This window comes from Streptomyces sp. W1SF4 (assembly GCF_003950035.1).
In the GTDB taxonomy this organism is placed as follows: domain Bacteria; phylum Actinomycetota; class Actinomycetes; order Streptomycetales; family Streptomycetaceae; genus Streptomyces; species Streptomyces racemochromogenes.
Map to the genome: position 1 here is coordinate 4542350 of NZ_CP034350.1, position 453901 is coordinate 4996250.

Genomic DNA, 453901 nt, shown 5'->3' on the forward strand with positions numbered 1-453901 from the left:
CATCCGCGGCGGCGCGCGCGGCTACGTCACCAAGACCATCACCGGCACCGACCTGGTGGACTCCGTCTTCCGGGTCCAGGACGGGGACGCGGTGTTCTCGCCCCGCCTGGCCGGCTTCGTGCTGGACGCCTTCGCCTCGACCGACGCCCCGCCGGTCGACGAGGACCTGGACCGGCTCACCCAGCGCGAGCGCGAGGTGCTGCGGCTGATCGCGCGCGGGTACGCGTACAAGGAGATCGCCAAGCAGCTGTTCATCTCGGTGAAGACGGTGGAGTCGCACGTCTCGGCGGTGCTCCGCAAGCTCCAGCTCTCCAACCGGCACGAGCTGACCCGTTGGGCGACGGCCCGGCGACTGGTCTGACCGGTCCGACCGGCCTGACTGGTCCGACCGGCCTGACTGGTCTGACTGGTCTGACCTGCGGATGAACCGGCGATGACGCCCCGGGGCCGGACCCCTGGGTGTGATCCACGCCGCAGCGGGGGAGGGCAACCGGAAGACGGCGCGGCGGGTCTTGGGTGGCGTGATGAGCCTGACCGGGACCCCCCTCTTCGCGACGGCGGCCGCCCTGACCGTGACCGCCGTCGTGCTGCCGCTGGCCGTGTGGAGCAAGGTGCGCGGCCCCGCCGCCGCACGTGTCGCCACCCGCGCCGCGATGCTGCTCTTCGCCCAGGTCACCGCCGTCGCCCTGGTCTTCGTCGCGGTCAACCGGGAGATGAACTTCTACGTCTCCTGGGCCGACCTGATGGGCACCGGGAAGTACGTCCAGGCCGCCCCCGACCTCGGCCCCGACGGAATGGGCGGCAAGAAGGCCGAGCAGGTCAAGGAGGAGCCCAAGGTCCGCCAGGAGTTCACGGCGGTCGAGGGCCTCGGCGGGCGGGTGAGGAAGACCGAGCTCGACGGCAGGATCTCCGGCGTCAAGGGCGACGTCATGGTGTGGCTGCCGCCGCAGTACGACGACCCCGCGTACAAGGACAGGAAGTTCCCGGTCGTCGAGCTGATCCCGGGCATACCCGGCACGGGCAAGTCCTGGTTCCAGGGGCTCAAGGCGCACGAGGTGCTGGAGCCGCTGATGAAGGAGGGCAAGGTCCAGCCCTTCATCCTGGTCTCCCCGCGCGCCATGCTCCTCGGCAACGGCGACACCGGCTGCGCCAACATCCCCGGCAAGGTCAACGCCGACAGCTGGTTCAGCGTCGACGTCCGCAAGATGGTCACCGACAACTTCCGCGCCTCCGACGAGGCCCGCACCTGGGGCGTCGCCGGCTACTCGGCCGGCGCGTACTGCGCCGCCAAGCTGGCGATCCTGCACCCCGACCGCTACAGCGCCGCCGTCTCCCTGTCCGGCTACAACGACCCCGGCCAGGAGCCCAGCTCGCTGGTGGCCAAGGACCCGGAGCTGCGCCGCACCCACAACCTGAAGGAACTCCTCAAGGCACAGCCCGCGCCGCCGGCGGTCGCGCTGTGGATGTCGGGCGCCGAGCACGACGGCTACCTGTCCGGGACCGACCTCAAGGCCCTCGCGCAGAACCCGACCACCGTGCACGCCGAGAAGATCACCGGCGGGCACAACCTGGAGGCGTGGTCGAAGCAGCTGCCGCAGACCTTCGGGTGGCTCAGCCAGCAGGTCAAGGCGCCGTAACGGGGGTCACGCCGGGCGGGAGGCGCCGGCCCAGGGCATCGAGTCGACCGGTGCCAGCCGGACCGTGGAGCCGGGGCGCGGGGCGTGGATCATCTGGCCGTTGCCGACGTACATGCCGACGTGCGTGACCCCGGAGTAGAAGAAGACCAGGTCGCCGGGGGCCAGCTGGTCCCGGGAGACCCGCCGGCCCGCGTTGATCTGCGTGTAGGTGGTGCGGGGCAGGGACACCCCGGCCGCGCGCCACGCGGCCTGCGTCAGGCCGGAGCAGTCGTACGAGCCCGGTCCCGTCGCGCCCCAGACGTACGGCCGGCCGATCGCCCCGTACGCGAAGGCCACCGCACGCGCGGCGCGCGAGCTGCCGGCCGCCGCCGGGGGCGCGGTGTGGGGGGCGCTCACGGGGTCGGCCCCGACGGAGGCGGCGGTGCCCGACTGCGCCTCGTAGGCGGCCCGTTCCTCGGCGGTCAGCCGGGCCAGCAGCTGCCGGGCGGTGGCGAGCCGGTCCTCGACGACGGCCTTCTGCCGGGCGAGCTCGTGCTGGTGGGCGCGCAGGTCCGCCAGCCGGCCGGCGGCCTGGTCGCGCAGCCGCCCGACCTCGTCGAGGCCGCGTTTGACGGCGGCCACCTCGGATGCGGTGCGGTCGCCGGCCCGGGTGAGCATGCCGGCCCGGTCCAGGTAGTCCTGCGGGTCGGCGGCCATGGCCAGCTGGAGGGCGGGGCCCAGGCCGCCGCTGCGGTACTGGGAGGCGGCGAGCGAACCGAGCGCGCTGCGGGCGGCGTTCAGCCGGTCCGCCTTGCGGGCGGTCTCCTCGCGCAGGCCGGTCAGCGCCCGCTCGGCCTCGTCCGACTCGGCCTTCGCCCCGTTGTACTTCTCCGTCGCCGCCTCGGCCTCCCCGTAGAGCCGGTCGACCTCCGCCCTGACCTGGGCGGGGCTGAGCTGCGGCTCGGCGTGCGAGGTGCCTTCGAAGGCGGTGGCGGTGGCAGCGCCCGCGAGGGCGAGGGTGGCGGCGGTCCGTGCCGTGCCGCCGGAGAACGGGCGCTGCCTGGGCTTTCGATGACTGGCCACGGGGGCCTCACGTCCTTCCGCTCGTCCCGCAGGTCTGGGGGAGGTCTCGGGGGAGGACGCTAAACCCGAAGGTCACGGGCAGATGACGAGATGATCGGAAGTGGCTTCCTCCGACCGGGACCGGACCGAGCCGGACCGGTCAGTGCCAGAGGACGGCGATAAAGATGTTGGCCACGGTCAGGCCGCCGACCGCCGCGAAGAGACCCTTCTCCACGTGCTCCTCGTCCCGCTTGACGTACACGAGGGCGAGGATCACGAACAGGATCGCCAGCTTCACGCCGATCTTGACGTGGTTGAGCGGCGCGCCGTCGCCCATCTCGCGGAAGCCCACCAGCAGCACACCGGTGACGAGCATGGTCAGCGCGCCGTGCAGCATCGCGGGCACGAAACGCGCCGTGCCGGCGCCCATCGCCTTCATCTGGGTCAGGAACCCGCCGAGGAGCGAGGCGATGCCGATGATGTGCAGGCCGACGAAGACGTTGGTGAGGACAGTCATGCGCCCGAGCGTACGGGGCGGCTCCGGGGCCCCCGACGGCGGTGTGCGGCCACCCCCTCCGGGGTGGGGGGCCGGGGCCGGCAGGCCGCCGGGTGACCGGCACATTACCCCGGGTAGCGCGCCGGTTTCCGTGATTTCTCCGGGGGCGGGACCGGCTGTCGGTCCGGGCCCCTAAACTCGGAAGGCGATGAGCAGCCTCTTTGACGACAGCTTCCTGGCCGACCTCACCCCCTCCGACGAGGTCCCTCCGCCGCCCGAGGAGCACCCCGAGCCCGAGCACGGCGCGGACGACCTCTTCGGGGGCGCCTTCGACGTGCCCATGAGCGGGGACGCGTACTACCGGGACGGCGCCCCGCGCCCCGTCATCGACCCGGCGACGCTCCTGGACGGGCTGAACGAGCAGCAGGCCGCCGCCGTGGTGCACGCCGGCTCGCCGCTGCTCATCGTGGCCGGCGCCGGCTCCGGCAAGACCCGGGTGCTCACCCACCGCATCGGCCACCTGCTGTCCGCGCGGAACGTCCACCCCGGCCAGATCCTGGCGATCACCTTCACCAACAAGGCCGCCGGCGAGATGAAGGAACGCGTCGAGGGCCTCGTCGGCCCCCGCGCGAACGCCATGTGGGTGTCCACCTTCCACAGCGCCTGCGTGCGCATCCTGCGCCGCGAGTCGAAGCGGCTCGGCTTCACCTCCTCGTTCTCGATCTACGACGCGGCCGACTCCAAGCGCCTGATGGCGCTCGTCTGCCGGGACCTGGACCTGGACCCGAAGAAGTTCCCGCCCAAGTCCTTCAACGCCAAGATCTCGAACCTGAAGAACGAGCTGATCGACGAGGACGCCTTCGCCGCGCAGGCGGCCGACGGCTTCGAGAAGACGCTCGCCCAGGCGTACGCGATGTACCAGGGGCGGCTGCGCGAGGCCAACGCGCTCGACTTCGACGACATCATCATGACCACGGTCCACCTCCTCCAGGCCTTCCCGGACGTCGCCGAGCACTACCGGCGCCGCTTCCGGCACGTGCTGGTCGACGAGTACCAGGACACCAACCACGCCCAGTACACGCTGGTGCGCGAGCTGGTCGGCCCCGGCTACCCGGACCTGCCGCCCGCCGAGCTGTGCGTGGTGGGTGACGCCGACCAGTCGATCTACGCCTTCCGCGGCGCGACGATCCGCAACATCCTCCAGTTCGAGGAGGACTACAAGGACGCGACGACGATCCTGCTGGAACAGAACTACCGCTCCACGCAGACGATCCTCTCCGCGGCCAACGCGGTCATCGAGCGCAACGAGAACCGCCGCGCCAAGAACCTGTGGACCCAGGCCGGCACCGGCGCCGTCATCACCGGCTACGTCGCCGACACCGAGCACGACGAGGCCCAGTTCGTCGCCGACGAGATCGACCGGCTCACCGACGCCGGCGACGCCAAGGCCGGCGACGTCGCGATCTTCTACCGGACCAACGCCCAGTCGCGCGTGTTCGAGGAGATCTTCATCCGCGTCGGGCTCCCGTACAAGGTCGTCGGCGGCGTCCGCTTCTACGAGCGCAAGGAGGTCCGGGACATCCTGGCCTACCTGCGCGTCCTCGCCAACCCCGAGGACAACGTCCCGCTCCGCCGCATCCTGAACGTCCCCAAGCGCGGCATCGGCGAGCGCGCCGAGGCGATGATCGACGCGCTCGCCATGCGCGAGAAGATCACCTTCCCGCAGGCGCTGCGCCGCGTCGACGAGGCCTTCGGCATGGCCGCCCGCTCCACCAACGCCGTCAAGCGGTTCAACTTGCTGATGGAGGAGCTGCGCACGATCGCCGACTCCGGCGCCGGCCCGGCCGTGGTGCTGGAGGCCGTACTGGAGCGCACCGGGTACCTCGCCGAGCTCCAGGCGTCGACCGACCCGCAGGACGAGACCCGGATCGAGAACCTCCAGGAGCTCGCGGCCGTGGCCCTGGAGTTCGAGCAGGCGCGGGACGAGGAGAACCCGGGAACGCTGGCCGAGTTCCTGGAGCAGGTCGCGCTCGTCGCCGACTCCGACCAGATCCCGGACGAGGACACCGAGGGCTCGGGCGTCATCACGCTGATGACCCTGCACACCGCCAAGGGCCTGGAGTTCCCGGTCGTCTTCCTGACCGGCATGGAGGACGGCGTCTTCCCGCACATGCGCGCCCTCGGCCAGACCAAGGAGCTGGAGGAGGAACGCCGCCTCGCCTACGTGGGCATCACCCGGGCCCGCGAGCGGCTGTACCTGACCCGATCCAGCATGCGCAGCGCGTGGGGGACGCCCTCGTACAACCCGCCCTCGCGGTTCCTGGAGGAGATCCCGGCCGAGTACCTCCAGTGGAAGCGCACGGGCGCCGCGCAGAAGCCGGCGGGGCCGGTGCGCGGTTCCGGGTACGGATCGTCCTCCGGGAAGGCCTCCTTCGGGACCTCGCCCGAGTCGTTCCTGTCCTCCTCGCGCACCAAGTCGGGTCCGTCCGGCTTCGCCACGCGCCGGGCCGCCGACAAGCCGGTCATCGCGCTGGCCGTCGGGGACCGGGTCACCCACGACCAGTTCGGTCTGGGCACCGTCATGGAGGTCCGGGGGGCCGGCGCGGACGCGCAGGCCACCATCGACTTCGGGGACGCCAAGCCGAAGCGGCTGCTGCTGCGCTACGCGCCGGTGCAGAAGCTGTAGGAGCCGCGGGGCCGGGGCCTCGGTGCCCCGGCCGTCGGTCGCCGTCGGTTCAGCTCGGGTCCAGGCCGTGGCTGCGCAGCCAGGCCAGGGGGTCGACGGCGGAGCCGCCGCCGGGCCGTACCTCGAAGTGCAGGTGCGGGCCGGTGGAGTTGCCGGAGTTGCCGGAGTACGCGATGACGTCGCCGGCCTTGACCTGCCCGGACCGGATCTTGGTGCTGCTCAGGTGGCAGTACCAGGTCTCGGTGCCGTCGGGGGAGGTCAGGATGGCCATGTTGCCGTAGGCGCTGTTCCACTGGGTGCGCATGGTGCCGTCGGTGGCGGCCATGACGGGGGTGCCGTAGCCGACGGGGAAGTCGATGCCGGTGTGCACGGACATCCACATGCCGCCGGCCTGGCCGAACATGGCGCTCAGGCCGTGCTGGGCGACGGGCACCGCGAACTTGGGGCGGGCCGCCTCCTTGGCCGCCGCCTCCTCGGCCCGCTTCTTCTTCTCTTCTTCCTGGCGCTGCTTGAGGTCGATGCGCTCCTGCGTGCGGCTCGCGCGGTCCGCGAAGTCGCCCGCGTCGGCGCTGAGCGCCGCCAGCTGCGTGTCGAGCTTGTTGTTCGCCTCGACCGGCTTCACCGAGGACGGGTCGGGGGCGGCCATCGTGGTCGTTTCCCCGGCCGGCTTGTCGGAGCCGGTGAGTCCGCCGACGGAGGCGGCGGCGACGCCCGCGACGCCCATCACGCACGCGGAGGGCACGGCCACCGTCAGCAGGGCGGACCGTTTGGCCGGGGTGCGGCGGCGGCTGCCGGCGGTGGCGCTGCCGCCGCCCTTGGCCGCGGCGTTCCGGCCCGAGCCGCTCTTGCCGGTGGCCCGGCGGCCGGCGCGGGGTCCGGCGGCGGCCGGGGTGACGGGCATGGCCTGCGTGGGCATGTCGTGCACGGGGCCGGCGGTGAGTTCCGGCTCCTCGTCGGCCGCGACGGCCACGGGCTCGAAGACGGAGGTCTCCTCGTCGGCGTACGGGTCGGCGTCCGCGTACGGGCCGGCGTCCGCGAAGGCGTCGGACTCGTGGGGGTCCCCGGCCGCGGCGGTCTCTGTGAACACGGGGACGACGGTCGTGGCCTCGTAACCGGGACCCGCGGCCGCGTCGGCCGCGCCGCCGTTCCAGGCGGTGGCGTCGTAGGTGCCGGTGTCCTGGCCGTAGCCGGGGAGGGTCCAGTGCCCGGTCTGCTCCGTGCCGGCGGAGTCGTAGCCGAGGGGGGCAGGCTGGTACTCGGCGGTCGCGGTGTTCCAGGCGCTCGCGTCGTACTGGCCCGTGGTGTCCTCGGGGACGGTCTGGGCCGGGACGCTCGAGAGGTAACTCTCCGGAGCGGACCACCCGGTGGTGTCGTACGAGCCGGTGTCGCCCGCGGCCGGGTACGTCCCGTACGCGTCGTACGTTCCGTAACTGCCGGGAGCGGCGTAGTCCGTGACGAACTGGTACCCCTGGCCCTGCGTTTCATAGGACGCATATGCCTGGTCACCAGCGAAAGTGGTGGTGGAAAGGCCGTCGTACCCGAAATCGGGGTACTGGCCCGACGTCGGGCGGTCGTTCACCAACTTCTCTTTCGCCTCGGCAGTGGGGCCTGGGTGGCCGGGGAACTCAAGGTTCACCGGAGGAGAGCAGTGGCGTGACTGTACCCGGCGGTTACTCGCCTCGACAATCTTCCGAGTGTTTCGTCCTTAGCGGAACCGGGCATTCGGCCGCCTTTCGGCCTTCTGGAGACCGAGCCTTGGCCTTGAGTTCGAAATTCGTTCGACTGATGGTCGACCGGTGTTGCGGGCGCGCGGGGTCGTCAGACGACCAGGCTCCGGCCCCCGGTTCCCGCGGCGCGGGCGGCGGAGTCCGCCGGGCGGGGCGTGCCGTCCGCGGCCCGGAGCGGGCCGTCGAGGGTGCGCCGGACGGCGGTGACGACCGTCGGATGGACCGGGAGGGCCAGATGTCCGATACCGGTGACCTGCACGTTCGTCGCGTCCAGGTCCGGGTGCTCGATGCGGGCCGTCCCGGTGGGCGCCATCAGCGCGTCGAACTCGCTCCAGAACGCCACGAACCGGGTCCGGCAGCCGGGCGCGGGCGCCCCCAGCTCGGCCATCACCTCGGAGCCCGGGCGCATCTGGCGGACCAGGGGGTGCGCGTCCATGAAGGGCGCGATCCGGGTGCCGCCGTGCGGGGTCCCCAGGGTGACCAGCGTCCGCACGCGCGCGTCGCCGCCGAGCCGCTGGACGTAGTACCGCGCGACCAGCCCGCCCAGGCTGTGCCCGACGAGGTCCACCCGCTCCTGGCCGCTGCGCTCGCACAGCTCCTCGACGCGCCGAGCGAGGTGGCGGGCCGTCCGGCGCAGGTCCCGGGTGAAGGGGGAGTGGTTGTACGTCTCCACGCGCCGCCGGCCGCCCGCGCCGAGCGCGCGGCGCAGCAGGACGAAGACCGAGCGGTTGTCGGTGAAGCCGTGCAGGAGCAGCACCGGCGGCGGCTGCCCGGGCGTCCGGGCGGCGGGCAGGTCCGGAGGCCGCTCCTCGCGCATCCCGGTGGGGTACAGGAGGAGGTGTCCGGCGAGGACCGCCGCCTCCAGGACCGCCGCCCGCAGGGCGGCGCCCGTGCGCGGCACGGGCAGCGGTGCGATCGTCAGCCCCATGGACGGCCTCCCCCTGGACCATTCGGGTACGGGGCCGTGGGGCCGGCGCGGCCCCGCCACCGTGCCGGGCGGCTGTCGGCGCGGTGGCGGGGCGACGGGGCGGTGGTGAATCAACGGCGTCCCACGTGTGATTTCCCCCTCCCCGTTGACCGTGAAACGGCGCCGTGCGCAATGCTGTACTTAACGTTCGTTCACTCGGGAGGCAGTGCGATGGGTGTGACCGGTCCGATCCGTGTGGTGGTGGCCAAGCCGGGTCTCGACGGCCACGACCGCGGCGCCAAGGTGATCGCGCGGGCGCTGCGCGACGCCGGCATGGAGGTCATCTACACCGGCCTCCACCAGACCCCCGAGCAGATCGTGGACACCGCCATCCAGGAGGACGCGGACGCCATCGGCCTCTCCATCCTCTCCGGGGCGCACAACACGCTCTTCGTCCGTGTCATCGAGCTCCTCAAGGAGCGCGACGCGGAGGACATCAAGGTCTTCGGCGGCGGGATCATCCCGGAGGACGACATCGCCCCGCTCAAGGAGAAGGGCGTCGCCGAGATCTTCACCCCCGGCGCCACCACCACCGCCATCGTGGACTGGGTCAACGCCCACGTCCGCCAGGGCTGAACCGCCCCTCCGGAGCCCCGGCCCCGCCGCCCGTTCAGGCGGGCGGGGCCAGTTCCGCGAGCATCGCCCCGCGCAGGCGCAGGGTGGCCACCAGGCGCTGGAACGCCTCCGCCCAGTAGGCCGCGGCCCCCGGTGACGCCTCCGGCGGGTCCTGGGCGGCGGCCGTCATGGCCTCCAGGCGGTCCGCCTCCGCGGGATCCAGGCAGCGCTCCGCCAGGCCCATCACCCCGCTGAAGCTCCACGGGTAACTGCCCGCCTCGCGCGCCGCGTCCAGGGCGTCCACCACCGCCCGGCCCAGCTCGCCCGCCCAGGGCACCCGGCAGACGCCGAGCAGCTGGAAGGCCTCCGACAGGCCGTGGGCGCGTACGAACTCCGCGACCCACGCGGCTCGCTCCCGCTCCGTCAGCGTCTCCAGCAGCTTCGCCCGCTCCGCCAGCGACGCCGTGCCCGGGCCCGCCGCGGGCGGTGCGGACGCCGGGCCCAGCAGGGCCTTGGACCAGAGCGGGTCGCGCTGGCGCACCGCCGCCCGGCACCAGGCGGCGTGGATCTCCTCCGCCCAGCCCTCGGCCACCGGAAGCGCCACGATCCGCGCCGGGGACAGGCCGCCGAAGCGGTCCCGCCAGCAGGACAGCGGGGCCGACTCCACCAGTTGGCCGAGCCACCAGGCCCGCTCCCCGCGCCCGGCGGGCGGCCGCTTGACCACCCCGTCGCGCAGCATGCCCGCATCGCATTCCGCGGGCGGCACCACCGCCTCCGGGCCGACGCAGGCCAGCGCCCGCTCCGCCATCCGCCCGGCCAGCGCCGAGGCCGGCAGCGCGGACAGCAGTTCGGCGGCGGTCGCCCGGACGTTGCGGCTGCGGTCGCCCAGCGCCGCCTCCAGGAACGGCTCGTCCCCGTCGGACAGCCCGGACCGCAGGGAGTCGAGGAACATCAGCCGGTCCTCGGCCCGCTCCGTCGCCCAGGTCGTGGCCAGCAGCCGGGGCGCCGCCGCCGGGTCGTGCGCCCGGACGGCGCCGAGCAGGGCGACCCGCTCCGCGAACAGCCCCTCCTCCCAGAGCCGGGCCACCGCCTCCCCGTCGGCCGGGTCGGGCAGTTCCCCGCCGCCCCCGGCCGCGCCGCGCAGCGCGAAGCGCCACTCCGGGTTCAGCCGGGCCAGCCACAGCCCCCGCGCCCCGGCCAGGGCCAGCGCCTGGGGGCGCAGGTCCGTCCGCGCCCGGGCCGCGTCCAGCAGCGCCGGGACCAGGGCCGCCGGCGCCCGGTACCCGTGCCGCGCGGCGGCGGCCAGCCACTGCGGCAACAGCTCCGTCAGATCCGGGGCGGCCCCGCGGCGTCCGCCGCCGCCCGCCGCCGCGGTCCGGCCGGCCAGCAGCTGCGCGAGCCGCCGCCCGGCGGCCGGCGGGGGCTCCGGGCGCGGATCGGGCGCCGCGGGCCGCGGCAACGCGGCCGCCGCGGCGGGCCGCAGCCCGGCGCGGCGGCGCAGCGTCTGCACGGCCGCCGCGTCGAGCAGCGCCCGCGGCGAGCCACCGCGCCGCTCGGTGCCCAGCAGCGCGGCGGTGACCAGCTCCTCCCAATCCCGGTCCCTGTCCCGGTCCGTGCCTGTCCCTCCGTCACCCTGGCCCATCGGAGCCCCTCCCTCTCCAGTCCCCGTCGGTGTCGTGCGCGGTCGGTCGTGCGTCGTGCGTCGTGCGGCCCGGTGCCGCGGCCCCGTCCCCTCTGCGGGGCCGCGGCACCGGAACGGCCGTACGACCGTGTTCAGCTGGCGTGGTTGTCGTTCATGAAAGCCCCCCGGCTCCTCGTGTCCGCGCCGGCGCCCCCGCGCCCGCGCGTCCTCCATGTCGGTCCGCGAGACGGCATGGATCCCCCCAGGCCCCCTGCGTTGTCGATGGTCCGTCCGGCCCGGCCCGCCCCCGGTCAGACCAGTGGTACCGGCTCGGGCGAGCCGGGCTGCCAGGCCGTCAGCGGGGTGAAGCCGCGGTGGCCGCACTCCCCGAAGACCGTGACGGGCCCGCCGCCCGAGAGGGCGGCCAGCCGCCACAGCCCGGACCGCGAACGGCCCTGCGGCGGCGACACCGGCAGTGCGGACGTCCCCTGCGCGTCCGCCAGCTGCCAGGCCGCCTCCGCCCCGTCGCCCGGCACCGGCACCACGGGGCCCAGGACCACCGGCCAGGACTCCAGCCACGGGTCCTCCCGCAGCGCGGCCCCGTAGGCCTCCAGTGCCTCGCCGGTGCCCACCCCGGGCGGAGCGACGGCGGCCGGCGCCGCGGCCGCGGTACGGTCCCCCAGCTCCGCCCGCAGCCCCGCCGACCCGGGCCGGAAGCGGGCCTCCGCCTCCAGCACCAGCCCGACGGGCAGTGCCAGCCCCGGCGGCCGTCCGGGCGGACCGAAGTCCAGGACCAGCGCCGGGCGTCCGCCCTCCAGCCCGCGCAGCCATATCCGGCGGGTGGTGAGCCGGCCGTCCGGGGACACCGAGTCGTACTGGGCCAGTACGAGCCAGCGGTCCCGGACGGTCTCCCCCTCCGCCGCGGACGGCAGCCCCACCCGGCTCCGGACGGTCGCGGCCAGCGGCTCCGGCAGCCCGGACACCCCCAGCCAGGCCCTGCCCAGCAGGTGCAGCAGCGCGAACTCCTCAAGCATCCGGGCGGGCCAGCCGGGGCCGCAACCGGGTATTGCCCCCAACTCCCGTGCCCGCGCGGCCAGTCCGGGCGCCTGGGCGTCGACCATCCGGGCCGCGACCTCCTCCCACGGGGCGTAACCGGCCTGCTGCTGCCCGGCTATCCCGCCGCGCAGCAGGTCCACCAGCCGCTGCTCCAGCTCCGTGACGCCCGCGCCGATCCGCTCGGCCCGCCGCTCCGCCCGCCTGCGGGCCGCCCCGGCGTCCACCGGACCGGCCGCCGGCCGCGCCGCCCTCGCGGCGCGCCCCGCGAGCCATTCCCCCGCCCAGTCCGGCGGCTCGGCCGGATCGCCGAACCCCTGCGCCGCCCAGAGCAGCAACAGCCCCAGGGCGTGCTTGCACGGGAACTTCCGGCTGGGGCAGGAGCACGTGTACGCGGGCCCCGACAGGTCGACGACCGTCCGGTACGGCGTACTGCCGCTGCCCTTGCACGATCCCCACACCGAACCGGAAGCGGAACCTCCGGTCTGTGACCACGGACCCGCCGCGCCCAGCCTGCCCCCCGCCTTGCGCGACGCGTCGTCAGGAGCCAGAGCCAGTACCTGTTCCGCCGTCCAGCGGACCCCCTGCTCAGTCATGTGAACCACCGTAGAGACCCCCACTGACAATCGCTCTGACCAGCAACGACGCCCGGAACGAGGGGGGTTGTCAGTGGCATGGTGCACGGTGGTTCCAGCAGCCGGGAGCGGCTGCCGAGCACTGGAGGGGGACCATGACCACGCCCGGGAACAGCACCGGCACCGAGGCACTGCGACCGCACGCCGAGGACGCCTTCGCGCACGAACTGAAAGCCCTCGCCGCCCAGGACGACCGCCCCCGCCCGGCCCGCTGGAAGCTCTCCCCGTGGGCCGTGGCCACCTACCTCCAGGGCGGCACCCTCGCCGACGGCACCGTCGTCACGCCCAAGTACGTCGGACCGCGCCGGATCGTCGAGGTCGCCGTCACCACCCTCGCCACCGACCGCGCCCTCCTCCTGCTCGGCGTTCCCGGCACCGCCAAGACCTGGGTCTCCGAGCACCTCGCCGCCGCCGTCAGCGGCGACTCCACCCTCCTCGTCCAGGGCACCGCCGGCACCCCCGAGGAGGCCATCCGCTACGGCTGGAACTACGCCCGCCTCCTCGCCCACGGCCCCAGCCGCGAAGCCCTCGTGCCCAGCCCCGTCATGCGGGCCATGGCCGAGGGAACGACCGCCCGCGTCGAGGAACTCACCCGCATCCCGGCCGACGTACAGGACAGCCTCATCACCGTCCTGTCCGAGAAGACCCTGCCCGTACCGGAGCTCGGCGAGGAGGTGCAGGCCGTCCGCGGCTTCAACCTCATCGCCACCGCCAACGACCGCGACCGCGGGGTCAACGAGCTCTCCAGCGCGCTGCGCCGCCGCTTCAACACCGTCGTCCTCCCGCTGCCCGCCACCGCCGACGCCGAGGTCGACATCGTCGCCCGCCGCGTCGACCAGATGGGCCGCGCCCTGGACCTGCCCGCCGCGCCCGAGGGACTGGAGGAGATCCGCCGCGTCGTCACCGTCTTCCGGGAACTCCGCGAAGGCGTCACCGACGACGGACGCACCAAGGTCAAGACGCCCAGCGGCACCCTGTCCACCGCCGAGGCCATATCCGTCGTCACCGGCGGACTGGCCCTCGCCGCCCACTTCGGCGACGGCGTCCTGCGCCCCGGCGACGTGGCCGCCGGGATCCTCGGGGCCGTCGTCCGCGACCCGGCCGCCGACCGCGTCGTCTGGCAGGAGTACCTGGAAGCGGTCGTCCGCGAGCGGGACGGCTGGAAGGACTTCTACCGCGCCTGCCGCGAGGTGACGGCATGAGCCCGCCGGCCGCCGGACCGCTGCTGCTGGGCGTCCGCCACCACGGACCCGGCTCCGCACGCGCGGTCCGGGCCGCCCTGGACCGCGCGCGCCCGAAGGCCGTGCTGATCGAGGGCCCGCCCGAGGGGGACGCCCTGCTGCCCCTGGCCGCCGAGCCCGGGATGCGCCCGCCCGTCGCCCTCCTCGCGCACGCCGCGGACGACCCCGCCCGGGCCGCGTTCTGGCCGCTGGCCGCCTTCTCCCCGGAGTGGGCCGCCCTCCGCTGGGCCCAGGCCCGGGACGTGCCGGTGCGCTTCATCGACCTGCCCGCCGCCCATGCGCTGGCCGCGCGGGAGGAGGAGCCGGGCGCCACCGGGGAGCACGCCGCCGGCCCGGTCGCCGTCGATCCGCTCGCCGTGCTCGCCGAGACCGCCGGGTACGAGGACCCCGAGCACTGGTGGGAGGACGTCGTCGAGCACCGGGGCACCGGGGAGGCGCGGGACCCGCTGGCCGTCTTCGAGGCCCTGGCGGAGGCCATGGGCGCCCTGCGCGAGACCTACGGCGACGGCGGCCGAGGACGCGACCTCGTCCGCGAGGCGCACATGCGGCAGCGGATGCGGGCGGCCCGCAGGGAGTTCGGCGACGACTACGCCGTGGTGTGCGGGGCCTGGCACGTCCCGGCGCTGCGGGCCCGGTCCACGGTGGCGGCGGACCGGGCACTGCTCACCGGACTGCCCAAGGTCAAGGTGGAGACCACGTGGGTGCCGTGGAGCCACCGCAGGCTCGCCAGGGCCGGCGGATACGGCGCGGGCGTCGCCTCGCCCGGCTGGTACGCGCACCTGTTCGCGGCCCCCGACCGGCCCGTCGAGCGCTGGCTGACCAAGGTCGCCGGGCTGCTGCGCGAGGAGGACCGGCAGGTCTCCTCCGCCCACGTGATCGAGGCGGTCCGGCTGGCGGAAACCCTGGCCGCCGTGCGCGGCCGCCCGCTGCCCGGCCTCACGGAGACCCTGGAGGCGGTGCGGGCCGTGATGTGCGACGGCTCCGACGTACCGCTCGCGCTGGTCGAGGACCGGCTCGTCGTCGGCGACGTGCTCGGCGAGGTCCCGGACGCGGCGCCCGTCGTACCGCTCCAGCGGGACCTCACCCGCCGGCAGCGCACGCTGCGGCTCAAGCCCGAGGCGCAGCGGCGCGACCTGGAGCTGGACCTGCGCAAGGAGTCCGACGCGGCCAAGTCCCTGCTGCTGCACCGGCTGCGGCTGCTCGGTATCGACTGGGGGACCCCGACGGCCTCCCGGAGCGGTACGGGCACCTTCCGGGAGACCTGGCGGCTGTGCTGGGAGCCGGAGCTGTCGGTGCGGGTCGCCGAGGCCGGCATCTGGGGCACCACCGTGCCGGGGGCCGCCACCGCCAGGGCGGAGGCCGACGCGGCGGCCGCCCGGGAGCTGGGGGAGGTCACCGCGCTGGCCGAGCGGTGCCTGCTGGCCGGGCTGTCGCAGGCCCTGCCGGCCGTGCTGCGGGCGCTCGCCGACCGGGCGGCGCTGGACACGGACGTGGCCCGGCTGGCCGGGGCACTGCCCGCGCTGGCCCGCGCGCTGCGGTACGGGGACGTACGGGGCACGGACGCGGCCGCGCTCGGCACGGTCGCGGCCGGGCTCGCGGAGCGGATCTGCGTGGCCCTGCCGCCGGCCTGCGCGGCCGGGCTCGACGCCGACGGGGCGGCGGAGCTGCGGGGCCACCTCGACGGGGTGCACGGGGCGGTCGGCCTGCTGGCCGACGCGGACCCGGGGCTGAGGGAGCGCTGGTCGGCCGTGCTGCGGACGCTGGCCGGGCGGGAGACCGTACCCGGCGCGCTCCGCGGGCGGGCCGCGCGGCTGCTGCTGGACGACGGCCGGCTCCCGGCCGGTGAGACGGCCCGGCTGATGGGGCTCGCCCTGTCCCCGGCGGCGTCCCCGGCCGACGCGGCGGGCTGGATCGAGGGGTTCGCCGGGGGTGCCGGCGGCGGGACGCTGCTGGTCCACGACGAACGGCTGCTGGGGCTGATCGACGCCTGGCTGGTGTCGGTGCCCGAGGGCGCCTTCATCGACGTACTGCCGCTGCTGCGGCGCACGTTCGGGGCGTACGAGCCGGGTGTGAGGCGGACCCTGGGCGAGCTGGCCCGCCGCGTCCCGGGCGCCCGCACGGCGTCCACCGCCGCCCCGGCCGGCTTCGCCCCGGACCTGGACCCGGTCCGCGCGGACGCGGTGGCGGACCTGGCCCGGCTGCTCCTGGGGGCGGCCGGGGCACACGCGCAACGAGAGGGGATCGGGAGATGACGGAGATCGGCACCGGAGCCGCCGGAGACGAGCGGCTGCGGCGGTGGCGGCTGGTGCTCGGCGGGGAGGACGACGGGACCGGCCTCGCCCTCGGCGGGCGGGACGCGGCGATGGACGGGGCGCTCGGGGCGCTCTACGGCGGCGGCCGCGCGCAGGGGCAGGGGCAGGGACAGGGGGAGCGGTCCGCCGGGCTCGGGGGCTCCGCCCCGCGCGTCGCGCGCTGGCTCGGGGACATCCGTACGTACTTCCCGAGCCCGGTGGTCCAGGTCATGCAGCGGGACGCCATCGAGCGGCTCGGCCTGTCCACGCTGCTGCTGGAGCCGGAGATGCTGGAGGCCGTCGAGCCGGACGTCCACCTCGTCGGCACCCTGCTGTCGCTGAACAAGGCCATGCCCGACACCACCAGGGAGACGGCGCGGGCCGTGGTCCGCAAGGTGGTCGAGCGGCTGGAGGAGCGGCTCGCGGCGCGCACCCGGGCCACCCTGACGGGCGCGCTGGACCGCTCCGCGCGGGTCAGCCGTCCCCGCCACCACGACATCGACTGGGACCGGACCATCCGGGCGAACCTGAAGAACTACCTGCCGGAGCACCGGACCGTCGTCCCCGAGCGGCTCGTCGGCTACGGCCGGGCCTCGCGGGCGGTCAGGAAGGAGGTGGTCCTCTGCGTCGACCAGTCGGGCTCGATGGCGGCCTCGGTCGTCTACGCCTCCGTCTTCGGGGCCGTCCTCGCCTCCATGCGGTCCATCGCCACCCGCCTGGTCGTCTTCGACACGGCCGTGGTCGACCTGACGGACCAGCTCGACGATCCGGTGGACGTCCTGTTCGGCACCCAGCTGGGCGGCGGCACCGACATCAACCGCGCCCTCGCCTACTGCCAGTCCAAGATCACCCGACCGGCCGACACGGTCGTCGTCCTGATCAGCGATCTCTACGAGGGCGGGATCCGCGACGAGATGCTGGGGCGGGTGGCCGCGATGAAGGCGGCCGGGGTGGAGTTCGTGACCCTGCTGGCCCTGTCCGACGAGGGGGCTCCCGCCTACGACCGCGAGCACGCCGCGGCCCTGGCGGCACTGGGCGCGCCCGCCTTCGCCTGCACCCCCGGCCTGTTCCCGGAGGTGATGGCGGCCGCGCTGGAGAAGCGCCCCCTCCCGGTCACCTGAAGGTCACGCCCTCGGCGGATCGCACGAAGACGCAGTTCAACCGTGAGGCGATCTGTGACAGGTATCACCGCTCAGGTGTGATCCCTGATTTAGGGACCCACGTCCCACGGGGATAACCTGCGAGACGGACATGCCGCGTCCACGGTCACCGTGTGCGCCTTCCTAGTGACAGCGCCGTCACGTTGCCCTCCGCGGCACGCCCACGCAGATAGCAGACAACCGCGAATCACTGCGAATCTTTGAAGACAAGGGACGGACGCGCGTGGACCTGTTCGAGTACCAGGCGAGGGACCTCTTCGCCAAGCACGGTGTACCGGTGCTGGCCGGTGAAGTCATCGACACGCCTGAGGCGGCTCGCGAGGCCACCGAGAAGCTGGGCGGCAAGTCGGTCGTCAAGGCCCAGGTGAAGGTCGGCGGCCGTGGCAAGGCCGGTGGCGTGAAGCTCGCCGCCACCCCCGACGAGGCCGTCGCCCGCGCGACGGACATCCTCGGCATGGACATCAAGGGCCACACGGTCCACAAGGTGATGATCGCCGAGACCGCGCCGGAGATCCTGGAGGAGTACTACGTCTCCTACCTCCTGGACCGCACCAACCGCACCTTCCTGGCCATGGCCTCGGTCGCCGGCGGCATGGACATCGAGCAGGTCGCCGAGGAGACCCCGGAGAAGCTCGCCAAGGTCCCGGTGAACGCCAACGAGGGCGTGACCATCGAGAAGGCCCGCGAGATCGTCGAGCTGGCGAAGTTCCCGGCCGAGGTAGCCGAGAAGGTCGCCGAGGTCCTCGTGACCCTGTGGAAGACCTTCATCGCCGAGGACGCGCTCCTCGTCGAGGTCAACCCGCTCGCGAAGGTCGCCTCCGGTGACGTCATCGCGCTCGACGGCAAGGTCTCGCTCGACGAGAACGCCGAGTTCCGCCAGCCGTCCCACGAGGAGTTCGTGGACCACGCGGCCGCGAACCCGCTCGAGGCCGCCGCCAAGGAGAAGGGCCTCAACTACGTCAAGCTCGACGGCGAGGTCGGCATCATCGGCAACGGCGCGGGTCTCGTCATGAGCACCCTGGACGTCGTCGCGTACGCCGGTGAGAACCACGGTGGCGTCAAGCCCGCCAACTTCCTCGACATCGGCGGTGGCGCCTCCGCCGCCGTCATGGCCAACGGCCTCGAGATCATCCTCGGCGACCCGGACGTCAAGTCCGTGTTCGTCAACGTCTTCGGTGGCATCACCGCTTGTGACGAGGTCGCCAACGGCATCGTCCAGGCGCTGAAGCTGCTCGAGGACCGGGGCGAGGCGGTCACCAAGCCGCTGGTCGTCCGCCTCGACGGCAACAACGCCGAGCTGGGTCGCAAGATCCTCTCGGACGCCAACCACCCGCTGGTGCAGCGCGTGGACACCATGGACGGTGCGGCCGACAAGGCCGCCGAGCTCGCGGCTGCGAAGTAAGGGCAGAGGTCACAGACTCACATGGCTATCTTCCTCAACAAGGACAGCAAGGTCATCGTCCAGGGCATGACCGGTGCCACGGGCATGAAGCACACCAAGCTGATGCTGGCTGACGGCACCAACATCGTCGGTGGCGTGAACCCGCGCAAGGCCGGCACGACCGTCGACTTCGACGGCACCGAGGTCCCGGTCTTCGGCTCCGTCGCCGAGGCGATGGAGAAGACGGGCGCCAACGTCTCCGTCCTCTTCGTCCCGCCGGCCTTCGCCAAGGCCGCCGTCGTCGAGGCCATCGACGCCGAGATCCCGCTGGCCGTCGTCATCACCGAGGGCATCGCGGTGCACGACTCCGCCGCCTTCTGGGCGTACGCGACCGCCAAGGGCAACAAGACCCGCATCATCGGCCCGAACTGCCCGGGTCTGATCACCCCCGGCCAGTCCAACGCCGGCATCATCCCGGGCGACATCACCAAGCCCGGCAAGATCGGTCTCGTGTCCAAGTCCGGCACGCTGACCTACCAGATGATGTACGAGCTGCGCGACATCGGCTTCACCTCCGCCGTCGGCATCGGTGGCGACCCGGTTATCGGCACCACGCACATCGACGCCCTGGAGGCCTTCGAGGCCGACCCGGAGACCGAGCTCATCGTCATGATCGGCGAGATCGGCGGCGACGCCGAGGAGCGTGCGGCGGACTTCATCGCGAAGAACGTCACCAAGCCGGTCGTCGGTTACGTCGCGGGCTTCACCGCCCCCGAGGGCAAGACCATGGGCCACGCGGGCGCCATCGTCTCCGGCTCCTCCGGCACCGCGCAGGCCAAGAAGGAGGCCCTCGAGGCCGCCGGCGTCAAGGTCGGCAAGACGCCGACCGAGACGGCCAAGCTGGCGCGCGAGATCCTCGAAGGCGCCAAGTAGGCGTCGGCAGGACGGTCGTGAGGGCGTGGCCCGCACCCTTCGGGGTGCGGGCCACGCCCTTTTGTCATTCGAGCCGGGGGTGGAGCCGGTGGGGGCCGGCGGCCGGGTCGGCGCGGAGCTTGTCCTGGAGGTACCGGCTCGTCTCGGTGAGCCTCGGGGGGCCGCTCAGCGGCGGGACGCCGGAGACGCTGGCGCCGGGGGCGACGGGCGGCTCGTAGTGGTCCGGGGCGGTAACGGTGGTGTACCCCGTCGAGGCGGCGATGACCGCCGTCAGGACGAGCGCGGCCCGCGACAGCCGCCGGGCCCGGTGCTCGCTGACGGCGCGGACCGTGGCCGCGGGGCGCGGCTCCAGGGACACGGCGGGCCGTACCGCGCCGAGCCGCTCGCGCAGCATGGCCGACCGTCGCTCGGGCGTCGCCCCGGCCGGCAGGGGGATCCGGCGGGCCAGTTCGGCGTGCGCGCGCAGCAGGCGGTGCCCGGTGGCCGGGGTGCTGGCCTCGGTCTCGGCGGCGGTGTCGGGCAGGTCGAGGCCGACGCCGTCGTAGAGCAGCACCGTGCGGCGGTGTACGGGCGGCAGCGCGAGGAGGGCCTCCAGCAGGATCCGGTCGGCGGTGTCGGCCGGGGGCTTGTCGGGGCGGCGGTGGGCCCGGCGGAACCGGTGCCAGGGGGAGAGGGCGTACTCGTGGGCCGCCGAGCGCACCCAGCCGACGGGGTCCCGGTCGGTGGCCACCTCGGGCCAGCGGCCCCAGGCCTGACGGAACGCCACCTCGACGGCGTGCAGGGCGAGGGAGCGGCGGCCGGTGAGCAGGTAGGTCTGGCGGACGAGCGCGGCCGCGGCGTGGTCGTAGAGGGCGTCGAAGGCCTCGACGGCGTCCCGCGGGGGTCTCGGGCGGGGCCCGTACGGCGGGCCCGGCGGGGCGGGGTCCTGCTCCGGGGCGGGACCGATCTGCGGAAACGGTTCCTCAGGGGTGTGGGCCGGTGCGGGGTCCTGGCGGGCGGGCCCGGTGGCGGCGGGGGCGGCCGGGGCGCCAGGGTGCGTGGGCGCGCCGGGGGCCGGGGCCGGCTGGGCGTCGGCCGGGTCCTGGGGGGCGGGCCCGGTGGCGGCGGGGGCGGCCGGGTGCGGGCGGGGCCCGGCCGGGGCGGTGGTGCCGCGGGGGTCCGTGGGCGCGCCGGGGGGCGGGGCCGGCTCCGTCGGGGAGGCGGGCCCGGTGGTGCGGGGCGCGGCCGGGGCGGGTGGGGTCGGGGCGGCGGGGTCCGCGGGGGCGCCGGGTGAGGCCGGGGCGGCGGGCGTGAGCGGGGCCCCGGCGTCCGCGGGGGTGCCGGGAGTGGCCGGGGTGCTGGGGCCCGCGGGGGTGCCGGGGGTGGCTGCTGCCGGGGCTTCGGCGTCGCTGCCGGGGGCCCGGTGGGGGTCGCCGTGGGCGGCGGCGTCCGTGACGGGCCGCCCGGCCATCCGGGCCGCGGCGGCGCCGTCGCCCGCCGGTCCGCCCGGGGCCGGACCGGCGGCGGTCTCGGCGGGGGCGCCCTGCGGGGCCGGGTCGCCCGGGGCGGCCTCGCGCGGGGCCGGGCGGTCGCGGTGCGGCGCCGGCTTCGCGGAGCGCTTGCCGGCGGTCCGGGGCCGGTGGGTGGGCGGGCCCGCGGCCACGGGCCGTACCGGCGCCTTGGACCCGGCGGCCGCGAGCCGGTCCAGGAGCCCCGCGTACGCCTCGCGCGTGCGCCCGCGGGGCTCGGTGCGGCCGCACTCCCAGGAGCGGACGGTGGTCGCGGTCACGCCGACCTCCGCCGCGACCTCCTCGTACGTCAGCCCGCCCGACTCGCGCAGCCACCGGCGCTCCTTGGGGGACGGGAGGCCCAGCTCCGAACCGGAGGACGCTTCGACGTCTTGTGTCATGCCACTCTCCCCGCGACACGGCTGCTCTGGGCAATAAAGTACATAAACGTATCTTGGACGACACAACGGACAATCAGTCGTTACCAGGACATAGCGCGTGTCGAGGGCACCATGGCCACGTGACCCAAGTGACCGAACGCGGGACGCCGTTGCAGGAGGCCCCACGGCACGCGGCCGCGCGGCGCCGTTCACCGGCGGCCGCCGCCTGTGTGCTGGGCGGCGCCGTGGCCGCCGGACTGGGGCTCGGCTTCCTCGCCGTGCTCGTGATCGTGCTGTGGATCAGTTCCCCCTACCCGGACAGCGGACCCGGCGGCGCGCTGCACCTCGCCGCCGGGCTGTGGCTGATGGCCCACGGCACCGAACTCGTCCGCTACGAGACCCTCTCCGGGGTGCCCGCACCAGTCGGCCTGGTCCCGCTGCTGCTCGTGGCGCTGCCCGTGCTGCTCATGCGGCGCGCGGCCCGGCTGGGCAGTGCCTCGGGGGACGCCGCCGGGGCCGAGGGGGACGAGGTGCTGCCGGCCGCCGCCGTGTTCTCCGCCGTGACCTGCGGCTACCTGACGGTCGGTGCGTTCGCCACCGTGTACGCGGCGGGCGGGCCGATGCCGGCGGACCCGCTCAGTGCCGCCTGGCACGTGCCGCTGGTGGCCGTACTCGCCGCCGCCGGCGGGGTGTGGGCGGCCAAGGGCAAGCCGTCGGGGCCGCTGCCGGAGTGGGTGCCGGGGAGCGTACGCCGGGCCGTGGCACGCCCCCGTTACGCGCTGGCGCTGCGCTCCGGCGCGGCCGGGGTGCTCGTCCTGCTGGGCGGCGGGGCCCTGCTCGTCGGGATCTCGCTGGCCTGGCACGGGCCGGAGGTGCAGAACTCGTTCCTGGCGCTGACCGGGGTGTGGTCGGGGCGGTTCGCGGTGCTGCTCGTCGCGGTGGCGCTGATCCCCAACGCGATGGTGTGGGGCGCGGCGTACGGGCTCGGCCCCGGGTTCGCGCTCGGCGCCGGGGTGGTGGCGACCCCGCTCGGGCTGGACCGGGCCGCGGCGCTGCCGAGGTTCCCGCTGCTGGCGGCGCTGCCGGCGCCGGGGCCGGGGAGCCCGCTGACGTGGGCGGCGCTGGGGCTGCCGGTGGCGGCGGGGCTGACGGTGGGGTGGTTCGCGGTGCGGCGGGCGCGGGAGGTCTCGTACGGGGAGACCGCGCTGACGGCGGCGCTGGGCGCGCTGGTGTGCGGGCTGGCGATGGCCGGTCTCGCGGCCGCTTCGGCGGGGCCGCTGGGGTCGCGGATGCTGGCGGGCGTCGGGCCGGTGTGGTGGGCGGTGGGCGGCGCGGCGGCGGTGTGGACGCTGGTGCTGGCGGTGCCGTTGGCGGTGGGGGTGCAGGCGTGGCGGACCCGGCCGGTCCGCTCCGCGGAGGGGGACGCGTGGCACGACCCGGGGGTGCGGGAGCTTCGGTGGGAGGCGTTGCGGAGGGCGGCGGACCCGCTGGTCGCTCCCGCGGCGGTGTCTCCGCCGGTGGCTCCGCCGGTGGTGGTGGCTCCGGTGGAGCCGATCCCGCAGCCGGTGCCGGATCCGGTGCCGGAGCCGATCCCGCAGCGGGTGCCGGATCCGGTGCCGGTGGCGGAGCCCGTGCTGCCCGTGGCGGTGACGGGAGCGCGGGTGCTCGCGCGGCGCCGGCCGGAGTCCTGAAGGAGCCGCTGCGCGGGCCGGATCCCCTACCCGCCCTTCGCCCGTTCCCCGGGGCTCCGCCCCAGCCCCCGCGCCTCAAACGCCGGCGGGGCTGAAAGGACCCGGGGCTCCGCCCCAGCCCCCGCGCCTCAAACGCCGGCGGGGCTGAAAGGACCTGGGGCTCCGCCCCCGGACCCCGCGCCTCAATCGCCGGCGGGGCTGAAAGGACCCGGGGCTCCGCCCCCGGACCCCGCGCCTCAAACGCCGGCGGGGCTGGAAATTCGCTGCGCGAATTCCAGCCCGCGCGGCGTTTGAGCGCACCGGGCGCGCAGCGCCCGGTATCGGGGTCCGGGGCGGAGCCCCGGGGCCTTTGAGCCGCGCCCGGCGGCTGAGGGCGAGAACGGGTGAAGGGCGGGTAGGGGACGGCCCCGCGCAGCGGAGGGGTCTGCGCCCCCGAGGGGTCAGCGTTGGACTCGGAGGATCTTGCCCAGGGTGTTGTCCGGGAGGAGGGTGTTGCACTTCAGTTCCGCCGTGCGGGTCAGCGCGTCGTCGCGGCAGACGTAGAAGTCCTTGTACGCCAGCTGCAGCGCGTACGACCCCGCCGCCAGCAGCAGCGCCAGCGTCGCCGTGACCAGCCCGCTCACCGCCGCCGCGCGCTGCGGCCGGGCCGCCGGGCCGAGGGCGGACAGGCCGCCGGGGTCCGCGTCGGTCGCCGGGCGGCCGCGGAGGGCGCTGATGCCCCAGTACAGGGCCAGCGCGCCCAGCAGCAGCCCGACCGACGGGATGCCGAAGATGCCGAAGAAGAAGCCCCACATGCCCGCCAGGAGCGCGTAGCGGGCGCGCCGCTGGACCGGGTCCATGGGGTCCCACCTGGCCGGACCGCCGCCCTCGCCGGGATCGCCCGGGCCGCCGCCCGAACCGCCGCCGTCCTGCGGCCGCTGCGGCTGCCGGGGCTCCCACGGCTGGTCGGGCCGGCCCTCCGGGGGCGCCGCGAAGGGGTTGTCGTCGGTCGAGGGGTCGGGCTGGCGGCGGTCCGGCATCGAGAGTGTGACTTCCCCTGAGTCGTGCGCGGGCGCGCCCCGCGTACGAGGGCGCGTTCCGCGGCGTTCGCGGCTTGTACGCCAGACGCTACCGCCCGGCCGTCCCCCCGTCCCTCGGGGGCGGTCCGGTGTGCCGGTATCGTTGCAGGCGGTCGGTGGCTTCGTATGGTTCCCCGTATATCGGTACCCCGAAGTTTCGTATGACCGCACAAGACGAATGTCGCAAATCCTGTGAGAAAGGGCCTCACATGGCCGCCTCCCGCCTGGTCGTGCTGGTTTCCGGCTCCGGCACCAACCTCCAGGCCCTGCTCGACGCCATCGAGGCCCACCCCGGCGGAGCCGAGGGTTTCGGGGCCGAAGTCGTCGCCGTCGGCGCCGACCGCGACGGCATCGCCGGTCTGGAGCGGGCCGAGAAGGCGGGGATCCCCACCTTCGTGTGTCCGGTGAAGGCCTACGCCAGCCGCGAGGAGTGGGACGCGGCGCTCACCGAGGCGACCGACGCCCACGCGCCGGACCTGGTCGTCTCCGCCGGCTTCATGAAGATCGTCGGGAAGAGCTTCATCGACCGCTTCGGCGGCCGGTTCGTCAACACCCACCCCGCCCTCCTCCCGGCCTTCCCCGGAGCGCACGGGGTGCGCGACGCCCTCGCGTACGGGGCGAAGGTCACCGGCTGCACGGTCCACTTCGTGGACAGCGGCGTGGACACCGGTCCGATCATCGCCCAGGGTGTCGTGGAGATCCGGGACGGGGAGGACGAAGCCGCGCTCCATGAGCGCATCAAGGAAGTCGAGCGCCAGCTGCTCGTCGACGTCGTGGGGCGCCTGGCCCGGCACGGCTACCGCATTGAGGGACGAAAGGTAACAATCCAGTGACCGCCAACGAAACGACGACGGCTACGACCCAGCGGCCGATCCGCCGCGCGCTCGTGAGTGTCTACGACAAGACGGGACTGGAAGAGCTGGCCCGCGGCCTGCACGAGGCGGGCGTCGCGCTCGTCTCCACGGGCTCCACCGCGTCGAAGATCGCCGCCGCCGGGGTCCCCGTCACCAAGGTCGAGGAGCTCACCGGCTTCCCCGAGTGCCTCGACGGCCGCGTCAAGACCCTCCACCCCCGCGTGCACGCCGGCATCCTCGCCGACCTGCGCCTGGAGGACCACCGCAACCAGCTCGCCGAGCTGGGCGTGGAGCCCTTCGACCTGGTGATCGTGAACCTGTACCCCTTCCGGGAGACCGTCGCCTCGGGCGCCACCCCGGACGAGTGCGTCGAGCAGATCGACATCGGCGGCCCCTCGATGGTCCGCGCCGCCGCCAAGAACCACCCCTCGGTCGCGGTCGTCACCAGCCCCGCCCGCTACGCCGACGTCCTCGCGGCCGCCCAGGGCGGCGGCTTCGACCTGGCCGCCCGCAAGCGGCTCGCGGCCGAGGCCTTCCAGCACACCGCCGCCTACGACGTGGCCGTGGCCTCCTGGTTCGCCGACGACTACGCCGCCGCTGACGACTCCGGCTTCCCCGACTTCCTCGGCGCGACGTACGCGCGGGGCAACGTGCTGCGCTACGGCGAGAACCCGCACCAGGGCGCCGCGCTCTACGTCGACGGCACCGGCGGCCTGGCCGAGGCGGAGCAGCTGCACGGCAAGGAGATGTCGTACAACAACTACACGGACACCGACGCCGCGCGCCGGGCCGCGTACGACCACGCCGACCCCTGCGTCGCGATCATCAAGCACGCCAACCCGTGCGGCATCGCGACCGGTGCGGACGTCGCCGAGGCGCACCGCAAGGCGCACGCCTGCGACCCGCTCTCCGCGTTCGGCGGCGTCATCGCCGTCAACCGCCCGGTGACGGTGGAGCTGGCCGAGCAGGTCGCGGAGATCTTCACCGAGGTCATCGTGGCCCCGGCGTACGAGGACGGCGCCGTCGAGGTGCTGGCCCGCAAGAAGAACATCCGCGTGCTGCGCGCCGAGGGCGCCCCGGCCAACCCGGTCGAGGTCAAGCCGATCGACGGCGGTGCGCTGCTCCAGGTCACCGACCGCCTCCAGGCCGAGGGCGACGACCCGGCGAACTGGACGCTGGCCACCGGCGAGGCGCTGTCCGCCGGGGAGCTGGCCGAGCTCGCCTTCGCGTGGAAGGCCTGCCGGGCCGTCAAGTCCAACGCGATCCTGCTCGCGAAGGACGGCGCCTCGGTCGGCGTCGGCATGGGCCAGGTCAACCGCGTCGACTCGGCGAAGCTCGCCGTCGAGCGGGCGGGCGCCGAGCGCGCGCAGGGCTCGTACGCGGCCTCCGACGCCTTCTTCCCCTTCCCCGACGGTCTGGAGATCCTGACCGCCGCCGGTGTCAAGGCCGTCGTCCAGCCGGGTGGTTCGGTCCGCGACGAGCAGGTCGTCGAGGCCGCGAAGAAGGCCGGCGTGACGATGTACTTCACCGGTACCCGCCACTTCTTCCACTGAGCGGCCCGGTAGCGCAGCAACGGCGAAGGCCGCGTCCCGCACTGCGGGACGCGGCCTTCGCCGTGAGCGGTGTGTACTGCCCGTACTGCCTGCTGCTTACTTCTTGACGACGATCGTGCCGGCGGCACGGTCGTGCCAGCCCTGGAGCTTGCCCGAGTTGTCGAAGAAGGGGGAGAGGTAGACCAGGACCTGGCCGATGCCGCAGAGGACCGAGCCGACCATCGGGATGATCCAGCGGATGAAGCCGCCGCCGATGCCGGGGACCTGGCCCGTGTTCTCCTTGACGACCTTCAGGCCGAGGGCCATCTTGCCGACGGTGGCGCCGACGAAGGCGATCATCAGCCATTCGTAGAGCAGGGTGGCGAGACCGAGGATCAGCAGACCGCCGAAGAAGGCGGCGAAGATGCCGCCCGCGGCCTCGCCGGCCTGCGCCGACGCCTCGTTGAGGCAGGTGCTGTACTCGGGGGACAGCGGGTCGATGCCCGAGCAGTCCTTGATGTCGCTGGCCGCACCGAAGGCGCCGGCGAACACGACGGAGCTCAGGATGAAGTACAGGACACCGATGATCAGGCCGTCGATCAGGCGGGCGCCGAAGCGGCGGCCCATCGTGGCGACCTGGACGGTGCCGAGGCCCGCGACGTTGATGTAGCCGTTGTTGGCCTGGAGGGTACCCGGCGCCTGGGGCGGGACACCGTAGGGCTGCTGGCCCTGCTGCGGGTAGCCGTAGCCGGGCTGGCCCTGCGGCGGGACGCCCTGGGGGGCCTGCTGCGGGTAGCCGTAGCCGGGCTGGCCCTGCGGCGGCTGCTGAGGCTGCTGCCCGTAGGGGTTGTTCGGGTCGCCGAAGCTCATCTGGGTCTTTCCTCCGTGAAGTGCGGGGACGCACGGCACGCTGGAGGACACTTGCTTCTGCGGTACGCCCCCCGGCACTGCCCGCGGCACTCTTTCCGATCGTCTTGCTGCCCGTCATCGTGGTGGGCCCGCACCTGGCTTGTCCAGCCGGTTGCCGGGGCGCGCCAGACTTGTTGTGCAAGTGCAATCAAGAGCGCGATCCGGCCGACGTCCGAGTGGAAGCCGGGCCGCCCCATCCGGGAGGATGCCCCCATGACCGCCCAGATTCTCGATGGCAAGGCCACCGCGGCCGCGATCAAATCCGAACTGAAGGCCCGTGTGGCGCAGCTGAAGGCACGGGGCGTCACCCCCGGCCTCGGCACCCTCCTGGTCGGTGACGACCCGGGCAGCCGCTGGTACGTCAACGGCAAGCACAAGGACTGCGCCGAGGTCGGCATCGCCTCCATCCAGCGCGAACTGCCCGCGACGGCCTCCCAGGAGGACATCGAGGCGGTCGTGCGCGAGCTGAACGACGATCCGGCCTGCACGGGCTACATCGTCCAACTCCCGCTCCCGAAGGGGATCGACACCAACCGCGTGCTGGAGCTGATGGATCCGGCCAAGGACGCCGACGGGCTGCACCCGATGTCGCTGGGCCGGCTGGTCCTGAACGAGCGGGGCCCGCTGCCCTGTACCCCGTACGGGATCGTCGAGCTGCTGCGCCACCACGGGGTCGAGATCAACGGCGCGCACGTCGTGGTACTCGGACGGGGCATCACCGTCGGCCGCTCCATCGGGCTGCTGCTGACCCGCAAGTCCGAGAACGCCACCGTGACGCTGTGCCACACCGGTACGCGCGACCTGGCGGGGCTGCTGCGCCAGGCGGACATCGTCGTCGCGGCGGCGGGCGTTCCGCACCTGGTGAAGCCGGAGGACGTGAAGCCGGGCGCGGCGGTGCTCGACGTCGGCGTCAGCCGCGACGAGAACGGCAAGATCGTCGGGGACGTCCACCCGGGCGTCGCCGAGGTGGCGGGCTGGCTCTCCCCGAACCCGGGCGGTGTCGGCCCTATGACGCGGGCGCAGCTGCTGGTGAACGTCGTCGAGGCGGCGGAGCGGACCACCAGTGCGGGCTGAGCACGACGCGAGCGGTACGGGCGGGGTGCCCGGCGGGGCGCCCCGCCCGAAGAACGGGACGCGGGCGGCCGCAGACCCGGGTCCCGGCAAGGCGCCCGGTCCCGGCAAGGCGCCCGGTCCCGGCAAGGCGCCCGGTCCCGGCGAGGCGTCCGGTCCCGGGCAGTCGGCCGCGCGGTCGCGGCGGTTCCCCACCGTCACCCAGGACACGGCCCGCCCCGAGGGCGGCGGCCGCGCGATCCCGGGAGCGGTGTCCACGCCGGCCCGTCAGTGGCCGATGCTCAGCGTCCTCGCCGCCACCGCGGTGGGGCTGCTGACCACGGCGGTGGGACAGGCACGGGTCGGCTGCCTGGTGATCGGCGTCGCGCTGATCGCGGCGGCGGTGATGCGGCGCGTCCTGCCCTCGGTGGGCATGCTCGCGGTGCGTTCCCGCTTCACGGACATGATCACGTACGGGGTCCTCGGCGTGGCCATCACGCTGCTCGCGCTGGTCATGGAACCCGGGCCGTGGCTGCACCTCCCCTTCCTGGAGAGCGCGGTCCGCTTCACCGTCCGCTGACGACCTCCCTCAGGGCGCCCAGGGCCGCGGCCACCGCCGGGCGGCTCTCCGTGCCGGCCCGGACCAGCGCCTGGAGGGTCCGCCCCCGGCCCGGCAGCTCCACCACCGCCGTGCCGGGCGGCGGCGCGTCGCACAGCAGCTTCGGCAGCACCGACGCGGCCCGCCCGGCGGCGACCAGCCACAGCCCGGCCCGCAGGTCGGAGCACTCGTGCGCGATGCGCGGGGTGAACCCGGCGTTGCGGCAGGTGTGCACGAGCATCTCCCGGCAGCTGCTCGGGGCGGGCGCCGAGACCCAGTCGGCGTCGCGCAGCGCCGCCGGCCCCTCCCGTTCGTAGGCCGGCAGCAGCGCCTCGGGCAGCGCCAGGCACAGCGGGTCGTCGAACAGCGGGACGGCGGTGGTCCCGCTCGCGGGCGCGGCGCCGAGCAGCGGGTACGCGTACGTCACCGCCAGGTCCAGGCGGCGCCCGCGCAGCCGCGGCACGGCCTCCTCGGGGTCGGCCTGGACCACGCGCGGCCGCAGCCCGGGATGGCGCCGGGCCAGCAGGGCGACGAGCGGCGCGGCCACCGTCGCCAGGGCGCTCGGGGCGCAGCCCACGTACAGCTCGCCGGCCGGGCCGGCGTCCAGGGCCCGAACCGCCCCCTCGGCCCGTTCCAGCGCGGCCAGCACCGGTGCGCAGGCGGCCGCCAGGGCCGCGCCGGCCGGGGTGAGCCGCAGGCCGCGCCCCTCCCGTTCGACGAGGACGGCCCCGGCCTCGGCTTCCAGGGCGCGCAGTTGCTGGGAGACCGCGGAGGGGGTCACCCGGTGCAGCTCGGCGACCACGGTGACCTTCCCGTGCTCGGCGAGGTCCCGCAGGATGACCATCCGCTTCACGTCAAGCATGAGTTCAGCTTAACCAAGGGTGTAGACGAAGTAGCTGGACTTCACGATGGGAGGGGGCGGATGCTCGTCGTATGAACGCTCCCCTCAAGGTGCTCCTGGTCGGAGCCAACGGAACCCTCGGCAGCGCGGTCCGCACGGCCCTGCGCGAGCGCGGCCACGACGTGGTCACCGCCTCCCGCAAGGACGCCGACGTGTACGTCGACATCACCGACCCCGAGTCCGTCCGGGCGATGTACGACGCGGTCGGCCCCGTCGACGCGGTGGCGAGCGCCGCCGGCAGCGTCCCGTGGCGCCCCCTGTCCGAGCTGAGCACCGCCGACGTCCGCGAGGGCCTGGAGGGCAAGGCCGTCAGCCAGGTCGAGCTGGTCCGCCAGGGCGCACCCCGGCTCCCCGCGCACGCCTCCTTCACCCTGGTCACCGGGATCCTCGCGCGCGAACCGCTGCTCACCGGCTCGGTCGCCTCCCTCGTCAACGGCGCCGTCGAGGCCTTCGTACGGGCCGCCGCCATCGAACTCCCGGGCCGCCAGCGGATCAACGCCGTCAGCCCGACCGTCTTCACCGAGTCCCTCGACGCGTACGGGGACGCCTTCGCCGGCTTCGACCCGGTACCGGTCGCCCGTGCCGCGAACGCCTACGTCAAGTCCGTCGAAGGACACCGGACCGGCGAGGTCTTCCGCGTGGAGTGACGGCCGGGAACGGGGGCGTACACCCGTCCGGACCTTCGAAACCACCGCACCCGGGCGCCCGTGTGCCGTGGACCACAGGGTCCGGGGGATTGGGGGCCCCGCGGGTCGGATAGCCTGACCGCGGATGTCTCTTCACGTCAAGATTCGTAAGGACAGGGAAGCGGCGTCCTCCCCAGCCATTGGGGTCCAGCACATGGGGCGGGGACGCCCCACCGCCAGCTGTCTAACGGAGAAGGCCATGACCCGCACTCCCGTGAATGTCACTGTCACCGGCGCCGCCGGCCAGATCGGCTACGCGCTGCTCTTCCGCATCGCGTCCGGCCACCTGCTCGGCGCGGACGTGCCGGTCAAGCTCCGCCTCCTGGAGATCCCCCAGGGCATGAAGGCCGCCCAGGGCGCCGCCATGGAGCTCGACGACTGCGCCTTCCCGCTGCTCAAGGGCATCGACATCTTCGACGACCCGAACCAGGGCTTCGACGGCGCCAACGTCGCGCTGCTCGTGGGCGCCCGCCCGCGCACCGCCGGCATGGAGCGCGGTGACCTGCTCTCCGCCAACGGCGGCATCTTCAAGCCGCAGGGCGCCGCGATCAACGCGCACGCCGCGGACGACATCAAGGTCCTCGTCGTGGGCAACCCGGCCAACACCAACGCGCTCATCGCGCAGGCCGCCGCCCCGGACGTACCGGCCGAGCGCTTCACCGCGATGACCCGCCTGGACCACAACCGCGCGATCACGCAGCTGGCCCAGAAGACCGGCTCGGACGTCACCGACATCAAGCGCCTCACCATCTGGGGCAACCACTCGGCGACCCAGTACCCGGACATCTTCCACGCGGAGATCGCCGGCAAGAACGCCGCCGAGGTCGTGAACGACCAGGATTGGCTGGCCGACACCTTCATCCCGACCGTCGCCAAGCGCGGCGCCGCGATCATCGAGGCCCGTGGCGCCTCCTCGGCCGCCTCGGCCGCCAACGCCGCCATCGACCACGTGCACACCTGGGTCAACGGCACCGCCGCGGGCGACTGGACCTCGATGGGCATCCCGTCGGACGGCTCCTACGGCGTCCCGGAGGGCATCATCTCCTCCTTCCCCGTCACCACCAAGGACGGCAAGTACGAGATCGTCCAGGGCCTGGACATCAACGAGTTCTCCCGCAAGCGCATCGACGCGTCCGTGGCGGAGCTCGTCGAGGAGCGCGACGCGGTCCGCGCCCTCGGTCTGATCTGATCCACCCGTCCTGATCAGGCCCTCCGTTCACCCGAAGGCCTGACCGGTACGAATTCCGGAGCGCCCCGTCCAAACCCGGCCGGGGCGCTTTGGCGTGAAAGAAGCTGTCCAAGCATGTAGGTGGAAAATAAGGTCGCCCGGTGACCGACCACCTGATTCCCCCTCAGTCCGGCGGCGGTGACCGTGGAGCGGACCCGCACGGCGGCCGCCCGCCGGTACACCCCTCCGTCAGCGAGGCCGGCCGCCTCCTGTGCGCGGGAACCTACCTTGACGCCGTGTACCGCGATCGGGTGATCGACGAACTGTTCGTCCACGAGGAGCGCATCGCCGCCCCCTCCTACGGCTTCGACGCCGCCCGCGTCCTCGCCCACGCGCTGCGCGCCCGCCGCATCGAGCTCGGCTGGGCCGCCGGGGTCATCGGCGCCTGGTTCGCGGGGTCGCTGCTGACCGGCTGGCAGCTCACCCTGATGCTCGTCCCCTTCCTCCAGCTGAGCCTCGCCGACTGGCTGGGCTCCCGCCGCAACCGCGTCGTGCGCGCCCTGGGCCTGGTCCTGCGCGTCTACGCCTGGGTGTGGCTGCTCTTCATCGTCCTGGCGGTCTGGACGGCCCTGACCGGCAGCTTCACCGCCATCGCCGCGCTCCTCGACGTCTTCTCCTTCTTCTCCGACGACGCCGCCTACGCCGCCGCCGACCTGGCGCGGCCCGGCACCGGCGGCTCCCTGAGCGCGTGGCTGATGCCCCTCGTCTTCGCGGCCCTCGTCACCGTCGTCGGCCTCCAGCGCGGCCACGCCGCCCGGATCGTCCTGCGGGAACTCTCCCCGTCCCGGTACGCCGACCTCGCGGGTGACCCCGCCGAGGCCTCGCAGAGCCCCCGCTTCGCCCGGGTCCGCGCCCGGATCCGGCGCGAACAGCACGCCCCGCTGGTCATGTACGACATCAACGCCCCCTTCACCGGCGCCGGGGAGGCCTTCCGGCCCTGGCAGCTCTCCGTGGAACTGCGCCCCCGCGAAGACCTCGGCCCCGGCCGCAAGCCGCAGCCCGTCACCAACGCGCACATCGTCGGCAGGATCACCCCCCTGCTCCAGGCCCTGCGCGTGCCCTCCCCGCACGGCTCGCGGGAGGCCCAGGAAGCGGTACTGGACCGGCTGCGCGAGCTGGCCGTCGACGAGTGCGTCTTCCTGCCGGCCGTCGGCCTCCCGCACCGCGACGCGGCCCCGCTCTCCCCCGAGCAGTTCGCCGAGCACCGCTTGGGAGCCATGGAGGAGGGCGGCGAGCGGCGCCGGCACTTCCTGCGCGTCCGGGTCGGCGGCTGGGACGAGAACCTCGTGGTCACCGTCTTCGTACGGGTCCACACCCAGGGCGGCATGCTGATGCTGGAAGTGGCCCCGCACGTGCTGCTCCCGGTACGCACCGGGTTCCAGAACGCCGACGCGGCCGCCCAGCGGCTGCTGAACAACAACTGGCTCGGCAAGGCCTCCGACGCGCTCACCGCCACCCCCCGCTCGTTCGCCGCGTCCGTCGCCACCCTGGGCCGCGGATACCTCAGCTGGAGCCGGATCGCCACCGGCGGCCACGGCGGCGCCCGCCCCGAGGGGCCGCGGCTGTCGGTGCGGGAGATCGCCGCGATGGACGACGGCTCCCTCTTCCACCTCATGGACCTCGACCGGTACCTGAAAACGATTCAGGACCGGGTGGTCGGCGGGGTTACCGTCGCCCTGCACGAAGCGGGCTGGCACACCGAGGAGTTCGCGCGGCGGGCGGTCACCGTCGCCGAAGGCGGGGTCTACATCCAGTCGATGAACAACAGCGCGGCCAGCTTCGGCGGCGGCGACAACACCAACACCATCGGTACGAGCGGCAAGGGGAGCAGCGGTGGGAAGTAGCGACGACGCGCACGGGATCCGGATCGGCGACGTCCACGGCAGCGCCTTCAGCATCGGCGGCGGCAACAACACCAACACCGTCCACCACCACGTCGGCGGTGCGCAGGACCGGGCGCCCGGCGCCGAGGAACTGCTGGAGGGCGTACGCGAACTGCGCGCAGCCCTCGTACGGCTGCCCCGCAGCGCCGAGCGCGCCCAGCTCGACGCCGAACTCGACGAGGCGGCCGGTGAGCTGGAGGGGGCCGAGGAGATCCGGCCCGGCCTGCCCGCGCGGCTGCGCGGGGCACTGGAGCGGTGGGCGCCGCTGGTGGAGACGCTGAGCGCGGCCACCGCGCTGGGCGGGCTGCTCGCCTCGCTGGGAGGCTGACCGGTGTCCTCGTCCGACGGCGCCCGCTGGGACCCGCAGTCGCAGCGGTGGGAGTGGGGGCCGGCTCCGGCGCGGGGGGCGGGGCAGCCGGCCCCGCCGCCCGGGGCGCCCCCGGGCTATTCGCAGCCGGCCTCCCCGCAGCAGCCGCCGGGCGGGCCGACCGCGCTGCCCGCGACGCCCCCGCCGACCGCCCCCGGGTACCACGAGGCGTGGCCCCCGGTGCCGACCGCGCCCCTGCCCCCGCCGCCACCCCCGCCGGGCGGCGGGCAGCAGTGGCGCACCCCGGTGCTGGTCGGGCTGGCGGCGGCCGTCGTGGGCGGCGCCGCCGTCGCGGCGTGGATGCTGCTGGGCCCCGAGGACGGCGCGGGCGGGGACGCGCGGCCGCCCGCGTCCCCGTCGGGGCAGTGGACGGCCCCGGAGCCCGGCCCCTCCTCGCCCGGGCCGGCGAGCCCGTCACCGACGACGCCGAGCCCGTCGCCGAGCACCGGCGGCGACCACACCGTGGTGCACAACGACAACGGCTTCTCGGTCGCGGTCCCCAAGGGCTGGGAGCCCAGCACCGACGAGACGGGCAGCGGCTCCTTCTACCGCCGGCCCGGGGACCGCAGCGCCCTGCTCCAGGTCTTCCGGATCACGGAGAGCAGCGCCATGGGCTCGTGCACGCTGCTCCAGATCTCCTCGGACCAGCTGAAGGCCAACCCCGGCTACCGGCAGGTGTCCCTCGAGCCGACCGCGGGGACCGGCTGCGAGCTGGTCTACGAGTACGACAGCTCGGAGTCCAACGGCCGCCGCCGGGGCATGGAGCGGATCGTCACCACCCCGGGCGGCGGGCGCTGGGCGCTGCTGGCGGCCGGACCGGCCGCCGACGCCGCGACGACGCGCGCGAACCTGACGGCGGCCCTGGAGTCCTTCCGCCCGGACTGATCAGGATCAGGCCTTCTTGGCCGCCGGCGGGGTGTAGTGGCCCGGGACCATGCGGGTGGTGACGCCGATCCGGTTCCAGACGTTGATCGTCGCGATGACGGCGATCAGCTGGGCCAGCTCGGCCTCCTCGAAGTGCTTCGCGGCCCGCGCGTACACCTCGTCCGGCACGAAGCCGTCCGTCAGGACGGTGACGGCCTCGGTCAGCTCGATCGCGGCGAGCTCCTTCTCGGTGTAGAAGTGCCGCGACTCCTCCCAGGCGGCGAGCAGCATGACGCGCTCGACGCTCTCGCCGGCGGCGAGCGCGTCCTTGCTGTGCATGTCCAGGCAGAAGGCGCAGTGGTTGATCTGCGAGGCGCGGAGCTTGACGAGCTCGACGAGGCGCGGGTCCAGGCCCTTCTTCGCCGCGATCTCCAGGCCGATGACGGCCTTGTAGACCTCGGGGGCGACCTTCGCGTACTGCATCCGGGGGGCGTGCTCGGCGGCGAACTCGGCGGCGGGGGCGTGGGTGCTGGTCTGGGTGCTCATGTGCCCAACGTAGGGGCGGGGCGGCCCGCGTATATGGTCCATTCCCATGACCGGTTCATGGGCCACTTTCGGAGCCGACCTGCACGTGGACCTCGCCGCGGCGGCCGGCGGCCGGGGCCTGCGGGCCGCGCTGACGGAAGCGCTGCGGGAGGCCGCCCGCAGCGGGCGGCTCGCGCCCGGCACCCGGCTGCCGTCCTCGCGTTCCTTCGCCGCCGACCTGGGGATCGCCCGCAACACCGTCGCGGAGGCGTACGCGGAGCTCGTCGCCGAGGGCTGGCTGACGGCCCGCCAGGGCTCCGGCACCCGGGTCGCGGAGCGGGCCGCGGTGCGCCGGCCCGCCGACGGGCGGCAGGCCGTACGCCGCCCCGCGCGGCGGGGGCCCGCGTACAGCCTGGTCCCCGGCACCCCGGACCTGGGCGCCTTCCCGCGCGCGGCCTGGCTGGCGGCCGCGCGGCGGGCCCTGACCGCCGCCCCGAACGAGGCCTTCGGGTACGCGGCGGACGTGCGCGGCCGGCCGGAGTTGCGGGAGGCGCTCGCCGGGTACCTGGCGCGGGCCCGGGGGGTGTACGCGGACCCGGACCGGATCGTGCTGTGCGCCGGCTTCGCGCACGCGCTGCAACTCCTGGGCCGGGCGCTGCGCGGGCGGCGGGTGCGGGAGGTGGCGGTGGAGGGGTACAGCCTCGACGTGCACCGGGACCTGCTGGCCGACGCCGGGATGACGACCCGCCCGCTGTGGGTGGACGAGGCCGGGGCCCGCACCACGGACCTGGCCGGGCTCGGCCCCCGCACGGGCGCGGTGCTGCTGACCCCGGCGCACCAATTCCCGACGGGCGCGGCCCTCACCCCCGAGCGGCGGGCGGCGGCCGTGGACTGGGCGCGGAGCACCGGCGGGCTGATCCTGGAGGACGACTACGACGGGGAGTTCCGCTACGACCGCCAGCCCGTCGGCGCGCTCCAGGGCCTGGACCCCGACCGGGTGGTCTACCTCGGCACGGCCAGCAAGTCCCTGGCGCCGGGGCTGCGGATGGGCTGGATGGTGCTCCCGCCGGACCTGCTGGAGGAGGTCGCGGCGGCGAAGGGCGAGGCCGACTGGACGTCCAGTGCGCTGGACCAGCTGACCCTGGCGGAGTTCATCACCTCCGGGGCGTACGACCGCCACGTGCGCGGCATGCGCCTGCGGTACCGGCGCCGCCGGGACGAGCTCGTCGCCGCCGTGGCGGGGCGGGTCCCGGTGTCCGGGATCGCGGCGGGCCTGCACGCCGTGCTGGACCTCCCGCCGGGCACGGAGCGGTCCCTCGTCCAGGCCGCCGCCTGGCAGGACCTCGCCCTGGAGGGCCTCGCCCGCTTCCGCCACCCGGACTCGCGCATGCCGCCGCGCGACGCGTTGGTGGTCGGCTACGGCACCCCTGCGACGAGCGCCTGGGCCCCGACCCTGGCGGCCCTCACGGCCGCCCTGCCGTAGCGGCCGGCCGCCGCCGCTTGGCCACCTCGGCCCAGACGGTCTTGCCGACCACCCGGCCGGTGACGCCCCAGGCGTCGGAGAGTTCCTCGACGATCCGCAGCCCGTAGCCGTGGCCGTCCCCGGGGGGCCGGAGGTCGGGCCGCTTCCCGGCGTGCGCGTCGGACACCTCCACCCGCAGCACCCCGTCCAGCTCGCGGAGCCGGAGCTCGAAGTCCCGCCCCGGCACGCAGCCGTGGGTCACGGCGTTGGCCGCCAGCTCGGCGACGACCTGCGCGACCCGCTCGGACTCCTACCCGCCGAGCGGGAAGTCCCACCGGCAGAGTTCGAGCTCCGCCAGATGCCGGGCGAGGCGTGCGCCTCGTCGTGTGCTGCTGAACCGCTGCCGCCATTCGTTCCCTGGGTTGGGCATGCCGCCGCTCCTCTCCGTAGTCGGATCACTACCAAGCGGGTTCAGAGTGGTCGGTTGCCGGGAAGCATTCAACGTGTCAGGGGAGGACGAAAGGTTGGTGGGAGCCCTGTGAACATCAAGGAGTTGAACCCGGACAGCTCGCCGCAGGCCGCGTACGGTGCACGTCTGCGCGCTATGCGGGTGGCGCGTGGCTGGCTGCAGGAGGAACTGGGCGAGCGGATGGGGTATTCGAGCACCCACATCTCGGCCGTGGAAACCGGTCGCAAAGTTCCGACCTTGCGCTTTTCGCGCAGTCTGGACGCGGCTCTCGGGGGCGGAGACACGTTCGAGCGCCTGTCGCTCGAAGTCCGTCACGGCGCGCTGCTGGAGGGCTTCCCGGAGTACGTCGGCTACGAGGGCCGAGCGGTGGAACTCCGCCTCTTCGAGATCGGGATCATCCCCGGGCTGTTGCAGACGCCGGAGTATGCGCGGGTCCTGGCGGACAGTGCCGTGCAACGAGGGGCCATCTCGCCAGAGTTCGCGGCCGAGCGGGTCGCGTTCCTCGCTGAGAGGCAGGAGGCGCTGGAGCGCGTACGACCGCCCATGGTGTTCGTGGTGATGGACGAGAGCTGCATCCGGAGGCCCGTCGGCGGCCCGGAGGTGATGGGTGCACAACTGGAGCGCCTGGTCGAGTTCGCTGCTCGGCCGCACACGATGCTCCAGGTCGCGCCCTACGAGATCGGGGAACGGCGGCCGTTCGACCTCCCGGTCAATCTGCTGACGCTCGCCGACCGGTCGGTGGTCGCCTACGCCGAGTCCCAGTCACAGGGCCACTTGGACCGTGAAACCGTCTCGGTGCTCCCCATGCTGACGGCCTACCATCAACTTCAGGCCGAAGCCCTGTCCCAGGCGGCATCAGTGGCCATGATCAATGAGGTACGAAAGGGCACCCCGTGACGACCAGGTCCGATTCCCCCCGTTGGTTCAAGTCCTCCTACAGCAACAACGGCGGCAACTGCGTCGAGGTAGCCGTCAACCTGCCCGGCATCGTCCCCGTCCGGGACTCCAAGACCCCCGGCGGGCCGGTGCTGAACTTCGGGGCGGAGGCGTTCGCGGCGTTCGTCGCGGGCATCAAGGCCCCATGACGACGACCCCGCGCTGGCGCAAGTCCTCCTACAGCAACAACGGCGGCCAGTGCGTCGAGGTCGCCCTCAACCTCCCCGGCACCGTCCCCGTCCGGGACTCCAAGACCCCCGGCGGCCCGATGCTGACCTTCCGCGCGGCGGCGTTCGCGGCGTTCCTGGCCGGGGTCAGGACTCCGTAGGCTCGCCGAACCGCGACAGCGCCAGGGAGCCGGCCACCGCAACCGCGAAGCCCGTCACGGCCAGCCAGGCCAGGCCCTCGCGGGGGCGGTCGCCGAGCCAGGCCACGCCCACCAGCGCCGGTCCGACCGTCTCGCCGAGGACCAGGCCGGCCGTGGCCGCCGTGACGGAGCCGCGTTCCAGGGCGGAGGTGAGCAGCAGGAACCCCGCCGCCCCGCCCAGCAGCAGCGCGTACAGCGCCGGGTTGCGCAGCTCCCGCAGGGACAGGGTGTCGATGAGGCGGACGGCCACCTCCACCACCCCGAAGCCCGTCCCCGCCGCCAGGCCGAGCACCAGCGCGCGCGAGCGATCCGGCAGCCGGCCCGCCGCCGCGCCGACGAGCAGCACCAGCCCCGCCACCGCGAGCAGGCCCCATGCCAGCGCGAGCGTCCCGGTCCCCGAGCCCTCCTCACCGGAGGCCAGCCCGAGCATCAGCAGCCCCGCGCACACCACCCCCACCGCGCCCCACTCCAGCCGCGACAGCCGCACCCGCAGCAGCCGGGCCGCGACCACCGCCGTCACCGCCAGGCTCGCGGCCAGCGCGGCCCCCACCGCGTAGATCGGGACGTGCCGCAGCGCGATGATCTGGAGCACGAAACCGACCGCGTCCAGCCCGAGCCCCGCCAGGTACCGCCACTGCCGCACGGCCCTCAGGAACAGCGTCCCCGTACCGGTAGCCCCGCCCGCCGCCGCGGCCCGGGCCGCCACGGCCTGGAGCACGGTCGCCGTACCGAAACAGACCGCCGCACCCAGCGCGCAAACCATCCCAATCAGCACGAACAGACTGTAAGTCACCCGTCGTGACAAGGGTGTGACGGCGGCCGGATTCCATCCCCCCGCACCCCCGCTCTAGGGTGCAGGCCATGGATACCGGCAACACGACCAGACGACGCATGCGCTCCGGCGCGGTCGCCCTCGGCGGCATGGGCCTGCTCGCCGCCACCCTCGTGGCGTGCGGGAGCAGCGACGAGCCCGACAAGCGGTGCGCCTCCCGCAAGACGCTGGACCACCTGAACTCCAAGGAGTGCAAGAGCGGCGGCAGCGGCTCGTACTACTACGGCGGCAGGGTCAGCGGCGGCAAGGTGACCGGCGGCAGCTTCGACAAGTCGGCCGTCACCCGCGGCGGCATCGGCGGCCACAGCAGCTCCGGCTCCTCCGGCGGCTGAGCGCACATGAAGCGGCACACCATCGAACCGCGCCCCGACTGGCAGAAGACCGTCGAGGAGCAGGGGCTGATCTACCCCCTCACCCGCTTCCCCGACGACTCCCTGCGCCCCTACTGGGACGAGAGCGCGTACTACTCCTTCTCGCTCCCGGAGGTCGAGGCGCTGGAGGAGGTCGTCGAGGAGCTGCACGCCATGTGCCTGGCCGCGGCCGCGCACATCGTCGACAACGACCGCTTCGCGGACCTCGGCATCACCGACGCGAAGCTGGCCGCCCGGATCGCCGAGTCCTGGCGCCGGCGTGCCGAACAGCCCTCTCTCTACGGCCGGTTCGACCTGCGCTACGACGGGGCCGGCGAGCCCGCCAAGCTGCTGGAGTACAACGCCGACACGCCCACCTCCCTGGTGGAGGCCGCGAGCCCGCAGTGGTTCTGGATGGAGGAGCGCTTCCCCGGCGCCGACCAGTGGAACTCCCTCCACGAGCGGCTCGTCGAGGCCTGGCGCCGCCAGGCCGAGCTGCTGCCGCCCGGCCCCGTGCACTTCGCGCACTCCGAGACCGACGAGCTGGGCGAGGACCTGATGACGGTCGCCTACCTCCAGGAGACCGCCGAGCAGGCCGGGCTGGAGACGCACGCGCTGTCGGTGGAGACGATCGGCTGGGACGGCCTCTCGGGCCGGTTCGTGGACGAGAAGCTCCGCTTCATCCGCAGCTGTTTCAAGCTCTACCCGTGGGAGTGGCTGGCCACCGACGAGTTCGGCCCGCAGGTGCTCGGCACCTACGACCACGGCGGCGGCTCGGGCACCACCGCCTGGATCGAGCCGCTGTGGAAGATGCTGCTCGCCAACAAGGCGCTGCTGGCGATCCTGTGGGAGCTCTTCCCCGAGCACCCCAACCTGCTGCCCGCCTACCTCGACGGCCCCCGCGAGCTGGCCGACACCTGCGGGTACGCCGCCAAGCCGCTGCTGGGCCGGGAGGGCGCCGGGGTCACCCTGCACGAGGCGGGCGAGGGCGGCGAGCCCTTCGTCCCGGCCGAGGGGGAGACGTACGTCTTCCAGGCGCTCGCCCCGCTGCCCGACTTCGACGGCAACCGCGTGGTGCTCGGGGCGTGGGTCGTCGAGGAGGAGGCAGCGGGGCTGGGCATCCGGGAGTCGGCGGGACCGGTCACGGACGAGTACGCGCGCTTCCTGCCGCACGTCATCCTCTGAAGCGCTCTACTGGCCGGCCGGCCCGCCGTCGGAGCCGGTGTCGCACCGCTGGTCGTAGGACGCCTCGGCGCCCGCCTTCCAGCCCTCCCAGTACGACTTGGAGTGGTCCCGGCTCTTGTCGGGCTGGGGCGGGACGGTGCAGTCCGACCGGGACGCGGCCTTCGTGCCCGCCGTGAACCCGTCCGCGTAACCGTGCTTGTACTCCCGCGAGTGCGACGGGGCGGTGGTGGACGGGCTCGTCGGGGACGTGGGCTGCTTGACCTGGCAGTTCACGAAGACGAAGTTCTGGTCCTCGTTCACCGCGAGGACGGTGTAGTCGACGTTCTTCTGGAACCGCTGGACCCGGAAGTTGCCGTTGGCGTCGATGTTCAGCGGCTCGGTGCTCTCGCCGTCGTTGAGGTTGCGCGGGGCGGTGAACCCCTCGCCGGTGATGACCACGAAGTTCCCCGACGGGTCGGGGGTGACCGTGCAGCTGGCGGCGGGGACCGCCGTCGGCGCCGCGGAGGCCGGCGTCGCGAGGGCCGCGGCGCCGCCGAGGGCGACGGCGGACGCCAGTGCGGCGCACAGCAGGGTGTGTCGGTTGCGTCGGTGCATGGGGTGACTCCCATCGGAGGGTCGGCCCGGCGCAAGCCGGGGACGCGCACCCGTACGGGTCCCTCCATCGTCCGACGGGCCGCTCCGCGTGTCCACCGCAGCGGCGGGCACGGCCGGGGAGCGGCCGCACCCGCCGCCGGGACCGCTACGCGGCCAGGACCGACCGCAGCTGGTCGAGCCCCCAGTCCAGGTCCTCCTTGGAGATCACCAGCGGCGGCGCGATCCGGATCGTCGAACCGTGGGTGTCCTTCACCAGCACGCCGAGCCCCATCAGCTTCTCGGAGACCTCGCGGCCCGTCCCGAGCGCCGGGTCGACGTCCACGCCCGCCCACAGCCCGCGTCCGCGTACGGCGGTCACCGCGCTGCCGCCGGCCAGCAGGTTCAGCTCCCGGTGCAGGTGGTCGCCGAGTTCCGCGGCCCGCTGCTGGTACTCGCCGGTACGCAGCATCGCGATCACCTCCAGCGCGACGGCGCAGGCGAGCGGGTTCCCGCCGAAGGTGGAGCCGTGCTCGCCGGGGCGGAACACGCCGAGCACGTCCCGGTCGGCGACCACGGCCGACACGGGCACGACCCCGCCGCCGAGCGCCTTGCCGAGGACGTACACGTCGGGCACCACGCCCTCGTGCTCGCACGCGAAGGTCCGGCCGGTGCGGCCCAGGCCCGACTGGATCTCGTCCGCCATGAAGAGCACGTTCCGCCGGCGCGTCAGTTCCCGTACGCCCGCCAGGTATCCGGCCGGCGGGACGAGCACCCCGGCCTCGCCCTGCACCGGCTCCAGCAGCACGGCCACGGTGTTGGCGGTGACGGCGGCGTCGAGCGCGGTCAGGTCGCCGTACGGGACGATCTCGAAGCCGGGCGTGTAGGGGCCGTAGTGGTCGCGGGCCTCGTGGTCGGTGGAGAAGGACACGATGGTCGTCGTACGGCCGTGGAAGTTGTTCGCCGCGACGACGATCTTGGCCTGGCCGTCGGGGACGCCCTTGACCTCGTAGCCCCACTTGCGGGCCGTCTTGACCGCCGTCTCCACCGCCTCCGCGCCCGTGTTCATGGGCAGCACCATCTCCTTGCCGCAGAGCGCGGCGAGTTCGGCGCAGAAGTCGGCGAAGCGGTCGTGGTGGAAGGCGCGGGAGGTGAGGGTGACCCGCTCCAGCTGGGCGCGGGCGGCGTCGATGAGCCTGCGGTTGCCGTGCCCGAAGTTGAGCGCCGAGTACCCGGCGAGCATGTCGAGGTAGCGGCGGCCCTCCACGTCGGTCATCCACGCCCCCTCCGCCGACGCGACGACGATCGGCAGGGGGTGGTAGTTGTGCGCGCTGTGCTCGTCGGCGGAGCGGATGGCATCAGCAGTTCTCGACACGGGGTCTCCGATCGTCCGTCTGACTGGTGGCGCGGGTGACGTGGGTGACGTCCTTTGTATCGTCGCTCGGATCGTGGAACCGGAAACCTCCCCGGTGCCGCGCCCGCTATGGTGTTCGGTACGCACGGCGACTGGCGCACGGAGAACCGACTCCGGGGGAGTCGTGCGCGCACGACCGCACACAGGGCCGCTCGCCTGGGCCTCGCGGGGACGAGACTCGACATCGACCCCGGAGGAGCCGCGATGACCGCGCACCGCCAGCCCGCCCTGTTCGCCACCGACCCCGAGCTCGCCGCGCTCGTGTCCGCCGAGGAGACCCTCCAGGCGGAGACCCTGCGGCTGATCCCCAGCGAGAACTACGTCTCCGCGGCCGTGCTGGAGGCCTCCGGCACCGTCCTGCAGAACAAGTACAGCGAGGGCTACCCGGGCCGCCGCTACTACGAGGGCCAGCAGAACATCGACCGCGTCGAGGCCCTCGCCATCGAGCGGGCCAAGGGCCTGTTCGGGGTGGACCACGCCAACGTCCAGCCGTACTCCGGCTCCCCGGCCAACCTGGCCGTCTACCTGGCCTTCGCGAAGCCCGGCGACACGGTGATGGGCATGGCCCTGCCGATGGGCGGGCACCTGACGCACGGCTGGGGCGTCTCGGCGACGGGCTCCTGGTTCCGCGGCGTCCAGTACGGCGTGAGCGCCGACACCGGCCTCGTCGACTACGACGCGGTGCGGGCGCTGGCCCTGGCCGAACGCCCGAAGATCATCTTCTGTGGCGGTACGGCGCTGCCCCGCACCATCGACTTCGAGGCCTTCGCCTCCATCGCCGAGGAGGCCGGCTCGGTCCTCGTCGCGGACGTGGCCCACATCGCCGGCCTGATCGCGGGCGGAGCCCACCCCTCCCCGGCGGGCCACGTCGACGTGATCTCCACGACCACCCACAAGACCCTGCGCGGCCCGCGCGGCGCGATGCTGATGTGCAGGGAGGAGCACGCGAAGGCCATCGACAAGGCGGTCTTCCCGGGCCTCCAGGGCGGCCCGCACAACCAGACGACGGCGGGCATCGCGGTGGCCCTGCACGAGGCCGCGCAGCCGTCCTTCGTCTCGTACGCGCACGCGGTCGTGGCCAACGCGAAGGCGCTGGCCGCGGCGCTGCTGGAGCGGGGCTTCGACCTGGTCTCGGGCGGCACGGACAACCACCTGATCCTGATCGACCTCACCGGCAAGGACGTCCCCGGCAAGGTCGCGGCGAAGGCGCTGGACCGGGCGGGGATCGTGGTCAACTACAACACGGTGCCGTTCGACCCGCGCAAGCCGTTCGACCCGTCGGGCATCCGCATCGGCACGCCGTCGCTGACCTCGCGGGGTCTTACCGTCGCCCACATGCCGGTGGTGGCGGACTGGATCTCCCGCGCGGTGGACGCCGCCGCCAAGGCCGACGAGGCGGCCCTCGCCGCGATCCGCTCCGAGGTCGCGGACCTCATGGCCGCCTTCCCGGCCCCGGGGCTCCCGCTCTGATCTTTGACGCGCCGCTCGCACGGCTCGGCCCTGGCGGGCCTCCCCGGCTTCGCGCCGCTGCGCCGGAGTCCGTCCGGCGGGTGCGGGGCGGGGCCACCGGGGCTCCGCGCCCGGTGCGCTCAAACGTCGCGCGGGCTGGAGAATCCAGCCTCGCCGGCGTTTGAGGCGCGGGGGTCTGGGGGCGGAGCCCCCAGGGGGTCCGGGGCGCAGCCCCGGGGAACGGGCGAAGGGCGGGTAGGGGAACCGGCCCCGCGCAGCGGCAACGCACCCGCACCCGGCCCATCGCCCAGGCCCACGGCACCCGGCCCGCCGCACGGAGGCGGCCCGCGCAGGTGGAAGAATGGGGGCATGGCTTCTGACCGTCCTCGCGCGCTCTCCGGCATCCAGCCCACCTCCGGCTCGTTCCACCTCGGGAACTACCTCGGAGCGATCCGCCAGTACGTCGCCCTCCAGGAGACGCACGACGCCTTCTACATGGTCGTCGACCTCCACGCGATCACCATGCCGCAGGATCCGAAGGACCTCCGCGCGAACACCCGCCTGTCCGCCGCGCAGCTCCTCGCGGCCGGCCTGGACCCCGAGCGGTGCACGCTCTTCATCCAGAGCCACGTCCCGGAGCACGCGCAGCTCGGCTGGGTCATGAACTGCATCACCGGCTTCGGCGAGGCCAGCCGGATGACCCAGTTCAAGGACAAGTCCGCCAAGGGCGGGGTCAACAGCGCCAGCGTCGGCCTGTTCACGTACCCGATCCTCCAGGTCGCCGACATCCTCCTCTACCAGGCGAACGCCGTCCCGGTCGGCGAGGACCAGCGCCAGCACATCGAGCTGACCCGCGACCTGGCCGAGCGCTTCAACCAGCGCTTCGGCCGGACCTTCACCCTCCCCGCCGCGCACATCGTCAAGGAGGTCGCGAAGATCTACGACCTCCAGGACCCGGCGATCAAGATGTCGAAGTCCGCGTCGTCCCCCAAGGGTCTGATCAACCTCCTCGACGAGCCCAAGGTCACCGAGAAGAAGATCAAGAGCGCGGTCACCGACACGGACACCGTGATCCGGTTCGACACCGAGAACAAGCCGGGCGTCAGCAACCTGCTCACCATCCTGTCCACCCTCACGGGCGAGTCCGTCCCCGCCCTGGAGGCCTCGTACGAGGGCAAGGGTTACGGTGCGCTCAAGACCGACCTCGCCGGCGTGATGGTCGATTTCGTCACACCCTTCCGGCAGCGCACCCAGGAGTTCCTGGACGACCCGGAGACCCTGGACTCCCTGCTGGCCAAGGGTGCGGAGAAGGCCCGGGCGGTCGCCGCCGAGACCCTCGCGCAGGCCTACGACCACCTCGGTTTCCTGCCCGCCAAGCACTGACGGACTTCGGGCCCCTGGCGGCAAAGGGGGTGCTGCCGCCACACTGAGCGGCAGCACCTCGTACACACACCAAGGAGACACACGTGGGGACCGTAACGCTCGGCGTTTCGATCGCGGTCCCGGAGCCGTACGGCAGCCAGCTCCAGGAGCTGCGCGCCGGCTTCGGGGACGCCGCCGCGCACGGCATCCCCACGCACATCACCCTCGTACCGCCCACCGAGGTGGAGACGGACCGGCTGCCCGCGATCCGCGCCCACCTGACCGAGGTCGCGCGGGCCTTCGAGGCCTTCCCGATGCGGCTGGAGGGGACGGGGACCTTCCGCCCCCTCTCGCCGGTCGTCTTCGTCCGGCTCGCCGAGGGCGCCCCGGGCTGCACCCGCCTCCAGGCGGAGGTCCGCGACCCCCAGGGGCCGCTCGCCCGCGAGCTGGCCTTCCCGTACCACCCGCACGTCACGGTCGCCCACGGGATCTCCGAGGAGGCGATGGACCGGGCCTTCGGCGAGCTCGCCGACTACCGGGCCGGCTGGCGGTGCGAGGGCTTCGCGCTCTACGAGCAGGGCTCGGACGGGGTCTGGCGCAAGCTGCGCGAGTACCCCTTCGGCACCGGGGCCGTCGGCGTTCCCGCGCAGCCCGCTCCACGGGGCGACGCGGCCGTGCCGCGCCCCTGACGCAGGAGCCGCAGGGCGGCCCGGTGCGCGTGGAAGCGGAAACTCCGCAGGAGCAGCGCATGGAACGGGCTGGTCGGGGGACGATCCGTAGGGCGAAAAGTCACAATCGACGACCGTAGCGCCCAAAACCGGCAATCCCTGCTATTTCACTCAGCTCATTTACGGTGGCCCCCATGGACTGGCTGAAGAAACTCCCGGTGGTCGGCCCGGCGGCCTCCGCCGTCATGCGCACCCACGCCTGGCGTTCCTACGAGCGCCTCGACCGCGTGCACTGGACCCGGCTGGCCGCCGCGATCACCTTCATCAGCTTCCTCGCGCTCTTCCCGCTGATCACCGTCGCCGCCGCGGTCGGCGCCGCCCTGCTCAGCCAGGAACAGCTGGACCAGCTCCAGAAGAGCCTCGCCGAACAGGTCCCCGGCATTTCCGACCAGCTCAACCTGGAAGGGCTCGTCGCCAACGCCGGCACCGTCGGCCTCGTCGCCGGCGCCCTCCTCCTCTTCACCGGCATCGGCTGGATCGGATCGATGCGCGACTGCCTGCGCGCCGTCTGGGAGAAGGACGACGAGGACGAGGGCAACCCGGTCCTGCGCAAGGGCAAGGACGGCCTGGTCCTCCTCGGCCTCGGCGGCGCGGCCCTCGCCTCGGCCGCCGCCTCGGTCGTCGGGGCCAGCGCGGTCGGCAAGTCCGCCGAGCTCCTGGGCATCCCGCGCGAGGGCGCGGGCGGGGCGCTGCTGCGCGGCGCGGCCTTCGGCGTCGGCGTGGTGGCGGCCTTCCTGCTGCTGCTCTACCTGCTGACCCTGCTGCCCGGGGTCGAGCCGCCGCGCGGCCGCCTGGTCCAGGCGGCCCTCATCGGCGCGGCGGGCTTCGAACTGCTGAAGCTGCTGCTCAGCGGCTACATGCGGGAGGTCGCGGCCAAGAGCATGTACGGGGCCTTCGGCGTGCCGATCGCCCTGCTGCTGTGGATCAACTTCACGGCGAAGCTGCTGCTCTTCTGCGCGGCCTGGACGGCGACCCGCGACGACGAGGAGCCGCGGGACGAGAAGCAGGAGCAGCCGGCCGCCTAGGCGTCGGTGCCGCCCCCCGGGCCGCGGCGGCCGTGCGGCCAGCGGCGGTTGACCACGAAGGCCCCGCCGGCCAGGAGCACCAGCGCCCCGCCCGTGATGCCGAGGGCGGTGCCGAGCCCGCCGCCGCCGGAGGCTTCGGCGCCCGCCGCGGGGCCGCCCTTCTCGTGCATGGTGGCGGGCGAGCCGAGCGGGGTGGCGTCCGCGCTCTTCGGGGGCACCAGCTCGCCCACCGGCTTGACCTTGCCGGCCGCGGCGAAGCCCCAGTCGAAGAGCGCGGCCGTCTCCTCGTAGACCTCGTTGATCCCGCCGTTGTCCGGGTTCATCACGGTCACCAGCAGCTTCTTGTCGCCCCGCTGGGCGGCGCCGGTGAAGGTGGAGCCGGCCATGGTGGTGTTGCCGTTCTTCACCCCGGCGATGCCCTTGTACGGGGTGATGCCGCCGGCGCCGGTCATCAGCCGGTTGGTGTTCTGGATCTCGAAGTACTCGCGCGGCCTGCCCGCCTCCTGTCGGCCGGGGAACTTCGCCTCCGCCGTGCCGCAGTACTCGCGGAAGTCCTGCTTCTGCAGCCCGGAGCGGGCGATGAGGGTGAGGTCGTACGCGCTCGACACCTGCTCGGGGGCGTCGTAGCCGTCCGGGGACACGACATGGGTGTCCAGGGCCTGGAGCTCCTCGGCGTGGGCCTGCATGTCCTTGACGGTCTTGTCGATGCCGCCGTTCATGGCCGACAGGACGTGCACCGCGTCGTTCCCGGAGCGCAGGAACACGCCGAGCCACAGGTCGTGGACGGAGTAGTCGTGGTCCTCCTTGACCCCCACCAGGCTGCTGCCGGGGCCGACGCCGTCCATGTCCTGGTCGGTGACGTGGTGCACCTGGTCCTTGGGGAGGCCCGGCAGGACCGTGTCGGCGAAGAGCATCTTCATGGTGGAGGCCGGGGGCAGCCGCCAGTGGGCGTTGTGCGCGGCGAGCACCTCGCCGGTCTCGGCGTCCGCGACGATCCAGGACCTTCCGCTGAGGTTGGCGGGCAGGGCGGGCGCGCCGGGCATCGGGTTGACCTGCGTCCCGGGCTGGCCGAGGCGGGCGCCGCCGACGGTGGACATGGAGGGGGGCGGCGCGAGGGCGTCCGGTGCCTTCGGGGGCTGCCCCTTCCCGTCGGCCGCCGGGGGCGGCGTGGGCGCGGCGTGTACGGACGCGCTCCCGGACGCCATGAGCACGGCTGGAGCCAGCAGCGCGGCGGAAAGGACCGTCAGCGCGGTCTTCTTGGCAGACACGCAGGTGAACGTACATCCCGATGGACTGACTGGCGTCCGGGACCGGCCAACGGGGCTCAACCACCCCCGGTACGGCCCACCCCGGCGCGTCCGTCCTGGGGACGAATCCGATACTGGGGACATGAAACTCAGCCGCACCGCGTCCTGGTTCCTCGCAGCGTTCGGAGCTTGGTCCTGGGTGATCTGGTCCACGTTCGTCAAGAACCTCTTCAATGACGCCAGCGGTCTGGCATTCGATGACGGTGAGCCCACGGCCTACTTCTGGGTCCACCTCCTCCTGGCGGTCACGTCCTTCCTCCTGGGGACCGCCGTTGGTGTGATCGGGTTGCGCGGTGTCCTGGCCCTGCGACGGGAATCACGATGACCGTGTTTGTGGTGATTGTGGCGGTGGTCGCGGTCCTGGCGCTCCTTGGGTTGGTCCACCGGTGGCTGTGGGTCCGGCTGGTCCGCGACACGACCCGTGCGGGCGGGGCGGCGCGGAGGGCGGGCACGGTGCTGGCCTTCGCCCTGCCGCTGCTCGCGCTGGCCGCTCTGACGGCGGGCCGGGCGGGCGCGCCGTTCTGGCTGGAGCGGCTGGTGGCGTGGCCGGGGTACATGTGGCTGGCCGTGCTGCTGTACCTCGCGATGGCGATGGCCGTGGCGGAGCCGGTCCGCCGCCTGTGGCTCCGCAGGCTGCCCGCGCCCCCGGCTCCCCGGCCGTCGGAGGGGCTTGAGCTGGAGCCCGCCGCTCCGGGGGCGCAGCCCCGGCCCCTGGTGGAGCCGGGCGGGGCGGAGTCCCTGGTGCGGGAAGGGCCGGGCGGGGGAGCGGTCCCGCAGGAACCCACCGCCACCGAGCCCCCCGCCGGGGTCGGGCGGCGGGTGTTCGTGGCGCGGGTGCTCGGTGGGGCGGCGGTCGCCGCCGCCGCGGGGGTCGTCGGCAACGGGACCTACGGTGTGCTCCGCGGCCCTCGCGTGAAGCGCGTGCAGGTGCCCCTCGCCCGGCTGCCCCGCGCCGCGCACGGGTTCCGGATCGCCGTGGTCAGCGACGTCCACCTCGGCCCGGTGCTCGGCCGCGCCCACACCCGCCGCATCGTCGACACCGTCAACCGCACCCAGCCCGACCTCATCGCCATCGTGGGCGACCTCGTGGACGGCGACGTCGGCGACCTCGGGCCCGCCGCCGAGCCGCTGCGCGAGCTCCGTGCCCGCCTGGGCAGCTTCTTCGTCACCGGCAACCACGAGTACTTCTCCGGCGCCCAGCAGTGGGTGGACCACGTCCGCGAACTCGGCCTCACCCCCCTGGAGAACGCCCGCCGCGAGCTGCCCCACTTCGACCTCGCCGGGGTCAACGACGTCCAGGGGGAGAAGGAGGGCAAGGGGCCCGACTTCCGGGCGGCCCTCGGCGACCGCGACCGCGCCCGGGCCTCCGTGCTCCTCGCCCACCAGCCGATCGTGATCGACGAGGCCGTCCGCCACGGGGTGGACCTCCAGCTCTCCGGGCACACCCACGGCGGCCAGCTGTGGCCCGGCGAGTACCTCGCCGAGCTGGCGAACCCGACCGTCGCGGGTCTGGAGCGCTACGGCGACACCCAGCTGTACGTGTCCCGCGGGGCGGGTGCGTGGGGGCCGCCCGTCCGGGTCGGGGCGCCCTCCGACATCACCGTCGTCGAACTCGCCTCGTACCAGGCCTGACCCGTCGCCGACCGGGCTCCCGACCGCGCTCCGACGGGGCGGGGGCCCGGCGCCCTCGGGATGGGCTCAACCGGCTGCGGGTGGCGCGAGGGTGTCCCCGTGCGCCAGCAGCAGGGCGCCCAGGGAGCCGGCCAGCGCCTCGCAGGTGTCGCGGTCCAGGGGGGCCAGCAGGCTCGCGTAGTGCCGCAGGTGCGCCTCGATGACCGTGTCGATCAGGGTGCGGCCCGCGTCGGTGAGCCGGATGCGCACCGAGCGGCGGTCGGCCCCGTCGCGGACCCGCTCGACCAGGCCCTTGGCCTCCAGCCGGTCGATCCGGTTGGTGATCGCGCCCGAGGTCACCATGGCGGCGGGGATCAGCGCGCCGGCGGTCAGCGCGTACGGCGGCCCCGACCGGCGCAGGGTGGACAGTACGTCGAACTCGCCCACTTCCAGGCCGTGTTCGGCGGTGAAGGCCTTGAGGTACTTGTCGATGAGCCGGTTCATGCGCTGGATCCGGGCCAGCACCTCGACGGGCCACAGCGCCTCCGTGAGGTCGGGGCGCTCCTTCTGCCACTGGCCGACGAGCGCGGCCACCATGTCCTGGTCGTTGCCGTCCTTTTCCATGCCCCAAGAATAGATCAACGTTAAGACACTTGACGTTGAGGCAGTCTCTCTGTTTTTATCTCAACGTTGAGATTGTCAAGGTTGAGATGTGAAGGGGAGTGGGTCACCCATGACGGTCACCGCCACCACCGGCAGGAACCGGGCACCAGCCGCCGCCACCCGGGCGCCCGTCCCGGTCTTCTGGCTCGCCCTGCTGGCCACCCCCATCGCCGCCGGAGCCAACGCGCCGGTACTGATCCTCCCGGACATGGCCCGCGCGCTCGGCGTCGCCGACGCCACCGCCGCCTGGCTGCTCACCGCCTTCGGCTGGGCCATGGCCACCGGCACCCCCCTGATGGCCGGACTCCTGCGCCGCCGGGGCCTGGCCGCGGTGCTCCGCCTGGCCGCCGCCCTCGTGACGGGCGGCACCCTGCTGGTCGCCGCCTCCCCCTGGCTCCCGCTCACCCTCCTCGGCCGCTGCGCCCAGGCCGCCGGCGGCGCCGGGCTCGTGGCCGCGGCGATGAGCCTCGCCGGGACCGCCCGCCGGATGGGCGTCATCAGCGCCGGCTTCGGCATGCTCGGCGCGGCCGGACCCCTGCTCGGCCGGACCCTCGCGGACGGCGCCTCCTGGCGGCTCGCCCTCGCCGTCCAGGCCGCCGCCCTGCTGGCGGTGCCCGCGGTGCTGCGGCACGCCGGGCGCGGGCCGGCCCCGGTCCCCGCGGGCCGCTTCGACGGGCGCGGCGCCGCCCTGCTGACCGCTCTCGCCACCGCCCTGGTGCTGCTGCCGACCCAGCCCCTCGCCGCCGCCGCCGGCGCCCTCGTCGCCGCCGTGCTGCTCGTCCTGCACGTACGCCGCCGCCCCGACGGGTTCGTGCCCGCCGCGCTGCTGCGCCGGCCCGTGTTCGTGGTCTCGGCACTGCTCGCGCTGGTGCTGTCGACCTCCTACTTCACCCTGCTCTTCTCGGCGCCCCGGCTGCTCGCCGACCGGGCCGGCTGGGACGCGGCCTCCGCGGGCACCGGGCAGCTCTTCGCCCTGCTGGCTGGGGCCGCCCTGTCCTGGCTGCTCGCCGCCGCCTCGGCCCGGACGGGCCGCGCGGCCGTCCGTACGGTCCTGGTCACGGCCGGCGCCGCCGCCGCGCTCCTCGGGGTCTTCGCCGACTCCGGCCCGCTGCTGGTCGTCGCCACCGGGGTGGGCGTGTTCACCGCCAGCGCCGCGAACGCGGTCCTGTCGACCCACGCCGTCGCCGCCGCCCCCGACGAGGCCCACCGGCCCAGCGCCATCGGCCTGTTCACCCTCTGCTACCAGCTCGGCGGCGCCTTCGGCCCGGCCGTGGCCACCCTGCTGGTCCTGGGCTGAGCAGCCCCCGGTCCCGGTTCCCGGGCCCTCACCCCTCGCCGGGGTGGGGGTCCGAGGCGCGCTTGCCGCCGCGCGCCGCCGCCGTCTGGGCCATCCCCGGAAGGAAGTCCGCGAACAGCTCGTGCAACTCGCGCACCAGCGGCCGCAGTACCCGGAACCGGGCCAGCACGATGCCCCGCGTGGTCAGCTGCGCACCGCGCTCGGCGAGCCGGCGCGTCTTCTCGCTGCCGGGCGAGCGGTCGAAGACCCAGTACAGGACCAGGCCCATCTGCGAAAGCCACATCAGCTCCGGCAGTACGTCCGCCAGTTCGGCCGGCACCTTCGTCTTCGCCCCGGCCAGCACCTCGCGGTGGATGTCGATGGCCGCCTTGCGGGCCGGCTCCGACTCCGCCGAGAAGGGGCTGAGCGGACTCTCCGGATCCGCCGCGTTCTTGAAGAACTGCGAGGCGAACTCGTGGTAGGGCTCCGCGATGTCCAGCCAGCTCGTCAGCACTCCGGCGAGCCGCTTCTGGAGATCGGTCTCCTGCTCCAGGATCGACCGCACCGCCGCCTGGTGAGCCGCCCCGATCCGGTCGTAGAAGCCCTGGACGAGGTGCTCCTTCGACTCGAAGTAGTAGTACGCGTTGCCGACCGAGACCCCCGCCTCCTTGGCGATGCCCCGCATGGTCGTCTTGTCGAACCCGCGCTCCTGGAAGAGCCGGAGCGCGGTTTCGAGGATCAGCGTGCGGGTCTGCTCGCTCTTGGGCGCCTTCTGATCTGTCACGGTGTCCGACTTTATCGGGGCCCGGAACAGCGGTCGTCACAGGCCGGTTCTCCGGACTCCGCTTCGGAATTGGTCCGGACCGCGGCCCTCCGGGGCCCGCCCCGAACACGCCCGAGGCCCGCACCCCCGGAAGGGGTGCGGGCCTCGGGTCCGGGCTCGGCCGGAAGCGATCAGAAGCGGCGCGTGATCAGCGCGCGCTTGACTTCCTGGATCGCCTTGGTGACCTCGATGCCACGCGGGCACGCGTCGGTGCAGTTGAACGTCGTGCGGCAACGCCACACGCCGTCCTTGTCGTTCAGGATCTCCAGCCGCTGCTCGCCGGCCTCGTCGCGCGAGTCGAAGATGAAGCGGTGGGCGTTGACGATCGCCGCCGGGCCGAAGTACTGGCCGTCGTTCCAGAACACCGGGCACGAGGACGTGCACGCGGCGCACAGGATGCACTTGGTGGTGTCGTCGAAGCGCTCGCGGTCCTCGGCGGACTGCAGGCGCTCACGCGTCGGCTCGTTGCCCTTGGTGACCAGGAACGGCATGACGTCGCGGTACGCCTGGAAGAAGGGCTCCATGTCGACCACGAGGTCCTTCATCACCGTGAGGCCCTTGATGGCCTCGACGGTGATCGGCTTCTCCGGGTTGATGTCCTTGATCAGCGTCTTGCAGGCGAGCCTGTTCTTGCCGTTGATCCGCATCGCGTCGGAGCCGCAGATGCCGTGCGCGCACGAGCGGCGGAAGGTCAGCGTGCCGTCCAGGTCCCACTTGATCTTGTGGAGACCGTCGAGCACGCGCTCCTTCGGGTCGATCTCGATCTGGAAGTCCTGCCACTCCGCCTCGGCCGAGACCTCGGGGTTGAAGCGGCGGATCCGGAACGTGACCGTGATGTACGGCGAGGCGGCGGCCGCCGCCTCCATCTTGTCCAGGGTGGGGGTGGCCATCAGTACTTACGCTCCATCGGCTGGTAGCGGGTGACGACGACGGGCTTGTAGTCCAGACGGACGGAGTCCTGGCCGTCGGCGCCGACCTCGCGGTACGCCATGGTGTGGCGCATGAAGTTGACGTCGTCGCGGTTCGGGTAGTCCTCGCGGTAGTGACCGCCGCGGGACTCCTTGCGCGCCAGCGCGGACACGGCCATGACCTCGGCCAGGTCGAGCAGGTTGCCCAGCTCGATGGCCTCCAGCAGGTCCGTGTTGAAGCGCTTGCCCTTGTCCTGGACGGACACGTTCTTGTAGCGCGCGCGCAGCTCCGCGATCTTCTCGACCGCGGTCTTGATGGTCTGCTCCGTGCGGAACACCATCACGTTCGCGTCCATCGTCTCCTGGAGCTCCAGGCGCAGGTCGGCGACCCGCTCGTTGCCCGTGGAGTTGCGCAGCTGCTCGACCAGCTCGGCGACCTGCTGCGCCGGGTTCTCCGGCAGCTCGACGTAGTCGTTCTCGGCGGCGTACTTGGCCGCGGCGATGCCGGAGCGCTTGCCGAAGACGTTGATGTCGAGCAGCGAGTTGGTGCCCAGGCGGTTGGCGCCGTGCACCGACACGCACGCGACCTCGCCGGCCGCGTACAGGCCGGGGACGACGGTGGTGTTGTCCGCCAGGACCTCACCCTCGACGTTGGTCGGGATGCCGCCCATGGCGTAGTGCGCGGTGGGCTGGATCGGGATCGGGTCCGTGTAGGGCTCGATGCCGAGGTAGGTGCGCGCGAACTCCGTGATGTCCGGGAGCTTCGCGTCGAGCTGCTCCGGCGGGAGGTGGGTCAGGTCCAGGTACACGTGGTCGCCGGCGGGGCCGCAGCCGCGGCCCTCGCGGATCTCCGTGTAGATGGAGCGCGAGACGACGTCACGGGACGCGAGGTCCTTCATGACCGGCGCGTACTTCTCCATGAAGCGCTCGCCGTCCTTGTTGCGGAGGATGCCGCCCTCACCGCGGGCGCCCTCCGTCAGCAGGATGCCCATGCGCCAGATGCCCGTCGGGTGGAACTGGAAGAACTCCATGTCCTCCAGCGGCAGGCCGCGGCGGTAGCAGGCCGCCTGGCCGTCACCCGTGAGGGTGTGCGCGTTGGAGGTCACCTTGAAGAACTTGCCGGTGCCGCCGGAGGCGTAGATGACGGCCTTGGCCTGGAACACGTGGATCTCGCCGGTGGCGAGCTCGTACGCGACCACACCGGCCGACTTCTTGACGCCGTCCTCCTCGACCAGGAGCTGGTCCAGGACGTAGAACTCGTTGAAGAACTCCACGCCCTCCTTGACGCAGTTCTGGTACAGCGTCTGGAGGATCATGTGGCCCGTGCGGTCCGCGGCGTAGCAGGACCGGCGGACCGGCGCCTCGCCGTGGTTGCGGGAGTGGCCGCCGAAGCGGCGCTGGTCGATGGTGCCGTCCGGGGTGCGGTTGAACGGCAGGCCCATCTTCTCCAGGTCGAGGACCGCGTCGATGGCCTCCTTCGCCAGGATCTCGGCGGCGTCCTGGTCGACCAGGTAGTCACCGCCCTTGACCGTGTCGAAGGTGTGCCACTCCCAGTTGTCGTCCTCCACGTTGGCCAGCGCGGCGGCCATGCCGCCCTGCGCGGCGCCCGTGTGGGAGCGGGTGGGGTAGAGCTTCGTCAGCACGGCGGTGCGGCTGCGCTTCGTCGCCTCGATGGCGGCGCGCATGCCGGCGCCACCTGCACCGACGATGACGGTGTCGTACTTGTGGATCTTCATTGGTTTCGCCTCAGCCCCGTTGCCTAGCGGATGTTCGGGTCGAAGGTGAAGATCACCAGCGTGCCCAGAAGGATGGTGAACACCGTGGCGGTGTAGAGCAGGCCCTTCAGCCACAGCCGCGTGTTGGCGCGCTCCGCGTAGTCGTTGATGACGGTACGCAGGCCGTTGGAGCCGTGCAGCATGGCCAGCCACAGCATCAGCAGGTCCCAGACCTGCCAGAACGGGGACGCCCAGCGGCCGGCCACGAAGGCGAAGCCGATCTTGGAGACGCCGCCGTCCAGCACCAGCTGGATGACGAGGTGGCCGATGACGAGGACGACGAGCACGATGCCCGAGAGGCGCATGAAGAGCCACGCGGCCATCTCGAAGTTGCCGCGGGTGGAGCGCGGGGTCTTGCCCGTGCGCTTGCGCGGGGCCTCGATGTAGGGCGCCGGGTTGTCGGTGTCGTAGAGGGAAACGCCCTCCACGTCACCGATCGCCTTGGCGGAAGAAGTGTCAGAAGACATGCGTGTCACTTCCCGAACAGTTCGAGGTAGGCGTGGCCCAGTACGGGGTACAGGGCCCCGATCATCAGGACGACCCAGATACCCACGACCCACCAGAGCATCGACTTCTGGTGGCGCGGGCCCTTGGACCAGAAGTCCACGGCGATGACACGGAGACCGTTGAGCGCGTGGAACAGGATTGCGGCGACGAGGCCGTACTCCAGCAGCGCGACGATCGGAGTCTTGTAGGTAGCCACGACATCGTCGTACGCCTCGGGGGAGACGCGGACGAGAGCGGTGTCGAGGACGTGTACGAACAGGAAGAAGAAAATGAGGACGCCGGTGACTCGATGAGCCACCCAGGACCACATTCCTTCCCGGCCGCGGTACAACGTTCCAGCCGGCACGGAAAACCCTCCGGAAGCGGGGCGGGGGCCAGCCGGCTTCTTTGTCGGTCGGGCCCGGCCGGGTACGGTCCACCGGCCCCGGACATCGTAGCGACGCTTTGTCGGTTCCCTCGCCCGGGGTCCGCCGGTGTGATCAAACAGGCACGGACGGGCTATCCCACAGGGGCGAATAGCCCGAAATCGGCAGCAGACAGACCGTCGTCCGGGTCCCCGGGCCGCGCACCGGCGAGTCGGTCCAGCAGCCGGACGGCCCGGGAGCGGGCCACCAGGCGCAGTTCCTCGGCGGCGATCGAGCGCTCCTCGTCGATCTCGTGAGCCATCCTCCGGCGGATCGCGGCCAGCAGCTGGTCCACCTGCTCCTCCGGCGGGTGCCCGTCCAGGCAGATCACGAAGGCGTGCCCGAAGGTCCGCTCGTACTCCGCGCGGGCCGCGTCGAGCGCGAGGAGCGCGGCGTACGGGGCGCCCTGGCCCAGCTCCGCCGAGGCCTCCCGGGCCAGCGCCTCGGAGAGGTCGCCCTGGGAGAGGTCGTACGAGGCCTCCTCGCAGGCCGCCTGCAGCGCGGCGGTGTCCGGGTAGGGGCGGTGGGCGGCCACCCGGTGGGCCCAGCGCCCGCTGCCGCAGCAGCGCAGCAGGAGGGTGCGGGCGGTCTCGGGCGGCAGGGAGTTGAATCGCGCCAGTCCGGCGCCGGGGGCGGAGGCCGGACCGCGGACCTGCGCCGGAAGGTGGCTGGACAGCGGAGTACTCCTCGGGGCGGGGCGCGGGTGTACCGCCACGCTAGCGATCTCGCGGTGGCCGTGCCCTGCCGGAACGGGGATTTCACCCGGAAGTGAGCCGAAAGGATGAGGCCGGGGAGGTTTGACCCGGCTGGGGAGGGCCGCGGGGGCCCGGAAGGGGGGAGGACGACCGAGGCCGCCACCCCCCACAGGAGAGGCCCCGGTCGCCATCCGTCACGGACTCGTGCGACAAGCCCGTATTCATGTCAGCGTATGGAGTGCGTTTTCTGTCACACCCCGCTCCGCGCAGGCTTGGTTGCTGGTTGTACAACTCGTGGACGAGAGGTACGTGAAAGCCGTAACGTGCGGATTTGCGCCACACGTACAGGACGTTGAACGGGTTGGGGACTTTGCTGGGGGACGACGCGGAGCTGACCGCCGCGGTGCTCGCGGCACAGGACGGCGACGAGAGCGCGTTCCGGACTGTGTACCGCACCGTGCACCCACGCCTGCTCGGATACGTACGCACGCTCGTCGGCGACGGCGACGCCGAGGACGTGACCTCCGAGGCCTGGCTGCAGATCGCCCGCGACCTCGCCTCCTTCACCGGCGACGCCGACCGCTTCCGCGGCTGGGCCGCCCGCATCGCCCGCAACCGGGCCCTCGACCACATCCGCATGCGCGGCCGCCGTCCCGCCGTCGGCGGCGACGAGACCGAGCTGACGGGCCGGGCCGCGGACTCCGACACGTACGGCGAGGCCATGGAGGCCCTGTCCACCGGACGCACCATGAAGCTGATAGCCCAGCTGCCGCAGGACCAGGCCGAGGCCGTCGTCCTGCGCGTGGTCGTCGGCCTCGACGCCAAGAGCGCCGCCGAGACCCTCGGCAAGCGCCCCGGCGCGGTCCGCACGGCCGCGCACCGGGGGCTGAAGAAGCTCGCGGAACTCCTCAGCGCGGAGCTCGGCCCCGCCGGTGCGGCGGGCGGGACGGAAAACGAAGCGGAACCCCGCGCCCGGGTCGGCCATAATGCCGGGGACCAGGCACGGGAGCGCGACCTCGACGCGGTGCCCGCGCAGCGCGCGCGGGCGGGGGACCTGGTGGAGCGAACCGGTGTGACGCATTCACGTTGGCGGACGCAGAAGGACATGTGATGGCCGACGAGCACAACGCGTGGCTGGACAGGGCCACGGCGGACGAGCTGCTGCGCGGAGGAACACCCGGCCCGGCCGGATCCGGCGCCGACCCGCGCGCCCGGGCGGAGGCGGCCCGGATGCGCGCCGCCCTCGACGCCCTGACCCCCCGCACAGCAGGGGGAGAACTGCCCGGTGAGGAAGCCGCCCTGGCCGCGTTCCGCGCGGCCCGCGCCGAGGCTCCCGCGCCGACGGTGGCCTCGGCGGCGGCTGCCGCCCCGGCCGGCCCCGGCGTGCCCGGGGCGGACCGCGAACCCGTGGTCGACCTCGCGCCGATACCCCCCGTACGCATACCCGCGCAGCGGCGTCCCGTCACGGCCGCCCGCTTCGGGCTGGCGGCCGCGCTGGCCTCGGTCGCCGTCGGCGGGATCGCCGCCGTCGCCGGCACCGGCCTGCTGGACCGTGCCGCGCACCTGACGGCCGGCCCCGCCCCGGCGGTCTCGGTCAGCGCCGACTCGGACCCGGCGCCCGCCGGGGACACCGCCGGCGCCACCCTCGTACCGCAGCTGCGGCCGACCCCCTCCCTGGGCGTCGACGGCTTCTCGCGCGGCCCGGACGCCTCGCGGACGCCGGGCACGGAGACGCGTACGCTCCCCGACGTCGCGCCGAGCCTCCCCGTACCGCCCGGCACGGCCGCCTCGGGCGGCGGCGGTGGCGGCGGCGGAGCGGCGGGCACCGACGGCACCCGCGACTCGTTCGCCGGCGGCGGCGCCACCGCCGACAGCGGCAAGAACCAGGGCATCGAGGCGGAGAAGCCGCGCCCCGAGGACCTGTGCCGCGCCAACAAGGCGAAGAAGCTCGCCGACGACCGGCGCGAGTACCTCTCCAAGCTCGCCGGCGGGGCCGAGAAGGTCCAGCGTTTCTGCGCGACCCTGCTGGACGGGGCGACGAAGGGCACGGTCCCGCGCAGTGGCGCCGACCAGGGCAGCGCCCCGCTGCCGCTGCCGTCGATGACCCCGGTGACCAGCGGCGGGCTGGGCTTCCGCACCCGCTGAAACCTTTTTTCAGGTTCGCGTGCGGGGGCTGTAACACTTTTCGAACCGCCGGCGCAGTACGTATCGAGCCGACTGGTCATCGGCCGCGCACGAGCCGGGGTTCCCCCCGTACCCCTGGGCTCGGCGCACCCGGCGCGGGCGGGGCACGTTCCCCCGGCCCTGCCCGCGCCCCCTCTCCCCTTCGGGATCACCAGTAGACGACGACCTTGTCGCCCACCTTCACCTGGTCGAACAGCTCCGACAGCTTCTTCTTGTCCCGGACGTTCACGCAGCCGTGCGAGGCGCCGTCGTAACCGCGGGCCGCGAAGTCGGACGAGTAGTGCACCGCCTGGCCCTGGCTGAAGAACATCGAGTACGGCATCGACGTGTGGTAGAGCGTCGACGTCCACTCCTTCGCCTTCCACTCCACCTGGAACAGTCCCTCGCGGGTCGGCGTGTTCTCCGAGCCGAAGCGCACGTCCATCGTGGAGACGACCTTGCCGTCGATCATCCAGGCCAGGGTGCGGCTCTCCTTGCTGATGCACATCACCCGGCCCTGCATGCAGCGCGGGTCCGGGGCGTCCACCTCGTTGGTGGTCGGCGGGCGCAGCTCGTCATCGGTCGGCTTCTTCGTCAGGCCCTGCACCTTCTGCCAGGTGGCCTCGTCCACCGAACCGGTCGCGGGCAGCCCGTGCTGCGACTGGAAGGTCTTGACCGCGGCGGTCGTCTTCGAGCCGTAGAACGCGGTGGGCGCCGTCGACACCAGCTTGAGCTGGCGCAGCCGCGCCTGGAGTTCGCGGACCTGCTCGCTCTCGTCGCCGTTGGCCATGAGCGCCTTCGCACCGGGAGTGCCCGGCGCCGACGGCGCGGACGAGGACGCCGGCGCGGACGGCGAGGGCGAGGCGGGCTTGTCGTCCTGCTTGGACGGGGAGGCCGAGGGGGAGCCGGCCGGCGCCGAGGGGGCGGCCGGGCCCGCACCGGCACCCTGCGGACCGCACGCGGTCGCGGCGAACGCCACGGCCGCGGCCAGGCCGAGCGTACGGATGAATGCTTTCTTTCGGTGCATGGCGGTTCCCCCGAGTTCAAGGTCGTGTATCTAGGTGATGCCTCACGGGCGTGGACAGTTGCGGACGAACGCGCGATGTTGCCTCCTTGTGACCAGGCCGTCGCGGGTTCGGTGCGGTTCTACCAGCCCCCGGCCCGTCGGCTCCACGGACACGGAGGCTCCACCCATGGCCCGTCCCACGCCGCGCACCGAGAGCGGAATCCCCGTCGCACCGGTCTACGGCCCCGAGGACCTGACGGGATGGGACCCGCGGGCCCGTCTCGGCAGTCCCGGCGAGTACCCCTACACCCGGGGGATCCACCCCACGATGTACACCGGACGGCCCTGGACCATGCGCCAGTACGCCGGCTTCGGCACGGCCGCCGAGTCCAACGCCCGCTACCGGGCCCTCATCGCGGGCGGCGGGACCGGCCTGTCCGTGGCCTTCGACCTGCCCACACAGATGGGACACGACTCCGACGCCCCGCTCGCGCACGGCGAGGTCGGCAAGGTCGGCGTCGCGGTCGACTCGGTCGAGGACATGCGGGCGCTCCTCGCCGGGATCCCCCTCGACCGGGTGTCCACCTCGATGACCATCAACGCCCCGGCCGCCCTGCTGCTCCTGATGTACCAGCTCGTCGCCGAGGAGCAGGGCATCGCGGGCCGGCAGCTGACGGGCACCGTACAGAACGATGTTCTGAAGGAGTACATCGCGCGCGGCACGTACATCTTCCCGCCCGGCCCCTCCCTGCGGCTGACCGCCGACACCTTCCGCTACTGCCGCGAGCAGATCCCCAGGTGGAACACCATCTCCGTCTCCGGCTACCACATGGCCGAAGCCGGGGCCTCGCCCGTGCAGGAGATCGCCTTCACCCTCGCCGACGCGGTCGCGTACGTCCGTACCGCGCTCGCCGCCGGGATGGCCGTCGACGAGTTCGCCCCCCGGCTCTCCTTCTTCTTCGTCGCCCGGACCACCCTGCTGGAGGAGGTGGCCAAGTTCCGGGCCGCCCGGCGCATCTGGGCCCGCGTGATGCGCGAGGAGTTCGGGGCCCGCGACCCCAGGTCGCTGATGCTGCGCTTCCACACCCAGACCGCCGGGGTGCAGCTGACGGCGCAGCAGCCCGAGCTGAACCTCGTACGCGTGGGCGTGCAGGCGCTGGCCGCCGTACTGGGCGGCACCCAGTCGCTGCACACCAACTCCTTCGACGAGGCCATCGCCCTGCCCACCGAGAAGGCGGCCCGCCTCGCGCTGCGCACCCAGCAGGTGCTGGCGTACGAGACGGACGTGCCGCTGACCGTCGACCCCTTCGCCGGGTCGTACGCGGTGGAGCGGATGACGGACGAGGTGGAGGCGGCCGTGCTCGCGCTGATGCGGCGGATCGAGGACATGGGCGGGGCGGTCGCCGCGATCGAGGCCGGGTTCCAGAAGGACGAGATCGAGGCCAGCGCCTACCGGATCGCCCGCGAGCAGGAGAGCGGGGAGCGGATCGTGGTCGGCGTCAACCGGTTCGCGCTGGAGCGGGAGGAACCGTACGAGCCGCTGCGGGTCGACCCGGCGATCGAGGCCCGCCAGTGCGCGGCCCTGGCCCGGCTGCGGGCCGAGCGGGACGCCGGCGCGGTCTCGGCGGCGCTCGCGGCGCTGCGGGCGGCGGCGGCCGGGACGCGGGAGAACGTCCTGCCGCCGATGAAGGAGGCCCTGCGGGCGCGGGCCACGGTGGGGGAGGTGTGCGGGGTGCTGCGGGAGGTGTGGGGCAGTTACGAACCGTCCCGTTCCGCCCACTGAAACGGACTGGCGCGACAGGCGTGTCCTCATGGGACACTCCTGCCCATGCTGGGTGTGACAGATCTTCCTACTTATCTCGCCGCCGTCGTGCTGATCGTGCTGCTGCCGGGGCCCAACTCGCTGTACGTGCTCTCCGTGGCCTCACGGCGCGGGATCAAGGAGGGCTACAAGGCCGCCTGCGGGGTGTTCACCGGGGACACCGTGCTCATGGTGCTCGCGGCGGTCGGCGCGGGCGCGCTGCTCCAGGCCAGTCCGGTGCTGTTCACCGTGGTCAAGGTGCTCGGCGCCGGCTACCTCGGCTGGCTGGCCGTCGGCATGATGCGGGCCGCCTGGGGCATGTGGCGCACCCGCCGGGCCCGGCACGAGGAGCTCGTCACCGGCGAGGAGCCGGCCGGCGCGGCCGAGCGCCCCTACCGGCGGGCGCTGCTGGTCAGCCTGCTCAACCCGAAGGCCATCCTCTTCCTGCTGTCCTTCTTCGTGCAGTTCGTCGACCCCGGGTACGCCTACCCGGCGCTGTCGTTCCTGCTGCTCGGCGTGGTCTCACAGCTGGTCAGCTTCCTGTACCTGTCCACCCTGATATTCGCGGGCACCCGCCTGTCCGCCGCCTTCCGCCGCCGCAAGCGGCTGTCGGCCGGGGCGACCTCGGCGGCCGGGGTGATCTTCCTCGGCTTCGCCGCGAAGCTCGCCGTCAGCTGACCCCGCCCGGCCGTCCGCCCAGACGTCCGCCCAGCCTCCTGCGCAGGCGGTGCACCGTCCGCCGGACGGCCGGGCTCCGCGGCAGGAACGACAACTGCGCGGGGATCCCGCCCGGCAGCCCCAGGGTGGTCAGCCGGCGGCGGCCGAAGTAGCGCCGGGCGTACGGGGTCAGGTGCCGGGCGAGGTGGGCCTCCGCCTCCGCCCGGCGCCCGGCCAGCACCTTCGGCTGCATCGTGAACCCCACCGCCGCGACCAGCCCGGCCAGGTCCGCCGGCGGGTCCTGCGCCGGCCCGTGCAGGTCCGGGACCAGCGCGTCCACCAGCGTCAGCGGGATCCGGTTGCTGTTCTGGTACGGGGCCAGGCGCGCCAGCAGCGCCCCCGTCCCGGTACGCGCCACCGGGATCCCGTACAGCGCCCGGGCCGTCAGCAGCCCGGTCGAGAAGCAGCCCGCCACCAGCGCCGGGCGCAGCCGCTGGTACAGGATCTCGGCCGGCAGCGGCCCGTCCAGCACCGTCAGCCGCGCCCCGAGCCGTTCGGCCTCGGCCCGCGCCCGCCGCCAGTACGCCGCCGGGGCGCTCGGGTGCGGCTTGAACACCAGCTCCCGGTGGCCCCACTCGAAGGCGCCGCGCACCATGTCGGCGTGCAGCTCCTCCTCCTCGTCGGGGGACATCAGCTCCAGCGCCGACAGGTACTGGCCCAGCAGCAGCGCCGGCGGTTCCTCCTCGCGGGGCTCGTAGCCGAGGTCCGACGCCTCGGGCAGGTCCGCGAGCTCCGCCAGGACCTTCAGCAGCGCGGGCGCCGGGACCACCTCGCCCCGCACCCCGAACTCCGTCAGCAGCAGCGGCTCCAGCCCCGGGACCAGGTCCGGGTGCAGCACCCGGCGCACCCGCATGCCGATCTGCGGGTCGAGCCGGAAGCGGGTGGGCCCGTACGACATCAGCCCGTCGGCGTAGACATCGACCGCGGCCCCCGGGAACAGCCGGCACAGGCTCTGCGCGGGCGGCACCTGGAGCGACTCCACGACCAGTTCGACCCGGTCCCCGCCCAGCCCCCACAGCGCGCGCAGCTGCCGCTCCCACATCGGCACGTCCTCCGGGCGCGGGGCCCAGCTGCTCGGGTGCTGCGGGGCGACCACCGCGTTCCAGTCGAGCACCTCGTCGAAGCGGGTGCGCAGCGCGCCGAACCCGGGCGCGGCGTCGAGCCCGGGGGTGACCTCGGGGGAGAGCGAGTGGTTGCTGGTCAGCAGGATCCGCCGGCCGGCCGGCGGGAAGGCGCCCGAGTCGAGGGCGGCGGCCAGGGTGGCCGTCCCGTAGAGGGTGGAGGCGAGGAAGACCTGGGTGACGTTCACGAGGCCGCCCCCGCCGCGTACCCCGCCGCCTGCCCCGCCGCGTGCGCCCCCGCGGCCCGCCGCCGCCGGCGCAGCCCCCGCAGCAGCGCGGAGCGTTCGGCGTCCATCGAGGCGATGACCCGGTCCAATACCGGCGCTGGCATGCGGCCGAGCGCGGCCGCGCTCATGAAACGGAGTTTTTTCGCCACGGCCGGTTCGAACCTCTCGCTGGAACCGAGGTGGTGCGCGATGATCGCGCAATATGTTCGAACGGCCTTGGGGATCAACAGTTCGTATTCCCGGTCGGTCGCCACGTCCGCGAGGACCTGGTCGAATGCGCGAATGAAATCGAGTTGGCGTTCGTCACCGATCTGCGTCAACGAGGTGGGAATTCCCCGCCGGTAGAACACCCCGGGCAGGCCCACCGCGGCGAAGGAGGCGGCCTCCCGGTGCAGCCGCCAGATCCACGGCCGGTCCTCCGCCGTCCGCAGCCCGTCGGTGAAGTGCAGCAGCCCCCGGTCCAGCAGCCGCCGGTGGTACATCCCCGCCCAGGCGTACGGATAGTCCACCGCGGTGGCCCGCGAGGCCGGCAGGATCCCGCACCGCGGATCCCCCACCACCATCTCCGGCCCGTACGGCACCCGCTGCACCACCCGGGACCGGCCCGTCACCTGCACGTGGTCGGTCCGGACGAAATCGCAGCCCAGGGCCTCGATGGCGGCCAGGGTGCGGGCCAGGTGCCCCGGAGCCAGCCAGTCGTCACCGTCCAGGAATGCGACGTACTCCCCGCGCGCCGCGTCCAGCCCCGTGTTGCGGGCCGTGGCCAGCCCGCCGTTGCGGTCCCGTCTGAGGTGCACCGCCCCCGGCACCCCGCCGGCCGCCGCGCGCTCCAGCAGCGCCGGCGTCCCGTCCGTGGAACGGTCGTCGACCAGCAGGAACTCGAAATCCCCGCGGGCGTTCAGTTCGAGACTCTTCAGGGCGTCCGGCGCGTATGCCTGCACGTTGTGGAACGGCACGACAACAGAGAGCTTGAGCACCCGCGAGACAATAGGAGGCACCCCGGCATTCGCCGTGGCCCGGACGCGGATTCCACGTGAACGAAACGGGGCGGGCGCGTTAACCCGCCCGCTTTCGCATTTCGTCGACGGGTTGTTAACCCGCCGTTGCGCGCTCGTTGGGCCGGACACCGGAAATGCGGAATAACTTCTGCCGGGTGCCAGTGCCATTCAGAAGCAGCCCGGCCGGACCACGCGTCGCCGTACTCGCCGACTCCGACACACGCTGGAAATGGGGCGCCCTCACCGCCCGCCGCCTCGCCCCCGGGGACCACCGCGTCACCGGCTACCTGCTGCGCGGCCGGGCCACCCCCACCGCACGCCAGCTCGGCGAGGCCGGCGTCGCGGCGGACGCCGCGCCCGCGGAGGTGACCTGCGCCGAGTTCCTCGCGGAGCTCGCCGGCGGACGCGAACGCCACGACGTGGTCGTGCTGGCCCTCGTCGGCGGCGCCGTCCAGGCCGTACTGCACGGGGCCCGCGCCCTGTGGCCGGAGCCCGCGGCCCGGCCGGTGTTCGTCACCGGCTACGTCGGCGTCGTCTACGAGAAGCTCGCCGACGGACTGCTGCTGCGGCACGGCGCCGACCTGGTCCTCGCCAACTCCCGCCACGACGCCGCCCGCTTCCGCGCCGTGTACGAGGGGGCGGGCGCCGACCCGGACGCCGTCACCGAGACGGCCCTGCCCTTCCTCGACGGGGCGCCGTACGCACCGGCCGGGAACCGCACCCACCGGGTGGTCTTCGCGGTGCAGCCCTCCGTACCGGAGAGCCGCGCCGACCGCGCCTACCTGCTGGGCCGCGCCGCCGGCCACGCACGGCTGCACCCCGACCGGGAGGTGCTGGTCAAACTGCGCAGCCGGCCGGGGGAGCACACCACCCACCTGGAGGAACACCCCTACCAGCGCCTCGCCGAGCGGCTCCCGGGCGGCCTCCCGCCCAACTGCCGGCTGGTCTACGGGCACATGGGCGAGGTGCTGGACACCACCGACCTGCTGGTCACCGTCTCCTCCACGGCCGCCCTGGAGTCGATGCACCGGGGCATCCCGACGGCCGTCCTGACCGACCTCGGCATCCGCGAGGCCCTGGGCAACCAGCACTTCCTCGGCTCGGGCTGCCTCACCTCGTGGGACGAACTGGACGCCGGCCTGCTACCGAAGGCCACCCCCGCCTGGACAACCACCCACGGCGTCCCGGCCCCGCACCACCCCGCCCCGCGGAAACCCGGGGAGCCCGCCGACCGCGAACCCGGGATCCCCGCCCCCGTCGCCCGCGAACCCGGGATCCCCGCCCCCGTCGGCCGCGAACCCGGGATCCCCGCCCCCGGGCCGGACCCCGCCACCGGCCGGCCGGCGGACACCGCCCGGGCGCCGGGCGCGCGCGGAAACCCGGGGGCCCCCGCCCCCGACTCCCAGGCGCCGGACACCGGGAACCCCGCCGACCCGTACGCCGCCGCGCGGCAGCGTCTGGCCGGGCTGCTCGCGGCCGACCGGCTGCCGCCCGTGGACCCCTACTACACGCTCCGCACCGCCCCCGGGTACCTGCCCGGGATCCTGGCCCGCCAGCACCTCGCCCCCGACGGGACCCCGCTCCCCGGCGCCGTCCGGCCCGGCGGGTCGGCCGCCCGCCGCTGGCTGCGGGCGCACCTGCGCGAGGCGGCCCGGGGGGCCTACCGGCACGGGGTCCAGCGCGTGGCCCCGGCCATCCGCAGGCTGGGGGAGCTGTGACCCCCCGGCCCCCCGCCGACCACCCCCCGGCCCCCGGCCCCGCCGGGGGAGCCCGGCGCCGGGTGCTGGCCGTGATTCCGGCCCGGGGCGGGTCCAAGGGGGTGCCCGGCAAGAACACCGCTCCCGTCGGCGGGACCCCGCTCGTCGCCCGCGCCGTGCGGGCCTGCCGGGACGCGCCCACCGTCACCGACGTGGCCGTCTCCACCGACTCCGGCTCCGTGGCCGCCGCCGCCCGCGCCGCCGGGGCCCACGTCATCTCCCGGCCCGCCGCCCTCTCCGGAGACACCGCGAGCAGCGAGGCCGCCGTCCTGCACGCCCTGGACGCCTTCGAGGAGCTGCACTCCCTCACCGTGGACGTGGTCCTCCTGGTCCAGTGCACCAGCCCCTTCGTCACCGCCGAGGACGTCGAGTCCGTCGCCGCCGCCGTGGCCTGCGGCGCCGCCGACTCCGCCCTCACCGCCGCCCCCTTCCACGGCTTCCTCTGGCGCCGAGCCGCCGACGGCCGCGGCAGCGGGGTCAACCACGAGGCCACGTACCGCCCCCGCCGCCAGGACCGCCCCGAGGAACTGCTGGAGACCGGCGCGGCCTACGCCATGACCGCCGTCGGCTTCCGGGCCGCCCGGCACCGCTTCTTCGGACGCACCCTCCCCGTCCCCGCCGACCCGGCGCGGGTCCTGGAGATCGACGACCCGCACGACCTCGCCCGGGCCCGCCTCCTCGCGCCCCTGTTCGACACGCCCCAAACCACCCGGCAACGCACCCCGCACCACACCCCACGCACCGAGCGAAGGACACCACCCGCCATGACGGTCGCCACCACCGAACCCCGCCTGCGCACCTTCGGCCCCCGCGTCGCCGGCCCCGGCCGCCCCGTCTACGTGGTCGGCGAGATCGGCATCAACCACAACGGCGACCTCGGCACCGCCTTCGCCCTGATCGACGCCGCCGTCGAAGCCGGATGCGACGCCGTCAAGTTCCAGAAGCGCACCCCCGAGATCTGCACCCCCCGCGACCAGTGGGACGTCGAACGCGACACCCCCTGGGGCCGTATGACGTACATCGACTACCGCCACCGCGTCGAGTTCGGCGAGGCCGACTACCTCGCCATCGACGAGCACTGCGCCAAGCGCGGCATCGCCTGGTTCGCCTCCCCCTGGGACACCGAGGCCGTCGCTTTCCTGGAGAAGTTCGACCCGCCCGCCCACAAGGTGGCCTCCGCCTGCCTCACCGACGACGAACTGCTGCGCACCCTGCGCGCCACCGGCCGCACCGTCGTCCTCTCCACCGGCATGTCCACCCCCCGGCAGATCCGGCACGCCGTCGAGGTGCTCGGCAGCGACAGCATCCTGCTCTGCCACGCCACCTCGACGTACCCGGCCAAGGCCGAGGAGCTCAACCTCCGCGTCATCAACACCCTCCAGGAGGAGTACCCCAACGTCCCCATCGGCTACTCCGGCCACGAGACCGGCCTGCAGACCACCCTGGCCGCCGTCGCCCTCGGCGCGGCCTTCGTCGAGCGGCACATCACCCTCGACCGCGCCATGTGGGGCTCCGACCAGGCCGCCTCCGTCGAGCCGGGGGGCCTGGCCCGCCTGGTCCGCGACATCCGCACCATCGAGACCGCCCTCGGCGACGGCGTCAAGCGCGTCTACCCCTCCGAACTCGGCCCCATGAAGAAGCTCCGCCGCATCCAGGGCACCCGCCCCGCCCCGGCCGCGATCTGACCCGTCCCGCCCCCACCCCACCCCTCCCCCCGAGCGGAGTACGCGGTGAACCCTCCCGGCCCCACCCTGGCCCTCGTGGAAAGCCCGGTCCAGCTCCTCAACGTGCTGGAGTGGGCGCACACCCGGCGCGGGCGCGAGCCCCTGCTGACCGCCGTCCCGGCCCAGCCCGGCCCGCTCGCCGAGCGCCGCCGCCCCGACCCGCGCACCGTCGCCACCCGGCTGCGGATCGTCGTCCTGCCGCCCACCGACCCCCTGTCCCGAGGCCAGCTGCGCCGCGTCGCCGGCATCGCCCGCGACGAGGGGTACGCCGTCCAGTGGCAGGAGGCCCGGGGCGGCTCCGGCGCCCCCCTGCGGGCCCTGGCCGCACTCGGCCCGGCCGTGCGCCACGCCGAACGGATCGTGGTCGGCGACCCCTTCTCCCGCTTCGTCCAGCTGCTGCTGGCCCCGTCCCGGGCCGCCGAGCTGGTCGTCGTCGACGACGGGACCGCCACCCTGGAGTTCGTCGCCCAGCTCGGCCGCGGCGAGCGCCTGCGCCGCTGGCACCGCACCGGCGACGGCCCCCTGTCCCGCGCGCGGGAACTCGCCTACGCACCCGTCTCCGGCGCGGCCCGGCGCCGCCTGCGGCCGGGGCCGGGGCGCCGCGTCGAACTGTTCACCTCGATGCCCGTCACCCCGCTGCCCGGGACCGAACTGCGCGTCAACGACTTCGCCTGGACCCGCGCCCGCTTCGGCCCGCCCCGCCTCACCAAGGGCACCGACCTCGTCGGCACCTCCCTCGTGGAGACCGGCGTCGTCGACCCGGCCCGCTACCTGGAGGCCGTCCGCGCCCTCGCCCGGGAGCACGGGGTGACCCGGTACTTCGCGCACCGCCGCGAGACGCCGCAGAAGCTGCGGGCGCTGCGCGCGGCGACCGGGCTGGAGATCGTACGGCCGGACCTGCCGCTGGAACTGGTCGCGCGCCGGGGACCGGTGGGACGTACGATCGTCAGTTTTCCGTCCACGGTCGTCCACACGCTGCCGTACGCGCTCACCGGCACTGGCGTGACCGTGGCCGTATGCGGTATCGACCCCGCCTGGCTCGCCCCCGGGGCCTCGCCCAGGGCCGGCGGCTTCCTCGCGGGCGTCACCGACACCGCTCGTGATGTGCGCAGACTCCCCGCACGGAGTACCACTGCTGCCGGATGAGCGCGCGAGTTTACCCCCGGCCGCAACCGGTCATGCGTCCAGAGGTCGCTTTTCTTTCCCCTAAGGGCATGAACTTTTCGTGATCTCCGGACAGTTGACCCATCCGTGGGCCTACCCTTCAACGGGTGAACCAGTTGATGTCCCGCGAGCCCCAGACCGCCCTGCCCGGCAAGCCTGTCCGGCCCGAGCTGCCCGGCAAGCTGCCGGACGGGCTCCGTGCCGAACTGATCGCCTTCCGCCGGGACTTGCACATGCACCCCGAGCTAGGACACCAGGAGTTCCGCACCACCGCGGCGATCAAGGCCCGGCTGGAGAAGGCAGGCCTGCGACCACGCGTCCTGAAGTCCGGCACCGGGCTCATCTGTGACGTCGGCACCTGGGACGGGGGACGGCCGATGCTGGCCCTGCGCGCGGACATCGACGCCCTGCCCATCCCGGACGCCAAGACCCACGTCTCGTACCGCTCCACCTACCCGGACCGGGCCCACGCCTGCGGCCACGACGTCCACACCACCGTCGTCCTCGGCGCCGGCCTGGTCCTCGCCGAGCTCGACCGGCAGGGCCTGCTGCCCCGGCCGGTGCGGCTGCTGTTCCAGCCGGCCGAGGAGGTGCTGCCGGGCGGCGCGACCGAGGCCATCGAGTCCGGGGTGCTGGACGGCGTCGGAAAGATCATCGCCGTGCACTGCGACCCGCGGGTCGACGCGGGCAGGATCGGCCTGCGGCCCGGCCCCATCACCTCGGCCTGCGACCGCCTGGAGGTCACCCTCGACGGCCCCGGCGGCCACACCGCCCGCCCGCACCTCACCACCGACATGGTGACGGCCGCCGCCCGCGTCGCCATCGACGTGCCGGCGCTGCTGGCCCGCCGGATGGACGCCCGCGCGGGCATGTCCGTCACCTGGGGCCGGATCGAGTCCGGGCACGCCTGCAACGTCGTCCCGATGCACGCCGAGCTCTCCGGCACGGTCCGCTGCCTCGACCTGAACGCCTGGTACGAGGCCCCCGACATGATCCACGCGGCGATCGACGAGGTCGCCACGATGCACGGGGCCAAGTTCGAGATCAACCACGTGCGCGGCGTGCCGCCGGTCGTCAACGACCCGGTGGTCACCGAGCTGCTCCGGGAGGCCATGGGCGCCCGGCGCGGCCCCGAGTCGGTGGAGGACACCGAGCAGAGCCTCGGCGGCGAGGACTTCTCCTGGTACCTGGAGCACGTCCCCGGCGCCATGGCCCGGCTCGGCGTCCGCCGCCCGGGCGACACCGCCAAGCGGGACCTGCACCGCGGCGATTTCGACGTCGACGAGACCTCGATCGGCTACGGCGTCGAGTTCTTCACGGCCGCCGCACTCCTCGACGGCCGCCGCAACGGTCCCGTCACATCAAAGATCGGGTAAAGCTCCATACAGCACCGGCGGGTCTCCTGTCGGCGGTGTCCAGCCCTTGGTACGCAAGGGCTGGACGCCCGTCCCGTTACCAATCGGTCACTGTCCGGTTCGCGACGATCCGATAACGACTCATGAACGGGCCTTTAACTGACATCTACGCGCGTTACGATCGCCGCTAAACCAGCGCCGGTCGTGGCGCTTCGGTCAGGTTTTGAAGGAGCCTCCCCTTGCGCCGGATCACCAGGATCGCCACCGTGGGCATCGCGTCCGCGGCGCTGGCCCTCTCGGCCACCGCCTGTGGCGGAAAGAAGTCCTCGGACAGCCCCTCCTCCGACGGCAGCGCGCCCACCTCCTCCGCGGGCGCGGCCATCGCGTACGACATCGGCGGCCGTGGCGACCAGTCGTTCAACGACGCCGCGTTCGCGGGCCTGGAGAAGGCCGAGAAGGACCTCAAGATCAAGACCGCCGAGGCGGAGCCGACCGAGGGCGAGAGCGAGGCCGACAAGGTCCAGCGCCTCACCGAGCTGGCGCGCAAGGGCAACAACCCGGTCATCGGCGTCGGCTTCGCCTACGCGCCGGCCATCAAGAAGGTCGCCGCGAAGTTCCCGAAGACCACCTTCGGCATCATCGACGACACCTCGGTGACCGACAAGAACATCGCCAACCTGGTCTTCAACGAGGAGCAGGGCTCCTACCTGGCCGGCGTCGCCGCCGCCAAGGCGTCGAAGAGCGGCACGGTCGGCTTCATCGGCGGTGTCGAGGTTCCGCTGATCAAGAAGTTCGAGGCGGGCTTCACCCAGGGCGTCAAGGACACCAACCCCAACGCCAAGGTACTGACCAAGTACCTCTCCCAGCCGCCGGACTTCGGTGGCTTCGCCAAGCCCGACCTGGGCAAGGCCGCCGCCAAGGGCCAGATCGACGGTGGCGCCGACGTGGTCTACGCCGCCGCCGGCCTCGCCGGCTCGGGCGCCATCGAGGCCGCCGCGACCTCCGGCAAGTGGGCCATCGGCGTCGACTCCGACCAGTACAACCAGGCCGGTCTGTCGAAGTACAAGGACAAGATCCTGACCTCGGTCACCAAGGACGTGTCCGACGCGGTCTACAACCTGATCAAGTCGGTCAAGGACGGCAAGCCGGAGTCCGGCGAGGTCCGCTACGGCCTGGACAAGGACGGCGTCGGCCTGGCCGACTCCAACCCCGAGTACAAGAACATGGCCGAGCTCATCGCCGCGGTGGAGAAGGCGAAGGCCGACATCATCGCGAAGAAGATCACCGTCAAGACCACGCCGTAACGGCTGTCTGACGACTCGTCGCGGTTTCCGGGGTCCGGATGCGGTCTCTACCGCTCCGGACCCCGGACCGCGTCTTCGCCCCCGGTCCGTGACCACTTGTGGCCAGTTGGCCGCAAGTTTTCACTTCCGACAGTGCTACGCGCGTAGAGGCATCGTGGACGCGATACCGTCCCATTCCCGCCCACCCGCCCGGCCGACCCCTGCCCTGTCCTCCTGCCGAGCCAAACGGCTTTCCAGCTCCTTCCGCGCCAAGGAGAGTGCGTCATCAACGCGTCCAGCCCCCCTCTCGCCGTAGAACTGCACGGCATCACCAAGCGTTTCCCCGGCGTCGTCGCCAACAAGGACATCGCCATCTCCGTCCGCAAGGGCACGGTCCACGCCCTGATCGGCGAGAACGGTGCCGGCAAGTCGACCCTGATGAAGATCCTCTACGGCATGCAGAAGCCGGACGAGGGCACCATCGCCATCGACGGGGAGCAGGTCTCCTTCAACAACCCCGGTGAGGCCATCGCACGCGGCATCGGCATGGTGCACCAGCACTTCATGCTCGCCGACAACCTCACCGTTCTGGAGAACGTCGTCCTCGGCGGCGAGAAGCTCTACGGCATCGGCTCCAAGGCCCGCAAGAAGATCCAGGAGATCTCGGACGCGTACGGCCTCGGCGTGCGCCCCGACGCCCTGATCGAGGACCTCGGTGTCGCCGACCGCCAGCGCGTGGAGATCCTCAAGGTCCTCTACCGCGGCGCCAAGACCCTCATCCTCGACGAGCCGACCGCCGTGCTCGTGCCGCAGGAAGTGGACGCGCTCTTCGACAACCTGCGCGAGCTCAAGGCCGAGGGCCTCACGGTCATCTTCATCTCGCACAAGCTGGGCGAGATCCTGAAGGTCGCCGACGACATCACCGTCATCCGCCGCGGCACCACGGTCGGCACCGCCGACCCGAAGACCGCGACGACCAAGCAGCTCGCCGAGCTGATGGTCGGCAGCGAGCTGCCCTCGCCGGAGACCCGCGAGTCCACGGTCACCACGACCCCCATGCTGCAGGTCGACGGCCTGACCGTCGCCGACGCGGGCACCATCGTCACCCCCGAGACCTCCGTGAACGCCCTCGGCGACTCCGACACCGACCTGCGCGAGCCCGCCGTCGCCGGCCGCCTGCTGCTCGACGGGATCACCTTCACGATCCACAAGGGCGAGGTCCTCGGCATCGCCGGCGTCGAGGGCAACGGCCAGACGGAGCTGATCGAGGCCCTCATGGGCATGATCAGCCCCGACGCGGGCGCCATCACCCTCGACGGCAGCGACATCACCAAGATGCCGGTCCGCAAGCGCCGCGAGGGCGGCATCGGCTACATCCCCGAGGACCGCCACCGCCACGGCCTGCTGCTGGAGTCCCCGCTCTGGGAGAACCGCATCCTCGGCCACGTCACCGAGGCGCCCAACTCCAAGCGCGGCGTCCTCGACCCGAAGGCCGCCCGCAAGGACACCGAGCGGATCGTGCGCGAGTACGACGTCCGCACGCCCGGCATCGACGTCACCGCGGCCTCCCTCTCCGGCGGCAACCAGCAGAAGCTGATCGTCGGCCGCGAGATGAGCCACAACCCCAAGTTCCTCATCGCCGCCCACCCCACGCGCGGCGTGGACGTCGGCGCGCAGGCGCAGATCTGGGACGCGATCCGCGAAGCCCGGCGCGAGGGCCTCGCCGTCCTGCTGATCTCCGCCGACCTGGACGAGCTGATCGGCCTGTCCGACACGCTCCGCGTCATCTACCGCGGCCGCCTGGTCGCGGACGCCGACCCGGCGACGATCACCCCCGAGGAGCTCGGCACCGCCATGACCGGCGCCGCGACCGGGCACCTGGAAGCCACTGACGACCACTCCGCCGAGGTCGACGGCGACACGACGGAGGACGAGGCCCGATGAAGAAATTCGACAAGGACCGGCTGCTTCTCGGCTTCGCCGGACCCGCGCTGGCACTGGTCAGCGCCTTCGTACTGAGCATGATCGTGCTGGCCGCGTCGGGCGTCGACCCGATCGAGCCGCTGCGCATCATGATCGAGCAGTCCGGCTACGAGGACGTGCAGGTCCTCATCGTGAACCAGGCCGGCACGTACTACCTGGCAGCCCTGGCCGTCGCCATCGGCTTCCGGATGAACCTCTTCAACATCGGCGTCGACGGCCAGTACCGCCTCGCCGCGATGGTCAGCGCCCTGGTCGGCGCGGCGGTCACGCTGCCCGGCCCGCTGCACATCCTGGTGATCGTGCTCGTCGCCATGCTCGTCGGCGCCTTCTGGTCCGGCATCGCGGGCATCCTCAAGGCCAAGCGCGGCGTGAGCGAGGTCGTCTCGACGATCATGCTCAACGCCATCGCGACCTCGCTGATCGCCTGGCTGATCCTGCCCAAGAACCTCGGCGTGCAGCCCGTCGGCTCCAACGACCTGACCACCGGTGACATCCCGGAGTCGGGCTGGTTCCCGGGCGTCGAGCTCGGTGACGGCATGGAGATCTACGGCTTCACCTTCATCGCCTTCGCGCTGGGCGTCGTCTACTGGTTCGTGCTCAACCGCACCCGGTTCGGCTTCGACCTGCGCGCCACCGGCGCCAGCGAGTCCGCCGCCCAGGCCTCCGGCGTGGACGCCAAGAAGATGATCATGACCTCGATGCTCATCTCGGGCGCCGTCGCCGGTCTGGTCAGCATGCCGCTCCTGCTGGGCGAGTCCCACACGTACAACCTGTCCTTCCCGGCGGGCATCGGCTTCACCGGCATCACCATCGCGCTGCTCGGCCGCAACAACCCGGTCGGCATCTTCTTCGCGGCGCTGCTGATCGCCTTCATCGACAAGGCGTCCGCCGGCCTCGACACGGCCGGCTACGCCAAGGAAATCGGCACGATCATGAAGGGCCTGATCGTGGTCGCCGTGGTCGTCAGCTACGAGCTCGTCCGCCGCTACGGCATCCGCCGCCAGCAGCAGAAGGTCGGCGAGGAGCTGGCCGCCGGCCACGCCATCAAGACCGAGAAGGAGGTCGCGGCGTGAGCGCCAGCACCGTTCCCACGACGAAAGCCGCGCCCAAGCCGGGCGGCCGCCGCAAGCTCACCCTGCCCTGGATCCTGCTGATCATCGCGGGCGGCCTCGCGCTGGTCTCGCTGGTCCGGGTCATCTCCGGCGCGAACGACCTGACCTCCGTCGGCCAGGTCTCCGGCGCCCTCCAGCTCGCCGTGCCGATCGGCCTCGCGGGCCTCGGCGGCCTCTGGGCCGAGCGGGCCGGCGTGGTCAACATCGGCCTCGAGGGCATGATGATCCTCGGCACCTGGTTCGGTGCCTGGGCCGGTTACCAGTGGGGCCCCTGGACGGGCGTCCTGCTGGGCATCGTCGGCGGCGCCCTCGGCGGCCTGCTGCACGCGATCATCACCGTCACCTTCAACGTCAACCACATCGTCTCCGGTGTGGCGGTCACCATCCTGGCGACGGGCTTCACCCAGTACCTGTCGAACTTCACCTTCGACAAGGCCGAGGGCGGCTCCTCCAAGCAGTCCCCGCGCATCGAGCCCATCACCGAGATCACCATCCCGGGACTCTCCAGCGGACTGGACACCCTCCAGGCCAAGCACTGGTTCCTCGTCTCGGACATCGCCGGCGTCCTCGGCGGCCTGGTCACCCACCTGTCGCTGCTGACCGTCGTCGCCGTGCTGCTGATCCCCGCCACCTGGTGGGTGCTCTGGCGCACCGCCTTCGGCCTGCGCCTGCGCTCCTGCGGTGAGAACCCGGTCGCGGCGGAGTCCCTCGGCGTCAACGTCTACAAGTACAAGTACATCGCCGTGATCGTCTCGGGCGGCCTGGCCGGCCTCGGCGGCGCGTTCCTCGCGATCGTCTCCACCGGCATCTACCAGGAGGGCCAGACCGGCGGCCGCGGCTACATCGGTCTCGCCGCGATGATCTTCGGCAACTGGATGCCGGGCGGCATGGCGCTCGGCGCGGGCCTCTTCGGCTTCACCGACAGCCTCAAGCTGCGCGGCGGCGCCGAGAACGTCCACGCGATGCTGCTGCTGATCGCCATCCTGCTGGTGCTCGCCGTCGGCTGGCAGCTGTACAAGAAGAAGTACCTCCAGGCCGGCATCGCCGCCGTCTGCGCCGCCGGGCTCTTCGCCTGGTACGCGGCCACCGACCAGGTGCCCAGCCAGTTCGTCGACGCCGCCCCGTACGTCACCACGCTGCTGGTGCTCGCCCTGTCGGCGCAGCGCCTGCGGATGCCCAAGGCGGACGGCATGCCGTACCGCAAGGGCCAGGGCAAGTGACCCCGGCCCCGGCGGTGGACTGGGAAGCCCTGCGGACCGCCGCCCGGTCCGCGATGACCCGCGCGTACGCCCCCTACTCGGGCTTCCCGGTCGGGGTCGCGGCGCTGGTCGACGACGGGCGGACCGTCACCGGCTGCAACGTCGAGAACGCGAGCTACGGGCTCGGCCTGTGCGCCGAGTGCGGCCTGGTCTCCTCCCTCCAGGCCACCGGCGGCGGCCGGCTCACGCACTTCACGTGCGTGGACGGCAAGGGCGCCATCCTCGTCCCGTGCGGGCGCTGCCGCCAGCTGCTCTACGAGTTCGGCGGCCCGGAGCTCCTGGTGGAGACGCCGGACGGGATCCTGCCGCTGAGCGCGATGCTGCCGCAGGCCTTCGGCCCCGACCACCTGAGATAGCCGTACGACGGCCCTCCGCCCCGCCGGGCGGAGGGCCGTCGCCGCTCCTCCCTCCCTCATCTCTATGCGCGTAGAAGGAAGTCACCTCATGGACGTCATCTCCGTCATCCGGACCAAGCGGGACCGCGGTGAGCTGAGCCCCGAGCAGATCGACTGGGTCATCGACGCCTACACCCGCGGCGTCGTCGCCGACGAGCAGATGTCGGCGCTCGCCATGGCCATCCTGCTCAACGGTATGAACCGGTCCGAGATCGCCCGCTGGACCGCCGCGATGATCGCCTCCGGCGAGCGGATGAACTTCGACTCCCTCTCCCGCCCCACCGCCGACAAGCACTCCACCGGCGGCGTCGGCGACAAGATCACCCTCCCGCTCGCCCCGCTCGTCGCCGCCTGCGGCGCGGCCGTCCCGCAGCTGTCCGGCCGCGGCCTCGGCCACACCGGCGGCACCCTCGACAAGCTGGAGTCCATCCCCGGCTGGCGGGCCCTGCTCTCCAACGAGGAGATGCTGAACGTCCTCGACACCACCGGCGCCGTCATCTGCGCCGCCGGCGACGGCCTGGCCCCCGCCGACAAGAAGCTCTACGCCCTCCGCGACGTCACCGGAACCGTCGAGGCCATCCCGCTGATCGCCTCCTCGATCATGTCCAAGAAGATCGCCGAGGGCACCGGCTCCCTCGTCCTCGACGTGAAGGTCGGCTCCGGCGCCTTCATGAAGAACATCGAGGACGCCCGCGAGCTGGCCTCCACGATGGTGGCCCTGGGCACCGACAGCGGCGTCAAGACGATCGCCCTGCTCACCGACATGTCCACCCCGCTCGGCCTGACCGCGGGCAACGCCCTCGAGGTCCGCGAGTCCGTCGAGGTCCTCGCCGGCGGCGGCCCCGCCGACGTGGTCGAGCTGACCATCGCCCTCGCGCAGGAGATGCTGACGGCCGCCGGCATCAAGGACGCCGACCCGGCGAAGGCCCTCGCCGACGGCTCCGCGATGGACGTGTGGCGCCGGATGATCTCCGCCCAGGGCGGCGACCCGGACGCGGCCCTCCCGGTCGCCCGCGAGCAGCACGTCGTCACCGCCTCCGCCTCCGGCGTCCTGACCCGCCTCGACGCGTACGCGGTCGGCGTCGGCGCCTGGCGCCTGGGCGCGGGCCGCGCCCGCAAGGAGGACCCGGTCCAGGCGGGCGCGGGCATCGAGCTCCACGCGAAGCCGGGCGACACGGTCACGGCGGGCCAGCCGCTGATGACCCTGCACACGGACACCCCGGAGAAGTTCGAGTACGCCCTGTCCTCCCTGGAGGGCTGCTACGACGTCTCCCCGTCGGGCACGGAGTTCTCGGCGAACCCGATCGTCCTGGACCGCATCGCGTAACCCCTGGCCGGGGAGGGGCGAGGTGCCGCATCGAGTAACCCCTCCCCGCCCTTCACCCGTTCTCGCCTCAGTCGCCGGCGGGGCTGAAAAAGATCCCGGGGCGCTCCGCCCCGGACCCCGATACCGTGCGCTGCGCGCCCGGTGCGCTCAATCGCCGCGCGGGCTGGAATTTCGCTGCGCGAAATCCAGCCCCGCCGGCTCCTCATAGCCCCGCCGGCGTTTGAGGCGCGGGGGTCTGGGGGCGGAGCCTCCAGGGGGTCCGGGCGCAGCCCGGGGAACGGGCGAAGGGCGGGTAGGGGACTTCGCCCCGCGCAGCGGCACCCCCGCCCCACCGCACCGGCCCCGCGCGGCAGCGCCCACGGCACCGGCCCCGCGCGGCAGCGCCCACGGCACCGATCCCGCGCGGCAGCGCAGCGGCACCGATGAGTTCCGCGGCCGCGGACGGTCATCCCCCCGTGGAGATCACCCTGGCCCTGGAAGGGCCCCAGCCGGACGTCCCCGCCCTCTGCGCCCGCCTCGGCAAGCTCTGCCGGGACGGCCCGGTCCGGCCGGTGACCTGCGACGTCCGGGGAGTCGGTACCCCCACCCTCGCCACCGTCGACGCCCTCGCCCGCCTGGCCCTCACGGCCAAGGGCCACGGCACCCCCTTCCGGGTCACCGGAGCGGCCCCCCGGCTAGAGGCCCTGCTCCACCTCGTCGGACTCGGAGAGCTCCTGCGGCAGCCCGAACAGCGGGAACCACCGCGCCGTGTCCAGGAAGGCGTTGAGCCCGACGATCCGCCCCCGTGACACCTCCAGCACCTGGAGCGCCCACGGCACGTGCCCGGGCAGGCCGTCCTCCCGCGGACGGTACTGCCCGAAGGCCGGCAGCCCGTTCGCCGTGGTCGGGACCAGCCGCGAGCCCTTGCAGCCGATGCCCTGCTCCAGGTGCCACGCGGCGATGTCCGCCGGCCCCCGCAGCCACAGGTCGAACGGCGGCATCGACAGCACCGCGTCCTCGTGCAGCAGCTCCGTGAGCCGCGAGATGTCGTACGCCTCGAAGGCCGACAGGTACTGCTCCAGCAGCTTCGACTGCTCCGCGTCCAGCGGGTCCTTCGGCTCGCTCGGCCGCAGCTCCTGCCCCGACAGCGTCGCCCGCGCCCGCTGGAGCGCGCTGTTCACCGACGCCACCGAGGTCTCCAGGAGCCGCGCGACCTCGTCCGCCTTCCAGGCCAGCACCTCCCGCAGGATCAGCACGGCCCGCTGCTTCGCCGGCAGGTGCTGGAGGGCCGCCACGAAGGCCAGCCGCACGGACTCCTTCGCCAGCGCCAGCTCCGCCGGGTCGGCGGTCTGCGGGAGCACCCGCCCGTCCGGGACCGGCTCCAGCCAGGTCACCTCGGGCCGCTCGTTGAGCACGGCGGAGGCCTGGTGCTGCGGTGCGGACAGGTCCATCGGCCGGGCCCGCCTGTTCCCCGCCTTCAGCAGGTCCAGGCACACGTTGGTGGCGATCCGGTACAGCCACGACCGCAGCGACGACCGCCCCTCGAACTTCGCGTGGGCCCGCCAGGCACGGACGTACGTGTCCTGCACCGCGTCCTCGGCGTCGAAGGACGAGCCGAGCATCCGGTAGCAGTAGCCGGTCAGCTCGACGCGGTAGCGGTCCATCGCCGCGTCGAGTTCCGGTGACGAGGTAGCAAGGTCGCTCATGGCCGCCGTCCCCCAGGTGGTTTGCCGTCCCTTCGGAAACTACCCGAGGGGTCTGACAACGGCAGCCGGAGCGGGGGAAACCGTCAGGTCCCGGGCTTGCGCCCGTACACGAAGACGTCCTCGCCGTTGGTCAGCATGCTCCAGTAGGCCTTCGCGTCCGTCGTCGTCATGTTCACGCAGCCGCCCGAACCGGGCGGGTTCCACATGCTCTTGGTGACCGAGTGGAAGGCGATGCCCCCGTCGAAGAACTGCGAGTAGGGCATGGACACGTTGTAGATCGTCGACCAGTGGTCGATGGACCGGTAGTAGATCTTCTTCAGGCCCGTCCGCGTCGGCGTCTCCGCCTTGCCGGTGCGCACCGGCACCGGACCGTACTTCAGCGCCGCCCCGTCCTGGATCCAGCTGAGCTGCCGGGTCAGGTCGACGCACGCGATCCGCCCCAGGTTGACGGGGCATTTCCCCTCGGCGTTCGGATTCTTGCCCGCCGCCCGCTGCGCCAGCATCGTGCTCATCGTCTGCCAGGTCAGCGGCCCGGCGTACCCCATGGTCGGGGTGATCCCGTGGGTGGCCTGGAACGACTGGATCGCCGTGCAGTCGGCCGCCGACTGCACCCCGTCCACCGGCCGCCCGAGGAACTGCTCGACCTGCCGCTGGTAGGGCCCGGTGGTCACGTTGCAGCCGGCGGCCTGGGCCGTCCCTCCCCCCACGACCACCAGGGGCGCCGCAAGCGCCAGAGCCCCGCCGAACACCACCGCAGCCCGCCGCCGCGCGCGCACGCGTATCGCCGCCATCTGGTCCTCCCCTGCCTCGCCCGCACTGTGGGGCGCAATGCCTCCCAAGCTAGAGCGAGTTGCGCACGGCGCACAGACCTTGAACGGAGTTGGCCGCCACGGGTCCGCCACCGGTCCGCACCGGTCCGCCGGCGGACCGGTGCCGGGACGTTTGGCGCGGGGTCAGCGGGCCGCCGCGGCGCGGGGACCGCGAGCGCCCGGGGCGAGCATCCGGCGGCGTTCGGCGCGGGCCGCGTGGGATCCGTACAGGGTGATCGAGACGACGCCCAGCACCGCCAGCAGCGCGATCCCGACCGTGGCCGCCCACCCCGAGGCGTGGTAGGCCAGCGCGCCCAGGGTGCCGCCCGCGCTGGAGCCGAGGTAGTACGCGGACTGGTACAGCGCCGAGGCCTGCGCCCGGCCCGTCTTCGCCGTCCGGCTCACCGCCGCCGACGCCACCGCGTGCCCCGCGAAGAAGCCGGCCGTGATCAGCACCAGCCCCGGCAGGATCAGCCACAGCGAGTCGCCGAGCGACAGCAGCAGCCCCAGGGCGGTCGTGGTCACCGCCAGGTACAGCGCCCCGCGCCGGCCCGCACGGGCCACCAGCTGACCGGCCGCCGCCGAGGAGACCGTACCCACCAGGTACACCAGGAAGACCGACCCGACGACGCCCTGGCCCAGCGAGAACGGCGCCTCCACCAGCCGGTACCCGATGACGGTGTACACGGCCCCGAACACGGTCATGAACAGCGCGCCGATCCCGTACAGCCGCAGCAGCAGCGGATCCCGCAGGTGCCCGGCGACGGTACGTCCCACCGCGCGCGGGTTCAGCGACGCCGGCCGGAAGAACCGCGCCCTGGGCAGCAACACCAGGAAGGCCGCCGCGCAGACCAGCGCCATCACGCCGACGGCCAGCAGCCCGCCGCGCCAGCCCCACAGCTGCGCGCCCCAGCCGGTGACGATGCGGCCGCTCATGCCGCCGATGGAGTTGCCGGCCACGAACAGGCCGATGGCCCCGACCAGCGCCTTCGGCTTGACCTCCTCCGCGAGGTACGCCATCGCGGAGGCGGGGATCCCGGCGATGGCCGCGCCCTGCACCGCGCGCAGCGCCACCAGCCACTCCAGGCTCGGCGCGAACGGCACCAGCAGGCCGATGCCGACGGCGACCACCATCGAGCAGGTCATCATCCGGGTCCGGCCGAACCGCTCGGACAGCGCGCTGAGCGGCAGGACGAACAGGGCGAGGGCGCCGGTGGCCGCGGAGACCGTCCAGCTGGCCTGACCTGCCGTCACGCCGAAACCGGCGGAGACCGCGGGCAGCAGCGCCTGGGTGGAGTAGAGGAGGGCGAAGGTCGCCAGGCCCGCGGCGAAGAGCGCGAGGCTCATCCGGCGGTAGCCGGGGCGGCCGGGGGAGCGGGGCTCGGGGGACGACGGGGTGGAGGCGCCCGTGATGACGGGCGCCCCGGTATGAGCGGGAGGCATGCCTCGAACCTACGCCCACCCTTTTTCATGCGTCCAATGCACAAACCCGGGATAATCAATCCACCAGCGCATCACCGCACTCCAGGGCCTCGGATATCAATGAACCGTTACGAAGAAGACATGGCTGTGACACAAGGGCTGGCCCCGCGCCTGGCCCAGTTCGTCGCGGTCGCCCGGCACGAGCACGTCACCCGCGCCGCCCACGAGCTGGGCGTACCGCAGTCCACCCTGTCCCGGGCGATGGTCCGCCTCGAACAGGACCTGGGCGTCTCGTTGTTCGCCCGCAAGGGCCGCACCGTCGCCCTCACCACGGCGGGCCGCACCTTCCTCGCCTCCGCCGAGCAGGCCCTCGAGGGCATCGCCCGCGCCGCCGGGTCCGTCCAGCAGGACGCCGACCCGTCCTTCGGCAAGGTCGCGTTCGGCTTCCTGCACACCCTGGGCCCCGAGACGGTGCCCGGCCTGATCCGCGCCTTCCGCACCGACCACCCCGGGGTCCGCTTCGCCCTGGTCCAGAACTACGGCGAGGCCATGCTGGAGAAGCTCCGCGCCGGCGAACTCGACCTCTGCCTGACCTCGCCCGTCCCCGACGCCCCCGACCTGGTCGCCCGCCGCCTCGACGAGCAGCGGCTGCGGCTGGTGGTCCCGGACGACCACCGCCTCGCGGGCCGCAAGCGCATCCGCCTCGCGGAGGCCGCCGAGGAAACCTTCGTCACCCTGGAGCCCGGCTACGGCCTGCGCCGCATCACCGACAACCTGTGCGCGGAGGCCGGGTTCACCCCGAAGGTCGCCTTCGAGGGCGAAGAGGCGGAAACCCTGCGCGGCCTGGTGGCGGCGGGCCTGGGCGTGGCCCTCCTCCCCCCGCCGCCCGTGGCCCGCCCGGGGGTGGTCGAGCTGACGGTGACGGCGCCGCGCGCGGCCCGCGAGATCGGCGTGGCCTGGCTGGACGGCCACCCGGACACCCCTCCGGTGGCCGCCTTCAAACGCTTCCTCCTCTCCCGCCGCGGCCGCCTCATCCCCGAACTGGAACCCCCGTCCTAGCCCTCCCCGGGGCCCGAGGGCCGGTTCTCCTTCTTGACGCGCCGCTCGCGCGGCTCGGCCGCGGACGGCCTCCCCGGCTTCGCGCCGCTGCGCCGGACTCCGTCCGTCGGCCTGCCGGTCGGCGGCCCGTCGTCGCCCGGCGCCGGTGGAGGGAATGACGATCGGCGGGGCCTGCCGAGGGCCGGAAGCCGTCGCCCCGGCGAACGTCAGCCCGTACGGAGCAGCGTCCTGCCCCGCTCGTACGTTTCTCGGGCGTGCGCGTTGGCGAGGTGGGGCCGGAGGGAGGAGGCGCACCACGGGGTCGGCCCGCCGGCGGAGGGGTTCTTCGCCTCACCCGCATACGCCTGGAGCCCGGCGAGGGCTACCTGGCCCCGACCGAGTACCTGGTGCACGACGGATCCACCGAAGGCCAGGAGCATCGCTCGGCGGCAGCGTTCTGGCTCGGCCGGTGGGCGCGCGGCGTTCTGCCCTCCCTGGTCTGAGGCTAGGCCGGTGCGCCGGTTCCGGGGTCCCCGTCCGGGCAGTGTGGTCTGTTCGCCGTGGAGAGCAAGTAGCCGGCCTGGAAGCGGGATTTGGCGCCGATGGCGCGCATGATCTCGGCGATGTGGCGTTGGCAGGTGCGTTCGGACATGCCGAGGCGGCGGGCGATGACCTTGTCTTCCAGGCCGTCGGAGAGGAGGCGGACGATGGTCTGGCGGAGTTCGTCGGAGACGGCGCGGGCGGCGTCCGGGCCGACGCTTGTGGGGAAGGGTTCGGCGCCGAGCCAGGAGCGTTCGAAGGTGGCCGTCATGAAGTGGACGACGCTCGGTTCGCGGACGACCAGGGCGGCGCCCTGGCGGTCGGGGACGGCCATGAGGCCGGTGTGGGCGTCGAAGATCAGCATGCGCATGAGGCCGTCGCCGAGGGTGCGGACCTGGGCGCCGAGTGCCGTGATGCGTTCGACGTAGGCGGCGGTGGGGCGGGAGTAGCGGGCGGTGTGCTGGTAGATGGTGCGCATGCGGACGCCGCGGGTCAGCAGGGACTCGTCCCGTCCGACCGCTTCCTCCAGGCTTTCCTGGGGCCGGCCGCCGCCGGGCTGGGAGGTCAGCAGTTCCCGTTCGCAGGCCGCGGCCAGTTCGGTGATCAGTCCGCGGACGGCTCCGAGGTCGGTGACCAGTTCCAGGCGTCCCGACCCGCTCAGGTCCCGGTGCGCGGCCCCCGCCTCGTACGCGGGGACCAGAGCCTCCAGCCGCCCGCGCAGCCGGTCCATCTCGTCGTGGGTCTCCCGTACGCGGAGTGCCAGCGGGGCCAGCGCCCGGGCCGCCGCCGCGCGGGGCGCGACCGCGCACCAGCGCTCGGGTCCGTCGCCGTCGGGGACCCGCTGGAGCAGGTGTGCGGCGGCCAGCTCGGTGACGGCCGCGCCCGCGCGGGCCCCGAGGGCGGTGGTGGCCTCGGCGACGGTGAAGGCGTGCCGGTCGACGGCGTACGCGTACAGGCGCCGGGCCGTGGGGCTCAGGTCTTCGGGGTCTTCGGAACCGGCGTCGGCGCGGTCATCGGCGGGGGCTGGCATATGCACATTCGTCCCTGCCTGTGCCCCTTCGTAAACCCCTCCGGTTCCCGCAAGGCGACAAGCCGACGCCTGAACGACCGCTTCCGGCATATGCCGAACCGGCACAGTGGACCCACGACCCGCGGCCGCGCCGGAACACCGGGGCCGTCCGACCGAGAGGGGACGGAACGGGAGGTCCCGGCGTTCCGGCGCGGCCCGCGGTCAGGCCGGCTGCGCGTAGGTGCCGAAGCCCGTCCAGTCCACCGCCACGCACGGCTCGTCGCCGAGCACCCACGCGTCGTGCCCCGGGGCGACCTGCATGAAGTCCCCCGGGCCGTACTCGGCGCCCTCGCCGTCGTCCATCACGACCTGCATCCGGCCGCTGACCACGTAACCGGTGTGCGCCGACTGGCAGCTGTCCGTGCCCGCCAGCGGCTTGATGTGCTCCGACCACTTCCAGCCCGGCTCGAACACCGCGCGCCCGACCGGCCCGCCGTCCGTCTGGATCAGGTCCAGCCTGCCCTTGCCGTCGGCGAAGGGCCGCGTCTCGTCCGCGTTGTCGAAGTTCCTGCGCACCATCCCGGCCATGGCGGACCGCCTTCCGGAGAGCACCCCGAGCAGACCCCGAGTCCATTTCTCACTCTACGCCCGCACCCGCCCCCGCTCAGCCCCTCAGGGACCGCCCGAAACCCGAGGCCAGCGGCATCCGCAGGCCCAGCGGCGGAGGCGCCGCCAGCGCGTCCACGACCGGCCGCGAGTACCGGCCCGCGAGCATCGCGCCGAGGACGAAGTCCACCGCCAGCGCCACCACTTCCGAGCGGTGCTCCCGCAGCCCGTGGCCGTCCGAGTGCACCTCGAACCGGCAGGTAGAACGATTCGCCTTCTTCGCGCGGGCCGCCAGCCGGAAGGAGGACTCCGGGTCGCTGCGCGCGTCGTTCGTGCCGTGCACGATCAGCACCTGCCGCCCGGCGAGCTGTTTCACCGGTTCAGGGGAGCCCGCGTCCGAGCCCTCCGTTAAGCAAGGGGCCAGCGCCACCACCGAGTTGACGGCCTCGTGCCCCGCCGCCAGCAGCGCCGCCCTGCCGCCCGCGCCGAAGCCGGCCAGGCAGACCGGGACGTCCCCGTACAGCCTGACCACCTCCTGCGCCGCCCACGCGGCGGCCTCCTCCCGGGGTCCGGCCCCGTGCGCCACCGGGTGCGCCACCAGCCCCTGCGCCCCGCCCGCCCGGGCCAGCGCCCGCGCGAGCGGGCGTACCGGACCGGGGGCGAGTCTGGAGGCTCCGGGAAGCAGGAGCACCACACCACTGACCGTCGAGACCGAGCCGTTCGCGCCGGCCGCCCGCCCCAGGCGGGCCCCGCGCGCCGGCGGCGCATGCTGTGCCATGGCGGAACAGTCTCAGACTGACAGGTGTACGCCACCCGTCCGTACGGTCTCTGTTACATATCGACCCCTGCGGCCGACGCGCTGCTCTACGCGCGTAGGAGTAGAGTGCCGGGATGACGAGCGAGACCCCCAACCTGCCCACCCCGGACCAGATCCGCCGCTCCCCGAAGGTGCTGCTGCACGACCACCTCGACGGAGGGCTGCGCCCCGGGACCATCATCGAGCTGGCGGCCGAGGTCGGCTACGACAAGCTCCCCGAGACCGACGCCGACAAGCTGGGCGTCTGGTTCCGCGACGCCGCCGACTCCGGCTCCCTCCCGCGCTACCTGGAGACGTTCGCGCACACCTGCGCCGTCATGCAGACGAAGGAGGCCCTCTTCCGGGTCGCCGCCGAGTGCGCCGAGGACCTGGCCGAGGACGGCGTCGTGTACGCCGAGATCCGCTACGCCCCCGAGCAGCACCTCGAAGCCGGCCTGACCCTCGAAGAGGTCGTCGAGGCCGTCAACGACGGCTTCCGCGAGGGCGAGCGCCGCGCCAAGGCCAACGGCCACCGCATCCGCGTCGGCGCCCTGCTGACCGCCATGCGCCACGCGGCCCGCGCGCTGGAGATCGCCGAGCTGGCCAACCGCTACCGGGACAACGGCGTGGTCGGCTTCGACATCGCCGGCGCCGAGGCCGGGTTCCCCCCCACCCGCCACCTCGACGCCTTCGAGTACCTCAAGCGCGAGAACAACCACTTCACCATCCACGCGGGCGAGGCCTTCGGCCTCCCCTCGATCTGGCAGGCCCTGCAGTGGTGCGGCGCGGACCGCCTCGGCCACGGCGTGAAGATCATCGACGACATCGAGGTCGCCGAGGACGGTTCCGTCAAGCTGGGCCGCCTGGCCTCGTACGTCCGGGACAAGCGCATCCCCCTGGAGATGTGCCCGACCTCGAACCTCCAGACCGCCGCGGCCGCCTCGTACGCCGAACACCCGATCGGCCTGCTGCGCAAGCTGCACTTCCGGCTGACGGTCAACACGGACAACCGCCTGATGAGCGGCACCAGCATGAGCCGCGAGTTCGAGCACCTGGTCGACGCCTTCGGCTACTCGCTCGACGACATGCAGTGGTTCACCGTCAATGCGATGAAGTCCGCGTTCATTCCTTTCGATGAACGACTCGCGATGATCAACGACGTGATCAAGCCGGGCTATGCGGAGCTGAAGTCCGAATGGCTGTTCCGGCAGACCGCTTCCACCAGCGGAACTGTCTCGGCCTAGGCCACGGAATGACCCGCTGAAAGCGTCCGGGAGACTCAACTCCCGGACGCTTTCTCGTATTTAAGGATGTTTGCGGGACCGGGTTTGAAGTGGCTAGTTTGCGGAGCCGCTCAGTTTCCCCGTCGCAAGGACGATTTTTCATGAAGCAGTCTGCTGCCAAGTCCCTCGGTGTCGCTGTGATTGGTGCCGCCCTCGCCGCGGGCGCCGCCGGCACCGCCTCCGCCTCGGCGCTCCCCGCCGCGAGCCTGACGGACACCCTCGGCTCCCTGACCAGCGCCACCAGCTCCCTCACCGACCAGACGCAGCAGCAGGGTGCGCAGGAGAGCGAGGCCTCCGACGCCGCCGCCCCCGTCACCGGCCTGCTCGGCGGCCTCGCCCCGGTGGCCGCCCCGCTCGGCGCCCTCGGCTGACCCCAGCCCCGCGAAATCGCACGCACGCGCACGCGGCGCACGCCCCTTCGAGGAGGTGTGCGCCGCGTCGCGCGGTGTGCCACGATCACCACCAACTGCCCGCCGACGCACGGGGTATGAGGTCCGGTCATGCGCATCACGGCACGTTTCACGGCGCCCGCGACGAGGTTCGCGCTGCTCCCCGCACTGCTCCTCGGAGCGGTCGCCTGCGGCAGCGGTACGGACACCCCCGCGCCCGGGAAGACCCCCGACCCCAAGGGCTCCGCGGCCGCCCGCCCCTCGGGCGCGCCCGGCGCGCCGGCGGCTCCCGCCGCACCCAAGGCCAAGGACGCGAGCCTGGAACGGGCCGCCCTCGTCCAGGGCGACCTCGCCGGCTACCAGATCTCCGCGCAGGGCAAGAACCCGAACGCCCCTGACGGGCAGCCGCAGGCCGACAGGAAGGCCTGCCAGCCGCTGGCCGACATCATGGGGGACAAGCCCGACCCGGCCGCCCACGAGACGGTCAACCGCGGCATCGGCTCCCAGAAGCAGGTGGGCCTCGCGGTCTCCGCCTCCGTCAGCTCCTACGCGGAGGCCGAGGCCAAGCGGGTCGTCGCCCGGCTGCGCGAGGCCGTCGCGGCCTGCGGCACGGGTTTCACCGCCACCGTGGAGAAGCAGACCGGCCGCTACCGGGACGTGAAGGCCGTCCCGTACAGGACGGCGGGCGACGAGACGGTCAGCTGGACCACGACCGCCACCGCCGAGGGAGTCTCGGCGCCGGTCCACCTGGTCGTCGTACGCCGGGGCGACCGGGTCGTGCGGCTGATGGCCCTGAACGTGGCCGCCGCGGACCAGAAGGCGCTGGTCCCGCAGGAGATCGCGGACAAGCAGCTGGAGAAGGTCAAGAAGGCGGGCTGAGCCCGGGACGAGCCCGGACGGACCCGCGCCGGAGACCTGCCGGAGACCCGCCGGAGGACCGCCGGAGACCGGGGACCTACCAGGCGGTCCGCGCCGCGCCCGCGCCGGCCTTCTCGTTCGGGAGCAGCAGCCACAGCGCCAGGTAGATGAGGAACTGCGGTCCGGGCAGCAGGCACGAGGCCACGAAGATGATCCGCATCGTGCGGGCCTTGATACCGAAACGCCGTGCGAGCCCGGCGCAGACGCCGCCGATCATCCGTCCGTCACGGGGGCGGGTAATCGCGCTCATTTTCTTCTCCTTCGTATGGGGATCGCGCTCCGGGACCTTTCCCTTCCGCGATGCCTCAATACTCGCGCGGTACCGCCGAAAGGACCTCGGTCCAGGGTCCGATGCCGACCCTGGTAATTCTCGGGGTGGGCCCCTGAGACGCGTGCGTCCGGCGCAGCCGCCTGCGCAGCACCGGCACGACGGCCAGGTGGACGACGACCACTCCGGCGGTGTTCAGCAGCAGCGCGTCCACGTCCAGCACCCGGCCGGGGACCGCGGTCTGCAGCATCTCGATGCCGAGCGAGATCAGTACGGCCGCGGCCGCCGTCCGGACCAGCGAGGACCAGGCCGCCAGCGGCCCCGCCGCCAGCCGGCCCCCGGCCAGCGGCAGCAGCACCCCCAGCGGGGCCAGCAGCGCCAGCCCCTCGCCGATCCGCCGCGCGGCCTCCAGCGGGCCGAAGGCGAGGTCCGCCCGGATCCCCTCCAGCGGGGTCAGGTTCGCGGCCGCCGCCCAGGGGACGTCCAGGGGGCTCAGCGTCAGCCATCCGACGAGCAGCAGATGCGCGGCCAGCAGGGCCCCGCTCAGGAGCCGGGACCGGACCGGGAGCTTCGTGTCGGTGGCGGCGCTGCCGCTGCCCTCATGACGGTGCACACCTGCGAGGACGCACCCCCCGGCGGCACCGGTTCCGGTACTCGTGTCCGTTACGCAGCGGTTACGGCAGCTCAGCGGATGCCCCGATCATCGGACGGACGCCCCTGCGGCCGCGGGCCCCGTCAGCCCGTCGCCAGCAGCACGGCCAGCAGGACCGCGCCCGCCACCGCCGGCGCGATGATCTCGTACGCCCACCGCACGCGGACCCCGCCCTGCGCGCCCGGCCGCCCGGCCCCGCGCTCGGCGAGCTCGCGCAGCTCGTCGATGGTGCGGTCGGCGGCGGCCCGCGGCGGCGCGGCCGGATCCGCCCCGGCGTCCTCGGCCGCCACGCCCTTGCCGCGCAGCGCCTCCCGGCGGCTGAACTGCCGGCCGGCCTTCTTCCGTTCGCGCAGCGACACCGGCACCGACCACAGCTGGTACTTCGACCCCTGGGCCAGCACCTCCGCCGAGTAGCCGGCACGCACCGCGTCCACCGCGGCCCAGGGCAGCTCGATGCTCCGGAAGGGGTTGCGGATCCGCATCCGGTCGTCGTTGGCGAAGACGGCCGGGCGCAGGGTGAACGCCACGATCAGCGGGACGGCGGCCAGCGCGACCGCGACGCCCGTCCACCGCGCGTCCGCCGAGCCCCGTACGACGGCGTCCCCGCACAGCCAGGCGACGAGCGCGAGCAGCAGCACCCCGGAGACGACGGCCATGGGGGAGCGGTAGACGCGGTCGGCGTAGACCGGCTCGTGGGGGGAGGGCGTAGTCATGCGGCCGATTCTGCCCCATGGCCCGCCGGGAGGTACGGGCGAGCGGGGCCACAAGCTCCGATGACGGATCTCACGCCCATATGTGCACCGAGGGGGGTGACAGGCGCTACGCGCGTAGATATGCTCATCTGGTGACCATGCCCACCACCCTCACCGCATTCGCTGACGTGACGACGTCCGACAGCGCGCTGCGCCGCTTCCTGCACGGGCTGCCCGGCGTAGACGCAGTCGGCCTGGAGGCCCGCGCGGCCTCGCTCGGCACCCGCTCGATCAAGACGACGGCCAAGGCGTACGCCATCGACCTGGCCATCTCGATGATCGACCTGACCACGCTTGAGGGTGCGGACACCCCGGGCAAGGTCCGGGCGCTCTCCGCCAAGGCCGTCAACCCCGACCCGACCGACCGCAGCACGCCCATGACCGCCGCGGTCTGCGTCTACCCCGACATGGTGGCCACCGCCAAGGCCGCGCTGAACGGCGCCGACGTCAAGGTCGCCTCCGTCGCCACCGCCTTCCCCGCCGGGCGCGCCGCCCTGCCGGTCAAGCTGGCCGACACCCGGGACGCCGTGGCCGCCGGCGCCGACGAGATCGACATGGTCATCGACCGTGGCGCCTTCCTCGCCGGCCGCTACCTGGAGACGTACGAGCTGATCAAGGCCGTGAAGGAGGCGTGCGTCCGCCCCGACGGCACCGCCGCCCGCCTCAAGGTCATCTTCGAGACCGGCGAGCTGTCGACGTACGACAACATCCGCCGCGCCTCCTGGATCGGCATGATCGCCGGCGCCGACTTCATCAAGACCTCCACCGGCAAGGTCGGCGTCAACGCCACCCCCGCCAACACCCTGCTCATGCTCGAAGCCGTACGCGACTTCAAGGCGCAGACTGGAATCCAGATCGGCGTGAAGCCGGCCGGCGGCATCCGCACCACCAAGGACGCCCTCAAGTTCCTGGTCCTGGTCAACGAGACCGCGGGCGAGGACTGGCTGACCAACGAGTGGTTCCGCTTCGGCGCCTCCAGCCTGCTGAACGACCTGCTCATGCAGCGCCAGAAGCTGAGCACCGGGCGTTACTCCGGTCCCGACTACGTGACGGTGGACTGATCACCATGGCATCCCTCTTCGAGTACGCACCGGCCCCCGAGTCCCGCTCGGTCGTCGACATCGCCCCCTCCTACGGGCTCTTCATCGACGGCGAGTTCACCGACGCCGCCGACGGCAAGGTCTTCAAGACCGTCAGCCCCTCCAGCGAGGAAGTCCTGGCCGAGGTCGCCCAGGCCGGTGCCGCCGACGTCGACCGCGCCGTCAAGGCCGCCCGCCGCGCCTTCGAGAAGTGGTCCGCGCTGCCCGGCTCCGAGCGCGCCAAGTACCTCTTCCGCATCGCCCGGATCATCCAGGAGCGCAGCCGCGAGCTCGCCGTCCTGGAGACCCTGGACAACGGCAAGCCGATCAAGGAGACCCGCGACGCGGACCTCCCCCTGGTCGCCGCGCACTTCTTCTACTACGCGGGCTGGGCCGACAAGCTCGACCACGCCGGCTTCGGTGCGAACCCGCGCCCGCTCGGCGTGGCCGGCCAGGTCATCCCCTGGAACTTCCCGCTGCTGATGCTCGCGTGGAAGATCGCCCCGGCGCTCGCCACCGGCAACACCGTCGTCCTCAAGCCGGCCGAGACCACCCCCCTGTCGGCGCTGTTCTTCGCGGACATCTGCCGCCAGGCCGGCCTGCCCAAGGGCGTCGTCAACATCATCCCCGGCTACGGGGACGCCGGCGCCGAACTCGTCGCCCACCCCGACGTCAACAAGGTCGCCTTCACCGGCTCCACCGCCGTCGGCAAGGCCATCGCCCGCCAGATCGCCGGCACCGACAAGAAGGTCACCCTGGAGCTCGGCGGCAAGGGCGCCAACATCGTCTTCGACGACGCCCCCATCGACCAGGCCGTCGAGGGCATCGTCAACGGCATCTTCTTCAACCAGGGCCAGGTCTGCTGCGCGGGCTCCCGCCTCCTGGTCCAGGAGTCGATCCACGACGAGCTCCTCGACTCCCTCAAGCGCCGCCTCTCCACGCTGCGCCTGGGCGACCCGCTCGACAAGAACACCGACATCGGCGCGATCAACTCCGCCGAGCAGCTCGCCCGGATCACCGCCCTCGCCGACACCGGCGAGGCCGAGGGCGCCGAGCGCTGGTCCCCGGCCTGCGAGCTGCCGTCCGCCGGCTACTGGTTCGCCCCGACGCTCTTCACGAACGTCACCCAGGCGCACACCGTCGCCCGCGACGAGATCTTCGGCCCGGTCCTGTCCGTGCTGACGTTCCGCACCCCCGACGAGGCCGTCGCCAAGGCCAACAACAGCCAGTACGGCCTGTCCGCCGGCATCTGGACGGAGAAGGGCTCCCGCATCCTCGCGGTCGCGGGCAAGCTCCGCGCGGGTGTGGTGTGGGCCAACACGTTCAACAAGTTCGACCCGGCCTCGCCCTTCGGCGGCTACAAGGAGTCGGGCTTCGGCCGCGAGGGCGGCCGCCACGGCCTGGAGGGCTACCTCGATGTCTGAGTCTTCTGCGACCCGTCTGGGCGTCTTCAAGACCTACAAGCTGTACGTCGGGGGCAAGTTCCCCCGCTCCGAGAGCGGCCGGGTGTACGAGGTGAGCGACTCCAAGGGCAACTGGCTGGCCAACGCCCCGCTGTCCTCCCGCAAGGACGCCCGTGACGCGGTCGTCGCGGCCCGCAAGGCCTTCGGCGGCTGGGCCGGCGCCACCGCCTACAACCGCGGCCAGATCCTCTACCGCATCGCCGAGATGCTCGAGGGCCGCCGCGAGCAGTTCGTCCGCGAGGTCGCCGAGGCCGAGGGCCTGTCCAAGTCGAAGGCGGCCGCCGTCGTCGACGCGGCCATCGACCGCTGGGTCTGGTACGCGGGCTGGACCGACAAGATCGGCCAGGTCGTGGGCGGGGCCAACCCCGTCGCGGGCCCGTTCTTCAACCTCTCCACCCCGGAGCCGACCGGCGTCGTCACCGTCGTCGCCCCGCAGCAGTCGTCGTTCCTGGGCCTCGTCTCGGTGATCGCCCCGGTCATCGCGACGGGCAACACGGCCGTCGTCATCGCCAGCGAGAAGGCCCCGCTCCCCGCCCTCTCCCTGGGCGAGGTACTGGCCACCTCCGACCTGCCCGGCGGCGTCGTCAACATCCTCTCCGGCAAGGCCGCCGAGATGGGCCCCCACCTGGCGGCCCACCAGGACGTCAACGCCATCGACCTGGCGGGCGCCGACGTGGCCCTCGCCAAGGACCTGGAGATCGCCGCGGCGGACAACCTCAAGCGCGTCCTGCGTCCACAGCCTGTGGACGACTGGAGCGCCGACCCGGGCACCCACCGCATGACGGCCTTCCTGGAGACCAAGACCGTCTGGCACCCGACGGGCTCCCTGGGCTCGGGCGGCTCCTCCTACTAGGCCTACGGCAACCGCCCCGTGAGACCGGCCCTGGCAGCCAACCCCCGTGCTGCCAGGGCCTTCACGTGTGCCCCCTACTGCTTCGGCAGGACCGGCCCCAGCAGCGAGGTGACCGCCGCCGTCGGCAGCTCCTTCACCGACGGCCCCTGCGTCAGGATCCCCGTCACCATCGTCGTGCCCACCGCCGGGAAGTCCGCGACCTTCGTCCCCACCCCGTTGTCCAGCGGATCCACCCCGGTGTGGGCCAGCGGGTTCACCTTCAGGTCCCCGAGCGGGTTCGCGATCCCGGCCACCGCCGCGTTCAGATCGGTCTCGGCCGCCTGGAGGTGGGTCTCCGAGGCCTGGGCCCCGCCCGCCGCCATCGCCAGGGCCGCCCCGGCCATGGACAGGCTCAGGCCGGCGGCGCGGAGCCGGTGCGGAGAGGGTTCGGATGCTGCGTGACGTGCCATGGTTCCCGCCTGTGGTCGTAGTCGCGTGCGCACACAGAGTAGTGGAGGGGGCGCCCCCGATTCCAACCCGCCGTGTGAGACCGGTCGCAGGGCATGTCCGCAGTGTGTTGATACGCCGGGTCATGCCTCACACTGGTCTCCCGTGAGCTGTTCATCTCCCCTTCCCACGCGCGTCGTGCTGCTGACCGGTCCCTCGGGTTCCGGCAAGTCCTCGCTCGCGGCCCGGTCGGGCCTCCCCGTACTGCGCCTGGACGACTTCTACAAAGAGGCGACGGACCCCACCCTCCCCCTGGTCGAGGGCAGCTCCGACATCGACTGGGACTCCCCGCTCTCCTGGGACGCCGACACCGCCGTCGCCGCCATCGCGGAACTCTGCGCCGCCGGCCGCACCGAGGTCCCCGTCTACTCCATCGCCTCGTCCTCCCGGACCGGCACCGAGACCCTCGACATCGACCGCACCCCGCTGTTCATCGCCGAGGGCATCTTCGCCGCCGACATCGCGGCCCGCTGCCAGGAACTGGGCCTGCTCGCCGACGCCATCTGCCTGCGCGGCCGCCCCTCCACCACCTTCCGCCGCCGCTTCCTGCGCGACCTGCGCGAAGGCCGCAAGTCCGTGCCCTTCCTGCTGCGCCGCGGCTACCGCCTCATGCGCGCCGAACGCGGCATCGTCGCCCGCCACGTCGCCCTCGGCGCCCACGCCTGCGCCCGCGACGAAGCCCTCGGCCGGCTGGCCGCCGCGGCCGCCGGACGCCACCGCACCCCCACCGCCATCTGACGGACCGGGCCCGCCCCCGGACAGCCCTGGATGGCCCCGGACACAGTGAAAAGGCGGGATCACGCGGACCCCCGGCCGCTTGATCCCGCCTCTTCTCCCCCTGCGGCCCCCGTCCCACCCCCGTAGGACGGGCCCCCCGGCCCCATGGTCTTTCCCGGTTACGCGACGAGCTCCCCGAAGGACTCCGCCTCGTCACGCCCGAAGCTCAGCACCTCGTCCTCCCGCAGCCGGCGCAGCGAGCGCCAGATGCTCGACTTCACGGTGCCCACGCTGATGCCCAGGATCTCCGCGATCTCCGGGTCCGTACGGCCCTCGTAGTACCGCAGCACCAGCATCGTCCGCTGCGGCTCCGGAATCCGGGCCAGCGCCTGCCACAGCACCGCGCGCAGCTCCGTACCCCGCATCGCGTCCGTGTCCGACGCCGTCTCCGGCAGCTCCTCCGTCGGGTACTCGTTCAGCTTCCGCCGACGCCAGGCGCTGATGTGCAGGTTCGTCATCGTGCGGCGCAGGTAACCGCCCACCGCCGCCTTGTCACTGATCCGGTCCCAGGCGCGGTACGTGGAGAACAGCGCGCTCTGCAACAGGTCCTCGGCCTCGTGACGGTCGCCGGTGAGGTGGAAGGCCGTCGCGAACAGCGCCGCCCGCCGCTCCTGCACGTACGCCGTGAACTCCGCCTCCGACGAGGAGGACGGGGCCGGCACCGCCGTGCGCTGCGCGGGAACCGCCTGGTACTGCTTCGCGTCAATGGCTGTGACGTGTGCCGGCCGCTGACGGGCGACCGTCACCGTACGGACACCCGCCCGGCGGTTCACATCGTGCAGCCGCGTGACAACCGCGCTGGTCGTGGTGCTGTGCAGCGTGTTCATCTCGCGCCCCCCGTCGTGGAGTCTGCTTCGGTCCGTCGTGTCGATGGGAAAAGACTGCCCGGCCGGTATAACCAGGGTGTCCGCCGACTGTCACAGGCCTGTCACAGCCACCCGTGCGCCAGACGATGGCGCGAATACGTCCCCCGCGATTGCCACCGCCCCGACGGTCGAACTGCGGACGGCCGATGGGACAGAATGAGCCCGTGCCCTTCCTGTTGCTGATCGAGGACGACGACGCCATCCGCACGGCCCTCGAACTCTCCCTGACCCGCCAGGGCCACCGAGTGGCCACCGCGGCGACGGGCGAGGACGGCCTGAAACTGCTGCGCGAGCAGCGGCCGGACCTGATCGTGCTCGACGTCATGCTGCCCGGGATCGACGGCTTCGAGGTGTGCCGGCGTATCCGCCGCACCGACCAGCTGCCGATCATCCTGCTCACCGCGCGCAGCGACGACATCGATGTCGTCGTCGGCCTGGAGTCCGGAGCGGACGACTACGTCGTCAAGCCCGTCCAGGGACGCGTGCTCGACGCGCGCATCCGTGCCGTACTGCGCCGCGGCGAACGCGAGGCGAGCGACTCCGCCACGTTCGGGACCCTGGTCATCGACCGGGCCGCCATGACCGTGACGAAGAACGGCGAGGACCTCCAGCTCACCCCCACCGAGCTGCGCCTCCTCCTGGAACTCAGCCGCCGCCCCGGCCAGGCCCTCTCCCGCCAGCAGCTCCTGCGACTGGTGTGGGAACACGACTACCTCGGCGACTCGCGGCTCGTCGACGCCTGCGTCCAGCGGCTGCGCGCCAAGGTCGAGGAAGTGCCCTCCTCACCCACGCTGATCCGTACCGTCCGGGGTGTCGGCTACCGGCTGGACTCCCCGCAGTGACCAAGGCCCTGTTCGCGGGCCGGCGCTGGACCAGCCTGCGGCTGCGCCTCCTCGTCGTGTTCGCGCTCGTCGCGCTCGTCGCCGCGGTCTCCGCGTCCGGCATCGCGTACTGGCTCAACCGCGAAGCCGTGCTCACCCGCACCCAGGACGCGGCCCTGGGCGACTTCCGCCAGGAGATGCAGAACCGGGCCGCGGCACTGCCCGCCGACCCGACGCCCGAGGAGATACAGCGCACCGCCGAACTCATGGCGGGCAGCAGCCCCGGGTACAGCGTGCTCCTCGTCCACGAACGCAAGGACGGCCGCAAGGTCATCGGCGCGGCGGGCGCGGTCCCCTTCGGGCTGAACGACGTACCGAAGTCCCTCCAGTACGCCGTCAACGACCGGCAGAAGACCACCGCCGCCAACGACGCCGAGTACCACATGTACTGGCAGCGCACGAAACCCCAGGGCAACCCGTACCTCGTCGGCGGCACCCGCATCGTCGGCGGCGGCCCCACCGGCTACATGTACAAGTCCCTCGCCACCGAACGCGACGACCTCAACGCCCTCGGCTGGTCCCTCACCATCGCCACCGGCCTCGCCCTCCTCGGCTCCGCGCTGCTCGCGCAGGGCGCGGCACGCACCGTCCTCAAGCCCGTGCAGCGCCTCGGGGACGCGGCACGCAGGCTCGGCGAAGGCGAACTCGACCACCGGCTCGACGTGTCGGGGACGGACGAACTGGCCGACCTGTCGCGCACCTTCAACCGCACGGCGGAGGCGCTGGAGAAGAAGGTCGCCGACATGAGCGCCCGCGAGGAGGCCAGCCGGCGCTTCGTGGCCGACATGAGCCACGAGCTGCGCACCCCGCTGACGGCACTGACGGCGGTCGCCGAGGTGCTGGAGGAGGAGGTCGAGTACCTCGACCCGATGATCGCCCCGGCGGTGGGCCTGGTCGTCAGCGAGACCCGGCGGCTGAACGACCTGGTGGAGAACCTGATGGAGGTCACCCGCTTCGACGCGGGAACCGCCCGGCTGGTCCTCGACGACGTCAACGTCGCCGACCAGGTCACCGCCTGCATCGACGCCCGCGCCTGGCTCGACGCCGTCGAACTCGACGCCGGCCGCGGGATCGTGGCACGCCTCGACCCGCGCCGCCTGGACGTCATCCTCGCCAACCTCATCGGCAACGCCCTCAAGCACGGCGGCTCGCCGGTGCGGGTGTCGGTGTGCGTGGAGGGGGAGTGGCTGGTCATCGCGGTCAGGGACAACGGCCCGGGCATCCCCGAGGAGGTGCTGCCGCACGTCTTCGACCGCTTCTACAAGGCGAGCGCGTCCCGGCCCAAGTCGGACGGCAGCGGGCTCGGCCTGTCGATCGCGATGGAGAACGCCCACATCCACGGCGGTGACATCACCGCCGCGAACGGGCCGGAAGGCGGGGCCGTGTTCACGCTGCGGCTCCCGATGGACGTGGGGGCGGTGATCGCCGGTGGCGGCGTGGAAGCGTAGGACTGCGACGCTGGTGACGGGGGTCCTCGCCGGGGTCCTCGCGTTGTCCGGATGCGGGATCCGGGCCACCACCGTCCCGGTCGACGTGGGCGCGGCCCCGTCCCGGGTGTCGTGCGAGACCGCCGGGCAGCCGGCGGGCCAGAGCGGCGTACAGGGCTTCCGGGCCACGCTGGAACTGGTCTGCGGCTCGCAGCTGGTCGGCGTGGAGCGCGTGGTGCCGGTACCCGAGAAGCGCGCTTCGCGGGACGGGGTCGTCATCATCGCGCAGGCGCTGCTGGAGGAACTGGAACGCAGCCCGTCCGCGGAGGAACGCGACGGCGGCTTCACCACCAGCGTCCCCGACCAGCTGTCGGCGTCCCCGGCCCGCCCCGGCGACCCGGCGGGAACGCTGCGGCTCAGCCGCAAACCGGAGGACCTGCCGCCGGTGGCGCTGGCCCAGATCGTCTGCACCCTCTCGGCGAGCGAGGCCGTCTCGGCCGGCCCGGGCCCGGTGGTCCTCGGCGGCCCGAACGCCGACCCGCCCCGCGCATGGGAGTGCACGGACGCGGTCCGCTCCCGCCCGGAGTCGGTCCCCACCCTGGGCGACCTGGCCAGCCCGACCCCGACGCCGCCGGGCTCGCCGTCGCCGTCGCCTTCGGCGACGTAGGGGGCCTGCGGTCCGGGCCCGCTATCTCCCCCTCGAGGGGTGGGGGCGGGGCGGCGGTTGCCCACCCGCCCCCTTGTCTGCCCCCTTGTCTGCGGGCCGGGGGCCGGGTGGGCGGTATCCCCACGGACCGGATCAGAGAGGCGTGGGGGCTTCCCGTCAGTCCCATCGTCCTTCCGGTTCGGGCCGGTCCCTCAAGGGCGCTCCTTCGTCGCGTCGCTACGCGATGGCCTTCGGCCACCCTTGACCGACCGACCCGAACCGGAAAGCCGAAAGACTGCCGGGAAACCCCCAAAGAAACGGGACGGACGATCCTTGGAGGAGCGGGCGTCTCAGCGATGAGACGAGGCGCCGGGGCCGGCCCGCCGGGCATCCGGGCCCCCAAAGAGTCCAGATCCCGGACCAGGGGCGCGGCTACCCGCACGAGAGGTCGACCAAATCGACCTACGGAGCCCCCAGGCGCGACAGATCGCTACGCGCTCCTCATTTCTCGGCGTCCGACGGCCGTCTTGGGCTGGTCCGGGGCGGGTTCGACGTCGGTGGCTCATCGGACGCTGCCTTGAAGGTGCTGAGGAAGCGCTCCCAGCTGGTCGACGCCGCCGCGAACGGGACCGTCACGGCGGACCAGGTGGCGCGGGCGCACCCGGCGGTGAAGGCCGGGGTCCAGCGGGTAGCGTGGTGATCATGGTTGAGCTGCATCTGCTTCGTCGGGACCATGCTCCCGCGCTCCTCGCCTTCGAGCGGGAGAACCGGGCCTACTTCGCGGCGTCCGTCCCTGACCGAGGCGATGAGTACTTCGCCCGGTTCGACGACCGGCAGCGTGACCTGCTTGCCGAGCAGGAGGCCGGGGTCTGTTACTTCCACGTGTTGGTGGGTCCTGCGGGCAAGGTGTTGGGGCGGGTCAACCTGGTCGACGTGGCAGACGGCGGGGCCGAACTCGGCTACCGGATCGCAGAGCGGGCCACGGGCCGGGGGATGGCCACGGAGGCCGTGCGGGAAGTGTGCCGTCTCGCGGCCGAGGACTACGGATTGACCACCCTGCGGGCGGCCACCACGCTCGACAACAGCGCATCCCGCACCGTGCTGGCCCGTACAGGGTTCATCGTCACCGGTGAGACACAGCTCGCCGGCAGCCCCGGCCTGACCTACCTCCACAGCCTCGAATCCCTTCCCCCTCCGCATGCCGACCAGCTGTGACACCGTCCGGCGCCCCGCCTATCGGCCGTCTGCGATGCGCACATCAGCCCCAGGCGGTGGCCGGCCGCCGAGATGAGAGGAGCGCGTAGCGATCTGTCGCGCCTGTCGGATGCCTAGGTGGATCTGTTCGTCCTTTGGTGCGGGTATCAGCCCGGGGCGGTCGTGGGACGCTGAGATTCGAGGAGCGCGTAGCGATCTGTCGCGCTTGGGGGCTTCCCAGGTCGGTCTGATCAACCTCTCGTGCGGGTAGCCGCGCACCCGGCCCGGATTCCCGGCTCTCGAGGGCTCGGACGCCCGGCGGGCCGACGCCCGGCCCCTCGCCTCAGCGCTGAGGGAGGCCTCCCTCCAGGATCATCCGTCCCGTTTCTTTGGGGGTTTCCCGGCAGTCTTTCGGCTTTCCGGTTCGGGTCGGTCGGTCAAGGGTGGCCGAAGGCCATCGCGTAGCGACGCGACGAAGGAGCGCCCTTGAGGGACCGGCCCGAACCGGAAGGACGATGGGACTGACGGGAAGCCCCCGCGCCTCTCTGAGACCCCCCGAGGGGATTCCGCCCACCCCGCCCCCGCGCCGCAGGCCGCGTACCCGGACGCCGACGGCCCCCTCAGCCTGGGCTGAGGGGGCCGTCGGGGCGCGGCGCGGGTGGGTCAGAGGCCCATGGCCGCCGCGAGGTCCTTCTTGATGCCGTCCAGGATCTCCTGGCCCCGGGTGCGGGCGCTTGCCAGGTCGGAGGCCTCCGCCACCGGGACGACCACCTCCAGGTAGCACTTGAGCTTGGGCTCCGTGCCGGAGGGGCGGCAGATGACGCGGGCCTTGTAGTCGCCGTCCAGGTAGTAGCGCAGGCCGTCCGTGGGCGGGAGGGCGGCCGAGCCGAGCGACAGGTCCTCCGCCGAGACCACCCGCAGACCCGCCAGGGAGGCCGGGGGTTCGGCGCGCAGCCGCGCCATGGCGTTGGCGATGACCGACAGGTCCGAGACGCGGACCGACAGCTGGTCGGTGTGGTGCAGGCCGTGGGCCATCGCCAGGTCGTCCAGGAGGTCGGTCAGGGTGCGGCCCTGCTCCTTGAGCGTGGAGGCGAGCTCGGCGACGAGCAGGGCGGCGGTGACGCCGTCCTTGTCGCGGACGCCCTCGGGGTCCACGCAGTAGCCGAGGGCTTCCTCGTAGCCGTAGCGCAGGCCGTCTACGCGGGCGATCCACTTGAAGCCCGTCAGGGTCTCCTCGTAGCCGACGCCCGCCGCCTCCGCGATCCGGCCGAGGAGGGAGGAGGAGACGATCGACTCGGCGAAGACGCCCTGGGCGCCCTTGTGGACCAGGTGGGCGGCGAGCAGCGCGCCGACCTCGTCGCCGCGCAGCATGCGCCAGCCGCCGTTGTCCGGGACGGCGACCGCGCAGCGGTCGGCGTCGGGGTCGTTGGCGATGACGATGTCGGGCTGGACCTCGGCGGCCTTCGCGAAGGCCAGGTCCATGGCGCCCGGCTCCTCCGGGTTGGGGAAGGCGACCGTCGGGAAGGCCGGGTCGGGCTCGGCCTGCTCGGCGACGAGCACCGGCTCGGGGAAGCCGTGGCGGGCGAAGGCGGCGAGGACGACGTCCTTGCCGACGCCGTGCATGGCCGTGTAGACGGTCCGCGCGCCCCGGGGGGATCCGGGGGTCAGGACGGCGTCCGTGCGGGTCAGGTAGGCCTCCAGGACCTCCTCGTCGAGCTGGAGCCAGCCGTCCGCGGGCTGCGGTACGTCGGCCAGCGCGCCGACGGCCGCGATCCGCGCCGCGATCTCGGTGTCCGCGGGGGACACGATCTGCGAGCCGTCGCCGAGGTAGACCTTGTAGCCGTTGTCCCGGGGCGGGTTGTGGCTGGCGGTCACCTCGACGCCGGCGACGGCGCCGAGGTGCCTTATGGCGTACGCGAGGACGGGCGTCGGCAGCGGCCGGGGCAGGACGGCCGCGCGCAGTCCGGCGCCGGTCATCACGGCGGCGGTGTCGCGGGCGAAGTCCGCGGACTTGTAGCGCGCGTCGTAGCCGACGACGACGAGGCCGCCGTCGTGGCCCTGGGCCTTCAGGTAGGCCGCGAGGCCGGCCGCGGCGCGGATGACCACGGAGCGGTTCATCCGCATCGGGCCGGCGCCGATCTCGCCGCGCAGTCCGGCGGTGCCGAACTGGAGCGTGCCGGAGAAGCGGTCCGCGAGCTCGGCCGTGTCGCCGGCGTCGATCAGGGCCGCGAGCTCCGCCGCCGTCTCCGGGTCGGGGTCCTCGGCCAGCCAGGTCCGGGCCCGGGTGAGGAGGTCGTCCTGTTCCTGCACTGCTTCCGCCTTACCTCTCGTACGTCGTGCGTCGTCGATGTCGATGCAGATCGATCGTCGGGTGCCGACCGGGCCGGGTCGGGTGCCGACCGTGTCGAGTCGGGTGCCGACCGTGCCGGGTCGGGTGCCGACCGTGCCGATCAGATGCGGTCGAGGACCTGCGTCAGCAGCGTGCCCATGCGGGCGGCGGAGTCGCGGCCGGCCTGGAGGACCTCTTCGTGGTTCAGCGGCTCGCCGGACAGGCCCGCGGCCAGGTTGGTGACGAGGGAGATGCCGAGGACCTCGGCGCCGGCCTCGCGGGCGGCGATGGCCTCGAGCACGGTGGACATGCCGACCAGGTCGGCGCCCATGACGCGGATCATGTTGATCTCGGCCGGGGTCTCGTAGTGCGGGCCGGGGAACTGGACGTAGACGCCCTCTTCGAGGGTCTCGTCGATCTCCTTGCACATCGCGCGCAGGCGCGGCGAGTACAGGTCGGTGAGGTCCACGAAGTTCGCGCCGACGATCGGCGAGGTGGCCGTCAGGTTGAGGTGGTCGCTGATCAGGACGGGCTGGCCGGGCTTCATGCCCTCGCGGAGGCCGCCGCAGCCGTTGGTGAGGACGACGGTCTTGCAGCCGGCGGCGACGGCGGTGCGCACGCCGTGGGCGACGGCGGCGACGCCGCGGCCCTCGTAGAAGTGGGTCCGGCCGAGGAAGACCAGGGCGCGCTTGTCGCCGATCTTGTACGAGCGGATCTTGCCGCCGTGGCCCTCGACGGCGGCGGGCGGGAAGCCGGGCAGCTCGGTGACGAGGAACTCGGACTCGGGGGCGCCGAGCGCCTCTGCGGCGGGGGCCCAGCCGGAGCCCATGACGAGGGCGACATCGTGGGATTCGACGCCGGTGAGCTCGCGGAGGCGGGCGGCGGCGGCGTCGGCGGCGGCGAAGGGGTCGGTAACAGATGCGTTCACGCAGACGAGCGTAGCCGCTTATCGCCTACGCGCGTAGATGGCGCAGCTCACGGTGTTCGGATCGTTGCCTTGTCGTTTCCGCCGAATCGTCCCCCTGGGCCCCTGCGGGCGGGCCGCGGCGCGGGTCAGCAGGGGCGCTTGCGGAGTTCCATGACGTAGTCGTGCGGTGCGCCGGCGGACTCGGCGGCGTCGGCGATCTCGCCCAGGTAGCGCGCGGAGGGCAGGCCGCCCTCGTAGCCGTTGAGGACGTAGCACCAGGCCGCCTCCTCGCCGTCCAGGGTGTGGACGCGGATCCGCATGCGGCGGTAGATGTCGAGGCCGACACCCTCCCAGCGGTCCATGGAGTCCTCGTCGAGCGGGGCGATGTCGTACAGCGCGACGAAGACCTGCTGGCGGGGGGCCTCCACGACGGTGGCGAGGGCGCCTTCCCAGCCCATCTGCTCGCCGCCGAAGGTAAGCCGCCAGTCGTTGATCCAGCCCGTGCCGCGCAGCGGGGAATGGGGAGCGCGGCGCGTCATCAGCCGCGGGTCGAGGTTGCCGGCGTACGCGGCGTAGAGCGACATGAGGTCGAGGGTACGGGAGGCTCGCCCCGGCACGCGTGTCCGGATGGTGCGAGCACCTTGATGCGTGCGGGACAATGGGGCACGGAATGCATCCCCCGGGGAGAACCCCCGGACCACCGGCCGGGGCGGCAGCCGGCCGGGTAGACGTGAGGCGGACTTTTCGTGACCCGGATCGTGATCATCGGCGGCGGACCCGGCGGGTATGAGGCAGCCCTGGTGGGGGCCCAGCTCGGCGCGGAGGTGACCGTCGTCGACTGCGACGGCCTGGGCGGGGCGTCGGTGCTGACCGACTGCGTGCCCTCGAAGACCCTCATCGCGACCGCAGAGGTCATGACGACCTTCGACTCGTCGTACGAGGAGCTGGGCATCGTCGTCGCGGACGACACCCCGCACATCGAGCAGGCGGCGCGCGTCGTCGGCGTCGACCTCGGCAAGGTGAACCGGCGCGTGAAGCGCCTCGCGCTGGCGCAGTCCCACGACATCACCGCGTCCGTGACCCGGGCCGGCGCCCGCGTCATGCGCGGCCGCGGCAAGCTCGGGGGCCCGCAGGGCATCGACGGCACGCGGGACGTCATCGTCACCGCCGCCGACGGCACCGAGACGATCCTCACCGCCGACGCCGTCCTCATCGCCACGGGCGGCACCCCCCGCGAGATCCCGGACGCGATGCCCGACGGGGAGCGGATCCTGAACTGGACCCAGGTCTACGACCTGGAGGAGCTGCCCGAGGAGCTGATCGTGGTCGGCTCCGGTGTGACCGGTGCCGAGTTCGCCGGCGCGTACCAGGCGCTGGGCTCCCGGGTGACCCTGGTGTCCTCGCGCGACCGCGTGCTGCCCGGCGAGGACCCGGACGCGGCCGCCGTGCTGGAGGACGTCTTCCGCCGCCGCGGCATGAACGTCATCGGCCGTTCGCGCGCCGAGTCCGCCAAGCGGGTCGGCGACCGGGTCGAGGTCACCCTCTCCGACGGCCGCGTGATCACGGGCACCCACTGCCTGATGGCGGTCGGCGCCATCCCGAACACCAAGAACATGAACCTGGAGGAGTCCGGGGTCCGGCTCAAGGAGTCCGGGCACATCTGGACCGACAAGGTCTCGCGCACGTCCTCGCCCGGCGTGTACGCCGCCGGTGACGTGACGGGCGTGTTCGCGCTCGCCTCCGTCGCCGCCATGCAGGGCCGCATCGCGATGTACCACTTCCTCGGCGACGCGGTGGCCCCGCTGAACCTGAAGACGGTCTCCTCGAACGTCTTCACCGACCCCGAGATCGCCACCGTCGGCTACACGCAGGCCGACGTGGACGCCGGCAAGATCGACGCCCGTGTGGTGAAGCTGCCGCTGCTGCGCAACCCGCGCGCCAAGATGCAGGGCATCCGGGACGGCTTCGTGAAGATGTTCTGCCGTCCGGGCACCGGGATCGTGGTGGGCGGCGTCGTCGTCTCGCCGCGCGCGAGCGAGCTGATCCACCCCATCTCGATCGCCGTCGACAACAACCTGACCGTCGAGCAGATCGCAAACGCGTTCACCGTGTACCCCTCGCTGTCCGGTTCGATCGCCGAAGTGGCCCGCCAGTTGCACACCCGCAAGGCGGGCGGCGAGGCGTAGCGGGTCCCGCTCCCAGGCTCAACCGCCCCTTCCCGTACGCGGGTTGGGGCGGAAGTCGTGGTGGGGCGGGAGAGCGTGGTGGTGGCGGCCGGCAGCGGGTCCGCCGCGTATACCACTCACCGGACCGCCGTATGGACAACTTCGGTATTCCGGCGCAAGGAGCTGAAAGCAGACGGTCGTTGGGGTTACTGTCAGTTTCGTGTTCGCTGCTGAACGTCGCCAATTGATCCTCGAAATGGTGCGGGCCAACGGTGCGGTATCGCTCCGGGAGCTCGCCCGCGTCGTCCAGACCTCCGAAGTGACCGTACGGCGGGACGTGCGGGCGCTGGAGGCAGAAGGACTCCTCGACCGCCGGCACGGCGGTGCGGTCTTGCCGGGCGGTTTCACGCGGGAGTCCGGCTTTCCGCAAAAGTCCCATCTCGCGACGGCGGAGAAGACCGCCATCGCCGATGTCGCGGCCGGCCTCGTCGAAGAAGGCGAGGCCGTCGTCGTCGGCGCGGGTACCACGACCCAGGAGCTGGCCCGCCGGCTCGCACGGGTGCCCGGTCTCACCGTCGTCACCAACTCGCTGCTCGTCGCCCAGGCGCTGGCGCACGCCAACCGGGTGGAGGTGGTGATGACCGGCGGCACGCTGCGCGGCTCGAACTACGCCCTCGTGGGCAGCGGCGCCGAACAGTCCCTCCAGGGGCTGCGGGTCTCCCGGGCCTTCCTGTCCGGCAGCGGCCTGACCGCCGAGCGCGGGCTCTCCACCTCCAACATGCTCTCCGCGAGCGTGGACCGGGCGCTGGTGCAGGCGGCGGCGGAGGTCGTCGTCCTGGCCGACCACACGAAGCTCGGCACGGACACGATGTTCCAGACCGTGCCGACCGACGTGATGACGCGGCTGGTGACGGACGAGCCCCCGCAGCACGACGAACGGGCCGCGACGGAGCTCCAGGCGCTGGCCGACCAGGGCGTGCAGATCACCGTGGCCGGGTCGGCGCCGGTGGCCGGGGGCCACGGGGGCGCCGGGGGCGGTGGGGAGGGGATGCCGGGGCGCAGGCCGCGCCGGGAGTCCCCGCTGCCGGTCCAGCGGCGCGGCGGGCCGACCGCGCAGCTGCGCAGCGCGCCGGCGTCGCTGCTGGAGCAGCAGGCGGGGGAGCGGGCGCGGGTCGCCGACATGCGGCGCCGCTAGCCGCTCCGGTGCCCCGGGTCCCTGCGGGGCCGTTCCCCTACCCGCCCTTCGCCCGTTCCCCGGGGCTGCGCCCCGGCCCCCCTGGGGGCTCCGCCCCCAGACCCCCGCGCCTCAAACGCCGGCGGGGCTGCATGTGGGCACCGGGGCGCGGCCGGAAACGTCAAGGCCCCCCGCCCGGGGATACGGGCGGGGGGCCTTGGTACGGCTGGGGGCGTCAGTCCTTGATCTCGCAGATCGTGGCGCCCGAGGTGAGGGAGGCCCCGACCTCGGCCGTGAGGCCGACGATGGTGCCGGAGCGGTGCGCGTTCAGCGGCTGCTCCATCTTCATCGCCTCCAGGACGACGACCAGGTCGCCCTCGTTGACCTGCTGGCCCTCCTCGACCGCGACCTTGACGATCGTGCCCTGCATCGGCGACGCGAGGGTGTCGCCGGAGGCGGCCGGGCCGGACTTCTTGGCGGCGCGGCGCTTCGGCTTGGCGCCGCCCGCGGCGGCCGTGCGGGCGAGGGTCATGCCCAGCGAGGACGGGAGGGAGACCTCCAGGCGCTTGCCGCCGACCTCGACGACGACCGTCTCGCGGCCCGGCTCGTCCTCGGTCTCCTCGGCCGCCGGAGCGGTGAAGGGCTTGATCTCGTTGACGAACTCCGTCTCGATCCAGCGGGTGTGGACCTTGAACGGGGTGCCGTCGGTCGGGGCGAAGGCCGGGTCGGTGACGACCGCGCGGTGGAACGGGATGGCGGTGGCCATGCCCTCCACGTTGAACTCCGCCAGGGCGCGGGCGGCGCGCTGGAGGGCCTGCTCGCGGGTGGCGCCGGTGACGATCAGCTTCGCGAGCAGCGAGTCCCAGGCGGGGCCGATGACCGAGCCGGTCTCCACGCCCGCGTCCAGGCGGACGCCGGGGCCGGTCGGCGGGGCGAAGAGGGTGACGGTGCCGGGCGCGGGCAGGAAGTTGCGGCCCGGGTCCTCGCCGTTGATGCGGAACTCGAAGGAGTGGCCGCGCAGCTCGGGGTCGCCGTAGCCGAGCTCCTCGCCGTCGGCGATGCGGAACATCTCGCGCACCAGGTCGATGCCGGCGACCTCCTCGGTCACCGGGTGCTCGACCTGGAGGCGGGTGTTGACCTCGAGGAAGGAGATGGTGCCGTCGGTGCCGACGAGGAACTCGACGGTGCCCGCGCCGACGTAGCCGGCCTCCTTGAGGATGGCCTTGGACGCGGCGTACAGCTCGGCGTTCTGGGCCTCCGTCAGGAAGGGGGCCGGGGCCTCCTCCACGAGCTTCTGGTGGCGGCGCTGGAGCGAGCAGTCACGGGTGGAGACGACGACCACGTTGCCGTGCGTGTCCGCGAGGCACTGGGTCTCGACGTGGCGCGGCCTGTCGAGGTAGCGCTCGACGAAGCACTCGCCGCGGCCGAAGGCGGCCACGGCCTCGCGCACGGCGGAGTCGTAGAGCTCTGGGACCTCTTCGAGGGTGCGGGCGACCTTGAGGCCGCGGCCGCCACCGCCGAAGGCGGCCTTGATGGCGATGGGCAGGCCGTGCTCCTGGGCGAACGCGACGACCTCGTCGGCGCCGGAGACGGGGTCGGGGGTGCCCGCGACGAGCGGGGCCCCGGCGCGCTGGGCGATGTGGCGGGCGGCCACCTTGTCGCCGAGGTCGCGGATGGCCTGCGGCGGCGGGCCGATCCAGGTCAGTCCGGCGTCGAGCACGGCCTGGGCGAAGTCGGCGTTCTCGGAGAGGAAGCCGTATCCGGGGTGGATGGCGTCCGCACCGGAGTCCGCGGCCGCCTGCAGTACCTTCGCGATGTCGAGGTAGCTGGCTGCCGGGGTGTCACCGCCCAACGCGAAAGCTTCGTCTGCCGCGCGGACGTGCAGGGCGTCCCGGTCCGGATCGGCGTAGACGGCTACGCTCGCGATTCCGGCATCCCGGCAGGCCCGAGCAACGCGGACAGCGATTTCGCCACGGTTGGCGATGAGCACCTTGCGCACGATGGCTCCCTCCTTGAAACAAGCTGAGTTTAGGGACAGTCGACACGGCCTTACGACCCTTCCCCAATGGTGACCTTGCCCACACGGAGTGTTATTCGAGTGCCTCTTGAGTGGGAAAGCCCGTGTGTCGCCCCAGGTCAGGGAGATCCCCGACTGCACAGTAACCCCGTGGGGAGGGGGAGGTCTCTGTTCGGCGGGTCAGCGGCCCCCGCCGATTCTTTGTGGAGTCCCTACGAACAGCCTATGCATTCTTTGAGTGAGGGCCGTCACGGTCGCCCCGCGCGCCCTTTCCCGTAACGAAGCGGGTGCGGACTCTTGTCCGAAGGTTTACTCGTTAGTAGCCTCCCAGGCGTCGAACACGCTTGTGGCGTGGGAGGGATGGGGGCGTCGTGCTGCGCAGACTCGTGGCGGGGCTGGTCGCGGTCGCGCTCGTCGCGGAGGCCGCCGTCCTCGTGCTCGTCCATGTCGTGCTGGGCCGGGCGACCGAGGCCCAGTCGATGTCCGTCGCGGGCATGGATCCGGATGTCATGGTCATGACTACCTATGGGATGGGGGCCGGCATGGGCGCCTTCCTCCTGCTGTGCGCCGTCCTGGCCGCCGTCGCCGCGCTGCGCGACCGCCCGCCGGGCCGGGCCGCCCGCGTCGTGCTCGTCGTCGCCGCCGTCACCCACGGGGTGCTCGGCGCCCTCGCCGTGGGACTCGTCGGCTGGGGCGCCTTCGCTGCGACGACGGCGATCCTCTGCCTGCTCGTGCTGACCCTGATGCTCTACGCCAAACCGGCCGAGCAGCCCGGCGGGGGCCTCAGGCCCACAAGTCCGTGATGGACACGTCCAGTTCGCCCAGCAGCGAGCGCAGCAGCGGCAGCGACAGCCCGATGACGTTGCCCGGGTCCCCGTCGATGCCGTCGATGAACGGCGCCGACAGGCCGTCCAGGGTGAACGCCCCGGCCACGTGCAGCGGCTCGCCGCTGGCCACGTACGCCGCCACCTCCGCGTCCGTCGGCTCGCCGAAGCGGACCGTCGTGGAGGCCGTCGCCGAGACCTGACGGCCGGTCGCCGTGTCGATCACGCAGTGGCCCGTGCGCAGCACCCCGGCCCGGCCGCGCATCGACTTCCAGCGGGCCGTCGCGTCGGCCGCGTCGGCCGGCTTGCCGAGCGCCTCGCCGTCCAGCTCCAGCACGGAGTCACAGCCGATCACCAGGGCGCCCGCGGCCTCCTCCAGGCCCGCCACCACGCCCGCCTTGGCCTCGGCCAGGGCCAGCGCCAGGCCGGCCGGTTCGTCGTGGTCCAGGGTGTCCTCGTCGAAGCCGCTGACGATCACGTGCGGGGCGAGCCCGGCCTGCCGCAGCAGGTTCAGCCGGGCGGGCGAGGCGGAGGCGAGGACGAGCGTGCGTACGGTCATGGGGGCCATCGTAGGGCGGCGGCCGTGGCCGCCCCCGGCCGCCGGCCCCCCGGGGGCCTCAGAACGGGGGCACGCCGAGGACGTACACCGCGATCACCATCGCCAGGACGAGGACCACGAGCATCCGCCGGAGCATCGCCTGGGCGTCGCGCATGTCCTTCGGGGGCTCGTTCTTCGGGTCTGACCAGAGCATGCCCCGATCCTGGCCCCCGGTACGCCGGTGGCGCCTGAGTACGGGTACTCAGGCGCCACCGTCCGTTCGCGCCATCTTCCGGAACGCGGGGCTCAGCCCCGTCCGGGCCAGTACGTACGGCCCCACGCGCGCGGCCCGGGCAGCATCTGGCGCCGCCGCGCCACCCGGCTCGGCGAGGCCCACTCGTCCGGGACCCGGGGCGCGCCCGACGGGGCCGAGGCCAGCGCCGCCGCGCGCGCTTGGACCACCGCCAGTGCGGCGGCCAGCTCCTCGGGGGTCGGGTTGCCCTTGACGACCTTGATCACCACAGAGTCCTCCTGGAGGGCCTAGAGGGGGATGTTGCCGTGCTTCTTCGGGGGCAGCGACTCCCGCTTCGTACGCAGCTGCCGCAGACCCTTCACCACGTGGGCGCGGGTCTCGGACGGCATGACCACCGCGTCGACGTAACCGCGCTCGGCGGCCGTGTACGGGTTGAGGAGCGTGTCCTCGTACTCGGTGATGAGCCGTGCCCGGGTCTCCTCCACCTCCTCCGGAGCGGCCTCCGCGATGGTGCGCCGGTGCAGGATGTTCACCGCGCCCTGCGCGCCCATGACGGCGATCTGGGCGGTCGGCCAGGCCAGGTTCAGGTCCGCGCCGAGGTGCTTGGAGCCCATGACGTCGTAGGCGCCGCCGAAGGCCTTGCGGGTGATGACGGTGATGAGGGGGACGGTGGCCTCGGCGTACGCGTAGATCAGCTTGGCGCCGCGCCGGATGATTCCGTTGTACTCCTGGTCGGTGCCGGGCAGGAAGCCCGGGACGTCGACGAACGTCAGCACCGGGATGTTGAAGGCGTCGCACGTCCGGACGAAGCGCGCGGCCTTCTCGGAGGCGTTGATGTCCAGGCAGCCGGCGAACTGCATCGGCTGGTTGGCGACCACGCCCACCGGGTGTCCCTCGACCCGGCCGAAGCCCGTGAGGATGTTCGGGGCGAACAGGGACTGCGTCTCCAGGAACTCCCCGTCGTCCAGCACGTGCTCAATGACAGTGTGCATGTCGTACGGCTGGTTCGCACTGTCCGGGATCAGGACGTCGAGTTCCAGGTCGGTCCCGGAGACCTCGGTGTCCGCCTCCTCGGGGAAGGCGGGCGGCTCGGAGAGGTTGTTCGACGGCAGGTAGGCGAGCAGCGACTTGACGTACTCGATCGCGTCCTTCTCGTCACCGGCCATGTGGTGGGCGACGCCGGACGTGCTGTTGTGCGTGCGCGCACCGCCCAGCTCCTCGAAGCCGACGTCCTCGCCGGTGACCGTCTTGATGACGTCCGGGCCGGTGATGAACATGTGCGAGGTCTGGTCGACCATGACCGTGAAGTCGGTGATGGCCGGGGAGTAGACGGCGCCGCCCGCGCAGGGCCCCACGACCAGGCTGATCTGCGGGATCACACCCGACGCGTGGACGTTGCGGCGGAAGATCTCGCCGTACATCCCGAGCGCGCTGACGCCCTCCTGGATGCGGGCGCCGCCGGAGTCGTTGATCCCGACGACCGGACAGCCGGTCTTCAGGGCGAAGTCCATCACCTTGATGATCTTCTGGCCGTAGACCTCGCCGAGGGCCCCGCCGAAGACGGTGAAGTCCTGGGAGAACACGGCCACCGGCCGGCCGTCGACCGTGCCGTAGCCGGTGACGACGCCGTCGCCGTAGGGGCGGGTCTTCTCCAGTCCGAAGTTGGTCGACCGGTGCCGGGCGAACTCGTCCAGCTCTACGAAGGACCCCTCGTCCAGCAGCAGCGCCACGCGTTCACGTGCCGTCAGCTTGCCCTTGGCGTGCTGCTTCTCGACGGCGCGCTCGGAACCGGCGTGCGTGGCTTCCTCGACGCGGCGCCGCAGGTCCGCGAGCTTGCCCGCGGTCGTGTGCATGTCGATCGGCTCTGAGGGTTGGGACATCGGGGTCGCGGCTCCCTGTGTGGTGTCAACTGCCTGGTCAATTGATTGACTGCTGCTGGCTACTGGTGCGTAGCGTATCGGCGGGCATGGCGCTCGGCAGTGCGGCGTTTGACACACCTACATTTACTTGCATGACTCCACAAGATGCTTCAGCCGGAGCGGGTCAGGGCCGCTGGTCGAGCCTGGACCGCCCGCCCCTGAACGCCTCCGCGCTCACCAAGGCGCTCGTCACGCCGGACGGCCTGTGGACCTCGCTGGAGGTCGTCGCCGCCACCGGGTCCACCAACACCGATCTCGCGGCCCGTGCCGCGGAACTGCCCGAGGGCGCCGTGCTGGTCGCCGAGGAGCAGACGGCCGGACGCGGGCGGCTGGACCGCAGCTGGGTCGCGCCGGCCCGGTCGGGGCTGTTCTTCTCCGTGCTGCTCAAGCCGGGCGCGGGCGTACCGCAGGAGCGGTGGGGGTGGCTGCCGCTGCTGGCCGGGGTGGCCACCTCGGCCGGACTCTCGCGGGGAGCGGGCGTGGACACCGCGCTCAAGTGGCCGAACGACCTCCTGGTGAACGTGGAGGGGGAGGAGCGCAAGGCCGGCGGCATCCTCGCGGAGCGGGTCGAGGACGGGGTGGTCCTCGGCATCGGCCTCAACGTCACCCTGACGGAGGACGAGCTCCCTGTGCCCGCAGCCGGGTCGCTGCTCCTGGCCAAGGCGGCGCTGACCGACCGGGAGCCGCTGCTGAAGGCCGTGCTGCGGTCGCTGGAGGAGTGGTACGGGCGCTGGCGCGACGCGGCCGGCGACCCGGCCGAAAGCGGCCTCCAGGAGGCGTACGCGGCCGGCTGCGCGACGCTGGGCCGCCACGTCCGCGCGGACCTGCCGGGCGGGCGCGAGCTCACCGGAACGGCCGAAGCGGTGGACGCGGACGGCCGGCTGGTGATCCGTACGGCCGACGACGCCCGCGAGGCGGTGGGCGCGGGGGACGTGGTGCACCTGAGGTCGGTGCGCTGATACCGGCGCGGGGGCGCCCCGCCCCCCTGTCCGGCCGAAGCGCGCACGAGGCTCCTGAGCCGGAGGCGTGCCTGGGGAACGGGTCCGAGCACGGGGAGGAAGCCTGAGGTACGAAGGTTTTCGAGCCCGCACGGACCCGTGAGCCAGGCAGGGGGCGCCCCGGAGGCGAAGGGGCCTCCCGAAAGAGGGGGAGTGAGCTACGGCACACCTGCCGTATGGTTTAGGCGATCCCGGTCCCCCCGGTGATCACCCGGTTCGGCAGCGCGCACGGAATGGACAGGAGGCGGCCCTTGACCGTCGACGATTCTCAGTCCAGCGCGTCCGGTTCCGGCTCCGCGTCCGGTTCGGGGTCCGGTTCCGGTTCCGGCTCCGCGTCCTCTTCCGGCGGGAGTCCGGGCACCCCGATCGGGCGGGACCAGCACACGCCCTTCCACGAGGTCGACCACGCGGCGCAGCCGACGGCCGACCCGCTCGCCATCCGGCTGGAGCAGCTGATCCTGGGCGCCGAACGGCGGTACACGCCGTTCCAGGCGGCCCGGAGCGCGGGCGTGTCGATGGAGCTGGCCTCGCGGTTCTGGCGGGCCATGGGCTTCGCCGACATCGGCCAGGCCAAGGCCCTGACGGAGGCCGACGTACTGGCGCTGCGGCGTCTGGCCGGTCTGGTGGAGGCGGGGCTGCTGAGCGAGCCCATGGCCGTGCAGGTGGCCCGGTCCACCGGCCAGACCACCGCCCGGCTGGCCGAATGGCAGATCGATTCCTTCCTGGAGGGGCTGACGGAGCCCCCCGAGCCGGGCATGACCCGCACGGAGGTCACGTACCCGCTGGTCGAGCTGCTGCTGCCGGAGCTGGAGGAGTTCCTCGTCTACGTGTGGCGGCGCCAGCTGGCGGCCGCGACCGGGCGGGTGGTGCAGGTCGCGGACGACGAGGAGATGGTCGACCGGCGCCTCGCGGTGGGCTTCGCGGACCTGGTGGGCTTCACCCGGCTGACGCGGCGGCTGGAGGAGGAGGAGCTCGGCGAGCTGGTCGAGGCCTTCGAGACGACGGCCGCGGACCTGGTGGCCGCGCACGGCGGCCGGCTGATCAAGACGCTGGGCGACGAGGTGCTGTACTGCGCCGACGACGCGGCGACGGCCGCGGAGATCGCGCTGCGGCTGATCGAGACCATGGAGGCCGACCCGCAGATGCCCGAGCTGCGCGTCGGGATCGCCTTCGGGACGGTGACGACCCGGATGGGCGACGTCTTCGGCACCACGGTGAACCTGGCGAGCCGGCTGACCTCCATAGCCCCCAAGGACGCGGTGCTGGTCGACGGGGCGATGGCCGAGGAGCTGAGCCGGACCGGCGCCGCGCCGAAGTCCGAGAAGGACGCCGAGAGCGAGGAGGGCGGCGGCGCGTACCGCTTCGCGCTCCAGCCGATGTGGCAGCGGCCGGTCCGCGGCCTGGGGGTCGTCGAGCCCTGGTCGCTGACGCGGAGGACACCTAAGATCCCCGGGTAACGATCGTTAACCGGGAGGGTGGCAGCATGTCCGATCAGCGCTTCGGAGAGTTCGTCGCGGTGCGGCGGCACGGCGACGGCGACGTGGTCGCCGAGCTCGTGCTGGACCGGCCGAAGGCGATGAACGCCGTCTCCACGGAGATGGCGCGCTCGGTCTCCGCCGCGTGCGGCGCGCTCGCCGCGGACCCCGGCGTACGGGTCGTCGTACTGACCTCCACCCACGAGCGCGCGTTCTGCGTCGGCGCGGACCTCAAGGAGCGCAACTCCTTCACGGACGCCGAGCTCGTGCGCCAGCGGCCCACCACCCGGGGTGCGTACGGGGGCGTGCTGGAGCTGCCGATGCCGACGGTCGCGGCGGTGCACGGCTTCGCGCTGGGCGGCGGCTTCGAGCTGGCGCTGGCCTGCGACGTGATCGTGGCCGACGAGACGGCCGTCGTCGGACTGCCCGAGGTGTCGGTGGGCGTGATCCCGGGCGGCGGCGGCACGCAGCTCCTGCCGCGCCGCGTCGGCGCGGCCCGGGCGGCCGAGCTCATCTTCACGGCCCGCCGCGTGGAGGCGGCCGAGGCCCTGTCCCTGGGCCTGGTCGACGAGGTCGCCCCGGCGGGCGGCGACCGCGCCCGCGCGCTGGAACTGGCCCTGACGATGGCGGCGAACTCCCCGGTCGGGCTGCGCGCCGCCAAGCGGGCGCTGCGGCTGGGGCACGGGATGGACCTGGCGGCGGGGCTGGAGATCGAGGACGCGGCCTGGCGGACGGTGGCCTTCTCCGGGGACAGGGCGGAGGGCGTGGCGGCCTTCAACGAGAAGCGCAAGCCGAACTGGCCGGGGGAGTAGGGGCGAGTGGCCGGGCCCTCTCGGGGTGACCTTCGGTCACCCCCTATGGGCCCTGCTGTCACTAAATCGGATAAAACTCCCTAATCTGGGGTGATGGGAGTTGACGGGCGGCTGCGGGCCGTCGTGGCACTCGCGCAGGCCATGGCGGCGGCCTGCGCACCACGGGACAGCATCCGGGCGGCGGCGCGGGGCGCCCGCCTGGCGATGGACGGCTCGTTCGCCGCGATCTCGGCCTGGGAGCGCGAGCGGGGGCTGCTGCGGGTCCTGGTGAACGAGGGCGAGCGGCGGGCCGGGGAGGAGGAGTTCCCCGAGGACGAGTCCTACCCCGTGCACGACTTCCCCGAGATCACCGAGTTCCTGCACGAGCGCTGGGCGGGCGGCGCGGGCCCCCACGCCTGGGTCGAGAGCGCCGTCGGCGACCGCCCCGGGCGGCGCGGGGACGCCCTGCGCCGACGCGGACGCGGTACCTGCGTGGTGGCGCCGATCGTGCTCAGCGGGCGGGCGTGGGGCGAGCTGTACGTGGCCCGGGACGAGGGGATGGCGGACTTCGACGAGGACGACGCGGAGTTCGCGGCGGTACTGGCGGCGGTGGTGGCCGCGGGGCTCGCGCAGAACGAGCGCCTGGAGGAGGCCCGCCGCCTCGCCTTCACGGACCCGCTGACCGGCCTGGCCAACCGGCGGGCCGTGGACATGCGGCTCGACGAGGCGCTGGAGGAGCACCGGCGCAGCGGGACGGTGGTGAGCCTGGTGGTCTGCGACCTGAACGGCCTCAAGCGCGTCAACGACACCCTGGGGCACGCGACGGGCGACCGGCTGCTGGAGCGGTTCGGCTCGGTGCTGAGCCTGTGCGGGGCGATGCTGCCGGGGGCGCTGGTCGCACGGCTGGGCGGGGACGAGTTCTGCCTGGTCAGCGCGGGGCCGTCGGCGGACGAGGTGGTCCGGGTGACGGGGGAGGTGTGCGTACGGGCCGCCGAGCTGGAGCTGGGCGAGGGCGTGGCGTGCGGGGTGGCCTCCACGGGCGACCCCATCGGGCCGGTGAAGTCCTCCCGGCGGCTGTTCCGCCTGGCCGACGCGGCGCAGTACAAGGCGAAGGCGGCGCGATCGGCGGAGCCGGTGGTCGCGGGCCGCGACACGGCGGTGGTCCGCCTGGCCGACGCCGCGGCAGCCCGCGAGGGCCGGGGGGAGCGGCGCCGGTTCCGGGGGCGGCAGTGAGGGGCCGGCCGGCCGGCACCGGTCGGGGTCCGCGTGCCGTAAGGGTTCGTCGACGGTCCTGATCGTGACGTACGGGGCTAGTGACATGAAGGGATTCAGTCCGTAGGGTGCTGAATATGGATATGCACACTGTCGTGGTGGGGACGTCCGGGACCACCGCCGAGGACGTCATCGCCGTCGCCCGCGGCAACGCGCGGATCGAGCTGTCCGCCGAGGCGCTGGAAGCGCTCGGCCGTGCTCGTGAGATCGTCGACGCGCTCGCCGCCAAGCCCGAGCCCGTCTACGGGGTCTCCACCGGCTTCGGGGCACTCGCCTCCCGGCACATCAGCCCCGAGCTGCGCGCGCAGCTCCAGCGCAACATCGTCCGTTCGCACGCCGCCGGCATGGGTCCGCGCGTCGAGCGGGAGGTCGTGCGCGCCCTGATGTTCCTGCGTCTGAAGACGGTGGCCTCCGGGCACACCGGCGTGCGGCCCTCGGTCGCGCAGACCATGGCCGACCTGCTCAACGCCGGGATCACCCCCGTCGTGCACGAGTACGGTTCCCTCGGCTGCTCCGGCGACCTCGCGCCGCTCTCCCACTGCGCCCTCGCGCTCATGGGCGAGGGCGACGCCGAGGGCCCCGACGGCACCGTCCGGCCCGCCGGCGAGCTGCTCGCCGAGCACGGCATCGAGCCCGTCGAGCTCCGGGAGAAGGAGGGCCTCGCCCTCCTCAACGGCACCGACGGCATGCTCGGCATGCTGGTGATGGCCCTCGCCGACCTCGACACGCTGTACAAGTCCGCCGACATCACGGCCGCGCTGACGCTGGAGGCGCTGCTCGGCACCGAGAAGGTGCTGGCGCCCGAGCTGCACGCCATCCGCCCGCACCCCGGGCAGGGCGCCTCCGCCGCCAACATGGCCGCCGTGCTCAAGGGGTCCGGGCTCACCGGGCACTTCCAGGAGGAGTCCGCGCCGCGCGTGCAGGACGCGTACTCGGTGCGCTGCGCCCCGCAGGTCGCCGGCGCGGGCCGTGACACCATGGCGCACGCCTCGCTCGTCGCCTCGCGCGAGCTGGCCGCGGCCGTCGACAACCCGGTCGTGCTGCCCGACGGCCGGGTGGAGTCCAACGGCAACTTCCACGGCGCGCCCGTGGCGTACGTGCTGGACTTCCTGGCCATCGCCGCCGCCGACCTCGGCTCCATCGCCGAGCGGCGTACCGACCGCCTGCTGGACAAGAACCGCAGCCACGGCCTGCCGCCGTTCCTCGCGGACGACGCCGGTGTCGACTCCGGTCTGATGATCGCCCAGTACACGCAGGCCGCGCTGGTCAGCGAGATGAAGCGGCTCGCCGTACCGGCCTCGGCCGACTCGATCCCGTCCTCCGCCATGCAGGAGGACCACGTCTCGATGGGCTGGTCGGCGGCGCGCAAGCTGCGTACCGCGGTCGACAACCTGACGCGGATCATCGCCATCGAGCTGTACGCGGCCACCCGGGCCATCGAGCTGCGGCACGGGCTCACCCCGGCGCCGGCCAGCCAGGCCGCGATCGCCGCGACGCGGGCGGCGGGCGTGGAGGGTCCCGGGCCGGACCGCTTCCTCGCGCCGGACCTGGCCGCCGCCGACGCCTTCGTGCGCGCGGGCGGGCTCGTCGCGGCCGTGGAGCCGGTGACCGGTCCCCTCGCCTGATCCGGGGCGCGAACAGGAGAAGGGCCGCACCCCTCGGGGGTGCGGCCCTTCCGCCGTCCTAGAGGCTGCGGGAGCGGCGTACGGAGAAGGCCACGAAGCCCGCGCCGAGGCCGAGGCAGAGGGTGCCGCCCAGCACGTAGGGGGTGGTGTCGATGCTGCCGGTGTCGGCGAGCGACAGGACGGTGATGCCGGCCGGCCGCTCGTCGGTGGCGCCGGCGATGGTCCCCGTACCGGTGCCGGAGGTGTCGTCGCCGTCGCCGTCGTCGGCGTCGTCCGCGGCGGTGTCCGAGACGGTTCCGGTGTTGGCGGCGGCGGGCGCGCCGGAGGTGCCCGACAGGCCGGGGGCGGTGGCGTTCGCCGACGGGACGAACCAGAGGGCGGCGAGGAGGGTGGTCGCCCCGAGGGCGGTGAGCAGAGGTCGACGTGCGGACACGGTGCGATCCCCCTTGCGGAAGCAGCGAATTGGCCGTGTGCGCAGATGCTAGTGAAAGGGGCGGGTCGCGGGAAAGTCGAGGCTGTCGCGGGCTTACTCTCCGTCGTATGAACCCTTCTGATGAATCACGATACGTACGGCTTCGGGTGGATTTGGTGCTGGAGGTGTCGGACTCCGACGCCCTCATCGGCGCCGCGCTCGCGCACATCAAGGCCGACGAGTTCATGCCGGACGAGGAGCGCGCGCACGCGGAGTCGGCGGTGAGGGAGGACGAATCGGAGGCCCTGGCCTACCTCGTCGACCCCACCGACCTGGTCGCGGAGCTGACCGGAGTCGAGCTGGCGCAGGCCTCCTGGAGCAGCGAGCCGGTCGAATACGACCCCGAGTCCCTGGAGTGGGACCTCGACGAGGAAGATGGTGGTTTCGAAGAAGGGGCCGACAACGCCTGACCGTGGGGTTGCACACATTCGAACGGAATGTGGAACCGAACCGCGTCGTTAACGCGTTGTCAGGACGGGCAGGGGGCGCCGCCCCCTGCCCGGCCCGGTCCCGGGATCGCAGCCCGGGGTTTCACGGCAACGATGGAGTGACGTGTGAGGACGTACAGCATGCGGCGGAGAAGGTCCCTGGTGGCCGTGTCCGCCGTGCTCGGTGGGGTACTGATGCTCTCGGCCTGCAATGACGGGGGCGGCGACAAGTCCCAGGGCAGCTCGGACGCGGGCAAGTCCCAGGCGGAGGTCGACGCGGCGGCGGCCAAGGACGCCTCCAAGGCCCGAATAGCCATCACGCCCAAGGACGGCTCCACCAACGTCCCGCTGAACGACGGCACCAACGTCGCGGTCAGCGACGGCACCCTGACCAAGGTCGAGCTGAAGAGCTCGGACGGCACGGCCGTCGCGGGCAAGATCGCCGCCGACGGCAAGAGCTGGAAGCCGGACGCCGCGCTGAAGCGCTCCACCAAGTACGCCCTCGCGGCGACCGCGAAGGACGAGGCCGGCCGCGAGGCCCACGAGAACGCCTCCTTCACCACCCTCTCCCCGGAGAACAGCTTCGTCGGCTCCTTCGTGCCGGAGGAGGGCGAGACGGTCGGCGTGGGCATGCCGGTCTCGATCACCTTCAACAAGCCGATCAAGGACCAGAAGGCCGTCCAGGCGGCCATCAGCGTCACCTCCAGCAGCGGCCAGGAGGTCGTCGGCCACTGGTTCGGCAACCAGCGCCTGGACTTCCGCCCGGAGCAGTACTGGCAGGCGAACTCCACCGTCACCCTGAAGCTCGCCCTCCAGGGCGTCCAGGGCGCGCCCGGCATCGTCGGCGCGCAGAACAAGACCGTCACCTTCAAGATCGGCCGGAGCCAGGTCTCCACCGTCGACGTGAAGGCCAAGACGATGACGGTCACCCGTGACGGACAGGTCCTCAAGACCATCCCGATCTCCGCCGGTTCTCCCGAGAACCCCACGTACAACGGCCAGATGGTGATCTCCGAGAAGTTCAAGGAGACCCGCATGGACGGTTCGACCGTGGGCTTCAAGAACAGCGAGGGCAAGGGCGAGTACGACATCAAGGACGTCCCGCACGCGATGCGGCTGTCCACGTCCGGCACCTTCATCCACGGCAACTACTGGGGTGCCGACTCGATCTTCGGCAAGGTCAACACCAGCCACGGCTGTGTCGGCCTGAACGACGCCCAGGGCGCCAACGACCCGAACCAGCCCGGCGCCTGGTTCTTCGACAACTCGCTCATCGGCGACGTCGTCACCGTGGTGAACTCCCCGGACAAGACCATCAAGCCGGACAACGGCCTCAACGGCTGGAACATGTCGTGGGCCGAGTGGAAGGCCGGCCCGTCGGCCTGACGCCACGCCGGCGGTACGGCAGCGGTACGGACGGAAGGCGGGGCACCCGAAAGGGCGCCCCGCCTTCCGGCGTTGAAGGGGACACCCGCGAACCCACCCCCGCGAACGGCCCGTTCGGCCGACGGGGCCCCTACAGTCCTGCCATGACGAAGATCAACTCTCTGTCCGTGCCCCCGACCGACGCCGAGGCCGACGCCTGGTGGGCCGTCCAGGTCGCCGCCCACGCCGCCGACGCCGCCGCACTGCCCGCCGTACCCGCCCCCTCGCGGACGGAGGCCGTCGGACGGCTGCGCGTCCCGCCCTCGCGCGGCCGGATGCGGCACTGGACGGCCGAGGACGGCACGGGGCAGGCCGCCCTGCTCCTGTTCACCGAGGACGGCAACACCCACACCGCGTTCCTCGACGAGCTGACCGTACGGCCCGACGCGCGCCGGCGCGCGGTGGGCACGGCCCTGTGGCAGCGGGTCCGCCGTGAGCTCCTCGACCAGGGCCGCACCTCCGTCGCCACCGTCACCGACCTCGGCGGCCCCGGCCAGGCCTTCGCGGAGTCCCTCGGCTTCGAGAACGTGCTCCCCATGGGCTGGTACGTACGGGACCTCGGCGCCGACGGCCCGCCGCCCCTCCCCGCCACCCCCGGCTACGCCTTCCACGTCTGGCCCGGCCTGGTGCCCGACGCGTGGGCCCCGGCCGTCGCCGTCGCCCACGGGGCGATGGAGGACGCCCCGAGCGGGGACAGCGAGGAGACCTTCCAGCCCTGGACCGTCGAACGGGTGCACCGCGCGCAGCGACTGGTCCTGGACCGGGGCGGCGAGATCGCGATGGCCGCGGCGGTCACCCCCGCCGGGGAGGTGGCCGCGTACACCGTGCTGGTGCTGCCGGATCCGGCGGGCCCGCGCGCCCTCCAGTACGACACCGTCGTCGTGCCCGCCCACCGGGGCCACGGCCTGGGCCGCGCGGTGAAGCTGCGCATGGAGGCGTACGCCGCCCGGCACCTCCCGGGACTGTGCTGGATCGGCACCACCGTGGCCGACGAGAACGCCCCCATGCTCGCGGTGAACGAGTCCCTCGGCTACCGGCGCGAACGCGGTGCGGGCCTCTTCCAGCTCAAGCTCTGACCCCTCCGCTTCCCTACGCGGGTTCCCCGGCGGCTCGCTGCGGTGACGGCGGGGCCACCGGCGGCGCCGTCCAGGACGACAGCAGGCGCAGGGCGTCCGCCGAGGGCGAGCCCGGCTCGGCGTGGTAGGTCACCAGGCACTGCGCCGGGTCGTCGGGCAGCGTCAGCGTCTCGAAGACCAGCTCCAGCTCACCCACGATCGGGTGCCGCAGCCGCTTCACCCCGTGCGTCTTGTCGGCCACCGTGTGCGCCGCCCACAGCCGCCGGAACTCCTCGTTCTTCACGGACAGCTCCCCGACCAGCGCCGACAGCCGCTCGTCGTCCGGGTGCTGGCCCGCGTACAGGCGCAGGTTGCTGACCACCTCGCAGGCCCGGCACTCCCAGTCCGCGTACAGCTCGGCCGTCGCCGGGTCCAGGAACACCAGCCGCACCAGGTTCCGCTCCGCCGGCGGCAGCGCCCCGAAGTCCCCGAAGACGGCCGCGGCCAGCGGGTTCCAGCCGATCACGTCCTGGCGCCGCCCGACCAGGTAGGCCGGTACGCCCTCCATCGCCGCCAGCAGCGTGCGCAGCGCCGGGCGGACCTGCTGGGGGCGGGCGGTGCGCCCGCCCGAGCGCCGGGTGCGCGGGCTCGCCAGGTGGTTCAGGTGCGCCGACTCGGTGCCGCTCAGGCGCAGGGCCCGCGCGATGGCGTCCAGCACCTCCGCCGACACGTTCTGCCCGTGCCCCTGCTCCAGGCGCGTGTAGTAGGCCACCGAGACCCCGGCCAGCTGGGCCAGCTCCTCGCGGCGCAGGCCCGGGACCCTGCGGCGCCGCCCGTGGTCGGGCAGGCCCACGTCCGCGGGCCGCAGCCGGGCGCGGCAGCTGCGCAGGAAGTCCCCGAGTTCGGCGCGCTGATCAAGCTGGTCCATACCGCAAGTATCCCCGGGACGCGCGCCCGGCGCGGGGCTCAGCCTGACCCCGTCAGGGGTAGGTCCGCCAGTCCTAGGTTCGGCAGGGGGCTGGGTGGGCCGCGCCGGGAGGGGCATCGTGGGGGACGTCGCAGAACGGACGCCTCGGCCCGCCCGCAGCACCCCGCGGTACGGCCCCCCAGGCGTCCTCGTCCGAGGAGAGCACCCCATGTCCGTCACCCAGGCCGCCGCCTACGCCGCCCCCGCCCCCAAGGCCCCGCTGGAGCGCATCACGGTCCCGCGCCGTCCGGTCGGCGAGCACGACGTACTGATCGAGATCAAGTACGCCGGCATCTGCCACTCCGACATCCACCAGGCCCGCGACGGCTGGGGCGAGGGGATCTTCCCGATGGTCCCCGGCCACGAGATCGCCGGTGTCGTCGCCGAGACCGGCCCCGGCGTCACGAGGTTCGCGGTCGGCGACCGGATCGGCGTCGGCTGCATGGTCGACTCCTGCCGCGAGTGCGAGTACTGCCTGGCCGGGCAGGAGCAGCACTGCGTCCAGGGGATGACCGGCACGTACAACGCCCTCGACCGCAACGGCGATCCCACGTACGGCGGTTACTCCACGCACCTCGTCGTCGACGAGAAGTACGCCGTCCGCATCCCCGACGGCCTGTCCCTCGACGTCGCCGCGCCGCTGCTGTGCGCCGGCATCACCCTGTACGCGCCGCTGAAGCACTGGCAGGCGGGCCCGGGCAAGAAGGTCGCGGTCGTCGGCCTCGGCGGGCTGGGCCACGTCGGCGTGAAGATCGCCGCCGCGCTCGGCGCGGAGGTGACCGTCCTGTCGCAGTCGCTGCGCAAGAAGGACGACGGCCTGCGGCTGGGCGCCTCCCACTACTACGCGACGAGCGACGAGGCCACCTTCGAGGAGCTCAAGGGCCGCTTCGACCTGATCGTCTCCACCGTGTCCGCGCCGCTGGGCCTGGACCGGTACCTGTCCCTGCTGCGGGTCGGCGGGGCGCTCGTGAACGTGGGCGCCCCGGAGGAGCCGGTGGAGCTGAACCTGTTCTCCGTCATCGGCGGCAACAAGACCCTCGCCGGGTCGATGATCGGCGGCATCGCCGAGACGCAGGAGATGCTGGACTTCTGCGCGGAGCACGGCCTGGGCGCGGACATCGAGGTGATCCGCGCCGAGGACGTCAACGACGCCTACGAGCGCGTCCTGTCGAGCGACGTCCGCTACCGCTTCGTCATCGACGCCTCGACGATCTGACCCGCCCGCTCCAACGCCTCCCGCAGCCGCTCCCGGGCCGCCGTCTGCGCGGCGATCCGGGCCTCCAGGACGGCCAGCCGCTCCCGGGCCACCGCCAGCCCCCCGGCCGACGGCGGCCCGGCGGCCACGTCCCCGTCCAGGCACGGCGCGAACACCCGTACGTCCTCCAGGGTGAGCCCCGCCTCCAGCAGCACCCGGATGTTGCGGACCCGTACGACGGCCCGCTCCTCGTAGACCCGGTAGCCGTTCGGCGCCCGCTCGGAGGAGATCAGCCCCGCCTGCTCGTAGTGGCGCAGGGCGCGGGCCGTCGTCCCGGTGGCGCAGGCGAGTTCCCCGATCAGCATGCGGCCATGCTCTCAGGCCACCGCCGCGCCGCCGTCCACGGGGACCACGGCCCCGGTCAGGAACGAGGCGGCCGGGTCGGCGAGCCGGCACACCGCCCAGGCGACCTCCTCCGGCCGCCCGACCCGCCCCATCGGGGTGCGCGCCAGCTGCCACGCCCGCACCTGGGCTGCCCGCTCGGGGCTGAGCCCCTGGTGCTCGCCGATCGGTGTGTCCACCGCGCCGGGCGCGACGCCGACGACCCGGACGCCGCGCGGGGCGAGCTCCACGGCCCAGCTGCGGGTGAGGGTGTCGAGGGCGGCCTTGGTGGCGGCGTAGACGGAGACGCCGGGCCAGCCCCGCTGCCCGACGGCGGTGCTGACGTTGACGACGACCCCCGCCCCGGCGGCTTCCAGCGCCGGCAGGGCGGCCTGGGTGAGCAGCACCGGGGCGACGAGGTTGGTCGCCAGCTGCGCGGCGATGCCGTCGCCGCTCACCCCGCCGAGGGCGCCGGCGCGCACGATCCCGGCGTTGTTCACCAGCACGTCGAGCCGGCCGTGCTCGGCGAGGACCCGCTCCACGATCAGCTCGGGCCCGCCGGGGGCGCTCACGTCGGCGACGAGGGGCCGGATGCCGGGGAACCCCTCGGCGGCCGCGTCGAGCACCCCGCCCCGCCGCCCGACGATCACGACCCGCTCCCCGGCGTCCGCGAAGGCCCGGGCCGTGGCCCGCCCGATCCCGGTCCCCCCACCGGTGACGAGGACGACCCGCTGCTGCCTGCTCCCGCTGTTCTTCTCCATGCCCCGAGCCAACAACCCTGCCGCCAGTGACAAGGTCAAGCCGGGGCCGGGCCGGTGCCCCTATTCCGCCGGGGCCACGCCGATGGGGCAGGAGACGCCCGTGCCGCCGATGCCGCAGTAGCCGCCGGGGTTCTTGTCGAGGTACTGCTGGTGGTACGGCTCCGCCGGCCAGAAGGGGCGGTCCGACGCCGGGAGGACGGCGGTGGTGATGGTGCCGTGGCCCGCGGACGTCAGGACGCGCTGGTAGGCGTCGCGAGAGGCCTCGGCGGCCGCCTGGTGGGCGGGGGAGTGGGTGTAGACGGCCGAGCGGTACTGGGTGCCGACGTCGTTGCCCTGGCGGAAGCCCTGGGTGGGGTCGTGGGACTCCCAGAAGAGCTTGAGCAGGGTCTCGTAGGACACCTGCGCGGGGTCGAAGACCACGCGGACGACCTCGGTGTGGCCGGTCTGGCCGGAGCACACCTCCTCGTACAGCGGGTTCTCGGTGAAGCCGCCCTGGTAGCCGGCCAGGGTGGTCCACACTCCGGGGGTCTGCCAGAACTTGCGCTCGGCGCCCCAGAAGCAGCCCAGGCCGAAGTCGGCGACCTCCAGGCCCTCCGGGTAGGGGCCGGACAGGGGGTTGCCGAGGACGGTGTGGCGCTCGGGCAGCGCGAACGGCGCTTCGGCGCGGCCCTTCAGGGCCTCCTCGCGGGTGGGGAGCTCGGGCGTGCGGCGGTACGAGAACATGGATTCCCTCCTTGTGGGAGGGACAACGGCCGGGGGCGGGCGGGGATTCCCTCCCCGCCCGCCCCCCCTCGGCGGCCGCCGCCGGTCACGCGTCCGGCGTGGTCACGTTCACCGCCCAGTCCCGGGCGTACAGGTAGCGCCGCTTCGGCTCCCCGGCGTACGTCCACGGCACGGCGCCGATGTGCCCGTCCACGTGGCGGAACTGCTCGACCGCCTCCGCGTCCCGGTCCTGCCAGAACAGCAGGTAGGCCAGCATGTGCCGCATCCGCGGGGTACCGGGGTGCTCGTTGCCGGCGGCGGCCAGGTCCGCGAGTGCCGCGTCGGCCGCGGCGACGACCTCCGGCTCCTTGTAGTACGTCTCCGGCAGCAGGTCCTCCTCGTGCGTCTCCTGCTCGAAGTACGCCATCAGGGGGAGCAGGGTCAGCAGGTCGCCCGGCTTCCCGGCGGCCGCCGACTCGCGGGCGAAGGCCATGGCCAGCTCGTGCGAGCCGCGCCACTTCGCGCACCAGTACTGCAGGCCCGCGACGTGCGCCCACAGCAGCCGCGGGGCGCGCTCGGTGATCCGCGCCCACAGCTCCCGGTAGCGCTCGTGCGAGTAGCCCAGGCCCATGCCGACGGCCTGCTCGACGACGTACGGGCAGGGGTCGGCGGGGCCGGCGAGCCGCTGCGCCTCGTGCGCGTCGGCCTGGGCCTTGGTCAGCAGCTGGTGGAAGAGGCGGAACTGCTCCTGGGTGGTGCGGCTGCCGGACTGGCTGCCGCGTACGTTCCAGGCGACCATCACGCTGGTGTCGGCGTGGACGAGGGCCGCCGTGGCGTCCTGCGGCCGGGCCGCGCGCCAGGCCAGCAGCCACGCGTCGTCCTCGGCGGCCACCTCGGCCAGCGGGCGCACCCGCTCCAGCCGCTCCTGCCAGTCCTGCCCGGCGGCCTCGACGTACGCGGCGGCCGCCTCCCAGTCGCCGGAGCGGACGGCCTCCAGGACGGCGGTCCGCCCGGCCGGGACCGGCGCCGGGTTCTCGGTGTCGAGGTCGGCCTCGGCGACGAAGCCGAGCGCGACGACGGCGGCGGCCTTGCGGGCTTCCTCGTCGGCCTCGACGGCTTCCGTCGCGGCGTTGAGGGTGCCGATCTCGGCCTCCAGGCGCTTGGCCTTGCGGATGAGGTACACCCCGCGCAGGACCCAGCAGGCGACGGCCAGCAGCAGGACGCCGGCGAAGACGAGTACGAGGGTCACGGCGCGAGCACCAGCTTCCGCAGGAGTTCGGTGTCGGGCAGGTCGGCGACGGCCGCGTCCAGCGCGGGGCCGAGCTCGTCCTCGAATCCGGGAACGGGGTAGGACAGGGCGGCCGACTCCGACCAGGACAGCTCCCAGCGGGCGGCGCCGCGCGCCAGCAGCTCGACGGTGACCAGCTGGGCGAGGGCCCGCCGCACGACCGGCCGGGCGAACTCGCGGGCGGTGCGGCCGGTCGCGGCCGCCGCCTCCTCGGACTTCGGGAAGCGCTCGGCGAGCCGCCAGCGCACCGCCGGGTCGGCGTCGATCGCGTCCAGCGCCTCGGCGAGGCCCGGGCCGGCGCCCTCGGCGGTGAGGGCCTCGCGGACCTCTTCCGCGCCCCGGCCGGCGTAGGTGGTCATCGACCGGTGGACGAGCTCGTCCCAGTCCACGCGGGTCAGCGCGAGCGCCTCCGGGGTGAGGACGACCTGCTCCAGCGCGGCCAGCGCCTCCTGCGGGGAGGCGAGCAGCTCCAGCGCCGGGCGGACCGCCTGGCCGGCCCGGCCGTCGTCGGGCAGGGCCTCGATGCGGGCCACGCGCTCGGCGAGCGCGGGGTGGGAGTCGTACGGGGAGGCGGGCTCGGTGGACAGGTCCTGGCGCAGCTTCTCCAGCTCGCCGGGGCGGGCGTCGAGCAGCCGGCCCAGTCCGCCGAAGACCTGGCCGGGGACCGGCAGCAGGCCGGCGCCGACGCCGAGGGTGGCGTACGAGCTCATGTAGAAGCCGTGCGCCGAGTCGAGGGCGTTCAGCTGGCGCAGCGCGGAGGCGGCGGAGTCGCGGCCGGCGATGCGGACGGAGGCGAGGTCGGCGGCCAGTTCCTGGCGGCGGGAGGAGGAGAGGGTGGCGCGCATGTAGAAGTGGGCGTACCCGGTGTAGACCGCCGCCATCGCGCGGTACGAGAAGCCCGCGCCGTCGGTGTCGATCTCCTTGGCCTTCTTGCCCTTGGCGATCCGCTTCTCGGCGCGCTTCTCCTGCTTGGCGCGCTCCTTGGCCTCGGTGTTGTCCGCGCGGTCGTGGAAGTGCCGGATGGTGCGCACGAGCTGCGCGCGGCCGCGGGCGATGAGCGGGGTGAGGCGGGTGTCGAGGTTGGCGTAGTGGCCCATCTCGTGGGCGAGGACGGCGCGCAGCTGCATCTCGTCCAGGCCCGTCATCAGGGGCAGGCCGAGGTAGAGGCGGCGGGTGCCGGGCAGCAGGCCGAGCAGCCGGGAGTCCTCGGAGACGGCCGCGTTGACCTCGTCGATCAGCACGATCTCGTCGGGGGCGCGGGTGCCGACCTGGTCGGCCGTCTCGCGTACGGCCCGCCACAGGACGGGTTCCCCGGCCTCGGTGACGCGGACGCCGGGTATGGGGTCGGCCTTGGGGGTGCGGAGCATGAACATGCCGCGGACGATCGGGATGGCGAGGACCACCGTGCCGATGACGATCTTGCCGGCGACCGCGCCGTGGAGCCAGGAGAAGGCGGCCCAGTCGGCGAGCCCGAGGAGGGCGAGCAGGACGACGCTGAGCAGGTAGAAGCCTGCGAGCAGGACGAGGGCGCGCAGAGCGCGCAGCGAAGCGCCCATATGGTTGGGGTCCCCCCACGGGATGGTGCGGTTTTTGACGCGCACATGGTGCAATGTTTACGCGCACCTTATGGCCCGGCGCCGACGTGCCGGGAGCGGGGGTACCGGTATCCGCGGCGGAGGGGCGCTCGGGGACGTGCGCCCGCCGCCCCCGCCGCCCCCGCCGTCGAGGTCAGTGCGGCAGCGTCGCCGGGGAGCCGCCGTTGGCCTCGTAGCCGGCCACCGCCATCGCCCTGGCCACCGCGTACGCGGCCGCCGGCTCGTCCGTGGCCGACCAGGGGAGGGCGCCGACGTAGCCGTCGACGTGCCGGACCTGTTCCATGGCCTCCGCCCAGCGGCCCGCGCCCACCAGGAACCACAGCAGCAGGTGCCGTACGTGCGCCAGCATCGGGTCGTCCTGCCGCGCCTGGTGCACCGCGTACAGGGCGCCCTCCAGGGCCCGCGAGACGACCGCGGTCTTCCCGAAGTCGCTCACCAGGACCGTGTCGGGCATGTTCTCGTACACCGAGAACAGCGGCAGCGCCGCGAGCAGCGAGCCCTGCGGGGCGCGGGCCGCGGCCGTCTGCGCGAACGCGTCGGCCTTGTCCCGGGAGCCGTGCCACTTCTCGCACCAGTAGTGCAGCGCGGCCAGGTGCGCGCCCATGTGCGCCGGCGCCACGTCGATCACCCGGGCCCACAGGGCGTCGAACTCCGCCTCCGAGTACCCCAGCCCCCGCGCGACGGCGAGTTCCGTGATGACGGGGACCGGGTCGCCGGGCGCCAGCAGCGAGGCCTTGCGGCAGGCCTCGCGGGCCTCCTCCAGGATGATCCGGTGGTCCTGGGCGCCCACCCCGCCCGAAGACCGCCACGCCTGCTGCACCAGCAGCTCCGCGTGGACCTGCGCGCCGCCCGCGTCCTTCTCCGCCTCCAGCCGCCAGGCCTTCAGCCACTGGGCGCCCTCGCCGGGCCGCCGCGCCAGGTCCAGTGCCGCCGCGCCGCCGAAGGCCTGCACGCGCTGCCAGCGCCGCTCGCCGTCCTTCGGGGTGCCGGCGAGGAGGGCGGAGGCGGCCCGCCAGTGACCGGTGCGCTGGATGTTCTCCAGAGCGTCCATCAGGTCGGGGTCGGGTCCGGGCACCCGGATGTCCAGGTCCTCCTCGCGGGCGAACCCGTAGTCCGCGGGGTCGGCGGCGTCGGGGCTTCCCGGTGCGACCAGGGTCAGGCCGCCGCCCCTGGCCCGTCGGAACGAGAAGAACACGGCGGTGGCCAGGGCCAGCCCCATCAGGACCCAGATAATCTGCATACCGCCAAGCGAACCAGACCGGGCGGCGGAATGGCGAGCGGGTGCAGGTCAGCGCCCGGTCGGAGCCAGGTCAGCGCCCGGCCGGCGCCCGGTCGGCGCCAGGTGAGGCCAGGAGAGGACCGTGGGGCGGACGGGGCATAGCATCGCCTCATGAGCGACGACAGCCACGAGCACCAGAGCTTCGAGACCCGCGCGATCCACGCGGGCAACACGGCGGACCCGCAGACCGGCGCGGTCGTACCGCCCATCTACCAGGTGTCCACGTACAAGCAGGACGGCGTGGGCGGACTGCGCGGCGGCTACGAGTACAGCCGCAGCGCCAACCCGACCCGTACCGCGCTGGAGGAGAACCTCGCGGCGCTGGAGGGCGGCCGGCGCGGCCTCGCCTTCGCGTCCGGCCTCGCCGCCGAGGACTGCCTGCTGCGTACGCTGCTCTCCCCGGGCGACCACGTGGTCATCCCCAACGACGCCTACGGCGGCACGTTCCGCCTCTTCGCGAAGGTCGTCTCCCGCTGGGGCGTGGAGTGGTCGGTGGCCGACACCTCCGACGCGGACTCGGTGCGCGCGGCCATCACCCCGAAGACCAAGGTCATCTGGGTCGAGACCCCCTCGAACCCGCTGCTGGGCATCACCGACATCGCGATGACCGCCCAGATCGCGCGCGAGGCCGGCGCGAAGCTGGTCGTCGACAACACCTTCGCCTCCCCCTACCTCCAGCAGCCGCTGGCGCTCGGCGCCGACGTGGTCGTGCACTCGCTGACCAAGTACATGGGCGGCCACTCCGACGTCGTCGGCGGCGCCCTGGTCACGGCCGACGAGGCCCTCGGCGAGGAGCTGGCCTACCACCAGAACGCGATGGGCGCGGTCGCCGGGCCCTTCGACTCCTGGGTCGTGCTGCGCGGCATCAAGACGCTGGCCGTGCGCATGGACCGGCACGCCGAGAACGCGGCGAAGGTCGTGGAGGCGCTGGTGCGCCACCCGAAGGTCACCAAGGTCCTCTACCCGGGCCTGCCCGAGCACCCGGGCCACGAGATCGCCGCCAAGCAGATGCGCAACTTCGGCGGCATGGTCTCCTTCCAGGTCGCCGGCGGCGAGGAGGAGGCCGTGGCGGTCTGCGGCCGCACGAAGATCTTCACGCTGGCCGAGTCCCTCGGCGGCGTCGAGTCCCTCATCGAGCACCCGGGCCGGATGACCCACGCCTCGGTGGCCGGCTCGGCCCTTGAGGTCCCCGCGGACCTGATCCGCGTCTCCGTCGGCATCGAGAACGCCGACGACCTCGTCGCGGACCTCGTCCGGGCCCTCGGCTGAGACCCCGACCGCCGTCCCCGCGGGGCTACCAGCCCTGCAGGGGCGGCGACACGTCGCTGGGCGGGACCAACCAGGGCCGGGTCAGCGCCGCCCACACCGTGAAGGCCACCGCCGCCGCCCACAGCAGAGCCCACCCGAACCGGCGCAGGGCGCGCCGGCGGCGCAGCAGCCGTCTGCCGTGCGTGCGGGCCGCCGCGGCCAGACCGGCCGGGACCGCCGGGTGCGGACCCTCCAGCAGCTGCCTGACCTGCGTCTCCTTGCGGTCCAGGGGGCTCATGCCGCCTCCGCCGCCGCGTCGCGCAGGATCGCCACCGCCCGGTTGCAGACGGCCTCCACCCGCTCCGGGGGAAGCCCCAGCTGCGCGGCCGTGACCTCCTCGGCGACGCCCTCGTAGATCCGCATCACCAGCACCAGCCGCTCCAGCGGTCCCAGCGGCGCCAGGACCCCCACGCCCGTGGGGAGCCGACGGGCGGTACGGGCGTACACGGCGCACAGCTCGGCGCGGGTGTGGTCGTACGGGTCGTCGTCGCGCAGCCGCGCCCAGTGGGCGTACGTACGGGCCAGCGCGCCGGCGAGGATCCGCCGGGCGGCGGGCGCCGCGTCCGGGGGCTCGGCCGTCAGCAGCGCGGCGACGTGCAGCAGCCGCCCCGCCGCGCCCGCGACGAAGGCCTCGAACTCCGCATCCCGCCCCGAACGCCGGTCCACAGCACACATGGTGGGGCCGGTGCCACCACCCCGGTCAAGGGGTCGGACACGGCCGGATCCGGCGCGTCGGGGGCGGCAGGACCAGGCGCGTCGGGTCCGCCGGGCCGGGGCCCCGCCGGGTCAGGAGGCCGGGCCGCCCTCGGAGGCGGCGGACATCAGCTCCGACAGGGAGCCGTTGAAACGGGTCAGCAGCGCGGTGAACACCTCGCGCTCCTCCTCCGCCCAGCCCTCCGTCACCCGGGCCATCAGCTCCCGCCGCGAGGAGCGGACCTCCTCCAGGCGGGCCAGCCCGCGCGGGGACAGCGCGAGCACCACGGCCCGGCCGTCCTCGGGGTGCGAGGTCCGCTTGACCAGGCCGCTGTCGACGAGCGGGGCGACCTGGCGGGTCACGGTGGACGAGTCGATGCCCATCCCGCCCGCGAGGGCCTTCACCCCCATCGGGCCTTCCAGGTCGAGCCGGTTCAGCAGCAGGTAGGCGGCCCGGTCCATCGAGTTGCGGGCCTGGCCGACGCCGCCCAGGCGGGTCTGCTCGGCCCGGCGGGCGAAGACGGCCACCTGGTGCTGGAGCGCGTCGAGGAGTCCGGCTCCGGCGGGCGCTTCGGCCGCCGTGGGCAGGTCGGAACTGGCCGGGATCGAGGGCATGGCCGTGGGCTCTCTTCGCATGGGGCCGACAGGGATGGGGGACAGAGTACGCGGCCGTGCGGCGGCTCGTACGCCGCGTTTGACAACTGATACGGCCGGAAACGGAGAGCGCCGGGGGAGTGTCCCGCATGGCGAGATTTCGCCGCTTGTGTGCCCCTCGTGCTTCCCTCGCAAGCCCCTTCGCGGCCCCGGGGACACCCGCGCACCGCCGCCGCCCCGGCCCGCGCACGCCGCCCCGGTTTACGCCCGGCGCCCTGCCGGGCCCCCGTCCGTCCCTGAGCCGGGGGCCGCGCGGGCTGCGAGACTGGCCGCATGAACTACCGCGTGCCCGTGCCCGTTCCGCAGGTCATCCTCGACGACGTCCGGGGGGCCCAGAAGATGCTGTCGGGCGTGTCCCGGGTGACGCCGATGGAGGGCAGCCGGCACCTGTCGGCCCTCACGGGCTCCCCCGTCCACTTCAAGTGCGAGAACCTCCAGCGCACCGGCTCCTTCAAGCTGCGCGGGGCGTACGTGCGCATCGCGGGCCTGCGCCCCGAACAGCGCGCCGCCGGGGTCGTGGCCGCCAGCGCCGGCAACCACGCCCAGGGCGTGGCGCTGGCCTCCTCCCTGCTCGGGGTCCGCTCCACCGTGTTCATGCCGGTCGGCGCCCCCCTGCCGAAGGTGGCCGCCACCCAGGAGTACGGCGCCGAGGTGCGCCTGCACGGCCAGGTCGTCGACGAGACCCTCGCCGCCGCCCAGGAACACGCCGACCGCACCGGCGCGGTGTTCATCCACCCCTTCGACCACCGCGACATCATCGCCGGCCAGGGCACCGTGGGCCTGGAGATCCTGGAGCAGTGCCCCGAGGTGCGCACCATCCTCGTCGGGATCGGCGGTGGCGGGCTCGCGGCCGGCGTCGCGATCGCGGTCAAGGCGCTGCGCCCGGACGTGAAGGTGATCGGCGTGCAGGCGGCGGGCGCCGCCGCGTACCCGCCCTCGCTGCGGGTCGGACACCCGGTGTCGATCGACGACCCGAACACGATGGCGGACGGCATCAAGGTCGGCCGTCCCGGCGACGTCCCCTTCGCGATCATCGGGGAGTTGCTGGACGACGTACGGACCGTGTCCGAGGACGCCCTGTCCAGCGCGCTGCTGCTCTGCCTGGAGCGGGCCAAGCTGGTCGTGGAGCCGGCCGGGTGCAGCACGGTGGCGGCCCTGCTGAGCGAGCCGGAGCTGTACGGGAGCGGTCCGGTGGTGGCCGTCCTGTCGGGCGGCAACGTCGACCCGCTGCTGCTCCAGCGGATCCTGCGCCACGGCATGGCGGCGGCGGGCCGCTACCTGTCGCTGCGGCTGCGGGTCGCGGACCGGCCGGGGGCCCTGGCGGGGCTGCTGGCGGTGCTGTCGACGGTGGACGCCAACGTGCTGGACGTCAGCCACGTGCGCACGGACCCGAGGCTGGGGCTGACCGAGGTCGAGGTGGAGCTGCAACTGGAGACGAAGGGGCCCGAGCACTGCGCGGAGGTCGCCCGTTCCCTGCACGCGGCGGGCTACCGGGTCATGGACTGACGCCGCCCCGCACGCCGGTGCGGCGGGACGCGCGCGAGCCCCCGCCGGAACCTCGTCCGGCGGGGGCTCGCGCGCGGGTGTGCGTACGGGGGTGATCAGCCGTTGAAGGGCTTGACGGCCAGGATCCTGACCGTGGCCTTCTTGCCGTTCGGCAGCTCGTACTGGGCGTCCTCGCCGACCTTCTTGCCGTTCACGCCCGCGCCCAGCGGGGACTGCGGCGAGTAGGTCTCGAAGTCGTCGGACGCGTACTCGCGGGAGGCCAGCAGGAACTCCAGGGTGTCGTCCTCGTCGCCGTCGAAGGCGATCGTGACGAGGGTGCCCGGCGCGACCTCGCCGCTCGCGGCGGGAGCCGTGCCGACCTTGGCGTTCTCCAGGAGCTGCGTGAGCTGGCGCACGCGCAGCTCCTGCTTGCCCTGCTCCTCCTTGGCCGCGTGGTACCCGCCGTTCTCGCGCAGGTCGCCCTCCTCGCGGGCAGCCGCGATCTTCATGGCGATCTCCGTGCGGGCGGGACCAGAGAGGTAGTCCAGCTCGGCCTTCAGCTGGTCGTACGCCGCCTGGGTCAGCCAGGTGACGCTCTCGCTCGTCTGGGTCACGGGTGCTCCTCGTCGGTACAGGGGACTACAAAGCCGCCAGCGGCGGGCGAAACCACGAGCCTAACAATTCGGGAAGAAAAGGGGGAGGACACCATGTGTATGAAGTGTGTCATTGGCTCCGGGGGCCGCGCGCGTCCTCCCAGACGGCGCTGGTCCCGAAGTACGTGTCGTACAGCTCCTGGGCCGCGAGCAGGCTCTCCGGGGGCACCTTCCCGTGCCGGATCCGCTCCAGGTGGCGGAAGTACTCGAACCGTTCCACCCCCGGGGTGATGACCACCAGCATCTCGGCGTCCTCCCCGGGCGCGGCGGCGAAGGCGTGCTGCTGTCCCGGAGGGACGATGACGAGGTCGCCGGCCTCGGCGGTGACCACCTGGTCCCCGGCCAGCAGCTGGGCCGTCCCGTCGATCATGTAGAACATCTCGGCCGACCGGCCGTGGTGGTGCGGGCGGGCGCCGTCGGAGCCCGCGCGCAGGCTCACGCGCAGGGTGGACAGGAACCCGCCGCCGGTGGAGCTGTCGGCCAGCAGCCGCAGGGAGGAGTCCGGCCCGTAGTGGATCTCCTCCGCGTCGGCGGCGCGGACGACGACGGAGTCGTCGAAATCCGGGATGAACAGTGACATGACGCTCCTGGGGATATCGGTGCGCGGTGGTGCGCGGTGGGCGGGACACCCCAGTCGATACCCCCCGGGGTGCGCCGTGCACGCCCCGGGCGGCCGTCTGTCAGCTGTGTCAGACCCCGGGGCGCTCGAAGTCGGTCAGGACGCAGCCGTCGACCTGGGCCGGCCGGATCCGGGAACCCGCGGGGGCGCTGAAGGCGGGCTCGCAGTCCAGGCGCAGGAACCCCAGCTTGTAGAGCGCCTTGCGGACGGCCGGGTTGTTGCTCTCCACGGCGACGTTCGTGCCGACCAGCAGCTTGCTCTGGGTGAGGCTGCGCTGGTGCCCCACCTCGGCGAGCTGCGACTCCTTGGACAGGGTCTGGAGGGCCTTCATGTCGGCGACGAGGTCCAGCCAGTTCAGGTTGTGCGCGCGCGTCGCCCCGCCGAGCTTTCCGCAGACCGCCCGCTGCTTGACGCCCGCGCCGGCGACGTCGCGGCCGACGACCGGCTGGTAGTCGATCGAGGCGATGTGCTCGTTGGTGACCAGCATCTCCGTGCAGTCGACCGCCTTCGGGCTGACGAGGTTGCGGAGCTCCTCGATGCTGCCCGCGCTCGCCAGGGCCGGGCCCTTGACGGGGCTGCCCCTGCCGTCCCGGGCGTTGACGAAGTCGGTCAGGACGCAGCCGTCGACCAGGGCCTTCTCCTTCTTGTAGCCCTCCGGCACGGTGAAGTCCGGGTTGCAGACCAGCACGCGCAGGTCGGACTTGACGAGGGCCAGTCCGGTCCCGGTCTTGCGCGCGGTGGCCACGAAGCTCTTGCCGACGAGGTACGGGTCGTAGAGGCCGGCGTCCCAGTAGCCCTCGTCGAGCCGCTTGGTGATGTGGTCCTTGTAGGCCTGCTGGTGGGCCTTCATGTCCGAGACCATCGAGAGGACGATCTCGTCCTGTTCCTTCGTGTCCGAGCAGATGCCGCGCTCGGTGACGGACCAGGCGCCGACGGGCGCGTACCCGGCGAGGTTCACGCGGTCGGCCGGGCCGGTGCTCAGGTCCTCGCAGGAGGTGTACTTCCGTACGTACGCCTGCGCCTCGGCGAGCGTGGCCGGCGCGGCGCCGGCTGCGGTGGGGGAGGCCTGGGCGGGGGCTCCGGCGGTCGGTGCGGTGCTCGCGGCCGGGCTCGCGGAGGGCTTCGCGGCGGGCGGGCCCGCCTTGGCGGGGTCCTCGCAGGCGGTGGAGAGGGTGGTGAGCGCGGCGAGGGTGGCGGTCGCGGCGAATATCCGCTGGAGGCGCATGGATGTCTTCCGTCGGCTGGACAGGGCGGGGAGTGGCATGTCCATGCTAGGCGGGGGCGGACGTCATGATCAAAGACGGCGCGCGGGGGCGGGGCCGGGGTCCGGGGAGTGCCGGTCCGGGGGTACCGGGGTCGATGCGGCCGGTCTCGGGGTGCCGGGGTCGATGCGGCCGAGTCCGGGGTCGCTGCGACCGGTCCGGGGGCCGGGTGCGCCGAGGGCGGGGCGTCAGCCCTTGGCGGCCGCCGGCTGGCAGCCGACCAGTTCCACCATCGTGGCGCGGCCCGTGGTCTTCAGGGTGACCATCTCGTCCACCCGCTTCGCGTCCTGCCCGAACGTGAAGTCCGCACGGCCCACCTCGCCGTGCTGCTCGTCCTGGGAACTGAGGGTGCACACGCCGGTGACCGAGGACTCCTTGCGGACCTCCAGGTGCACCTTGACCTCGCTGTCGGAGACGACCTGGAACTTGATCACCTCGGCGCTGACGCTCTGTCCGCCGACGTAGTCCCAGCCGATCCAGCCGACCACGGCCAGCAGCCCGACCCCGAGGGCCGACCCGACGATCTTCAGCTTCCGGTCCGCGCGCTCGTCCGCCGACCGGCCGTACCGGCCCTCGGGGAGCCCTTCGCGTACCGCGCTCATGATCGATTCCTCTCGTCGGGGAGGGGTGGGACACCCAGGAATTTTCCAACCCCCGATTCGGTCAATATAGAGGCTGACCGTCGCGCCGAATCACAGAGGATCCTGTCTTGACCGAGCAGCTTCGACTGATGGCCGTCCACGCCCACCCCGACGACGAGTCGAGCAAGGGCGCGGCCACGATGGCCAAGTACGTGTCCGAGGGGGTGCCGGTGCTCGTGGTCACCTGCACCGGCGGCGAGCGCGGCTCCGTGCTGAACCCCAAGCTCCAGGGCGACAAGTACATCGAGGAGAACATCCACGAGGTGCGGGCCAAGGAGATGGACGAGGCCCGCGAGATCCTCGGCATCGACCAGGAATGGCTCGGCTACGTCGACTCCGGCCTCCCCGAGGGCGACCCGCTGCCCCCGCTCCCCGAGGGCTGCTTCGCCCTCGCGGACGTGGACGAGGCCGCCGGCGAGCTGGTGAAGAAGATCCGCGCCTTCAAGCCGCAGGTCATCACCACGTACGACGAGAACGGGGGCTACCCGCACCCCGACCACATCATGACCCACAAGATCACGATGGTGGCCTTCGACGGCGCGGCCGACACCGACAAGTTCCCCGAGGCCGAGTACGGGGCCCCGTACCAGCCGCAGAAGCTCTACTACAACCAGGGCTTCAACAAGCCGCGCACCATCGCCCTCCACGAGGCCCTCCTCGCCCGCGGCCTGGAATCCCCCTACGGCGAGTGGCTCGAGCGCTGGAAGGAGTTCGAGCGCAAGGAGCGGACCCTGACGACGCACGTCCCCTGCTCCGAGTTCTTCGAGATCCGCGACAAGGCCCTCATCGCGCACGCCACGCAGATCGACCCGGACGGCGGCTGGTTCCGCGTCCCCATGGAGATCCAGAAGGAGGTCTGGCCCACCGAGGAGTACGAGCTCGCCAAGTCGTTCGTCGACACCTCCCTCCCCGAGTCCGACCTCTTCGCGGGCATCCGGGAGAATGCCTAGCATGAGCGCTACTCAGGCAGCAATCACCCAGTTCCTCCCGCTGGCCGCCGACACCTTCGACAAGAACAAGGTGACCCCGGGCCTCCTCGGGTTCGTCGTGTTCGCCGCACTCGCCCTCGGCGTGTGGGGCCTGATGAAGTCGATGAGCAAGCACATGGGCCGCGTCGACTTCGAGGAAGCCCCCGCGCCGGCGGCCGACGCCCCCAAGGCGTAGGACCCCGCGACACGGCGCGCGACCCGCCGCCCCGCCCGGCACGACCGGGCGCGGCGGCCACTCCCGCACGCCGCCACGCCCCGGCGCGGGCCGCCCCGCCTGCCCGGCCCGGCGCGCCCGGACCCGAAGCCCGGCCAGGGCCCCCGCAGGGGGCGGCTGTCGTCGGTCACTCGCCCGGCCAGGGCCTCGGTACGCCCATCACCTCGCGCGCCCGCAGGTTCGGGACCAGGCCCAGGCGCCACGCCTGCCAGCCCTCCGCCGGGTCCACCCCGCGCGCCAAAACCACCCCGTACGTCTCCAGGCAGTCCTCCAGCCGGCCGTCCCGCAGCGGATGCGGAGCCGCCGCCAGCCGGGACAGCTCCGCCCGCGCCTCCTCCACCGCCGAGTCGCCCGCACCCGCGTACGGCAGCATCGTGCAGCGCAGGAACCGCGCCCAGTCCTCCCCGCGCCGGTCCCCGTACGACACGAACAGCCGCACCGCGTCCTCACACAGCCCGACCGCCTGCGGCACCCGCCCGTTCCCCGCGTCGACGACCGCCAGCTCCACGCAGGTCCACCCCTCCCCGTGCGCCAGCCCGATCCGCCGGAAGTCCGCCCGCGCGTCCACCAGCAGCTGCCGCGCGAAGCCGGAGTTGCGCAGGTTCCCCGTCTGCGCCGCCCGCTGGTCCCGCGTCACCCGCCCCGAGTGGTAACGGGCGTGCGCCAGCCCGTACACGTCCCGCATCCGAGAGAACATCGTCCGGGCCCGCTCCAGCTCCCGCACCGCCCGGTCCCGCTCGCCGTCCTCCTCCAGCGCCTGCCCCAGGTAGTACAGCGTCCACGCCTCACCCCGCGCGTCCTCCGCCAGCCGGTGCCGTGCCAGCGCGTCCCGCAGCCGCTCCAGCGCCGCCTCCGGATCACCGTCCACCACCCGCGCCCGCCCCAGCTGCGTCAGCGCCCACGCCTCGCCCCGGTCGTCCCGCGTCCGCCCGTACAGGCCCAGTGCCAGCCGCAGCTCCTCCTCCGCCCGCGCCACCTCACCCGTCCGCAGGTACACCTGCCCCAGCTGGAAATGCGCCCACGCCTCCCCGTGCACGCTCTCGCTCTCCCGGTGCAGCTCCAGCGACCGCTCCAGCAGCGACACCGCCTCACCCAGCCGCCCCCGGTCCCGCTCCACCGCCCCCAGCGCGTGCAGCGCCCACGCCCGGTCGCCCGCCAGCTCCGGCGGCTCCTGGAGCACCAGCGCCTCCCGGATCCGGGCCGCCGCCTCCGGCAGGTTGCCCTGGTGGTGCAGCGTGATCCCCAGCGACACCAGCGCCATCCCCGCGCCCGCCTCCTGCCGCGCCTCCCGGTACTGGTCCACCAGCGACGTCAACGTCGTACGCGACTTGTCCAGCTCCCCCAGCTGCCGCGCCGCGATACCCGTACGCCACTGCACCGAACGGTTCAACCGCCCCTGGTCCACCGCCCGCGTCAGCTCGTTGATCTCCCCCAGCCGGTACAGGTCCCCGCGCAGCAGGCAGAAGTCGCACAACGCCCCCAGCAGGTCCAGCACCGCCTGCTGGTCCACCCCCTCCGAATGCCGCAACGCCGCCGTGATGAAGCTGGACTCCTCGTCCAGCCAGCGCAGCGCCGCGTCCACCGAAGCGAAACCGTGCCCGCCGAAGTGATTGGCCCGGGTCGACATCTTCCCGTCGACCATCCGGATCACCGAGTCCGCCAGCTGCGCGTAGTCCCGCACCAGCCGCTCGTGCGCGGCCGCCGCCCGCGCCGGCTCCTCGTCCGCCGCCAGCCGCGCCGCCGCGTACGAACGCACCGCGTCGTGCATCCGGTACCGCTCCCCGCGTACGAGGTCCAGCAGGCCCGCCCGCGCCAGCTCGCCCAGCAGCCGCCCGGCCTCCACCCGGTCCGCACCCGCCAGCGCAGCCGCCGCGGCCGCCCCCAGCGAGGCCCGCCCCGCCAGCGTCAGCCGCCGCAGCAGCCGCCGCCGTTCCTCCGGCAGCCGTACGTAGGCCAGCTCCAGAGCGTGCTCCAGCCCACCACCCCCGCCGCCGTCCGAGGCCCGCGCCGACCCCAGCGGAGCCAGCACCCGCAGCGCCAGCGGCAACCCCGCCCCCAGCTCCAGCAGCCCCTCCAGCGCCGCCCCCTCCGGTGCCGCCTCGCCCGCGGCCCGCGCCCCACCGCGCAGCACCTCCGCCGACTCCTCCCGCGCCAGGCGCACCACCGGCAGCTGGTACACCCACGCCCCCAGATCGTCGGGCAGCTCCAGCGGCTCCCGCGCCGTGACCAGGACCAGGCTCTCCGTCCGCTCCGGCACCAGCGCCCGTACCTGCCCCGCGTCCACCGTGTCGTCGAGCACCACCGTCACCGGGAAGCCCTGCAAGTGCTGGTGGTACAGCTCGGTCAGCCGGCGCACCTGGGACTCCGCCGACGCGCCCTCGCGGAACAGCAGCTGCTCACGCGGCGCCCCCAGCCGGTTCAGCAGGTGCAGCAGCGCCTCCCGCGTCGACAGCGGCGCCTCGCCCGCCCCCGTGGCCCCGCCCCGCAGGTCCACCACGCACGCCCCGCGGAACTGGTCCCGCAGCGCGTGCGCCGCCCGCAGCGCCAGCGCCGTACGCCCCACCCCCGGCTCGCCGTGCAGGACCACCACCACCGGCCGGGTCTCCGTACTGGCCCGCGCCGCCGAAACCCACTGCGCGATCCGGGTCAGCTCCACGCGCCGGCCCGTGAACAGCGCGTCCGCGTCCGGGAGCTGCCCGAACGACTGCTCCAGCATGCTGCGCCGCCGCGCCTCCGCACTGCGGTCGCCCCCGCGCAACGGCGGCACACCCCCGCCGCCCGCGCCGGCCGGCACCCCGTTCGCCACGCGCCCGCGCAGCGGACCCCGCACCGCGGCCGCCGCCACCGCCCGCTCCTGCTCCAGGAACGGCCGGATCCCGCGCACCTCCAACGCCGTCAGCCACTGCAGCCGCAACTGCTCCGCACCGCCCGGCCGGCCCGCCGCCCCCGCACGGCGGTTCGCCGCGGGCACGTGCAGGGCCGTCACCTTGGCCACCGTCGCCGCCGCCCCCGCGACGCCCACGACGATCCCCGCGCTGAACGCCGTCCCCGCGTCCACCCCGAACGCCAGGTCCGCCCCGACGGCGGCGGCCGCGGCGACCCCCGTCACGAACAGCGACGCCCCCGTGTTGCCCCGCCGGAAGGCCTCCCCGAGGGACTGCTCCCCGGCGGCCGCCTCGTCCAGCGCCGCCACGTACGCCGCGTACTCCTCGGCGGCCGCCGCCGCGATCCCGTCCAGGGCCTCCCGCCCGCGCGCGAGCAACGCCCCGGCGTCCCCCGCGCCCGCCCGCCGGACCTCCTCCTCGACGGCCCGGGCCAGCACCCGTTCGGCCTCGACACGATGGCTGTCCCGCATCGGCATCCTCCTCGGAGAGCTCCGGAAACGTGCGCCAAGTGTCCTGCGGGACAGTCCGGAGCGCGAGGAATCTGAGCTATTTCAGAGGGAGTTGGGGGCCCCACGAACATCGGCGTGCATATATGTACGCCCCGGCCCTGCCTACCCTGGACCCATGACCCCACGGTGGAAGGTCCCGGCTCTCTGCGCCACCCTCCTCGCGCCGGCGGTCGCGGTCGCGATTTCGGTCACGTCCGTGTCCGTGTCCCTGTCCGACCCCCCGAAGGCGCCACCGGACCGCGGATTCACCCTCCGCTACGAGACCCCCGACCCCGCCGACGAGGAGCACGCCGCCCTCCTCCACGCCCGCAGGCCGGCCGAACGCGCCGTCGAAGCCCTCAACGCCTACCTCGACCTCCCGGAGCGCGTCACCGTCCTCGCCCGCTCCTGCTCCGGCGAGGGCTCCGGCTACGACCCGGTCACCCGCCGCATCGAACTCTGCTACGACGACCTCGCCGACGACCTCGCCCTCCTCGGCGACGAAGCGGCCGCCGCCGACATCACCGCCGAAACCCTCTACCACGAAGCCGGCCACGCCCTCATCGACACCCTCCGCCTGCCCGTCGCCTCCGACCGCGCCGAGGAGGACGCCGCCGACACCTTCGCCGCGTTCATGCTCATCCGCGAAGGCCCCCCGGGCGAACGCACCCTCCTCGCCGCCGCCGAGGCCTACCGCCTCGCACCCCCGCCCGGACCCGGGCCGGACGAACACGCCCCGCCCGCCGACCGCGCCGCCGCCCACCTCTGCCTGCTCCACGGCGCCGCCCCCGAACGCCACCCCGCCCCCACCCAGGGCTGCGCCCCCGCCTGGCCCACCGTCCGCGACACCTGGACCCGCGACCTCACCCCCCTGCTCAGGACCACCCCGCGGCCGGGGGTGCATGGCTCGTAACCACCTCTTGTGTCCGTTCGTTAGATCGATCGTCAGACACACTCTCGAGGGGGGAGCGCGTCATGGATCCCATGCCGCACGTCACCGAAGGCGGCCTCATTCCGGTCGCGTCGTACGCACGTACCTCGCAGGACACCCGGCACGGCGACGCCCGCGGGGTGCGCAACCAGCACCGCATCAACGAACGCACGGCCCTCGACCACGGCTGCGTCGTCGTGGCGACCTATACCGACAACGCGCGCGGCGCGACGAAGGACGACCGGGAGCGGCCGGCGTTCGACCATCTGCTGGCCGACCTGCACCGCGGCCACGCCTTCACGGCGGGGCCGATCGACGGCGTCGTGGCGGTGGCGGACGACCGCCTCTACCGCAGGCCCGACGACTTCATCCGCTTCATGGCGGCGCTGACCGCCCACCCCCGGCGCGTGTACGTCGGCCGGGACGGACTGCGCGACCCGTACACGAAGGCGGGTCTCCTCGAAGGTGCCGCATCCCTTGAGGGGGCGGTCGCCGAGGGGAGGATGCGCAGTCGCCGTGTCCAGGACTGGCACTGGTCGAGGGCCATGGACGGGCTGCCGCACAGCGCACCGAGGCCGTTCGGATGGCTGGAGGACCGGCAGACCCTGCATGCGGTGGAGTCGGAACTCGTCCGCAAGGCGATCGAGCACCGTATCGCCGGCGGGTCGATGGGGGAGGTGGCGCGCGAGTGGGTTGCGTTGGGGGTCAGCGGGACGCGCGGCGGGCGTCCGAATCCGCAAACGGTCACGCAGATCATCACGGCTCCCAGGGTGTGCGGCTTCAGGGCCAACCGGGGGGTGCTGCTGATCGACCCGGAAACGGACCGCCCGCTCGTCGGGGCGTGGCAGGCGATCGTCCCGCCCGAGCAGTGGGTGGCGGTCTGTGCGACCTTCTCGGCCGGGAGCCTGTACATGCACCGGGGGCCGCTCAGTCCTCGACTGACCGGTCGCAAGGCCGGACCGAAGTACGTTGCGAGCGGATTCGTGCGCTGCGGCGCGGAGCTGGCGGAGGGGGGTGTGTGCGGTCAGCTCATGGGCGGCGGTAAAAGCGGCAGCCGGAAGAGTCCCTACAACTACGTCTGCGCCTCGGGCCGGGGCTGCGGACGATGTGCCATCAGCGGCCCCCTCGTGGAGGAGGCCATTGAAAGGCTGCTCTTTCCCGGAGAAGGCCCCGGGCGGGTCCGGTTGCCGGAGCCGATCCGCCAGCGGTGGCAGTCCGGGGAAATGGCCTTCGAGGAGAAGCGGAGGGTCATCTCGTCGGTCTTCGATCATTTCGTGATCAAGCCGGGAAGGAAGGGGAGCACCAGCTGGGACCACTCCCGAGTGGTTCCGGTATGGAAATGGGCTGATCGCATCAAGGCGGCCGAACTGGCGGCCTGATGGCTTCGCTCTGAGCCGCGCATCCGGTTGTGCGGCAGGATGGGAACATGCCGAACCGCCTTGTCAACGAGACCTCGCCGTACCTGCTCCAGCACGTCGACAATCCTGTCGACTGGTGGCCCTGGTCGCCCGAGGCGTTCGCGGAGGCACGTGAACGCGAGGTGCCGGTTCTCCTCAGCGTTGGTTACTCTTCGTGTCATTGGTGCCATGTATTTAGCTCCGAAAGTTTCGAAGATGAACTGACCGCCGCCTACATGAACGAGCACTTCGTCAACGTCAAGGTCGACCGCGAAGAGCGCCCCGACATCGACGCCGTCTACATGGAGGCCGTGCAGGCGGCGACCGGGCAGGGCGGGTGGCCCATGACCGTGTTCCTGACGCCCGACGCCGAGCCCTTCTACTTCGGGACCTACTTCCCGCCCGAGCCCCGGCACGGGATGCCCTCCTTCATGCAGGTGCTCGAAGGCGTGCGGACCGCCTGGGCCGGGCGGCGCGAGGAGGTCGCCGAGGTCGCGCAGCGGATCGTGCGGGACCTGGCCGGGCGGCAGCTGGACTACGGGAAGGCCGGGCTGCCGGGGGCCGAGGAGCTGGGGCGGGCGCTGCTCGGGCTGACGCGGGAGTACGACGCCGCGCGGGGCGGGTTCGGCGGGGCGCCGAAGTTCCCGCCGTCCATGGTGCTGGAGTTCCTGCTGCGCCACCACGCCCGGACCGGGTCCGAGGGGGCCCTGCAGATGGCCGCCGACACCTGTGAGGCGATGGCCCGGGGCGGGATCTACGACCAGATCGGCGGCGGGTTCGCGCGGTACTCCGTGGACCGGGAGTGGGTCGTGCCGCACTTCGAGAAGATGCTGTACGACAACGCGCTGCTGTGCCGCGTGTACGCGCACCTGTGGCGGGCCACCGGTTCGGACCTCGCCCGGCGCGTGGCGCTGGAGACCGCCGACTTCATGGTGCGGGAACTGCGGACGGAGCAGGGCGGGTTCGCCTCCGCGCTCGACGCCGACAGCGAGGATCCGTCGAGCGGCAGGCACGTCGAGGGGGCGTACTACGCCTGGACACCGGCGCAGTTGGCCGAGGTGCTGGGGGAGGAGGACGGGGCGCTGGCCGCCGCGTACTTCGGGGTCACCGAGGAGGGGACCTTCGAGCACGGCACGTCGGTGCTGCAACTGCCGCAGGACGGGCCGGTGGTGGAGGCCGGGAAGGTCGCCTCCATCAGGGAGCGGCTGCTCGCCGCGCGGGGCCGGCGGCCCGCGCCGGGCCGGGACGACAAGGTCGTCGCCGCCTGGAACGGGCTGGCCGTCGCGGCGCTCGCCGAGTGCGGGGCCTTCTTCGAGCGGCCGGACCTGGTCGAGCGGGCGATCGAGGCCGCCGACCTGCTCGTACGGGTGCACATGGACGGCATGGCCCGGCTGGCGCGCACGAGCAAGGACGGGCGGGTCGGGGCCAATGCCGGGGTGCTGGAGGACTACGGGGACGTCGCCGAGGGGTTCCTGGCGCTGGCCGCCGTCACCGGGGAGGGGGTGTGGCTGGAATTCGCCGGGTTCCTCGTCGACCTGGTCATGGCCCGGTTCACCGCCGAGGACGGCTCGCTCTACGACACCGCGCACGACGCCGAGCAGCTGATCCGCCGGCCGCAGGACCCCACCGACACCGCCGCGCCCTCGGGGTGGACGGCGGCTGCCGGCGCGTTGCTCTCGTACGCCGCGCACACCGGTTCGGCGCCGCACCGGGAGGCGGCGGAGCGGGCGCTCGGGGTGGTGCACGCGCTCGGGCCGCGTGCCCCGCGCTTCATCGGGCACGGGCTGGCGGTCGCGGAGGCGCTGGTCGACGGGCCGCGGGAGGTGGCCGTGGTGGGTCATCCGGAGGATCCGGCGACGGCGGCGCTGCACCGGACGGCGTTGCTGGGGACGGCTCCCGGGGCGGTGGTGGCGGTGGGTCTGCCCCGCGAGGCCGATGGCAGCGGTGGGGAGTTCCCACTTCTGGCCGAGCGCACACTCGTGCGCGACCTTCCGACGGCGTATGTGTGCCGTCATTTCGTCTGCGCGCGTCCTACGACGGAACCGGTCTCACTGGCTGAGCAGTTGGGTGTGGTTCATCCGTGATTGTGGCAGAGTAGCGTCAATTCCGGTCCCTCGGGCGCCACTTGGAAACGTGGTTTTTATTCGAGTGGCGCCTGAGTTTCATTTCCGCTGTCTAGTCTCGTGTCTTCTAGCGGTAACGAGACGGCGCGCTGGGGGGTGCGCGCGTACGGGGGACGCGGGGGCGGCAGGCCGGGGGGCCGGGCCGTCGCCGGGGGGTTTTCGATCGCCGCCTGGGGTTGCGGCTCGGCTGTGGGGGACAGTTTGCTCACCTCTGTCTTTGTTGCTGCCATTTCTCTGGCGCTGTTCTGGATGGCCGCGTTCACGCTGTGGTGGCAGATGCACGCCTGGCGGACGCCCGAGACGCTCGCGGCGACCCGTTTCGACAGCCCCGACAGCGGGGGGCGGCTGGCCTTCTCGCTGCTGCTGCCGGCCCGCCACGAGCAGGCCGTGCTGGAGCACACCATCGACCGGCTGCTGGAATCGAGCCACACCGACTACGAGATCATCGTCATCGTCGGTCACGACGACCCCGAGACGGCCGCGGTCGCGGAGCGCGCCGCCGTCCGCGCGCCCGAGCGCGTACGGGTCGTCGTCGACCACCACGAGACCAAGAACAAGCCGAAGGCGCTCAACACCGCCCTGCCGCACTGCCGGGGCGACATCGTCGGGGTCTTCGACGCCGAGGACCAGGTCCATCCCGAGCTGCTCACCCACGTCGACCACGCCTTCCGCTCCACCGGCGCGGACGTGGTCCAGGGCGGGGTGCAGCTGATCAACTTCCACTCCAGCTGGTACAGCCTGCGCAACTGCCTGGAGTACTTCTTCTGGTTCCGCTCCCGCCTGCACCTGCACGCCGAGAAGGGTTTCATCCCGCTGGGCGGCAACACCGTCTTCGTGCGCACGGCGGTGCTGCGCGAGGCGGGCGGCTGGGACCAGAACTGCCTCGCCGAGGACTGCGACCTGGGCGTGCGGCTGTCGTCGGTGGGCAAGAAGGTGGTCGTCGCGTACGACTCCGACATGGTCACCCGTGAGGAGACCCCGGGCTCCCTGATGAGCCTGCTCAAGCAGCGGACCCGCTGGAACCAGGGGTTCCTCCAGGTGTACCGGAAGAAGGACTGGCAGCAGCTGCCGGGCCGGGGGCAGCGCTGGCTGGCCCGCTACACGCTGATGACGCCGTTCATGCAGGCGGCCACCGGGGTGATCATCCCGGTGAACTGCGCGGTGGCGGTCTTCCTCGACGTGCCCGTGGGCATCGCGATCATCACCTTCCTCCCCATGATCACGGCGATGGTGACGTTCGTCTTCGAGATCGTCGGCCTGCACGACTTCGGCCACCAGTACGGGCTGCGGGTGCGGTTCACGCACTACCTCAAGCTCATCGTGGGCGGCCCCTTCTACCAGGTGCTGCTGGCGGGCGCCGCGATCCGCGCGGTCTGGCGCGAGCAGCGCGGCCGCAACGAGTGGGAGCTGACCAGCCACACGGGCGCGCACCTGACCTCCGCCGCGTCCGGCGCCCCCGCGTCCGCTGCCCCCGCCGCCGCTGACGCCTCCTCCGCCTCCGCCACTTCGATCCGAGAGGACAGCCTCCGGTGACCGCCACCCTGCCCACGGCCACTGATCCCCAGCCGGCTGACCCCGCCGGCAGCGCCCAGCTGCTGCCCGTCCGCCGTCCGCCCGGCTCCGGCGGTGCCGGTTCCCCGGGGCCCGGGGGCCGGGGCGGAGGCGGACTCGGGGTGCGTCCGGCGGCGTTCGCGCGCCCGATGGTGCGCTTCCGCTCCTCCAGGCCGGACCTGCTGCTGTGCGGGGCGATCCTGCTGGCGGTCGTCCTCGTACAGGGCTGGAACATCACGAACTTCCCGACCCTGAGCGACGACGAGGGCACGTACCTCGCCCAGGCGTGGGCGGTCCAGCAGGGTGACGGGCTGGCGCACTACACGTACTGGTACGACCATCCGCCGCTGGGCTGGATACAGATCGCGGGCCTGACGTACCTGCCCGCCCTCCTGGTGCCCGACTGGATGACGGTCGCGCCGATGCGCTTCTCGATGCTGGCCGTCTCCGCCGCGAGCTCGGTGCTGATGTACGTGCTGGCGCGCCGGCTGTGGCTGCCGCGCTGGGCGGCGGGGCTGGCGATGGGGCTGTTCGGGCTGTCGCCGCTGTCGGTGGTCCTCCAGCGGGAGATCTTCCTCGACAACCTGGCCGTGATGTGGATGCTGCTGGCGTTCTGCCTCGCCGCGTCCCCGAGCCGGCACCTGTGGCACCACTTCGGGTCGGGTCTGGCGGCCGCCACCGCCGTCCTGACCAAGGAGACGATGCTGGTGGTGCTCCCGGCGCTGCTGGTGACGATGTGGCGTCACAGCCACCGCGACACCCGCAAGTTCGCCGTGACGGGGGCGATAACGGCCTGCGCGCTGATAGGGCTGTCGTACCCGCTGTTCGCCCTGCTCAACAACGAGCTGCTGCCCGGTGCCGGGCACGTCTCCCTGATCGACGGCATCACCTACCAGATGAGCCGTCCCGGCTCCGGCTTCATCCTCCAGTCCGGCACCGGCTCGAACGGGGTCTTCCGCTCCTGGCTCTACTACGACTCCGTCCTGCCGCTCGGCGGGCTGGCCGGTGCCGTGCTGCTGCTGGTGACGCACCGCTGGTCGGTGACCGCCCGCGCGCTCGCCGGGCCGGCCCTGGCCGTGGTGATCCTGGCCGTGGTCGCGATGCGGCCCTCCGGCTACCTCCCGGCGATGTACGTGATCCAGGCGCTGCCGTTCCTGGCGCTGGTCCTCGCCGGGGGCGCGGCCAGCGTCACGCACGCCGTGCTGCGCCGCCGGCGTGCGCCGGGGGAGTGGCGGGGCGTGGTGTACGCGCGGTGGGCGCTGGTCGGCGTACTCGCCGTGGCGGCGGCCGCGTTCGTGCTGCCGCGCTGGTACGAGGGCAACCGGACCGCCCTCACCGTCGACGCCAACGCCCCCTACCGGCAGGCGGCGGCCTGGCTCGGCCGGGAGGTGGCCGACCCGGCGCACACCCGCGTCCTCGTGGACGACGCGCTGTGGCTCGACGCCGTTCACCACGGTTTCGCACCCGGTGACGGGGCGATCTGGTTCTACAAGGCGGACCTCGACCCGGCCGTCACCAAGACCCTGCCGCGCGGGTGGCGGGACATCGACTACGTGGTTTCCTCGCCCACCGTGCGTCGCGACGCGGCGGACCTGCCGAACGTGAAGGCTGCTCTGGAGCATTCGACCGCGGTCGCCGTCTTCGGTACGGGCGAGGACCGTATCGAGATCCGCCGGACCGACCGCGAGAGTGGGAGCTGAACCACGATGAGCGAGAACCTGGGGCCCCCGCATGCCCTGGAAGATCCGGAAGTCGACGCTCCGCCGCCCGGCGTCCAGGGGCGCGGCCGGGAGCTGCCCCGCCTCCTGGCGCGGCCGGCGGCGCTGCTCTCGGCCGGCCCCCTGGTGCGGATGACCGGTTTCGGGCTGGTCGGGGTCTCCGGCTTCGTGCCGAACCTGGCGGCGCTCTGGCTGCTGACGCACGCCGGGACGCAGTACCTGGTCGCGGGGGTCCTCGCCAACCAGGCCGGGGTGCTGTGGAACTTCCTGCTCATCGAGACGCTGCTCTTCCGCGACCGGCGCGGCCACCGCCACTGGGCGGACCGCCTCGGCCGCTTCGCCCTCATCGCCAACGCCGACCTGCTGCTGCGCGTGCCGCTCATCGCGCTGTTCGTGGGCCGCTTCGGCCTGGAGGTGCTGCCCGCGACCGCGCTCGCGCTGGCCATCACCTTCGTCCTGCGATTCGCCGCCACCGAGGCGCTCGTCTACCTGCCGCGCGGGCCACGTGCGGCGCGCACCACCAGGAGTTGAGCCGTACCGAAAGGACCGCGTATGCGTAGGAAGATCCGACGGGGGGCGGGGCGCCGGGCCGCTCTGACCGCCGTCGGCGCGATGACCGCCAGCCTGCTCCTGACCGCACCCCAGCAGGCCACGGCCGGAGCGCCGAACCTGCTGACCAACCCCGGCTTCGAGACCGCCGGTCCGGCCGGCTCCGACATGCCCTCCTGCTGGTCGAAGTCGGGCTGGGGCGACAACGACTTCACCTTCGCCACCGTCGCCGACGCCCACAGCGGCACCAAGGCCGTGAAGGTCACGGTGACCCGCCGGGTCAGCGGCGACCGCAAGGCCCTGGTCACCGAGAACGCCGCCTGCGCCCCGACGGTGGTGCCGGGGAAGCAGTACGACCTGTCCGCCTGGTACAAGTCGAACACCCCCGACGTGTCGGTGACGGTGTTCCGCCACGACACCAGCGCGGGCTGGCAGTACTGGACCGACCTGCAGAATCCGCCGGTCAGCGCCGCGTGGGCGCGCACGGAGGTCCGTACGCCCGCCGTACCGCCGAACACCGACAAGATCGCGTGGGGTCTGTCCGTGTACGGCGTGGGCACCCTCACCACCGACGACTACGCGCTGGAGGAGGTGGGTGCCGTCCCGCCGGGGCCCGCCTGCACGGGCACGGCCGAGGAGTGCGCCAAGGGCAAGTGGGAGGTGATGGGCACCCAGAACCCGGTGCGCTCGATGCACGCCGTGGTCCTGAAGAACGGCAAGGTGCTGCTGATCGCCGGTTCCGGCAACGACATCTCCCAGTTCAACGCGGGCACCTTCACCTCCGCCGTCTACGACCCCGTGGCGGGCACCGCCAAGACGATCCCGACGCCGGTGGACATGTTCTGCTCGGGGCACGTGCAGCTGGCCGACGGCCGGGTGCTGGTGATGAGCGGCAACAAGGGCTATCCGTCCGCCGACGGCACGATCGGCTACCAGGGGCTGAAGGACAGCTACGTCTTCGACCCGGCGACCGAGACGTACACGAAGACGAACGACATGAACGGCGGGCACTGGTACCCGTCCGCCACCGTCCTCGGCAACGGTGACGTGATCTCCTTCGGCGGGCTGAAGGAGGACTCCACGGGCAACGTCACCGCGGAGAAGTTCTCGGCGGCGCAGAACAAGTGGCTGCCGATGAACGAGGTCAACCAGACCTGGTCGTACTGGGGCCTGTACCCGTCGATGATCCTCATGCAGGACGGCCGGCTCTTCTACTCCGGCAGCCACACCTTCGGCAACGGCACGCCCGGCTCCGGCGCCTCGGTCTACGACTACGGCGCCAACACCATCACCGACGTGCCCGGCCTGCGCAAGAAGGACGAGCGGGACGAGTCGGCGAGCGTGCTGCTGCCCCCGGCCCAGGACCAGCGGGTGCTGACCGTCGGCGGCGGCAACAACGAGAGCAACCCGGCGGCCAACCGGCTCACCGACATCATCGACCTGAAGAAGCCGAGCCCCGCCTACACGGCGGGCCCCGACCTCCCGCAGGGCCTCGTCGACACCGGCACGGGCAAGCGCCCGCAGACCGGCGCCGAGGGCAAGATGTACGTCTCCGCCGTGCTGCTGCCCGACGGCAAGGTGCTGGAGACCGGCGGCGGCCTCCACGACCGGGCCGACCCGGTCTTCGAGGCCTCGTTCTTCGACCCGGCGAGCAACACCTACCAGGCGGGCCTGGCCACCGACCCGATCCCGCGGACCTACCACTCGGGGGCGTTCCTGCTGCCCGACGGCCGCGTGATGTCCGTCGGCGACAACCCGGGCAACGGCACGTACAACCACGCGGTGTCCGTCTACACCCCGCCCTACCTGTTCAAGGGGCCGCGCCCGAAGCTCACCTCGGTGATCGACACGGAGTGGGTGTACGGGGACACGCAGCGGATCACGGTCGACCGGCCGATCGCCAAGGCCGAACTGATCCGCCCGGCGGCGGTCACCCACTCCTCGGACCCCAACCAGCGGTTCGTGGACCTGCCGATGACGGTGATCGACAACAAGACGATCGACCTCAACGTCACGAGCAACCCCAACCTGGCCCCGCCCGGCTGGTACATGCTCTTCGGGGTCGACGCGAACGGCGTCCCGTCGGTCGCGACCTGGGTCCACCTGGGCGGGGCCCCCGCCCTGGCGGCGGCGAAGGCCGACGGGAAGCAGCTGCCCGCGCCGCACGAGCACTCCTTCGCCGACAGGCTCGCCCCGCCCAAGGCCAACCCCGGGCAGCGGGACTCGGCCCCGGTCGCGCCCACCGTGGCCGGCTGCGACCGGCACTACGGGACGGCGAGCGTCTGCGTACCGGGCACCTTCCCGGCGGAGGTGAAGAAGACGACCAAGGCGCGCTGCGAGTGGCTGGCCGCGCACCAGTTCCCGAGGCGGATGAAGGTCAACGGCAGCGACCCCCTGCGGCTCGACCAGGACGGGGACGGCTACACCTGCTGAGGGGGCCGCGCCCCAAGTGCACCCGTTTGACGGCCCGTCGCCCCCCGTGGGAGGCGGGCCGTCCTCCTACGCTGAGCGCTGGCCTCTTCCGGTCCGTCACGTTCTGGTCGAAAGGTTCCGCGCCCATGCCCGAGACCGCTCCGCCGGCCCCGACCGCCGTCCGCCGTCGCTGCTTCGCCGTACTGCTGGCTTGTGCCCTGCTCGGTCCGCCGGCGCTCGCGGGGCCGGCCGGGGCCGCGGACGGCGTCGGGAGGATCACGCGGTTCACGCCGCCCACGGCGGGCAGCGCCCCCATCGGGATCGCGGCGGGGCCCGACGGCAACGTGTGGTTCACCGAGAGCGGCACCGGCCGGATCGCGCGGATCACGCCGAAGGGCGTCATCAGGGAATTCCCGCTGCCCGCGGGGTCCTTGCCGGACGACATCACCGCCGGGGCGGACGGCCGGCTGTGGTTCAGCGAGCCCGGACGCAACCGGATCGGCCGGATCGGCACCGGCGGGGAGACCGCGCGGTTCCCGCTCCCGCGGGCGGGCGCCTTCCCCACCGGCATCACCGGGGGGCCCGACGGGAACCTGTGGTTCGCCGAGTTCGACGGTGGGCGGGTCGGGCGGATCACCCCGTCCGGGAAGGTCACCGAGTTCCCGCTGCCCGGCACCGAGAGCGCCCCGTACCGGATCACCCTCGGCCCGGACGGGAACCTGTGGTTCACGGAACCCGGCAGCAGCCGGATCGGGAAGATCACCCCGTCCGGCAAGGTCACCGGGTACCCGCTGCCGAAGGCGGGGAGCACCCCCTTCAACATCACCGCGGGCCCGGACGGGAACCTCTGGTTCACCGACCCGGCCTCCCACGCGATCGGGCGGATCACCCCGCAGGGCAGAGCCCGGCTGTTCCCGCTGCCCGCCGGCGACAGCCGCCCGGTCGGCATCGCGGCGGGCCCCGACGGCAACCTCTGGTTCGGGGAGTCCGGCACCGGCTGGGTCGGGCGGATCACGACGGGCGGCGGGATCACCGAGTTCGCCGTGCCCCCGTCGAAGCCGGACGGCGGGCCCTTCCACCTGGCCGCGGGGCCCGACGGGCACGTCTGGTTCACGGAGCTGAGCGGCAACCGGGTCGGGCGCGTGGAGGTCGGGGGCCGGGTCGCCGATCTGGCCGTCCGGCTCTCGGCCCCGGGCCGGGCCCGCGCGGGCGACGCGTACGCCTACACGGTGACGGTGGCCAACCAGGGCCGCTCCGCCGCGGCCGGCACGGTCGTACGGCTGGCCAAGCCGCGCGGCGCGTACACGGTGTCGGCCAGTCCGAACGCCAAGCGGCCCACGGCCGACGAGCTGACCTGGAACGTGGGCCCGCTCGGCGCCGGGCAGAAGCGGACCTTCCGCGTCACGGTGCGGCCGAAGGGCGGGGGCGCCGTCGAGGCGGCGGCCAGGGTCACCGCCGCCACCTTCGACCCGGTCGCCGGGAACAACGCGGTGACCGCGCGCACCACGGTCTCGGGCCGCTGAGGAGCGGTCTACGCGTGCCGGTACGCGGCCAGCGAGATGCCGACGTAGTGGGCCACGAAGGCCGCGAGGGTCAGGGAGTGGAAGACCTCGTGGAAGCCGAAGACGCGGGGGGAGGGGTTGGGACGCTTCATCCCGTAGATGACCCCGCCCACGCTGTACAGCAGACCGCCGACGATCACCAGGACGAGGACGGCGATGCCGCCGGTCCGCATGAAGTCGGGCAGGAAGAACACCGCCGCCCACCCCATCGCGATGTAGCACGGGGTGTACAGCCAGCGCGGGGCGCCGACCCAGAAGACGCGGAAGGCGATGCCGGCCGCGGCCGCGATCCACACCGCCCACAGCAGGGGCCTGCCGGTGGAGTCGGGCAGCAGCAGGACCGCGAGCGGGGTGTAGGTGCCCGCGATGATCAGGAAGATGTTCGCGTGGTCGAGCCGCCGTAGGACGGCCTCGCCGCGCGGCCCCCACGTGCCGCGGTGGTAGACGGCGCTGACTCCGAAGAGCAGGCAGGCGGTGAGGACGTACACCCCGCAGGCGACGCGGGCCCTCGTCGAGTCGGTGAAGGCCATCAGCACCAGGCCGGCGATCACCACGGCGGGGAACATCCCGGTGTGCAGCCAGCCGCGCATCAGCGGCTTGGCCTCCGGACCTGCCGTGACGAGCGGCGCGAGCGGTGCGACCGGTGCGGCGCTCGGCACGGCGGCGGCGTCAGAAGTCATGGTCCACATGCTACCTACGGGTCCGTAGGTTCCGGATTTCCTCTTTACGGAAGATTGACGGACGTGGCGATGCTCACGTGAGAGGCCCCCTGGACATATGCGCACATCCACCGGATGATCAGATGAGTGCGGTCGGCACCGGATGAGCGGAGCGCGAAGCGTCCGGGTCGCAGCCCCCACGGGGCATACACCAAACAAACCCCTCAACAAGGAGCAATCGTGGCGCGCGACAACGCGGCTCCCACTTCCGTCCCGACGACCCACCGGGAGCTCGTCTCCTGGGTGGAGGAGATCGCAGCCCTGACCCAGCCGGACCGCATCGTCTGGTGCGACGGCTCCGAGGCCGAGTACGAGCGCCTGTGCGAGGAGCTCGTCGCCAAGGGCACGTTCAAGAAGCTCGACGAGACCAAGCGCCCGAACTCCTACTACGCCGCCTCCGACCCCTCCGACGTCGCGCGCGTCGAGGACCGCACCTTCATCTGCTCCGAGAAGGAGGAGGACGCGGGCCCGACCAACCACTGGAAGGCCCCGGCGGAGATGAAGGAGATCTTCGCGGGAGAGCAGGGCATCTTCCGCGGTTCCATGAAGGGCCGGACGATGTACGTCGTCCCGTTCTGCATGGGTCCCCTCGGCTCCGACCTCTCCGCGATCGGCGTCGAGATCACCGACTCCGCCTACGTCGCGGTCGCCATGCGCACCATGACCCGCATGGGCAAGGCCGTCCTCGACGAGCTCGGCTCCGACGGCTTCTTCGTCAAGGCCGTCCACACCCTCGGCGCTCCGCTCGCCGAGGGCCAGGACGACGTGCCGTGGCCCTGCAACACCACCAAGTACATCTCGCACTTCCCCGAGACCCGCGAGATCTGGTCCTTCGGCTCCGGCTACGGCGGCAACGCCCTGCTCGGCAAGAAGTGCTACGCCCTGCGCATCGCCTCCGTCATGGCCCGCGACGAGGGCTGGCTCGCCGAGCACATGCTCATCCTCAAGCTGACCCCGCCGGCCGGCGAGGGCGAGGCCAAGTACGTGGCGGCCGCGTTCCCGTCCGCCTGCGGCAAGACCAACCTGGCCATGCTGGAGCCCACGATCCCCGGCTGGACGGTCGAGACCATCGGCGACGACATCGCCTGGATGCGCTTCGGCGAGGACGGCCGCCTCTACGCGATCAACCCCGAGGCCGGCTTCTTCGGCGTCGCCCCCGGCACCGGCGCGCACACCAACGCCAACGCCATGAAGACGATGTACGCCAACACCGTCTTCACCAACGTCGCGCTCACCCCCGACGGCGGCGACGTGTGGTGGGAGGGCATGACCGAGGAGGCGCCCGCGCACCTCATCGACTGGAAGGGCAACGCCTGGACCCCGGAGTCGGGGACGCCGGCCGCCCACCCCAACGCCCGCTTCGCCGTCCCGGCCGCCCAGTGCCCGACGATCGCCCCCGAGTGGGAGGACCCCAAGGGCGTCCCGGTCTCCGCGATCCTCTTCGGCGGCCGCCGCGCCTCCGCCGTCCCGCTGGTCACCGAGTCCTTCGACTGGAACCACGGCGTCTTCATCGGCTCGAACATCGCGTCCGAGAAGACCGCCGCCGCCGAGGGCAAGGTCGGCGAGCTGCGCCGCGACCCGTTCGCGATGCTGCCGTTCTGCGGCTACAACATGGGTGACTACATGGCCCACTGGGTCAAGGTCGCCGCCGACAAGGACCAGAGCAAGCTCCCGAAGATCTACTACGTGAACTGGTTCCGCAAGAACGACGCGGGCAAGTTCGTGTGGCCGGGCTTCGGTGAGAACAGCCGCGTCCTGAAGTGGATCGTCGGCCGCCTCGACGGCACCGCCGAGGGCGTCGAGACCCCCATCGGCGTCCTGCCGACCAAGGCCTCGCTCGACCTCGACGGCCTCGACATCGCCGACGAGGACCTCGACTTCCTCCTCACGGTCGACAAGGAGGTCTGGCGCGAGGAGGCCGCCCTGGTCCCCGAGCACCTGAACACCTACGGCGACCACACCCCCAAGGAGCTGTGGGAGCAGTACCACGCGCTCGTCGAGCGCCTGGGCTAGCCCCCGGCACCACCCCGAGAACCGAGGCCGGCTGTCCCCCGGCCGAGGGCTGACGCGGGAATCCCCGACCAAGGGCTCCTTGCGGCCTTCCGAACAGGCCGCGTGCGTCTGCTGATGGCGGGCCTCCACCCAGTGGAGGCCCGCCGTCATGTGTTCGGCCCGCCGGCACCCCGGTCCGGGGCGCGCAGCGCCACGGCGGTGATCACCAGCCCGTCCTCGACGAGCCAGCGCCCGTGGAAGACGGAGAGGCGGACGCCGTCGACGACCGGTCCCCGGCCCAGCACCCGGGCCTTGAAGGTGCCCTGCCACGGGTTCACGGCGACCGCGGCCTCGTCGAAGTCCAGGACGACCCCGGTGAGCGGGTACCAGGCCTTGTACACGCTCTCCTTGGCGGCGAAGAGCAGCCGGTCCCAGTGGATGCCCGACTCGCAGGTGCCCAGCCGGGCCAGCTGGCCGCGCTCCTCCGGGATGGTCACCCGCTCCCGCACCATGCTGTGGCGCAGCGGTTCGTTGGGTTCGACGTCGACGCCGATGCCCGCCACGTCGGCCGACCGCGCCACGGCGGCGCACCGGTACCCCTTGCTGTGCGCCATGCTCCCGACGACCCCGGCCGGCCACAGCGGGGCGCCGTGGGCGTCGCGCAGGACCGGGACGGGTGGCACGCCGAGGTCGGCCATGGCTTCCCGGGCGCAGGCCCGGGAGGTGCTGAACTCCCGGCGGCGGCCGGGCGAGGCGCCGGCCATCAGCTCCTCCTCGGCGGCGAACAGCGGCGTGGGCAGGACCGGATCGCTGAACGCCTCGGAGGTGGCGACCACCGGGGGCAGCAGCGAGCCGACGAGCGTGCCCTGCCGGGATCCGTCACCGATGACCGGCCTCGGCACCTCTGCCTTCCGATGCCGTACGCGGACCTTCACAGGTTCGCGCGCCAGGCGGGCAGGCTCCGGCCCGACCAGGACCCGGCCGGTCCGGGGCCCGATCCGTCGCGGGACCAGGGCGCGGGCGCCGTCGTCGCCCCGTGGCCGGCGTCCGCGTCGCCGCGGGCGGCGCCCAGGGCCAGCAGGACCGCGGTCAGCGCCGCCACCTCGTCGGGATCCGGAGCCCCCCGCGTGATCCGGATCTGCGGTTCGGCGGCGCTCACTGGGGCTGGTTCCCGTGCTTGCGGCTGGGCAGGGTGACCTGCTTGCCGCGCAGCATCGCGAGGGCGCCGATCAGCCGGGACCGGGTCTCCGCCGGGTCGATGACGTCGTCGACCAGGCCGCGTTCGGCGGCGTAGTAGGGGTGCATCAGCTCGGTCTTGTACTCCTTGACCAGGCGGACGCGGGCCTCGTCGGGGTCGTCGGCCTCGGCGATCCGGCGCCGGAACACCACGTTGGCCGCGCCCTCGGCGCCCATGACGGCGATCTCGTTGCTCGGCCAGGCCAGGGACACGTCGGTGCCGATGGAACGCGAGTCCATGACGATGTAGGCGCCGCCGTACGCCTTGCGCAGGATCAGCTGGATGCGGGGCACGGTGGCGTTGCAGTACGCGTACAGCAGCTTCGCGCCGTGCCGGATGATGCCGTTGTGCTCCTGGTCCACGCCGGGCAGGAAGCCGGGCACGTCGACCAGCGTCACGAGCGGGATGTTGAAGGCGTCGCAGGTCTGGACGAAGCGGGCCGCCTTCTCGGAGGCGTGGATGTCCAGGACGCCGGCCGTGACGGACGGCTGGTTGGCGACGATGCCGACGACGTGGCCGTCCAGCCGGGCCAGGGCGCAGATGATGTTGGTGCCCCACAGTTCGTGGACCTGGAAGTACTCGCCGTCGTCGACGACTTCGGCGATGACCTCGCGCATGTCGTAGGAGCGGTTGGGGTCGCCCGGCACCAGGTCCAGCAGGGCCTCGGTGCGGCGGTCCGCGGGGTCGTCGGACTCGGCCGCGGGCGGCAGCTCGCGGTTGTTGGAGGGCAGCATGGACAGCAGGAAGCGGACGTCGTCCAGGCAGCTGTGCTCGTCGTCGTAGGCGAAGGCGGCCACGCCGGAGGTGGCGGCGTGCGCGTCCGCGCCGCCGAGCGCGTCCTGGGTGATGACCTCGCCGGTGACCGCCTGGACGACGTCGGGCCCGGTGATGAACATCTGGGAGATGCCGCGGACCATGAACACGAAGTCGGTCAGCGCGGGGGAGTAGGCGGCGCCGCCCGCGCAGGGGCCCAGGATCACGCTGATCTGGGGGATGACGCCGGAGTTGCGGACGTTGCGCTGGAAGATGCCGCCGTAGCCGGCGAGCGCGGTGACGCCCTCCTGGATGCGGGCGCCCGCGCCGTCGCACAGGCCCACCACGGGGGCCCCGGCGGCTTCGGCCAGGTCCATGACCTTGTGGATCTTCTCGGCGTGGGCCTCGCCGAGCGCGCCGCCGAAGATGCGGAAGTCGTGGGCGTAGGCGAAGACCGTGCGGCCGTGCACCAGGCCCCAGCCGATCACCACGCCGTCGGTGTGCGGTCTGCGGTTCTCCAGGCCGAAACCGGTCGCCCGGTGCCGGCGCAGGCCCTCCAGTTCGGTGAAGGTTCCCTCGTCGAAGAGGTATTCGACGCGCTCGCGGGCGGTCAGCTTGCCCTTCGCGTGCTGTGCCTCGGTGGCGGCCTCGCTGGGACCCCGGACCACGCGGGCACGCAGTTCGGAGAGTTCGGCGGTGTACGACCGCAGGTGCGACTGCGTCCACGTCGGATGGTCCTCGGTGATGCTCACGTGGTGCCCTTTCCTCGGATCGGCGGCAAGAGGGGCGTTCCACGCTGCCCGGCGGTGTTCAAGGCGGTATCAAAGCTCTGTTGAAGTACGACCTCATGCGTTCGACAAAGAAGTTTTAAGTCGGTCTCTACGCGTGGTCACGACGATGTGAGGACATCCGAGACCACTCAGGGAGACGACAGTGAGAACGAGTTGGAAGAAGCGGCTGACGCTCGGCGCGGTGGCGGTGGCCATGGCCGCGGCGGTGACGCCGGCGACCGGAGCGGTGGCGGCCGAGCAGGTCGAAGAGACCCCGATGCTCAGGAAGACCGTCTTCAGCGACACCTTCCAGAACGGCTTCGACACCTCGACGGCGGGCAACTGGCAGCTGTTCCAGAACGGCGGGCTCACGGCCGACGACGGCGTCGCGACCACCTCGACCCGCGGCCTGAACGTCGTGCCCTCGGGCACGGACCCGGTCACGGGCCAGCCGGCGTTCTCCTGGACCACGGGGCAGCAGGCGGCCGGCGGGGGCGGCGACAAGGACCACATGAAGTGGCTCGCCTACCCCCGCCACAACGGCACCACCGGATACCCGGGTTACGACGTCCCGCCGAACGGGCAGCTGACCTGCGAGTCCTCGCTGTCCGTCCAGACGCGCAACATGGACAGGCACCCGTTCGGCACCGCGGTCGGCGACCCGCAGGGCGACGTCCGCCTCGGTTCGGCGGGCCTGGTCACGGCGGACCTCCAGACCGGCATGGTCATGGACTTCCACGTCACCAACAACACCGTCTACGCCTTCTACGAGCGCCTGCGCTACCCGGGCACCAGCTACGCGGCGTTCACCTACGCGGTGCCGGTCGCCCGCATCACCCCGGGCACCCAGGTCAACACCCAGGTCGTGCTGGAGAACGGCGGCACCCGGGCCCGCTGGAAGCTCAACGGCTTCACCGTGCTCACCGTGAACAAGCTGGGCACCCTCGAACTCGACCGGAAGTACCTCCAGACGGACCACGGCGGCACCCAGGAGGTCGTCGCGCCGAAGCAGGCGACCTGCGGGCTGGGCGTGTTCTCGATGCTCGACGGCGCCGGCCCGGACGGCCGCGGCCTGGTGCGCCTGGACTCGACGGACGGCTTCTACTACAACACCCGGCTGGGCGCGCCCACCGGCCAGAGCTTCCTCGACGAGACCAGCCGGACCGGCAGCCGGGTCTGGGGGCAGGGCGTCGACCTGCGCGCCGCCAACCTCAAGGTCACCACGGGTGAGCGCCTGTAATGCCTCTAAGGAGGTAGGGCCACTGACCGTTGGAAGTCTGGGCGCGGCCGGACGGCTGCCTTAGGTTCGAAGGGCAGTGCCGATCACGACCAGCCCGCCCGATCCCATCCACGTCGTCGGAGCCCGCATCGGGCGGGTGGTCCGCCGGCCGTGAGGCGCCGGCCCGGCATCCCGGGAACGGTCGACGCAGACCGCGCCGCCCGGCCGGGCCACGAGGTACCGAAGGAACTCCACTGATGAACTCGAACAGCTCCGCCGACCTGGTGATGTTCCCCGGACAGGGGTCTCAGCGGGCCGGCATGGCCACTCACCTGCTGGAGCGGTATTCCGCCGCCCGGCGGGTGTTCGAGGAGGCGGACGCCGTGCTCGGCATGCCGCTCTCCGACATCTGCACCACCGGAACGGCGGAGGAACTCGCCGCCACCGACATCACCCAGCCCGCGATCCTCGCGACGAGCCTGGCCACCTGGCAGGTCCTGCGCGAGGCGGGCTGCGCGCCCGGCGCGGTGGCCGGTCACAGCCTGGGCGAGTACGCGGCCCTGGTCGCGGCCGGGGTCCTGTCGCCGGAGTCGGCGCTCCGTCTCGTCCGGGTACGCGGTCGGCTCATGGCGGAGGTGGGCCGAAAGCAGCCGGGCGCGATGGCAGCGGTTCTGGGACTGTCCGCCGAGCAGGTCGTCCGGATCTGCGAGCAGGCCCGTGCGACGGGGCTGGTCGAGGTGGCCAACTTCAACGAGCCGACGCAGACCGTCCTGTCCGGCGAGGCCGCCGCCGTCGAGGCGGCGGGCCGCGCGGCGCTCCTGGAGGGGGCCGAGAAGGTCGTCGCGCTGAAGGTGGGCGCGCCCTTCCACTGCTCCCTGATGAGCGCCATCGAGGAGGAGTTCGCCGGCGAGCTGGCCGGCCACTCCTTCGCGGACCCGGTACTGCCCGTCATCAGCTCGGTGACGGGTGACCACGTACGCGACGGCGAGCAGGCGCGGGAGCTGCTGCGCCGTCAGCTCAGCGGACCCGTCCGCTGGGTGGACGTGGTCAGGCGGGCCGGCGGGCTCCCCACCGAGACCTACATCGAAGTGGGTCCGGGCCGGGTGCTCAACGGGCTGGTCCGCCGTACGGACCCGGACGCGCGGGTGGCGAGCACCGGTGACGAGCGGCGCCTGGGCGCGCTCGTCGGCACGCTCGCGGCCACCGCGCCGGTCCCGGTCTGACCCACGACCCACACACAACATCCGATCAGGAAACAGGTGATTCACGCATGACGAACAACGCCAGCCTCGACGCCGTCGTCCAGAACTCCATCGCCGAAGCGCTCGGCCTCGACACCGAGGAGGTCGTGCCCGACGCGACCCTCCTCGGCGACCTGGACGCCGAGTCGATCGACCTCCTGGACATCCTCTTCCGCATCGAGCGCGCCTCCGGCGTGAAGGTGAAGATGGCCGACCTCACCGAGGTCATCCAGGGCGGCATCCCGGACGAGGACTTCGCCGACGAGGACGACGTCATCACCGCGGTCGGCCTCGCGCAGCTGAAGAAGGTGCTCCCGCAGATCGACACGGACGCCCTCGCCGGCAAGCTCGTCGCGGACGAGGTGCTCACCCTGTTCACCGTCCAGAACCTTACGGACATGGTCGCGGAACGTGCCGACAGCACCCTGGCCGCGGCCTGACGACGCGGTGGAGCGGTCGTCGGCCGGCCGCCCCGTCCTGCCCCGGATGCGCATCGGCACGGACGTGATCGCGATCGGGCGGATCGACGAACTCCTCGCTTCGGAGACCGGATTCGAGGAGCAGGTCTTCACCGCCCGCGAACGGTCCTACTGCCGCCGAAGACGCCGCCCCGGTGACCACCTGGCCGCCCGTTTCGCCGCCAAGGAAGCCGTGCTCAAAGCACTGGGCACCGGCATGGCGGCCGGCATGGAGTGGACCGACATAGAGGTCGTCAACGACCGCGCCGGCCGTCCGACGGTCAGGTTGTACGGCGAGGTGGCCGCAGAGGCCGAGCGGCTGGGGATGCAGCAGCTCGACATTTCTTTGACTCACAGCGCTGGGCTGGCGATAGCCCAGGCGCTCCTGGTGTGGAACCAATAAGGAGGAAACGACTCATGACGCTCGAAGGCCGCGTCGCTCTGGTCACCGGCAGCTCACGCGGCATCGGGCGGGCCATCGCGCTCCGCCTCGCCGCCGACGGTGCTGCCGTCGCCGTCAACTACCGCTCGCGCAAGGACGAGGCGGAGCGCGTCGTCGAGGAGATCACCTCGGCGGGGGGCCGGGCGATCGCCCTGCAGGCCGACGTGTCGGACCCCGAGGCCGCCCAGCGGCTGGTACGGGAGACGATCGACGGCCTGGGCGGCCTGCACGTCCTGGTGAACAACGCCGGGGTGGCGCAGGACGGCCTCATCTACGACCAGGCTCCCGCGGACTGGTGGGAGGTGCTCAAGGTCAACGTCGGCGGTGTCTACAACTGCACCCACGCCGTGGCCGGGCACTTCATGTCCCAGCGCGAGGGCAACGTCGTCAACATCTCCTCCGTCATGGGGGAGGGCGGATGGGTGGGGCAGTCCAACTACTCCGCCTCCAAGGGCGCCGTGAACTCCTTCACCCGCGCCGCCGCCATCGAGCTGGCGCGCTTCGAGATCCGCGTCAACGCCGTCCTCGCGGGATACACGGCCACCGACCTGATCGGCGGGCTGCTGGAGAAGGACGGCGGCAAGAACATCAAGCGCCAGCTGCCGTTCCGCGAGTTCGCCACGCCCGAGCAGGTGGCCGGTGCCGTCTCCTTCCTCGCCGGCGAGGACTCCTCGTACGTCACCGGCGAACTGCTGCGGGTCGACGGCGGCTGGGCGGGCCAGCTCGGCCTGGGCCGGGCCAAGTAGGGGCCGGGACGTGCGATTCCACCTGATCGACCGCATCGACGCGTGGGAGTCCGGGGTACGTCTGCGGGGGCGCAAGGTCACCTCCGCCGACGAGTCCTACTGGACCCCCACGCCGGACGGGGCCGTGATGCCCGCCGCGCTGGTCCTGGAGGCGCTGGCCCAGGCGGGCACCTGGCTCCTGCTGTTGAGCACCGGCTACAAGAGGCGTGCCGCCCTGGCGAGCGCCGCCGGCGTGCGCTGGCACGCCGAGGTGCTCCCCGGCGACGTACTCGACCTTGATGTCCGAATCGTCTCGTTCGACGAGACGGCCGTGACCCTGGACGGCACCGTCCGCGTCGGCGACCGGACGGTGCTGGAGGTCAGCGGCCTGATGTGTGCCGCCCTCGGCAGCGACCAGCTCGAAGACCCGGAGGACACCGAGCGAATGGGCCGGCATCTGCTGCGCACGGAGGTGCTGCGATGAAGCGTGTAGTGATCACGGGGATCGGGGCGGTGACCCCCCTGGGGAACGACGCCCCGACCACCTGGGAAGGACTGGCCACCGGCCGCAGCGGCGTCGGTGAACTGACCACCATCGACACGGACGGGTTCCCCGTACGGATCGCCGGCCAGGTCAAGGACTTCCGGCTGAAGGACCTGGTCCCGCGCGAGGTCGGCCTGCGCCACCTGTCCAGGCCCGGACAGTTCGGCCTCGCGGCCGCCCGGGAGGCGCTGCGCGACGCGGGAGTGGACCGCGACACCTACGAGAGCGGCGAGATGGGCGTCTGCGTCGGCGCCAGCGTCGGCCGCCCCGGCCTGCAGTGGCTGCTCGACGTCGGCGAGCTGCGGGAGACCACGGGCGAGGAGACGGCGTTCCTGCCGTACACGCCGTCCGAGTCGCTGGAGTTCAGCCAGAACGTGCCCGCCGCGGCCATCGCGCGGCTGTTCGACGCGACGGGCCCGCTCATGGGCGTCAGCACGGCCTGCTCCGGCTCCGGCCACGCCATCGGCGAGGCCTTCCGGGCCATCCAGGAGGGCGACGCCACCCTGATGGTGGCCGGCGGCTTCGACTCGCTGACGTCGTGGATGGACGTGCTCGGCTTCACCCTGCTCGGCGCTCTCACCGACCGGTACAACGACGACCCGCAGTCCGCCAGCCGCCCCTTCGACGGCGAGCGCTCCGGCTTCGTCCTCGGCGAGGGCGGGGTGCTGTTCGTCCTGGAGGAGCTGGAATCCGCGCTGGCGCGCGGCGCCCGCATCCACGCCGAGGTCCTCGGCTACGGCTCCAGCCTCAACGCCTGGCGCATCACCGACTCGCCGCCGGACGGCTCCGGCGCGATCGAGTCGATGGCCAGTGCCATCGCCGACTCCGGAGTCGGCACCGGGGGCATCGACTACGTCGTCGCCCACGGCACCAGCACCCACGGCAACGACCAGTCCGAGACCGTCGCGATCAAGAAGGTGTTCGGCGACGACGCCCACCGCCTCGTGATCAGCTCGCCGAAGTCGATGGCCGGGCACCTGACCTCGGCCGGCGCCGCGCTCAACGTGCTCGCCGCGATCGGGGCCATCAACAACTCGCTGGTGCCGCCGACCATCAACCTCACCTCGCCGGACCGCAAGCTCGACCTGGACTACGTACCGAACACGGCCCGCGAGCAGTCCGTCTCGCACGCCCTGATCAACGCCTTCGCGTTCGGCGGCACCAACATCAGCCTCGTCGTCGGCGGTTACGAGCGATGAGCGTGACGACGGACCACCACGCCACCGGGCACCCCGTGCACGGCGCACTGCTCGACCCGGAGGTCCTCCCGGGCGAACGGGCCCGGGCCGTGCGCAACGTCCCCAACACCCTCGACCTCTTCGCCACCCACTTCCCGCGCTTCCCCATCCTGCCCGGCGTGCTGCTCCTCGCGAGCGCCGCCGACGTGGCCGCCCTGGCCGCGCCGGCGGCCGAGTACGGCTGGCGCCCCGGGGAGGCGGCCCGGGTCCGCTGGCGGCGGCCGGTCCGGCCGGGCGACCAGGTGGACATCGTCGCGGAGCTCACCGGCCGCGACGGCGACGACACCCTCCACTTCAAGATCACCGCGACGGTGGACGGCCGGCCCGTGGCCACCGTCCGGCAGTTGACCCTCGTACGCCGGCTCCCCGCCCCGGCCACAGTCGGCGAATCCCCCAAGGAGCAGCGATGAGCGGCATCGGACGCCAGGTAGTGATCAGCGGCATCGGCCTGCTGACCGCGCTCGGCGAAGGCGGCGAGGCCAACTGGAAGGCCATCGTCGACGGCCGGACCGGCGTCAGGCGGATCCAGGCCTACGACACCTCCCGGCTCCAGACCACGCTGGGCGCGGAGATCGACGGGTTCGACCCCGGCCGCTTCGCCACCCGGCGCCAGCTGAACACCATGAACCGCGGCGACCAGCTCGGTCTCGCGGCGGCCTCCCTGGCCCTGGCGGACGCCGGCATCGACACCGGCACCGAACTGGGCCTGCGCACCGGCCTGTTCCTCGGCGGCAACAAGTCGATGGGCCGGATGGACCAGCTGATCAAGGGGCTGCGGACGGTCCGCCGCCCGGACGGCACGGCCGACATGAAGGCGCTCGGCGAGAAGGCCGACACCATCATGCCGCCGCTCTTCTTCGTCGAGGGGCTCCAGCCGGGCGCGGTCTTCCACATCTCGCAGACCTTCGGCATCCGCGGCGCCAACGCCTTCTTCGCCGGGACCGCCGACGCCGGCGCCACCGCCATCGCGCGGGCCGTGCGGGCCATCCAGCGCGGAGACGCCGACCGGATCATCGCCGGCGGGTACGAGGACGCCACCAGCTGGTGGTCGATGACGCACATGGACCGCATGGGCGTCCTCACCACCCGCAACGACCTCGGCGAGACCGCCTTCAGGCCCTACGACCAGACCCGCAGCGGAGCCGTGCTCGGCGAGGGCGGCGCGCTGCTGGTCCTGGAGGAGAAGGAGGCCGCGCTCGCCCGCGGCGCCCGGATCTACGCCGAGCTGCGGGGCGTGGGCAACGGCCACGACGGGCGCACCCCGCCCGCCACCGACCCCGAGGGCCGCGGTCTCGTCCGGGCCGTGCGCCGGGCCCTGGACGACGCCCGGCTCAACCCGGCCGACCTCGGCTACATCGCCTCCCACGGAGCCGCGACCAAGATCGGCGACCGCAGTGAGACCGCCGCCCTGCGCACCGCGCTCGGCGAGGCCTCCCGGTCGGTCCCGATCAGTAGCGTCAAGCCGCAGACCGGCCACCTCGTCGGCGGCGCCGGCGCGCTCAACGTCGCGGTGTCGGCGCTCGCCCTGCACTACGGCGCGGTGCCGGCCACCGCCAACCTCGAAACCCCCGACGCGGCCTGCGACATGGACCTCGTCCGCGGCGAGGCCCGCGACATCCGGCCCGGCACGGCCCTCGCCCTGGCCCGCGGCCTCGAAGGGCAGGCCGTCGCGCTGGCCCTGGGACGGGCGGCCTAGCCCGTGCCGAGTCCCCACCCCTCCACCACCCCGGAGGGCCGGTACATCCAGTTCGTCCAGTCCGTCCGAGGAGACGGGAAACCCAGGTCAGGAGGAGTCAGACACATGGAGAACATGCCTTCCGGCGTTGCGCGGGTGGTGGTATCCGGCGTGGGCGCGATCACCTCCCAAGGGGGCACCGCCGAAGAGTTCTGGGAAGGCGTCCGCACGGGCCGCGTCGCGATCCGACCGGTACGCGGCCTGCCGATGGACGGCTACCAGACCGCCATCGGAGGCGAGGTCACCGCGACCCGGAAGCCCGCCTACGCGTACACCTCGCACGACGGGGTCCGTGAGCCCTCGGTCGACTTCGCACTGGTCGCGGCCGAGGAGGCACTGGGCGCCTCGGGCCTCACCCCCGGCGTCGAGATCCCCGCCGAGCGCTGGGGCGTCGCCTACGGCACCTGCAACGGCGGCTGGCGCAGTGCCGAACACGCACTGCGCGCCCGCGCCGCCGACGAGGAGCCCGACTGGCAGCGGTACGCCCTCGTACCGCCCCAGGCCGGGGCCGAGGCGCTCGGCGCCGCCTTCGGGATCAAGGGGCCGGTGCTCTCGGTCAACACCGCCTGCGCCTCCGGTGCCCACGCCATGGCCCACGCCCTGGAGGTGATCCGGGCCGGCCGCGCCGACGCCATGCTCGTCGGCGGCAGCGACGCCTTCACGGAGACCGCGTTCGCCGGCTTCAGCGGCCTGGAATCGCTGTCCGCCAAGCCCGCCGCCCCCTACTCCAGGGACCGCTCCGGGCTCTCGCTCGGCGAGGGCAGCGGCATGTTCGTCCTGCTGTCGGCGGACGCCGCGGCCCGCCTCGGCGCCCCCGTGCTCGCCGAAGTCCTCGGCTACGGCCTGTCCGCCGACGGCTACCACCCCACCGCCCCCCACCCCGAGGGCGAGGGCGCGGCCCGTGCGATCCGCGCGGCGCTCGCCTCCGCCGGACTGGCGCCCGAGGACGTGCGCTACGTCAACGGGCACGGCACCGGCACCCCCAAGAACGACTCCGCCGAGAGCGGCGCGGTGCGCCTGGCGCTCGGCGAGGCGGCCGAGAAGACCGCCCTGAGCAGCACGAAGTCCATGGTGGGCCACCTGCTGGGCGCGGCCGGAGCGGTCGAGGGCATAGCGACGGTACTCGCCCTGCGCGACCAGATCGCCCCGCCCACCGCGGGCTTCACCGAGACCGACCCGCAGTGCGGCCTCGACCCGATCCCCGGCACGGGCCGCCCCATGGACCTGGACGTGGCGCTCTCCAACAACTTCGCCTTCGGCGGAGCCAACGCCACGGTCGCCTACGCCCGCCCCGGAGCCCTCTTCGAGGGCCCCGCCGACGAGGACCACGACGACGTGGTCGTCACCGGCTTCAGCGCGCTGACCGCCGCCGGCGACGGGGCCGAAGCCCTGTGGCAGGCCTTCGAGGCCGGCACCCGCCCCGGCGCGGACGAGGACGGACTGCGGGTCGCCCGCGCCGTCTTCGACCCGGAAGCGGCCGGCACCCGCAAGGAACGCCGCCGCATGGACCGCATCTCGCAGCTCGCCATCGCCGCCTGCCGGGCGGCCCTGGAACACGCGGGGGTGACCGGCGACGACCAACGCGCGGCGACCGGCGTGGTCCTCGGCACCGGCATCGGCCCCGTCGAGAGCAACGAGCGGTTCTTCCTCCCGCTGCTCACCGACGGGCCCGCCGCGGGCAACCCGGGGGTCTTCCCCAACACCGTGTACAACGCCGCGGCCGGCCAGGTCGCGATGGCCCTCGGAGTCAAGGGCCCGACCTCCACCCTCACCTCGGGACACGCCGCGGGCGCCGCCGCCATCGGCGTCGCCCACGACCTGCTGCGCAGCGGGCGGGCCGACCGGATCCTGGTCCCGGCGGTCGACGCCTTCTCGCCCGGCGCGCTCGACGGCTACCGCACCCTCCCGCTGTTCGGCGCGCCGTCCGCCGCCGACTACACCCTGACCGAGGGCGGCATCGCCCTCGTGCTGGAACGCGCCGGGGCCGCCCGCGAGCGCGGCGCGACCGTCCACGCCGTGGTCCGCTCCCACGCGACGGCCTCCGACGCGGCCGGCGTGGGCCGCTGGGACCCGGCCGGCGACGGCCTGGAACGGGCCATGCGCGCCGCCCTCGCGGACGCCGGGGTCGCACCGGGCGAGCTGGCCGAGGTGTGGGCCAACGCCGCCGGACTGACCCCGGTGGACCGGCCCGAGGCCGCCGCCCTGGACCGGCTGCTGGACGGTGCCGACGTCCCCGTCCGCACCCCCAAGCGCTCGCTGGGCGAGCCGGTCGGCGCGGGCGCGCAGCTGGCGGCGGTGCTCGCCATCGGCTCCTGGCAGCACGGCCCCTCCCGGGGCGACGCCCTGATCAACAGCTCTTCGCTGGGCGGGACGCACACCTCGATCGTGCTGTCTCCCGCCCCGACCTCCCGAACGGAGTCCGCCCGATGACCGGCACCACCGAGAACCTCAGCGTGAAGATCCTCTCCACCGGCGGGTACGTCCCCGGAGACCCGATCGACAACACCGGGATCGAGAAGATCGTCGGCCCCCTCCCGGACGACGTCCTGGCCGGGATCCAGGTCGAGACCCGCCACTGGATGATCGACACGGTCACCGGCGAGCACCTCACCTCCAACAGCCGCATGGCGGAGGCGGCGGGACGCCAGGCCCTCGAACGGGCGGGCGTCGGCGCGGACGAGATCGACCTGCTGGTCGTGTGCACCGCGAGCCCCGAGTACCTCCTGCCGAACGTCGCCACGACCGTGCAGCACTACCTCGGCCTGGAGCGGTGCGCCGCCATCGAGGTGCGCGGCGCCTGCGCCGGCTGGGTACAGGCCCTGGACATCGCACGCCGCCAGCTCGCCGACGGCACGGCGCGCACCGCGCTCGTCATCGGCAGCGAGGCGATCTCGCCGCTGATGGCCCCGATGTTCATCGGCAAGGACCCCTTCAAGGTCCGCATGCGCGAACGCCTGACCCTGTACACCTTCGGCGACGGCGCCGGCGCGGTCCTGCTGCGGGCCGAGCCCGCCGAAGCCGGCCACCAGGACGACTTCGCCTTCGTCAACGCCTGCATGGGCGGCCTCCGCAAGCCCGGCATGGAGATCATCGGCGGCGGCACGGACGTGTCGCAGGCCGAGCAGCTGCGCCGCAAGCGGCTGATCGACATGAAGGTGGACGTGCCCGGCACCACGACCTTCGGCCCCCGGGTCTTCGTCGAGGCCATCAAGGACATGTCACAGCGCTCCGGCTGGTCGCTGAGCGACCTCGACGCGCTGGTGCTGCCCGAGGGCAACGCCGACTACTTCGCCCGCGAGTACGAGGACGCCGGCCTGTCCGCCGCCGACGACGAGGCCCTGAAGACCGGAAAGATCGTCGAGAACCTCGCCGAAGTGGGCGCCACCGGCTCCGCCGCCGTGCCGCTCGCCCTGGACGCCGCCTGGACGTCGGGCCGGATCCAGCCCGGCCACAAGGTCGTGCTGCTCGGCATCGAGGCCAGCCGCTACGTCTACACCGGCCTGTCGCTCACCTGGCACGCCCCCGCGCCGGTCCCCGCCGCCTGATCCCCGCCCCGCCCGGCGCCCCCCCACCCACGACAAGAGGATGCGAAACAGATGTCAGTGACCACCACCACCCACCCCGCCGTCGAGGACTTCCTCGCCATGGTCAACACGCGGGACGCCGACCGCGTCGACACCCACTGCACGTTCGAGCACATCGACCACAACCCCGTGGTCCCCAACGGCCGCGAGGCCAACCGGCTCTTCTGGAAGAACGTCTTCGCCGCCTTCCCCGACATCACCGCCACCGTCAAGGACCTGCTGGTCTGCGGCGACCGCGTCGCCGGCCGCTTCGAGTACGAGGGCACCCACCAGGGCGAGTTCCTCGGCATCCCGGCCACCTACCGCAAGGTCCAGATCCGCTCCATCGACATCTGGCGCCTGGAGGACGGCCTGTTCGCCGAGCACTGGGACCAGACCAACCTCACCGAGGTCCTCCAGGAGCTCCGGGCCGCCGCCCACGCCTGACCCGGCCGGGACGCGGAAACACCAGGACGAACACAGCGCACGATGGAGGAACACATGGAACACCGCACGCTGGGCCGGGACGGGGTCACGGTCTCCGTCGAGGGCCTCGGCTGCATGGGAATGACCTTCGGGTACGGGGACTCGGACGAGACCGAGGCCATCGCCACGGTCAACCGGGCCCTGGACCTCGGGGTCACCCTGCTCGACACCGCCGACATGTACGGGCCGCACACCAACGAGGCCCTCGTCGGCAGGGCCATCCGCGGCCGCCGCGACGAGCTGGTCCTGGCGTCGAAGGTCGGCAACGAGATCGGCGCCGACGGCAAGCTGACCGGCGCCCTCAACGGCCGCCCCGAGTACATCAGGCAGGCCGTCGAGGGCAGCCTGAGCCGGCTGGGCACCGACCACCTCGACCTCTACTACCTGCACCGCATCGACCCCGACGTGCCGGTCGAGGAGAGCATCGGCGCCATGGCCGAGCTCGTCGCCGCCGGCAAGGTCCGCCACCTCGGAGTGTCCGAGGCCTCGGCGCAGACGATCCGCCAGGCGCACGCCGTGCACCCGCTCGCGGCCGTTCAGACCGAGTACTCCCTCTTCACCCGCGACGTCGAGGTCAACGGCGTACTGGACACCGTGCGCGAACTGGGCATCGGCTTCGTCGCCTACAGCCCGCTCGGCCGCGGCTTCCTCACCGGCGGCATCCGCAGCACCCGGGACATCCCGCAGGGCCTGGACTTCCGCCGCTTCGCCCCGCGCTTCGCCGAGGAGAACCTACGGCGCAACCTGCCGGTCGTGGACGCGCTCGTCGCGCTCGCGGCACGCCTGGAGGTCTCCGCCACCCAGCTCGCCCTGGCCTGGGTGCTCTCCCGCGGCGACGACGTGGTCGCCATCCCGGGCACCAAGCGCCGCACGTACCTGGAAGAGAACCTCGGCGCCGTCGCCGTCTCCCTCTCCGCCGAGACCCTCGCCGAGATCGAGCGCACAGCCCCCCACGGCATCACCGCGGGCGACCGCTACCCCGCCGAGGCCATGGCCCAGCTCAACGGCTGAGCCGACGCCCCCACCAGTCAAGGAGAACACCGTGTCCGCACCGCGCATACGCCGCGTGCTGATCGCCGGCGGCGGCCTCGGCGGCATCGCCACCGCGCTGGCCCTCCAGCAGCAGGGAATCGACTCGATCGTCTTCGAGAGCGCGCCCGAGCTGCGCGACGGAGGCGCAGGCCTGCACATCTGGACCAACGGCATGCTGGCCCTGGAGTACCTGGGCCTCGCCGACGCGGTCCGCGCGACCGCACCCGCGCAGGAGGTCTGCTCCTTCGCCGACTGGCGGGGCAACTCCATCGGCGACTGGCCCGTCGGCCAATTCACCTCCCGCTACGGGCAGCCGACCGTCGCCATCGGCCGGTCGGCGCTCCACGGCATCATGAGCGACGCCCTGACCGTGCCCGTGCGCACCGGCGCCCGGGTGACCGGCTACGCCCAGGACCGCGAGGGCGTCACTGTCCGCTTCGACGACGGCACCGAGGAACGCGGCGACGTGCTGATCGGAGCGGACGGCGTCCGCTCGGCGGTCCGCACCCAGCTCCTCGGCCCCCGGCCGCCGCACTACACCGGCTACATCGCCTGGCGCGGCCACGCGAAGATGAGCCCCGAGGAGATCCCGCCGGGCAGCTTCCTCGGCCTCTTCGGCCGCGGCACCCGCTTCACCTACTACGACATCGCCCCCGGTGTCGTGCACTGGATGAGCGTGGCGAACGGCCCGGCCGGCGGCCGCGACCAGGGCACCCCCCAGGACACCCTGCGGATGCTCCAGGCCCGGCACCGCGGCTGGGTCGACCCGGTCGCCCGGATCCTGGCGGCGACCGACCCCGACAGCATCATCCGCAACGACGTCACCGAGCGGAAGCCGGACCCCGTCTGGGGCAGCGGCCGGGTGACCCTGCTGGGCGACGCCGCGCACGCCGTCAGCTTCAACATCGGGCAGGGCGCCTGCCTGGCCATCGAGGACGCGCTGGTGCTCGCCGAGCACCTGGCCCGCCCCGGTGACATCACCTCCGCGCTGCGCGCCTACGAGGCCGAGCGCCGCACCCGTACCGCCCCCATGCAGCTGCTGGCGGCGCGGATCGGCTGGGCCGGCGCGCTGGAGAACCCGCTGGCCGTCTGGGTCCGCGACCGGCTCATGAGGGCCGCCTGGACCCGCGTCGCCTTCGCCGCCGCCGAGAAGGAGCACGTCGCCTACGGAACCCGCTGGCGCGAACGCGCCCTGCTGAACCACCACTGATCCCAGCCCGCGAGGGCACGAGAGGAAGGGACGGTCATGGCGACCGGCTCCACGGAACACAACAAGGCGGCCATCCGCCGCGTCTTCGACGAGTTCGTCAACCAGGGCGACTTCTCCGTCGTCGACGAGATCTACCGGCCGGACATCATCGACCACGAAGGGCTGCCGGGCGCGCCCGAGGGCGTCGAGGGCGTCAAGTACACCATCGCCGGCCTGCGCACCGCGTTCCCCGACCTCAAGGTCGTCATCGAGGACATGAGCGCCCACGGCGACCACGTGGTCATCCACAACACCTGGCACGGCACCCACCTCGGCGAGCTGCTGGGCATGGAGCCGACCGGCCGCACCATCGAGTCCACCGGGATCGTCGTCTGGCGCTTCGAGGACGGACTGATCGCCGAGCGCTGGGCGATCGGCGTGGCGTCCAACATGTTCGCGCAGCTCGGGATGCGGATGTTCGCCCCGGGCAAGGGCCGGCGCACGGTCCGCAAGACGGACCTGCCCGTGGTCCGCGTCGTCCCCCTGCCGGCGGACAGGTCCGAGGCCTGGCAGCGGCTCAACACGGAGCTGGCGGGCCCCCGCCTGCGCGAGTACGAGGCCTCCCGCCGCCGGCTGGGCATCAGCCACGAGGTCTTCCGCCTCACCCCCGGTGCGGACGGGGACCGGGTCGCCGTCTACTTCGAGGCCAAGGACCCCGCCCGGGTCGCCCGCCTCTGGGACGCCTCCGAGGACCCCTTCGACCTGTGGCTGCGCGAGCGGGTCCGCGACATCCACGGCACCGACCCGTGGCTGGTGGACGACGCGGCGGCCGCCGCGGCCGGCCACACCTGGAACGCCCCGCCGAAGCTCACGCCCGAGGTGGCGGCCTGATGGAGATCCTGCACACGGTCCTGACGGGCGTCGCCCTGCTGGCCAACGCGGTGGTGTACGGCACGGACTTCTTCTCCGCGCTGGTCCAGCGGCCCGCCATGGCCCACGCCAACGACGAGGTGCTCACCAGCGCCATGGGGCTCACCCACCACTACGGCGACAAGCGGATGCCCGTCCCGGGCGTGGCCGGCGTCATCGCCACCGCCCTCACCCTGGCCGCCGCCGTGTTCACGGGCGGCACCCTCGCCATCGTGTCCGGCGCGGTTGCCCTCGTGTCGCTGGTCGTCTGGCTGATCATCTACAACCGCATCAGCGGCCCGGTGAACAAGAAGCTCGGCGCGGCGGCCCTCGCCGGCATCACCCTCCCCGACGCCCGGGAGCTGCAGAAGACCTGGGACAGCGTGATCAACGTACGCGTCGTCCTCCAGGGGCTCACGCTCGCCGCGCTGTTCACGGGCGTGGCCTTCGGCTGACCGCCGTCGGCCGCGCCGCCCCGGCCGCCGACGGCCGGGGCACGCACGTCCTGTTGATTCGAAAGGAAATCCCATGAAGGTATTCGTCACCGGCGGGTCGGGTTACATCGGCCGCGCCCTGCTGCGCCTGCTGGCCGCCCAGGGCGACTCCGTGACCGCGCTGGTGCGTTCGCAGGAGTCGGCGAAGGTGGTCGCCGACCTCGGTGCGACCCCGCTGTTCGGCGAGCTGACCGACGAGGCGCTGCTGCGCGAGGCGGCGGCCGCGGCCGACGGCGTGGTGCACCTGGCCCTGACCGGGGACGAGCGCTCCGGAGAGGTGGACCGGATCGCGGCGAACGCGCTGCTGGAGGGCGTCGGCGGCAACCCGTACGTCCACACCGGCGGCAGCTGGGCCTACGGCGACACCGACGGCGCCGTCGCCGAGGACGCGCCGTTCGCACCGCCCATGGTCGTCGGCTGGCGCGTGCCGCTGGAGCAGCAGCTCCTGGCCACCACCTCGCAGGGCAAGCACCCGGTCGTCGTGCGCCCCGGCCTCGTCTACGGACGCTCCGGCGGCCTGCCCGGCTTCTTCCTCGGCGAGGGCCTCCAGGCCGGCGCCATCGGCTACCTGGGCGACGGAAACTCCTCCTGGTCGCTCGTGCACGTCGACGACATAGCCGAGCTCTACGCCCGCGCGCTCAAGGCCCCGGCCGGCGCCCAGTACCTGGGCGTCACCGGGGTGAACGTGCGCACCCGCGAGGTGGCCGAGGCCCTGAGCCGGGCGGCGGGCATTCCCGGCCAGACCCGCTCGGTGTCGGTCGAGGAGCTCTCCCAGAAGCTCGGCCTCCTGGCCGACGCCCTGTTCCTGGACCAGCGGTTCGCCACCACGCGGGCCCAGGACGAGCTGGGCTGGATTCCGCGGCACCGCGACCCGCTGGACGACCTCGCCAAGGGCGTCTGACCCCCGCAGGGCGAAGGCCGCCGCTTCCCGGAAGCCGGCGGCCTTTCGGCATGCCCGGGGGAGCGGCTCCCCCCGGGGGACCGGCCGAACCACCCCGCGGGGCGTGAACCAACCCCCGAGCGGCCTTGCGGCCCTCCTCATGCGGCATTCAAGGGATCTTCTATCGCGAAAGGGGCACTATGGTTGAGATCGCGAATGCGGCAACGGGGGGAACAGTACAAAATGGCCTCGACGAACGAGAAGGACAGGACGGCCTGGGTCGGAATCGCATGCGACCCGACACCCGACTTCATCGCACGACAGTCCGACATGATCGAGACGTACCGGCAGCGGCTCATCCTGGACCGCAGCCCCTTCGGCACCGATCCCGAACACTGGTGGCACACCAGCAGATACGCACTCGAAGTCTTCGCGGAGTGCCTGTTTTCCCTCCAGCTCGGCAGGCTGCCGGCCATCGGAGGCGCCGGACTCGACCTACGGCGCAACTACAGCACCCCACGGGAGCGCGACCAGGCCGCCCTCCACTGCATCCACGCGGCCCGCACCCTCTTCGGCGTCATCTCCGAGGTCCTGTGCGAGGTCTTCCCGGCCCCCCGCGACAGCCGTCGCCTGGCCCAGGTACTCACCGACCTCCACACCGTCCTCCACCGCAGCCTCGAGAAGCCGGCCATCGAGCTCCTGAGCACCCTGCACAACCAGCGCGAACTGTCCCGTGAGGTCCACGACCGCATCGGCAACCACACGAGCCTCGCACTGCGCCAGCTGGAACTGCTGGAGGTCCTGCTCAGGCGCGGAGCCGGCGAACAGGGACTGGAACACGAGGAGCGCATCGGACACCTCAAGCGCACCCTCGTCGAGACCATGAACAGCACCCGGGACCTCGTCGACGGCCTGCGCAGCGAGTCCGACGCCCCCCACGAGCTCGAGGCCGCGCTGCTCGGCTACCTCGCCGCGGCGGACGTCTCCCACCCGGTCGTGCACGTCCACGTCGACGACGACGTGGACTGCGTCATCGCGGCCATGGACATGGGAGACGCCCTCTTCCTCATGGTGCGCGAATGCCTGCGCAACACCCTGGCCCACGCCGACGCCTCCGTGGCCACGGTCGACGTGGGCATCGAGGGGCGCAACGTGGTCGCAAGGATCCAGGACAACGGAGTCGGGTTCGAACCCCACCTGCGCAGCGGCAACGGACTGGGGTCGCTCTACGAGCGCGCCGGACTGCTCGACGGGAGCGTGAGGCTCATCAGCTCCCCCGGCAGCGGCACCCAGATCACCATCACCGTTCCGTTCCTCGGAGGCAGTCATGGCGAACCCGGCGTCTGAGGCCGACCCCATCCGGATCATCGCCGTCGACGACCACTCCCTCCTGCGCAACGCCCTGTGCGAGCTCCTGGACCTGCAGGGGGACCTGCGCGTCGTCGCCCAGACCGACTCCTCGGCCGAACTCGTCGAGCTGGCCGTCGAACACCGGGCGGAAGTCGTGCTGCTGGACGTGGAAATGCCGAATCACCATGCACCCACCGTGGTGGGGGAGCTGAGCCGTGCCCTGCCCGACCTGCAGGTCCTGATCCTCAGCATGCATGGTGATCCGCAGCTCATCCAGGAGCTGCTGCGCCAGGGAGCCAGGAGCTACCTGCACAAGAGCACGCACCACGAGACCCTCCTCGCGGCCATCCGCAACATCCGCACCGTGGATCCGCACACCATCATCGCGGTGCCCCAGCAGGGCCGTCCCAGTGCCTTCGCCCCGGCGCCCTCGGGCCTCTCGCCCAGGGAGCGCGAGGTCCTGACGCTGGTGGCGCACGCCATGAGCAACCGGCAGATCGCCAGTGAGCTCGGCGTCGCCGAAGGCACCGTCAAACGGCACCTCCGCAACATCTTCGAGAAGCTCGAAGCGGTGTCCAGGGTGGACGCCGTCAACAAGGCCAGCGACGCGCAGCTGATCGTCCGCAGACCCAGCCTGGGCGACGCCGGCTGATCCCGGCCGGCCGGCCGGGATCAGCCGATCCGGGCCAGGCCGCGCGCGCCGCGCCGGCCGGCCCCGCGGGAGACCGCCAGCGGGTCCCAGCCGGCCGCGCGCGGCGGGAGCAGGTCCGGGTCGCCCAGCACCGCGCCCGCGTGGACCTCGGCGAGCAGCCGGCGTCCCGTGATCTGGCCGGCGCACGCCATCCCGCCGACGGCCGCACCGGTGATCCCGCTGCCGTACCGGGTGCTGGCACCCACCACGTACAGCCCCTCGACCGTGGTGGCCGTGTCGGGCCGGCCGCCGACGCCGCCCCAGTGGGCCAGCCCGTAGGGCGTCCCGCCGGTCGCGAGCGTGTACCGCTCGTGCGAGATCGGCGTCGCCGCCTCCAAGTGCACGATGTGCTCCCGGAAGGGGCCGATCGCCTCCTCGGCGGCCCTCAGCATCGCCTCGGTCAGCCGCGCCTTGCGGTCCTGGTAACCCGCGTTGCGCCGGTACCGCTCACCGGCCGCGGGCCCCTCCCCGACACCCCAGAACCCGTACCCGGGCGGGCAGAGGGTCATCACCTGGAAGTTGCTGTGCCCGGGCGGGCAGACGTTGCGGGCGCCCGGATCCTTCAGCGAGGCGAAGGAGAAGAACAGCAGCGGCACCTCGTCCACGCGCTCGTCGGCCAGATCCTGGTAGGCGGCCTCGATGTCGTCGCCGCGGTACCACCACAGGTTCGCGTTCGGACGGGCCGGCAGCTCCCGGTCCAGCGCGATGTAGAGCGTCGCGAAGGGCAGCGCCATCTCCGCCTGCCGGGTCTTGGCCACCAGCCGGCGGCCGAAGTGCTCCTCGCCCACCAGGTCCAGCACGGTCCTGCGGTAGTCCGCGTTCGAGATCACGAGGGGGGCCCTGAGCACCTCGCCGTCCCTCGTCTCCACCCCGGCGGCCCTGCCGTCCTCCACGAGGATCCGGCCGACCCGGCTGCGGGTGCGGAGCTCCCCGCCGTGCGCCTCCAGCGCCTCGACCAGCGAGGCCGCCAGCACCTGGCCACCGCCCTCCGGATAGTAGGCACCCCGCAGGTAGTGGTCGGTGACGGCCGCGTGCATGGACACGACGGCCTGCCGCGCCCCCATCCCGTAGTTGGGCGACTGGGCGGCCAGCACCGTCCGCGCCCGCGGGGACAGGCCGCAGTGGTCGAACAGTTCCGAGACCGTACGCCGTCCCCAGCGGGCCGTCACCGGCGTGCGGGCCATCAGGTCGGACACGGACAGCTCGCCCCGCGACAGCATCAGCGAACGGGTCTCGTCCGCGATGGCGGCGCACACGTCGGTGAACAGCAGGATGCCCGCGGCATCCTCCGGAAGCGCCTGCGACAGCCGCTGCGCGTACCGGTCCCAGCCCGTCGGGACGTCCACGGTCAGGTCCGGCAGCGCGATCCTGTCGAAGCCGTCCCGGTCCATCTCCCGGAAGGAGACCCGCCCGCCCAGCCCGAGGCCGGACAGGACCGCGGGCAGCACCCCGTCCGGACCGCAGTCGCCGAGATAGTGGACGCCCACGTCGAACTCGTAAGCCCGGCGGCGGCGGAAGACGTGGCTGTTGCCGCCCGCCACGTCGTGCTGTTCCAGCACCAGCACCCGCCGGCCGTCGGCCGCGAGGTACGCCGCACACACCAGGCCGCCGATGCCACTGCCGACGACGATGGCGTCCCACTCATCCCGATCCACGGGTAACCGTCCCCTTCTCGCCCTGTGCACTCAGACCCGGCTGCGCACGATCAGCGCACCGGCGTTCCCGTCATGGCCGACCGACGTGACCAGGCCGACACGAGGCCGCTCGGACGGCTTGCCGCGCCAGTGGGCGAGCAGGCCCGCGAGCTGCATGGCGCCGCTGGCGCTGTACGTCTCGCCCAGCACCTCGCCGACGCGCACCTGCTGCGGCAGGTGCCCGAGCGCGAGCCGGACCGCCCGTTCCTCCAGCCGCTCCAGCCCCAGGTGGTGGGTGGCGCCCAGGGACACCACGTCCACGTCCTCGGCACGGACCGCGCTGCGCTCCAGCACCCGGGTGATGGCCGCGGCCAGCCCGTGGGTCAGCCCGCGCCGCCCCTCCTGGCGCTGGTTGAGGCCCGCCCAGCCGTTGTAGCCCACCTCGCAGGCCAGCAGGTCCGCGAGGGCGGTCTCCTGCTCCTCGGCGGTCGGATCGGACGTGACGACGAAGACCGCCGAGCCCTCGCCGACCGGCGCCCGCTCGCTCAGCGTCCCGGCGTGGTGCCACGCCCAGGCCGTCGGAGCACTCAGCTCCTCGGAACCGCCCACCAGCAGCCGGTCGGCGTGCCCGACCGACATGGCCATCCGGGCGTGGCGGAAGGCGTAGAGACTGGCACTGCGCCCGCCGGCCACCGTGGCGTTCAGGCCCTTGAAGCCGTGCCGGATGGCCATCTGGCCGGCGCTGACGTTCATCACGCTGTTGGAGAACTTGCCGGGGTTGATCAGCTGCGGCTTGTCCAGCGTCAGCGTGTCGTACAGCAGGTCGGTGTACCCGGCGATGCTGCCGGTGTTGGTGGCCAGAACCACACCGGTCCGGGCCGGCTCCGCGCCGGCCCCGTCCGGACCGGCCGATTCCAGCGCCTGCTTGCAGGCGACCAGGCTCAGGCCGGTGAGGCGGTCCAGGTACTTGATGCCCTTGCGTCCCAGGTGGTCGGCGAGCTTGAAGCCGGGAACCGGCCGGACCGGACGCGGGGGGTAGTCCCCGGCGCCGGGTCCCGCGTCGGCGCCCGCTGCGGCCTCCCCGTCCAGCAGGGCGGCCAGGGGGGCCAGGCCGTAGCCGGCGCTGGAGACCACCCCGGCGCTGACGACGGTCAACGGCCGCACGGGCGCCGCTGTGGTCACGAGTACCTCCCGAGAATGGTGATGACGTTGTTGCCGCCGAAGGCGAAACCGTGGTTCTGGACGATCTCCACCCGGGCGTCGCGTCCCCGGCCGGGAACGACGTCCACGCCGGGACCCAGCTCCGGGTCGATCTCCACCAGGTTGGCCGTGGGCGGCAGGAACCCCTGCTCCAGGGCCTTGCAGGAGGCGATGGCACCGAAGCCGCTGGCCGCGCCCATGGTGTGGCCGAGCATGGACTTGATCGAGCTGATGGGCGGCAGCCGGTCACCGAACACCTGGCGGACCGCGTTCACCTCGGTCGAGTCGTTGGTGGGCGTACCCGTGCCGTGCGCGCAGATGTAGTCGATCTGCTCCGGGGTGACCCCGGCGTTGCGGTGGGCGGCCCGGATGCACGCGGCGATGCTCGTCGCGTCCGGGTGCACCATGTGCTCGGCGTCGCAGTTCGCGGCGTAGCCGAGGACCTCCGCGTAGATGCGGGCACCACGGGCCAGCGCGTGGTCGAGGGGTTCGAGCAGCAGCGCCGCCCCGCCCTCGCCGGTGACGATGCCGCCCCGGTTGGCGTCGAACGGCCGCGGCAGGTCGGCGGCCATGGCCCCCAGGGCGTAGAACCCGGAGTGGGTCAGCCGGTTCACCACGTCCGCGCCGCCGGCCAGCATGAAGTCGGCCTCGCCGCTGCGCACCATGTCGAAGGCGTAGCCCAGCGCGTAGTTGCTGGCCGAGCAGGCGGTCGGGATGGTCTGGGCGTCGCCGGACAGGCCGAGTTCGGCGTTCACCGCGTTGGCGATCTGGCTGGCCGGCATCTGCCCGACCAGACGGGGCTCCAGGCCCTTGAGGCCCTGGGTGAGCCACTGGCCGCCCAGGCTCTGGCCGACCGCGGACTCGCCGCTGGTGGTGCCCATGATGGAGCCGGACCGGCTGGAGGAGAGGACCTCGGGCTCGATGCCGGAGTCCTCGACGGCCAGGCGGGCGGCCGCGGCCGCGAGGAGCCCGCTGCGTCCCCACCGGTCGGGGTCGAGCCGGCGCAGGATCTCCGCCGGCTCGAAGTCGTTGACCTCGGCGGCGTTCCGGCTGGGGAACGGACTGGCGTCGAAGCTGCGGATCGGCTCGATGCCGACCCGGCCCGCCCGGACGGCACCGGCGAAGACCTCCGCACCGATGCCGACCGGGCTGACCGCTCCGAGCCCCGTGATGACGACTCGTCGCAAGGGCGTGTCAGGCATCAGTTGCCCGCGCATCCTTCGACGGCCACCAGGAGGGAGCGCAGCGTCTCCAGGGACTCCAGCTCCTCCTTGGGGATCACGTAGCCGAGCTCCTTCTCGATGCGGGAGACGACGGTGATGAGGGTGAGGGAGTCGCTCTCGTAGTCGTCGATGAAGTGGCCGTCGTAGGTCAGTTCACCGTCCTCCAGCTCCAGCTCCTCGTTGACGATCTCGCGGACCTGGGCCTCGAGGTCGGTTCTCAGGTCGACAGTCTGGGCGCTCATGACGTTTCCTCTTCCTGGATGGCGATGGTGTGTGGTGGTGGGACGGGACGGGGCGGCGGGAACTACGCGGCCGGGGCGGTCGGCGGCTGGAGGGTGATGGCGCCCATCTGCGCCAGCATCAGCAGGTCCTGGCGGTAGCCCCAGTGCTCGACGACCAGGCCGTTCTCGATGCGGTAGATGTGGGTCTGCTCGACGTCGACGTCGCGCTGGCTGGCCTCGAAGCCGAGGAAGTTGCCGACGTGCTTGCCGGTGAAGCGCAGCCGCAGGATGGCGCGGTCGCCCTCGGAGAAGCTGTCCAGGTGCTCCCACGTGGCGCCGGCGAAGGCGCTGTGGACCCAGCGGGCGGTGCCGAGGTAGCCGAGCGGGCCGCCCGGGGTGCCGGGAGGGGCCTCGTGGTCGATGAACTCGGCGCCGATGTACTTGTGGGCGGCCTCCTCGTTGAGGTCGTTGAAGACCTTGCCCATCTCCATGGCGAGTTCGAGTGCTTCGTTGCTCATGACACTGCTCCTGAATCGGTCGGGATGTTCGGGATGTTCGGGGTGTCGGTGGTCGGTGGGTACGGGGCCGGCTCAGTGGCCGGCGCCGAGGCCGCCGGTGACCGGGATGACGCCCGCGGTCACGTACGAGGCGTCGTCGCCGGCGAGGAAGCGCACGGCGGCGGCGACCTCGGCGGCGGTGCCGGGGCGGGCCAGGGCGGTCCTGGCCAGGGCCTGCTCCCGGCGGGTGTCGGTGATGTCCTGGACCATGTCGGTCTCGATCAGGCCGGGGGACACCACGTTGACCGTGATGTTGCGGCGGCCGACCTCGATGGCGAGCGACCGGGCGAAGCCGATCAGCGCCGCCTTGGAGGAGGCGTAGTTGGTCTGGCCGGGGGCGCCGGCCATGCCGCTCATCGACGACATGTAGATCAGACGGCCCCAGCGGGCCTTGATCATCGCCGGGATGACCTCGCGGGTGACGGTGACGGCGGCCTGGAAGTTGGTCTCCATCACCGCCCGGAAGTCCTCGTCCGGCATGCCGATCAGCAGCTGGTCGCGGGTGATGCCGGCGTTGGAGACCAGCACCTCGACGGGGCCCTGCTGGATGGTCACGTCCTCGACCGCCGCCCTGACGTCGTCGGGGTCGGTCACGTCGCACCGCACGGCGTAGAAGCCGGGGGGCGGCTCCCCGCTGCGGTAGGTGATCGCGACCTTGTTCCCCTCGGCGGCCAAGGCCTCTGCGGTGGCGAGTCCGATGCCCCGGTTTCCGCCGGTGACGAGTACGGAGCGACTCATGTGCACCTCCTCTTGTCGTGTCGCCACGGGCCTTGTGGTGGTGGCGGTGTCGGGGACGGCCGGCTCATGCGACCTCGTCCCACAGGGATTCGAGCCGGGCGGCGGCGCTCTCGGCGTCGGTGAAGAGAACCGTCCGCCATCCGGCCGCCTCGGCGCCGGCGCAGTTGTGCGGCAGGTCGTCCACGAGCACGCAGCGCTCCGGGGCGACGCCCGCCCGCCGCGCGGCGAGTTCGAACATGCCGGGGGACGGCTTGCGGTGACCCGTCTCGAAGGAGAGCAGGACGTCGTCGAAGAGCGCGGAGGGGTCGATCATCCGCCGCCAGTGCCGGTCCCAGGCGGGCACCATGTTCGAGAGCATCCCGACGAAAGCCCCCCGGTCGCGCGCCTTGCGCAGCTGGGACACCCAGGCGTGGTTGGTCTCCCGGCCGTCGAACCAGGCGTCCGCCATCGTGGTGAGGCGGAGGGTGACGCCGTGCTCGGATTCCAGCACGTCACCGATCTCGCGGAGCCACTCCTCCTCCGTCACCAGCGGCGTGTCGATCGGCAGCATGATGTCGGTCGTGCCGTACCGGGCGGTGACGGTGGCCAGGGCCCGTCCGAGGACGGCCTGGTCGACGCCCATGGAGGCGCAGAACTTCTCCATGGTGTGGCCGAGCGGAGGGGTGAGGACGCCTCCGAAGTCCGACCAGATCGCCAGTCGGGGCGCGGTGCTGTCAGGCATGGTGGTTCCTCGGCTGGAGTACGGGATGCGGGATGCGCGATGCGTCGTCGACGGTGACGGTGAGCGCCGCGATCTCCTGCGCGTCCTGGAGGAACCGGACGCGGATCACGTGGCGCCCGGGGCCGGCCGGTACCCGGTCCGCCGACACCGTCAGGGGTACGTCCAGCTCCGCGAAGCGGTGGAACTCCGCCTCGAAGCCGGAGGCGTACACCGGCAGGGGGGCCTCCCCGGGGGCCCGGCCGGCGGTGCCGGCCGAGTAGACCGCCACCTGGCGGGCCGCCTCGACCAGGGTCATCGCCGGCAGGTGGTCGTAGGCGTGGTCGAACAGCGCCGGGTTGTCGAAGCGCGGTACGACCTGGGCCACGACCGAGTCGCCGGTGACCTGCGGTTCGGTGAGGACGACGTTCAGCGGGTTGTCGCGGCCCACCAGTTCGGGGGCGACGCGCCCGGCCGTGCGGGACACGACGTCCTCGGTGAACTGCGAGCTCAGCGGTGCCGGTGTGCCGCGCTGCGCCTGGCGCAGGATCTCGTTCTCGTGCTTCTTCAGGAAGAGCACGTCCATGGAGTGGTCGCCGACGTGCACGTCACCCATGTGGATCCGCTGGACGAGCCGGCCCTTGCGGAACCGGCCGTTGCGGGCCGGGGTACCGAAGAAGTCGGTGTCGATCCGCGGGGTTCCGGTTTCCCGGCCCACTTCCAGAGCGTACAGATTCTTCATCTGGAACTGGAAGGTGTTCACGATGGCGATGGTGTCGATCGGAATTCCCACGTGAACGTGGGAACCCGCGATCGATACCTGTCGCCCCGCCTCCAGGAAAATCAGGGAATCGTGCAGCTTTGGCCGCGACCGGTGGTCACTGTAATAGAGATGGGTCAGCGGAAGGTGAATTCCAGCCGTCACCGCCATGGGCCGCAGCGTTTGAACATCCGTGACGAAGACTTCGGTAATCGCGGAACGGTGCACGAGTGCCCGTTCGATGGTGCGGCCGTAGTCGATGTCCTGGATCACAGAAGAGGTGGCGTCCTCAATCACCTGCGTGGTCATACGTCTTCCCTCCAGACCACTTCTCCGAAGTGAACGGTTGGCTTGCGGGTGGGCAGGGCCGCGGTCAGCCGACCGGGACCGACACCCGCTCCGGCTCGACGGCGCCGGGGCCGTCCTGCGTCGCACGGCGCCTGATGAACAGGGCGCTCACCGCGCCCAGCAGGACCACCGCCGTGCCGATCCACAGGGCCGACTGGAGGCTGTCCGTGAAGGCCGCCCGCGCGTCGCCGGTGCCGGCGCCGGCGAACTGCCGGCTGAAGACCGCCGTCAGGGCGGCGACACCCAGCGCACCGCCGAACTCGCGGCTGGTGTTGTTCGCGCCGGAGGCCTTGTTGTGCTCGCTCTCCCGCACCGCGGAGATCACCGTGGCCGGGTTGCCGGCGAAGACGAGGCCCATGCCGATGCCGGCCAGGGCCAGGGCGGGCACCATGGAGCCGTAGCCGACGTCCGGGGTGACGATCAGGGCGATCCAGCCGAGGCCGAGGCCCTGGAGGGCACAGCCCACCGCCTGCAGGATCCCGCCGCCGACGCGGTCCACGAAGCCCATCGCGACGGGCACCACGATCATCGGGGCGACGGTCCACGGGAGGGTGCGCAGTCCCGCCTCGAAGGGCGAGAAGCCCATCGGGCCCTGGAGGAACTGGCTCAGGAAGAAGATCGATCCGAAGACGCCGAAGTACATCGTGATCGACACCACGTTGCTGAGCACGAAGGCCGGGACGCGGTACATGTGCAGCGGGATCAGCGGGCTCGCGCTCCTGCGTTCGTTCATGATGAACGCGACCGCCAGCACCACCGCGACGCCCAGTCCGACCAGCGTGGTGCTCTGGGTCCAGCCGTGGTCCGCGGCGTGGACGATGCCCCAGACCGCCGCCACGACCGAGCCGGTGACCAGCACCATGCTGCGGACGTTCAGGTTCCGTTCCTCGCCCTTGCTCTCCTTGACCGCCCAGAAGGCGAGGGGCAGGGCGATGACGCCGACCGGCACGTTGATCCAGAAGATCCAGCTCCAGTCGATCTGCTCGGTCACCAGGCCGCCGGCCAGCGGACCGACCGCGATGCCGAGGCCGTTGACGCCGCCCCACACACCGACGGCGGCGTTGCGCTTCTCCCGGGAGACGGCGGCGACGGCCAGGGTGAGCGAGACCGGAAGGATCGCCGCCGCGCCGGCGCCCTGGAGCACGCGGGCGACCACCAGCGTGGCGACCGAGTCGGCCACCGCACAGCCGATGGAGGAGGCCGTGAAGAGCCCGACGCCCCACAGGAAGACCCGGCGGCGGCCGAAGCGGTCACCCAGCGCCGCACCCGCCAGCAGCAGACCGGCGAAGGCCAGCACGTAGCCGTTCATCACCCACTGCAGCTCGGACTGCTTGACGCTGAACTGCTCGGCGATCTCGGGCAGGGCGTTGGTGACGACCAGGTTGTCCAGCGACACCATGAACATCGGCAGGGAAGTGGCCACCAGCGCCCAGACGGCGGCCGGCCCCTTGTTCGTCGCCATCATCGGCCGTACCCCCCGGACTCCGAGCCCGGAATGCGGCGGAGGGTGACCAGGTCCGAGGTCCGGCCGGCCATGAGCTCGCCGACGTCACCGCTGAGGACGTAGTCGCCGTGCGGGGTCACCGCCACCGTCGTCGGGCCCTGGGTGGCCCACGGGTCCACCCGCTTGCTGAAGCCCGCGGTGCGCCAGCCGTCCTTCGACTCCAGGACGGTCACCGCGTCCACCCCGCCGGGCACGCCCACGGCGGCGCCGATCGAGTTGGTGACGACGACCAGGGAGCCGTCGGGACGCAGCCCGAGGCCGTCGGTGCCGACCAGCGGCCGGGGGAGCTTGACCTCGGTCACCCGGCGGTGCGCCGGCGCGTTCGGGTTGATCCTGAACATGAGGCCGGTGTCGTAGCGCACGGCGAGCAGGTAGCCGTCCGGGTGCCAGACGATCCCGTTCAGACCGACGATGTCGGCGGCGAAGCGGGGGTCGGTGACCACCGGGGTGACCTTGCCGTCGAGGCCGATCCGCTGGATCGTGTCCGACACGGAGTCCGTGACGTAGATGTTCCCGCGGCGGTCGAAGGTGAGGTCGTTGGCGAAGGTGCGTCCGCGCCCGCCCGCCACGTCCACCTTGCGCTGCAGCTTGCCGGTGTCCAGGGCGAAGACGGCCACGCCCGAGGTCGGCGGCTGGTCGCCGACGTCCAGGCGCTGGCGGACCCAGAAGTCGCTGTAGGCGACCAGGATGCGGTTGCGGGCCACGTCGACGCGGATGCCGAGGGTCGACACCATGCCGATGCTCGGCGCCAGCTCCTTGATGCCGCCGTCCTGGCCGATCACCGAGAGGTTGCCCTGGGAGGCGGAGCCGACCAGGAACGCACGCCGGGTCGGGTCCCAGGCGATGCCCTCCGGGTAGAGCTCGGCCGCCCGGCCGGTGATGACGTCGGCGCCCTGGTGGAGGCTCACGGACCGGGCGGCCGCGGGGAGCGGCTCCGCCACGGCGACGGCCGGCAGCGCGAGCGGCGCGATGGACGCGAGCACGGCCACGCCGGCCGCGGCTGCCGCTAAGGGCAGTGAACGGAACACTGTTCTTCCTTCTCTCGAACGGTACGGGGCAAGGGGGTGGGGTGGGGGTGGGAGTGCCGGGGGCGGGCCGGCGGCCGGTCAGGAGGCCCGGCTGCCGACCAGCACGCACCGCTGCACGCGCCTCAGGTCGTCCGAGGGCTCCAGGCCGAGTTCGTGCGCCAGGACGGTGCGTACGTCCTGGAAGGCGCGCAGGGCGTCGCCCCGCCGGCCCGACCGGTGCAGGGCGTCGATCAGCCGTGCGTGCAGCCATTCGTTGTACGGGTGGCTGGCGACCAGGTTCCGCAGCTGGGGCAGGACCTCGCGGTAGTAGCCCAGCCGCATGGCCACCTCGATCCACTTCTCCTGGGCGTGGAGCTGGAGCTCCTCGATCTCCCGGGCGTGTGCCGCGAGGACGTGCCCCTGGCGTACGTCGGCCAGGGCGGGCCCCCGCCACGTGGCGAGCGCGTCGCCGAAGCTCTCGTATGCCGCTTCCAGGTGTCCGGCCCGCAGCTCCTGATGGCCCAGGGCGCAGGTCCTGCGGAAGACGGCCAGATCGGTCTGGTGTTCCTCCGCGTTGAGCGAGTACCCGGTCGCCTCCGTGGTGAGCAGGTCCTGCACCGCCTCGTGCCCGAGCCACTGACCGAGCTCCTGGCGCAGGTGGTAGACGTGCGTGCGGACCGTGTTGACCGCCGTGGCCGGCGGGTCGCCTTCCCACAGCTCGTCGATCAGGTGGTCCACCGGCACGGTTTCGTTGGCCCGGACGATGAGGAGGGCCAGCAGTTTGCGCACCTTGGGACCGCGGGGGCGGTAAACAGAAGCGCCGTGGCGCATTTCGAGCGGACCCAGAACACGGAATTCAGGATTTCGCTCAGGGCGGGTGGAGTGGGCGGCCAGCCAATCGTCGAGGAGATCGGGCCGGGACCCGTTGTCGGAGGTGATCGGCTGCGGCATCAACAGCGGCATGACTACGAATCTAGGAGCACCGCACGGATCCGGACAGACGTCCTATGGTGCACCCCCCATGCCTCCTTGGAGGCAATCCGATCACCCGGAACGCGCCGAGGTTGGCCGGAAGAAGACCAAAGCTATGCTGCCGAGAACCAATTGAAACCTCCGACGGTCCTCGATGACGCGGGCGTCCGGGCCCCCGGAAAGGAGAGTGCACGATGCGTCTGAGACTCCTCGGACCCTTCCTCATCGTCACGGCCGACGGCACGTCCCACACCCCGGGACCGCCCAAGGTCGCCCAGGCCCTGGCCCTGCTCGCCACCCAGCCGGGCCAGGTCGTCGGCTCGGACACCCTGGTCCGCGAACTCTGGCGGGAAAGCCCCCCGCGCACCGCCCTCGCGACGGCCCAGACCCACATCCACCACGCCCGCAGGCGGCTCGACGAACTCTCGGCCGGAGAAACGTCCCGGCCCGTCCTGATCACGTGCCCCTCCGGCTACATGCTCCACCTCGAAGACCACCAGGCCACCGACGTGCGGGAACTCGAAGACCTCGTCCTGCGCGCGGAGGCCGAACTGGGCCGGGGCGACGCCGAAACCGCCTCCGCCCACATGAAGAGGGCCCTCGCCATCAGACGAGGGCCCCTGGTCTCCAACATCCCCGTCGGACACGTCCTGGCCGGCCGCCGGGCCCGCCTGGAGGAGCTGTACGTCCAGGCACTGGAACTCCACATCGAGATCACCGTCCGGCTCGGCCGCTACCGCGAGGTGATCCCGCAACTGCGCCTCCTGGTCCACGACCACCCGCACCACGAGTGGTTCCACGGCCACCTCATCGCCGCGCTCCACCGCTGCGGGCGCCGGACCGAGGCCCTCCAGGCCTACCGGGCACTGGAGCGGATCCTGGGCGAAGAACTCGGCCTGAGCCCGCTGCCCGGCACCCGCCGGCTCATGGACCTGGTCCTCGAACCGAACCCCGACGGCTCCCCCGCACAGCCCCCGTGGTCCGTCCTCCCGCGCGCCGGCAGGCCGGCGACCACCCCCCGGTGACCGCCCCGCCGGCGGGCGGCGCCCGATCCGACAGACCCTAGGGCTCCCGGCGGCCTTCCAGATAGGCCGTGTGCGTCTGCTGCCGAAGGGCCTCCCGGTCCTGGAGCTCCGCCGTCAGGCGTTCCGCTTCCTCCGACAGCAGCGACAACTGCCGCTCCAGATGACGCTCCGGGGACTCCCCGCCCGGCGTCAGCCGGGTCCACCAGCGGGTCCGGTTGTACGTGTCCACGCACTCCGGCACGTCCAGCCGGACCGCCCGCGCCAGCGCGTGCACCGCCTCCGCCTCGGCCGCCAGGACCTGCGCCGGCCACCCCGGGTCCAGCAGGGCCGCGTACAGGTCCAGCAGCTCGCTCAGCTTCCCCTCGGCGGCCGGCGGCAGCTCCACCCCCGCCACGTAACCGCGCAGCCGGCCCAGGTCCTCCCGTACGAGGCCCAGCTGCTCCGCGGGGCCGGGGAACGGCGGCGGCGGGGTCCGGTCGGGCGGCGCGACCAGCGCACCCGCCCCGTACAGCCCCGCGACCACCGCCGGCCAGTACGCCCCCGCCACCCCCGCCAGCGTCAGGCCCAGCCCGAGGAGCCCGCAGGCGCTGCCCCACAGGTTCTTCCGCGACTCCAGGTACGAGAGCGCCCTACTGGTAACCACGGATCTCCTCGAAGGCTCCGTCCAGCGAACCGTTCCCGTCCGTCGCGTCGAAGAGCCGGCCACCGGTCAGCTCCGTGATGTGCGTCAGCTCCTTGCGGTCCGAATCCCCGAACAGCACCGCGAACACCGGCGTGCGCTTCTGCGCCTGCGGCAGCCCGGCGTAGAAGGAGTCGAAGTCCTTCACCTTGTCCCCGCTCTGCCCGTCCGTCATCAGCACGATCGAGGTGAACGCGTCCGCGTCGCCCTGCCCAAGGTGCTGGTACGCGGCCTTCAGACTGGCGTAGACGGCCGTACCGCCCTCCGGGCGCAGCGACGTCACGTCACCCCGGATCGCGTCCAGAGCCGGCCCCGGATTGCCCGGCTCGACCACGTGCGTCAGCACCTTCTTCACCTTGTCCCCGAACGGCAGCAGCGTCACCTCCTCGCGGTCCCGGAACCGCTGCCCCGTCCCCGAACTCCCCGTCCCCGTCAGGTCGGTGAGCGCCGAACGCAGCCTCCCGATCCGGTCCGCCTCCTCCATCGAACCCGAGGTGTCCAGCACGTACACCGTCCGCGAGGGCCGGCGCAGCTCGTTCTCGTACGAGGCCAGCAGCCCGTCCGCCACCGACCGGGCCCCCGGGAACGGCAGTTCGCGGCGCACGGCCGGGTCCAGCCCGGCCGCCGGAGCCACCCCGGCCGCCACCGGCCGCCGGAACGTCCTCTGCGTGATCGCCTTCTGCGCCGCGTCACCCCGCAGGTACTCCGTCAGCAGCCGGCCGGACTCCCGCGCCCCCGCCGGAGCCGACGTCAGCAGCGTCAGCGGGTAGTGCGCCGTCACCACCCCGTCCTTCGGGCGGATCACCTTCAGCGGGGACTTCGCCCTGTCGTTCATCGACAGCAGCACCGACTCGTAGTTGACCAGCGCGTCCACGTCGTCCCGCTTCGCGTACGCCGTCGCGAGCCAGCCCGAGGAACCGGAGGTCAGCTTCTGCCCCTTGAAGAACTCCTTCAGCCGCGGCCGGGCCTTCTCCACGTCCGCCCCGGTCAGCGCCGACTGCGCGCCGGACAGCCCCGAGGCGACCGACACGAGCGTGGAGAAACCGGAGTTCGAACGCACCGGATCCGTCATCCCGTACGTCAGCCTCCCGGCCGCCACGGCCTCCTCGACCGCCGACCAGGTCACCTCCTCCGGCTTCCAGCCCAGCCGGGCCAGCGCCTCCGGCTTGACGCCGACGGCGACCGGCGAGGACATCACCGGCGTCTCGTTCGCGAGCTTCGCCGCCGCCTCGGGACGCAGCCGCAGGTAGTCGTTGGAGGACAGCCAGATCGCGTCGTACCTGCCGTCCGCCTTCCCCGAGGCCACCTGCTCGGCCGCGTCCAGCGTCCCCGACCAGGTGAAGTCGACGGAGACCCCGGTGGCGGCCTTGGCGTCCTTCAGGACCTGCGCCATGTCGGACAGCTCGCTGGAGGCCAGCACCCGGAGCCGGCCCTCCTTGTACTCCTGCGGCCCGGCGCCGCCGGACGCGGAGCCGCCCGTGCCGCCCGAGCCGCCCGGCGTCGGTTCGTCCGAGGTGCAGGCCGTCGCGCCCAGCAGGGCCGCGGCCAGGACCACCGCCGCGGCGAGCCGTCCGCGGACGCGTGCCGCGTGCGGCTTCGTCCTCGTGGTGCGCGCGCTCATCGCTCCCCGCCTTCCAGGACGTTTACCGTACGGGTGCGGGCCAGGTGCGCCGAAGCCGCCTGCAGCTCGCCCGTCAGGGACTCCACCGTCGCCGCCATGCTCTGCGTGGCCTGGACCTTGAACGTGTCGATCGCGTCGAGGGTCCGGTAGATCTGGGCGAAGGCCGTACGGAGCGTCTCCGCGCCCACGGCCGGGTCGGCGGCGATCCGCTGGATCTCCCCGCTCTGCGTCGCCAGCATCTGCGCGTTCCCCCGGATCAGCTCCTCGGTGGTGCCGCGCAGCGCGTCGACCTGCTCGGCCACCTTGCGCTGGCTGTCGAGCGCCGACGCCAGCATCACCGCGATCCGCAGTGCCGAGACGGTCGTCGTCGCCGCCCGGTCGACGCCCTTGACGAGCTCCTCGTTGTTGCGCCGGACCACGTCCATCGCCAGGTAGCCCTGCGCGCACACCGCCAGCTGCGTCAGCAGGTCCTGGTGCTTCTGCCGCACCGGGAACAGCACGTCGGCACGGAGCGCGTCCGCCCGCGCGGGGTCGGTGCGCTCGGCCTCCGCGATCCGCTGCTCGACCGCCGCGTCCAGGGCCTCGGTGAGCACCGCGTACTCCTGGAGCCGGCCCATCGTCTCCCACAGCCGGGCCCGCTCCGTGTGCAGGGCGGCGTTGTCGCGGCGCAGCTCGTCCTGACCGCCGCGCAGCGCGCCGACGATCCGGTTCAGGGTGTCCTGGGAGGAGGCGTACCTGGCCACGTGGTCCCGGAACCTGTTGCCGCCCGGCAGCTTCGCCAGCAGCCTGCGGGCCCCCTTGGCGGGCGCGTCCCGCGGGTCCAGGTCCTCGACGGTGCGGCGCAGCTCGACCAGCGACCCCGCCACCCGGACCTGGGCGTCGCCGCCGCCGTCCGCGCCGAGGGAGCGCACGGCCCGCTCCAGCATCCGGTTGGACTGGCCGGCGGCGGTCCGCATGTCGGCCGAGCCGAGCGCGGTGATGTCGCCGACGCGGGACGCGAACTCCGGCGAGCGGGCGTCGATCCCGGCGAGGGAGTCCACGTACTCGTCGGCCCGGCGGGCCATCTCCTCCCGGACGCCGTCCTGGAGCGGGACGAGGCCACGGGCCTGCTCGCGGCGGACGGCGGGCACCGGCTTGGGCGCGGTCAGCACCAGCGGCCCGTCCTCGGGCGGTGTCGGCGGCGGCGGTGTCAGCGGCGGCGGTGTCGGTGTCACGGCGTGCCCCCCTGCCCCTTGGCGCGGCCTGCCAGCGCCGTCAGGACCTTCACGGTCGGAGCGCTGACCTGGCGGATCCCGGTCAGCTCCGGGTTGAGGTACCCGGCGTACACAGTGGTGGCGGCGGAGAACTCGGCGGTCCCCTCCTGGGGGCGGAAACCGTGCCGCACGGCCAGCTCGCGCAGCTTCTTGTCGGTGGCGAGGAGCGTGCCGAGCTCCGTGGCCTTCTCGCCGAGCGGGACGAAGGTGTGCGGGGAGTTCACGGTCGTGTCCGGGTACAGCACGACCATGCTCGCGGCCTCACCGCCGGCCTGCTTCTGCATGAGCAGTGCGGCGACCTGCGCCTCGTAGGCGAGGACCAGCGGTTCGCCGCTGCCGCTGATGAAGGACCGGAAGGGCCCGTCGGTGCTGGGCTCCAGGGAGCCCTGGACGGAGATCAGCTTCCGGAGGAGGGGCGCGGTGCGCTCGATGCCGGCGTCGTCGGAGACGACCGTCTTGTTGTTCGCCACGTTGGAGGTGGCGCCGATGAACAGGGCGCCGGAGTTGGAGGTGGTGGGGTCGGAGGTCTTGACGAAGACCGTTCCGCTCAGTTCCGCGTGGGCCGAGGAGCCGGGGAGCTGCTGCCAGGTGCGGTCCTCGCCGGCCGCCTTGAGGAAGGGCTCCATCAGGAGCGTGCCGGTGTTCTTGCCGTTCATCCGGGCGAGGCCGTTGTCGGCGAGGACGCGGGCCGCGTTGGCGCGGGCGATGACCACGAGCGGGGAGAAGAAGGGCTTCGCGCTCTGCGCGCCCTTCACCCCCGCCTTCGCGGCGATCTCGTCCGCCGGTTCGCTGCTGCTGGGGAAGGCGAAGTCGTACTCCTTGAGGGCCAGCTGGTCCATGGCCCAGGAGCCCGAGGTCTCGGTCTTCACGGTGTAGCCCTTGGCTGCAAGGGCCTTGACGACGTCGGGATCGCGGAAGAACTCGGACTTCTCCGATCCGATGACGCCACGCACGGTCTTCGTTGCCGTGCCCTCTGATGTTCCGGTACCCCCGAGGACGATGACGGCGACAACGCCGCCCACCAGGAGGACCGCCAGAGCGATTCCAAGGATGCGTCTCACGGGGGCAGCCTGCTCACGGAAACCCACATTCCGCCGGGCGTTGGGTGAACGCGGGGTGTCCAGACGGTCCCGCTTCGAAATGCTGTGTGGGTGGGCGGGTGCTGGTGGGAGGGGGCGGGCGGCGGGAGGATCTGGGCATGGGTGTGAGTACGTCTGGGTCCGCGTTGAGGTGGCAGGGGTGGGTGGCGGGCATGGTCTGCCTGTCCGGCCTGCTGGTGTTCGCCCCGTTGGGGCTGTACGTCTGGGCCAGCGGGAGCCCCGCCGCCCCTGCCCCCGCCCCGCCGGAGGTACGGGTCACCGGGTGCCGGATCGACCCGCCGAGCCGGCGCGTGGTGGCGGTCCTGGAAGCCCGGGGCGAGGGCTCGTACGTCGCCACGGTCGAGTTCCGCGACCGCCCGCCGACCACCCCGGACGCCCGCGAATCCCGCACCCTGGTCCGCCTCCCGGGCCTGACCCGCGACACCCCCACCGCCGCCCGCACGGAGGCCGTCGGCCCGGTGTGGGCGGCGGGGACGGGGGTGTGGTGCGGGGTGACGGGGGTGGCGGGGGAGGGGTGAGGTCGGGGCACCCTGGAGGGGGTGGGGCGGTGTTCCCTCGCCCCATCTCAGGGAGGGTTGGGGGCTTCCCGCCAGTCCCATCGTCCTTCCGGTCCGGGCCGGTCCCTCAAGGGCGCTCCTTCGTCGCGTCGCTACGCGATCGCCTTCGGCGACCCTTGACCGACCGGCCCGAACCGGAAAGCCGAAAGACTGCCGGGAAACCCCCAAAGAAACGGGACGGACGATCCTTGGAGGAGCGGGCATCTCAGTGCTATGAGGGGCCAGGAGCCGGCCCGCCGGGCATCCGGGTCCTCACGCCTGCGATTCCGGGCCGGGGGCGCGACTACCCGCACGACAGGTCGACCAGAGCGACCTACGGAGCCCCCAGACGCGCCGGATCGCTACGCGCTCCTCTCGTCTCAGCGTCCGACGACCGTCCGGGGCTGGTGTACGACGCCCTGCGGGGCGGTGAGGACGACGGTGCGGCCGTCGGGGTCGGTCAGGGTGCGGGGGGAGTCGTCTGTCAGGCCGAGGCGGAGGTAGCCCGTCTCGGGGCGGCGGGTGGCGGGGTAGAGCTCCAGGACGGTGCCGTCGGCGAGGGTCGCGGCGTAGTGGTCCGGGCCGTTGCCGTGGCGCTCCGGGACGAGGTCGAGGCCGAGGCCGGCATAGAAGTCGCGGCACTCGTCCAGGCGGTTCGTGTAGATGACCAGCAGGTCGATCGTCATGCGGAGGTCTTCTTCCGTCCGAGGACGGCCGTATAGCCCTGGAGCAGCAGGTCGACGCACCCGAGGGCCGCCCACACGAGGTAGAGCGTGCGGTGCTCGGGCTGTGAGGCCGCCAGCATGACCGCGATCGCAACGTTCACCGTGGTGAACAGCGGGCGCAGGAAAGGGTTGCGGGCGAGGAATTCAAGCATCGGTCCATCCCTCCGTCGGGCGGGACATCCGCCAACTCGGCTTGCACGCTGGGGTGATGCGGCCCCCTCTGGTATCCCGCTCAAGGTATACATACCATCGGGGGTATGCCAAGGAAGAATGAGTCCGAAGAGCTCGAAGAGCGGGACCTTGCCTACCGGATCGCCCAGGCGGTGTACGACCGCCGGATCGAACTGGGATGGTCTCAGCGCCAGTTGGCGGAGGCGGCCGGGATGCGGCAGCCGCACGTGTCGCGGCTGGAGGCGGCCCGGAGCCTGCCGAGCCTCGATGTCCTGCACCGGGTCGCGGAGGCCATGGGCACCGACCTCACGGTGTGCCTCGTGCCGCGCGAAGCCGCGAAGGCGGCGGAGGTGGTCACCCGATGAGACTGCCGCACCGGCACTCCGGGTACGCGCTGGAGGCGGTCGCGGCCGCCGTCGTGATCACCGCCCTCGTGGTCACCCGTGGGACCGGGCTCCTGGGCCTGGTCGTCTATGCGGCCGGGCAGCTCCTGATGATCGTCCCCGGCGCGATGCAGATCCGGCACCACTTCGCGCCGCCGTGCGCGGAGTGCGTCAAGGTGCTGCCGCTCAACCCGGCCGAGTCCGCGCGGGAGCCCGGCAGGGCGCGCCGGGCACTGTGGGCGTCCCACGCCTTCTTCGGCTCCGTCCCCCGGTTCGGCCTGGTCCTGTTCGCGAACACCTCCCTCGCGGTCCTGGGCTGTGCCCCGCTCTACCACCTGCTGGGAATGGAGGGAGCACAGCGCAGGGCGTACCTCTTCCTGATCGCCGGGATCGTCCTCACCGTGGCCACTACGTGGACGACCCGTACACACAACCGCCTGGCGCCCTGGTGCCCTTACTGCGACGACGGGGACGAGGGCGACGAGGAGCCCGCCATGGACCCCACTGACGGGCGAGGTCAGCCGGCCCCGGCGTGAGTGCGGTGTCGTCAGCCGAGTGCCTTCTCGATGGCCTCGAAGATGTCCGCGTCCGTCTCCTGCTGCCAGGACGGGAGGTCCGGCCAGTCGGCCACGTAACCCGGCTTCGGGTCCTCGAAGTGCTTGAACATCTGAGCGGTCCAACAGACGGCGACGAACCGGCCCTTCTGCTCCCGCGACAGGCGTGCGGTGGCAGCGCCGCTGATCTGGACGAACTGGCGCACCTGCGCGTACACGGCGCCCGCCGCCTCGCGCTCCCACTGAGGCGTCTCGTCCCACGGAGTCACGTAACCGGCCTTCGGCTCTCCGGGGAAGTGCTGTCGCACCCCCGCGATCCAGGCTTCGCGGAAGAGTCGTGCGCCTTCGGTCTGCGACATGTGAATCCCTCTCGTCGGCCCGCCAGAGCGTATCGTCCGCCCGGCGGAAACCGCGGTGCTCCGGGAGCTGAAAGGCGTACTTTGGCCATATGGCTGCTGAGCACTTGGGCGACCGTCTGAGTCGTCTTCGCCGCTTCGCCAACCTGACTCAAGAGGGTCTGGCGGAGCGGTCCGGTGTGTCCGTCGACGTGGTGCGCAAACTGGAGCAGAGGCGCAAGCACAGCGCCCGACTGCCCACGCTGCACGCACTGTCCAAGGGGCTTGGGGTCGAGCTGACGAGCTTGCTGGGCGATCCGCCCGGTGTGCCCTCGAACGGTGAGGCGGATTCCCCGGCGCTCGTGGCCGTGCGGCGGGCGATAATGCCGCCGTTGTTCGCCCCGCCCGAGGAGCCGACTGGTGCGGAGCGCTTGTCGCTCCCGCTTCTACGGGCCGAGTTGGCGGCCGGCTGGACCTTCTACCACTCCGCGGACTTCGGCCGCCTCATGGAGGTGCTGCCGGGCATCATCGCCGATGCCAGACTCCTGGCCGCCGTGGGGAACGCGGACCAGCGGGCGGCAGGTCAAGCGGCTCTGGGCAAGGCACTGCAGCTTGGCGGACACCTGGCCATTCGCCTGGGCAAGACGGACCTCGCCCTCTCGGCATTGGAGCGGGCGTACACCGCAGCGGGAGACTCGTCGGACCCCTTGCTCGCGCCGATGCTGTCGAACTCCGTGGCGTGGGCCTACCAGAGGCAGGCCAGGCTGGACGACGCACGCAACCTGGCCGTACATGCGGCGGACGCGGTGGAACGCGAACACACCGGCAAATCCGAAGGAGTTCGCGTCTGGGGCGCACTGCTGATGTCCGCAGCCACGTCGTACGCCAGGAGCGACGACTACGCGACGGCCAACGACATGATGGTGACCGCCGAGAAGGCGGCCGGCCGACTGGCGACGCTGCCTCCGCCGGCCGACGGCAAACTCGTCTCGGTGTTCAGCCGGTCGTCGGTGCGCATCGAGCGGGTCCGCCTCGCGGTCCAGCACGAGCGCCCGGAGGAGGCTTTGTCGCTGGCCAGGGGGATAAGGCTCAGCAAGGACACCCCGCCTTCGTGGCGGACGTGGCTGCTCCTGGACCTGGCGCGCGCTCATGCGGACTTGGGGGATGCCACCGGCGCACTGAAGGCCCTCGAACGGCTGCGGAGGGTCGCCCCGGCGTGGATGCGGCACCACACCCTGGCCGTGGCGATCGTCACGGATCTGTGGGCCGGACCGCACCACCCCCCGGGCCTGCGTCAGCTGAAGGACTTCCTCGGCATCGCCAACTAAGTGCGGAAAACTGGGATGTTGCGTCCCTGTGGTCTTTCGCCGGCCGACGAGGAGATCGAACCGTCCGGCAGACGATGCGAGGGGTACATGACCACAGCCGCGCAGACGACCCATCCGCTCGACCCCGACAATCCGTGGTTGCGGGCACGAACCACCAGCAGTCCCAGCACCGAGCTCCTTGATCGTGCGCTGGTCGGCTGGGAGCGCTTCCTCGTCACCTTCGAGGGAGCGTCCGATGAGTGAGTGCTACGAATACCTCCCCCACCGCCTCCTCCACCGACGCGTCCGAGACATCGCCTCCGGCACCGAAGGCGTCCTCATGGCCGTGATCAACGAGAACGTCTCCGACACCGGCGTCGAACGCTGGATGGAACTGGCCTACATCCGGGGCGCGTGCGGCCGCGAATTCACCACCGCCGCCACCAACGTCGAACCCGCCCCGGACCAGCCCAAGACGGCGGTCGGCCGCCGAGACCAGAGAAGCGCGTAGCGATCTGTCGCGCCTGTCGGATCCCCAGGTCGATCTGTTCATCCTCTGGTGCGGGTAGCAGCCACAGGCGGTCGCCGGACGCTGAGATTCGAGGAGCGCGTAGCGATCTGGCGCGCCTGTGGGCTCCGTAGGTCGCTCTGATCAACCTCTCGTGCGGGTAGCCGAGCACCCGGCCCGGGATCTGGACTCTTGAGGGCTCGGATGCCCGGCGGGCCGGCCCCGGCCCCTCGTTTCATCGCTGAGGGACCCGCTCCTCCAAGGATCGTCCGTGCCGTTTCTTTGGGGGTTTCCCGGCAGTCTTTCGGCTTTCCGGTTCGGGTCGGTCGGTCAAGGGTCGCCGAAGGCGATCACGAAGTGACGCGACGAAGGAGCGCCCTTGAGGGACCGGCCCGAACCGGAAGGACGATGGGACTGACGGGAAGCCCCCACCCCTCCCTGAGACCGCCCGAGGGGATACCGCCCCCCCCGGGCCACCGGCCCGCAGACGAGGGGGCGGGTGGGCAGCCACCGCCCGGCCGCACCCCTCGAGGGGGAGATAGCGGGCCCGAGGCGAAACGCCCCCAAGGCCCCAAACAGCCATGGCACCCGGTCCGGAGCCTGCGCGGTCCCGGACCGGGGCCGGTCAGTGGGCGCCGGCCCGGTCGGGGGATTCGAGGGCGGCGGCGTGGGCGTCCATGCGCTGGGCCGCGAGGATCGCCGCGGCGGTGTCGGCGCGGGACGCGGCGACGAGCAGGGCGCGGGCGGCCAGGTCGTGGGCGCGGCGGTGGAGGGTGCGGGTGTCGGGACCGTCCGCGAGGGCGGGGTGGGCGACGCGGACGGGGTCCGACCCGCGCAGGCGCGAAACCTGGGCTGCGATGCGTACGGCGCCGTCGTCGTCGAGGCCGAGCTCGTCGGTGACGGCGAGCAGCGCGGCCAGGTGACCGGCGAGCTGGATGTCGAGGGCTTCGCCCCGACTGCTCCGCGGGTACCCGGCGGGTTCGGTGCGGCCGGCGTCCACTCGGTGGACGACCGACTTGGCACGGCTCGGTTCGTACATGAGGAAGCCTCCTGCTTGGTCAGGAGGCCATCCTACATTGGAACCGGTCTAAGGTTGAGTCGAATCTTGGTTGAGTGGGAGTGGAGTGGTGCGACCGGAACGGGCGCCCCGAACACCCACCCCCACCCCACCCCCTACGGCTGCCCGTACCCGTCCAGGAAGCGGCCGATCCGGGTGACGGCGTCCGCGAGGTCCTTCGTGTTGGGCAGGGTCACGATGCGGAAGTGGTCGGGCTCCGGCCAGTTGAAGCCCGTACCGTGCACCACCATGATCTTCTCGGCCCGCAGCAGATCGAGGACCATCTGCCGGTCGTCCTTGACCTTGTAGACCGCCGGGTCGAGCTTCGGGAACAGGTACAGCGCGCCCTTCGGCTTCACGCAGGTGATGCCCGGGATCTGGGTCAGCAGGTCGTACGCCGTGTCGCGCTGCTCCAGCAGCCGCCCGCCCGGCAGCACCAGGTCGACGATCGACTGCCGCCCGCCCAGCGCGGTGGCCACGGCGTGCTGCGAGGGCATGTTGGCGCACAGGCGCATGTTGGCCAGGATCGTCAGGCCCTCGATGTACGACGAGGCGTGCTTCTTCGGTCCGCAGACCGCCATCCAGCCCGCCCGGTACCCGGCGACCCGGTAGTTCTTGGACAGGCCGTTGAAGGTCAGCGTCAGCAGGTCGGGCGCGATCGCCGCGGTGTTCGTGTGCGTGGTGCCGTCGTAGAGGATCCGGTCGTAGATCTCGTCGGAGCAGACCACGAGGTTGTGCCGGCGGGCGATGTCCGTCAGCCCGCGCAGCATCTCGTCGTCGTAGACGGCGCCGGTCGGGTTGTTCGGGTTGATGATCACGATCGCGCGCGTGCGGTCGGTGACCTTGCGCTCGATGTCCGCGAGGTCGGGCATCCAGTCGGACTGCTCGTCGCAGCGGTAGTGCACGGCGGTGCCGCCGGCCAGCGAGACCGACGCGGTCCACAGCGGGTAGTCCGGGGCGGGGACCAGTACCTCGTCGCCGTCGTCCAGCAGCGCCTGCATCGACATCTGGATCAGCTCGGAGACGCCGTTGCCGAGGTAGATGTCCTCGACGTCCAGGTGGATGCCCTTGGTCTGATAGTGCTGCATGACCGCGCGCCGCGCCGACAGCAGGCCCTTCGCGTCCCCGTAGCCGTGGGCGTTGCCCAGGTTGCGGAGCATGTCCTCGAGGATCTCCGGCGGGCAGTCGAAGCCGAAGGCCGCGGGGTTGCCGGTGTTCAGCTTGAGGATGCGATGACCTGCCGCTTCGAGCCGCATCGCCTCTTCGAGGACGGGTCCGCGGATCTCGTAGCAGACATTGGCGAGTTTCGTTGACTGGATCACCTGCATGACGGGAGCTTACGGGCCCTGCCGCCCGCCCGCGCGGCCGTTCCGGGGGAATTCCACCGAGCGATATGCCCCACTTCGCGCGATGGAGGGGTGGCGCCCCCGTCCACCCTTTGAAACGGCGGCGCGGCCGCCGTCCGGCCTGCGGAATGGGTGAGGGCGCGGAAGCGCCGGGCCGCCGGTGTTGCGCTCGTCACCCCGCGGCGGCGGGGTCCGTCCGACCTACCCCCGAGTAGGGTCCGGGCCCGCCCCGGCCCTGTGTCGAGGGTCATGGTTTCGGCCAGTGGACCTGGATTGACGGAAAGCTTTCTTTAGGTGAGCCTTACCTTGCTTTCGCGGCCGACGGAGCCGCATCCCCTCATCCCGGAGCCCGCGCATGTCCTCCCCAGCCGCCAGACTCGCCCCCCGCCCCGTCCGCCTCTACGACTCGTGGTGGACCGTCGCGGCGGGGGCCCTCTGTGCGCTGGTCGTCCTGGCGGCGGGCCTGTGGTGCTCGCTGCACATGCAGGCCGACGCGGCCATGCACTCCGCCGCGCTGTTCGCGCACCTCGCCTCGCTGGTGCTGGGCTTCGGTGCGGTGCTCTCCGCCGACTACTACGGTCTGCTGTGGGCCACCGGCCGCTGCGGCCTGGCGGAGGTCGTCGCCGCGACCTCCCGGCTCCACGTACCGATCTGGGCCGGCCTCGGGGGCCTCGTGGTGAGCGGCCTGATGCTCCACCCCGACCTGACCTCCCCGCTGACCATGACCAAGATCGGCCTGGTCGCGCTGCTGACCGTCAACGGCCTCCAGGCCGGCCTCCTGGGCCGCCGCCTCGAAGCAGCCACCGGCGAGGTGGGCCGCGGCCTCCTCCTCTGGGGCGGCGCGACCGCCCTGGTCTCCCAGGCCTGCTGGTGGGGCGCGGTCGTCATCGGCTTCCTCAACACCAACCGCTGACCGAACGCCGGCCCGTTGTCAGTGCCCCCGCCTACCGTGGGTGCATGAAGCCGCTCGCGATCATCTCCGGGGACGCGACGAGTCCGCAGGCCAAGGGCCCCAAGCTGATCGCGCACGTCAGCAACGACATAGGCGGCTGGGGAAAGGGCTTCGTGCTCGCCCTCTCCCGGCGCTGGCCCGAGCCGGAAGCCGAGTTCAGGGCCTGGCACCGCGGCCGCAGCGGCAACGACTTCGGGCTCGGCGCCGTGCAGGTGGTGCGGGTGAAGCCCGACGTCTGGGTGGCCAACATGGTCGGCCAGCGGGGGATACGCACCGGCAGCGGCGGCCCGCCCATCCGCTACGACGCCGTCGAGAGCTGCCTCGTCAAGCTGGCGGACCACGCCCTGGAGCTGGGGGCGAGCGTCCACATGCCCCGCATCGGGTGCGGCCTGGCCGGCGGCAAGTGGTCCCGCATCGAACCGCTGATAACCGAGGCGCTCTGCGCGCGGGACGTGGCGGTGACGGTGTACGACCACGCGTGAGGTGACATGCGGGCCCGGTCGCCGACGACCGGGGCGCGGCGGCGTGGCAGCATCGCCGCATGCGCTTCCGATACGCCACCGAGGCCGACGCGCCCGCCATGGCACGGCTGTTCGCCGCCAACCACCACGACGCCCTCACCGAAGAGCAGCGTGCCGCTCAGGGTTTCGTGCAGGGGGCCTTCGGCCTCGACACCCTGCGCGCCATGGCCCGGGACGGGGAGCTGCTCGTGGCCGACGCCGGGCACGGTCAGGTCGCCGGGCTGCTCGCGCTGTCGGTCGCCGCGGACATGGGCGACCCGCCGGCGGCGGTCCTCGGGCTGCTGCGCGCCCAGCCGGAGCTCGACTGGCGGGGACGTCCGCTGAGCGAGGTGCCGTGGCTGCTGTACGGGCCGGTCGTGGTCGACGCCGCCTTCCGCGGGCACGGCGTGGCCCGGGGCCTGTTCGAGAGGGCGGTCGAGGCCTCGGCCGGGCGCGCCGAGGCGCTGGTCGCCTTCATCGAGGCGGGCAACGCCGCCTCCTGGCGGGTGCACGTCGACGCGTTCGGCATGACCCCGCTCGGCGAGTACGCGGTCGCCGGCCGTACCTACACCGCCGTCGCCACCCCGGCCGAGCGGCCGGCCGCGTAGAGCCCGCCGGGCCCGGAACCCCGGTTCGCGGTTCCGGCCGGGGGCGGCTCCGGACGCGCTCCGGAGGCGGATCGATTCGCCTCCGGCGGGGGCCCGGAGCCCGCCCGTCAGCCCTCCACGATCACCAGGGGCAGCTCCCGGGGCCCCGCGAGCGCCTGGTATTCCTCGTAGGGCGGCCACAGTGCGGTCAGCGCCTCCCAGTACGTCTCCCGCTCGACGGGGTCCGCCGTGCGCGCCCAGGCCGCGAAGGTCCGGGTGCCCACCTGGAGGCGGACCTCCGGGTGCGCGGTCAGGTTCCCGTACCAGGCGGGCCGGCGGGGCCCGCCCGAGTCGGCGGCGACGACCAGGTACCGGCCCTCGTCCTCGGCGTAGACCAGCGGCGTGCGCACCGGCCGGCCCGTGGCGCGGTCGAGGGTGGTCAGGAGCAGGGTCGGGACCCCGTGCCACAGGTGGCCGTCGGTGCCGCCGCTCGCCACGTAGGTCCGTACGTGGTCGAGCCGCGGCCCGGGGTGCGGGTCCGTCGGGTTGTCCCAGTCGACCGGGGAAACCGGGGAGACCGGGGCGGGGGTGCCGGCCGGGGCGGGCGGCATGGCAACAACGTTCATCTGACCTCCGTAGGGCGTCCCCCGGAGCGCTAACGAGCCTTTACCGATTCTGGATGCGCCGGACCCGTAGCGCACGCGCACAGGTCTGGACCAAGCTCGGACCATGGATCTGGAGCTGAGGCACCTCAAGATCGTCAGAGCCGTGGCGGACGCCGGCAGCCTGACCCGCGCCGCCACCGCCCTCGGGCTCGCGCAGCCCGCCCTGAGCGGTCAGCTCAAACGCATCGAGCGGGCCCTGGGCGGCGCACTCTTCGAGCGCGGACGGGACGGCGTACGGACCACCGCGCGCGGCGAACTCGTGCTGGAGCGCGCCCGCGTCCTGCTGCCCGCCCTGTCCGAGCTCCAGGAGGAGGCGGTGCGCTTCGCCCGCGGCGGCGCGGCCGGGTACCGGCTCGGCGGGACCCACGGGCCGCTGCTCGGCGGGCTCGTCGACCGGCTCGCCCACCAGGAACCCGGGGTGCCGGTGACCACGTGCACGTCCTGGTCGGAACGGGAGATCGCCCAGGGCGTGGCCGCCGGGCGGCTGGACTTCGCGCTGGTCGGCGCGTGCGGCGAGAGCGCCCCGCCGGAGCCGGGCCGGCTCGCCTGGCTGGAGGTGGCCCGGGACCCGGTCCACGTGATGCTGGCCGACGACCACCCGCTGGCCCGCCGCGCGGAGATCGAGCTGGCCGAGCTGGCCGCCGAGGCCTGGACCGACGTACCGGGCGACGGCTGCTTCGGGGACTGCTTCGCGGCGGCCTGCGTCCGCGCCGGGTTCACGCCCGCCTGCGTCTACGAGACCGACACCGCGTCCTGCGTGCACCTGGTCCAGGTCGGCCGGGCCGTCGGGCTGTGCCGGGCCACGTTCCCCGCGACCTGCGGGGTGGTGGCCCGGCCGCTCGCCGGGAGCCCGCTCGTGTGGCGGCACCTGCTGGGCTGGCACCCGGCGGCGCCGGCCGCGGCCCGGGCGCCGGGCGTACTGGCGCACGCCCGGGCCGCGCACGCGGAGGCGCTGGCCCGCTCCGCGGGGGGCGCGGGTGGGGGGCGTGCGGCGGGGCCGGCGGTGCGGGAGGCGGCGATGGGGGCCGCCACGTCCTGAGGGGCAGGGCCAGGGGCAGGGGGCAGGGAGCCGGGGTGGTGGGCCGCTGCGCGGGGCCGGGTCCCCTACCCGCCCTTCGCCCGTTCCCCGGGGCGCTGCCCCGGACCCCGTTCCCGGGGGCTCCGCCCCGGACCCCGTTCCCGGGGGCTCCGCCCCAGACCCCCGCGCCTCAAACGCCGGCGAGGCCGGAAGTTGCCGTCCTGCGAGGCGCTCCCGGGCAAGCCGCGGCCCCGGGGGAGGCCCCGGGGTCGTGGTTCGGCAGCCCTGGTCGGGCGGGCGTTACGGGAGGTAGCGCTCGATGACCTGCGGGCCCTCCTTCTCGATCAGCTTCCGCGCCGCTTCGACCCGCTCCGGAGTCGGGTCGTGGCCGGTCGCCATCACCAGGTCCTCGGGGTCGTACGCGCGCTCTCCACCCGTGAAGAGCCGGTCCGACCGGGTGGGCTGCTCGTTGGCTTCACTGTCCATCGGATACCTCCTGCCGTACCCCCCCAGGCCCCCATCCTGATGCCCCCGCCCCATGAACGCACGCCGGGGACCGGACGGGCCCGGCCATAACACCGGGGAAGGGGCCAACCGGCAGCTCCCGTAAGCAGGTTCGGATTCCTACGGTTTCGGTGACCCCCACCGAACCGAGGAGATCCACCATGCTCAAGCGACACGCCCGCGCGGCGTGTACCGCCCTGGCCGCCGCCGGGCTGCTGCTGGCCGGCACCACCGCCGCGGGGGCCGCCACCCCCGCCGGGGACCCGGCCGCCCCGCAGAAGTCCGCGACGGCCACCCTGCGCCCCGGCGACGCGCCCGCCGAGCTGCTCGCCGCCCTCCGGCGCGACCTCGGCCTGACCCCCGCGCAGGCCAGGGACCGCCTCACCCACGAGGCCGAGGCGGGCGCCACCGCCGCCCGGCTGCGCGCCCGGCTCGGCGCCGCCTTCGCAGGGGCCTGGGTCGACGGGGCCGACTCCGCCACCCTGACGGTGGCCACCACCCGCGCCGCCGACGCCGCCGCGATACGCGCGGCCGGGGCGGAGGCGAAGGTCGTCAGCCGCTCCCTCGCCGGCCTGGACGCCGTGAAGGCGGGGCTCGACCGGGCCGCCACCGCCGAGACGCCCGTCCGGTACGTCGACCCGCGCACCAACACCCTCGTCGTCGAGGAGACCCGGCCCGGCGCGGCCGCCGGGCTGCTGGCCGCCACCGGCACCGACCCCGCGCTCGTGACGGTCGTGCGCACCGCCGCCGAGCGGGCCCCGCGCCCGCTGTACGACCTGCGCGGCGGGGACGCGTACTACATGAACGGCCAGGGCCGCTGCTCCGTCGGCTTCCCGGTCACCAAGGGCACCGCCCAGGGCTTCGCCACCGCCGGTCACTGCGGCCGCGTCGGCACCACCACCAGCGGCTTCAACCAGGTCGCCCAGGGCTCGTTCCAGGCGTCGGTGTTCCCGGGCAACGACATGGCGTGGGTCGCCGCCAACACCAGCTGGACCGCCACCCCGTACGTCAAGGGCAGCGGCGGCGCGAACGTCCAGGTCACCGGCTCCGTCCTGCAGCCCGTCGGCTCCTCCGTCTGCCGCTCCGGATCGACCACCGGCTGGCACTGCGGAACCGTCCAGCAGCACAACACCAGCGTCACCTACCCCGAGGGCACCATCTCGGGCGTCACCCGGACCACGGTCTGCGCCGAGCCCGGCGACTCCGGCGGCTCCTACATCTCCGGCAGCCAGGCCCAGGGCGTCACCTCGGGCGGCTCCGGCGACTGCACCAGCGGCGGCACCACCTTCTTCCAGCCGCTGAACCCGATCCTGTCGGCGTACGGCCTGACCCTCAAGGTCACCGGCTCCGACCCGGGCCCCGGCCCCGGCCCCGGCCCCGAGGACCCGCAGCCCGGCGGCACCTGGAAGGCCGGCACCGTCTACGCGGCCGGGGACACCGTCACGTACGGCGGCGCGGCCTACCGCTGCCTCCAGGGCCACCAGGCCCAGACGGGCTGGGAGCCGTCGGTGGTCCCGGCGCTCTGGCAGAAGCTGTAACCCGCGAGCAGGGGGTGCCGTGACGACCAAGGGGGGCGTCGCGGCACCCCCGCCCGCACGCCGCGGCACCCGCGCCTAGACCACCGCGGTCAGGGTGGCGAGGGCGCCGATCGCGGCCAGCGCCCCGCAGATCGACAGGTTGACCACCCGGTGCTCCCAGAACACCGCGACGAACTCGCGCAGCAGGGCGCTCGGCAGGAAGTAGCGGGCCGTCGGCGAGCCGAGGACCTGCCCGTTGACCCCCGTCTTGCGGGCCAGCATCGCGGCGCGGAAGGCGTGGAAGTTGTTGGTGACGACCACGCACCGGTAGCCCGGCTCGTCCGCCAGCATGATCCCCTTCGAGAAGAGCATGTTCTCCTCGGTCGTGGCCGAGTTCTCCTCCAGTCGCACGTGCTCCGCCGGCACGCCCTCGGCGATCAGCCAGTCGGCCATGGCCCGCGCCTCGGAGACCCGCTCGTCGGACCCCTTGCCGCCCGAGGTGAGCAGCACCGGCGGGCGGGAGCCGCGGGCCAGCTGGGCCTCGTAGATCTGCTGCCCCTTGCGCAGCCGGGAGGCCAGCAGCGGCGGCACCCGGTCCCCGCCGATCAGGCCGGAGCCCAGCATGACCACGTGGTCGACGTCCCCGCGGACCTTGATCCGGCCGTAGAGGAAGGCGTAGCCGAGGAAGCACAGGAAGATGAAGGCGACGTAGCCGACGACCAGGGTCAGCGTCGTGGCCATGCCGGTCAGGACGGTGGAGTGGAACATCGGGACGGCGATCAGCAGCGCGATCATCCCGAAGATGCCCAGTCCCGCGAGCATCGACAGCAGGTTGGCCGGGCGCCGGCCCTCCTTGCGGATCATCGTGACGCCGTTGGCGATCAGGAAGCCGCCGATCGCCAGCGTGCCGAGCACGGGCGCGGTGAACGCCAGCGCGAAGATCGCCAGGGCCGCCCACGCGGGCAGGGCCGCCACCTTGAAGAGCAGCGTCGCCGCCAGCGTGATGCAGGTCAGGCCGAGCAGCACGGCGTTGCTGAAGCGGCGGCGGTCCTTGAAGGCGCTCACGCAGAAGGCGAGGAAGAAGACGGCGGGGAGGAGGAAGACGGCCATGGCGTTCATCGTATGTGCAGGCCGTGAACCTCCGAGGGGACCAAAGTCCTACGCCGGGACGGGGGTTCTGCGGACGGCCCGTCCGGCCAGGACGTCCGTCCGCTGCCCGTCCCGCATGACGAACCGTCCGTCGATCAGGACGTGCGGGATGCCCGTCGGCAGGGCGCGCGGCCGCTCGTACGTGGACCCGGCCGCGACCGTGTCCGGGTCGAAGAGGACCAGGTCGGCGCGGAAGCCCTCGCGGACGAGTCCCCGGTCGGGCAGCCGCAGCCGTGCCGCCGGGCGGCCCGACAGGTGGGCCACGCACTCCTCCAGGGTCAGCACGCCCAGCTCGCGCACGTAGTGGCCGAGGTAGTGCGGGAAGGTGCCGTGGGCGCGGGGGTGCGGCTTCGCGCCGTGCAGGATGCCGTCGGAGCCGCCGGTGTGGACGGGGTGGCGCATGATCGCCCGGACGTTCTCCTCGTGGCCCACGTGCTGGAGGACGGTCGGCCCGAGCCGGTCGCCGATCAGCAGCCGCCGCGCGGTGTCCCAGCCGTCGAGGCGGGTGCCGACGTGGCCGCCGTACGCGGGGTCGTTCGTCCCGGAGACCTCCACGGTCGCCCAGTCCACCGGTACGCCGTGGCAGCCGTCGGAGCCCTCCACCTCCAGCGCGTACCGGATCCGCCGGGCGGTGTCCTCGTCGCGCAGCCGCGCCAGCAGGGCCTCGGGGCCGCCCTCGTGAGCCCAGCCGGGGAGCAGCGCGGCGAGGGTGGTGCAGCCGGGGGTGTACGGGTAGCTGTCGAGGGTGACGTCGGCGCCGTCGGCGAGGGCCGCGTCGAGGAGGGCCAGCAGTTCGGGGGCCCGGCCCCGGTTCTCGCGGAAGTTCATGGTGGCGTGGGCCAGGTGCAGGGCGCAGCCGGCCTCGCGGGTGAGGGTGAGCATCTCGGCGTACGCGGCGAGCGCGCCGCGCCCGTACGAGCGGTGGTGCGGGCAGTAGTAGCCGCCGTACCGGGCCACGACCTCGCACAGTTCGGTGAGTTCGGAGCCGGTGGCGTACATGCCGGGGGTGTAGGTGAGCCCGGAGGACAGGCCGACGGCGCCCTGTTCCAGGCCCTCGGCGACGAGCAGGCGCATCCGGTCGAGTTCGGCGGGGGTGGCGGGGCGGTCGTCCCAGCCGAGGGCGTACGCGCGGACGGTGCCCTGCGGGACGAGGTAGGCGGCGTTGACGGCGGTGCCGTGGCCGCCGTGGGCGCGGTCGAGCCGGTCGAGGTACTCGCCGACGGTCCGCCAGTCGAAGTCGACGTCGTCGCCGGGGCCGTTCCAGCCGGCGATGGCGGTGCGTACGCCGGCCAGGGTCGGTTCGTCGGCGGGCGCGTAGGACAGGCCGTCCTGGCCGAGGACTTCGAGGGTGACGCCCTGGGCGGCCTTGGCCGAGTGGTCCGGGTCGCGGAGCAGCGCGAGGTCGCTGTGGGCGTGCATGTCCGTGAACCCGGGGGCCAGGGCCAGCCCGTGGGCGTCGAGGGTCTCCCGTCCGCCGGACGGGATCCGGCCGATGGCGGCGATCCGGCCCTCGTGCACGGCGACGTCCGCGGTGTACGAGGGCCCGCCCGTGCCGTCGACGACACGGGCGCCCCGGATGACGAGGTCCACGGCTAGAAGAAGGTGCGGACGTAGTCGCCGACCCTGCCGTCGGCCCCGACGACCGGGATCAGCGGCCACTTCTCGAAGATGGTGCAGGGGTGCGACATGCCGAGCGCCACCCAGTCGCCGACCTGGAGGTCCTCGGCGGAGCCGGTCTCCAGCCAGGCGTGCTGGTCGGAGAGCTTGACGACGCGGATGCCGGTGGCGGGGCGTTCGGTGCCGTCGAGGGCGTCGCGTACCAGTTCGGCCTCGGGCAGGCCGAGGTCGTAGGCGATGTCGCGCTTGCCGGCGTTGACGAAGGCCTGGGTGGGGGAGGGGCGGGAGACGACCTGCGTCCAGAGCCGGAAGGCGGGGCGCAGTCCGCCCTCCGCGGGGACCCGGTTGAAGGGGGTCAGGCGGCCGTACCAGCCGTGGTCGTGGGAGACGTACGCACCGGAGCGCAGCAGCTTCAGCACGGGCCGGGACAGCTCGGGCAGTTCCGCGAACACGTCGGCGACGGCGTCGAACCAGGCGGAGCCGCCGGCGCTGACGACGATCTCCTCGACGTCGGTGCCGAACCGCCCGGCCTTGTCGAACTCGGCGGCGAGTCCGGTGAGCCGGCGCAGCCAGGCGTGGACCTTCTCCGGGTCGGCGTCGGGCACCTCGGCCTCGTAGCCGGCGATGCCGACGAGGCGGAGGGCGCCGGTGGCGGCGACGGCGTCGGCGACGGCCCGGCAGTCCTCGTCGGTACGGGCCCCCGTGCGCGCCCCCTCGCCGGCGCCGAGCTCGACGACGACGTCGATGCGGGCGCCCTGGCCCTGGAGGGCCCGGTCCATGAGCTGGACCCCGCGCACGGAGTCGACGTAGCAGACGAACCGGAAGCCGGGGTCGGCGACGAGCTCCGCGGCGACCCAGCGCAGGGCGGCGGGGTCGACGAGCTCGTTGGCGAGGAAGATCCGCGGGATCCCGAAGGCGCGGTAGACGCGGGCCTGGTGGGGGACGGCGGCGGTGATGCCCCAGGCGCCGTGGGCGAGCTGGCGCTCGAACAGCTGGGGGGCCATGCAGGTCTTGCCGTGGGGCGCGAAGGCGAGGCCGTGGCGGGCGGAGTACTCGCCGAGGGCCGTGAGGTTGTGTTCGAGCGCGTCGGCGTCGAGGGTCAGGACGGGGGTGGTGAACCCGCCGGTGTACAGGTCCCGCCCCTGCGCGGCGAGCTCCCCGACGGTGAGGCCGGCCGCCTGGGCGTCCGGGGGCAGGCCCTTGAACCGGTGGTCGACCGGTTCGTCGGCGAGCCGGCGGACTGCGTCGCTGGCCATGGGGTCCTCCTGGGGGTGGTGCGGTCGCGCTGCGCGTGCTGCCTGTGGTCTACACCGGGGGAGGACGAGGGGTCAACGCCCCCCGGTTCCGCCCGGGGGCGCGCCCGGCCGCTGCGCGGGGCCGTCCCCTACCCGCCCTTCAACCGTTCTCGCCTCAATCGCCGGCGGGGCGGGAGAACCGGCGCTGCGCGCCGGTGCGCTCAAACGCCGCGCGGGCTGGATTCCGCGCAGCGAAATTCCAGCCCCGCCTGGGGGCACCTCCCAGCGGTAGCTGGGGGAGTTTGAGGCGCGGGGTCCGGGGCGGAGCCCCGGGGAACGGGCGAAGGGCGGGTAGGGGACCTCGCCCCGCGCAGCGGCGCACCCCCGCGGCCCGGGAGTTGCCCGCGCGGCGGACGGTAGCCCGTCCTCGCGAACCGGTTGAGGGGGCGTCACGCGGGGGCTTCCCCGCTGACACCATCAGCGGGGGGAAACACCCCCGGTACCGATACGAACGCAGAGGACCCCGCCGTGAGCGAGAAGACCGCCGTCACCCCCGAGTCGCACCCCGCCCCGCCCGCCAAGTTCTCGCACGGCGTCCGCAAGGGCAACATCCTCCAGGTCGCCGGCCAGGTCGGTTACCTGCCGCACGTCGAGGGGCAGCCGCCCACCACCGCCGGGCCGACGCTGCGCGAGCAGACCCTCCAGACGCTGGAGAACGTCCGCTCCGTGCTGGAGGCCGGCGACGCGTCCTGGGACGACGTGGTGATGATCCGCGTCTACCTGACCGACACCGGCCACTTCGCCGAGATGAACGAGATCTACAACGCCTACTTCGACGAGCAGGGCGTGAAGGTTCCCGCCGCCCGCACCACGGTGTACGTGGGCCTGCCCGCCGGGCTGCTGGTCGAGATCGACGCCCTGGCGGTGCTCGGCTGACGCCGGACCCGCCAAAGGGGCGCCCCCCTGGCGGTGGGGCGCCCCGGCTCGGCGGTGCGTGCCGGCACTGCGCGTCACGCGTCGCGCGCTACGCGCAGTACTGGGCTTCCTTGCCGATCGAGCGGTACATGCAGTCGGCGTTCTCCAGCAGCTGGAGCACCGCTTCCTTGTTGCGCGCCGTCTCGCGGTCGATGACCTCGTCGGGCGGGTAGAAGCCGCCGCCGCCGTTCGCCGGGTACATCTCGAAGGTGTAGGCGAAGATCTTCTGGTTGCCCCACAGCCAGTCGTCGATCGTGCCGTCGGTGATGTACAGGTCGCTCGACTGTTCGGGCGTGTAGCCGTTGCTGGCGGCCATGCTCGTGCCGATCTTCTTGTACACGGCGAGGTCGTCGGCCGTCAGGCCCGGCGCGGTGTCGTTGTAGGTGTAGCCGAACGGCCACAGCACCAGTTCGCTGTACGTGTGGAAGTCGATGGCGGCGGTGATCTGCTGCTTGCCGCCGACCACACGGGTGCGGACGAAGTCGGAGACGGCCTTCACCTCGGGTGCGGAGGCCGCGGCCGGTCCGCGGTAGGTCTCGGAGCTCTTGCTGCTGCTGGAGCCGCCGCAGCAGCCCCACTTGTAGTCCCAGTTGCGGTTCTCGTCGGTGCCGACGTAGGAGGAGCCGCTGTTGGGCTGGCGGTTCTTGCGCCAGGAGCGGTAGGAGCCGGTGGCGATGTCGTACTCGCCGCCGTCCGGGTTGAGGTCCGGGATGATCCAGATCTCGCGCTGGTTGACCATGTTCGTGATCCGGCTCTCGGTGCCGTACTTGGAGCCGAACTCCTTGAGCAGGTACAGGGCCATTTCCACGGTCAGGTGCTCGCGGGCGTGCTGGTGGGCCGTGAAGAGGACCTCGGGTTCGGCCTCGTCCGTGCCGACGTTGTCGCTGATCTTGATGGCGATGAGGTCGCGGCCCTCGTACGACTTCCCGATGACCTGCTTGCTCATGATCCCGGGGTACTGGGCGATGCGCTGGTCGATCTCGGCCTTGGCCTCGGCGTAGTTGTGGTACCTGGAGTCGGCCGAGGGGAAGTCCATCGGTGACGCCGCGACGCCGCGCTCGCCGCGGTCCGGCGGGCCGGGCAGCGGGGTCAGCGCGTACCCGAGCGCGCGCAGGCTCCGGGCCTGCATGGGGTCGGCGCTGACCACGACCGAGCGGGCGTCCACCTCGTCGATCGAGGCCCCGGTGCGCAGCAGGGCCGTGCGTTCGGCGGCCGTGGAGGGGCCCTGGATCTCGTACTGGGCGATGGCCTCGTCCTGCGTCGCCGTGGACGGGGTGGGCGGCGGTGCTGCCGTCGCGCTCATGCCGTAGGCGGGTGCGCCGAGCGCGAGCGCCAGCAGGGCCGCCGTGACGGCGGCCCTCCGGCGGGTGTGGAGCCGCATGCGTTCTCCTGGGTGGGAGTGTGGGGGGAGCCGTGCGGACGCGCACAGCGTGCTCTTGTGGCATGTCCCGGTCAATAGCCCCGGGGGTATCCGGCGGGCTCACCGGACCGAATCAGCCACCCCCACACCTCTACCGCCTACGGCAGCCCGTGGACCTTGGGACCCACCGCGTTGGACCAGGTGCTACCCGCCTTGGCGTCCCAGTTGGTCGACCAGGTCATCGCCCCGCGCAGCGAGGGGTAGGTCTTCGACGGCTTGAAGGACCCGCAGTTCGTGCCCCTGGCCAGGCAGTCCAGGGCGTTGTTCACGACGGTCGGGGAGACGTAGCCGCTGCCGGCCCCGCTCGGCGAGGCGGGGACGCCGATGCCCACCTGGGAGGGGTCGAGGCCGCCCTCCAGCTGGATGCAGGCCAGCGCCGTCAGGAAGTCCACCGAGCCCTGGGAGTAGACCTTGCCGTCGCAGCCGTTCATCGCGCCGCTGTTGTAGTACTGCATGTTCACGACCGTCAGGATGTCCTTCACGGCCAGCGCGGTCTTGAAGTACCCGCCCTGCGTGGACTGCATGTCGATGGTCTGCGGGGCCATGGTCAGGACCAGGGAGGGGCCCGCCTTCGCCGACAGGGCGCGCAGCGCCTGCGTCATGTAGGTCGGGTTGAGGCCGTTCTCCAGGTCGATGTCGATCCCGCTGAAGCCGTACTCCTGCATCAGGGCCCAGGCGGAGTTGGCCAGATTCGTCGCGGAGGCGGAGTCGTTGACCGAGATCGTGCCCTTCTCGCCGCCGATGGAGAGGATGACCGACTTGCCGGCCGCCTTCTTGGCGGCGACGTCGGCCTTGAACTGGGCCACGGTGTAGCCGCCGAGGCCGGCCGAGTCGAGGTTGAAGGCGATGGCGCCGGGCGTGGTCGTGGCGTCGGCGAAGGAGACCGCGATGATGTCGTACTGCGCGGAGACGTCGGAGAGCTTCTGGACGGTCGCGCCGTTGTTGAAGTTCTGCCAGTACCCGGTCAGCGCGTGCCTGGGCACCGACGGGTTCGGGTTCGGGCCGCCGCCCCCGGTGGTGGTGCCGGTGACGGGTGCCGACTTGGGGCCCTCGCCCGCCGCGTTGTACGCGCTCACCTGGAAGGAGTACGAGGTGCTCGGCGCGAGGCCGGTGACGGGCGTGGAGGTGTTCGCCACCGTCTGGACGCGCACGCCGTCCTGATAGACGTGGTAGCCGCCCGCCCCGCTGACCGCGTTCCACGAAAGGGTGAGCCCGTTCTGGCCCTGGCCGGAAACGACGGCCCCGGCGGGCGCGCCCGGAAGGCCCGGCCCGGGGTCGGTGGGGCCGCCGCCGTCCGGGCCGAAGACGCTGAACTCGTCGACGGCGTAGGTCGGCTGGCCGTACCAGCCGTGGGTGTAGACGGTGACCTGGGTGGTGTTCGGCCCGGTGGTGAAGGTGGTCGACAGCTTCTGCCAGCCGCCGCCCGAGCCCGGGGTCCAGGTGGAGACGTCCTGGGTCCCGGTGCCGGTGGCGCCCAGGTAGACGTACGAGCCCTGCACCTGGGCGCTGAGCGTGTACGTGGAATTCGGCTTGACCGTGACGGTCTGGCCGCAGCGGGCGTTGTCCGAGCCCGCCGGGGTGGCCTTCAGGGCGCCCGCCCCGGCGTAGACGGGTGAGGAGACGGAAGCGCCGCTGCCGTTGGAGCAGGACCAGTTGGCGAGGCCCGACTCGAAGCCGCCGTTGCGGACGACGTTGACGTCGGCGGCCTGGGCGGGTCCCGCCGCGAGGGCGGTGAGGCCGCCGGCGGCGAGGGTGGCGGCGAGTGGCAGGGCGAGGGAGCGTATGCGGTTCACGTGGGCTCCGTGGGGGGAGGAAGGGGAGGAGGGGGAGGGGGAGCTGTGAGGGGAGTGGGGGTCCCCGGGACCGAAAGCCGGCGCCAGCCAAGTTGGTCCAGACCAATCCCAGTGTCAAGAGTGTTTGCAATGTGGCTTGAAACGGACCCGGTCCCGATCCCTGTTGTCCGGGTTTCCCGCCTCCTGTGACATGTGCTTCCGGCACGGGAATCTCCAAGCCCCTGCCCTGCCAGGGGCGTCGCGGATATGGTGCACGGGCAAGGGGGAAGGGCGCCGATCGTTTGCGGTCGCGCAGCATGCGCGCGTGCGCAGGTCCGGCCGTCGGCCGGGCGAACGGACGCCGCGCGGAGGGTGAACGGGGGGATTCGCGTGCCGACCGCCATCGCTGTCACCAGTGCCGATCTGGTGCTGCCGGCCCCCGACCGGCACACCCCCGGCGCCGCCGTACTGCACCCGCCCGCCGAAGCCGGGCTGGAGGCCTCCCTCGCCGCGGCCGGCACCCTGCTGGAGCGGCACGGCCACCTCGTGGCCGTCGTACCGTCCTGGCTGCCCCCGGCCACCGCACACCGCCTGCGCACCGTGCGCGCCATCCTGGAGACCGACCGGATCGCGCTCGTCGACACCGACCTCCCGCCGCTGGGCACCGCCGTGCTGGTGCGTCAGCTGCGCCAGCTCACCGTCTGCGACTTCAGCCCCGGCGTGATCGCCTCCGCCGCCCGGCTGCTGTCCCACTACGTCTACGCGGGAGCCCTGCTGGGCTCCGTCGCCAAGCTCGACCGGATCCCGGTCGGCCTCAAGGCACACGCCCGCTCCTGGTCGCCCAGCGCCCAGTTCGCCGTACTCGCCCACCCGTCGCCGCACCTGGCCCGGCTCGGCCCCGCCGCCACCGGCGTGATCCCGCCCGGCCCCGCCTTCGCCACCCACCTCACCTTCGCGCGCGGCCAGCTGTCCTCCGACTGGGTCGCCGCCGAACTGGCCCCCGCCTGGCAGGTGCAGGGCGTCATGGAGAACCCGCTGCCCGCCGACTCCGCCCGCTGGTGGGCCACCCCCAGGCTCGTCGAGTTCGCCGCCGCCATCCCCGACGTCTCCGTGCTCCACCAGCTGGTCTCCTCGGTGCGCCGCGAGGAGTGCGGCTGGTGCGGCTTCGAGCTCATCGGCGACCGCTGCGGCTTCTGCGCCGCCCCCCTGGCCGCACCCCCGCCCGAGGTGCCCGCCGCCCGATCGAGAACCGGATCCTGACCGCCCGAACGAACGAAGAACGGCGAGGTAGTACGGCTCATGAACTCACGCCAGCGCCGCGGCGTCATCCTGCTCCTGCTGTCGGTCCTGTGCGCCCTCGCCGCCTTCGCCGGGGTCCTCGTCGTCATCGGCGACGTCAACTCCAAGGTCGGGGCCGAGGTCGTCGCGTACCGCGTCAAGAGCGACATCGCACCGTACAGCTCCCTGACGGCCGGCCAGTTCGAAGAGGTGAAGGTCCCCAGGCGCTGGCTCTCCGACACCGCCGTCGACGACCTCGGCGCGCTCCGCGGCAAGATCGCGCTCACCACCCTGAAGAAGGGCTCCCTGCTCCAGAGCGACATGTTCGTCGACAAGCCGCAGCTCCAGGCGGGTGAGCAGGAGATCGCCATCATGATCGACGCGGCCACCGGCGTCGCCGGCAAGATCACCTCGGGTGCGAAGGTCAACATCATCGCCACCTTCAAGGGCGCCAAGGAGACCGACCCCTCCCGCTCGGTCATCATCGTCGCCAACGCCCGCGTCCTCGGCGTCGGCAAGCTCACCGCCCTCGAGAAGGACGGCGACCGCAAGGGCCCCGCCGAGGCCGTCCCGATCACCTTCGCCCTGAACACGAAGGACACCCAGCGCGTCGCCTACGCCGAGTCCTTCGCGGAGCACGTCCGGCTGGCCCTGGTGGCCCCCGGAACCGACTCGGCCCCCAGCACGGCCGACCGCACGTACACCCTCGACGGGGACAAGTGAGGCGCCGATGACCACTCGAATCCTCCCCGCGGCCGGCGACCCGGACGCCGCCCGCTCCATCACGGCCCTGCTCAGCCAGCTGCCCGACGCCGAGCCCGCCCCTCCCGTCCCCGACTCCACCTCCCTCCTCGACATGCTCGGCCGCATGGCCGCCGAGTCCGTCGACGAACTCCCCGAGGTCGTCCTCGTCCACGAGCGGATCGGCCCCGTCCCCGCCCTGGAACTCATCCGCGAGGTCGCCCTGCGCTTCCCGGCCGTGGGCGTCGTCCTGCTCTCCTCCGACGCCGGCCCCGGACTGTTCTCCGCCGCCATGGACTCCGGCGCGCGCGGCCTGGTCGCCCTGCCCCTCTCGTACGAGGAGCTCAGCGCCCGCGTCCAGGCCGCCGCCCTGTGGGCCGTCGGCGTACGCCGCCACCTGGGCGGCGGGGCGGAGGCCTTCACCGGCCCGGGCGGCCGGGTCGTCACCGTCAGCGGGGCCAAGGGCGGGGTCGGCACCACCTTCACCGCCGTCCAGTTCGCCCTCGCCGCGGCCGCCTCGGGCCGGCGCACGGCCCTCGTCGACCTCGACCTCCAGGCCGGGGACGTCGGCTCCTACCTCGACGTGCAGTTCCGCCGCTCCATCGCCGACCTCGCCGGCATCCAGGACATCTCCCCCCGCGTCCTCCAGGACGCCGTCTACGAGGACCGCACCGGGCTGGCGCTGCTGCTCGCCCCGGCGGAGGGTGAGCGCGGCGAGGAGGTCGACGAACGCGCCGCCCGCCAGGTCATCGGCGCCCTGCGCGCCCGCTACGAGCTCGTCGTCGTCGACTGCGGCACCCAGGTCACCGGAGCCAACGCCGCCGCCGTGGAACAGGCCGACACGGCGGTCCTGGTCACCACCCCCGACGTGGTCTCCGTACGCGCGGCCAAGCGGATGGTCCGGATGTGGGAGCGGCTCCAGGTGCGCAAGGCCGAGGACACCGCGGTGGTCGTCAACCGCTGGAGCAAGCACACCGAGATACAGCCCTCGCTGATCGAGAAGATCACCAAGACCCGGCCGGTCCGCACGCCGGTCCCCGCCGCCTTCAAGGAACTCCAGGCCGTGGTGGACGCGGGCCGGGTCCAGGACCTCGACAACCGCTCGACGGTGAAACAGGCCCTGTGGGCGGTGGCCGGCGAGCTGGGCCTGCTCTCGGCACCGGACAGGGCACCGGTCCCGGCGCAGCCGGGCTCGGGCTCGGCCCTCGCCGTCCGGGCGGCCGGCCCGGTGGCCCGGCTGCGGCGCGGCCGGGAGGGCTGACGCGTGCGCCGGGGGCGGTACCGGGGCGGGGACCGGGGGCAGGTGGCCCTGGAGTTCGTGGGCATGGTGCCGCTGATCCTGCTGCTCGTCGCGGCGGTGTGGGAGTGCGTACTGATCGGCTACGCGTTCTCCCTGGCCGGGAACGCGGCCGACGAGGCGGCTCGCGCCGGTGCGGTACGGGGCGACGGGGCGTGTGCGGCGGCCGCCACCGAGCACATCGGGGGCGCGTGGAACCTCACGACCGACTGCGGGCCGTCCGGCGACGTGTACAAGGCCACGGTCCGGCTGGAGATCCCGGTCTTCTACCCCGGCCTGGGCTTCGGCCGGATCAGCGGCGAGGCCGGCGCGGCCATGGAGAGGGAGGCGAACTGAGATGCCCCGCCACTGCGATCAGCGGCCCGGCCCGGGGCTCGTGCCGGGCGGTACGCCCGCGCCCGGCGCAGGAGGTCCCGCGGCCAGGGCGGGCCGCCGGGGCGACCGGGGCCAGGTGGCCCTGGAGTACATCGGCTTCGTGCCGATCCTGCTGTTCGTCGCGCTGTGCGGGATCCAGCTGGGCTGGATCGCGTACGTCCACGAACAGGCCGACACCGCCGCCCGCACGGCGGCCCGCGTGGAGGCCCGCAAGGGATCGGGGGGTGCCGCCGCCGGCCGGGCGGCGGTCCGCGGCGGCCTCACGGCCGATGTGGCCATCAGCAAGAGCGACGACGCCGTCACCGCCACCGTGACGATCAAGGTCAACGCCATCGTGCCCGGACTGGACGTCCCCGACGCCAAGGCCACCGCAGTCATGCCCAACGACGACCCGACCGGAGCCCGCCCATGAGCCTGCGTTCCCGGGTCAGCACCCCCGACGACCGCCACAGCCCCCGCGAGGACGGCCGGCTCGTCTCCTCCTACCGCGCCAAGCTGCTGGAGGAGATCGACCTCGCCGAGATGTCCGCGCTCGCGCCCGCCGAGCGCCGGGCGCGCCTGGAGCGCGTGCTCGGGCACATCATCAGCCGCGAGGGCCCCGTCCTCTCCACCGCCGAGCGCGCCCAGCTGATCCGCCGCGTCGTCGACGAGGCGCTCGGCCTCGGCGTGCTCGAACCACTCCTCGAAGACGCCTCCATCTCCGAGATCATGGTCAACGGCCCCGACCAGATCTTCGTGGAGCGCTCCGGCCGGGTCGAGCAGCTCCCCATCCGCTTCGCCTCCCACGAGCAGCTGATGCAGACCATCGAGCGCATCGTCTCCACCGTCAACCGGCGCGTGGACGAGGCCAATCCGATGGTCGACGCGCGCCTGCCCAGCGGCGAGCGCGTCAACGTCATCATCCCGCCGCTCTCCCTCACCGGCGCGACCCTCACCATCCGCCGCTTCCCGCGCGCCTTCACCCTGCACGAGATGATCGCCCTCGGCTCCCTCGACGAGCAGATGCTGCTCCTGCTCTCCGGGCTGGTCCAGGCGAAGATGAACCTGATCGTCTCCGGCGCCACCGGCACCGGGAAGACCACCCTCCTCAACGCCCTCTCCGGACTGATCCCCGAGGGCGAGCGCGTCATCACCATCGAGGACTCCGCCGAGCTCCAGCTCCAGCAGGCGCACGTCATCCGCCTCGAATCCCGGCCCGCGAACGTGGAGGGCAAGGGCCAGATCACCATCCGCGACCTCGTACGCAACTCCCTGCGCATGCGCCCCGACCGCATCATCGTCGGCGAGGTCCGCGGCGGCGAGACCCTCGACATGCTCCAGGCGATGTCCACCGGCCACGACGGCTCCCTCGCCACCGTCCACGCCAACAGCTCGCAGGACGCCCTGATGCGCCTCCAGACCCTCGCCTCCATGTCCGAGGTCGAGATCCCCTTCGAGGCGCTCCAGGACCAGATCAACAGCGCCGTCAACGTCATCGTCCAGCTCACCCGCTTCGGCGACGGCTCGCGCCGCATCACGGAGATCTCCATCCTCGACTCCCACGGCCGCGAGCCGTTCCGGATCACCACCGTGTGCCGTTTCATCGCCCAGCCCATGGGGGCCGACGGGCGCGTGCACGGCTACTTCGCCTACGCCCCGCTGCCCCGCCGGATCGCGGAGCGCCTCTACATGAGCAACCAGCCCATCCCCCAGGCCTTCGGGGTCGCCCCGCCGGAGGACTACCCCGACCCGCTGACCTCCCGGACCGTGCTGTGACCAACCTCGTCCTCCTCACCCTCGGCGCCACCCTGCTGGCGGGCCTGTTCGTCTCCCTCGGCGTGCACGCGTACGCGGCCGGGCTCGCCCAGCGCGCCGCCCTCATCGACCGGCTCTCCGCCGAGGGCGCCCCCGAGCCCGCCGGCCGCCGACGCCGCTTCCAGGGCCTGGACCGGCGCCTGCGCAGGACGCGGCTGGGCCGGCGCATCGAACTGAAGCTGGCGACCACCGGCCTGGACCTCACCCCGGGCGAGTTCTTCGCGTACGTACTGATGGCCGTCGCCGGGGTGTGGCTGGTCTCCGCCTCCCTCCTCGCGCCCTTCTTCGGCCCGGTGGCCGGCCTGATCGGGCTGTGGGCCGCCAACGCCTTCCTCAACTGGCAGCGGGCCCGGCGCACGGAGCGGTTCATCAACCAGCTGCCCGAGCTGGCCCGCATCCTCGCCAACGCCACCCAGGCCGGGCTCGCCCTGCGCACGGCCGTCGGGATCGCGGCGGAGGAGCTGGAGGCCCCGGCCGGGGAGGAGCTGTCCCGGGTCGCGGACCGGCTCGCGGTCGGCCACTCCATCGAGGAGGCGCTCGGGGAGATCGTGGAACGGCTCCCGTCCCGCGAGCTCGTCGTCCTCGTCTCCACCCTCGTGCTGTCCGCCCGGGCGGGCGGCGCCATCGTCGGCAGCCTGCGGAACCTGACGGTGACCCTGGAGCAGCGCAAGGAGACGCGCAGGGAGATCCGTACGCAGCTCTCGCAGGTCACCGTGACCGCCTACCTCGTCCCGGCGATCGGCCTCGGCTCCCTCCTCCTCGTCGACGTGATGATGCCGGGCGCGCTGGACCGGATGACCGGCGCCTGGATCGGGCAGACGGCGGTGCTGACAGCGCTCGGCCTCTTCACCCTCGGGTTCGTCCTCATCCGCCGCCTGTCGAAGATCGACGTCTGAGGGGCCGGCCACCGCGATGAACACCTACCTCCCCCTCCTGCTGGCCCTGGCCACCGCCCTGTCCGTCTTCGGGATCCTCCACGGCATCCGGCTCTACCGCGCCGACGTCAAACTCCCGACCGACCTCGCCCTCGCCCTGGAGGTCGGCGCCACCCGCACGACCGCCGTCGGCTCGGTCGTCGACCGCCTCGGCATCCGCTGGGCGCCGCTGGTGCTGCGGCTGATGGGGCCCAAGCAGGTGGCCCGCAAGCGCCGCCAGATCGACATGGCGGGCAACCCGGCCGGCCTCACCATCGACCGCTACGCCGCCCGGCGCGCGGTGTACGGCTTCCTGGGCGGCCTCGGCGCCCTCGCGATGCTGATGAACGGCAAGCTCGTCCCCGCCCTCCTCATGACCGCCTTCGGGCTGTTCTGGATCGAGGCCGGGCTGTGGTCGGCGATCCGGATCCGCCGGGACAACATCGAGCGGACCCTGCCGGACTTCCTGGACGTCCTCGCGGTCGTCGTCAGCGCCGGACTGGGCTTCCGGCAGGCCCTCGAACGCGTCGCGGGCAAGTACGAGGGCCCGTGGGCCGACGAGGTCCGGATCACGCTCCAGCAGATGGACATGGGCGTCAGCCGCCGCCAGGCCTTCGACGAGCTGCGCCGGCGCAACGACTCCGAGCAGGTCGCGCAGTTCGTCACCGCCCTCCAGCAGGGCGAGGAGCTGGGCTCCCCGATCGTGGAGACCCTCATCGCCATCGCCGAGGACATGCGGCGCACGGACGCCCAGAACGCCCGCCGGCGGGCCGCCCGGGCCGTCCCCAAGGCCACCTTCGCGGTGACCATGTTCATGCTGCCCGGGACCCTGATCCTCCTCGTCTGCGGCTTCGTCTACGGCGCGAACGTCGACTTCGGCGCGCTGCTGGGGGGCGGCTGAGCCATGCGCCTGGAAGCCAACGCCCTCCAGGCCCTGTGCAGGCAGGTCTTCGCGGTCCGGCTGGTCATGATCCCCCTGGGTGCCCCGCTCGCCCTGGGCCGGACGGCGCCGGGCGCCCCCACGTACCTGGTGGCGGCCTCCGTGGCCCTCACCTTCCTCCTGTCGTACGCCCTCTTCCGCGACTGGGAGCGCTTCGGGCCGCTGCTGCTGCGCCACCGGTGGCTGCTGGCGGCGGACATGGCGGTGGGCGCGCTGCTCCTGGTCACGGCGACCCCGTCGTCCCCGCTGGGGCTGGTGGCCCTGGGCACGCCGCTCCTCTCCGGCCTCGTGTACGGCTGGCGCGGATCCGCCGTCTTCGCGGCGGCGCAGACGGTGGTGGTGGCCGCTCTGGGCGGCGGCCTGGTCCTCTCCTTCCTGTGCGTCCTGTCCGGCGCGGCGGGCTCCTCCGTCCGCGACTTCCTCTTCCGCCTCTCCGAGACCCGGGCACGGCTGACGGCGGCCGAGGCGGTCCGGGAGGAGCGGGAACGGCTCGCGCGGGAGATGCACGACTCGGTCTCCAAGACCCTGCACGGCCTGGCCCTGGCCGCCGACGCGCTCGCGCGCACGTCGGACCCGGCCCTGGTCCGCAGGCAGGCCGAGGAGGTGGCCTCGGCGGCCCGCCGCGCGGCCTGCGAGTCCCGTGCCCTGTTGACGGACCTGCGGGCCGATCCGGTCCCCCTCCTGCCGGCGCTGCACGCGCTGGACGCGCGGGTCCGGGTCTGGGGCGCGGTCCCGGCCCTGCCCCCGTCCGTGGCCCGGCACGTGGTCGCCGTGGCCGCGGAGGCGGTGGAGAACGCACGCCGCCACGCGGAGGCGTCCGAGACCCTGCTCACCGTCTCGGCGACCGGTACGCACCTCACCGTCTCGGTGGAGGACGACGGCCGGGGCCTGCCGGCGCGGTTCCCGTCCGCGGGCCACTTCGGCGTGCGCGGCATGCGGGAACGCGCGGCGGCGATCGGAGCCGCCCTGTCCCTGGGCCCCCGCCCGGCCGGCCGCCCGGGCACCCGTGTCCGTCTCTCGCTCCCGCTGGAGGGGATCCGATGACCCCGACCCCGACGACCCCGATCGACGTCCTGATCGCCGACGACAACCCGGTGGTGCGGGCCGGGCTGAGCGCGCTGCTGGCCACCGCGGGGGACCTCCGGGTGGTGGCGCAGGCCCGCGACGGCAGGGAGGCCCTGCACCTGACGCGGGTCCACGCCCCGGACGTGATCCTGCTGGACGTCCGGATGCCGGGGGTGGACGGCATCTCGGCGCTGCCGCACCTGGTGTGCCTGGCGCCGGTCCTGATGCTGACGTACAGCCAGGAGGCCGACCAGATCCGCGAGTCCCTGCTGCTGGGCGCGGGCGGCTACCTGATCCACGGCGAGTTCACCGCGGACGAACTGGTCCGGGCGGTACGCGACGCCCGCGCCGGCCGCGCCCACTTCACCCCGACGGCGGCCACGGCGGTCCTCGCGGAACTGCGGTCCTCTTCGCAAACGCAACCTTCTGTGGCACAGTCGACGGAGCGCGTGCACAACTCCGTTGTCTTCGGGCTGAGTTCGCGGGAGGTGGAGATCATGGACCTGATCGCGTCCGGCATGAACAACCAGCAGATCGCGGGCGCCTGCTTCATCAGCGAGAAGACGGTCAAGAACCACATCAACCGCATCTTCGCGAAGCTCCAGAGCGCGAGCCGCAGCGAGGCGATAGCCCGCTGGCTGGGAACCGCCCGTCCGGGGGTGACCGGTCGTGGGTAGACGCCGTGCGCAATGGGACCGTATTTGGGCCCCGGGACCCTTGGTTATCTCTCGTCACTCCCCGTACCGTCCGCAGATCGACAGCGGAACCGGACCGGGAGGGACCCCCTATGTCGAACAACACGCTGACCAGGTTGCGCAAGCGGTACGCGGGCAAGGGTGCGAGGGATCGCGGGCAGACGGCGTTCGAGTACCTGGGGATCATCCTGGTGGTCGTGGTGATCATCGGGGCGATCGTCGGTACGGGTATCGGGCAGGCGATCACGAACAAGATCACCACTGCGGTAGCGAGCATCACTGCGGGGAAGTGAGGCAGCAGGGGTTTCGGGACGAGCGGGGGCAGGCGTTCCCCGTCTACATCATCGTGGTGGTGGGCCTGCTCTTCGCCGCCCTGGCCTTCTTCGTCGTGGGGCAGGCGGGGGTCACCCGCAGCAATGCGCAAGGTGCTGCTGACGCTGCCGCCCTTGCAGCGGCCGGGGAGGCGCGGGACAACACCTTCACCGGGCTGGACCTGTTCGGTCTTACGCCCGCGGACTGGGCGAAGCTCGTGCACGGTGACCTGCTCACGGGGCGGGGAGCGTGTGCCAAGGCGGCCGAGTTCGCGGCTCTGAACGACGCCGTTGCCGAATGCGAGGCGGCCATCCCGGAAGTCAGCGTCACCGTGACCACGAAGGGGACCGTAGGGGAGTCGGTGGTGCCGGGCACTGAGAGCGTTCACGGCAAGGCCACGGCCAAGGCCCGCATCAAGCCCCGCTGCTCGCTGACTTCGGCCCCGGCCCCTCCGTCTCCCACACCGACCCCGGACCCGACGTCGAGCCCGAGTCCGAGCCCGAGCTCCACGCCGGGGCCGGGAAGCGTCAAGTTCGTCTGCGACGGGGAGTCACTCACTTTGGATCTGGCGCATCCGGGCTCACTGAGCAAGCTGGCGAAGGCGCTGTTCGCCGTCCGGCTGATCGATTGACACGTACACGAGATAAGGAAGCTGCGTAGATGAGCACTCGGCACTCGGTGAAGGTTCGCGGGGGAGTGGCTGCCGTGGCTGCGGTCGTTCTGGCGATCACGGTGGCGGGGTGCGGCGGGGGAGACGACAAGCCCAAGGCCGCCCCGGGGCCGTCGTCGGCGAAGTCGCAGGGAGACTCCTCGAAACCGCAGACGTCGAGCGGCGAGCCCAAGCCCGCCCCGACGGAGGTGCTCGCAACGGTCAACGGCGAGCAGGGCATGACTCTCACGATCAACTCCGCCGCGCGGGATGCAGGCGGCTTCCTCACGATCAGCGGTCAGCTCAAGAACACGGGCAGCCAGGCCTTCGGCAGCACTGCCGCGTGGCGGGGCAACGAACTCAACAGCAGCGGCTCCTCCGTCGCGGGCGTGACACTCGTCGACAAGGCCGGCAAGAAGCGCTACTACGTGTTGCGGGACACAGAGGGCAGGTGTCTGTGCACCACGGGATTGACCATCATCGAGGCTGGCCAGACAGTGCCGTTCTTCGCGCAGTTTCCTCTACCGCCCGCCAGCACGAATCAGGTGGACTTCAACATGCCCACCTTCGCCACGGCCACCGTCAAAATCTCCGGGTGACCCCATGACACAACGCCACCGCGCAGCCGCAGCCACCGCCGTAGCCGGGCTCGTCATCGCCGGCACCCACCTCCTCGGCGCGACGAGCGCCCACGCCGACGACCCCAAGCCCTCCGTACCCCCCGGCACGGAGCCGTCCGCCGCCGCGCCCGTGCCCGTCGACCCCAACGCCCCCGGCCTCAAGATCCCCCAGGGCGGCACCCTCGCCCCCGTCAAGGTGCTCGACATCGCCGAGGTCGTCGAAGACCTCGGCGGCGAGCAGCGCCGCCAGGAGACCAACCAGAACGTCATGATGGCCCTGCAGTCCGAGGTTCTCTTCCCGGAGAACAGCGCCGTCTTCAACGCCCAGGCCGCATCCCGCATCCAGGCCATCGCGCAGGAGATCAACACCCAGAAGGCCACCCGCATCCGCGTCTTCGGCTTCACCGACGACCAGGGCAGCTACGAACACGGCCAGGAGCTCTCCAAGCAGCGCGCCGACGCCGTCCAGGCCGAGCTGGCCAAGACCGTCACCAACCCAGGCGTCACCTACGACGTCCGCGGCTACAGCGAGGACTACCCGATCGCGGACAACAGCACCGAGGAAGGCCGCAAGAAGAACCGCCGGGTCGAGATCACCTTCCCCCGCGGCGCGGCCGGCTAGGCATCGGCGGGACCGTGCCCCCGTGGGGAGCGGGTCCCGCCGACGGGACACGGGAGACGGTCACCAGTACATGACCGACGCGCCCCCGGAGCCCCAGGTGGAGTACATGCGTACGCGGAGGACGTAACGGCGACCCGCGAAGAGCTTGACCTCGAAGCGGCCGTTGCGGTCCTCGCCGCTGTCGTCCTCTCCGGTGACGAAGCGGAGGTCCTCACCGCCGGCCGCCTCGAAGAGGACCATCTTCACGTCGGCGTTGCCGAAGGTCCCGAACCGGTAGTTCTGGCTGGCATCGGGGACCACCTCGAAGTCGGCCTGCTCTCCGGAGCCGAGGCCGAGGACCGCCGACTGGAACGGCTTCAGCTCGGGCACGTGGGGCGACAGTGGCGGATACCAGGTGCGCACGTACTCCTTGTCCTGATCGGACAGCTTGAGCGGGGAAGGGATGCCGGCGTTCCGGTATTCCTCCGGCTTCTTGATCAGGCCGGGTTCGAAGCCGTACTCCATGACCGACTTCACGTCCCACTTCGAGCCGGTCACCTGGTGCGTCGAGAGCTTGCGGATGATGTTGTGGTAGGTCGTCTCCCGCGGCCAGAAATTGGGGGAGCCCGCCATGTAGCGGTAGACCTCGTCCTCGTCCCACTCGATGCCGGCGAACGGGTTCTGGTGTTCATGGCAGAAGCCGATCGCGTGCCCTATCTCGTGACGGACCGTGGCCTTTCCGTAGGGCGTGGTCGGATCCCATCCGAAGTTCATCGTGGCCTCTGCGGAACCGATGCCGAGGCAGTCCGTACCCACGTAGGACCAGGAGCCGTCATCGGCGAAGGTGATCCGGATCTCCGCTTCCGGAGGGTTGTCCTCGGGACGGAACCGCAGCCCGATCCCGAGGCTTTCCCACTCCTCGAAACCGTTGTGGACCTCGGTCAGCCACGCCTTGGCCACACCGTTGCCGGCGCCGTCGAGGAAGCTGTACCGCACCTGAGTGCCGTTCACCCACTTCGACCGGTTGGCGAGTATCGCCCTGGTCCGGGGAAGGCTCAGGTCCGGGGGTAGTTCGGGGAGTCTCTGCGGAGGCTGGGCGCAGTACCGCCGGGCAGTCTCCTCCTGCTGAGTGGCCATGGTGGTGCTCCTGACTTCGTACTCGAAGCTCTGGAGACGAGTGATCACCGTCGACGAACCAGGGTCGAACCGATTCCCCCGGATTTCATGCTGCTCCTGATGCCGCTGCCGTGCATCCCGGGGCGGCGTGCGTCCGTTCGTGGGGCGTGTGTGGGCCGATCTGCTGACGTCGGCTCCTGCGGACTCAAGGCGCCGGGGTTGTTGTCCGTTTATCCCAAGGACGTTCATACCCCTTTCCTTCCGGAGGAGCGCTTGATGAGTCGTGAGCACAGGGCCACGTCCCTCCTTGGCCCCGTCGCCCGCAGTCGGGCCTGGGCCGCGGGGGGCGCGCTGGCCGCCCTCTCGCTCGTGCTCGTGGGCGTGGCCGGCCCGGCCGTCGCGGCGGGGACGCCGACGGCACCGGCCGCGGCCGGCGTGAGCAACCCGTGCGCCTCGCACGATCACCCTGACGCTGACGGCCGTCCGTCGAAGGGCGGCGGCTCCGAGGACGAGGACGAGGACGACGACGGCGACGATTACGGAACCCGGCGCCAGGACAAGTGCCCGCCGAAGGGCGTCCCCGGTCCGCCGGGACCGGCAGGCCCACAGGGTCCGGCGGGCCCCAAGGGCGAGACCGGCTCGCAGGGCCCGGCGGGTGAGCGGGGCGAGACGGGCGCGACGGGGGCCCAGGGCCCCCAGGGTGAGACGGGCGCGCAGGGTCCGGCCGGTGCGCAGGGGCCCCAGGGCGAGACGGGCGCCACCGGTGCGCAGGGTCCGCAGGGTGAGACGGGCGCGCAGGGTCCGGCCGGTGCGCAGGGGCCCCAGGGCGAGACGGGCGCCACCGGTGCGCAGGGCCCGCAGGGCGAGACCGGCGCCCAGGGGCCCCAGGGCGAGACGGGCGCCACTGGTGCGCAGGGTCCGCAGGGCGAGACGGGTGCGACCGGGGCCCAGGGCCCCCAGGGTGCGACCGGGGCGCAAGGGCCGGTCGGTCCCACCGGGCCGTGCGTCGACGTGTCGACCTCGTGGGACGAGGCCGAGGTCAAGTACAAGGCCGTCCTGCTGCCCAACGGCACCGCGCTGGCGGGCGTCTACGACTTCAACGCCCCGAACCCCGTGCGGCCCGCCTATACCTGGTACGACCTCTCCGCCAACTCCACGGGCTATCCGCCCAACCCCTGCGGCATCACGATCGCGGAGACCGGCAACGACGTCATCGTCGAAGTGGTCACCACCACCGGGGAGATCTACGAGACCACCTGCCCCGTGAACCGCGGCGAACCGGACCGCCTCGACTGTCCCACCACCCGGATCTGGACCCCGGCCGTGCCGCAGCCGCCGGGATCGACCCCGCCGCCGCCCCTCGCGAAGAACGGCCCGCGGCGTCACTGACCCGTCACGCGGTCGCCCCAGGGGGGGAGCCGTCAGATGGGGTGCGGGGGGACCATCAGGTTGTAGATCTCCACGATCTTCGTGTCGAACTGCGGCGCCCCCAGATCCTGCGCGGCGGGGATCAGGACCTCCTCCAGGAAGCGCTCGTAGTCGTCCTTCGACTCCCACACGTCGATGACCACCCACCCGTCCGGGTCGCCGGGCATCGCGGCGTGGGAGATGAGCCCGGCGGGCGGTTTCGTGACGTCGGGCATGACACGGTCGTGCAGGGCCTGGTAGCCCTCCCGGTCCCAGCCCGCGCCCGTGTTCTGCACAAGAACGGCCATGGCCCCTCGCTTCCCGATCGCCCCCCGAACACGACGCTACGCCGCCCGGCGCCGGGCGGCGAGGCGGTCCGGGCGGCGTCCGGGCAGGGGATGGGCCTCGCCGGCCTCGATGTCCCCGATCGGCGCGGGCCCGGCCCTCCCCGTATGCCGCTGACGTTTGTCACTTTCGTCCGGCCCCAACTCGGCCCAGGGTGGCAGGAGATGGACGTGGCGAGGGGGGAGCGGGCGCGTGACGGCGGCGGAGTGGGTGACGGGGGTGGTGACCGCCGGGCCGGGCAGGGCCGGGGTCGCGAGGGTGTGGGCGCGGTCGCTGGTGGAGGTGGTCCGGCGGCGGCCGGCGGTGCCCGGGGTACGGCACTCCGCCGGGGTGCGGCAGCTGGTTCTGCCGCTGGTCGCCGTCGAGATCGTGACCTCGTTCCTCGTGTCCTCGATGATCCCGCCGCCGGTCCGGCCCGCCCACGCGGCGCTGGAGGCGCTGCTGATCACGGGCGGGCTCGCCCTGGTGGCCGCCCTGGTGCGGCATCCGCACCAGGTGGACGCCGAGCGGCTGGTCCTGCGCACCGGGTTCCTCGGAGAGGTGGCGTTGCCGCGCTCGGCGGTCCGGTCCGTGTCGCCCGTCATCCGGACCGTGGGCGGCCGGGGGCCGCGGCCCGTGCCGGGGGAGCCGGGGGCGGTGGCCTGCTCGGTGGGCGGCTCGCTGGACGTGGCGGTGCGCCTGGACCCGCCCGTACGCCTGGACCTGGGCGCCGCCGGGGTGGTCGACGCCAGGACCGTCTACGCCTCCGCCGATTCCTTCGCCGCCCTTTCCGCCGCCCTGAGGGCGGTGTAGGAATTCACTCCGGATTTCCCCGTCGGGGAAATTCGGCGTGAAAGTGTGGGTGCGAAACGTTTCGGCGTATCCGGGCGCCGTGCAGGAGAGGTGGATCCGCCCTGTGCAGGGGTGCGGCGCAACGGGCGGCCCGGTGTGTCGGATCATGGATTTTCGGCCATCTTTGCAGGTGGGGAAGGGTGTCTAATTTGCGCCCGAAGAGGGTTTATTGGCCATTCGGCGGTCATCGGATCATCTGGTGACTGCTCGTTCCGGGTGAAGGGCTCGTCCAATCCAATTGACCGGCAAGTGCTCCCTGATATCAATTTCCGTGTGCTCGGATCCGAGCCGGATGACCCCCTCCTTTTGGCTTGAGTCAATCACTCCTGCCCGCGTCGAGAATGGAATCCGCATCATGGCCCTCGCCCCCCGCAAGACGCTCGCCCTCGCCGTGCTCGCCCTGACCGCCTCCCTCCTGCCGGCCGGTACGGCCGGTGCCGCGGGCGCCGCCCAGCAGGCCGCCGTTCCCGGCCGGTACTGCCTCGCCAACGCCTGGGGGACCCCGAACGTCTCCACGAAGCCCTGCGACGCCGCGGACCAGGGCCAGCACTGGACCGTCTCCGGCCACCAGATCGCCCTCACCAACGCCCGCGGCTACTGTCTGGCCAACAACTGGGGCACCCCGGACGTCTCGACGAAGCCGTGCAACCCCAACGACCAGGGGCAGTACTGGAACGTCGCCGGCCAGAAGATCTCCCTCGCCTTCGCCCCGGCGTACTGCTTCGCCAACGCCTGGGGGACCCCGAACCTCTCCACGAAGCCCTGCGACTCCGCCGACCGCGGACAGAACTGGGTGGTCTTCAACGACCAGATCAGCCTGGCCCTCGTCTGACCTCCCGCTCCCGCGCCCGGGGCCGCAGCCTCGGCGGCCCCGGGCGCGGGGCGTACACCCCCTAGTCCTCCACGATCACCGGCATGAGCATCGAGTACGTCTCCTCGTCGTCGCCGCGGCTGATGGTCAGCGGCCTGGGGCCGGTCCCGGCCTCCAGGACCAGCCGGTCCCGGTCCGCCGCGGCCAGGGCCTCCAGTAGGAAGGCGCGGTTGACGCCGATCCGGTCCCCGGGGGAGGCGTGCTCGCGGACCGAGACCGGCCCCCCGTCCGTCACCTCCAGCACGCTCACGTCGTACGCCGCGCCGTCCTCCTCCCGCACCTGGCTCCGTACCGGCCCGCCCAGCAGCGCCTCCCGGAACGCGGGCACGTCCACCGGGGCCCGGCGTCCGGCCGGCAGCCGGGAGAGCCGGCGGTAGTCGGGGAAGCCGGTGGCGCCGCACCGGCCGCCCGCCTGCCGCTCCCCGGCCTCCAGGACCACCCGGTCCCCCTCGACCCGCAGCTCCGCCGACCCTTCGGCGCCGAGCAGCGCCCGCATCGCGTCGGCCAGCGGGGACGGGACGACGGCCTGGACGCGGGAGCCGTCGTACTCCCCTTCCCCGGCGCCGGTGACGCCGGTCGCCGAAACGGCCAGCCGGTACCGGTCGGTGGCGACGACCCGCAGCGTCCCGCCCTCGGCGTCGAACAGGACGCCGCCGAGCATCGGCAGCTCCGGATCGGTGCTCGCGGCGAACCGGACCGCGTCCAGCGCCGCGGCCAGCCCGGGCGCGGACACGGTCAGGCGGACGGGGGCCGTGTGCGGATGGGCGAAGGTCGAACTCATCGGGGTCTCCCTGGCGTCGAGAAGGTCACGGACCGTGGAGAACGCGCGGCGCGCGTCGCAGAGCCCCCGCTCCAGCCGGAGCAGGTGCTCCGAGAGCAGCTTCAGCACCAGGGCGGTGTCGGACCCGGACCAGCCGGCCGTCACCAGCCGGATGTCGGCCAGCGGCATCCCGGCCCGCCGCAGGTGCGCCAGCAGCCGTGCCTCGTCCAGCTGGCCGGGCCCGTACCAGCGGTACCCGCTCACCGGATCCACCCAGTCCGGGACCAGCACCCCGGCCCCGTCGTAGAACCGCAGCGCGCTCACGCCGAGCCCGCTGTCCCGGGCCATCTCACCGATACTGCGCATCCCGCTCTCGTTCCCCACGGCCGGAACTCTGCTCCCTCCACCAGGTCGAGGGTCAACCCCGCACGGTGGCCGTGCATATGATCGGACCCATCCGTGATGGGGGGAGCGTCATGTCGGGGGATGTCGACCAGGACCAAGCGGGCATGCGCCTGAACTCCGGGCCGGGGCCGGGGCCGTTGGCTCCTGCCGGTCCCGGGGACTTCGCCTCGACGCCGCAGCAGAAGAAGGCGGCGGCGGGCCTGATCGAGACCGAGTTCGAGCCGAACACCAAGAAGGCCGCCGAGCACGCGGACGGCGCCACCGCAGCGGCCCAGAAGGGATTCGACGGCTGGGACACGGCCGCCGGACTCAAGAAGGTCGCGGAGACCTGGGACCAGCAGGTGCGGTCGCTGATGGGCCGGCTCGCCGGGGAGAAGACGGCGCTGCGGGGGGCCGCGGGCCTCTTCGCCGGCAACGACGTCGCGGTGCACGACCAGTTCCGGTCCCAGTCGAAGCTGAACCACCTCTGAGGGGCCCGTGGTGCTGACCTACGGCGAAGTGATGACCACGGACCTCGGCCTGCTGACGGCGGCGGCCGCCAAGTGGGACGCGATGGCGGGCGAACTGCAGAAGGTCGAGACCCGCTACGGCGAGACCATCCAGAAGATCACCCTCGGGAACGACTGGTCCGGCGTGAGCGCCGGGGTGGCCCGCACCAAGTTCACGGCGACCCGCTACGAGTACTCCGCCGCGCAGAACCAGGCCAAGGCGATCGCGAGCCTGTTGCGCGGGGCCCACGAGCAGCTCACCGACCTCAGGAGGAAGCTGGAGAGCGCCCGCGACGACGCGGTCGCCGCGGGCATGACCGTGTCCGCGGAAGGCCGGGTCGCCTTCGACTTCGCCCGGCTCACACCCGCTGAGCGCAGCGCCTACCAGCACGACCCGGACGGTCAGGCCACCGTACGCACCGCCGTCGAGAAGTGGCAGAAGCACCTCGACGACCGGGTGAAGGCCGTCTCCGACGCCGACACGCACGTGAAGGACGCCCTCGAATCGGCCGTCGTCGACAGGAACCGGGACGCCCTGGGGCAGGGCAGCGGCGCGGACGAATCCCTGACCGGCTTCAACAGCTACGCCGAGGGCGACCTGGCGAAGGCCGAGAAGTACGTCCCGCCGGTCCTCCGGGACCGCGAGGACCCCGTGACGGTGACCGGGCCCGACGCCGGCTTCACCGTCAGCGGCATCAAGTACGGCAAGGAGGGCTCGGTCAAGCTGTACGCCGACCTCTTCCACGCCACCGCGAAGGGAGAGGGCGAACTCGCGGGGCTGAAGCTCTCCGCAGTGGAGGACGTGTACGGGGGCATCAGGGGCACCGCGAACTTCGGCGCCAGCGAAAAGGGCGTCAGCGGCAAGGCCGAGGCGTCCGCCGGCCTGCGGATGCTGGAGGAGGTCCGGGTCGAACGCGGTTCGCACGCCGCCTACGGGCGCGTGGAGGGGTTCGCCGGGGGCGAGGTCAGCGGCACCGCCAAACTGAACAGGGAGGAGGTCACCATCGGGGCGAAGTCCTTCGCCGGGGTGAAGGGCACCGTTGCCGGCGGTGTCGAGTCCGGTGGTCTGGGCGTCGGTGTGGTGGCCGAACCATGGGCGGGTGCCGGCTGGGAAGGGTCCTTCGGCTGGCGGAAGGACGAGAAGACCGGCGCGTGGAAGGTCGGCGGGAAGGCGGGCGCCGCCGAGCTCTTCGGCGGTGCGGTGGGGCTGGAGATCACCGTGGACCCGGGCAAGCTCAAGAAGACCGCCGGTGACGTGGCCCACGAGATCGGCAGCTGGTTCGACTGATGTCCGTTTCCGCGCAAGGAGGTTCAGGGATGCCCACGACACTGCCCGTGCCGATCGCGTTCACGCTGCCGACGGGCTGGCGGCCCGTTCCGGCCTTTCCCGACGTCGCCTACGCCGCCGTGCACCCGCGGCCGGACGCCGGGTTCGCGGCGAACATCACCGTCGACGGCGGGCTGCCCAAGGAGGACGTGATGCCGGCCGAACTCGCCGACGCGTCGGTCGAGCGGCTGCGGGAGTTCGCCGACTCGGTGGTGGTGACCCACCGCCAGGAGCTCGGCTCCGCCGACGCGCCCGCGCTGGCCCAGCGGGTCACCTTCTCGGCCGTCGCGGGCGACGACCGCCGGGACTTCGTCCAGTCCCAGGTCTACCTGTTCCTGCCGGACGGCGAGGACCCGCGCCGGCGCGCCCTGGTCCGGCTGGCGCTGACGTCCACCGCGGACCAGTACGAAAGCGTCCTGGAGGACTTCCAGGACTTCGTGCGCACGGTACGCCCGGACGACGGGGCGGAGGACTGACCATGGGCCGCGTCTGGGACAAGGTCACCGGCACCAAGTACCCCGACAGGGGGATCAAGCCCCTGCCCACCATGGAGCTCCGGGAAGCGCTCCTCGCGCTGGGCGGCCCCGACGCGCTGTTCCGCGTACGCCACGCCTTCCCGAAGGAGAAGGCCGACCTGGTGGCGGAGCGCCGGATCGCGAAGCTGGACCTGACCGTCAAGATCCGGCTGCGCCTGGTGCCCGGCACCCGCGAGGTGCGGACGCTCGAAGAGCAGTGGGGCAACCTCTCGCACGAGTACTCCGGCAGCAGGCAGTACGGCCGCGGGGGCTCGACCCGCATCGCCCGCGAGTGGGAGTTCCAGAAGGGCCCGGACGGCCGCCGGCGCCTGGTCGAGACCTTCCGCTACGACTCCCGCGACATGAAGGACCCCCTGCGCAACACGGTCCTCGCCGCGGGCTGGACCTGGCGGGGCGTCCTCTTCAGGTGGTGACCGGTCCCGGCCGGCTCAGCCCGCCGTCTTGAAAGCCGTCGTGTCGATCTCGCACGAGAAGGGGGCGGGTACCGGCAGGGGGGTGCCGAAGGAGACCGTCCTGTGGGCGCGGTAGCCCTGCGGGGAGGGGTCGGAGAAGCAGGTGATCTCGTCCTCCTGCATGTCGACTACGAGGTACACGGGCACCAGCTGCCCGTACACCTGGAGCTTCTCCTGCCAGTCGGCGTCCCTGGTGGAGGTCGACGTGAACTCCGCTACGAGGCTCAGGGCCTCCCCGTCACCGTGCCGCTCCTCTGTCAGGAACGCGGCGCGGTCGACGACGTAGAGGTCAGGCCCGTAGGCACGGCCGACTGATGGGAAGCTGAACAGGAACGGTGCGTGGGTGGCCACCTGGTCTGCCGCGACGTGCTCCATCAACTGTTCCCGCAGGGATTCCATGGGGATGAAGTAGCGAAGCCTGGACCACGGTGACACGACGATCTTCCCCCGGATGAGCTCGGCCTTGTGGCCGTCTGGCGTGTTCATCTCCTCGACCGTGCGCAGCACGTCCTCGAAGGTCCGTTCCCCCTCGGTGACCTCTATGGGCCGGGGTCGCTCGATCATGGCTGTCACCGTGGTCCTCCGGGCGGCGTCGGTGTCTCGTCACGCTGCGTGCCTGTTCCCAGGCTAGCGCGGCGGACCGACGGCCGCCCCGGCCGTGAGGGCGCTCACCCGTTCGGGGGCGCGTCCGCCCCCAGCAGCCGCAGTGCCGCCTCGCGGGCGCGGAGGGCCGGTTCCGGGCCCGGGGTGAGGGCGGCCACCACCGTGGCGCCCTCGGCCAGGATGAGGAGCTGGTCCGCGAGGGCGGGGGAGTCGGTCAGGGTGCCCAGCAGGGAGCGCAGCTCCGCCTTGTGGCGGCGTACGACGTCCAGTACCGCCGCGGGGCCCGTGCCGAGCTCCCCGTACGCGTTGAGGAAGGCGCAGCCGCGGAAGCCGGGCTCCGAGAACCACCGCGCCAGCCAGTCGAACACCGCCGGCACCGGTTCCTCGGCCGCCGCCACCGCCTCCCGCAGGCCGCCGATCCAGCGGGCGTCGCGCCGCTCCAGGTAGGCGGCGACCAGCGCGTCCTTGGCCGGGAAGAGCCGGTAGAGCCGCTTGAGCGGTACGCCCGACTCCGCGCGGATGCGGTCCATGCCGACGGCCTGGACGCCCTCGGCGTAGAACAGGGCCTCCGCCGCGTCGAGCAGTCGGGTGCGGGCCTCTTCGTCGTCCATGGGGTGAAGGGTAGTGCAGAACCGCTTGCGTTGAGAACGCTCGTTCTCTACTTTGAGAACGAGCGTTCTCCGTCTCCCGATCCGAGAGGAACCCGCCGTGCTCAAGCCCCCGTTCACCGAGGAGACCGCCCGCGCCAAGGTGCAGGCCGCAGAGGACGCCTGGAACACCCGCGACCCCGAGCGCATCGCCCTCGCCTACTCCGAGGACTCCGCCTGGCGCAACCGCGACCGCTTCCTCACCGGCCGCGCCGAGATCCGCGCCTTCCTCGCCGAGAAGTGGGAGCGCGAGCTGGACTACCGCCTGCGCAAGGAGCTGTGGGCGTACACCGGCAACCGCATCTCCGTCCGCTTCGAGTACGAGTGGCACGACGCCGGCGGCCAGTGGTGGCGCAGCCACGGGAACGAGCAGTGGGAGTTCGACGACGACGGCCTGATGCGCCGCCGCGAGGCCAGCATCAACGACGTCCCCATCGAGGAGTCCGAACGGCGGCTCCGCGCCTGACCGACCGTGTCCGTCCCGTACCCTCCTGTCCCGTTTCGGTAGTTTGGCGTGGCGTACGCGCCGGGCGATGCGCGCGGGCAGGAGGTGCAGGCCGGTGCCGGAGTCCAGGCGCGGGAAGCGGGCGGCGCGGGCCGCCGGGGCCCTCGACGAGCGGCTGCCGCTGGCCGAGCTCACCCGCGGGGCGCTGCGGAAGGTCTTCCCCGACCACTGGTCCTTCCTGCTGGGGGAGCTGGCCCTCTACAGCTTCGCCGTCCTGCTGCTGACCGGCGTGTACCTGTCGCTCTTCTTCGACCCGTCGATGCGCGAGACCCCCTACCAGGGCTCGTACGAGCCGCTGCACGGCGTCCTCATGTCGCAGGCCTACCTCTCCACCCTCCGCATCAGCTTCGACGTCCGCGGCGGCCTGCTGATCCGCCAGATCCACCACTGGGCGGCGATCGTCTTCCTCGCCGCCATCGGCGCGCACATGCTCCGGGTGTTCCTCACCGGCGCCTTCCGCCGCCCCCGCGAGCTGAACTGGGTGATCGGGGTGACCCTGTTCCTGCTGGCGATGCTGGAAGGCTTCGCCGGCTACTCGCTCCCCGACGACCTGCTGTCCGGCACCGGACTGCGCATCGCCCAGGGCGTCATGCTGTCCGTCCCCGTCATCGGCACCTACCTGAGCTGCTTCGCCTTCGGCGGCGAGTTCCCCGGCCAGGACATCGTCCCCCGCCTCTACCCCGTGCACGTCCTGCTCGTCCCCGGCCTGCTGCTGGGGCTGGTCACCGTGCACCTGCTGCTCGTGTTCCACCTCAAGCACACCCACTGGGCGGGCCCAGGCCGCACCGCCCGCAACGTCGTCGGCCTGCCCTTCTTCCCCCAGTACCTGGCCAAGTCCGGCGGCCTCTTCTTCGCCGTCTTCGGGGTCCTCGCCGCGCTCGCCGCCGTCGCGCAGGTCAACCCGATCTGGGTGTACGGCCCCTACCGCGCCGACCTGGTCTCCGACGGCTCCCAGCCCGACTGGTACATCGGCTTCCTGGAGGGCGCCCTGCGGCTGATGCCCGGGGTCGAGACCCGCCTGTGGGGGCACACCATCTCCTGGAACCCCCTGGTGACGGCCGTCCTCATGCCCGGCCTGCTGTTCACCGTGCTCTACGCCTACCCCTTCTTCGAACGCTGGATCACCGGCGACACCGGCGAGCGGCACCTGTGCGACCGCCCCCGCGACCGGCCGGTCCGCACGGCCCTCGGCGCGGCGGCCCTCTCCTGGTACGCGGTGCTGCTCCTCGCCGGGGCCCAGGACATCCTGGCGTTCCTCTTCGCCCTGCCCCTGCCCCCGCTGACCTGGACGCTGCGCGCCGCCCTCTTCGCCGTGCCGGCGGCGGTGTTCTGGCTCACCCGGCGGCTGTGCCTGGCCCTCCAGTCGCACGAGCGGGAGCTGCTGACGGACGGTGCGGAGACGGGCCTGGCGGTGCAGGACGCCGAGGGCGCCTTCCACCCGCGGTACGAGGCGCTCCCGCCCGGGGAGCGGTACACCATGCTCGCCCGGGACCTGCCCGCACCGCTGGAGTACGACGGCGACCCCACCCGGTCCCTGCCGCGCCGGGTTTTGTCCCGCACCCGGGCGGCCGTCAGCGTCTGGTTCCACCGCGACCGCGTCCCGTACCCGCTCACCCCCGAGCAGCGCCGCAAGGCCGCCGCCACCCTCGCCGGACCGGACCGGCCCGAGGACCCCGGGCCCCCGCGGGGCTGAGCTACTCCGGGTGGTCCAGGTTCTGGAAGGCGAAGCCGAGGACGCCCGGCAGCAGCACACCGAAGCCGATCAGGCACAGCCACAGCCCCTGCACCACGCCCAGCCCGACCAGCGCGCTCCCGGCCGCCGTCAGCACGGGGTAGGGGCTGCGCGCCGGGAAGAAGGCCCGCCGCCCGCCGGCCTCCCGCACCTCGGCGTCCGCCCGGTCCTCCGGGCGCTCCCCGCCCCGCCGGTACTGCCGCCACAGGAACGCCGCGACCAGCGCCGACATCGCGAAGGACACGCAGAGCGCGGCGATGCCCGCCGGCTCGTCGGACAGCCCCCCGTAGACGGCGGTGGCGGCCCCGAAGAACAGGGCCGTACCGGTGAAGAGCCAGGCCTCACCTCTCAACGGGCACCTCCGGGTGGTGAAGGTCGAAGGCCGGGGACTCCGAACGGATCCGCGGCAGGGCGTGGAAGTTGTGCCGGGGCGGCGGGCAGGAGGTCGCCCATTCCAGGGAGCGGCCCCAGCCCCACGGATCGTCGACGGCGACCCTCTCCCCGTACCGCTGCGTGCGCCACACGTTGTAGAGGAACGGCAGCGTGGACAGGCCCAGCAGGAAGGCGCCGACCGTGGAGACGGTGTTGAGCAGGGTGAACCCGTCGGCCGCGAGGTAGTCGGCGTACCGGCGGGGCATGCCCGCCTCGCCCAGCCAGTGCTGCACCAGGAAGGTGGTCTGGAAGCCGGTGAACAGGGTCCAGAAGTGGATCCGGCCGAGCCGCTCGTCCAGCATCCGCCCGGTCAGCTTGGGCCACCAGAAGTAGAGGCCGGCGAAGGTGGCGAAGACGATCGTGCCGAAGAGGACGTAGTGGAGGTGGGCGACGACGAAGTAGCTGTCGGTCAGGTGGAAGTCCAGCGGCGGCGAGGCGACCAGCACCCCGGTCAGCCCGCCCAGCAGGAAGGTGACGAGGAACCCGACGGACCACAGCATCGGGGTCTCGAAGGAGAGCGAGCCCTTCCACATGGTCCCGATCCAGTTGAAGAACTTCACCCCCGTCGGCACCGCGATCAGGAACGACAGCAGGGAGAAGAAGGGGAGCAGCACGGCGCCGGTGGCGAACATGTGGTGGGCCCACACGGTGGCGGACAGGCCGGTGATGGCGATCGTCGCCCCGATCAGGGCCACGTACCCGAACATCGGCTTGCGGCTGAAGACCGGCAGGATCTCGCTGACCACGCCGAAGAAGGGCAGGGCCACGATGTAGACCTCGGGATGCCCGAAGAACCAGAACAGGTGCTGCCACAGCAGCGCGCCGCCGTTCGCCGGGTCGAAGACGTGCGCGCCGAACTTGCGGTCCGCCTCCAGGGCCAGCAGGGCGGCGGTGAGCACGGGGAAGGCCAGCAGCGCCAGGATCGAGGTGAACAGCACGTTCCAGGTGAAGACCGGCATCCGGAAGAGCGTCATGCCGGGCGCGCGCAGGCAGATGACCGTGGTGATGAAGTTGACCGCGCCCAGGATCGTGCTGAGCCCCGCCACCGCCAGCCCCATCACCCACAGGTCGGGGCCCGTGCCGGGGGAGAACACCGCCCCGTTGAGCGGGGCGTACGCGAACCAGCCGAAGGCGGCGGCCCCGTCAGCGGTGAGGAACCCGGAGACCACCATCAGCCCGCCGAAGAGGTAGACCCAGTAGGTGAAGGCGTTCAGCCGGGGGAAGGCCACGTCGGGCGCGCCGATCTGGAGCGGCATCACCGCGTTGGCGAAGCCCGTGAAGGTCGGCGTCGCGAACAGCAGCATCATGATCGTGGCGTGGATGGTGAACGCCTCGTTGTACTGCTGGTTCGAGAGGATCTGGAGCCCGGGGCGGGCGAGTTCGGCGCGCATGACCAGGGCGAGGGCGCCGGCGAAGAGGAAGAAGCCGAAGGCCGTCACCAGGTAGAGGTTGCCGATGGTCTTGTGGTCGGTGGTCGTCAGCAGGCGCAGCACCGCGGAGCCCTGCCGCACCCGCCGCTCGGTCTTCCGGGCCGCGTGGTCCACCGCTGTCATCGGGCCTCCAGGGAGCCTCGCCGCCGAGCGTGCACCCCCATGCCCTACCGCCTCCCCGCCCGGCCGCCGCCGCGCCGCGCCGCGTGCGGGGAGCCGGTCCCGCCGACCGGGCGATGCGGTCCGCCGCCCGGACGGGCCGGGACGGGCGACCCGTCCTGGTCCGGGGAGGGGCCGACTCCCGGGGTGGTCCCTGCGCGACTGGCAGTCGATGCCCCGGTTCACCGAGCTTTTCGGCGCCTGCCGGGCCCTGGCCATGGCCGTGGACAAGTGACCGGCTGACGCGGTGCGGGCGTGACGCCCCCGCCCGGCCCGCTCCGCCGGCGGTCAGGCCGTGTCGCCGTGGTGGGCGCGGGTGATCAGGTCCGTGGCGACGTCCAGGGCCGCCAGCCGGGTCTCCTCCGGGTCCCCCTCCACGTGCTGGAGGAACATCATCCCCGCGTGCAGCGTGAACAGGGCGCTCACGCAGCGCACCTGGTCCGCCAGCGGGCCCTCGTCGTTGCGCAGCAGTTCCACCAGGGTGAACAGCCGGCGCTTGACCGTCTCCCCGATGCTCAGCTCCCGCATCGTGGCCTGGTTCTCCTGCATGAAGCGGTACAGCGGAGCGCCCGCCGCCATGGCCTCGCTGTAGCGGCGCAGGATCTCCCGCTTCGTCTCCAGCGTCTTCGGCTGCTCCTGCGCCCACGCGATCAGCTCGTCGATCGGCCGGGTCAGGTCGTCGAAGACGCTGATGATGATGTCTTCCTTGGTCTTGAAGTGGTAGTACAGCGCCGCCTTCGTGACCTCCAGCCGCTCGGCGATCTCCCGGAGCGAGGTCTTCTCGTACCCCTGCTCGGCGAAGAGCTCCAGTGCGACGTCCTGGATGCGCTGGCGCGTGTTGCCACGGCGCGGCTGCTGCGGACTGGTGCTGGACATGGCTCTCCCCGAGTACTTACTTGACGCCCGGCTAGTGACGGGTCTACCTTCCCCAGTGTAGTGAACTAGCCGGGCGGCAAGTAAGTGCCCGGTGCAGTTGCGTGTGGACGGGGAGTGGACATGGCGGAGAACATCAAGGAAGCAGCGGGCGCCGGGGAGGTGAAGCCGCGCAGCGTGCGTGTGGTCCTCATGGCACTCATGATCGCAATGTTGCTCGCCATGCTCGACAACATGATCATCGGTACCGCGATGCCGACCATCGTCGGCGAGCTCGGCGGCCTCGAACACCTCTCCTGGGTGGTCACCGCCTACACGCTGGCCACGGCCGCCTCGACACCGATCTGGGGCAAGATCGGTGACATGTACGGGCGGAAGGGCTCCTTCCTCACCTCGATCATCATCTTCCTCGTCGGCTCCGCGCTCAGCGGCATGGCCCAGGACATGGGCCAGCTCATCGGCTTCCGCGCCGTCCAGGGCCTGGGCGCCGGCGGTCTGATGGTCGGCGTCATGGCGATCATCGGCGACCTGATCCCGCCCCGCGAGCGCGGCAAGTACCAGGGCATGATGGCCGGCGTGATGGCCCTCGCCATGATCGGCGGCCCGCTGGTCGGCGGCACCATCACCGACCACATGGGCTGGCGCTGGTCCTTCTACATCAACCTCCCGCTCGGCGCCGTCGCGCTGGCGATGGTCAGTGCCGTACTGCACCTGCCCAAGAAGAAGTCGCAGGGCAAGATCGACTACGTCGGCGCGGCCCTGCTGACCCTCGCCATCACCTCCACCGTCCTCGTCACCACCTGGGGCGGCACCGAGTACGCCTGGGGCTCCGCCGAGATCATCGGCCTGATCGCCGTCGGCGCCCTGTCCATCGCCGCCTTCCTCTACGCCGAGACCAAGGCCGCCGAGCCGGTCATGCCGCTGCACATCTTCCGCAGCCGCAACTTCACCCTCATGTCGGTGATCGGCTTCCTCGTCGGCTTCGCCATGTTCGGCGGCGTGCTCTACCTGCCGCTCTTCCAGCAGTCCGTCCAGGGCGCCTCCGCCACCAACTCCGGCCTGCTGCTCCTGCCGATGCTGCTCTCGATGATGGCCGTCTCGCTCGTCGCGGGCCGGATCACCACCAGCAGCGGCAAGTACAAGGTCTTCCCGATCGTCGGCGGCGCCCTCATGGTCGTCGGGCTCTTCCTGCTCGCCACCATGGACACCGGCACCACCCGCCTGGTCTCCGGCCTCTACATGGCCGTCCTGGGCGCCGGTCTCGGCTTCCTGATGCAGATCACCATGCTGGTCGCGCAGAACAGCGTCGACATGAAGGACATGGGCGTCGCCTCCTCCTCGGCGACCCTCTTCCGCACCCTCGGCGGATCCTTCGGCGTGGCCCTGATGGGCTCCCTGTTCACCTCCCGGGTCACCGACACCATGTCCGAGCGGCTCGGCCCGCAGGCGGCGCAGGCCGCCGGCACCGCCCAGCTGGACGCGGCCAGCCTGGCCAAGCTGCCCGAGGCCGTGCGCGACGCCTACCAGCACGCCGTGGCCGCCGGCACCCACTCGGCGTTCCTGCTGGGCGCGGCCGTCGCCGTACTGGGCTTCGTGCTCGCCTGGTTCGTCAAGGAGGTCCCGCTGCGGGGCGCGGGTCCGGCCCCGGCCGACGGCGGTCCCGCCAAGGCCGAACAGGCCCCGCAGGACGCCTTCGCGCACTGAGCCGCCGGCCGCCACGGCGTTCGCCGGCGAGGCGGGTGCGGCCCGGGTTCCCCCCGGGCCGCACCCGCCTTTTCGCATGCCCCAACCCGTGTGACAACTGGGGTTATTGAGGCCCAAAGTCCTTATTACCTGGAATTTATTGGGCAATTAGGTGGAACCCCGCCAGGGACCGGGACGTCATGACCCACAGAACCCTTGCAAGGCCGGACGGGGAGTGGACACATGACGAGCACGCAGAAGCACAGCCTCCGGAACCGGATAGCCGTCGGCGCCTCGGCCGCCGCCGTGGCCGCCACCATCTGGGGCGTGACGGCCCTCGTCACCCCGGACGAGGGCCCCGCCGCCCCCCGGACCGGCACCGAATCCCCCGGGGGCGGCAACGGCCCGGGCGCCCAGCCGCCACAGGCCCGGCCGGCCGGGCTGCCCGACAGCATCGCCCACGCCTCCGAATCCGGCGGCAACGCCGTCAACATCACCATCGACGACGGCCCCGACCCCCGCTGGACCCCCCAGGTCCTGCAGGTGCTGGCCGAGCACGACGTCAAGGCCGTCTTCTGCATGATCGGCCCCCAGGCCAAGGCCCACCCCGACCTGGTCAAGAAGGTCGTCGCGGCCGGCCACCGGCTCTGCGACCACTCCATGAGCCACGACACGACCATGGACAAGAAGCCCGTCGCCTACCAGCAGGCCCAGATCCTCGACGCGAAGAAGCTGATCGAGGAAGCCGCCGGCAGCGGCGCCAGGGTCGAGTACTACCGCGCCCCCGGCGGGGCCTTCACCCCCGACAGCCGCCGGATCGCCGCCGCGAACGGCATGCGCCCGCTCGGCTGGAACGTCGACACCAAGGACTTCGGCAAGCCCGGCACCGCCGCCATCGTCGACGCCGTCAAGCGCGAGATCGGCAACGGCCCCACCGTCCTCTTCCACGACGGCGGCGGCGACCGCACGCAGACCGTCGCCGCCCTCGACCAGGTCCTGACCTGGCTGGAGCAGCAGGGCCGGCCCACCGGCTTCCCGGTGCGCACCGCCCCCGACCCCTCCTGACACGCCGCCGGGCGGCGAACGGGTGAGGGTCGGCCGCCCGGCCCCGCCGGGGGTGTTCCCTGGTCGCGCGCGCAGCACAGGACGTACGACGACCACGCACACGACCGGGAGACCCCATGATCAAGCCGGACCAGCTCACCGACCCCGCCGTCCGGGCCTTCGTCACCGCCGTCAACGCGGGCGACCAGGACGCCTTCCGGGCCGTCCTGACCCCCGGCGCGACCATGTCCGACGACGGCTCCGACCGCGACCTGACCGACTGGACGGACCGCGAGATCTTCTCCTCCCGCGGCCACATGTCGGTCGAGAAGCAGACCGACGACGGCCGGTCCCTCGTCGTCTCCTACCGCAACGACACCTGGGGCGAGATGCGCACCGCCTGGCGGTTCACCGTCTCCGACGGCCACATCAGCCGCTTCGAGACCGGCCAGGCCTGAGGGAGTCCTCGCGGCCTAGAGCCCCCGGGCCACCTTCAGCACCGCCGCCGTCAGGCGCCCGTTCTCCGGGGCCAGCCCGCCCGGGAAGCCGAAGCGGCGGCGCGTGTACCCGTACGCGATCCCCGTGACCGGGTCGGCGAAGCCGTTGCCGCCCGCCGCGCCGCAGTGCCCGAAGGCCTCCGGGCCCACCGCGGGCTGGGTCTCGAAGCCCAGCCCGAAGTGGTCCGCCTCCGAGGTCACCCGGTCCTGGCCCGGCGTGTGCAGCCGCGCCACCTCGGCCACCGTCGCCGGCTCCAGCAGCGCGGGCCGGCCGTCCAGCCCGCTGACGGCCGCCGCGTACAGGGCGGCCACCCCGCGCGCCGTCCCGCTGCCGCCCGCCGAGGCCGGGCCGAGGGCCTTGACCTTCGGGTGGTTGGCGTACGCGACCATGTCCATCGGCGGCTCGTGGTGCCAGTTGAAGGCCGTCCTCATCAGCTCGGGCAGCGGCCCGCCCGTCGCCAGCAGCTCCTGCTGCGCGGGCGTCGGCAGCATCTCCAGGACCGGCTTCCAGCGGCCCTCCAGCTCCGCCGGCAGCCCCATGTACAGGTCCAGCCCGTACGGCGCCCGCACCCGCTCCTCGTACACCTCCTGGAGCGAACGGCCCGTGACCCGCCGCACCACCTCGCCCGTCAGCGCGCCGATCACGAACGCGTGGTAGCCGTACGCCGTGCCGGGCTCCCAGTACGGCTCCTGCGCCGCCAGCCGGGCCGCGAGGAACGCGTCGTCCGCGATCTCCTCGTACGAGAAGCCCTCGCCCGTGCTGATCAGCCCGGAACCGTGCGCGACGAGCTGCCGCACCGTCAGCCGCTCCTTGCCGTGCCCGGTGAACTCCGGCCAGTACGCCGACACCGGACGCTCCAGGTCCAGTACGCCCTCCTGCGCCAGCAGCGCGACGACGAGGTGCGCGGCGCCCTTCGTGAGGGAGAAGACCCCGCTCAGGGTGGCCCCGTCGGTGTCCTCGCCGCCCCACAGGTCCACCACGGTCCGCCCGTGGTGGCGCACCGCGAGCTGGGCCTCCGGCGGGTTCGGCTCCGAGGCCACGAACGCCTCGAACTCCTCCCGCACCGTCTCCCAGCCCGCCGCGACCGTTCCGTCAACCGTCATGCCCATGCCATCCCCCGTGGTCGTGCGGGGACCGTTCTTCCCCGTCCGGGCACAGAGAACCAGAGGCGTCCGGAGCGCGTTCCGGCCCGGAACGGAATCTGTCACCTGTGCGTCCGCCGCCCGCTCCGTACGGGTGAACGCGCGCACGGCGTCGTTCCGGCCCGCCGCGGGGACCCGTTGGGCCGGTCATGAAGCGCACTCGCACCGCAGCCCTCGCCCTCGCCGCGGCAGCCGCGGCCGTCGCCCCCGCCCTCGGCCAGGCGTCCGCCACCGCCGCCCCGGGCACCGGATACCTCCAGGACCCGGCCGGGGGCGAACACGAGATGAAGTCCCTGTGGACCAAGGACCAGAAGCACAAGCTGGAGGGCCAGGTCCGCTTCCACCCGGGCATCCGGTACGGGACCGTCAGCCGCCCGTCGCACCCCCACGACCCTAGGGGTGAACGCCAGGTCCCCGACCCGGACACGCTCTCCTGGGAACCCTCGTACGAGTTCGCGTGGGCGGTCTCCGACGTCCTGGTGAACAAGGGCCTGACCACCAAGAACGGCACCCACCCGATCGTCGTGCACGCCGTGCTGCGCGACGCGAGGGGGGTCGCGCGGGCGGAGGTGGAGCGGAAGCTGACGGGCCAGCCGGCGACGGGGCGTCAGAAGGTCGCGGGCGGCGAGAGGATCGCGTGCGACACCGGCGAGTACACCGTGGAGTGGTCGCTCACGCGCACCCACTACGGGACGCTGACGGGCAGCCTGCGCTGGGACTCCGGCTGCGAGCGGTACCGCGAGGCGTTCTCCGCGGAGAACGGCAAGGCGTAGCGGGAGGCGGCGCCGGGCGGCGGAGGAACGGGGGAGGAGCAGGGGAGGAGGCCTGCCGCCCCGCGCACCTTGTGGGTGCCCGGCGGGCGACTGGGCCGCGGCCTTGGATCAAGTGCCGACAGCCATTCTGCCGTACGGGATGGGGTCCGGCAGGGAGGCGAAGGTCCCTTGTCGCGGGGGACTTTCAGTGCTTCTTCTTCGAGGCGGCGTTCGCCTTCGAGGCGATGTCCTCCAGGACGGCCTTCGGGTTGCCGCCCGGTTCCAGGGCCCGTCCGATGTTGCGCTTGATGGTGTCGCTGACCGTCACCCAGGCGGGGTCGTTGACCGGGTAGAGCTGGGCGCCGCGCAGGGCCGTCAGGAACTGCTCGTCGTTCTTGTCGAGGCCGCCGCCCGAGGGGGTGCGGGAGGCCGTGACGGTCGAGGGCAGCAGGTGGTAGCGGCCCGCGAAGTCCGACAGGTTCTTGTCCTGGTAGACGAAGTCCAGGAACTTGCCGATCTCCTCGCGCTTGCCGTTCTGCTTGAAGGCCATCATCCAGTCGGCCACGCCCACGGTCGGCGGCTTCTCGCCGGTGCCGAGGTAGTCCGAGACCGGCATGGTCACGGCGCCGACGGTGATGCCCTTGGCGCGCGCCTCGTACGAGAGGGACGGGTAGCCGTTGAGCATGCCGACCTCGCCGCGCAGGAACGCCGCGAAGGCGTCGGCGCGGTTCAGCTGCGCGGGCGGGGTCGGGCCGGTCAGCCCGGGGCCCACCATCTTTTCCTTCAGCCACTTGAAGGTCTCGATGTTCTGGTCCGAGGCGAGGCTGTAGTTGCCGCTGCTGTCGGCGTAGCCGCCGCCGTTGGACAGCTCCCAGATCATGGCCTCCGCGTGCGCCTCCTCGGGGCCCAGTGGCACGGCGAACGGGTACTTCACGCCCTTCGTCTTGAGCGCCTTGGCGGCGGTCTCCAGGTCCGCCCAGCTCTTCGGCTGCCAGGTGGCCGAACCGTCCTTGCCGACGAGGCCGGCGTCCGCGAACAGCTTGGTGTTGTAGAAGAGCAGGCGGCTGCTCGCCACGAAGGGCAGGCCGTAGAGGGTGTTGCCGACCGATCCGGCCTCGGCGAGGGGCTGGAGGAAGTTCGCCTCCGCGCTGATCGAGAGCAGCTCCTCCGCGGAATACAGCTTGCCCTGGGCGGCGAAGTCCGAGTAGGAGCCCATGAGCGCCATGTCCGGAGCCTTCCCGGCGCCGACCATTTTGGAGACCTCGCGGTCGATGTCGGCCCACGGCAGGAGCGTGACCTCGACCTTGATGCCGGGGTTGGCCTTGGTGAAATCGGCCGTCACCTTGTCCCAGAAAGCCTTGGAACTGGTGGCGGGGGTGGTGCCGTATTCGGCCGCGACCAGGCGCAGCGCGTCGCCGCTGCCGCTGCCGGAGGAACTTCCGCAGCCGGACACCGGTATCAGTAGGCCGAACACGGTGGCCGTGGCGGCCGCGCCGAACATTCTTCGTCGCACGAGTGGATACCCCTGATTTTCTTTTGATTCCCGTTATTACTTATGAGTTGCTCCGGGCTGGGGTGTCCCGCCGTGGCCCGTCTGGCCGGAATTCTCTCCCGACGGCGGCCGGCGTGAATGCATTGGGTCGGCACTTGTGTTCATTGCTCCAATCAATGGATTTCCGAATTGTGTTTTCCGATATGGGTGGGGGTGGTGCGACGCGCGTAGACATGCCGAAAAGCCCGTTTCCGGCGGGGAAACGGGCTGGGTGTGATTTCGGGCGCGGCCGCGCGTGCCGCTAGTCGGCGAACTCGCCCGCGTAGGGGTCCGGCTCGCCGGTCTCGGGGTTGCGGCCCTCCTGCCAGCGCCGCTGGGCCTTGCGCCAGTGGACGAAGCTGAGGTGCCCGGCGTCCCAGAAGGTGATGCTCACGGGGCTCACGTCGAACTCGTCGGAGCAGAGCCGCAGCAGGAACTCGGCCATGCCGTACGGGTGGACGGCGAAGGCGTCCGCGGTGTGCCGGCCGGCGACCAGCACCGGCCAGCGGTCCGGGTCCGGGTCGGTGGTGAGCCAGCACAGGATGTCGGAGCCGCCGGTGACGCCCCAGGCGATGATCGACTCCGGGTCCACGTCGAAGGCGGCCCGGCCGCCCCCGGCCTCCCAGAGCTGCCGCGCGTTGGCGGTCTCCTCGGCCATCTCGGCCGGGTCCCACTGGAGTCCGGGCTTGGGCAGCGGGAGCAGCACGCTGGCCTCGCCGTTGATGGACCCGGCCCCGTAACGCCCCATGAACGCCACGAAGTCGGAGGGGAAGCGGGTTCCCCAGACGGCCTCCGCCGCCTGCCAGTCGATGTCCTCGTCGGCGCCGTGCGTCGCCGGCATGATCTGCTCCAGCGCCTTGATCCGCGCGTTCTCCGTCATGCCGCTCCCCTGAGACCCCAGCCCAACCGCCCCAACCTACCGCCCCGTGCCGGGAGGTCCACCCGCTGAGACGGTCACCGTGCTGCCCCGTGTGAGACCCCAGCGGGCCATGGCCCCCGCCTCGGCCTCCAGCACGTGCCGGGCGCGGAGCCGGGGCAGGCCGAGGCGGCCCGGGGGCATGGTGGTCAGCGCGATCACGCGCATCCGGCGGTCGAGGTAGGCCACGTCGATCGGGAACCGCATCCGGAAGGTGTGCACGCTCGCGGCGGGCGTCAGCAGCAGCGCCCCCTCGACCCCGTCGCGGCCCAGCAGGCCGCGGGTGCGGGCCCGGTAGGAGGCGGCGACCTCCAGGGGGACGGGGGTGCCGCCGACGAGGAGGGTGCCGGTGCCGTCCCTGTACGCCATGGGGACACCCTAGGGGTCCGTCTCCCCGCCCCGCCCTCCGCCCGTTCCCCGGGGCTCCGCCCCGGCCCCCCTGGGAACTCCGCCCCCAGACCCCCGCGCCTCAAACTCCCCCAGCTACCGCTGGGAGGTGCCCCCAGGCGGGGCTGGAATTCGCTGCGCGAATCCAGCCCGCACGGCTCCTTCAGCCCCGCCGGCGTTTGAGGCGCGGGCGCGGTAGCGCCGTGTCTTGAGCCGCGCCCGGCGACTGAGGGCGAGAACGGTTGAAGGGCGGGTAGGGGACCTTGCCCCGCGCAGCGGTCGGCGCGCCGGGCGGGGGCGGGGTTGGGTCCTCGGGCCCGTGTTCGGGGCCGCCGACCGGCCTAACGTCGGCGGATGGGCACCATCGTGATCACCCTCGCCGCCGCGTACGGCGCCGCCGCCGGCCTGGCGCTGCCCCGAGCGGCGTACCGCCTCTCGGTGCAACCCGGCGAGCCCTGGCGCGGCCACCGCCTGGCCGGGTGGCGGGGGTGGCTGGGGGCCGCCCCCGGGGGCGGGGTCAGGCCCGGTCCGGCGCTCCTCACCGCGGCCGTCTGCGCGGCGCTCGCGGCGGCCGCCGGCCCCCGTCCCGAGGCGGTGGTGTTCGTCGTGCTCGCGCCCCTGCTCGTGCTGCTGTCCCTCGTCGACCTCGCCGTGCACCGGCTGCCCGACGTGCTCACCCTCCCCCTGGCCGCGGCCTGCGCCGCCCTGCTCGGTGCCGCCGCGCTGCTGCCCGGCGCCGCCGGGTCCTGGCGGCTCGCGCTGCTGGGCGGGCTCGCGCTCGGGGCCTCGTACCTCGTGCTGTTCCTGATCAACCCCGCCGGGATGGGGCTGGGCGACGTCAAGCTGGCGCTCGCCCTGGGGGTCGCTCTTGGGTGGTACGGGTGGGGGGTATGGGCGGCCGGGGCGTTCCTGGGGCTGCTCTACGGCGCCGTATACGGCCTCGGCCTGGTGCTGGGCGGCCGCGCGGGCCGTGACCAGGGGTTCGCGTTCGGCCCATTCATGGCCGCCGGAGCCCTCACCGGAGTGCTGCTGGGCGGATTCGGAGCGTAATCGTTTTGCGGCAATGCACGCAGGACGCTTTACGAAGGGTTATGGTGGAACCCCCCCCTCGGGCCGGTCCGTATCCCCCCCACGGACCGGCCCGTTTTTCTTTCCACCCGCCCTCAGGGAAAAAGCGCAGGTCAGCCGCGCTGGGCCCAGATGTTGGTGCCGGGGGTGGACACCGCGAAGGAGTCGATCTCCTTCAGCTCCTGCTCCGTGAGCGGCGCACCGGCCAGTGCGGCCACGTTCTCCTCCAGCTGCCTCACGCTCGACGCGCCGATCAGCGCGGAGGTCATCCGCTCGTCGCGCAGCACCCAGGTCAGCGCCAGCTGGGCCAGCGACTGGCCGCGGCGGGCCGCGATCTCGTTCAGGCCGCGCAGCCGGCGCACCACGTCCTGCGACAGCAGCTCCGGGTTCAGGGACTTGCCCGCGGCCGCCCGGGAGTCCTCCGGGATGCCCTGGAGGTACTTGCCGGTGAGCATGCCCTGCGCGAGCGGCGCGAAGGAGATGCAGCCCATGCCGGCCTCCTCCAGGGTGTCCAGCAGCGCGTCCTCCTCCGTCCAGCGGTTGATCATGGAGTACGAGGGCTGGTGGATCAGCGGGCGCACGCCCATGTCCGTCAGGATCCGGGCGGCCTCGGCCGTCTGCGCCGCCGTGTACGAGGACACGCCGACGTACAGCGCCTTGCCCTGCTGGACCGCGGACGCGAGCGCGCCCATGGTCTCCTCCAGCGGGGTGTGCGGGTCGAAGCGGTGCGAGTAGAAGACGTCGACGTAGTCCACGCCCATCCGCTTCAGCGAGGCGTCGAGGGAGCCGAGGAGGTACTTGCGGCTGCCCCATTCGCCGTACGGGCCGGGGTGCATGAAGTAGCCGGCCTTGGTGGAGAGCACCAGCTCCTCGCGGTAGGGCGCGAAGTCCTGGGCGAAGATCTTTCCGAAGTTCAGCTCGGCGGAACCGGGCGGCGGGCCGTAGTTGTTGGCCAGGTCGAAGTGGGTCACGCCGAGGTCGAAGGCGCGGCGCAGGATGGCGCGCTGGGACTCCAGGGACCGGTCGTCCCCGAAGTTGTGCCAGAGGCCCAGGGAGATGGCGGGGAGCTTGAGGCCGCTGCGACCCGTGCGCCGGTAGGGCATGGAGTCGTATCGCGAGGGCTCTGCCCGATAGGGATTGTTATCAGTCACGTTGTCCTTGCTATCACGGACCTGTGACCGACCGAGTTGGGTACCCGATCCCGACGCGCAGTAGTGTGGCGGACTCGGGGGAGACCGCAATTGGCACGGGGGCATTGCACGGAGGGGCTCGAAGATCGTGAAGCTGCGCGACCTGGTGTACAGGCTCTATGCACGCCGGGTGGAAGGCCGCCTCGACCATGACGCGTCGCCCAAGCACATCGGCGTCATCCTGGACGGGAACCGGCGCTGGGCGAAGGCCTCCGGAGGCACGACGGAGCAGGGCCACCAGGCCGGCGCCGACAAGATCTCCGAGATGCTCGGCTGGTGCACCGAGACGGACGTCGAGGTCGTCACCCTGTGGATGCTCTCCACGGACAACCTGGACCGGCCGGAGGTCGAGCTCCGGCCGCTGCTCAACATCATCGAGAACACGGTCCGGGGCCTCGCCGAGGACGGCCGCTGGCGCGTCCACCACGTGGGCAACCTGGACATCCTGCCCGCGCGGACCCAGACGGTGCTGAAGGAGGCCGAGCAGGCCACCCACGACGTCGACGGGATACTGGTCAACGTCGCCGTCGGCTACGGCGGCCGCCAGGAGATCGCCGACGCGGTCCGCTCGCTCCTGCTGGAGCACGCCGAGAAGGGCACCTCCTTCGAGGAGCTCGCCGAGGTCCTGGACATCGACCACATCGCGGAGCACCTCTACACCCGCGGTCAGCCCGACCCCGACCTGGTGATCCGCACCAGCGGCGAGCAGCGGCTCTCCGGGTTCATGCTCTGGCAGAGCGCCCACTCGGAGTACTACTTCTGCGAGGTCTTCTGGCCGGCCTTCCGCAAGGTCGACTTCCTGCGCGCCCTGCGCGACTACGCCGCCCGCCACCGGCGGTACGGCACCTGACCGGAAGACACCCCCCGCCCCCTCGGCCTCCCGCGAACCCTTCACCAGGGGTTCACCGAGCGTCCGTCATATGCCATGGCATGGCACCGCACGTTCGAGGGCATAACCCAGGCAGGTCGACGCCCGATCCACGGGTGTCGAATCTCAGCGGACGGCACAGGGCCGTCCGCCCGGGAGGCCCTTTGCACCAGGACGCGCGTGCGGTTCGCACGGACGGATTGGAGGGCCGGAACTCGGCCCTGGCAATGGCGCCGATGACCGGTCCGGTCTTCATGGCCCGACCTCTTCCGAGGGGGTACGTCCTTCCGTGGTGACCAGCACAAAGCGCCGCCTGCCCGACAGGCGGACCTACGTCCTCGACACCAGCGTCCTGCTGGCCGACCCCAACGCGTTCTCCCGCTTCGACGAGCACGAGGTCGTGCTCCCGATCGTGGTGATCACCGAGTTGGAGGCAAAGAGGCACCATCCCGAACTCGGCTACTTCGCCCGTCAGGCCCTGCGCCTGCTCGACGACTTCCGGGTCCGCTACGGTCGCCTCGACGCCCCCATCCCGCTGGGAGATCTGGGCGGCACCCTGCGCGTCGAGCTCAACCACTCCGACCCCGGCGTCCTGCCGGCGGGCTTCCGGCTCGGGGACAACGACTCGCGGATCCTCGCGGTCGCCCGCAACCTCCAGGCCGAGGGCTACGACGTCACGGTCGTCTCGAAGGATCTCCCGCTGCGCATCAAGGCCTCCTCCGTGGGGCTGCTCGCCGAGGAGTACCGCGCGGAGCTCGCCATCACCGATGCCGGCTGGACCGGCATGAGCGAGATCGCCCTGTCGGGGGAGCAGGTGGACCTCCTCTACTCCGAGGAACGGCTCCACGTCCCGGAGGCCGCGGAACTGCCCGTGCACACCGGGCTGGTCCTCCAGTCGGAGCGGGGCAAGGCCCTGGGCCGCGTCACGGCCGACGGCAACGTGCGGCTCGTACGGGGTGACCGCGAGGCCTTCGGGCTGCACGGGCGCAGCGCCGAGCAGCGCATCGCCCTGGACCTGCTCCTCGACCCCGAGATCGGGATCATCTCGATGGGCGGCCGGGCCGGCACCGGAAAGTCGGCGCTGGCGCTGTGCGCGGGCCTGGAAGCGGTGCTGGAGCGGAGGCAGCACCAGAAGGTCATGGTCTTCCGCCCGCTGTACGCGGTCGGCGGCCAGGAGCTCGGCTACCTGCCGGGCGACCAGGCGGAGAAGATGAGCCCCTGGGCGCAGGCGGTCTTCGACACCCTCTCGGCGGTCGCCGGGCGCGAGGTCATCGAGGAGGTGCTCGGGCGCGGGATGCTGGAGGTCCTGCCGCTCACCCACATCCGCGGCCGTTCGCTGCACGACGCGTTCGTCATCGTGGACGAGGCCCAGTCCCTGGAGCGCAACGTCCTGCTGACCGTTCTGTCCCGGATCGGGGCCAATTCGCGGGTCGTTCTCACCCATGACGTGGCCCAGCGCGACAATCTGCGCGTCGGCCGGTACGACGGAGTGGTCGCCGTCGTTGAGAAGCTGAAGGGGCATCCGCTCTTCGCCCACGTGACGCTGACCCGCTCCGAGCGCTCCCCGATCGCCGCACTGGTGACGGAGATGCTGGAGACCCTCTAGGAGGGAACGGGGTAAAACCCCCATAGCGGGACGGTCAGTTGGCGCCGCCCGGCAAAGGCGCAGAGCCTAGCCGGGCGGCGCCCTGCTGCACAGGAGTTTTCCCGAATCACCGGCATCGCAGCAGGTGTGACCTTTCACACGCAACGTGGAATTGCCTTGCGGCGTCGAGGTCCGGCAGAGTCTGGTTTCCGTCAGGCCCCGCATACGGCACACCTGTATCTCCGTTGAGATGCGCGCAGTACGAACAACTCCACAGCCGATGTCCGTATGCCGCCCGGTACAGCCGGCAGCCCCCGGAAGGGAGTTGCCCACGGGCCCGTGTCTCCGGTGACCTCAACACCACGGAGACCAGTGTCGAGGGGCACTCTCGCGGCCGCGCGGTCACTGCGGACGCTGCTGGAAGGACACCGTGTGAGCCGGATCTCGGTCCGGGGGTTCGCAGTGGCTTCGGCCACCGCGGTCACCACCGTCGGCGCAGTCGTGGGCGTCGCCACTGGCGACGCCGCCTCCAACGACATCGAGACGACCGCTTCCGGCGCGACTCTCCTCACCGACCTGCCGGCCGGTGAGCAGGCCCAGGTCCAGAGCGCCACCCTGGCGCAGCAGGCCGACACCCTCGCCCACGCCGCCGACACCGACGCCAAGCGTTCGGTGGAGGAGGCCGCCCGCATCCAGGCCGCCGAGGACGCCAAGTCCAAGAAGGCCGAGGCGGAGAAGGCCGAGGCCGAGAAGGCGAAGAAGGCGGAGGCCGACGCCAAGCTCAAGGAGCAGCGCGAGGGCGAGGGCGAGATCGCCAGCCGCTCCGCGGCCCGCGACGCCGGCGACTTCCCGGTCCAGGGCTCCTACACGGTCGCCCAGGTCAAGGACATCGCCCGGCAGCTGGTCCCGGCGGGCCAGTTCCAGTGCTTCTCGAACATCATCAACCAGGAATCCACCTGGAACTACAAGGCCGTCAACTCCTCCTCGGGAGCCTACGGTCTGGTCCAGGCGCTCCCCGGTTCGAAGATGGCCTCGGCCGGATCCGACTGGCGCACCAACCCGGCCACGCAGATCAAGTGGGGCCTCGGCTACATGAACGAGCGCTACGGCAGCCCGTGCAGCGCCTGGAGCTTCCACCAGGCCAACGGCTGGTACTAGAGCCCCGGCATAGGGCCCGCGCACAACCTCGGGGAACCCCGCACCGTCCGACGGTGTGGGGTTCCTCGCGTGTACGGTCGTGCGAGGCGTCACCACTGGGCGGGGGAAAGGAACGACATGGCGAAGAGGGCAGGCTGGCTGGGCCGGCTCGGCAGCAGACTGAGCCGGATGGAGGCGGCCCTGGACGAACGGCGGGCCGAGGTCGAGGCCGAGGCCGCCGGGGAACCGCCGCTGCCCGCCTCCACTTCCGCCTCTTCCGCCTCCGCCCCGGCGGCGGAACCGGCCGCCGTGGACCCGGCCGCTCCCGCGGCGCTCCGGACGCCCGCGCGGCCCGACCCGGTGACCGTCATCCCGTGGGGGGTGCGGGTCGCCGCCGAGGCGAGCTGGCGGCTGCTGATGCTCGCCGGGATGCTCTGGGTCCTGATGAAGGTGATCAGCGAAGTCCGGCTGGTCGTCCTCGCCTTCGCCGCCGCCCTGCTCGTCACCGCGCTGCTCCAGCCGTTCGTGGTGCGGCTGCGCAGGCTCGGCCTGCCGCGCGGGCTCGCCACGGCCGTCACGGCGATCCTCGGCTTCGTCATCATCGGGCTGGTCGGCTGGTTCGTGGTCTGGCAGGTCATGGAGAACCTCGACGACCTCTCCAACCGGCTCCGCGAGGGCATCAACGAGCTCAAGAGCTGGGCCCTGGACAGTCCGTTCCACGTGACCGAGAAGCAGATCAACGACATCGCGAAGAACCTCAGCGAGACGATCGGCACCAACACCGAGGAGATCACCTCCGCCGGCCTCCAGGGCGTGACGGTCCTCGTCGAGGTGCTGACGGGCATGCTGCTCGCGATGTTCTCGACGCTCTTCCTGCTCTACGACGGCAAGAGGATCTGGACCTGGGTGCTGGGCCTCGTCCCGGCCGCCGCCCGCCCCGGCGTGGCGGGCGCGGGCCCGCGCGCCTGGCGCACGCTGACCGCGTACGTGCGCGGCACGGTGCTCGTCGCGCTGATCGACGCCGTGTTCATCGGCCTCGGCCTGTACTTCCTCGACGTGACGATGGCCGTGCCGCTGGCCGTGTTCATCTTCCTGTTCGCCTTCATCCCGCTCGTCGGCGCCGTGATCTCCGGGGCGCTCGCCGTGGTGGTGGCGCTGGTGACGCAGGGGCCCGTCATCGCGCTCGCGGTGCTGGGCGTGGTGCTGGCGGTGCAGCAGATCGAGGGGCACGTGCTCCAGCCCTTCATCCTCGGCCGGGCCGTACGGGTCCACCCGCTCGCGGTGGTGCTCGCGGTGGCGGCCGGCGGGATGGTCGCGGGCATCGGCGGAGCCGTCGTCGCGGTGCCGCTGGTGGCCGTCACCAACACCGTGGTGGTCTACCTGAGGGCCTACTCGCGCGAGCGGCACCACGCGGCCGCCGCCACGGGTCCGGGCCCGCACGGGGCCACGGCGGTGCGGGCCGCCGCGCTGGAGGCCGGGGATGATCAGCGAGCCTGAGCTCGACGGGGACTGGGCCGGCGCCTCCCCGGCCGAACTCGCGGGCCCGCCCGCACGACCCGGCCGGGAGGGGCGCGGCCGCGCCCCGTGGGCGTGGGCCCTGGGCGGGGCCGTGCTGGCCTCCGCCGTGTGGGCCGGGGTGCTCGTCGTGCAGGAACGTCACGCCGCCGCGGGGCCGCCGATCGCGTACCGGCACAGCGAGCAGCTGTGCGGCGAGGTCCCGTTGAAGGCCGTGGGGGCGGTACTCGGCGGCATGGGCGTGGGCATGCCGAGCCACGGCGAGAGCCCGGCGCTGGACTGGTCCCACTGCTTCTCCACCGGGGGCCGGGAGGACCGCCCCTTCACCCATGACGCGCAGGTGCAGGTCGAACTGCACAAGAAGACCGACCCGCAGGCGGAGTTCGGGCACGGGCCCGCCGTCAACCCGTACCTGAGGTCCCCGTCCGTGGAGCCCCAGCTGGTCCCCGGCCTCGGCGAGCGGGCGGTGTTCACCGGGGAGGACGCCGCGCCCCGGCTCCAGGTGCTCGACGGCGGGGCCGTCCTCACCATCAGGGTCCAGTGGTGGCCGGGCGAGGACGGCGAGGGCGGCGACCTCGACGAGAACGCCGTCAAGGCGGCGATGGTCGAGGACATGCGCGCACTGATGGTCCGGCTGCGCGAGAAGTGACCCGCGAACGCGCGGTGCCCCCGCAGCCCGGAAGGGCTGCGGGGGCACCGCGGTGCTCGGGAGCACCCCTGGGGGCGGCTACTCGGCGGCCAGGGCCGCCTCCGCGTCGAGGGTGACGGCGACGGCCTGGATCACCGAGGCGATCTTGAAGGCCTCCTGGACCGTCTCGCGGTCGACGCCCGCCTTGCGCAGGACCTGCTCGTGCGAGTCCAGGCACTGGCCGCAGCCGTTGATCGCGGAGACCGCGAGCGACCACAGTTCGAAGTCGACCTTCTCCACGCCCGGGTTGCCGATGACGTTCATCCGCAGGCCCGCGCGCAGCGTGCCGTACTCCGGGTCGGAGAGCAGGTGGCGCGTCCGGTAGAAGACGTTGTTCATCGCCATGACCGCGGCCGCGGACTTGGCGGCGTTGTACGCCTCCGGGGACAGCGCCGCCTTGGCCTCCGGCTCCAGCTCACGCAGGACGCGCGGGGAGCGGGCGGCGATCGCGCAGGACAGGACGGTGCCCCACAGCTGCTGCTGGGTCAGGGTGTCCTGGTTGCCGATGACCGAACCGAGGTTCAGCTTCAGGTCCTTGGCGAAGTCCGGTATGGCCGACTTCAGGGTGTCGAGGGACATCCGTCACTCACCGGCCAGCAGGGCGCCGGCGTTCAGGGTGTCGTCGCCCTTGTTCCAGTTGCAGGGGCACAGCTCGTCGGTCTGCAGGGCGTCGAGGACCCGCAGGACCTCCTTGGGGTTACGGCCCACGGAACCGGCGGTCACCATGGCGAACTGGATCTCGTTGTTCGGGTCGACGATGAAGACCGCGCGCTTGGCGAAGCCGTCCTCGCCCTCGACGCCGCAGGCCTGCATCAGGTCGTGCTTGACGTCGGCCAGCATCGGGAAGGGCAGGTCACGCAGGTCGGCGTGGTCCTTGCGCCAGGCGTGGTGGACGTACTCGGAGTCGCCGGAGACGCCGAGGATCTGTGCGTCGCGGTCCGCGAACTCGTCGTTCAGCTTGCCGAACGCGGCGATCTCGGTCGGGCAGACGAAGGTGAAGTCGGCGGGCCAGAAAAACACCACGCGCCACTTGCCCTCGTAGGACTTGTGGTCGATCTGCGCGAACTGCTTGTCGGCGTCGAGAGAGACGCAGGCGGTCAGATCGTAGGTGGGGAACTTGTCACCGACAGTGAGCACACTGACTCCTTGCAGAGCGGAAAGGGACCCTTTTGGGGGCTTTCCGAAGGGGTTGGACGGTCTCACATGCTGGCACAGCGACATTGATCGCGGAAATCGCAAAGGCCGGTCGCGCTGATCAGGCTTGCCTATCAATGCGGGTTCAGCCGCCGCAGAAGGTCCTGGCGGCCAGCGCGGCACCGTTCGCGTAGCCCCGCTGGTAGTCCGCGTCGAGGGAGCGCAGGTCGTTCGGCGGCTTGGCGCCGCAGTCCGCCTTCACCGCCGCGAAGCCCTTCCTGAAACCCTTGTCGTACTGAGCGTCCCCGTCCGCCCCGGCGACCCGCTCGCCCTCCGGGGCCCGGGCGCCGGCCGTGACCGCGTACGACGCGGCCGCGGGCGCGTCCGGTACGGCGTGGGCCGCGGCCACCGGCCCCAGGAGCAGCGGTGCGGCCGCCAGCGGGGCCAGCACGGCGGTCCGCGAGAGCCTGTTCATGATCGCCTCCCGGGCGCGGGCCCCGGCCGGGCCCTCCTCGCCCTGCCTCCACTCTCACGCGCCACGGCGCGGCCCGCAGCGCACACGGCCTAGGCTGGTGGCGGGTGATCGGAGGTACCTATCAGTGGCTGTCGGCAACAGGGGGGCGAAGCAGGCGACGCTCGCACAGCTGCGGGCGTTCGCCGCCGTCGCCGAGCACCTGCACTTCCGGGACGCGGCCGCGGCCATCGGCATGAGCCAGCCCGCGCTCTCCGGCGCCGTCTCCGCACTGGAGGAGGCCCTCGGCGTCCAGCTGCTGGAGCGCACCACCCGCAAGGTGCTGCTCTCCCCGGCCGGCGAGCGCATCGCGGCCCGGGCCCGCACGGTCCTCGACGCCATGGGCGGGCTGCTGGAGGAGGCCGAGGCCGTACGGGCCCCCTTCACCGGGATCATGCGGCTCGGGGTAATCCCCACGGTCGCCCCCTACCTGCTGCCGACCGTGCTCGGGCTCTTCCACCGGCGCTACCCCCGGATGGACCTCCAGGTGCACGAGGAGCAGACCTCCTCGCTGCTGGAGGGGCTGTCCGGCGGGCGGCTCGACCTGCTGCTGCTCGCCGTGCCGCTCGGCGTCCCCGGGGTCACCGAACTGCCCCTCTTCGACGAGGACTTCGTCCTGCTCGCGCCCCGCGAGCACCCGCTCGCCGGGCGCCGCGACATCCCGCGCGGGGAACTGCGCGACCTGCGGCTGCTGCTGCTCGACGAGGGGCACTGCCTGCGCGACCAGGCCCTCGACATCTGCCGCGAGGCGGGCCGGGCCGACGGTGCGGCCGTCACCACGACCGCCGCCGGGCTGTCCACCCTCGTACAACTGGTCGCCGGGGGACTGGGCGTGACCCTGTTGCCGCGCACCGCGCTGCGGCTGGAGACCGCGCGCAACGAGTACCTGGCCACCGGTTACTTCGCCGAGCCCGCGCCCTCGCGGCGGATCGCGCTGGCCATGCGGACGGGGACCGCCCGGCAGGAGGAGTTCCGGGCCATCGCGGCGGCGCTGCGCGAAGCCGTACGCCCGCTCCCGGTCTGGCCGGCGGAGTAGGACGTACGGCTCCGCGCGCTACTCCGTACGCAGTCCGTCCGGGCGCATCATGCGCAGCAGCGGCGGCAGGCTCAGCAGGGTGACCGCCGCGACCAGCCCCGCGCCGGTGCCGGTCAGCAGGAGCACCTGGCTCCACTCGACCCGCACCGGGACGTGCGCCATGCCCATCAGCACCGCGCCCAGCCCGATGCCGACGCCCGCCGCCACGGCCAGCCCGAGGGCCACGGGCAGGGCCGTCTGCCAGAGCACCGACAGGCACAGCGTCGAGCGCCTGGTCCCGAAGGCGACCAGGGCCGCGAGCAGCCTCCCGCGCTCGCGCAGCTGCTCCAGCTGGCCGACCAGCAGGCTGGTGCCGATCAGGAGCAGGACCCCGGTCGCGCCGAAGAACAGCCCGGCCCGGATGCCGGAGAAGGCGCGGTCCTCCTGTGTGGACCGCAGGGTCATCGCCGTGGCCAGCGGGTCCGCCTGGAAGGCGGCGGTGCGCACCCGCTCCAGCGCGTCCGGCACGGAGTCGTCGAGCTGTACGTAGACCTGCGCGAACTGGGCGCGCCCCATGTCCTTGGGAGCGGCGGAGGGGGTGGCCAGCAGGCCGGTGCGGAGCGCGCCCGTCGGGTCCTCTCGGGGGCGGACGGTACGGGCGCCGGCCGGGACGGTCCACTCGACGGTCTTCCCGCCCAGGCGGGCCGACTCGTCGGCGGAGATCCTGACGTCGCCGGCGAAGACCCGGTCCCCGGGCGCGGGGGCCCCCTCCAGCGGGCCGCCGGCAAGGACGAAGACGTCACCGTCCCGGCAGGGACCGAGCTCCGCGACCTCGGCGAGCGCCTGGCAGCTGCCGATGGTCAGGTCGGGCGAGCCGGGGGAGGGGACCTGCCGGGCGACGCCCACGGTGTTCAGCGGGACGGCGCGGGTGACGCCCGGGGTCCCGGCGATCCGGCGGCCGACGTCCTCGAGACGGGACTCGGTGCCGCCGTGCAGCATGACCGCGACGGAGGCCCGGGACGGGTCCTGCCCGGTCTCCTCGGTGACGGCGCCCGCGACGCCCGAGAAGAGCATCTGGAGGGCGATGGCCCCGGCGACGGCCACGGCGATGCCGTTGACGAGGCGGGCGGAGGGACCGCCGGCGACCTGGAGGCGGCGGACCGCGAGCTGCCAGGAGACGGGCCCGGCGCCCAGCCGGCCGACGCAGCGTTCCAGCAGCCAGGGGAGCAGGGCGGTGACCCCGACCAGCAGCAGCACCACGCCCCCGCCGACCTGCCACTGGTTGAACCGGCCGCCGCCGTCGCCGCGGCCCGCCAGCGGCAGGAGCAGCCCGAGCCCGCCGAGCGGCAGCAGCAGCCGCCACCACACGCGGCGTCCGCGCGGCGTCGCCGTCCGCAGGACGCCCAGCGGCTCGATGACGACCCCGCGCAGCGTGAACAGGGTCACGGCCACGGCCGCGGCCGGCACGGCGAGGGCCACCAGGGCGACCAGCCCCGGCGCGGGGGTCAGGTCGGCCGGGAAGACGCTGCGCCCGCTCAGGGAGAGGTGGCCGGCCAGCCGGCGGCCGGCCAGGAAGAACGCGGAGCCCAGCAGCAGCCCGGCCACCGCTCCGGCCAGCGCCTCGCCGGCCGCGATCCGGCGGACCGTCCGCCCGTCGGCGCCGACCAGGCGCAGCGCGGCGAGCCGCTGGTCGCGCCGCTCCCCGCCGGAGCGGACGGCGGCCGCGATGAACACGGCGACCGGCAGCAGCAGGGCGACGAAGGTCAGCAGGACGGTGAGCATCAGCACCGGGCTGAGCTCCGGGCGCCTGGGATCGGGTGCGAAGCCGGTGACGCGCTGGACGCGGAGCTCGCCCGGTCCGGTCGCGGGGAGGTCGTCGGCGCCCCGGTAGAAGGCGAGCTCGGCCGGCCCCGTCAGGCCGGCGTCGCCGATGACGGCGCCGATCCGGCCGTCGAGGCGTTCGCGCAGCAGCGCGCCCCCGGGTGAGCGCAGCAGCTCGCGCAGGGCGGGGGAGACGACCAGTTCACCGGGGGCGGGGAAGGCCTTCAGGCCCGGCGGGAGCGGGGCGTCGGGGCCCTCCGGCTCCAGCAGCCGGCCCTCGATGTCCTGGCCGCGGTACGTCATGTCGGCGCGGGCTATCAGCAGGGTGTCGCGGCCGGGCGCCGCGGCCGTGGGGGCGCCCAGGAGGGAGCGGGCGTCGCCGCGCTGTCCGCGGGCGGCGAGCGCGCCCGGGACGGCCGTGCCGATCAGCAGCAGGGCGACGCCGAGGCCGACGCCGACGCCGGTGAAGAGGGTGCGCAGCCACCCTTCGCGGCCGCCGCCGAAGGCGAACCGCACGCCCATGGAGAGGTCCCGGGACCATACGAGGGCCTTGCCGGGCGCGTTCATACGACCGGCTCCATGTCGCGGGAGCGGCCGTCGCGCACGACGATCTCGCGGTCGGAGTACGCGGCGACGCGGGTCTCGTGCGTGACGAGGACGACGGCGGTGTTCGCCGACCGGGCGGCCTCGGTGAGGAGCTGCATCACCAGCTCGCCGTTGAGGGAGTCCAGGGCGCCCGTGGGCTCGTCCGCGAAGATCACCCGGGGTCCGGTGACCAGGGCCCGGGCCACGGCCACCCGCTGGCCCTGGCCGCCGCTGACCTCGCCGGGTCGCTTGGCGGCGAGGTCCTCGACCTGGAGCCGCTCCATCCAGCGCAGCGCGGTCGCCTCGGCCTCCTTGCGCCGGGTGCCGGCCAGGCGCAGCGGAAGGGCCACGTTCTCCACGCAGGTCAGCTCGGGGACGAGCTGGCCGAACTGGAAGACGAAGCCGAACTCGCCGCGGCGCAGGGCGCTGCGCTCGGCGTCGTTCATGGAGTTCAGCTCGCGGCCGTTGTAGGTGACGGTGCCGGAGTCGGGGGTGACGATCCCGGCGAGGCAGTGCAGCAGCGTCGACTTGCCGGAGCCCGAGGGGCCCATGACGGCGACGACCTCGCCGGGGTGGATGGAGAACCCGGCGCCGTCCAGGGCCCTGGTGGGCCCGTACGACTTGCGCAGGTCCGCGGCGGCGAGCAGGGTGCCGGCCGGGGTCATCGGCGTACCTCCCGGGCGAGCTGGTCGAGTCGGGCGGCGGTGAGCTCCAGCCAGCGCAGGTCGGCCTCCAGGTGGAACAGCGCGTGGTCGCAGACCAGCTGGTCGGCGATGTCGCCCTTGCGCTTGCGCTGGGTCAGGATGCGCATCAGCCGGAGGTGCTCGGCGCGCTGGGTGTCGAGGAGCTCGTTGGCGCTGCGGTGGGTGAGCAGCGCCAGGACCACCTTGGTGTACAGGGTCGACTGGAGGTACGGCTCGGGTTTCTCGGGCTGCGAGAGCCAGTGCTCGACGTCGGTGACGCCGGCGTCGGTGATCGCGTACCGCTTGCGTTCGGGACCGCCGCCGCTCTCGACCCCGTCGACCTCGACGAGGCCGTTCTTCAGGAGCCGGGACATGGTCGAGTAGACCTGCCCGTAGGCGAGGGGGCGGTCGTGGCCGAAGGTCTCGTCGAAGGCGCGCTTGAGGTCGTAGCCGTGGCGCGGGCCGGCCTCGAGGAGGCCGAGCAGGGTGTGGCCGATGGACATGGCGGCGACTATACATGGTGTGTATACGCACGGTGTATAGACGGCTGACGTGTGGATGTGCGGCGCGGGCGTGCCGAAGGCCCGCCGACGGGGAGTCGACGGGCCTTCGGTACGGGCAGCGGGCTTGCGGGCGCACGGCCTCGCGGGCTTGCGGGCTCAGGAGTCCGGTGCGTTGCGGGGGCGGCCGCGCGGGGGGATCGGGGCGGCGCCGCCGGGGAGCCGGCCCGCCTCGGACAGGGCCCTGCGCAGCAGGAACTCGATCTGCGCGTTCGTGCTGCGCAGCTCCTCGCCGGCCCAGCGCGCGAGGGCGTCGTAGACCTGCGGGTCGAGCCGCAGCAGCACCTGCTTGCGCGCCTGCCGGGCCGCCCGGGCGGGCTGGCCCTCGGCCGGGCCCGGGGCGGGACCGGAACCCTGGCCGGCGCCGGAACCCGCACCGGAACCCTGGCCCTGGGGCCCGCCGGGGCGGGGAGCGGCGGCGGGGGTCACTGGTAGAGGGTGCCCGTGTTGATGACCGGCGTGGCCGCGCGGTCGCCGCAGAGCACCACCATCAGGTTGGAGACCATGGAGGCCTTGCGCTCCGGATCCAGGTCCACGATGTCCTCCTCGGCCAGCCGGGTCAGGGCGAGCTCCACCATGCCCACCGCGCCCTCGACGATCTGCTTGCGGGCCGCCACGACCGCGCCCGCCTGCTGGCGCTGGAGCATCGCGGAGGCGATCTCCGGAGCGTACGCGAGATGCGTGAAGCGGGACTCGATGATCTCCACGCCCGCCGCCTCGACCCGGGTCGCCAGCTCGGCCGCGAGCTTCTCGGTGATCTCCTCGGCGTTCCCGCGCAGCGACAGGCCGCCCTCGTCGTGGGCGTCGTAGGGGTACTCGATGGCGATGTGCCGGACCGCCGCCTCGGTCTGGGTCTCGACGAACTCGGTGAAGTCCTCGACCTCGAAGACGGCGCGCGCGGTGTCGGCGACCTTCCACACCACGACCGCCGCGAGCTCGATCGGGTTGCCGTAGGCGTCGTTGACCTTGAGGACGGCCGTCTCGTGGTTGCGCACCCGGGTGGAGATCTTCTGGCGCGAGGTCAGGGGGTTGACCCAGCGCAGTCCGTCCGTGCGGACCGTGCCCCGGTAGCGGCCGAACAGCTGGACCACCCGGGCCTCGCCCGGGGCCACCGTGTTGAGGCCGGCCATCGCGAGGATCGAGCCGAGGAACAGCAGGAAGCCCAGCGGGATCAGGGCCGCCTTGGCCGCCGTCGCGTCCGACGCGGCGGCGAGCGCCAGCAGGCCCGCCCCGGCCGCCACGCCGGCCAGCCCGAGCAGCAGGGCGGGGCCGCCGCCGACGCTGCGCGCCGTGAACTCCCGTACCGCACTCGGTCGCGCGTCCGCTGTGTTCGTCATGGAATGCCCCCGTTTGGTCAGTTGTGTCCGGTCGCCGTCGACCGTGGCGCCCTATCAAAGTGATATCACTTTTTGCGGACACCGCAACCCTTCCGGCATCGTGGGCGTCGGTTCCATCGGAGTGGGTGCTGATTCTCACGTCCGAATTGACCGGTATTGATCTGGGTTGATCAACCTTTGTCACAGCCTGCGGTGTTAGTTTTCTGAGCTGACGTCGGGGGGGTAATCGAGCGGAGCGGGAGCGATGGGCCGAGCAGATGCGCGACGGGCGCAGCAGCAACGCGGTGCGCGGAATGCGCCGAGCGGGCGCGCCGGCGGGCGCCCGGGCAAGGCGGCGAAGAAGCGCAGTGGCATACGTCGCTTCCTCAACTGGAAGACGCTGCTGTGGACTTTCCTCGGCGGCATCGTCCTCCTGGTGGTCGGGGCCGTGGCCCTCTACTTCTCCGTGGACGAGCCGACCGACCCGAACAAGACCGCGACGCTCCAGAGCAACACGTACAAGTACGCCGACGGTTCGATCATGGCCCGCACCGGCGACATGAACCGCGAGATCGTCCCGATCGACAAGGTCCCCGAGGACGTCCGCACCGCGTTCATCGCGATCGAGAACAAGACCTTCTACAAGGACCGCGGCGTCGACGTCATGGGCGTGCTCCGCGGCCTCGTCAACACGGTCCGCGGCAAGGGCACCGCCGGTGGCTCGACGATCACCCAGCAGTACGTCAAGAACTACTACCTGACCCAGGACCAGTCGCCGACGCGCAAGCTGCGGGAGCTGGTCATCTCCCTCAAGGTCGACCAGCGGATGGAGAAGCCCGACATCCTCGCCGGTTACCTCAACACCAACTTCTACGGCCGCAACGCGTACGGCATCCAGGCCGCCGCCCAGGCCTACTACGGCGTCGACTCGGACAAGCTGACCCTGGAGCAGGGCGCGTACCTCGCCGCCGTCATCCAGGCCCCCAGCCAGTACGACTGGGCGACCGCCGGCCCCAACGGCAAGCGGCTCGTGATGATCCGCTTCAACGCCGTCCTCGACAACATGGTCGAGATGGGCAAGCTGGACGAGGCCAAGCGCAAGACCCTGAAGTTCCAGGAGCCGATCAAGCCCAAGCCGCGTCCGGGCATGGACGGGCAGAAGGGCTACCTCATCCAGGCCGCCGAGGCCGAGATGAACCGGCAGGGGATCAAGGACGCCCAGATCAACGCCGGCGGCTGGACGATCACCCTCGCCATCGACAAGAAGAAGCAGGCCGCGCTGGAGAAGGCCGTCCAGGACGAGCTGGAGTCCAAGCTCGACCGCAAGGACACCAAGAACCGGCCCCAGGACCAGAGCGTCCAGGCCGGCGCCACCTCCGTCGACGCCAAGACCGGCCACATCGTCGCCATGTACGGCGGCGTGGGCCTGGCGGAGAAGGCGGCGAGCAACGCGCTGCGCACCGACTTCCAGCCGGGCTCGACCTTCAAGCCGATCGTGCTGGCCTCCGCCCTGGAGAACGGGTCCAAGACCCAGGACGGCCGCCCGATCAACCCGAGCACCCTCTACGACGGCACCAGCAAGCGCCCGGTGGTCGGCAGCGACACCCCGTTCGCCCCGCAGAACCAGGACAACGAGAACTACGGCGACCCGATGATCTCGGTCCAGGAGGCCACCAACTCCTCCGTGAACTCGGTGTACGCCCAGATGATCGTGGACGCCAAGCCCGTCAACGTGAAGAAGACCGCCCTCTCCATGGGCATGACCGACCGCCCGGGCTGGCCGCAGACGAGCCCCGCCATGTCGCTCGGCACGATGAGCGCCAACACCGTCGAGATGGCAGCCGTCTACGCCACCCTCGACAACCACGGCAAGAAGGTCACCCCGAGCATCATCAAGAAGGCCGAGCACAAGGACGGCGAGTTCAAGCCCGTCAACCCCATCGGCTCCCAGGTGCTCACCAGCACCACCGCCGACACCGTGACCAAGGTCCTCACGGGCGTCGTCGAGAACGGCTCCGGCAAGGCCGTCCGCAGCTCCGCCTACGAGGCCGCCGGCAAGACCGGTACCACCGAGTCCAACGTGGCCGCCTGGTTCACCGGCTACACCCCGGAACTGGTCACCGTCGTCGCGATGTTCGGCGAGGACCCCAACACCCACGGCCAGGTCACCCTGACCGGTACCGCCGGCAAGGGCCGCGCCGGCGGCTCCAGCTTCCCCGCGCAGATCTGGCAGGCGTACACGACGGCCGCGCTCAAGGGCACGACCACGGGCCAGTTCGACCTGGACGACGCCCGGATGGGCACCCCGGCGCCGTCCCGCGCCCCGAGCCCCACGGCCACCCCCAGCGGCTCCGCCACCCCGACGCCGTCCGGCTCCGGCAGCACCCGCCCGACCGGCACCCCGGACCCGTCCGGCAGCTCCGGCGGCTCGACCCCGCCGACCGGCAAGCCCACGACGCCGACCGGCAAGCCCACCACGCCGACGGGCAAGCCGACCCCGCCGACGAAGGACCCGACACCGCCCTTCCCGCCCCTTCCGAACGCGGAAGACAGGTAGGCGCGTACGACGACGGCCCCGCAGCATCCGCTGCGGGGCCGTCCCCGTTTCCGGTACTCCGCGTACCGCGCGTCCCGCCGGCGCTCAGCGCCGCTCGTGCGGCCCCGGCAGCGGGAGCTCGAACCAGACCACCTTGCCGCTGCTCAGCCGGGTCGCACCCCACCGCCGGGCGAGGCGGTTGACCAGGAACAGGCCGCGCCCGCCCTCGTCGGTGTCCCGGGCCCGCCGCTGCCGCGGCAGCTGCGGGGAGTCGTCGCCGACCTCGCAGCGCAGCACGTCCGTGCGCAGCAGGCGCAGCGTCACCGGGCGCTCCGCGTACCGGACGGCGTTGGTGACCACCTCGCTGACCAGCAGCTCCAGCGAGTCGCTCAGCTCCTCCAGGCCCCAGCGGGACAGCGCGCGCCGGGCGAACCGGCGGGCCCGGCCCGGAGCGGTCTCCTCCGGGTCCAGGAACCAGTACGCCACGTCGCTGGGCGCGATGCCCTCGAAGCGGGCCGCGAGCAGCGCGATGTCGTCGTCCCGGTCGCCCGGGCCCAGCATGTCCAGCACGTCGTCGCAGAGGGCCTCCAGCGGCGGCGAGTGGTCCAGCCCGGTCAGCTGCGCGGTCGTCGCGAGGCGTTCGCGCAGCTGCTCGATGCCGGTCCACACGTCCCGCAGCCGGGACTCCACCAGCCCGTCCGTGTACAGCAGCAGGGTGGCCCCGGCCGGGGCGTCCAGCTCCACGGCCTCGAAGTCCACGCCGCCGACCCCGATGGGGGCGCCCGGCGGTACCCGCAGCACCTCGGCGCGGCCGCCCAGGTGCAGCAGCACCGGCGGCGGGTGGCCGGCGTTGGCGATGGTGATGCGGTGCGAGACCGGGTCGTAGACCGCGTACAGGCAGGTGGCCATCCGGTCGGAGCCCAGCCGCTGGGCCTGCTCGTCCAGGTGGTGCAGCACCTCGGCCGGCGGCAGGTCCAGCTGGGCCAGGGTCTGCGCGGTGGTGCGCAGCTGGCCCATGATCGCCGCGGAGGTCATGGAGTGGCCCATGACGTCGCCGACGACGAGCGCGACCCGGCTGCCCGGCAGCGGTATGGCGTCGTACCAGTCGCCGCCCACCCGGGCGGTCTCGGCGGCGGGCAGGTAGCGGGAGGCGAGGCGGACCCCGGTGGGCTGGGGGAGGCCGTCGGGCAGCATGGTGCGCTGGAGCTCGTCGGCGATGTAGGCCTCGCGCCCGTAGAGCACGGCCTTGTCGATGCCGAGCGCGGTGTGCGTGGCCAGCTGGGCGGCCACCAGCAGGTCGTTCGTCTCGAACGCGTCCCGGTCCGGGGTGCGCAGGAACACCGCCGCGCCGATCACGCGCCGGCGGCCCCGCAGCGGGGCCAGGATGGCCCGCTGGCCGCGCGGTACGGGATGGTCGGCGCCGAGCAGCTCCGGGAGCGCGTCCTTGGCCCCGGCGGCCGACCCGAAGACCGGCCGTACGCCGCGCAGCACCTCGGCGAGGGCCCCGCCGGGGCGGATCTCGCACAGTTCGGCCGCGGGCAGGTCACCCTGCGGGCCGACCAGCGGCAGCTGGCTGAAGTCGAGCTCGCCGGCGGCCCCCGCGCCCCCGGCACCCTCGGCGGCGTCGGTCAGGTCGTCGATCGGCCGGAGCCGGTCGGTGCGGCGCAGCCTTAAAACGACCGGGCCGACGGGCCGCTCGTCTCCGACGGGCAGCGGGTCGCGCAGGTAGACGAGGATGGCGTCGGAGAACGTCGGCACGGTGGCCCGGCACAGGCCGAGCACGATCTCGTCGAGGTCGATGCCGCGGGCGATCCGGCGCGTGGCGGCGCCGACGAAGCGCAGCCGGTCGCCCTCGCGGCGGGCCACGCCGGCCTCCCCGAAGGCGGGGCCGGTGCCCGAGCCGGCGCCCGCCCCGGAGGCCGGGAGCGGGACGGCCCGTACGGCCGTGGCGGCGGCCCCGTCGGCGGCCGGTTCGCCGGGCTCCCCGTCGGCCGGGGTGCGCCGGCCGGCGTTGCGCGCGGCCTCGCCGTCCCGTCCGCGGGCCGTGGCCGCGCCGTCCGCGGGGCCGTGCCCGGAGCCCTCGCCGGTGGTGCCGCGCGGGCGCGGGAAGTCGGCATGCGTGCGTACGGCCTCGGCGGCCGCGATGGGGGCCTTGCCGTGGCCGAGCTCATCCGTACCTCCGCCGGAGGCGACGGTGGGCTGCGGGCCCTCCTGGGAGGTGGGGTACTCCGTCACGCGTGGAATTCCGTCCGTTTGCGCTCGATGTGCGCTGCACTCAACTCGGTCAGTCGCGGTATACCCGCTCAGCGGCGGGGGCACCATCACCCCCGGGTACCGCGTCCCGCTCGTTACCTTTCGCTCGCGTTGACCTCCGGTCAAGTCCCGGTCGCCCCAGGTCATTTACGGATGAGGGACCGGTGGGGCCCCTCGTGCACGACCTGCGGAGGACGATCCTACGGTTGACCCCCGGGGGCGCATCAAGGGTCTCATGAGGTCATATGCGCCGGGGTGCGGTCCCAGTCCTCGGGCAGAACCGGAACTCGCCATGCCGGATCGGGCCTCCAGTCCTGCCATCCGTCGCAGAACGGAGCCCCCCAGGCCTTGACGACCTCCACGGCCGAGCGCCCCGCGTCCACCACCCGGCGCGCCTGGTCCTGGTCCATCAGCCCGATCCGCTGCGCCTGCGCGAACTCGTCCTCGTCCAGCCACTTCCAGCTGCGGTCCGGGTAGACCGCGATGTCGAGGAAGTGGTCCACGGAGTCCACCCCGCCGGCCCACCGGGTGCGGGGCTCCTCCAGGTTGACGTACCAGTTCCGCAGGTGCCAGCCGTCGTCCCAGAACAGCCAGACCGACCACGGCTGCCCGGGCCGCGCCAGCTTCAGCACGCCCCCGCCGAACCAGCGCGAGCGCGCGGTGGTGCGCGGCGCGGTGTAGCGGGTGGCGAGCGGCTCCCGGTGCACCGGACTGCCGTCGGCCAGCACCGGCTTGACGCACTCGGTGCCGGGCGCCATCCACACGGCGAGCAGCTCGTCGGTGTCGCGCACCACCGTCACCGGGCGGGCGATGTGGACCGGGCCGGCCCGCCCCGGGGCGTGGTCGCGGTAGCGCCACAGGATCTGCTCCCCGGGCGCCCAGCGCCGCTCCGGCGCCGCGTCACCCGCGACGGGCCGCCGCGCCGCGCCGCCCCCGGACCCCCCGTACGTACCTGTCATGCGCAGATCTTAGGGCTGCGGCCCTACGAGATGCTGCGGTGCAGGTCACGGCGGGGGCCGGGGACGCCGAACGACCGGATTCGGCCCCTGTCCGGAACCGGTTTCAGGGGCGGGTCATCCGCAGGACGTCGAGCGCCTCGTCCAGCTGGGCGAGGGTCAGCGCGCCCCGGTCCACGTAGCCGGACTCCAGGACGACCTCCCTGATCGTCTTCCGCTCGGCGAGCGCCCGCTTGGCCACCTTGGCGGCCTCCTCGTAGCCGATGTACCGGTTGAGCGGGGTCACCACCGAGGGGGAGGACTCGGCGTACTCCCTGGCCCGCTCGGGGTTGGCGGTGATCCCGTCCACGGTGCGGTCGGCCAGCAGCCGGCTCCCGTTGCCCAGCAGACGGATCGATTCGAGCAGGTTCCGGGCCATCACCGGGAGCATCACATTGAGCTCGAAGTTGCCGGCGGCGCCCGCCACGGCGACCGTCGCGTCGTTCCCCATCACCTGCGCGGCGATCATCAACAGGGCCTCGGGGACGACCGGATTGACCTTCCCCGGCATGATCGAGGACCCCGGCTGGAGATCCGGCAGATTGATTTCGGCCAATCCGGTGCGCGGGCCGGAGGACATCCAGCGCAGGTCGTTGCAGATCTTGGTGAGCGAGACGGCGATCGTACGGAGCACCCCCGAGGTCTCCACCAGCGCGTCCCGCGCGCCCTGGGCCTCGAAGTGGTCGCGCGCCTCGGTCAGCGGCAGCCCCGTCGCGGCGGCCACCTCGGCGATCACGGCCGCCGAGAAGCCGGGCGGGGTGTTGATGCCGGTGCCCACCGCCGTACCGCCCAGCGGGAGTTCGGCCAGCCGGGGCAGGGCGTCCCGCAGCCGGTCGACGCCGTAGCGGACCTGGGCGGCGTACCCGCCGAACTCCTGGCCCAGGGTGACCGGGGTGGCGTCCATCAGGTGCGTGCGCCCGGCCTTGACCACCTCGGCGAACTCGGCCGCCTTGCGCTCCAGGGCGGCGGCGAGGTGCTCCAGGGCCGGGATCAGCTCGTGCAGGACGGCGGCGGTGGCGGCGACGTGGATCGACGAGGGGAAGACGTCGTTGGAGCTCTGCGAGGCGTTGACGTGGTCGTTGGGGTGGACCTCGCGCCCGAGCCGCTCGGTGGCCAGGGTCGCGATCACCTCGTTGGCGTTCATGTTGGACGAGGTCCCGGACCCGGTCTGGAACACGTCGACGGGGAAGTGCTCGTCCCAGCGCCCCTCGGCGACCTCCGCGGCGGCCGAGCGGATCGCCTGCGCGACGTCCTCGTCCACCACCCCCAGCCGGGCGTTGACCAGGGCGGCGGCGGCCTTGATCCGGGCGAGGGCCTCGATGTGGGCGCGCTCGATGCGCTGCCCGGAGAGCGGGAAGTTCTCCACCGCGCGCTGGGTCTGCGCGCGCCACTTGGCGTGCGCGGGGACGCGTACCTCGCCCATGGAGTCGTGCTCGGTCCGGAACGCCTGCGGCTGCTGATCGTCAGTCATCTTTGTAGCCTCCTCAGAAACTTGAGCAATTGTCTTGTTCGAACTGTTCCCATCTCCCCTACCGGCCAGTAAATACCGGGGGTAACACCGATACCGGGGAGGCGTTCATGGCACGTGCCCGCACGAAACCCACGCTCAGATGTACCTTCGCCGCCGTCGCGGCGTTCGCGGCCGCCCTCGGGGGCGTCACCGCCGTCACCCCCCTGGCCCAGGCCGCACCCGCCGCGTCCGGCTCGATCGCACCACTGCCCCCGGAACTGGAGGCCGTACGCGCCGCCGAGGCCGTCAAGATCTACGGGGACCCGGCGATCCGCCCGCCCGCCCAGCGCAAGAGCGGCCTCATCTCGCTCGGCGACAGCGAGATCTCCGGCGAGGGCGTCGGCAACTACGACCCCGCCACCAACACCCCGTCCAACCAGTGCCACCGCTCACCCGACGCGGCCATCCACCGCACCGGCATCCCCGCCGACCTCACCTTCAACGTCGCCTGCTCCGGCGGCTACACGGGCAACATCCGCATCGGCGGCAGCAAGCAGTACGCCGACGAACTCGTACAGAGCGACAGCCTCGCCATCAAGGCACGCAACACCAGGATCAAGATGGTGGTGCTGGTCGCCGGAGCCAACGACGACCTCCAGTTCGGCCCCGTCATGACCGACTGCGTCACCCGCTGGGTGCTCAGCCAGGGCACCTGCGAGCCCAAGTACGGACCCGGCTGGCAGGCCCGCGTCGACGGCCTGAAGCCCAAGGTCGAAGCCACCGTCGCCGACCTCAAGACCGTCATGCGCGACGCCGGCTACGCCGACACCGACTACAAGCTCGTCGTCATGGGCTACCCCAGCCCCATCGGCCCCGACTTCAACGACAACCCCGGCTTCCCCGGCAAGCTCCCCGGCGGCTGCGCCGGCTACGACTCCGACGCCACCTGGGGCCGCAACTACGCCGTGCCCACCTTCGAGAAGGGCATGCGCGCCGCCGCCCTCGCCTCCGGCGCGGTCTACCTCGACAACTCGCGGCTCTTCCACGGCCACGAGGTCTGCATGGAGGACACCTGGGCCCGCGGCCTCTACCTCGACCTCGGGGACCACTTCCCCTGGGACGAGAACACCGCCCGCCAGTCCTTCCACCCCAACTACCGCGGCCACGGCGCCTTCGCGTCCTGCCTCACCCAGCTCTACGACTCCGGCCTGCGCGAGGCCTCCTGCGCCGACCCGGCGAGCACCGGCACCCCCGTACTCCAGGCCGGCGCCTGGGACTCCCTCTACAAGCCCGTCAAGAACGAGGCCACCGGCAACTGCCTCGACTCCTTCGGCGGCTCCAGCGCCAACGAGACCAAGGTGGTCGGCTGGGACTGCCACGGCGGCCGCAACCAGGGCTGGTGGTACGACTCCGCCAAGAAGTCCCTCCACGTCGAGCTCACCCACGACCGCTGCCTCGACGCCCCGGGCGCCGACTACGGCGCCGGCACCGGGCTGATCCTCTACAACTGCCACGGCGGCGCCAACCAGCAGTTCGTCCGCGACGGCGCCACCCTGCGCCCCGCAGCCGCCCCCGGCATGTGCCTCACCGTCGCCGCCGCCCACGAGCAGCTGCGCCTCCAGCCCTGCAACGGCTCCGCGAACCAGCGCTTCGCGTAGTTCCCGGGCCGCCCCGCACCGCCACCGCACCCCCCCCACACCCGGCCGGACCGACCCGGCCGGGTGTTCCCACACCCAGGGGCCGCCGCTACATGGCCTCCAGCTGCTCCCGTACCTGCCGGGGCCGGTTGGTGATGATCGTCTCCACCCCGAGCCGCACGCACAGCTCCACGTCCTCGGGCTCGTCCACGGTCCACACCCGCACCCGCAGCCCCTTCGCCCGCAGCCGCCCCACCAGCCCCGGATCCCTGCGCACCAGGTCGATCCCGGGACCCGCGTGCCCCGCGAACGGCGGACGCGGCGGCCGCACGGCCCGCTCGATCAGGTACACGGCCGGCAGCCCCGGCGCCAGCCGGTGCATCCGGGTCAGCGCGTTCCGGGAGAAGCTCATCACCTCGACGCGGCCGTCCGCGCCGTCCGCCAGCCCGTACTCCTTCAGCACCCGGACGAGCTCGGCCTCCAGCCGCCCGCCGGCCCGGGTGGGGTGCTTGGTCTCCACGGCCAGCCCGACGGGCCGGTCCGCGGCGAGGGCCTCCCGCAGCAGGTCCTCGAAGAGCAGCACCCGCGCCCCGCGGTGCTCCTCGCCCTTCCACCCGCCGAAGTCGTACGCGCACAGTTCCTCGTACGTCATCGCGGAGACCACCCCCCGCCCGTCGGAGGTCCGCTCCACGGTCCGGTCGTGCACGCACACCAGCCGCCCGTCACGGGTCAGCCGCACGTCGCACTCCAGCGCGTCGGCCCCGTCGGCGATGGCCTTGCGGTACGCCTCGACGGTGTGCTCGGGGTGCTCGTGGGAGGCCCCGCGATGCGCGACGACCCGCGTGGCGCGGGCGGTGCGGAGGAAGGGGGTCGTCGCTGTCATACGGGGATCCTTGCGAACCGGGGTGAACGGGCCGCCGCAGCGCGGCGTACCCGACGTTAACCGGGACCACCGCGGTGGCGGCGGCAGGGGGGCCGACATGCGAGGGGCCCCTGCGCCGTTCGGCGGCAGGGGCCCCTCGTCCTCACAGGGTCACAGACCCGGGCCGCGGACCGGGATGTGGGTGAACGTCGGCTCGGGTGCCGGGTTCTGGAAGAAGTCGTTGCCCTTGTCGTCGACGACGATGAAGGCCGGGAAGTCCTCGACCTCGATCTTCCAGACCGCCTCCATGCCGAGCTCCTCGTACTCCAGGACCTCGACCTTCTTGATGCAGTCCTGCGCCAGGCGCGCCGCCGGGCCGCCGATCGAGCCGAGGTAGAAGCCGCCGTGCGCGCCGCACGCGTCCGTCACCTGCTGCGAGCGGTTGCCCTTGGCCAGCATGACCTTGGAGCCGCCCGCCGCCTGGAACTGCTCGACGTAGCTGTCCATGCGGCCGGCCGTGGTCGGGCCGAAGGAGCCGGAGGCGTAGCCCTCGGGGGTCTTCGCGGGGCCGGCGTAGTACACCGGGTGGTCCTTGAGGTACTGGGGCATGCCCTCGCCCGCGTCCAGCCGCTCCTTGATCTTGGCGTGCGCGATGTCGCGGGCCACGACCAGGGGTCCGGTGAGGGACAGGCGGGTCTTGACCGGGTGCTTGGTCAGGGTCGCCAGGATCTCGTCCATCGGCTGGTTCAGGTCGATGGAGACCACGTCCGAGGCCTCGTCCAGGTGGGAGTCCGTGGTGTCGGGCAGGAAGCGCGCGGGGTCCGTCTCCAGCTGCTCCAGGAAGACGCCCTCGGCGGTGATCTTCGCGACCGCCTGGCGGTCCGCGGAGCAGGACACCGCGATGGCGACCGGCAGGGACGCGCCGTGGCGGGGGAGGCGGACGACGCGGACGTCGTGGCAGAAGTACTTGCCGCCGAACTGGGCGCCGATGCCGATCTTCTGGGTCAGCTCGAAGACCTGCTGCTCGAGGGCCTCGTCGCGGAAGCCGTGGCCCAGGGCGGAGCCCTCGCGGGGCAGCTCGTCCAGGTAGTGCGCCGAGGCGTACTTCGCGGTCTTGAGCGCGTGCTCGGCGGAGGTGCCGCCGACCACGATCGCCAGGTGGTACGGCGGGCAGGCCGCGGTGCCGAGCGAGCGGATCTTCTCCTCCAGGAACTTCATCATGGAGGCCTCGTTGAGGACCGCCTTCGTCTCCTGGTAGAGGAAGGACTTGTTGGCCGAGCCGCCGCCCTTGGCCATGAAGAGGAACTTGTACGCGCCGCCGTCGGTCGCGTACAGCTCGATCTGCGCGGGCAGGTTCGAGCCGGTGTTCTTCTCCTCCCACATGGTCAGCGGGGCCATCTGCGAGTAGCGCAGGTTCAGCTTGGTGTAGGCGTCGTAGATGCCGCGCGAGAGGGCTTCCTCGTCGCCGCCCTGCGTGAGGACGTTCTGGCCGCGCTTGCCCATGACGATCGCCGTGCCCGTGTCCTGGCACATGGGCAGGACGCCGGCCGCCGCGATGTTCGCGTTCTTCAGGAGGTCGAGCGCGACGAACTTGTCGTTCGAGCTGGCCTCCGGGTCGTCGATGATCCGGCGGAGCTGCGCGAGGTGCGCGGGGCGCAGGAAGTGCTGGATGTCGTGGATGGCCTCGGCGGCGAGCGTGCGCAGCGCCTCGGGCTCGACCTTGAGGAACGTACGGCCGTCGGCCTCGAACGTCGAGACGCCCTCCGAGGTGACCAGCCGGTAGGGGGTGGTGTCCTCGCCCAGGGGCAGCAGGTCGGTGTACGCGAACTCCGGCATTTGGGTAGCCATTCCTCACTCGGCAGACAGCGCTGGCGACCAATTGGCAGCGCGGACATCAAGCGTAGGACCTCTCGCGCCGGGCGTGGCTGTGAGGTAAGGCTCACCCAGCAGTATCGCGATCTATCGTGTCTCGCTATGCTGGGCGGCGTGGACATGGAAAAGCACACCGCCGCCCCTGCCCCCGCGCCGGGCGGCGGGGCCGCGGGCCCCTCCGGGCTGCGCGCCTCCGACGCCGACCGGGACCGGATCGCGCAGATCCTCTCCGACGCCCTCGCGGAGGGCAGGCTGACCTCCGAGGAGCACTCCGAGCGCCTGGACACCCTGTACGCCGTCAAGACGGTCGGCGAGCTGGACCTGCTGGTGCGCGACCTCCCGGCGGACACGGGCGGCCGCCGGCCGGCCACTCCCGCCACTCCCGTCGCTGCCACGGCCACGGCCGTCGGCGGGCCCGTGGAGACGGTGGTCGCGGTGTGCAGCAGCTCCGCCCGCAAGGGCCGCTGGCGCCCCGGCGCCCGCACCCGCGCGGTATCGGTCATGGGCGACATCACCATCGACCTCTCCGAGGCCGTCTTCGAGCAGCAGGTCACCGAGATCACCGTGACCAGCGTCCTCGGCAACGTCGAGGTCCTGGTCCCCGAGAACGTCACCCTGCGCGGCTACGGCAGCGGCGTCCTCGGCAACTTCGAAGTGCGCGGCGAGGGCGTCGCCGCCGACCCGCAGGCGCCCGTGGTGATCGTCCGCGGCTTCGCCCTGCTCGGCAACATCGAGGCCCGGCCCAAGCGCGGATTCCGCCTCGTCGACCTGGCCGCCAGGCTCCGCAAGCACTTGGACTGAAACCTGACCGCGCTGCGGCCGGTTTCGGACGAACCAGGCCGCCCCGGCGGCACCCGGCGCATAGCGGCACGCGCAGCGGGTAGGGACTGGTGCATCGTCTCTCGCTCGCGTATACGTCGTCAGGAGTAGACCGTGCCGCATCCGCCGCATCAGTCCCTGCAGGCAGCCGCCGTCCAGAGCCTTCCGACGCGCCCGGCAGCCGTGCCGAAGCCGCGGGTTCCGGCCAGGGAAGAAGACGGCCCCTGGCACGCCGAGGCCGTCTGCCGCAGGGATGAGGCGGGACTCTTCTTCGCACCGTCCAAGGAGCCGACCGCGGCCCGGCTGGCCCGCGAGGAGGCCGCCAAAAGGGTGTGCGCCCGCTGTCCGGTGATGGTCGCCTGCCGCGAGCACGCCCTGCTCCAGCCGGAGCCGTACGGGGTCTGGGGCGGGCTCACCGCCGCCGAGCGCCGGGTGGTGCTGGGGCGCAGGCGGCGCCGCGCCGCCGAGCTGCTCCCGGGCGCGCCCGGACCGGTCGCCGCGGCGGGCTGACCGGCGCGGGGCGCGCCGCGGACCTGCCGGCCGCGCGGGCGCGCGTACCGGCCGTACCGGCACTGGAGGTACCCGCATCGGATGCACCGGCACCGGACGTACCGAAGGGGCGGCCCCCCGCACAGGGGCCGCCCCTTCGTCGTGCCGTCACCGGCCGGACCGCTCCTACCGGGCGCGGTCGAAGTCGACGTCGCTGTAGGCGCGCAGCTTCGACAGGCGGTGCGTGGAGTCGATCTGCCGGATCGTGCCCGACTTCGAGCGCATGACCAGCGAGGACGTGGTCGCGGTCTCCGAGCGGTAGTGGACGCCGCGCAGCAGCTCGCCGTCCGTGATGCCGGTGGCGACGAAGAAGACGTTCTCGCCGGACACCAGGTCGTTCGTGGTCAGGACGCGGTCCAGGTCGTGTCCGGCGTCGAGGGCCTTCTGACGCTCGGCCTCGTCCTTGGGCCACAGCTTGCCCTGGATGACGCCGCCGAGGCACTTTATGGCGCAGGCCGAGATGATGCCCTCGGGGGTGCCGCCGATGCCCATCAGCAGGTCGACGCCGGTGCCCTCGCGGACGGCCATGACCGAGCCGGCGACGTCGCCGTCGGAGATGAACTTGATCCGGGCGCCGGTCTCGCGGATCTCCTTGACGATGCCCTCGTGGCGGGGGCGGTCCAGGATGACGACCGTGACGTCCTCGGGGGCGATGTTCTTGGCCTTGGCGACGCGGCGGATGTTCACCGAGACGGGGGCGTTGATGTCGACGAAGTCGGCGGCCTGGGGGCCGGTGACCAGCTTGTCCATGTAGAAGACCGCGGACGGGTCGAACATGGTGCCGCGGTCGGCGGCGGCCAGGACGGCGATGGCGTTGGGCATGCCCTTGGCGTTCAGCGTGGTGCCGTCGATCGGGTCCACGGCGATGTCGACCTCGGCGCCGGTGCCGTCGCCGACCCGCTCGCCGTTGAAGAGCATCGGGGCTTCGTCCTTCTCGCCCTCGCCGATGACGACGACGCCGTTCATCGAGACGGTGGAGATCAGGGTGCGCATCGCGTTGACCGCGGCGCCGTCGGCGCCGAGCTTGTCGCCACGGCCGACCCACCGGCCCGCGGCGAGGGCCGCGGCCTCGGTGACCCGTACGAGTTCCAGGGCGAGGTTGCGGTCAGGCGAGTCGGGGGCGACTTCGAGCTGGGGCGGCAGGTTGTGCTCGGTCATCGGAGCGCACCTTTCTGTACGACGACGGCCGGGATGTGAGGGTGCTGGAACTCTATCGGTTCATCGACATATTGAGCAGACCGGGTCACGTATGAGCGGTATATCGGTGATGTCGTACGGCTGAGCGGACACCCCCGCCGTTGATCGCCGACGGCGATGCGGGACGATGGTGCCGTGGCAGGTATGAAAGGCAAGCAGACGGTCTGGGACATGGTCCGGTCGCTGGCGGTGATCGGCGTGGTCGTGGCGGGCATCTACATATTCATCCCCCATGACGAAGATGCCGACCCGACGCGCACGGTGGACTACCGCGTGGAGACCATCACGGCCCGGCGCGCCGCGCCGTACCCCGTGGCGGCCCCGGTCGGCCTTCCGGAGCAGTGGCGGGCGACGTCGGTCACCTTCGAGCGCAAGAACGCGAACGCCTGGCACCTGGGCTTCCAGGACCCGGACAAGCAGTACGTGGCGGTGGAGCAGTCCACCGACGCCTCCGCCAAGAACGTGGCCAAGCTCACCCAGCAGGCGAAGTCCACCGGCGAGACCCAGCAGGTCGGCGACCGGGCCTGGGAACGCTGGGACGGCGAGAAGTACGACGCGCTCGTGCGGCAGGAGCAGGGCTACGTGACCGTCGTGACGGGTACGGCCGGCTTCGAGCGGCTCGGAGCGATGGCGGCGGCGCTGGAGTTCAAGCAGGGGCAGCAGGCCCCCTAGCGGCCGCGCCGCGCGTGCGGCGTGCGGCGTACGGCCGGGAGGACGACAGAACGGCAGCGGCGTACGGCCACAAGAGCGACGAGGAGAGGCCGCCCGCCCCGGGGTCCCGGGGCGGGCGGCCTCTCGTGTCGCGTCGTGCTTCCTGTCCGTGCCGGTGCTCAGACGGCGCGGGCGGCTCAGACGGTGGTGATGACCTGGTCGAAGTCCAGGCGCGGGGAGCGCGGGAACCAGGCGTTCTCGCCCGGCTTGCCGATGTTGACGACCATCAGCGGGGTGTGGTCGGCGTCCAGGAACTCCTTCTGCACGCCGGCGAAGTCCAGGCCGGTCATCGGGCCGGCGGCCAGGCCGGCGGCGCGGACGCCGATGATGAAGTACGCGGCCTGGAGGGCGCCGTTCAGCAGGGCGGCCTGCTCGCGGACCGGGCGCTCGGAGAAGAAGGCGTCCTTGGCCTGCGGGAAGTGCGGCAGCAGCTGGGGGAGCTCCTCGTGGAACTCGTTGTCCGCGGAGAGGATGGCGACCAGCGGGGCGGCACCCGTCTTGGCCTTGTTGCCCTCGTCCATGTGCTTGACGAGGCGCTCGCGGGCCTCGGCGGAGCGGACGAGGGTGATGCGCAGCGGGGTCTGGTTGAAGGCGGTGGGGCCGAACTTCACGAGGTCGTAGATGGCCTGGACCTGCTCCTCGGTCACCGGCTCGTCGGAGAACGAGTTGGCGGTGCGGGCCTCGCGGAACAGCAGGTCCTGGGCAGCGGCGTCGAGCACGAGAGACATCGGTAAGCCTTCTTCTATGCGGTGGTGAAGCGATGGCTCCGACTCTACGGCGAAAGTAGATGAAATTTCAACTACTTGCTGGGGCGGGTGGTGCGCGTCACTCGTCGCGACCGTTCCCGTCGTCCCCGGCGGCCGCCTCGCGGGCGGCCAGTGCCGAGTCCAGCCGGGCGCGGGCCCCTTCGAGCCAGTGCCGGCAGACCTTCGCCAGCTCCTCGCCGCGCTCCCAGAGGGCCAGGGACTCCTCCAGGGAGGTGCCGCCGGCCTCCAGCTTGCGGACGACCTCCACGAGCTCGTCCCGTGCCTGCTCGTACCCCAGCGCCGTATCGGTGTCGGTCATTCCTTGGGTCCCATCGTAGGTGTGTGATGCGTCTGATCATCGTGCAATATGTCAGCTTTCGAGGGGTTCTGGACCGGCGGTCGAGCCGCCCTCCAGTGCCGCCTCCGGGACCTGCGGCGGAGCCGCCGACGGACCCGTACCGGCGACGGCCACCGTGAACTCGCCCGCGGCCACCCGGGCCCGCAGCACGTCGCCCGCCGCGACCTCCGCGGCCGCCCGCACCACGTGCCCGTCCTCCCGCTGGAGCACCGCGTACCCGCGCTCCAGCGTGGCCGCCGGCGACAGGGCGACCACCCGGGCGAGGGTGTGCTCCAGCTCGGAGTCGGCCCGGTCCAGCAGGTGCCCGAGCGTGCGCCGGGCGCGGGCCAGCAGCGCCTCCAGCTCGTCCTCGCGCACCTCCACCATCCGCCGCGGGTGCACGAACACCGGGCGCGCCAGCGCGTGCGCCAGGCCCCGCTCCTCCCGCTCCAGCAGCCCGCGCAGCGCCCGCAGCCCCCGCTCCTGGAGCTGGCGCACCCGCATCAGCTCCTCGCCGACGTCCGGGACCACCTTCTTGGCCGCGTCCGTGGGCGTGGAGGCCCTCAGGTCCGCGACCAGGTCCAGCAGCGGGGAGTCCGGCTCGTGCCCGATCGCCGACACCACCGGCGTACGGGCCGCCGCGACCGCCCGCACGACCTCCTCGTCGGAGAACGGCAGCAGGTCCTCCACGCTGCCGCCGCCCCGCGCCACGATGATCACGTCCACGTCGGGCCGCGCGTCCAGCTCCTTGACCGCCTGCACCACCTGGGGCACCGCGTGCACCCCCTGCACCGCCACGTTGCGCACCTCGAAGCGGACCGCCGGCCAGCGCCGTCGGGCGTTCTCCAGCACGTCCCGCTCGGCCGCCGACGCCCGCCCCACCACCAGGCCGATCAGCTGCGGCAGGAACGGCAGCGGCTTCTTGCGGTCCAGCGCGAAGAGCCCCTCGGCGGCCAGCGACCGCTTCAGCCGCTCCAGGCGCGCCAGCAGCTCCCCGATCCCGACCGGGCGGATCTCGGTCACCCGCAGGGACAGCTGCCCGCGCGGGGCGTACCACTCCGGCTTGGCCAGGACGACGACCCGCGCGCCCTCGGAGACCAGGTCCGCGACCTCGTCCCATACCTGGCGGAAGCAGGTCACGCTGATCGAGATGTCGTGCGACGGGTCGCGCAGCGTCAGGAACACCACCCCGGCCCCCGGCCGCCGGGACACCTGCGTGATCTGCCCCTCCACCCACACCTGCCCCAGGCGGTCGATCCAGCCCCCGATGAGCCGGGACACCTGACCGACCGGCAGCGGCGCATCAGCCGACGTATTGAGACCCATGCAGGCAGGCTAGCCGCCCCCGCTGACAGCGTCTCAGGCCCGGGGCCCGGTGTCGGCGCCCACGCGTCCGCGCCCCCGCTGTACGAGGAGCAGCGTCAGCCCCGCCAGCAGCCACACCGCGCCCACCAGCTGCGCCGTCCGGGAGGCCTCCGCGATCACGGCCACCGTCACCGCCGCCCCCAGCACCGGCACCACCAGGTGCTTCCACCACACCGGGGGTCCCTCGCGCCGCCGGACCACGAACCACCCCACCACCGACGCGTGCAGCAGGGTGAACGCCACCAGCGCCCCCACGTCCACCACCGACACCAGGTGGCCGAGGCCGTCGTCGCGCCGGGCCGCCCACACCGCCGCCACCAGCGTCACCGCCGCCGCCACCAGCAGCGCCGCCCGCGGGGTGCCGTCCGAGGTACGGGCCAGCGCACGCGGCAGCCGCCGCTCCCGGGCCATCGCGAACAGCAGCCGCCCGGCCGCCGCCTGCCCGGCCAGCGCCGCGAAGGCCGCCCCGACCGCCTTGCTCACCGCCACCAGGTCGTGCAGCCAGGGCCCGACCGAGGCCTCGACCGCGTCGTAGAAGGCCGGCCCCTGCCGCCCCGGGTCCGCCGCCAGCTCCGCCGAGGACACCGGGGACAGCAGCGCCGCCAGGTAGGTCTGCGCGACGAACAGCACCCCGGTCAGCGCCAGGCAGAACAGCACCGCCCGGGCCACCCGGGCACTGCCCCCGGTGACCTCCTCCGCGAAGGAGACGATGGCGTCGAAGCCCAGGTACGACAGGACGGCCACGGACACCGCGCCCAGCACGGCCGCCGTCGAGAAGCCCAGCGAGCCGTCCCCGGTGAGCGGAGACAGCCAGCCGCGCCGGGCCCCGTCCCGGGCCAGCACGGTCCCCGCCGCCACCAGGAACACCACCAGCACCACGATCTCCATCGCCAGCACGGCGAAACCCACCCGCGCGGCCGCCCTCACCCCCCACAGGTTCAGCGCCGTGGTGACCACCACCGCCAGCGCGGTCCACACCCACCGCGACACCTCCGGGACCAGCGCGTGCATGGCGATCCCGGAGAACAGGTACGCCACCGCCGGGATCAGCAGGTAGTCGAGCATCGCCATCCAGCCCGCGATCAGCCCCGCCCCCTCGCCGAGCCCCTTGCGGGCGTAGGTGAAGACCGAGCCGGCCTGCGGGGCCACCCGCACCATCTGCGCGTACGAGAAGGCCGTGAACCCCATCGCCACGGTCGCGACGGCGTACACCAGGGCCACCGCGCCGTGCGACTTCGCGTCGAGGGTGCCGAAGACCCCCACCGGGGCCATGGGGGCGATGAAGAGCAGCCCGTAGACCACCAGGTCCCGGAAGCCCAGGCTCCGGCGCAGCGCCGCGGGGGCCGCCGTGCTGGAATCCGTAGCGGAAGCCATTGATCCTCCGGAGGACTGTCGGTACGTACGTTCGGCCAAGTGTGTGCCGAACGGGCGACGCCCGGCCTGCTGGAGACCCCCGTACGATGGAGCACATGACTGCTGCCGCCCCCGCTCCCGCCCGCCGCGTCCTGCTCGCCGCCCCCCGCGGCTACTGCGCGGGCGTGGACCGTGCCGTGATCGCCGTCGAGAAGGCCCTGGAGCAGTACGGCGCTCCGGTCTACGTCCGCCACGAGATCGTGCACAACAAGTACGTCGTCCAGACGCTGCAGAAGAAGGGGGCCATCTTCGTCGAGAAGACGGAGGAGGTCCCGCCCGGCAACATCGTGATGTTCTCCGCCCACGGAGTGGCCCCGGTGGTGCACGAGGAGGCGGCGCGCGGCCGGCTCGCGACCATCGACGCGACCTGCCCGCTGGTCACCAAGGTCCACAAGGAAGCCGTCCGCTACGCCAACGAGGACTTCGACATCCTCCTCATCGGCCACGAGGGCCACGAGGAGGTCATCGGCACCTCCGGCGAGGCCCCGGACCACATCACCATCGTCGACGGCCCCGACGACGTGGCCAAGGTCGAGGTCCGCGACGAGTCCAAGGTCGTCTGGCTCTCCCAGACCACCCTCTCGGTCGACGAGACCATGGAGACCGTCGACGCGCTGAAGACGAAGTTCCCGCTGCTCGTCTCCCCGCCCAGCGACGACATCTGCTACGCCACCTCGAACCGGCAGGCCGCCGTCAAGGTGATGGGCGCCGACTCCGACCTCGTCATCGTCGTCGGCTCCAAGAACTCCTCGAACTCCATCCGCCTGGTCGAGGTCGCCCTCGACGCCGGCGCGAAGGCCGCCCACCTGGTCGACTTCGCCAGCGAGATCGACGAGGCCTGGCTGGACGGCGTCTCCACCGTAGGCCTGACCTCGGGCGCCTCCGTCCCCGAGGTCCTCGTCGAGGAAGTCCTCGAATGGCTCGCCCAGCGCGGCTACGCGGACGTGGAGATCGTCAAGACGGCCGAGGAGCACATCACCTTCTCGCTGCCCAAGGAGCTGCGCCGCGACCTGCGCGCCGAGGCCGCGGAACTGGTCGCCGAGAAGTAAGTCCTCGTACCGTATGCCCATGCAGATCTTCGGTGTGGACATCGGCGGTTCCGGTATCAAGGGCGCTCCCGTGGACCTGGACCGCGGCGAGCTGGCACAGGAGCGCCACAAGGTGCTCACCCCGCATCCGGCGACCCCCGAAGGGGTGGCCGGATGCGTCGCGGAGGTGGTCGGCGCCTTCTCCTGGGACGGCCCCGTCGGGGTCACCTTCCCGGGCGTGGTCACGGGGGGCGTCACGCGTACCGCGGCCAACGTCGACCCGGGCTGGATCGGCCTCGACGCGGCGGGCCTGCTCTCCGCCCGGCTGGACGGCAGGCCGGTCACGGTCCTGAACGACGCCGACGCGGCGGGCGTCGCCGAGATGACGTACGGGGCGGGGCGCGGGGTGGCGGGCACGGTGCTCCTGCTCACCCTGGGCACGGGCATCGGCAGCGCGCTCTTCCAGGACGGCCGGCTCGTGCCGAACACGGAGCTGGGCCACCTCGAGCTCAAGGGCCACGACGCGGAGACGCGGGCCTCGGTGAAGGCCAAGGAGGACGGGGACCTCAGCTGGGAGCGCTGGGCGCACCGGCTGCAGAAGTACCTGGCCCACGTGGAGATGCTCTTCTCCCCGGACCTGTTCATCCTGGGCGGCGGCGTCAGCCGCAAGCCGGAGAAGTTCCTGCCGCTGATCCAGGGGATCCGGGCGGAGATCGTCCCCGCGCAGCTCCAGAACAACGCGGGGATCGTCGGCGCGGCGATGGCCGCGCGCGACGGGGCGGCCCGGTAGCTCAGTAGGCCGTCCTGGCACGCTGCTGCCGGGCGGCCCGCTTGCGCCCGCTCAAGGCGGCCCGGCGCACCAGCGCGATCAGCCCGGCGGCCAGCGTGCCCGCGTACAGCCACCCGGCGTGCAGGGACAGCGCGGACACCACCCCCATCAGCTGCCCGCCGAAGCCGCCGGAGCCCCCCGAGACGGGCCACACCCCGGCGGCGAAGGCGATGGGGGCCGAGATCGGCGCGGTGACCAGGTCCGCCGGCCGCACCCACACGCCGACCGCGGCGGAGACGGGCAGGAAGAGCAGCCCGTACGCGAACAGCGAGGAGCCGAAGAGCAGCCGGCAGACCCCCGCGACCAGCAGCATCGCCAGGCAGGCGAACAGCCCGGCACCGAAGCCGGTCAGCATGGGCCGGGGCAGCCGGCGGGGCGCCGCGGGGCGCCGCCCCTGGGCGGGCACGCGGGCGGGCACGCGGGCGGGCACCCGCGGGTGACGTACCGAACGCATCCTGTATTGCTCCACCCCACCAAACTAGGCGGGAAGGGCCCCGAATCCGGGCGCGGACACGCGTACGTCCAGCGCCGCTCACAGGAAAGTAAACTGTCGGGTGGCCCACCTCCGGGCCGCCGCCCCCTCCAGCTACGGGAAGTCGCCAACGTGTCGCTCACGATCGGAATCGTCGGCCTGCCGAATGTCGGCAAGTCGACCCTGTTCAACGCCCTGACCAAGAACGACGTGCTGGCGGCCAACTACCCGTTCGCCACCATCGAGCCGAACATCGGCGTGGTCGGCGTCCCGGACCCCCGCCTGGCCAAGCTGGCCGAGATCTTCGGCTCGCAGCGCGTCCTGCCCGCCACGGTCGACTTCGTCGACATCGCCGGCATCGTGCGCGGCGCCTCGGAGGGCGAGGGCCTGGGCAACAAGTTCCTGGCGAACATCCGCGAGTCGGACGCGATCTGCCAGGTCATCCGCGCCTTCAAGGACGAGAACGTCGTCCACGTCGACGGCAAGGTCTCGCCCAAGGACGACATCGAGACGATCAACACCGAGCTGATCCTCGCCGACCTCCAGTCCATCGAGAAGGCCGAGCCGCGCCTGACGAAGGAGTCCCGTCTCCAGAAGGAGAAGGTCGCGGTCCTGGCGGCGGTCGTCGAGGCCAAGAAGATCCTCGAAGCCGGCGACACCCTCTTCTCCAAGGGCATCACCAAGGGCACGGAGCTGGGCGACCTCCTCCACGAGCTGCACCTCCTGACGACCAAGCCGTTCCTCTACGTCTTCAACGTGGACGAGGACGAGCTGACGGACGAGGCCTTCAAGGCGGAGCAGGCCGCCCTGGTCGCCCCGGCCGAGGCGATCTTCCTGAACGCGAAGCTCGAGGCGGACCTCGCGGAGCTCGACGACGAGGAGGCCCTGGAGCTCCTCCAGTCGGTCGGCCAGGACGAGCCCGGCCTCGCCACCCTCGGCCGCGTCGGCTTCGCCACCCTGGGCCTCCAGACGTACCTGACGGCCGGCCCGAAGGAAACCCGCGCCTGGACCATCAAGCAGGGCGCCACCGCCCCCGAGGCGGCCGGCGTGATCCACACCGACTTCCAGCGCGGCTTCATCAAGGCCGAGGTCATCTCCTTCGCGGACCTGGTCGAGTGCGGCTCGGTCACCGAGGCCCGCGCCAAGGGCAAGGCCCGCATGGAGGGCAAGGACTACGTCATGCAGGACGGCGACGTGGTGGAGTTCCGCTTCAACGTCTAATACGTTCGGCGAAAGGCCGTCTGACCTGCGACGGAGCGGGTTGGACGGCCTTTGCGGTCCGCACAGAGTCCGCAGCGTTTGACGCGAATTCGGTACAGCCCTGGCGGATCCCGTTACGCTCCGACACGTGGTCGCCGGGACGGCGAGCCGACCATGCAGAGTACGGAAACGAGTAGTGATCGAGTGGGGTCGAGTGCGGTCGGCGCGGGGGAGCAGGAGCTTCCGATGCCGTTGACACTGGGGGAGCTGGAGTCGTATCTGGCGAAGGCGGCTGATCTGCTGCGGGGCAGCATCGATCAAGCGGACTTCAAGGCGTACATCTTCCCGCTGATGTTCTTCAAGCGGATCAGCGATGTGTACGACGAGGAGTACGCCCGAGCGCTGGACGATTCTGGCGGTGACCACACGTATGCGGCGTTCGAGGAGAACCACCGGTTCACCATCCCCGATGGCTGCCACTGGGCAGACGTACGCGAACGCACCGAGAACGTCGGTGAGGCCCTCAAGACCGCGTTCCGCGGAATCGAGCAGGCCAACCAGGGCGCGCTGTACGGCATCTTCGGCGGCGCGACCTGGACCAACAAGGACAAGCTGCCGGACAGCAAGCTGATCGACCTGATCGAACACTTCTCGATCAAGACCCTTTCGATGTCCCAGGCCGCCCCCGACGTGCTGGGGCAGGCGTACGAGTACTTGATCAAGCGGTTCGCCGACCAGTCCAACAAGAAGGCTGGCGAGTACTACACCCCGCGCGAGGTGGTCACGCTCCTGGTCAACATCCTCGACCCCCAAGAGGGCGAGACGGTCTACGACCCGGCCTGTGGAACAGGCGGCATGCTGATCGAGGTCATCCAGCACATCAAGGCCCGCGGCGGTGACCCAAAGACCGTCCTCGGAAGGCTGTACGGCCAGGAGAAGGTGCTCACCACCTCCGCGATCGCCCGGATGAACCTGCTGCTGCACGGCATGGAGGACTTCCACGTCGAGCGCGGCGACACGCTGCGCGACCCGGCCTACTTCGATCACGGCCGTTTGGCGCGGTTCGACTGCGTGATCGCTAACCCTCCGTTCTCGCTGAAGAACTGGGGTCAGGAGCAGTGGGCCTCCGATCCCTGGGGCCGCAATGCATTGGGCGGGGTGCCGCCTAAGGGGTACGCCGACTGGGCCTGGGCCCAGCACATGCTCACCTCCGCTGCACCCGCCGGAGGAAGGGTCGCGGTGGTCCTCCCGCAGGGTGCCCTGTTCCGCCAGGGCGCCGAGGGGCGCGTCCGCGAACACGTCCTCAAAGCCGGCTTCGTGGAGGCCGTCATCGGCCTGGCGCCCAACCTGTTCTACGGAACTGGCCTGGCCGCCTGCGTGCTGATCCTGCGCCGCCAGCGCCCCGCCGAGCAGCAGGACAAGGTGCTCTTCGTCAACGGAGAGATGCTCTTCAAACGTGGCCGTAACCAGAACACCCTTGAGCCTGACCACGCCGCGACCCTCCTGAAGGCGTATCAGGAGTACGTCGACCAGCCCGGCCTGGCAGCGGTGGCAACCTTGGACGACATCAAGGCCAACAGCTGGAACCTGAACATCCCGTTGTACGTCGAGCCTGCCGAGGCAGGCGAGCAGATCACCCTGGAGCAGGCCTTGGCCGACCTGGAGACCGCGCACACGAAGGCCCGCGAGACCCGGGCAGCGCTGGAGGCAGAGCTGGCGAAGTGGGGGCTGGGCGCATGACCGCAGCGAGCCCGAAGCGGATCACCCAGCGGGAACTGGAGTCCTATCTGTGGGGCGCCGCAGTCCTGCTGAGGGGGCTGATCGACGCCGGCGACTACAAGCAGTACATCTTCCCGCTCGTCTTCCTCAAGCGTCTCTCCGACGTCTACGACGAGGAGCACGCCGCAGCCCTGGAGGTGTACGGCGACGAGAAGCTAGCTGACCTCCCGGAGAACCACCGCTTCGCCATCCCCGATGGCGCCCACTGGGCCGACCTGCGTAAGGTCACCAGCAATGTCGGCACGTCGCTCAAGGCAGCCATGCGGGCCATCGAGTCCGCCAACCCCGACACCCTCCCCGGCGTCTTCGGCGACGGCGAGTGGACCAACAAGGACCTGCTCCCCGACTCGACCCTCTCGGACCTGATCGAGCACTTCTCGACCAAGACGCTGTCAGTGGCGAACCTGCCCGAGGACGAGCTCGGGCAGGGCTATGAGTACCTGATCAAAAAGTTCGCCGACGACTCCGGTCATACCGCCCAGGAGTTCTACACCAACCGCACCCTGGTGCACCTGATGACGCTCATGCTCGAACCCCGGCCCGGCGAGTCTGTCTACGACCCGACCTGCGGCACCGGCGGCATGCTCATCTCCACCGCAGCCGAGGTCAAGCGTCAAGGCAAGGAGTGGCGAAACCTGCGCCTGTATGGCCAGGAACTCAACTACGGCACGTCTGCCATCGCCCGCATGAACCTGTTCCTGCACGGTGTCACTGACAGCCGCATCGCCCATGGCGACACCCTCGGCAGGCCTGCTTTCCTCAACACCCACGGCGGTCCGCAAACCTTCGACGTCGTCCTGGCCAACCCGCCCTACTCCATCAAGGCATGGAACCGCGACGCGTTCGCCAAGGACCCCTACGGGCGCAACATGTGGGGCCTACCACCCCAGGGGCGCGCCGACTACGCCTTCTTCCAGCACATCGCCAAGAGTCTGGACCCCACCACTGGGCGTTCCGCGATTCTCTTCCCCCATGGGGTCCTGTTCCGCCGTGACGAGGCCGCCATGCGCGAGCGGCTGGTCAAGTCCGACCTGGTCGAGTGTGTGCTCGGCCTTGGCGAGGGTCTGTTCTACAACTCCCCGATGCCGGCCGTCGTCGTCATCCTGCGGACGCGTAAGCCCGCCGAACGCCAGGGCAAGGTTCTCTTCATCAACGCCCTCAACGAGGTTTCCCGCGAACAGGGGCAGGCCTTCCTGCGCGACACTCACCAGCAGAAGATTCTTAATGCTTACCGCGGCTTCGCGAACATCAAGCAGTTCGCGACGGTCGCCACGCTCGATGAGATTGCGGCCAAGGGCTTCAGCCTGGCCATCCCGACATACGTCGGAGGAGCCATGGACAGCAGCGGGGGAGAACAAATCGACCTCGCCGAGGCCCTTGTTGCCTGGCGTACGGCTGCGCAGAGCTCTGATGCGGCCGTCGTCGATGTGCTGTCCCTGCTGCGAACGGAGGCCTTGGCATGAGCCTGAACCTCGACAAGTCCGGCTGGAAGCGTGTCACCCTTAGAGATGTGGTCCGGCACGTCACCGACCGGGTCGACGCCGAGACCTCTGGCCTGGAGCGGTTCCTCGCTGGCGAGCACATTCCCAGCGGCAGTCTCTCGATCGCCGACTGGGGGGTTATCGGGCGCGACCCGATAGGGCCGATGTTCTACAAGCGGTTCAAGCCAGGCCACGTCCTCTACGTCTCCAGGCGAACGTATCTTCGCAAAGTCGCCGTCCCGGAATTCGAGGGCATCACAGGCGAGAAGACCTTCGTACTGGAGACCCTCGACAAGAACTTGCTCCTGCAGGAGTTCCTTCCGTTCGTTCTCTCGGCCGAGAGGTTCCACGCCTACGCGATCGCCCACTCACGTGGCTCGGTCAACCCTTACCTGAACTGGGGCGAGCTGGCTGCGTACGAGTTCGACCTCCCTCCCGTCGACGAACAGCAGCGCCTCGCCGATCTGCTCTGGGCGCTGGAGCGCCACAAAGCCGAATTGGGTGGCCAGGTCTCGACAATCGAGGCCGCGATGCAGCGTTTTCTCGCCGACTCGTTCCGGGTGGCCTCTGGCTCGCACAGAAAGATCATTGACCTCTGTACCGATGTCATCGGTGGGATCTGGGGCTCAGCAGAGGGCGAGGCTGAGGTCGACGTACTGGCGCTCGGGCCACGCGTGTATGCGGATGGCGCGACTCAACTGACAACTGATGGGTCGCCTGTTCGTTCCGTGAGCAGGCGGCAGGCCGAGGTGCGCCTTGTCCGCGATGGGGACATTATCCTCGAGCGCTCTGGAGGATCACCCTCGCAACCAGTCGGGCGCGTCGTTATCGCTCACGGAGACCCGGCTCCGTGTATCCCCACCGACTTTCAGCGGCTGCTTCGGCCGAACCGGGAGGTTGTGGAGCCGCGTTTCCTGTTTTGGCGTCTTCGGCATGACTGGGTGGCTGGCGTGACTCGAAATTATGCAAAGAAGACGACCAATATCACGAATCTGTCAGTCAAGGACTACATCGCGCGCAGCATCGCGGTGCCTTCCATTGCAGATCAGACCCACTTGCTCGGTCGTGTGAGCTCGTTCGAAGACACACTCACGAGTGTGGCAGGGGAACGCTCAGAAATCGACGTGCTCCGTAGAAGCCTTCACGACCAGGTCTTCGGGGGTGCCGAGTGATCTTCAATGAGGCGAACACCGTCCGCGACTTCGTCCGGGACCTCGTGGAGTCGGGGGACGTGCGGTTCGTGCCGGGGAGCGATCTGCCGCGGCGCACCGACGAGGTGTTGCTGGAGCAGCAAGTGCGGGAGGCGTTAATCTGCCTCAACCCGACCATCGAGGCGGATCCGCGTCTGGCAGATGAGGTGATCTACCGGCTGCGCGCGATCCTGATCTCCGCGCGCAACACGCCGAATCCGGTGGTGGCGAACGAGGAGTTCGCGGCATGGCTCACGGGGCAGAAGTCGATGCCGTTCGGGCCCGACGGCGAGCATGTGACCGTCAAGCTGATCGACTTCGACCACCCCGGCGAGCACAGTGCGAACAACTGGATCGTCTCCACCGAGGTGACCTACAGGGGCGGGCGACTGGAGCGGCGCTTCGACCTGGTGATCTGGTGCAACGGGTTCCCGCTCGTCGTTGGGGAGGCGAAGTCGCCGGTGCGGCCGGCGTACTCCTGGATCGACGCTGCCGCGCAGGTCAAGGAGGACTATGAGGTCAACGTGCCGGCGTTCTTCGTGCCGAACGTGCTCAACTTCGCGACCGAGGGCAAGGACTTCCGCTACGGCTCGGTCGGGATGCCGGTGGAGCTGTGGGGGCCATGGCGCGCGGATGAGTCCGGTGACGACCATACGCCGGTGAAAGTAGGCCTCTCGGCGGTCAAGGAGGCGGTCGAGGGCGTTCTGGATCCGGACGCGATCTTGGACTTCCTGCGGTTCTTCACACTGTTCGCGACCGACAAGAAGCACCGCAAGATCAAGGTGATCGCGAGGTACCAGCAGCTCCAGGCGACCAACCTGATCGTGGAGCGGGTGCTGCACGGGCAGATCAAGCAAGGGCTGATCTGGCACTTCCAGGGGTCGGGGAAGTCGCTGCTGATGGTGTTCACTGCACAGAAGTTGCGCGCAACGGCGGGGCTGACCTCGCCGACGGTGATCATCGTGGTCGACCGGATCGACCTGGACACCCAGATCACCGCGACATTCAACGCCTCGGACGTACCGAACCTCGTCTCAACGGAGTCCCGCAAGGAGCTGCAGGAGCTCCTGGCTGCGGGCGCGCGGAAGATCATCATCACCACGATCCACAAGTTCGGCGAAGCCCCGGGTGTGTTGGACGTGCGCGACAACATCATCGTGATGGTCGACGAGGCCCACCGCTCCCAGGAGGGCGACTACGGCCGCAAGATGCGCGAGGCGCTGCCCAACGCGTTCCTGTTCGGGCTGACTGGGACGCCGATCAACAAGCGTGACCGCAACACGTTCATGTGGTTCGGAGACGAGGCCGACGAGCACGGGTATCTCTCGCGTTACTCCTTCTCCGACTCCATCCGCGACGGCGCCACCCTGCCGCTGCACTTCGAGCCGCGCCTCTCGGAGATCCACCTGGATGAGGAGTCGATCGACGCGGCCTTCGCCGAGCTCGCCGATCGCTACGGGCTCACTGAGGAAGACCGCACCACCTTGTCGAAGAAGGCCGCCTCCCTGGAGGTGCTGATCAAGGCCCCCGACCGGGTCCGCAAGATCGCCGCCGACATCGCCGGGCACTTCACCACGAAGGTCGAGCCGCAGGGCTTCAAGGCGCAGGTCGTGGTCTACGACAAGGCCACCTGCGTGGCGTACAAGCAAGAGCTTGACCGCCTGATCGGCCCGGACGTGTCCACGATCGTGATGTCCACCAGCCGCGGTGACAAGCCGACGTGGAAGCAGTGGACCCCTGGTCGGGAGGAGCTGGAGCGAATCACCGCCCGCTTCAACGACCCGGCGGACCCATTGAAGATCATCATCGTGACCGCGAAGCTGCTCACCGGCTTCGACGCCCCGATCCTCTATGCCCAGTACATTGACAAGCCCCTGTACGAGCACACCCTGCTCCAAGCAATCTGCCGCACGAATCGGGTCTATCCGCCCGCGAAGACCCACGGCCTGATAGTGGACTACCTCGGCATCTTCGACGACGTCGCCAAGGCCTTCGAGTTCGACGACAAGTCTGTCCAGCAGGTCATCTCCAACATCGCTGTACTCCGCGAGCAACTCGGCCCCGCGATCGAGGCTGCTCTGGCGTTCTTCCCGGGCGTCGACCGCACCGTCGGCGGCTATGAGGGCTTGATCCAGGCACAGACCGCGATCGACTCTGACGAGTCCCGTGACGCCTTCGGAGCTGCGTACAGCGTCGTTGCCCAGCTGTGGGAGACCCTGTCCCCGGACCCGATCCTGTCCGAGCACGAGTCGGATTACCGGTGGCTGACCGACGTATACCAGTCCGTGCAGCCCACCGACGTCACCGGCCGGCTGGTCTGGCACACGCTGGGTGCCAAGACCCTTGAGCTCATAAACGAGCACGTCACCGTCGAGGTCCCGCGCACCGACCTGGAGACCATCGTCCTCGATGCGCAGGTCATCGAGGACCTGATGAACGGTAACCGCAAGGACATCGACCCCGTCGAGGTCGAGAAGTGGATCACCGCCCGCATTGCCAAGCATGTCGGCAACCCGTCCTTCATCGAGCTTGGCCAGCGGTTGAATGCTCTGCGGGAGAAGTACGCCCACTCTCAGCAGGCCTCGCTGGAGTTTCTCAAGGAGCTCTTCGCACTCGCGCGAGACACGGTCGCAGCGGAGAAGGCTGCCGCTGAGGTGCCCCGCGAGGAGCACGGAAAGGCTGCCTTGACAGAGCTCTTCGAGTCACTCAAGGGCGAGGGGACCCCGATCATCGCCGAGAAGGTCGTCGACGAGGTCGACTCCGTCGTCCGTACCGTCCGCTTTGACGGCTGGCAGGGCACCAACGAAGGCGATCGCCTTGTCCAGCAGGCACTTCGCAAGGCGCTCTACATCAAGTTCAAGATCCGCGACCAGGATGTCTTTGGGAGGGCGCTGGGATACATTCGGGAGTACTACTAGAGTCGCCGAAGTCCTGGGAGCCTCAGGCTCCACTGAGGGGAATCTGCAGTGGAGCAGGTCGGGCGGCCTTCACGGTCCGCACCGAGTCGGCAGCGTGCTGACTTTGGTCAGCCGGCGGTAGACGCTATGCCGCTTCAGTGGCAAGCGTCTCGTCGTCCGCGTACGCCTTGTCGACGGCGGCCCGGGTCCGCTCCTCGGAGTCGGGCCACAGGTGGGTGTAGATGTTCAGCGTCATGGCCGCGTTCGTGTGGCCGAGACGCTCGGAGACCGTCTTCACGGACTCGCCGTGCTTGATCAGCAGGCTGGCGTAGTGGTGCCGGAGGGCGTGGGGTCCAGTGCCCTTCGGTATGCCGGCCTTCGCGCAGGCGGGCCGCCAGGACCCGTCCATGAAGTGCGTGTAGACCACGGGTCCGCCTTGCGGCGCCGTGAAGATCCAAGCCTCGGGCCCCTCGGTGGGGAAGTCCCGCAGGTGGGCCTTCATCGCATCCACCGCCATGCGGGGGAGCGGGACCGTGCGGTGCGAGCGATCGGTCTTGGGCGGGCATACGTACACGCCGTGCTTGGCGGTTTGCTGAATCTGCTGCTCGACCGAGACGGTCGCGTGCAGCAGGTCCACGTGCCGGAGCTGGAGGCCGAAGAGTTCGCCGGGGCGGAGCCCGGTGGCCGCGCCGAGCAGCACGAGGCCCTTGTAGCGGGCGGGAATCTCCTCGGACAGCGTCCGTACCTGCTCGACGGCCAGCGGCACGACCTTCTTCCGGGGCACTGAGGGCAGCTTCGCCTCGGCACACGGGTTGTGAGGGATCATCCGGTCACGGACGGCCGCCCGGAAGACGGCGTTGACCGTGTTGAAGACCGTCCGTGAGGTGCTGGCGGCCAGCCCGTGCGTGGTGGTCAGGCTGGTGATCCAGCTCTGTACATCGCCGGGCTTGATTGCGCCGAGCGCCCGCTTCTCCCAGGCCGGGTAGACGTAGCAGCGCAGGTGCTGTGCCACCGCCTTGGCCGTGGAAGGCCGGTGCGGCTGGATGGCCCGCCATTCCTCCGCGTACTCCTTGAAGGGCTTCTTCGCTGATCGCGGGTCGACATACTGACCGGTGACCAGGCTGGCCGTGACCTCGTCGATCCATCGCTGGGCGTCGACCTTGCGCTCGAAGTGGCGGGCGTGCTCCTTGCCGTCGAGGTCGCGGTAGCGGGCCCGCCATTTGCCGTTGGGGCGCTTCTGGATGTTGGCCAAGCGGCTTCTCCTTCGTGTCGGTTGTCAGTAGTGGCCGCCGTCCTCGATGTCGCTGCTGAGCGTGCGAGCGTCCCGCTCGTCGCCCATGAGGCGGAGGCACTGCTCGTGGATGGCCCGCGAGCTGTCGGGATGGGCCTCGATGTGGTCGGCGATGGCGACCACGGCGTGGTGTAGGCGGTCACGTGCGTCTCGGGCCTCGTAGAACGCTTCGACGGCCTCTTGGACGAGTCGCCGACTGTCGATGTCGAGCCCCTCCAGCGGCGGTGACATCAGCTCTTCGAGGGGGAGCTCGAAGACGCGGGAGAAGGCGAGGGCCTCGTCGAGGTTGATACGTCGGCGCGGGGTGCCGTTCTCAATGCGCCAGACAGCCGTCTGGTTCATCTTCACCCCGGCCCGCGTGACCCGTTCCGCCAGTTCCGTCGTGCTCCATCCCCTGACCTCGCGCTCCAGGGCGACGCGTGCGGCCACGTTCCCCTCGCTGTAGAGCAGCGGCACCTCGCCGGACTCGGGCCTGTCGCCTGCCATCGCACCTCCATCGCAACCATCCTCGCTATGCAGATTGAAACATGGACTTCCCGATTTGGGTAACCGGGGATCGTCGGGTACAACATTATTCAGATCCGAAACATTGCCTAGTCGAATGGGAATACATGCGATACCTGACCACCGCCGAGGTCGCCGAGCGCTACCGCACGGCCGAGAGCACCGTCCGCTACTGGCGCCACATCAGGAAGGGGCCGCGCGGCATCAAGGTCGGGAAGCGAGTGCTGTACCCCGAGGCCGAGCTGCTGCGGTACGAGCGAGCGCTGATCGATGGCCAGGACGAGTGGGGTCTGGCTGCGTAGCCACAGACCCGAAGCTGCCGGGGCCCTCCACCCACCTCTGAACGACCAACCGACGAGAAGGCGGACCAGGTCCCGCTCCGCCCCTCGCCAGAAAGGAACGCCTATGGAGGACACCTCCTCCCCCATCCTGTCGACCGCTTCCGCTGCAGGCGGTTGGCCGCCGGTCGCGGTCCCCGGCCAGGGCATCCCGTGGCGCGGTCCGGACCGAGCAAACGTCCGGTCCACCTCTTCGGGGACCGGCGATCGACCGGACCGTGCCGCTGGTCCGGTCGGTCCGGAACCGGACCGACCCGCGACCGAAACCCGGACCGGAGCTCCGGACAACCCGGACCAGGGACCCGGACCGGCGGAGAACGCACAGCTCAGCGGCCTACCGGACCGGACCAACAACCCGGACCACCCGTCCGGTCCGGATGGGGCCGGACCAGATGCGGGGGACCGGGCGGAGAGTTCCGGTCAGTCGCTTGTCGAACCCGGACCATCAGTCGGGGTTGACCACGGTGCTGCTGGGATGGTCCCGGAACCCGGACCGGGGACTGGGGACCGGGAGCGCGCTGGCCTCAAGGCGGACCGGGACCAGGACGGGACCGTCGTACTGGACGAGCTGCGCGCCGCGATCGGCCGGTACGTCGTACTGCCGAGCGAGGAGGCACTGACTGCGGTCACCCTGTGGGTGGCGGCCTCCCACATTCAGCCCGCCCTCCAGCACGCTCCGCGCCTGGCGGTGGTGGGGCCGACCAAGGGCTGCGGCAAGTCGCGTGTCCTGGACGTGCTCCACGAGACCGTGTCCCGACCGATGATGACGGTGAACACCTCGCCGGCGGTGATCTTCCGGATCATTGGCGAGGACCCGCCGACGCTACTGGTGGACGAGGCCGACACCATCTTCGGCCCCAAGGCCGGGGACAAGGAGGACCTCCGTGGCCTGCTGAACGCCGGACACCAGCGCAACCGCCCCGCGTGGCGGATCTCCGGCCCGGAGCACAAGCCGACCGCGTTCCCGACTTTCGCCATGGCTGCGCTGGCAGGCATCGGCGACCTTCCGGACACGATCATGGACCGCGCCGTCGTGCTCCGCATGCAGAAACGCAAGCCCGGCGAGAAGGTCGCTCCCTTCCGCTCCCGGCACTCCGTCCCGGAACTGAACGCCCTGCGCGACCGGCTGGCCGCGTGGCTGACCCCACTGCGCGGGGCAGCGCACCGGCTGGTGCCACCTATGCCGGTCGAAGACCGGGCCGCAGACACCTGGGAGCCCTTGGTCATCGTCGCCGATCTGGCCGGCGGCCACTGGCCCGCCCATGCCCGTGCCGCCTGCCTGGCGATGACCCGGAACGAGGTGGTCCAGGACGAGCAGACGACACTGAAGACCCGGCTGCTCCGGGACATCCGCCGCGTCTTCGAGCAACAGGGCGACAAGGAGGCGCTGCGCAGCCACGACCTGCTCGCCGCCCTCGTCCAGGACGCGGAGGCGCCCTGGGCCGAGTACGGGACGAAGGGCCTGAACGCCTACCACCTGGCCAACCTGCTCCGCGACTTCGGCATCAGTCCGGCCAACCACCGTTTCGAGAACGGCAGGCAGGCGAAGGCGTACGCCCGTAATCAGTTCCCCGACGCCTGGGCCCGGTACTGCCCCGACCCCGCCCCACCTGTGCCCACAGCCGAGGAGGCCGTGCCCGCACGTCGAGCCTCGGGCAAGCCACCGGCCCCTCCATCCGGAACGCTGCCCATCGGTCCGCCTGGCGGGCCTGCCGGCCCCAGGCTCACTCGCTGACACCAGCTCCGTATCAATCCGTCGCATCCGTCCCCGCGCAGGTCAGCACGGGGACGGAGTTCCTTGCCGATACGGATTAGTCCGTACCTGCGACCGTCTCCGTACCTGTCCTGACCAGCTACGGGACGGATGCAACGGACGTGACGAAGCCCCACCCCACACGACTACCGGAGCATCACCATGCCCGAATCGACCACCGACAACGCCCCCACCCGCCGCCGTAAGGCGTTCTTCGGCCTGACCCGCCGATCAGCAGCAAGCTGGAGCGAACGAGCCTCTAACGAGGCTTCGTCCGCGCTTGCCCCCGCCCCAGGGGTGGCGGAGGAGAAGGCCGAGCGCCAAGGGGCGCCCGAGCCGGAGGAAGGCATAGGCGAGACCAACTGTCCGCCCGCACCCGACTCCGTCGACCCGAGCACTCAGCTGCCGACCGATGTCCAACCGCCTGTCGAGCAGCCGTCCTGGCGGGACCTCGATGCCCCCGTCCTGCCCGCGTTGATGAACCGCAAGCGCACGGTGGAGAAGCGCGACCAGGAGAAGACCATCCGCTTCACGCGGACTGCGGTCCGCGTGATCAGCGCCGCCGCCCACCAGCGCGGTCAGAAGTTCGCCGGATTCGTCGGGGACGCCGCCCTGGCCGTCGCCCTGGGCAAGGCAGGACTGGTCGGCAGCCCGGAGGACGATCCTCTCCGCCCGCTGATCGAGGCCGTCGAGGCACACACGGTCGCGCTGAACCGCATCGGAGGCAACCTCAACCAGATCACCGCAGCCATCCACCGAGGAACAGTGCCCGAGCGTGCCGAGGCGGTGCTGGACCGCGTCGAGCAAGCGGCCGAGAGCAGCTACCGACTGATCGACCAGCTCCTGGCGGCAGGCACTGCGCATGGTTCCTGACGTCTCTACCGGCTCCAACACCCGCGGACTGATCGTCTACCTCTTCGGCGCCGGCCGCCGCGACGAACACACCGACCCGCACATCGTCGCCGCCTGGGACGTGGTCGGCGCCCCCGACCCTGGCCGCGACCCCGAGGCCAGCTACACCCTCCTCGCCAAGCGCCTCGACCACCACGTCGACCTGCGCACCCGCGAGCTGGGCGGTAAGAAGCCGCCTCGGCACGTCTGGCACTGTCCGGTCCGTACCGCGCCCGGCGACCGCTACCTCACCGACGCCGAGTGGGCCGAGGTCGCCCGCCGCATCGTTCACGCTGCCGGCATCGCCCCCGAAGGTGACGAGAAGGCATGCCGGTGGATCGCGGTACGCCACGCTGACGACCACATCCACATCATGGCCACCACCGTCCGCGCCGACGGACGCCGCCCGCGCACCCACCACGACGGACAGCGGGCCCAAGCCGAGTGCCGCAAGATCGAAGCCGAGTTCGGTCTGCGCCGCCTGAAGTCCGGCGACCTCACCGCGCCCCGCACTCCCACCGGCGCCGAACGTGCCAAGGCCGAGCGCCAGGGCCAGACGGCCACGGCACGGCAGTGGCTGCGCGAGCAGGCGTACGCGGTCGCCGCCGCCGTACGCAATGAAGCCGACTACTTCACCGTGCTGCAGTCCCTCGGCATCAAGGTCAAAACACGCCTCGGCCCCGAGACCGGCGACGTGATCGGCTACAGCCTCGCCGCACCTGGCGACACCAACGCGGCCGACGAGCCCGTCTGGTACGGCGGCTCGAAACTCGCCCCCGACCTCTCCATCAACCGCCTACGCGAACGCCTCCTTGACCAGGAGGTAGCCGACCGCCCGCGGTATGCGGCGGACCCCGCCGACCCATGGCGTCACACCACCACCGCCATACAGGTGGCACGCACCGTCCTCGACTCCGGCGACGATGCCGCCGCCCAGGGCCACCTGGCCGCCTTCGGCGACGCCCTGTACAACATCGCAAGCGCCACGACCGGCCCACACCGGGCGGAACTACGGGCGGCGGCGACGGCGTTCAACCGTGCCCGCCGCTCCGCCACCCGCGCCGACCACCAGGCCGCCACCGCCCTGCGCAAGGCCGCCAAGGAACTCGCCTACGCCTCCAGCGAGCCGGGCGGACTCGCCATCGCCCTGCTCTTCGCCACCGTGCACCTGGCCCGCGCCGCCGCCAAGTGGCACGAGCAGCGCGGCCACGAACAACAGGCCGCTGCGGCCGAAGAAGCCCTCCGCCACCTCCAGGCGGGCTACCAGCAGGCCGCCACACCCGTCTTGGCTGACCTGACCCGCCGCGCACCACGAGCCGCAACTGTCCGTCGCTTCGAGCAGGACGTTCGCGCGACCCTCCCCGACCACGCTGACCGGATCCTCGCCGACCCCGCTTGGACCGCCCTGACCACAACCCTCGCCCACGCCGAGACCGCCGGCCACAGCTCCCGTCGTCTCCTGACCGAGGTGGGCACCCAACGAGAGCTCGACAGCGTCGAGCACCCCGCCGAGGTCCTCAACTGGCGCATCACCGCTCAACCGAACCGGCGGGCGCAAGCCGCTCGCAGGCAAAGCACCACCAGCGGCACCTCGGCCAGGTCTGCCAGGCCGCATTCTCCGGTCACACCAGTGGCCACGAGGACCGAAGAGCGCAGTCGACACCGCTGACCCCGGCTCGATGCCCCGCCACGCGGCGTGGTGGGGCATGGGGTTCAACGCTAGAGCTTCATGTCGTGATCTCCACTGCTCGGGCCTACGCGAGAGCTCATCCAGGTGGCGGACCTTCTGGCAGTCCTTGGCGTCGGGGAATCCCGGGCTTTGCTAGGTCGAGGCCGAGAAGGGGTCAGGGTTGTCAGACCGATCACCTACTGTCAGACCCTGATCGTCTATCAACTGACCTCTTGGGCACGCGACTTGTTTGAGGAGCGCGACATGAATGTTCCGTACGAGGCACGACTGCGTGACATGCTGGCCAATCGCCTTCCTCTCATCGAGCCGAGTCTTCGGTTGATTGGCACGGAGTACCCGCTTCCCAATGCTCATGGAACGCGCGGGCGTATAGACATCCTCGCCCGAGACGGCCACGGGTCGTGGGTGGTGATTGAATTGAAGCGATCGGACTCGACTTCGGCTCGAGCCCTTCATGAGGTCACGAAGTACGCCGAGCTGTTGCAGCAGGAGATGGGGCTCCGTAAGGACCGCATCCGCGCGATGATCGTCTCCACCACTTGGCGCGAACTGCGCGTCCCGGTGAGCAACATGGCGCGAGACTGGTCCCACGATCTCCGCGGGTACCAGCTGACATTGGACGACAATGGCGTTCCTGTGCGTGCGGACCGGGTGGAATTTCTCGAAGCGGCGGTACCGCCGCAGGTGACCCCGCACCATTTCATCTACTTTTACAACTCTCCGGAGGGGCGAACGCAAGGCTGGCATGAAATTCTGGGCAGAGCCGCCGAGGCCGGAGCGCATGATCTCCTCGCAGCGGACTTCCGTCGCATCTCGCAGAGAGACCTTGTGGTAGCACCGTACGGTCTCTATTTCGCAATCGGGCGTCTGGACCCAGAAGAGGCGCCGGCATGGCTTGATGGCAGTGGGGTGGATTCGTATGAGGAAACCGGGGGGTACCCCTTGGAGTACTCGGCCCTCTGCCACATCACCAGGCATGTCTTCGCGGCTGGCTATGATTCGGCCCGCCCTGGCGTGCTCCGGCATCTGGCGGAGAACCCACAATGGGAAATTGAGGGCTATCGGGCGGCTGGTAAATTCGCGAAGCGCACTTCGCTGGACGAGCGGGATCTCCTCCGCGAGTTGAACGGTGACGAAGAGGGGATCGGTGAAGTCCTCTATACAGGCTCAGCGCGTACCACGGATCGTGGAAGATGGCCGGCTTTCCGGGAGGAGAGCAGGATGTGCTTTGCGGGAAACCCCGATTGGGAGAGGCTCGTGGCGCGGTGGCTGGACGACGTCTCGGCTGATGGCGTGGAGCGCGACGTCATGCTCCACGTGTATAACCCCTGCGACTTGATCCGATCTCTGGTGCACGGGTGGCCTGACAAGCTCTCAAACCTTGTTCCTATGACCTTTGGAACGGCACTTACCCAGGACGGCGTCGATCGCACGATCCATGGCTCGCTCTACTGGGACGGCATTCCTCACACGGATGTGGCTGGCCGGGCGAGGTTGGTGTATCGCGACGCGATGCACTGGCAGACTCATCGCCTCATGGATGCGGCCTGGGTCACCGATCTTGATCTTCTTGGCCTGCTCGGGCTTCGTTACGTACTCATCGAGCAGATCGGAGGAAATCCATTGAGTCTCTCCGAGGCGCACGAACTCCGACTTCATTTTGTACAAGGCGCGGACCTCTGCACATTACCGATCCCCTGCGATGGGTCGCAGTTGCGCGACGCTGGCTGGAATGGGGTCTACTCGCTCGATACATTCCTGGAGCGGCATGAAGATCAGATCGACGCAATGATTTCTGCATATCGGTCTGGATTTCATTTCGGGCCCTGATGTTCCTCGGTGATCAGTTAGCGGAGCATCTCACGTGATCGCCGGAATCTGCAGGTATTGGGTCAAGTCCCCTGGATGGTTGATAGATGCCAGCCAACGGCTATCCCGTTCAGAAACTGAACTGCGCCCAGGTACAGGCAGGGACTACATCGCACCCTGATGCCCTCGCTGCCTGTGGCAGCGAGGGCATCAGTTGTCACGCGACCCGGGCTCTGGCCAGCTGCGAGACCCACGTTATGACCTCGGTTAGGTGCTCGGGCTGCAGTCCGAGGTGCGGGTCGGGCTGAACGAGGAGAGTCGGCGTGCCCTTGGCGGTCCGCTCCGCCGCCCAGGCGTGGTCGAGGTTGGTGAAGTCGTCGTCGACCCAGGCGACCGCCGACCCGCCGAGCCACGGTTCGACGTGGTCGCGCTTCCAGAGGTAGCCGTTGGGGTGGCTGGTGGTGATCTCGGGGCGGGGGAGATCGAGGTACGGGAACTCCGGCAGCCCGAGGAGCGGCCCGACGATGGTGGTGGCGTCCTTGCGCCAGCTCGTGCACCACACGGGGGCGACGAGGCCGCTGATCAGGAAGCCGGCGAGCAACGGGCCGTGGGCGGGGTTGAGCCAGATCGGTACCGGGTTGTCGGGGTCGCGGCCTGCGGGCAGGACGGTGTGGCGGACGTGGGTGGGTGGGGTGCTGCCGTCGGACGCCGGGAACGGGATGAGGACGCCGTCGATGTCCAAGAGCAGGTAGGGCAGGGTCATCGGTGCCTCCGGGGTCAGCGTTTGCGGGCGGTGATCAGGAGGGTGGTCGGCCACGGGTCGCGGCGAGGGTGACGCAGCTCCAGCGCCGAGGTGATGCGCAGGCCGGTACGCGCGAGGTGTGCGCCCCAGCGGCGGGGATCGAACTCCCATCGGGCGATGGGTAGCCGGGTGTGGTCGGGCATGGTGACGTAGTCCTCGCGCGGACGGTCGTCCGTGGATGGATGTCTTCCGGCCCGTGCCGGGTGCGGGACGGAGAAAGCCAGGACTCCAGCCGGCTTGAGGCGGCGGGAGATCGCAGCGAGCAGGAGGTCGGGGGCGACGAGGCCGACAGCGCCGAAGACGGAATAGACGGCGTCGAAGGTCTGGCCGGTGGCCTGCAGGTGGTGCAGTGCGTGGCCTGCGGCGAAGGCCGCGCCGTCGATGTGTCCGTAGTGAGAGCGGGCGCGGCGTATCTGGAGGCCGACCAGGTCGACACCGGTGACGCGGGCCTGGTGGTGCTTGGCGAGGTGGGCCACGTTGTGGCCGGGGCCGCAGCCCAGCTCCAGGAGGTGCTTGCCGCGCAGGTCCCGTCCCAGAATCTCAGCTCCGGGACCGAGGCCCGCGTGGGTGCTCCACTCCATCCGGGCCGGTGCGGTGAGCGCATGGGCGGAGGAAGCGGCTATGCGCTGGGCTGCGTGGGCGTACCAGGGGGAGACCTGGGCGAGCACCTAGACCTCCAGGAGTTGGACCACATCGTTCAGGTGGCGGCGCACGACGGGGATGTATGCGGGGTCCTTGACCGGGTCGTTGATCCATCGGATGGCCTGCTCCATGAACCACTCCACCGCCCACATGCGGTGCCAGCCCAGGGCCCACGCCTCGGCGGCCAGGCCGCCCCGGGCGGCGAGGGCGTCCTCGTGGCCGCCTGCAGTGACGTACTGCTCCAGGAACACCCGCAGCCGGACGGGGCTGGGCGTCTCGGTGGTGCCGTGGTAGGAGGCGAGGTCGATCAGGCCGGGGCCGGTGAAGGCGCGGGCGAAGTCGAGGAGGTGCCAGCCCTCCTCCCCGATGTGGACGCTCGTGGGGTGGAACTCGGAGTGCACCCAGCCGAAGGGGTCGAGCGTCGCCCCCTGGGTGCGGGCCTCGGATGCTGCGGAGACCTTCCCCAGCGTGGTCTCGATGTCGTCGCAGTCCGTCCACCGGCCGGCCTTCCGAAGCCGCTGGAGGTGGTCGAGGGCCCGGCCGGGCAGGGCCGCGAGGCCCGCGCCGTCGAGCAGGGGCAGGCCGCCCGCCGGGCGGGCGGCGTGGAGCATCGCGGCGGCGGCGACGCCATCGAGGTCGTCGGCATCCCGCACGGGGGTGCCGAGGTCGTCCATGAGCATCCCGAGCCACTTGTCCTGCATGGCGGTGGCGTGGAGCTCGGGGACCGGCAGCCCGCGCTGGTGGGCCACCCGCAGGGCCTGGGCCTCGCGGTCGAAGGGCTCCTTGGCGTACTTGAAGGCGGCCGTGGTGCCGTCGGGGAAGGTGACGCGTTCGACGCCGGACATGCCCCAGACGCGGATCTCGGCACGTTCGGGGAGGGGCTTGCCGACGAGAGTGCACAGGTCGTCCAGCAGGGCGGCGGTCAGGCTCTGGTCCATGGGGGTGACTCCAGGGGGCTGGTGGGCTCCGGGGCGGGCGAGCGGGTCAGCCCGCCCCGGAGCCGTACGGGGGTGGGGTTACTCGGCCGCGGTCACGCGGTGGGCGTAGACCTGCTCGATCCAGCCCGCCTTGAACTCGGCCAGGTCGTCACGGAAGTTCGCCATCGAGGCACCGTAGGGGGCGACGACCCCGCCGGACTGGTCCGGCACGGACTGGCAGCCGTGCACGAGCCGGCCGCCGAGGGCTGAGTGGGCCTTGATGGACTCGATCCGGCGGTGCTCGTTGAACCAGCCGCCGTGGTAGACCTCGTCCAGCATTCCGCCTGTCTCGTCATCCAGGTCGAAGACGACGGAGGTGGCGGCGGGGAAGAACCAGCACGGGCCGACGTTGGAGATGTGGCCGTCCAGCTCGACTTTGTTGAGCGCCATCAGCGTGGCGGCCTCGCGCAGCATGCGCAGGTGATCGGCGGTGATCTGCGGCAGGCCGAGGCCGGCCAGGTGCTCCTCGCGGAAGAGGTACGAGTAGACCCCGTACGCCGTCGCCAGGACGCGGGCGGCGTCCGACGTGGACTCGCCGTGGTTCTTGATGAAGTCGAGCGCGAGCTGCTCGACCGTGCTCTCGGTCGTCTCGTCCACGTCGAGGAGCTGGGCCTTGACCAGCTCCCAGTCGGCGACGAGCCAGGTGTTGGACTCGAAGCGGAAGAAGTACTCGGCCGGGTCGATGGTGATGCGCTGGCCGTCCACCTGGATGCCGGGCAGGCGGCTCCAGCGCGGGTCGAAGGCGTCGGGCAGCTCGACCGTGATGGTCGCGGTGTCGATGGTGGTCACCGTTTCTCCGTCTCTGATCGGCCGGGCCGGGGCATAGGAATGCCCGAGCCCGTTAGGGCGTACGGAACTTGGGGGCCGCCCGGCCCGAGAGTGGGGCGGCTGTCGATAAGTGAACCGCCCGCTACGCAGAGTGGGTACGGTGTGACCGAGGCCAAGCGGTATACGCGGTTTACAGCTCCGGAGCGGAGGAGATCGTGCCAGCGCCGAACAACCCAAACTCCCGCCTGCGCGACACGATCAACGCCGCAGGGTGCACGTTCGAGGCACTCGCCAAGGATGTACGCCGCATCGCAGCCGAGAACGGCGACCTGCTCCAGACCAACAAGTCGGCGATCTCCCATTGGGCGAACGGCGCCCGCGCGCCGTCTGGCCGGACAGGGCAGTACCTCGCCGAAGCCCTCTCCCGCAGAGTGGGCCGCGTCGTCACCCAGACCGAGCTTGGTCTGGGTGGCGACGCGGAGTCGCCACCAGACACCGACCCCGTCACCACGGTCACGGATCTCGGCCGCGCGGACGTCGAACGCCGCCGCTTCCTCGCCATCGCCGCCTTCACCACAGCCGGCGTAGCCATGCCGCTCTTGCACGACCACGAAGCCACCTCCCGCATGCTCCGCGCCCGCACCGCCCGCTCCCTCGTCGGCAGCGACGACATCGACGTCGTACGCCAGATCACCGCAGCCTTCAGCGCTGCCGACGAACGCCTCGGAGGCGGCCACGGTCTGACGACCGTCACCGCCTACCTCGCCGACACCGCAGCCCCCATGCTCCGTGGACGCTTCCCCTCGGAACTCTTACGCCAGGCCGCCTTCGGTGCCGTCGCCGAACTCGCCTACCTCGCAGGCTGGAAACACCACGACCTCGGCCACGAAGGCGCCGCCCAGCGTTACTACCAGGTCGGCTATCAGCTTGCCTGCGAAGCGGACCCCCACGGCCACGCCGCCTGGATGATGCGTGCCCTCGCCCACCAGGCCCTCAGCCTCAAGCAACCCCACCACTGCGTCGACCTCGTCGAAGGCGCCCTCACCCGCGGCCTCGGCCGCGTAGATGGCCAGACCGAAGCCCTCCTCCACATCACCCACGCCCGCGCCTACGCCGCCACCGGCGAGAACCCCTCGGCCGCCCGTGCCCTCCTCGCTGCCGAAGACGCTCTCCTCCGGGACGACGGCCCACAGCCCAGCTTCTCCCGCGTCAGCGGCCCAGCCGCCGGCACCGTGGCCAGCCATACCGCCCGCACACTCACCGACCTCGCCGACCACATCGGCACCGAGCAACAACACCGCGACGCCCTCACCCGCTGGGACCCGGAGAAGTACAAGCGCGTCCACGCCCTCACCCACGCCGACCTCGGTGACAGCCTCGCCGCCCAGGCCCGAGCCGACGAAGCGGTCGCTGCCTGGACCCAGGCCCTCGTCCTCATGGAGGGCATGACATCCGATCGCACCCGCAAGGCGATCTCCTCCATCCGCTCCACCCTCGCGGTCTACCAGCGCCGCCGCGTCCCCGGCGCCGCTGAGCTTGCCCGCCGCGCCCGCGAGGCCCTCGCCTAACATGCCCAACAATCCGCCCGACGAAGGGAACCCCGTGGCTCAGCAGACCGACGACCGCTCCCAAGCCCTCAAGCCGGCGCTCGAATCGATGACCCTGCTGGTCGCGGCCGTCATCGTCCATGACAAGGCCACCAACCGCGTCGTGCTCCTCCAGCGCAGCGAGAACGCCAAGTTCGCCCAGGGCATGTGGGATCTCCCCGTCGGCAAGAGCGAGCCGGGCGAGCCCATCACCGAAACCGCGGTCCGCGAGCTCTACGAGGAGACGGGCCTCACGGTGAAGCCCGAGTCCCTCAAGGTCGCCCACATCATCCACGGCGCCTGGGGCGTCGAAGCCCCCAACGGCTTCCTCACGGTCGTCTTCGCCGCCCACGAATGGACCGGCGAACCCGAAAACCGTGAACCCCGCAAGCACTCCCAGGTCCGCTGGGTCGATGCCAATGCCATCCCCGATGCCTTCGTCGACACGACAGCCAGCGCCCTCCGCCAGTACTTGGAAGGTGGCGCAAGGGTCTCCTTGAACGGCTGGTGAGACTGTGTCAGCAGTCAGCTACGGCTGTGGCTTCACTTCAAGCTCGACCCGAAGAGAGACACAACACCTGCAGGAAGATCAGCTTCTTGGTCGAGCTCCACGTTTCGGGGATTTTCCCAGATCGGGAACCTCGATGCGACAACTCGGAACAGACCCACAGGCACACGGGCTTCCCTGGCCAAAACATCTTCGCCTATGCCTACTTGTCCCAGGATCTCTACCGCTCTGGGGAAAAGTGACGGTTGCTCGGTAACCGGCATCACGCCGGGCTCACGGCGGCGCCAGCCCTTTGATGACAGGTAGAGCATGGCGTTTCTGTACGTAACGTCGCCCATTACTCCCAACTGCCGTGATCGGTAGAGGAGGGCTTGGAGACTGACGTTCCATTCTTCCTTCAACGCGCTAAGGGCTCGCCAATCAGCCTTCGATGGAAGCGCTTCACGCATTTCTTCCGCGGGCATCAGTAGTTCTGCCGCAAACCGATGTGCTTGATTCTCGGTAATTCGGTCGCCAGGTTCCGAGTCGACATGCATCACGAGGTGACCGATCTCGTGTGCAACATCAAATCGCTGCCGAAAATAGTCGTTCTTCGCTGGGTTTAGGACGACAGTCGGGCGCGTGCCCGCCTCAAACGAATATGCGTCCACTGCAGCTGTCTGAATGGGACTGTAGACGATGAGGATGCCACGATTTTCTGCCATCCTGACCAAGTGGCCGATCGGACCGTGAGGAACATCCCAGTGCTTTCGTAGCAGTCGTGCTGCTTGCTCCGGTAGGTCCGTGTCTTCATCGTCGACGTCGACGCTCAGCCGGGGGATATCAGGATTGGGGAACTCCACGTGCCTTTCCAGGGCGGCGCCGACATCGCTGGCGACCAGCCCGTAGGCAAGAGCTTGATCGCGGGCCAGTTGTGATGTTGACCGCAGCGACCTGAAGTGAGGAATCGCCCCACCCGCTTCGGATCGCTGCGGCCCCGGGAGAAAGAACGATGGGTCAACGCCGAGCGTCAGGCACAACTGCGCCACCGTGGCTGGCGCTGGGCGCTTGGAGTTGCTCTCGTAGGCGGCCACTGCGGTGGGACTCTTGTCGATCTGAGCAGCTAGCGCATTCTTGCGGAGACCTGCAAGTTGACGCGCTAGCGTCAGACGACGCCCATCGAAAAGTCGCGAGGCGTCGCCGACGCGAACCTCGGCGAGACGACTACGTTCCATGACCATCCGCTCATTCCATCACTACTTTCCGTCGCCCTCCTGCACGTGACGACGGAGTCGAACGGCCGCGTCGGGCACAGAGTCAAACCCGCCCGACGGTTTGGGCGTGATGGGCTTCCGTGTGCGGCCGTAGTCCCCGGAGGGCGGCGTAAGTAGATCATGCTTCCAGTGCCATGCCGAGCCGCCCCCCTTGTTCAAACGAGAGCGGCCCAGGAAGAGTTCTCTGGCGCCGAGCTCTTTCTGAACTGAATGTGCGACGACTAGCGTGGTCAGAGCGTCCTCGTCTTCATCGAGAGACAGAAGTGCCTCCATGATGTCCTCGAAGAGGGGCGCTTCATCCGCGTCCACGGGGAGCATTGGTTGATCGGGATTGGTAACGGCCTGCGCTGCGACGCGCCGCTTGGTCGGGCTCTTCTGAGGCCACGGGATCACGTTGCTCTCCCCGAAGGGGAATGCCGACTGAAGCCACCTCCAGTCTCCGAAACGCCATCCCGGTGAGCCATTGAGATTGGCCCGCGTAACGGTGCCTGGGAGAATCCGAGGCATCCTGTCGAATTCTCTGGGCAGGAGGCCGGCAGCCACCGTGTCCAGACCTGAAAGGGCGTCCGCCGGGGAACTGACGGCGTACTTGCCGCACGAGAAGACTCGGTCCTGGCGGTCGCGCAGAAACCCGTGGGCGGTGTACCCGACCCAACCCTGATCGTGGCCGGCGTCGGGGTCGTAGTCGCGCATGGTGCGCGCGTACGCCGACTCGGCCGCCCAGCTGATCGCTGCCAACACGCCTGCCTCTTCAAGGTCTTCCAGCGCATCCTGCTGCTCGCTCATGAGGCGACTCTACACGTTCTCAGTATCTGATGCGCAAAAATGAACCATCGGCGGAGTGTTGCGCTTCGCTCTCAATCGATCATACGTTCTATCGAGTGGGTGGGCTACCTGCTGCGGCGGTTTCGGAGCCATCAACGCGTTTAGTTCGCACGGTAGTTAGGTTCCACGGTGTGTCGGCAGCCGTCGGCCACGATGGAGGGCTCGGCATCTCTGCAGGGCGTGGTGGTGTGCGATGCGCGGCTGCAGCAAGACGAGCTCATTCACCGAAGAGGAGCTCGTACGGCAGGTGGTCGTCGTCCGGAACGCGCGGCACGTGGTTCGGGGCCGTGCATGCCGCGATGGCCAACAGCCGGGCGGCAGCTTGCTCCTCGGAGGCAGGTGCGAGCCCGATGGCGTGCAAGACGTAGTCGCGCTCGGTGTCGAAGTCGGGGTAGTGCGAGGAGGCTTCGGCCTGCGCTGCCGATCTCGGGGCATCGATGGGGCTCGCTTGCTACGACCCGCAGGCTCGGCTACTGAGGCCGTAACTGCTACCGAATCGTGGGCTCGTGTAGCTCGGCGTGGAAGCGGCTGGTCACCCACTCACGCTTGCTGATGGGCGAACCAGCACGCCATGGAATTCGGCGGTCCTCGCTGCCGTGCTACAGGCCGCGAAACAGTGAACGCAGGGCGGCGGGTACTTGGTCTGGCCGGAGTCCGCTCTTCTCACGCTGACGCATTCGCCGGCCTGTTGCGTGCCGTACTTCGATGCTGCCACGGCCGCGTATGTCCCGCAGCGCGCAGACCGAGACCTCTCTCGCCGCCCCTGCTGCACCGCCTTCGAAGCACTGGTCGTGACCGTCGTGGGTTGCGGTACGGCGCCAAGGCCGGCGATGGTGCGAACACCGGGCTAGCTGGTTGGCGAAGTCGTGGGCGCTGCCGGGTCGAGCCGCTGGATCTTTGGACAGTCCCCGCTCGACAACGCTGCCCAGGCTTTGAGAGATGTGCGGAGCGACGTCGCGCAACTTGTCGAACTGGTCGTTGAGGACTCGGTCCCTGCGGGCGGCCTGTCCCAGGCTCAGCGGGCCGTTTGGGTACTGCCCGGACAGGAGGTAGAACACAGTCGCAGCAAGGGAGTAAACATCTGAGGCCACCGAACACATTCCAGTGTTCAACACTTCCGGAGCGACGGTGGCGAACGTTCCGGCCATCGCCGCCCTGCCAGCCGCGTCCATCCGCGCGGCAAGGCCGAGATCGCCCAGCAGAACGTCGCCACTGGTGTCGACGAAGGCATTGCCAGGCTTGACGTCACGGTGCAGAAGCCCCGCGGCGTGGATGCGTTCGAGCCCATATCCGAGTTGCTGACCCCAGTGCACTGCCTTGGCGGCGGCCACACCGAAGGGTGCGGCGGCCGATTCAAGGTCGCCGTGCATTACAGGCATAGTCAGGTAGCGGATGTCGGTTCCGCCTGCGATGTCGGCGTTGTAGACACCGAGCAGGTATTGGCTCTGAAGATGCTTGAGTACTTGGGCCTCGTCCCACGTTGCCGCTTGTCCTGGAGTCGGCTTGAAGAGCTTGAGCGCCACTTCCGTGTGCAGATGCTCGTCCTCGACGCGGTAGACCTCGCCACTGGCTCCACGCCCGAGGCGCTCCAGTACCTGGTAGCGATCGCTGATGCGGTTCCCGAGCTGGCGGTTGCCGACCTGGGCGATGACCGTTCCCGACATGCCCGACACCCTATAGTGCTGGGCATGGTGGCACTCGGGATCAGTGTGGGGTTTCCAACGGCAGGGCGGGGCCCTGTAGTTGTCTGTGTTGCCCTTGAGGGATCACAAGACGAGCCGCGGATGCAGGATGTGTGTGAGCTCCGAACCGCAGCGTTGGAGGTCATTGACCAGGTCGAAGACTTGGGGCGCAAGCTCAGTAGCAAGCTCTCGGCTTGGAACCCCGACGCCGTGGTGATCTGCATCGCGGATGTCAGCCCCTCTGGCAACCGCATGGCGGCACCGCGGCATCGCCTCATGATCGAAGGGGCCCTCGGGTACGTTTGTCGCGATCACAAGATCCAGCAGGTTGCGTACCGGAACGGTAAGGAAGTCGGCGAGGCGCTCGGCCTGAGCAAGGCGGATGCTCTTGCACGCGGTAAGGCGCTGGACTCTAAGCGATCGGCGGCGGCTGCGGCGGCCCTGACCGCTCTGCCCGCCGCGTCTACCACAGACCCGAATCCGTTGTAGAAGAGGGGCAGGCCGGCGGTCGTTCTCCGAGTACATCCAACACATCCACGCCGCAGTCTGCGGCCTGTGCTGCGACCGAGGTCAGTTGGTGGAGGACGACTGCGTGGACACGTCGTACTCCGAGGCTGCGGGCGTGGCGCGCGGCCTGCGCCACAGTAGTGCCGCTGGCAAGGTTGACGTCCACGATCAGCACGTTCTGGGATGCTAAGGCTGTCTGCGAGGACAAGCTGACCAACTCGCTGTACGACGACAAGAGCGCCCCCACCAAGCGCTCCGCAACGGGGCTGGCGGCGAGGATCGCCTGAGTGCCATGTTGACGCGCGACAGCCATCACTTGCTCGGTGGCGTCGCGAAGGGCGCCTGGATCAGCTAGGCGCTCGATGTTGCCGTGAGCCGTGTCCACTGCGTCCAACAGGTCGCTCATCGGTACACCCCCATCGGTTCACTGACTTTCGGTATGTGCAGTCTTGATGGGCAACGACGGCGTGCCAATAGCGATACTGATTCCGTTACCCACGACCTTGCCTTCGGCCCCTGCGGGTAGCAAGTCGAGTGCCCATCCATCCCCATTCTGAGGTGCGACGGGTTCCCCACCCGAGGCTGCCTAGGGGTATCTGAGCCACGGCTACGGACGGGCCCAGCCGCTGGCGAAGTCGCAGTGGAGGTCGGTCCAGCGGCGCTGTTCGGCGGGGGTGTAGTCGGGGGACTCCTGGAGGTGTGCAAGAGCCTGGACCCACTGGTCCCAGAGGCCGTCGGGCTCCGTGAAGCGGTCGGCATGCTGCGTGCCGAGGTGGGCGTCGAGGCGGAGGAGGGCGCCGAGGGCTTCTGGCTGGTCGTAGCGGAGGTCGGTGCGGGGCAGGTAGCGGTCGAGGTAGGCGGTGAGGATCTCGGCGTCCGCGTGCGTGCCGAGGCGGGCCAGGGCGAAGCAGTAGCCGCCGCCGGAGTAGCAGACCTCGCTGGCTAGGAGCAGGTCGCCGATGCGCTCACGGAACGAGGTGCGCTGGTCTACGCCGATCAGCCAGGCGGCGGTGAGGCGTGAGCGCCATTCGTAGGCGAGGAGGGCTTCCAGCTCGGCGTCGGTGATTGCGGCGGCGTCGTCGATCAGGTGGCGGGTGAACCGTTCGGCGTGAGGCCACCCGGGTCGCAGGACACGGCGGCTGCCCAGTTCGAGGTAGCGCGGGTGGTCCGAGTCCTTCCTCGTCACGTACCGCTCGATCACGTGGCCGTAGCCGGTCTCCTTGGGGTGCTGGAACGGCATGGGTTTACCTCTCCGGGTGCAGGTCGGTGCGGTCGATCCAGGTGGGGGCGACGAAGATGTCCTCGCCGACAGGCGCTTCGGTAGCTTCCAGGAGGGACCAGGTGCGGGCCTCTTCGACCAGGTGCTCCCAGGGCGCGCTCCAGTCGAGCTGCCAGTCGAGGCCGGTGCCGGAGACGCAGTACGTGCGGCCGGCGTCCACCCGCCAGAACTGGGAGTAGAGAATCAGCTGGGCGTGGTCGGCCAGGTCGTTGATGATCGCCGTGAAATGGGCAGAGGGCCAGCCGGGGCTGTCCGCTGGGGTATCGGTGCGCAGGCGGGCGGTCAGGGATGGGACGACGGGGCTGCGGGCGCCGAGTGCCGTCATCGCCCAGCGGATGCCGTCAGGCTCGGTCCAGTCCGGCGGGGTGGCCCGTTCCAGGCAGGCGCGGTAGGCGCGGCGCAGGGGCTCGGCTGCGCCGTCGATCTCCAGGCTCGCCAGGGCCACAGCTGCCCATTCGCGGACGGTCGGGTTGTCGCTGTCCAGCAGTCCGATGAGGGCGGGGCCACAGCGTGGGTCGCTCACCTCCTGGAAGACCTCGATGGCGGTTAGCTGCCCGAAGCCGCCGAGGGAGGGCAGGCCGTCGATGATGGCGGGGATGGCGGCAGAACCGAGCCAGATCAGTTCCGCGCGGGCGTCGTAGGACGCGCCGGCATCGCCGTCGAGCTGCTGGACGAGTCTCTCGATGCGCGATGTCATGATGCCGGGCGGTCGCGGTGCCAGAAGGTGGGGAGCCACCAGCAGAGAACCGCGGTCATCGGGCCACGGGATGCGGTCCTCGGCTCCCCAGTCCTCGAAGGAATCGCGCGTCAGGTCGATGGGGCGCCAGGTGGGGTCGAGCGGCTCGTCCTTGGCCGGAGGGCGGACGTACTGCTGGCCGTGCTGGTCGCAGGCGCCGAAGTCCTGGTAGTTCCGCTGGGCCTCGATCAGGGAGACCTTGTTCGCTCCGCCGTCCATGGTCGGCCAGCGGAACTGGACCCCGTCGTCCTCCCAGAAGCAGACCGGGCAGATCTCGTACGAGCCGGGCATGGCGTCCAGAACGCGGTGCCCGCAGCATGGACAGGGGTAGGAGTCGCTCACCTGCGCAGTCTCGTTGCAGGTCCCGCTGCTGCGCCATGGATTTCTCTGCCTCGGCGTACTCGGCCAGTCCGCAGCCAGTCCGCAGGACGCCCGTAAACGGCCGTCGGCAGCCAACGCATGCCAACGAGGAAATGCCAGGTCAGAGCCCTGAATGGGGCTCCACCGCAGGTCAGGATCTGGCTTCAGACATTCCGCTTCAACGTGTAGCCGCTGGTCGAACGCGCGGTGGGGAAGGGGCCGGACTCCCGTGAGTCCGGCCCCTTCTTTCAGGTGCGCGGCGGTGTGAGCCCGTCGAGGTCCAGGCTGATCGCGAAGGGCACCGGGCGCTTGAGGGTGCCGCGGAAGATCCCGGCGGGCGCGGCTTCACGTTAGCGGCCCGCGGCGGTCCCGGTCGCGTGTGCGGGGTGCGGAGGTACAGTGATCGGCTTGGAGCCGGCGGACGGGGGGACCGTTGATGAGCACGGCGGGAGCGGCAGGGGCCCGTATCGATGACGCGGGGAACGTCCTGGTCGCGGCCGAGGATCCGGTCGGGGGGTTCTTCGGGGCCGTGGTCACGCCCGGGGAGCTCGGGGCCGGGGGGCTCGACCTGGCCGGGAAGAGCGTCTACCTGTGCGGGGACCCGGCCGCCGTCAGTGCCCGGCGGCTGGAGCGGGCGGAGCGGGTGTTCGTCGTGGGGGAGCCGGCGCACGGGCGCCGCGAGGGCGGCGGCGAGGGGTGGACCACCGTCGGGCTCGGGCGGGTTCCCGTCCGGGTGCACGGGGCCGGGGTGTACTACCCGCGGTTCTTCGAGCCCGGGGACCGCCACTTCGGACGGATCCGCGCGGAGCACGAGTTCCAGTCGCTGACGGAGTCCACCAAGCCCGGGACGGCCCACCGCAGCGGGATCTACCTGACGCCCGTCACGCGGGAGGGCGAGGAGCTGCACTTCCGGCTGCTGCGCTGCTCCACGAACCTCTCCGGGCCGACCGAGGGCTTCGGCCCGACCGACACGGAGATCGTGGACGCCCTGAACCGCGAGGCCGCGACCGTGTTCCGGGGCCACGGGCCGCTGAACCACGTCCTCGCGCAGATCTACCACAACACCCCCGCCGTGGAAGGGCGCAAGCAGTCCAAGGCCCGGATCTCGGCCCACGCCGACAAGACCAAGGACATGCCGGCCGACGGCGTCATGGCCTTCTGCACCTTCTACGACGGGCTCGACCGGCTGGAGCCCCTGGACGGGGACCCCTTCGACCGGGGCGTGAACGGGGTCAGCGGGCTGACCAGGCTCCGGTTCCGCCTCAAGGACCCGGCAGGAGAAGGCGGTGCGGCCGCGCTGCCCGAGGAGTTCAGCGTGACCCTCCATCCCGGCTCGGTGTTCTTCGTGCCGCTGTCCACCAACCGCCTGTACACGCACGAGATCCGGCCCTCGGCGCTGGACGCCGGGCTGCTGCCGACCCGGCTGGGGTACGTGGTGCGCTGTTCGAGCACCGAAGCGGTCCACCGGGACGGGGCCACGTTCCTGAAGAAGCCCGGCGGGCTGGTGCGGCTGGGACCGCCCACGCCCGAGGGCATGGACGAGCTGCGCAGGCTGTACGCCGAGGAGAACAGGAGCACGTCCGCCGTCGACTACGGCGACGGGTTCCTCTTCAGCATGAACGCGGGAGACTACGTTGCCCCTCGGACCTAGGGTCCCGGACGAGATCCTCACGCGTGCCCTGCCGGCCGGGGAGGACCTCTTCGCGGAGCTGTCCGCGTCGGTGCGGTGGGAGGAGCTGGGGAAGGGGCGGCGGGGCGCCGTGCTCACCAGGGTCGACGGTGCGGGCGCGGTGCCCCTCGTACGCACCACCACCCGGTACGGCAGCCCGGCGCAGCGCTTCCGGCCGGTGCACGAACGGCTGGCGCGGCGGGTCCGGGAGCTCCTGGCGCTCCCGGCCGGCTTCGACAACGCCCTCGTCGAGAGGTACACGAACGCCTACCGGACCATGGGGGCCCATTCCGACCAGGCCCTCGACCTGGCCGACGGCTCGTTCATCGCCGTCTTCTCCTGCTACGAACGTCCCGAGGCGGGGCCGCCCCGGAAGCTGCTGTTCGAGTCGAAGGAGTCCGGCGGGCAGGGGTTCGGGATACCCCTCGTCCACAACGGCGTCGTCGCGTTCTCCCTCGACACGAACCGGCGGTTCAAGCACAGGATCGTGCTGGAGGCGCCCGCCCCGGCGGCGGACAACCAGTGGCTGGGCGTGACCTTCCGGACCTCGAAGACCTCCGTGCGGTTCCGCGACGGGCACGCGTACCTGCCGGAGGGCGCGCGCCTGACGCAGGCCGACGAGGAGCAGGCGCACGAGTTCTACCGGCTGCGGAGGCGGGAGAACGACGAGACGGGCTTCGCCTACCCGCCGCTGGCGTACACCGTCAGCGGGAGCGACCTGCTGCCGCCCGTCTGACGCGTGCCCCTGCGTGTTCCCGCAGTGCGGGTTCACCACCCCCTCGAGATGTTGAGGGGGCGAGGGGCGCCGCGTGAACATGGCAGTACCAGTCCAGTCCAGTCCACTCCGGTTCGGCATCCCTGAGAGGCATCATGTACCGCTTCGCCGTCGTCCCCGCTCCCGCCGCGGCCCCGATCTCCCCGTCGGCCGACGACATCGGGTGGGGCGTCACCGGGCCCGCCTAAGCGGGGGCCGGCTCCTCGGGGGAGCCGTCGAGCAGTGCCGACTTGGCTATCAGGTAGCCCAGTTGGGCCCGGCTGCGGCTGCCCAGGCGCGCGGACATCCGCGCCACGTACTCCTGGCAGCGGCGCACGCTGATGCCGAGCCGCGCGGCGGTCACCGAGTCGGTGTCACCGGCGACGATGTGCCGCATGATGGCCCGTTCCAGGTCGTCGGTGATGCGGGTCGTGGCCCGGTCGCGGCCGGGCGGGGTGAAGGGGACGGCCCGGGTCCACGAGCGTTCGAAGAGGGCCGTGAGGAACGAGACCACGGCCGGAGCACGGATCTCCGCGGCCACCCGGTCGTCGTCGTCCTCGGGGATGAACGCCACCGTCCTGTCGAAGACGATCAGCCGGTCGAAGTTCTCGTCCAGCGTGGCCACCTGGGCGCCGCGCTGCTGGACGGTGTGCACGAAGGCGCGCGTCGCCGCGCTGGAGCGCGCGTTGTGCTGGTAGATCGTCCTCATCCGCACCCCGCGGTCCAGCATCTCCAGCGTGGCGGGCAGCGACTCGCTGAGGACGGCTTCGGACCTGCCCCCGCCGGGCTGTGAGGTGAGCACCTCGAAGCGGCATTCCCGGGCCGCCAGCCGGATGGCGGCGTTGATGTTCGGGTGGTCGGTGTGCGTCACGTACCCGTAGGTGTTCCGCAGCCGGCTGTTCCGGTATTCGGCGACCACCGGACCCAATTCGTCCCGGAGTCGCAGCAGGTTGAGCGCCGAGCGGGCGGAGTTCTCCAGGATCTCGGCCACGACGTGGCTGCCGATCGTCTCGGGATTCACGGGAACGAAGCCGCTGCTGCTCCGGGAGTCCGGAACCGCGAGGCCGGAGGAGAGGAGCCTTTCCAGTGAATCCTCGCGGGCTGCGGGGGACCGCTCCCCGTCGGCGGAATCAGGAGCCGCAGGCGGGTGGGATGCCGAATCCTGCGCGAGCAGCTCTCGGTAGAGCTGAATGTCCTGGGACCGGAGTGATTCGAGAGGTGTACCGAACGTAGGCGTCATCGGGAGTTCCCCCATGCTGGCAACTGGCGCTCCCGCCCAGGCTAGTTGCCCCAAATCCGGCCAACCTCGGGGCCGACTGGAGCCTTTGGTCACATCTTCGGGTGGGATGTGAATTCGGTCGGAGGGTGTGATTCCGATTCTTCCGCGTGTTCCTGCGGTGCAGGTTTCCGAACCGGTATCCGGACTTGTCCGGGTACTCCCCTGCGGCCAGCATCGGTGTTGTCGCATTCATCGCGGCAATGTCGAAGCAACCGATAAAAGGAGTTCGTGGTGACGACCGAGGCAATACGTTCTCAGGGTCCGGCCGCTGATATCAACCCTCCCTACAGGTACTTCTCGGACGAGGAGTTGGGGCAGGCCCTGGACGCCCACACGGCGAGCGAGATCAAGCTCTTCCTGGAGTCCTGGGAGGAAATGCCCGTCGACGCCTACATGAAGGACGGCGCGGACTACCGCCGCCGCCGTCACGGCCTCTTCCACTTCTCCGGCGGGGAAATCGTGCAGGACCCGCCGCGCGCCTTCCACCAGTCCGCCGAGGTGAACTCCCTGCACGGCGGCGTCGACCGGCACTTCCCCCCGCTGGCCGATGAGGTGGCCGCCGGCGGAGTACTGCACACCCTCATCCGGTTCTTCGCCGAGCGGGTGCCCGGCGACCTGGACCCGGCCACCACCGGGGTCGGCGTCCACCAGATCCGCATCACCGCGACCCGCGACGCCAAGGGCCTCCCGGCCCCCGAGGGCGTGCACGAGGACGGCCACCACTACGTGGCGCAGGTCCTGATGCGCCGCACCGACGTCGTAGGGGGCGAATCGCAGCTGTACGACCGCGACCGCCGCCCCCTCCACAGCACCACGCTGCTCCGGCGGTTCGAGTCGATCGTGATCGACGACCGCAGGGTCTTCCACGGAGTCTCCGCCATCGAGCCGGCCTCCGGGGTGCGCCAAGGCGTCCGCGACATGCTGCTGATCGACTACTTCCCGCTCCCGGCCGACGGCTCCGCCGGCTGACCGACCCCACCCCCGACCGCCGCCGCCCCGCCCCGCCACCCGGGAAAGACGCCATGAACGACTTCACCAGGCACCTCCAGTCACGGCTGCCCGCCGCCCGCACCGACGTGCGGACCCGAACCGCCTACACCTCCGACGCCTCGATCTACCGCGTCATGCCGACCGCGGTGCTGGAGCCCCGGGACGAGGAGCAGGTGGCCGTCGCCGTGGGCATCGCCACCGAACAAGGCGTCGGCATCACCTGCCGGGGCGGCGGCACCTCCATCGCCGGAAACTCCATCGGCACCGGGCTGATCCTCGACTTCTCCCGGTACATGAACCGCATCGACGAACTCGACCCGGAGGCCCGCACCGCCACCGTCCAGCCCGGCGTCGTCCTCGGCACCCTCCGGGACCGGGCCGCCGCCCACGGCCTCACCGTCGGACCCGACCCCTCCACGTACTCCCGCTGCACCATCGGCGGAATGATCGGCAACCACGCCTGCGGCGCCCACTCGGTGGCCTGGGGCACCACCGCCGACATCACCCAGGAGGTCGACCTGCTCCTCGCCGACGGCCGCCGGATCCACGCCGGCCGCGGCTCCAGCGGCGACGCCGACATCGACCGCCGTCTCAAGCGGCTGCGCGACCACCACCTCGCACCGCTGCGCACCGAACTCGGCCGCTTCGGCCGCCAGGTGTCCGGGTACGGGCTGGGCGCCCTGCTGCCCGAGAAGGGCTTCCACGTCGCCCGCTCGCTCGTGGGCACCGAGGGCACCTGCGGAGTCCTGCTCGGCGCGAAGATCGCCCTCACCCCGCTGCCGGCCGCCCGGGTGCTCCTCGTCCTCGGCTTCCCCGACGTCTACGCGGCCGCCGACTGCGGCGCCTCCCTGGCCAAGGCCGGCGCGCTGACCGTGGAGGGGCTGGACGCACCCCTCGTCGAGGCGCTGCGCTCGCGCGGCGGCCGCGCCCCCGGCATCGACCTGCTCCCGCGCGGCGAGGCCTGGCTGTACTGCGAGATCGAGGGCACCGGCGAGGCCGACGCGATCGCCAACGCCGAACGCCTCGCCCGCGGGACCGGGGCCACCAGCTTCGTCACCGCCGACGCCGAGCAGACCGCCGCCATCTGGTCCATCCGCCGCAACGGCGCCGGCATCGCCACCCGCATGGCCGACGGCCGCCAGGCCTGGCCCGGCTGGGAGGACTCCGCCGTCCCGCCGGAACGGCTCTCCGGATACCTGAAGGACCTGCACGCCCTCATGGCGGAACACGAACGGACCGGCACCATCACCGGGCACTTCGGCGAGGGCTGCCTGCACGTACGCGTCGACTGGGAACTCGGCACCGAACAGGGCATCGCCGCCTACCGCGAGTTCATCACGGCCGCCGGCGACCTCGTCGTCGCGCACGGCGGCTGCGCCTCCGGCGAGCACGGCGACGGCCGTGCCCGCTCCGAGCTGCTGGCCCGTACGTACTCGCCCGAACTCATGGGCGCCTTCGCCGCGTTCAAGGAGATCTGGGACCCCCGCAACCTGCTCAACCCCGGCATCATCGTGGACCCGGCACCCTTCGACGCCGACATCCGCCCCGGACCGGGCCGCGACCGCAACGAACTGCCCCTGGTCCAGCGCTTCGGCGCCGACCAGGGCTCGCTCACCAACGCCGTGCACCGCTGCACGGGCGTCGGCAGCTGCCGCAACGACACCGGCCACATGTGCCCGTCCTACCAGGTCACCCGCGACGAGGTGCACTCCACCCGCGGCCGCGCCCGGGTGCTGAGCGAGATGCTGCGCGGCGAGACGATCACCGACGGCTACCGCTCCACCGAGGTCCTGGAAGCCCTCGACCTCTGCTTCTCCTGCAAGGCCTGCAAGAGCGACTGCTCGGTCAACGTCGACATGGCCGCGTACAAGTCGGAGTTCCTCAGCAAGCACTACGAGGGACGGCTCAGGCCCCGCGCCCACTACACCCTCGGCTGGCTCCCGGTGCTCGCCCGGGTCGCCTCCCTGGCCCCCCGTACGCTCAACCGGCTGACGCGGCGCGCGCCCGTCGCCGCCCGGCTGAGCGCCCTGGCCGGGCTGGAGACCCGCCGGCCCCTGGTGGCACTGCCGTCCCAGACCTTCAGGCAGTGGTTCCACTACCGCAAGCCGGCCCCCGCGGCCGCCTCCGCCCCGGCCGCCGCCGAGCCGGGCGCCTCGGGCACGGTCGTCCTGTGGCCCGACACCTTCAGCAACCTCCTCGACCCCCGCGGAGCCCAGGCCGCCACCCGGGTCCTGGAAGCCATGGGATACGAGGTCGTCCTGCCCGACGGCCCCGTCTGCTGCGGCCTGACCTGGCACTCCACCGGCCAGCTCGGCGCCGCCCGCGCCGTCCTCGGCCGCTCGGTGGGCGCCCTGCGCGAGCACCTCGAAGCGGGCCGGACCGTGATCGGGCTGGAACCCTCCTGCACGCAGACCCTGCGCGAGGAGGCCGCCGAACTGCTGCCCGACTCGCCCGTCGTGCGCAGGCTCTCCCGGCAGGTGCGCACCCTCGCCGAAGTGGTCGCGGAGCACGAGGGCCCCTGGCCGTTCGGGACGCTCGACCAGGACGCCGTGATGCAGCCGCACTGCCACCAGGAGGCGGGCCACGGCCACGGTCCGGAGACCGAGGTGCTGCGCCGGCTCGGCGTCACCGCCGACGTGGTCTCCGCGGGCTGCTGCGGCATGGCGGGCAACTTCGGCTACGAACCGGGGCACTGGGACGTCTCCCAGGGCGCCGCCGAGCGCGAGCTCTACCCGAAGCTGCGGGCCGCCGGGCCGGACACCGCCGTGGTCGCCGACGGCTTCTCCTGCCGTACGCAGATCTCCCAGGAGGGCTCGCGCCGTCCCGAACACCTCGCGGAGCTGCTGCTGCGCGCCCTGCCGGGCAACACCCCCGGCAAGAACCCCCAGAACGGAAGTGGACCATGCGCATCGTAAGGTTCGAGAAGGCGGGCACGATCCGCTACGGACTCCTCGCCGACGACGAGGTCGTACCCCTCGTCCACGGCCCCTTCGGCCCCCTGGACGTGTCCGCGGACGCGCCCCGCGTCCCCCTCGCCGAGGTGCGGCTGCTCGCCCCCGTCACGCCGGGGAAGGTCCTCGCCATCGGCCGGAACTACGCCGAGCACGCCGCGGAGCTCGGCAACGAGGTGCCCGAGGAGCCGCTCGTCTTCCTCATGCCGGGCAGCGCCGTCATCGGGCCCGGCGAGGCCGTCGTCAAGCCCTCCTACACCGACGAGCTCCACCACGAGGCCGAGCTCGCCGCGGTGATCGGCAAGACCTGCCGCGACCTGAAGCCGGAGGAGGTGGCCGACCACCTCCTCGGCTACACCTGCGCCAACGACGTCACCGCCCGCGACCTCCAGGGGCCGGACCGGCAGTGGTGGCGGGCCAAGGGCTCGGACACCTTCTGCCCCCTCGGCCCCTGGGTGGAGACCGAACTCGACCCCCGCGCGCTCGCGGTCCGGGCCACGGTCAACGGAGAGGTCCGCCAGGACGGCAACAGCTCCCGTATGGTGCACCCCGTCGACCGGCTGATCAGCCACATCAGTTCCGCCATGACCCTGCACCCCGGTGACGTGGTACTCACCGGCACCCCGGCGGGTGTCGGGCCGCTGCGGCGCGGCGACCTGGTGACGGTCTCCGTCGAGGGGATCGGCGAGCTCACCAACCCCGTCGTCTGAACCGCGCCGCCCGACCTGGAGACACCTGCCCCATGTTGATCCTCTTCGGCGCCTTCCTGGTGCTGGCCGCCGCATCCGTCGTACGCACCACGGCGGGCTTCGGCTTCTCGCTGGTGGCCGTCCCGCCCCTGGCCCTGCTCATCGACCCGGCGAGCGCGGTGGTGGTGGCCGGGATCATGGCCGCCCCGCTCAGCCTGTGGATAGCCGTACGCGACTGGCGTCACGTCGACCGCCGCCTGATGACGGCCACCCTGCTGTCCGGGCTGGCCGGCGTGCCGTTCGGGGTGTGGCTGCTGGCCACGCTCTCCTCCCGGGTGCTGCTGTTCGTCATCACCGCGGTGGTCCTGCTGGGCACGTTCATCGTGTGGCGGAAGATCACCCTGGGCGGCGGACTGAAGATGGTGATGGCCGTGGGCCTGTTCTCCGGAGCCTCCTTCGCCGCCACCGGCATAGACGGCCCGCCGATGGTCGCCGCCTTCCAGAGCATGCGCCTGGAACCCCGCGTCCAGCGGGCCACCCTGGGCGTGGTGTTCTCCGGCACCAGCCTGGCCGCGCTCGTCGGCTTCGGCATCAGCGGCCAGCTCACCGCGACCGTCGGGCAGATGCTCCTCGTCGGGGTACCGGCCCTGTTCATCGGGATATTCGCCGGCGAGAAGGTCTTCCACCGCCTGAACGCCGAGCGCTTCCGCCGGGTCGTCCTCGGCCTGCTGGTCGTCAGCTCCCTGTCGGTGGTCCTGCGCGTGGCCGCCGCCTGACGGGCCGCCGCCCGACGGGCCCTGCCGCCGGATCCGGTTCACTGCGCCCGCAGGGCGGCGAAGAAGTCCAGCCGGGTTTCCAGCCGGTTCAGGTCGGTGCCCGTCAGCCGCTCGATGCGGGTGATGCGGTGGCGCAGCGAGTTCACGTGCAGGTGCAGCCTGGCCGCCGTCCTGGTCCAGGACGCGTCACAGGCCAGGAACGCCTCCAGGGTGCCCAGCAGGTCCGTCCGGTGCCGGAGGTCGTGGTCCCGCAGCGGCCCGAGGTGGCGGGCGGCGAAGGCCCGGCGGGCGTCGGCCGGGATCAGGGGCAGCAGCGAGAGGACGTGCGCGGTCAGGTCGCCGGGGCCGCGCACGCTCACCCGGCCCGGGGCCTCCCGCGCGACCCGCAGCGCGTCGTGGGCCTCGTCCAGCGCACGGCGGGCGTCGCCGGGGCCGCCCACGGGAGAGCTGAGCCCGACGGACACCGTCTCGGCCGGGCCGAGCCAGCGGGCGAGGGCCGCCGCGAGCCGGCGCTGGAGGGCGGCGTGGTCGACGCCCGGCGCCGGCTCGGGCATCAGGACCATGAGCACCGCCCGGTCGCCCTCGACGGTGGCGGCGATGTCGGACGGTGACACCGGAACCGGGCCGTCCGGCTCGACCAGGGCCTCCTCCAGCAGGACGCGCAGGGCCCCCGCCGGGACCCCGTCCGCCACCACGTACTGGCAGCGCGGCCAGTGGCCCACCCCGCTGACGACGGACTGCGCCGTACTGCGCAGCCGTACGGGGATCTCCTCGGCCGGGACGTCGCCGCGCACCAGCTCCAGGGAGCGGCCGGCCAGGTCGCGCAGGGCCGCCTTCGCCGCCTCGTGCGCGCACCGCGCGTCGCCGAGCAGCTCTTCGACCCGGTCCAGGAGCTCCGTGTCCGCCGCGGGCCACCGGGAGACGTCGGCCTCCACCACCATCAGCCAGTCGCCCAGCTCCGAGGCCGGCCCGGCCGGGCCGGCCACCGGCAGCAGGGAGTACGGGCGCTCCCCGACCACGACCCGGTGCGGGGCCCGCTCGCCCGCCCGGCGCGCCGCGAGGTAGCGCGCGGCCAGCGCCGCCGCCGTCTTCGGGTGCGGCGGCGGGTGCGCCCCGGCGATCTGGCGCCCGGTCGCGGACAGGACGCGCACGTGGAGGCCGAGGCTGTGCCGCAGGAGTTCCAGCACGGAAGCCGGGGCGGCCCGGTCGGCGAGGAGCCTCCGGTGGCGTTCGACCACGGCGGCGAGACTGGCGGCCTCCCGGCGGTGCAGGCGGTGCAGCACGTGTCCTGTGACCGCGGCGAACGAGGTCTCCGGCGGCACCGCGAGGAGCGGCAGCCCATGCCGCCGGCAGGCCCGTACGAGGTCGTGCGGGACGAGCCGGTGCTCGACCTCCCCCGCGGCCAGGGCCGTGACGCCCGCCCGCGCGAGGACGCGGACGAACGGCTCGGCGTCCCCGTCCCCCCGCCACCAGGCCAGCCCGGTCAGGACGAGCTCCCCGCCGGAGAGGAACCGCCCGGGGTCGGCCAGGTCGATGACCGGGACGGCCCGGACGGCACGGTCGAGCACCTCGTCGCCGGCGTCCGCGCCCACGAGCAGCAGCAGCCCCAGCTCGTCGGTGTCCAGGAGTTCACGCAGCCGCATGGCCGTCACCCTCTCACGGACGCCGCGGCCCCTGCCCTACGCGGATCACCCCAGTTCACAGGCGTGCCGCGGTGTGAAAGCACCGTCCTCCACAGGCGGCGGAGCGGGCGGTTCTGAGCGATCGGTGACTGCCCCGCCCCCCGGGCCGCTGTGTGTACTGCTCCGCGTGGCCGGCGGCGTCGCGGGCCACGCGGAGCCGGATGCCGCGCACGGGGGTCGCGGTAACGGCGCGGTACGTCACGCAGAGAGAGGCGGTCCGAACATGGCCGGCACCACCAGCGGTATCCCCACCAACGTCACCCAGGGCTCCCGGACCAGGGGCGGCATCGGCGAGTCGACGCTGCGCCCGGACGGCACCCTGAAGGTGACCGGCGAGTTCGCGTACTCCTCGGACATGTGGCACGAGGACATGCTGTGGGGCCAGACCCTGCGCTCCACGGTCGCACACGCCGAGATCGTCTCCGTCGACGTCGCCGAGGCCCTGGCCGTGCCCGGCGTCCACGCGGTCATGACGTACGACGACCTCCCGGCCCCGGTGAAGTACTACGGCATGGAGTTCCAGGACACCCCGGTCCTCGCCCACGGCAAGGTCCGCCACCACGGCGAGCCGGTCGCCCTGGTCGCCGCCGACCACCCCGAGACCGCCCGCCGCGCCGCCGCGAAGATCAGGATCGAGTACCGGGAGCTGCCGCTCGTCACCGACGAGGCCTCCGCGCTCGCCCCGGACGCCGTGCTCGTCCACGAGAACCGCGACGACCACCACGCGGCACACGTCCCGCACCCCAACGTCGTCCACCACCAGCCGATCGTCCGCGGCGACGCCGACGCGGCCGCCGCGCGGGCCGACGTCATCGTCACCGGCGAGTACACCTTCGGCATGCAGGACCAGGCCTTCCTCGGCCCCGAGTCCGGCCTCGCCGTCCCCTCCGAGGACGGCGGGGTCGACCTCTACGTCGCCACCCAGTGGCTGCACTCGGACCTCAAGCAGATCGCGCCCGTCCTCGGCCTGCCCGAGGAGAAGGTCCGGATGACGATGGCCGGCGTCGGCGGCGCGTTCGGCGGCCGCGAGGACATCTCCATGCAGATCCTCGCCTCCGTGCTCGCGCTGCGCACGGGCAAGCCGGTGAAGATGGTCTACAACCGCTTCGAGTCCTTCTTCGGCCACGTCCACCGCCACCCGGCGAAGCTGTACTACGAGCACGGCGCCACGCGCGACGGCAAGCTGACGCACATGCGCTGCAGGATCGTCCTCGACGGCGGCGCGTACGCCTCCTCCACGGCCTCGGTCGTCGGCAACGCCGCGTCCCTCTCGGCGGGCCCGTACGTCATCGACGACGTCGACATCCTGGCCGTCGGCCTCTACACCAACAACCCGCCCTGCGGCGCGATGCGCGGCTTCGGCGCCGTCCAGGCCTGCTTCGCGTACGAGGCCCAGATGGACAAGCTCGCCGCCGAACTGGGCATGGACCCCGTGAAGTTCCGCCAGCTCAACGCGATGGAGCAGGGCACGGTCATGCCCACCGGGCAGGTCGTGCACCACCCCGCCCCGGTCGCCGAACTGCTGCGCATGGTCAAGGAGCGCCCGCTGCCGCCCCTGCGCCAGTGGGAGACCGCCGGCGGCCCGGCCGACCTGCGCGCGCTGCCGGGCGGCCTGTCGAACACCACGCACGGCGAGGGCGTCGTCCGCGGCGTCGGCTACGCGGTCGGCATCAAGAACGTCGCCTTCTCGGAGGGGTTCGACGACTACTCGACGGCCAGGGTGCGGCTGGAGGTCGTGGGCGGCGAGCCCGTCGCGATGGTCCACACGGCCATGGCGGAGGTCGGCCAGGGCGGTGTCACCATCCACGCGCAGATCGCCCGTACCGAACTCGGCGTGCAGCAGGTCACCATCCACCCCGCCGACACCCAGGTGGGCTCGGCGGGTTCGACCTCCGCGGGCCGCCAGACGTACATGACCGGCGGGTCGGTGAAGAACTCCTGCGAGCTCGTCCGGGAGAAGGTCCTGGAGATCGGCCGGCGCAAGTTCGGCGCGCGGCAGCCGGCGTGGGCGTCCGACGGGCTGCTGCTGGAGGGCGGCAAGGTGGTCACCGCGGGCGGGGAGGTCCTCGCGGCCCTGGCCGACATCCTGGAGGACGAGGCCGTCGAGGTCGAGGCGGAGTGGCGGCACTTCCCCACCGAGCCCTTCGACCGGGTCACCGGCCAGGGCAAGGGGCACGTGCAGTACGCCTTCGCCGCGCACCGGGCCGTGGTGGAGGTGGACACCGAGCTCGGCCTGGTCAAGGTCGTGGAGCTGGCGGTCGCCCAGGACGTGGGCAAGGCCCTCAACCCGCTGTCCGTCATCGGCCAGATCCAGGGCGGCACCGTCCAGGGGCTGGGCGTCGCCGTGATGGAGGAGATCATCGTGGACCCGAAGACCGCGAAGGTGCGCAACCCCTCCTTCACGGACTACCTGCTCCCGACGATCCTGGACACCCCGACGATCCCGGTCGACTACCTCGAACTGGCCGACCCCGAGGCCCCGTACGGCGTCCGCGGCATCGGCGAGGCGCCGACCCTGTCCTCCACCCCGGCGGTCCTGGCGGCCATCCGCAACGCCACGGGGCTGGAGCTCGACAGGACCCCGGTCCGCCCGGAACACCTGACCGGGCTCTGACCGGGCCGACCGCCGTCGTGCGTCACAGGCCCCGGACCGCGGCCACCGAGAACGTGGTGGGGGTGCCCGTCGAGGGGGTGAGGGGGCCGCCCTTGTCGAACTGGGAGCGGACCACCAGGGTGCGGCCCGGGGTGTGGGACAAGGTGGTGGGGATCTGGAGCGACGGGTCCGTGAGGGTGCGGGTCAGGCGGGCGCGGGTGCCGTCGGGGGTGAGCTGCCAGCGGGTCAGGGTGTTGGTGACGTTGTGGACCGCCCGGAGGGTGCCGGTGGGGGAGAGCTGGATGCCGTCGGCGGCCTTGAGGTCGCCGCCCGTCAGGGCGACCCGGCTCAGGGCGCCGGTGCGCAGGTCGACGCGGTGGAGTTCGCCCGCGGTCATGTCGACGGTCAGCAGGTAGCGGCCGTCCCGGTCGGCGGTGATGCCGTTGAGCGTGAAGCGGCCGGGCGGCGGCGGGGTGATGTGCCGGCCCAGGTCGTACGCCACCTCCAGCGGGCCGGAGCCGGCGCGCAGCTGCGCGGGGGTGACCCGGTAGACCACCGCGCGGACGCTGTCCGTCAGGTAGGCGGTGCCGTCCGGGGTGACGACCAGGTCGTTGACGAAGTGCGGGACGGCGGGGTCCACCTCGAAGCGGGCCAGGCGCGCGCCCGTCGCCGTGTCGTACACGGACACCCCGGCCGTGGAGTCCGTGACCCACAGGCGGCCCCGCGCGTCGACGCGCAGCCCGTTCGCCGTGCGCCGGCCGTCGGTGCCGGAGGGGAGGAACACCTCGGCGGTACGGGCCCCCGGGCGGGCGCGGTACACCGTGCCGTCCGCGTACGAGCCGACGTACACCGTGCCGGTGCGGGGGTCGGAGGCTATGCCTTCCGGGTAGACCTTCGAGCCGGGGAGGGTGAACGCCGTTCCGACGGAGGAGGCGGAGGAGGCGGAGGGCACGGGCGCGGGGGCGGCGCCCGTGGTCAGGGCCGCGGCCAGGGTGACGGCCGCCGCGGTGGTGAGGGTGTGAGAGAGCATGCGCATGGAAGAGCCCTTCTTGATCAGCGTGCTCGTAGAGTAGTTAGAGTTCTAATGCCTGGCAAGGGTCGTAGGATGCCGCAATGACCTCCATGCCTCCCGAGGAACGCATCGGCGCGCACATCAAACGCGCCGAGCAGGCGCTCCTCGCGGCGAAGAACGCCGCGTGCAAGCCGGCGGCAGTAACGGTTCCGCAGTACGCCGCCCTGCTCTGGCTCGCCGAGAAGCCGGGCATCTCGGCGGCCGCCCTCGCCCGGCTCTGCGGGGTGACGCCCCCCACCATGAACACCGTCCTGAAGAACCTCCACGAGCGCGGCCTCATCGAGCGGACCCCCCACGAGTGGCACCGCAACGTGCTGGAGACCCGGCTCACGCCGGCGGGCCGCGCCGCGATGGAGCTGGCCGACACCGGGGCCGTCCGCGTCGAGACCGCCCTCGCCGCCGCCCTCACGGACGAGGAGCGGACGCAGCTCATCGAGCTGCTGGGGCGGTGCGCCGAGGTGCTCGACACCCTGAGGTGAACCGCCCGCGGGATCCGAGCGTCAGCAGGAGGGGGACGTCCACCCGCCCCGCCCCGCCCGGGGCGGGCCCGACCGTTCGGAGCGAAGTCCGTGCATGATCACCCGCAGCAGTCGTCCGGCCGTACGCCCGAGCCGGGGCAGGGCCGCAGGAGGTCCCGGCGCGCGACGTGGACCGGCGTGGGCGTCGTCGGCGCAGTCCTGCTCGGTGCGGGCGGTTTCGCCGCCCACGAGAAGGGCTGGACCTCCGGCGACGGCCGGGCCGCCGACTTCGCCGGCCCCGCCCCGGCCCCCTCGGCTTCGGCCCCCTCGGCCCCGGCCCCCGACCATCCGGGTGCGAAGCGGGCGGAGCCCTCCGCGGCGCCCACGCCCAGCGGCGACCCCGACGTGCGGCTGCCGGCCGGACCGAGGTCCGACTTCCGCCAGACCGCCAGGCTCGACGACGGCACGGTCATCGCCAGGACCCGCGTGGCCGGGGCCAAGTCCGGGTTCGAGGGCGACGTCTGGGTCTGGACCCCCAAGGAGTACGAGGACCCGAAGTACGCCAAGAGCGCCTTCCCGGTCCTCATAGCCCTCCCCGGCGGCAACGGCTTCCCCGACAACTACTGGGCCGACCGCAGCCTCGGCCTCCAGAAGGCCGTGTCCGAGGGCGTCCGGGCCGGCACCAGCCTGCCCTTCGTCCTGGTCATGCCCGTGCTCAACCCCGACAACAAGTACTACTACGACGGCGCCGACATACCCGGCCGGCCCAGGATGGGCACCTGGATCGCCGAGGACGTCCCCGACTTCGCCCGCGCCAACTTCCGCACGTACGCGTCCCGCGACGGCTGGGCCTTCATGGGCTCCTCCTCGGGCGCCTTCGTCGGCATGAAGACGCTCCTCCAGCACCCGGACAAGTTCAAGGCCGTGATCGCCAGCGGCGGCGAGATCACCCCCGACTCCCCGCTCTGGAAGGGCCACCAGGCCGAGATGGACGCCAACAACCCGGAGAAGCTCGCCGAGAAGCTGATCGCCGGCGGCGGCCCGGACGTCTACATCAACTTCCAGGTCGGCACGAAGGAGTCCGGCAGGGACCGGATGGCGCAGTTCGTGCAGCAGTACGGGAAGGGCCCGGTCAAGACCACCATCCGCGACATCCAGAACGGCGAGCACAACGGCTGGCACTACGTGCGCGGCATGAAGGAGGGCTCGCTGGAGTGGATCAGCAAGGTGCTGAAGGGCCCCAGGACCGAGGCCGGCTGACCGCGGCCGGCTGCCCCCCCCGGCCGCGGCCCGCCGCCCGGCCGGCCGACCGTTGCCCCGTACGTTCGAAAGTCCCCGTTCCCGCAGACAGGACCCGCCCCCGACCCGTCGCCGGACTGCGCCACGTGGCCCTCACCACGTCGCCCCGGTCCCAGGCAACCCATACGGTCGTTCACACCTCTGTACAGGTGTCAAGGGGGACCAATCGGTCCGACCCGCGCCCAACCAGGGCGCCGGAGAAGGAACGGGAACAAATCCGTGCAGTATGACCACCAAGGCGACGGCGGCCCCACGACCAAGGGCGGCCGTCGCCCCCGGCGCCCCCGCAGGCGCCAGATCCTGATCGGCGGCGGACTCGCGCTCGCCCTCGCCGCCGGGGGCGGCGCGGCGTACAAGGCGGGCCTCTTCTCGGACATAGGGGATCCGGTCTCCTTCGGAAAGATCCAGGAGTCGGCCACCGCCGAGGACATCCGCCCGGGGGTGCAGATGCCCACCGGCCCCAAGGCCGAGTTCACCCGCACGAGCCGGCTGCCGGACGGCACGCAGATCGCGATGACCACCCTGACCGGCCAGAAGTCCGGCTTCACGGGCGACGTGTGGGTGTGGGTGCCCAAGGAGTACGACGAACCGAGGTACGCCAAGAGCGCCTTCCCCGTGCTGATCTCCCTGCCCGGCGGGCGCGGCTACCCCAAGAACTACTGGGGCACCGGTCCCGGCCTCGGGCTCCAGCAGGCCGTGATCGACGGCGTCAAGGCGGGCACCAGCCTGCCCTTCATCCTCGTCATGCCGGTGATCAACGCGGACACCAAGCACCACTTCGACGGATCGGACATCCCCGGCCAGCCGAAGATGGGCACCTGGATGGCCGATGACATCCCCGATTTCACGAAGGCCAATTTCCGCACCTTCACCTCCCGCGACGGCTGGGCCTTCATGGGCTCCTCCTCGGGCGGTTTCGGCGCCTTCAAGCACGTCCTGAAGTACCCCGAGCGCTTCAAGGCGGTGATCGCCAGCGGCGTCGACTTCGTCCCCGACTCCCCGCTGTGGAAGGGGAACCGGCAGGCCATGGACGAGAACAACCCCGAGAAGCTCGCCGAGAAGCTGATCGAGGAGGGTGGTCCGGACGTCTGGATCAACTTCCAGATCGGCACCAAGGAGAGCGGCCGCGACCTGGCCGAGCGGTTCATGCGCGAGTACGGCAGGGGCCCCGTGCACACCCGGCTCCAGGTGATCCAGGATGGTGAGCACAACGGAAAGTCGTACGTACGAGGAATGAGGGAGGGTTCCCTGGAGTGGATCAGCAAGGTGATGCAGGGACCGACACCCGATCCCGCCGTGCGATGAGCCCGACGGTGAAGGGGATGACGGCCGCCGTCGCCGCGGGGATCGCGATGGTGTGCGCCGTCGCGTTCCTGGAGGCGCCCGGCGACCGGCCGGTGCACCCCTTCCCGACCGTCGGCGTGCTCATGGCCAACGGGGAGCACTGGTGCACGGCGAGCGTGGTCGACAGCCCCAAGGGCAACGTCGTCGCGACCGCCGCGCACTGCGTGGCCCCGGCGGGCGAGGACGGCGTGCCCGGCGAGGTCGCCCACGACGGCCTCGCCATCGGCGAGCTCTCCTTCGCGCCCGCCTTCTCCGGAGAGGGCTCGGGCACCCAGCCCCTCGGCGTGTGGAAGGTCCGCTCGATCCACGTCGACGAACGCTGGACGAAGTGGGGCGAGGACACCGCCGACTTCGCCTTCCTCACCATCGAGCCCGACGAGGACGGCCGCAGCGTGCAGGACGCCGTCGGCGGCAGGAGCGAGGCGCCCGCGCCCGACTGGACCTCCGGGTACGAGCGCGAGGTCACCGTCATCGGCTACCCGGAGTCCGAGCACAACCCGCAGAACAAGCCCGTGTCCTGCACCACCCAGACCCGCCACGACGTGGACGACCCCGACCTGCTGTACATCAGCTGCTCGGGCTTCTGGACCGGCACCAGCGGCAGCCCCTGGATCGCCGACCGCGGCGGCACCGGGCAGCCGGGCCGGCTGATCGGGGTGCTCAGCGGCGGGGACACGGACGTGGACTCCACGGCCGCGCTGTACGACGAGAAGGCCAAGGCCCTCTACGAGCGGGCCGCACGGGGCTGAACGGCCGCGAGGTCCGGGACCGGGCTACTCCTTCCGGCGCTCGGTGCCGACGACCACGCCGACCGCCGCCACCACGATCGCGCCGCCGAGCACGATCGGCGGGGTCAGCGGCTCGTCCAGGACCAGCGCGCCCAGCGCGACGGCCACCACCGGATTGACGTACGCGTACGTGGCCACCAGCGACAGCGGCGCCGCCCGGAGCAGCCACGCGTACGCCGTGAAACCGACGACCGAGCCGATCAGCACGAGGTAACCCAGGGCCACCCACGAGGAGGCGGAGAAGGCGCCGGGGTCCAGGCCGTGATGCTCCCCGCGCAGCAGCCCCACCACCACACCGGCGGCCCCGCCCGCCAGCATCTGGTACGCGGAGCCGGTGAAGGGGTTGTCCGGCAGCGGCAGCCGCCCGGCCGAGAACGAGCCCAGCGACCACAGCAGCGCGGCGCCCAGCACCAGCAGCACCCCGCCCAGGTGGACCTCCCCGCTCAGCCCCGGGCTGGTCAGCACGGCCAGCCCGGCCAGGCCCACCAGCACCCCCGCCAGGGTCCACAGCGGCGGCCGGTCCCCGGTGGCCGCCCGCAGCACCACCACCCACATCGGCACCGACGCGACCAGCAGCGCGGCCAGCCCGGACGGGACGGAGGTCTCGGCCAGCACCACCAGGCCGTTGCCGCCCAGGATCAGCAGCAGCCCGACCAGCACCAGGGAGCGGGCCTGCGCGGCCGTGATCCTGAGCGCGCGGGGCCCGTACCGCCAGGCGACGACGCCGGCCAGCACCAGACCGGCGGTGACGAAGCGGGCCCCGGCGGACAGGAAGGGCGGCATGGTCTGGACGGCGATCCGGATGCCGAGGTAGGTCGATCCCCAGACCACGTACACGAGCGCGAGCGCGAACCACACGGCCCCGGTGGTTGTGCGGCGGCCCGCGTCCGCGTCCGCGTCTTTGCCGTCGGTCGGTGTCGAGGTGCCCATGGCCCGGATCCTACGGTCGGTGCCGGATACACGCTTCTGGATGTCCCAGCCCCCTCTCACCCCTTGAGCAGGGCGTTCAGCTCGCCGTACGGCAGTGCCCCCGCGAGGGAGCCGTACGTGCCGCCGGCCAGCAGTTCCTCGGTGGCGCGGCGGACCACGGCGTACGCGGCCTCCGCCACCCAGGAGCCGAGGCTGACGCGGGCCACCCCGAGGGTGCCCAGCTCGGCCACGGACGGCGCGTCCGGGCCGACGAGGACGTTCAGCGGCCCGTCGATCCCCCGGGCGAGCTCGGCGACGGTGGCCGGATCGGTGACCCCGGGCACGAAGACGCCGCTGGCGCCGGCGGCGAGGTAGGCGGCGGCGCGGGACAGGGTCTCGTCGAGCCGGGTGGAGCTCTCGCCGAGGCCGAAGAGGTACGTGTCCACCCGGGCGTTGACGTACAGCGGCACCCCGGCCGCGTCGGCGGCGGCCCGGGCCGCGGCGAGCCGCTCCGCGTGCTCGGCCGGGGCGCGGCGGCCGTCCTCGATGTTGATGCCGACCGCGCCGGCGGCCAGCACCCCGGTGACGGTCTCCCCGACCCCGGCGGCGTCGGCGGCGAACCCGCCCTCGATGTCGGCGGTGACGGGCACGGAGACGGCCGAGGCCACCCGCGCGATCAGCTCCAGCGCCCGGTCCCGCGCGAGGGCGTCCCCGTCGGGCGCCCCGAGCGACCAGGCGACCCCGGCACTGGTGGTGGCGACGGCCGCCGCCCCGGCGGCCTCGACGAGCCGCGCACTGGCGACGTCCCAGGCGTTGGCGAGTGCGAGGGGAGCGGCGGGGGTGTGCAGCGAGGTGAAGGCGGCGGCCTGGGCTGCGCGGTCAAGGTGGGTGGTCATGGCCCCAGTTGACCAGACCTACCCACCCGACGGCTGGCGGTTTTCCGACGCGGACCCCTCAGTCGGCGGCCAGGCCCGTCTTGGCGCCCGCGCCGCACAGGGGGACGACCGCTCTGCGGCCGCCCAGGGGGTTGCCGGGGGCGGTGGGGGCGACCGCCGCCCAGCAGGCCGCCGCCGTCGGCTCCACGAACAGGCCGCGGCGCGCCAGGTCCCGCTGCGCCTCGCGGAGCCGGTCGTCCGGGACCGTCACGAAGGTGCCCCCGGACTTGCGGACCGCCGCCAGGATCTGCCGGGCCCGGGGCGGGGCCGGGATCGCGATGCCCTCCGCCGCCGTCGGCAGCTGCGGCACCGGGGCGGCGTCCTCCGCGCCCGCCGCGAAGGCGGCCGCCAGCGGGGACACGGCCTCCGCCTGGACCGCGATCAGGGCGGGCGGCGTCGCGCCGTGCCGGGCGGCCAGCTCCTCCACCGCCAGGGCCGCGCCGAGCAGCAGGGTGCCGTTGCCCACCGGCACGACCAGCGCCTCCGGCAGCCGGCCGCCGAGGGCCTCCCAGATCTCGTAGACGTACGTCTTGGTGCCGTGCAGGAAGTACGGGTTGAAGACGTGGCTGGCGTAGAACACCCCCGGCTCGTCCGCCGCCGCCCGCGCGGCCCGCGCCGTGGCCTCGCGGCCGCCCGCGACGACGCGTACGACGGCCCCGTGGGCCCGCATCTGCTCGGTCTTCTTCTCCGAAGTGCCCTCCGGCACGAAAACTTCACAACTGAGCCCGGCCCGCGCGCAGTACGCCGCCACGGACGTCCCCGCGTTGCCGCTGCTGTCGGCGACCACCCGCTCCGGGGCGAGCCGGCGCGCCAGTTCGGCGAGCATGACCGCGCCCCGGTCCTTGAAGGACAGCGTCGGCATCAGGAAGTCGAGCTTGGCGTGAATCCGCTCCGACAGCGGCACCAGCGGGGTGTACCCCTCCGACAGCGAGACCGAGAACGCCCCCGGCAGGGGCAGCGCGGGCGCGTACCGCCACAGCGAGGGGGGTCCCGCCGCCGGTTCGAGGGGGATGGCCGGATCGGGTGTGAAGTCGAGGTCCCAGGGGCCGCCGCACAGGGGGCAGCACCAGGGCGCGGTCCGCACGTCCGCGTGCGTGCCGTCCTCGGGGCAGACGTAACCGGGAAGTGCGTGAGTCATGTGCGGAGCACCTTTGCTCGTTCATGGCCGTCGTATGGCACGGATGTTACGCGTCCGTGGTGCGTCCGCCCGGCTCTTGTGGGATGGCGGAGGGGTGGGCCAACCTTTCGGGGACGACGGCCCGTTGGGACGGGATTCGTTGTCATGGACATGCCTAAAGCGAGTTCTTCCGCGTGTCCGCGCACCGTCGCACGGCACCCGCAGGCCCACCCCCAAGAGGAGGACCCCCCACATGTCCGTGAAGCGTCACACCCGCCGGAGGATCGCCGCCGTCAGCGCGACCGCCGTCGCAGCCCTCGCGCTCGGCGCGGCCGCCGCCCTGCCCGCCACCGCGGCCGACGGCGCCCCGCAGGGCGTCATCGAGAACGCCGGCGTCGCCGGGGCCGTCCCCGGCAGCTACATCGTGACCCTGAAGGACTCCGCGGCCCGCTCCACCGCGGACAGCGGCAAGGCCGTCGCCAAGCGGTACGGCGCGAAGATCGACCGGACCTACAGCGCGGCCCTCAACGGCTACTCCGTCGAGGTCTCCGAGGCGCAGGCCAGGAAGCTCGCCGCCGACCCGGCGGTGGCGTCGGTCGTGCAGAACCGCACCTTCACCGTCGACGCCACCCAGCCCAACCCGCCGTCCTGGGGCCTGGACCGCCTCGACCAGCGGGCCCTCCCGCTGGACCAGAGCTACACCTACCCCGACAAGGCCGGCGAGGGCGTCACCGCCTACATCATCGACACCGGCGTCCGCATCACCCACCAGGACTTCGGCGGCCGCGCCTCCTACGGCTACGACGCCGTCGACAACGACAACACCGCCCAGGACGGCCACGGCCACGGCACGCACGTCGCCGGCACCGTCGCCGGAGGCGCGTACGGCGTCGCCAAGAAGGCGAAGATCGTCGGCGTCCGCGTCCTCGACAACAACGGCTCCGGCACGACGGCCCAGGTGGTCGCCGGCATCGACTGGGTCACCCGCAACGCCGTCAAGCCGGCCGTGGCCAACATGTCGCTCGGCGGCGGCGCGGACTCCGCGCTCGACACCGCCGTGCGCAACTCCATAGCCGCCGGCATCACCTACGGCGTCGCGGCCGGCAACGAGTCCACCGACGCCTCCACCAAGTCCCCGGCGCGCGTGGCCGAGGCCATCACCGTCGGCTCGACCACCAACACCGACGCGAAGTCCAGCTTCTCCAACTACGGCTCCATCCTGGACATCTTCGCGCCGGGCTCCTCCATCACCTCCGCCTGGGGCACCGGGGACACCGCGACGAACACCATCTCGGGCACCTCGATGGCCACCCCGCACGTCGTCGGCGCGGCGGCCCTCTACCTCTCGCAGAACCCGGCGAGCACCCCGGCGCAGGTCCGCGACGGCCTCGTCGCGGCGGCCACCCCGAACGTGGTGACCAGCCCCGGCACCGGATCCCCCAACCGCCTGCTGAACGTGGGCGCGAGCACCACCCCGCCGAACCCGGGCACCAAGTTCGAGAACACCGCCGACTACGCGATCAACGACAACGCCACCGTCGAGTCGCCGGTCACCGTCAGCGGGATCTCCGGCAACGCCCCGGCCGCGCTGAGCGTCTCGGTCGACATCAAGCACACCTACATCGGTGACCTGAAGGTCGACCTCGTCGCCCCCGACGGCTCGGTGTACAACCTGCACAACCGCAGCGGCGGCAGCGCCGACAACATCATCCGCTCCTACACGGTCAACGCCTCGTCCGAGGTGGCCAACGGGGTGTGGAAGCTGCGGGTGAACGACAACGCCGGCGCCGACACCGGCAAGATCGACGCCTGGGCGCTGCAGTTCTGACACCGGGCGCCCGGCGCCGGGCACGGCGATGAACTCCTCCGCCCGGGCGACCGGGTGGCGAGGGGCGCGATAACAGGCTGGATCGCGCGATGAACGCGGGGGTGACCGACCAGTCGGTCACCCCCGCTGCGTACTATTTCGCGCATTCGTTCGCGCCGCCCCTGATGGAGCACTCGCCCGGTGACCACCCCGCCCCCGCAGCATCCCCCCGCCGGCCCGGGCCACTCCTGGCCGCCGCCGTCGCCGCCACCGGTGTGGGGGCCGCCGCCGTCCGCGTACGGGCACCCGCCCGCGCTCAACGGGTTCGCCCTGGCTTCGCTGCTGGTCGGGCTGCTGTGCTTCCCGCCGCTCGGGATCGTCTTCGCGGTCGTGGCGCTGGTGCAGATCGCGCGCAAGGGGGAGCGGGGCCGCGCCCTGGCCGTCGCGGGCCTGGTGGTCTCGCTGCTGACGACGGCCGTCCTGGTCGCCGGCCTCACCCGGTACGCGGGGCACTTCACCGGCGCGCTGGGCGGGGCGCGGTACGCGGAGCAGGTCGAGGGCCAGCTGACGGGGATGGACGAGCTGCGCGTGGGCGACTGCTTCAACGTCCCCGGCGGTGACCTGCTGGACGACGCCCGCTTCACCTACCGGATCGGCTGCGACCGGGTGCACGACGCCGAGGTGACCGCCACGACGGCGATCGGGCAGAACCCCTATCCCGGCAAGGGGTGGCTGAAGGACAACGCCACGGACGTCTGCTGGAAGGCGCAGGACGCGTACGCGATGGACTCGTGGGCGCTGCCCGGGTACGCGGAGATGTTCTACTTCACCCCCTCGCCGGACAGCTGGCAGAACGGCGACCGGCGGCTCCTGTGCCTCATTGGCACGTCGACCGAGGAGCACAAGGGCAGTCTGCGCAAGGATGCGGGCATGCTGACGCCGGACCAGGTGACCCTGCTGAGCGCGCTGAACGGCGTGGACCAGGCGCTGGGTCGCGTCCCGGACCGGGAGCTCGACGAGGCGCTGCCCGAGCACCAGAAGTGGGCGCGGAGCGTGGACGAGGCGCTGGCGGCGCAGGAGCGGATGCTCCAGGACGTCACCTCGCGCCAGGACACCGGACCGGCGGCGAGCGCCCGGCTCCGGGAGGTCGCGGCGGCGCGCAAGGAGTGGCAGCGGGCGGCGCGGGCGGCCCGGCCGGGCGACTTCCAGCGGGCGTGGGACGCGGCGCTGGCGGCCCTGTCGGTGGACGCGGAGAAGACGCTGCGCGGGGCGTACGGGCTCTCCACGCGGGTTCCGCAGTGGCTGCAGCCGGGTCCGGACGGGCCGGGGACGGGGTCGGGGCGGTGGCCCTCGTCGGAGTCCGTCTGAGGTCCTCTGGGTAACGCGCGGTAACGGGTTTGAGTGACCTGGGTTCATCACATCGAGTGAAACTCTGGCCCGTGCTTGCGCTGCTCAACCGTCGGTTGCCAGGGTGTAGCTGTCTGTCAACCTGATGGGAGTGGCTCGTGACTTTCGGTGAGCAGCCGGCCTATCTCCGCGTGGCCGGGGATCTGCGACGGAAGATCGTCGATGGCTCCCTGCCCCCGCACGCCCGGCTCCCTTCCCAGGCCCGGATCCGCGAGGAGTACGGGGTCTCCGACACCGTGGCGCTGGAGGCGCGCAAGGTCCTCATGGCCGAGGGGCTGGTGGAGGGCCGCTCCGGATCCGGTACGTACGTGCGCGAGCAGCCCGTGCCCCGCAGGGTCGCCCGCTCCGGCTACCGCTCGGCCGGGGCGTCGACGCCGTTCCGCCAGGAGCAGGCGGAGGCGGGCGCGCGCGGCACGTGGGAGTCCAGCAGCGAGCAGGCGGCCGCGCCGGACCGGATCGCCGAGCGCCTCGGCATCGAGCCGGGCGACCGCGTCATGCGCACCCGGTACGTCTTCCGCGACGCGGGGGAGGCCATGATGATCTCCACCTCCTGGGAGCCCCTGGCCGTGACCGGCCGGACCCCGGTGATGCTGCCGGAGGAGGGGCCGCTGGGCGGTTCGGGGGTGGTGGACCGGATGGCCGCCATCGACGTGGTCGTGGACAACGTGGTGGAGGAGGTCGGGGCCCGGCCGGGCCTGGCCGAGGAGCTCATGACGCTGGGCGGGGTCCCGGGGCACGTGGTGCTGGTGGTGAGCCGCACGTACTTCGCGTCGGGCCGCGCCGTGGAGACCGCGGACGTGGTCGTGCCGGCGGACCGCTACCGCCTCTCGTACCACCTGCCTGTCCGGTAACACCGCCCGCGCGGGGTTTTCGGTCGTTTCGCAAGGGTCCGGGGCGCGCCCCGGACCCATGTTCGAGTGGGGCCCGCGCGGAGCGCCGGGCCCTCCCACGTCGCCCACCCGTCGGCGCGCTCCGTGCGCCGGGTCCGGACCGGCGTGCACGCCCCTCTCGTACCCCTGGCCGGATGCGTACGCCCCCCGGGTACCTCTTCGTGAAAAACCGTATCCGCTCAGTAAAGGTCGGGCGTAAGCTCGGGCATATGCGCAATGCGGTTTCCTGGGCAGGTACAGCGGCGGAGGGTGAAGCGCGATGACCGACAGCGGTGCCCTGCTTCCATGGCTGGTCATACGTCAGGACGACAACGGCAACCGCTACCGGGTGGGTCGCTACCCCACCCGGGCCGAGGCCCAGAAGGTCGTCGACAGCCTCGACGACCGCGGACACGAGCAGCTGTACTGGGTCGAGCGGATCGGACAGGAAAGCCAGACCGCCACCACCAACTGAATCGGCTGAAGGCGCTGGCATAGGCTCCGCCCATGACTGTACGCGTGGTCGTGGGCGGAGCCCTTTGTCATGACGGGCGCCTGCTGGCCGCCCGGCGCAGCGCGCCGCCCGAGCTGGCCGGCCGGTGGGAGCTCCCCGGCGGCAAGGCCGAGCCGGGCGAGACCGTGCCCGAGGCGCTGGTGCGCGAACTGCGCGAGGAGCTCGGCGTGGAGGCCGAGGCGCTGGAGCGGATCCCGGGGGAGTGGCAGCTGAAGCCCGGCCTGGTCCTGCACGTGTGGACGGCCCGGCTGGTCGCGGGCGAGCCCGAGCCCCTGGAGGACCACGACGAGCTGCGCTGGCTGGCCCCGCACGAGCTGGACGCGGTGGACTGGCTCGACCAGGACCGGCCCTTCGTCGAGGAGGCCGGACGCCGGCTGCGTGCCGTGGCGGACGCGGGGTAGGCGTCGCGGCGGGTCCCGGGTACGACGCGGTGGGCCCCGGCCGGGAGCCGGGCCGGCGGCCGCGGCAGGAGGCGGGGCCCGGCGCCGCGTCGCACGGCGGGGCGCACCGGGGCGCGCGAGGCTCCCGCCCTAGGCCGTCTGCGCCACAGTGCGCCGGTGCGTGGGGGATCGGGTGGTACGGCGCCCTGATTATCGGGTATGTCGCTATTAGTCCCTATCTCGCCCCCCTTTCGTCACCGACGAACCGGACTGGGGTCGCTGGTGGCCCGGGAAGTGATCGGCGTGATCGACACAGACGGTGAATGCGCCGAGTGGGCCTTCCCCGCCGAGCCCGGTGCCGTCCGCACCGCACGCCACGCCGTGCGCGGCACCCTCCGCTCCTGGGGCCTGGACTCCGTCGGCGACGTGACCGTCCTGCTGGTCAGCGAGCTGGTCACCAACTCCCTGCGGTACGCCTCCGGCCCCATCGGGGTCCGCCTGGTACGGCGCAATCCGGCCGCGCCGGACCTGGCCGGCGGCCCGGCCCTCCTCGTGGAGGTCTCCGATCCGCTTCCGGATCCGCCCCGCGAGCGGATCGCCCGGCCCGACGACGAGGGCGGTCGCGGCCTGCACCTCGTCGCCGTCTCCGCGCGCCGCTGGGGGACCCGGCACGGGAAGACGGGGAAAACCGTGTGGTTCGAGTTGGCTCTTCCTGGTGAGTAACAAGGAGAAGGGCGGCAGTGGGTCTCCCGGGCGCCGTCTGGGACGACCACCGGACGTGGCCGGAAAACAACGGGACCCTTTTGTGATCGTGAACGCCGTGCCGTACGGGGCCGTGGTGCTGAATACTTCGGTCATGGCCGGTCCGGTTGCGGTGAGCTGGAGGGGACGGTCGCGTGAGCGAGATACCTGCGCAGACACATCAGGCCCGTGTGCCCGGGGAGCCTTTGCACGACTCCCTGTGGCACACCAGTCCGCCTGGCTCGATATACGACTACATAAAGGTCGCCTCCTTCTCGATCGGCCCTGACGGGCTCATCGACCAGTGGAGCCTGCGCGCCGAGGAACTCTTCGGGCTCGGCGCGGCGCAGGCGGTCGGCCGCGACCCCGTCGCGGCCTTCATGCCCCCCGAGCTGCGCGAGGGCGGCCACCGCAAGGTCGCCGAGATCCTCGACGGCAAGGAGTGGACCGGCCTGGTCCCCTTCCGCATCCCCGGCGGCGACGGCGCCCACGGCGTGGCCGAGATCTATGTGATGCCCACCCAGACCGCGAGCGCCGAGCGGGCCGCGCTCTGCGTCGTCGTCGACGTGCGCGCGCTGCGCCGCATCGAATCCGACCTCGCCGCCTCACAGGCCATATTCGGCCAATCGCCCTTCGGTTTCCTGCTCTTCGGCACCGACCTCACCGTGCAGCGCGCCAACCGGCGCTTCGCGACCGTCTTCGGCGGCACCGTCGCGGAGCACCGCGGCCGCACCGTCCACGACTACCTGCCGCCCCACGAGGCCGACCGGATGGCCGAAGCCCTCCGCCGGGTGCTGGAGACCGGCGAGTCCGTCACCGACCTGCGGATCACCGGCGCCACCCCCCGCAGCCGCGACGACCGCCACTGGTCGATCAACCTCTACCGGGTGCACGACGGCACCGGCCGCCCCATCGGCGTCGCCGGCCTCGGCACCGACGTCACCCGCCGCCACCTCGCCGCCCGCGAGGCCGCCGGGGTCCGCCGCAACCTCGCCCTCCTCAACGAGGCCGGGCACCGCATCGGCAACTCCCTCGACCTGGAGACCACCGCCCGCGAACTCCTCGACGTCACCGTCCCCGGCTTCTGCGACCTGGCCGCCGTCGACCTCTACCAGGGCCTGCTGCTCGGCGACGACGACCGCCCCGCCCGCCCCCAGGGACCCGGCGTACCCTCCCTCCCCGACCAGGGCGCCCGCCGCGCCCCCTCCGCGAAACTGCGCCGGGTCGCCTTCGCCTCCGCCGTCTCCGACGCCCCCCTGTCGGGGCCCGGCGCACTGGTCGCCGTGGGCGAGACCCACCGCTACCCCGCCGCCTCCCCCGGCGCGCGGGTCCTGCGCACCGCACGCCCCCGGCTGGTCGACGCCGCCGGCCCCGACGACCTCGTCCAGTCCACGCTGATCGTCCCGATGGTCGCCCACGACACCGTGGTCGGCCTCGCCCAGTTCTCCCGTACGAAGGGCAGCGAGCCCTTCGGCGAACGCGACCGGGCCGTCGCCGTGGAACTTGCCGCACGGGCCGCCGTCTGCATCGACAACGCCCGCCTCTACCGGCGCGAGCACGAACGCGCCCTGATCCTCCAGCGCAGCCTGCTCCCGCCCGGCGACCCCGAGGCCGCCGGCCTCGACATCGCCTGCCGCTACCTGCCGGGCAACGCCGCCACCGAGGTCGGCGGCGACTGGTTCGACGTCATCGAACTGCCCGGGCACCGCACCGCCCTCGTCGTCGGCGACGTCATGGGCCGCGGCCTGCGCGCCGCCGTCGCCATGGGCGAACTGCGCACCGCCGTACGCACCCTCGCCCTGCTGGACCTGGAACCGGCCGAGGTGCTCGCCGCCCTCGACGAGGTCGCCCGCGGCCTCGGCGCCCCCGGCGGCGCCCAGCAGGCCTCGCGCGCCGCCCTGCACTCCCGCGACGCCGACCGCTCCGAGGTCTACCTCGCCACCTGCGTCTACGCCGTCTACGACCCCGTCACCCGGCGCTGCACCATCGCCAACGCCGGCCACATGCCGCCCGTCCTCGTCGAACCCCCCGAGGACGGCGCCGAACCCCGCCCCGGGCTGCTGCTGGAGATCCCGACCGGAATGCCGCTCGGCGTGGGCGGCGAACCCTTCGAGGAGGTCGAGGTCGAACTCCCCGAGGGCGCCCTGCTCGCCCTCTACACGGACGGGCTGGTCGAGTCCCGCGACCACCCGCTGGAGGAGGGCCTGCGCGGCCTGCGCGGGGCGGTCGCCGATCCGTCCCGCCCCCTGGAGGAGGTCTGCGACCACGTCCTCAACACCCTCCACACCCGGCACGGCGAGGACGACATCGCCCTGCTCATGGCACGGGTCCAGGGCCTGCCCGCCGGAGCCGTCGGCGACTGGCAGCTGCCCCGCGAGGCCCGCTCGGTGGGCCGGGCCCGGGAACTGGCCCGCGCCAAACTGCCCGCCTGGGGCCTGGAGGGGCTCCTCGACACCACGGAACTGCTGGTAAGTGAACTCGTCACCAACGCCCTGCGGTACGGGGAGGGCGAGATCCGGCTCCGGCTGCTGCTGGACCGGACCCTGGTGTGCGAGGTCTGGGACGGCAACCTCGTCCAGCCCCGCCGCCGCCGCGCCCGGGACACCGACGAGGGCGGCCGCGGCCTCCAGCTCGTCGGCCTCCTCTCGGCCGGCTGGGGCACCCGCCGCACCCACCGGGGCAAGACCGTCTGGTTCGAGCTCCCGCTCCCGATGCCGGGCGGCGCACCGGGAGAGGCGGTCACCGAACTGTCGGCGGAACAACTGCTGGACATGTACGGCTGAGCGGTACCCGTCAGGCCGCCCCCGACTTGAGCGCGGCCAGCCGGGCCTCGACCTCCGAGGCCCGGCCGAGGTCGTCCAGCGCCTCGAACTGGGCGTCCAGGGAGGAGGCCGCCAGCTCCGACTTCCCCATGGCCATCGCCTCCTCCCGCCGCACCTTCTCCTCGAAGCGGTGCAGCTCGCTGGTCGGGTCCAGCACGTCGATGTCCTTGACGGCGTCCAGCATGGTGTTCTGCGCCCGGGCCGTCCTCGCCCGTGCCACCAGCTCGTCCCGCTTGGCCTGGAGCTCCGTCAGCTTGTCCTTCATCGCGCCGAGGCCCTCCCTGAGCCTGTCCACGACCTCCGTCTGAGCGGCGATCACCGGCTCCGCCGTCGCCGCCTCCCTCTCCGACCGCAACTGCCGCCCCAGGGCCACCTTCGCCAGGTTGTCGAACCGGTCCGCGTCCGCCGCCGCGCCGGACGCGCGCAGCTCGTCCGCCTTGCGGCTGGCCGCGAGCGCCTTGCCGCCCCACTCCGCGGCCGCGTCCACGTCCTCCTGGTGGTCGGCCTCCAGCATCCGCAGGTTCCCGATGGTCGTGGCCACCGCCTGCTCGGCCTCCGAGATGTTGTTCGAGTAGTCGCGGATCAGCTGGTCGAGCATCTTCTGCGGGTCCTCGGCCTGGTCCAGCAGCGCGTTGATGTTGGCCTTCGCGAGCTGGGTGACACGGCCGAGGATCGTCTGCTTGCTCATCGGGGTCCTTCCTGGTGGCTGGGGGTCCGCAGGTCTGCCGCCCCGTCGTTCAGAAGCGGCCGCCGCCGCCCATGCGGCCGCGGGTGCCGCCGCCCCCGTAGGAGCCGGGCCCGCCGCCGAACCCGCCGCTTCCGCCTCCGCTTCCGCCGAAGCCGCCGCGGCCGCCGCCGCGCAGGATCTCGCCGAGGATGATCCCGCCCAGCACGGCACCGCCCCGGCCGCCGTCCCCGCGCCGGCCCGCGTACGGGTTCCGGTACGCCCGTACGTCCTCCTCCGCCAGCTGCTGCGCCTGCCGGGCCAGCGAGTCCGCCTGCTGCGCCTCCGCCAGCGCCCCCGCCGGGTCCTGGCCGGCCAGCGAGGCCGACCGCTCCAGGTGCCGCCGCGCCTCCGCCAGCCGGGTACGGGCCGGGCTGCCGACGGCACCCCGGCTGGTGGTCACGTAGTCCGCCGCCGCGCCGATCGCGCTGCGGGCCGACAGCTGCGCCTGGTCCAGCAGCGCCGCCGCCCGCCGCCGCCCCGACTCCTGCTCGCGGGCCCCCGCCAGGGCCTCGTCCAGGGCCGCGTCCGCCTCCTCGACCCGGCGCAGCGCGTCGATCGGGTCGTACCGGCCGGCCGCCAGCTGCCGCCGCACGTCGGCCAGTACGGACTCCGCCCGGCCGATCCGGCCCCGCAGGTCCCCCGTGGCGGACCCCGCCTGGGTACCGGTGAGCAGGCCGCGCGCGTCGGCGAGGTCCGTCTCCGTCTCGGTGAGGGCGCCCGGCAGCTCCGCGGCCGCCTCCGCCAGCTCCCGGGCCCGCCGCTCCACCGCGTCCACCAGCGTCGCCGCCTGGTCCACCGCGCCCTCGGCGGCCCGTACGTGCACGGCGGCCCGGCCGTTGTCCCCCGAAGCGAGCGCGGCCCGGGCCTCGCCGAGGCTGGTCGTGGCGAACAGCAGCCGGTCCTCGGCCTGTTCCGGGTTGGAGGCCACCGGCGCGGCCGCGGAGTCCGCGTAGCGGCCCGTCAGCGCGGTGAGGGTGGCCGCGGCGGTCGTCGTACGGCCCGTCAGCACCCGGAACCGCGCCTCCACCGTGGCCAGGGCCCGCGGGGCGTTCTTCTCCAGGTCCCGCAGCCGGTCGAAGTCCGCCGACTCGGCGTCGAGCCTGCGGTTGGCCTCGGTGCACCGGGCCACGATCTCCTCCAGCATCCGCCGGCGGGTCGCGTCGTCCTCCGGGTACGCGTCGTCCAGCTGCTGGCGCAGCCGGAAGGCGTGCGTCAGCTCGTCCTCGGCGTACGCCACCGCCGCGGTGAACGTGCCGACCGCGTCGTCGCCGAACTGCGCGGTGGCGAAGCCGAGCTCCTCGGTGCTGGTGCGGACGGCGTCGTCGGTCGCCACGAGCAGGGCCTTCGCCGTGGCGTCGAGCTCGGGCAGCGGCGCCGGACCGGCCCGCGCCCCGTCCCAGCCGGCATGGGCGGTGGTGGTGCCCCGTCCCGTCCCGTCGCGCCTCCTGCGGCGGCGGTACGCGTACACCCCGAGCGCCCCGGCCGCGCCCACGGCGACCACCGGCAGCAGGTAGTCCCCGGCCCCGCTCGCCCCTTCCGCCGCGCCCCCGGGATCGGCGGTGCCGGGGGTGACGGCGGGCACGGGTACCGGCTTCCCGCCGAGCACGGCGTCGTAGCCGTTCGCCGCGCCGATGGCCGCGCCGGCCCAGTCGTTCTGGCGCAGGGCGGGCTCGATGGCGGTACGGGCGACGTCCGCGAGCTGCGCCTCGGTGAAACCGGAGTCGACGTCGGCCGAATAGGCGTACTGCCGGGCGCCGGTGGCCACCGCGAGCAGCACGTCGTCCTGGCCGAGCCCGTTCTTCTGCGCGGTGGCGTCGGCCCAGCTCTGCGGGGCACGGCCGGAGAAGTCGCTTACGTACGCCACGAAGAGCTGGACCTTCCGGTCGGCGTACAGCCGCTCCAGCGCGGCGGCCACGGCGGGCCCCCGGTCGCCGAGGGCGCCGACCCGGTCGGTGACCTGCCCCTGGCGCGACAGCGCGACGGGGTCCTCGGCCCGGGCGGGCGGGGCCGGCAGCGCCAGCAGCACGGCGGCGAGGAGGAGCGCGGGGGCGGCGGCGCGTCTCAGCGGGTGCACATGGGGGAGGCTATGTTCCGTTCCGGCCCCCCGCACCCGGAGGTCGTCGGCCGGTGCCGGTGGGCCGGGTGCGGCTGGTGTGCCGCTGCGCGGTGCCCGCCCCTCCCCGCCCTTCACCCGTTCTCGCCTCAGGCGCCGGCGGGGCTCAGAACACGGCGCTACCGCGCCCGCGCCTCAAGCGCCGGCGAGGCTGAAATCAGCCCCGCCTGCGTTTGAGGCGCGGGTCCGGGCGGAGCCCGGGGAACGGTGGAAGGGCGGGTAGGGGACCTGCTCCGCGCAGCGGCCCAACCGACCGCGCCCGACCACCGGCACCGGCCCCGCCCAGCGCCGCCGGACGGAGCCCGGCGCAGCGGGGCGGAGTCGATCAGCGGTGCGGAGCCCGGTACGGCGCCGTACCGCGCGGCGCGTCACAGCATCGGCCCGGCGCCGGAACGGAACGCGCGCCCCGTCACGACGGCAAGGGCGCACCCGTCAGCGCCGGCCCCGCGAAGACGAGGGCGTCGGCGGCGACCACCGGCCCGGGTCCTTCGGCCGGGTGGTCCCGGTGCCCGCGGGGCTTGCCCGTCGTGACGTCGAGGCCCGTCACGAACGGGAGGGCCGTCCGGCCCAGCAGCCCCCGCCGGCCGCCGTGGGAGGACCGCACGTACAACACCCCCCGCCGCAACCCCAGCAGCCCCAGCACGCACGCCGTGCCCTCCCGCCGCGTCACCGGCCGCTGCCACCGCACCGCCCCGCTCTCCGCGTCGAGCGCGAACACCACGTCCCAGCCCTGCTCCGCCCGGTACGCGGCCGCGTACACCACCCCGTCGTCGACGAGCAGCCCCGCCGCCGGCACCCCCGGCTCGAAGCGCCACAGCTCGTAGCCCTTGCGCCGGTCCAGCGCGCGCAGGACGCCGCCGTCCAGGACGTGCACCGGCCCGCCCGCCGCCTGGTCGGGGGCCGCCGGAGCGCCGGCGTCGTAGCCGCGCGGCCACGACCACAGCGGGGTCCCGCTCGGCAGGTGCAGCGCCCGCAGCCGCCCGCCGCCCCCGACGACCAGGCACTCGCCCGAGACCGTGAACGAGGGCACGCCCGACAGCCGGTGCCGCCACACCGGTTCCCCGGCGGTCTTGTCCAGGGCGGTCAGCTCCTCGTGCGCCGCGTGCAGCAGCAGCCCCGGCACCGGGATCAGCTCCGCCGGCCCGTCCAGTTCCCGCCACCACCGCACCCGCCCGTCCGCCGGATCCCGGACAACCAGTCGCCCCTGCGACCCGGCGCCCGAGGTCACGACCACGCACACGGTGTCCGCGTCGGCCGCGCACCACACCCGCTCCGGCTCCGGCAGCGGCCGCGCCCGCACCCCCTCGTCGGCGTACGCCGTCCAGAGCGTCGCTCCGGTCGGTGCGTCCACGCAGCCGACCCCGGCGCCCGTCGTCCACACCGCCCGCTCCCCGGCCGCGTGCAGTTCGTCCGGCCGCTCATCGGTCCGCCACCCCGCCGTCGGCCGGGCCCCGACCGCGTCGGGGCGCGGGCGCGGGCGCGGCCCCGGCGCGCGCGGGGGCGGTGTGCCGGGGTCCGCCGCGACGGCCGCCAGCCAGGGCGCCCCCGCCGTGCAGTCCCGGGCGATCCAGGCCAGCTCCCGGCCCCGCTCGGCGGGTTCGGCCAGCCGCCGGGCGGCGGCGGCACGCTCCTGCGCGACGGCCGGGTCCAGCACGGAGGGCAGGTCCCGCGCGCTCAGGTCCCGGGCGGCCTCCAGGTCCGCGCGGGCCGCCTCCAGATCCCCGTCCCCGGTGTCGGCCAGCGCCCGCTCCGCCAGGGCCAGGGCCTCGGCCGCGCCCGCCCGGTCCCCGACGGCGGAGCGTTCGCCCGCCACCCGGCACAGTGCCCGCACCCGGGCCCCGCCGCCCGGTATCCGCGCGGCCAGCCGGAGGGCGGCGGGCAGGTCCTGCCGGGCGACGGCGGTGACGGCCCTGGACTCGGCGGCGGCCCGGACCGTCGGGTCCAGGATCAGGGACAGGTACCCCTCGGCGCGGGGGAGGTCGGCCGCGGCGCTCGCCGGTGCGGCCCGCGCCAGGACGGCCTCCTCCGCCGGGCCGCCGGCGAAGTACCGCCGGGCCAGCCGGACCCCGCGTTCGGGGGCGACCGCCGCGAGCTCCTCCGCGACCTTGCGCAGCCGGGTCAGCCGCTTCGGCCCCGACACCGCGAACAGGGCCTGCTGCGCGTCGGTCAGCACCCGTTCGGTGCGGGCGGGGGCGTCCCGCGAGATCCGCCGGGCCAGCGAGGTCAGCAGCGCGGCCACCCGGGCGCCGTCGCCGTCCCCGTCGGTCCAGGCCCAGAGCTCGGCGTCCGCCAGCAGCCGGCCGGCGAGGCCCGCGTCGAAGCGCGCCGCGGCCTCCGCCGCGAGGGCGAGACCCTCGGTGCGCGCCTCTCCCGCCCCGGGCGGCAGGGAGACCAGCGTCTCCTCGGCCTCCAGCAGCAACTCCCGTACGAAGTCCCGTACCGGGGCGGGCACGAAGCCGTCCGGCCCCCGCCCGGAACCCGTCCCGCCCCCCGGCTCCGGCCCCCGCTCAGCCCCCGGCCCCCGCCCCGCCCCGTGCGGCACCCCCGCCCCCGACCGGGAACCCGCCTCCGCCCCCGCCCCGTGCGGCACCCCCGCCCCCGACCGGGAACCCGCCTCCGCCCCCGGCCCGGCCCCCGCCCCCGACCGGGAATCCGGCCCGGCTCCCGAGTTCGTCTCGGCCCCCGCCTTCGCCTCCGCGTCCGGCCCGGCCCCCGCCCCCGCCAGGGACCCCGGCTCTCCCCACGGCCCGTCGCCCGGGGTGGAGGCCCCCGCCCCGCCGCCGTCCGCGATCCGCCCGAGCCCCCGCAGCGCCCCCGCCACCCATCCCGCCGACTCCGGCCGGTCCCGCGGGTCCTTCGCCAGCAGCGCCAGCACCAGCCGGCCCAGCTCCGCGGACACCCCCGGCACCGCCAGCGGCAGCGGCGCGTCCTCCACGTGGCGCCGCATCAGGACGTACATCGGCTCCGCCGACCCGAAGGGCGGCTCCCCGCTCAGCAGGGCGTACAGCACGCACCCCAGCGCGTACAGGTCGCAGCGGGCGTCCACGTGCTCGCCGCGCCACTGCTCGGGCGCCATGTAGGGCGGGGTGCCGAACATCCGCCCGGTCACCGTCCAGCCGGCCGTCGCGTCGGCGGAGTGGGCTATGCCGAAGTCGCAGATCTTGAGGCGGCCGCCGGGCAGCAGGAAGAGGTTCTGGGGTTTCAGGTCCCGGTGCACCACGGCCCGTTCGTGCGCGGCGGCCAGCGCCTCCGCCGTCTGCGCGCCCAGCTCCACCGCCTCGGCCACCGGCAGGCCGCCGGGGGAGCGGGCCAGCCGCGCCCCCAGGTCCTCCCCGGAGAGCAGCTCCATCACGATGAACAGCCGCCCCTCGTGCTGCCCCACGTCGTGCACGACGGTGATGCCCGGGTGCTGGAGGCGCGCCCCGATGGTGGCCTCCCGCCGGAACCGGGCGATCAGCTCCTCGTTGGTCGCCGCGTCCAGCAGCACCTTGACCGCCACGGCCCGGTGCAGGGCCCGGTCGTGCCCGCGCCACACCTCGCCCATGCCTCCGGCGCCGAGCCGCTGGTCCAGCCGGTACCGGTCCGCCAGTACTTCCCCCACCCGCACCGCGAAGCCCCCTGAGATCACGTCGTCCGACGGTCATCCAGGGGGCATTGTCCACCGCTGAGTGAACTAACGGGGGTCGGAGGCCGAACGCCGCCGGATCTTGTTCCCCAGCCACACCAGGGGGTCGTACTTGCGGTCCACGGCCCGCTCCTTCAGCGGGATCAGGGCGTTGTCGGTGATCTTGATGCCCTCGGGGCAGACCTCCGTGCAGCACTTGGTGATGTTGCAGTAGCCCAGGCCGTGTTCCTCCTGGGCGGTGCGCTTGCGGTCCAGGCCGGCGTCCGCGGCCGCGTCCAGCGGGTGCATGTCCAGCTCGGCGACCCGCATCAGGAAGCGCGGGCCGGCGAAGACGGTCTTGTTCTCCTCGTGGTCGCGCACCACGTGGCAGGTGTCCTGGCACAGGAAGCACTCGATGCACTTGCGGAACTCCTGCGAGCGTTCCACGTCCACCTGCTGCATCCGGTACTCGCCCGCGGCGACCCCCGGCGGGGGCACGAAGGCCGGGACCTCGCGGGCCTTGGCGTAGTTGAAGGACACGTCCGTGACCAGGTCCCGGATCACCGGGAAGGCGCGCAGCGGGGTGATCGTGACGGTCTCGTCCCGCCCGAAGACGGACATCCGCGTCATGCACATCAGCCGCGGCCGGCCGTTGATCTCCGCGCTGCACGAGCCGCACTTGCCCGCCTTGCAGTTCCAGCGGACCGCGAGGTCGCCGGCCTGGGTCGCCTGGAGCCGGTGCACGATGTCCAGGACCACCTCGCCGTCGTGCACCTCGACGGTGAAGTCCCGCAGGCCCCCGCCCTCCGCGTCGCCCCGCCAGACCCGGAAGCGTGCCTCGTATGTCGTCACCAGTGCAGCTCCTCTTCGGCGAGGTACTTGGCCAGTTCTTCCTTCTCGAAGAGCGCGAGCAGGTCGGGGCGGATCGGCTCGGTGCGGACCCGTTCCAGCGTGATCCGCGCCGCGGCGGGGTCGGCGGGGGCCGGATCGACCGGCCGGCACAGCAGGTTCACCGGCCGCCACCGCCGTTCCATCGCCGGGCAGTCCTCGCGGGTGTGCCCGCCGCGGCTCTCGGTGCGCTCCAGGGCGGCGCGGGCCACGCACTCGCTGACCAGCAGCATGTTGCGCAGGTCCAGCGCCAGGTGCCAGCCCGGGTTGAACTGCCGGTGCCCCTCGACCCCGGCGCGGGCGGCGCGTACGCGCAGGGCCGCCAGCCGCTCCAGGGCCTCGGCCATCTCGCCCTCGCGGCGGATGATGCCGACCAGGTCGTTCATCGCCGTCTGGAGCTCCTGGTGGAGGGTGTACGGGTTCTCCGCGCCGTCGGCGGCGTGGAACGGGGCGAGGGCCTCGGCGGCCGCCGCGTCGATCTCCGCCTGGGAGACGGCGGCCCGTACGGCACCCGCGGCCGCGGCGTGCTCCGCCGCGTGCAGTCCGGCACGCCGGCCGAAGACCAGCAGGTCGGAGAGGGAGTTGCCGCCCAGCCGGTTCGAGCCGTGCATGCCGCCGGCGACCTCGCCGGCGGCGAACAGGCCCGGTACGCCGACGGTGGCGGCGGTGTCGGAGTCGACCGCGATACCGCCCATCACGTAGTGGCAGGTCGGGCCGACCTCCATGGGCTCGGCGGTGATGTCCACGTCCGCCAGCTCCTTGAACTGGTGGTACATGGACGGCAGCCGGCGTTTGATCTTCTCGGCCGGCATCCGGGTGGACACGTCGAGGAACACTCCGCCGTGCGGGGAGCCGCGGCCGGCCTTCACCTCGGAGTTGATGGCGCGGGCCACCTCGTCGCGGGGGAGCAGCTCGGGCGGGCGCCGGTTGTGGTCGGGGTCCTCGTACCAGCGGTCGCCCTCCTCCTCCGACTCGGCGTACTTCTCCTTGAAGACGTCCGGGACGTAGTCGAACATGAAGCGCTCGCCCTCGGAGTTGCGCAGCACCCCGCCGTCGCCGCGCACGGATTCGGTGACGAGGATGCCCTTCACCGAGGGCGGCCAGACCATGCCCGTGGGGTGGAACTGGACGAACTCCATGTTGAGCAGGGGGGCTCCGGCGAGCAGGGCCAGCGCGTGGCCGTCGCCGGTGTACTCCCAGGAGTTGGAGGTGGTCTTGAAGGACTTGCCGATCCCGCCCGTGGCCAGGACGACGGCGGGGGCCTCCAGGACGAAGAAGCGGCCGGTCTCGCGCTCGTAGCAGAAGGTCCCCGCAACCCTCTCCCCGCCCTGGGGGCCGAGATCCTTCAACACCCGCGTGACCGTGCACTCCTGGAAGACCTTGAGCCGGGCCTCGTGGTCCCCGTACTCCCCGAAGTCCTCCTGCTGGAGCTGGACGATCTTCTGCTGGAGGGTGCGGATCAGTTCCAGGCCGGTGCGGTCGCCGACGTGCGCGAGGCGCGGGTACTCGTGCCCGCCGAAGTTGCGCTGGGAGATCCGGCCGTCGGGCGTGCGGTCGAAGAGGGCGCCCCAGGTCTCCAGCTCCCAGACCCGGTCGGGGGCCTCCTTGGCGTGCAGCTCGGCCATCCGCCACTGGTTGAGGAACTTGCCGCCGCGCATGGTGTCGCGGAAGTGGACCTGCCAGCCGTCGCCCTCGTTGACGTTGCCCATGGCGGCGGCGATGCCGCCCTCCGCCATCACCGTGTGGGCCTTGCCGAAGAGGGACTTGCAGATCACGGCCGTACGGGCGCCCCGCTCGCGGGCCTCGATCGCGGCCCGCAGCCCGGCACCGCCGGCACCGACCACGACCACGTCCCACTGCTGCCGTTCCACTTGAGCCATCTCAGAAGATCCTCGGGTCGGTGATGGTGCCGGTGGCCAGCAGGTACACGTAGAAGTCACACAGGGCCACGCTGATCAGGGAGGCCCACGCGAGCTGCATGTGGCGGGCGTTGAGCCGGCTGACCCAGCCCCACAGGCGGTAGCGCACCGGGTGCCGGGAGAAGTGCTTGAGGCGGCCGCCCATGATGTGCCGGCAGGAGTGGCAGGAGAGCGTGTAGGCCCAGATCAGCACGATGTTGGCCAGGAAGAGGAGGGTGCCCAGCCCCATGTGGCCCCAGGCGTAGTGCTCGTCGCGGAAGGTCAGTGCGGTGTCGTACGTGAGGATGCCGGCGACCGGCACGGCCGCGTAGAAGAAGTACCGGTGCAGGTTCTGCAGGACCAGCGGGAAGCGGGTCTCGCCCGTGTACGAGGCGTGCGGCTCGGCGACGGCGCAGGCGGGCGGCGAGGCCCAGAAGCCCCGGTAGTAGGCCTTGCGGTAGTAGTAGCACGTCAGCCGGAAGCCGAGCGGGAAGACCAGGATCAGCAGGGCGGGGGACAGGGCCCACCAGCTGCCGAACAGGTCGAGGTTGGGTCCGCCGCGCATCTCCTGGCAGTTCTCCGCCAGGCAGGGGGAGTAGAACGGGGAGACGTACGGGGCCGCGTAGTAGTGGTCGTTGGCGAAGGCCCGCCAGGTCGAGTACGCGATGAAGGCGAGCAGCCCGGCCGCGGTGCCGGCGGGCGACAGCCACCACCGGTCGGTCCGCAGGTGCCGGGCCGTGATCGCGGCCCGGGTGGGGCCGTGGATCCCGCCGGGCCGCTGCTGGGGTGGTTCCGTGCCTGTGGCCAAAGGGAACTCCGGGTGGAGTGGTCGAGGGGTGGCCCAGGAGGCCCGGCCGCCGGGGCGGCCGGGCCAGATGGGGGTGCTGCGCGCGTACGGGCGGCGGGCCCTAGGGGGCGCGGCGGTCGCGGGCGCCGAGGCCCTCGTCGTCGGTGTCCGTCCACAGCGCGGTGTCGTACGGGGTGTCCGGGATGGTCACCATCCTGGACTTCTCCGGCGGCCTGGAGCCGCCGGCCGGCGCCTGCCGGGCGACGTCCTTCTCCAGCTGCTCCACCGAGCGGACCAGCTCGTCGAGACTGCGCCGTACGGCGGTCAGATCGTCTTGCAGGGACATGACTTGCCCTCACTTCCGCAGGGTGCGGTGGCAACGCTCACGGGCGCCTGCGAGTGTCGCGCCTCCCGTCCCCCGTTGTGAAGGGACGTGCAGCGATTCCGGGCGCGCAGGCGCAAACCGTGCGCCCCTCCCCGCTCCCATTTTCATCCCTCGAACGAGGGAACGCGCGCCTGGACGCCCGGCCCGCCGGCGGCCGGGGGCGGGGGGCGCGCCCCGGGGGCGCAAGCGGGATTGGTCCGCACGGGTGGGGTTCGCGGCGTGGCGCGGGGCCGCTGCGGAGGACGCGGGGGGTGGTCGATTTCAGTGGGTTTCCACACCGGTGTGATCAGCTCCATATACCGCCGAACGTGATCAAGACCCTGTTTTCACGGCCCTCGTGCCCCGCCCCGGAGGTACCACCCATGACCCAGAGAAGGCGCAGGTCCTTGGCGCTCCTCACCTCGGGAGTCCTCGCACTGCCGCTCCTCGCGGGCTGCGGCGCGGGCGAGGACGAGGGCGGCCCGGCCGCCGCGGGCCCGGACATCGCGGCGACCGTCCGCGAACAGGTCGCCGACGGCGGCGTGCTGCGGTGGGCCGTGGACGCCCTGCCGGAGACGCTGAACGCCTTCCAGGCCGACGCGGACGCGACCACCAGCCGGATCGCCGGCGCGGTCCTGCCCCAGCTGTTCACCCTGGACGCCAAGGGCCGGCCGGTGGCCAATCCGGACTACCTGGAGAAGGCCGAGGTCGTCGAGCGCGAGCCCAAGCAGGTCGTCCTGTACAAGCTGAACCAGCAGGCGGTGTGGAGCGACGGCCGCGAGATCGGCGCCGCCGACTTCGTCGCCCAGTGGCGGGCCCTGAACGGCAAGGACTCGGCGTACTGGACCGCCCGCAACGCCGGCTACGACCGGATCGAGAAGATCGAGCGCGGCAAGAACGACCTGGAGGTCAAGGTCACCTTCGTCAGGCCGTACGCCGACTGGCGCTCCCTGTTCAGCCCGCTCTACCCCAAGCAGGTCATGGGCACCCCGGAGGCCTTCAACGAGGGCGCCCGCGGCGCCCTCAAGGTCACCGCCGGGCCCTTCGGCCTCGGGGCGATCGACAAGAAGACCGGCACCGCGGCGCTGACCCGCAACCCGCGCTGGTGGGGCCGGCCCGCGAAGCTCGACACCCTCGTGCTGACGGCGGTGCCCCGGGCGGGCCGGCCGGCGGCGCTGGCCGCTGGGAAGGTCGATCTGGCCGAGATCGACCGCTCGGGCGCCGACCGGATCGCCCTCGCCCACCGGGACGCCGGCCAGGTCGACGGCACGCACGGCCCGGGCGCCGCGCTCACCCCCGCGCAGGCCACCCTCTCGTGGGCGCTGGCCCACGGCGCCGACGAGGCCAAGGCGAAGGAGGAGCAGGAGACCCGCCAGAAGAACGCCGACGCCGTCAAGCAGTACGCGCAGGAGCAGTCGGCGCTGCGCGGCTTCACGGTCCGCAAGTCGCTGGAGCCCGCCTACACGCAGCTGGCGATGAACGGGGCCTCCGGCCCGCTGTCGGACGAGCGCGTCCGCCGGGCCGTCGCCCGCGCCCTGGACCGCAAGACGCTGGCCGAGATCGTCCTCAAGCCGCTCGGTCTGCCGGCGAAGCCGGTCGGCAGCCACCTGGCGCTGGCCGGGCAGCAGGCGTACGCCGACAACAGCGACGCCCTCGGCGGCCAGGACACCCAGGCGGCGCAGGCCCTGCTCGCGGACGCGGGCTGGCGCAAGGGCGGCAAGCTGAACGAGCCGGCGAAGGCGGGGGCCGAGAGCGCCGAGAGCGCGCAGGACGACTCCAAGACCCGGGCGGGCGCCAAGCCCGGGCCGGGCGACGGCACCGGCGACGACGGCCTGTACATCGTGGGCGACGACGACGGGCGCAACGGCGACCTGCGCTCGGCCACCGCCGACCTGGGACTGCGCCGGACCCGTCCGGGCCTGCCCGGTGCCCCCGCCGCGGGGCTGCGCGTCCTGCCGCAGACGCCGGTGCGCGGCTTCGGGGCGGACCCGGCCGACGGCATCGCCTCCTTCGGCCGCGCGGACGGGCCCTCGGCGGCCCTGGCCCCGGCCTCCCTCGCCGCGCAGCAGGAGCACGTCCTGCTGGCCCAGGCGGAGACCCTCGCGAAGGGGGCCGCCGCGGCCGCGGGCGACGCCAAGGCCCCGGCGGAGGGCGAGGAGGCCAGGGAGGACGGTGACGCGAAGGAGCCCGCCGCGGGCGCCAGCCCGGCCCCCGTGCAGGCTCCCGCCAAGCAGGCCCGTACCTCGGGGGCGATGCTCGCGAAGGACGGCAAGCCGCTCAGCCTGCGCTTCGTGCTCCCGGCGGGGCCGGGATCCGAGGCCCTGCGCTCGGTCGGCGAGCGGATCTCCCAGATGCTCCAGAAGATCGGCATCAGCACGGAGATCAAGAAGGTGGCCGACGAGAGCTTCTTCAAGGACCACGTCGCCTCGGGCCAGTACGACCTGGCCCTGTACTCGTGGCCGGCGACGGCCTTCCCGGCCACCGACGCCCGGCCGATCTTCGCCAAGCCGGAGCCGGCCGCCGACGGCTCGCTCCTCGTCGAACAGAACTACACCCGGGTCGGTACCGACCACATCGACCAGCTGTTCGACCAGGCGGCCGGCGAGCTGGACGAGGCGCAGGCCCGCGAGCTGATGCGCAAGGCGGACGCCCGCATCTGGGCGGCGGCCGGCTCCATCCCGCTCTACCAGCGTCCCGAGCTGGTCGCGGCCAAGCCGGGCCTGGCCAATGCCGGGGCCTTCGGCCTGGGGACGCCCCGCTACCAGGACATCGGCTGGAAGAAGCCGACGGCCGCCAAGGGCGCCAAGGAGGGCGAGAAGAAGTAGGCGGGAAGCAGGGGGAGAAGCGCCCGAGGACATCGGGTGAAATAACGGGGACTGTCAGGTTGACCCCCGGGTAGCAAGCTCAGATGTGACTCAAGTTCCTTGCCCGCCGGAGTCCCGGCGGGCAAGGTCGTAGGTACCCATTGACCCGCATGAACACAGGCCGCGACCCCCGCCGGGACCCCCCACCCGAAACCCGGCGTCGCTCAGTCGTCCGGCCCCTTGACAGACCCCCCGGCAGGCGGTTCCCGCCACTCGACGTACGATGGGGTAAGGCCGTGGCAGGTTTCCGCCCGGCAGAGGCTCGCGTGCCAGGCCGTACGCGACGCCATCCACGATCCCGGGAGAAGCGCCGAAGTGCCCACGCGCCACGACATCCGTAACGTCGCCATCGTCGCCCACGTCGACCATGGCAAGACGACCATCGTCGATGCCATGCTCAAGCAGGCCGGTGCCTTCGCCGCCCACCAGCAGCTCGACGACCGCATGATGGACTCGAACGACCTGGAGCGTGAGAAGGGCATCACGATCCTCGCCAAGAACACGGCGGTGAAGTACCACCCCAAGGACGGCGGGGCCCCGATCACGATCAACATCATCGACACCCCCGGCCACGCCGACTTCGGTGGCGAGGTCGAGCGCGGTCTGTCGATGGTGGACGCGGTCGTCCTCCTGGTGGACGCCTCCGAGGGTCCGCTGCCCCAGACCCGCTTCGTGCTCCGCAAGGCCCTCCAGCAGCGGAAGCCCGTCATCCTCTGCATCAACAAGACGGACCGCCCGGACTCCCGGATCGACGAGGTCGTCAACGAGACGTACGACCTCTTCCTCGACCTGGACGCCGACGAGGACCAGATCGAGTTCCCGATCGTCTACGCCTGCGGCCGTGACGGCATCGCCTCGCTGACCAAGCCGGAGGACGGCACCGTCCCCGCCGACAGCGAGAACCTGGAGCCGTTCTTCTCCACCATCCTGGAGCACGTCCCGGCCCCGACCTACGACGAAGAGGCCCCCCTCCAGGCCCACGTCACCAACCTGGACGCCGACAACTTCCTCGGCCGCATCGCGCTGCTCCGCGTCGAGCAGGGCGAGCTGCGCAAGGGCCAGACCGTCGCGTGGATCAAGCGTGACGGCACGATCTCCAACGTCCGCATCACCGAGCTGATGATGACCGAGGCGCTCACCCGCAAGCCCGCCGAGGTCGCCGGCCCCGGTGACATCTGTGCCGTCGCCGGTATTCCCGAGATCATGATCGGCGAGACCCTGGCCGACCCGGAGAACCCGATCGCGCTGCCGCTCATCACGGTGGACGAGCCGGCCATCTCCATGGTCATCGGCACCAACACCTCCCCGATGGTCGGCCGCGGCGGCTCCGGCAAGGGCGCGGACGCGAAGGCCGCGGTCAAGGACCGCAAGGTCACCGCCCGCCAGGTCAAGGACCGTCTGGACCGTGAGCTGATCGGCAACGTCTCGCTGCGCGTCCTGGACACCGAGCGCCCGGACGCCTGGGAGGTGCAGGGCCGCGGTGAGCTGGCGCTGGCCATCCTGGTCGAGCAGATGCGCCGCGAGGGCTTCGAGCTGACCATCGGCAAGCCGCAGGTCGTCACCAAGGAGGTCGACGGCAAGACGTACGAGCCCGTCGAGCGCATGACGATCGACGTGCCCGAGGAGCACATGGGCGCCGTCACGCAGCTCATGGGCGTCCGCAAGGGCCGCATGGACAACATGTCGAACCACGGCTCCGGCTGGGTCCGCATGGAGTTCGTCGTCCCGTCCCGCGGCCTCATCGGCTTCCGCACGGAGTTCCTGACCCAGACCCGCGGCACCGGCATCGGCCACTCGATCCACGAGGGCCACGAGCCGTGGTTCGGCCAGCTGGTCACCCGCAACAACGGCTCCCTGGTCGCCGACCGCGCCGGTGCGGTCACCGCGTTCGCGATGACCAACCTGCAGGAGCGCGGCGTGCTGTTCACCGACCCCGGCACCGAGGTGTACGAGGGCATGATCGTCGGCGAGAACTCGCGCGCCGACGACATGGACGTGAACATCACCAAGGAGAAGAAGCTCACGAACATGCGCTCCTCCTCCGCCGACACCTTCGAGGCGATCGTCCCGCCGCGCAAGCTCTCCCTGGAGCAGTCCCTGGAGTTCTGCCGCGACGACGAGTGCGTCGAGGTGACCCCGGAGGCCGTGCGCATCCGCAAGGTCGTCCTGGACCAGAAGGAGCGCTCGCGCACCGCGTCGCGCGCCAAGTCGGCCAAGTAGTCCGCGAGTCGGACTCTGGCCTAAAGCCGTACGGCTGACAACGGCCCCTCCCCGCACCGCTCCGGTGCGGGGAGGGGCCGTTCGCGTTTGTCAAACGGATTGTTGCGTTCTGGTGTCCGCATACCGACCGTGACGCTCCGGATGATGAGCTAACCGTCCGTTTCGCACGTGTCTGTCTCCTATCCGTTTGTCCGGATTTCGGGTTTTCGCCATGCGGTGATGTTGTGAAAACGAGACCACTTAAGTGTGGTTTACGGCCTGGCGGTCCCTGAGGATTGGCTCCATTGAGCTCGGGTCAATGGGTCACACGCTGTGGGGAGCGTCGACTCACGAGCACACACGATGGGACCGGATTTCGCTGTCAGGGGTGTCAGCGGGAACCGGGTCCTTCACGAATCGACAGTGACTCCTGAGGAGGCAAATACCCATGCGCGGAGCAACGAGCGCCAAGTGGGTCGCGGGTGCCGTGATCGTGGCCATGGCCGCGACGGCCTGCAGCACCGGTAGCAACGACGCCGGTGGCAAGGGCGGCAGCATCACCGTTGTGCTCGGCGAGCCGCAGCACCGCCTGATCGGTCAGGACACCGCGGAGTCCGAGGGCTCCGAGGTCATGAACGCGGTCTTCAGCGGTCTGGTCAAGTACGACATCAAGACCAACGAGCCGAAGCTCGACGTCGCCGAGTCCATCGAGAGCACGGACTCGAAGACCTGGACCATCAAGGTCAAGGACGGCTTCACCTTCCACAACGGCGAGAAGGTCGACGCGCAGTCGTTCGTCCGTGCCTGGAACTGGGGCGCCAACCAGGAGAACGTGGCCGAGTCCATGCCGTTCTTCGCCAAGATCGAGGGCTCCGAGGAGCTCGCTCCGGGCAAGGACAAGAAGCCCACCGCCAAGGAGCTCAAGGGCCTCAAGGTCGTTGACGAGAAGACCTTCACCGTCACGCTGAAGGAGCCCTTCTCCCAGTTCAAGACCATGCTGGGCTACAACGCCTTCTTCCCGCTGCCGAAGGCCTTCGAGTCCATGGACTCGAAGAAGTTCGGCGAGCACCCGATCGGCAACGGTCCCTTCCAGATGGACGGCGACTGGGAGCACAACAAGCAGATCAAGGTCAAGCGCTTCGACAAGTACCCGGCCGAGGGCCGTGCGAAGCTCGCGGGCGTCACCTTCAAGATCTACGACAACATGGACACGGCGTACAACGACCTGCGCGCCGACAACATCCAGATCGTCGACAAGCTCCCGATCTCGGCGATGGCCACCGTCTCCCAGGAGTTCGGCGACCGCTACATCTACAAGCCCGAGTCGGCCGTCGGCTACATCGGCCTCCCGCTGGAGACCAACCCCGAGGCGTTCGGCAAGGTGGAGATCCGACAGGCCATCTCCATGGCCATCGACCGGGACACGCTGACGAAGACCATCTTCAACGGCACCCGCAAGCCGGCCGACGACTTCATCAGCCCCATCATCCCGGGCTACCGCAAGGGCGCGCTGGGCGAGGTCGGCCAGTACAACCCGACCAAGGCCAAGGAGCTCTTCGAGAAGGCCGGCGGTGTTCCCGGCAACAAGATCGAGCTCGGCTACAACGCCGACGGCGGCCACAAGGAGTGGATCGAGGCCGTCGCCAACCAGCTGAAGGCGAACCTCGGCATCGAGGTCACCGCCAAGCCGTACGCCAAGTTCGGTGACATGCTGGACGACCTCGGTGCGGCGAAGTACAAGGGCGCCTTCCGCATGGCGTGGTCGATGGACTACCCGGCGGCGGAGAACTACCTGCGTCCGGTCTTCTCGAAGGTCGCGATCGAGCAGGGCTCCAACTACGGCCACTACCGCAACGACGAGTTCGAGAAGGTCATGGCGGAGGCCGACAAGGCCACCGACGCCGCCGAGGGCCTGAAGCTGTACCAGAAGGCCGATGACATCATCATCAAGGACCTTCCGTACATCCCGGTGTTCACGTACATGTCCTCCGCGGCCTACTCCAAGTCCGTGAAGAACGTCGAGGTCGACGCCCAGGGCCAGATGGACCTGGCGAACGTCGAGCGCAACTAACACCCCTCGTCACTTAGGGGAGTTCGCGGGGGCGGGTAGACGGAATCAGGTTTCCGTCTGCCCGCCCTTTCCCCCTGTTCTTTGCTGGAGGTCTGATGGGCCGCTACCTCATCCGCCGACTCATACAGGCGATCCCTGTACTGGTCGGCGCCACGTTCCTGATCTACCTGCTCACCTTCGCGATGCCCGGCGCTGACCCGATTCAGCTCCTCGCCGGCGAGAAGAAGGCAGACCCGCTCGTCGCCGCCATGCTGCGCGAGAAGTACCACCTGGACGACCCGTTCCTGCTGCAGTACTGGAACTACATCACCGGCGTGTTCCAGGGTGACCTCGGCGAGACCCTCACCGGGCGCAAGGTCACCGACCTGATCGGCGATGCGTTCCCGTACACGGTGAACCTCGCGATCTTCAGCTTCGTGATCGAGGCGGTCGTGGGCGTCGCGGCCGGCATCATGGCCGCCCTGCGCCGCGGCAAGTTCCTGGACCAGCTGGTCCTGATCTCGACCCTGATGGTCATCTCGATCCCCGTCTTCGTGACCGGCTTCGTCCTCCAGCTGACCCTCGGCGTCCAGCTGAAGAACAGCTGGGGCATCGAGCTCTTCTCCGTCTCCTTCAACGAGAACGACGGACTCCAGGCCTACCTCCTCCCGGCCTGGGTGCTCGCCTCGACCTCGCTCGCGTACGTGGCCCGACTGACCCGTACCAGCCTGATGGAGACCATGCGCGCGGACTACGTCCGCACCGCGACCGCCAAGGGCCTGCCCCGCCGCCGCGTCGTCGTCAACCACGCGCTGCGCAACGCGCTGATCCCGATCGTCACCTTCCTCGGCGCCGACCTCGGTGCCCTCATGGGCGGTGCGGTCATCACCGAGCGCATCTTCAACATCCACGGCCTCGGCGGCCTGCTCGCCCAGTCCGTCTACCTCAAGCAGGGTGCCGTCGTCGTGGGTGGTGTGACCCTCCTGGTCCTCATCTACCTCGTCGCCAACCTCCTTGTGGACCTGCTGTACGCCGTGCTCGACCCGAGGATCCGCTATGCGTGACACGAATACGGTGGAGGACTCGATGACCGACACCCAGACGGCCGTGGCCACCTCCGGGGGCAAGCGGGCCGGCAAGGTCCAGGACAAGAAGAAGAAGGACCGCGAGGCCAGCCTCTGGTCCGACGCGATCGACGACCTGCGCCGCAACCCGATCTTCATCATCGGTGCCGTGCTCGTGGTGTTCCTGCTGGTCATCGCAGCCGTGCCGCAGCTGTTCACCGACGGCAGCCCGTTCGACGCCGGCGCCTGCAAGCTGGAGGACTCGCTCAAGACCCCGAGCGCGGCCCACTGGTTCGGCTACGACATCCAGGGTTGCGACGTCTACACGCGTACCGTGTGGGCCGCCCGCAACTCCGTGATCGTCGGCGTCGTCACCACCACGCTCGTCCTGCTCGTCGGCGGCGCCCTCGGCCTGATCGCCGGCTGGGTCGGCGGCTTCGTGGACAGCGTCCTGTCCCGCTTCACCGAGATCTTCTTCGCCATCCCGCTGCTGCTCGGCGGCATGCTGATCATGTCCGCCATGCCCGGTAACGCCTGGACCGTCTCCCTGGTCCTCGCGGTCCTCGGCTGGCCGCAGATCTTCCGCATCATGCGGTCCTCGGTGCTGCAGAACAAGAACAACGACTACGTGGTGGCCGCCCGCGCCCTCGGCGCCGGCACCATGCGCATCACGATCCGCCACATCCTGCCGAACGCCGTCGCCCCCGTCATCGTGGTCGGCGCGATCAGCCTGGGTGTGTACATCTCCGCCGAGGCGGCGCTGTCCTACCTCGGTATCGGTGTCCAGCCCCCGGAGATCTCCTGGGGCCTGATGGTCAGCGACGCCTCGGCCCGCTGGCTCCAGGCACCGCACGTGCTGCTGTTCCCGTCGATCGCGCTGAGCATCACCGTGCTCGCGTTCATCATGGTCGGCGACGCGGTACGCGACGCCCTCGACCCGAAGCTGCGCTGAGGAAGGGCGTACGTTGACCACCATCGACAAGACCTCGAACGTCCCCGCGCCCCGTTCGGCGCCGGAGGGGACCCCCCTCCTCGATGTGCGCGACCTGCACGTCGAGTTCCACACCCGCGACGGTGTCGCCAAGGCCGTGAACGGCGTCTCGTACTCGGTGAACGCCGGCGAGACCCTCGCCGTCCTCGGCGAGTCCGGCTCCGGCAAGTCCGTGACGGCGCAGGCCATCATGGGCATCCTCGACATGCCGCCCGGCAGGATCCCCTCCGGTGAGATCCTCTTCCAGGGGCAGGACCTGCTGAAGCTCCCGGCCGAGGAGTACCGCAAGATCCGCGGCTCGAAGATCGCCATGATCTTCCAGGACGCCCTGTCCTCGCTGAACCCGGTGCACACCGTCGGCGCCCAGCTCGGCGAGATGTTCCGCGTGCACCGCGGCATGTCCAAGAAGGACTCGCTGGCCAAGGCCGTCGAGCTCATGGACCGGGTGAAGATCCCTGCCGCCAAGGCGCGCGTGGGCGACTACCCTCACCAGTTCTCCGGCGGTATGCGCCAGCGGATCATGATCGCCATGGCGATGGCCCTGGAGCCCGACCTGATCATCGCCGACGAGCCGACCACGGCCCTCGACGTGACGGTCCAGGCCCAGGTCATGGACCTGCTCGCGGAGCTCCAGCGCGAGATGAACATGGGCCTGATCCTGATCACCCACGACCTCGGCGTCGTCGCCGACGTCGCGGACAAGATCGCCGTCATGTACGGCGGCCGGATCGTCGAGACCGCCCCGGTCCACGAGATCTACAGCCGCCCGGCGCACCCGTACACCCGCGGCCTGCTCGACTCGATCCCGCGCCTGGACCAGAAGGGCCAGGAGCTCTACGCGATCAAGGGCCTGCCGCCCAACCTGCTCAAGCTCCCCACGGGCTGCGCCTTCAACCCGCGCTGCCCCAAGGCCCAGGACATCTGCCGCACCGACGTGCCCGTCCTGCACCAGGTGACCGAGCAGGACGGCACCGAGCTGCCGGGCCGCGGCAGCGCGTGCCACTTCTGGAAGGAGCAGATCCATGGCTGATCTCACCAAGCCCAAGGGCGAGCCGATCCTCCAGGTGCGCAACCTGGTCAAGCACTTCCCGCTGACCCAGGGCATCCTGTTCAAGAAGCAGATCGGCGCGGTCAAGGCCGTGGACGGGGTCTCCTTCGACCTCTACCAGGGCGAGACCCTCGGCATCGTCGGTGAGTCCGGCTGTGGCAAGTCCACCGTCGCCAAGCTCCTCATGAGCCTGGAGAAGGCCACCGCCGGCGAGGTCTTCTACAAGGGCCAGGACATCACCAAGCTGTCCGGCGCGGCCCTCAAGGCCGTCCGCCGCAACATCCAGATGGTGTTCCAGGACCCGTACACCTCGCTGAACCCGCGCATGACGGTCGGCGACATCATCGGCGAGCCCTTCGAGATCCACCCCGAGGTGGCCCCGAAGGGCGACCGGCGCCGCAGGGTCCAGGAGCTCCTGGACGTCGTGGGCCTGAACCCGGAGTACATCAACCGGTACCCGCACCAGTTCTCCGGCGGCCAGCGCCAGCGCATCGGCATCGCCCGCGGCCTCGCGCTCCAGCCCGAGATCATCATCTGCGACGAGCCGGTCTCCGCGCTCGACGTGTCGGTGCAGGCACAGGTCATCAACCTGATGGAGAAGCTCCAGGACGAGTTCAACCTCTCCTACGTCTTCATCGCGCACGACCTGTCCATCGTCCGGCACATCTCGGACCGCGTGGGCGTCATGTACCTGGGCAAGATGGCCGAGATCGGCACCGACGCCGAGATCTACGACCACCCCACCCACCCGTACACCCAGGCCCTGCTCTCCGCCGTGCCGGTGCCGGACCCGGAGGCCCGCGAGGGCCGCGAGCGGATCATCCTCACCGGTGACGTCCCCTCCCCGGCCAACCCGCCGTCGGGCTGCCGCTTCCGCACCCGCTGCTGGAAGGCCGAGGAGAAGTGCGCCACGGAGGAGCCGCTGCTGGCGATCCCGACGCGCTTCCAGGGCGCCGACACCCCGGCCGCGCACGAGTCGGCGTGCCACTTCGCGGAGGACCGCGCCGTCCTGGCCGGCTGACCTCCCCGTACGGCGTACGCGTCCCAGGGCGCCCGGGACCGGAGCAGCAGCTCCGGCCCCGGGCGCCCTCGGCGTTCCCCCGCCCGGCCGCCCGGCCCGCCCGGCCCGGAGGCCGGGGTCCAAAGTCCGTTGCGGCCGCGCCCCGGCGCCGCCGACAGTGGACGGATGACCACCGAGACGCTGACCGTCCGCCCGGCCGGGCCCGGGGACGCCCGGGACATCTGCGCACTGCTCAACGCCGTCGACGTCATCGAGATCGGCAGACCCGAGACCGACCTGGGCACCGTCGAGTCCGACCTCAACCATCCCGACGTGGACCTCGCCGCCGACTCCTGGCTCGCCTTCCAGGGCGGCCGGCTCGTCTCCTACGCCCTCGTCTGGGCCGACTCCGGCCCCGGCCGCGTCGACGGCGACCACTACGTCCTGCCCGGCCACGGCCGGGCGGCCCTCGCGCTGCTGCGGCGGATGGAGGACCGGGCCCGCGAGCTGGCGTCCGGCGCCGGCCCCGGCGCGCGGCTGCGGATCCAGCTCAACGTCCGGCCCACCCTCGACCTCGCCCTCCTCACCGGCCGCGGCTACCGCAGCGTGCGCCGCTACCAGGTGATGACCCGCCGGCTCTCGCCCGCCGCCGACCTGCCGCCCGCCCCGCCCGGCGGGCTCGCCCTGCGCGACTGCGCCGCCGACGAGGCCGACCGACGCCGCGCCCACGCCCTGGTGGAGGAGACCTTCGCCGCCCACTTCGGGCACGCCCACCGCACGTACGAGTCCTGGCTCGACCACATCGACGGCCGCTGCCTCGACTGGTCGCTCGTGTGGATCGCGAGCCTGCCCGGCGAGGGTGACGTCGCCGTCCTCGTCACCCGCGACGACCGCACCAGCATGGGCTGGATCGGCCACCTCGGCGTACGCGAGGACCTGCGCGGGTACGGCTTCGGCTCCCACCTGCTGCGGCACGCCTTCGCCGCCTACGCCGCCCGCGGCCGCGACACCCTGGGCCTCGGCGTGGACACCCTCAACGAGAGCGGCGCCCTCGCCCTGTACGAGGCGCACGGCATGGTCCTGCACTACGCCGTCGACACGTGGGAGCTCGCATTGCACCCCCAGGGGTGACAGGCGGGGGACGCGAGGGCACAAAAGGGCCAACCATGAGCGCACAGGACCCGACATGAGGTGACATTGCCCCTAAGTGAGTCCTGGTACCTCTAGGAGGCAGTCCATGCGCGGAGCCACCCACGCCAAGTGGGCCGCATGTGCGGTGGCCGTCGCCCTCGCGGCGACGGCCTGCGGCGGCGGGAGCGACAGCGGCGGGGGCGGCGGCGCGGCCGGGATCGTCAGCTCCTCCTGGGGTGACCCGCAGAACCCGCTGGAGCCCGCCAACACCAACGAGGTACAGGGCGGCAAGGTCCTCGACATGCTCTTCCGGGGCCTCAAGCGCTACGACGCCAAGACCGGCGAGGCCAAGAACATGGTCGCCGAGAAGATCGAGACCACCGACGGCCAGAACTTCACGATCACCCTGAAGGACGGCTGGAAGTTCAGCAACGACGAGCCGGTCACCGCGCAGTCCTTCGTCGACGCCTGGAACTACGCGGCGGACGTGCGCAACAAGCAGAACAACGCGCCCTTCTTCGCCGACATCGTGGGCTACGCCGACCTGCACCCCGCCTCCGGCGAACCCAAGGCCAAGACCATGTCCGGCCTGGTCGTCAAGGACCCGAAGACCTTCACCGTCGCCCTCAAGTCCAAGTTCTCCACCTGGCCCGAGACCCTCGGCTACCAGGCCTTCTCCCCCCTGCCCAAGGCCTTCTTCACCGACCACTCCGCCTGGCTCGACAAGCCCGTCGGCAACGGCCCGTACACGGTGGACTCGTACACCAAGGGCACCGGCATGAAGCTGCGCAAGTGGGAGGGCTACCCCGGCGAGGACAAGGCGCAGAACGGCGGCGTCGACCTCAAGGTCTACACCGACAACAACACCGCCTACACGGACCTGATCTCCGGCAACCTCGACCTCGTCGACGACGTCCCCGCCCAGCAGCTGAAGAACGTCAAGAACGACCTCGGCGACCGCTACATCAACCAGCCGGCCCTCATCATCCAGACCCTCACCTTCCCCCTGTACGACCCCCAGTGGGGCAAGGAGGGCATGGAGAAGGTGCGCCGCGGCATCTCGATGGCCATCAACCGCGACGAGATCACCCAGCAGATCTTCCGCGAGACCCGCACCCCCGCCAAGGACTGGACCTCCCCGGCCCTCGGCGAGAAGGGCGGCTTCAAGTCCACCCTCTGCGGCGAAGCCTGCACGTACGACCCGAAGGCGGCCAAGGCGCTCATCCAGGAGGGCGGCGGCCTCCCCGGCGGCAAGATGACCCTCACCTCGAACGTGGACACCGGCTCGCACCGCGACTGGATGGACGCCGTCTGCAACAGCGTCAACAACGCTCTCGGCGAGGGCCCGGTCTGCACGGTCAACCCGGTCGGCACCTTCGCGGACTTCCGCAACCAGCAGAGCGCCTACAAGCTCACCGGCCCCTTCCGCTCCGGCTGGCAGGCCGACTACCCGCTGATCCAGAACTTCCTCCAGCCGCTGTACTACACCGGAGCCTCCTCCAACTACGGCAAGTTCAGCAGCCCGGACTTCGACAAACTCGTCGACCAGGCCAACCAGGAGACCGACGCCGCCAAGGCCATCGCCTCCTTCCAGGACGCGGAGAAGATCCTCGCCGAGCAGATGCCGGCCATCCCCCTCTGGTACCAGAACGGCAGCGCCGGACACTCCGAGCGGGTCTCCGACGTCGCCCTGAACCAGTTCAGCGTCCCGGTCTACAACGAGATCAAGGTCAGCTGACCCCTCCGACGGATCGATCCTGGAGCAGTCCATGGGACGTTACGTGATCCGGCGGCTGCTCCAGATGATCCCCGTGTTCATCGGCAGCACCTTCCTGATCTTCATCATGGTCTACGCGCTCGGCGACCCGGTCGCGGCCCTCTTCGGCGACAAGGCCCCCGACCCCGCCACGGCCGCCCGGATCCGCAAGGACCTCTACCTCGACCGCCCCCTGTGGGAGCAGTACGTCCACTACATGGGGCAGATCTTCAAGGGCGACTTCGGCACCGCCTTCAACGGCCAGGAGGTCACCGAGCTGATGGCCACGGCCTTCCCGGTCACCCTGCGCCTGACTCTGGTGGCGATCTTCTTCGAGGTCGTCATCGGCATCACCCTCGGCGTGGTCAGCGGGCTGCGCCGGGGCAAGGCCGTCGACACCACCGTGCTGGTGCTCACCCTCGTCGTCATCTCCGTGCCCACCTTCGTCACCGGATACCTCATCCAGTTCGTCCTCGGCGTCAAATGGGGCTGGGTACGCCCCACCGTCTCCGCCAACGCCCCCTTCGGCGAGCTGATCCTGCCCGGCCTCGTCCTCGCCCTGGTCTCCCTCGCGTACGTCACCCGGCTCTCACGGACCTCCATCGCCGAGAACGCCAAGGCCGACTACGTCCGCACCGCCGTCGCCAAGGGCCTGCCCCGGCGCAGGATCACCACCCGCCACCTGCTGCGCAACTCCCTGATCCCGGTGGTCACCTTCATCGGCACCGACATCGGCGCCCTGATGGGCGGCGCCATCATCACCGAGCGGATCTTCAACATCCACGGCGTCGGCTACCAGCTCTACCAGGGCATCCTGCGCAACAACTCGCCCACGGTGGTCGGCTTCGTCACCATCCTCGTCATCGTCTTCCTGGTGGCGAACCTGCTCGTCGACCTGCTCTACGCGGTCCTGGACCCGAGGATCCGTTATGCCTGAGCCCGAGCGCCCGGAGCGCCCCGAGCGCCCCGAGGGCCCCGGCGGCTACGACCCGGTGGGCCCCCGCCCCGGCGAGGCCATGTCACCCACCGGCCAGGGCGGGGTCATGGACCTGGCCCTCCAGGAGGCCGAGAGCGTGGAAGGCGTCGCCGTCGCCGAGGAATCCGGAGCGTTCGGAGCGGCCGGAGCCCCGGGCCCCCGGCACAAGGCCCGGTCCCTGTGGTCCGACGCCTGGCACCAGCTGCGCCGCAACCCCGTCTTCGTCGTCTCGGCGCTGATCATCCTCTTCCTCGTCGTCATCTCCCTCTGGCCCCAGCTCATCGCGAGCGGCGACCCCCTCCAGTGCGACCTGTCCAAGTCGCAGCAGGGCTCCGCCCCCGGCCACCCCTTCGGCTACGACACCCAGGGCTGCGACGTCTACACCCGCACCGTCTACGGCGCCCGCGCCTCCATCACCGTCGGCATCTGCGCCACCGTCGGCGCCGCCCTGCTGGGCTCCGTACTCGGCGGACTCGCCGGCTTCTTCGGCGGCTGGAGCGACTCCCTGCTCTCCCGCGTCGCCGACATCTTCTTCGGGATCCCCGTCGTCCTCGGCGGCCTCGTCTTCCTGTCCGTGGTCACCAGCACCACCGTGTGGCCCGTCGTCGGCTTCATCGTGCTGCTCGGCTGGCCCCAGCTCGCCCGCATCGCCCGCGGCTCGGTGATCACCGCCAAGCAGAACGACTACGTCCAGGCCGCCCGCGCCCTTGGCGCCGGCAACGGGCGCATGCTGCTGCGCCACGTGGCCCCCAACGCCGTCGCCCCCGTCATCGTCGTCGCCACCATCGCGCTGGGCACCTACATCTCCCTCGAAGCCACCCTGTCGTTCCTCGGCGTGGGCCTGCGACCGCCCACGGTCTCCTGGGGCATCGACATCTCCAACGCCGCCACCCAGATCCGCAACGCCCCGCACATGCTGCTCTGGCCGGCGGGCGCCCTGAGCGTGACCGTGCTCGCGTTCATCATGCTCGGCGACGCGGTGCGCGACGCCCTCGACCCCAAGCTGCGCTGAGGAGTGTGAGCCGCCAGATGCTGCTCGAAGTCCGGGACCTGCACGTCGAGTTCGTCACCCGGGACGGTGTGGCCAAGGCCGTCAACGGGGTGAACTACTCGGTGGACGAGGGTGAGACCCTCGCCGTGCTCGGCGAGTCCGGCTCCGGCAAGTCGGTGACGGCCCAGGCCGTGATGGGGATCCTCGACGTCCCGCCGGGCCGGATCGCGGGCGGCGAGATCCTCTTCAAGGGCCGGGACCTCCTGAAGGCGAAGGAGGAGGAGCGCCGCAGGATCCGCGGCGCCGAGATGGCGATGATCTTCCAGGACGCGCTGTCCTCCCTCAACCCCGTGCTCAGCGTCGGCGCCCAGCTGGGAGAGATGTTCGAGGTCCACCGGGGGGCTTCCCGCAAGGACTCCCGGGCCAGGGCCGTGGAGCTGATGGACCGGGTGAGGATCCCCGCCGCGAAGCAGCGGGTGGGGGACTACCCGCACCAGTTCTCCGGCGGCATGCGCCAGCGCATCATGATCGCCATGGCGCTGGCCCTGGAACCCTCCCTGATCATCGCCGACGAGCCCACCACGGCCCTCGACGTCACCGTCCAGGCCCAGGTCATGGACCTGCTCGCGGAGCTCCAGCGCGAACTCAACATGGGCCTGATCCTGATCACCCACGACCTCGGCGTCGTCGCCGACGTCGCCGACAAGATCGCCGTCATGTACGCGGGCCGGATCGTCGAGGCCGCCCCGGTGCGCGAGATCTACGCGTCGCCCGCCCACCCCTACACCCGGGGCCTGCTCGACTCGATCCCGCGCCTGGACCAGAAGGGCCAGGAGCTCTACGCCATCAAGGGCCTGCCGCCCAACCTGCTGGCCATCCCGCCCGGCTGCGCCTTCAACCCGCGCTGCCCGATGGCCCGGCCCGTCTGCCGGGGCGAGGTCCCGCCGCTGGCCGACGTCGCCCCCGACCGGGCCAGCGCCTGCTTCTTCTGGAAGGAGTGCCTCGGTGCCTGAGCCCATCCTGGAGGTCCGCGACCTCGTCAAGCACTACCCGCTGACCCAGGGCATCCTCTTCAAGAGGCAGGTCGGCGCGGTCAGGGCCGTCGACGGGGTCTCCTTCGCCCTCGCCCCGGGGGAGACCCTCGGCATCGTCGGCGAGTCCGGCTGCGGGAAGTCCACCGTCGCCCGGATGCTGGTCAACCTCGAGCGCCCCACCGCCGGCGCGATCTCCTACAAGGGCGAGGACATCACCAAGCTCTCGGGCCGCGCCCTGAAGGCGGTGCGCCGCAACATCCAGATGGTGTTCCAGGACCCGTACACCTCGCTGAACCCGCGCATGACGGTCGGCGACATCATCGGCGAGCCGTACGAGATCCACCCCGAGGTGGCCCCGAAGGGCGACCGGCGCCGCAAGGTCCAGGAGCTCCTGGACGTGGTCGGCCTGAACCCGGAGTACATCAACCGGTACCCGCACCAGTTCTCCGGCGGCCAGCGCCAGCGCATCGGCATCGCGCGGGGCCTGGCCCTCCAGCCCGAGGTCATCGTCGCGGACGAGCCCGTCTCCGCGCTGGACGTCTCCGTCCAGGCCCAGGTGGTCAACCTGCTGGAGCGGCTCCAGGACGAGTTCGGCCTCTCGTACGTGTTCATCGCGCACGACCTGTCCATCGTCCGGCACATCTCCGACCGGGTCGGGGTGATGTACCTGGGGCGCGTCGTCGAGATCGGGACGGACACCCAGATCTACGACCACCCCACCCACCCCTACACCCAGGCCCTGCTCTCCGCCGTGCCCGTGCCCGACCCCGGGGCCCGCGCCCACCGGGAGCGGATCATCCTCACCGGCGACGTACCCTCCCCGGCCAATCCGCCGTCGGGCTGCCGCTTCCGCACCCGCTGCTGGAAGGCCGAATCCCGCTGTGCGACGGAGGTCCCCGCGCTGGCCGTCCCGCAGACCCTCCCGCCGGGGCCGGCCGCCCATCCCTCGGCCTGCCACTTCGCGGCCGAGAAGCAGGTGGTCCCGCCGCCGGGCGAACTGCCGCCCTCGCCGGCTCCTCTGACGAAGGAGTAGCGAACGGTTTCGGACCCCCGGGTCGGCGATCATTTCCAGCCACCCCGCGTGCGGTCGCCCGGTCGGGCCGGCTGTGACCCAACACGCTTAACACAGGGGCAACTTGACCGTTTCTGCCCCGAGATCTGGGGCATGCAGTCTGGGTCGTGCGCGGCCGTGCGGGTGCCGACAGCCGGCCGGGAGGGCGTGAAGCCCTCCCGGCCGGTCTTCGTGTGCCCCCGGCCGTGCGCGGCATGCGCCCCTCGTGCTGCCGGAATTCGATCGATGCGCTGGTACGGATAGTTATGATCCGTAGCGCACGGTGGGTATGAATTCGCCGAGCAAGAGTACGCATACCGATGTCCGCTCGACGTGGAGGTGAAACGCCGTGGCACTCTCGATCTCGGCCGTGGTGCTGCTGGCGATCGTCGTCTTCCTTCTGGTCCGGAGGTCGGGACTGAAGGCGGGGCACGCGTTCGTCTGCGTACTGCTCGGGTTCTACCTGGCGAGTTCCACGGTCGCACCCACCCTCAGCCAGCTCACCTCCAACGTGGCGAGCATGATCAGTGGCCTCAAGCTGTAGGGGGTGTCTCGCAGGCCAGGCTGGGCTCGCGGCGTCTGGCACCGAGCCTCGCCGCGTTCTCGTCGGTCGCCAATGCTCCGCATTGTCTCCCTCCTCGGCCTTGCGATGCACGGCGCCAGACGCCGCTCCCTGATCCAGCCTGGCCTGCGAGACACCCCCTCGGCCCTGCTCGTAGGGTGGACCCATGAACGGTCTTCCCGCCCGTCGTCTGCTCCTCGTGCACGCGCATCCGGACGACGAGTCGATCAACAACGGCGTCACCATGGCCAAGTACGCGGCCGAGGGTGCCCACGTCGCGCTGGTGACCTGCACCCTCGGCGAGGAGGGCGAGGTCATCCCCGCCGAGCTGGCCCACCTGGCGCCGGACCGCGACGACACCCTCGGCCCCTTCCGGGCCGGCGAGCTCGCCGCCGCCATGAAGGAACTCGGGGTCGCCGACCACCGCTTCCTCGGCGGCGCCGGCCGCTTCCGGGACTCCGGGATGATGGGCGCCCCGCAGAACGCCCGCCCCGGCTCCTTCTGGTCGGCCGACCTCGACGAGGCCGCCGGGTACCTCGTGGAAGTGATCCGGGAGCTGCGCCCGCAGGTCCTGGTCACCTACGACCCCGACGGCGGCTACGGCCACCCCGACCACATCCAGGCCCACCGGGTCGCCACGCGCGGCGCGGAGCTGGCCGCCGACGCCGCGTTCCGTCCCGAACTCGGCGCCCCGCACGCCATCGCGAAGCTCTACTGGAACCGCGTGCCCGCCCCGGTCGTCGAGGAGGGCTTCGAACGGCTGCGCGCGGCCGGCGTCTCCTTCCCGGGCACCGCGTCCCCGCAGGACGTGCCGGGCGTGGTGCCCGACGAGCGGATCACCGCCGAGATCGGCGACGAGGGCGACGCCACGGTGCTGGTGGCGGCGAAGGCGGCCGCCATGCGGGCGCACGTCAGCCAGATCGCCGTGGACGGCCCCTTCTTCGCCCTCTCCAACGACCTGGGCCAGCCCCTGTTCGCCCGGGAGTACTACGAGTTGGCCGCGGGCCGCTCCGGCGCGCCGGCCGGCGAGCGCGAGCGGGACCTCTTCGCGGGGGTGGAGGCGTGACCACCGCGCTGACCCCCGGGCGGATCGCCGCCCTCCTCGGCCTGTTCGTCCTCGGCACACTGACGGGCGCGGCCGGCTGGCTCGTGGTCGACCTGTGGTTCCCCGCCGGGCTGCTGCTCGCGCTGCTGGCCCTCCTCGGGCTGTTCCTCGCGGGCCGGCTGACGGTCGGAGGGGGCCTCGGAGTGGGCGCCCCGGCGGCCGGCTGGTTCCTGTCCTACGTCCTCCTCGGTGTCCCCCGCCCCGAAGGGGACTTCCTGCTCGGTTCCTCCGGAATCGGCATGTACGCATACCTTTTGGGGGGAAGTGCGGCCGCTGTGATCTGCGCCACGATGCGCGGCCCCGCCCAAGGTCCCGTTTCGGCCTCGGGATCCCGCGGATGACGGGCCGCTGAACTCCCGCATCCGTCCGATCGGGGACGGGTTGCGGGGGTTTGACGGACCCTCGCCCGGGGGCGTGCGGAAGCAGAAGAGGAACCTGGGATTCCTGGCCGACAGTTGTGCCCGGGCGGCGGCCAGTATGGTGGACGGGCCGCCGAGCTGCCCGAGCACGGAATGACGGGCGGCGGAGCCAACCGGGAGAACCTGCCTTGAGTCGTGAAACCGACAGTTCGTCCCCCGGGCCCCAAGGGCACGGTGGAGCCGCCTACCCCTCGGGTACGCCGCCGTATGGAACCGGCCAGTATCCGTCCGTGCCATCCGGTCCCGGCGCCGCGACCGTCCCGGAGGAGAACCCTGTGACCTCGAAGCCGTCCACGCCCGACACCGACACCGACGGGCCGAAGACCGAGACCCACCTGACGACCCGGATCCGGATCAACATCCCCGGATCCCGGCCGATCCCGCCCGTGGTCGTGCGCAAGCCCGTCAAGGACGGCGCCCAGGACGCGTCCCCGGCCGCCGCCGGACCGGCCCCGGACGCGGCCGCGCGCACGCCCGAGCGGCGACCCGCGCAGGGTCGGCCCGCGGCCTCGGCGCCCGCGCTGCCCGCGGCACCGGCCCCCGCGCCCGAGCCGGCCCCCGCGCCCGCCGAGGCGCCGGCCGGCGGATGGTTCGCCCCGCGCAAGGCCGTGACGCCCCCGCCGACCGCGACGCCCCCGGCCGGCGTGCCCGTCGGCGGCCCCGGTGCGGCCGGCCCTGGTGCGCCCGGCGGTCCCGGTGCGCCCGGCGGTCCCGGCGCGCCCGGGCCCGGCGCGAGCTACGGCTCCGGCGTGCCCGGCACCGGCGCCGGCTTCGCGCCCCCCGCCGAGCCCGGACGCCCGCAGCCCCCGGCCGCGCACGGCAGCGGAGCCGGCTTCGCCCCGGCCCCCGCCGTCGGCGGACCCGGAGTCGGCGCGCCCCAGGGGTACGCCGGGTACGACAACGGGCCCGTCACCGAGCCCTTCCCCGCCTTCCCGGAGCCCGCCGGGCCGACGGGCGGACCCGCGCTGGGCACCGTACCCGTCGGCGCCGAGGCGCCCCCGAGCTGGCCCGGCCCGGAGGCCTTCGACACCCCGGCCCCCGCGCCCGTGCCCGCCCCCGGCCCGGCCGCCCCGCCGCCGGGCCCGAAGCCGCCGCGCCAGACGACGCCGCCGCCCGCCCCCGCCGGCAAGTCCGGCAAGGCCGCCCCGGCCGGCAAGCCCGCCAAGAAGAAGGGCCGCTCCAAGCTGGTCCTGCTCGGCGGCGGCATCGTCGTCCTCGCCGGCGTGGCCTACGGCGCCGGCCTGCTCATGAACCACTCCGACGTCCCCAAGGGCACCACCGTCCTCGGCGTCGACATCAGCGGCAGCCGCGACGACGCCGTCGCCAAGCTCCAGACCGCCTTCGGCAAGCGGGCCGCCGCGCCGCTCCAGCTCAGCGTCGGCGGCAAGCAGGTCGAACTGAAGCCCGAGAAGGCCGGCCTGACCCTCGACAGCCAGACCACCGTCCGCAACGCCACGGGCAGCGACTACAACCCCGTCACCGTCATCGGCTCCCTCTTCGGCGTCGAGCGCACGGCCACCGCCGTGATGCCGGTCGACGAGGAGAAGCTGCGGGTCTCCCTCCAGGAACTGGCCGGCGCCGCCGGCTCGGCCTCCGAGAGCACCATCAAGTTCGACACCGGCAAGGCCGTGGCCGTCCTCGGCAAGGCCGGCGAGGGCCTCGACGTCGACGCCTCCGTCGACAAGGTCACCAAGGCCTTCCGCGAACTCGTCGCCAACGGCAAGTCCCCGACCGTCCAACTCCCCGTCGCCAAGAGGGAGCCCACGGTCACCCAGGCCGAACTGGACCGGGCCATGAAGGAGTTCGCCGAACCCGCGATGTCCGGCGTGGCGACCGTCAAGGCGGGCACCAAGTCCATCCCCTTCGGCCCCAAGTCCCTGCCGAAGATCCTCAGCATGACGGCCGTGGACGGACGCCTCGTCGAGAAGTACGACCTGGAAGCCCTCAAGGCCACCTACGGAAACGCCTTCGACGGGGTCCTGATCACCCGGGGCACCGGCGCCAAGACCCCCGTCACCCCGCAGGACGTGGCGGGCGCCCTCGGCAAGGCCCTCATCGGCAAGACCCCCGCCGAACGGACCGTCACGATCGACACCAACGCGAACTGACGGCCCACGACCGCGCGGCGATGCCCCTCCCCGGCCCCCTGGGAAGGGGCATCGCCGCATCCGGAACCCCGCCCCACCAGGCATGTCACCCCCAGCGCATGACATCCGTCATGCCGGAGTCACGACCCGCGACACTGCCGCACCCACCCCCGCACGGGCGAACCTTGGTGCATGACGACGACGACCGCGGCACACCCCGCCGCCCCGGGCCCCGCAGACGGAACCGGCGACACCGCAACCGTGGTGTCCTTCCAGAACGTGACCAAGAGCTACGGCAAGGTCCGGGCCGTCGACGGACTCTCCCTCGCACTCCACCCGGGCGAGACCGTCGCGCTCCTCGGCCCCAACGGCGCCGGCAAGTCCTCCGCCCTCGACCTGCTCCTCGGCCTGCGCCCCGCCGACTCCGGCACCGTCAGCCTCTTCGGCACCACCCCCCGCGAGGCCATCGCCTCCGGCCGGGTCGGCGCCATGCTCCAGAGCGGCGGCCTCATGGAGGAGGTGACCGTGCGCGAGCTAGTCACCCTCGGCTGCGCCCTGCACCCGCGCCCGTACCCCGTCGACGAGGTGCTCAGCCGGGCCGGGATCGAGGAGATCGCCGGCCGGCTCGTCAACAAGCTCTCCGGCGGCCAGGAGCAGCGCGTGCGCTTCGCCCTCGCCACCGCCGGCCGCAACGACCTGATCGTCCTCGACGAGCCCACCACCGGCATGGACGTCACCTCCCGCCAGGCCTTCTGGGCCACCATGCGGGAACAGGCCGCCCAGGGCCGCACGGTCCTGTTCGCCACCCACTACCTGGAAGAGGCGGACGCCATCGCCGACCGCGTCCTCGTCCTCAACAAGGGCCGGCTGCTCGCCGACGGCACCGCCGCCGAGATCAAGGCCAGGGCCGGCGCCCGCAAGGTCGCCTTCGACCTCGACGGGCCGGTCGACGAGCAGGCGCTGCGCGCCCTGCCCGGCCTGACCGCCTTCGACCTCACCGGCCGCTCCGTACGGCTCCAGTCGCGCGACGCCGACGCCACCGTGCACGCCGTGTACGCGCTCGGCCTGCGCCCGCGCAACCTGGAGGTCGCCGGCCTCGGCCTGGAACAGGCCTTCATCGCCCTCACCGAGGCCGAGGAGGCCACCCGATGACGAACACCGCCACCACCGCCACCACCGCCAACTCCGTCAGCACCGCCAACTCCGTCAGCACCGGCACCCTGCGGCTGGTCAGGCTGGAGATCACCCGCGCCCTGCGCAACAAGAAGTACCTGTTCTTCACCGTCCTCTACCCGGCCGCCCTCTTCCTGATGCTCGGCGGCACCCTGGACGGCACGACGAAGGTCATGGGCACCGAACTGACCATGCCCGCCTTCTACATGGTCGCCATGGCATCCTTCGGCGCCCTCACCGCCGTGCTGGTCGGCAACAGCGAGCGCATCGCCAAGGAGCGGGAGAAGGGCTGGGTGCGCCAGCTGCGGCTGACGGCCCTGCCCGGACACGGCTACGTCCTCGCCAAGACCGCCAGCGCCGGCGTCCTGTCCCTGCCGTCCATCCTGGTCGTCTTCGCCGTCGCCGCCGGGGCCAAGGGCGTACGGTTCGAGGCCTGGCAGTGGCTCGCCCTCACCGGCTCGATCTGGGCCGGCAGCCTCGTCTTCGCCGCGCTGGGCGTCGCCATCGGCTACCTGGCCAGCGCGGACAACGTCCGCCCCATCACGATGCTGATCTACTTCGCCCTGGCGATCCTCGGCGGCCTGTGGATGCCCACCGCGAACTTCCCGCAGTGGCTCCGCGACATCTGCGAGTGGCTGCCGACCCGCGCCTACACCGGCCTCGGCCAGGCCATCGAGCTCGGGGGCGCGCCGCACGCCAAGGACGTGGCGATCCTCGCCGTGTACTTCGTACTGTTCACCGGTGCGGCCGCCTGGCTGTACCGCAAGGACTCGCTGAAGGCCTGAGGACGTGGCGCTGACACAGGAGGAGGCCGACGGTCTGCACCGCATCGGCCAGGCACCGGAGACCACCACCCACAAGGTGGTGAAGAGCCTGTGGATCGGGATCTGGCTCTTCTACCTCAGCGCCCCCGTCACCGACCTGGTCAGCGGCGGGCACAGCACCGGCGCCCGGCTGCTCGGCGGCCTGGGCCTGCTGGCCTTCACCTGCTGGTACCTGGTGCTGGTCTTCCGCACCGTCAAGATGATGCCGGTGCCCCGGGTGCTGGTCTCCCTCGCGGTGCTCGCCACGCAGGCCACCGTGCTGTCGCTGACCCTGGGCCGCGAGTGGCTCGTGCTCTTTGTGTACGTGTCCATCTCCTCCGGCGCCGCACTGCCGGGGGAGGTGTCCCGCTGGACCGTCCCCGGCGCGACCGCGCTGCTGACGGCGGTCGCCCTCGCGGTCCCGGGCGGCACCCAGTACCTGGCCGGGCTGGTGGTCCCCGCGCTGATGGGCGGCTTCGCGATGGTCGGGGTCCGGGCGATGATCCGGACCACGACGGAGCTGCGCCAGGCCCGGGCCACGGTCGCCGAGCTCGCCGCCAACGAGGAGCGCCTGCGGATGGCCCGCGACCTGCACGACCTGCTGGGCCACTCGCTGTCGCTGATCACGCTCAAGAGCGAGCTGGCGGGCCGGATGCTGCCCGAGCACCCCGAACGGGCCGCCCAGCAGGTCGCGGACATCGAACGGGTCAGCCGGCAGGCGCTGGTCGACGTACGGGAGGCCGTGAGCGGCTACCGGCGGCCGACGCTGCCCGGCGAACTCGCGGGCGCGCGCACGGCGCTGGCGGCGGCGGGCGTGACGGCGGACCTGCCGGCCGGCTGCGACGACGCCCAGCTGCCGGAGGAGACGGAGTCGGCGCTGGCGTGGTCCCTGCGCGAGGCCGTCACGAACGTGGTCCGGCACAGCGGGGCCCGGCGCTGCACCGTCACCCTCACCACCCGCCAGACCCTCGCGGGCCCGGTCGTCGAGCTGACCGTCACCGACGACGGGACGGGCGGCCCCGCCGTCCCCGGCAACGGACTGACCGGCCTGACGGAGCGCCTGGAAGCGGTCGGCGGCACCCTGTCGGCCGGGCCGGCGGGCAAGTCCGGCTTCCGCCTGCTGGCGCGGGTCCCCCTAGGATCCGGGTCATGAGCGAAACCGGCGCCGCCCCCATCCGGATCCTCCTGGCGGAGGACCAGTCGATGGTCCGGGAGGCCCTCGCGGCTCTCCTCGGACTGGAACCGGACATCGAGGTCCTGGCCCAGGTCGCCCGGGGCGACGAGGTGGTCGCGGCGGCCCGCTCCCACGACGTGAACGTGGCCCTGCTCGACATCGAGATGCCGGGCATGACGGGCATCGAGGCGGCCGCGCAGCTGCGGGCCGCCCTCCCCGCCGTCAAGATCGTCGTGCTGACCACCTTCGGCCGCCCCGGCTACCTCCGCCGCGCGATGGAGGCGGGCGCCTCCGCCTTCCTGGTCAAGGACGCCCCGGCCGCCCAGCTCGCCGACGCGGTCCGCAAGGTCCTGGCGGGGGAGCGCGTCATCGACCCCACCCTCGCCGCGGCGGCCCTCGCGGAGGGGGCGAACCCCCTGACGGACCGCGAGCGGGAGGTCCTGCGGGCGGCGGAGTTCGGCGCGACCAACGCCGAACTGGCCTCCCGCCTCGGCCTCTCCCAGGGCACGGTCCGCAACTACCTCTCGACGGCCATCCAGAAACTCGCGTCCCGCAACCGCGCCGAAGCGGTGCGCGTGGCCCGCGAGAAGGGCTGGCTCCAGGGGCTCCAGGGGCTCCGCCCCTGACCCCGGTACCGGACGCTCCGCGCCCGGTGCGCTCAAACTCCCCCAGCTACCGCTGGGAGGTGCCCCCAGCGCGGGCTGGATTCGCGCGGCGGCCGGGCGGGCCCGGCGGCGAGGCTAGTTCAGCAGGGCGCGAGCTGCGAGGGCCTCGCCGCGGATGCGCCCCGCCTCGGACTTGTCCACCGCGTCCATGACCTCCGCGTACGCGTCCATCTCCGCCGCCCCCTCGCGGAACGCGCCCCGCTCCACCAGGAGCCGCGCCCGCTCGTACCGCAGGGCCGCCGGATGGGACGGCAGGAGCAGCGACAGGTCCAGCGCCCACAGGGCGACCGCCGAGTGCTCCGGGCGGGAGGAGGCCCAGACGCGGATGTTGTTCAGGATCCGCAGCACGATGTCCAGCGTGCGGGCCGGCGTCCTGGGCGCGGCCGCCAGCTCCGCCGGGCCCGCGCCCAGCGAGGCGCCGCCGGCGAAGGGGTCCACCACCACCGACTCCTCCGGGTCCCCGAAGCCCACCACGAAGTGCCCCGGCAGCCCCAGCCCGTACACCGGCGCGCCCGCCCGCCGCGCCACCTCCAGCCACACCACCGAGAGGAGGATCGGCAGGCCCCGCCGCCGCTGCAGCACCTCGTGCAGCAGGGAGGACGACAGCCGGTCGTAGTCCTTCGGGGTGCCGTGGAAGCCCAGCCGGCCGCCCAGCAGTTCCGTCACCGCCGCCGCCCACGACCGCGCGTCCCGCAGCCCGTACGGCAGCATGCCCGCGAGCCGGTCCAGCTCGATCTCGGCCCGGTCCATGGCGTGTTCGTCCAGCGCCGGATCCGCCTCCGCGGCCAGCAGCAGGCACAGCCGGGCCAGGTCGGGCCGCTCCGCGCGGGCCTCCGCCGCGAACAGCTCCCGGGTGTTCACCGCGCCGCCCGGAAGTGGTGGTAGGAGTGGTGCGTGGCGAAGCCCATCCCGTCGTACAGGGCCCGCGCCGCCGGATTGTCCGTCTCCACCTGGAGCCACGCCGCCGAAGCACCCTCCTCCAGCGCCCGCCGGGCCAGCGCCGTCATCACCGCCGTCGCGAGCCCCCGCCGCCGGTCCTCCGGGGCGACGGTGACGGCCGCGAAGCCGGCCCAGCGGCCGTCGACCACACAGCGCCCGATCGCCCGGCCGCCGTCCAGGGAGGCGAACCACACCGACGGGCCCTCCACCAGCATCCGCCGGGCGAGTTCCGGGTCCCGGACCCTGCCGTAGCGGGCGAGCCACCGCTCGTCCGGCTCGCGGGTCAGCCGTACCGCCGCCACGTCCGCGTCCAGGTCGCCCACCGGGGCCAGACCCCCGACGCGGACCTCCGCCGAGACCTCGTTCACCCAGCCGCGCCGCTCCAGCTCCGCGCAGAGCAGCTCCTGCGTCCCGGCGGCGCCCGTCGCGGCCTGCACGTACGCCGGAAGGTCGCGCTCCGCGTACCAGGAGGTCACCCGCGCGAGTGCTTCGTCCAGGGATATGCCGGGGTCGCCGAGCGGGAGCGCGGAATTGGCGCGCCGCGTGAACCCGGCGGCGGCCCGCAGCGTCCACTCGCCGAGCGGCTCGCTCTCCAGCGGCAGCCAGGCCCGCGCCGTGACCCGCGCCAGCTCCTCGAAGGAGGCCGCGGGACCCCGCCGCCGGGCCGGCGCGGGGGGCACGACCTTGCCCGCGACCAGCGACGATTCCGGGATGTGGACGGACACGCCGTCCTTGCGTGTGATCGTGAGCACACCCCCGTTCCAGGATGTGAGAACCCCGACCGCGTCCGTGAACGCCGGGGCACCGCTCCGGCCGCCCTCCACCCGTCGTACGGAGACTCGTTTACCCACGTCAGCCGGGGTAATACGGATCTCCAGCAGCCCACCGGCAGTGATTTCCACAGCTCTGTCCGCCCCTCCTGTTCGGATCGTGCCCGGGAACGGAGATACTAGGTGCGGGCATCGACGACGCCGCGCTCCCGCGCGAATGGACAGCCCTACCGAGGAGGAACGAGAGCGTGACCTACGTCATCGCGGAGCCTTGTGTCGACGTCAAGGACAAGGCCTGTATCGAAGAGTGCCCCGTCGACTGCATCTACGAGGGCCAGCGGTCCTTGTACATCCACCCGGACGAGTGCGTCGACTGCGGCGCCTGTGAGCCGGTCTGCCCCGTCGAGGCCATCTTCTACGAGGACGACACCCCGGAGGAGTGGAAGGACTACTACAAGGCGAACGTCGAGTTCTTCGACGAGCTCGGCTCGCCCGGTGGTGCCTCCAAGCTCGGCCTGATCGAGCGCGACCATCCCTTCGTCGCGGCGCTGCCCGCCGACATCAACGCCGGCGAGCACTGACCGGTTCACGGCAGACGCGCTTCTCGGTCCCGTACGGCACTCCTGCCGCGCGGGACCGAGCCGTTTCTCCGTACGACACAGCCCCAGCACCCCACAGAGAGCAGAGAGCACCGTGGCCGCAGTTTCCGACCGTCTTCCCGCCTTTCCCTGGGACAAGCTGGAGCCGTACAAGGCCACGGCGGCGGCCCACGCTGACGGCATCGTCGACCTGTCCGTCGGCACCCCCGTGGACCCGGTGCCGGACCTGATCCAGCGCGCCCTCGTCGCCGCCGCCGACTCCCCGGGCTACCCGACCGTGTGGGGCACGCCCGCCCTGCGCGACGCGATCACCGGCTGGCTGCGCGGCCGCCTCGGTGCGAGCGCCGCCGGACACCGCAACGTCCTGCCGGTGGTCGGCTCCAAGGAGCTGGTGGCCTGGCTGCCGACCCAGCTGGGCCTGGGCGCCGGTGACAAGGTCGCCTACCCGCGCCTCGCGTACCCGACGTACGAGGTCGGCGCGCGGCTGTGCGGCGCCGAGGCCGTCGTCTACGACGACCCGACGCAGCTGGACCCGGCGGGCGTGAAGCTGCTGTGGCTCAACTCCCCGTCCAACCCCACCGGCAAGGTCATCCCGAAGGAAGAGCTGATCCGGATCGTCGCCTGGGCGCGCGAGCACGGCGTCCTCGTCTTCAGCGACGAGTGCTACCTGGAGCTGGGCTGGGAGGCCGAGCCCGTCTCCGTGCTGCACGACGACGTGTGCGGCGGCTCCTACGAGGGCCTCGTCGCGGTCCACTCGCTCTCCAAGCGCTCCAACCTGGCCGGTTACCGGGCCGCGTTCATCGCCGGAGACGCGGCCGTCCTCGGCGAGCTGCTGGAGATCCGCAAGCACGGCGGCATGATGACCCCCGCCCCGGTCCAGGCCGCCACGGTGGCGGCCCTCGGTGACGACGCCCACGTGGAGGAGCAGCGCGCCCGCTACGCGGCCCGCCGCGAGGCGCTGCGCACGGCCCTGGAAGCGCACGGCTTCCGCATCGAGCACAGCGAGGCCAGCCTCTACCTGTGGGCGACCCGCGACGAGCCCTGCTGGGACACCGTCGCGCACCTCGCGGAGCTCGGCATCCTGGTCGCGCCGGGCGACTTCTACGGCGAGGCCGGGGCGAACTTCGTCCGCGTGGCCTTCACCGCCACCGACGAGCGGGTCGCCGCCGCGGTCAAGCGCCTCGGCTGACCGGCGCCGCCCGCCGGCAGCGCGCCGAGGGGGCCGGGAGCTGTTGCTCCCGGCCCCCTCGGGCGTTCGTGGGTCCCGACGCGGGTCAGCCCAGCAGACCGCCCGGAAGGCCGCCGCCGGGCAGGCCGCCGCCCGGCAGGCCGCCGCCCAGGGCCTGACCGGCGACCGGCAGGCCGCCCAGCGTCTGGGTGGCTCCGCCGGCGCCGCCGAGGGCCTCGGTGGCGGGGGCCGCGACGGGGGCGGCGGCCGGGAGGGCCTCGGTGGCGGTGTGCGTGGCGTCGGTGGCCGCGCCGGCGTCGGGGGCGGTGAGCGTGTTCAGCTTCGGCAGGGACTCCAGGCCCACGGCGTCGGCCGCGCTGGCGGCGCCTGCCGCACCGACCACGGGAGCGGTACCGGCAGCGAGGAGAAGCGCGGCGCGGGCGATCCGACGGGTCAGGGGGAGGGTCATGATGCTCCTAAGCGGTAGCGGCTGAGTACGCCGTGTACAACCGCTCCCGGGGTGGGGGGAGTTGCGGACCCCCCGGGTAAAGGATCAGTAACGCATCGTTTAATCGGCTTCCGTGACAAGAGCACCGGACCCGCGCCGACCTGCGGTTCTGTCCGCCTTCCGGGTGTACGGGCCGAAGGCGTGGACCCCCCTCCCGGGTGACGGGGCGTACGGGTGACCGTGCCGCGGGGGCGCCCCCGCCGCCCGGCCGCGCGCCGGGCGCCCACGCGGGGCGCCGCCCCCCGGCCGACGGTCTGGGCCGACCGGGCTGGTGAGTACCGCGGGGCGGCGGGTGCCGCCGGGCCAGCGGATGCCCCGGGTCCGGCGGGTGCCGCCGGATCGGCGGGTGCGTGCGTCAGCGGGGGGTGGCGCGGGCCATGAAGATGCGGACCTCGCCCGGCGCCGCGTCGCGCGCACCGCCGCCACCTGCCTTGCCGCCGCCCCTGCCCTTGGCCTGCCAGGCGCCGCCGTCCCGCCCGGCCGCCCACGAGGAGCCGTCGTACGACACCCGCGCGATGCCCAGCTCCTTCGACCGGGCCACCGCCCAGTGGGCCATCGCCCGCCCGCGCCGCGCCTCGGCCGGACCGCCGCCCTCCTTGAGCCGCAGCCCGACCTCCGCCTCGGGCACCGACCCGGCCGGAGCGCCCGCCCGGCCCGCGCCCAGCGCCTCCCGCGCCGGCGCCCCGAACGCCCGTACCAGCTCCGCCCGCACCTTCTCCGGGTCGCCCGCCGAGGGCATCGGGCCGGAGCAGACCAGGGAGGCCGGCGTGCCGTTCTCACCGAAGGCCGCCGTCAGCACCGTCGCGTCCGGCTCGTGCTTCGCGTACGCCTGCGGGAAACCACTGAGCTGCACCTTCTGCGCCGCCACCGTCAGCGGCAGCCGGGTGTACCCCTTGATCTCCGCGAGCCGGTCGTAGAAGATCCCCGCCGAGTACACCGGGTCCATGATCTGCTCCGGGGTGCCCCAGCCCTGCGAGGGCCGCTGCTGGAACAGCCCCAGCGAATCCCGGTCCCCGTGGTCGAGGTTGCGCAGACCCGACTCCTGCATCGCCGTGGCCAGCGCGATGGTCACCGCCCGGTCCGGCAGCCCCTTGGAGATCCCGACGGCGGCTATCGTCGCCGCGTTCGACGCCTGCTCCGGGGTCATCTCGTACGTCTGGACGTCCCCCGCACCCGCGGAGCCCGCCGCCCCGGTCGCCGAAGCCGTGCAGTAGGAGGCGCCGTTGTCGGATTCCCGCTGGACGACGAAGTACCCGATCACCCCGAGCAGGACGACCAGGCCTACGGCCTTGCGGAACGGCCGGCGGCGGCGGGGGCGGGAGCGATCGGTCTCGGACACGCGGCCCACCGTACTTGAGGCCGATAAACCGTCCACCGGGCGGACGCTCCCGCTTCCCTCCCATCCCGGGGCGTTAGGGTCAGTTCCATGTCCGAATCCGAGCTGGACCTCACCCTGGACGCTGCCGAGCTGACCGCCCGGCTCGTCGACATCCCTTCCGTGAGCGGCGACGAGAAGGTCCTCGCCGACCTGGTGGAAGCGGCGCTGCGCGCCCTCCCGCACCTCACCGTCGACCGCCTCGGCAACAACGTCGTCGCCCGTACGCACCTCGGCCGCGCCGAACGCGTCGTACTCGCCGGCCACCTCGACACCGTGCCGATCGCCGACAACGTCCCGTCCCGCCTGGACGAGAACGACGTCCTGTGGGGCTGCGGCACGACGGACATGAAGTCCGGGGTCGCCGTACAGCTGAGGATCGCGGCGACCGTCCCCGAACCCAACCGCGACCTCACCTTCGTCTTCTACGACCAGGAGGAGGTGGCCGCCGACCTCAACGGCCTCGGCAAGGTCGCCGCCGCCCACCCCGACTGGCTGACCGGTGACTTCGCCGTCCTGCTGGAACCCTCCAACGCCGAGGTCGAGGGCGGCTGCCAGGGCACCCTGCGCGTGCTGCTGCGCACCGAGGGCGAGCGCGCCCACTCCGCGCGCAGCTGGATGGGCTCCAACGCCATCCACACCGCCGCCCCGATCCTGGCGAAGCTGGCCGCGTACGAGCCCCGCAAGCCGGTCATCGACGGCCTGGAGTACCACGAGGGCCTCAACGCGGTCCGCATCGAGGGCGGCGTCGCCAACAACGTCATCCCCGACGCCTGCACGGTCACCGTGAACTTCCGCTACGCCCCCGACCGCAGCGAGGCCGACGCGCTGGCCCACGTCAAGGAGGTCTTCGCGGACTGCGACATCGCCGAGTTCGTGGTCGACGACTCCTCCGGCGGCGCCCTGCCCGGCCTGTCCCACCCGGCCGCCGCGGCCTTCATGGAGGCGGTCGGCGGCCGTCCGATGCCCAAGTTCGGCTGGACCGACGTCTCCCGCTTCAGCGCGCTCGGCGTCCCGGCGGTCAACTACGGGCCGGGCGACGCGCTGCTGGCCCACAAGGTCGACGAGCGTGTCGAGACGAAGGCCATCCTGCACTGCGAGGAACGACTCCGCGCCTGGCTGACCTCGTAAATTCCCCTTCCGGCCACCTTCGTGCGCCTAACCTGATCCAACGATCAGCTGGAGGGAGCACATCATGGGCAACCACGGCAATGCCGAGGGGTCTCGCCGTCGGCCCGAGGAGCAGCAGCTCGGGCCGGTGCTGCGCAGGCGGGGCCAGGTGCAGGCGGGCAGTACGACGGACCAGCGGCTGCTGGACTCGGCCGGTCCCTCCGAGTGGGTGCACACCGATCCCTGGCGGGTCCTGCGCATCCAGTCGGAGTTCATCGAGGGCTTCGGCACCCTGGCGGAGCTGCCGCCCGCGATCAGTGTGTTCGGCTCCGCCCGGACGCCGGTGGACTCGCCCGAGTACGAGGCGGGCGTACGCATCGGCAGCGCCCTCGTCGAGGCCGGCTTCGCCGTGATCACCGGCGGCGGCCCGGGCGCGATGGAGGCGGCCAACAAGGGCGCCCGCGAGGCGAACGGCATCTCCGTCGGCCTGGGCATCGAGCTCCCCTTCGAACAGGGGCTCAACCAGCACGTCGACCTCGGGCTGAACTTCCGGTACTTCTTCGTCCGCAAGACGATGTTCGTGAAGTACAGCCAGGGCTTCGTGGTCCTGCCGGGCGGGCTCGGCACCCTGGACGAGATGTTCGAGGCGCTGACCCTGGTCCAGACGCAGAAGATCACCAGGTTCCCCATCGTGCTCTTCGGCACGGAGTACTGGGGCGGCCTGATCGACTGGCTGCGCAACACGGTCATCGCCCAGGGCAAGGCCTCGGAGAAGGACCTCTACCTCTTCCACGTCACGGACGACGTGGACGAGGCGATCGCGCTGGTCACGAAGGAAGTCGGCAAGTAGGAACCACGGCCGCGCCGCCACGGCCGCGCCGCCACGGCGGCGCGGCTCGGGGGCGCTCGGGGTGCCTCAGGCCAGGCCGCGGCGGGCGACGGCCGGCGGGCGGTGCCCCTGGATCGAGCGGACCATGTCGAGGACCTGCTTCGTCTCCGCGACCTCGTGGACGCGGTAGACCTGCGCGCCGAGCCAGGCCGAGACGGCCGTGGTCGCCAGGGTGCCCAGCAGGCGCTCCTTGACCGGCTTGTCGAGGGTCTCGCCGACGAAGTCCTTGTTGGACAGGGAGACCAGCACCGGCCAACCGGTTTCGGTCATCTCCGCGAGCCGGCGGGTGGCCTCCAGCGAATGCCGGGTGTTCTTCCCGAAGTCGTGACCCGGATCGATCATGATCGACTCGCGGGGCACCCCGAGGGCCGCGGCCCGCTCCGCGAGCCCGACCGTGACGCGCAGGATGTCCTCCACCACGTCCTCGTACGAGGTCCGGTGCGGCCGCGTGCGCGGCTCGACCCCGCCCGCGTGGGTGCACACGATGCCCGCGCCGTAGCGCGCGGCGACCTCCGCCAGCTTCGGGTCCACCCCGCCCCACGCGTCGTTCAGCACGTCCGCCCCGGCCTCGCAGACCGCCTCGCCGACCTCGTGCCGCCAGGTGTCCACGCTGATCACCACGTCCGGGTGGCGGCGGCGCACCTCCGCCACGAAGCCGACCGTGCGCCGGGCCTCCTCCGCCGCGTCCACGTGCTCGCCGGGGCCCGCCTTCACCCCGCCGATGTCGATGATCGCCGCGCCCTCGGCCACGGCCCGCTCCACCCGGTCGAGGGCCGGCTCGTCGCGGAAGGTGGCGCCCTGGTCGTAGAAGGAGTCCGGGGTGCGGTTCACGATGGCCATGATCACCGGCTCGTGGGTGTCGAACTCGCGCCTGCCCAGTCGCAGCATCCTGCTCTTTCCTCCTTCGGCGACCCTCGCGCCTCGTCTGCGACCTTAACCTGAGGGCAGGAGTCTCTCAGGGGAGTTGATCGTGTTCTGGTTCTTGCTGATCGCGCTGGTCGTGGTCGTGGCCGCGGTCACCCTCGCGGTGGTCGGCGGCGGCTCCGAAGCCGTACTGCCCGAGGCCGAGCCGGACCGGGTGGCCGACGCGCTCCCGGAGAGCCGGCCGGTGGTGCGGGCCGACATCGACGCGCTGCGCCTGCCGGTCGCGCCGCGCGGCTACCGGATGGCCGAGGTGGACGACGTACTGGACCGGCTCGCCGCCGAGCTGGCCGAGCGGGACGCGCGGATCGCGGAGCTGACGGCCGCGCGCGCCCACGCCCCGGCGGACCGGGTCGACCTCACGAAGGACGAGCGGTGAGCGGCGCGGGACTGCTGGCGGGCCCGGACGGCGGCCTGCGCTGCCCCTGGGGGCTCTCCACGGAGGACTACGTCACCTACCACGACACCGAATGGGGCAAGCCCGTCCACGGGGACGACGCCCTGTACGAACGGCTGTGCCTGGAAGCCTTCCAGTCCGGGCTGTCCTGGATCACGATCCTGCGCAGGCGCGAGGGCTTCCGCAAGGCCTTCGCGGACTTCGAGATCGCGGCGGTCGCCGAGTTCGGGCCGGCCGACGCCGAACGGCTGATGGGCGACGAGGGGATCATCCGCAACCGGGCCAAGATCGAGGCCACCCTCGCCAACGCGAAGGTGCTGGCCGGCTGGGGGGCGGGGGAGCTGGACGAGCTGATCTGGTCCCACGCCCCCGCCGAGCGGGGCCGGGCCCCGAGGAGCACCGCCGACGTGCCGGCGGTGACCCCGGAGTCCACGGCCCTGGCCAAGGCCCTGAAGAAGGCGGGCATCCGCTTCGTCGGGCCGACCACGGCCTACGCCCTGATGCAGGCCTGCGGCCTGGTCAACGACCACCTCGCGGGCTGCGTGTCCCGCGAGGGGTGAGGCGTCAGCGGCCCAGGTACCGCGGCTGCTGCTTCGCGAGGAAGGCCTCGACCGCGATGGAGTGGTCCTCGGAGGCCCCCGCGCGGGTCTGGAGGACGTCCTCGCGCTCCAGGGCCTCGGAGAGGCTGTGCGAGGCCCCGTACGCCAGGGACTCCTTGACGGCCGCGTAGGCCACCGTCGGGCCGGAGGCCAGGGTCCGGGCCACCTTCTCGGCCTCCGCGCGCAGCGACTCCGCGGGCACCAGCCGGTTCACGATGCCCAGCTCGAAGGCCTCCCGCGCCTTGACGGTGCGGGGGAACAGCAGCAGGTCGGAGGCCCGGGAGGCGCCGATCAGCCGGGGCAGGGTCCAGGACACCCCGGAGTCGGCGGTCAGCGCGACCCCGGCGAAGGAGGTGTTGAAGGACGCGGTCTCGGAGACGACGCGGAAGTCCGCCGCGAGCGCGAACCCGAAGCCGGCGCCGGCGGCGACGCCGTTGACCGCGGCCACGACGGGCTTGGGCATCTCCGTCAGGGCCCGCACGATCGGGTTGTAGTGCTCGGAGACCGTGCTCATGGTGAGCGTCGAGCCGTTCTCGCGGTCCGCGGCGAGGTTGCCGATGTGCTCCTTGAGGTCCTGGCCCACGCAGAAGGCCCGGTCGCCGGCGGCGGTGAGCAGCACCGCCCGTACGGCGGTGTCGGCGGCCGCCGCCTGGACGGCGTCGCGCAGCGCGACCTTGGCCTCCGTGTTCATGGCGTTCATCGCGTCGGGCCGGTTGATCGTGACGGTCGCGAGTCCGTCGGTCACTTCGTAGAGCACGCTGTCGGCCATGGCGGGGGTCCCCCTTCGTCGCGGGCTTGGCTACCGGCCGGTACCGGCCGGTGCAAGGGCCAGCATGGCGGACGTGACCGGGGGCGGGCATGTGATGTGCGTCAAACAAAGCGGAGCCCCACCCCCGGGGGCGACGGCGAAGTATCGCAGGCGGATCCCCGAAATGAGTGGTTTTGGTCGCGCGCGTTGCGCAAGCGTTCCCTTCCGATGTTGGTCATCGGGTCCTGACATGCGGGATAATGGCTGGGAAGCAATGTGTTCGATGCCGGGTACTAGGCGCCTGAACGGGGCCGTCGGCTGACGATGAGCTGGTTTCAGGAAGGGGAACGAGCATGGCGGCCATGAAGCCGCGGACGGGCGACGGCCCGCTCGAGGTCACCAAGGAGGGGCGAGGCATCGTCATGCGCGTACCGCTCGAGGGCGGCGGTCGGCTTGTCGTCGAGCTGACGCCGGACGAGGCGGACGCCCTGGGTGACGCCCTGAAGAAGGTCGTCGGCTGAGCCCCGACCCTTTGATCTTGCCCCGCCCCTGCCGCCCCGCGGCGGGGGCGGAGCTGTTTTCATGGCGCCGCTCGCGCGGTGCGGCGCCGGGGCGCCTGTCGCCTCAAACGCCGGCGGGCCTATGGACAGCCCCGCCGGCGTTTGAGGCGCGGGGGTCTGGGGGCGGAGCCCCCAGGAGGGGTGCGCAGCCCGGGGAACGGGCGAAGGGCGGGTAGGGGACCAGCCCCGCGCAGCGGGCTACCGCCGGACGGCGCAGAGGAGCCCGTCCCCCACCGGGAGCAGGGCGGCTTCCAGCGCCGGACTCTCCCGCACGCTGCGCAGCAGCTCCCGCACCCGGATCACCTCCACCGGCTGGGCCGCCGAGTCGACCGTGCGCCCGTCCGCGAAGACGCCCTCGAAGCACACCAGCCCCCCGGGACGCAGCAGCCGCAACGATTCCGCGAGGTAGTCGAGGGACTCGGCCGGGTCACCGTCGCAGAAGACCAGGTCGTACCCGCCGTCGGCGAGCCGCGGCAGCACGTCCAGCGCCCGCCCCGGAATGAACCGCGCGCGGTTCCCCGCGAAGCCGGCCGCGCGGAAGGCCTGCCGGGCGAAGGCCTGTCGGTCGGGTTCGGGGTCCACCGTGGTCAGGACCCCGTCCGGCCGCATCCCGTGCAGCAGGTGGATCCCCGAGACGCCGGTCCCCGTGCCGATCTCGGCGACGGCCTTGGCGTCCGCGGTGGCGGCGAGCAGACGCAGCGCGGCCCCGGTGCCGGGGGACACGGACCGCAGGCCCGCTTCCCTGGACCGGTCGCGGGCCCATCGCAGAGCGTCGTCCTCGGCGACAAACGCGTCGGCGAACGCCCAGCTCGTCTGCCGGTTGCCGCTAATGACCCTCTCCTGTCCCCATAGTTGGCGCAACGGTGACTGTATCCGCTGACGTCGGGAACCCGCAGATGGGACCGGGCGTTGGGAGGGTGAGAGGCGGGATAGAGGGGACGGCTGCGGGCAGATCGGCGGTCCGGACCCCGAGCTCCGTGCAAAGTTACTGCAAAAATGCTTATCCAGAGCTGACGGGAGGGGTGGCTATGGTAGGGGCTCCACTGGACACCACCAGAGCCGACAGGGGAGGTGCGGCTGCGCCTGTGGATCGTGGAGGCGTCCTCAGACGTCTCTTCTGGTCGGCGGGTGAGCCGAAATCCGTGACCTACACCGCTGACCGCTTCCACACCGCCCACACCGCGACCACCGCGACCTTTGCCGCCGACGCGGGCTCCCAGGCGTGGACCCCTCCCTCGTGGGAGGAGATCGTCAGCACGCACAGCGCGCGGGTCTACCGCCTCGCCTACCGCCTGACGGGCAACCAGCACGACGCCGAGGACCTGACGCAGGAGGTCTTCGTCCGCGTCTTCCGCTCGCTGTCCACCTACACGCCCGGCACCTTCGAGGGCTGGCTGCACCGCATCACCACGAACCTGTTCCTGGACATGGTGCGCCGCAAGCAGCGGATCCGCTTCGACGCGCTGGGCGACGACGCCGCCGAGCGGCTCCCGAGCCGCGAGCCGTCCCCCCAGCAGGTCCTGCACGACACGCACTTCGACGCCGACGTGCAGCAGGCCCTGGACACCCTCGCGCCCGAGTTCCGCGCCGCCGTGGTGCTCTGCGACATCGAGGGCCTGTCCTACGAGGAGATCGCCGCCACCCTCGGTGTGAAGCTCGGCACCGTCCGCAGCCGCATCCACCGCGGCCGCTCGCACCTGCGCAAGGCGCTCAAGCACCGCTCCCCCGAGTTCCGCGCCGAGCAGCGCGCGCTGGCGGGCGTGGCGGTGGGCGCGCCGGGCGCCGGGGGAGAGGGCGGAGCCGAGTGAGCGGGGCGAGTCCCTCCCCCGCCGAACAGCACCTGGGCGACCGGCTCGCCGCCCTGGTGGACGGGGAGTTGAAGCACGACGCGCGCGAGCGGGTGCTGGCGCACCTGGCGACCTGCGCCAAGTGCAAGGCCGAGGCCGACGCGCAGCGCCGGCTGAAGACCCTGTTCGTGGAGAGCGCACCGCCACCGCTGTCGGCCGGCCTGCTGGCCCGGCTCCAGGGGCTGCCGGGAGCGGGCCCGGACGGGCCCGCCGGGCCCCCCGGTCCGGGCGGCGGACCGGGGGCTCCGCTCGCGCCCCCGGCTCCGGGCGTCGACCCGTTCTCCTCGTTCGGGTACTCCGCTCCCGCCGCCCCCCGCGAGGGCTTCCGCATCCACGAGGTGGGCCGGCCCAGACGCCGCTTCGCCTTCGTGGCGGCGGGAGCCGTGTCGCTGGCCGCGATCGCCCTCGGCGGCTCGCTGCCGCTGGACGGGGTCGAGCCGAACCCCCGGGGGGAGGCCCCCGCGACCAGACCCGGACCCGCGGTGCCGCTGACCGACGCCTTCGTGCGCGACCGGGTCCCGACCCCCGGCGTGACGACCGGCCCGGTCCCGGTGGGGCAGCTGCCGACGGCGGCCTCCTCGGCCCCGGCGACGGCCCGGCCGGTTTCCCTCTCCCGCTGACCCGGGCCCCCGAGGGCCCGGGTACCTGGTTGAATCTGCGGCACACGCGCCGCCCCGCGGTGCGCCAGGCCCGCGGGGGAGCGCCCATGTCCGACAGTCAGCAGAACGGTCCGGCTCCGACATGGTGGAGCCGGCCCGCCGCCGTGCCGGAGCCCGGACCGGACGCGGACACCGGCCGGACCCCGCCCGCCCCCGCCCCTGACCCGGCCCCCGGTTCCGCTCCCGGCCCCCGCTACGACCCCTGGGCCGCCGGCCCGTACCAGGTCGTCGACCAGGGCAGGGCGCCCAACGGCGCCCCCGCGCTGTGGCGGCTGGCGGTCGTCGGCGCGGTCATCGCCCTCCTCGCGGGCTGCGCCGGCGGCTACCTCGGGATCCTGGCCGAGCGGCGCACCAGCACCCGGCTGGAGCTCCCGCAGGCCGCCGCCGACGCCAAGGACCGGGCCCCCGAGAGCGTGGCCGGCATCGCGGCCACCGCCCTGCCCGGCGTGGTCACCCTGCACGTCAGCGGGGGCGGCGGCAGCGGCACCGGAACCGGCTTCGTCCTCGACGACCAGGGCCACATCCTGACCAACAACCACGTCGTCGCCGACGCCCGCGACATAACGGTCACCTTCAGCACCGGCGAGAGCGTGCGCGCCGAGCTGGTCGGCCGCGACGGCGGCTACGACCTGGCCGTGGTGAAGGTCAGCGGGGTCCGCGGCCTGCGCCCGCTGGCGCTCGGGAACTCCGAGAACGTCCGCGTCGGCGACCCGGTGGTGGCCATCGGCGCCCCCTTCGACCTCTCCAACACGGTCACCTCGGGCATCATCAGCGCCACCGGCCGCCCCATCACGGCCGGCGGCGGCAAGCGCGACGGCAGCGACATCAGCTACGTCGACGCCCTCCAGACCGACGCCCCCATCAACCCCGGCAACTCCGGCGGCCCCCTCCTCGACTCCCGCGCCCACGTGATCGGCATCAACAGCGCCATCCGCGGCGCCGACAAGGGCGAGGACGGCGAGGACCCCACCCGCCAGAGCGGCAGCATCGGCCTCGGCTTCGCCATCCCCGTCAACCAGGGCAAGCGGGTCGCCGAGGAGCTCATCCGCACCGGCCGCGCCACCCACCCCGTCATCGGCGTCACCCTGGACATGGAGTACAAGGGCGACGGAGCCCGGGTCGACGTCAAGGGCGAGGACGGCAAGCCCTCGGTCGTCGCCGACGGCCCCGGCGCCCGTGCCGGCGTCCGGCCCGGAGACGTGATCACCAAGGTGGACGGCGTACGCGTGCACGGCGGCGACGAGCTGATCATCAAGATCAGGGCCCACCGGCCCGGCGACCGCCTCGCCCTGACCGTTGTGCGCGACGGCGGGGAACGCACCCTGGAGGTGGTCCTCGGCTCGGCGAGCGGCTCCTGAGCGGCCCTCCAGGCCCCCGGGGGGGCGGTCCCCCGGCAACCGGTCCGCCACACGAACACCGGATGACGCCCGGGTGAATCCGGGACCGGTCGCGCACCGGCGTAGGGGAGCGCAAGGAACGCCGGGTACCGTTGACCGGGCCGGAAGTGGAGAGAGCCGAGGAGCGGCAAGGTGTTCAACGACATAGGCGCACTCGAGCTGGTCACGATCGTGGTGCTCGCCATCCTCGTCTTCGGCCCGGACAAACTGCCGAAGGTGATCCAGGACGTCTCCGGCTTCATCCGGAAGATCCGCGCGTTCTCGGACAACGCCAAGCAGGACATCCGCTCCGAACTGGGTCCCGAGTTCAAGGACTTCGAGTTCGAGGACCTGAACCCGAAGACCTTCATCCGCAAGCAGCTCACCGAGAACGAGGACCTCCGGGAGCTGCGCGGCAGCTTCGACCTCCGCAAGGAGCTGAACGAGGTCACCGACGCGGTGAACGGCCGCGAGAGCGACCTGCCGCGGGCCGGCGCCGCGCCGTCCGCCACGCCCGCCGCCGGTAGCGGTCCGGACCTGCTGAAGAAGCCCGCCGCACCGGCCCAGGAGCCCCGCACCCCCTTCGACGCCGACGCCACCTGATCCGCAGCCTGCCCGTCGATCCGGGACCGGATGGCTATCCTCCATCTGTCCGGACCCAGGCCGCCCGCGGAGGGGGGTCCCCCCAGCCAGGCGAGGGGGTGGGCCGTTCCGGACCCCACGGAACGAGAGGCCGCCATGGAGACGACGAGCAGCAGCCGGGTGGGCGTACAGCCCGCCGAAGCGTCCGAAGCCGCACCCGCGCCGGCCGGCCCCCCGGAACACACCGGCGGGCAGGACGCGCCCGGACAGCCCCCGGAAGCCGCCGCACCCTTCCCGAAGGCCCGCCGGGGAGCGGCGGGCTACCTGAGCGCCGAGTTCCCCTGGTACGGCCTGGACGGGGCCTTCAGCGGCCCCCGCTGGCTCATGCAGGTCGGCACCGGCGCCGACGGCAGCGTGGAGCACGGCTCCACCGGCCACGGCGACGAGCCGTCCGCCCGGGGCGAGATCGCCACCGGCGAGAAGGACCGCTTCGCGGTGGTGATCACCGTCGCCGGCAACCCGCAGCGCCGCAGCGGCGACGGCACCGGCGTCCTGGAGGCCACCTCGGTCTCCTCGGCGGCCTGGCTGGCCGGCTCGGGCCTGCTGTCCTACAGCTGGCCGCCGCAGATGGACCACACCCGGCGCGCCGACTGGCTCGACCAGCAGACGGAGGCCGCCTGGGAGCTCGCCGACGACCTCGCGGGGCCGGACTGGTCGACGCTGTCGCTGCCGGTGGACGGGGAGCCGATGCCGTTCCACTACCGCGAGTCGGAGTTCGGCTGGGTACTGGCCGGCTCCACCGGCAGCGGGGTGCACCTGGGGGCGTACGGGCGGGGCATGAGCGCGTACGGGCTGGGCTTCTCGGCCATCGACCTCGCGGCGTACGAGTAGGCCGGCGCGGGCGGTCGTTCCGCAGGGTCCGCGCAGCGCGGAGGGGCACCACCGCCAGGTGGTGCCCCTCCCTGGAACTTGTTGCCTAGAACTTGTTGCGCGGCGTGATGCCCAGGCTCATGCCCGAGAGGCCGCGCGCGCGGCCGCCGAGCTTGCCCGCGATGGTGCGCAGGGCCGCGCCCGCCGGGGAGTCCGGGTCGGACAGCACGACCGGCTTGCCGTCGTCGCCGCCCTCGCGCAGCCGGACGTCGATCGGGATCGTGCCGAGCACCGGAACCGTCGCGCCGACCGTCTTGGTCAGGCCGTCGGCGACCTTCTGGCCGCCGCCCGAGCCGAACACGTCCACCATCTCGTCGCAGTGCGGGCACGGCAGGCCCGACATGTTCTCGACGACACCCACGATCTTCTGGTGCGTCTGCACCGCGATCGAGCCGGCCCGCTCCGCGACCTCGGCCGCCGCCTGCTGCGGGGTGGTCACGACCAGGATCTCGGCGTTCGGCACCAGCTGCGCGACCGAGATCGCGATGTCGCCGGTGCCCGGCGGCAGGTCCAGCAGCAGCACGTCCAGGTCACCCCAGAACACGTCCGCCAGGAACTGCTGCAGCGCCCGGTGCAGCATCGGGCCGCGCCACACCACCGGGGCGTTGCCCGGGGTGAACATGCCGATGGAGATGACCTTCACGCCGTTCGCGGACGGCGGCATGATCATGTTCTCGACCTGGGTGGGCTTGCCGTCCACACCGAGCATCCGCGGCACGCTGTGCCCGTAGATGTCCGCGTCGACCACGCCGACCTTCAGGCCGTCGGCCGCCATCGCCGCGGCCAGGTTGACCGTCACGGAGGACTTGCCCACGCCGCCCTTGCCGGACGCGACCGCGTAGACGCGGGTCAGCGACCCCGGCTTGGCGAACGGCACCTCGCGCTCGGCGGTGCCGCCGCGCAGGGTCGCCGCGAGCTCCTTGCGCTGCTCGTCGCTCATCACGTCCAGCGAGACGGCGACGGAGGTGACGCCCGCGACCTTCTCGACGGCCTCGGTGACGTTCTTGGTGATGGTCTCGCGCATGGGGCAGCCCGACACCGTGAGGTAGACCGTGACGGCGACGGCGCCGCCCTCGCCGATCTCCACCGATTTGACCATGCCGAGCTCGGTGATCGGCCGGTGGATCTCGGGGTCGTTGACCGTCGCCAGCGCGTCCAGGATCGCGTCCTGCTCCGGCGCGGCGGCGGAGGGTGTCTCGGTAGCCATGCCCCCGATGGTACGGCTCGGTAGCAGGGCCCGGGTAAGCCGATCAGCGGTCGCCTTCGTCACTTTCACCCGAGAACAAACGCCGTTCGTCCATCTCCTTGATCAGGTCCTGGAACTCCGAGCGGATCCAGTCGCGGGTGGCGACCTCGCCCAGGCCCATCCGCAGCGCCGCGATCTCCCGGGTCAGGTACTCCGTGTCCGCGATGGAGCGCTCGTTCTGCTTGCGGTCCTGCTCGTGGGTGACCCGGTCCCGGTCGTCCTGCCGGTTCTGCGCGAGCAGGATCAGCGGGGCCGCGTACGAGGCCTGGAGCGACAGCATCAGCGTCAGGAAGATGAACGGGTACTGGTCGAAGCGCAGGTGGTCCGGGGCGAACACGTTCCACAGCACCCACACCACGATGACCAGGCTCATCCAGACGATGAACCGGCCCGTGCCCAGGAACCGCGCCACCCGCTCCGACAGCCGCCCGAACGCCTCCGGGTCGTACTCGGGCAGCAGCTTGCGGCGGTCCGAGCGCGGCTGGTCCAGCCGTACGCGCGAGCGCGTCAGCGCGCTCGCACCCGCGGGCGCCGCACTCCTCGCCCGTTCGGCGGAACGTTCCGTCCGCTCGTTGCGGAGCCGCTCGGCCGCCTCCTCCAAGCGCTCCGAGAGCCCCTCCCGGGCATGCTCGCGCCGCTCCCGGCGCCGCTCGCGCCCCGCATCGCCGCGCCCGCGCTCAGTGCCCACGCAGGGCCTCCTCGGAATGGAAGTCCGTCTCCCGCCAGTCGTCGGGCAGCAGGTGGTCCAGGACGTCGTCCACCGTCACCGCGCCCAGCAGCGAGCCGCTCTCGTCCACGACGGGCGCCGCGACCATGTTGTACGCGGCCAGGTAGCTCGTCACGGCGGGCAGCGAGGCGTCCGGGCGCAGCGGCGGCAGGTCCGCGTCCACCAGGGAGCTGACCAGCGTGAACGGGGGGTCCCGCAGCAGCCGCTGGAAGTGCACCGTCCCCAGGTACTTGCCCGTCGGCGTCTCGTCCGGCGGCCGGCACACGTACACCTGCGCGGCCAGCGCCGGCGACAGGTCCGACTTGCGCACGCGGGCCAGCGCGTCCGCGACGGTGGCGTCCGGGCGCAGCACGATCGGCTCGGTCGTCATCAGACCGCCCGCGGTGTTCTCCTCGTACGACAGCAGGCGCCGCACGTCGGCCGCGTCGTCCGGCTGCATCAGCGTCAGCAGCCGCTCCTTCTCCTCCTCCGGCAGCTCGGAGAGCAGGTCCGCCGCGTCGTCGGGGTCCATGGCCTCCAGGACGTCGGCGGCGCGCTCCTCCTTCAGCTTCCCGAGGATCTCCACCTGGTCGTCCTCGGGCAGCTCCTCCAGGACGTCCGCGAGCCGGTCGTCGTCCAGGGCGTTGGCCACCTCGGCGCGCCGCTTCGGCGTCAGGTGGTGCAGGACGTTCGCCAGGTCCGCCGGACGCATCTGCTCGAAGGTCGCCACCAGGCTCTCGGCGCCCTGGCCCTCCTCCTCCAGGGAGAAGCCGGTGACCGCCGACCACTCCACGGTCAGCGTCTCGCCGCGCCGGCGCAGCGCACCGCCCTTGCCCTTGCGCACGAAGATCCGGTCGATCTCCCAGTCCCGGCGGGCCGGCAGCTGCTGGATGGCCACGTCCAGGACGGTGACCTCCTCGCCGCCGTCGACCAGGCGCACCCGCCGGTCCAGCAGCTCGCCGAGGACCAGCCGCTCGGTGGGGCGCTGCTCGAAGCGCCGCATGTTGACCACACCGGTCGTGATGACCTGGCCGGACTCCACGCCCGTCACCCGCGTCATCGGCAGGAAGATCCGCCGCCGGCTGACGACCTCGACCACCAGGCCCAGCAGCCGGGGCGGGCGGCCGCCGACCCGCAGCATCGCGACGAGGTCGCGGACGCGGCCGACCTGGTCGCCGTTGGGGTCGAAGACGGGCACACCCGACAGATGCGAGACGAAGATCCGCGGGGCGCCTGCAGCCATCCGTGCGCCTCCTAGAGCGTCCATCAACAGTCGTGCCGTGCCTCAGGCTAGCCCGTGGCGGGCGAAGGCGTCCTGGTGGGGCCGTCCGGCCGGGGTGTGTCCGGGGGTCCGCCGGGGCCGCGCCCCCGGACGGGTACGCTGCCTGCTGCCGCAGACCCCGACGGAAGGCACCCGCCCGTGACCGCCCACACCCCCGCCGTACGGCTGCGCCGGGCCGCCTTCATCGGTGTCCTCTGCGCGGGCCTCGCCGTCGCCGGTACGGGCTGCGCGGAGAAGAAGGACCCCGACAAGGGCACGAACGGCGTCGGCAAGCTCGCCGCCGACAAGATCGAGGGCCAGGCCAAGGCCGCCGCGACCGCCGCGAACTCGGTCCACCTGGCCGGCACCCTCGTCACCGGCGGCAAGACCTTCACCCTCGACATGCGGCTCAAGGCCGACGGCGGCTCCGGCGAGGTGAAGTCCGCCGAGGACACCTTCCAGCTGCTGCGGGTCGGCGAACAGCTGTACCTGAAGGCCAGCGCCGCCTTCTGGGGCAAGTCGGACTCCGCGGGCAAGCTCGGCGACAAGTACGTGAAGGTGCCCGAGGCAGACCCCTCCTACAAGCAGTTCCGCGGCTTCACCGACATGCACGTCCTGCTGGACGGCCTCCTCGGCCTCCAGGGCAAGCTCACCAAGGGCGCCTACACCACCGTCGGGCACACCCGCGCGGTCCCCGTCTCGGCGGACGCGGGCAAGGGCGGAAAGCTGTCGGTGTCCCTGGAGGGCACCCCGTACCCGCTGCTGATGGAGCGCGCGGGCGGCGCCGGCCGGGTGGAGCTGTCCGAGTGGGGCAAGCCCTTCCCGCTGGAGGCTCCCGCGCAGGACCAGACCGTGGACTACGGCAGCCAGCTGCCGACCACCAAGGACGGCAAGGGCACCGCCCCCGGCGCCTCCCCGGCGCCCTCGAAGTCCTCCGGCCAGGGCGCCGACCCCAAGGGCTGAGCGGCGACGGCCGCTAGCGCCTGGCCTTCTTCCGCTTCAGCAGCAGCTTCGGCAGACCCGCCGGGATCGGCCTGCGGGTGACCGCCGGGGAGCCCACCGGACGCGCCGCCAGCGAACCCGTCGGCAGCCCCTCGGCCACCGCCACCGGCTCCAGGCGCAGCAGCCGGCACTCCCGGGCCCAGCGCTCCGTCATCCGCTCCGAGTCGGGCGCGTTCAGCCGCTTGCCCTTCAGCTCGGCGACGGCCGCCTCCCAGGACTCGCTGCCGGGCACGAGTTCCCGTACGGCCGCGGTCCAGCCCACGAGCCGGCCGCCCTTGTCCTTGCTGCGTACGGTCACCTCCGCCGAGGCACCGTCCGTGAGCCCGGGGAAGGGCTGCTCGCCGGGGCCGTCACCGAGCACGTGCGCGGCGCCGTCCACCCAGGCGTGCCACAGGGCCCGGTCGGCACCGCCGCCGCGGACCCAGATCAGGCCGGACTTCTTGGAGGCCTCCTCGACGAGGGCCAGGTCGAGTGCGCTGAGAGTCATGCGCACAGCGTAGGCGCTGCGCTCCCGCCCGCTACAGCCAGCCGTTGCGCCGCAGCGTCCGGTGGATCGCGAAACAGCTGCCCACGATGGCGGCCATCACCAGGGGATAGCCGTACTTCCAGTGCAGCTCGGGCATGTGGTCGAAGTTCATCCCGTACACGCCGCAGATCATCGTCGGCACCGCGACGATCGCCGCCCAGGAGGTGATCTTGCGCATGTCCTCGTTCTGCGCGACCGACGCCTGCGCCAGGTTCGCCTGGAGGATGGAGTTCAGCAGCTCGTCGAAGCCGATGACCTGCTCGTGCACCCGGGCCAGGTGGTCGGCCACGTCCCGGAAGTACTTCTGGATGTCCGGGTCCACCAGCCGCATCGGCCGCTCGCTCAGCAACTCCATCGGCCGCAGCAGCGGCGACACCGCCCGCTTGAACTCCAGCACCTCCCGCTTCAGCTGGTAGATCCGGCCCGCGTCACCGCCCCGGGCGACCCCCTTCGCGGGAGCGGCGAAGACCGCGCTCTCCACCTCGTCGATGTCGTCCTGCACCGCCGCCGCGACCGCGATGTACCCGTCGACCACGTGGTCGGCGATCGAGTGCAGCACCGCCGACGGGCCCCGCGCCAGCAGCTCCGGGTCGTCCTGGAGGCGGTGGCGCAGACTCCGCAGGGAACCCTGGCCGCCGTGCCGGACGGTGATGACGAAGTCGGGGCCCGTGAAGCACATCACCTCGCCCGTCTCCACCACCTCGCTGGTCGCGGTCAGTTCGGCGTGCTCCACGTAGTGGATCGTCTTGAAGACCGTGAAGAGGGTCTCGTCGTACCGCTCCAGCTTCGGCCGCTGGTGCGCGTGCACCGCGTCCTCCACCGCCAGCGGGTGCAGCCCGAACGTGGCGGCGATCCCGGCGAACTCGTCGTGGGTGGGCTCGTGCAGCCCGATCCAGGCGAAGCCGCCGTCCTCGCGCACCCGGCGCAGGGCCTCACGCGGCGTCAGACAGTCCCCCTGCGCACGCCGCCCGTCGCGGTACACGGCACAGTCGACCACCGCACTGCTGGCGGAGGGGTCGCGGGTGGTGTCGTAGCCGGGCTGGACGGGGGTGGACTTGCGCAGCGCCGGACGGACGGCGGCACGGAGGTAGGGCAGCATCGACATGGCAGGCTCCTTCTCGCGCACGGCTGCGGACCGTACGGGTGGGAGGTCCCCCCGCGACGGCCGGGGGCTGGCAGCCCGGGGCCCACGGAGGGAAACAGGACGGGAGGACAAAGTTCTGCCGTCGCTCTTCTGCTGATCAGAAGATCAAAGAGGGCTGGAGGAGCCCTGGAAGGACGCCGAAGAGCGGCTGGTACTGCACGATCGACTTCGGTCCATCGCAGCCCCACCTCCTCCGGCCGGTCCCCCGTGGGGGACGTCCTGTCGCCGGAGCCCTGAAACAACTCTTCTGAGTGCGGCCCCGACCAGCTGTCAACACTATCAGCCGACGGATGGTCAAGACCCGCCCTTTACCCGGCGGATACGAGTTCTATGCTCGCTCCATGGCAGAAATTCTGGCCCTCGTCGAAGCCCGGCTGCGCAGCACGCTCGGCGAACCCGACGCCCGCGCCTCCGTCACCTTCCTCGGCACCGACCGCATCGAGGTCCTCCGCTTCACCGACGGCGACCTCGTCCGGTACGCGACCCTCGGCATGTCCGCCCACCCCATGACCGACCCCACCGCCGTCGTCGCCGACCCGGTGCGCGGCCCGCGCGCCGAACTCGTGCTGACCGTGCGGGCCGGCCTCGCCCCCACCGACAAGCTGCTGCGGCCCCTGGCCGTGCTCGCCGCCTCCCCGATGGTCGAAGGGCTCGTCGTCGCCCCCGGCGCCTCCCTCGACGTCGGCGAACCGCTGTGGGACGGCGCCCCGTTCACCTCCGTACTCGTCGCCGAACCCGGCGGACTCGTGGAGGACCTCGACCTCGACGAGCCCATGGATCCCGTCCGCTTCCTCCCGCTGCTCCCCATGACGGCGAACGAGGCCGCCTGGAAGCGGGTCCACGGAGCCGCCGCCCTCCAGGAACGCTGGCTCGCGCGCGGCACCGATCTGCGGGACCCTCTGCGTACGGCCGTCGCACTGGACTGAGCCCGGAGTGTGCCTGGAGTGAGCCCGGAGTGAGCCCGGACGGGTGATCGCGTCTTGACGGCGCCCCGGGCGGGGAGGAGCGTGCTTCTTATGAGGGGCGAACCGAGTTGCCCGAAGTGCGGTGGCCGGGTCCGTGCGCCCGGCCTCTTCTCCGACTCCTGGCAGTGCGCGGTGCACGGCGCCGTCCACCCGCTACAGCCTGTGATCCCGCCCAGCGTCGAAGGGCTGGAGGTCGTCGTCAACCGGGCGAACGTGCCCGTGTGGATGCCGTGGCCGCTGCCGGTCGGCTGGCTCTTCACCGGCGTCGCGAGCGCCGGCGACGACCGCAGCGGGGGCCGCGCCACCGCCGTGGCCTGCACCGGACCGGGACCGCTCGGCGGGCTCGGGGAGCTGGTGCTGATCGCGGAGGAACTCGGCGTCGGCCTCGGCTCCCGCTTCGCCGGCATCGACGCCCCTGACCCGGGCCCCTACATCAACGTCTCCGCCCCGCCGCACGCCAAGGTCGTCGCGGCGGGCCGCCCCACCCCGCTGTGGCACGTCAAGGGCGCCCCGGACGACCGCGCCGTCTTCGCGGGTGAGGCCCGCGGCCTGTGGCTGTGGGCCATCGTCTGGCCCGAACAGACGGGCCTGCTCATGTACGACGAACTCGTCCTCACCGACCTCCGCGACGCGGGCTCGGAAGTCGAACTCCTCCCCTGCGGCGCCCTGAGCCCACGCATCCTGGGGTAGGGGGGCGGGCGTACGGGGCTTGCGGCTCGGGCCCGCCATCTCCCCCTCGACCCCGTGGGGTCGGGCGGGGGTTGCCCACCCGCCCCCTCGTCTGCGGGCCGGCGGTGCGGGGGCGGTGTCCCCCCGGACGGTCTCAGGGAGGGTTGGGGGCTTCCCGTCAGTCCCATCGTCCTTCCGTGTCGTGCCGGCCTGTCAAGGGCGCTCCTTCGTCGCGTCGCTACGCGATGGCCTTCGGCCACCCTTGACAGGCCGACCCGCCCCGGAAAGCCGAAAGACTGCCGGGAAACCCCCAAAGAAACGGGACGGACGATCCTTGGAGGAGCGGGTCCCTCAGCGCTGAGACGAGCGGCCGGGCGCCGGCCTGCCGGGCATCCGGGCCCTCAGCGTCCCGATTCGGGGCCGGTTGCCCGGCTACCCGCACGAAAGGTTGATCAGAGCCCCCTGGGAAGCCGATAGGCGCGTCAGATCGCTACGCGCTCCTCTTTTCTCGGCGTCCGGCGACCGCCTTGGGCTGATACACGCACCAGGGGTTGATCAGAGCAGCCCAGAGAGCCGAGAGGCGCGACACATCGCTACGTGCTTCTCTGGTCTCGGCGGCCGGCGGCGGTCTTGGGTGTCATTCTTGGTCCAGGGTCTCGATCGCTTTGACCACCAGGGATCGGGCGTGTGCGCCGTACACGGCCATGGATCTCAGTTGTTCGAAGGCCTTGAGGTAGACGGCGATCTCCGATGGCTGGGTGATGTTGACCTCTGCGGAGAGGAGTTCCACCGATACGAGGGTGTCGTCGTAGACGTGGAACGTCTCCACGGGCCACATCGAGCGCGGGTTGACCGAGGTCGGGATGATGCCGAGGGAGACGGCGGGTAGGGCTCCGGCTGTGAGCAGGTGGCCGAGCTGGGCGGCTGTGGCGGCCGGGTCGCCCATGCGGTAGTACAGGGCGGCTTCCTCGATGACCAGGACGGCTCGGCGTCCTGGCCGGTGGACGACGCGTGAGCGTTCGACGCGTGCGCGGGCGGCTTCGAGCCCGCCGTCGGGGTATCCACGGAACGCGGCGATGGTGCTGAGCAGGCCGCCGGCGTAGCCCTCGGTCTGGAGAAGGCCCGGGACGAGGGTGGAGGAGTAGATCCGAAAGAGCTGGGTGTCTTCGAAGAACTGGGACCAGGATTCCTGGAGCTTCTTGAGGCCGCTTTTGACCTGGTGTCGCCACTCTTTGTAGAGGGTTTCGGCGTTCATGGACTGGGCGATGAGGTCTGTGGCCTCGTCCGGCAGTCCGCACGCATGACACCAGCGTCTTATGTCGCGGGCGGAGGGGGCTGTGCGGGCGTTCTCGATCCGGGACGTCTTGGAGTGGTGCCAGCCACAGACCTCCGCCAGTTCCGCCACGGTCAGTCCCGCGCCCCTGCGCAGGTCACGCAGCCGTACGGCGACGGCTTCGCGGGCGGCTTGCGCAGAGGACGAAGGGGAGAAGGGCATGGGGTTCCGGACCGGTTTCCTGCTGCCTCAGATCTTGTACTCGCCGTGTGGGATGGCGCGCGCCCAGACCGCGTCGAACGCCTGAGCACACAGCTTCGCGACGATCGGATCGTTGGTGATCTCCTCGCCCACGGACGACCCGTCACCGGCGAAATGATTCCACTGGACCCACTCGCCGTCGAACAGCCAGAAGTCGTTGCCCGGAAGAGCGATGTCCGACGCGCGGCGGCGAGGCAGCCAACGCACCTGCTCGCCTGCCGCGACATTGGTGAACGTGCCGTCGTAGAGGAAGCGCGTGTACTCACTGACGGGTTCGGAGACGACCCTGGCCCGTCTGACGGCGGCGCCACGGCCCACGGTGTCCGCGATCAGGCCGAGCCACGGGCGCCACCAGGAGTCTCGGTCCGCCGGATCGTACCGAAAGCCCCGTCGCCATTCGGCGAACGGACCCTTTTCGTAGTCGACGGCGTAGGAGTCCCGCATCTCCAGGTGCACGGCGCTCGTGCAGGTGGCCATCAGCTCACTGAACGTGGGCGTCGAGGACATCACAGGCCTCTCGGATCATGTGCAGCGCGCGGGCGGGGATCCTGATCACGGCCTCGCCTTCGGGAATTCCCTTGGCGTGCCCGGGGAGTTCGGTGGCCGCGCACTCCGCCTCCAGTTCCGGACTCGGCTTCCATCCCTGGAGTACCAGCTCCTGGTGCTCCACGTCAGCCCAGACGGTCGGACTGTGCATGTCCCCGGTGTCGGGATCAATGCCTACGAACACTAACGCCATGTCAGCCCCCAGTAGCAGCCTGTGCAGTTCTGTGCATGAGAGTCCTGACCCCTGTGCCATACGTCAAGCCCCCTATGTAGCCAAACCCACTGACGGATGACCCGTGTGCACAAATCTGCACATGGCTGGCGATCAGGGTCGATGCCTCAACACGCTGACGTACATCACCCGATGACGACGGCACGGAGGGACACATGGCCACCCGCGACGTGCTCAGCCTCGACACGCCAGACGACCCGCGAGTACAGGTGAGCGCTGTATACGAACCCAGTCAGGACCTGCTCGACCGAGCTCGTGTCGGCTGGGAGCAGTTCCTCGGCATCGCCGACGAGCCGGCCGATGAGTGAGCAGTACGAGTACGTCCCCCACCGCCTCCTGCGCCGTCGTGTCCGCGACATCGCCTCGGGTACCGAGGGCGTGCTGATGGCTGTGGTCAACGAGAACGTCTCCGACACCGGCATCGAGCGCTGGATGGAGCTCGCCTACATCCGCAACTCCTCCGGCCGTGAGTTCACCACCGCTGTCACCAACATCGAGGCGGCCACCGCCTCCAACCCCTGAGGAGAGGTATGTCCACTCCGCTTCCGCCGCCCCCGTGCAGCACCAAGCCCCACACCCCGCCGACCCCCGCCCTGCACGGCCTCTTGGCCGCCCCGCAGCTCGACGCGGTCCGCGCCACCGTCCTGGACGACAACCCGGGCATGGAACCCGAGCTGGCAGCCCGGATCATCACCGAAGCCATCAAGTTTGTCGCCACGGCCGCCCAGGGCGCCGAAAACATGACCCCATCCCGGCTAGTGGACAAGGGCTGGCACGCCCTGATCCTCCACACCGCCCTCTACAGCCAGCTGTGCGCGCACTGGGGCAGCTTCGTCGACCACTACCCCAACCCCCACAACACGGAAGACACGCTGCACCCGGTCGCCCGGACCATCCAGTCGATCGAACGGGCCGGATTCCCCGTGGACCGTCACCTCTGGGACGAACCGACACCCGCCCGGGCCGGCCACCGGTGATCTCCACCGAGTTCACGACCACCACAACCGACGTCGTCACCTGCGAAGCCTGCTGGCGAAACCCCGTCCAGGCCGCCCGCACCACCCACACAACCGGCAGAGACCTCCTCTGCGTGCCCTGCGCCCAGCAGAACAGCCCCACCCGCGTCGACCTCTTCCCACCCCTAGGCGTCTACAAGCTCACCTGGAGGAAGACCACCATGGGAAAGCACCGCAACCCCGGCTACCCCGAACAGCCCCCCAACCCCGGCCCACCCATACCATCACCCCCTCCCACACCGACCCCCGGCCGCCCGCCCGTCTAGAAGCCGGTGCACCCCGGCTGCCCGTATCAGCCCAAGGCGGTCGTCCGACGCTGAGATTCGAGGAGCGCGTAGCGATCTGTCGCGCTTGGGGGCTCTCAGGTCGGTCTGATCAACCTCCCGTGCGGGTAGTCGCGCACCGGCTCCGAATCTCGACTTTTGAAGGCCGGATGTCGGGCGGGCCGGCGCCTGGCCCCTCGTCTCAGCGCTGAGGGACCCGCTCCTCCAAGGATCGTCCGTGCCGTTTCTTTGGGGGTTTCCCGGCAGTCTTTCGGCTTTCCGGTTCGGGTCGGTCGGTCAAGGGTCGCCGAAGGCGATCACGAAGTGACGCGACGAAGGAGCGCCCTTGAGGGACCGGCCCGAACCGGAAGGACGATGGGACTGACGGGAAGCCCCCAACCCGCCCTGAGACCGCCCCGGGAGACACCGCCCACCGCCCCCGCCCGACCCCACGGGGTCGAGGGGGGACGTAGCGGGCCCGCGCCGCGAGACGTGTGCCCCCGCCCGGCGGGGCCGGTTCCGGTTCGGGTGGGCGGTACCCTGGGGTGTCCCCCGTCCGCGTGAACCCTGGAGTCCGGCTGTGCGCATCGACCTGCACGCCCACTCCACCGCTTCGGACGGCACCGACACCCCCGCCGAGCTGGTGCGCAATGCCGCCGCGGCCGGGCTGGACGTGGTCGCGCTGACCGACCACGACACCGTCGGGGGATACGCCGAGGCGATCGCCGCGCTGCCCGCCGGGCTGACGCTGGTCACCGGGGCCGAGCTGTCCTGCCGCCTCGACGGCGTCGGGATGCACATGCTGGCGTACCTGTTCGACCCCGAGGAGCCCGAGCTCGCCCGGGAGCGGGAGCTCGTACGGGACGACCGGACCCCGCGCGCCCAGGCCATGGTCGGCAAGCTCCAGGGGCTCGGCGTCGACGTCACCTGGGAGCAGGTGGCCCGGATCGCGGGGAACGGCTCGGTGGGCCGCCCGCACATCGCGACCGCGATGGTCGAGCTGGGGGTCGTCCCCACCGTGTCCGACGCCTTCACCGCGGACTGGCTCGCGGACGGCGGCCGCGCGTACGCGCAGAAGCACGAGCTCGACCCCTTCGACGCCATCCGCCTGGTCAAGGCGGCCGGCGGGGTCACCGTGTTCGCGCACCCCGCCGCCGTCAAGCGGGGCGAGTGCGTGCCCGAGTCCGCGATAGCCGCGCTCGCGGCCGCCGGCCTCGACGGCATCGAGGTGGACCACATGGACCACGACACCGCCACCCGCGCCCGGCTGCGCGGACTGGCCGGGGACCTCGGTCTGCTGACGACCGGCTCCAGCGACTACCACGGCAGCCGCAAGACCTGTCGTCTCGGGGAGTACACGACCGACCCCGAGATCTACGGCGAGATCACGCGCCGCGCGGCGGGGGCCTTCCCCGTGCCCGGCGCCGGTGGAGACGCCCGCGCGTAAGCGCCGCGCCCACACGCCCCCCTTCCGCTTTTTGGTAACACCCCTCACTGCAAGGCATCACTGTGTTTGATTTCGCCGTCTTCGGATCCCTTTTTCTCACGCTTTTTGTGATTATGGACCCCCCGGGGATCACGCCGATCTTCCTGGCCCTGACCTCCGGCCGTCCCGCGAAGGTCCAGCGCCGCATGGCCTGGCAGGCCGTCTGCGTGGCCTTCGGGGTCATCGCCGTCTTCGGTCTCTGCGGCCAGCAGATCCTGGACTACCTGCACGTCTCCGTCCCGGCGCTGATGATCGCCGGTGGTCTGCTGCTCCTGCTGATCGCGCTCGACCTGCTGACGGGCAAGACCGACGAGCCCAAGCAGACCAAGGACGTCAACGTCGCGCTCGTCCCGCTGGGCATGCCGCTGCTGGCCGGTCCCGGTGCGATCGTGTCCGTCATCCTGGCCGTGCAGAAGGCCGACGGGTTCGCCGGCCAGCTCTCCGTCTGGACGGCGATCGCCGCCATGCACGTCGTGCTGTGGCTGACGATGCGCTACTCGCTGGTGATCATCCGGGTCATCAAGGACGGCGGCGTCGTCCTGGTCACCCGTCTGGCCGGCATGATGCTCTCCGCCATCGCGGTCCAGCAGATCATCAACGGCGTGCTCCAGGTCGTCCGCGGCGCCTGACCCGGACCCCCGCCCGGAACGTACGAACGCCCCCGCACCGGATCGGTGCGGGGGCGTTCGTACGTGAAATCGTCAGGAGGACGCACTCTCGGCCGGTCGGATCAGGATGCGCTGGCCGATGGCGGCCGCCTGCTGCACGATCCGGTTGACGGAGGCCGCGTCCACGACGGTGCTGTCCACGGCGGTCCCGTCGACGTCGTCCAGGCGCAGAATCTCGAAGCGCACTGCTTCTCCCTTCGTCGGTGTTCTCCTTGCACAGGGGTCAACAGGGGAAGCACGAGAAACATTCCCTACGCTAAGGAAATTTTTTCCCTAGCTAACTACCGACCGCTAAAGGACTGCCAGAAGTTCACTAGTGCGCCCGCCGTGACCTGCGGGTTCTCCGCGTTGGGGGAGTGCTCGGCGCCCTCGACCACCACCCGGGAAGCCGCCAGCCGGACGGCCATCTCGTCCATCAGCGGCACCGGCCAGGCGTAGTCGACCACCCCGGACAGGACCAGCTTGGGCAGCGGCACCGCCGCCAGCTCCGCGACCCGGTCCGGCTCCGAGATCAGCACCCGCCCGGTGGTGATCAGCTGTTCCGGGACGGTGCGCAGCCAGCGCTCGTGCAGGAACGCCGACAGCTCGGGGGAGTCCGGCTCGGCGTCCGCCGGGTCCTGGGCCCGTATCGCGGCCCAGACGGTCTCCATGCAGGTGTCGGGCGCGGTGTCGCGCAGCTCCTCCAGGGCCATGACCAGCAGCTTCGTACGGGCCTGCTGGTCCTCGGCGATGGCGGCGGGCCCGCTGCTCATCAGGGTGAGGGAGGCGAAGGGGGAGGCGTCGCGCAGCACCGCGGCGCGCGAGATCAGCCCGCCGAGGGAGTGGCCGACCAGGTGGAGCGGGCCCGTGGCGTCCAGGGCCGCGGCCTGGGCCAGCACGTCGAGGGCGAGCTCCTGGAGTTCGTACGCGGTCTCCTCGCCCGGGCCCGGGGTCTCGTACTGGCCGCGCCCGTCGACGGCGACCACCCGGTAGCCGGCCGCGGCGAGCGGCTCCAGGAGGGCGATGTAGTCCTCCTTGCTGCCGGTGAACCCGGGGACCAGGAGGGCCGTTCCGTGCTCGGGCCCGCCCGCCTCGTGCACGGCGAACTCGCCGCGGGCGGTGCTCAGGCGGTACGCGCGGGCGGCGGGCGGCAGGGTGAGGCGCGGCGGCTTGCTCATGGCCCGAGGTTACCGGTCCGTAGCACCGCCACGGGATACGGGAACGGCCCCGGCCCCCTCGAAAGGGGACCGGGGCCGTTCCCCGGGCGTCGGCCCGGCCGGGTCAGCGGAACCGGCGGGTGGTGCGGACGGGCTCCGACGGCGGGGCCATCTGGAAGTCCGGCTCCGGCGCGGCGGCCGCGGCCGGCTTGCGGGACCGGGTCCGCCGGGGCGCGGGCGCCTCGGTGACCGTGCCGGTGACCACGTCGGGGATCGGGGTGGCCACGGCCTTGCGGGTCGGGACCCGGCGCGGCTTCTTCGGCGCGGCTTCGGCGGCCGGTGCCTCCGCGACCGGGGCCGGAGCGGCCTCGGCGGCCTCGGCGGCCTCGGCCGTCTCCACGGGCGCGGCGGCCTTGCGGGTCCGCGTCCGCTTGGGCTTGGCCGGGGCCTCCTCGGCGGCCTCGGCGGCCACGGGGGCCTCGGCGGCCGGCGCCTCGGCCACCGCGGCGGCGGCCTTGCGGGTCCGGGTGCGCTTGGGCTTGGCCGGGGCCTCCTCGAGAACGGCCGGGGCTTCGACCACGACCTCCGCGACCGGGGCGGAGACCGCCACCGGCGCGTCGGCCACGGCGGCCTCGGCCGCGGCGGCGACGACGGAAGCGGTCACCCGGGTCCGGCGGCGGCGCGGCCGGCGCGCCTCGTCGGCGGCCTCGGCGGGAGCCCCCACGGCGGGGGCCTCCACGGCCGGGGCCTCGGCCACGGCCGTGGTCTCCACGCCCGCCTCGGCACCCGCCTCGGCACCGCCACGGGTGCGGCGGCGCTGGCGCGGCGTACGGGTACGCGCGGGGCGCTCCTCCGTCACCACGGCGGCAGCGGCGGCACCGCGGCCGCCACGGCCACCGCGCCCGCCGGTCTCGCCCAGGTCCTCCAGCTCCTCGGCCTTCAGGCCGGCCCGCGTGCGCTCGGCGCGCGGCAGGATGCCCTTGGTGCCGGCCGGGATGTTCAGCTGCTCGTACAGGTGCGGGGACGTGGAGTACGTCTCCTCGGGCTCGTGGAAGTCGAGCTCCAGCGCCTTGTTGATCAGCTGCCAGCGCGGGATGTCGTCCCAGTCGACCAGGGTGACGGCGGTGCCCTTCGCGCCGGCGCGGCCGGTGCGGCCCACGCGGTGCAGGAAGGTCTTCTCGTCCTCGGGCGTCTGGTAGTTGATGACGTGGGTCACGCCCTCGACGTCGATGCCGCGGGCGGCGACGTCGGTGCAGACCAGCACGTCGACCTTGCCGTTGCGGAACGCGCGCAGCGCCTGCTCGCGGGCGCCCTGGCCCAGGTCGCCGTGGACGGCGCCGGAGGCGAAGCCGCGCCGCTCCAGCTGCTCGGCGATGTCGGCGGCCGTGCGCTTGGTGCGGCAGAAGATCATGGCGAGCCCGCGGCCCTCGGCCTGCAGGATGCGGGAGACGAGCTCCGGCTTGTCCATGTTGTGCGCGCGGAAGACGTGCTGCGCGATGTTGGCGACGGTGGCGCCCTCGCCGTCCTCGGAGACGGCGCGGATGTGCGTCGGCTGCGACATGTAGCGGCGGGCCAGGCCGATGACCGCGCCCGGCATGGTCGCCGAGAACAGCATCGTCTGGCGCTTCGCGGGCAGCAGGTTCATGATCTTCTCGACGTCGGGCAGGAAGCCCAGGTCGAGCATCTCGTCGGCCTCGTCCAGGACGAGGGCCTTGACGCGGGACAGGTCGAGCTTCTTCTGCCCGGCCAGGTCCAGCAGGCGGCCCGGGGTGCCGACGATCACGTCGACGCCCTTCTTGAGGGCCTCGACCTGCGGCTCGTACGCGCGGCCGCCGTATATGGCGAGGACGCGGACGTTGCGGACCTTGCCCGCGGTCAGGAGGTCGTTGGTGACCTGGGTGCACAGCTCGCGGGTCGGAACCACCACGAGGGCCTGCGGGGAGTCGGTCAGCTGGTCGGGCCTGGCCCGGCCGGCCTCGACGTCGGCGGGGACGACGACCCGCTCCAGCAGCGGGAGGCCGAAACCGAGCGTCTTGCCGGTTCCGGTCTTCGCCTGGCCGATGACGTCCGTGCCGGAGAGGGCGACGGGGAGGGTCATCTCCTGGATCGGGAAGGGGGACACGATGCCGACGGCTTCAAGGGCTTCGGCGGTCTCGGGAAAGATCCCGAGGTCTCGGAACGTAGTCAGGGTGCTGCCTCTTCTGTGAGACGCGGCGCGAGGCGGCGAGGGGGGTCCTACCGTGCCGGGTTTGCAGTACTGCTGTGTACATACAAAGCTGCGCGGGACCACTGGCCTTCGCTCAAGCGCTTCTGCCGCTGAGGGGGCCCCTCGTGCGATCGGTGCGCATGGACGCACCACCACACAGAGGGCGGTCGGGTGGAGCCGATCGGGCCACCGACCGGGCATCCTCATTCGGATGGCCCGCCGAGTACTCGGCAGGCGCATTACCACTGTACCCCGGAATCGCGCAGGTGTGTCGGGTGAATTCACCAGGTAGGCGTGTTTACCGGGGCCGACAGTGCGCAGGTGTGGTGACTTGTGGGGCCTTTCGGCGGGCTATTGTGCGGAGCATGTCGACCGTAGAAAACGCATCTCCCGCCGACGACGACGCCCAGGAGCAGCCGCAGGGCATCGCCGCCCAGGACTGGGCGACGGCCTCCGCCTCCCCCCAGTACCGGGCCGCCGTCGTGGACCTGCTCGGCGCGCTGGCGTACGGGGAGCTCGCGGCCTTCGAGCGCCTCGCGGAGGACGCGAAGCTCGCGCCCAGCCTGGGTGACAAGGCCGAGCTGGCGAAGATGGCCTCCGCCGAATTCCACCACTTCGAGCGGCTTCGGGACCGCCTCGCGGCCATCGACGCCGAGCCGACCGCCGCGATGGAGCCCTTCGCCAAGGGCGTGGACGACTTCCACCGCCAGACCGCCCCCTCCGACTGGCTGGAGGGCCTGGTCAAGGCCTACGTCGGCGACTCGATCGCCAGCGACTTCTACCGCGAGGTCGCCACCCACCTCGACACCGACACCCGCGCCCTGGTCGTCGGCGTCCTCGACGACACCGGCCACGGCGGCTTCGCCGTCGAGAAGGTCCGCGCCGCGATCGAGGCCGACCCGCGCTGCGGCGGCCGGCTCGCGTTGTGGGCCCGCCGGCTGATGGGCGAGGCCCTCTCGCAGGCGCAGCGCGTGGTCGCCGAGCGGGACGCGCTGTCGACCATGCTGGTCGGCGGCGTCGACGGGATGGCGGCCGGCTTCGACCTGGCGGCCGTCGGCGAGATGTTCACCCGGATCACCAAGGCGCACACCAAGCGCATGGCGGCCCTGGGCCTCGCCGCGTAGGCCCTGGCCGGGCGTTTACGGGACCACGTGGGCCGGGGGTGCTTCCCCGGCCCCGTCGTGCTCGGGCGCGCGGGCGGCGCCATGGCGCGGGCCGGACCCAGGCCCACGCCCAGCGGGCCGTCCCGGCTTGGACCCGGCCCGGCCGGGAAAGCGGTGACTGCCGCGCGGCCGGTGCGGCTTCACCCTTGATGGCGCCGCCCGGCGCGCGCGGCTCCAGCGCGGCGCGAGGCGCGCTCAGCCGCCCGACGAGAGCGAAAACGGAGTGCGCCGGGGGGACCTCCCGGGGCCGGTGGCGGGGCGCAGCAGCAGGGAGATGACGACGGCCGAGACGCCGACGCCGCCCAGCAGCGTCGCGAACAGGGTGTTGTGCCCCGGACCCAGCGACATGTGCGTCAGGTACGCGCCGAACAGGGCCCCGACCACGCCGCTGACCAGTACCGTTCTGGTGGAGGGCAGCCGTGTCGCGAGGACCCGCGAGGCGGTGCCGGCCAGGGCGAGGCCGAGCAGACCGGAGCCGAGCGCCTCCATCAGCAGCATCTGGTCACTCCCATGCGTCAGGGCGAACCGGGTCACTGCGGTCCTACCCGAAGCGGAAGAAAGGGAAACGGCCCGGCGGAACCATCCGCCGGGCCGTTTACTTCCTTGCTGGCTGCCTCGAAGAGCGTCAGAGCGCCCCGAAACCGACCTTGCGCACGCTCGGCTCGCCCAGGTCGACGTACGACAGGCGGTCGGACGGCACGAGGACCTTGCGGCCCTTGACGTCGGTCAGGCTCAGCAGCGGCGCCGTGCCGGACAGCGCGGCGGCCACGAGGGCCTCCAGCTCCTCGGCGCTCAGGTCGCTCTCCAGCACGATCTCCCGGGGTGCGTGCTGCACGCCGATCTTGACCTCCACGGCTTTGTCCCTCCGACGGTCCGGTTCGCGCGATCAGCCGCGCCGTACCCGGTCCACATTAGCCCGGAGAGGGGACACGATCGGCTCGCGGCGGACACGCTGGCAGCGAACAGCGCCGGTCAGGCCTCCGTACCGTGCAGCGGGAAACCGGCGATGCCGCGCCAGGCCAGCGAGGTCAGCAGCCCCACCGCCGTGTCGCGTGCCACCGGGCTCTCGCTGGAGAGCCAGTACCGGGCCACGACCTGCGACACCCCGCCCAGACCCACGGCGAGCAGCATCGACTCGTCCTTGGACAGGCCGGTGTCCTCGGCGATCACGTCCGAGATGGCCTCGGCGCACTGGAGCGAGACCCGGTCGACGCGCTCGCGCACCGCGGGCTCGTTCGTCAGGTCCGACTCGAAGACCAGCCGGAACGCGCCGCCCTCGTCCTCCACGTACGCGAAGTAGGCGTCCATCGTCGCCGCCACGCGCAGCTTGTTGTCGCTCGTGGACTCCAGCGCCCCGCGCACCGCCTGCAGCAGGTTCTCGCAGTGCTGGTCCAGCAGCGCGAGGTACAGGTCGAGCTTGCCGGGGAAGTGCTGGTACAGCACCGGCTTGCTGACGCCGGCCCGCTCGGCGATGTCGTCCATCGCCGCCGCGTGGTAGCCCTGGGCGACGAAGACCTCCTGGGCCGCGCCCAGCAGCTGGTTGCGCCGGGCACGGCGCGGCAGCCGCGTACCCCGCGGACGCGCTGCCTCGGTCTGCTCGATGGCTGTCACGCCGCCTCCCACTTTCTCTAAGAACACAGTGCGCTCTGCGCCGCGCCGCCATCGTACTTTTCGGTAACCGGATCTGGTGGGTTCAAGCCGAGTTTTCTCGCGGTACGGACCGCTTGGACACGCGCCGGACACGCTGGTCAGGGCCCGTCGGAGCGGCGGCGGGCGCGGTCAGCGGTAGTCCTCCTCGTCCAGCGGGACCACCCGGGCCTGCTCGGCGGCGTCCGCCTCCGGGGCCTCGCCCGGGTCCAGGCCGGAGAGCGGCTCGTCGTCCCGCGGCTGGATCTCGGTGTGCTGCTCGGCGGCGTCCGCCTCCGGAGCCTCGGTGTCGAGGGTCTCCTGGAGCTCTTCCCGGAACGTGTCCGGTTCCGCGGGATCGACAGTCATTGCGCTCCCCTCGCCTTCGCTCGTCCTCACTACGAGCCTAGGAGGATCGGGAGGGCGACGCCAGACGGTCCTGTGACCGCGGACACAAGAGAACGCGAGGGGCCCGGCGTGATCGTCTCGTAACATTGGCCCATGTCTTCGACCGAGCCGCCGGGCGTACGGTCCACCGCCGAAGCGGCCTCCCAGCCGGGTGCCGTGCGGGTGGCCGAGGGGGAGCAGCTGCGCACCGTCGCGCTGCCGGGCCTGGAAATGAACGTACGTTTCCGGCCACCGCTGCGGGAGGGTCTGCCGCCCGCGCTGTTCGTGCACGGACTCGGCGGTTCCTCGCAGAACTGGTCGGAGCTCATGCTGCGGCTCGCCGGCACCGTCGACGGGGAGGCCCTGGACCTGCCCGGCTTCGGCTGGTCCCCGCCGCCCGCCGACCGGGACTACTCGGTGACCGCGCTCTCCCGCGCCGTCATCCGCCACCTCGACGCCGCGGGGCGCGGCCCGGTGCACCTCTTCGGCAACTCCCTCGGCGGGGCCGTCTCCACCCGCGTCGCCGCCGTCCGGCCCGATTTGGTGCGGACGCTGACGCTCGTCTCGCCCGCGCTGCCCGAACTGCGCGTGCAGAGGTCGGCCGTGCCCACCGCGCTGCTGGCGCTGCCGGGCGTGGCCGCCCTGCTCGGGCGGCTCGCGGTCGGGCTGACGGCCGAACAACGCACCAGGGGAGTGACGGACCTCTGTTACGGGGACCCCTCACGGGTGACGGCGGAGGGCTTCAGCGCCGCCGTCGAGGAGATGGAACGGCGCATGGCGCTGCCGTACTTCTGGGACGCGATGACCCGTTCCTCCCGGGGGATCGTCGACGCGTACACCCTCGGCGGGCAACACGGACTGTGGCGCCAGGCGCAGCGCGTGCTCGCGCCGACCCTCCTCGTCTACGGTGGGCGCGACCAACTGGTCTCGTACCGTATGGCGCGCAAGGCCGCCGCGCACTTCCGCGGCTCGCGGCTGCTGTGCCTGCCCGAGGCCGGGCACGTCGCGATGATGGAGTACCCCGAGGTGGTGGCCGCGGCCTTCCAGGAGCTGCTGCGCGACACCGCCGGGCGGGAAACCGACCGAAGTACCGAAGACGGCAAGGGCTGAGGACGTGGGACGACATAGTCGCAAGGCGCCGGCCCCCGTCCGTCCGCTGCCGGAGCCCGAGGCGCCGCTGCCGCCGTACGAGCCGCAGGGGTACGCGGCCGACCCCTACGGGGACGGGCTGTACGCCCCCGGCCCGTACGAGCCGGCGCCCGCGCGGCACCCCCGGCCGCCGCAGGGCGGTACGCGCCCGTCCGCCGAGCCGACCGTCGTCCACGAGGGGTACGCCTCTCCGCGCGGCCCCCGCCCCGTCGGCCACCCCGAGCACCGGGAGGGCGGCGGCACCCGGGGTAGCGCCCCCGCTCCCGCCGGCGTCTACGGGGACTGGCGAGGCACCCCCCGAGCCGCCACCGCGGCCCCGCCCGCAGCCGCGCCGGCCACCGGGCCCGCGCCGGCCGCGGAGCCCGCCCCGCGCGACCCCTTCACCTCCACCGGCTCGCACCGCCGGGTGCCCGGCCCCCGCCGGCCCGAGGCGGAGCCCGCCGCGCCCGCGAGCGGCCGCGGCGCGAAGATCCGTACGTACACCGGGATGGCCGCGGCGGCCGTCACCACCGTGCTCGCGGTCGTCGTCGCCGGACAGGTCGCCGCCGACGGCGACTCCGACACGGCCGCCCGGGCCGCCGGGGACGACGCCCCCCAGCGCACCCAGACCGACAGCTCCCCGGCCTCCCGCTCCGACGGCCGCGCCACCCCCTCCGTCCCGCCGGCCGCGGCCGCGGAGCCGGCGACGTACGAGCAGCGGATGGCGCAGCAGCTGCCCATCGACGCGAAGCTCACCGGCCCGGGCGCCTTCGACACCGTGCCCGGAGTCGCCAAGGCCCCGGGCCGGGGGAAGAAGGTCCGCTACCGGGTCGACGTGGAGCAGGGCCTCGGCATGGACGCGCAGTTGTTCGCCGACGCCGTGCAGCGCACCCTCAACGACCCGCGCAGCTGGGCCCACGGCGACGCGATGACCTTCGAGCGGGTGCCGGGCGGCGAGGCCGAGTTCGTGATCACCCTGGCCAGCCCCGGGACCACCGGCGTCTGGTGCGCCAAGTCCGGACTCGACACCACGATCGACAACGTCTCCTGCGACTCCGCGTCCACGGAGCGCGTGATGATCAACGCGTTCCGGTGGGGCCAGGGTTCGCAGACCTACGGCGCCGACCAGATGCTCGCCTACCGGCAGATGCTCATCAACCACGAGGTCGGACACCGCCTCGGACACGGGCACGTCAGCTGCCAGACCCCGGGCGCGCTCGCGCCGATCATGCAGCAGCAGACGAAGTCCCTCGACATCGACAACATTCACTGCAAGCCCAACCCCTGGGTGTTCCCGGGGAGTTGACCCAAGGGTGCGGGCGGGCGGCCGGTCGCTTCGTTGACAAGCCGTCCGATCGTCGGTCATTGTTCTCCGCATGTCGCACCGCCACACCTCCGCCGCGAGCGCCGCCATCGAGCTGGCGCTCCTCGGTGTGGCCGCGCACAGCGTGGCCGACATCTTCTGTCGCTGACGCCCTGTCCTGAGCGCGCGACCACCCTTTCCCTTTCACAGGCTCCGCCGCGCCCGGGCACTTCCCCTGCCCGCGGGCGCGGCTCCTTCTTCTCCCTCCCGGTCCTGTGGCGCTCCGTGCGCCGTCCGCCGTGGTGATGCCGGACGCCGTCCCCGCGTGGCTCCCGACACATCTCCTTCCACGCCGAGAGGTCCGTTTCCCCATGCTTCCCGCCGGTTCATCCCGTCAGTCCCGCATATCGCGCCGCATCGCCGCGGTCACCGTCAGCCTCGTCCTGGCCGGGGGCGCCGCGGCGTGCGGGCCCGAGGACGCGGCGGGCAAGGCCGGCGGCGACTCCGGCAAGCCCGGCGCCGCCGGGACCCCGCAGAAGGGCGGCACCCTCACCGTCCTCAACACCGAGCCGCAGAACGACTTCGACCCGGCCCGGCTCTACACCTCCGGCGGCGGAAACGTTCCTTCGCTGGTCTTCCGCACCCTGACGACCCGCAACCGCGAGGACGGCCCGGCCGGCGCCAAGGTCGTGCCCGACCTGGCCACCGACACCGGCCGGCCCAACGCCGACGCCACCGAGTGGACGTACACCCTCAAGGACGGGCTGAAGTACGAGGACGGCAGCCCCATCACCACCGCCGACATCAAGTACGGCATCGAGCGCTCCTTCGCCGCAGAACTCTCCGGCGGCGCCCCCTACCTGCGCGACTGGCTGGTCGGCGGGGAGACCTACGAGGGCCCCTACAAGGACGGCGGCAAGGGCCTCGACTCCATCGTGGTCCCCGACGCCAAGACCATCGTCTTCAAACTCCGCAAGCCCGAGGGCGAGTTCCCCTTCCTCGCCACCCAGACACAGTTCGCCCCCGTCCCCAAGGCCAAGGACACCGGCACCAAGTACGAGGAGCACCCCGTCTCCTCCGGCCCCTACAAGGTCGTCAAGAACGGCGGCGACGGCGAGACCCTGCTGCTGGAACGCAACGAGCACTGGGACCCCAAGACCGACGAGGAGCGCAAGGCCTACCCGGACAAGATCGACGTCCGCTCCGGCCTCGACGCCGCCGTCGTCAACCAGCGGCTGTCCACCAGCTCCGGCCCCGACGCCGCCGCCGTCACCACCGACACCAACCTCGGCCCCGCCGAACTCGCCCAGATCGGCGACAACAAGGAACTCGCGGGCCGCGTCGGCACCGGCCACTTCGGCTACGTCAACTACCTCGCCTTCAACCCGAAGGTCGCCCCCTTCGACAACCCGAAGGTCCGCCAGGCCATCGCCTACGCGATCAACCGCACCAGCGTGATCAACGCCGCCGGCGGCTCCGCGCTGGCCGAGCCGGCCACCACCTTCCTGCCCGAGCGCGAGGCCTTCGGCTTCACCCCCTACGACCACTTCCCCGCCGGCAAGACCGGCGACCCGGCCAAGGCCAAGGAGCTGCTGAAGGAGGCCGGTCACCCCGACGGGCTCACCATCACCCTCACCCACTCCAACGCGCAGAACCGCCAGACCAGCCCCGAGGTCGCCACCGCCGTCCAGCAGGGCCTCGCCGCCGCCGGGATCACCGTCAAGCTCGAAGGCCTGGAGAACAACGCCTTCAACGAGCGCCGCTGGGACGCCAAGAACACCCCCGGCTTCTTCCTCTCCCGCTGGGGCGCCGACTGGCCCTCCGGCGGCCCCTTCCTCGCGCCGATCTACGACGGCCGCCAGATCGTCACCAACGGCTCCAACTACAACCACGCCCAGCTCAACGACCCGGCCGTGAACACCGAGATCGACGAGATCGCCAAGCTCACCGACCTCGCCGCCGCCGGCAAGCGCTGGGGCGCCCTCGACAAGAAGATCGGCGAGCAGGCCCTCGCCGTCCCCCTCTTCCACCCCGTCTACAAGCGGCTCGTCGGCAAGGACGTCAAGAACGTCGTCATCAGCGACTGGACCGGCGTCCTCGACATCTCGCAGGTCGCGGTCAATTGAAACCTCCCCTCCCTGGAGGGAGGGGATTCCTGGCTCACTTCGCCTGGCACCTAGCAGGTGGCGGGTCTTACAAGATCGGCACCAGCCGGGTTGAGACCAGCCCGGACGAGCATCACGCGGGCGGAGTTCTCGTCCCTGGGGGACACGGCTCCGCACGCGGTGCACGTATAGGTTCTCTCGGAAAGAGGTAGTGCGTGCTTGGCTCTCGCTCCGCACTGCGCGCAGTCCATGGTGGTGTGCGCGGGGTGGACCAGATGCACCGTACGCCCGTGCTTGCGGCCCATTTCGACCAGCGCCGTCTTGACCGTGCCGATCGCGGCGTCGGCCGCCTTGCGGGCCATGCTGGTCTTCGCCAGGAACTTCGGCCGGAAGTCCTCCACGGCGATGTGGTCGAAGTCGCGGACGACGGCCTTGGCCCACTTGCGGCCGGTGTCGGTCCGCTGACGGGCGACCTTCTTCGACACCTTCGCGGCCGCCTTGCGTGCCTTGCGGTACCCGGCACTGTCGGGCCGGTTCCTCGGTGTGGCTCGGCGCGCCATCATCCGCTGGTAGCGGCCAAGCCTCTGCGCGGCAGTCCTGCCGTGCTGTGCGTGCGGCAGGTCGAGGGCATCGGAGGTGGTGGTGGCGGTCTCCTTCACGCCCCAGTCGATCCCGATGGCCCGGCCCGTGGCGGGCAGCGGCTCGACCGGAACCACCGCGACGAAGCTCGCGTACCAGTGGCCGAGGCCGTCCTGGTACACCCGCACCGACGAGGGAGCCGAAGGCAGTCCGCGGGACCACACCACCGTCAGTGCGATCCCGCCGGCCAAGTGCAGACGGCCGTCCTTGATCCGGAAACCGCGCTGGGTGTAGTTCAGCGACGGCGCGGCCTCGCGCTTGCGCTTGATACGCGGCATCCCGGCCCGCTGCCGCACCGGCAGCTTCGCCTTGGCGTCCTTCAGCGCTTTGGCGCGGGACTTGGCGAAGTCCCGGATGACCTGCTGCTGTGGAACCGAGCTGCCTTCCCGCAGCCACGCCATCGACTGCCGCGCCCCGGTCAGCAGCCTGTCGAGCTGCGCCGGACCACACGTCGTGGTCTCACCCGTGGCCCGGTTGTGCTCGTGGACCTTGCGGGACATCGCCACGCACTCGTTCCACACCCACCGGCACCGCGCCCACTCCGCGTCCAGCCGGGCGAGCGCCGTGGACGACACGCGCAGCCGGAAGGTGTACCGGGCGTGCCCGGACCCCTGCTCGGCCATCGCGGTCGTCGTCACGCTCCGGAACCTGACAGCCCCCACTGACAACGAAAGAGAGCGCAGGTCAGAACACATGCGCACAGGACTCCGGCGTTCAACGCCTCCAGTCCGGGGACCCATCCTCTTCCGCAAGCGGGAGGTGCCCCCACCCCGGCCCGAAGGCCGGGGCATCCTGGGAGAAATCAAGTGACCCTGCTCCTCGAACAGTCGGCGCCGTCGCCGGCCGGGGCTCCCGCCCCGGCCGGCGGCGCCGGCCGCCAGGTCTGGCGGCGGCTGCGCCGGCGCCCCTCCGCGCTCGCGGCCGCCGCCGTCCTGGCCCTCCTCGTCCTCCTCGCCCTCGCCGCGCCCCTCTTCGCCCAGCTCACCGGACAGGACCCGAACGCCTACCACGACGACCTCGTCGACTCGGCGCGCGGCGGCGTCCCCCTCGGCTCCTTCGGCGGGATCTCCGCCGACCACTGGCTCGGCGTCGAACCGGGCACCGGCCGCGACCTGTTCACCCGCCTCCTCTACGGCGCCCGCGTCTCCCTGCTCGTCGCCCTCGGCGCGGTCGCCGTCCAGACCGCCGTCGGCGTGAGCGTCGGGATCGCCGCCGCCCTCGGCAACCGCCACGTCGGACAGCTCATCGGCCGCTTCACCGACGTGATGATCGCCCTGCCCATGCTGGTGATCGCCATCGCCCTCACCGCCGTCGTCCCGCCCGGCTTCCCCCGGCCGCTGCTCCTGGTCCTCGTCATCGGCCTCTTCGACTGGGGCGGCACCGCCCGCATGGTCCGCTCCCAGACCCTCGCCCTCAACAGCCTCGACTTCGTCGAGGCCGCCCGGCTCTCCGGCTGGGGCCCCCTGCGCGTCGCCCGCCGGGAACTGCTGCCCTCCCTGGCCGCGCCCGTCATCACCCTCGCCGCGATCAAGGTCCCCACCGCCATCGTGGCCGAGGCCTCCCTGTCCTTCCTCGGCGTCGGGGTCAAACCGCCCACCCCCTCCTGGGGCCAGATGCTCTCCAGCGCACAGACCTGGTTCCGCGCCGACCCCGCCTACGTCCTGCTCCCCGCCGGGCTGCTCTTCGTCACCGTGCTCGCCTTCACCGTCCTCGGCGACGCCGTCCGCTCGGCCCTCGACCCGCGCGAGACCTCGCGCCTGCGGGTCGGTACCGGAAAGGAGCGCAAGCCGTGACCCGGTTCGTGCTCAAACGGGCAGGCGGCGCACTGTTCGTGCTGCTCGCCCTGTCCGTCGTCGTCTACGCCCTCTTCTACCTGGCCCCCGGCGACCCCGCCCGCCTCGCCTGCGGAGAACGCTGCAACCCCCAGCAGATCGCCCAGGTGCGCGAACAGCTCGGGCTGAACGACCCCGTCGTCACCCAGTACCTGCGCTTCCTGGAAGGAGTCCTGGCGGGCCGGGACTACTCCGCCGGCGCCGGGATCGCCCTGCACTGCGACGCCCCCTGCCTCGGCTTCTCCTACCAGACCGACCGCGAGGTCACCCAGCTGCTCCTGGAGCGGCTGCCCGCCACCTTCTCGCTCGCCCTCGGAGCCCTCGCCATCTGGCTCGTCGTCGGAGTCGGCACCGGCCTGCTCTCCGCGCTGCGGCGCGGCGGGGTCACCGAGCGGGCGCTCACCGTGCTCACCCTCGCCGGCACCGGCACCCCCGTCTTCATCCTCGGGCTGCTGCTGCTCATGACCGTCTGCGCCTACCTGCGCTGGCTGCCCTTCCCGACGTACGTGCCCTTCGGCGCGGACCCCGAACAGTGGGCGTGGAACCTGCTGCTGCCCTGGGTGACGCTCGGCCTCTTCGAAAGCGCCAAGTACGCGCGCCTCACTCGCAGCTCCACCCTGGAGACCCTCGCCGAGGACCACATCCGCACCTTCCGCGCCTACGGCGTCGGGGAACGGGCCATCGTCACCCGGCACGCCGTGCGCGGCGCCCTCGGACCCGTGATCGCCCTCAGCGCCGTGGACTTCGGCACCCTGATCGGAGGCGCCGTGCTCACCGAGTCCCTCTTCGGGATCCCCGGCCTCGGCAAGACCCTCATCGACGCCGTCCGGGTCGTCGACCTGCCCGTCGTCGTCGGCGTCGTCCTCGCCATCGGCGCCGCCGTCGTCATCGCCGGCGTCCTCGCCGACCTGCTCCACGCCCTCTCCGACCGAAGGGTGGCCCTCGTATGACCGGCCCGCTCGTGGACGTCACCGGCCTCGTCGTCGACTTCCCGGTCGGCGGCCCCGGCCAGTACGTACGCGCCGTCGACGGGATCTCCTTCACCCTGGAAGCGGGCCGCGCCCTGGGCATCGTCGGCGAATCCGGCAGCGGCAAGTCCACCGTCGCCGCCGCGCTCCTCGGCCTGCACCACGGCACCGGAGCCCGCCTGACCGGCACCGTCCGCGTCGACGGCACCGACCTGGCCGACGCCGGCCCGGCACAACTGCGCGCCCTGCGCGGCGGGACCGCCGCCATGGTCTTCCAGGACCCCCTCAGCTCCCTCGACCCCTACCACGCCGTCGGCGACCAGATCGCCGAGGTGTACCGCGTCCACACCACCGCCTCCCTCCGGGCCGCCCGCGCCCGCGCCGTCGAGGTCCTGGACCGCGTCGGCATCCCCGACGCTGCCCGCCGCTCCCGCGCCCGGCCCCACGAGTTCAGCGGCGGCATGCGCCAGCGCGCCCTCATCGCGATGGCCCTGGCCTGCGAACCCCGGCTGCTGATCGCCGACGAGCCGACCACCGCCCTCGACGTCACAGTCCAGGCCCAGATCCTGGACCTGCTCCACGGGCTGCGCCAGGAACACGGCCTCGGGCTGCTGCTGGTCACCCACGACGTCGGCGTCGCGGCGGAGAGCGTGGACGAGCTGCTGGTCATGCGCGACGGCGCCGCCGTCGAACGGGGCCCGGTCCGCCGGGTCCTCGCCGACCCCCGGGCCCCCTACACCCGGGACCTGCTGGCCGCCGTCCCCCGCCTGGACGCCCCGCGCAGCCCCCGGCTCAGGGTGGTCGCCGGGCCGGACGCACCCGGCTCGCAGCCGGAGCCCCCCGTCGTGGAAGCCATCTGCCTGCGCCGGGACTTCGGCCGCGGCCGGAGCAGGGTCAGCGCCGTCGCCGGGGTCTCCCTCGCCGTACGCGCCGGCGAGACCCTCGGCGTCGTCGGCGAGTCCGGCAGCGGCAAGAGCACCCTCGGACGGATGCTCGTCGGACTGCTGGAGCCCACCTCCGGACAGGTCCGGCACGCCGGCACCGAAGGCTCCGGCACCGCCTCCGGCGCCCAGATGGTCTTCCAGGACCCCGTCTCCTCCCTCAACCCGCGCCGCTCCGTCGGCGAGTCCATCGCCGACCCGCTGCGCGCCGCCGGAGAACGCGACGAAGCCGCGATCCGCGCCCGCGTCGACGGGCTCCTGACCCGCGTCGGCCTGGAACCCGCCCACTACGACCGCTACCCCCACGAGTTCAGCGGCGGACAGCGCCAGCGCGTCGGCATCGCCCGCGCCCTCGCCCCGCGCCCCCGGCTGATCGTCTGCGACGAGCCGGTCTCCGCCCTCGACGTCACCACCCAGGCACAGGTCACCGAACTGCTCGCGGAACTCCAGCGGGAACTCGGCATCGCGCTCGTCTTCATCGCGCACGACCTCGCGGTGGTCCGCCAGGTCAGCGACCGGGTCGCCGTCATGCGCGGAGGCGTCGTCGTCGAGGAGGGCCCGGTGGAGGAGGTCTACGGCCGGCCGGCCCACGCGTACACGCGGCAACTCCTCGACGCCGTCCCGGCGCTCGATCCCGCGCTCGCCGCCGAACGCCGCTCCGCGCGCCGCACCGAACGCCAGGAGGCCTTCGCGTAACGCCCTTCTTAGCGTGCTCGAACGCGAACCGTACGGGAAAGTTACGACTCTTCACCCCTTCCGGTGGCGCGACGGACAACCGTCCGCCGCGCCACCGGCGCATCCGCTTGAGTTCTCCCGCGGCGGGTCGCCGGACCGACGGCGGCCGCCTGGAACGGGAGATCGGGGGTGCCACGCGTGCGGATCGGACTGGTCACGGAAGGTGGTTATCCGTATGCGTCGGGCGAGGCGAGGCTCTGGTGCGACCGGCTCGTGCGCGGGCTGCCCCAGCACGAGTTCGAGCTCTACGCGCTGAGCCGCACCGCCGGGCAGGAGGAGAGCGGCCGGGTCACCCTCCCGCCGCACGTCACCCGCGTGCGCACCGCCCCGCTGTGGGCCCCCGCGGACGACGGGCGCACCTACTCCCGCCGCGAGCGCCGGCACTTCGCCGCCTGCTTCGCCGAGCTGGTCCGGGGGATCTGCGCCGGGGACGCCGACGCCTTCGCCACCGGACTGTACGGGCTCGCCGAACTCGCCCGCGACCAGGGCGGGATGTACGCGGCCCTGCGCTCCGAGACGGCCGTGCGGGCGGTCGAGTCCGGCTGCCGCGCCCCCGGAGCGGGCCGCGCCCTCCAGGCCGCGCGCGTTCCCGACCTGCTGGAGTTCGTGGACGAACTGGAGCGCGCGCTGCGGCCGCTGTCCCTCGACTGGTACGAGGACGAGGGCCTCGGCCGGGCCGACGTCTGCCACGCCGCCGCCGGCGGGGCCGCGGCCGTCCCCGGCCTGCTGGCCAAACGCTTCTTCGGGGTCCCGTTACTGGTCACCGAGTACGGCGTCCAGCTCCGCGCCCACTATCTGGAACAGCGCGAGGACACCCGGCCCGCCGTACGCGCCCTGCTGGCCGCCTTCCACATCCGCCTCGCCGGGGAGATCTACGCCCGCGCCGACCTCCTCACCCCCGGCAACGCGCACGCCCGCCGCTGGCAGGAGCGCTGCGGGGCCCCGCGGGAACGGCTGCGGACGGTCTACCCCGGCATGGAGGCGGACCGATTCGCCGCCGTCGGCGAGGACCCCGACCGGGGGGACCCCGACACCCTGGTGTGGGTCGGACGGATCGAGCCGGCCAAGGACCTGATCGCCCTCCTGCACGCCTTCGCGGAGGTCCGCCGGGCCGCCCCGCACACCCGGCTGCGGATCTTCGCCTCGGCCGCCGCCCCCGGCTACCTGTCCGACTGCCGCTCGCTGGCCGCGCAGCTCTTCCCCGACGAGGCCGCCGACGCGCGGACCGTGGGGGAGAGCCCCGTCACCTTCGAGGAGATCGGCGGACCGGAGGCGGCCTCGCCGGCCGAGGCGTACGGGGCCGGGCGGATCGTACTGCTGTCCTCGGTGATCGAGGGCTTCCCCATCACCCTGGCCGAGGCCATGTTCTGCGGCCGGGCCACCGTCTCCACCGACGTCGGGGCCGTCCGCGAGGTCATCGGCGGCACCGGGCTCGTCGTCCCGCCGCGCAACCCGCGGGCGCTGGCCGAGGCCTGCCTCGCGCTGCTGGAGGACCCCGAGCGGGCCCAGCGGCTGGGCGCCGCCGCCCGTGCGCGGGCGCTCGAACTGTTCACCGTCGAGCGGAACGTGGAGGCCTTCGGGGAGAGCTACCTGCGGCTGCTGGCCGTCGGTTCCTCACGGGTGGAGGGGGAAGTGCCGTTCGCCGTGCCGGCGGAGGCGAGGGTGGCGGGGCCGTGGGTGGCCCGGGCGGCCGAGCCGGTGCCGGCTGCGGAGGTGCGGGCGTGACGACCTCGGACATCGCGGGTGCGGCGCCGCTGCCCCTCGCCTGGCCGGCAGGAACGGAGGAGGCGGTATGACCACCTCGGACATCGCGGGTGCGGCGCCGCTGCCCCTCGCCTGGCCGGCAGGAACGGAGGAGGCGGTATGACCACCTCGGACATCGCGGGTGCGGCGCCGCTGCCGGGGGCTCTGCCCCCGGACCCCCGCGCCTCAAACGCCGGCGGGGCTGCATTTTCCGGACCCGGCGTCTCGGGCCTCGGCGGGGCTGGATTTGGCGGATCCGGCGTCTCGGGCGCCGGCGGGGGTGGATTTGGCGGACCCGGCGTCTCGGACGTCAGCGCCGTGACCGCGCCGCAGGCGCGTGCGCGGCGGGGCGCGGCGGCCGACGGCGCCGCGGCCCCCGCGGCGAAGCCGCGTGCACCGCGGGGCGGGGATCCCGTCAAGGCGTTGTTGCACCGGCATCGGGAGCTCTGCGAGCGGGCCGTCGACCCGCTGGAGATCGCCGCCGGGCTGGAGGCGCACGGGATCACCGACCGGACCGCCGCGCGGTTCCGGCACCGGGACGTGTTCACCCTCGCCGAGGAGCTGTACGCGCGGACCCCGCGCGGCGAGGCCCCCGACGCCGCGCCCGTGCGGCCCCCGGCCGGGACGCGGGCGGTGCGGGGGTTCGGGTACGCCCTGCTGCCCGGTGCGCTCGCCCTCGGGGCGGCCGCCGCCGGGATGCCGGGGGCGGGACCCCTCGCGGCGCTCCTCACCGCCGCCGCGCTGGTCTGGCCCGGGCGGAGCGCCGGGGGGCGCTTCCCCTACGCCGCCCACCTGCTCGCGGCGGCCGCCGTTGGCTGGGCCGTCCACCGGCACGGCCCGGCCCTCGGCGCCGCCCTCGCCCTGGCCGTCGCCCCCGGACACCTCGCCGGGGTCCTCTACGCCGCCCGGGCGCGCCGCCGGCTCGCCGGCAGCCGGGCCCTGGACGACTTCTCCGCCGGGGCACGGCCGCTGCTCGCCGGGATCCTCCTGCTGTTCACTGCGGCCGCCACGGGGGCGGCCGCGGTCACGGCGGCCGCCCCGGGGACGGCGGTGCCGTTCGCGGTGCTGCTGTTCCTCGCCCGGCTGCTGCTGCGGCACGGCGCGCACCGCACGCCCGTCGCCGTGGCCCTCGCGCTCGCCCTGGTCCCGGACCCGGCGGCGGTCCCCGCCGCCGCGGCGGGACTCCTCGTACACGCCTTCCTCGCGCTGTCCCGTGCCTCCGCACACGCGCGTCACCGGCCCCACCGACACCAAGGAGAAACAGCATGACCGGCCAGCCAATCGACCAAGGGGTTGCGCGATGAGGGTGCTGCTGATCGGAGCCAACGGATACCTCGGCCGCTACGTGGCCGACCGGCTGCTCGCCGACCCCGCCGTGCAGCTCACCGCGCTCGGCCGCGGCGACGACGCCGACGTCCGCTTCGACCTCGCCACCGGCAGCCCCGGCGCGCTCACCCGCTTCCTGGACGCCGTCCACCCGGGCGTCGTCATCAACTGCGCGGGCGCCACCCGCGGCGGCGCCCGCGAACTGACCCGGCACAACACCGTCGCCGTCGCCACCATCTGCGAGTCCCTGCGCCGCAGCGGCTGCGGGGCCCGGCTCGTCCAGCTCGGCTGCGCCGCCGAGTACGGGCCCAGCCAGCCCGGCTCCTCCACGGCCGAGGACGCCGTCCCGAGACCCGGCGGACCGTACGGCGTCAGCAAACTCGCCGCCACCGAGCTGGTCCTCGGCTCCGGGCTGGACGCCGTCGTGCTCCGCGTCTTCTCGCCCGTCGGGCCCGGCACCCCGGCCGGCTCCCCCCTGGGCCGGCTCGCCGAGGCCATGCGGCGGGCCATGCAGTCCGGGGACGGCGAGCTCAAGCTCAGCGGCCTCGGGGTGCAGCGCGACTTCGTCGACGTACGGGACGTCGCGCGGGCCGTGCACGCGGCCTCCCTGTCCGCCGCCCAGGGGGTCGTGAACATCGGCACCGGCCGCGCCGTCCGGCTGCGCGACGCGGCGGCCGTCCTCGCCCGCGTCGCCGGCTACGGCGGCGCCCTCAACGAGCTGGACGTCCCGCACGGCACCGACCGGCACGGCCTCGGGCACGCCGGCCGGCCGCAGGGCCTCTCCGCCATCGGCTCGCCCCGCTCCGAGGCCACCGCGGAGCAGCTCGCCGCGGCCCCCCAGCCGTACCCCTACCCCGACGGCTGCGGCGCCTGGCAGCAGGCCGACGTGCGCACCGCCCGGGACCGGCTCGGCTGGCGGCCCCGGATCAACCTGGAGGAGTCCCTCGCGGACATCTGGATGGAGGCGGCGTGCCGTATCTGACCACCCCGCCGGGTGCCACGGCGGCGGCCGCGACCGAGGCCGGCCGGCTCGGCCTGGGCATCCCCGGCTACGCGCACCCGCTGGTCGCCCCGGTGGAGTGGGCCGAGCTGACCCGCCCCGGGACCCCGCTGCACTGGGCGGTGCTCAACGTCGCCGACGGGCCCGGCGGGCGTCCCGACCCGCACTGCACCGAGGCGGCCGCGAAGCTGCGGGACGCCGGCGGGACGGTCCTCGGGCATCTCGCGATGCGGGACGGCTCCCGGTGCTTCGGGGAGCTGCTCTCCGACGCGCACCGCTTCCGCGACTGGTACGGGATCGGCGGCTTCTACCTGGCCGGCGCCCCCGCCGGCCAGGCGGACCTGCCCTCCGTGCGCCGGGTGACCGACGCCCTGCGCGGGCTCGGCGAGGGGCTGCGGATCGTGCTGGGACACGGCACGCACCCCTACGAGGGCTACGTGGAGGCCGCCGACCAGCTGGTCACCTTCTCCGGGGCCTGGGCCGACTACCGCTGGTCGCAGGTGGCCGAATGGACGGCGGACCACCCGCCGGAGCGGTTCTGCCACCTGGTCCACGGGGTGCCCCGAACCCACCTGGAGGAGGCCGTCCGCATCGCCCGCTGGCAGGGCGCGGGAACCATCTGGTTCACCGACCGCCGGGGCGCCCCGGACCGGGACCCCTGGGCGTCGATGCCCGCGTACTGGGACGAAATCGTCTCACGTATCGGACCGGGTGTCTCGGAATGAAGAAGGGCGTGGCAGTGTTACGGGGAGAACCAACGTTCAGACTTACCCATCTACGGAGTCCCCGTGTCGCTGCCACCCCTGGTAGAGCCAGCTGCTGAGCTCACCGTTGACGAGGTCCGTCGGTACTCCCGCCACCTGATCATCCCGGACGTCGGGATGGACGGCCAGAAGCGCCTGAAGAACGCCAAGGTGCTGGCCGTGGGCGCGGGCGGCCTCGGCTCGCCCGCCCTCATGTACCTGGCCGCGGCCGGCGTCGGCACCCTGGGCATCGTGGAGTTCGACGAGGTCGACGAGTCGAACCTGCAGCGCCAGATCATCCACAGCCAGTCGGACATCGGCCGTTCCAAGGCCGAGTCCGCCCGCGACAGCGTGCTGGGCATCAACCCGTACGTCAACGTGGTGCTGCACGAAGAGCGGCTCGAAGCCGAGAACGTGATGGAGATCTTCAGCCAGTACGACCTCATCGTCGACGGCACGGACAACTTCGCCACCCGTTACCTGGTCAACGACGCCTGCGTGCTGCTGAACAAGCCGTACGTGTGGGGTTCGATCTACCGCTTCGACGGCCAGGCCTCCGTCTTCTGGTCCGAGCACGGTCCCTGCTACCGCTGCCTCTACCCGGAGCCCCCGCCGCCGGGCATGGTCCCGAGCTGCGCCGAGGGCGGCGTGCTGGGCGTGCTCTGCGCCTCCATCGGCTCGATCCAGGTCACCGAGGCCATCAAGGTCCTCACCGGCGTCGGTGAGCCGCTCGTCGGCCGCCTGATGATCTACGACGCCCTGGAGATGCAGTACCGCCAGGTCAAGGTCCGCAAGGACCCCGACTGCGCGGTCTGCGGTCCGAACGCGACCGTCACCGAGCTCATCGACTACGAGGCCTTCTGCGGCGTCGTGTCGGAGGAGGCCCAGGAGGCCGCCGCCGGCTCCACGATCACTCCCAAGCAGCTCAAGGAGTGGATCGACGAAGGCGAGAACATCGAGATCATCGACGTCCGCGAGAAGAACGAGTACGAGATCGTCTCGATCCCCGGCGCGAAGCTGATCCCCAAGGGCGAGTTCCTGATGGGCACCGCCCTCCAGGACCTGCCGCAGGACAAGAAGATCGTCCTGCACTGCAAGACGGGTGTCCGCAGTGCGGAAGTCCTCGCGGTCCTGAAGTCCGCCGGCTTCGCCGACGCGGTGCACGTCGGCGGCGGCGTCATCGGCTGGGTCCACCAGATCGAGCCCGGGAAGCCGGTCTACTAGTCCCTCTGCCAGTCCTGCTCCGAAGGGGCCGCACCCGCCCGGCGGGTACGGCCCCTTCCGCACGTCCGGGCGGGGTCAGGCCGCCGTGCAGACGGTTCCCGCGCCCGGCACCTTCCCGTCCAGCAGGTACGCGTTGACCGCTCCCTGCACGCACTTGTCGCCGCTGTTGTACGCGCCGTGCCCCTCGCCCTTGTACGTCAGCTCCACGCCCACGCCCTTGCCGAGCCGCTCGGCCATCGCGCGGGCACCCTCGTACGGGGTCGCCGGGTCACCGGTGTTGCCGATCACCAGGATCGGCGCGGCGCCCGGCGCGGACACGTCCGGGGTCTGCCAGGCGCCGGCGACCGGCCAGTCGGTGCAGCTCAGCATCGCCCAGCCGAGGAAGTCCCCGAAGACGGGCGAGGCCTTGCGGAACTCCGGCAGCCGGGCCTTGGTCTCCTCCAGGGTGTAGCGCTCCTTGGAGTCGGCGCAGTTGATGGCGGTGTTGGCCGCGCCGATGTTGCTGTACCGGCCGTTCTGGTCACGGCCGTTGAGGGCGTCGGACAGGGCCATCAGCAGCTGACCCTGACCGCCCTCGGCCTCGTCCAGGCCCTGTTCCAGCAGCGGCCACAGCTCCTTGGAGTAGAGCGCCTGCGCGATGCCGTTCGTCGCCTGGGACTCGGTGAGCTTCCGGTCGCCGATCCCGGCGATGGGCTTGGCGGCCAGCTCCTTCTGCAGCTTGATGATGTTGGCCTCGATCTCCTTGGCGGTGCTGCCCTGGATCCGGCACTGGTCGCCGCGGTTGACGCAGTCCTGGGCGAAGTTGCCGAGGGCCAGCTGGAAGCCCTTCGCCTGCCCCAGCGCGCCCTCTTCGGCGTCCTTGGTGGGGTCCACCACGGCGTCGAAGACCGCCCGGCCCACGTTCTTCGGGAACAGGTGGGCGTAGACCCCGCCGAGTTCGGTGCCGTAGGAGATCCCGAAGTAGTTCAGCTTCTCGTCGCCGAGGGCCTGGCGGATCCGGTCCAGGTCACGGGCCGCGTTCTCGGTCCCCACGTACGGGAGCACCTTGCCGGAGTTGGCCTTGCAGGCCTGCTGGTACTTCCGGATGCCGTCGACGAAGGCCTTCTCCTGCTCCGGGGTGGCGGGGGAGGAGTCCTGCGCGTAGTAGGCGTCGAGCTGCTTGTCGTCCTCGCAGCGGACGGGGGCGCTGCGGCCGACCCCGCGCGGGTCGAAGCTCACCAGGTCGTACCGGGCGCGCAGGGCCTCGTACTCCTTGGCGGCGCCGGGCAGGGTGGAGATCCCGGAACCGCCGGGCCCGCCGAAGTTGAACACCAGCGAGCCGAGCCGCTTGGACTTGTCGCGGGCCTTCGCGCGGATCAGGGCGAGGGGGATGGTCTCGCCCCCCGGTTCGGCGTAGTCGAGCGGTACCTCGAGGGTGGCGCACTGCCAGTCCTGGCCGGGTGCCTGCCCGCCGCCCTCGGCGGCCGTGGGGGCGCCGCAGTCGCCCCACGACAGCGGCTTGACCGGTTCGGCGGACCCGGTACCGGTTCTCTGCCCGCCCCCGCTGCCGCCGCCGTCGGAGCAGGCGCCGGTGGTGAGCAGCGTGGCGGCGAGCGCGGCGGCGGTGGTGGCCCGCAGGACGTTTCTCGGCATGCCCCCATCCTGTGGGCCCGGCCCCGGCCCCGCCCCCGCGCTGACCCGTTCGGGGGGCGGCGCGGGCTCAGCTCCCGGCGGCGGCCCGCCGGGCGGCGGCGCGGCCGGTGGCGACGCAGGCGGCCACGCCCACGCCCTCGTACGCCGCGCCGCACAGGGCCAGGCCCGGGAGCTTCCCGGCGGCCTCGCGTATCCGGGCCACCCGCTCGAGGTGGCCGACGCCGTACTGGGGCAGGCCCCGGTCCCAGCGGGTCACCCGGGCGGCGTGCGGGTCGCCCATCGGGCCGACCGCCCGGCGGAGTTCGGCGGTCACCGTCCGGATCAGGTGGCGGTCGGGGCGGGCCGGCAGGTCCTCCTCGCCGAACCGGCCGACGGAGGCGCGCACCACGAACTGTGCGGGTGCCGCGTCCCGCAGCCAGGCCCACTTGTTGGACAGGAACGACGCCGCCTTCAGCGCGTGCCCGTCCGCCGGCGGGACCAGGAAGCCGTTGCCCTCCGGGAGGGCCCGGGCCCGCCCGCGGGAGTAAACCAGGGTGACGACCGCCGTCGAGGCGTACGGGACCGCCGCGAGCTCCTCCCGCGCGTGCGGCGCGTGCGGCCGCAGCAGTTCCGCCGCCGCGAAGGCCGGTACCGCCAGGATGACGGCGTCCGCCCGCAGGGTCAGCGGGCCGTCGGCCGTCACCGCCGCCACCCGCCAGCGGTCTTGCGGCAGCCGCTCCAGCGAGCGGGCCGCCGTCCCGGTGAGGATCCGCGCCCCGGACGCCCGCGCCACCGCCTGCGGCAAGAGGCCCGTGCCGCCGTTCACGCCCCGGACGGCCGCGGGCGCCGGGCCCGCCGCCCGGGCCGCGGCGGCCGACCGGATGCGGCGCAGCGCCGGCAGCAGCGGCTCGCCCCGCTCCGCCAGGGCGGCGATCCGGGGCATCGCCGCGCGCAGCGAGAGCCGGTCGGCGCGGCCCGCGTACACCCCGCCGAGCAGGGGCTCGACCAGCCGGTCCACCGCCTCCGGGCCGAGGCGGGCCGCCAGGTACTCCGCCACCGAGCAGTCCCCGGTGACGGGCGCCGCGGGCACGCTCTCCTCCCGCTCGATCCGGCCCTGGCCCTGCGCCGAGAGCAGCCCGGTGCCGGCCAGCGCCGCCGGATCGGCGGGGATGCCCATGACGTGGCCCGGCGGCAGCGGGCGCAGCGCGCCGCCCGTCCAGAGGGTGGTGGCCGCGGGGGCCGGGTCGTACAGGGCGTCGCCGAGCCCGACGGCCGCGGCCAGCTCCACCGCCTCCGGCCGCAGCGCCATCAGGGACTCGGCGCCCTCGTCGACGCGGATGCCGGCGACGGTGCCCGTGCGCAGCTTCCCGCCGAGGCGGGGGCCGGCCTCCAGGACGGTGACGTCGGCCGTGCCCCGCAGTTCCCAGGCAGCTGCCAGACCGCTGATGCCGCCGCCCACGATGATCACCGAACGCACGGGGTGCTCCTTCCGGCGGCGCCCCGGGTCAGGTGCCGCAGTTCCTCCTGATACGGGAAGCTGCCGGGCTCGTACGCGCAGTACGGGTCCTCGGCCAGCACGTCCCGGGTGGCGCCGTACGCCCGCGAGCGCGAGCCCCCGCACACCGCCTTGAACTCGCAGGCCCCGCAGCGGTCGCGCAGCAGTGCCGGGTCGCGCAGCGAGGTGAACAGCGGCGCCCGGCGGTAGATCTCCGGCAGCGGGCGGTCCTTCACGTTGCCCGCCGACAGCGGCAGGAAGCCGCTGGGGTGCACCTCGCCGGTGTGCGAGACGAAGACGAAGCCGCGCCCGGCCGAGACGTCCAGCGGGGGCCGGCGTGCCGCGCGCCGCGCCCCGTCGAAGAGCCCGAGCCGGCCGGCGCGGGCGTGCAGCCGCTCGTAGAGGGGTCCGAGCGCGGGCCGTTCGCCGCGTGCCTCGAGGACGGTCCGCTGGAGCACGACGCGGCGGAAGTGGTGGCCCTCGGTGGTCTTGGCGGCGAGGACCGCCCCGCAGTCGTAGAGGAAGTGCAGGACGTCCTCGGTCTCCGCGGCGGTCAGCGACCGGAGCTGCTGCGCGCGCCCGGCCGGGACGAGGAGGAAGCCGGACCAGAGCATCGCGCCCTCGCGGCGGACCAGCGCCGCGATGTCGGCGAGGTCGTCCAGGCTGCCGCGGCTGACGGTGGTGTTGACCTGCACCTTGAGGCCGAGGTCGCGGGCGGCCCGCCAGCCCTCCAGGGTCCGCTCCCAGACGCCGGGGACGCCCCGGAAGGCGTCGTGCCGTTCGGGGGTGGAGCCGTCCAGGGAGAGGGAGAGGGCCACCGCCCCGGCGTCGCGCACGGCCCGGAGGTTCTCCCGGGTGAGGGTGGGCGTGCCGGAGGGGGAGACGGCGACGCGCAGCCCCAGCGAGGTGCCGTACGCGATGAGGCCGGTGAGGTCGGGGCGCTGGAAGGGGTCGCCGCCGGTGATCACGAAGAGGGGGGCGGGCCTGCCGAAGGCGGCGGTCTGGTCCATCACCCGGCGGGCGTCGGCCCCGTCCAGCTCGCGCGGGTCGCGGGCGGTCCGCGCCTCGGCGCGGCAGTGCCGGCAGGCCAGTTCGCAGGCCCGGGTGGCCTCCCAGATGACGAGGAAGGGGCGTTCGGCGACGTCGTGGCGCAGGGTGCGGACGACCGCGCGGGGGGCGCGGGCCGTCATGACACCCGCTCCCAGCCGCGCCGGTCCGGACGGTTGGAGGTCAGCCGCGGGTCCCGCCTGCGGTAGACGACGAAGGGGCGGAAGAGGTACTTCAGCGGCGCGGAGAACATGTGGACCAGCCGCGAGTAGGGGATCAGCGCGAAGAGGGCGAAGCCGAACAGGACGTGCAGTTTGAACGCGAGCGGGGCGCCCGCCATCAGGTGGTGGTCGGGGGAGAGGGTGAACAGGCTCCGGAACCAGACCGAGACGCCCTCGCGGTAGTTGTAGTCCCCGGTCCGCCCGGTGGAGTTCAGGACGGTGGCCGTCAGGCCCAGCAGCATCGCCCCCAGCAGGACCGCGTACATCAGGTGGTCGCTCCGCAGGGTGGCCCGGCGTACGGCGGGCACCCGCAGGCGCCGGTACACGAGGATCCCGATGCCGGCGGCGGCCGCGACGCCCGCGACGGCGCCGGTGGAGACGGCCAGCAGGTGGTAGGCGTGGTCGCTCAGCCCGAGCGCGTCGGTCCACCGCATCGGGACCAGCAGGCCGACCACGTGGCCCAGGACCACGAAGAGCATGCCGAAGTGGAAGAGGGGGGAGCCGATCCGCAGCAGCCGCGACTCGTACAGCTGGGAGGAGCGGGTGGTCCAGCCGAAGGCGTCGTAGCGGGCCCGCCAGACCGTGCCGGCCACGAGCAGGGTGATCGAGACGTACGGCAGCACGCCCCACAGGATGAGGTCCATCAGGCCGTCTTCCTTTCCGGTGAGGTGGGCCACGGCAGGTCCGCCGGCCGGTCGATGCCGGGTCCGGACGGTTTGAGCGGGGAGCCCGCGCCCACCAGCTCCTGCGGCGGCCCGCCCCGCGCGAGCGCCTTCGCCTCGGCCTTCGTCGCGGGGGAGGGGCCCGGCAGCGTCGTGCAGACCGCCTCCAGCACCCGGGCGTACGGGCTGGCGGACTCGGTGAGCGCGAGCCGCAGCAGCTCCAGCCCGGCCCGGTGCTCCTGGAGCAGCTCGGTGCCGGCCTCCTCGCGCAGCGCGGCGAACTCCAGTGCGGCGGGCAGGAAGTCGGGCAGCTCCTCGCCCGCGTACTCCAGCCCGAAGTCCCGGTAGATCCGCTTGAGCCGTACGAGGGACAGCCCGCGCCGGCGCGTGTCGCCGTCCGTCCACCAGGTCAGATAGAGGCAGCGCCGGTTGCGGGTGTCGAAGGTGGAGGTGTACCGCTCGCACAGGCCGATCGGGGTCATCCCCTCGGCCTCGTCGAGGAACGCGCCGAGCAGCGCGGCCGGTTCGGCGGGCGCCGCGGTGAGAGCGGCGCGCAGCCGGGGGAGTTCGTCGTGGAAGCGGTCGCCGGGGTACTGCAGGACGCAGCCCGCGACGAGGCGTACGAGGGCGTCGGGGGTCACGAGCTCCTCCTGGCGGGGCTGAGGTTGAGCATCACGCGGGGTTTCCCGGCCTGCTCGCCGACGGGGCACCCCGCGTCGAGCGGGTGCGAGGCGGCGAGGGCGTCGGCGTCGGCGCGGGCCGCCGTCGGGATGACGAAGCGGTCCTCCGGCTTGGCGATGGCCAGGAGCCGGAACATGTCCTCCATCTCGACGCCGGTCAGGCCGACGGCGGCGGCGACCGACTCGTCGCGCTCCTCGCCCAGGTTGATCCTCCGCATGTAGGCGCGCATCGCGGCCATCCGGTGCAGCACGGCCTCCACGACGTGGGTGTCGCCGGCCGTGAGGACCTCCGCGAGGTACTCCACGGGGATGCGCAGGGCGTCGATGGCGCCGAAGAGGTTGCCGGCGTCCTCGCCGTCGCTGCCGGTGGCGGCGACCGCCTCGACGACGGGGGAGAGCGGGGGCACGTACCAGACCATCGGCATCGTCCGGTACTCCGGGTGGAGGGGCAGGGCGACCTGGTAGGTGGCGATCAGGTCGTAGACCGGGGAGCGCTGCGCGGCCTCGATCCACTCCCGGGTCAGGCCGGCCGCGCGGGCGGCGGCGACCACGGCCGGGTCGTGCGGGTCGAGGAAGCACTCCAGCTGGGCCCGGTAGAGGTCGTGCTCGTCCTCGACGGCGGCGGCCGCGGCGACCTTGTCGGCGTCGTAGAGCATGACGCCGAGGTAGCGCATCCGGCCCACGCAGGTCTCGGAGCAGACGGTGGGCATGCCGACCTCGACGCGCGGGGAGCAGAAGGTGCACTTCTCGGCCTTGCCGGTGCGGTGGTTGAAGTACACCTTCTTGTACGGGCAGCCGGTCACGCACATGCGCCAGCCGCGGCAGCGGTCCTGGTCGACGAGGACGATGCCGTCCTCCTCCCGCTTGTACATGGCGCCCGAGGGGCAGGAGGAGACGCACGCCGGATTGAGGCAGTGCTCGCAGATCCGGGGGAGGTAGAACATGAAGCTCTGCTCGAACTCGAAGCGGATCCTCTCCCCGACCTCCTCGCGGATCTTCTCCACGACCGGGTCCTTCGGCGCGTGGGCGGGGGCGCCGCCGAGGTTGTCGTCCCAGTTGGGGCCCCACCGGATGGTGTCCAGGGGCTCGCCGGTGAGCTGGGAGACGGGCCGGGCGGTGGGGAGGTCGTCGCCCGCCGGGGCGTCGGTGAGGTTCTTGTACTCGTAGCTCCACGGCTGGTAGTAGTCGTCGATCTCCGGCATCTGCGGGTTCGCGAAGATCTTGCCGAGCTTCGCGAGGCGCCCGCCGGCCCGCAGCCGCAGCCGGCCGGAGCGGGTGCGCTCCCAGCCGCCCTTCCACTTCTCCTGGTCCTCCCAGCGGCGCGGGTAGCCCTGCCCGGGGAGGGTCTCGACGTTGTTGAACCAGACGTACTCGGTGCCCTGCCGGTTGGTCCACGCCTGTTTGCAGGTGACCGAACAGGTGTGGCAGCCGATGCACTTGTCGAGGTTCATGACCATCGCGACCTGTGCCATGACCTTCACTGCTAGAACTCCACCTTCTGGTCGCGGCGGCGGATGACCGTCACCTCGTCGCGCTGGTTGCCGGTCGGGCCCAGGTAGTTGAAGGCCCAGGTCAGCTGGGCGTAGCCGCCGATGAGGTGGGTGGGCTTGAGCATCACCCGGGTCAGCGAGTTGTGGATGCCGCTGCGGCGGCCCGTCTTCTCGGTCCTGGGCACGCCGACCGTGCGTTCCTGCGCGTGGTTCATGTAGACGGTGCCGGGCGGCATCTTGTGGGAGACGATTGTGCGGGCGGTGACCACGCCGTTGCGGTTGACCGCCTCGATCCAGTCGTTGTCGGCGACCCCGATCGCCTCGGCGTCCTGCGGGGACATCCACACCGTCTGCCCGCCGCGGCCCAGGGTCATCATGTAGAGGTTGTCCTGGTACTGGCTGTGGATCGCCCACTTGTTGTGCGGGGTGAGGTAGCGGACGGCCACCGACTTCTGGTCCACGACGCCCAGTTCGGGTTCCCCGTACAGGGCGTGCATGTTCAGCGGCGGCTTGTAGACGGGCAGCGACTCGCCGACCTCGTGCAGCCAGTCGTGGTCGATGAAGAAGTGCTGGCGGCCCGTGAGGGTGTGCCAGGGCTTCAGGTGCTCGGTGTTGACGGTGAAGGCGGTGTAGCGGCGCCCGCCCGACTCCGATCCCGACCACTCGGGCGAGGTGATCACCGGGACCGGGCGGGCCTGGGTGTCGGCGAAGGAGATCCGCTTGCCCTCCGCCTCGGCGGCCAGGTGGGCCATGTGCGTGCCGACCTTCTTCTCCAGGGTCTCGAATCCCTGGGTGGCGAGCCGGCCGTTGCTCGTACCGGACAGCGCGAGGATCGCCTCGCAGGCCCGCCGCGCGGTGTCCAGCCGGGGGCGGCCGTCGCCGGCCCCGCCCCGGACCAGGCCGTTCTTCTCGCCGAGGTGGGCGACCTCCTCGGCCACGTCGAAGGTGATCGCCTTCGTGGTGACGCCGAGCCGGTCGATCAGCGGGCCGAGCGCGGAGAACTTCTCGCCGACCGCCCCGTAGTCCCGCTCGACCACCTTCAGGTCGTACATCGTCCGGCCCGGTACGGGCTCGCACTCGCCCTTCGACCAGTCCAGCGCGACCCCGCCCGGCTGGGCCATCTCCCCGCCCGGCGTGTCGTGCTGGAGGGCGGTCGCCACCAGGTCCCGGCGCACGCCGAGGTGGGTGGCGGCGAGCTCGCCGAAGCGCTCGGCGAGGCCGCGGAAGGCGTCGTAGTCGGAGCGCGCCTGCCAGGGCGGGTCCACGGCCGGGGTGAAGGCGTGCAGGAAGGGGTGCATGTCCGTGGAGGACAGGTCGTGCTTCTCGTACCAGGTGGCGGCCGGCAGGACCACGTCCGACAGCAGCGTCGTGGACGTCATCCGGAAGTCCATCGACATCAGCAGGTCGAGCTTCCCCTCCACGTCCTCCTCCCGGTACGCGACGTCCCTGGGCGTGCAGCGCGGCCCGTCGTCGGGGAGGTTGGAGTGCGTGCCGAGCAGGTGCTTGAGGAAGTACTCGTTGCCCTTGGAACTGGAGCCGAGGAGGTTGGCCCGCCACACGTTCAGCACGCGCGGCCAGTTGCGCGGGTCGTCGGGGTCCTCGCCGGCGAAGCCGAGCGTGCCCTCCTCCAGCGCGCGCACCGCGTCCGCCACCGGGTCGGCGCTCTCGCCCAGCTCCAGGGGGTTGCGGTCGAAGGTCGGGTACGAGGGCATCCAGCCCATCCGGGCGCTCGCGGCCAGGCAGTCGGCGCCGCTCATGCCCTCGAAGGCGCCCTCGGCGAGCGGGGAGGCCAGGGCCCGCGCCGGGAGGGTGTCGTAGCGCCACTGGCCGGTGTGCAGGTAGAACCAGGCGGCGCCGATCATCTGGCGCGGCGGGCGCGACCAGTCGGAGGCCGCGGCCAGGGTGGCCCAGCCGGTGACCGGGCGGCACTTCTCCTGGCCGACGTAGTGGCCCCAGCCGCCTCCGTTGCGGCCCTGGCAGCCGGTGAGGGTGAGCAGGGCGAGGAAGCAGCGGTAGATGGTCTCCGAGTGGAACCAGTGGTTGGTGCCGGCTCCCATCAGGATCATGCAGCGGCCCTGCGAGGCCTCGGCCGTCGAGGCGAACTCCCGTGCCACCCGGGCCGCCTGCGCGGCGGGCACCGAGGTCAGCGACTCCTGCCAACCGGGGGTGCCGGGCTGGGAGGCGTCCGCGTAGCCGGTGGGCCACTCGCCGGGCAGGCCCGCGCGGGCCACCCCGTACTGGGCGAGCATCAGGTCGAAGACGGTGGTCACGGCCTTCCCGCCGATGCGGCGCACGGGCACCCCGCGGCGGACGGTGCCGCCCCGGCCGCCGGCCCGTTCGTCGTCCTCGAAGCGGGGGAGCACGATCTCGGCGCTCTCGCCCTCCCCCAGCAGGGTCAGCCGGGGCACGGTGGTGCCGAGGTCCAGGTTCCATTCAGGGGTCTCGTTCGCGCCCCAGCGGTGCCCGAGGGTGCCGTTCGGTACGACGGGCTCGCCGGTGGCGTCGTCGACCAGGACCGTCTTCCACTCGGCGTTCTCGGTGTCCTGTCCGAGATCGGCGGCGGTGACGAACTTGCCCGGGACCAGCCCGTGCTCCGTTTCCCGAAGCGAGACCAGGAACGGCAGGTCCGTGTACCGGCGGACGTAATCCGTGAAGAAAGGGGTCTCCTTCTCCACGAAGAATTCCTTCAGGATGACGTGCCCCATCGCGAGGGCCAGCGCGCCGTCCGTACCCGGGTGCGGGTGCATCCACTCGTCGGCGAATTTCGTGTTGTCCGCGAAATCCGGGGAGACCGTCACGACCTTCTGCCCGCGATAGCGTGCCTCGGCCATCCAGTGCGCGTCGGGAGTGCGGGTGACGGGGACGTTCGACCCCCACATCATCAGGTAGGCGGCGTCCCACCAGTCCCCGGACTCGGGCACGTCCGTCTGGTCGCCGAACACCTGCGGCGAGGCCACCGGCAGGTCGGCGTACCAGTCGTAGAAGCTCAGCATCGGCGCGCCGATGAGGGAGTGGAAACGGGCCCCGGCGGCGTGCGAGGCCATCGACATCGCCGGGATCGGAGAGAAGCCGGCCACCCGGTCCGGGCCGTGCTCCCTGATGGTGTGCACGTGCGCGGCGGCGGTGATCTCCAGCGCCTCCTCCCACGTGGCCCGCACCAGCCCGCCCTTGCCGCGCGCCCGCTGGTAGCGGCGGCGGCGCTCCGGGTCGCCCTGGACGTCGGCCCAGGCCAGGACGGGATCGCCCAGGCGCGCCTTGGCCTCGCGGTACATCTCCAGCAGCACGCCGCGCACGTACGGGTAGCGCACCCGGGTGGGGGAGTAGGAGTACCAGGAGAACGAGGCGCCGCGCGGGCAGCCGCGGGGCTCGTACTCGGGGCGGTCGGGGCCGACCGAGGGGTAGTCGGTGGCCTGCGTCTCCCAGGTGATGATGCCGTCCTTGACGAACACCTTCCACCGGCAGGAACCGGTGCAGTTCACGCCGTGGGTGGAGTGGACCACCTTGTCGTGGCTCCACCGGTCCCGGTAGAAGGCCTCGGCGGCCCGGCCGCCGGTCCGGTGCACCGTGCGCAGGTCGTCGGAGACGTCGGCGCGGGTGAAGAAACTCCCCGCGCGGACGAGGGAATCGACGGCTGAGCCGACGGCTGAATCCACGGCTGAATCGACGGAATCACGCGCGTTCAAGGTGACCCTCCAGGCGACCGGAAACGGAGTGGGCGGGGCGGCCACGGGAAAGCGGACCACTCGTCGACGCTACGCCGGTCACCAAGGGGCGGCGGGCGGCAAAGGTCCCGGCGGCGGGTGACCAACTTCCGCTTTTCCGCAGGCCTGTCGTCCGGACGCGGGCGGAATCAAATAACGCGGGAAAACTCCACTTTGAAAGCGTGGAACGATGAATTCATGGCTCGGAAACGGAATCGGATGTGGATCCCGGACCAGCACGGGGCGTGGGCGATGCTCGCCGTGCCCTTCCTCGCGGGCACCGTCCTGGCCCCGCACCCCGGGTGGCGGCACCTGCTCCTGCTGGCCGCCTGGCTGCTCGGGTACGCGGCGGTCTTCCACGGCCAGCAGTGGCTGCGGCTGCACGCGCGCGGGCTGCGCTCGGCGCGGCGGCACACCCTGCCGGCGCTGGTCCTCGGCGGTGCCTGCGCGCTCGCCGCCGTACCCCTGGCGGTGCTCCACCCCTGGCTGCTGCTCGCGGCCGCGGCGGCCGCCCCCTTCCTGGCGGTCACCACCTGGTACGCCCGGCGGGGCCGCGAACGGGCCCTGGCCAACGGCCTCGCGGCGGTGGTCCCGGCGTGCGGCATGGCCTTGGTCGCGGCCCGGCTCGGCGGGCTCGGCCCGGAGCGGGCGTGGCCGGCGGCGGTGGCGTGCCTGCTGTACTTCGCGGGGACGGTGCCGTACGTCAAGACGATGATCCGCGAGCGGGGTTCGCGGGCGTACCGGCGGGGCTCGGTGGCGTACCACGCCGCGGCGCTCGCGCTGGCCGCGCTCCTCTCCCCGTGGCTGGCCCTCCCCTTCGCCGCGTACCTCGCCCGCGCGGCCGCCCTCCCCGGGCGGGGCCTGCGCCCGGCCGCCGTCGGCGCGACGGAACTCGCCTGCGCGGGCGCCCTGCTGGCGGCGTTGGCCCTTTCCTGACGCGCCGCTCGCGCGGCTCGGCCGCGGGCGGCCTCCCCGGCTTCGCGTCGCTGCGCCGGCCTCCTGCCGTCGGACCCGGGGCGGGGTCGGCCCGGGTGGCTGGTGCCGGTGGGGCGTGTGCGGCTGGTGTGCCGCTGCGCGGGGCTGTTCCCCTACCCGCCCTTCGCCCGTTTCCCCGGGCTGTGCGCGGGGGTCTGGGGGCTCCGCCCCAGACCCCCGCGCTCAAACGCCGCGCGGGCTGGATACATCCAGCCCGCGCGGCGTTTGAGCGCGACGGGGTCAGGGGCGGAGCCCCTGGGAACGGTGGAAGGGCGGGTAGGGGACCAGCCCCGCGCAGCGGCCACCCACCCACACAGACGGCCGAACCTGCGGAGCTAGATGGCTTCCTTGCGCGTCAAGAAGTTGAACGACACCCACCCCGGCAGCACCGGCAGCCAGAAGGTCATCAGCCGGAACAGCAGCACCGCCGAGATCGCGACCTCCTTCTCCAGCCCCGCCGCGATCAGACCCAGCGTCAGGGTGGTCTCCACCGCGCCCATGCCGCCCGGCGTCGGCGCCGCCGAGCCCAGCGCGTTGCCCGCCAGGAACACCACCGCGATGCTCGCGTAGCTGATGGCCTCGCCGCCCCCGAACGCGCGGATCGAGGCGTCCAGGCACATCACGAAGCAGCCGGTCAGCAGCAGCATCCCGCCGATGCCCGTCACCAGCTTCTGCGGCCGCTGGAGGACGTCCAGCATGCGCGGCACCACGCCCGCGAACAGCGCCCGCACCCGCGTCACCACGAACTTCCGCAGGAGCGGCACCGCCGTGACGACCAGCACCAGCACCGCCACCGTCAGCAGACCCGCGATCACCGTCCTCGACGGGGCCATCTCCGGGGTCTTCTCGGTACCCGTCAGGTAGCCGAAGGCCAGCAGCAGCAAGATGTGACTGGCCAGGCCGAACAGCTGCGACGCTCCGACGCTCGCCACGGCCAGCCCCGGCCGGACCCCCGCCCGCTGCAGGAACCGGGTGTTCAGCGCGACACCGCCGACCGCCGCCGGAGCCACCAGCTTCACGAACGACCCCGCGACCTGCGCGACCACCGTCCGCAGGAAGGGGACCCGCTCCGGGACGAAGCCCAGCAGGCTCATCGCCGCCGCGAAGTACGTCAGCACCGAGAAGGCCAGCGCCGCCCCGACCCAGCCCCACTGCGCCTCGGTGATGATCGTCGCGAAGTCCACGTGGGCCAGCTGCGTGAGCAGGAAGTACGCACCGAAGGCACCCGCGATGAAGGACACCAGCGTGCGCGGCCGGATCCGTTCCAGCCGGGCCGGCTCCACCGGCGCCTGCGGGCGGATCAGCAGCACCTGCTGGCGGATCTGGCTCAGCAGGTCCTCCTCCCGCGCCCCCTCCAGGGCGTCGTCCAGCGCCCTCTTCTCGGCCTTGCGGTCGGCCGCGGCGGAGGTGGCCGCCGTGGCCGACCCGGCCTCGGAGCCCGCCTCCCGCGCCGCCTTCGCCGCCCGCGAGGACTCCAGTACGGCTTCCCGCTGCCGGTCGGCCCGCTCCCGGGCCAGCCTGCGCAGGGTCGCCCGGGTGGAGCGGCTCAGCGCGATCGGCTGGAGCAGCGGCAGGCAGTCCGCCACCGTGTCCGGGCCGAGCACCGATACCGCCGAGGCCACCGACCGCTCGGCGCCGACCCGCAGGCCGAGCGTGGTCAGCAGCTGCGCGACGTCCATCCGCAGCACCAGGTCGCCGGCCGCGATCTCACCGCCCCGCAGGTCCGTGAGGATCACCTTGCCGGAACGATCCACCACCAACGCGTCGCCCGTGAGCCGCCGGTGCGCGATCCGGCGCGACTGCAGGGCCCGTACCTGCTCCCAGGCGTTGCGGGTCAGCTCGTCGGTGATCTCCTCGTCGGCGAGGGCGTCCAGGTTCCGGCCGCCCAGGTGCTCGTAGACGAGCATCACGGCGTCCGGGCCCAGCTCGGAGGTGGCGATCAGCTTCGGCGCGTTCGCCCCCGCCGCGATGGCCGCGTACGCGAGCAGGGCCTCCTGCTCCAGGGCCTGGCGCAGCGACTGGATGCTGCGCCGGGTGGTGATCCCGCGCAGGGTCATCCGCCGCCAGACCCGGTAGAAGAAGCCCTGCGCCTGCTGTTCCCGGTCCACGACGGTGACGTCCAGCGGCGGCCCGTCCTCCAGCGTGACGTGGTACCGGCGGCCGCGGTCGCCGGTCTCGGTGCTGTCCCCGTCCGCGGCCTCCGCGCGCATCGCGCTGACCGGCTGGAAGCCGACGCGGCGCAGCCCGGCGAGGAGGTTCTGCCCGGTGGGCCGGACGTTCGGCGAGCCGACGGCGTACAGGGTCCCGTAGGCCACGCTCCAGCCGATGAGCACCGTCAGGATGATCGAGAACGGCGTGGTGTAGCCGCTGACCAGCATGGCGAAGGCGTCCAACAACAGCACCACCCACAGCGCGACCCGCCAGCGGGGCCGCCGGGTCATCCCGACGGCCGTCATGTACGCGATCACCGGCGCGAGGTACCCGTGCACCGGGTCGGTGGAGCCCGACGTGGCCGTGGCCCGCGTCAGGGCGTCCTGGATGGTCTCGGGGGCGCCCTGGGACACCCACAGGTCGGTGGCCAGGGTCACCCCGTGCGCGAGGACGGCCGCGAGGACGCCGTCGGCGATGCGCAGCCCGTCGCGCTTGATCAGCCGCTCGATGGCGAAGGCCACCGGTACGAGGAGCACGGCGATGCTGGACACCAGCCCCGCGACCTTGATCAGCAGGGCGGGCGCCTGGCCGGTGCCCTGCGTGATGTCCTGCTCCAGGCCCGCGGTGGTGCCGTGGGCGAACGCGGCGATGCCGAGCACGACGGCGATGCCGAGGACGCCGGCGAGGAGTCGTACCAGGTCGGAGGGCCGGTGCACGCGGGCGGCGAGCAGCGGCTCGTCCACCTCGACGCGGTCGGCCTCCGTCGGCGTGTGGCCGGGCGGGTCGTCGGGGTGCGCCTCGTCCGGGCGCGACGGGTCGTCGGGGTGCGCCTCGTCCGGGCGCGCGTCATCGCCCCTCGCCGCGCCGTCCGGAGGGCTCACAACCCGCTCCTTCGCCGTTACATCCGTCTCTTCTTGATCACGTATCACCAGTCACCGCCCGGACGATGGTGGCACGGACGGGCGGCCGCGCGGGGCAGCAGGGTGCGCGCCGGTACGGAAGGAAGGCTTCCACCGGACCGCGCGGAGCATCCGGCACCATGTGCCGAATGAGCGATGAGCTGCCCGCCTACGCGGAGCGGGTACTGGAGGCGGCCGAGCGGATTCCGCCCGGCCGGGTGATGACGTACGGGGACGTCGCCGAGTGGCTCGGCGAGGGCGGCCCGCGCCAAGTCGGGCGTGTCATGGCCCTGTACGGAGGAGCCGTGCCCTGGTGGCGCGTGGTGCGGGCGGACGGCGTACCCCTGCCCGGCAGCGAACGGCGCGCCCTGGAGCACTACCGGACCGAGGGCACCCCGCTGCGCGAGACCCCCTCCGGCGAACCCCGGCTGGCCATGCGCAGGGCGCGCTGGGACGGGCGCGAGGAGGGGGCCGGAGGCGACGAGGCTCACACCTGACAGCTTCCGGCATCCGAGACGCGGGCGGAGGGTCGAAGGCCCGTACGGAGGACGGCACCGCGGCCCTCCCGGGCAACTTCCGCACCCCGCGGGACGGACTGCGGCGGCCGGCGCGGTTGGCGTAGCGTTGCCTCTTCGGCGTACGCGGCCGAGGTCCCCCCGACCGCCGCGGCCGCCGGGCAGACCGCAGCAACCGCAGACCCACCAGGACCGGCACCCCACGTGATCACCTCTCCCCCCGGCCGCTCGGAGCGGCGTACGCGCACGCCTGACGCGTACCGCCTGGTGCGCACCGGGCCGGTCCAGGTGGCTCCCCCTGTTCTGGACGCAGCCCAGCGGGCGGTGGTTGATCACACCCGCGGACCCCTGCTGGTCCTGGCCGGGCCCGGCACCGGCAAGACGACCACCCTCGTGGAGGCCGCCGCCGCCCGGGTCGAGGCAGGCACCGACCCCGCCCGGATCCTGATCCTCACCTTCAGCCGGAAGGCGGCCGTCGAGCTGCGCGACCGCGCCGCCCTGCGGCTCGGCGGCGCCCGCGCCCCGCAGGCCACCACCTTCCACTCCTTCTGCTACGGCCTGGTCCGCGCCCACCAGGACCACGAACTGTTCGCGGACCCGCTGCGGCTGCTGTCCGGCCCGGAGCAGGACGTGATGGTCCGCACCCTGCTGGAGGGCCAGCGGCGGCTGCGGTCCATCCGCTGGCCGGACGACCTGCGGGCCGCGCTGACCACGCGCGGGTTCGCCGACGAGGTCCGCGCCGTCCTGGCCCGCGCCCGCGAACTGGGCCTGGGCCCCGAAGCCCTCGCCGGCTTCGCCGACCGCATCGGCCGCCCCGACTGGAAGGCGGCCGCGGCCTTCCTCTCCGAGTACCTCGACGTCCTCGACCTCCAGGGCTCCCTCGACTACGCGGAGCTCCTGCACCGCGCCGTACTCCTGGCGGAGACCACCCCGGCCCTGCCCGCCTCGTACGACGTGATCCTGGTGGACGAGTACCAGGACACCGACGCCTCCCAGCTGCGGCTGCTGCGCGCCCTGAACGGCCCGGCCGGGACGCTGGTGGCCTTCGGCGACCCCGACCAGTCCATCTACGCCTTCCGCGGCGCCGACATCAACAACGTCCTCGACTTCGAGTCGGCCTTCCCCGGCGCGTCGGTCCGCGCCCTGACGACGGGCCGCCGCTCGGGAGCGAACCTGCTGGCCGCCACCCGCCTCCTCACCACCCGCATGCCCCTGCCGCGGCTGCCCGCGGCCGCCGTCCGCGCCCACCGGGACCTCGCCGCGGCCCGGGAGGGCGGCAGCGTGGAGGTGTACACGTACCCGACGGCCGGCGCCGAGCTGGACAACATCGCCGACGTGCTGCGCCGCGCCCACCTGGAGGACGGCGTCCCCTGGCGGGACATGGCCGTCCTGGTCCGCGCGGGCGGCCGCACCCTCCCGGCGATGCGGCGCGCCCTGATCGCGGCGGGAGTCCCGGCGGAAACGGACGCCGCCTCCACCCCCCTCCGCCACGAACCCGCCGTCGCCCCCCTCCTGACAGCCCTCCGCCTCACGGCCACCGCCGCCGTTGCCCTGCCGGGCGAGGAGGGGGAGGGAACGCCCCCGCCGGCCGACGCCGAAGCCCTGCCGGGCACGGACGACGCGGCGGAGATCGCTGCCCTGCCGGGCGGAACCCCGGAGGGCCCCGCCCACCCGGGTGGGACCGGCCCGGCGGCCGCCGAAGCCGTTGCCCTGCCGGGCGCGGACGACGCGGCGCCCCAGGCCGACGCCCTGCCGGGCGCGGACGAGGCGGCGGTCGGGGCCCGGCCGGACACGGAGACGGGTGCCACCGCCCTGGGGGCCGTGCTGCCGGAGGCCGCCGAGGCGGCAGGCTCCGATGGGCCCGGTGCCGCCCTGCCGGACGCGGTCCCGGACGAGCCCGCCCGCCCCGGCGTGCCCGATCCGTCGGCTGGGGCAACCGCCCTGCCGGACGAGGCCGTCCCGCAGGATGACGCCGACGCCGACGCCGACGCCGACGCCGACGCCGACGCCGACGCCGACGGTACGGGACCGGGCGCCGCAGGGGCCGAGAGGGGCTTGCCCGCTCGTGACTTCGGGGCGAGTGGGCGGGACCTTCCCCCGGGCTTCGGCGCCGAGGCGGGTGCGGAGCCGCTGCCCGGCGAGGGCGGGGCGCCGGGTGCCGGCGGCACCGCCGTCGTGCCCGGCGCGGACGGGTCCGGCTCCGTAGCCGCCGGGGCGGGATCCGGCGCGGACGGGGGCGGCCCCGACGGGAGCACCGTGACCGCCGGAGGCGAAGGGTGGGTCGGGGTCGAAGGGGCCCTGGCGCTGCTGGCCTCGCCTCTCGGCGGGATGGACGCCGCCGATCTGCGGCGGCTCGGGCGGGCGCTGCGGGACGAGGAGCGGGCCGCCGGCGTCGCCGTGCCCGCGCCCTCCGACGTGCTGCTGGCCCGCGCCCTCGCCGAGCCCGAGCGGCTCACCGCCCACGACCCCGCCTACGCCCGCGGCGCGCAGCGCCTCGGCCTGCTGCTGCGCAAGACCCGCGAGCTGCTCCAGGGCGGCGGCACCGCCGAGGAGGCCCTCTGGACCCTCTGGGACGGCACCCCCTGGCCGCAGCGCCTCGAACGCCAGGCCCGCCGCGGCGGCACCGGCGGCCGCAACGCCGACCGGGACCTCGACGCGGTCTGCGCCCTCTTCGACAACGCCGCCCGCGCGGAAGAACGTACCGGCGGCCGCGGCGCGCTCAACTTCCTCGAACAGCTGGAGGCCGAGGACATCGCCGCCGACACCCTCACCGGCAGGGCGGTCCGCACCGACGCCGTACGCCTGATGACCGCCCACCGCTCCAAGGGCCTGGAGTGGGGCCTCGTCGTCGTCGCCGGGGTCCAGGAAGGGCTCTGGCCCGACCTGCGCCGCCGCGGCTCCCTCCTCGAAGCCGACCGCATCGGCCGCGACGGCCTCGCCGAACCCCTCACCCCCGGCGCGCTCCTCGCCGAGGAGCGCCGGCTGTTCTACGTCGCCGCCACCCGCGCCCGCGACCGCCTCGTCGTCACCGCCGTCAAGGCCCCCGCCGAGGACGGCGACCAGCCCTCCCGCTTCCTCACCGAACTCGGCGTCACCCCCAAGGACGTCACCGGCCGCCCCCGCCGCCCCCTCGCCGTGCCCGCGCTCGTCGCCGAGCTCCGCGCCACCACCGTCGACCCCGACGCCTCGCCCGCGCTGCGCGACGCCGCCGCCCGCCGCCTGGCCCGCCTCGCCGCGCTCACCGACGACGAGGACCGCCCCCTGGTCCCCGCCGCGCACCCGCAGCGCTGGTGGGGCCTGTACGAGCCCACCGCCTCCGCCGCGCCGCTGCGCGACCCCGACCGGCCCGTCACCCTCTCCGGCAGCGCCCTGGACCAGCTCGCCAACACCTGCTCCCTCCAGTGGTTCCTCGGCCGCGAGGTCAAGGCCGACGCCCCCTCCACCGCCGCCCAGGGCTTCGGCAACGTCGTCCACGTCCTCGCCGACGAGGTCGCATCCGGCCGCACCCCCGCCGACCTGGCCGTCCTCATGGAGCGCCTCGACTCCGTCTGGGACGCCCTCGCCTTCGACGCCCCCTGGAAGTCCCGCCAGGAGAAGGACAACGCCCGCGCCGCCCTGGAACGCTTCCTGCGCTGGCACACCACCGACCGCGGCGGCCGCTCCGCCGTCGCCACCGAGCACGACTTCGACGTCACCCTCGACGCCGGCGAGTACGCCGTACGGATCCGCGGCTCCATGGACCGCGTCGAGGCCGACCCGCAGGGCCGCGCGTACGTCGTCGACTTCAAGACCGGCAAGGGCGCCCCGACCAAGGACCAGGTCGCCCGCCACCCGCAGCTCGCCGTCTACCAGCTCGCCGTCCGCGAGGGCGCCGTCGACGAGGTCTTCGACGGCCGCCGCCCCGAACCCGGCGGCGCCGAACTCGTGCAGCTGCGCCAGGGCGCCGCCAAGCGCGACGGCGGCGACGAGGTCCCGAAGATCCAGGCGCAGGAACCCCTGTCCGGGTCCGCCGCCGGCCCCGGCGACGGCACCGGCTCCGGCGACGGCGAATGGGTCGGTGACCTGCTCGCCACCGCCGCGGGCCGGGTCCTCGACGAACGCTTCGCCCCCGCCACCGGCGAACACTGCGCCCGCTGCAGCTTCCGCAGCGCGTGCAGCGCCCGCCCCGAGGGCCGCCAGACCGTGGAATGAGACGCCGGCCGGGAGTGTCGGCGGCTCCGGCTAGCCTTCTGAGGTGACCGCGTACGTGTCCGGGCGGGCCCCCGCCCTCGACGATCCCGAGCAGCTCAAGGAGCTCCTCGGGATCCCGTTCACGCCCGAACAGCTGGCCTGCGTCACCGCCCCCGCCGCCCCCCAGGTCATCGTCGCGGGCGCCGGCTCCGGCAAGACCACCGTGATGGCCGCCCGCGTCGTCTGGCTCGTCGGCACCGGCACCGTCGCCCCCGAACAGGTCCTCGGCCTGACCTTCACCAACAAGGCCGCCGGCGAGCTCGCCGAGCGCGTCCGCAAGGCCCTGGCCCGGGCGGGCGTCACCGACCCCGACCCGTCCCCGGCCGACGTCGAGGCGGGGACGGCCGGCGGCGAGCCCCGCATCTCCACCTACCACGCCTTCGCCGGGCAGCTCCTCAAGGACCACGGCCTGCGCATCGGCCTGGAGCCCAGCGCCCGCCTCCTCGCCGACGCCACCCGCTTCCAGCTCGCCGCGAAGGTGCTCCGCGAGGCCCCCGGCCCCTACCCCTCCCTCACCAAGTCCGTCCCCGACCTGGTCAGCGACCTCCTCGCGCTCGACGGGGAACTCTCCGAGCACCTCGTCGACCCCGACGCGCTGCGCGCGTACGACACCGGGCTCCTCGACGTCCTCGCGGACACCAAACTCACCAACGACGACCTGCGCAAGGTCCCCGAGGCGGTACGCGGCCGCCTGGAGCTGCTGGAACTGGTCTCCCGCTACCGCGCCGCCAAGCGCTCCCGCGACCTCTTCGACTTCGGCGACCAGATCGCCCTCTCCGCCCGGCTCGCCACCACCCGCCCCGAGGTCGGCGCCCTGCTCCGCGAGGAGTTCCGGGTGGTCCTCCTCGACGAGTACCAGGACACCTCCGTCGCCCAGCGGCTTCTGCTGTCCGGCCTCTTCGGCGCGGGCACCGGGCACGCGGTGACCGCCGTCGGCGACCCCTGCCAGGCCATCTACGGCTGGCGC

The 453901-nt window shown here is 72.4% G+C and carries 424 protein-coding genes and 6 pseudogenes (2 of these 430 cut by a window edge); 248 read left to right on the top strand and 182 right to left on the bottom strand.

Going from position 1 to position 453901, the window contains the following annotated elements; translation table 11 throughout:
- Together D1J60_RS21320 and D1J60_RS21325 are read left to right on the top strand one after the other, a co-directional pair.
- Positions 1–361, top strand: the 3' portion of a protein-coding gene (locus tag D1J60_RS21320; RefSeq protein WP_125595870.1) for a response regulator transcription factor. It extends 335 nt beyond the left edge of the window; the window shows 361 of its 696 coding nt (coding positions 336–696); its start codon lies off the left edge, out of view; the stop codon is at positions 359–361.
- A 163-nt stretch (positions 362–524) separates the two neighbouring features.
- A complete protein-coding gene (locus D1J60_RS21325; protein WP_241253349.1) occupies positions 525–1637 on the top strand; it encodes an alpha/beta hydrolase-fold protein in 1113 nt (370 codons plus the stop codon).
- 6 nt (positions 1638–1643) lie between these two features.
- On the opposite strand, the gene D1J60_RS21330 is transcribed toward D1J60_RS21325, so the two are convergent.
- Positions 1644–2699 carry a C40 family peptidase gene (locus D1J60_RS21330; RefSeq protein ID WP_125822158.1) on the bottom strand — a complete coding sequence of 352 codons (1056 nt, stop codon included), beginning with the start codon at positions 2697–2699 and terminating at the stop codon, positions 1644–1646.
- A 139-nt stretch (positions 2700–2838) separates the two neighbouring features.
- Positions 2839–3195, bottom strand: a complete 357-nt coding sequence (locus D1J60_RS21335; RefSeq protein ID WP_125822159.1) for a hypothetical protein — start codon at positions 3193–3195, stop codon at positions 2839–2841.
- A gap of 187 nt (positions 3196–3382) precedes the next feature.
- On the opposite strand from D1J60_RS21335, the gene pcrA reads away from it, so the two are divergent.
- Positions 3383–5860, top strand: a complete 2478-nt coding sequence (pcrA, locus tag D1J60_RS21340; protein ID WP_125822160.1) for a DNA helicase PcrA — start codon at positions 3383–3385, stop codon at positions 5858–5860.
- 49 nt (positions 5861–5909) lie between these two features.
- Here pcrA and D1J60_RS21345 read toward each other — a convergent pair whose 3' ends face one another.
- Both D1J60_RS21345 and D1J60_RS21350 read right to left on the bottom strand, forming a co-directional pair.
- Complete coding sequence (locus D1J60_RS21345) at positions 5910–7439, bottom strand: M23 family metallopeptidase (RefSeq protein ID WP_125822161.1); 1530 nt, start codon at positions 7437–7439, stop codon at positions 5910–5912.
- A 239-nt stretch (positions 7440–7678) separates the two neighbouring features.
- On the bottom strand, positions 7679–8515 hold the full coding sequence (locus D1J60_RS21350; protein ID WP_164720936.1) for an alpha/beta fold hydrolase: 837 nt from the start codon (positions 8513–8515) through the stop codon (positions 7679–7681).
- A 210-nt stretch (positions 8516–8725) separates the two neighbouring features.
- On the opposite strand from D1J60_RS21350, the gene D1J60_RS21355 reads away from it, so the two are divergent.
- Entirely contained in the window at positions 8726–9130 is a 405-nt protein-coding gene (locus D1J60_RS21355; protein WP_125595885.1) for a cobalamin B12-binding domain-containing protein, read from the top strand.
- A gap of 34 nt (positions 9131–9164) precedes the next feature.
- On the opposite strand, the gene D1J60_RS21360 is transcribed toward D1J60_RS21355, so the two are convergent.
- The gene (locus D1J60_RS21360) at positions 9165–10751 is read right to left on the bottom strand and encodes a DUF5691 domain-containing protein (protein ID WP_125822162.1); all 1587 of its coding nucleotides are present in this window, start codon (positions 10749–10751) and stop codon (positions 9165–9167) included.
- Between the two features lie 290 nt (positions 10752–11041).
- Positions 11042–12379 carry an SWIM zinc finger family protein gene (locus D1J60_RS21365; RefSeq protein WP_125822163.1) on the bottom strand — a complete coding sequence of 446 codons (1338 nt, stop codon included), beginning with the start codon at positions 12377–12379 and terminating at the stop codon, positions 11042–11044.
- A 134-nt stretch (positions 12380–12513) separates the two neighbouring features.
- Between D1J60_RS21365 and D1J60_RS21370 the strand changes: the two genes are divergently transcribed.
- From D1J60_RS21370 to sucD, 5 genes are all read left to right on the top strand, one after another.
- Positions 12514–13620: an AAA family ATPase gene (locus tag D1J60_RS21370; RefSeq protein WP_125822164.1), complete on the top strand. Its 1107-nt coding sequence runs from the start codon at positions 12514–12516 to the stop codon at positions 13618–13620.
- Positions 13617–15911 carry a DUF5682 family protein gene (locus tag D1J60_RS21375; RefSeq protein WP_125822165.1) on the top strand — a complete coding sequence of 765 codons (2295 nt, stop codon included), beginning with the start codon at positions 13617–13619 and terminating at the stop codon, positions 15909–15911. Before D1J60_RS21370 ends, D1J60_RS21375 begins: the two co-directional genes overlap by 4 nt.
- Entirely contained in the window at positions 15908–17071 is a 1164-nt protein-coding gene (locus D1J60_RS21380) for a VWA domain-containing protein (RefSeq protein WP_125822166.1), read from the top strand. The genes D1J60_RS21375 and D1J60_RS21380 overlap by 4 nt, the downstream gene beginning before the upstream one ends.
- Before the next feature lie 262 nt (positions 17072–17333).
- The gene (gene sucC / locus D1J60_RS21385; RefSeq protein ID WP_007265995.1) at positions 17334–18512 is read left to right on the top strand and encodes an ADP-forming succinate--CoA ligase subunit beta; all 1179 of its coding nucleotides are present in this window, start codon (positions 17334–17336) and stop codon (positions 18510–18512) included.
- A gap of 21 nt (positions 18513–18533) precedes the next feature.
- Positions 18534–19424, top strand: coding sequence for a succinate--CoA ligase subunit alpha (sucD, locus tag D1J60_RS21390; RefSeq protein WP_045952187.1), 891 nt, complete (start codon positions 18534–18536; stop codon positions 19422–19424).
- 64 nt (positions 19425–19488) lie between these two features.
- Here sucD and D1J60_RS38675 read toward each other — a convergent pair whose 3' ends face one another.
- Positions 19489–21312 (bottom strand): helix-turn-helix domain-containing protein, encoded by a 1824-nt coding sequence (locus tag D1J60_RS38675; RefSeq protein WP_277607507.1) that lies wholly within the window; start codon positions 21310–21312, stop codon positions 19489–19491.
- Positions 21313–21431: 119 nt separating this feature from the next.
- Here D1J60_RS38675 and D1J60_RS21405 point away from each other — a divergent pair, with 119 nt between their 5' ends.
- Positions 21432–22982, top strand: a complete 1551-nt coding sequence (locus D1J60_RS21405) for a DUF6350 family protein (protein ID WP_125822167.1) — start codon at positions 21432–21434, stop codon at positions 22980–22982.
- Between the two features lie 440 nt (positions 22983–23422).
- Here the strand turns inward: D1J60_RS21405 and D1J60_RS21415 are convergent, their stop codons facing one another.
- Positions 23423–24001 carry a hypothetical protein gene (locus D1J60_RS21415; protein ID WP_125602680.1) on the bottom strand — a complete coding sequence of 193 codons (579 nt, stop codon included), beginning with the start codon at positions 23999–24001 and terminating at the stop codon, positions 23423–23425.
- A 248-nt stretch (positions 24002–24249) separates the two neighbouring features.
- Between D1J60_RS21415 and purN the strand changes: the two genes are divergently transcribed.
- Both purN and purH read left to right on the top strand, forming a co-directional pair.
- Positions 24250–24873 carry a phosphoribosylglycinamide formyltransferase gene (purN, locus tag D1J60_RS21420; protein WP_125602682.1) on the top strand — a complete coding sequence of 208 codons (624 nt, stop codon included), beginning with the start codon at positions 24250–24252 and terminating at the stop codon, positions 24871–24873.
- Positions 24870–26447 (top strand): bifunctional phosphoribosylaminoimidazolecarboxamide formyltransferase/IMP cyclohydrolase, encoded by a 1578-nt coding sequence (gene purH, locus D1J60_RS21425; RefSeq protein ID WP_125602684.1) that lies wholly within the window; start codon positions 24870–24872, stop codon positions 26445–26447. The genes purN and purH overlap by 4 nt, the downstream gene beginning before the upstream one ends.
- A 96-nt stretch (positions 26448–26543) precedes the next feature.
- On the opposite strand, the gene D1J60_RS21430 is transcribed toward purH, so the two are convergent.
- Positions 26544–27296, bottom strand: a complete 753-nt coding sequence (locus D1J60_RS21430; protein WP_125822168.1) for an RDD family protein — start codon at positions 27294–27296, stop codon at positions 26544–26546.
- Positions 27297–27548: 252 nt separating this feature from the next.
- Between D1J60_RS21430 and D1J60_RS21435 the strand changes: the two genes are divergently transcribed.
- A complete protein-coding gene (locus D1J60_RS21435) occupies positions 27549–28409 on the top strand; it encodes a bifunctional methylenetetrahydrofolate dehydrogenase/methenyltetrahydrofolate cyclohydrolase (protein WP_125822169.1) in 861 nt (286 codons plus the stop codon).
- Positions 28399–28965, top strand: coding sequence for a DUF3017 domain-containing protein (locus D1J60_RS21440; RefSeq protein WP_125822170.1), 567 nt, complete (start codon positions 28399–28401; stop codon positions 28963–28965). The genes D1J60_RS21435 and D1J60_RS21440 overlap by 11 nt, the downstream gene beginning before the upstream one ends.
- Here D1J60_RS21440 and D1J60_RS21445 read toward each other — a convergent pair.
- Positions 28952–29845, bottom strand: coding sequence for a LysR family transcriptional regulator (locus D1J60_RS21445; RefSeq protein ID WP_125822171.1), 894 nt, complete (start codon positions 29843–29845; stop codon positions 28952–28954). The two genes, D1J60_RS21440 and D1J60_RS21445, sit on opposite strands and share 14 nt — an antisense overlap.
- A gap of 71 nt (positions 29846–29916) precedes the next feature.
- Here D1J60_RS21445 and D1J60_RS21450 point away from each other — a divergent pair, with 71 nt between their 5' ends.
- From D1J60_RS21450 to D1J60_RS21470, 5 genes are all read left to right on the top strand, one after another.
- Positions 29917–30531 (top strand): short chain dehydrogenase, encoded by a 615-nt coding sequence (locus tag D1J60_RS21450; RefSeq protein ID WP_125822172.1) that lies wholly within the window; start codon positions 29917–29919, stop codon positions 30529–30531.
- Positions 30532–30769: 238 nt separating this feature from the next.
- Complete coding sequence (locus tag D1J60_RS21455; RefSeq protein WP_125822173.1) at positions 30770–31759, top strand: malate dehydrogenase; 990 nt, start codon at positions 30770–30772, stop codon at positions 31757–31759.
- A 275-nt stretch (positions 31760–32034) separates the two neighbouring features.
- A complete protein-coding gene (locus D1J60_RS21460; protein ID WP_125822174.1) occupies positions 32035–33642 on the top strand; it encodes a hypothetical protein in 1608 nt (535 codons plus the stop codon).
- Positions 33632–34009 (top strand): hypothetical protein, encoded by a 378-nt coding sequence (locus D1J60_RS21465; RefSeq protein WP_125822175.1) that lies wholly within the window; start codon positions 33632–33634, stop codon positions 34007–34009. Before D1J60_RS21460 ends, D1J60_RS21465 begins: the two co-directional genes overlap by 11 nt.
- 3 nt (positions 34010–34012) lie before the next feature.
- Positions 34013–34933, top strand: a complete 921-nt coding sequence (locus D1J60_RS21470) for a hypothetical protein (protein WP_125822176.1) — start codon at positions 34013–34015, stop codon at positions 34931–34933.
- Positions 34934–34939: 6 nt separating this feature from the next.
- Here D1J60_RS21470 and D1J60_RS21475 read toward each other — a convergent pair whose 3' ends face one another.
- On the bottom strand, positions 34940–35458 hold the full coding sequence (locus tag D1J60_RS21475) for a carboxymuconolactone decarboxylase family protein (protein ID WP_125822177.1): 519 nt from the start codon (positions 35456–35458) through the stop codon (positions 34940–34942).
- A gap of 46 nt (positions 35459–35504) precedes the next feature.
- Between D1J60_RS21475 and D1J60_RS21480 the strand changes: the two genes are divergently transcribed.
- Complete coding sequence (locus D1J60_RS21480) at positions 35505–36920, top strand: PLP-dependent aminotransferase family protein (protein ID WP_125822178.1); 1416 nt, start codon at positions 35505–35507, stop codon at positions 36918–36920.
- Here the strand turns inward: D1J60_RS21480 and D1J60_RS21485 are convergent.
- A pseudogene (locus D1J60_RS21485) lies at positions 36901–37329 on the bottom strand (ATP-binding protein). The gene D1J60_RS21480 and the pseudogene D1J60_RS21485 overlap by 20 nt on opposite strands.
- A gap of 108 nt (positions 37330–37437) precedes the next feature.
- On the opposite strand from D1J60_RS21485, the gene D1J60_RS21490 reads away from it, so the two are divergent.
- The 3 genes from D1J60_RS21490 to D1J60_RS21500 are packed head-to-tail and all read left to right on the top strand — an operon-like array spanning position 37438 to position 38632.
- Positions 37438–38265 carry a helix-turn-helix transcriptional regulator gene (locus tag D1J60_RS21490; RefSeq protein WP_125822179.1) on the top strand — a complete coding sequence of 276 codons (828 nt, stop codon included), beginning with the start codon at positions 37438–37440 and terminating at the stop codon, positions 38263–38265.
- Entirely contained in the window at positions 38262–38453 is a 192-nt protein-coding gene (locus D1J60_RS21495) for a DUF397 domain-containing protein (protein ID WP_125822180.1), read from the top strand. The genes D1J60_RS21490 and D1J60_RS21495 overlap by 4 nt, the downstream gene beginning before the upstream one ends.
- Positions 38450–38632, top strand: a complete 183-nt coding sequence (locus D1J60_RS21500; RefSeq protein ID WP_125822181.1) for a DUF397 domain-containing protein — start codon at positions 38450–38452, stop codon at positions 38630–38632. The genes D1J60_RS21495 and D1J60_RS21500 overlap by 4 nt, the downstream gene beginning before the upstream one ends.
- Here D1J60_RS21500 and D1J60_RS21505 read toward each other — a convergent pair.
- On the bottom strand, positions 38619–39434 hold the full coding sequence (locus tag D1J60_RS21505; RefSeq protein ID WP_125824130.1) for a hypothetical protein: 816 nt from the start codon (positions 39432–39434) through the stop codon (positions 38619–38621). The two genes, D1J60_RS21500 and D1J60_RS21505, sit on opposite strands and share 14 nt — an antisense overlap.
- 98 nt (positions 39435–39532) lie before the next feature.
- Here D1J60_RS21505 and D1J60_RS21510 point away from each other — a divergent pair, with 98 nt between their 5' ends.
- Positions 39533–39835 (top strand): hypothetical protein, encoded by a 303-nt coding sequence (locus D1J60_RS21510; protein WP_042801603.1) that lies wholly within the window; start codon positions 39533–39535, stop codon positions 39833–39835.
- Between the two features lie 6 nt (positions 39836–39841).
- Positions 39842–41038 (top strand): glutathionylspermidine synthase family protein, encoded by a 1197-nt coding sequence (locus tag D1J60_RS21515; RefSeq protein ID WP_125822182.1) that lies wholly within the window; start codon positions 39842–39844, stop codon positions 41036–41038.
- Positions 41039–41044: 6 nt separating this feature from the next.
- Here the strand turns inward: D1J60_RS21515 and D1J60_RS21520 are convergent, their stop codons facing one another.
- Together D1J60_RS21520 and rocD are read right to left on the bottom strand one after the other, a co-directional pair.
- Positions 41045–41632, bottom strand: coding sequence for a hypothetical protein (locus D1J60_RS21520; protein WP_125822183.1), 588 nt, complete (start codon positions 41630–41632; stop codon positions 41045–41047).
- Between the two features lie 145 nt (positions 41633–41777).
- Positions 41778–42983: an ornithine--oxo-acid transaminase gene (gene rocD / locus D1J60_RS21525; protein ID WP_125822184.1), complete on the bottom strand. Its 1206-nt coding sequence runs from the start codon at positions 42981–42983 to the stop codon at positions 41778–41780.
- 243 nt (positions 42984–43226) lie between these two features.
- Between rocD and glyA the strand changes: the two genes are divergently transcribed.
- The 4 genes from glyA to D1J60_RS21545 all read left to right on the top strand — a co-directional run bounded on the left by glyA (position 43227) and on the right by D1J60_RS21545 (position 47586).
- Complete coding sequence (gene glyA, locus D1J60_RS21530; protein WP_125822185.1) at positions 43227–44492, top strand: serine hydroxymethyltransferase; 1266 nt, start codon at positions 43227–43229, stop codon at positions 44490–44492.
- 348 nt (positions 44493–44840) lie between these two features.
- Positions 44841–45854 carry a tryptophan--tRNA ligase gene (gene trpS / locus D1J60_RS21535; RefSeq protein ID WP_125604332.1) on the top strand — a complete coding sequence of 338 codons (1014 nt, stop codon included), beginning with the start codon at positions 44841–44843 and terminating at the stop codon, positions 45852–45854.
- A gap of 83 nt (positions 45855–45937) precedes the next feature.
- Positions 45938–46522 carry a 2'-5' RNA ligase family protein gene (locus tag D1J60_RS21540; protein WP_125822186.1) on the top strand — a complete coding sequence of 195 codons (585 nt, stop codon included), beginning with the start codon at positions 45938–45940 and terminating at the stop codon, positions 46520–46522.
- Between the two features lie 173 nt (positions 46523–46695).
- Complete coding sequence (locus D1J60_RS21545; RefSeq protein WP_125822187.1) at positions 46696–47586, top strand: YihY/virulence factor BrkB family protein; 891 nt, start codon at positions 46696–46698, stop codon at positions 47584–47586.
- On the opposite strand, the gene D1J60_RS21550 is transcribed toward D1J60_RS21545, so the two are convergent.
- Positions 47583–48854, bottom strand: a complete 1272-nt coding sequence (locus tag D1J60_RS21550; protein WP_241253350.1) for a D-alanyl-D-alanine carboxypeptidase — start codon at positions 48852–48854, stop codon at positions 47583–47585. The two genes, D1J60_RS21545 and D1J60_RS21550, sit on opposite strands and share 4 nt — an antisense overlap.
- Before the next feature lie 121 nt (positions 48855–48975).
- Between D1J60_RS21550 and D1J60_RS21555 the strand changes: the two genes are divergently transcribed.
- The gene (locus tag D1J60_RS21555) at positions 48976–49218 is read left to right on the top strand and encodes a hypothetical protein (protein ID WP_125604324.1); all 243 of its coding nucleotides are present in this window, start codon (positions 48976–48978) and stop codon (positions 49216–49218) included.
- A complete protein-coding gene (locus tag D1J60_RS21560; protein ID WP_125822189.1) occupies positions 49215–50525 on the top strand; it encodes a metallophosphoesterase in 1311 nt (436 codons plus the stop codon). The genes D1J60_RS21555 and D1J60_RS21560 overlap by 4 nt, the downstream gene beginning before the upstream one ends.
- Positions 50526–50591: 66 nt before the next feature.
- On the opposite strand, the gene D1J60_RS21565 is transcribed toward D1J60_RS21560, so the two are convergent.
- On the bottom strand, positions 50592–51128 hold the full coding sequence (locus tag D1J60_RS21565) for a MarR family transcriptional regulator (protein WP_125822190.1): 537 nt from the start codon (positions 51126–51128) through the stop codon (positions 50592–50594).
- Positions 51129–51237: 109 nt separating this feature from the next.
- Between D1J60_RS21565 and D1J60_RS21570 the strand changes: the two genes are divergently transcribed.
- Entirely contained in the window at positions 51238–52464 is a 1227-nt protein-coding gene (locus tag D1J60_RS21570) for an MFS transporter (protein ID WP_241253351.1), read from the top strand.
- Between the two features lie 28 nt (positions 52465–52492).
- On the opposite strand, the gene D1J60_RS21575 is transcribed toward D1J60_RS21570, so the two are convergent.
- From D1J60_RS21575 to D1J60_RS21600, 6 genes are all read right to left on the bottom strand, one after another.
- Entirely contained in the window at positions 52493–53227 is a 735-nt protein-coding gene (locus D1J60_RS21575) for a TetR family transcriptional regulator (RefSeq protein WP_125598872.1), read from the bottom strand.
- A gap of 170 nt (positions 53228–53397) precedes the next feature.
- Positions 53398–54156 carry a succinate dehydrogenase iron-sulfur subunit gene (locus D1J60_RS21580; RefSeq protein ID WP_125822192.1) on the bottom strand — a complete coding sequence of 253 codons (759 nt, stop codon included), beginning with the start codon at positions 54154–54156 and terminating at the stop codon, positions 53398–53400.
- Positions 54156–55910: a succinate dehydrogenase flavoprotein subunit gene (gene sdhA, locus D1J60_RS21585; RefSeq protein WP_125822193.1), complete on the bottom strand. Its 1755-nt coding sequence runs from the start codon at positions 55908–55910 to the stop codon at positions 54156–54158. The genes D1J60_RS21580 and sdhA overlap by 1 nt, the downstream gene beginning before the upstream one ends.
- Before the next feature lie 23 nt (positions 55911–55933).
- Complete coding sequence (locus D1J60_RS21590) at positions 55934–56416, bottom strand: succinate dehydrogenase hydrophobic membrane anchor subunit (RefSeq protein ID WP_007266037.1); 483 nt, start codon at positions 56414–56416, stop codon at positions 55934–55936.
- 5 nt (positions 56417–56421) lie between these two features.
- On the bottom strand, positions 56422–56802 hold the full coding sequence (gene sdhC, locus D1J60_RS21595; RefSeq protein ID WP_125598861.1) for a succinate dehydrogenase, cytochrome b556 subunit: 381 nt from the start codon (positions 56800–56802) through the stop codon (positions 56422–56424).
- A 152-nt stretch (positions 56803–56954) separates the two neighbouring features.
- Positions 56955–57536, bottom strand: coding sequence for a 2-oxo-4-hydroxy-4-carboxy-5-ureidoimidazoline decarboxylase (locus D1J60_RS21600; protein WP_125824131.1), 582 nt, complete (start codon positions 57534–57536; stop codon positions 56955–56957).
- A gap of 389 nt (positions 57537–57925) precedes the next feature.
- Between D1J60_RS21600 and D1J60_RS21605 the strand changes: the two genes are divergently transcribed.
- Both D1J60_RS21605 and D1J60_RS21610 read left to right on the top strand, forming a co-directional pair.
- Complete coding sequence (locus D1J60_RS21605; protein ID WP_125824132.1) at positions 57926–58666, top strand: RNA polymerase sigma factor; 741 nt, start codon at positions 57926–57928, stop codon at positions 58664–58666.
- On the top strand, positions 58666–59700 hold the full coding sequence (locus D1J60_RS21610) for a hypothetical protein (protein WP_125822194.1): 1035 nt from the start codon (positions 58666–58668) through the stop codon (positions 59698–59700). The genes D1J60_RS21605 and D1J60_RS21610 overlap by 1 nt, the downstream gene beginning before the upstream one ends.
- 187 nt (positions 59701–59887) lie before the next feature.
- On the opposite strand, the gene D1J60_RS21615 is transcribed toward D1J60_RS21610, so the two are convergent.
- A complete protein-coding gene (locus tag D1J60_RS21615; RefSeq protein ID WP_125822195.1) occupies positions 59888–60745 on the bottom strand; it encodes a L,D-transpeptidase family protein in 858 nt (285 codons plus the stop codon).
- A 166-nt stretch (positions 60746–60911) separates the two neighbouring features.
- Here D1J60_RS21615 and D1J60_RS21620 point away from each other — a divergent pair, with 166 nt between their 5' ends.
- Together D1J60_RS21620 and leuE are read left to right on the top strand one after the other, a co-directional pair.
- Positions 60912–62507, top strand: a complete 1596-nt coding sequence (locus D1J60_RS21620; protein WP_125822196.1) for a methylmalonyl-CoA mutase family protein — start codon at positions 60912–60914, stop codon at positions 62505–62507.
- Between the two features lie 45 nt (positions 62508–62552).
- A complete protein-coding gene (gene leuE, locus D1J60_RS21625; protein WP_125598849.1) occupies positions 62553–63203 on the top strand; it encodes a leucine efflux protein LeuE in 651 nt (216 codons plus the stop codon).
- Here leuE and D1J60_RS21630 read toward each other — a convergent pair.
- Complete coding sequence (locus tag D1J60_RS21630) at positions 63196–64551, bottom strand: polysialyltransferase family glycosyltransferase (RefSeq protein WP_125822197.1); 1356 nt, start codon at positions 64549–64551, stop codon at positions 63196–63198. The genes leuE and D1J60_RS21630 overlap by 8 nt on opposite strands.
- Positions 64548–65567, bottom strand: coding sequence for a glycosyltransferase family 2 protein (locus D1J60_RS21635; RefSeq protein ID WP_125822198.1), 1020 nt, complete (start codon positions 65565–65567; stop codon positions 64548–64550). The genes D1J60_RS21630 and D1J60_RS21635 overlap by 4 nt, the downstream gene beginning before the upstream one ends.
- A gap of 155 nt (positions 65568–65722) precedes the next feature.
- On the opposite strand from D1J60_RS21635, the gene D1J60_RS38130 reads away from it, so the two are divergent.
- From D1J60_RS38130 to D1J60_RS21695, 11 genes and pseudogenes are all read left to right on the top strand, one after another.
- A complete protein-coding gene (locus D1J60_RS38130) occupies positions 65723–67306 on the top strand; it encodes a DUF6716 putative glycosyltransferase (protein WP_241253353.1) in 1584 nt (527 codons plus the stop codon).
- Between the two features lie 71 nt (positions 67307–67377).
- Positions 67378–67722 (top strand): annotated as a pseudogene (locus D1J60_RS38135) (NTP transferase domain-containing protein); the annotation flags it as partial.
- Between the two features lie 387 nt (positions 67723–68109).
- Positions 68110–69030 (top strand): N-acetylneuraminate synthase family protein, encoded by a 921-nt coding sequence (locus tag D1J60_RS38140; protein WP_125824133.1) that lies wholly within the window; start codon positions 68110–68112, stop codon positions 69028–69030.
- A gap of 45 nt (positions 69031–69075) precedes the next feature.
- Entirely contained in the window at positions 69076–70215 is a 1140-nt protein-coding gene (locus tag D1J60_RS21660) for a hypothetical protein (protein ID WP_125822199.1), read from the top strand.
- 137 nt (positions 70216–70352) lie between these two features.
- Positions 70353–71609: an amidohydrolase gene (locus D1J60_RS21665; protein WP_125604901.1), complete on the top strand. Its 1257-nt coding sequence runs from the start codon at positions 70353–70355 to the stop codon at positions 71607–71609.
- Positions 71610–71827: 218 nt separating this feature from the next.
- A complete protein-coding gene (locus tag D1J60_RS21670) occupies positions 71828–72892 on the top strand; it encodes a BMP family ABC transporter substrate-binding protein (protein WP_125822200.1) in 1065 nt (354 codons plus the stop codon).
- Between the two features lie 264 nt (positions 72893–73156).
- A complete protein-coding gene (locus D1J60_RS21675) occupies positions 73157–74815 on the top strand; it encodes an ABC transporter ATP-binding protein (protein ID WP_125822201.1) in 1659 nt (552 codons plus the stop codon).
- Positions 74812–75927: an ABC transporter permease gene (locus tag D1J60_RS21680; protein WP_007266053.1), complete on the top strand. Its 1116-nt coding sequence runs from the start codon at positions 74812–74814 to the stop codon at positions 75925–75927. Before D1J60_RS21675 ends, D1J60_RS21680 begins: the two co-directional genes overlap by 4 nt.
- The gene (locus D1J60_RS21685; RefSeq protein ID WP_125603148.1) at positions 75924–77186 is read left to right on the top strand and encodes an ABC transporter permease; all 1263 of its coding nucleotides are present in this window, start codon (positions 75924–75926) and stop codon (positions 77184–77186) included. Before D1J60_RS21680 ends, D1J60_RS21685 begins: the two co-directional genes overlap by 4 nt.
- Entirely contained in the window at positions 77183–77581 is a 399-nt protein-coding gene (locus D1J60_RS21690; RefSeq protein WP_125822202.1) for a cytidine deaminase, read from the top strand. Before D1J60_RS21685 ends, D1J60_RS21690 begins: the two co-directional genes overlap by 4 nt.
- A gap of 88 nt (positions 77582–77669) precedes the next feature.
- Positions 77670–78947 carry a thymidine phosphorylase gene (locus D1J60_RS21695; RefSeq protein WP_125822203.1) on the top strand — a complete coding sequence of 426 codons (1278 nt, stop codon included), beginning with the start codon at positions 77670–77672 and terminating at the stop codon, positions 78945–78947.
- Positions 78948–79621: 674 nt separating this feature from the next.
- On the opposite strand, the gene D1J60_RS21705 is transcribed toward D1J60_RS21695, so the two are convergent.
- The 3 genes from D1J60_RS21705 to D1J60_RS21715 form a co-directional block, all read right to left on the bottom strand.
- Positions 79622–80632, bottom strand: a complete 1011-nt coding sequence (locus tag D1J60_RS21705; protein WP_125822205.1) for a sigma-70 family RNA polymerase sigma factor — start codon at positions 80630–80632, stop codon at positions 79622–79624.
- A gap of 83 nt (positions 80633–80715) precedes the next feature.
- A complete protein-coding gene (locus D1J60_RS21710) occupies positions 80716–81423 on the bottom strand; it encodes a L,D-transpeptidase (protein WP_241253354.1) in 708 nt (235 codons plus the stop codon).
- A 162-nt stretch (positions 81424–81585) separates the two neighbouring features.
- Entirely contained in the window at positions 81586–82884 is a 1299-nt protein-coding gene (locus D1J60_RS21715; protein WP_125822206.1) for an MFS transporter, read from the bottom strand.
- 99 nt (positions 82885–82983) lie between these two features.
- Between D1J60_RS21715 and D1J60_RS21720 the strand changes: the two genes are divergently transcribed.
- Positions 82984–83922, top strand: a complete 939-nt coding sequence (locus tag D1J60_RS21720; RefSeq protein ID WP_125822207.1) for a LysR family transcriptional regulator — start codon at positions 82984–82986, stop codon at positions 83920–83922.
- 206 nt (positions 83923–84128) lie between these two features.
- Here the strand turns inward: D1J60_RS21720 and D1J60_RS21725 are convergent, their stop codons facing one another.
- From D1J60_RS21725 to D1J60_RS21740, 4 genes are all read right to left on the bottom strand, one after another.
- Positions 84129–84314, bottom strand: a complete 186-nt coding sequence (locus D1J60_RS21725) for a hypothetical protein (RefSeq protein WP_125822208.1) — start codon at positions 84312–84314, stop codon at positions 84129–84131.
- Positions 84315–84406: 92 nt separating this feature from the next.
- The gene (locus tag D1J60_RS38680; RefSeq protein WP_277607508.1) at positions 84407–85471 is read right to left on the bottom strand and encodes a helix-turn-helix transcriptional regulator; all 1065 of its coding nucleotides are present in this window, start codon (positions 85469–85471) and stop codon (positions 84407–84409) included.
- Between the two features lie 201 nt (positions 85472–85672).
- On the bottom strand, positions 85673–86038 hold the full coding sequence (locus D1J60_RS21735; RefSeq protein WP_125822209.1) for a cupin domain-containing protein: 366 nt from the start codon (positions 86036–86038) through the stop codon (positions 85673–85675).
- Positions 86039–86114: 76 nt separating this feature from the next.
- Complete coding sequence (locus D1J60_RS21740) at positions 86115–86834, bottom strand: alpha/beta hydrolase (RefSeq protein WP_125822210.1); 720 nt, start codon at positions 86832–86834, stop codon at positions 86115–86117.
- A gap of 113 nt (positions 86835–86947) precedes the next feature.
- On the opposite strand from D1J60_RS21740, the gene D1J60_RS21745 reads away from it, so the two are divergent.
- The 3 genes from D1J60_RS21745 (at position 86948) to D1J60_RS21755 (ending at position 89403) form a co-directional block, all read left to right on the top strand.
- Complete coding sequence (locus tag D1J60_RS21745) at positions 86948–88096, top strand: adenosine deaminase (RefSeq protein WP_125601765.1); 1149 nt, start codon at positions 86948–86950, stop codon at positions 88094–88096.
- A 140-nt stretch (positions 88097–88236) separates the two neighbouring features.
- Positions 88237–88506, top strand: coding sequence for a hypothetical protein (locus tag D1J60_RS21750; RefSeq protein ID WP_125601768.1), 270 nt, complete (start codon positions 88237–88239; stop codon positions 88504–88506).
- A gap of 129 nt (positions 88507–88635) precedes the next feature.
- The gene (locus D1J60_RS21755) at positions 88636–89403 is read left to right on the top strand and encodes a hypothetical protein (RefSeq protein WP_125822211.1); all 768 of its coding nucleotides are present in this window, start codon (positions 88636–88638) and stop codon (positions 89401–89403) included.
- Positions 89404–89479: 76 nt separating this feature from the next.
- Here the strand turns inward: D1J60_RS21755 and D1J60_RS21760 are convergent, their stop codons facing one another.
- The 3 genes from D1J60_RS21760 to D1J60_RS21770 all read right to left on the bottom strand — a co-directional run bounded on the left by D1J60_RS21760 (position 89480) and on the right by D1J60_RS21770 (position 91075).
- Positions 89480–89692 carry a PspC domain-containing protein gene (locus D1J60_RS21760; RefSeq protein WP_125601774.1) on the bottom strand — a complete coding sequence of 71 codons (213 nt, stop codon included), beginning with the start codon at positions 89690–89692 and terminating at the stop codon, positions 89480–89482.
- A gap of 55 nt (positions 89693–89747) precedes the next feature.
- Positions 89748–90257, bottom strand: coding sequence for a VanZ family protein (locus tag D1J60_RS21765; protein ID WP_164721076.1), 510 nt, complete (start codon positions 90255–90257; stop codon positions 89748–89750).
- A gap of 188 nt (positions 90258–90445) precedes the next feature.
- Positions 90446–91075 carry a PH domain-containing protein gene (locus D1J60_RS21770; protein ID WP_125822212.1) on the bottom strand — a complete coding sequence of 210 codons (630 nt, stop codon included), beginning with the start codon at positions 91073–91075 and terminating at the stop codon, positions 90446–90448.
- Between the two features lie 137 nt (positions 91076–91212).
- On the opposite strand from D1J60_RS21770, the gene deoC reads away from it, so the two are divergent.
- From deoC to D1J60_RS21785, 3 genes are read left to right on the top strand one after another with little or no spacing between them, the layout of a single operon-like run.
- Positions 91213–92175 (top strand): deoxyribose-phosphate aldolase, encoded by a 963-nt coding sequence (deoC, locus tag D1J60_RS21775; protein WP_125601798.1) that lies wholly within the window; start codon positions 91213–91215, stop codon positions 92173–92175.
- Positions 92176–92180: 5 nt separating this feature from the next.
- On the top strand, positions 92181–93617 hold the full coding sequence (locus D1J60_RS21780; RefSeq protein WP_125822213.1) for an aldehyde dehydrogenase family protein: 1437 nt from the start codon (positions 92181–92183) through the stop codon (positions 93615–93617).
- Positions 93610–94509 (top strand): aldehyde dehydrogenase family protein, encoded by a 900-nt coding sequence (locus D1J60_RS21785; protein ID WP_125822214.1) that lies wholly within the window; start codon positions 93610–93612, stop codon positions 94507–94509. Before D1J60_RS21780 ends, D1J60_RS21785 begins: the two co-directional genes overlap by 8 nt.
- Positions 94510–94583: 74 nt before the next feature.
- Here D1J60_RS21785 and D1J60_RS21790 read toward each other — a convergent pair whose 3' ends face one another.
- Positions 94584–94958 carry a hypothetical protein gene (locus tag D1J60_RS21790; RefSeq protein WP_125822215.1) on the bottom strand — a complete coding sequence of 125 codons (375 nt, stop codon included), beginning with the start codon at positions 94956–94958 and terminating at the stop codon, positions 94584–94586.
- On the opposite strand from D1J60_RS21790, the gene D1J60_RS21795 reads away from it, so the two are divergent.
- Positions 94957–95733: a uridine kinase gene (locus tag D1J60_RS21795; protein WP_241253355.1), complete on the top strand. Its 777-nt coding sequence runs from the start codon at positions 94957–94959 to the stop codon at positions 95731–95733. The two genes, D1J60_RS21790 and D1J60_RS21795, sit on opposite strands and share 2 nt — an antisense overlap.
- 158 nt (positions 95734–95891) lie before the next feature.
- On the opposite strand, the gene D1J60_RS21800 is transcribed toward D1J60_RS21795, so the two are convergent.
- Positions 95892–96599 carry a SigE family RNA polymerase sigma factor gene (locus D1J60_RS21800; protein WP_125822216.1) on the bottom strand — a complete coding sequence of 236 codons (708 nt, stop codon included), beginning with the start codon at positions 96597–96599 and terminating at the stop codon, positions 95892–95894.
- 203 nt (positions 96600–96802) lie between these two features.
- On the opposite strand from D1J60_RS21800, the gene afsQ1 reads away from it, so the two are divergent.
- From afsQ1 to D1J60_RS21825, 5 genes are all read left to right on the top strand, one after another.
- On the top strand, positions 96803–97480 hold the full coding sequence (gene afsQ1 / locus D1J60_RS21805; protein ID WP_007266078.1) for a two-component system response regulator AfsQ1: 678 nt from the start codon (positions 96803–96805) through the stop codon (positions 97478–97480).
- The gene (locus D1J60_RS21810) at positions 97477–98967 is read left to right on the top strand and encodes a HAMP domain-containing sensor histidine kinase (RefSeq protein WP_125604936.1); all 1491 of its coding nucleotides are present in this window, start codon (positions 97477–97479) and stop codon (positions 98965–98967) included. Before afsQ1 ends, D1J60_RS21810 begins: the two co-directional genes overlap by 4 nt.
- A 13-nt stretch (positions 98968–98980) precedes the next feature.
- The gene (locus D1J60_RS21815) at positions 98981–99613 is read left to right on the top strand and encodes a hypothetical protein (RefSeq protein WP_241253356.1); all 633 of its coding nucleotides are present in this window, start codon (positions 98981–98983) and stop codon (positions 99611–99613) included.
- A 556-nt stretch (positions 99614–100169) separates the two neighbouring features.
- Positions 100170–100292: a hypothetical protein gene (locus tag D1J60_RS38685; protein WP_277607509.1), complete on the top strand. Its 123-nt coding sequence runs from the start codon at positions 100170–100172 to the stop codon at positions 100290–100292.
- A 2-nt stretch (positions 100293–100294) separates the two neighbouring features.
- Positions 100295–100807: a GNAT family N-acetyltransferase gene (locus D1J60_RS21825; protein ID WP_125822218.1), complete on the top strand. Its 513-nt coding sequence runs from the start codon at positions 100295–100297 to the stop codon at positions 100805–100807.
- Between the two features lie 642 nt (positions 100808–101449).
- Here D1J60_RS21825 and D1J60_RS21830 read toward each other — a convergent pair.
- The 3 genes from D1J60_RS21830 to D1J60_RS21840 form a co-directional block, all read right to left on the bottom strand.
- Entirely contained in the window at positions 101450–103096 is a 1647-nt protein-coding gene (locus D1J60_RS21830; protein ID WP_125822219.1) for a phospho-sugar mutase, read from the bottom strand.
- 140 nt (positions 103097–103236) lie between these two features.
- Entirely contained in the window at positions 103237–104043 is an 807-nt protein-coding gene (locus D1J60_RS21835; RefSeq protein ID WP_007266086.1) for a purine-nucleoside phosphorylase, read from the bottom strand.
- Positions 104044–104168: 125 nt separating this feature from the next.
- Complete coding sequence (locus tag D1J60_RS21840) at positions 104169–104606, bottom strand: gamma-glutamylcyclotransferase (RefSeq protein WP_125603982.1); 438 nt, start codon at positions 104604–104606, stop codon at positions 104169–104171.
- Between the two features lie 162 nt (positions 104607–104768).
- Here D1J60_RS21840 and D1J60_RS21845 point away from each other — a divergent pair, with 162 nt between their 5' ends.
- Complete coding sequence (locus D1J60_RS21845) at positions 104769–106208, top strand: NAD(P)H-quinone dehydrogenase (RefSeq protein ID WP_125603983.1); 1440 nt, start codon at positions 104769–104771, stop codon at positions 106206–106208.
- 199 nt (positions 106209–106407) lie between these two features.
- Complete coding sequence (locus D1J60_RS21850) at positions 106408–107382, top strand: DeoR/GlpR family DNA-binding transcription regulator (protein WP_125822220.1); 975 nt, start codon at positions 106408–106410, stop codon at positions 107380–107382.
- A gap of 214 nt (positions 107383–107596) precedes the next feature.
- Here the strand turns inward: D1J60_RS21850 and D1J60_RS21855 are convergent, their stop codons facing one another.
- A complete protein-coding gene (locus D1J60_RS21855; protein WP_125599245.1) occupies positions 107597–109360 on the bottom strand; it encodes a biotin carboxylase N-terminal domain-containing protein in 1764 nt (587 codons plus the stop codon).
- A gap of 389 nt (positions 109361–109749) precedes the next feature.
- On the opposite strand from D1J60_RS21855, the gene D1J60_RS21860 reads away from it, so the two are divergent.
- Positions 109750–110181, top strand: a complete 432-nt coding sequence (locus D1J60_RS21860) for a hypothetical protein (RefSeq protein ID WP_125822221.1) — start codon at positions 109750–109752, stop codon at positions 110179–110181.
- Here the strand turns inward: D1J60_RS21860 and D1J60_RS21865 are convergent.
- The 4 genes from D1J60_RS21865 to D1J60_RS21875 form a co-directional block, all read right to left on the bottom strand.
- The gene (locus D1J60_RS21865) at positions 110162–110761 is read right to left on the bottom strand and encodes a nucleoside triphosphate pyrophosphatase (RefSeq protein ID WP_164720940.1); all 600 of its coding nucleotides are present in this window, start codon (positions 110759–110761) and stop codon (positions 110162–110164) included. The genes D1J60_RS21860 and D1J60_RS21865 overlap by 20 nt on opposite strands.
- A 58-nt stretch (positions 110762–110819) precedes the next feature.
- A complete protein-coding gene (locus tag D1J60_RS38690) occupies positions 110820–110954 on the bottom strand; it encodes a hypothetical protein (protein WP_260613863.1) in 135 nt (44 codons plus the stop codon).
- A 92-nt stretch (positions 110955–111046) separates the two neighbouring features.
- A complete protein-coding gene (locus D1J60_RS21870) occupies positions 111047–111259 on the bottom strand; it encodes an acyl-CoA carboxylase epsilon subunit (protein ID WP_125599251.1) in 213 nt (70 codons plus the stop codon).
- A 21-nt stretch (positions 111260–111280) separates the two neighbouring features.
- Entirely contained in the window at positions 111281–112873 is a 1593-nt protein-coding gene (locus D1J60_RS21875; protein WP_125599239.1) for an acyl-CoA carboxylase subunit beta, read from the bottom strand.
- Positions 112874–113004: 131 nt separating this feature from the next.
- On the opposite strand from D1J60_RS21875, the gene D1J60_RS21880 reads away from it, so the two are divergent.
- From D1J60_RS21880 to hutH, 5 genes are all read left to right on the top strand, one after another.
- Positions 113005–113871, top strand: coding sequence for a biotin--[acetyl-CoA-carboxylase] ligase (locus D1J60_RS21880; RefSeq protein WP_125822222.1), 867 nt, complete (start codon positions 113005–113007; stop codon positions 113869–113871).
- A gap of 290 nt (positions 113872–114161) precedes the next feature.
- Positions 114162–115367, top strand: coding sequence for an adenylate/guanylate cyclase domain-containing protein (locus D1J60_RS21885; protein WP_125822223.1), 1206 nt, complete (start codon positions 114162–114164; stop codon positions 115365–115367).
- A 26-nt stretch (positions 115368–115393) separates the two neighbouring features.
- The gene (locus D1J60_RS21890; protein WP_125822224.1) at positions 115394–116197 is read left to right on the top strand and encodes an enoyl-CoA hydratase-related protein; all 804 of its coding nucleotides are present in this window, start codon (positions 115394–115396) and stop codon (positions 116195–116197) included.
- Between the two features lie 93 nt (positions 116198–116290).
- Positions 116291–117409 (top strand): GGDEF domain-containing protein, encoded by a 1119-nt coding sequence (locus tag D1J60_RS21895; RefSeq protein WP_125822225.1) that lies wholly within the window; start codon positions 116291–116293, stop codon positions 117407–117409.
- Between the two features lie 122 nt (positions 117410–117531).
- Positions 117532–119073, top strand: coding sequence for a histidine ammonia-lyase (gene hutH, locus D1J60_RS21900; RefSeq protein ID WP_125599248.1), 1542 nt, complete (start codon positions 117532–117534; stop codon positions 119071–119073).
- 58 nt (positions 119074–119131) lie between these two features.
- Here the strand turns inward: hutH and D1J60_RS21905 are convergent, their stop codons facing one another.
- Positions 119132–119506, bottom strand: a complete 375-nt coding sequence (locus D1J60_RS21905) for an LPXTG cell wall anchor domain-containing protein (RefSeq protein ID WP_125822226.1) — start codon at positions 119504–119506, stop codon at positions 119132–119134.
- Between the two features lie 107 nt (positions 119507–119613).
- Here D1J60_RS21905 and D1J60_RS21910 point away from each other — a divergent pair, with 107 nt between their 5' ends.
- From D1J60_RS21910 to D1J60_RS21920, 3 genes are all read left to right on the top strand, one after another.
- Positions 119614–119955, top strand: coding sequence for a hypothetical protein (locus D1J60_RS21910; protein ID WP_241253357.1), 342 nt, complete (start codon positions 119614–119616; stop codon positions 119953–119955).
- A gap of 159 nt (positions 119956–120114) precedes the next feature.
- A complete protein-coding gene (locus D1J60_RS21915) occupies positions 120115–121359 on the top strand; it encodes an Ig-like domain-containing protein (RefSeq protein WP_125822227.1) in 1245 nt (414 codons plus the stop codon).
- A gap of 143 nt (positions 121360–121502) precedes the next feature.
- The gene (locus tag D1J60_RS21920) at positions 121503–122474 is read left to right on the top strand and encodes a GNAT family N-acetyltransferase (RefSeq protein ID WP_125822228.1); all 972 of its coding nucleotides are present in this window, start codon (positions 121503–121505) and stop codon (positions 122472–122474) included.
- A 13-nt stretch (positions 122475–122487) separates the two neighbouring features.
- On the opposite strand, the gene D1J60_RS21925 is transcribed toward D1J60_RS21920, so the two are convergent.
- Positions 122488–123381: a helix-turn-helix transcriptional regulator gene (locus D1J60_RS21925; protein ID WP_125822229.1), complete on the bottom strand. Its 894-nt coding sequence runs from the start codon at positions 123379–123381 to the stop codon at positions 122488–122490.
- 208 nt (positions 123382–123589) lie between these two features.
- Here D1J60_RS21925 and D1J60_RS21930 point away from each other — a divergent pair, with 208 nt between their 5' ends.
- Positions 123590–124636, top strand: a complete 1047-nt coding sequence (locus D1J60_RS21930) for an NAD(P)-dependent alcohol dehydrogenase (RefSeq protein ID WP_125822230.1) — start codon at positions 123590–123592, stop codon at positions 124634–124636.
- Here D1J60_RS21930 and D1J60_RS21935 read toward each other — a convergent pair.
- The 6 genes from D1J60_RS21935 to D1J60_RS21960 all read right to left on the bottom strand — a co-directional run bounded on the left by D1J60_RS21935 (position 124603) and on the right by D1J60_RS21960 (position 130582).
- Entirely contained in the window at positions 124603–124980 is a 378-nt protein-coding gene (locus D1J60_RS21935) for a MerR family transcriptional regulator (RefSeq protein WP_125822231.1), read from the bottom strand. The two genes, D1J60_RS21930 and D1J60_RS21935, sit on opposite strands and share 34 nt — an antisense overlap.
- 12 nt (positions 124981–124992) lie before the next feature.
- Positions 124993–125757, bottom strand: coding sequence for an SDR family oxidoreductase (locus D1J60_RS21940; protein ID WP_125822232.1), 765 nt, complete (start codon positions 125755–125757; stop codon positions 124993–124995).
- 60 nt (positions 125758–125817) lie between these two features.
- Positions 125818–126480: a peptide-methionine (S)-S-oxide reductase MsrA gene (msrA, locus tag D1J60_RS21945; RefSeq protein WP_125605540.1), complete on the bottom strand. Its 663-nt coding sequence runs from the start codon at positions 126478–126480 to the stop codon at positions 125818–125820.
- A gap of 85 nt (positions 126481–126565) precedes the next feature.
- The gene (locus D1J60_RS21950) at positions 126566–127708 is read right to left on the bottom strand and encodes a hypothetical protein (RefSeq protein ID WP_125822233.1); all 1143 of its coding nucleotides are present in this window, start codon (positions 127706–127708) and stop codon (positions 126566–126568) included.
- Complete coding sequence (locus D1J60_RS21955) at positions 127705–129303, bottom strand: M48 family metallopeptidase (RefSeq protein WP_125602810.1); 1599 nt, start codon at positions 129301–129303, stop codon at positions 127705–127707. Before D1J60_RS21955 ends, D1J60_RS21950 begins: the two co-directional genes overlap by 4 nt.
- Before the next feature lie 172 nt (positions 129304–129475).
- Positions 129476–130582, bottom strand: a complete 1107-nt coding sequence (locus D1J60_RS21960) for a hypothetical protein (protein ID WP_125822234.1) — start codon at positions 130580–130582, stop codon at positions 129476–129478.
- A 150-nt stretch (positions 130583–130732) separates the two neighbouring features.
- Between D1J60_RS21960 and D1J60_RS21965 the strand changes: the two genes are divergently transcribed.
- Positions 130733–131890 carry a cystathionine gamma-synthase gene (locus D1J60_RS21965; RefSeq protein WP_125602808.1) on the top strand — a complete coding sequence of 386 codons (1158 nt, stop codon included), beginning with the start codon at positions 130733–130735 and terminating at the stop codon, positions 131888–131890.
- A 25-nt stretch (positions 131891–131915) separates the two neighbouring features.
- On the opposite strand, the gene D1J60_RS21970 is transcribed toward D1J60_RS21965, so the two are convergent.
- From D1J60_RS21970 to D1J60_RS21980, 3 genes are all read right to left on the bottom strand, one after another.
- Positions 131916–132167, bottom strand: coding sequence for a hypothetical protein (locus D1J60_RS21970; RefSeq protein ID WP_125822235.1), 252 nt, complete (start codon positions 132165–132167; stop codon positions 131916–131918).
- Entirely contained in the window at positions 132164–132604 is a 441-nt protein-coding gene (locus D1J60_RS21975) for an RNA polymerase (RefSeq protein ID WP_125822236.1), read from the bottom strand. The genes D1J60_RS21970 and D1J60_RS21975 overlap by 4 nt, the downstream gene beginning before the upstream one ends.
- A gap of 111 nt (positions 132605–132715) precedes the next feature.
- A complete protein-coding gene (locus D1J60_RS21980; RefSeq protein WP_125822237.1) occupies positions 132716–133237 on the bottom strand; it encodes a MarR family transcriptional regulator in 522 nt (173 codons plus the stop codon).
- A 312-nt stretch (positions 133238–133549) separates the two neighbouring features.
- On the opposite strand from D1J60_RS21980, the gene ilvA reads away from it, so the two are divergent.
- Positions 133550–134782 (top strand): threonine ammonia-lyase, encoded by a 1233-nt coding sequence (gene ilvA, locus D1J60_RS21985; protein WP_125822238.1) that lies wholly within the window; start codon positions 133550–133552, stop codon positions 134780–134782.
- A 95-nt stretch (positions 134783–134877) separates the two neighbouring features.
- On the opposite strand, the gene greA is transcribed toward ilvA, so the two are convergent.
- The 4 genes from greA to D1J60_RS22005 all read right to left on the bottom strand — a co-directional run bounded on the left by greA (position 134878) and on the right by D1J60_RS22005 (position 137897).
- Positions 134878–135375, bottom strand: a complete 498-nt coding sequence (gene greA, locus D1J60_RS21990) for a transcription elongation factor GreA (RefSeq protein ID WP_007266119.1) — start codon at positions 135373–135375, stop codon at positions 134878–134880.
- Between the two features lie 109 nt (positions 135376–135484).
- Positions 135485–135994, bottom strand: coding sequence for a cupin domain-containing protein (locus D1J60_RS21995; RefSeq protein WP_125822239.1), 510 nt, complete (start codon positions 135992–135994; stop codon positions 135485–135487).
- Positions 135995–136103: 109 nt separating this feature from the next.
- Positions 136104–137258 (bottom strand): hypothetical protein, encoded by a 1155-nt coding sequence (locus D1J60_RS22000; RefSeq protein ID WP_125822240.1) that lies wholly within the window; start codon positions 137256–137258, stop codon positions 136104–136106.
- 225 nt (positions 137259–137483) lie between these two features.
- Positions 137484–137897, bottom strand: coding sequence for a DUF4307 domain-containing protein (locus D1J60_RS22005; protein WP_125822241.1), 414 nt, complete (start codon positions 137895–137897; stop codon positions 137484–137486).
- 107 nt (positions 137898–138004) lie between these two features.
- On the opposite strand from D1J60_RS22005, the gene mca reads away from it, so the two are divergent.
- Both mca and D1J60_RS22015 read left to right on the top strand, forming a co-directional pair.
- A complete protein-coding gene (gene mca, locus D1J60_RS22010) occupies positions 138005–138886 on the top strand; it encodes a mycothiol conjugate amidase Mca (protein WP_125605226.1) in 882 nt (293 codons plus the stop codon).
- 1 nt (position 138887) lies between these two features.
- Positions 138888–139100, top strand: a complete 213-nt coding sequence (locus D1J60_RS22015) for a hypothetical protein (protein WP_125822242.1) — start codon at positions 138888–138890, stop codon at positions 139098–139100.
- Between the two features lie 166 nt (positions 139101–139266).
- Here the strand turns inward: D1J60_RS22015 and D1J60_RS22020 are convergent, their stop codons facing one another.
- Positions 139267–142494: a tetratricopeptide repeat protein gene (locus tag D1J60_RS22020; RefSeq protein WP_125822243.1), complete on the bottom strand. Its 3228-nt coding sequence runs from the start codon at positions 142492–142494 to the stop codon at positions 139267–139269.
- A gap of 154 nt (positions 142495–142648) precedes the next feature.
- On the opposite strand from D1J60_RS22020, the gene D1J60_RS22025 reads away from it, so the two are divergent.
- The 8 genes and pseudogenes from D1J60_RS22025 to D1J60_RS22060 all read left to right on the top strand — a co-directional run bounded on the left by D1J60_RS22025 (position 142649) and on the right by D1J60_RS22060 (position 154716).
- Entirely contained in the window at positions 142649–143425 is a 777-nt protein-coding gene (locus D1J60_RS22025; RefSeq protein WP_125822244.1) for a DUF4344 domain-containing metallopeptidase, read from the top strand.
- Positions 143426–143487: 62 nt separating this feature from the next.
- On the top strand, positions 143488–144822 hold the full coding sequence (locus D1J60_RS22030) for a recombinase family protein (RefSeq protein WP_125822245.1): 1335 nt from the start codon (positions 143488–143490) through the stop codon (positions 144820–144822).
- Between the two features lie 47 nt (positions 144823–144869).
- Positions 144870–146924: a thioredoxin domain-containing protein gene (locus tag D1J60_RS22035; RefSeq protein ID WP_164720941.1), complete on the top strand. Its 2055-nt coding sequence runs from the start codon at positions 144870–144872 to the stop codon at positions 146922–146924.
- Between the two features lie 240 nt (positions 146925–147164).
- On the top strand, positions 147165–148496 hold the full coding sequence (locus tag D1J60_RS22040; RefSeq protein ID WP_125822247.1) for a glycosyltransferase: 1332 nt from the start codon (positions 147165–147167) through the stop codon (positions 148494–148496).
- A gap of 167 nt (positions 148497–148663) precedes the next feature.
- Positions 148664–150214, top strand: coding sequence for a phospholipid carrier-dependent glycosyltransferase (locus tag D1J60_RS22045; RefSeq protein ID WP_125824136.1), 1551 nt, complete (start codon positions 148664–148666; stop codon positions 150212–150214).
- 123 nt (positions 150215–150337) lie between these two features.
- Positions 150338–150763: pseudogene (locus D1J60_RS22050) on the top strand (GtrA family protein); the annotation flags it as partial.
- Between the two features lie 21 nt (positions 150764–150784).
- Complete coding sequence (locus D1J60_RS22055; RefSeq protein ID WP_241253358.1) at positions 150785–153214, top strand: galactose oxidase-like domain-containing protein; 2430 nt, start codon at positions 150785–150787, stop codon at positions 153212–153214.
- A gap of 125 nt (positions 153215–153339) precedes the next feature.
- Complete coding sequence (locus D1J60_RS22060; protein WP_125822248.1) at positions 153340–154716, top strand: DUF11 domain-containing protein; 1377 nt, start codon at positions 153340–153342, stop codon at positions 154714–154716.
- A gap of 8 nt (positions 154717–154724) precedes the next feature.
- Here the strand turns inward: D1J60_RS22060 and D1J60_RS22065 are convergent, their stop codons facing one another.
- Complete coding sequence (locus tag D1J60_RS22065) at positions 154725–155444, bottom strand: hemolysin III family protein (RefSeq protein ID WP_185899233.1); 720 nt, start codon at positions 155442–155444, stop codon at positions 154725–154727.
- 210 nt (positions 155445–155654) lie between these two features.
- Here D1J60_RS22065 and D1J60_RS22070 point away from each other — a divergent pair, with 210 nt between their 5' ends.
- The gene (locus D1J60_RS22070; protein ID WP_125594620.1) at positions 155655–157487 is read left to right on the top strand and encodes a phosphoenolpyruvate carboxykinase (GTP); all 1833 of its coding nucleotides are present in this window, start codon (positions 155655–155657) and stop codon (positions 157485–157487) included.
- Positions 157488–157633: 146 nt separating this feature from the next.
- Here D1J60_RS22070 and D1J60_RS22075 read toward each other — a convergent pair whose 3' ends face one another.
- The 3 genes from D1J60_RS22075 to D1J60_RS22085 are packed head-to-tail and all read right to left on the bottom strand — an operon-like array spanning position 157634 to position 160208.
- Entirely contained in the window at positions 157634–158368 is a 735-nt protein-coding gene (locus D1J60_RS22075) for a 4'-phosphopantetheinyl transferase superfamily protein (RefSeq protein ID WP_241253359.1), read from the bottom strand.
- Positions 158369–158397: 29 nt separating this feature from the next.
- Positions 158398–158625, bottom strand: coding sequence for an acyl-CoA carboxylase epsilon subunit (locus tag D1J60_RS22080; RefSeq protein WP_125822249.1), 228 nt, complete (start codon positions 158623–158625; stop codon positions 158398–158400).
- Positions 158622–160208, bottom strand: coding sequence for an acyl-CoA carboxylase subunit beta (locus D1J60_RS22085; RefSeq protein WP_125822250.1), 1587 nt, complete (start codon positions 160206–160208; stop codon positions 158622–158624). The genes D1J60_RS22080 and D1J60_RS22085 overlap by 4 nt, the downstream gene beginning before the upstream one ends.
- A gap of 181 nt (positions 160209–160389) precedes the next feature.
- Between D1J60_RS22085 and D1J60_RS22090 the strand changes: the two genes are divergently transcribed.
- From D1J60_RS22090 to D1J60_RS22180, 19 genes are all read left to right on the top strand, one after another.
- Positions 160390–161466 carry a DUF6081 family protein gene (locus D1J60_RS22090; protein WP_241253360.1) on the top strand — a complete coding sequence of 359 codons (1077 nt, stop codon included), beginning with the start codon at positions 160390–160392 and terminating at the stop codon, positions 161464–161466.
- Positions 161467–161702: 236 nt separating this feature from the next.
- Positions 161703–162668, top strand: coding sequence for an ACP S-malonyltransferase (fabD, locus tag D1J60_RS22095; protein ID WP_125822251.1), 966 nt, complete (start codon positions 161703–161705; stop codon positions 162666–162668).
- 47 nt (positions 162669–162715) lie between these two features.
- Positions 162716–163126 (top strand): phosphopantetheine-binding protein, encoded by a 411-nt coding sequence (locus D1J60_RS22100; protein WP_125594616.1) that lies wholly within the window; start codon positions 162716–162718, stop codon positions 163124–163126.
- Positions 163098–163547: a holo-ACP synthase gene (gene acpS / locus D1J60_RS22105; RefSeq protein WP_125822252.1), complete on the top strand. Its 450-nt coding sequence runs from the start codon at positions 163098–163100 to the stop codon at positions 163545–163547. Before D1J60_RS22100 ends, acpS begins: the two co-directional genes overlap by 29 nt.
- Positions 163548–163561: 14 nt before the next feature.
- On the top strand, positions 163562–164332 hold the full coding sequence (locus D1J60_RS22110) for a 3-oxoacyl-ACP reductase family protein (RefSeq protein ID WP_125594614.1): 771 nt from the start codon (positions 163562–163564) through the stop codon (positions 164330–164332).
- Between the two features lie 10 nt (positions 164333–164342).
- Positions 164343–164795 (top strand): 3-hydroxylacyl-ACP dehydratase, encoded by a 453-nt coding sequence (locus D1J60_RS22115; protein ID WP_125594613.1) that lies wholly within the window; start codon positions 164343–164345, stop codon positions 164793–164795.
- Positions 164792–166054 carry a beta-ketoacyl-[acyl-carrier-protein] synthase family protein gene (locus tag D1J60_RS22120; RefSeq protein WP_125594612.1) on the top strand — a complete coding sequence of 421 codons (1263 nt, stop codon included), beginning with the start codon at positions 164792–164794 and terminating at the stop codon, positions 166052–166054. Before D1J60_RS22115 ends, D1J60_RS22120 begins: the two co-directional genes overlap by 4 nt.
- Complete coding sequence (locus tag D1J60_RS22125) at positions 166051–166503, top strand: hydroxymyristoyl-ACP dehydratase (RefSeq protein ID WP_125822253.1); 453 nt, start codon at positions 166051–166053, stop codon at positions 166501–166503. Before D1J60_RS22120 ends, D1J60_RS22125 begins: the two co-directional genes overlap by 4 nt.
- Complete coding sequence (locus D1J60_RS22130; protein WP_125594610.1) at positions 166500–167789, top strand: beta-ketoacyl-[acyl-carrier-protein] synthase family protein; 1290 nt, start codon at positions 166500–166502, stop codon at positions 167787–167789. The genes D1J60_RS22125 and D1J60_RS22130 overlap by 4 nt, the downstream gene beginning before the upstream one ends.
- Positions 167790–167894: 105 nt before the next feature.
- Entirely contained in the window at positions 167895–170258 is a 2364-nt protein-coding gene (locus tag D1J60_RS22135; RefSeq protein WP_125822254.1) for a beta-ketoacyl-[acyl-carrier-protein] synthase family protein, read from the top strand.
- Positions 170255–171373, top strand: a complete 1119-nt coding sequence (locus D1J60_RS22140) for a ketoacyl-ACP synthase III (protein ID WP_185899229.1) — start codon at positions 170255–170257, stop codon at positions 171371–171373. Before D1J60_RS22135 ends, D1J60_RS22140 begins: the two co-directional genes overlap by 4 nt.
- Positions 171374–171424: 51 nt before the next feature.
- A complete protein-coding gene (locus D1J60_RS22145; protein WP_125822255.1) occupies positions 171425–171838 on the top strand; it encodes an ester cyclase in 414 nt (137 codons plus the stop codon).
- A 54-nt stretch (positions 171839–171892) separates the two neighbouring features.
- Positions 171893–172888, top strand: a complete 996-nt coding sequence (locus D1J60_RS22150) for an aldo/keto reductase (RefSeq protein WP_125594607.1) — start codon at positions 171893–171895, stop codon at positions 172886–172888.
- Positions 172889–172919: 31 nt separating this feature from the next.
- A complete protein-coding gene (locus D1J60_RS22155) occupies positions 172920–174119 on the top strand; it encodes an FAD-dependent monooxygenase (protein ID WP_125822256.1) in 1200 nt (399 codons plus the stop codon).
- A gap of 36 nt (positions 174120–174155) precedes the next feature.
- Positions 174156–174989 carry an ester cyclase gene (locus tag D1J60_RS22160; protein ID WP_125822257.1) on the top strand — a complete coding sequence of 278 codons (834 nt, stop codon included), beginning with the start codon at positions 174156–174158 and terminating at the stop codon, positions 174987–174989.
- Positions 174989–175462 carry a DUF1772 domain-containing protein gene (locus D1J60_RS22165; RefSeq protein WP_125822258.1) on the top strand — a complete coding sequence of 158 codons (474 nt, stop codon included), beginning with the start codon at positions 174989–174991 and terminating at the stop codon, positions 175460–175462. Before D1J60_RS22160 ends, D1J60_RS22165 begins: the two co-directional genes overlap by 1 nt.
- Before the next feature lie 73 nt (positions 175463–175535).
- Positions 175536–176402, top strand: a complete 867-nt coding sequence (locus D1J60_RS22170) for an NAD-dependent epimerase/dehydratase family protein (RefSeq protein WP_125822259.1) — start codon at positions 175536–175538, stop codon at positions 176400–176402.
- Between the two features lie 222 nt (positions 176403–176624).
- On the top strand, positions 176625–177728 hold the full coding sequence (locus tag D1J60_RS22175; RefSeq protein WP_125822260.1) for an ATP-binding protein: 1104 nt from the start codon (positions 176625–176627) through the stop codon (positions 177726–177728).
- Positions 177709–178383, top strand: coding sequence for a response regulator transcription factor (locus tag D1J60_RS22180; protein WP_125594601.1), 675 nt, complete (start codon positions 177709–177711; stop codon positions 178381–178383). The genes D1J60_RS22175 and D1J60_RS22180 overlap by 20 nt, the downstream gene beginning before the upstream one ends.
- Before the next feature lie 20 nt (positions 178384–178403).
- Here the strand turns inward: D1J60_RS22180 and D1J60_RS22185 are convergent, their stop codons facing one another.
- The 11 genes from D1J60_RS22185 to D1J60_RS22235 form a co-directional block, all read right to left on the bottom strand.
- Positions 178404–180077 carry an NAD(P)/FAD-dependent oxidoreductase gene (locus tag D1J60_RS22185; protein WP_125822261.1) on the bottom strand — a complete coding sequence of 558 codons (1674 nt, stop codon included), beginning with the start codon at positions 180075–180077 and terminating at the stop codon, positions 178404–178406.
- A 30-nt stretch (positions 180078–180107) separates the two neighbouring features.
- Positions 180108–181238 carry a beta-ketoacyl synthase N-terminal-like domain-containing protein gene (locus D1J60_RS22190; RefSeq protein ID WP_125822262.1) on the bottom strand — a complete coding sequence of 377 codons (1131 nt, stop codon included), beginning with the start codon at positions 181236–181238 and terminating at the stop codon, positions 180108–180110.
- Complete coding sequence (locus tag D1J60_RS22195; RefSeq protein ID WP_241253361.1) at positions 181235–182458, bottom strand: beta-ketoacyl-[acyl-carrier-protein] synthase family protein; 1224 nt, start codon at positions 182456–182458, stop codon at positions 181235–181237. Before D1J60_RS22195 ends, D1J60_RS22190 begins: the two co-directional genes overlap by 4 nt.
- Entirely contained in the window at positions 182458–182721 is a 264-nt protein-coding gene (locus D1J60_RS22200) for an acyl carrier protein (RefSeq protein WP_125594598.1), read from the bottom strand. Before D1J60_RS22200 ends, D1J60_RS22195 begins: the two co-directional genes overlap by 1 nt.
- Positions 182722–182783: 62 nt before the next feature.
- Positions 182784–183218, bottom strand: coding sequence for an ester cyclase (locus D1J60_RS22205; protein ID WP_125822263.1), 435 nt, complete (start codon positions 183216–183218; stop codon positions 182784–182786).
- Positions 183219–183290: 72 nt separating this feature from the next.
- Complete coding sequence (locus tag D1J60_RS22210) at positions 183291–183995, bottom strand: SDR family oxidoreductase (RefSeq protein WP_164720942.1); 705 nt, start codon at positions 183993–183995, stop codon at positions 183291–183293.
- A 64-nt stretch (positions 183996–184059) separates the two neighbouring features.
- Positions 184060–184716 carry an HAD family phosphatase gene (locus tag D1J60_RS22215; protein ID WP_125822265.1) on the bottom strand — a complete coding sequence of 219 codons (657 nt, stop codon included), beginning with the start codon at positions 184714–184716 and terminating at the stop codon, positions 184060–184062.
- Positions 184709–185761: an AfsA-related hotdog domain-containing protein gene (locus D1J60_RS22220; RefSeq protein WP_125822266.1), complete on the bottom strand. Its 1053-nt coding sequence runs from the start codon at positions 185759–185761 to the stop codon at positions 184709–184711. Before D1J60_RS22220 ends, D1J60_RS22215 begins: the two co-directional genes overlap by 8 nt.
- 64 nt (positions 185762–185825) lie before the next feature.
- Positions 185826–187265 (bottom strand): MFS transporter, encoded by a 1440-nt coding sequence (locus D1J60_RS22225; protein WP_125822267.1) that lies wholly within the window; start codon positions 187263–187265, stop codon positions 185826–185828.
- Positions 187262–188332, bottom strand: coding sequence for an SMP-30/gluconolactonase/LRE family protein (locus D1J60_RS22230; protein ID WP_241253362.1), 1071 nt, complete (start codon positions 188330–188332; stop codon positions 187262–187264). The genes D1J60_RS22225 and D1J60_RS22230 overlap by 4 nt, the downstream gene beginning before the upstream one ends.
- A 78-nt stretch (positions 188333–188410) precedes the next feature.
- Positions 188411–189274: an AfsR/SARP family transcriptional regulator gene (locus D1J60_RS22235; protein WP_125822268.1), complete on the bottom strand. Its 864-nt coding sequence runs from the start codon at positions 189272–189274 to the stop codon at positions 188411–188413.
- 203 nt (positions 189275–189477) lie between these two features.
- Here D1J60_RS22235 and D1J60_RS22240 point away from each other — a divergent pair, with 203 nt between their 5' ends.
- On the top strand, positions 189478–190308 hold the full coding sequence (locus D1J60_RS22240) for a BTAD domain-containing putative transcriptional regulator (protein WP_125822269.1): 831 nt from the start codon (positions 189478–189480) through the stop codon (positions 190306–190308).
- A 37-nt stretch (positions 190309–190345) separates the two neighbouring features.
- Here D1J60_RS22240 and D1J60_RS22245 read toward each other — a convergent pair whose 3' ends face one another.
- The 4 genes from D1J60_RS22245 to D1J60_RS22260 are packed head-to-tail and all read right to left on the bottom strand — an operon-like array spanning position 190346 to position 194922.
- Complete coding sequence (locus D1J60_RS22245; RefSeq protein WP_125822270.1) at positions 190346–190951, bottom strand: hypothetical protein; 606 nt, start codon at positions 190949–190951, stop codon at positions 190346–190348.
- The gene (locus D1J60_RS22250; RefSeq protein ID WP_125822271.1) at positions 190938–192608 is read right to left on the bottom strand and encodes a VWA domain-containing protein; all 1671 of its coding nucleotides are present in this window, start codon (positions 192606–192608) and stop codon (positions 190938–190940) included. The genes D1J60_RS22245 and D1J60_RS22250 overlap by 14 nt, the downstream gene beginning before the upstream one ends.
- Positions 192605–193822 (bottom strand): toxic anion resistance protein, encoded by a 1218-nt coding sequence (locus D1J60_RS22255; protein ID WP_125822272.1) that lies wholly within the window; start codon positions 193820–193822, stop codon positions 192605–192607. The genes D1J60_RS22250 and D1J60_RS22255 overlap by 4 nt, the downstream gene beginning before the upstream one ends.
- A complete protein-coding gene (locus D1J60_RS22260; RefSeq protein WP_125822273.1) occupies positions 193819–194922 on the bottom strand; it encodes a substrate-binding domain-containing protein in 1104 nt (367 codons plus the stop codon). The genes D1J60_RS22255 and D1J60_RS22260 overlap by 4 nt, the downstream gene beginning before the upstream one ends.
- 182 nt (positions 194923–195104) lie before the next feature.
- On the opposite strand from D1J60_RS22260, the gene D1J60_RS22265 reads away from it, so the two are divergent.
- Entirely contained in the window at positions 195105–195479 is a 375-nt protein-coding gene (locus D1J60_RS22265; protein ID WP_164720943.1) for a hypothetical protein, read from the top strand.
- A 398-nt stretch (positions 195480–195877) separates the two neighbouring features.
- Here D1J60_RS22265 and D1J60_RS22270 read toward each other — a convergent pair whose 3' ends face one another.
- Both D1J60_RS22270 and D1J60_RS22275 read right to left on the bottom strand, forming a co-directional pair.
- The gene (locus tag D1J60_RS22270; RefSeq protein ID WP_125822275.1) at positions 195878–196183 is read right to left on the bottom strand and encodes a VOC family protein; all 306 of its coding nucleotides are present in this window, start codon (positions 196181–196183) and stop codon (positions 195878–195880) included.
- Positions 196180–196374 (bottom strand): hypothetical protein, encoded by a 195-nt coding sequence (locus D1J60_RS22275; RefSeq protein WP_125822276.1) that lies wholly within the window; start codon positions 196372–196374, stop codon positions 196180–196182. The genes D1J60_RS22270 and D1J60_RS22275 overlap by 4 nt, the downstream gene beginning before the upstream one ends.
- 105 nt (positions 196375–196479) lie before the next feature.
- On the opposite strand from D1J60_RS22275, the gene D1J60_RS22280 reads away from it, so the two are divergent.
- Both D1J60_RS22280 and D1J60_RS22285 read left to right on the top strand, forming a co-directional pair.
- Positions 196480–196758: a helix-turn-helix transcriptional regulator gene (locus D1J60_RS22280; RefSeq protein ID WP_125822277.1), complete on the top strand. Its 279-nt coding sequence runs from the start codon at positions 196480–196482 to the stop codon at positions 196756–196758.
- Positions 196755–197312 (top strand): hypothetical protein, encoded by a 558-nt coding sequence (locus tag D1J60_RS22285; protein ID WP_125822278.1) that lies wholly within the window; start codon positions 196755–196757, stop codon positions 197310–197312. Before D1J60_RS22280 ends, D1J60_RS22285 begins: the two co-directional genes overlap by 4 nt.
- A gap of 11 nt (positions 197313–197323) precedes the next feature.
- Here the strand turns inward: D1J60_RS22285 and D1J60_RS22290 are convergent, their stop codons facing one another.
- Complete coding sequence (locus tag D1J60_RS22290) at positions 197324–197689, bottom strand: hypothetical protein (RefSeq protein ID WP_125822279.1); 366 nt, start codon at positions 197687–197689, stop codon at positions 197324–197326.
- Positions 197690–197778: 89 nt separating this feature from the next.
- Here D1J60_RS22290 and D1J60_RS22295 point away from each other — a divergent pair, with 89 nt between their 5' ends.
- The 3 genes from D1J60_RS22295 (at position 197779) to D1J60_RS22300 (ending at position 199483) form a co-directional block, all read left to right on the top strand.
- A complete protein-coding gene (locus tag D1J60_RS22295) occupies positions 197779–198993 on the top strand; it encodes a helix-turn-helix transcriptional regulator (RefSeq protein WP_125822280.1) in 1215 nt (404 codons plus the stop codon).
- Between the two features lie 87 nt (positions 198994–199080).
- Positions 199081–199236, top strand: a complete 156-nt coding sequence (locus D1J60_RS37365; RefSeq protein ID WP_164720944.1) for a hypothetical protein — start codon at positions 199081–199083, stop codon at positions 199234–199236.
- On the top strand, positions 199229–199483 hold the full coding sequence (locus tag D1J60_RS22300) for a hypothetical protein (protein ID WP_125822281.1): 255 nt from the start codon (positions 199229–199231) through the stop codon (positions 199481–199483). The genes D1J60_RS37365 and D1J60_RS22300 overlap by 8 nt, the downstream gene beginning before the upstream one ends.
- 622 nt (positions 199484–200105) lie before the next feature.
- On the opposite strand, the gene D1J60_RS22305 is transcribed toward D1J60_RS22300, so the two are convergent.
- Complete coding sequence (locus tag D1J60_RS22305) at positions 200106–200519, bottom strand: hypothetical protein (protein ID WP_125822282.1); 414 nt, start codon at positions 200517–200519, stop codon at positions 200106–200108.
- Positions 200520–200653: 134 nt separating this feature from the next.
- Positions 200654–201865: a pyridoxal phosphate-dependent aminotransferase gene (locus tag D1J60_RS22310; protein WP_125822283.1), complete on the bottom strand. Its 1212-nt coding sequence runs from the start codon at positions 201863–201865 to the stop codon at positions 200654–200656.
- Between the two features lie 373 nt (positions 201866–202238).
- Between D1J60_RS22310 and D1J60_RS22315 the strand changes: the two genes are divergently transcribed.
- From D1J60_RS22315 to D1J60_RS22325, 3 genes are read left to right on the top strand one after another with little or no spacing between them, the layout of a single operon-like run.
- Entirely contained in the window at positions 202239–202796 is a 558-nt protein-coding gene (locus tag D1J60_RS22315; RefSeq protein ID WP_185899786.1) for a hypothetical protein, read from the top strand.
- Positions 202797–202840: 44 nt separating this feature from the next.
- On the top strand, positions 202841–203317 hold the full coding sequence (locus D1J60_RS22320; protein WP_125822284.1) for a macro domain-containing protein: 477 nt from the start codon (positions 202841–202843) through the stop codon (positions 203315–203317).
- 59 nt (positions 203318–203376) lie between these two features.
- Positions 203377–203943 (top strand): GNAT family N-acetyltransferase, encoded by a 567-nt coding sequence (locus tag D1J60_RS22325; protein ID WP_125604768.1) that lies wholly within the window; start codon positions 203377–203379, stop codon positions 203941–203943.
- 107 nt (positions 203944–204050) lie between these two features.
- On the opposite strand, the gene D1J60_RS22330 is transcribed toward D1J60_RS22325, so the two are convergent.
- Positions 204051–204548 (bottom strand): nitroreductase family deazaflavin-dependent oxidoreductase, encoded by a 498-nt coding sequence (locus D1J60_RS22330; RefSeq protein ID WP_125822285.1) that lies wholly within the window; start codon positions 204546–204548, stop codon positions 204051–204053.
- A 103-nt stretch (positions 204549–204651) separates the two neighbouring features.
- Between D1J60_RS22330 and D1J60_RS22335 the strand changes: the two genes are divergently transcribed.
- Positions 204652–205626, top strand: coding sequence for a LysR family transcriptional regulator (locus tag D1J60_RS22335; RefSeq protein ID WP_125822286.1), 975 nt, complete (start codon positions 204652–204654; stop codon positions 205624–205626).
- Positions 205627–205905: 279 nt separating this feature from the next.
- Here the strand turns inward: D1J60_RS22335 and D1J60_RS22340 are convergent, their stop codons facing one another.
- Positions 205906–206091, bottom strand: coding sequence for a hypothetical protein (locus tag D1J60_RS22340; protein ID WP_007266193.1), 186 nt, complete (start codon positions 206089–206091; stop codon positions 205906–205908).
- A 179-nt stretch (positions 206092–206270) separates the two neighbouring features.
- On the opposite strand from D1J60_RS22340, the gene D1J60_RS22345 reads away from it, so the two are divergent.
- Complete coding sequence (locus tag D1J60_RS22345) at positions 206271–207647, top strand: carbohydrate-binding protein (protein WP_125822287.1); 1377 nt, start codon at positions 206271–206273, stop codon at positions 207645–207647.
- A gap of 75 nt (positions 207648–207722) precedes the next feature.
- Here D1J60_RS22345 and D1J60_RS22350 read toward each other — a convergent pair whose 3' ends face one another.
- The 3 genes from D1J60_RS22350 to D1J60_RS22360 are packed head-to-tail and all read right to left on the bottom strand — an operon-like array spanning position 207723 to position 211648.
- Positions 207723–208736 (bottom strand): YdcF family protein, encoded by a 1014-nt coding sequence (locus D1J60_RS22350; RefSeq protein ID WP_125603978.1) that lies wholly within the window; start codon positions 208734–208736, stop codon positions 207723–207725.
- A 48-nt stretch (positions 208737–208784) separates the two neighbouring features.
- The gene (locus D1J60_RS22355) at positions 208785–210365 is read right to left on the bottom strand and encodes a D-aminoacylase (RefSeq protein ID WP_125822288.1); all 1581 of its coding nucleotides are present in this window, start codon (positions 210363–210365) and stop codon (positions 208785–208787) included.
- Positions 210366–210367: 2 nt separating this feature from the next.
- Positions 210368–211648, bottom strand: a complete 1281-nt coding sequence (locus D1J60_RS22360; protein ID WP_125822289.1) for an amino acid deaminase — start codon at positions 211646–211648, stop codon at positions 210368–210370.
- 507 nt (positions 211649–212155) lie between these two features.
- On the opposite strand from D1J60_RS22360, the gene D1J60_RS22365 reads away from it, so the two are divergent.
- A complete protein-coding gene (locus tag D1J60_RS22365; RefSeq protein WP_125822290.1) occupies positions 212156–212563 on the top strand; it encodes a RidA family protein in 408 nt (135 codons plus the stop codon).
- A gap of 88 nt (positions 212564–212651) precedes the next feature.
- On the opposite strand, the gene D1J60_RS22370 is transcribed toward D1J60_RS22365, so the two are convergent.
- Together D1J60_RS22370 and D1J60_RS22375 are read right to left on the bottom strand one after the other, a co-directional pair.
- Entirely contained in the window at positions 212652–213983 is a 1332-nt protein-coding gene (locus tag D1J60_RS22370) for a M14 family metallopeptidase (RefSeq protein WP_125605074.1), read from the bottom strand.
- Positions 213984–214120: 137 nt separating this feature from the next.
- A complete protein-coding gene (locus tag D1J60_RS22375) occupies positions 214121–215815 on the bottom strand; it encodes a glycoside hydrolase family 18 protein (RefSeq protein WP_164720945.1) in 1695 nt (564 codons plus the stop codon).
- A gap of 369 nt (positions 215816–216184) precedes the next feature.
- On the opposite strand from D1J60_RS22375, the gene D1J60_RS22380 reads away from it, so the two are divergent.
- From D1J60_RS22380 to D1J60_RS22445, 14 genes are all read left to right on the top strand, one after another.
- On the top strand, positions 216185–217054 hold the full coding sequence (locus D1J60_RS22380) for a hypothetical protein (protein ID WP_241253363.1): 870 nt from the start codon (positions 216185–216187) through the stop codon (positions 217052–217054).
- Positions 217055–217093: 39 nt separating this feature from the next.
- Positions 217094–217795, top strand: coding sequence for a Flp pilus assembly protein CpaB (gene cpaB, locus D1J60_RS22385; protein WP_125822292.1), 702 nt, complete (start codon positions 217094–217096; stop codon positions 217793–217795).
- Positions 217796–217802: 7 nt separating this feature from the next.
- Positions 217803–219074, top strand: a complete 1272-nt coding sequence (locus D1J60_RS22390) for an AAA family ATPase (RefSeq protein WP_125822293.1) — start codon at positions 217803–217805, stop codon at positions 219072–219074.
- 3 nt (positions 219075–219077) lie between these two features.
- Positions 219078–219446, top strand: a complete 369-nt coding sequence (locus D1J60_RS22395; RefSeq protein ID WP_241253364.1) for a TadE/TadG family type IV pilus assembly protein — start codon at positions 219078–219080, stop codon at positions 219444–219446.
- Between the two features lies 1 nt (position 219447).
- The gene (locus D1J60_RS22400) at positions 219448–219897 is read left to right on the top strand and encodes a TadE/TadG family type IV pilus assembly protein (protein WP_125822294.1); all 450 of its coding nucleotides are present in this window, start codon (positions 219448–219450) and stop codon (positions 219895–219897) included.
- Positions 219894–221240, top strand: a complete 1347-nt coding sequence (locus tag D1J60_RS22405; protein ID WP_125602753.1) for a CpaF family protein — start codon at positions 219894–219896, stop codon at positions 221238–221240. The genes D1J60_RS22400 and D1J60_RS22405 overlap by 4 nt, the downstream gene beginning before the upstream one ends.
- Positions 221237–222175, top strand: a complete 939-nt coding sequence (locus D1J60_RS22410; protein ID WP_125822295.1) for a type II secretion system F family protein — start codon at positions 221237–221239, stop codon at positions 222173–222175. Before D1J60_RS22405 ends, D1J60_RS22410 begins: the two co-directional genes overlap by 4 nt.
- A 16-nt stretch (positions 222176–222191) precedes the next feature.
- The gene (locus D1J60_RS22415; protein WP_125602755.1) at positions 222192–223094 is read left to right on the top strand and encodes a DUF5936 domain-containing protein; all 903 of its coding nucleotides are present in this window, start codon (positions 222192–222194) and stop codon (positions 223092–223094) included.
- A 3-nt stretch (positions 223095–223097) separates the two neighbouring features.
- Positions 223098–224177, top strand: a complete 1080-nt coding sequence (locus D1J60_RS22420) for a sensor histidine kinase (protein WP_125822296.1) — start codon at positions 223098–223100, stop codon at positions 224175–224177.
- Complete coding sequence (locus D1J60_RS22425) at positions 224174–224875, top strand: response regulator transcription factor (RefSeq protein WP_125822297.1); 702 nt, start codon at positions 224174–224176, stop codon at positions 224873–224875. Before D1J60_RS22420 ends, D1J60_RS22425 begins: the two co-directional genes overlap by 4 nt.
- A gap of 110 nt (positions 224876–224985) precedes the next feature.
- On the top strand, positions 224986–225186 hold the full coding sequence (locus tag D1J60_RS22430; protein WP_125822298.1) for a hypothetical protein: 201 nt from the start codon (positions 224986–224988) through the stop codon (positions 225184–225186).
- Positions 225183–225836, top strand: a complete 654-nt coding sequence (locus tag D1J60_RS22435) for a pilus assembly protein TadG-related protein (RefSeq protein ID WP_125822299.1) — start codon at positions 225183–225185, stop codon at positions 225834–225836. The genes D1J60_RS22430 and D1J60_RS22435 overlap by 4 nt, the downstream gene beginning before the upstream one ends.
- Positions 225837–225865: 29 nt before the next feature.
- Positions 225866–226453, top strand: coding sequence for a hypothetical protein (locus D1J60_RS22440; protein WP_125822300.1), 588 nt, complete (start codon positions 225866–225868; stop codon positions 226451–226453).
- A gap of 4 nt (positions 226454–226457) precedes the next feature.
- The gene (locus D1J60_RS22445) at positions 226458–227096 is read left to right on the top strand and encodes an OmpA family protein (protein ID WP_125602761.1); all 639 of its coding nucleotides are present in this window, start codon (positions 226458–226460) and stop codon (positions 227094–227096) included.
- Positions 227097–227156: 60 nt separating this feature from the next.
- On the opposite strand, the gene D1J60_RS22450 is transcribed toward D1J60_RS22445, so the two are convergent.
- Positions 227157–228212: a M12 family metallopeptidase gene (locus tag D1J60_RS22450; protein WP_125602762.1), complete on the bottom strand. Its 1056-nt coding sequence runs from the start codon at positions 228210–228212 to the stop codon at positions 227157–227159.
- A gap of 255 nt (positions 228213–228467) precedes the next feature.
- Between D1J60_RS22450 and D1J60_RS38695 the strand changes: the two genes are divergently transcribed.
- On the top strand, positions 228468–229580 hold the full coding sequence (locus D1J60_RS38695) for a collagen-like protein (protein WP_125822301.1): 1113 nt from the start codon (positions 228468–228470) through the stop codon (positions 229578–229580).
- Between the two features lie 32 nt (positions 229581–229612).
- On the opposite strand, the gene D1J60_RS22460 is transcribed toward D1J60_RS38695, so the two are convergent.
- Positions 229613–229906 carry a hypothetical protein gene (locus D1J60_RS22460; protein WP_125822302.1) on the bottom strand — a complete coding sequence of 98 codons (294 nt, stop codon included), beginning with the start codon at positions 229904–229906 and terminating at the stop codon, positions 229613–229615.
- A 229-nt stretch (positions 229907–230135) separates the two neighbouring features.
- Between D1J60_RS22460 and D1J60_RS22465 the strand changes: the two genes are divergently transcribed.
- Together D1J60_RS22465 and D1J60_RS22470 are read left to right on the top strand one after the other, a co-directional pair.
- Complete coding sequence (locus tag D1J60_RS22465) at positions 230136–230735, top strand: hypothetical protein (RefSeq protein ID WP_125822303.1); 600 nt, start codon at positions 230136–230138, stop codon at positions 230733–230735.
- A 394-nt stretch (positions 230736–231129) separates the two neighbouring features.
- Positions 231130–231606 (top strand): ricin-type beta-trefoil lectin domain protein, encoded by a 477-nt coding sequence (locus D1J60_RS22470; RefSeq protein ID WP_164720946.1) that lies wholly within the window; start codon positions 231130–231132, stop codon positions 231604–231606.
- Between the two features lie 61 nt (positions 231607–231667).
- Here the strand turns inward: D1J60_RS22470 and D1J60_RS22475 are convergent, their stop codons facing one another.
- On the bottom strand, positions 231668–232771 hold the full coding sequence (locus D1J60_RS22475; RefSeq protein WP_164720947.1) for a MerR family transcriptional regulator: 1104 nt from the start codon (positions 232769–232771) through the stop codon (positions 231668–231670).
- 143 nt (positions 232772–232914) lie between these two features.
- Between D1J60_RS22475 and D1J60_RS22480 the strand changes: the two genes are divergently transcribed.
- From D1J60_RS22480 to D1J60_RS22495, 4 genes are read left to right on the top strand one after another with little or no spacing between them, the layout of a single operon-like run.
- The gene (locus D1J60_RS22480) at positions 232915–233280 is read left to right on the top strand and encodes a hypothetical protein (protein ID WP_241253365.1); all 366 of its coding nucleotides are present in this window, start codon (positions 232915–232917) and stop codon (positions 233278–233280) included.
- Between the two features lie 31 nt (positions 233281–233311).
- Positions 233312–234586 (top strand): hypothetical protein, encoded by a 1275-nt coding sequence (locus D1J60_RS22485; RefSeq protein ID WP_241253366.1) that lies wholly within the window; start codon positions 233312–233314, stop codon positions 234584–234586.
- A 29-nt stretch (positions 234587–234615) separates the two neighbouring features.
- Positions 234616–235101 carry a hypothetical protein gene (locus D1J60_RS22490; protein WP_125822308.1) on the top strand — a complete coding sequence of 162 codons (486 nt, stop codon included), beginning with the start codon at positions 234616–234618 and terminating at the stop codon, positions 235099–235101.
- Between the two features lie 2 nt (positions 235102–235103).
- Positions 235104–235574: a hypothetical protein gene (locus tag D1J60_RS22495; protein ID WP_125822309.1), complete on the top strand. Its 471-nt coding sequence runs from the start codon at positions 235104–235106 to the stop codon at positions 235572–235574.
- A 15-nt stretch (positions 235575–235589) separates the two neighbouring features.
- Here D1J60_RS22495 and D1J60_RS22500 read toward each other — a convergent pair whose 3' ends face one another.
- Positions 235590–236177, bottom strand: coding sequence for a Uma2 family endonuclease (locus tag D1J60_RS22500; protein ID WP_241253367.1), 588 nt, complete (start codon positions 236175–236177; stop codon positions 235590–235592).
- A 104-nt stretch (positions 236178–236281) separates the two neighbouring features.
- A complete protein-coding gene (locus D1J60_RS22505) occupies positions 236282–236827 on the bottom strand; it encodes a TetR/AcrR family transcriptional regulator (protein WP_125822311.1) in 546 nt (181 codons plus the stop codon).
- Positions 236828–236924: 97 nt separating this feature from the next.
- On the opposite strand from D1J60_RS22505, the gene D1J60_RS22510 reads away from it, so the two are divergent.
- Both D1J60_RS22510 and D1J60_RS22515 read left to right on the top strand, forming a co-directional pair.
- The gene (locus D1J60_RS22510) at positions 236925–237329 is read left to right on the top strand and encodes a nuclear transport factor 2 family protein (RefSeq protein WP_185910976.1); all 405 of its coding nucleotides are present in this window, start codon (positions 236925–236927) and stop codon (positions 237327–237329) included.
- A gap of 67 nt (positions 237330–237396) precedes the next feature.
- Positions 237397–239061 carry a ubiquinol-cytochrome c reductase cytochrome b subunit gene (locus D1J60_RS22515; RefSeq protein WP_125822312.1) on the top strand — a complete coding sequence of 555 codons (1665 nt, stop codon included), beginning with the start codon at positions 237397–237399 and terminating at the stop codon, positions 239059–239061.
- Between the two features lies 1 nt (position 239062).
- Here the strand turns inward: D1J60_RS22515 and D1J60_RS22520 are convergent, their stop codons facing one another.
- From D1J60_RS22520 to D1J60_RS22530, 3 genes are all read right to left on the bottom strand, one after another.
- Complete coding sequence (locus tag D1J60_RS22520; RefSeq protein ID WP_125597520.1) at positions 239063–239452, bottom strand: cytochrome c oxidase subunit 4; 390 nt, start codon at positions 239450–239452, stop codon at positions 239063–239065.
- Complete coding sequence (ctaD, locus tag D1J60_RS22525; protein WP_125597517.1) at positions 239442–241085, bottom strand: cytochrome c oxidase subunit I; 1644 nt, start codon at positions 241083–241085, stop codon at positions 239442–239444. The genes D1J60_RS22520 and ctaD overlap by 11 nt, the downstream gene beginning before the upstream one ends.
- A gap of 324 nt (positions 241086–241409) precedes the next feature.
- Positions 241410–241997, bottom strand: coding sequence for a TetR/AcrR family transcriptional regulator (locus D1J60_RS22530; RefSeq protein WP_125822313.1), 588 nt, complete (start codon positions 241995–241997; stop codon positions 241410–241412).
- 120 nt (positions 241998–242117) lie between these two features.
- Here D1J60_RS22530 and D1J60_RS22535 point away from each other — a divergent pair, with 120 nt between their 5' ends.
- The 3 genes from D1J60_RS22535 to D1J60_RS22545 all read left to right on the top strand — a co-directional run bounded on the left by D1J60_RS22535 (position 242118) and on the right by D1J60_RS22545 (position 245179).
- Positions 242118–243698: an MDR family MFS transporter gene (locus tag D1J60_RS22535; RefSeq protein WP_125822314.1), complete on the top strand. Its 1581-nt coding sequence runs from the start codon at positions 242118–242120 to the stop codon at positions 243696–243698.
- A gap of 222 nt (positions 243699–243920) precedes the next feature.
- Positions 243921–244742, top strand: coding sequence for a polysaccharide deacetylase family protein (locus D1J60_RS22540; RefSeq protein ID WP_125822315.1), 822 nt, complete (start codon positions 243921–243923; stop codon positions 244740–244742).
- Between the two features lie 116 nt (positions 244743–244858).
- Complete coding sequence (locus D1J60_RS22545; RefSeq protein WP_125597504.1) at positions 244859–245179, top strand: nuclear transport factor 2 family protein; 321 nt, start codon at positions 244859–244861, stop codon at positions 245177–245179.
- A gap of 15 nt (positions 245180–245194) precedes the next feature.
- Here D1J60_RS22545 and D1J60_RS22550 read toward each other — a convergent pair whose 3' ends face one another.
- Positions 245195–246322, bottom strand: a complete 1128-nt coding sequence (locus D1J60_RS22550) for a serine hydrolase domain-containing protein (protein WP_125597501.1) — start codon at positions 246320–246322, stop codon at positions 245195–245197.
- A gap of 188 nt (positions 246323–246510) precedes the next feature.
- Here D1J60_RS22550 and D1J60_RS22555 point away from each other — a divergent pair, with 188 nt between their 5' ends.
- Positions 246511–247134 (top strand): hypothetical protein, encoded by a 624-nt coding sequence (locus D1J60_RS22555; RefSeq protein WP_125822316.1) that lies wholly within the window; start codon positions 246511–246513, stop codon positions 247132–247134.
- Positions 247135–247318: 184 nt separating this feature from the next.
- Here the strand turns inward: D1J60_RS22555 and D1J60_RS22560 are convergent, their stop codons facing one another.
- The 3 genes from D1J60_RS22560 to D1J60_RS22570 form a co-directional block, all read right to left on the bottom strand.
- Positions 247319–248614: an extracellular solute-binding protein gene (locus D1J60_RS22560; protein WP_125824145.1), complete on the bottom strand. Its 1296-nt coding sequence runs from the start codon at positions 248612–248614 to the stop codon at positions 247319–247321.
- 292 nt (positions 248615–248906) lie between these two features.
- The gene (locus tag D1J60_RS22565; protein ID WP_007266244.1) at positions 248907–249524 is read right to left on the bottom strand and encodes an SMI1/KNR4 family protein; all 618 of its coding nucleotides are present in this window, start codon (positions 249522–249524) and stop codon (positions 248907–248909) included.
- Positions 249525–249560: 36 nt separating this feature from the next.
- Positions 249561–249929 (bottom strand): DUF192 domain-containing protein, encoded by a 369-nt coding sequence (locus D1J60_RS22570; protein WP_125822317.1) that lies wholly within the window; start codon positions 249927–249929, stop codon positions 249561–249563.
- A 372-nt stretch (positions 249930–250301) separates the two neighbouring features.
- Between D1J60_RS22570 and D1J60_RS22575 the strand changes: the two genes are divergently transcribed.
- A complete protein-coding gene (locus D1J60_RS22575) occupies positions 250302–250997 on the top strand; it encodes an A24 family peptidase (protein ID WP_125822318.1) in 696 nt (231 codons plus the stop codon).
- Between the two features lie 131 nt (positions 250998–251128).
- On the opposite strand, the gene mgrA is transcribed toward D1J60_RS22575, so the two are convergent.
- Positions 251129–252166: an L-glyceraldehyde 3-phosphate reductase gene (gene mgrA / locus D1J60_RS22580; protein WP_125822319.1), complete on the bottom strand. Its 1038-nt coding sequence runs from the start codon at positions 252164–252166 to the stop codon at positions 251129–251131.
- A gap of 127 nt (positions 252167–252293) precedes the next feature.
- On the opposite strand from mgrA, the gene D1J60_RS22585 reads away from it, so the two are divergent.
- From D1J60_RS22585 to D1J60_RS22605, 5 genes are all read left to right on the top strand, one after another.
- Entirely contained in the window at positions 252294–253055 is a 762-nt protein-coding gene (locus tag D1J60_RS22585; RefSeq protein WP_125601088.1) for an isoprenyl transferase, read from the top strand.
- Positions 253056–253362: 307 nt separating this feature from the next.
- Complete coding sequence (locus D1J60_RS22590; protein WP_125822320.1) at positions 253363–254679, top strand: PhoH family protein; 1317 nt, start codon at positions 253363–253365, stop codon at positions 254677–254679.
- 411 nt (positions 254680–255090) lie between these two features.
- On the top strand, positions 255091–255816 hold the full coding sequence (locus D1J60_RS22595; RefSeq protein ID WP_125601094.1) for a transglycosylase SLT domain-containing protein: 726 nt from the start codon (positions 255091–255093) through the stop codon (positions 255814–255816).
- Between the two features lie 117 nt (positions 255817–255933).
- Positions 255934–257292: an AI-2E family transporter gene (locus D1J60_RS22600; protein WP_125822321.1), complete on the top strand. Its 1359-nt coding sequence runs from the start codon at positions 255934–255936 to the stop codon at positions 257290–257292.
- Positions 257276–257959 carry a hypothetical protein gene (locus D1J60_RS22605; RefSeq protein ID WP_125822322.1) on the top strand — a complete coding sequence of 228 codons (684 nt, stop codon included), beginning with the start codon at positions 257276–257278 and terminating at the stop codon, positions 257957–257959. The genes D1J60_RS22600 and D1J60_RS22605 overlap by 17 nt, the downstream gene beginning before the upstream one ends.
- Before the next feature lie 78 nt (positions 257960–258037).
- Here D1J60_RS22605 and D1J60_RS22610 read toward each other — a convergent pair whose 3' ends face one another.
- The 3 genes from D1J60_RS22610 to D1J60_RS22620 all read right to left on the bottom strand — a co-directional run bounded on the left by D1J60_RS22610 (position 258038) and on the right by D1J60_RS22620 (position 259607).
- Entirely contained in the window at positions 258038–258577 is a 540-nt protein-coding gene (locus D1J60_RS22610; protein ID WP_125601103.1) for an alkyl hydroperoxide reductase, read from the bottom strand.
- Between the two features lie 3 nt (positions 258578–258580).
- Positions 258581–259135, bottom strand: a complete 555-nt coding sequence (locus D1J60_RS22615; RefSeq protein ID WP_007266254.1) for a peroxiredoxin — start codon at positions 259133–259135, stop codon at positions 258581–258583.
- Positions 259136–259277: 142 nt separating this feature from the next.
- Positions 259278–259607, bottom strand: coding sequence for a hypothetical protein (locus D1J60_RS22620; RefSeq protein WP_125822323.1), 330 nt, complete (start codon positions 259605–259607; stop codon positions 259278–259280).
- 124 nt (positions 259608–259731) lie between these two features.
- Between D1J60_RS22620 and D1J60_RS22625 the strand changes: the two genes are divergently transcribed.
- Complete coding sequence (locus D1J60_RS22625) at positions 259732–260679, top strand: hydrogen peroxide-inducible genes activator (protein ID WP_125601109.1); 948 nt, start codon at positions 259732–259734, stop codon at positions 260677–260679.
- An 18-nt stretch (positions 260680–260697) separates the two neighbouring features.
- Here D1J60_RS22625 and D1J60_RS22630 read toward each other — a convergent pair whose 3' ends face one another.
- From D1J60_RS22630 to D1J60_RS22650, 5 genes are all read right to left on the bottom strand, one after another.
- Positions 260698–263046, bottom strand: coding sequence for an FtsX-like permease family protein (locus D1J60_RS22630; protein ID WP_125822324.1), 2349 nt, complete (start codon positions 263044–263046; stop codon positions 260698–260700).
- A complete protein-coding gene (locus D1J60_RS22635) occupies positions 263043–263729 on the bottom strand; it encodes an ABC transporter ATP-binding protein (RefSeq protein ID WP_125822325.1) in 687 nt (228 codons plus the stop codon). The genes D1J60_RS22630 and D1J60_RS22635 overlap by 4 nt, the downstream gene beginning before the upstream one ends.
- Positions 263726–264250 carry a PadR family transcriptional regulator gene (locus tag D1J60_RS22640; RefSeq protein ID WP_125601119.1) on the bottom strand — a complete coding sequence of 175 codons (525 nt, stop codon included), beginning with the start codon at positions 264248–264250 and terminating at the stop codon, positions 263726–263728. Before D1J60_RS22640 ends, D1J60_RS22635 begins: the two co-directional genes overlap by 4 nt.
- Before the next feature lie 156 nt (positions 264251–264406).
- Positions 264407–264592: a hypothetical protein gene (locus D1J60_RS38165; protein WP_128637102.1), complete on the bottom strand. Its 186-nt coding sequence runs from the start codon at positions 264590–264592 to the stop codon at positions 264407–264409.
- Between the two features lie 140 nt (positions 264593–264732).
- Positions 264733–265644, bottom strand: a complete 912-nt coding sequence (locus D1J60_RS22650; protein ID WP_125822327.1) for an SPFH domain-containing protein — start codon at positions 265642–265644, stop codon at positions 264733–264735.
- A gap of 244 nt (positions 265645–265888) precedes the next feature.
- On the opposite strand from D1J60_RS22650, the gene D1J60_RS22655 reads away from it, so the two are divergent.
- On the top strand, positions 265889–268180 hold the full coding sequence (locus D1J60_RS22655; RefSeq protein ID WP_125822328.1) for a transglycosylase domain-containing protein: 2292 nt from the start codon (positions 265889–265891) through the stop codon (positions 268178–268180).
- Positions 268181–268264: 84 nt separating this feature from the next.
- On the opposite strand, the gene D1J60_RS22660 is transcribed toward D1J60_RS22655, so the two are convergent.
- The 3 genes from D1J60_RS22660 to D1J60_RS22670 all read right to left on the bottom strand — a co-directional run bounded on the left by D1J60_RS22660 (position 268265) and on the right by D1J60_RS22670 (position 272878).
- Positions 268265–270394 carry an ATP-binding SpoIIE family protein phosphatase gene (locus D1J60_RS22660; protein ID WP_125822329.1) on the bottom strand — a complete coding sequence of 710 codons (2130 nt, stop codon included), beginning with the start codon at positions 270392–270394 and terminating at the stop codon, positions 268265–268267.
- Positions 270395–270645: 251 nt separating this feature from the next.
- Entirely contained in the window at positions 270646–271371 is a 726-nt protein-coding gene (locus tag D1J60_RS22665) for a DUF402 domain-containing protein (RefSeq protein WP_125822330.1), read from the bottom strand.
- A 103-nt stretch (positions 271372–271474) separates the two neighbouring features.
- A complete protein-coding gene (locus D1J60_RS22670) occupies positions 271475–272878 on the bottom strand; it encodes a class II fumarate hydratase (protein WP_125822331.1) in 1404 nt (467 codons plus the stop codon).
- A 107-nt stretch (positions 272879–272985) separates the two neighbouring features.
- On the opposite strand from D1J60_RS22670, the gene D1J60_RS22675 reads away from it, so the two are divergent.
- Complete coding sequence (locus tag D1J60_RS22675; RefSeq protein WP_125822332.1) at positions 272986–274515, top strand: ricin-type beta-trefoil lectin domain protein; 1530 nt, start codon at positions 272986–272988, stop codon at positions 274513–274515.
- An 88-nt stretch (positions 274516–274603) separates the two neighbouring features.
- Here D1J60_RS22675 and D1J60_RS22680 read toward each other — a convergent pair whose 3' ends face one another.
- Positions 274604–275377, bottom strand: a complete 774-nt coding sequence (locus D1J60_RS22680; RefSeq protein ID WP_125822333.1) for a glycerophosphodiester phosphodiesterase — start codon at positions 275375–275377, stop codon at positions 274604–274606.
- Between the two features lie 150 nt (positions 275378–275527).
- Positions 275528–277192 carry a fumarate hydratase gene (locus tag D1J60_RS22685; protein WP_125822334.1) on the bottom strand — a complete coding sequence of 555 codons (1665 nt, stop codon included), beginning with the start codon at positions 277190–277192 and terminating at the stop codon, positions 275528–275530.
- Positions 277193–277348: 156 nt separating this feature from the next.
- On the opposite strand from D1J60_RS22685, the gene D1J60_RS22690 reads away from it, so the two are divergent.
- Both D1J60_RS22690 and D1J60_RS22695 read left to right on the top strand, forming a co-directional pair.
- On the top strand, positions 277349–278029 hold the full coding sequence (locus D1J60_RS22690) for a DUF1707 domain-containing protein (protein ID WP_241253591.1): 681 nt from the start codon (positions 277349–277351) through the stop codon (positions 278027–278029).
- A 156-nt stretch (positions 278030–278185) separates the two neighbouring features.
- Positions 278186–278557 (top strand): WhiB family transcriptional regulator, encoded by a 372-nt coding sequence (locus tag D1J60_RS22695; protein ID WP_125601839.1) that lies wholly within the window; start codon positions 278186–278188, stop codon positions 278555–278557.
- Positions 278558–278722: 165 nt separating this feature from the next.
- Here D1J60_RS22695 and glpX read toward each other — a convergent pair whose 3' ends face one another.
- The gene (glpX, locus tag D1J60_RS22700; RefSeq protein WP_125601814.1) at positions 278723–279754 is read right to left on the bottom strand and encodes a class II fructose-bisphosphatase; all 1032 of its coding nucleotides are present in this window, start codon (positions 279752–279754) and stop codon (positions 278723–278725) included.
- A 183-nt stretch (positions 279755–279937) separates the two neighbouring features.
- Between glpX and D1J60_RS22705 the strand changes: the two genes are divergently transcribed.
- Positions 279938–280465 (top strand): DUF4245 domain-containing protein, encoded by a 528-nt coding sequence (locus tag D1J60_RS22705; protein ID WP_241253592.1) that lies wholly within the window; start codon positions 279938–279940, stop codon positions 280463–280465.
- Between the two features lie 176 nt (positions 280466–280641).
- Here the strand turns inward: D1J60_RS22705 and D1J60_RS22710 are convergent, their stop codons facing one another.
- From D1J60_RS22710 to D1J60_RS22725, 4 genes are all read right to left on the bottom strand, one after another.
- Positions 280642–281232, bottom strand: a complete 591-nt coding sequence (locus tag D1J60_RS22710; protein ID WP_125822337.1) for a malonic semialdehyde reductase — start codon at positions 281230–281232, stop codon at positions 280642–280644.
- A 97-nt stretch (positions 281233–281329) separates the two neighbouring features.
- The gene (locus D1J60_RS22715) at positions 281330–281569 is read right to left on the bottom strand and encodes an exodeoxyribonuclease VII small subunit (protein ID WP_125822338.1); all 240 of its coding nucleotides are present in this window, start codon (positions 281567–281569) and stop codon (positions 281330–281332) included.
- A 51-nt stretch (positions 281570–281620) separates the two neighbouring features.
- Positions 281621–282913, bottom strand: a complete 1293-nt coding sequence (xseA, locus tag D1J60_RS22720; RefSeq protein WP_125822339.1) for an exodeoxyribonuclease VII large subunit — start codon at positions 282911–282913, stop codon at positions 281621–281623.
- A gap of 33 nt (positions 282914–282946) precedes the next feature.
- Positions 282947–284326 (bottom strand): APC family permease, encoded by a 1380-nt coding sequence (locus tag D1J60_RS22725; protein WP_125822340.1) that lies wholly within the window; start codon positions 284324–284326, stop codon positions 282947–282949.
- Between the two features lie 95 nt (positions 284327–284421).
- Between D1J60_RS22725 and D1J60_RS22730 the strand changes: the two genes are divergently transcribed.
- Both D1J60_RS22730 and ppgK read left to right on the top strand, forming a co-directional pair.
- Entirely contained in the window at positions 284422–285414 is a 993-nt protein-coding gene (locus D1J60_RS22730; protein WP_125822341.1) for a 4-hydroxy-3-methylbut-2-enyl diphosphate reductase, read from the top strand.
- Positions 285415–285433: 19 nt separating this feature from the next.
- Positions 285434–286183 carry a polyphosphate--glucose phosphotransferase gene (gene ppgK, locus D1J60_RS22735; protein ID WP_125822342.1) on the top strand — a complete coding sequence of 250 codons (750 nt, stop codon included), beginning with the start codon at positions 285434–285436 and terminating at the stop codon, positions 286181–286183.
- Position 286184: 1 nt separating this feature from the next.
- Here ppgK and D1J60_RS22740 read toward each other — a convergent pair whose 3' ends face one another.
- Entirely contained in the window at positions 286185–286676 is a 492-nt protein-coding gene (locus D1J60_RS22740; protein ID WP_241253369.1) for a DUF6542 domain-containing protein, read from the bottom strand.
- 150 nt (positions 286677–286826) lie between these two features.
- Here D1J60_RS22740 and ychF point away from each other — a divergent pair, with 150 nt between their 5' ends.
- The 5 genes from ychF (at position 286827) to D1J60_RS22765 (ending at position 295262) form a co-directional block, all read left to right on the top strand.
- Positions 286827–287915, top strand: coding sequence for a redox-regulated ATPase YchF (ychF, locus tag D1J60_RS22745; protein WP_125602168.1), 1089 nt, complete (start codon positions 286827–286829; stop codon positions 287913–287915).
- Positions 287916–288140: 225 nt separating this feature from the next.
- On the top strand, positions 288141–289634 hold the full coding sequence (locus D1J60_RS22750; protein WP_125822344.1) for a class I SAM-dependent DNA methyltransferase: 1494 nt from the start codon (positions 288141–288143) through the stop codon (positions 289632–289634).
- A complete protein-coding gene (locus tag D1J60_RS22755; protein WP_125822345.1) occupies positions 289631–291136 on the top strand; it encodes a class I SAM-dependent DNA methyltransferase in 1506 nt (501 codons plus the stop codon). The genes D1J60_RS22750 and D1J60_RS22755 overlap by 4 nt, the downstream gene beginning before the upstream one ends.
- On the top strand, positions 291133–292326 hold the full coding sequence (locus D1J60_RS22760) for a restriction endonuclease subunit S (RefSeq protein WP_125822346.1): 1194 nt from the start codon (positions 291133–291135) through the stop codon (positions 292324–292326). Before D1J60_RS22755 ends, D1J60_RS22760 begins: the two co-directional genes overlap by 4 nt.
- Positions 292323–295262, top strand: coding sequence for a type I restriction endonuclease subunit R (locus D1J60_RS22765; RefSeq protein ID WP_241253370.1), 2940 nt, complete (start codon positions 292323–292325; stop codon positions 295260–295262). The genes D1J60_RS22760 and D1J60_RS22765 overlap by 4 nt, the downstream gene beginning before the upstream one ends.
- A 124-nt stretch (positions 295263–295386) precedes the next feature.
- Here the strand turns inward: D1J60_RS22765 and D1J60_RS22770 are convergent, their stop codons facing one another.
- Positions 295387–296493, bottom strand: a complete 1107-nt coding sequence (locus D1J60_RS22770) for a site-specific integrase (RefSeq protein ID WP_125822347.1) — start codon at positions 296491–296493, stop codon at positions 295387–295389.
- 24 nt (positions 296494–296517) lie between these two features.
- Complete coding sequence (locus D1J60_RS22775; RefSeq protein ID WP_125822348.1) at positions 296518–297018, bottom strand: helix-turn-helix transcriptional regulator; 501 nt, start codon at positions 297016–297018, stop codon at positions 296518–296520.
- Positions 297019–297143: 125 nt separating this feature from the next.
- Between D1J60_RS22775 and D1J60_RS22780 the strand changes: the two genes are divergently transcribed.
- From D1J60_RS22780 to D1J60_RS22800, 5 genes are all read left to right on the top strand, one after another.
- The gene (locus D1J60_RS22780) at positions 297144–297338 is read left to right on the top strand and encodes a helix-turn-helix domain-containing protein (protein WP_125822349.1); all 195 of its coding nucleotides are present in this window, start codon (positions 297144–297146) and stop codon (positions 297336–297338) included.
- Positions 297339–297849: 511 nt separating this feature from the next.
- Positions 297850–299109, top strand: a complete 1260-nt coding sequence (locus tag D1J60_RS22785) for a DUF3631 domain-containing protein (protein ID WP_125822350.1) — start codon at positions 297850–297852, stop codon at positions 299107–299109.
- Between the two features lie 315 nt (positions 299110–299424).
- Positions 299425–300000, top strand: coding sequence for a hypothetical protein (locus D1J60_RS22790; protein ID WP_125824147.1), 576 nt, complete (start codon positions 299425–299427; stop codon positions 299998–300000).
- Positions 299990–301687: a mobilization protein gene (locus D1J60_RS22795; protein WP_125822351.1), complete on the top strand. Its 1698-nt coding sequence runs from the start codon at positions 299990–299992 to the stop codon at positions 301685–301687. Before D1J60_RS22790 ends, D1J60_RS22795 begins: the two co-directional genes overlap by 11 nt.
- A 264-nt stretch (positions 301688–301951) precedes the next feature.
- A complete protein-coding gene (locus D1J60_RS22800) occupies positions 301952–303538 on the top strand; it encodes an endonuclease NucS domain-containing protein (protein WP_125822352.1) in 1587 nt (528 codons plus the stop codon).
- 196 nt (positions 303539–303734) lie between these two features.
- Here D1J60_RS22800 and D1J60_RS22805 read toward each other — a convergent pair whose 3' ends face one another.
- The 4 genes from D1J60_RS22805 to D1J60_RS22820 all read right to left on the bottom strand — a co-directional run bounded on the left by D1J60_RS22805 (position 303735) and on the right by D1J60_RS22820 (position 306727).
- Positions 303735–304280, bottom strand: a complete 546-nt coding sequence (locus D1J60_RS22805) for an HAD domain-containing protein (protein ID WP_125822353.1) — start codon at positions 304278–304280, stop codon at positions 303735–303737.
- A 14-nt stretch (positions 304281–304294) separates the two neighbouring features.
- Positions 304295–304987: a class I SAM-dependent methyltransferase gene (locus D1J60_RS22810; protein WP_125822354.1), complete on the bottom strand. Its 693-nt coding sequence runs from the start codon at positions 304985–304987 to the stop codon at positions 304295–304297.
- Positions 304988–305899, bottom strand: coding sequence for a phosphotransferase (locus D1J60_RS22815; RefSeq protein ID WP_125822355.1), 912 nt, complete (start codon positions 305897–305899; stop codon positions 304988–304990).
- 78 nt (positions 305900–305977) lie between these two features.
- Positions 305978–306727, bottom strand: a complete 750-nt coding sequence (locus tag D1J60_RS22820; protein ID WP_125822356.1) for a hypothetical protein — start codon at positions 306725–306727, stop codon at positions 305978–305980.
- 194 nt (positions 306728–306921) lie between these two features.
- Here D1J60_RS22820 and D1J60_RS22825 point away from each other — a divergent pair, with 194 nt between their 5' ends.
- Both D1J60_RS22825 and D1J60_RS22830 read left to right on the top strand, forming a co-directional pair.
- Positions 306922–308274, top strand: a complete 1353-nt coding sequence (locus tag D1J60_RS22825) for a tetratricopeptide repeat protein (protein WP_125822357.1) — start codon at positions 306922–306924, stop codon at positions 308272–308274.
- Between the two features lies 1 nt (position 308275).
- The gene (locus tag D1J60_RS22830) at positions 308276–308803 is read left to right on the top strand and encodes an NUDIX domain-containing protein (RefSeq protein ID WP_125822358.1); all 528 of its coding nucleotides are present in this window, start codon (positions 308276–308278) and stop codon (positions 308801–308803) included.
- A 32-nt stretch (positions 308804–308835) separates the two neighbouring features.
- Here D1J60_RS22830 and D1J60_RS22835 read toward each other — a convergent pair whose 3' ends face one another.
- The 3 genes from D1J60_RS22835 to D1J60_RS22845 form a co-directional block, all read right to left on the bottom strand.
- A complete protein-coding gene (locus D1J60_RS22835; RefSeq protein ID WP_125822359.1) occupies positions 308836–310014 on the bottom strand; it encodes an XRE family transcriptional regulator in 1179 nt (392 codons plus the stop codon).
- Positions 310015–310035: 21 nt separating this feature from the next.
- Positions 310036–310839, bottom strand: coding sequence for a hypothetical protein (locus D1J60_RS22840; RefSeq protein WP_125822360.1), 804 nt, complete (start codon positions 310837–310839; stop codon positions 310036–310038).
- Between the two features lie 638 nt (positions 310840–311477).
- Positions 311478–312542, bottom strand: coding sequence for a serine/threonine-protein kinase (locus D1J60_RS22845; RefSeq protein ID WP_125822361.1), 1065 nt, complete (start codon positions 312540–312542; stop codon positions 311478–311480).
- Positions 312543–312662: 120 nt separating this feature from the next.
- Between D1J60_RS22845 and D1J60_RS22850 the strand changes: the two genes are divergently transcribed.
- Positions 312663–313049, top strand: coding sequence for a hypothetical protein (locus tag D1J60_RS22850; protein WP_164720948.1), 387 nt, complete (start codon positions 312663–312665; stop codon positions 313047–313049).
- Here D1J60_RS22850 and D1J60_RS22855 read toward each other — a convergent pair.
- The 4 genes and pseudogenes from D1J60_RS22855 to D1J60_RS38170 all read right to left on the bottom strand — a co-directional run.
- Positions 313024–313473, bottom strand: a complete 450-nt coding sequence (locus D1J60_RS22855) for a phosphoribosyltransferase (protein ID WP_125822363.1) — start codon at positions 313471–313473, stop codon at positions 313024–313026. The genes D1J60_RS22850 and D1J60_RS22855 overlap by 26 nt on opposite strands.
- 201 nt (positions 313474–313674) lie before the next feature.
- Positions 313675–314307 (bottom strand): DUF6000 family protein, encoded by a 633-nt coding sequence (locus D1J60_RS22860; protein WP_206436557.1) that lies wholly within the window; start codon positions 314305–314307, stop codon positions 313675–313677.
- A gap of 4 nt (positions 314308–314311) precedes the next feature.
- Positions 314312–315424, bottom strand: coding sequence for a CPCC family cysteine-rich protein (locus D1J60_RS22865; RefSeq protein WP_241253371.1), 1113 nt, complete (start codon positions 315422–315424; stop codon positions 314312–314314).
- 266 nt (positions 315425–315690) lie between these two features.
- Positions 315691–315783: pseudogene (locus tag D1J60_RS38170) on the bottom strand (Uma2 family endonuclease); the annotation flags it as partial.
- A 95-nt stretch (positions 315784–315878) separates the two neighbouring features.
- Here D1J60_RS38170 and D1J60_RS22880 point away from each other — a divergent pair.
- The gene (locus D1J60_RS22880) at positions 315879–317093 is read left to right on the top strand and encodes a hypothetical protein (RefSeq protein ID WP_206436558.1); all 1215 of its coding nucleotides are present in this window, start codon (positions 315879–315881) and stop codon (positions 317091–317093) included.
- The gene (locus D1J60_RS22885; RefSeq protein ID WP_125822366.1) at positions 317077–317847 is read left to right on the top strand and encodes an alpha-ketoglutarate-dependent dioxygenase AlkB; all 771 of its coding nucleotides are present in this window, start codon (positions 317077–317079) and stop codon (positions 317845–317847) included. Before D1J60_RS22880 ends, D1J60_RS22885 begins: the two co-directional genes overlap by 17 nt.
- Before the next feature lie 223 nt (positions 317848–318070).
- On the opposite strand, the gene D1J60_RS22890 is transcribed toward D1J60_RS22885, so the two are convergent.
- Entirely contained in the window at positions 318071–318886 is an 816-nt protein-coding gene (locus tag D1J60_RS22890; protein WP_125822367.1) for a helix-turn-helix transcriptional regulator, read from the bottom strand.
- A gap of 489 nt (positions 318887–319375) precedes the next feature.
- Between D1J60_RS22890 and D1J60_RS22895 the strand changes: the two genes are divergently transcribed.
- From D1J60_RS22895 to D1J60_RS22910, 4 genes are read left to right on the top strand one after another with little or no spacing between them, the layout of a single operon-like run.
- Positions 319376–320113, top strand: a complete 738-nt coding sequence (locus tag D1J60_RS22895) for a 2OG-Fe dioxygenase family protein (RefSeq protein ID WP_241253372.1) — start codon at positions 319376–319378, stop codon at positions 320111–320113.
- A gap of 53 nt (positions 320114–320166) precedes the next feature.
- Positions 320167–323049 (top strand): FAD-binding and (Fe-S)-binding domain-containing protein, encoded by a 2883-nt coding sequence (locus D1J60_RS22900; protein ID WP_125822369.1) that lies wholly within the window; start codon positions 320167–320169, stop codon positions 323047–323049.
- Positions 323037–323795, top strand: a complete 759-nt coding sequence (locus D1J60_RS22905; RefSeq protein ID WP_125822370.1) for a fumarylacetoacetate hydrolase family protein — start codon at positions 323037–323039, stop codon at positions 323793–323795. Before D1J60_RS22900 ends, D1J60_RS22905 begins: the two co-directional genes overlap by 13 nt.
- A gap of 32 nt (positions 323796–323827) precedes the next feature.
- Positions 323828–324550: a sulfite exporter TauE/SafE family protein gene (locus tag D1J60_RS22910; RefSeq protein ID WP_125602192.1), complete on the top strand. Its 723-nt coding sequence runs from the start codon at positions 323828–323830 to the stop codon at positions 324548–324550.
- A 38-nt stretch (positions 324551–324588) separates the two neighbouring features.
- Here D1J60_RS22910 and D1J60_RS22915 read toward each other — a convergent pair whose 3' ends face one another.
- Entirely contained in the window at positions 324589–326193 is a 1605-nt protein-coding gene (locus D1J60_RS22915) for a PucR family transcriptional regulator (RefSeq protein ID WP_125822371.1), read from the bottom strand.
- A 262-nt stretch (positions 326194–326455) separates the two neighbouring features.
- Here D1J60_RS22915 and D1J60_RS22920 point away from each other — a divergent pair, with 262 nt between their 5' ends.
- Positions 326456–328846, top strand: a complete 2391-nt coding sequence (locus D1J60_RS22920) for a molybdopterin cofactor-binding domain-containing protein (RefSeq protein ID WP_125822372.1) — start codon at positions 326456–326458, stop codon at positions 328844–328846.
- 22 nt (positions 328847–328868) lie between these two features.
- Here D1J60_RS22920 and D1J60_RS22925 read toward each other — a convergent pair whose 3' ends face one another.
- The gene (locus D1J60_RS22925) at positions 328869–329861 is read right to left on the bottom strand and encodes an SMP-30/gluconolactonase/LRE family protein (RefSeq protein WP_125822373.1); all 993 of its coding nucleotides are present in this window, start codon (positions 329859–329861) and stop codon (positions 328869–328871) included.
- Between the two features lie 77 nt (positions 329862–329938).
- On the opposite strand from D1J60_RS22925, the gene D1J60_RS22930 reads away from it, so the two are divergent.
- The 4 genes from D1J60_RS22930 to D1J60_RS22945 all read left to right on the top strand — a co-directional run bounded on the left by D1J60_RS22930 (position 329939) and on the right by D1J60_RS22945 (position 333747).
- Entirely contained in the window at positions 329939–330376 is a 438-nt protein-coding gene (locus D1J60_RS22930; RefSeq protein WP_185899500.1) for a MarR family transcriptional regulator, read from the top strand.
- A 90-nt stretch (positions 330377–330466) separates the two neighbouring features.
- The gene (locus D1J60_RS22935; RefSeq protein WP_125822374.1) at positions 330467–331615 is read left to right on the top strand and encodes an alpha/beta hydrolase-fold protein; all 1149 of its coding nucleotides are present in this window, start codon (positions 330467–330469) and stop codon (positions 331613–331615) included.
- Between the two features lie 258 nt (positions 331616–331873).
- Positions 331874–332959 (top strand): alpha/beta hydrolase-fold protein, encoded by a 1086-nt coding sequence (locus D1J60_RS22940; RefSeq protein ID WP_125598332.1) that lies wholly within the window; start codon positions 331874–331876, stop codon positions 332957–332959.
- The gene (locus D1J60_RS22945; RefSeq protein WP_164720949.1) at positions 332956–333747 is read left to right on the top strand and encodes a trypsin-like peptidase domain-containing protein; all 792 of its coding nucleotides are present in this window, start codon (positions 332956–332958) and stop codon (positions 333745–333747) included. The genes D1J60_RS22940 and D1J60_RS22945 overlap by 4 nt, the downstream gene beginning before the upstream one ends.
- Before the next feature lie 24 nt (positions 333748–333771).
- On the opposite strand, the gene D1J60_RS22950 is transcribed toward D1J60_RS22945, so the two are convergent.
- From D1J60_RS22950 to D1J60_RS22960, 3 genes are read right to left on the bottom strand one after another with little or no spacing between them, the layout of a single operon-like run.
- The gene (locus D1J60_RS22950; RefSeq protein ID WP_125822375.1) at positions 333772–334716 is read right to left on the bottom strand and encodes an EamA family transporter; all 945 of its coding nucleotides are present in this window, start codon (positions 334714–334716) and stop codon (positions 333772–333774) included.
- A 56-nt stretch (positions 334717–334772) separates the two neighbouring features.
- Positions 334773–335591 (bottom strand): isocitrate lyase/phosphoenolpyruvate mutase family protein, encoded by an 819-nt coding sequence (locus tag D1J60_RS22955; protein WP_125822376.1) that lies wholly within the window; start codon positions 335589–335591, stop codon positions 334773–334775.
- 58 nt (positions 335592–335649) lie between these two features.
- On the bottom strand, positions 335650–336768 hold the full coding sequence (locus D1J60_RS22960) for a pyridoxal-phosphate dependent enzyme (protein WP_125822377.1): 1119 nt from the start codon (positions 336766–336768) through the stop codon (positions 335650–335652).
- A 232-nt stretch (positions 336769–337000) separates the two neighbouring features.
- On the opposite strand from D1J60_RS22960, the gene D1J60_RS22965 reads away from it, so the two are divergent.
- The 7 genes from D1J60_RS22965 to D1J60_RS22995 all read left to right on the top strand — a co-directional run bounded on the left by D1J60_RS22965 (position 337001) and on the right by D1J60_RS22995 (position 345248).
- A complete protein-coding gene (locus D1J60_RS22965; protein ID WP_125822378.1) occupies positions 337001–338575 on the top strand; it encodes a S8 family peptidase in 1575 nt (524 codons plus the stop codon).
- Positions 338576–338755: 180 nt separating this feature from the next.
- Positions 338756–339922 carry a DUF4190 domain-containing protein gene (locus tag D1J60_RS22970; protein ID WP_125822379.1) on the top strand — a complete coding sequence of 389 codons (1167 nt, stop codon included), beginning with the start codon at positions 338756–338758 and terminating at the stop codon, positions 339920–339922.
- Between the two features lie 137 nt (positions 339923–340059).
- Positions 340060–340812, top strand: coding sequence for a GntR family transcriptional regulator (locus D1J60_RS22975; protein ID WP_125822380.1), 753 nt, complete (start codon positions 340060–340062; stop codon positions 340810–340812).
- A gap of 298 nt (positions 340813–341110) precedes the next feature.
- Complete coding sequence (locus D1J60_RS22980; protein ID WP_007266305.1) at positions 341111–341305, top strand: SPOR domain-containing protein; 195 nt, start codon at positions 341111–341113, stop codon at positions 341303–341305.
- 32 nt (positions 341306–341337) lie between these two features.
- Entirely contained in the window at positions 341338–341745 is a 408-nt protein-coding gene (locus tag D1J60_RS22985; RefSeq protein ID WP_125822381.1) for a (deoxy)nucleoside triphosphate pyrophosphohydrolase, read from the top strand.
- 273 nt (positions 341746–342018) lie between these two features.
- On the top strand, positions 342019–342447 hold the full coding sequence (locus tag D1J60_RS22990) for an ATP-binding protein (protein ID WP_125598354.1): 429 nt from the start codon (positions 342019–342021) through the stop codon (positions 342445–342447).
- A 224-nt stretch (positions 342448–342671) separates the two neighbouring features.
- Positions 342672–345248: a SpoIIE family protein phosphatase gene (locus tag D1J60_RS22995; protein ID WP_241253373.1), complete on the top strand. Its 2577-nt coding sequence runs from the start codon at positions 342672–342674 to the stop codon at positions 345246–345248.
- Between the two features lie 10 nt (positions 345249–345258).
- On the opposite strand, the gene D1J60_RS23000 is transcribed toward D1J60_RS22995, so the two are convergent.
- The 7 genes from D1J60_RS23000 to D1J60_RS23030 all read right to left on the bottom strand — a co-directional run bounded on the left by D1J60_RS23000 (position 345259) and on the right by D1J60_RS23030 (position 355650).
- Positions 345259–345975, bottom strand: coding sequence for a PspA/IM30 family protein (locus D1J60_RS23000; protein ID WP_125822382.1), 717 nt, complete (start codon positions 345973–345975; stop codon positions 345259–345261).
- 49 nt (positions 345976–346024) lie between these two features.
- Entirely contained in the window at positions 346025–348079 is a 2055-nt protein-coding gene (locus D1J60_RS23005; RefSeq protein ID WP_241253593.1) for a TPM domain-containing protein, read from the bottom strand.
- Between the two features lie 457 nt (positions 348080–348536).
- On the bottom strand, positions 348537–351755 hold the full coding sequence (locus D1J60_RS23010) for a serine/threonine-protein kinase (RefSeq protein ID WP_125822384.1): 3219 nt from the start codon (positions 351753–351755) through the stop codon (positions 348537–348539).
- Positions 351756–351800: 45 nt separating this feature from the next.
- Positions 351801–352583 carry a succinate dehydrogenase/fumarate reductase iron-sulfur subunit gene (locus D1J60_RS23015; protein WP_125604247.1) on the bottom strand — a complete coding sequence of 261 codons (783 nt, stop codon included), beginning with the start codon at positions 352581–352583 and terminating at the stop codon, positions 351801–351803.
- Complete coding sequence (locus tag D1J60_RS23020; RefSeq protein WP_125822385.1) at positions 352580–354499, bottom strand: fumarate reductase/succinate dehydrogenase flavoprotein subunit; 1920 nt, start codon at positions 354497–354499, stop codon at positions 352580–352582. The genes D1J60_RS23015 and D1J60_RS23020 overlap by 4 nt, the downstream gene beginning before the upstream one ends.
- Position 354500: 1 nt before the next feature.
- Positions 354501–355325, bottom strand: a complete 825-nt coding sequence (locus tag D1J60_RS23025; RefSeq protein WP_125822386.1) for a hypothetical protein — start codon at positions 355323–355325, stop codon at positions 354501–354503.
- A 100-nt stretch (positions 355326–355425) separates the two neighbouring features.
- On the bottom strand, positions 355426–355650 hold the full coding sequence (locus D1J60_RS23030; protein ID WP_125604254.1) for a hypothetical protein: 225 nt from the start codon (positions 355648–355650) through the stop codon (positions 355426–355428).
- A 401-nt stretch (positions 355651–356051) separates the two neighbouring features.
- On the opposite strand from D1J60_RS23030, the gene D1J60_RS23035 reads away from it, so the two are divergent.
- The 21 genes from D1J60_RS23035 (at position 356052) to D1J60_RS23140 (ending at position 381772) form a co-directional block, all read left to right on the top strand.
- Positions 356052–358493 carry an ABC transporter family substrate-binding protein gene (locus D1J60_RS23035; protein WP_125822387.1) on the top strand — a complete coding sequence of 814 codons (2442 nt, stop codon included), beginning with the start codon at positions 356052–356054 and terminating at the stop codon, positions 358491–358493.
- A gap of 354 nt (positions 358494–358847) precedes the next feature.
- Positions 358848–360752 carry a translational GTPase TypA gene (gene typA, locus D1J60_RS23040; RefSeq protein WP_125597094.1) on the top strand — a complete coding sequence of 635 codons (1905 nt, stop codon included), beginning with the start codon at positions 358848–358850 and terminating at the stop codon, positions 360750–360752.
- 427 nt (positions 360753–361179) lie between these two features.
- Positions 361180–362802, top strand: coding sequence for an ABC transporter substrate-binding protein (locus D1J60_RS23045; RefSeq protein ID WP_125822388.1), 1623 nt, complete (start codon positions 361180–361182; stop codon positions 362800–362802).
- Positions 362803–362897: 95 nt separating this feature from the next.
- Positions 362898–363845: an ABC transporter permease gene (locus D1J60_RS23050; protein ID WP_125597100.1), complete on the top strand. Its 948-nt coding sequence runs from the start codon at positions 362898–362900 to the stop codon at positions 363843–363845.
- On the top strand, positions 363838–364797 hold the full coding sequence (locus D1J60_RS23055) for an ABC transporter permease (RefSeq protein WP_125822389.1): 960 nt from the start codon (positions 363838–363840) through the stop codon (positions 364795–364797). Before D1J60_RS23050 ends, D1J60_RS23055 begins: the two co-directional genes overlap by 8 nt.
- A 13-nt stretch (positions 364798–364810) precedes the next feature.
- Positions 364811–365866 (top strand): ABC transporter ATP-binding protein, encoded by a 1056-nt coding sequence (locus D1J60_RS23060; protein WP_125597106.1) that lies wholly within the window; start codon positions 364811–364813, stop codon positions 365864–365866.
- Positions 365859–366905: a dipeptide ABC transporter ATP-binding protein gene (locus tag D1J60_RS23065; protein WP_125597109.1), complete on the top strand. Its 1047-nt coding sequence runs from the start codon at positions 365859–365861 to the stop codon at positions 366903–366905. Before D1J60_RS23060 ends, D1J60_RS23065 begins: the two co-directional genes overlap by 8 nt.
- Positions 366906–367070: 165 nt before the next feature.
- A complete protein-coding gene (locus D1J60_RS23070) occupies positions 367071–368015 on the top strand; it encodes a GNAT family N-acetyltransferase (RefSeq protein ID WP_125822390.1) in 945 nt (314 codons plus the stop codon).
- 106 nt (positions 368016–368121) lie between these two features.
- Positions 368122–369753 carry an ABC transporter substrate-binding protein gene (locus tag D1J60_RS23075; RefSeq protein ID WP_125822391.1) on the top strand — a complete coding sequence of 544 codons (1632 nt, stop codon included), beginning with the start codon at positions 368122–368124 and terminating at the stop codon, positions 369751–369753.
- Positions 369754–369784: 31 nt separating this feature from the next.
- Positions 369785–370708, top strand: a complete 924-nt coding sequence (locus D1J60_RS23080) for an ABC transporter permease (protein ID WP_125822392.1) — start codon at positions 369785–369787, stop codon at positions 370706–370708.
- Positions 370701–371759 carry an ABC transporter permease gene (locus D1J60_RS23085; RefSeq protein ID WP_206436559.1) on the top strand — a complete coding sequence of 353 codons (1059 nt, stop codon included), beginning with the start codon at positions 370701–370703 and terminating at the stop codon, positions 371757–371759. Before D1J60_RS23080 ends, D1J60_RS23085 begins: the two co-directional genes overlap by 8 nt.
- 17 nt (positions 371760–371776) lie before the next feature.
- Positions 371777–372751: an ABC transporter ATP-binding protein gene (locus D1J60_RS23090; protein ID WP_125824152.1), complete on the top strand. Its 975-nt coding sequence runs from the start codon at positions 371777–371779 to the stop codon at positions 372749–372751.
- The gene (locus tag D1J60_RS23095; protein ID WP_125597126.1) at positions 372744–373805 is read left to right on the top strand and encodes a dipeptide ABC transporter ATP-binding protein; all 1062 of its coding nucleotides are present in this window, start codon (positions 372744–372746) and stop codon (positions 373803–373805) included. Before D1J60_RS23090 ends, D1J60_RS23095 begins: the two co-directional genes overlap by 8 nt.
- 367 nt (positions 373806–374172) lie before the next feature.
- Entirely contained in the window at positions 374173–374367 is a 195-nt protein-coding gene (locus D1J60_RS23100) for a hypothetical protein (protein WP_045952243.1), read from the top strand.
- A 184-nt stretch (positions 374368–374551) separates the two neighbouring features.
- Complete coding sequence (gene mshB, locus D1J60_RS23105) at positions 374552–375451, top strand: N-acetyl-1-D-myo-inositol-2-amino-2-deoxy-alpha-D-glucopyranoside deacetylase (protein ID WP_125822393.1); 900 nt, start codon at positions 374552–374554, stop codon at positions 375449–375451.
- Positions 375448–375831, top strand: a complete 384-nt coding sequence (locus D1J60_RS23110; protein ID WP_125822394.1) for a DUF6113 family protein — start codon at positions 375448–375450, stop codon at positions 375829–375831. Before mshB ends, D1J60_RS23110 begins: the two co-directional genes overlap by 4 nt.
- 353 nt (positions 375832–376184) lie before the next feature.
- Positions 376185–378017, top strand: coding sequence for a hypothetical protein (locus tag D1J60_RS37370; protein WP_347147193.1), 1833 nt, complete (start codon positions 376185–376187; stop codon positions 378015–378017).
- A gap of 240 nt (positions 378018–378257) precedes the next feature.
- Positions 378258–379148 (top strand): ABC transporter ATP-binding protein, encoded by an 891-nt coding sequence (locus tag D1J60_RS23125; RefSeq protein ID WP_125824153.1) that lies wholly within the window; start codon positions 378258–378260, stop codon positions 379146–379148.
- Positions 379145–379954, top strand: coding sequence for an ABC transporter permease (locus tag D1J60_RS23130; protein ID WP_164720951.1), 810 nt, complete (start codon positions 379145–379147; stop codon positions 379952–379954). Before D1J60_RS23125 ends, D1J60_RS23130 begins: the two co-directional genes overlap by 4 nt.
- Before the next feature lie 4 nt (positions 379955–379958).
- Positions 379959–381125: a sensor histidine kinase gene (locus D1J60_RS23135; protein WP_125822395.1), complete on the top strand. Its 1167-nt coding sequence runs from the start codon at positions 379959–379961 to the stop codon at positions 381123–381125.
- Complete coding sequence (locus tag D1J60_RS23140; protein ID WP_125822396.1) at positions 381122–381772, top strand: response regulator transcription factor; 651 nt, start codon at positions 381122–381124, stop codon at positions 381770–381772. Before D1J60_RS23135 ends, D1J60_RS23140 begins: the two co-directional genes overlap by 4 nt.
- Before the next feature lie 114 nt (positions 381773–381886).
- On the opposite strand, the gene D1J60_RS23145 is transcribed toward D1J60_RS23140, so the two are convergent.
- Both D1J60_RS23145 and D1J60_RS23150 read right to left on the bottom strand, forming a co-directional pair.
- Positions 381887–382672 (bottom strand): transglutaminase-like domain-containing protein, encoded by a 786-nt coding sequence (locus D1J60_RS23145; RefSeq protein WP_125822397.1) that lies wholly within the window; start codon positions 382670–382672, stop codon positions 381887–381889.
- A complete protein-coding gene (locus tag D1J60_RS23150; RefSeq protein ID WP_125822398.1) occupies positions 382669–383652 on the bottom strand; it encodes a GNAT family N-acetyltransferase in 984 nt (327 codons plus the stop codon). The genes D1J60_RS23145 and D1J60_RS23150 overlap by 4 nt, the downstream gene beginning before the upstream one ends.
- Before the next feature lie 116 nt (positions 383653–383768).
- On the opposite strand from D1J60_RS23150, the gene fdxA reads away from it, so the two are divergent.
- Positions 383769–384101 carry a ferredoxin gene (gene fdxA, locus D1J60_RS23155; protein WP_007266339.1) on the top strand — a complete coding sequence of 111 codons (333 nt, stop codon included), beginning with the start codon at positions 383769–383771 and terminating at the stop codon, positions 384099–384101.
- A 112-nt stretch (positions 384102–384213) separates the two neighbouring features.
- Positions 384214–385308 (top strand): succinyldiaminopimelate transaminase, encoded by a 1095-nt coding sequence (dapC, locus tag D1J60_RS23160; RefSeq protein WP_125822399.1) that lies wholly within the window; start codon positions 384214–384216, stop codon positions 385306–385308.
- An 85-nt stretch (positions 385309–385393) separates the two neighbouring features.
- On the opposite strand, the gene D1J60_RS37725 is transcribed toward dapC, so the two are convergent.
- Together D1J60_RS37725 and D1J60_RS23170 are read right to left on the bottom strand one after the other, a co-directional pair.
- A complete protein-coding gene (locus D1J60_RS37725) occupies positions 385394–385756 on the bottom strand; it encodes an ATP-binding protein (protein ID WP_125822400.1) in 363 nt (120 codons plus the stop codon).
- Positions 385757–386150: 394 nt separating this feature from the next.
- Positions 386151–387134, bottom strand: coding sequence for a hypothetical protein (locus tag D1J60_RS23170; protein WP_241253374.1), 984 nt, complete (start codon positions 387132–387134; stop codon positions 386151–386153).
- Between the two features lie 87 nt (positions 387135–387221).
- Between D1J60_RS23170 and dapE the strand changes: the two genes are divergently transcribed.
- Together dapE and D1J60_RS23180 are read left to right on the top strand one after the other, a co-directional pair.
- The gene (gene dapE, locus D1J60_RS23175) at positions 387222–388301 is read left to right on the top strand and encodes a succinyl-diaminopimelate desuccinylase (protein WP_125822401.1); all 1080 of its coding nucleotides are present in this window, start codon (positions 387222–387224) and stop codon (positions 388299–388301) included.
- Between the two features lie 64 nt (positions 388302–388365).
- Positions 388366–389130 carry a TIGR00730 family Rossman fold protein gene (locus tag D1J60_RS23180; RefSeq protein WP_125599835.1) on the top strand — a complete coding sequence of 255 codons (765 nt, stop codon included), beginning with the start codon at positions 388366–388368 and terminating at the stop codon, positions 389128–389130.
- 66 nt (positions 389131–389196) lie between these two features.
- Here D1J60_RS23180 and folP read toward each other — a convergent pair whose 3' ends face one another.
- Positions 389197–390057 carry a dihydropteroate synthase gene (gene folP, locus D1J60_RS23185; RefSeq protein ID WP_125822402.1) on the bottom strand — a complete coding sequence of 287 codons (861 nt, stop codon included), beginning with the start codon at positions 390055–390057 and terminating at the stop codon, positions 389197–389199.
- A gap of 82 nt (positions 390058–390139) precedes the next feature.
- Between folP and D1J60_RS23190 the strand changes: the two genes are divergently transcribed.
- Both D1J60_RS23190 and D1J60_RS23195 read left to right on the top strand, forming a co-directional pair.
- Complete coding sequence (locus D1J60_RS23190) at positions 390140–390469, top strand: DivIVA domain-containing protein (RefSeq protein ID WP_125599841.1); 330 nt, start codon at positions 390140–390142, stop codon at positions 390467–390469.
- Entirely contained in the window at positions 390466–391047 is a 582-nt protein-coding gene (locus D1J60_RS23195) for a DNA-3-methyladenine glycosylase I (RefSeq protein ID WP_125599843.1), read from the top strand. Before D1J60_RS23190 ends, D1J60_RS23195 begins: the two co-directional genes overlap by 4 nt.
- Before the next feature lie 4 nt (positions 391048–391051).
- Here the strand turns inward: D1J60_RS23195 and D1J60_RS23200 are convergent, their stop codons facing one another.
- Positions 391052–391855 carry an enoyl-CoA hydratase-related protein gene (locus D1J60_RS23200; protein WP_125599846.1) on the bottom strand — a complete coding sequence of 268 codons (804 nt, stop codon included), beginning with the start codon at positions 391853–391855 and terminating at the stop codon, positions 391052–391054.
- A gap of 332 nt (positions 391856–392187) precedes the next feature.
- Between D1J60_RS23200 and D1J60_RS23205 the strand changes: the two genes are divergently transcribed.
- A complete protein-coding gene (locus tag D1J60_RS23205; RefSeq protein ID WP_003966491.1) occupies positions 392188–392355 on the top strand; it encodes a DUF3117 domain-containing protein in 168 nt (55 codons plus the stop codon).
- 237 nt (positions 392356–392592) lie between these two features.
- Here D1J60_RS23205 and D1J60_RS23210 read toward each other — a convergent pair whose 3' ends face one another.
- Positions 392593–393255, bottom strand: a complete 663-nt coding sequence (locus tag D1J60_RS23210) for a class I SAM-dependent methyltransferase (RefSeq protein ID WP_125605621.1) — start codon at positions 393253–393255, stop codon at positions 392593–392595.
- A gap of 167 nt (positions 393256–393422) precedes the next feature.
- Between D1J60_RS23210 and sigE the strand changes: the two genes are divergently transcribed.
- From sigE to D1J60_RS23235, 5 genes and pseudogenes are all read left to right on the top strand, one after another.
- A complete protein-coding gene (sigE, locus tag D1J60_RS23215) occupies positions 393423–394202 on the top strand; it encodes an RNA polymerase sigma factor SigE (protein WP_125605623.1) in 780 nt (259 codons plus the stop codon).
- Positions 394199–394669: pseudogene (locus D1J60_RS38860) on the top strand (zf-HC2 domain-containing protein); the annotation flags it as partial. The gene sigE and the pseudogene D1J60_RS38860, both read left to right, overlap by 4 nt.
- Before the next feature lie 515 nt (positions 394670–395184).
- Positions 395185–396258: pseudogene (locus D1J60_RS38865) on the top strand (trypsin-like peptidase domain-containing protein); the annotation flags it as partial.
- Positions 396259–396429: 171 nt separating this feature from the next.
- Positions 396430–396879: a sec-independent translocase gene (locus D1J60_RS23230; RefSeq protein WP_125822405.1), complete on the top strand. Its 450-nt coding sequence runs from the start codon at positions 396430–396432 to the stop codon at positions 396877–396879.
- Positions 396880–397014: 135 nt separating this feature from the next.
- Complete coding sequence (locus D1J60_RS23235) at positions 397015–397749, top strand: hypothetical protein (RefSeq protein ID WP_125822406.1); 735 nt, start codon at positions 397015–397017, stop codon at positions 397747–397749.
- A gap of 85 nt (positions 397750–397834) precedes the next feature.
- Here the strand turns inward: D1J60_RS23235 and D1J60_RS23240 are convergent, their stop codons facing one another.
- The 3 genes from D1J60_RS23240 to D1J60_RS23250 all read right to left on the bottom strand — a co-directional run bounded on the left by D1J60_RS23240 (position 397835) and on the right by D1J60_RS23250 (position 400983).
- A complete protein-coding gene (locus tag D1J60_RS23240) occupies positions 397835–398995 on the bottom strand; it encodes an Mrp/NBP35 family ATP-binding protein (RefSeq protein ID WP_007266355.1) in 1161 nt (386 codons plus the stop codon).
- A 43-nt stretch (positions 398996–399038) separates the two neighbouring features.
- Positions 399039–399545: a DUF1003 domain-containing protein gene (locus D1J60_RS23245; protein ID WP_206436661.1), complete on the bottom strand. Its 507-nt coding sequence runs from the start codon at positions 399543–399545 to the stop codon at positions 399039–399041.
- Between the two features lie 166 nt (positions 399546–399711).
- A complete protein-coding gene (locus tag D1J60_RS23250; RefSeq protein ID WP_125602977.1) occupies positions 399712–400983 on the bottom strand; it encodes a CBS domain-containing protein in 1272 nt (423 codons plus the stop codon).
- Between the two features lie 177 nt (positions 400984–401160).
- Between D1J60_RS23250 and D1J60_RS23255 the strand changes: the two genes are divergently transcribed.
- Entirely contained in the window at positions 401161–401964 is an 804-nt protein-coding gene (locus D1J60_RS23255) for a hypothetical protein (protein ID WP_125822407.1), read from the top strand.
- A gap of 13 nt (positions 401965–401977) precedes the next feature.
- Here the strand turns inward: D1J60_RS23255 and D1J60_RS23260 are convergent, their stop codons facing one another.
- Both D1J60_RS23260 and D1J60_RS23265 read right to left on the bottom strand, forming a co-directional pair.
- The gene (locus D1J60_RS23260; RefSeq protein WP_125602979.1) at positions 401978–402490 is read right to left on the bottom strand and encodes a hypothetical protein; all 513 of its coding nucleotides are present in this window, start codon (positions 402488–402490) and stop codon (positions 401978–401980) included.
- A gap of 31 nt (positions 402491–402521) precedes the next feature.
- On the bottom strand, positions 402522–403634 hold the full coding sequence (locus tag D1J60_RS23265; protein WP_125822408.1) for a magnesium and cobalt transport protein CorA: 1113 nt from the start codon (positions 403632–403634) through the stop codon (positions 402522–402524).
- A gap of 380 nt (positions 403635–404014) precedes the next feature.
- Here D1J60_RS23265 and D1J60_RS23270 point away from each other — a divergent pair, with 380 nt between their 5' ends.
- On the top strand, positions 404015–404599 hold the full coding sequence (locus D1J60_RS23270; protein ID WP_007266361.1) for a suppressor of fused domain protein: 585 nt from the start codon (positions 404015–404017) through the stop codon (positions 404597–404599).
- A 90-nt stretch (positions 404600–404689) separates the two neighbouring features.
- Complete coding sequence (locus D1J60_RS23275) at positions 404690–405328, top strand: DUF6758 family protein (protein WP_125602981.1); 639 nt, start codon at positions 404690–404692, stop codon at positions 405326–405328.
- 616 nt (positions 405329–405944) lie between these two features.
- On the opposite strand, the gene D1J60_RS23280 is transcribed toward D1J60_RS23275, so the two are convergent.
- Genes D1J60_RS23280 through D1J60_RS23290 form a run of 3 tightly spaced genes read right to left on the bottom strand, consistent with a single transcriptional unit; the run spans position 405945 to position 407580 of the window.
- Positions 405945–406802, bottom strand: a complete 858-nt coding sequence (locus D1J60_RS23280) for a helix-turn-helix transcriptional regulator (protein ID WP_125822409.1) — start codon at positions 406800–406802, stop codon at positions 405945–405947.
- A 27-nt stretch (positions 406803–406829) separates the two neighbouring features.
- The gene (locus D1J60_RS23285; protein WP_125822410.1) at positions 406830–407351 is read right to left on the bottom strand and encodes a DUF6879 family protein; all 522 of its coding nucleotides are present in this window, start codon (positions 407349–407351) and stop codon (positions 406830–406832) included.
- The gene (locus D1J60_RS23290) at positions 407323–407580 is read right to left on the bottom strand and encodes a hypothetical protein (RefSeq protein WP_125822411.1); all 258 of its coding nucleotides are present in this window, start codon (positions 407578–407580) and stop codon (positions 407323–407325) included. Before D1J60_RS23290 ends, D1J60_RS23285 begins: the two co-directional genes overlap by 29 nt.
- Before the next feature lie 194 nt (positions 407581–407774).
- Between D1J60_RS23290 and D1J60_RS37380 the strand changes: the two genes are divergently transcribed.
- From D1J60_RS37380 to D1J60_RS23315, 6 genes are all read left to right on the top strand, one after another.
- A complete protein-coding gene (locus D1J60_RS37380) occupies positions 407775–407927 on the top strand; it encodes a hypothetical protein (RefSeq protein ID WP_164720953.1) in 153 nt (50 codons plus the stop codon).
- Positions 407920–408141, top strand: coding sequence for a hypothetical protein (locus D1J60_RS23295; RefSeq protein WP_125822412.1), 222 nt, complete (start codon positions 407920–407922; stop codon positions 408139–408141). Before D1J60_RS37380 ends, D1J60_RS23295 begins: the two co-directional genes overlap by 8 nt.
- Positions 408142–408149: 8 nt before the next feature.
- On the top strand, positions 408150–408596 hold the full coding sequence (locus tag D1J60_RS23300) for a hypothetical protein (RefSeq protein WP_125822413.1): 447 nt from the start codon (positions 408150–408152) through the stop codon (positions 408594–408596).
- On the top strand, positions 408593–408901 hold the full coding sequence (locus D1J60_RS38180) for a hypothetical protein (protein ID WP_125822414.1): 309 nt from the start codon (positions 408593–408595) through the stop codon (positions 408899–408901). Before D1J60_RS23300 ends, D1J60_RS38180 begins: the two co-directional genes overlap by 4 nt.
- A gap of 577 nt (positions 408902–409478) precedes the next feature.
- Entirely contained in the window at positions 409479–410345 is an 867-nt protein-coding gene (locus tag D1J60_RS23310) for a PHP domain-containing protein (RefSeq protein WP_125822415.1), read from the top strand.
- Positions 410346–410407: 62 nt separating this feature from the next.
- Positions 410408–411013 (top strand): MarC family protein, encoded by a 606-nt coding sequence (locus D1J60_RS23315; RefSeq protein ID WP_125822416.1) that lies wholly within the window; start codon positions 410408–410410, stop codon positions 411011–411013.
- A 72-nt stretch (positions 411014–411085) separates the two neighbouring features.
- On the opposite strand, the gene D1J60_RS37385 is transcribed toward D1J60_RS23315, so the two are convergent.
- From D1J60_RS37385 to D1J60_RS23325, 3 genes are all read right to left on the bottom strand, one after another.
- Positions 411086–411238: a hypothetical protein gene (locus D1J60_RS37385; RefSeq protein ID WP_007266367.1), complete on the bottom strand. Its 153-nt coding sequence runs from the start codon at positions 411236–411238 to the stop codon at positions 411086–411088.
- A 95-nt stretch (positions 411239–411333) separates the two neighbouring features.
- Positions 411334–412209 carry an alpha/beta hydrolase gene (locus D1J60_RS23320; protein ID WP_125822417.1) on the bottom strand — a complete coding sequence of 292 codons (876 nt, stop codon included), beginning with the start codon at positions 412207–412209 and terminating at the stop codon, positions 411334–411336.
- Positions 412210–412312: 103 nt separating this feature from the next.
- The gene (locus D1J60_RS23325) at positions 412313–414286 is read right to left on the bottom strand and encodes a DEAD/DEAH box helicase (protein WP_347147205.1); all 1974 of its coding nucleotides are present in this window, start codon (positions 414284–414286) and stop codon (positions 412313–412315) included.
- Positions 414287–414759: 473 nt separating this feature from the next.
- On the opposite strand from D1J60_RS23325, the gene D1J60_RS23330 reads away from it, so the two are divergent.
- Positions 414760–415518 (top strand): ferritin-like fold-containing protein, encoded by a 759-nt coding sequence (locus D1J60_RS23330; protein WP_125603230.1) that lies wholly within the window; start codon positions 414760–414762, stop codon positions 415516–415518.
- A 234-nt stretch (positions 415519–415752) separates the two neighbouring features.
- Here D1J60_RS23330 and D1J60_RS23335 read toward each other — a convergent pair whose 3' ends face one another.
- The 4 genes from D1J60_RS23335 to D1J60_RS23350 form a co-directional block, all read right to left on the bottom strand.
- Positions 415753–416055 (bottom strand): hypothetical protein, encoded by a 303-nt coding sequence (locus tag D1J60_RS23335; protein ID WP_185899655.1) that lies wholly within the window; start codon positions 416053–416055, stop codon positions 415753–415755.
- Between the two features lie 127 nt (positions 416056–416182).
- The gene (locus D1J60_RS23340; RefSeq protein WP_125822418.1) at positions 416183–416410 is read right to left on the bottom strand and encodes a DUF3107 domain-containing protein; all 228 of its coding nucleotides are present in this window, start codon (positions 416408–416410) and stop codon (positions 416183–416185) included.
- A gap of 119 nt (positions 416411–416529) precedes the next feature.
- On the bottom strand, positions 416530–417168 hold the full coding sequence (locus D1J60_RS23345) for a TetR/AcrR family transcriptional regulator (RefSeq protein ID WP_007266374.1): 639 nt from the start codon (positions 417166–417168) through the stop codon (positions 416530–416532).
- A 168-nt stretch (positions 417169–417336) separates the two neighbouring features.
- Positions 417337–417552: a hypothetical protein gene (locus tag D1J60_RS23350; RefSeq protein ID WP_125822419.1), complete on the bottom strand. Its 216-nt coding sequence runs from the start codon at positions 417550–417552 to the stop codon at positions 417337–417339.
- A 132-nt stretch (positions 417553–417684) separates the two neighbouring features.
- On the opposite strand from D1J60_RS23350, the gene D1J60_RS23355 reads away from it, so the two are divergent.
- The 4 genes from D1J60_RS23355 to D1J60_RS23365 all read left to right on the top strand — a co-directional run bounded on the left by D1J60_RS23355 (position 417685) and on the right by D1J60_RS23365 (position 422127).
- Positions 417685–418680, top strand: coding sequence for an alpha/beta hydrolase (locus D1J60_RS23355; protein ID WP_125822420.1), 996 nt, complete (start codon positions 417685–417687; stop codon positions 418678–418680).
- A 4-nt stretch (positions 418681–418684) separates the two neighbouring features.
- Complete coding sequence (locus tag D1J60_RS23360; RefSeq protein WP_125822421.1) at positions 418685–420004, top strand: DUF3152 domain-containing protein; 1320 nt, start codon at positions 418685–418687, stop codon at positions 420002–420004.
- A 70-nt stretch (positions 420005–420074) separates the two neighbouring features.
- Entirely contained in the window at positions 420075–420170 is a 96-nt protein-coding gene (locus tag D1J60_RS38870) for an Ms4533A family Cys-rich leader peptide (protein WP_312847459.1), read from the top strand.
- Between the two features lie 202 nt (positions 420171–420372).
- Entirely contained in the window at positions 420373–422127 is a 1755-nt protein-coding gene (locus D1J60_RS23365; protein ID WP_206436560.1) for an ABC transporter substrate-binding protein, read from the top strand.
- 50 nt (positions 422128–422177) lie between these two features.
- Here D1J60_RS23365 and D1J60_RS23370 read toward each other — a convergent pair whose 3' ends face one another.
- On the bottom strand, positions 422178–423368 hold the full coding sequence (locus tag D1J60_RS23370; RefSeq protein WP_125824158.1) for an RNA-guided endonuclease TnpB family protein: 1191 nt from the start codon (positions 423366–423368) through the stop codon (positions 422178–422180).
- Positions 423369–423551: 183 nt separating this feature from the next.
- On the opposite strand from D1J60_RS23370, the gene D1J60_RS23375 reads away from it, so the two are divergent.
- The 8 genes from D1J60_RS23375 (at position 423552) to moeZ (ending at position 433257) form a co-directional block, all read left to right on the top strand.
- Positions 423552–424538 (top strand): ABC transporter permease, encoded by a 987-nt coding sequence (locus D1J60_RS23375; protein ID WP_125822422.1) that lies wholly within the window; start codon positions 423552–423554, stop codon positions 424536–424538.
- A complete protein-coding gene (locus tag D1J60_RS23380) occupies positions 424535–425527 on the top strand; it encodes an ABC transporter permease (protein WP_125603355.1) in 993 nt (330 codons plus the stop codon). Before D1J60_RS23375 ends, D1J60_RS23380 begins: the two co-directional genes overlap by 4 nt.
- Positions 425524–427182, top strand: a complete 1659-nt coding sequence (locus tag D1J60_RS23385; RefSeq protein ID WP_125822423.1) for an ABC transporter ATP-binding protein — start codon at positions 425524–425526, stop codon at positions 427180–427182. Before D1J60_RS23380 ends, D1J60_RS23385 begins: the two co-directional genes overlap by 4 nt.
- 177 nt (positions 427183–427359) lie before the next feature.
- Positions 427360–428946 (top strand): DUF3492 domain-containing protein, encoded by a 1587-nt coding sequence (locus D1J60_RS23390; protein WP_125822424.1) that lies wholly within the window; start codon positions 427360–427362, stop codon positions 428944–428946.
- A 336-nt stretch (positions 428947–429282) separates the two neighbouring features.
- On the top strand, positions 429283–430233 hold the full coding sequence (locus D1J60_RS23395) for a hypothetical protein (RefSeq protein ID WP_125822425.1): 951 nt from the start codon (positions 429283–429285) through the stop codon (positions 430231–430233).
- A gap of 31 nt (positions 430234–430264) precedes the next feature.
- The gene (locus tag D1J60_RS23400) at positions 430265–431272 is read left to right on the top strand and encodes an NAD-dependent epimerase/dehydratase (RefSeq protein ID WP_125604057.1); all 1008 of its coding nucleotides are present in this window, start codon (positions 430265–430267) and stop codon (positions 431270–431272) included.
- Positions 431260–432015: a spherulation-specific family 4 protein gene (locus D1J60_RS23405; protein WP_125822426.1), complete on the top strand. Its 756-nt coding sequence runs from the start codon at positions 431260–431262 to the stop codon at positions 432013–432015. Before D1J60_RS23400 ends, D1J60_RS23405 begins: the two co-directional genes overlap by 13 nt.
- Before the next feature lie 63 nt (positions 432016–432078).
- Positions 432079–433257, top strand: a complete 1179-nt coding sequence (gene moeZ, locus D1J60_RS23410; protein WP_125822427.1) for an adenylyltransferase/sulfurtransferase MoeZ — start codon at positions 432079–432081, stop codon at positions 433255–433257.
- A 75-nt stretch (positions 433258–433332) separates the two neighbouring features.
- Here moeZ and D1J60_RS23415 read toward each other — a convergent pair whose 3' ends face one another.
- From D1J60_RS23415 to D1J60_RS23445, 7 genes are all read right to left on the bottom strand, one after another.
- Entirely contained in the window at positions 433333–434889 is a 1557-nt protein-coding gene (locus tag D1J60_RS23415) for an alpha/beta hydrolase (RefSeq protein WP_125822428.1), read from the bottom strand.
- Positions 434890–434956: 67 nt separating this feature from the next.
- Positions 434957–436345, bottom strand: a complete 1389-nt coding sequence (gene hemG / locus D1J60_RS23420) for a protoporphyrinogen oxidase (protein ID WP_241253378.1) — start codon at positions 436343–436345, stop codon at positions 434957–434959.
- Positions 436333–437553 (bottom strand): TIGR04053 family radical SAM/SPASM domain-containing protein, encoded by a 1221-nt coding sequence (locus D1J60_RS23425; protein WP_125822429.1) that lies wholly within the window; start codon positions 437551–437553, stop codon positions 436333–436335. Before D1J60_RS23425 ends, hemG begins: the two co-directional genes overlap by 13 nt.
- Entirely contained in the window at positions 437550–438275 is a 726-nt protein-coding gene (narI, locus tag D1J60_RS23430; protein ID WP_125822430.1) for a respiratory nitrate reductase subunit gamma, read from the bottom strand. Before narI ends, D1J60_RS23425 begins: the two co-directional genes overlap by 4 nt.
- Complete coding sequence (gene narJ / locus D1J60_RS23435) at positions 438275–438934, bottom strand: nitrate reductase molybdenum cofactor assembly chaperone (RefSeq protein ID WP_125822431.1); 660 nt, start codon at positions 438932–438934, stop codon at positions 438275–438277. Before narJ ends, narI begins: the two co-directional genes overlap by 1 nt.
- The gene (gene narH, locus D1J60_RS23440) at positions 438931–440454 is read right to left on the bottom strand and encodes a nitrate reductase subunit beta (RefSeq protein ID WP_125822432.1); all 1524 of its coding nucleotides are present in this window, start codon (positions 440452–440454) and stop codon (positions 438931–438933) included. The genes narJ and narH overlap by 4 nt, the downstream gene beginning before the upstream one ends.
- A gap of 2 nt (positions 440455–440456) precedes the next feature.
- On the bottom strand, positions 440457–444116 hold the full coding sequence (locus D1J60_RS23445) for a nitrate reductase subunit alpha (protein ID WP_125822433.1): 3660 nt from the start codon (positions 444114–444116) through the stop codon (positions 440457–440459).
- 246 nt (positions 444117–444362) lie between these two features.
- Between D1J60_RS23445 and D1J60_RS23450 the strand changes: the two genes are divergently transcribed.
- A complete protein-coding gene (locus tag D1J60_RS23450) occupies positions 444363–445100 on the top strand; it encodes a YwiC-like family protein (RefSeq protein ID WP_125822434.1) in 738 nt (245 codons plus the stop codon).
- Positions 445101–445474: 374 nt separating this feature from the next.
- Here the strand turns inward: D1J60_RS23450 and D1J60_RS23455 are convergent, their stop codons facing one another.
- Positions 445475–448219 carry a lysylphosphatidylglycerol synthase transmembrane domain-containing protein gene (locus D1J60_RS23455; RefSeq protein WP_125603754.1) on the bottom strand — a complete coding sequence of 915 codons (2745 nt, stop codon included), beginning with the start codon at positions 448217–448219 and terminating at the stop codon, positions 445475–445477.
- A 119-nt stretch (positions 448220–448338) separates the two neighbouring features.
- On the opposite strand from D1J60_RS23455, the gene D1J60_RS23460 reads away from it, so the two are divergent.
- The 3 genes from D1J60_RS23460 to D1J60_RS23470 all read left to right on the top strand — a co-directional run.
- Complete coding sequence (locus D1J60_RS23460) at positions 448339–448686, top strand: MGMT family protein (RefSeq protein ID WP_277607510.1); 348 nt, start codon at positions 448339–448341, stop codon at positions 448684–448686.
- Between the two features lie 225 nt (positions 448687–448911).
- Positions 448912–452895: a UvrD-helicase domain-containing protein gene (locus D1J60_RS23465; protein ID WP_241253595.1), complete on the top strand. Its 3984-nt coding sequence runs from the start codon at positions 448912–448914 to the stop codon at positions 452893–452895.
- A gap of 43 nt (positions 452896–452938) precedes the next feature.
- Positions 452939–453901, top strand: the 5' portion of a protein-coding gene (locus D1J60_RS23470) for a UvrD-helicase domain-containing protein (RefSeq protein WP_241253379.1). The gene runs 2652 nt beyond the window's last position; only the first 963 of its 3615 coding nucleotides appear in the window; the start codon lies at positions 452939–452941; its stop codon lies beyond the right edge, outside the window.

Bases quoted from the DNA above. Each gene is read 5' to 3' on its own strand.
- D1J60_RS22545 (WP_125597504.1), top strand. From the start codon at position 244,859: ATGATCAAGCCGGACCAGCTCACCGACCCCGCCGTCCGGGCCTTCGTC.
- D1J60_RS22055 (WP_241253358.1), top strand. From the start codon at position 150,785: ATGCGTAGGAAGATCCGACGGGGGGCGGGGCGCCGGGCCGCTCTGACC.
- D1J60_RS22860 (WP_206436557.1), bottom strand. From the start codon at position 314,307: ATGCCGTTCCAGCACCCCAAGGAGACCGGCTACGGCCACGTGATCGAG.
- D1J60_RS22925 (WP_125822373.1), bottom strand. From the start codon at position 329,861: ATGCGCATGCTCTCTCACACCCTCACCACCGCGGCGGCCGTCACCCTG.
- D1J60_RS21735 (WP_125822209.1), bottom strand. From the start codon at position 86,038: ATGGCCGGGATGGTGCGCAGGAACTTCGACAACGCGGACGAGACGCGG.
- D1J60_RS22165 (WP_125822258.1), top strand. From the start codon at position 174,989: ATGGAGATCCTGCACACGGTCCTGACGGGCGTCGCCCTGCTGGCCAAC.
- D1J60_RS21565 (WP_125822190.1), bottom strand. From the start codon at position 51,128: ATGGAAAAGGACGGCAACGACCAGGACATGGTGGCCGCGCTCGTCGGC.
- ilvA (WP_125822238.1), top strand. From the start codon at position 133,550: ATGAACTACCGCGTGCCCGTGCCCGTTCCGCAGGTCATCCTCGACGAC.
- D1J60_RS22110 (WP_125594614.1), top strand. From the start codon at position 163,562: ATGACGCTCGAAGGCCGCGTCGCTCTGGTCACCGGCAGCTCACGCGGC.
- D1J60_RS37365 (WP_164720944.1), top strand. From the start codon at position 199,081: ATGACCACAGCCGCGCAGACGACCCATCCGCTCGACCCCGACAATCCG.
- sdhA (WP_125822193.1), bottom strand. From the start codon at position 55,910: ATGAAGATCCACAAGTACGACACCGTCATCGTCGGTGCAGGTGGCGCC.
- D1J60_RS21770 (WP_125822212.1), bottom strand. From the start codon at position 91,075: ATGACTACGCCCTCCCCCCACGAGCCGGTCTACGCCGACCGCGTCTAC.
- D1J60_RS23035 (WP_125822387.1), top strand. From the start codon at position 356,052: ATGACCCAGAGAAGGCGCAGGTCCTTGGCGCTCCTCACCTCGGGAGTC.
- D1J60_RS21750 (WP_125601768.1), top strand. From the start codon at position 88,237: ATGAAGCAGTCTGCTGCCAAGTCCCTCGGTGTCGCTGTGATTGGTGCC.
- D1J60_RS22835 (WP_125822359.1), bottom strand. From the start codon at position 310,014: ATGGAACGTAGTCGTCTCGCCGAGGTTCGCGTCGGCGACGCCTCGCGA.
- D1J60_RS22910 (WP_125602192.1), top strand. From the start codon at position 323,828: ATGTTGATCCTCTTCGGCGCCTTCCTGGTGCTGGCCGCCGCATCCGTC.
- D1J60_RS22730 (WP_125822341.1), top strand. From the start codon at position 284,422: ATGACTGCTGCCGCCCCCGCTCCCGCCCGCCGCGTCCTGCTCGCCGCC.
- D1J60_RS22900 (WP_125822369.1), top strand. From the start codon at position 320,167: ATGAACGACTTCACCAGGCACCTCCAGTCACGGCTGCCCGCCGCCCGC.
- D1J60_RS22630 (WP_125822324.1), bottom strand. From the start codon at position 263,046: ATGAACGCGCCCGGCAAGGCCCTCGTATGGTCCCGGGACCTCTCCATG.
- D1J60_RS21555 (WP_125604324.1), top strand. From the start codon at position 48,976: ATGAAACTCAGCCGCACCGCGTCCTGGTTCCTCGCAGCGTTCGGAGCT.
- D1J60_RS23200 (WP_125599846.1), bottom strand. From the start codon at position 391,855: ATGGCCGACAGCGTGCTCTACGAAGTGACCGACGGACTCGCGACCGTC.
- D1J60_RS21370 (WP_125822164.1), top strand. From the start codon at position 12,514: ATGACCACGCCCGGGAACAGCACCGGCACCGAGGCACTGCGACCGCAC.
- D1J60_RS22775 (WP_125822348.1), bottom strand. From the start codon at position 297,018: ATGGCAGGCGACAGGCCCGAGTCCGGCGAGGTGCCGCTGCTCTACAGC.
- D1J60_RS22600 (WP_125822321.1), top strand. From the start codon at position 255,934: ATGGCGAAGAGGGCAGGCTGGCTGGGCCGGCTCGGCAGCAGACTGAGC.
- D1J60_RS23260 (WP_125602979.1), bottom strand. From the start codon at position 402,490: ATGACTCTCAGCGCACTCGACCTGGCCCTCGTCGAGGAGGCCTCCAAG.
- D1J60_RS22955 (WP_125822376.1), bottom strand. From the start codon at position 335,591: ATGACCACCCACCTTGACCGCGCAGCCCAGGCCGCCGCCTTCACCTCG.
- D1J60_RS22215 (WP_125822265.1), bottom strand. From the start codon at position 184,716: ATGCCTGACAGCACCGCGCCCCGACTGGCGATCTGGTCGGACTTCGGA.
- D1J60_RS38140 (WP_125824133.1), top strand. From the start codon at position 68,110: ATGACGGTCGCCACCACCGAACCCCGCCTGCGCACCTTCGGCCCCCGC.
- D1J60_RS22815 (WP_125822355.1), bottom strand. From the start codon at position 305,899: ATGGACCAGAGCCTGACCGCCGCCCTGCTGGACGACCTGTGCACTCTC.
- D1J60_RS23030 (WP_125604254.1), bottom strand. From the start codon at position 355,650: ATGTCCCTGCAAGACGATCTGACCGCCGTACGGCGCAGTCTCGACGAG.
- D1J60_RS23070 (WP_125822390.1), top strand. From the start codon at position 367,071: ATGACCACCGAGACGCTGACCGTCCGCCCGGCCGGGCCCGGGGACGCC.
- D1J60_RS22800 (WP_125822352.1), top strand. From the start codon at position 301,952: ATGAATGTTCCGTACGAGGCACGACTGCGTGACATGCTGGCCAATCGC.
- D1J60_RS22145 (WP_125822255.1), top strand. From the start codon at position 171,425: ATGTCAGTGACCACCACCACCCACCCCGCCGTCGAGGACTTCCTCGCC.
- D1J60_RS22880 (WP_206436558.1), top strand. From the start codon at position 315,879: ATGAGCACGGCGGGAGCGGCAGGGGCCCGTATCGATGACGCGGGGAAC.
- D1J60_RS21710 (WP_241253354.1), bottom strand. From the start codon at position 81,423: ATGGCGGCGATACGCGTGCGCGCGCGGCGGCGGGCTGCGGTGGTGTTC.
- D1J60_RS22480 (WP_241253365.1), top strand. From the start codon at position 232,915: ATGCGCCTGAACTCCGGGCCGGGGCCGGGGCCGTTGGCTCCTGCCGGT.
- D1J60_RS22795 (WP_125822351.1), top strand. From the start codon at position 299,990: ATGGTTCCTGACGTCTCTACCGGCTCCAACACCCGCGGACTGATCGTC.
- D1J60_RS23355 (WP_125822420.1), top strand. From the start codon at position 417,685: ATGTCTTCGACCGAGCCGCCGGGCGTACGGTCCACCGCCGAAGCGGCC.
- D1J60_RS22125 (WP_125822253.1), top strand. From the start codon at position 166,051: ATGAGCGTGACGACGGACCACCACGCCACCGGGCACCCCGTGCACGGC.
- D1J60_RS22275 (WP_125822276.1), bottom strand. From the start codon at position 196,374: ATGCTTGAATTCCTCGCCCGCAACCCTTTCCTGCGCCCGCTGTTCACC.
- D1J60_RS23400 (WP_125604057.1), top strand. From the start codon at position 430,265: ATGAGGGTGCTGCTGATCGGAGCCAACGGATACCTCGGCCGCTACGTG.
- D1J60_RS23330 (WP_125603230.1), top strand. From the start codon at position 414,760: ATGTCGACCGTAGAAAACGCATCTCCCGCCGACGACGACGCCCAGGAG.
- D1J60_RS22415 (WP_125602755.1), top strand. From the start codon at position 222,192: ATGAACACCTACCTCCCCCTCCTGCTGGCCCTGGCCACCGCCCTGTCC.
- D1J60_RS23295 (WP_125822412.1), top strand. From the start codon at position 407,920: ATGAGTGAGCAGTACGAGTACGTCCCCCACCGCCTCCTGCGCCGTCGT.
- D1J60_RS22425 (WP_125822297.1), top strand. From the start codon at position 224,174: ATGACCCCGACCCCGACGACCCCGATCGACGTCCTGATCGCCGACGAC.
- D1J60_RS22430 (WP_125822298.1), top strand. From the start codon at position 224,986: ATGTCGAACAACACGCTGACCAGGTTGCGCAAGCGGTACGCGGGCAAG.
- D1J60_RS21415 (WP_125602680.1), bottom strand. From the start codon at position 24,001: ATGCCGGACCGCCGCCAGCCCGACCCCTCGACCGACGACAACCCCTTC.
- D1J60_RS21915 (WP_125822227.1), top strand. From the start codon at position 120,115: ATGCGGCGGAGAAGGTCCCTGGTGGCCGTGTCCGCCGTGCTCGGTGGG.
- D1J60_RS22470 (WP_164720946.1), top strand. From the start codon at position 231,130: ATGGCCCTCGCCCCCCGCAAGACGCTCGCCCTCGCCGTGCTCGCCCTG.
- narI (WP_125822430.1), bottom strand. From the start codon at position 438,275: ATGGACCTCATCCTGTGGGGCGTGCTGCCGTACGTCTCGATCACCCTG.
- D1J60_RS22640 (WP_125601119.1), bottom strand. From the start codon at position 264,250: ATGTCCATCGGCCACACCCTGCTCGGCCTCCTCGAGGCCGGCCCGCGC.
- D1J60_RS22920 (WP_125822372.1), top strand. From the start codon at position 326,456: ATGGCCGGCACCACCAGCGGTATCCCCACCAACGTCACCCAGGGCTCC.
- D1J60_RS21840 (WP_125603982.1), bottom strand. From the start codon at position 104,606: ATGTCGCTCTACGCCGCGTACGCCGGCAACCTCGACCCGCGGCTGATG.
- fabD (WP_125822251.1), top strand. From the start codon at position 161,703: ATGAACTCGAACAGCTCCGCCGACCTGGTGATGTTCCCCGGACAGGGG.
- folP (WP_125822402.1), bottom strand. From the start codon at position 390,057: ATGCTGCGACTGGGCAGGCGCGAGTTCGACACCCACGAGCCGGTGATC.
- D1J60_RS22560 (WP_125824145.1), bottom strand. From the start codon at position 248,614: ATGTTCGGCGCGGCCGCCACGGCCACCGTGTTCGGCCTACTGATACCG.
- D1J60_RS22180 (WP_125594601.1), top strand. From the start codon at position 177,709: ATGGCGAACCCGGCGTCTGAGGCCGACCCCATCCGGATCATCGCCGTC.
- D1J60_RS23290 (WP_125822411.1), bottom strand. From the start codon at position 407,580: ATGGCGTTAGTGTTCGTAGGCATTGATCCCGACACCGGGGACATGCAC.
- D1J60_RS23280 (WP_125822409.1), bottom strand. From the start codon at position 406,802: ATGCCCTTCTCCCCTTCGTCCTCTGCGCAAGCCGCCCGCGAAGCCGTC.
- D1J60_RS22785 (WP_125822350.1), top strand. From the start codon at position 297,850: ATGGTCCCGGAACCCGGACCGGGGACTGGGGACCGGGAGCGCGCTGGC.
- D1J60_RS21450 (WP_125822172.1), top strand. From the start codon at position 29,917: ATGAACGCTCCCCTCAAGGTGCTCCTGGTCGGAGCCAACGGAACCCTC.
- D1J60_RS22505 (WP_125822311.1), bottom strand. From the start codon at position 236,827: ATGGACGACGAAGAGGCCCGCACCCGACTGCTCGACGCGGCGGAGGCC.
- D1J60_RS22985 (WP_125822381.1), top strand. From the start codon at position 341,338: ATGACTGTACGCGTGGTCGTGGGCGGAGCCCTTTGTCATGACGGGCGC.
- D1J60_RS22620 (WP_125822323.1), bottom strand. From the start codon at position 259,607: ATGAACAGGCTCTCGCGGACCGCCGTGCTGGCCCCGCTGGCGGCCGCA.
- D1J60_RS21755 (WP_125822211.1), top strand. From the start codon at position 88,636: ATGCGCATCACGGCACGTTTCACGGCGCCCGCGACGAGGTTCGCGCTG.
- D1J60_RS22685 (WP_125822334.1), bottom strand. From the start codon at position 277,192: ATGCCGGAGTTCGCGTACACCGACCTGCTGCCCCTGGGCGAGGACACC.
- D1J60_RS22065 (WP_185899233.1), bottom strand. From the start codon at position 155,444: ATGTGGACCATGACTTCTGACGCCGCCGCCGTGCCGAGCGCCGCACCG.
- purN (WP_125602682.1), top strand. From the start codon at position 24,250: ATGGCCGCCTCCCGCCTGGTCGTGCTGGTTTCCGGCTCCGGCACCAAC.
- D1J60_RS22150 (WP_125594607.1), top strand. From the start codon at position 171,893: ATGGAACACCGCACGCTGGGCCGGGACGGGGTCACGGTCTCCGTCGAG.
- D1J60_RS21590 (WP_007266037.1), bottom strand. From the start codon at position 56,416: ATGTCTTCTGACACTTCTTCCGCCAAGGCGATCGGTGACGTGGAGGGC.
- D1J60_RS23130 (WP_164720951.1), top strand. From the start codon at position 379,145: ATGACGAACACCGCCACCACCGCCACCACCGCCAACTCCGTCAGCACC.
- D1J60_RS22750 (WP_125822344.1), top strand. From the start codon at position 288,141: ATGCCGTTGACACTGGGGGAGCTGGAGTCGTATCTGGCGAAGGCGGCT.
- D1J60_RS38870 (WP_312847459.1), top strand. From the start codon at position 420,075: ATGTCGCACCGCCACACCTCCGCCGCGAGCGCCGCCATCGAGCTGGCG.
- D1J60_RS22025 (WP_125822244.1), top strand. From the start codon at position 142,649: ATGACCCCACGGTGGAAGGTCCCGGCTCTCTGCGCCACCCTCCTCGCG.
- D1J60_RS23335 (WP_185899655.1), bottom strand. From the start codon at position 416,055: ATGCTGCTGATGGAGGCGCTCGGCTCCGGTCTGCTCGGCCTCGCCCTG.
- D1J60_RS21545 (WP_125822187.1), top strand. From the start codon at position 46,696: ATGGACTGGCTGAAGAAACTCCCGGTGGTCGGCCCGGCGGCCTCCGCC.
- D1J60_RS21570 (WP_241253351.1), top strand. From the start codon at position 51,238: ATGACGGTCACCGCCACCACCGGCAGGAACCGGGCACCAGCCGCCGCC.
- D1J60_RS22310 (WP_125822283.1), bottom strand. From the start codon at position 201,865: ATGCAGGTGATCCAGTCAACGAAACTCGCCAATGTCTGCTACGAGATC.
- D1J60_RS22570 (WP_125822317.1), bottom strand. From the start codon at position 249,929: ATGGCGTACAGGGACGGCACCGGCACCCTCCTCGTCGGCGGCACCCCC.
- D1J60_RS22610 (WP_125601103.1), bottom strand. From the start codon at position 258,577: ATGTCCCTCGACACCCTGAAGTCGGCCATACCGGACTTCGCCAAGGAC.
- D1J60_RS22400 (WP_125822294.1), top strand. From the start codon at position 219,448: ATGCCCCGCCACTGCGATCAGCGGCCCGGCCCGGGGCTCGTGCCGGGC.
- D1J60_RS21375 (WP_125822165.1), top strand. From the start codon at position 13,617: ATGAGCCCGCCGGCCGCCGGACCGCTGCTGCTGGGCGTCCGCCACCAC.
- D1J60_RS22225 (WP_125822267.1), bottom strand. From the start codon at position 187,265: ATGATGGCGACGAACAAGGGGCCGGCCGCCGTCTGGGCGCTGGTGGCC.
- xseA (WP_125822339.1), bottom strand. From the start codon at position 282,913: ATGGGTCTCAATACGTCGGCTGATGCGCCGCTGCCGGTCGGTCAGGTG.
- D1J60_RS21615 (WP_125822195.1), bottom strand. From the start codon at position 60,745: ATGCACCGAAAGAAAGCATTCATCCGTACGCTCGGCCTGGCCGCGGCC.
- D1J60_RS22760 (WP_125822346.1), top strand. From the start codon at position 291,133: ATGAGCCTGAACCTCGACAAGTCCGGCTGGAAGCGTGTCACCCTTAGA.
- D1J60_RS23265 (WP_125822408.1), bottom strand. From the start codon at position 403,634: ATGTCGATGCTGCCCTACCTCCGTGCCGCCGTCCGTCCGGCGCTGCGC.
- D1J60_RS22305 (WP_125822282.1), bottom strand. From the start codon at position 200,519: ATGTACGAACCGAGCCGTGCCAAGTCGGTCGTCCACCGAGTGGACGCC.
- D1J60_RS22945 (WP_164720949.1), top strand. From the start codon at position 332,956: ATGAGCCCGACGGTGAAGGGGATGACGGCCGCCGTCGCCGCGGGGATC.
- D1J60_RS22780 (WP_125822349.1), top strand. From the start codon at position 297,144: ATGCGATACCTGACCACCGCCGAGGTCGCCGAGCGCTACCGCACGGCC.
- D1J60_RS22340 (WP_007266193.1), bottom strand. From the start codon at position 206,091: ATGGACAGTGAAGCCAACGAGCAGCCCACCCGGTCGGACCGGCTCTTC.
- D1J60_RS22670 (WP_125822331.1), bottom strand. From the start codon at position 272,878: ATGACTGACGATCAGCAGCCGCAGGCGTTCCGGACCGAGCACGACTCC.
- D1J60_RS22915 (WP_125822371.1), bottom strand. From the start codon at position 326,193: ATGCGGCTGCGTGAACTCCTGGACACCGACGAGCTGGGGCTGCTGCTG.
- D1J60_RS22030 (WP_125822245.1), top strand. From the start codon at position 143,488: ATGGATCCCATGCCGCACGTCACCGAAGGCGGCCTCATTCCGGTCGCG.
- D1J60_RS21510 (WP_042801603.1), top strand. From the start codon at position 39,533: ATGGATACCGGCAACACGACCAGACGACGCATGCGCTCCGGCGCGGTC.
- dapE (WP_125822401.1), top strand. From the start codon at position 387,222: ATGTCCGAATCCGAGCTGGACCTCACCCTGGACGCTGCCGAGCTGACC.
- D1J60_RS21785 (WP_125822214.1), top strand. From the start codon at position 93,610: ATGTCTGAGTCTTCTGCGACCCGTCTGGGCGTCTTCAAGACCTACAAG.
- D1J60_RS22450 (WP_125602762.1), bottom strand. From the start codon at position 228,212: ATGGCCACTCAGCAGGAGGAGACTGCCCGGCGGTACTGCGCCCAGCCT.
- D1J60_RS22440 (WP_125822300.1), top strand. From the start codon at position 225,866: ATGAGCACTCGGCACTCGGTGAAGGTTCGCGGGGGAGTGGCTGCCGTG.
- D1J60_RS22565 (WP_007266244.1), bottom strand. From the start codon at position 249,524: ATGACGGAGAACGCGCGGATCAAGGCGCTGGAGCAGATCATGCCGGCG.
- D1J60_RS38130 (WP_241253353.1), top strand. From the start codon at position 65,723: ATGCGGAATAACTTCTGCCGGGTGCCAGTGCCATTCAGAAGCAGCCCG.
- D1J60_RS22950 (WP_125822375.1), bottom strand. From the start codon at position 334,716: ATGGGCACCTCGACACCGACCGACGGCAAAGACGCGGACGCGGACGCG.
- D1J60_RS22335 (WP_125822286.1), top strand. From the start codon at position 204,652: ATGGATCTGGAGCTGAGGCACCTCAAGATCGTCAGAGCCGTGGCGGAC.
- D1J60_RS22100 (WP_125594616.1), top strand. From the start codon at position 162,716: ATGACGAACAACGCCAGCCTCGACGCCGTCGTCCAGAACTCCATCGCC.
- D1J60_RS23045 (WP_125822388.1), top strand. From the start codon at position 361,180: ATGCGCGGAGCAACGAGCGCCAAGTGGGTCGCGGGTGCCGTGATCGTG.
- pcrA (WP_125822160.1), top strand. From the start codon at position 3,383: ATGAGCAGCCTCTTTGACGACAGCTTCCTGGCCGACCTCACCCCCTCC.
- D1J60_RS21760 (WP_125601774.1), bottom strand. From the start codon at position 89,692: ATGAGCGCGATTACCCGCCCCCGTGACGGACGGATGATCGGCGGCGTC.
- sucD (WP_045952187.1), top strand. From the start codon at position 18,534: ATGGCTATCTTCCTCAACAAGGACAGCAAGGTCATCGTCCAGGGCATG.
- D1J60_RS21580 (WP_125822192.1), bottom strand. From the start codon at position 54,156: ATGGCCACCCCCACCCTGGACAAGATGGAGGCGGCGGCCGCCGCCTCG.
- D1J60_RS21715 (WP_125822206.1), bottom strand. From the start codon at position 82,884: ATGCCTCCCGCTCATACCGGGGCGCCCGTCATCACGGGCGCCTCCACC.
- D1J60_RS22445 (WP_125602761.1), top strand. From the start codon at position 226,458: ATGACACAACGCCACCGCGCAGCCGCAGCCACCGCCGTAGCCGGGCTC.
- D1J60_RS21695 (WP_125822203.1), top strand. From the start codon at position 77,670: ATGGACGTCATCTCCGTCATCCGGACCAAGCGGGACCGCGGTGAGCTG.
- D1J60_RS22345 (WP_125822287.1), top strand. From the start codon at position 206,271: ATGCTCAAGCGACACGCCCGCGCGGCGTGTACCGCCCTGGCCGCCGCC.
- D1J60_RS22840 (WP_125822360.1), bottom strand. From the start codon at position 310,839: ATGAGCGAGCAGCAGGATGCGCTGGAAGACCTTGAAGAGGCAGGCGTG.
- D1J60_RS21325 (WP_241253349.1), top strand. From the start codon at position 525: ATGAGCCTGACCGGGACCCCCCTCTTCGCGACGGCGGCCGCCCTGACC.
- D1J60_RS23325 (WP_347147205.1), bottom strand. From the start codon at position 414,286: ATGACCCTCCCCGTCGCCCTCTCCGGCACGGACGTCATCGGCCAGGCG.
- D1J60_RS22555 (WP_125822316.1), top strand. From the start codon at position 246,511: ATGAAGCGCACTCGCACCGCAGCCCTCGCCCTCGCCGCGGCAGCCGCG.
- D1J60_RS22210 (WP_164720942.1), bottom strand. From the start codon at position 183,995: ATGAGTCGCTCCGTACTCGTCACCGGCGGAAACCGGGGCATCGGACTC.
- D1J60_RS22665 (WP_125822330.1), bottom strand. From the start codon at position 271,371: ATGACAGGTACGTACGGGGGGTCCGGGGGCGGCGCGGCGCGGCGGCCC.
- D1J60_RS38675 (WP_277607507.1), bottom strand. From the start codon at position 21,312: ATGACACAAGACGTCGAAGCGTCCTCCGGTTCGGAGCTGGGCCTCCCG.
- D1J60_RS38690 (WP_260613863.1), bottom strand. From the start codon at position 110,954: ATGCTCTGGTCAGACCCGAAGAACGAGCCCCCGAAGGACATGCGCGAC.
- D1J60_RS21430 (WP_125822168.1), bottom strand. From the start codon at position 27,296: ATGAGCTTCGGCGACCCGAACAACCCCTACGGGCAGCAGCCTCAGCAG.
- D1J60_RS37380 (WP_164720953.1), top strand. From the start codon at position 407,775: ATGGCCACCCGCGACGTGCTCAGCCTCGACACGCCAGACGACCCGCGA.
- D1J60_RS22575 (WP_125822318.1), top strand. From the start codon at position 250,302: ATGGGCACCATCGTGATCACCCTCGCCGCCGCGTACGGCGCCGCCGCC.
- D1J60_RS21865 (WP_164720940.1), bottom strand. From the start codon at position 110,761: ATGACCGTACGCACGCTCGTCCTCGCCTCCGCCTCGCCCGCCCGGCTG.
- D1J60_RS23050 (WP_125597100.1), top strand. From the start codon at position 362,898: ATGGGCCGCTACCTCATCCGCCGACTCATACAGGCGATCCCTGTACTG.
- D1J60_RS21875 (WP_125599239.1), bottom strand. From the start codon at position 112,873: ATGTCCCAACCCTCAGAGCCGATCGACATGCACACGACCGCGGGCAAG.
- D1J60_RS21380 (WP_125822166.1), top strand. From the start codon at position 15,908: ATGACGGAGATCGGCACCGGAGCCGCCGGAGACGAGCGGCTGCGGCGG.
- D1J60_RS21520 (WP_125822183.1), bottom strand. From the start codon at position 41,632: ATGCACCGACGCAACCGACACACCCTGCTGTGCGCCGCACTGGCGTCC.
- D1J60_RS23250 (WP_125602977.1), bottom strand. From the start codon at position 400,983: ATGGCTGCAGGCGCCCCGCGGATCTTCGTCTCGCATCTGTCGGGTGTG.
- D1J60_RS23450 (WP_125822434.1), top strand. From the start codon at position 444,363: ATGGCTCGGAAACGGAATCGGATGTGGATCCCGGACCAGCACGGGGCG.
- D1J60_RS21560 (WP_125822189.1), top strand. From the start codon at position 49,215: ATGACCGTGTTTGTGGTGATTGTGGCGGTGGTCGCGGTCCTGGCGCTC.
- D1J60_RS22605 (WP_125822322.1), top strand. From the start codon at position 257,276: ATGATCAGCGAGCCTGAGCTCGACGGGGACTGGGCCGGCGCCTCCCCG.
- ctaD (WP_125597517.1), bottom strand. From the start codon at position 241,085: ATGACAGCGGTGGACCACGCGGCCCGGAAGACCGAGCGGCGGGTGCGG.
- D1J60_RS23365 (WP_206436560.1), top strand. From the start codon at position 420,373: ATGCTTCCCGCCGGTTCATCCCGTCAGTCCCGCATATCGCGCCGCATC.
- D1J60_RS21665 (WP_125604901.1), top strand. From the start codon at position 70,353: ATGTCCCGCGAGCCCCAGACCGCCCTGCCCGGCAAGCCTGTCCGGCCC.
- D1J60_RS22805 (WP_125822353.1), bottom strand. From the start codon at position 304,280: ATGACCCTGCCCTACCTGCTCTTGGACATCGACGGCGTCCTCATCCCG.
- D1J60_RS22965 (WP_125822378.1), top strand. From the start codon at position 337,001: ATGTCCGTGAAGCGTCACACCCGCCGGAGGATCGCCGCCGTCAGCGCG.
- D1J60_RS23205 (WP_003966491.1), top strand. From the start codon at position 392,188: ATGGCGGCCATGAAGCCGCGGACGGGCGACGGCCCGCTCGAGGTCACC.
- D1J60_RS22675 (WP_125822332.1), top strand. From the start codon at position 272,986: ATGGCACGTGCCCGCACGAAACCCACGCTCAGATGTACCTTCGCCGCC.
- D1J60_RS21960 (WP_125822234.1), bottom strand. From the start codon at position 130,582: ATGCAGATTATCTGGGTCCTGATGGGGCTGGCCCTGGCCACCGCCGTG.
- D1J60_RS21515 (WP_125822182.1), top strand. From the start codon at position 39,842: ATGAAGCGGCACACCATCGAACCGCGCCCCGACTGGCAGAAGACCGTC.
- D1J60_RS22390 (WP_125822293.1), top strand. From the start codon at position 217,803: ATGACCACTCGAATCCTCCCCGCGGCCGGCGACCCGGACGCCGCCCGC.
- D1J60_RS22270 (WP_125822275.1), bottom strand. From the start codon at position 196,183: ATGACGATCGACCTGCTGGTCATCTACACGAACCGCCTGGACGAGTGC.
- D1J60_RS21975 (WP_125822236.1), bottom strand. From the start codon at position 132,604: ATGTGTGCTGTGGACCGGCGTTCGGGGCGGGATGCGGAGTTCGAGGCC.
- D1J60_RS21680 (WP_007266053.1), top strand. From the start codon at position 74,812: ATGAAGAAATTCGACAAGGACCGGCTGCTTCTCGGCTTCGCCGGACCC.
- D1J60_RS21620 (WP_125822196.1), top strand. From the start codon at position 60,912: ATGGCCCGTCCCACGCCGCGCACCGAGAGCGGAATCCCCGTCGCACCG.
- D1J60_RS22550 (WP_125597501.1), bottom strand. From the start codon at position 246,322: ATGACGGTTGACGGAACGGTCGCGGCGGGCTGGGAGACGGTGCGGGAG.
- D1J60_RS21335 (WP_125822159.1), bottom strand. From the start codon at position 3,195: ATGACTGTCCTCACCAACGTCTTCGTCGGCCTGCACATCATCGGCATC.
- D1J60_RS23000 (WP_125822382.1), bottom strand. From the start codon at position 345,975: ATGAGCAAGCAGACGATCCTCGGCCGTGTCACCCAGCTCGCGAAGGCC.
- D1J60_RS21505 (WP_125824130.1), bottom strand. From the start codon at position 39,434: ATGGTTTGCGCGCTGGGTGCGGCGGTCTGTTTCGGTACGGCGACCGTG.
- D1J60_RS22755 (WP_125822345.1), top strand. From the start codon at position 289,631: ATGACCGCAGCGAGCCCGAAGCGGATCACCCAGCGGGAACTGGAGTCC.
- D1J60_RS21940 (WP_125822232.1), bottom strand. From the start codon at position 125,757: ATGGAGAAGAACAGCGGGAGCAGGCAGCAGCGGGTCGTCCTCGTCACC.
- D1J60_RS21445 (WP_125822171.1), bottom strand. From the start codon at position 29,845: ATGCTTGACGTGAAGCGGATGGTCATCCTGCGGGACCTCGCCGAGCAC.
- D1J60_RS22500 (WP_241253367.1), bottom strand. From the start codon at position 236,177: ATGATCGAGCGACCCCGGCCCATAGAGGTCACCGAGGGGGAACGGACC.
- D1J60_RS22655 (WP_125822328.1), top strand. From the start codon at position 265,889: ATGGGCCGAGCAGATGCGCGACGGGCGCAGCAGCAACGCGGTGCGCGG.
- D1J60_RS22905 (WP_125822370.1), top strand. From the start codon at position 323,037: ATGCGCATCGTAAGGTTCGAGAAGGCGGGCACGATCCGCTACGGACTC.
- D1J60_RS21795 (WP_241253355.1), top strand. From the start codon at position 94,957: ATGGTTCCCGCCTGTGGTCGTAGTCGCGTGCGCACACAGAGTAGTGGA.
- D1J60_RS22960 (WP_125822377.1), bottom strand. From the start codon at position 336,768: ATGACTCACGCACTTCCCGGTTACGTCTGCCCCGAGGACGGCACGCAC.
- D1J60_RS22405 (WP_125602753.1), top strand. From the start codon at position 219,894: ATGAGCCTGCGTTCCCGGGTCAGCACCCCCGACGACCGCCACAGCCCC.
- D1J60_RS21705 (WP_125822205.1), bottom strand. From the start codon at position 80,632: ATGAGCGACCTTGCTACCTCGTCACCGGAACTCGACGCGGCGATGGAC.
- D1J60_RS22060 (WP_125822248.1), top strand. From the start codon at position 153,340: ATGCCCGAGACCGCTCCGCCGGCCCCGACCGCCGTCCGCCGTCGCTGC.
- D1J60_RS22020 (WP_125822243.1), bottom strand. From the start codon at position 142,494: ATGCGGGACAGCCATCGTGTCGAGGCCGAACGGGTGCTGGCCCGGGCC.
- D1J60_RS22035 (WP_164720941.1), top strand. From the start codon at position 144,870: ATGCCGAACCGCCTTGTCAACGAGACCTCGCCGTACCTGCTCCAGCAC.
- D1J60_RS21365 (WP_125822163.1), bottom strand. From the start codon at position 12,379: ATGACTGAGCAGGGGGTCCGCTGGACGGCGGAACAGGTACTGGCTCTG.
- D1J60_RS23300 (WP_125822413.1), top strand. From the start codon at position 408,150: ATGTCCACTCCGCTTCCGCCGCCCCCGTGCAGCACCAAGCCCCACACC.
- D1J60_RS23180 (WP_125599835.1), top strand. From the start codon at position 388,366: ATGGGCAACCACGGCAATGCCGAGGGGTCTCGCCGTCGGCCCGAGGAG.
- D1J60_RS22460 (WP_125822302.1), bottom strand. From the start codon at position 229,906: ATGGCCGTTCTTGTGCAGAACACGGGCGCGGGCTGGGACCGGGAGGGC.
- D1J60_RS22635 (WP_125822325.1), bottom strand. From the start codon at position 263,729: ATGACCCCGGCCGGCACCCTGCTCGCCGCCGCGGACCTGCGCAAGTCG.
- D1J60_RS22300 (WP_125822281.1), top strand. From the start codon at position 199,229: ATGAGTGAGTGCTACGAATACCTCCCCCACCGCCTCCTCCACCGACGC.
- D1J60_RS22540 (WP_125822315.1), top strand. From the start codon at position 243,921: ATGACGAGCACGCAGAAGCACAGCCTCCGGAACCGGATAGCCGTCGGC.
- D1J60_RS21790 (WP_125822215.1), bottom strand. From the start codon at position 94,958: ATGGCACGTCACGCAGCATCCGAACCCTCTCCGCACCGGCTCCGCGCC.
- D1J60_RS22015 (WP_125822242.1), top strand. From the start codon at position 138,888: ATGAGCGCTACTCAGGCAGCAATCACCCAGTTCCTCCCGCTGGCCGCC.
- D1J60_RS22320 (WP_125822284.1), top strand. From the start codon at position 202,841: ATGAAGCCGCTCGCGATCATCTCCGGGGACGCGACGAGTCCGCAGGCC.
- D1J60_RS22120 (WP_125594612.1), top strand. From the start codon at position 164,792: ATGAAGCGTGTAGTGATCACGGGGATCGGGGCGGTGACCCCCCTGGGG.
- D1J60_RS22650 (WP_125822327.1), bottom strand. From the start codon at position 265,644: ATGACGAACACAGCGGACGCGCGACCGAGTGCGGTACGGGAGTTCACG.
- D1J60_RS23075 (WP_125822391.1), top strand. From the start codon at position 368,122: ATGCGCGGAGCCACCCACGCCAAGTGGGCCGCATGTGCGGTGGCCGTC.
- D1J60_RS23080 (WP_125822392.1), top strand. From the start codon at position 369,785: ATGGGACGTTACGTGATCCGGCGGCTGCTCCAGATGATCCCCGTGTTC.
- D1J60_RS22855 (WP_125822363.1), bottom strand. From the start codon at position 313,473: ATGAGCGACCTGTTGGACGCAGTGGACACGGCTCACGGCAACATCGAG.
- D1J60_RS21910 (WP_241253357.1), top strand. From the start codon at position 119,614: ATGAACCCTTCTGATGAATCACGATACGTACGGCTTCGGGTGGATTTG.
- D1J60_RS21930 (WP_125822230.1), top strand. From the start codon at position 123,590: ATGTCCGTCACCCAGGCCGCCGCCTACGCCGCCCCCGCCCCCAAGGCC.
- D1J60_RS21780 (WP_125822213.1), top strand. From the start codon at position 92,181: ATGGCATCCCTCTTCGAGTACGCACCGGCCCCCGAGTCCCGCTCGGTC.
- D1J60_RS21610 (WP_125822194.1), top strand. From the start codon at position 58,666: ATGGCCGACGAGCACAACGCGTGGCTGGACAGGGCCACGGCGGACGAG.
- D1J60_RS22325 (WP_125604768.1), top strand. From the start codon at position 203,377: ATGCGCTTCCGATACGCCACCGAGGCCGACGCGCCCGCCATGGCACGG.
- D1J60_RS21475 (WP_125822177.1), bottom strand. From the start codon at position 35,458: ATGAGCACCCAGACCAGCACCCACGCCCCCGCCGCCGAGTTCGCCGCC.
- D1J60_RS22205 (WP_125822263.1), bottom strand. From the start codon at position 183,218: ATGAGCAACGAAGCACTCGAACTCGCCATGGAGATGGGCAAGGTCTTC.
- trpS (WP_125604332.1), top strand. From the start codon at position 44,841: ATGGCTTCTGACCGTCCTCGCGCGCTCTCCGGCATCCAGCCCACCTCC.
- D1J60_RS22850 (WP_164720948.1), top strand. From the start codon at position 312,663: ATGCAGGATGTGTGTGAGCTCCGAACCGCAGCGTTGGAGGTCATTGAC.
- cpaB (WP_125822292.1), top strand. From the start codon at position 217,094: ATGAACTCACGCCAGCGCCGCGGCGTCATCCTGCTCCTGCTGTCGGTC.
- D1J60_RS22200 (WP_125594598.1), bottom strand. From the start codon at position 182,721: ATGAGCGCCCAGACTGTCGACCTGAGAACCGACCTCGAGGCCCAGGTC.
- D1J60_RS23415 (WP_125822428.1), bottom strand. From the start codon at position 434,889: ATGCCGAGAAACGTCCTGCGGGCCACCACCGCCGCCGCGCTCGCCGCC.
- D1J60_RS21350 (WP_164720936.1), bottom strand. From the start codon at position 8,515: ATGGGGCTGACGATCGCACCGCTGCCCGTGCCGCGCACGGGCGCCGCC.
- D1J60_RS22485 (WP_241253366.1), top strand. From the start codon at position 233,312: ATGACCACGGACCTCGGCCTGCTGACGGCGGCGGCCGCCAAGTGGGAC.
- D1J60_RS22235 (WP_125822268.1), bottom strand. From the start codon at position 189,274: ATGCCGCTGTTGATGCCGCAGCCGATCACCTCCGACAACGGGTCCCGG.
- D1J60_RS22285 (WP_125822278.1), top strand. From the start codon at position 196,755: ATGAGACTGCCGCACCGGCACTCCGGGTACGCGCTGGAGGCGGTCGCG.
- D1J60_RS22690 (WP_241253591.1), top strand. From the start codon at position 277,349: ATGGAAAAGCACACCGCCGCCCCTGCCCCCGCGCCGGGCGGCGGGGCC.
- D1J60_RS22170 (WP_125822259.1), top strand. From the start codon at position 175,536: ATGAAGGTATTCGTCACCGGCGGGTCGGGTTACATCGGCCGCGCCCTG.
- D1J60_RS37725 (WP_125822400.1), bottom strand. From the start codon at position 385,756: ATGACCCTCCCCCTGACCCGTCGGATCGCCCGCGCCGCGCTTCTCCTC.
- D1J60_RS21435 (WP_125822169.1), top strand. From the start codon at position 27,549: ATGACCGCCCAGATTCTCGATGGCAAGGCCACCGCGGCCGCGATCAAA.
- D1J60_RS21740 (WP_125822210.1), bottom strand. From the start codon at position 86,834: ATGGCACAGCATGCGCCGCCGGCGCGCGGGGCCCGCCTGGGGCGGGCG.
- D1J60_RS23085 (WP_206436559.1), top strand. From the start codon at position 370,701: ATGCCTGAGCCCGAGCGCCCGGAGCGCCCCGAGCGCCCCGAGGGCCCC.
- D1J60_RS21955 (WP_125602810.1), bottom strand. From the start codon at position 129,303: ATGGGCGCTTCGCTGCGCGCTCTGCGCGCCCTCGTCCTGCTCGCAGGC.
- D1J60_RS22330 (WP_125822285.1), bottom strand. From the start codon at position 204,548: ATGAACGTTGTTGCCATGCCGCCCGCCCCGGCCGGCACCCCCGCCCCG.
- D1J60_RS22220 (WP_125822266.1), bottom strand. From the start codon at position 185,761: ATGACCACGCAGGTGATTGAGGACGCCACCTCTTCTGTGATCCAGGAC.
- D1J60_RS22135 (WP_125822254.1), top strand. From the start codon at position 167,895: ATGGAGAACATGCCTTCCGGCGTTGCGCGGGTGGTGGTATCCGGCGTG.
- D1J60_RS22370 (WP_125605074.1), bottom strand. From the start codon at position 213,983: ATGCGGCTCCACACCCGCCGGAGGGCCGCCGTCACGGCGGCCCTGCTG.
- D1J60_RS22930 (WP_185899500.1), top strand. From the start codon at position 329,939: ATGACCTCCATGCCTCCCGAGGAACGCATCGGCGCGCACATCAAACGC.
- D1J60_RS22845 (WP_125822361.1), bottom strand. From the start codon at position 312,542: ATGTCGGGAACGGTCATCGCCCAGGTCGGCAACCGCCAGCTCGGGAAC.
- D1J60_RS21355 (WP_125595885.1), top strand. From the start codon at position 8,726: ATGGGTGTGACCGGTCCGATCCGTGTGGTGGTGGCCAAGCCGGGTCTC.
- D1J60_RS22240 (WP_125822269.1), top strand. From the start codon at position 189,478: ATGCGTCTGAGACTCCTCGGACCCTTCCTCATCGTCACGGCCGACGGC.
- D1J60_RS22290 (WP_125822279.1), bottom strand. From the start codon at position 197,689: ATGTCGCAGACCGAAGGCGCACGACTCTTCCGCGAAGCCTGGATCGCG.
- hutH (WP_125599248.1), top strand. From the start codon at position 117,532: ATGCACACTGTCGTGGTGGGGACGTCCGGGACCACCGCCGAGGACGTC.
- D1J60_RS23055 (WP_125822389.1), top strand. From the start codon at position 363,838: ATGCGTGACACGAATACGGTGGAGGACTCGATGACCGACACCCAGACG.
- D1J60_RS21895 (WP_125822225.1), top strand. From the start codon at position 116,291: ATGGGAGTTGACGGGCGGCTGCGGGCCGTCGTGGCACTCGCGCAGGCC.
- D1J60_RS22005 (WP_125822241.1), bottom strand. From the start codon at position 137,897: ATGAGCGCGGTACGCGAAGGGCTCCCCGAGGGCCGGTACGGCCGGTCG.
- D1J60_RS22420 (WP_125822296.1), top strand. From the start codon at position 223,098: ATGCGCCTGGAAGCCAACGCCCTCCAGGCCCTGTGCAGGCAGGTCTTC.
- D1J60_RS22000 (WP_125822240.1), bottom strand. From the start codon at position 137,258: ATGCGCCTCCAGCGGATATTCGCCGCGACCGCCACCCTCGCCGCGCTC.
- D1J60_RS21745 (WP_125601765.1), top strand. From the start codon at position 86,948: ATGACGAGCGAGACCCCCAACCTGCCCACCCCGGACCAGATCCGCCGC.
- D1J60_RS22160 (WP_125822257.1), top strand. From the start codon at position 174,156: ATGGCGACCGGCTCCACGGAACACAACAAGGCGGCCATCCGCCGCGTC.
- D1J60_RS21980 (WP_125822237.1), bottom strand. From the start codon at position 133,237: ATGCCCTCGATCCCGGCCAGTTCCGACCTGCCCACGGCGGCCGAAGCG.
- D1J60_RS21720 (WP_125822207.1), top strand. From the start codon at position 82,984: ATGAACCGTTACGAAGAAGACATGGCTGTGACACAAGGGCTGGCCCCG.
- ppgK (WP_125822342.1), top strand. From the start codon at position 285,434: ATGCAGATCTTCGGTGTGGACATCGGCGGTTCCGGTATCAAGGGCGCT.
- leuE (WP_125598849.1), top strand. From the start codon at position 62,553: ATGCTGGGTGTGACAGATCTTCCTACTTATCTCGCCGCCGTCGTGCTG.
- D1J60_RS22475 (WP_164720947.1), bottom strand. From the start codon at position 232,771: ATGCGCAGTATCGGTGAGATGGCCCGGGACAGCGGGCTCGGCGTGAGC.
- D1J60_RS23065 (WP_125597109.1), top strand. From the start codon at position 365,859: ATGGCTGATCTCACCAAGCCCAAGGGCGAGCCGATCCTCCAGGTGCGC.
- D1J60_RS22515 (WP_125822312.1), top strand. From the start codon at position 237,397: ATGCGCGCGGGCAGGAGGTGCAGGCCGGTGCCGGAGTCCAGGCGCGGG.
- D1J60_RS22045 (WP_125824136.1), top strand. From the start codon at position 148,664: ATGGTGCGCTTCCGCTCCTCCAGGCCGGACCTGCTGCTGTGCGGGGCG.
- D1J60_RS22980 (WP_007266305.1), top strand. From the start codon at position 341,111: ATGACCGACAGCGGTGCCCTGCTTCCATGGCTGGTCATACGTCAGGAC.
- D1J60_RS22250 (WP_125822271.1), bottom strand. From the start codon at position 192,608: ATGAGCGCGCGCACCACGAGGACGAAGCCGCACGCGGCACGCGTCCGC.
- D1J60_RS21455 (WP_125822173.1), top strand. From the start codon at position 30,770: ATGACCCGCACTCCCGTGAATGTCACTGTCACCGGCGCCGCCGGCCAG.
- D1J60_RS21500 (WP_125822181.1), top strand. From the start codon at position 38,450: ATGACGACGACCCCGCGCTGGCGCAAGTCCTCCTACAGCAACAACGGC.
- D1J60_RS22280 (WP_125822277.1), top strand. From the start codon at position 196,480: ATGCCAAGGAAGAATGAGTCCGAAGAGCTCGAAGAGCGGGACCTTGCC.
- D1J60_RS38680 (WP_277607508.1), bottom strand. From the start codon at position 85,471: ATGCCAGCCCCCGCCGATGACCGCGCCGACGCCGGTTCCGAAGACCCC.
- D1J60_RS21880 (WP_125822222.1), top strand. From the start codon at position 113,005: ATGACTCCACAAGATGCTTCAGCCGGAGCGGGTCAGGGCCGCTGGTCG.
- D1J60_RS23090 (WP_125824152.1), top strand. From the start codon at position 371,777: ATGCTGCTCGAAGTCCGGGACCTGCACGTCGAGTTCGTCACCCGGGAC.
- D1J60_RS21800 (WP_125822216.1), bottom strand. From the start codon at position 96,599: ATGAACACGCTGCACAGCACCACGACCAGCGCGGTTGTCACGCGGCTG.
- D1J60_RS22490 (WP_125822308.1), top strand. From the start codon at position 234,616: ATGCCCACGACACTGCCCGTGCCGATCGCGTTCACGCTGCCGACGGGC.
- msrA (WP_125605540.1), bottom strand. From the start codon at position 126,480: ATGTTCTCGTACCGCCGCACGCCCGAGCTCCCCACCCGCGAGGAGGCC.
- D1J60_RS23020 (WP_125822385.1), bottom strand. From the start codon at position 354,499: ATGGCTCAAGTGGAACGGCAGCAGTGGGACGTGGTCGTGGTCGGTGCC.
- D1J60_RS23320 (WP_125822417.1), bottom strand. From the start codon at position 412,209: ATGAGCAAGCCGCCGCGCCTCACCCTGCCGCCCGCCGCCCGCGCGTAC.
- deoC (WP_125601798.1), top strand. From the start codon at position 91,213: ATGCCCACCACCCTCACCGCATTCGCTGACGTGACGACGTCCGACAGC.
- D1J60_RS22140 (WP_185899229.1), top strand. From the start codon at position 170,255: ATGACCGGCACCACCGAGAACCTCAGCGTGAAGATCCTCTCCACCGGC.
- glyA (WP_125822185.1), top strand. From the start codon at position 43,227: ATGACCGCGCACCGCCAGCCCGCCCTGTTCGCCACCGACCCCGAGCTC.
- sigE (WP_125605623.1), top strand. From the start codon at position 393,423: ATGGTAGGGGCTCCACTGGACACCACCAGAGCCGACAGGGGAGGTGCG.
- D1J60_RS22530 (WP_125822313.1), bottom strand. From the start codon at position 241,997: ATGTCCAGCACCAGTCCGCAGCAGCCGCGCCGTGGCAACACGCGCCAG.
- D1J60_RS38695 (WP_125822301.1), top strand. From the start codon at position 228,468: ATGAGTCGTGAGCACAGGGCCACGTCCCTCCTTGGCCCCGTCGCCCGC.
- D1J60_RS23425 (WP_125822429.1), bottom strand. From the start codon at position 437,553: ATGACGGCCCGCGCCCCCCGCGCGGTCGTCCGCACCCTGCGCCACGAC.
- D1J60_RS23275 (WP_125602981.1), top strand. From the start codon at position 404,690: ATGAGGGGCGAACCGAGTTGCCCGAAGTGCGGTGGCCGGGTCCGTGCG.
- D1J60_RS21965 (WP_125602808.1), top strand. From the start codon at position 130,733: ATGAGCGACGACAGCCACGAGCACCAGAGCTTCGAGACCCGCGCGATC.
- D1J60_RS22710 (WP_125822337.1), bottom strand. From the start codon at position 281,232: ATGTCTCTCGTGCTCGACGCCGCTGCCCAGGACCTGCTGTTCCGCGAG.
- D1J60_RS21935 (WP_125822231.1), bottom strand. From the start codon at position 124,980: ATGCTGATCGGGGAACTCGCCTGCGCCACCGGGACGACGGCCCGCGCC.
- D1J60_RS22130 (WP_125594610.1), top strand. From the start codon at position 166,500: ATGAGCGGCATCGGACGCCAGGTAGTGATCAGCGGCATCGGCCTGCTG.
- D1J60_RS23270 (WP_007266361.1), top strand. From the start codon at position 404,015: ATGGCAGAAATTCTGGCCCTCGTCGAAGCCCGGCTGCGCAGCACGCTC.
- D1J60_RS21890 (WP_125822224.1), top strand. From the start codon at position 115,394: ATGTCCGATCAGCGCTTCGGAGAGTTCGTCGCGGTGCGGCGGCACGGC.
- D1J60_RS22680 (WP_125822333.1), bottom strand. From the start codon at position 275,377: ATGACAGCGACGACCCCCTTCCTCCGCACCGCCCGCGCCACGCGGGTC.
- D1J60_RS21920 (WP_125822228.1), top strand. From the start codon at position 121,503: ATGACGAAGATCAACTCTCTGTCCGTGCCCCCGACCGACGCCGAGGCC.
- D1J60_RS23460 (WP_277607510.1), top strand. From the start codon at position 448,339: ATGAGCGATGAGCTGCCCGCCTACGCGGAGCGGGTACTGGAGGCGGCC.
- D1J60_RS23370 (WP_125824158.1), bottom strand. From the start codon at position 423,368: ATGGCCGAGCAGGGGTCCGGGCACGCCCGGTACACCTTCCGGCTGCGC.
- D1J60_RS22705 (WP_241253592.1), top strand. From the start codon at position 279,938: ATGAAAGGCAAGCAGACGGTCTGGGACATGGTCCGGTCGCTGGCGGTG.
- D1J60_RS22195 (WP_241253361.1), bottom strand. From the start codon at position 182,458: ATGCCTGACACGCCCTTGCGACGAGTCGTCATCACGGGGCTCGGAGCG.
- D1J60_RS22535 (WP_125822314.1), top strand. From the start codon at position 242,118: ATGGCGGAGAACATCAAGGAAGCAGCGGGCGCCGGGGAGGTGAAGCCG.
- D1J60_RS22740 (WP_241253369.1), bottom strand. From the start codon at position 286,676: ATGCGTTCGGTACGTCACCCGCGGGTGCCCGCCCGCGTGCCCGCCCGC.
- D1J60_RS21825 (WP_125822218.1), top strand. From the start codon at position 100,295: ATGGTTGAGCTGCATCTGCTTCGTCGGGACCATGCTCCCGCGCTCCTC.
- D1J60_RS22350 (WP_125603978.1), bottom strand. From the start codon at position 208,736: ATGGCCGTCTTCCTCCTCCCCGCCGTCTTCTTCCTCGCCTTCTGCGTG.
- D1J60_RS22715 (WP_125822338.1), bottom strand. From the start codon at position 281,569: ATGACCGACACCGATACGGCGCTGGGGTACGAGCAGGCACGGGACGAG.
- D1J60_RS22315 (WP_185899786.1), top strand. From the start codon at position 202,239: ATGTCCTCCCCAGCCGCCAGACTCGCCCCCCGCCCCGTCCGCCTCTAC.
- D1J60_RS23235 (WP_125822406.1), top strand. From the start codon at position 397,015: ATGGAGACGACGAGCAGCAGCCGGGTGGGCGTACAGCCCGCCGAAGCG.
- D1J60_RS23240 (WP_007266355.1), bottom strand. From the start codon at position 398,995: ATGGCTACCGAGACACCCTCCGCCGCCGCGCCGGAGCAGGACGCGATC.
- D1J60_RS23385 (WP_125822423.1), top strand. From the start codon at position 425,524: ATGACCGGCCCGCTCGTGGACGTCACCGGCCTCGTCGTCGACTTCCCG.
- D1J60_RS21995 (WP_125822239.1), bottom strand. From the start codon at position 135,994: ATGTCACTGTTCATCCCGGATTTCGACGACTCCGTCGTCGTCCGCGCC.
- D1J60_RS22495 (WP_125822309.1), top strand. From the start codon at position 235,104: ATGGGCCGCGTCTGGGACAAGGTCACCGGCACCAAGTACCCCGACAGG.
- D1J60_RS22360 (WP_125822289.1), bottom strand. From the start codon at position 211,648: ATGGCCAGCGACGCAGTCCGCCGGCTCGCCGACGAACCGGTCGACCAC.
- D1J60_RS22725 (WP_125822340.1), bottom strand. From the start codon at position 284,326: ATGGCTTCCGCTACGGATTCCAGCACGGCGGCCCCCGCGGCGCTGCGC.
- D1J60_RS21970 (WP_125822235.1), bottom strand. From the start codon at position 132,167: ATGAGCCCCCTGGACCGCAAGGAGACGCAGGTCAGGCAGCTGCTGGAG.
- mshB (WP_125822393.1), top strand. From the start codon at position 374,552: ATGAACGGTCTTCCCGCCCGTCGTCTGCTCCTCGTGCACGCGCATCCG.
- D1J60_RS21925 (WP_125822229.1), bottom strand. From the start codon at position 123,381: ATGGACCAGCTTGATCAGCGCGCCGAACTCGGGGACTTCCTGCGCAGC.
- D1J60_RS23350 (WP_125822419.1), bottom strand. From the start codon at position 417,552: ATGACTGTCGATCCCGCGGAACCGGACACGTTCCGGGAAGAGCTCCAG.
- D1J60_RS22175 (WP_125822260.1), top strand. From the start codon at position 176,625: ATGGCCTCGACGAACGAGAAGGACAGGACGGCCTGGGTCGGAATCGCA.
- D1J60_RS21360 (WP_125822162.1), bottom strand. From the start codon at position 10,751: ATGGGCCAGGGTGACGGAGGGACAGGCACGGACCGGGACAGGGACCGG.
- glpX (WP_125601814.1), bottom strand. From the start codon at position 279,754: ATGACCGAGCACAACCTGCCGCCCCAGCTCGAAGTCGCCCCCGACTCG.
- D1J60_RS22295 (WP_125822280.1), top strand. From the start codon at position 197,779: ATGGCTGCTGAGCACTTGGGCGACCGTCTGAGTCGTCTTCGCCGCTTC.
- D1J60_RS23140 (WP_125822396.1), top strand. From the start codon at position 381,122: ATGAGCGAAACCGGCGCCGCCCCCATCCGGATCCTCCTGGCGGAGGAC.
- D1J60_RS21480 (WP_125822178.1), top strand. From the start codon at position 35,505: ATGACCGGTTCATGGGCCACTTTCGGAGCCGACCTGCACGTGGACCTC.
- D1J60_RS22830 (WP_125822358.1), top strand. From the start codon at position 308,276: ATGCCCAACAATCCGCCCGACGAAGGGAACCCCGTGGCTCAGCAGACC.